Raw genomic sequence first — 461,373 nt, forward strand, 5'->3', positions numbered from 1 at the left:
GGTCGCGGGCACGCACTTCGATGCCGACACGGTCAAGGCCGCGCTGGCCACGTCGCTGGCGTCGTACATGGTTCCGCAGGTGTTCGTCGCACTCGACGCGTTCCCGCTCAATGCCTCGGGCAAGCTGGACCGGAAGGCGCTGCCGGAGCCGGAGTTCGAGACGAAGGCGTTCCGGGCCCCGACGACACCGACGCAGGAGATCGTGGCCGGCGTGTTCGCCGACGTCCTGGACCTGGACCGGGTGGGACTCGACGACGACTTCTTCGCCCTGGGCGGCAACTCGCTCGTCGCGACGCAGGTGGTGTCGCGCCTGGGTGCGGCTCTCGACACCCAGGTGCCGGTGCGGGCACTGTTCGAGGCGTCGACGGTGGAGTCCCTGGCGGCTCGCGTGCAGGTGCTCGCAGGTTCCGGTTCCCGGCCCGCGCTGACGAGTCGCGTGCGGCCGGAACGGATCCCGCTGTCGCTCGCTCAGCAGCGCATGTGGTTCCTCAGCCGGTTCGAGCCCGAGTCGGCCGTGAACAACATTCCGCTCGCGATCCGGTTGTCCGGTGGCCTGGACGTCGAGGCCCTGCGCCGCGCCGTGCGGGACGTGATCGCGCGCCACGAGTCGCTGCGGACCGTCTTCCCCGACGTCGACGGCGTCGGAACGCAGGCCGTCCTGCCGGTGGAGAGGGTCACGATCGAGCTCGAGCCCGAAGCCGTGCCCGACGGCGAGCTGATCGGGCGGATCGAGTCGCTGGCCACCGCCGGCTTCGACCTGGCTGCCGACGTCCCGGTGCGCGCCGCGCTGTTCCGTCTCGCCGACGACGAACATGTCCTCGCGATCGTGGTTCACCACATCGCGTCCGACGGCTTCTCGATGGCTCCGCTCGCCCGCGACGTGATGACCGCGTACGCCGCGCGCTCGGCGGGCGAGGCGCCGGCGTGGGCCCCGCTCGCGGTGCAGTACGCCGACTACACGCTGTGGCAGCGGGAAGTCCTCGGCAGCGAGGACGATTCCGAGTCCGTCATCTCGCGCCAGGTGAGTTACTGGACCGAGCAGCTCGCCGACCTTCCCGAGCAGTTGGATCTGCCCTCGGACCGGCCGCGGCCGGTGGTGGCGTCCAACCACGGTGCGTCGTACCGCTTCTCGATCGGTCGGGAGTTGCACGCCGCGATCGATGCGGTGGCACGAGCCCGCGGTGTCACGCCCTTCATGGTGGTGCACGGGGCGTTGGCGGTTCTCCTGGCCCGGTTGAGTGGCACCTCCGACATCGCGATCGGCACCCCGGTCGCCGGACGCGGTGAGGCCGCGCTCGACGACGTGATCGGCATGTTCGTCGGCACCCTGGTCCTGCGGACGGACGTGGACGGCGGACAACCGTTCGAGGAGTTGCTCGCACGGATCAGGTCGACCGATCTGGCCGCGTTCGAACACGCCGACCTCCCGTTCGAGCGCCTGGTCGAGATCCTCGATCCCGAGCGCTCGCAGGCCCGGCACCCGCTGTTCCAGGTGATGCTCGCGTTCCAGAACCTCGATCGTGCCTCGCTCGAGCTCGCCGGACTACGCGTGTCCACGGTGGACTTCGACGCGGCCGTCGCCAAGTTCGATCTCCAGGTCACCGTCGAGCCGGTCGAAGCCGGGTACACGGTCGACCTCACGTATGCCACCGATCTGTTCGACGAAGCGTCGATGCGGGTGTTCGCCGCCCGCTTCGTCCGGGTACTCGACGAGGTCGTCACGGACCCGGCCGTCGTGGTCGGCGACATCGATCTGCTCGACGACCGCGAGCGGTCCCTGGTTCTGGACGAGTGGAACGCGACCGATCACCCCGTCACGGCGTCCACGCTGGTGGACCTCTTCGACGCGCAGGTGGCGCGCACGCCCGATGCCACGGCACTCGTCTACGAGGGCGAGTCGCTCTCGTACGCGGAGTTCGCGGCGCGGGTGCGCCGTACCGCACGGCTGCTGATCGCGGAGGGTGTCGGCCCCGATTCGCTCGTCGGGCTCGGCGTGCGCCGTTCGCCGGACCTGCTGGTGGGGATGTACGCGGTGCTCGCCGCGGGCGGCGGATACGTTCCGATCGACCCGGACCAGCCCGCCGAACGCAATGCCTACATCCTGGAGACGGCGAATCCGGTTCTGCTGCTGAGCACCTCACGGGACGGCGCCGATCTTCCCGCCGCCCAGCGAGTCGTGGCTCTCGACGAGCTGGACGTCTCGCGGTTCTCGGACGCTCCGGTCACCGATGCGGAACGTCGTGCACCGCTGCGTCCGGGCAACACCGCGTACGTGATCTTCACGTCCGGCTCGACGGGCCGGCCGAAGGGCGTGGCCGTCGGTCACACCGCGATCGTCAACCAGATCGAGTGGCTGTGCGCCGAGTACGCGCTGTCGGCGGACGACGTCGTGCTGCAGAAGACGCCGTTCACGTTCGACGTGTCGCTGTGGGAGCTGTTCGGCACGTTGGCGGTCGGCGGTCGTCTGGTGATCGCGACCCCGGACGGGCATCGGGATCCGGCATACCTGAAGCGGGTGATCGAGGCCCAGGCGGTGACGGCGACGTCGTTCGTGCCGTCGATGCTGACGGCGTTCACCGCGGAGCTGGCCGCCGGTGACTGCGATTCGCTGCGGCTGGTGCAGGTGGCCGGTGAGGCGTTCCCGACGTCGGCCGCGGCCCGGTTCGCCGCGGTGAACGGTGCGGAACTGCACAACCTGTACGGACCCACGGAGTTCACGGTGCACGCGACGGCGCGCCCGGTGGCGGGGACCGTCGGCGCGAGCGTCCCGATGGGTTCGCCGGTGTGGAACAGCCGGGCGTACGTGCTCGACGGGCGCCTGCGTCCGGTCCCGGCGGGTGTTGCGGGCGAGCTGTATCTCGCGGGAGCCCAGCTGGCGCGGGGCTACTTCGGTCGGGCCGACCTGACGGCGGATCGCTTCGTGGCGAACCCCTTCGCCGCCGCCGGCGAGCGGATGTACCGCACCGGTGACCTGGTGAAGTGGACGGTCGGGGCGAGCGAAGCGACGGGGGATCTTCCTGCGGGCGAGCTGGAGTACCTGGGCCGCACCGACTTCCAGGTGAAGCTGCGCGGTCTGCGGATCGAACTCGGCGAGATCGAGACGGCTCTGCTGGCGCGGCCGGAGATCACGCAGTCGGTGGTGCTCGTCAAGTCCGATCAGCTGGTCGCCTACGTGGTCGCGACCGGCGGCCTCGACGTCGACGGGGTCAAGGCCGAACTGGCCGCCTCACTCGCGTCGTACATGGTGCCGCAGACGTTCGTCGTTCTCGATTCCTTCCCGCTGAACGCGTCGGGCAAGCTGGATCGGAAGGCACTGCCCGAGCCGGTCTTCGAGACGAGGGCGTTCCGGGCTCCGACGACGTCGACCCAGGAGATCGTGGCCGGTGTGTTCGCCGAGGTCCTGGGTGTCGACCGGGTGGGCCTCGACGACGACTTCTTCGCCCTGGGCGGCAACTCGCTGGTCGCGACCCAGGTGGTCTCCCGCCTGAGCCGGGCCCTGGACACCCGGGTGCCGGTGCGGGAGTTGTTCGAGGCGTCCACGGTCGAGGCGCTCGCGGCGCGGCTGACGCAGCAGGCCGGCGGTATGCGGAAGGCCCTCACTGCCCGCCCCCGTCCCGAGCGGATCCCGCTCTCGCTCGCGCAGCAGCGCATGTGGTTCCTCAACCGGTTCGACACCGAGTCGACCGCGTACAACATCCCACTGGCACTGCGGATGTCCGGGAATCTCGATGTGGCGGCCCTCGATCTGGCCCTCGCCGACGTGACGGAGCGGCACGAGTCGCTGCGCACGGTGTTCCCGGCGACCGACGACGGCCCCGCGCAGGTCATCCTTCCCGCGGCGGACGCGCGGACGCCGCTCCGGGTCGTCGATGTGGCTCCGGACGACCTACCCGGCCGGTTGCGTGCACTCGCCGAGACCCGGTTCGACGTGACCTCCGACGTCCCGATCCGGGTGGAGTTGTACCGCACGGGCGCAGACGACTTCGTCCTCGGCATGGTCGTCCACCACATCAGCGCGGACGGTGTGTCCCTCGCCCCGCTCACCCGTGACGTCATGACCGCGTACGCCGCACGTACTGCCGGGCACGCTCCCGGGTGGGCGCCCCTCGCGGTGCAGTACGCCGACTACGCGCTGTGGCAGCGGGAGATCCTCGGCGACGAGACCGATCCGGAGTCGCTCGCCGCTCAGCAGCTCGGGTACTGGAGCGAGACCCTCGCCGAACTGCCGGACCAGCTGAATCTGCCGACCGATCATCCGCGTCCCGCGGTGCAGTCGTTCCGCGGCGGACTCGTGGAGTTCGAGATCGACGCCCCGACCCACCGGGCGTTGCGTGATCTCGCCCGTGAGCAGAACGCGACGCTGTTCATGGCGGTGCATTCGGCGTTCGCGGTGCTGCTGTCGCGGCTGTCGGGCAGCGACGACATCGCGGTCGGCACCCCCATCGCGGGTCGCGGCGAGGCAGAACTCGACGCGCTGGTCGGCATGTTCGTCAACACCCTCGTGTTCCGCACCCGCGTGGACGGTGCGCGGTCGTTCGCCGACCTGGTGTCGGAGGTCCGCGACACGGACCTCGAGGCGTTCGCGCACGCGGACGTGCCGTTCGAACGGCTCGTCGAGCACCTCAACCCGACGCGGTCGACGGCGCGGCACCCGCTGTTCCAGGTGGGCTTCTCGTTCCAGAACCACGACACCGGCGCGCTCGAGTTGCCCGGCCTCACCGTCGAGGCGGCCGAGATCGAATCGGGTGTGGCGCAATTCGATCTGCACATGATCGTCGAGGACCACTACGACGACGGCGGCGACCCGACGGGCATGAAGGCGTCGATGACGTACGCCCTCGACCTGTTCGACGAGTCGACCGTCCGTTCGTTCGCCGAGCGCTTCGCGCGCCTGCTCGCCGCCGTCGTCGTCAAGCCGACGCTGCCCGTCGGCGACGTCGATCTGCTGGGACTCGAGGAACGCGCGCGGCTGCTGGTGGAACGCAACGACACCGCGACCGCGACCGAGCGGGCCACCCTGGTCGACCTGTTCGACGCTCAGGTGAAGGCCACCCCGGACGGGATCGCCCTCGTCAGCGGCGCCGAGCGGGTCACGTACGCGGAGTTCGACGCCCGGGTGAACCGTCTCGCACGGCGGTTGATCGCGGACGGTGTCGGACCGGAGTCACTCGTGGCCCTGTCGATTCGCCGTTCGGTCGATCTGCTGGTCGGCATGTACGCGGTCGCGAAGGCGGGCGGTGCCTACGTTCCGGTCGACCCGGACCAGCCCGCGGACCGGACCGGGTACATCCTGGACGCGGCCCGACCGGTCTGCGTGCTGACGACTTCGCGGGACGGCGCCGCCGTCGCGTCGTGGCCCGTGCTCGAGATCGACACCGTCGACCTCGACGCGTTCGCAGCCACCCCGGTCGTCGACGCCGATCGATTGCGCCCGCTCGATTCGCGGAACACCGCGTACGTGATCTTCACGTCGGGTTCGACGGGCCGACCCAAGGGTGTGGCGGTGCCGCACGGGGCGATCGTCAACCAGTTGCTCTGGATGCGTGACGAGTACGGGCTCGACGCGTCGGACGCCGCGCTGCTCAAGACGGCCGCGACATTCGACCTGTCGGTGTGGGAGTTCTGGTCGACGACCACGAGCGGCGGACGGCTCGTGATCGCGTCGCCGGACGGCCACCGCGATCCCGGCTACCTGCTCGGCGTCCTCCGCGACGAGGAGGTCACCACACTGCACGTGGTCCCGTCGATGCTGTCGATGCTCACCACGACCGCAGGGGGGACGCTCCCCCCGTCGCTGCGCCGCATCTTCGCGATCGGCGAGGCGCTGCCGGCCGCGACCGCGCAGGCGTTCCGGGCCGACAACACCGCCGTGCTGCACAACCTGTACGGACCCACCGAGGCCGCGGTGTCGGTGACCCACCACGAGGTGACCGACGCGGACACCGTCGTCGTGCCGATCGGTGTGCCCGAGTGGAACACCCGGGTGTACGTGCTGGACTCGCGGCTGAACCCGGTGCCTGCCGGGGTGACGGGCGAGCTGTACCTGGCGGGCACGCAGTTGGCCCGCGGGTACCACGGCAGAGCGGACCTCACGGCCGACCGTTTCGTGGCCGACCCGTGGGCCACCGGTGAGCGGATGTACCGCACCGGTGACGTGGTGCGCTGGAACGCCTCGGACGAACTCGAGTACGTCGAGCGGGCCGACTTCCAGGTCAAGGTCCGCGGCTTCCGCATCGAACTCGGCGAGATCGAGTCCGGGCTGCGCGAACTGTCCGGGATCCGCGAGGCCGCTGTCACGGCGCACACCGACGCTCACACCGGCACGCGACTGGTCGCATACCTGGTGGCGTACGCCGACATCGACACCGCGACGGTGAACGACGCTCTGGCGCGGACGCTTCCGTCGTACATGGTGCCGTCGGCGTACGTGGTGCTGGACGCGTTGCCGCTCAACGCGAACGGCAAGCTCGATCGAAAGGCTCTCCCGGAGCCGGTGTTCGAGGCCCGCGACTTCCGGGCCGCGACCACGCCGATCGAGGAAATCGTCGCCGGTGCCTTCGCCGACGTGCTCGGGATCGAACGGGTGGGTCTGGACGACGACTTCTTCGAACTCGGCGGCAACTCGCTGGTGGCCACCCAGTTGGTGGCCCGGCTCGGTGCGGCGCTCGACACGCAGGTGCCGGTGCGCGTGGTGTTCGAGGACTCGACCGTCGCGGGCGTCGCGGCCGCGGTCACGCCGCTCGTCGGCCAGGGCGGACGCCCAGCGCTCACCGCGCGGCCGCGCCCGCCGCACGTTCCGCTCTCGCTCGCGCAGCAGCGGATGTGGACCCTCAACCAGGTCGATACCGCCTCGGCGGCCTACAACATTCCGGTCGCCGTGCGCCTGTCCGGCGCGCTCGACGCCGGGGTCCTCGCGAGTGCCGTGGCAGACGTGATCGCGCGGCACGAGGTGCTGCACACGACGTACCCGGACACCGCCGACGGTCCGGCTCAGGTGCTGGTCCCGCTCGATCGGGCCGTGCCGCGGTTGCAGCCGATCGCGGTGTCCGAGGCGGACGTCACCGATCGGTTGATCGAGTTCCTGGGACGTGGATTCGACGTCACGGCCGAAGTGCCGGTCCGGGCCGCACTGTTCGCGGTGGGGCAGACCGAGCACGTGCTCGCCTTCGTCGCACACCACATCGCGGCCGACGGGTTCTCGATGGGCCCCCTGATCCGCGACGTCGTGCTCGCGTACGTCGCGCGGGTCGACGGCGGTGTGCCGCAGTGGGAGCCGTTGGGCGTGCAGTACGCCGACTACACGCTGTGGCAGCGCGAGGTTCTCGGCGACGAGTCGGATCCGGACTCGGCCGTGGCCCGGCAGATCGCCTACTGGGTGGACGAACTGAAGGGGGCGCCGGAACTTTCGGCGCTGCCGACCGACCGTCCGCGGCCGGCCCGTCCGTCGCTCGCGGGGGCCGCGGTTCCGTTCGCGGTCGACGCGGATCTCGCTGCGCGCGTCGAGAAGACGGCCCGCGAGCAGGGCGCGACGACGTTCATGGTCTTCCATGCGGCGCTCGCGATCCTGCTGTCGCGGCTCGGTGGGTCGAACGACATCACGATCGGCACCCCGGTCGCGGGCCGCGGTGACGCCGCCCTCGACGACCTGATCGGCATGTTCGTGGGCACGCTCGCGCTGCGCACCCGTGTCGAGCCGAGCGCGTCGTTCGCGGATCTGCTCGCGCACGCACGAACGCAGGATCTCGCGGCCTTCGCGAACGCCGACGTGCCGTTCGAGCAGGTGGTCGAGGCCGTGGGTGTCCGGCGCGCGAGTTCCCACTCGCCGCTGTTCCAGGTGATGCTCACGTTCCAGAACATGCAGACGGGCACGTTCGCCCTGCCCGGCCTGGAGGTGTCGGCGCTGGATCTCGGTGCCGACCAGTCGAAGTTCGACGTCCAGGTCACCGCGGTGGAACAGTTCGACCAGTCCGGTGCCCTCACCGGGATCGACGGATCGTTCACGTACGCCACCGAACTGTTCGATCGGGAGACCGTCGAGGTCTTCGCCGACCGGTTCGTGCGGATCCTCGATGTCGTCACCGAGAACCCGTCGGTGGTTCTGCGCGCCATCGACGTCACCACGGATGCCGAGCGGGCGGCACTGGAACCGAAGAAGCAGCTCACGGTCGACGACCTGCCCGAACTGGTCGCGGGTGCCGCGCAGATCGCGCCGGAGACGGTGGCCGTCGCGCACGACGGCACCGACGTCACGTTCGGGCAGTTGCACGCGAAACTGGAAGCGACCGTCGCCCTGATGGGCGCGGCGCTGAAGGGTGAGGCGCTGATGACCGTTGCGCTGACGGGGCTGCTGCCGGGCATCCTGCCGGCGCTGGGCCCGGACGGCTACCGGTCGGCGGTTGCCGAGATGATCGTCGCCGCATCGGCGATCATCGAGGGCGGACACGAGTGATCGCGCTCGGATGATGCGGGGGAGCCGATCCGTCGGCTCCCCCGCATCGAGCGATCGAAGTTTTCAGATGTCGGGAAGGATAAGTACATGGCGGCCCAGCAGCCCGGAGTCGACGCGTTGACGATCGAGGACCTGCCCAGGCTTCTCGCCGGTGTGGTCGAGGTCGATGCCGACCGGATCGCGTTGACCGTCGGCGACACCACCGTCACGTACGCCCGGCTGAAGCAGGAGATCGAGAACCTCGATGCCGCGATGGGCGGCGTGCTCGGCATCGATGCGCTCGTCCCGGTCGTGCTGTCGACCGTGGCGCCCGGGTTGCTCGAGGCCCCCGAGACCGGGGGACTGCCCGGGCTGCTGAACACACTGTTCGCGGACGCTGTAGAGGTGCTCGGCGACTCGGCGACCGCCGCGCCGGCCGGATCGGCCGTAACACTCGCATCGCTGTTCGACGAGCAGGTCGCCCGCACCCCCGACGCGGTCGCGCTCGAGTACGCCGGCGCCACCCTCACGTACGCGGACCTGGACGCGCGTGCCAATCGTCTCGCGCGCCACCTGATCTCACTCGGTGTGGGACCGGACAGCCTGGTGGGTCTGGGAATCCGGCGCTCGCTCGAGCTGCTCGTCGGCATGTACGCGATCGTCAAGGCGGGCGGCGCGTACGTGCCCCTCGACCCCGATCATCCCGCCGACCGCCTCGGCTACGTCCTCGACATCGCGCGTCCCGTCGTGATTCTCACGACCACTCGGGACGAGCTGACCCTGGACACCGACACCCCGATCGTCGCGGTCGACGCCCTGGATCTGGAGGCCCACTCGGACACGCCGGTCACCGATGCGGACCGGTCGGCGCCGCTGTCGGCGGAGAACCTCGCGTACGTCATCTTCACGTCCGGCTCCACCGGCCGGCCCAAGGGCGTCGCGGTGGGGCACGGGGCGATCGTGGCCAACCTGCGCTGGCGCCAGTACATGTACCCCATGACCGACGCCGACGTCGTGCTGCAGAAGACGCCGTTCACGTTCGATGTGTCGGTGTGGGAGTTCTTCTGGCCGTTGCAGGTCGGTGCACGACTGGTGGTCGCGGCGCCCGACGGGCACCGGGATCCGGCGTACCTCGCGCGGATCATGGCCGAGCGCGGCGTCACCGTCGCGCACTTCGTGCCCTCGATGTTGTCGGTGTTCGTGGCGTCGCTGGCGAGCGGAGCGGCGGGGGACCCGACACAGCCGAGCGCGGAGGACGTCGCGACGCTGCGGAACGTCTTCGCGTCGGGTGAGGCGCTGCCGCCGCAGACGGCGGCCCGTTTCCGGGATATCTCCGGCGCCGCGCTGCACAACCTGTACGGGCCCACCGAGGCCGCCGTCGACGTCACGTTCCACGAGGTCACCGCGGACGACGAGACGACGGTCCCGATCGGTGCGGCGGTCGCCGACACCGCCCTGTACGTCCTCGACGAGGGCCTGCGGCGGGTCCCGGCCGGCACCGAGGGTGAGCTGTACCTTGCGGGCGTGCAGTTGGCCCGCGGCTACCTGCAGCGTCCCGACCTCACCGCCGACCGATTCGTCGCCGACCCGTACGGCGCACCGGGCGCGCGCATGTACCGGACCGGTGACCTGGTCAAGCTGGGCCGCTCCGGTGAGCTGGAGTACATCGGCCGGACCGACTTCCAGGTGAAGCTGCGCGGTCTGCGTATCGAACTCGGCGAGATCGAGTCGGCGCTGCTGGACCACCCGGCAGTGTCGCAGTCCGTCGTCGTGGTGCACGCCGACGCCGACCTGGGCGACCACCTTGTGGCGTACGTCGTCACCGACGGCGGCGCCGACGTGGACCGGCACGAGTTGGCCGCCGCGGTGAGCGTCCGCCTACCCGAGTACATGGTGCCGTCGCTGTTCGTCGCGCTGGCCGAGTTCCCGCTGAACGCCAGCGGCAAACTGGACCGCAAGGCCCTTCCGGCCCCGGACTTCTCGTCGCTCGCGAGTGAGTACCGGGCACCGACCACCCCCACCGAGGAGACACTCGCCGCGACGTTCGCGGAGGTCCTCGGTGCCGAGCGCATCGGCGTCGACGACGACTACTTCGCGCTCGGTGGCAACTCGCTCAGCGCCACCCGCGTCGTCGCACGCATCAACGCCGACCTGGGCATCCGCATCGATGTGCGCGACTTCTTCGACGCCCCCACCGTCGCGCAGCTCGCGGCACTCGTCGACGCGGCCGTGGCCGCGGGCGGCGACACCCGGGCCCCGCTCGTGGCGCAGGAGCGCCCCGACACGCTCCCGCTGTCGATGGCACAGCAGCGGATGTGGTTCCTCAACCGCTTCGACACCGAATCCGCGGCGAACAACATCGTCGTCGCGATCCGGCTGACCGGCGCGCTGGACGTCGACGCTCTCCGCGAGGCCGTGTCCGACGTGATCGAGCGGCACGAGTCGCTGCGCACCGTGTTCCCCGAGATCGACGGCGCCGCGAGCCAGGTGATCCTGCCAGCAGACCGGGTGAAGGTGGATCTCGCCGCGGAACCGGTGCGCGAGTCCGACGTCGCCGACGCCGTCGCGCGGACGATCTCGCAGGGCTTCGACGTCACGGCGGCCGTCCCCCTCCGGATGCGGCTGCTCGCGGTGACGCCCACCGAGCACGTGCTGGTGGTGGTGGTGCACCACATCAGCGCCGACGGCTTCTCCATGAATCCGCTCACGCGCGACATCGTCACCGCGTACGCCGCGCGATCGGCCGGTGCGGCCCCGTCATGGGCGCCGCTCGCGGTGCAGTACGCCGACTACGCGCTGTGGCAGCGCGAGGTGCTCGGCAGCGAGGACGACCCGGAGTCGGTCATCGCCCAGCAGATGCAGTTCTGGCGGGGCGCCCTGGCCGATCTGCCCGACCGCCTGGATCTGCCCGCGGATCGCCCGCGTCCCGCCGTCGCCTCGAACAACGGTGCCTCGCATCGCTTCTCGATCGGTGCCGAGACGGCGGCGCGACTCGACGCGATCGCCCGCGACCACGGGGCGTCGACGTTCATGGTGGTGCACGCGGCCCTGTCGGTGCTGCTGGCGCGTCTGAGCGGCACGTCGGACATCGCGATCGGTACCCCCGTCGCGGGCCGCGGCGAGGCAGCGCTGGACGACCTGGTCGGTATGTTCGTCAACACCCTGGTGTTGCGGGCCGACGTCCGCGGCGACCGCCCCTTCACCGAACTACTCACCGGTGTGCGCGCCACCGATCTCGAGGCGTTCGGCCATGCGGACGTGCCGTTCGAGCGCCTGGTCGAGGCACTGAGCCCGGCCCGCTCGCAGTCCCGTCACCCCCTGTTCCAGGTCGCCCTGTCGTTCCAGAACATGGACCGCACCGACCTCGCGCTCGGTGATCTGACAGTGTCGGGAGTCGACTTCGACGCCGCTGTCGCGAAGTTCGATCTGGCCGTCACGGTCGCCGAGAGCGACTCCGCGACCGGCGCACTGGACGTGGACCTCACGTACGCGACCGACCTGTTCGACGCGTCGACGATGCGGGTGTTCGCCGACCGCTTCGTCCGCGTGCTCGAGGCCGTCGCCGCCGACGCGTCCGTCGTCGTCGGTGACATCGACGTCCTCGATGCGGCGGAGCGCTCCGCGCTCACCGCCGCGTCCGGCGACGCCGGCCCGGCCCCGATGCTGCTGCCGCAGATCCTGTCCGCTGCCGCGAGCGCGGATCCGGCGCGGGCCGCGCTCGTCTCGGGCGAGCGGACCGTCGCGTACCGGGACCTCGACGAGCAGTCGTCACGACTGGCGCGCGCACTGATCGCGCGCGGCGCCGGCCCGGAAACGGTGGTCGCGGTGGCGCTCACTCGCTCGATCGAGTCGGTCGTGGCCGTGTGGGCCGTCGCGAAGAGCGGCGCGGCCTTCGTGCCGGTGGACCCGCACTATCCGGCCGACCGCGTCGCGCACATGGTCACCGATTCCCGGGCGCTGCTCGGCATCACCCGCACCGAACACGAGGGCGCCCTGCCCGCCGCGGTGCCGTGGCTCGTGCTCGACGACCCCGCGACGGCGGACGAAGTGGCCGCGCAGCCGGATGCTCCGGTGAGCGACGCGGACCGCACCGCACCGCTGCGCGTCACCAACGCCGCGTACGTCATCTACACGTCCGGATCCACGGGTGTGCCGAAGGGCGTCGTGGTCACGCACACCGGCCTGGCCGCGTTCGCGGCCGAGCAGGTGGAGCGGTACGGCATCGATTCCGATTCGCGGACACTGCATTTCGCATCCCCGAGCTTCGATGCGTCGATCCTCGAACTGCTGATGGCCTTCGGTGCGGGCGCGACGATGGTGATCGCCCCGACGTCGATCTACGGCGGTCACGAGTTGGCCGACCTCCTGCGCACGCAGCACGTCACGCACGCGTTCGTCACGCCGGCCGCCCTGGCCTCGGTGGACCCGGCGGGCCTCGAGGCCCTGCGCACCGTGGTCGTCGGCGGCGAGGCCTGCTCGGCCGAACTCGTCGCACGATGGGCGCCGGGCCGCCGGATGTTCAACGCGTACGGTCCCACCGAGGCCACCGTCGCGTCCAACATCTCCGACGCCCTCGTCCCCGGCGAGCCCGTCACGATCGGTCGGGCCATCCGCGGCGCCGACGCGTACGTCCTCGACGGCCGCCTGCGGCCCGTCCCGGCCGGCGTCCCCGGAGAGTTGTACCTCGCCGGTGCCGGAGTCGCCCGCGGCTACCTCGGCCGTCCCGCGCTCTCGGCGGAACGGTTCGTGGCCAACCCGTTCGGCCTGCCCGGCTCGCGCCTGTACCGGACCGGTGACGTCGTGCGCACCACCGCGGACCGGGTGCTCGAGTACGTCGGCCGCGCCGACGACCAGGTGAAGCTGCGCGGCTTCCGCATCGAGCTCGGTGAGATCGAATCCGTTCTCGCCCGGCACGACACGGTGGCCCAGACCGCCGTCGTCGTGCTGCGTGACCAGCTCGTCGCGTACGTGGTCGCGGCCGCGGACCGGTCGATCGAGGTGGCCGAACTGAAGGAGTTCGCGGCCCGCTCCCTCACGGCGTACATGGTGCCGGCGGTGTTCGTGGTTCTCGACCGCCTGCCCCTGACCGGCAGCGGCAAGCTGGACCGCAAGGCACTGCCCGAACCCGAGTTCGAGGCGCGGGAATTCCGGGCCCCGAGCACTCCGGTCGAGGAAGTCGTCGCCGCGGTCTTCGCCGACGTCCTCGACGTCGACCGGGTGGGCCGCGACGACGACTTCTTCGAGCTCGGCGGCAACTCGCTGCTGGCGACACAGGTATGCGCCCGCCTCGGCGCGGCGCTCGACACCACGGTCCCGGTCCGCGTCCTGTTCGACGCCTCCACCGTCGAGGCCCTCGCTGCACGGGTGTCGGCGTCCACCGGTGCGCGGACGAAGGCCCTCGTGGCCGCGCCGCGCCCGGACCGGATCCCGCTGTCGCTCGCGCAGCAGCGGATGTGGTTCCTGAACCGGTTCGAACCGGAATCGGCGGTGAACAACATCCCGCTGGCGATCCGGCTGTCGGGTGACCTCGACGTCGAATCGCTCTCTGCCGCAATCGGTGACGTGCTGGAACGGCACGAATCGCTGCGCACCGTGTTCCCCGACGTCGACGGTGTCGGCTACCAGTCGATCCGCCCGGCCTCCGAGGTTGCGGGCACGGTCACCGCCGAGGCGGTCACGGAGGCCGACCTGCCGGCGCTCGTCGAGCGAATGGTGGTCGCCGGGTTCGACCTCACCACCGATATCCCGGTCCGGGTGGGTCTGTTCGCGGTCTCGCCCACCGAGCACGTGCTGGTGCTCGTCGTGCACCACATCGCTGCCGACGGATTCTCGATGGGTCCGCTGACGCGCGACGTGATGACCGCGTATGCCGCCCGCTCGGCGGGCACGCTGCCCGCGTGGGCGCCGCTCGCGGTGCAGTACGCCGACTACACGCTGTGGCAGCGCGAAGTCCTCGGCTCGGAGGACGATCCGGAATCGCCGATGTCGACGCAGGTCGCGTACTGGAAGCGGACCCTCGCGGGGCTGCCGGATCAGCTGGACCTGCCGACGGACCGGCCGCGGCCCGCCGTCGCCGGGTACCGCGGCGCCCGCCACACAGTCGAGGTTCCGGCGGACCTGCAGTCGGCGATCGCCGAGCTCGCCCGCACCCGCGGCGTCACGCCGTTCATGGTGATGCATGCCGCGTTGTCGGTGCTGCTGGCGCGGTTGAGTGGGACGTCGGACATCGCGATCGGCACGCCGGTCGCGGGTCGTGGTGAGGCTGCTCTCGACGATGTGATCGGCATGTTCGTCAACACTTTGGTGCTGCGGACCGAGGTCGACGCCGCCGGCTCGTTCGAGGACCTGCTGGCACGGACGCGGGAGACCGATCTGGCGGCGTTCGCGCATGCGGACGTGCCGTTCGAGCGGCTGGTGGAGATTCTGGACCCGGCGCGCTCGCAGGCGCGGCATCCGCTGTTCCAGGTGATGCTGACGTTCCAGAACCTCGGCCTCACCAGCTTCGAACTCGGTGGGCTCGCGGTCTCGGACGTCGAGTTCGATTCGACGACAGCGAAGTTCGATCTGCAGGTCACGGTCACGGAAGGCGCGCCCGACCGTGGGCTGACGATCGACCTGACGTATGCGACGGAACTGTTCGACGCCGACACGATTCGTATTCTCGGTGACCGCTGTCTTCGCGTGCTGTCGGTCGTGACCGCCACACCGTCGGCGGTCGTCGGCGACATCGACCTGCTGGACGAGGTCGAGCGGTCGTTGGTGGTGGGGGAGTGGAACGCGACGTCGCGGCCGGTGCCGGACGCAACGTTGGTGGATCTGTTCGAGGCGCAGGTGGCGCGGACGCCGGATGCGGTTGCGGTGGTGTTCGAGGGTGAGTCGCTGTCGTATGCGGAGTTCGCTTCGCGGGTGCGGCGTACTGCGCGGTTGCTGATTGCGGAGGGTGTGGGGCCGGACTCGTTGGTGGGTCTGGGGATGCGGCGGTCGGTGGATCTGCTGGTGGGCATGTATGCGGTGCTCGCGGCCGGTGGTGCGTATGTGCCGATCGACCCTGATCAGCCGGCCGAGCGCAACCGGTACATCCTCGCGACCGCGAATCCCGTTCTGCTGCTTACCACGTCGCGTGACGCGGGTGACGTGCCGGGCCTGCGTAGCGTGGAGATCGACACGGTCGACGTGTCGGACTTCGCCGACGGTCCGATCGCCGACGTCGAGCGGAATGCTTCGCTGCGGTCCGGCAACACTGCGTATGTGATTTTCACGTCGGGTTCGACGGGTCGGCCGAAGGGTGTGGCTGTCGGGCATGGGGCGATCGTGAATCGTCTGGTGTGGATGCAGGCCGAGTACGGGCTGACGGAGTCGGACGTTGTTCTGCAGAAGACGCCGTTCACGTTCGATGTGTCGGTGTGGGAGTTCTTCTGGCCGTTGCAGGTGGGTGCACGTCTGGTGGTTGCGTTGCCGGATGGGCATCGGGATCCGGCGTATTTGGTGCGGGTGATGGCCGAGCGTGGTGTGACGGTGGCGCATTTCGTGCCGTCGATGTTGTCGGTGTTCGTGGCGGAGCCGGCTGTGGCCCGGGTGGGTTCGTTGCGGTTGGTGTTCGCGTCGGGTGAGGCGTTGCCGGCGTCGACGGCGGCGCGGCTGCGTGATGTGGTGCCGGGTGCGGCGTTGCACAATCTGTATGGCCCGACCGAGGCTGCGGTGGATGTGACGTTCCACGAGGTGACTGCGGCTGATGTGGCGTCGGTGCCGATCGGTGCGCCGGTGTGGAACACGCAGCTGTTCGTGCTCGATGGGCGGTTGCGTCCGGTGCCGGTGGGTGTTCCGGGTGAGTTGTATCTGGCGGGTGTCCAGTTGGCGCGCGGGTATGTTTCGCGTGCGGATTTGACGGCGGATCGTTTCGTGGCGAATCCGTTCGGTGCGAATGGTTCTCGCATGTATCGCACGGGTGATCTGGTGCGGTGGTCTGCCGACGGCGAGTTGGAGTACATCGGTCGCACGGATTTCCAGGTGAAGTTGCGTGGTCTGCGGATCGAGTTGGGGGAGATCGAGACGGCGCTGCTGGCGGTGCCGGGGATCTCGCAGTCGGTGGTGCTGGTCAAGAATGATCAGCTGGTCGCGTATGTGGTGGCGGACCAGGATCTGGACACCACTGCGGTCAAGGCGCAGCTGGCGACGTCGCTGGCGTCGTACATGGTGCCGCAGATGTTCGTGGTGCTCGATGCGTTTCCGTTGAATGCGTCGGGCAAGTTGGATCGGAAGGCGTTGCCGGAGCCGGTGTTCGAGGCGACGGTGTTCCGGGCTCCGGCGACTGCGGCGGAGGAGGTTGTCGCGGGTGTGTTCGCGGACGTGCTCGGTGTGGATCGGGTGGGTCTGGACGACGATTTCTTCGCGCTCGGCGGTAACTCTCTGGTCGCGACTCAGGTCGCTGCGCGTCTCGGTGCGGCGCTCGATGCGCAGGTGCCGGTGCGGGTGTTGTTCGATGCGTCGACGGTGGAGGCCCTTGCCGCGCGGGTGCAGTCGCTTGCGGGTGCGGGTGCGCGTAAGGCGCTCGTCGCGGGTCCGCGGCCGGAGCGGGTGCCGTTGTCGTTGGCGCAGCAGCGCATGTGGTTCCTCAACCGCCTGGAACCGGAATCGACGAGTTACAACATTCCGCTCGCGATGCAGTTGACGGGGTCACTCGACGTCGATGCCCTGCACGCGGCCCTGCGGGACGTGCTGGCGCGCCACGAGTCGTTGCGCACCTTCTACCCGGAGGACGCGGACGGTCCGCACCAGGTGATCGTTCCTGCAGCAGACGTCGAGTTCGATCTCACACCCATTTCGGTGGACCCGGCCGACGTGTACGGCCGGGTGTCGGAACTCGTCGGCAAGGGCTTCGACGTGCGCAGCGCGGTGCCGTTACGGGCGGGCCTGTTCCGACTGGACGACACCACACACGTGTTCGCGTTCGTCGTGCACCACATCAGTGCCGACGGTGTCTCGATGGCGCCGATGGCCCGCGACCTCGTCACCGCGTACGCGGCTCGGACGCAGGGCGAGGCGCCGCAGTGGCAGCCGCTTCCGGTGCAGTACGCGGACTACGCGCTGTGGCAGCGTGAGGTGCTCGGGTCCGCCGACGAACCGGGAACCGTGGCTGCCGGGCAGCTCGCGCACTGGGTACGTGCCCTCGCCGGTGCGCCGGATCAGCTCGATCTGCCGACCGATCGCCCCCGCCCCGCGGTCGCGTCGATGCGCGGCGCCGAAACCGAGTTCACGCTCTCCGCAGAGCTCCACGCGGCCCTCGAATCACTGGCGCGGGCCGAGGGGGCCTCGCTGTTCATGGTTGCGCACAGCGCCCTGGCGGTCCTCCTGGCCAGGTTGAGCGGCACCTGGGACGTCACGGTCGGCACCCCCGTCGCGGGACGCGGCGAGGCCGCGCTCGACGACCTGGTCGGCATGTTCGTGAACACCCTCGCTCTGCGTACCGAACTGACGTCCTCGATGAGGTTCACCGAGGTGGTGGCTCGGGCCAAAGAGGCCGACCTGTCTGCCTTCGCGAACGCGGACCTGCCGTTCGAGCGGGTCGTCGAGGCCGTGTCGTCGGACCGCTCCTCGGCGCGGCATCCGGTGTTCCAGACGGTGCTCTCGTTCCAGAACCAGGAACAGGCCACCCTCGCGCTGCCCGGTCTCACCGTGAGCAGTGTCCCGGACGCCGACCGAGCCGCGAAGTTCGACCTGCAGTTCACGCTGATCCCGACCGACTCGGGCACCGTCGAGGCGATCCTCACCTACGCCACCGATCTGTTCGACGAGGCGACGGTGGTGACTCTGGGGGAGCGGTTCGTCCGAATCCTCGAGGCGGTCGCCGCCGACCCCCACGCGGTGGTCGGCGACATCGAGATCGTGACCGAGGCCGAGCGCGCGCTCCTCCCCGGCTTCGCGGACTCGGAGCCGGAGGAGGCCGACGCCTCGAACACGATCGTGCCCGCCACCAGCACCCTGCCTCAGGTGCTGTCGGCGGTCGTCGAGGCCGACCCCGAGGCCCCCGCGATCGCGGACGACGGCACCGAGATCACGTACGGCGAGTTGGACGAACGGTCGTCGCGCCTCGCCCGGGTCCTGATCGCGGAAGGAGTGGGGCCGGGCACTCGGGTCCCGGTCGCGCTGGCCCGTTCGGTCGATGCCGTGATCGCCGCGTGGGCGGTACTCAAGTCGGGGGCGGCGGTCACCCCGATCGACGCGAACGACGACGCCTGGGAATCGATCGACGCTGCGCTGCCGGCGAAGCTGGGCATCACGAACTCCCAGAACAGGGCGGCCGCGCACGACGGCGTCGAGTGGATCGTCGTGGACGACGTGGCCACGCGGGCGCGGATCGACGAGCAGTCCGGACGCCCCGTCTCGTACTCCGAGCGGACCCGCCTGCTCGACGCAGGTGATATCGCCTTCGCCGCGGTGGACGGGTCCTTCGTGCTCGATCACGGCCGAGCTGTGGCGTTGGCCGAGCGGGACCGCTCCGCGTACGGGATCACGTACGAATCGAGGACCGTCTGCCTGGAACCGGCGACCTCCGTCTGGGGCGTCATCGAGCTGGTGCTGGCCTCCACTGCGGGCGCGGTGACGGTGGTCACGGCGGTCTCGGACAGTAACGTCACCGACGTTCTGGCCGACGAATGGGTGACCCACGCCTTCCTCGCGAACGCCCGTGCAGAGGCACTCGACCTGGAAGAACTCGAGGATCTCGAGGTGCTGGTCCTCACCGACGGTGGACGCTCCGTCGGCGGCCCGGACGTCCGGCGGGTCGCTGCCGACGCGGACTCGTGGTCGGTGTGAGGCGATAATGATGGTTTGTCCTGGGCGATGTCGATGTGAGGAATGAGTCACGGTGATGCGTTGTGAGATGCCGACGAGCGATACCCGAGGTGTTCCGAACGCATGAGTGAGCTGGGTCGGGAGCGGGGAACTGACGGCAACGAGAACAAGAGGGCGCGGCGTCCGCGTCCGGCGCGCAGGGAACGACCTGCGCGCCGCCCTCGTTCCGGATCGCGGACGTTGCCGCAGCTGCTGGCGTCGGCGGTCGAACGCGACCCGTCGGCGACAGCCCTCGTCTACCAGGACCGCTCCCGCACCTACGCGGACCTCGACGCCTGGTCGTCTCGTCTCGCCCGGGTCCTCATCGAACGCGGCATCGGACCAGGAGACGCCGTTGCCGTCGCCGTACCGCGCTCGATCGAGTCGGTGTCGTCGGTGTGGGGCGTCGCGAAGTCGGGCGCAGCCTACGTGCCGATCGACCCGAACTATCCGGCCGACCGTGTCGCCCACATGGTGTCGGATTCCGGGGTCGTGCTCGGCCTGACCACCACAGAGGCTCGTGACTCTCTCCCCGATTCCGTCGAATGGCTGATCCTGGACGACGAGTTCGACCGTGTCCTGGCCGAGCACTCGTCGGAGCCGATCTCGTTCGCAGACCGGACCCGAACCCTGACCGATGCCGACGCGGCCTACGTGATCTACACCTCCGGTTCGACCGGGCGGCCGAAGGGGGTGGTCGTCACCCAGGCCGGTCTCGCGGATTTCTGCGCCGAGCAGGTGCAGCGGTACAACCTCACGCCGCAATCGCGCACCCTCCACTTCGCCTCGCCGAGCTTCGACGCCTCGGTCCTGGAACTGCTCCTCGCGGTCGGTTCCGGATCGACGATGGTCATCGCCCCGCCCACGGTCTACGGCGGCGAGGAACTGGCCGCACTCATTGCAGCGCAACGGGTCACGCACGGATTCGTCACGCCCGCAGCGCTGGCATCGGTGGACCCGACAGGCCTCGACACGTTCCTCGACGTCGTCGTCGGCGGCGAGGCGTGCCCGCCGGACCTGGTGTCGCGGTGGGCCGACCCGCGTCGTCGATTCTTCAACGGGTACGGCCCGACCGAGACGACGATCATGACGGCCATCTCCGATCCGCTGGTCCCCGGGCAACCGATCACGATCGGTGGGCCCACCCGAGGCATGTCGCTGGCGGTGCTCGACGACCGGCTGCGGCCCACCCCCGCCGGTGTCGCCGGCGAGCTGTACGTGTGGGGGCCCGGCGTCGCCCGCGGCTACCACGATCGACCGGCACTCACCGCCGAACGATTCGTCGCCTGCCCGTTCGGTGAGCCCGGCACTCGCATGTACCGGACCGGCGACGTGGTGCGGTGGAACGCCTCCCAGCAGATCGAATACGTCGGCCGATCCGACTTCCAGGTCAAGATCCGCGGATTCCGCATCGAACTGGGCGAGATCGAAGCGGTCCTCGCGGCGCACGAGGACGTGGACTTCGCGGCCGTCGTCGCGCACGAATCCGGTGCCGGTGGCAAGGTGCTCGTCGCGTACGTCCGCGCCGTCCCCGGGCGTACGCTCGAAACGTCCGCGCTCCCGGAGTTCGTCGGCCGATCGCTCCCTCGGCACATGGTGCCGACCACGGTGATGCTGCTCGACGAGATTCCGCTGACTCCGGTCGGCAAACTCGACCGCCAGGCGCTGCCCGCGCCGGTGTTCGAGGCGCGCGAGTTCCGCGCGCCGGTCGGCCGCGACGAGGAACTCGTCGCGACGGTGTTCGCCGACCTTCTCGGTGTCGATCAGGTGGGCCGCGACGACGACTTCTTCGAGCTCGGCGGCAATTCGCTGATCGCAACGCAGGTGGTCGCCCGCCTGTCGGCGGCGGGCCGGGCCCAGATTCCGGTGCGGGCGGTGTTCGAGGCCTCGACCGTCGAGGCGCTCGCCGCCCGGATCCGGGCAGACTCCGCAGGTCCTGTGCGCAAGGAACTCACGGCCGGGCCGCGCCCGGACCGGATCCCGCTGTCGCTCGCGCAGCAGCGGATGTGGTTCCTGAACCGGTTCGAGCCCGACTCGACGGTGAACAACATTCCGGTCGCGATCCGGTTGACCGGAGCTCTCGACGTACCGGCCCTGCGGGCGGCTGTGGCGGACGTGGTGGAACGCCACGAGTCGCTGCGCACCGTCTTCCCCGCCGTCGACGGTGTCGGGTACCAGGTGGTGCGGCCGGCCGCCGAGATCGGCGAGCTGCTGCCGGTGGACACCGTCGCTGCCGACGATCTTCTCGAGCGGGTCGCTGCGTTGACGGGGGCAGGTTTCGACCTCACCGCCGACATCCCGTTGCGGGCCGCGTTGTTCGCGGTGTCGCCCACCGAACACGCGCTCGTCTTCGTCGTGCACCACATCGCCGCCGACGGCTTCTCGATCGGCCCGTTGACCCGTGACGTCATGGCGGCGTACGCCGCTCGCTCCGCTGGAGTCGCCCCCGGTTGGGAACCACTCGCGGTGCAGTACCCGGACTACACGCTGTGGCAGCGGGAAGTGCTCGGTGCCGAGGACGATCCCACCTCGGTGCTGGCGCAGCAGATCTCGTTCTGGAAGCAGGCGCTCGCCGGGCTTCCCGACCAGTTGGATCTGCCGACCGACCGCCCGCGCCCCGCGGTCGCGACCAATCACGGTGCCACGCATCGGTTCGCACTCGACGCAGACCTGTCCCGAGCTGTCGACGAGTTCGCTCGCCAACACTCCGTCACGCCGTTCATGGTGGTGCATGCCGCGTTGTCGGTGCTGTTGGCGCGGTTGAGTGGGACGTCGGATATCGCGATCGGCACGCCGGTCGCGGGTCGTGGCGAGGCTGTTCTCGACGATGTGATCGGCATGTTCGTCAACACCCTGGTGCTGCGTGCGGACGTGCAACCGGGTGCGTCGTTCGAGGAGCTGCTCGGGCAGGTGCGGTCGTCGGATCTGGCCGCGTTCGGGCATGCGGACGTGCCGTTCGAGCGGCTGGTGGAGATTCTGGACCCGGCGCGCTCGCAGGCGCGGCATCCGCTGTTCCAGGTGATGCTCACGTTCCAGAACCTCGGGAATGCCGAGTTCACCCTCGGCGACCTCGCCGTTTCGGAGGTCGAGTTCGACTCCGCTGCAGCGAAGTTCGATCTGCAGGTGACGGTTCTCGAGTCCGGGGCCGAGTCCGGCTATGCCGTTGCACTCACCTACGCGACGGACCTGTTCGACGCGTCGACCATGCGCATCTTCGGCAACCGGTTCGCGCGAATCCTCCACTCGGTGGTCACTCGTCCGTCGGGGGTCGTCGGCGACATCGACCTGCTGGACGAGGTCGAGCGGTCGTTGGTGGTGGGGGAGTGGAACGCGACGTCGCGGGCGGTGCCGGACGCAACGTTGGTGGATCTGTTCGAGGCGCAGGTGGCGCGGACGCCGGATGCGGTTGCGGTGGTGTTCGAGGGTGAGGCGCTGTCGTATGCGGAGTTCGCGTCGCGGGTGCGGCGTACTGCGCGGTTGCTGATTGCGGAGGGTGTGGGGCCGGACTCGTTGGTGGGTCTGGGGATGCGGCGGTCGGTGGATCTGCTGGTGGGCATGTATGCGGTGCTCGCGGCCGGTGGGGCTTACGTTCCGGTGGATCCGGATCAGCCCGCGGAGCGCAACGGCTACATCCTGGACACGGCTGCGCCGGCGGTGGTGTTGTCGACGTCGCGAGACGGTTTCGAGGTTGCGGGGCAGAGGTCTGTCCCTGTTGTCCTTCTCGACGACGTGGATGTGTCCGGGTTCTCGTCTGCCCCGGTGTCGGATGCGGATCGCATTGGGCCGCTGCGTGGTTCGAACACTGCGTATGTGATTTTCACGTCGGGTTCGACGGGTCGGCCGAAGGGTGTGGCTGTCGGGCATGGGGCGATCGTGAATCGTCTGGTGTGGATGCAGGCGGAGTATGGGCTTGCTGCGGCGGATGTGGTGTTGCAGAAGACGCCGTTCACGTTCGATGTGTCGGTGTGGGAGTTCTTTTGGCCGTTGCAGGTGGGTGCGCGGTTGGTGGTTGCGTTGCCGGATGGGCATCGGGATCCGGCGTATTTGGTGCGGGTGATGGTCGAGTGTGGTGTGACGGTCGCGCATTTCGTGCCGTCGATGTTGTCGGTGTTCGTGGCGGAGCCGGCTGTGGGCCGGGTGGGTTCGTTGCGGTTGGTGTTCGCGTCGGGTGAGGCGTTGCCGGCGTCGACGGCGGCGCGGCTGCGGGATGTGGTGCCGGGTGCGGCGTTGCACAATTTGTATGGCCCGACGGAGGCTGCGGTGGATGTGACGTTCCACGAGGTGACTGCGGCTGATGTGGCGTCGGTGCCGATCGGTGGGCCGGTGTGGAACACGCAGTTGTTCGTGCTGGATGGGCGTTTGCGTCCGGTGCCGGTGGGTGTTCCGGGTGAGTTGTATCTGGCGGGTGTCCAGTTGGCGCGCGGGTATGTTTCGCGTGCGGATTTGACGGCGGATCGTTTCGTGGCGAACCCGTTCTCCGATAGCGGTGAGCGGATGTATCGCACGGGCGACCTGGTGACGTGGACCAGTTCGGGTGAGTTGGAGTACATCGGCCGCACGGACTTCCAGGTGAAGTTGCGTGGTCTGCGGATCGAGTTGGGGGAGATCGAGACGGCGCTGCTGGCGCAGGAGTCGATTGCGCAGTCGGTGGTGCTGGTGAGGAATGATCAGCTGGTTGCGTATGTGGTGCCGGTGTCCGGGGCCGCGGTCGACGAGCAGGCGGTCAAGGCTGTGCTGGCCGAGCGTCTGGCGTCGTACATGGTGCCGCAGATGTTCGTGGTGCTCGATGCGTTTCCGTTGAATGCGTCGGGCAAGTTGGATCGGAAGGCGTTGCCGGAGCCGGTGTTCGAGGCGACGGTGTTCCGGGCTCCGACGACTGCGGCGGAGGAGGTTGTCGCGGGTGTGTTCGCGGACGTGCTCGGTGTGGATCGGGTGGGTCTGGACGACGATTTCTTCGCGCTCGGCGGTAACTCTCTGGTCGCGACTCAGGTCGCCGCGCGTCTCGGTGCGGCGCTCGATGCGCAGGTGCCGGTGCGGGTGTTGTTCGATGCGTCGACGGTGCAGGCCCTTGCCGCGCGGGTGCAGTTGCTTGCGGGTGCGGGTGCGCGTAAGGCGCTCGTCGCGGGTCCGCGGCCGGAGCGGGTGCCGTTGTCGTTGGCGCAGCAGCGCATGTGGTTCCTCAACCGGCTCGATCCCGAGTCCGCGGTGAACAACATTCCGCTCGCTATCCGGCTGTCGGGCGATGTGGATACCGAGGCGCTGGCGCTGGCGGTGCGGGACGTCCTTGCCCGCCACGAGTCGCTGCGCACGGTGTTCCCCGACGTCGACGGAGTGGGAAGCCAGCAGATCCTGAGCCCTGACACCGTCGACTTCGATCTCGGGATCGAGCAGGCCGACGAGGGCACGTTGGTCGGCCGTATCGAGGAGTGGGCGCTCGAGGGATTCGACCTCACCGCCGAAATCCCGGTCCGTGCACGAGCTTTCGCGTTGTCCTCCCGCGAGTACGTACTCGTCCTGGTGCTGCACCACATCGCGGCCGACGGGGTCTCGATGGGCCCGCTCGCGCGCGACGTGATGACGGCCTACGCGGCCCGCAGTCGGGGAGAGGCCCCCGGTTGGGTGCCGCTCGACGTGCAGTACGCCGACTACGCGCTGTGGCAGCGTGAGGTCCTCGGCAGCGAGGACGACCCGGACTCGGTGATCGCGCGACAGGTCGCCTACTGGACGTCCGCGCTTGCCGGACTTCCCGACCAGCTCGACCTGCCGTCGGACCGTCCGCGTCCCGCCGTCGCATCCAACGGCGGTGCCACGCATACGTTCTCGATCGATGCCGATCTCCGGTCCCGGATCGAGGACGTCGCACAGGCCCACGCGGCGTCGCCGTTCATGGTGGTGCACGCGGCGCTGTCGGTGCTGCTCGCGCGGCTGAGCGGTACCCCGGACGTGGCGATCGGCACGCCGGTCGCCGGCCGCGGCGAGGCCGCGCTCGACGACCTGATCGGCATGTTCGTGAACACGCTGGTCCTGCGCACCGAGATCGACGGCGGGCAGTCCTTCGCCGATCTGCTCGCGCAGGTTCGGTCCACCGACCTGGCCGCTTTCGAGCACGCCGACCTCCCGTTCGAGCGGCTCGTCGAGATTCTCGATCCCGAACGCTCACAGGCCCGGCACCCGTTGTTCCAGGTGGCGCTCGCGTTCCAGAGCGGTGTGGCGGGACAGGCCCTGGAACTGCCCGGGGTCACCGCGTCGGGGGTCGACTTCGATATCGCGCTCGCCAAGTTCGATCTGCAGGTGACCGTCTCGGACGTCGTCGACGCCGATTCCGATCGCGCAGGACTGTCGATCGGAATGACCTACGCCACCGATCTGTTCGACGCACCGACCGTCGTCTCGATCGGCGAACGATTCGTGCGGCTGCTCGACTCGCTCGTCTCCGACGCCTCGGTCCCGGTGGGGGACGCGGCGCTGCTCTCGGATCGCGAACTCGCGGCCCTCACCACCGTCGCCGGACCGCCGGTGGCGCGACTTGAGACCCTCACCGAGATTCTCGGCCGCAACGTGGCCGCCGATCCCGACGCTCCCGCACTCGGCTGCGGCGACATCGCACTGACGTACCGGGACCTCGACGAGCGTTCGAGTGTCATCGCGCGTGAGCTGATCGGTCGGGGCATCGGACCGGAGAGCGTCGTCGCTCTGTCGTTCCCTCGCTCCTGGGAGATGGTGCTGTGCGTGTGGGCGGTCGCGAAGACGGGCGCCGCCTTCGTGCCGGTGGACCCGACGTATCCGGAGGACCGGATCGAACACATGGTGACGGACTCGGCTGCGGCATTGGGTATCGCCGTAGCCGACTCGATCACCGATCTGCCGGACGCGGTCTCGTGGTGGTCGCTCGACGACCTCGAACGGTCCGCCGTCGAGGCCGGGCATTCCGCGGCACCCGTCACCGACGGAGACCGGACCCGGCCCCTGCTGCTCGATCACGCCGCCTACGTGATCTACACGTCGGGATCGACGGGCAGGCCGAAGGGCGTCGTGGTGACGCACCGTGGTCTGTCGGGTCTGGTGGATCAGTCCGTCGAGCTGTACTCGGTGACCGCATCGGATCGTGTGCTGCACATCTGCTCGCCGAGTTTCGATCCGTCCGTGTTCGAGTGGGCCGTCGCTGCGGCGGCGGGTGCGGAGCTCGTCGTCGTTCCCCCGACGATCCTCGGCGGAGAGGAGCTGCATGCTCTGCTCGCCGAGCGCAAGGTGACCGTCGCGATCATCACGCCCGCCGTTCTCGGATCGATGAACCCCGAGGGCCTCGACGATCTGCGTCTGCTGTCCGTGGGTGGCGACGCGTCGACCACCGAACTCGTCGGGAACTGGGCGCCCGACCGGCAGTTCTTCAACGCGTACGGTCCCACCGAGACCACGATCATCTCGACGCGAGGAGAGTTGTTCGCAGGCAAGCCCGTCACGGTGGGCGGGCCCGTTCCCGGTGTGGGAGCCCTCGTCCTCGACACCCGGTTGCGTCCGGTGCCCCGTGGCGTCGCCGGTGAGCTGTACCTGTCGGGCGGCGCGCTGGCACGCGGCTACCACGGTCGCGCCGCGCTGACGGCGGACCGCTTCGTGGCCAACCCGTACGGCGCTGCGGGAGAACGGATGTACCGCACCGGTGACGTCGTCCGGTGGACTGCGTCGCCGAGTGGAGAAGCGGCGGGCGCCACCGACATGTCGATCGAGTACGTCGGCCGCTCGGACTTCCAGGTCAAGGTCCGGGGCTTCCGGATCGAACTGGGCGAGATCGACGCCGCATTGACGGACTGCCCCGGCGTCTCGTTCGCGACGACCGTGGGCCACCCCATGCCGTCCGGGCAGACCGCGCTGGTGTCGTACGTTCTCGCCGACGGGGTCGACGTCGACACGATGGCCGCTCATGTGGCGTCGTTGCTGCCGTCGTACATGGTGCCCGCGTCGATAATCGTCCTGGACGAGGTACCGCTCACCGCGGTCGGCAAGCTCGATCGCCAGGCCCTGCCGGCACCGAACTTCGAGGCACGCGACTTCCGGGCCCCGGCGTCCCCGACGGAGGAGCTCGTCGCGCGGGCGTTCGTGGACGTCCTGGGAGTCGACCGGGCAGGCCTCGACGACGACTTCTTCGATCTCGGCGGAAACTCGCTCGTCGCGACCAAGCTCGTGGCCCGGCTCGGGGCGGCCCTCGGCACCCGGGTCCCCGTCCGCGAGTTGTTCGATGCTTCCACCGTGGAAGCCCTTGCGGCACGCCTGGAATCGTTCACCGGAGCGGTCCGGCACGCACTCGTGGCGCGCACCCACGACGGCCGGATCCCACTGTCGCTCGCGCAGCAGCGCATGTGGTTCCTCAATCGCCTCGAGCCCGAGTCTGCGGTGAACAACATTCCGATCGCCGTCCGGCTCACCGGAGACCTCGACGTCGAGGCCCTTCGCCAGGCGGTCGTCGACGTCGTGTCGCGGCACGACGCGCTGCGCACCCGGTATCCCGAGCACGACGGCGTCGGGTACCAGTCGGTGCTCCCCGTCGAGGATGTGGTGGCCGACTGGGACTTCGGTCCGGAGAAGGTGGGCGCCGATTCGTTGGCAGAGCGGCTGAGCGCGATCGCGCTGACCGCGTTCGACGTGACGGCCGAAGTGCCGCTGCGGGTGCGTCTGTTGGAACTGTCGCCGTCGTCGTACGTGCTGGCGCTCGTGGTGCACCACATCTCCGCGGACGGCGTGTCGATGGGGCCACTGGTTCGAGACGTCATGACCGCGTACGTTGCGCGAGCGTCCGATGCCGCGCCCGGATGGGCTCCGCTGGACGTGCAGTACGCGGACTACGCCGTCTGGCAGCGCGAGACTCTCGGTTCCGAGGACGATCCGGATTCGGTGATCGCGAAGCAGATCGCCTTCTGGAAGGAGAGACTGGCCGGCATCCCGGATCAGCTCGATCTGCCCACGGATATGCCGCGGCCGGCCGTGCAGTCGTACACCGGCGCCACCGTCGGTGCCTCGGTCGACGCCGAAACACATCGCGGCCTGGTGGAATTGGGCCGCGAGCACGGTGCGAGCTCGTTCATGGTCATGCACGCGGCCTTGGCGGTGTTGCTGGCGCGGCTGTCGCGCAGCGGCGACATCGTGGTCGGCACCCCGGTGGCGGGCCGCGGTGAGTCCGCGCTCGACGACCTGATCGGCATGTTCGTCAACACCCTCGCCCTGAGGGTCGAGGTCGACCTCGCGGAGTCGTTCGGCGATCTGCTCGAACGCGTGCGCACAGCCGACCTCGACGCCTTCGCGAACGACGATGTTCCGTTCGAGCGTCTCGTCGAGGTCCTCAACCCGGTCCGCTCCCGGGCCCGGCACCCACTCTTCCAGGTGGGCTTCTCCTTCCAGAACATGAAGAACGAGGTCCTCGAACTTCCGGGACTCGCGGTCGCCCCGGTCGACGTCGACTTCGAACTCGCCAAGTTCGATCTGCACGCCACGATCGTCGACAACGTGGACGCGAACGGCGAACCGGCCGATTTCAGCGTCGACTTCACGTATGCGACGGACCTGTTCACCGAGGCGACGGCCCACCGGTTCGCGCAGATGTACGCCCGCATCCTGCGCGGTGTCGTCGCCGATGCGTCGGTCTCGGTCGGTGACCTCGAGATGATCGACGCCGACGAGCGCGACCAGGTACTCGACCGGTGGAATTCGACCCGGCATCCGGTCGCCGACGACCTCACACTGGTCGACCTGTTCGACGCCCAGGTCGCGGCCGCCCCCCACGCCCCGGCCGTCGTGGCCGAGGGGGAACGACTGTCCTACGCGGAGTTCGACGCGCGGGTCAACCGCTTGGCGCGTCGCCTGATCGGGATGGGCGTCGGACCGGAATCCCGTGTCGCGCTGGCAATGCGGCGCTCGGTCGACCTGATCGTCGGCATGTACGCCGTCGCCAAGGCCGGTGGCGCCTACGTGCCGATCGACCCGGACCATCCCGCGGACCGCACCGCCTACATCCTCGACACGGCGCAGCCGGTCTGCGTGCTGGCCACCTCCCGCGAGGATGTCGAGACGCCTGCACACCTGCCCGTGCTGCACGTCGACCTGATCGACGGCACGGAGCACGACGGCCGTCCGATCACCGATCGCGAACGCACGTCGCCGCTGCGACCTGCGAACACCGCCTACGTGATCTTCACGTCGGGTTCGACGGGTCGGCCCAAGGGCGTCGCCGTCAGCCACGCGGCGATCGTCAACCAATTGGAATGGAAGCGCGCCGAATACGGCCTGGACGCCTCGGATGCCGCGTTGCTCAAAACCGCGGCGACGTTCGACCTGTCGGTGTGGGAGTTCTGGTCGGCGCTGACGTCCGGTGGACGACTAGTCGTCGCCACCGCGGACGGCCACCGCGACCCCGGCTACCTCGATTCGTTGATGCGCCGCGAGAAGGTGACCACGCTGCACGCGGTGCCCTCGATGCTGCAGGCGCTGCTGGTCGAGTCCGGAGACCGGCTGCCCGAGTCGCTGCGCCGGGTCCTCGCGATCGGCGAGGTGCTGCCCGCCGACACCGCCGCCCGCTTCGTGGCGGCGGGCACCGCCGAGCTGTTCAACCTCTACGGGCCCACCGAGGCCGCGGTGTCGGTCACGGCGCAGCGCGTCGCGGACACCACCGGCTCCGCGGTACCGATCGGCGGCCCCGAATGGAACACGCGACTGCTCGTCCTCGACGACAGACTGCGGCCCGTCCCCGTCGGTGTGCCCGGTGAGCTGTACCTCGCCGGCGCCCAGTTGGCGCGCGGCTACTTCGGTCGCCCGGCGCTGACCGCCGACCGATTCGTCGCCGACCCCTACGGTCCGGCGGGGGAGCGGATGTACCGCACCGGTGACGTCGTCGCATGGCGCACCGACGGCACCCTCGACTATGTCGGTCGCGCCGACTTCCAGGTCAAGGTGCGCGGATTCCGCATCGAACTCGGCGAGATCGAGGCCGCGTTGCGGGCGCACCCCGACGTTGCCGAAGCGGCCGTCATCGTGCGTAACGACGGCCGATCCGGCGACCGGCTGGTGGCGTACATCGTGCCGGCGGGCACCGCGCCGATCGGCACCGCCGCACTTGCGGCCGACCTCGCGGCCGGCCTGCCGTCCTACATGGTGCCGTCGGTGTTCGTCGAACTCGAGGCCCTCCCGTTGAACGTGAACGGCAAGATCGACCGCAAGGCGCTGCCGGCCCCTGCGGTCGAGCCGCGGCAGTTCCGGGCTCCGGAGACGCCGGTCGAGAAGGCCGTGGCCCGCGCCTTCGCCGATGCCCTCGGGGTCGACGACGTCGGTCTGGACGACGAGTTCTTCGACCTCGGCGGCAACTCGCTCGTCGCGGTGACCGTCGTGGCCGCGCTGCGCGACGCTCTCGGCGTCCCGCTGCCGCTGCAGTGGATGTTCGTCGAGCCCACGGTCGAGAGCATCGCGGCGCGGATCGAATCCGGTGCACACGCCGACGCGGACCGCGGCGACGACGAGACCGCCGGCCTCGGTGTGGTGCTGCCGTTGCGGGCCTCGGGAACGTCGGAGCCACTGTTCTGCCTCCACCCGGTCACCGGCCTGTCGTGGAGCTTCGCCGGTCTGGCCGGGTACGTCGACGAGGACCGTCCGATCTACGGCATCCAGTCGCCCGCCCTGAGCGAGGACGTCGATTTTCCCGCCAGCATCGAGGAATGGGCGGCGCTGTACGTCGACCGGATCCGGCGGATCCAGCCGAGCGGCCCCTACCACCTCGTCGGCTGGTCCCTCGGCGGATCGATCGCCCACGCCATGGCGGTACAGCTACGGGACATGGGCGAGACGGTGCAGACCCTCGCCATGCTCGACAGCCATGTCGCCGATCCGGAGACGGGCGTCGCCGAGCACGAGGACCCCTCGCTGGCCGACCTACTCGGTGATTTCGCGGCCGAACTCGCCGGTGGCGACGTCGCGCTCCGACAGCTGGATCCCGAGCGCGTCGACACCATCCTGCGCAGACTGCCGGCGCCGTTCGACCGCATCACCGGCGCGGACTGGGAACGCATCGTCGAGAGCATCGCGCACTCGTTCGGTCTCCTCGACCGCTACCGTCCGGGTGACTTCGACGGAGATCTGCTGTATTTCAGCGCAGACATGGGAGAGGCCGACGGCGCAGCGGGCTGGCGCGATTCCGTCGGTGGATCGGTCGAAGTCGTACCGGTCGCGGCCGGACACCGGCAGCTGCTGTCACCGACCGCGCTCGAAGTGGTCGGACCGGCACTCGACCGGTACCTGCGTCGCTGAACGGACACCGGTGGCCGCTCCTTCCTCGGGAGGAGCGGCCACCGGTGTGTTCACGCCGTCGACGGCGGCCGGGGACCCGTCAGCAGGGGACCGCGCCGGGCAGGCTCGGGTCGAGCGCGCGCCTGACCAGGAAGATCGAACGCGGATCGTCGAGCAGTCCCACGTGCGAGACGTTCGCCGCCGGGCAACTGTCCTGGATCCACTCGTTGAGGACGGACGACCCGGGGCCCGGGACCAGGAACGACCCTTCGGGCGGCGTGACGACCGTGTCGCTTCGGGACGCGATGACCCGGTACTCGACACCCGGCACGGTTTCGTGGCCGGCGTTGAGGGCGGCGAGGAACTTCGATCCGATCATCTGCTGGTACGAGGCGAGCCCGAAACCCAGACCGGCGAGCCATTCGTTGGTCGGCTCGTCGGTGAGTCGAAGCGACGTGAAGGCGTCGACGAAGGTCTGCAGACCGCCGAACGTCGTTCCGTGCGTCGTGGGGCCGAGCATCACCAGCCTGCGGATCTTGTTGCGTGACGGATCGCTCGGATCCGCGCCGCCCTCGAACCGCAGGTACTGCCGCGTCATCGTCCCGCCCTGGGAATGGCCGACGACGTCCACCTGTGCGGCGCCGGTCCGGGCCCGCACCGCATCGACGAAGCCCGCCAGCTCACGGGCCGAGGCACGGATGTCACCGCGACCCCACGCGCCCGTCGCCAGGCCGTAGTCCAGGGCGAAGACGCAGTATCCCTCGCGTTGCAGTGCGGGGGACAGTGCGCCCCAGCTGCCCATGTCCATGCCGGTGCCGTGGACGAGGATCACCGGGCGTGGGTGCCTTGCGCCGGGGCGGCAGTTCCAGTCGTTGGCGCCGGGGGGAGGGGCGGACGTCAACGCCCCCGGCAGGTCGGCCCGGCCCGGTCCGGGATCTGCTGTCGCGGCGGGCGGTGGGAAACCGAGTGCGCCGAAGAGGACCACGGCCGCGGCGGCGAGGAATTTCGCTGCCGGGCGCCGCCGAAAAGCCATGCGGATGCTCCTGGAGAACAGAAAAAGGGGAGGGATGAAGCACAGCGGACGGAAACCCAACCCTCTGAACTCACTGAAACAAATATCAGACGAAGCGCACATTCGCCCTCCGGGGAGGGTGAACGTGAGATGTATTGCGGACGGCCCGTACCGAGCCGGAGGCGAACGCGCTCAGCCGGTTGCGGCCGCGCGCCGGTAGCCCTTGATCGCCGGATACACGAACACGGCCATCATGCCGAACGACCACGCCAGGGTCTGCAGCACGGGTTCGAGGATCGGACCACCCATCGCCAGCCCGCGCATCGCATCGATCGCGCACGACATCGGCTGCGCCGCCACCACCGGCTGCAACCAGGTCGGATACGCCATGACCGGCACGAAACCCGAGTTGAAGAACATCAACAGGGTGCAGCCGATCGACACGAGTTCGACCAGCGGCGCGTCGCCCGACACCGTGGCCAGCGCGGTCACCATCATCGCGAAGCCCATGCCGAAGATCACCGGCAGGATCACCAGGAACACACTCGGCAGGAATCCCTGCGTCAGCCGGAATCCGAGGAAGACACCCACCACGAGGATGACGATCGTGGTGATGGTCACGCGCACGGCTTCCGCCATCATGCGGCCCACCAGGCCGGCGGCCCGATGGATCGGCAGCGTCCAGAAGCGCGACAGCAGGCCGTTCTTGCGTTCGGCCCGCAATCCGACGGCGCTGACGATGGAACCGAACATGGCACCGATCAGGATGATCATCGGAACCTGACCGTAGACGGCGGGTTGTCCCGTCGCTGCCGTCACGGTGTTGCCGATGACGATCCGGAACATCACGAGAGTGAGGGCCGGATAGAGCAGCGCCTGGATCATCGTGGAAGGATCCCGCGACCAGCGCTTGAGGAGACGTCGGCACTGGACGGTGCTGTGCACCCACAACGCCTTGGGGGACGACTCCGGCCACGCCTCGGTGGGCGGCGGGAAATCGATGGAGGAAGCAGACGCCCGCGCCGCTCGGCTCGACGTCATCGTGCGTTCCGGGGATTCACTCATTTGCGCCTCATACTCGCCCACACGGCCAGTGGCGCGAAGACCACGACCAGACCCACACACCACGCGATGGCCGGAAAGAGCGACGACGCGGTGACCCCGCCCTCGGCCATGTCCCGCATCGCGAACGAGAACTGCGAGATCGGCTGGTTGCGCACGAACGGCCGGATCCATTCGGGGAACCCGGTCTCCGGGACGAAGCCGCACGACAGCATGCCGAGGATCAGCTGCGGCAGCGCGAGCGCCTGGGACGTCGCCTCGGGGGACTTCGCCAGGGTGCCGATCGCGTCCGCACCCAGCGACAGCGCCACACTGATGGACAGCGCCAACGCGCAGAACAGCGCTGCCTGCGCCGCGCCCGCGCTGAACCGGAAACCGATGGCGTAGCCGTACGCCAACGCCGCCACGAGGGTGATCACAGACCGGACGAGGGCGCGGGTCATGCGCGAGAGCAGTGGCACGGGTCCCGCGACGGGCATCGTCTTGAGTCTCGTCGTCAGGCCGAGCAGCGACTCCACCGAGGCGACCTGCGACGCTGAGATGGCCGTGAAGGCCATCGCCTGCAACACGATGATCGGCATGAGGAACTGCGCGTAGTCGACGCCCTGGAGCTTCATCACGAACCGCAGCGGCAGATAGAAGCCGACGGTGAAGATCAGCGGCGCGATCACCGCGACCGCGAGCTCGCCGGTCTTCACCATCGTCTTGAGGCTGCGGCCGGTGAGCGCGAGCCACTGCTGGAACCCGTTGGGGTCCGGACGCCGGTGCGAGCCGACGCGCTTGGCCGGAACCGCCACCGAAGCCCGCTCGGAGGCCGCGGAAACCGCCAGCCTCTTCGCCGCGCTGTTGGCCCCAGAGGTCATCGCTCGGCCCCCGGAGCGGAATGACCGGTCAGGGAGAGGAAGACGTCGTCGAGGGACGGCCGGCGCAGCGCGATGTCGGCGAGCTCGATGCCCGCCGCGTCCAGGCGGCGCAGCGCCTCGGACAGCGTGGCGGCGCCGTCGGGGGCCGGCACGGACACGCGATCGGCGCCTTCGGCGATCTCGGTGCGGATCTCGTGCGGAACCAGATTGCCGAGCGCGTGGATCGCCCACGGCAACTTCTGCGGATCCAGGGGGACGACCTCGCAGTAGCTGCCGCCCGTGCGCTCCTTGAGCTGATCGGCGGTGCCCTCCGCGATGACGGTGCCGCGGTCGATGACGATGATGTTGTCGCTGAGCAGGTCCGCCTCCTCCAGGTACTGCGTGGTCAGCAGCACCGTGATGCCCTGTTCCTTGAGGGTGTCGACGAGCGCCCACACACCCTGGCGGCTGCGCGGATCGAGTCCGGTCGTCGGCTCGTCCAGGAACACGACCTCCGGGCGCACGACAAGTCCGCACGCGATGTCGATGCGCCGGCGCATGCCGCCGGAATAGCCGCGGACCGGGCGCTTGCCCGTGTCGAGCAGATCGAACTCGGTGAGCAGATCCTGCGCCCGCTGCTTCGCGGAGGCGCGATCCAGGCCCATCAGACGCCCGAACAGTTCGATGTTCTCCCGGCCCGACAGCGTCTCGTCGAGCGCTGCGTACTGGCCCGTCATCATGATCGAACGGCGGACGTCGGCGGCGTGCGTGACGACGTCGTGTCCCGCGACCAGCGCACGGCCCCGGTCCGGTCGCAGCAGCGTCGACAGAACCTTCACGGTGGTCGTCTTGCCGGCGCCGTTGGGGCCGAGGATGCCCAGAACCGTCCCGCGCTTGGCTTCGAAGCTGACGCCCTGCAGAGCCTTCACCTCGCCGAAGGACTTGTGGACGTCGTCGACGAGCACGGCTGCGTCCTGGAATATTGGCATCGACACTCCGCTAGTTCACCTGGGTTGGATGGCTCTCCGCCATTCGGGGGCCAAGGGGCCGTCCTCCGTCGACGTGTATTCCCGCCGCTGCCGGGGAATGTTACCCGCGTGGCGGCCGCCACAAGCCGTCCACGGACCGGCGCACCGTTCGTCCGCCGCGTCCGAGTTCCCGGCCGGCGACCTGCCTGACCAGGCGATCAGTCCCAGATTCCGATCGTTTCCAGGTGTCGAACCAGACGCTTCGCGCCGTCGTCGAAATGGGCGCGGGTCTCGTCCGCGACGCCGGCGTGGTCCCGAGCGGCGAGGGCCGCGACGAGCCGCGCGTGGCTGGCCACGGCCTCGTCTCCCCACTCGCGATCGGCCGAATAGAAGTGGACCGGGGTGTAGCGGGTGGCGCCGAGCAGGAACCACGACAACTTCCGGGCCCCTGCCAAACGATTGATGATCCGGTGGAAGGCGAACTCGAGCTCCTCGATCCGGAGAGCGTCCCCGAGTTCGACGGCCTGCCGCAGCCGATCGTTGATCGCGGTCAGCTCGGCGAGCGCCTCGTCGTCGACGTGGTCGACGGCCCGTCCGGCCAACTCCTCGGCGATCCGGCCCTGCAGCCAGAAGACGTCGTTGACGTCGTCGCGGCTCAGCGGGGCGACGACGTAGCCGCGGTGGGGGACCAGCTCCACGAGTCCCTCGCCCCGCAAGGTCAGCAGAGCCTCGCGGACGGGGGTGACGCTCACGCCGAGTTCGGCCGCGGTCTCGTCGAGGCGGATGAACTCGCCCGGGCGCACGCCGCCCGACATGATCACGTTGCGCACGTGCACCGCGACGTCGTCGGACAACTGGGGACGGCGTCGGAGATTTCCCGTCGACCGGGCTACGGGCGGGGCCATGACTTCTCCTCGGCAGGACGCGTGCCCGCTTCGTCCGCGGGTCCCGGCCGGGGCCGGCAGGGGCCGCTGGTGTGATGCGTGCAACAAAATCGGATCGGATCAAATATATCGGGTCCGGGTTCGCTCGCCCTCACGGCGCAGCGCTCGGTCAGGCGGGCGTCACCCAGACGGTGATGTCGGCGTGCACGACCTCCGTGCCGGCGCGGTCGCGGATCGACACCGGGATGGTCAGTTCCGTTCCCTCGGTGACGGTGTCGAAGTCGGGGATCCGGTCGAGGGTCGCGGTCGCGCGCAGCCGGGACTGTGCCTTCGCGAGGTAGCGGACGTTCATCGCCTTGGGGATCCACCGATGACCGACCGGCACGGTCGCCTCCGCGAGCATCCCCATGGCCGCCTCGGCGAGATTGCAGGCCGCGATCGCGTGGAAGGTGCCGATGTGGTTGTGCACACCCCACCATTTCGGCGCGGTCACCTCGCAGTGTCCGGGCTCGAGCCGGTCGACGGTCGGAAGCACCGTCGCGAAGTACGGCACTCGCACGCACATGCCGAGGGAGAACAGCGCGCGCCCGAATCCGTTGGCGGGCAACTTCTGCCAGCTTCGGTACGTAGCGGTGGGGGTCGATGTCATGGCGGAGATCTTACTCACGAGTAAGATGGCTGGGTCGGATTCGCCCGCTGACCTCGGAAGTCCGAGCGACTGCGATTTGATCTCGAGGGTCGGCTACGGCATACTGATCGGGTTGCCTTGACTGGGACGCGCTCCGTTGCGACCCGAGTCGGGCTGGATGAAAGTCGAGTATCGGGACGAAGTGCCTGGTCACGACGATGCAAGACGGAAGCAGTACCCAAAGTTTGCGCCCCTCGCGGGTGCATCCGGTGCGGTTCTCGCGGCTCCTGGGAAGGGATTTCCGGGGCCGGGGAATGAGCGACAGGGCGACACGCCCGACCGCGTGGACCGGAGAACCATGACACATGAACAGCGGCAGCGGATCGAGTGATGTCTCGATCGCGAGTGTGTGTTGTTCGTGTCGTGTTTCAGCCGAGGGCTGTGCAGACGAGGTAGTCCCCGGCTCGTTCGGGTTCTACGAAACGCGGCAAGAAAAGGACACAAGCGTGGCGGGACAGAAGATCCGCATCAGGCTCAAGGCCTATGACCACGAGGCGATCGACGCGTCAGCGCGCAAGATCGTCGAGACGGTGACCCGTACCGGGGCACGCGTGGTCGGCCCGGTGCCGTTGCCTACCGAGAAGAACGTGTACTGCGTCATCCGCTCGCCGCACAAGTACAAGGACTCGCGCGAGCACTTCGAGATGCGTACTCACAAGCGGCTGATCGACATCCTCGACCCGACGCCGAAGACGGTCGACGCGCTCATGCGCATCGACCTTCCGGCCAGCGTCGACGTGAACATCCAGTGAGCTTGGGAAGACGCAGCGGAGATATCAAATGACTAATCAGATCAAGGGAATCCTGGGCACCAAGCTCGGCATGACCCAGGTCTTCGACGAGAACAACCGGGTCGTTCCGGTCACCGTCGTCAAGGCCGGGCCGAACGTCGTCACCCAGATCCGTACCGAAGAGCGTGACGGCTACAGCGCCGTGCAGCTGGCGTTCGGCGCCATCGACCCGCGCAAGGTGAACAAGCCCACCTCGGGCCAGTTCGCCAAGGCCGGCGTCACCCCGCGTCGCCACGTCGTCGAGCTCCGCGTCGCCGACACCTCGGAGTACGAGGTCGGCCAGGAGCTGACGGCCGAGGTGTTCGAGGACGGCGCATACGTCGACGTCACCGGCACCAGCAAGGGCAAGGGCTTCGCCGGCACCATGAAGCGTCACGGCTTCGCCGGCCAGGGCGCCTCGCACGGCGCACAGGCTGTCCACCGTCGCCCGGGTTCCATCGGTGGCTGTGCCACCCCCGGTCGCGTGTTCAAGGGCATGCGCATGTCGGGCCGTATGGGCTCCGACCGCATCACGACGCAGAACCTCTCGGTCCACAAGGTGGATGCCGAGAACGGTCTGCTGCTGATCAAGGGTGCGATCCCGGGCCGCAAGGGTGGCCTCGTGATCGTCAAGACCGCAGTGAAGGGTGGTGCTTCGGCATGACCGAGACCGCAACCAAGCTGACCCTCGACGTCAAGGCCGCCGGTGGCAAGACCAACGGCACCGTCGATCTCCCCTCCGAGATCTTCGACGCGACCGCGAACATCGCTCTGATGCACCAGGTCGTCGTCGCGCAGCTCGCTGCGGCACGTCAGGGCACGCACTCCACCAAGACCCGCGGCGAGGTCCGCGGTGGTGGCAAGAAGCCGTACCGCCAGAAGGGCACCGGCCGCGCACGTCAGGGCTCGACCCGTGCGCCGCAGTTCGCCGGCGGTGGCACCGTCCACGGCCCGCAGCCGCGCGACTACTCGCAGCGCACCCCCAAGAAGATGAAGGCTGCCGCTCTGCGTGGCGCCCTCTCCGACCGGGCCCGCAACGAGCGCATCCACGTCATCACCGAACTGGTCGCCGGGCAGGTCCCGTCCACCAAGACGGCGAAGTCGTTCCTGGGCGAGCTGTCCGACCGCAAGAAGTTCCTGCTGGTCGTCGGCCGCGAGGACATCGCCGCGTGGAAGAGCGTCCAGAACCTGGACGGCGTGCACCCCATCGCACCCGACCAGCTCAACACCTACGACGTGCTCAACAGCGATGACGTCGTGTTCAGCCTCGAGGCTCTGAACACCTTCATCGCGGGCCCGGCCAAGAACGAGGAGGAGAGCAAGTGACCACCATCGCCGACCCCCGCGACATCTTGCTGGCCCCGGTCATCTCCGAGAAGTCCTACGGACTGATCGAGGAAGGCACCTACACCTTCCTGGTGCACCCGGACTCGAACAAGACGCAGATCAAGATTGCCGTCGAGAAGGTCTTCGGCGTCACCGTGACCAGCGTCAACACCGCCAACCGTCAGGGCAAGCGCAAGCGGACCCGCTTCGGTTACGGCAAGCGCAAGGACACCAAGCGCGCGCTCGTGACCCTCTCGGCCGACAGCAAGCCCATCGAGATCTTCGGAGGCCCGGTCGCGTAAGCGTCTGGGACTTGACGAGATATAGAGGACGAGAAGACTCATGGCAATCCGTAAGTACAAGCCGACTACCCCGGGCCGCCGCGGCTCGAGCGTCTCGGACTTCGCCGAGATCACTCGGTCGACGCCCGAGAAGTCGCTCATTCGCCCGCTGCACGGTCGCGGTGGTCGTAACGCCCACGGTCGCATCACCACCCGTCACAAGGGTGGCGGTCACAAGCGCGCCTACCGGTTGATCGACTTCCGTCGCAACGACAAGGACGGCGTGCCGGCCAAGGTCGCTCACATCGAGTACGACCCCAACCGCACCGCTCGCATCGCGCTGCTGCACTACGCAGACGGCGAGAAGCGCTACATCATCGCCCCCAAGGGCCTGGTGCAGGGCGCTCCGATCGAGTCCGGCGCAGGCGCCGACATCAAGCCGGGCAACAACCTGCCGCTGCGCAACATCCCCACCGGTACCACGATCCACGCTGTGGAGCTGCGTCCGGGCGGCGGTGCCAAGATGGCCCGCTCCGCCGGCGCCAGCATCCAGCTGCTGGGCAAGGAAGGCACCTACGCCACGCTGCGTATGCCGTCCGGTGAGATCCGTCGCGTCGACGTGCGCTGCCGCGCCACCGTCGGCGAGGTCGGCAACGCCGAGCAGTCGAACATCAACTGGGGCAAGGCCGGCCGCATGCGCTGGAAGGGCGTCCGCCCGACCGTCCGTGGTGTCGTCATGAACCCGGTCGACCACCCGCACGGTGGTGGTGAGGGTAAGACCTCCGGTGGTCGCCACCCGGTCAGCCCCTGGGGCAAGCCCGAGGGCCGCACCCGCAAGAACAAGGCGAGCGACAAGCTCATCGTCCGTCGTCGCCGTACCGGCAAGAAGCGCTAGTCAAGGAGGGAGTGAAGGATGCCACGCAGCCTGAAGAAGGGCCCGTTCGTCGATGACCACCTCCTTGCGAAGGTGGACGTGCAGAACGAGAAGGGCACCAAGCAGGTCATCAAGACCTGGAGCCGTCGTTCCACGATCATTCCGGACTTCATCGGTCACACGTTTGCCGTCCACGACGGACGCAAGCACGTTCCGGTGTTCGTTTCGGATTCGATGGTTGGCCACAAGCTCGGAGAGTTTGCACCGACCAGGACGTTCAAGGGCCACATCAAGGACGACCGGAAGAGCAAGCGTCGATGAGTACTGAAACCCAGAACCCCACCGCGAAGGCGGTCGCGCGCCACGTGCGCGTGACCCCCATGAAGGCGCGCCGTGTCGTGGACATCGTCCGCGGCAAGTCGGTCGACGAGGCTCTCGCGATCCTCAAGTTCGCACCGCAGGCCGCGGCTGAGCCGGTCGCGAAGGTGATCGCCAGCGCCGCTGCCAACGCGCAGAACAACCTGAATCTGGATCCCGCCACCCTCGTCGTCTCGACGGCGTTCGTGGACGAGGGTGCAACCCTCAAGCGGTTCCAGCCGCGCGCCCAGGGCCGGGCCTTCCGGATCCGCAAGCGTTCGAGCCACATCACCGTCATTGTGGAAAGTGTGGCGAACCGGGGTGCCGCCTCGGGTCGTAACCGCCGGAAGGGAAGTGGTCAGTAGTGGGCCAGAAGATCAACCCGCACGGCTTCCGTCTCGGCATCACGACCGACTGGAAGTCGCGCTGGTACGCAGACAAGCAGTACGCGGAGTACGTCAAGGAAGACGTCGCGATCCGTAAGCTCCTCGCCACCGGCATGGAGCGCGCGGGCATCGCGAAGGTCGAGATCGAGCGCACCCGTGACCGTGTGCGTGTGGACATCCACACCGCGCGTCCGGGCATCGTCATCGGTCGCCGTGGCGCCGAGGCCGATCGCATCCGCGCCGAGCTCGAGAAGCTGACCGGCAAGCAGGTCCAGCTGAACATCCTCGAGGTCAAGAACGCCGAGGCCGAGGCTCAGCTCGTGGCACAGGGTGTCGCCGAGCAGCTCTCGAACCGTGTCGCGTTCCGTCGTGCGATGCGCAAGGCCATCCAGTCGGCCATGCGTCAGCCGAACGTCAAGGGCATCCGCGTGCAGTGCTCGGGCCGCCTCGGCGGCGCCGAGATGAGCCGCTCGGAGTTCTACCGTGAGGGTCGCGTTCCGCTGCACACGCTGCGTGCGGACATCGACTACGGCCTCTACGAGGCCAAGACCACCTTCGGTCGCATCGGCGTGAAGGTCTGGATCTACAAGGGCGACATCGTCGGTGGCAAGCGTGAGCTATCCGCCGCTGCCCCGGCCGAGCGCCCGCGTCGCGAGCGCCCGAGCCGTCCGCGTCGCTCCGGTGCCGCCGGCACCACGGCGACCAGCACCGAGGCCGGTCGCGCTGCGACCGCAACCGCCGATGCTCCCGCTTCTACCGAGCAGAAGGAGGGCTGACGCATGTTGATCCCGCGCCGGGTCAAGCACCGCAAGCAGCACCACCCGAGCCGTTCGGGTGCCGCCAAGGGCGGTACCCAGGTGGCCTTCGGTGAGTACGGCATCCAGGCTCTCGAGCCCGCCTACATCACCAACCGGCAGATCGAGTCCGCTCGTATCGCCATGACTCGCCACATCAAGCGTGGCGGCAAGATCTGGATCAACATCTTCCCGGATCGCCCGCTCACCAAGAAGCCTGCCGAGACCCGCATGGGTTCCGGTAAGGGTTCGCCGGAGTGGTGGGTCGCGAACATCAAGCCCGGACGGGTCATGTTCGAGATGAGCTACCCGAACGAGGAGATCGCCCGCGAGGCCCTGCGCCGCGCGATGCACAAGCTCCCGTGCAAGTGCCGGATCGTGACGAGGGAGGAGCAGTTCTGATGGCAACCACCAGCCCTGCTGCAGAGCTCCGCGAGCTGACCGACGAAGAACTGGTCACCAAGCTCCGCGAGGCGAAGGAAGAACTGTTCAACCTTCGCTTCCAGATGGCAACCGGCCAGCTGGACAACAACCGCCGGCTGCGCACGGTCCGTCACGAGATTGCGCGCATCTACACCGTCCTGCGTGAGCGCGAGCTCGGCCTGGCCGCTGGTCCGGACGCAGGTGACGCCGCATGAGCGAGGATAAGGCAGTGAGCACCAACAGCACCGAAGATCGCGGCAGCCGCAAGGTCCGCACCGGTTACGTGGTCTCCGACAAGATGGAGAAGACCATCGTGGTCGAGCTGGAGGACCGGGTGAAGCACCCGCTCTACGGCAAGATCATCCGTCGGACCACCAAGGTCAAGGCGCACGACGAGAACGGCACCGCCGGCATCGGCGATCGCGTGCAGCTGATGGAGACCCGTCCGTTGTCGGCCACCAAGCGCTGGCGTCTGGTCGAGGTCCTCGAGAAGGCCAAGTAAGAGCCGAAGAGTGTATCCAGTACGATGGTGGGGTTGCCCTGTGAAAGCAGTGGTGGCCCCACCATCGGCGGGTACGGACCGCGCGCGTCGGGTCGGAAATCTGCCGCGCACGACCCGGTGATTCGCGTGTGAACCACCAGGTCGAAACAAGCCAGGTCAAGGAGAAGTAAGTGATTCAGCAGGAGTCGCGACTGCGCGTCGCCGACAACACGGGTGCCAAGGAGATTCTCTGCATCCGCGTTCTCGGTGGCTCGTCTCGTCGCTACGCCGGGATCGGCGACATCATCGTCGCCACCGTCAAGGACGCAACCCCGGGTGGAAACGTGAAGAAGGGTGACGTCGTCAAGGCCGTCGTCGTCCGCACCGCCAAGGAGCGTCGTCGTCCGGACGGTTCCTACATCAAGTTCGACGAGAACGCTGCCGTCATCATCAAGGCGGACAACGATCCTCGCGGCACTCGCATCTTCGGCCCCGTCGGCCGTGAGCTGCGCGAGAAGAAGTTCATGAAGATCGTCTCGCTCGCCCCGGAGGTGCTGTGATGAAGGTGCACAAGGGTGACACCGTGCTGGTCATCGCCGGCAAGGACAAGGGCGCGAAGGGCAAGGTCATCCAGGCCTACCCCGCGACCAACAAGGTCCTCGTCGAGGGCGTCAACCGCATCAAGAAGCACACCGCGGTTTCTGCGAACGAGCGTGGCGCCTCCTCGGGCGGCATCGTGACGCAGGAAGCTCCGATCAACGTCTCGAACGTCATGGTCGTCGACTCGGACGGGAACCCGACTCGCGTCGGCTACCGCACCGACGAGGAGACCGGCAAGCGCGTTCGCATTTCCCGGAAGAACGGGAAGGACATCTGACATGACCTCCACCGAGAACAAGACCCAGCCGCGCCTGAAGGCCCGCTACCGTGCGGAGATCAAGGACGCGCTGAACGCTGAGTTCGATTACGCGAACGTCATGCAGATCCCCGGCCTGGTCAAGGTTGTCGTCAACATGGGTGTCGGCGACGCCGCCCGTGACGCCAAGCTGATCAACGGCGCGGTTGCCGACCTGACCCTGATCACCGGTCAGAAGCCGGAGATCCGGAAGGCCCGCAAGTCCATCGCGCAGTTCAAGCTGCGTGAGGGCATGCCGATCGGCGCGCGCGTGACGCTGCGCGGCGACCGCATGTGGGAGTTCCTGGACCGTCTCGTGTCCATCGCGCTGCCCCGTATCCGCGACTTCCGCGGCCTGTCGGGCAACCAGTTCGACGGCAACGGCAACTACACGTTCGGCCTCAACGAGCAGTCGATGTTCCACGAGATCGACGTGGACAAGATCGATCGTCCGCGCGGTATGGACATCACCGTCGTGACCACCGCCACCAACAACGAAGAAGGCCGTGCGCTGCTCAAGCACCTCGGCTTCCCGTTCAAGGAGAACTGAGCCCATGGCTAAGAAGGCACTGGTCAACAAGGCCAACAAGAAGCCGAAGTTCGCGGTGCGCGCGTACACCCGCTGCCAGAAGTGCGGACGTCCGCACTCCGTGTTCCGCAAGTTCGGCCTGTGCCGAATCTGCGTTCGCGAGATGGCGCACGCCGGCGAGCTGCCGGGCGTTCACAAGAGCTCCTGGTAAGCGAACCAACGAAGACTTCCGTCCCGCACCCGCGGGAACGGTGAAGTAAAGAACCACTTCGTTGTAGGCCCACGATCGGGCCGGGCCCGTTCCTCCGAGTGATCGGGGGAGCGGGCCCGGACTCCGGTGTTGCATGGGAACCCCAACGAGAAAGGTGCACAGGTCAACTCATGACCATGACTGATCCGATCGCAGACTTCTTGACGCGTCTGCGTAATGCCAACTCGGCGTACCACGACGAGGTGAAGCTGCCGCACTCGAAGATCAAGGCGAACATCGCCGAGATCCTCAAGCGCGAGGGCTACATCGCCGACTACCGCACCGAGGATGCCGAGGTCGGCAAGACGCTGATCGTCGACCTCAAGTACGGCCCGAGCCGCGAGCGCAGCCTCGCCGGCCTGCGCCGAGTCTCGAAGCCCGGTCTGCGCGTGTACGCGAAGTCCACCAACCTGCCCAAGGTCCTGGGCGGCCTCGGCGTGGCCATCATCTCCACGTCGTCCGGTCTGCTCACCGATCGTCAGGCGGCCAATCAGGGTGTGGGCGGGGAAGTCCTCGCCTACGTCTGGTAAGAGAGGCCACCACTATGTCGCGTATTGGAAAGATTCCGGTCGCCGTCCCCGCGGGCGTCGACGTGACCATCGACGGCCAGGACGTCGCGATCAAGGGACCCAAGGGTTCGCTGTCGCTGACCGTGTCCGAGCCGATCTCGGTCGCCAAGGGTGAGGACGGTGCCCTGCTGGTCACCCGTCCCGACGACGAGCGTCGCAGCCGTGCGCTGCACGGTCTGTCGCGCACCCTGGTGCAGAACATGATCACCGGTGTCACCGCTGGTTACACCACCAAGATGGAGATCCACGGTGTCGGTTACCGTGTGGCGCTGAAGGGTCAGGACCTCGAGTTCGCCCTCGGCTACAGCCACCCGGTCCCGATCGAGGCTCCGGAGGGCATCACCTTCGCTGTCGAGTCGCCGACCAAGTTCTCGATCTCCGGCATCGACAAGCAGAAGGTCGGCCAGATCGCGGCCAACATCCGCCGCCTGCGCAAGTCCGACCCGTACAAGGGCAAGGGCATCCGCTACGAGGGTGAGCAGGTCCGTCGCAAGGTCGGAAAGACGGGTAAGTGATATGAGCCAGACTGCAAATCAGAAAGCCAAGCGGATCCCGCTGGGCAAGGACGTGTCCACCACGCGTCGTCTGTCGAAGGCGCGTCGTCACTTCCGTCTCCGCAAGAAGGTCTCCGGCACCCCCGAGCGTCCCCGTCTCGTGGTGAATCGTTCGTCGCGGCACATCCACGTGCAGCTGGTGGACGACCTGGCCGGCAAGACCCTGGCCGCTGCGTCGACCATCGAGGCCGACGTGCGTGCGCTGGAGGGCGACAAGAAGGCTCGCGGTGCCAAGGTCGGTCAGCTGATCGCCGAGCGTGCCAAGGCTGCCGGCGTGGAGGCCGTGGTCTTCGACCGCGGTGGCCACACCTACAGCGGCCGCATCGCGGCCCTGGCGGACGCCGCACGCGAAGGCGGGTTGAAGTTCTGATGACCAACATTACTAACGGAAGGAATGCCTGATGCCGGGACGTCAAAGGCGTGACGGCGGAAGCGGACCCGCCGGACAGAATGGCCCGAACCAGGGCGACAACCGCGGTGGCCGTGATCGTCGGGACAACCGTCGTGACAACGCCGCCGAGAAGTCGAACCACATCGAGCGCGTCGTCTCCATCAACCGCGTCTCGAAGGTCGTCAAGGGTGGTCGTCGCTTCAGCTTCACCGCTCTCGTGATCGTCGGCGACGGCAACGGACTCGTCGGTGTCGGCTACGGCAAGGCCAAGGAAGTTCCCGCGGCCATCCAGAAGGGCGTCGAGGAAGCTCGCAAGAACTTCTTCCGCGTGCCGCTGATCGGTAGCACCATCACTCACCCCGTCCAGGGTGAGGCGGCTGCCGGCGTCGTCATGCTGCGTCCGGCCAGCCCCGGTACCGGTGTCATCGCCGGTGGCGCGGTGCGTGCCGTGCTGGAGTGCGCGGGTGTCTCCGACATCCTCGCCAAGTCGCTGGGTAGCGACAACGCCATCAATGTTGTGCACGCGACGGTTGCCGCCCTCAAGGGTCTGCAGCGTCCGGAAGAGGTTGCAGCCCGTCGTGGCCTGCCCCTCGAGGACGTTGCCCCTGCCGGCATGCTCCGCGCTCGTGCACAGGCTGGGAGCGTGAAGTAATGGCACAGCTCAAGGTCACCCAGGTCAAGAGCACCATCGGCACCAAGCAGAACCAGCGGGACAGCATGCGCACCCTCGGACTGAAGGGCATCCGTCAGTCCGTCGTCCGCGAGGACAACGCGCAGAACCGTGGTTTGATCAACGTGGTGCGCCACCTCGTCACGGTTGAGGAGGTCTAACCATGACCATCAAGTTGCACCACCTGCGTCCTGCTGCCGGAGCCAAGACCGACAAGACTCGCGTCGGTCGCGGTGAGGGCTCGAAGGGCAAGACCGCCGGTCGCGGTACCAAGGGCACCAAGGCTCGCAAGAACGTCTCGGCTGCCTTCGAGGGTGGACAGATGCCGCTTCACATGCGTCTGCCCAAGCTCAAGGGCTTCAAGAATGCGTTCCGCACCGAGTACCAGGTCGTCAACGTCGGCGACATCGCCCGTCTGTTCCCCGAGGGTGGACAGATCGGCGTTGCCGAGCTCGTCGCCGCGGGCGCGGTTCGCAAGAATCAGCTCGTGAAGGTGCTCGCCGAGGGCGAGATCGCGGTTGCCGTCCAGGTCACCGCGAACAAGTTCTCGGGCGCTGCCAAGGAGAAGATCGCCGCTGCCGGTGGTACCACCACCGAGCTGTGATCTCGCTCGTCTGATCGCAAGAATGGCCGCAACACCGTCCCTCGGGGTGGTGCTGCGGCCATTCTTCGTTCAGCGGCCTTCTCGGCGAGGCATACTGGTGGCCGGACAGCCCGGGACTGGGCTGTAATTTCATGTGTCACTGTTAGAGTTCTAGAGTTCTGCAATCCCACCGGACGGACCAATAGGTTCGCTTCCCTGTCAGTCGTGCGCCCAGGAGGATCTTTGCTTTCCGCCTTTGTCTCGGCCCTCAGGACGGTAGACCTGAGGCGGAAGATCCTCTTCACACTCGGTCTGGTCGCCCTGTATCGCCTCGGCGCGACGCTGCCGTCCCCGGGCGTCGACTACGGAAACGTCCGTGCCTGTATCGACCAAGTCTCCGGCGGTGAGTCGGCCGGCATCTACTCGCTGATCAACCTGTTCTCCGGCGGCGCGCTCCTGCAGCTGTCGGTGTTCGCGATCGGCATCATGCCGTACATCACGGCGAGCATCATCGTCCAGCTCCTCACTGTCGTCATCCCCAAGTTCGAGGAACTCCGCAAGGAGGGCCAGTCGGGCCAGGCGAAGATGACGCAGTACACGCGCTACCTCTCGATCGCGCTCGCGATCCTGCAGTCGACCGGCATCGTTGCGCTCGCTGCGCGCGGCCAGTTGCTGCAGGGCTGTAGCCAACCGATCATCGCGGACGAGAGCGTCTTCGGGTTGATCATCATCGTGTTGGTGATGACGGCCGGCGCTGCGCTCGTCATGTGGTTCGGTGAGCTCATCACCGAACGCGGTGTCGGCAACGGCATGTCGCTGCTGATCTTCGCCGGTATCGCCTCGCGCATCCCGTCCGAGGGCAAGGCCATCCTCGACAGCCGTGGCGGCCTCACCTTCGCACTCGTGTGTGTCGCGGCGCTGGCGATCATCGCGGGCGTCGTGTTCGTCGAGCAGGGTCAGCGCCGGATCCCGGTGCAGTACGCCAAGCGCATGGTCGGTCGCCGCATGTACGGCGGATCGTCCACGTACCTGCCGCTCAAGGTCAACCAGGCCGGCGTCATCCCGGTGATCTTCGCGTCGTCGCTGCTGTACCTGCCGAATCTCATCGCGCAGCTCACCGGCGCCAACACGAGCACTGATCCGAGCTGGTGGCAGCGGTTCATCAACGAGTACCTGGTGAACCCGGCCAACCCGGTCTACATCCTGATCTACTTCGGCATGATCGTCTTCTTCACCTACTTCTACGTCGCGATCACCTTCAATCCGGAGGAACGCGCGGACGAGATGAAGAAGTTCGGCGGCTTCATCCCGGGCATCCGTCCGGGTCGCCCGACCGCCGACTACTTGAACTACGTACTGAGCCGTATCACTCTGCCGGGTGCCATCTATCTCGGCACCATCGCGGTCCTGCCGAATCTGTTCCTCGACATTGGCAATTCGGGTGGTGTGCAGAACCTGCCGTTCGGTGGCACCGCGGTGCTGATTATGGTCAGTGTGGGCCTCGATACCGTGAAGCAGATCGAGAGCCAGCTCATGCAGCGAAACTATGAAGGGTTCCTCAAGTGAGACTTGTCCTCCTTGGTCCTCCCGGTGCCGGTAAGGGCACCCAGGCCGCGATTCTGTCCGAGAAGTTGGGTGTTCCGCACATCTCCACCGGAGATCTCTTCCGCGCGAACATCGGGCAGGAGACGCCGCTGGGGCTCGAGGCCAAGAAGTACCTCGATGCGGGCGATCTCGTCCCGAGCGAGATCACGAACAACATGGTGAAGGCACGCGTCGCCGAACCGGATGCCGCCAACGGCTTCCTGCTGGACGGTTTCCCGCGCACGGTCGATCAGGCGAAGGCGCTCGAGGGCATCCTCGAGGGGCTCGGCGCCAAGCTCGACGGTGTGCTGGCGTTCGACGTCGACGACGAGGTCGTCGTCGAACGGATGCTCGCCCGCGGTCGCGCCGACGACACCGAAGACGTGATCCGTAACCGCATGCGCGTCTACCGCGAGGAGACGGCACCGCTGCTCGATTACTACGCCGGCCAGATCGTCACCGTCGACGCCGTCGGCGCTGTCGAAGAGGTCAACGCCCGCGCCCTGGCCGCGCTGGGGAAGTAATGGCTTTCGGCCGCAAGCGCAAGGTTGTTCCGTTCCGCACGGCGGGTGAGCTCGACGCCATGGCGGCGGCGGGCGCGATCGTCGGCGCCGCCCTCGTGGCGGTGCGGGACGCGGCCAAGCCCGGTGTCAGCACCCTCGAGTTGGACCGGGTCGCGGAATCGGTGATCCGGGACGCCGGCGCTGTGCCGTCGTTCCTCGGTTACCACGGTTTCAGCGGCTCGATCTGCTCGTCGGTCAACGATCGCGTCGTGCACGGCATCCCGTCGGCGGACGACATCCTGGTCGAGGGTGACCTCGTGTCGATCGACTGCGGAGCGATCCTCGACGGTTGGCACGGCGACTCGGCATGGACGTTCGGTGTCGGCGAACTCAGTGAGGCGGATGCGCAGCTGAGTGAGGCGACGCGGCTGTCGATGGAGGCGGGGATCGCGGCGATGGTCGAGGGCAACCGTCTCACCGATGTCTCCCACGCCATCGAGCTCGGCACGCATGCCGCGGAGAAGCTGCACGGCAGGTCCTACGGGATCGTCGACGGCTACGGGGGGCACGCGATCGGCCGCGAGATGCACATGGATCCGTTCCTGCCGAACGAGGGAGCGCCCGGTAAGGGTCCGCACCTCGTCATCGGGTCGGTTCTCGCGATCGAGCCGATGCTCACGCTCGGCACGTACGAGACCGAGGTGCTCGGCGACGACTGGACCGTGGTGACCACGGACGGCAGCCGCGCCGCGCACTGGGAGCACACGGTCGCGGTGACCGAGGACGGTCCGCGGATCCTCACGCTTCGGCCCGGGGACAACTGAGCAGAGCTCACCCACAGAACACCGAGCAAGAGCACCGAGCGGGCAGCGAGCAGTCGCTGCCCGCTCGGCGTTTTCGTGTCCGGGTCATCCCTCCAACAGGACTGTCACCGGTCCGTCGTTGACGAGGCTCACCTGCATGTGTTCGCCGAACCGGCCGACCTCGACGGTGGCGCCGAGCTCGCGCAGTGCGTCGCCGAATGCGGCGACGAGTGGTTCGGCGACGGCGCGGGGCGCGGCCGCGGACCACGAGGGCCGCCGGCTCTTGCGGGTGTCTGCAAGGAGGGTGAACTGGCTGACCACGAGAATCGGCGCGTCGACGTCGGACGCGGACTTCTCGCCGTCGAGGATGCGCAGCCGCCACACCCGTCGGGCGAGGTTCGCGGCGGCGACAGGATCGTCGTCGTGGCCGACGCCGAGGAGGACGAGCAGACCCTGCCCGTCGTCGGCTGGTGAGATCCGGGCGACTTCGTCGCCGTCCACCGCGACGGCTGCCGACGTGACTCGCTGGACGAGGGCGCGCATGTGAGGGGGTCACTCCTTCGGGTCGAGGCCGAGGCGACTCGGGGTCGCATTTGGCCTGGTCGGCAAATGCCGGTAGGATGGAAAAACGGTGCGCCCTGCGTATCGGTTGTTTGCGTGTCCGACCTCGCGTCGGAGTGGCGTTCTCGGCCGGCAATTGGAGCCACCGCTGTAGCGGATACCGGTGACGGTAACCGATGCACCCATACGCCACTCAACGGATCGCGGAGGACATGGCTAAGAAGGACGGGGCCATCGAGGTCGAGGGACGAGTTGTCGAGCCGCTGCCCAATGCGATGTTCCGCATTGAGCTGGAGAACGGCCACAAGGTCCTCGCGCACATCAGCGGCAAGATGCGTCAGCACTACATTCGCATCCTTCCCGAGGACCGCGTGGTCGTGGAGCTTTCGCCCTACGACCTGTCGCGTGGACGCATCGTTTACCGCTACAAGTAAAAGCTTCCCCGGCCACACCCGGCCGGGGAGAACTATGTCTGCCCTCGGGTGGACAGACAACAGGAGATCAGACGCACGTGAAGGTTCAGCCTAGCGTCAAGAAGATCTGCGAGAAGTGCAAGGTGATCCGCCGCAACGGGCGCGTCATGGTGATCTGCGAGAACCTGCGTCACAAGCAGCGTCAGGGCTAGTCCCAGCAGCACAGCTTCTTCGAGATCTGCTTGGCAACAAGCAAAAGAAGACCTCTCAGCACCAACCGGTACCCGGGCTCAGCACGTTCACGGGCAGGTACCGGTCCACCCCCGGCACGGAGGCCGGGGCCCCACTGCGATCGGAACGCAGAGTCTTATGCGCAGGGGACGGACTGGGAGCAGACCTCCGCACACCGATAGGAATGCCACATGGCACGTCTCGCAGGTGTTGATCTTCCCCGCGAAAAGCGCATGGAGATCGCACTGACCTACATCTACGGCATCGGCCGTACCACCTCCAAGGAGATCCTGGCTGCCACGGGTGTCAACCCGGACCTGCGCAGCAAGGACCTCACGGACGAGGATCTCGCCAAGCTCCGCGAGTACATCGAGGAGTCGGTGAAGGTCGAGGGTGACCTGCGCCGCGAGGTGCAGGCGGACATCCGCCGCAAGATCGAGATCGGCTGCTACCAGGGCCTGCGCCACCGCCGTGGTCTGCCCGTGCGTGGACAGCGCACCAAGACCAACGCTCGCACCCGTAAGGGTCCGAAGCGCACCGTCGCAGGAAAGAAGAAGTAATGCCTCCCAAGTCACGTAGCACCGGTCCGAAGAAGACCCAGAAGGCGCGTCGCAGGGACAAGAAGAACGTCCCGCACGGTGCCGCTCACATCAAGAGCACCTTCAACAACACGATCGTGTCGATCACCGACCCGGCCGGCAACGTCATCTCCTGGGCGTCGTCGGGCCACGTGGGCTTCAAGGGCTCGCGCAAGTCGACGCCGTTCGCTGCTCAGCTCGCCGCCGAGAACGCTGCCCGCAAGGCGCAGGAGCACGGCGTCAAGAAGGTCGACGTCTTCGTGAAGGGCCCGGGCTCGGGCCGCGAGACCGCGATCCGCTCGCTGCAGGCTGCCGGCCTCGAGGTCGGCACCATCTCCGATGTCACCCCCCAGCCGCACAACGGCTGCCGTCCGCCCAAGCGGCGTCGGGTTTAAGTAGCGGGAAGGATAGGTAAAAGAACATGGCACGTTATACCGGACCCATCACCCGCAAGTCGCGTCGTCTGCGCGTCGACCTCGTCGGAGGCGACCAGGCATTCGAGCGGCGTCCTTACCCGCCGGGCCAGCACGGCCGCGCGCGCATCAAGGAGAGCGAGTACCTGCTCCAGCTGCAGGAGAAGCAGAAGGCACGCTTCACCTACGGCGTCATGGAGAAGCAGTTCCGCCGCTACTACCAGGAGGCGGTCAACCGCCCCGGCAAGACCGGTGAGAACCTGCTCCAGATCCTGGAGTCGCGTCTCGACAACGTCGTGTACCGCGCCGGCCTCGCCCGTACCCGCCGCCAGGCGCGTCAGCTGGTCACGCACGGTCACCTTCTCGTGAACAACAAGAAGGTCGACATCCCCAGCTACCGCGTCTCGCAGTACGACATCATCGATGTCCGCGAGAAGTCGCTGGCGACCCTGCCGTTCCAGGTTGCTCGTGAGACCCAGGGCGATCGCCCGATCCCGGGTTGGCTGCAGGTCGTCGGTGGACGCCTCCGCATCCTGGTGCACCAGCTCCCCGAGCGTGCGCAGATCGAGGTTCCGCTGCAGGAACAGCTGATCGTCGAGTACTACTCGAAGTAAGGCGTGTTACCCGGGAGCGGTCGGTAACGGCCGCTCCCGGGTCCCAAGCCTTTCCCATCGTGGGCGTCATATAGCGGACGCCCGTACAGGAGGAAATCCAATGCTCATTTCTCAGCGACCCACGCTGACCGAAGAGGTCATCGCTGAAAACCGCTCGAAGTTCGTCATCGAGCCCCTCGAGCCAGGCTTCGGGTACACCCTCGGCAATTCGCTGCGCCGCACCCTGCTGTCGTCGATTCCCGGCGCTGCTGTCACCAGCATCCGCATCGACGGCGTCCTGCACGAGTTCACCACCGTTCCCGGTGTGAAGGAGGATGTCACCGACATCATCCTGAACCTCAAGGGCCTGGTCGTGAGCTCCGAAGAGGACGAGCCGGTCACCATGTACGTCCGCAAGCAGGGCCCCGGGGTCGTGACTGCGGGTGACATCGTTCCGCCGGCGGGCGTCACGGTCAACAACCCGGATCTGCACATCGCCACCCTGAACGACAAGGGCAAGCTGGAGATCGAGCTCGTCGTCGAGCGCGGTCGCGGCTATGTCCCCGCCGTCCAGAACAAGGCGTCCGGCGCCGAGATCGGCCGTATCCCGGTCGACTCGATCTACTCGCCGGTGCTCAAGGTCACCTACAAGGTGGAGGCGACTCGCGTCGAGCAGCGCACCGACTTCGATCGGTTGATTCTCGACGTGGAGACCAAGAACTCCATCACCGCTCGGGACGCGCTCGCTTCGGCGGGCAAGACCCTGGTTGAGCTCTTCGGCCTGGCCCGTGAGCTGAACGTCGAAGCAGAAGGTATCGAGATCGGACCCTCGCCTGCCGAGGCCGATCACATCGCTTCCTTCGGACTCCCCATCGAGGATCTGGACCTGACGGTTCGTTCCTACAACTGCCTCAAGCGCGAGGGTGTTCACACCGTCGGCGAGTTGGTTGGTCGTACCGAGTCCGACCTGCTGGACATCCGCAATTTCGGACAGAAGTCCATCGACGAGGTGAAGGTCAAGCTGCATTCGCTCGGCCTCGCCCTCAAGGACAGCCCTGCATCCTTCGATCCCACCACCGTTGCCGGCTACGACGCCGCCACCGGGACGTGGAGTGACACGGATGCCGGTTCCTTCAGCGACGCTGACGGCACCGACCAGGACTACGCCGAGACCGAACAGCTGTAACCCGTATCACCCGGCACATGGGCAAATGTGCTGGGCGAGCCTCAGAGGAGCTCCAATGCCCAAGCCCAAGAAGGGTGCCCGCTTCGGCGGGTCGGCGTCGCACCAGAAGGCGATCTTCGCCAACCTGGCGACTGCTCTCTTCGAGCACGGCCGAATCACCACCACGGAGGCCAAGGCCAAGGCCCTGCGTCCGTACGCCGAGAAGCTCGTGACCAAGGCCAAGGGTGGAACCCTCGCCGACCGTCGCGAGGTTCTCAAGGTCATCCGCAACAAGGACGTCGTGCACGGCCTGTTCGCGGAGATCGGCCCGTTCTACGCCGACCGCGATGGTGGCTACACCCGCATCATCAAGACCGTCCCCCGCAAGGGTGACAACGCTCCGATGGCGATCATCGAGCTCGTCAAGGAGAAGACCGTCACCTCCGAGGCGGATCGCGCTCGCCGCGTTGCCGCTTCGCAGGCTGCCGAGGAGAACGTGGTGGAGGCCGTCGAGGCCGACGCCACCGAGGCCGAGGTCGAGAACGCCGACGCCGTGGTCGAGGGTGTCGAGAACGAGACCGCGACTGCAGCAGACGCCGACGAGGCCAAGAAGGACTAGTCCTCTTGGTTTCGGCACATGCTGAATCGAACGAACCCGCCGCTCCCTCCGGGGACGGCGGGTTCGTTCGATTGCGGCTCGACATCTCTTACGACGGCACGGACTTCTCGGGCTGGGCGCGTCAGCCCGGCCGCCGCACGGTGTGCGGCGAGATCGAGGAGAAGCTGAGTGCGATCGTCCGCACCCCGGTGCTGCTGACGGTGGCCGGACGCACCGACGCGGGTGTCCACGCGAGTGGTCAGGTGGCGCACGTCGACGTGCCGGCCGACATGATTCCCGAGGAGCCGTCGCGGCTCGTTCGCCGGCTGGCCCGGTTCCTGCCCAGAGACGTTCGGGTCAAAGCCGTTTCATTCGCCCCGGAGCATTTCGACGCACGGTTCTCGGCGATCCGGCGGCACTACGAGTACAGGTTGACCACGGCGCCGTACGGCGCCGAGCCGTTGCGCGCCCGGGACACCGTCGCGTGGCCCAAGGACGTCGACGTCGACGCGATGCGGGAGGCGTCGTCGCGGTTGCTGGGTCTGCACGATTTCGCGGCGTTCTGCAAGCGTCGCGAGGGTGCGACGACGGTTCGCGAACTGCAGCGCTTCGACTGGGAGCAGTCGGGTCACGAACTCACTGCCTTCGTGAGCGCGGACGCCTTCTGTTGGTCGATGGTGCGGAGTCTGGTCGGTGCCGCGCTCGCGGTCGGCGAGGGCCGCCGCACAGTCGAGTGGATGGCGGGGCTGCTCGCCGAGCGCGAGCGGGCGAGTGCCGTCGCGGTCGCTCCGGCACACGGGCTTTCGCTGATCCGCGTCGACTACCCGGCCGACGAGGACCTCGCCGCCCGCAACGAAGCCACCCGGGAGATGCGTACTGCGATCGATCCGGGCGGCTCCGGCTGTTGCGGCGACTGACGTCCGTCAGCCCGCGAGTTGGCGGGCGATGACGAGTCGCTGAATCTGATTGGTGCCCTCGAAGATCTGGGTGATCTTGGCTTCGCGCATGTACCTCTCGACGGGGAAGTCCTGCGTGTAGCCGTATCCGCCGAACACCTGGACAGCGTCCGTGGTGACCTTCATGGCTGCGTCCGTCGCGACAAGCTTCGCGACGGACGCGTTGCGGGAGTAGGGGAGTCCGGCGTCGCGCCGGCGGGCGGCATCGATGTACGTGGCGCGGGCCGAGTCGACCGCGGCGGCCATGTCGGCCAGGACGAAACCGAGCCCCTGATGGTCGATGATGCGCTTGCCGAATGCCTTGCGCTCCTTGGCGTATGCGACGGCATCGTCGAGCGCGCCCTGCGCCAGGCCGACGGCGACGGCGGCGATACCCAGACGCCCGGAATCGAGGGCGCTGAATGCGATGGGCAGGCCCTGCCCGGTCTTGCCGATGAGCCGCTCGGCCGGGACGAACGCGTCGTCGTAGTGCGCGGCCGTCGTCGGTACGGCGCGCAGTCCCATCTTTTCCTCGGGTTTGCCGAAGCCGAGTCCCTCGGTGTCCTTCGGGACCAGGAAGCACGAGATGCCGCGAGCCCCGTCGTCGCTGGTGCGGGCGAACAGGGTGTAGAAGTCGGCACGGCCACCGTTGGTGATCCACGCCTTGCTGCCGTTGATGCGGAAGCCGCCGTCCACCTCGGTGGCCCGGCACGAGAGCGCCGCGGCGTCGGAGCCGGCCTGCGGTTCGGACAGGCTGTAGGCGCCGATGGTCTCGCCGCCGAGCATGTCGGGCAGCCACTTCGACTTCTGCTCGTCGGTGCCGTGGGTCGCGAGCGCGAAGCACGACAGGCTGTGCACGCTGGTGGCGACGGCCACGGCGGCCCAGCGTGCCGCGATCTCCTCGAGAACCTGGAGGTAGACCTCGTAGGGCTGCGCGCCGCCGCCGAACTCCTCGGGGTAGGGGAGGCTCAGCAGTCCGGCACGCCCGAGTGCGGGGAAGACGCCGTCGGGGAACGTCTCGGTCTTCTCGTGCTCGTCCACGATCGGCGCCAGCACCTTGTCCGCGACGTCACGGGTGAGGTCGATCAGGTCGTGGGCTTCCTGGGTGGGCAGCAGGCGTTCGACGGGCACGGTGGTCTCCTCGCGGATTGACTCAGCTTCGAAAAGTAGTACTGAAAGCGATACTGCAGTACCGTCTGGCGTATGGCAACCCCGGTGAAGATGACGGCCAGACGCCTCGCGCTGTTCGACGCGCTGGTGGCCCTGATCCTCGACGAGGGGTTCGCGCATCTCACGCTCGACGACCTGGCGGCGCGGCTGCACTGCTCGAAGTCCACGCTGTACCGCCTTGCGGACAGCAAGGAACAGTTGGTCCGCGCTGCCACGGTCCATTTCTTTCGCGGAGCCACCGAACAGGTCGAGGCGAGCGTGGCCGGTGCGGTGGACGCCCGGGACCGCATCCGCAGGTACCTCGAAGCGGTGGGCGAGCAGCTACGTCCGGCGTCGCCGCGGTTCATGGAGGACCTCGCCGCCGATCCAGCAGTGCGTGAGGTGTACGAGCGCAACACGCGGTTCGCGGCCAGGCGCGTCCAGGAACTCATCACCGAGGGGGTTGCGGCGGGGGAGTTGCGGGACGCGCACGCCGCCTTCGTCGGGGACGTCGCCGCCGCCGCGATGGTGCGGATTCAGCAGCGCCAGGTGGCTGCCGCGACCGGTCTGGACGACGCCCAGGCGTACGAGGAATTGGCGATCCTGCTGACCTGTGGACTCTGATCGGGCGCTCTAGGATCGAACCCGGAAGGGAGCGATCCGATGGAATGGGAACATCCGCTACGACTCGAGGTGATCGTCGGTAGTGTCCGCGTCCAGCGGTTCGCCCCCGTCGTCGCCGACTGGTTCGTGGAGCGGGCCCGGGCTCGCGGGGAGTTCGACACGGCGGTGCTCGATCTCGCCGAAGCGTCGCTCCCACAGGATCTTTCGCGCACCCGCGAAGTCGACGACTTCACCGAGCGTATCGGGAACGCGGACGCGTTCGTCGTCGTGACGAGCGAGTACAACCACGGCTATTCGGCGGCGCTCAAGACCGCACTCGACACCGTCAAGTACGAGTGGCGCGCCAAGCCCATCGGTTTCGTCGCGTACGGAGGCATGTCGGGAGGGCTGCGGGCAGTGGAGCAACTGCGTCAGGTGGTGGCGGAACTGCACATGGTCTCGGTCCGCGAAGCCGTCAGTTTCCATCAGGCGCGCAAGCACTTCGACCCGGCGGACGGCGCTGCGAACGATGCCGCCGGGCGGATGCTCACACAGTTGGCGTGGTGGGGGGATGCGCTACGCACGCGGCGCGGGCACGTGCCCTATCCGGGCTGAGTCTCAGTGCGCGCCGACGAGCCGTGACGGGCGCGGACGTCCGAGGAAGGCGGTCTCGGACGAGATCGTCACGAGCGCCAGGTCGATGCTGCGGCCTCCCGTCGTGAGGATCACGCGGTCACCGGACGCGCCGGGTTGCAGTATCGATACGTCGACCGTTGGGGCCGTTGCCGACGCGGGCGCAGCGGTGGGCTGGACATGGACGGTCGTTACGCCCGGCCGGGCGGGCGGAGCCGGGGGGCCGTCGACGACGAGAGTGTCGAATCCGGTCTCGGCCCAGGCGGATCCGTGAGCGAGCCGAAGTCGTTTGGGCGCGCCGATCGCCTCTACCAGTGTCGTCCACGCATGAGGTCTGTCGGTGTGGACCAGTACCCGCGCACCGGTCCCCACGGCCCGGAACACCACCTGCTGCGCCAGGTACAGCTCGCCGTCGACCAGTACGTCGCGCACACCTGGACCGGACAGCCGGATGGCGACGGCGTGGCCCTGGGCGTCCGAACCGACGAGTTGCCCGCAACCGGCCACCGGCAGGTGCAGGCGGTCGAGGTGGGCCGGGTCGGTTGCGCGCAGGGGAGTGAGGTGGTCGAGATCCGGGGACGAGACCGGCAATTGCGCGACGAGAGCGTCGCGGTGCCGGCCCTGCATCGAGATCAGGCCCGGGTGCCGCAGACCTCGGGACGGCACCGCACGGGTGGTGGTCCGGAACGCGGCACCGACGAGTACCGAATCCTTGTCTGCGGCGGGACGCAGGCGCACCGTGACGGTCGTCCCGACGCCGGGGTGCGCCCACACCGCGGTGAGCAGTTCGCGGCTGAGATGCCGGGGATCGATCGCGTTGCCGGTGTTGCACAGGCCCTGGAGCGGGACATGGGACCACTGCTGGTCCATCGCGTCGGGGTGGACGCCGCGACAGATGAGCGCGGCCGCCGACTCCACGTCGGCCGCGGGCAGGATGCGCGAGGCGTAGCCGGCGTCGCCGAGCGCCCGGACGACGCGTCGTGCGGCGACGGCGACGGTGCGTGCGGCACCCTCCTCACCGCCGCCGCGGCGCGCGACCGATGCGCCGTCGGCGGCGGCGTCGAACCGGAGCGCCACCCACACGGTGCGGCGGGCGACGGCGGGAAGCGGCCCGACCAGGTTGTCGTACACCTCGGCGGCCGGAGTGCCGGTGACGGCGCGACTCCCGTGGGCCACGATGTCGATTCCGCCGAGCGTGACGTCGTGCTGATTCAGGCACGATGCCAGCGCCGCGACGGGGAGGTGGTCGGGAGAGTCGACGCGTTCACGCGTCACCCGGGTCCAATGACCTGACGGGGGAAGCAGTTCGACGACAGCGACGACCTGGCCGGCGATCCAGTGCAGGCCGACTGTCTCGCTCGCGGCGTGGAAGTCGGTGGTGCGTCCGATCGTCGGTCTGCGGGTGCCGATCAGGCCCAGCACAGTCCCGATCCACGCCACCGCGAACCGGCCACCGACGCGAGTGAACAGTGCGCCGCCGACCACGGCGGCTGCGACGACCGCGGCCCACAACGGAACCCCCGCGAGCAGCGCGAGCAGACACACGGCCGCGCCGACCGACTGCGCGACCACGACGGTCGTCATCAGTGCTGCGGCAGCCGTGTACGGACGGCGTCCGGCACGGAAATGGTCCACGGTTCCTCCCCGATACCTGAACCAGACGGAGCGATCGGTCGTCCGCCGAAGAGTGCTTTCGAGCGAACTGTACTGTGTGGACCCGAAGCGTGCGCCTCGTGGGGGAGGGAACATGGCTGCACAGCCGACTACTCGATGGCAGGTGAGCGGATACCGATTCCTGGTCCGCCGTATGGAGCATGCGCTCGTCCGCAAGGACGTACGCATGCTGTCCGATCCGATGCGGTCGCAGTCGCGCGCCCTGGGGGTGGGGATCGTCGTGGCGTGTCTGGTGCTGGCCGGATGCGCGGCCCTGGCACTGTTCCGCCCGCAGGACAAGATCGGCAACGCGACGATCGTCGTCGGAAAGGACTCGGGCGCAATGTTCGTCGCGGTGAACGATGCGCTCCATCCCGTGCTTAACCTGGCGTCCGCGCGGCTGATCGTCGGTGAGGCGGCGAAGCCGGTGACGGTGTCGGAGTCGGAGATCGAGTCCCGGCCGCGAGGCGCGTTGGTCGGCATCCCGGGCGCCCCGTCGGCGCTCCCCGCCGGTTCGCCGGACGGGCAGCCGTGGACGGTGTGCGACACGGTGACCGCCGACGGGACCGGCTCTGTCACAACCACGGTGGTCGTCGGTGAGCCGTCGTGGAGTGATCGGGTCGGACCGCTCGGATCCGATCGTGCGCTGCTCGTCTCGCACGGCGCCGACACCTACCTCGTGTACGACGGCCGTCGCGCACCGATCGACCTGCGGGACCGCGCAGTGACCCGCGCACTCGGACTCGAAAGCGCGCAGCCCCGCCCGATCGGTCGGGGACTGCTCAACGCGATTCCGGAGACGCTCCCGATCACGCCACCGCAGATCGAGTCCCGGGGATCTGCACCGAACTATCAGATCGCCGGGCGGACCGTCGGATCCGTCGTCAAACTGATGCGCGGCGACGACGTCCGCTACTACGTGGTTCTCCGGGACGGAGTGCAGGAGATCAGTGCCGCCACAGCACTTCTCATCCAGTTCGCCGATTCCCAGGGGCAGTCGGAAATGGCGACGATCAGCCCCGACGCGCTGGCCAGGGCTCCTTTGGCGGACGTGCTCGACGTGTCGACCTTCCCAGCTGTCCCGCCGCGGCTCGCGGACCCGGCTGCCGACCCGGTCGGCTGCCTGACCTGGACTCCGCAGGGCGCAGCCCAGGGCGACGACTCCGGCCGCGTCGAAGCGGCTCTCACGCTGGCGGCGGGACGCTCGCTGCCGCTCCCCGACGATGCCCGCACGGTCCGGTTGGCGCAGGCCGACGGGTCCGGCGATCACGCGGATTTCGCCTACCAGCGTCCGGGTGCCGGCGGGTTCGTGCAGACGACGGGCCTCGAGTCCGGCAGTGCGCGAAAGGGCGGACTGTTCTTCGTCGCCGACACGGGCGTCCGGTACGGGGTCGAGAACGCCGATGCAGCGAAGGCACTGGGGTTCGAGGTTCCAGGTGCTCCGGCGCCGTGGCGGATCGTCGAATTGCTCGCTCCCGGTCCCACTCTCGGCAAGTCCGCGGCGCTGGTCGCGCACGACGGCGTGTCGGCCGACACCGATCCGGCGCCGGTGGCTGCGGGCAACTAGTCGTGTCGTGACGCCCGACGGCGGAGCGGCAGCGACGCGAGCACGCAGAGGACGGCGAGTGTGACGATCCCACCGGTCGCGGCCAGCGCCACCGTGCGGGGTCGACTGTCGGGTGGCCGCGGCGGCTGCGGTGCCGGGAGCTGTGCAGACGCGAACGCCGGTTCCGTGGCGGCGTCGTCGGGCAGATCGGCCGTGACCGCGGCAACCGGGTCGACGACACCGCGTCCGACGAACGGATTCCAGCCCTCGGCCGGAGCGTGCGCGGTGGCCTCGATCCGGGCGATCACCTGCTGCGCGGTCAGTTGCGGATACCTGGCGCGCACGAGTGCCACCGTCGCGGACACGAGAGGCGCCGCGAAACTGGTTCCGACGAAGGGCATCTGCTGCCCTTGACTGTTGGACCAGCTGCGCGTCTCGCCGGCGCCGTCGGGTGAGAGCGAGACGATGCCGGTGCCGGGCGCCGCCACGTCCACCCACGGGCCACCGAGAGTGAATTCGGATGCCGCGCCGTCCGGGTCGACGGATCCGACCGTGAGTACGTAGTCGTCGTACCACGCTGGAGTCGCGATGGTGGCCACCGAATCCCACGGGTCCGCGCCGGGATCGAGTGGGTCGGCACCAGGATTCTGGGCCATGCAGCCGCCGGAGCGGAAGTTCCCCGCTGCCGCGACGACCACCGCATTCTTCACGGTGGCCGCGTAGTGCACCGCGGCGCCGAGCGACTGGTCCGCGATGCCGTCGGAGGCCGACCGGCACGCCACTTCGGAAATGTTGACGACCGTGGCGCCGTTGTCGACCGCCTGCCGAATCGCCATCGCCATGGTCTGGGTGTTGCCGTATCCGGATGTGTTCTGGACGTCGTTCGGATCGTCCCGTCGGCGGGTTTCCGAGAAGTTGGCGCTCGACTGGCGGATCGTCATGACCCGGGCGTCGGGGGCGCCGCCCGCGAACCCCGACGTCTGTGTGGGTGCGGCGGCGATGAGACCGGCCACGATGGTTCCATGTGCGTCACAGTCGCCGGTACCGTCGCCCGTCGACACGTAGTCGCCGCCCGGAATCAGGCCGGGTAGACGGGGATGCCGAGCCACGCCGGTGTCGATCACCGCCACGGTCTGACCTGCCCCGCGGGTGAGCGGCCACACCGTGTCGAAGCTCATCGTGCGCTGCGGCAGAGGAACATTCGGTTCGCCGGCCGACACCGTCGCCGCCGCGCACGCGTTGCGCTGCTCGGTGGGCGCGAGGGGAGCGGGGCGCGCAGCACCCGGAAGCCTGCCCGGGTCGATCGGCGACGGGACCACCGCGGACCCGACTCCGCCGAGAGACATCGTGGCGACGGCGAGGAGGGAGACGATCGTCGCCGAGCGCGCGGCGGAGCGCATCCGCATCACAGCCCGCGAACGGCGACGAAGAGTCCGGACACCCAGCACGCGAGCGGTACCACGGCGGAGATGGCCGCGTAGTCGACGATCTCGGCGGCGCGGCGCTGCACCGGAGAGAACGTCCGTTGCGGGACGACGACCCCGAGCACGAGAGCCGCGACGACCAGCAGTGCGGTCGTCGCGAACAGCGGGAGGGCCGCGCTCGGGACGACCACTGCCGTCGCGACCGCCAGCAGCATCAGCACCGCGCTGCCCCCGGAGATGAGAGGGACGGCTTGTTCGGCGGAACTGTAGGTCCGTCCTCGGAACATGAGTACTGTGGCCGCAGCAACAGCCAGAGACGTTCCGGGCCAGTATATTCCGTCGGACATGCTCGGAGCCGACGCCAGCAGGGCCCCGGTCACGGTCAGCAGAGTCCACCCCGCGACCAGGCCGGTGAGGTAGCGCCGGGCGTGCTCGGCGCGCCGCTCGACCGTCGCGAACGAGGGCAGGCTCCGGGCGTCGTCCGGGTCTTCCTCGGTGGGGTCCAGCGATGTGCCCGGTGCCGGCACCGGAGGCAGCGGCAGTTTCGCGAGCATCATCGCGATCCGCGGTGCGAAGACGAGTCCGAACAGGGCCCCGCCGACGAGCATCGCTCCGACCGACCGCGTCGACTGCTCGGTGAGGACAGCGACGAGCGCGGCGAGCGACCCGAGCAGGGAGACGGACGCGGCCGTCGTGAACACGGCGTGCCCGACACCTGCGGCACGCAGGGCCACCACCGCGCAGGCGCCGACCATGACGAGCCCGAGCAGCGTGTCCGGTGGCAGGTCGTCGCCGGGGACGAAGAGGGCGCCGGCCGCGAACGCGATCGGCAGCGCCGCCGCGCCGAGAGTGAGTGCCGCGCCCGCGTCGCCGTACACCCGGCCGGCCACCGCTCCGGCGACGAGGAACGCCACGACCATCGCGAATGCGGCAACGGCCCCGATCACCGACGCGGTGGCGCCCTCGGTGCGGAGCAGCACGAACGCCCCGGCCGTGGCGGCGGCGACGGCGATCGCGGAGCCCGTCAGGCGCGCGATCCGCGGTGTCCAGGGATGTGCGTGGCCGGTATCGGCGACTGCGACGTTGTACATGACGTCGTCGAACAGTGGCGGTGGCGGGCTGGCCTCCACCGAGTCGAAGACGAGGAGTTCGCCGTCGAGGACACCGTGTTCCTGGAGGGTCGAGGCCGGTGAGAGCGGCGGGCTGCCCACCCTGGAGAGCACCCATCGGGTCGGGTGGAGACGGTCGCCGGCGACGTCGAAGTCGTTGGCGGCACTGTGCTTCTCCACCAGGTCGGCGATCCCGGGTACCAGCAGCTCGACCGGCACCGAGTTGGGAAGCGCAAGGTCGATCTGGCTGTGCGGTGTGAGGATCGTCAGCCGGCACAGGTCGGCGGCGCCACGTGGTCGGGCGCCTGTCGTACCGCCGGTCGTCTGGTCGGCGCGCAGCACAGTCACGATCGTTCCCCCCGGAATCTGCGATTCGGATCCCCATCCGAACAGCTCTTTTCGCGAACACCCGCACTGTACCGGCTGCGCCGGACCGGCTCGACCACACCTCTGCGCCACCTGTCGGGGTCGTGCGGTAGTTTCCTGTTCGCGAGTCCGGAGCCCGTGGGGGGTTACCCGGTGCGATGGAAGCGTCGCGCCGGGCGGGGGATGCGCAGTCTTCTAGGGGTGGAAGCATGGGCACTGTACGTTTCGTGCGCAAGGCGCGTCGGGAGTCGCCGCGCGCACCGGGCGGCGAGGTGAGTCTGCAGACGCCTCCCGAGATCCCCCGGACCACCCCCGGCAACCTGATGACCAAGCTGCTTCCGCTGGTCATGGTCGCGGCGATGGTGGGAATGGTGGCCCTGATGTTCACGTCGGGGATGGCGGCGAGTCCGATGTCGCTGCTCTTCCCGGTGATGATGCTCGTGTCGACACTCGGCATGCTTGCCGGATCCGGACGGGGCGGGGGAGCGAAAGCCGGTGAGACCAACGAGGACCGCAAGGACTACCTGCGCTACCTCGACCAGTTGCGGCGCGACGCTCTCGACACGGGCAGACAACAGCGTGAGGCGCTCGAGTGGAGCCATCCCGATCCCGACATGCTCTGGACGCTGTCGGGCGCCTCGCGGATGTGGGAGCGGAGGATCGCCGACACGGACTTCTGCCACGTCCGGGTGGGCCGCGGCAGCCAGCGGCTTGCCACCCGTCTCATTCCGCCGGAGACGGGGCCGGTAGAGGATCTCGAACCCGTCTCGGCGGTCGCGCTCAGACGCTTCGTTCGGGCTCACTCGGTGGTCGCCGAGTTGCCTACCGCGGTGTCGCTGCGCGGATTCGCGGCGATCGGCATCGACGGGGACCGGGCGGCAGCGCGGGATCTCTCGCGCGCGATGCTGCTGCAGCTGTGCACGTTCCACGGTCCGGATCTGCTGCAGGTCGCCGTGGTGTGCGGACCCGACACCCGCAGCGAGTGGGACTGGGTGAAATGGCTTCCGCACGCGCAGCACTCCGACAGCGTCGACGGGCTCGGCCCGTCCCGCATGATCTACGGCTCCGTCCTGGAACTCGATGCCGCCCTGGGCGGGCAGCTGGCGATGCGCGGACGATTCTCCCGAACGGCGTCACCGGTGCAGGGAGTTCCGCAGGTCGTGGTCGTGGTCGACGGCGGCATCCTCGCGGGCGACATCGCGATGGTCACCGACGGTGGGCTCGACTCGGTGACCGTCCTCGACCTCAGCGGCTACTGCCCCCGACTGACGGCCACGCGTGGACTGCAGTTGGTCGTACAGGACGGTGCGCTCGGAGCCCGCAGCGCCGCGGGCGTGGAGACCTTCGCGGTCGCGGACGCACTCACCGCGCGTGAGGCTCTGTCCGCCGCGCGACGCCTCGCGCCCTATCGGCTCGCGGCGGTCGCCGTGGCCGACGGGAGCGGTGACGGCGACGGTCCGGTCGCGGCCGGATGGAGTCGACTCCTCGGACTCGGCGACGTGGATCGATTCGATCCTGCCCGGGCTTGGACACCCCGTCAGGGACGGGACCGGCTCCGAGTGCCGATCGGCGTCGGCGTGGACGGCAGCCCTGTCGAACTCGACCTCAAGGAAGCTGCCCAGAACGGAATGGGTCCGCACGGACTGTGTATCGGCGCAACGGGTTCGGGCAAATCCGAGTTCCTGCGCACACTCGTGCTGGGCCTCCTCGCGACCCATTCGCCGGAGGCGCTGAACCTGGTTCTGGTCGACTTCAAGGGCGGCGCCACCTTCCTGGGGCTGGACCAGGCCCCACACGTCGCCGCGGTCATCACGAATCTCTCCGAGGAGATCGCGATGGTCGACCGGATGCGGGATGCGCTCGCGGGCGAGATGAATCGCCGGCAGGAGCTGCTGCGGGCGGCGGGCAATTTCGCGAACGTCACCGATTACGAGAAGGCCCGCGCCGCGGGTGCCGACCTGGCGCCGCTGCCCGCCCTGTTCATCGTGGTCGACGAGTTCTCCGAGTTGTTGAGTCAGCAACCCGAGTTCGCCGACCTCTTCGTTGCGATCGGTCGACTCGGGCGATCTCTGCAGATGCATCTGCTGCTCGCGAGTCAGCGACTCGAGGAGGGCAAGCTTCGCGGCCTGGACAGCCACCTGTCCTATCGAATCGGACTGAAGACGTTCTCGGCCAACGAATCACGCACCGTCCTGGGTGTCCCGGACGCCTACCATCTGCCGGCGACGCCGGGCGCCGGCTACCTCAAGTGCGACTCCGCGGAGATCGTGCGGTTCCAGGCGTCGTACGTGTCCGGGCCGTACGAGCGGGAGCGGACGCTCGGCACAACAGGCACTGCGGCGCCGACCGAGGACCTCCGGCCCCGATTGTTCACCGCGGAACCTGTCGCGCTGCCTGCCTCCGACGCACCCGCCGTCCAGGCCATCCCGGACGCGCCGCCCGAGGCGGAATCCGACACGAGGTCGCTGCTCGAGGTGCTGGTCGACAGGATCCGGAACTGCGGTCCGGCCGCGCACGAGGTGTGGCTGCCGCCGCTCGACACTTCACCCACGCTCGACCGGTTGTTGCCGCACACCGAGTCCGGGCTTCCGGCTCCCGCCGCCGAGGCGCTGCGGGCGCCGATCGGCATCGTCGACCGTCCGTTCGATCAACGCCGCGACGTGCTGTTCGCCGATCTCGCCGGATCGACCGGCAATGTCGCGGTCGTCGGTGGACCGCAGTCGGGCAAGTCGACCATGCTGCGGACGCTGATCCTGTCGATGGCCGCGACGCATTCGCCGCGCGAGGTTCAGTTCTACTGCCTCGATTTCGGTGGTGGCACCCTCGCCGGGCTGTCCGGGCTGCCGCACGTCGGGTCCGTGGCGAACCGTCTCGACGTGGACCTCGTGCGGCGCACGGTCGCCGAGATCGCGACCGTGGTCCGCAGACGTGAACGCCGGTTCCGCGAACTGGGTATCGAGTCGATGGCGGAGTTCCGCCGTCGACGCAGGGACGGCAGTGACGGTCCGGACGGGCTCTCCCGGGATCCGTTCGGGGACGTCTTTCTGGTCGTGGACGGCTGGCCGAGTATCCGCCAGGACTTCGAGGCGCTCGAGGCGCAGATCGCCGCGCTCGCCGGGCAGGGGCTCTCGTTCGGAGTCCACGTCGTACTGGCGACGCCGCGGTGGGCCGACATCAGGCCGGCGCTCAAGGATCAGCTCGGCACGAGGATCGAACTGCGTCTGGGAGATCCGACGGACTCCGACATCGGGCGGGCGAAGGCGATGCTGGTTCCCGCGGGACGCCCGGGACGCGGCATGACGCGCGACGGGCTGCATCTGTTGGCGGCGCTACCGCGACTGGACGGTGTGGCCCGGAGCGAGGACCTCGGCGTGGGCGTTGCCGACGCGGTGGCGCGGATCGAGGCGCTGCATCCCGGTGAGTCGGCTCCGCCCGTCCGCATGCTGCCGGAACGGGTTCCGCGCACCGATCTGCTGTCGGCGTCGGCCGGGCGCTGGCCCGAGGAGGGGCCGTGCCTGTCCGTTCCGATCGGCATCGACGAGGCGGAACTCGCTCCCGTACGTCTCGACCTCTCCGAGCAACCACATTTCCTGGTGTTCGGCGACAGCTCGTGCGGCAAGACGACGTTGTTGCGCGGAATCTGCCTCGGACTGATGGAATCGAACACTCCGCAGCAGGCGAAGCTGATCATCGGCGACTATCGCCGAACGTTGCTCGGCGTCGTGGAAGGCGATCACCTCGCGGGATACGCGGCTTCCGCAACGACTTTCACCACGATGATGAACGACCTCGCCGGAATCCTCGCGAGCCGGATGCCGGGCCCGGACACCACGCAGCAACAGCTGCGTGAACGGTCGTGGTGGTCGGGTCCGGAGATCTACGTCGTGGTGGACGACTACGACCTCGTGGCTACGTCCAGCGGGAATCCGCTCACGCCGCTGATCGACTACCTCGCGCACGCCAAGGACCTCGGTTTGCACGTGATCATCTCGCGTCGATCCGGCGGTGCGTCCCGGGCACTGTACGAACCTGTCATCGCCCGGATCCGGGACCTGATTCCCGCCGGCATCGTCATGAGTGGGAACCGCGACGAAGGCAATCTCGTCGGCGCGGTTCGTCCGTCCGAGATGCCACCCGGTCGCGGCACCTTCGTGACCCGCCGCGGAACCTCGCTCGTCCAGGTCGCATGGTTGCCCCCGTTGTGACGTCACGGTCCGTCGTGGTCCACCTCGGCGTCGACACCGTGTGGGTCGGGACGGCCACCGGCGTCGACGCGTCTGCGGACGAGGAGTTGCGCGAGTGCGTGGATGCGATCGACGACGAGTTCGTCGACTCGGCACAACACGTTCGGCCGACCGTCGAGGCGCTCGCATCCGTGATCGCGCGGGCTGTCAGGAAGGTCTCGGAGCGAGACGGATTCGTCGACGTGATGACGATTCTCCATCCGTCGCACTGGGGACGGACCCGTCGTGGCGTGCTCGGCGCCGCTGCGCGACGATCCGCGAACGAGGTGGAGACCCTGCCGATCGCGCTCGCGGTTCCCGCGCCGACCAGTTCGGGGGCATGGATCGTCGTCGAGTGTGCCGAGACGACCACCACCGCCGTTGCCGTTCGCCCGGGCCCACGGGGCACGTCTGAGATCACGGCCTGCGCGTTCGCGCCGAGCACCGGAGTGCTCGATCTCGAACCCGGGGCCCATGCCAGTGCCAGTGCCAGTGCCAGTGCCGGTGCCAGTGCCAGCGTCGGTACCGACGCCGCTCCCGATACCGGAATCGAGGCCGGTTCGGCGTGGATCGCGGTGGTGAACGAACTGATCGACGAGGTGAGTGGGGACGAGGGTGTCGGGCCCGTGTGCGTCGTCGGCCCGTCCGCCGAGACGGTCGCCCGTCTGCTGTCGACCGACGCCGGCCGCGACGTGCGGGTGGTGCCGGAACCAGCGCTCGTCGCCTGCCGCACCGCGCCCTCCGAGTCGGGTGCAGGTTCGGGCTCTGGCTCAGATGCGTCCGAGCCGGCACGGCGATCGTGGGTCGATCAGGTGCCGCGTCCGGAGCCGGTGCGCCCGACCGGTAGGTCCGTCGTCATCGGGGCGTCACTCGCGGCGGTGGCACTGCTGCTCGCGGTGGGGTCGATGCTCGCCGTGCGGTACACACGCGGATCGGAGTCTCAACCCGCCGCCGCGCCTCCGCAGCGCGTCGAGATCGGCAGGGCGAGTACCGAACTGCCCGATTCGTGGCAGGTTCGGGGTGACCGATCCGGCCGGCTGGACCTGGTGCCGGACGACGGCCGCGACGGCCGGATCGTGGTGTTGCCCACCGAACTCGCCGTCGGCTCCGCCTGGGATTCGGTGGTGCGCGGGCTCGAACGCAAGATCGGCGAGCGTGGGGCCGCGGGACCGTTCTCCGATTTCGCCGCGGACGTCGAGTTCGGCGGGCGGCGGTCCGCCGCGTACGTCGAGGCACCCGCCGACGGATCGCGGGTGCGTTGGTACGTGCTGTTGGAAGACGACGTGCAGGTGAGCGTGGGTTGCCAGTACCGCGACGCCGGGTGGGAGGCGATCGCCGACGATTGCGAGCAGGCGGTTCGCGCCGTGACGGTCGCTTCCGCGCGGTGAATCCGTGTCCGGCGAAGGCGTTCGAAAAAGTCTCGGGACGAATGGAACCGAATTCACCTGTCGCTGCGTCGAACCATATGTAGGCGCGAACTGGTAGAGGCCGAGGCCGGCTGTGGTTGTTTCACGGGGGGCTGACCCGGGCCGGGGCGCGGAAACGCGAAAACGATTCCGAAGGAGTCAGAGTGAGCGATCAGATGAAGACCACAGTCTCGACCATGGAGGACACGTCGCGTCGCGTCGGCGACGTGCGCGAGGAGATCGCCGGGCTCCTCGGGAACCTCCGGTCGGAGGTGGACGGGATTCGCGGGGCATGGGAGGGGTCGGCAGCGATCGCGTTCCACAGCCTCATGGAGCGCTGGGACGGCAGCGCCAAGAAGCTCAACGATGCGCTCCAGGCGATCGGCGAGAACATCAAGTCCAACAGCGTCACGTTCGATACGACGCAGCAGGACCACACGGCGTCGCTCAACAACGTCGCCGGCAGCCTGAACATCTGATTTTCGATCCCCGGATCACAGTCACAGAGGAGCAGCAGCACATGATGCGTTATTCGTTCGGTCAGATCGAGGCGCTCCAGCTTCGAATCGACGCCCTCCAGAAGGAGATGAACGGGAAGCTGGGCGATCTCAAGAGTTCGATCGCCCCGATGGTCGCGGAGTGGGACGGCGCTGCGTCCGCCGCGTACCAGGAGCACCAGGCCAAGTGGGACGCGGCCGCCGACGAGCTCAACCAGATCCTCGACGCCGTGGGCCGTGTCGTCGGCCAGGGCAACGCGGACATGCAGCAGGTGAACACCGCCGCTGCCAACAGCTGGGCGTAGCCTCCGCACTACGCCTGAATCGTGTGCCCCGACGTAGGAGAGACGTCGGGGCACACGTGCGTACCCGGCATTTTCCGTCGAGAACCATTGCCGCCGTAGCCCAGTCGGCGGATACTGACGTGATCCGAATGCGGTGGCGCGTCGCGCCGGACCGGGAGGCGGATCATGACGGTAGGACGAGAGACCGAAGCCGGGCTGGTACCGGTGACCGAGGAGACACGCGCCGCGCTCGCCCGAGCCGACGCGCACAGCGCCCACAACTACAGCCCCCTACCGGTGGTGATCGAATCCGGTTCCGGCGCCTGGGTGCGGGGCATCGACGGTGTCGACTACCTCGACGTACTGGCGGGGTATTCGGCGTTGAACTTCGGGCACGCGCACCCCGCTCTCGTCGCGGTGGCCCGCGAGCAGCTCGGTCGCCTCACTCTCACCAGTCGCGCGTTCCAGCACGATCGGTTCGCCGACTTCTGCTCCGACGTCGCGCGGCTGTGCCGGAAGGACGCGGTGTTGCCCATGAACACCGGCGCGGAGGCCGTCGAGACGGCGCTCAAGCTCGCGCGTAAGTGGGGTTACGAAGTCAAGGGCGTCGAGCACGATCGTGCGGAGATCATCACGTTCCGCGGCAACTTCCACGGCCGCACCATCGGAATCGTCGGATTCTCGACCGATCCCGACGCACGCGACGGATTCGGCCCCTTTCCTGCGGGGTTCCCCTCGGTCGAGTACGGCAACAGCGTCGCGCTGGCGGACGCGATCACCGAGAACACCGTCGCGGTCCTCGTGGAGCCGATCCAGGGCGAGGCCGGAGTCCTGGTTCCACCCGACGGCTTCCTGGCCGCGGTCCGGAAGCTGTGCGACGAACACCGCCTGCTGATGATTGCCGACGAGATCCAGAGCGGTCTCGGGCGAACGGGGCTCACGTTCGCGTGCGATCACGAAGCGGTCGTGCCGGACGTCTACGTGCTCGGCAAGGCACTCGGTGGTGGGCTCGTGCCGGTGTCGGCGGTCGTCGCGAACCGGGACGTCATGGGGGTGATCCGTCCGGGTCAGCACGGCAGCACGTTCGGCGGCAACGCCCTCGCGTGCGCGGTCGGCAGCGCGGTGGTGCGACTGCTCGAGACGGGGGAGTACCAGCAGCGCAGCCGCGAGCTGGGGGAGTACCTGCACCGGTTGCTGTCGGCGTTGCCCGCGGACCGGGTGTCCGAGGTGCGAGGACGCGGACTGTGGGCGGGTGTGCAGTTGGCGCCCGGGCAGCCGTCCGCGCGAGTGATCTGCGAGCGTCTGCTGGCCCGGCGTGTGCTGGCGAAGGATGCGCACGAGGGAACGATTCGGATCGCGCCGCCCCTGGTCGTCTCTCGGGCCGACCTCACCTGGGCGGTGGACCGGCTGGCCGATGCGCTCGGCTGACGCGAGGGCTTTTTGACCCTGCCGGTCCCGAGCCGGTAGTCTTCTACGTCGGCGTGTCATCTCTCGCTGCGCATCCGTGTGCGGAGAGAAATGGTCCCCGGGTCTCAACTGGCCGCCGAGGACCACCCGTGCCTTTGCACGAGGCACGCCAGGCCAGCAGCAGAAACGAACAGACGAGGAAGTTCTGTGCCTACGTATTCCCCGAAGGCCGGAGACGTGACCCGTACCTGGCACGTCATCGACGCCACTGACGTGGTGCTCGGTCGCCTTGCCGTGCAGGCAGCCAACCTGCTCCGCGGCAAGCACAAGCCCACCTTTGCACCCCACGTTGACGGCGGCGACTTCGTCGTCATCATCAACGCCGACAAGGTTGCCATCAGCGGCAACAAGCGTACGGACAAGTTCCTGTACCACCACTCCGGACATCCGGGTGGCCTGAAGTCCCGTTCGGTCGGCGAGGTTCTCGAGAAGAACCCGGATCGCCTCGTGGAGAAGGCCGTCACCGGCATGCTCCCCAAGAACAAGCTGGGCCGCGCCATCGCGGGCAAGCTGAAGGTCTACGCAGGCCCGACTCATCCCCACGCCGCGCAGCAGCCGGTTCCGTTCGAGATCAAGCAGGTCGCCCAGTGAGCAACGAAGACTTCAACGAGGCCGTCGAGGTCGCGGCTGACGAGATCACCGAGTACACCTCGGAGTCCGAGGCCGCCGAGGTCTACGAGGCTGCTCCGCAGGCTCCGATCGTGATCGATCGCCCGGTCCAGACCGTCGGTCGTCGCAAGGAGGCGGTCGTCCGCGTCCGCCTGACCCCCGGCACCGGTGAGTTCAAGCTCAACGGCCGCACCCTCGAGGACTACTTCCCGAACAAGGTGCACCAGCAGCTGATCAAGGCTCCGCTGGTTCTGGTCGAGCGCGCCGAGTCGTTCGACATCACCGCACTGCTGACCGGTGGCGGCCCCTCGGGTCAGGCCGGCGCGCTGCGTCTCGCCATCTCCCGTGCCCTGATCGAGGTCACCGCCGAGGATCGCCCCGCGCTCAAGCGCGCCGGCTTCCTGACGCGTGACGCTCGCGCGGTCGAGCGCAAGAAGTACGGCCTGAAGAAGGCCCGCAAGGCATCTCAGTACTCCAAGCGCTGATGTGTCGCCGGAGCCGGCATTCGTGCCGGCTCCGGCACCTGTTCTTCCACGAGAGCAGGCGTTCGAAGAGCTCATTCGCTTCCGGACGCCTGCTTTCGTGTTTCACCTGAATGCTCGCCGGGATCTGGAGGGGTCGGAATCTATGGGTCGTATGTTCGGCACGGACGGTGTGCGGGGCTTGGCGAACGCCGAGTTGACCGCCGAGTTGGCGTTGAAGGTTGCCGCCGCAGCAGCGGAGGTTCTCGCGCCCCCCGGACCGGCGTCGGAGCGACCTGTCGCGGTCGTCGGCCGCGACCCGCGCGCCAGCGGTGAAATGCTCGAGGCCGCGGTCACCGCCGGACTCACCGCAGCCGGTGTCGACGTCGTGCTCGTCGGAATCCTCCCGACGCCGGCCGTTGCGTACCTGACCGGTGAATACGGCGCCGCGCTCGGGGTGATGATCTCGGCGTCGCACAACCCGATGCCCGACAACGGCATCAAGATCTTCGCTGCCGGCGGCCACAAACTCGACGACGAGATCGAGGACCGGATCGAGGCCGCGATCGCTGCCGGGCCCCGCCGTCGGCCCATCGGCGCCGGTATCGGCCGCGTCGACGTAGCGTTCGACGCCACCAGTCGGTACCTCGCCCATCTCGCCGATGCGCTCGACGTCCGCCTCGACGGACTGACCGTGGTCGTCGACTGCGCGCACGGCGCCGCATCGACGGTCGCCCCCGAGGCGTACCGCGCCGCCGGCGCGACGGTGATCGTGATCAACGGTGAACCCGACGGTGTGAACATCAACGACGGCTGTGGTTCGACCCACCTGGAGGGGCTGCAGCGGGCAGTCGTCGAACACGGTGCCGACCTCGGCCTGGCCCACGACGGCGATGCCGACCGCTGCCTGGCCGTCGACGCGTCGGGGGCCGTCGTCGACGGTGACGCGATCATGACCGTCTTGGCGATCGGCATGCACGAATCCGGTGAACTCGTGCGGAACACTCTCGTCGCCACCGTCATGAGCAACCTCGGTCTGCACATCGCGATGCGTGAGGCCGGAATCGAGTTGCGGACCACCGCGGTCGGCGATCGCTACGTGCTCGAGGAACTGCGCGCGGGGGGCTTCAGCCTCGGCGGCGAGCAGTCGGGGCACGTCGTGCTCCCGGGCCACGGAACCACGGGGGACGGCGTCCTGACCGGTCTGCGGTTGATGGGACGGATGGCGAGCACGGGTGAGCCCCTCGCAGCGCTCGCGGGGGCGATGACCTCGCTGCCTCAGGTTCTGATCAATGTCCGGGTCGCGGACAAGGCTGCCGTCGCCGCCGCCCCGCAGGTGCTGTCGGCGATCGAGACTGCCGAGACCGAACTCGGTGACACGGGCCGGGTGCTGTTGCGTCCGTCCGGCACCGAGCAGCTGGTGCGGGTCATGGTCGAGGCTGCGGATCTGGATGTGGCGCAGAGGATCGCGGAGACCCTCGCGGGGCACGTGGCGTCGGTCTGACGGAACCGTACGGCCACCTCCTGCGTCGAACTGGGCATAAGAGTCCAGATCGACAGCGCGGAAGGTGGAACCGATGGCAGACGTGGTCTCGATCGACGTCGCGAGGGTACGGGCAGCGGCTCGGTCGCTGCAGGCGAGTGCAGAGGGATCCAGCGGTCTCGTCTGGCAGGTCGGCCAGTGCCGGTTCGGCAACGGTTTGGGTGATCCGGGCAGGGAACGCGCGATCCGTGAGGGCTACCTGCGGCTTGCCCGGGCGATCGGCGCGTTCTCGACGGGCTCGTCGGCCCTTGCGCGAGGACTCGTCGAAACGGTCGACGCCTACGACGGCCGGGACACCGCGAACGCCGGCAACGTCGTGTCGCTCGGGGCGCTGTGATGGAAGCCCTGTCGAGGGCCGCCGCTGACGGGCTGCAGTTCTTCGCGACCTTCGTTCCCCGGGCAGCTTTCGTGGCCGAGCGGGCGGGCACAGGGGACACGTTCCCGGCCTACGACGAGATCGAGGCACGCTACTTCGAGCAGAACGACATCCGACTCGACGCCCTGGCCGCCGACATCGATGTCGTGACACGGGTGGCGGCAGACATCGACCAGCGGTGCGACGACCAGGAGCGGGTGCGTACCGCCGTCGCCGAGGCATGGCAGGGGCACACGTCCGATGCCGTCGACGCGCATTTCGCCGGACACCTCGAGCGGGCGGCCCGCCTGCAGCAGGACCTGGCCGACTTGAGATGTGCGCTGGCCGAGGCCGACCGTGTGCTGCGGGAAGCGGCTGCACGCAAGGCGGAGTGGGTCGCGAGTCTCGACCCGACTCGTGCCTGCGGCCGCACCGTCGCGGAGGTCGACCGAATCGTCGAGAACGCCGCGAGCTTCGGCACGGCGGCGGACGATGCCGCGAACTGGGCGGTGGAAGTGTTCCTCGCCCGGATCCGCGACACCACAGCGGAATTCGTCGACCTGTGCGATGCCACGGAATCCACGGTCGACGCGGTGTTCCGGAACCTCGACGCTGCATTCTGCGCTGTCGACGACAGCGCGTTCCGGGCGCCGGCGGGATTCGAAGAGATCTGTACCGGCATCGCGGCGCCTGCGCCACAGCCGTGCCCGCAGCCGTCGTCGACACCCACCACGACCCCGGCGTGCGCCACAGTCTCCGAGCCCTCTACGCCCTCCGCGCCCTCCGTGCCATCGCCCACCAGTAGTCTGGCCGGCCTGACGTGCGCCGGGACGGGAGTCGCCGCAGCCCAGACGGCCGGAACGGCGCCGACTGCACCTGCCGGCGTCCTGCCGTCGATGCCCACTCCCGGCGTCACGATCAGAGCGGCCGAGACGGGGGTATCGGTCGGAACGGGCGGCTCGCTCGCGATCGACGGCGCGGTCCGTGCTGCGGGTGCGATCGTCGGCGCGGTGGCCGAGATGGCACTCGGCATCGTGGGTGAGGTGGTGGTCGAGCTGTCGGAGTCGGTATGCGAGACCGGGAGTGTCCCGGAGCCGGGCCCGGAGCGACAGGACGGGTGCGGGTGCGATTGCGAGTGCAGTTGCGGCACCGGGACACCCGAACCCGAACCGCCTGCGCCTGCACCGGAACCAGGGCCGACGACCTCGGAACCAGCGTCGAAGAGTCCGGAGCCGGCACCGGAACCTCAGTGTCCCGAACCCACGGCTGCTGCTCCTGCCGAGACGGTCGCTGAGCCGGCACCGGAGCCGGAATGCGAACCCGAGCCGGAATGCGAACCCGAACCCGAGCCGCCCGCGCCGGCCGCCTACTGCGTACCGGGGCCGGAACAGTCGGGGCCCGAACCGTCGGCCCCCGAACAGGCGGCCCCGGAACAGGCGGCAGGGCAATCCGACTCCGGCGGGACCGTTCCTGGAGCGGGATCCAATCCGGTCCGCGGCAGCAGGACACCGGCATCCGCACCGGCGCCCGTCGTCGCTGGCGCCGTCGAACCGACTCTCGCCGAGGTGGGCCCACCGGCCCCCGAAGGCGATGATCAGGGAGTCGCGCTCGCCGAGGCCGGCGCGATGTGAGGCCGGGATCAGCCGCCGAGCAGTCGTCCGGCCTGGGTGCCCGCGCGGTGCGCGGCGAGCTCACGCGGATCGAGAGGGTGACCGTCGTGCTCGGCGTCCTCGCGGACGGCGGGATGCGTGCCGGGGAAGTGGGCGTCGGGGTCGGCGAACGCGGCGTACGCCTTGTCGCCGGTGAGCCGGTGCAGCAGGAAGCCGGTCAGCATGGCGCGCGTCACGCGCTGCGTCCGCCGCTCCGATCCGCCGACTCCGAGGAAACCGAGCAGGCGGCGCCCCTCGACGAGTCCGGAGTCGGATGCCTTGTCGACGACGCGCAGCAGCGTCGATCCTCGCCAGGCGTCGTCGAGAGCGAGGGCGTCGCTGTTCAGGGAGTCGACGTCCTTCGCGCCGGCGAGGATCAGTCCCGCGGCGGAGACCCGGCCCGCGGCGACCGCCGAGGACGGTGCCGTCGGCGAGGGGAACAGCGCGGCGACGGCCTTGATCGTCGTGTGCTGCGCCGCCGCGAGGACGGCGGCCCCGGCCCCCATGCCGTGCCCGGCGACGGCGAGGCGTTCCGGTTGCACGCTGATCCGGCCGGAGCCCAGCCGGACACCGGTGCAGATGTCGAGGGCTGTGACGAGATCGGCGGCGAGTCCGAGATGTGAGGGAACCGGCCCACGTTCGGTGCCCGGTGCGGCGACGACGATTCCCCACGACGCGAGGTGTTCGAAGGTGCCGGCGTAGTTGTCGGGACCCACCATCCAGTCGTGACCGAAGGCGACGGCGGGCAGGTTGAATCCCTCGGCGGGTGTGTAGACGACGCCGGGCTGTCCTGCGAGCGCGAGGTCGCCGCGCAGCACCTTGTGCGGGCCACGCTTGGACAGCTTGGATACCAGGGATTTAGGTGTCTGCGCCACGGGTGTGACGTTATCCGATCGCAGACCGAGTTCGCTCCACACGGTCGCCCAAGTACCCTGGTGAACCATGTGCGGAATCGTGGGGTACGTAGGCCACCGCCAGGCTCTGGATGTCGTGGAGAAGGCGTTGCAGCGGATGGAATACCGCGGCTACGACTCCGCCGGCGTCGCGATCCTGGACGGCAAGGGGGGCTTGGCGACCGAGCGCAAGGCAGGACGTCTCGACAATCTGAAGGCAGAGCTCGACGAGATCGGACGGGACTCGTTCGTCGGCACTACCGGCATGGGACATACGCGGTGGGCGACGCACGGCAAGCCCACCGACCGCAATGCGCATCCGCATCGGGATGCCAGCGGTCGGTTCGCCGTCGTGCACAACGGCATCATCGAGAACTTCGCTCCTTTGCGCGGTGAACTCGAGGCCGCGGGCGTCGATCTGCTCAGTGACACCGACTCCGAGGTTGCCGTCCATCTCGTCGCCAAGGCGTACGAGTCGGGGCCCACCGCGGGTGACTTCCTGCAGAGCGCGCTGGCGGTGCTGCGCCGGCTCGAGGGTGCGTTCACGCTGGTGTTCACGCACGCCGATCACCCCGACATGATCATTGCGGCGCGTCGGTCGACTCCGCTCGTCGTCGGTGTCGGCGACGGCGAGACCTTCGTCGGCTCCGACGTCGCGGCGTTCATCGAGCACACCCGGGACGCGGTCGAGCTCGGCCAGGACCAGGTGGTGGTGATCACCGCGGACGGCTACTCGATCAGCGACTTCGCGGGCAACGAGCAGCAGGGCCGTCCCTTCCGGATCGACTGGGACCTGCAGGCCGCCGAGAAGGGTGGCCACGACTACTTCATGCTCAAGGAGATCCAGGAGCAGCCGCAGGCCGTCGCCGACACCCTGCGTGGCCACTTCGTCGATCGCACGATCGTGCTCGACGAGCAGCGGCTGTCCGATCAGGAGCTGCGCGACGTCGACAAGGTGTTCGTCGTGGCGTGCGGCAGCGCGTACCACTCGGGTCTGCTCGCGAAGTACGCGATCGAACACTGGACGCGGCTTCCCGTCGAGGTCGAGCTCGCGAGCGAGTTCCGCTACCGCGACCCGGTGCTGGATCGCTCCACGCTCGTCGTCGCGATCTCGCAGTCGGGTGAGACGGCGGACACGCTCGAGGCGGTCAAGCACGCGAAGGACCAGAAGGCCCGGGTGCTGGCGGTCTGCAACACCAACGGTGCGCAGATTCCCCGTGAGGCCGACGCCGTCCTCTACACGCGGGCCGGTCCGGAGATCGCCGTGGCCTCCACCAAGGCCTTCCTCGCCCAGGTGACCGCGAACTACCTGGTGGGGCTGGCGTTGGCGCAGGCGCGCGGCACGAAGTACCCGGACGAGGTGGCCCGGGAGTACGCCGATCTCGCGGCGATGCCGGGCCTGGTGTCCCGTGTCCTCGAGACGGTCGAGCCGGTGCGTGCGCTGGCCCGGCAGTTCGCCGATTCGTCGGCGGTGCTGTTCCTGGGCCGCCACGTGGGCTACCCGGTGGCGCTCGAGGGTGCGCTCAAGCTCAAGGAGTTGGCGTACATGCACGCGGAGGGCTTCGCGGCCGGTGAGCTCAAGCACGGCCCGATCGCGTTGATCGAGGAGGGCCTGCCGGTCATCGTCGTGATGCCGTCGCCGAAGGGGCGTGCGGTGCTGCACTCGAAGCTGGTGTCGAACATCCAGGAGATCAAGGCGCGCGGCGCGACGACGATCGTCATCGCGGAGGAGGGCGACGAGGCTGTGCGGGCGCATGCCGACCATCTCATCGAGATCCCGGCGGCGCCGACGCTGCTGCAGCCGCTGCTGTCCACGATTCCGCTGCAGGTTTTCGCGGCGGAGGTCGCGGTCGCCCGCGGCCTGGATGTGGACAAGCCGCGCAACCTCGCGAAGTCCGTCACCGTCGAATAGTCCGACGCCTACTCGGTGTGGTCGTCAGACCACCACGACCACACCGAGCATGTCCGGGTGCAGAGAGCACGTGTAGTCGTACGTCCCCGGCTCGGTGAACGTGAACTGCCACGTGCCGGTCTTCAGCAGCGGGCTGCGCAGGACGGACTCGGCGCTTCCCAGTCCGACGACGTCGTGCGGGACGCCGCGGTCGTCGAACACCCAGGTCACGGTCTGGCCGGCCTGGATCGTGATCGACGCGGGCGAGTAGGTCATGTTCTTCACCTCGACGGTGAGTGCTTTGTCCGTGCCGCCCGGAAGGTCTACCGGAGCACCGCCTCCCGCGTCGGAGCTGCACCCGGAAAGGGTTGCAGCCAAAGCGATTCCGATGGCCATCGCGGTTGCCCGTGCTTTCATGCAATTCAGCGTAGTCTGACGGCGAGTGTGTCCTCCCACACCTGTACCGACCTCGAATCGCACGAGGAGTTGCCATGCCTGCCCGTGAATCCGCGCCGCTCGGCGCCCCTTGCTGGATCGACCTGCAGTCGTCCGACATCGACCGCGCCACCGCCTTCTACGACGCTCTCTTCGGATGGACCCACGAGGGGTCTTCCGAGGAGTACGGCGGCTACGTGATGTTCCTCGCCGGCGGGAAGCCGGTGGCCGGAGCGATGCCCGGGCAGGCCGGGAACCCGTACGTGGACGTGTGGACGACCTACCTGGCAACGGCCGATGCGGACGCGACCGCCGAGGCCGTTTCGAAGGCCGGTGGCCAGGTGATGATGGAGCCGATGACGGTTCCGCGGCAGGGGCGGATGGCGATGTTCCAGGACGCGTCGGGTGGCGTCGTGGGTGTGTGGCAGCCGGGCGAACACAAGGGTTTCGGGATGATCGGCGAGTCCAACACGCCCGCGTGGTTCGAGTTGGTCAGCAAGGACTACGACGCCGCGCTGCCCTTCTATCGGGACGTGTTCGGATGGGATCTGGCCACCCTGAGCGACAGCGACGAATTCCGCTACTCGACAGGCCGATTCGACGGTGAGGACCTGGCGGGGATCTTCGATGCGAGCAAGGCGCTGCCGCCCGAGGTGCCGTCGCACTGGCAGATGTTCGTGCAGGTCGACGACACCGATGCCGCGATCGCGCGGGTCGTCGACCTCGGCGGTGAGGTCCTCACCCAGCCGTGGGACACCGAGTACGGCCGGATGGCGCAGGTGGCCGATCCGAACGGTGCCCGGTTCATGATCTCCGGCCCGGTGGCGGCCTGACGGAGATGCGGAACTATTACACGGCGCAGCAGGTCAAGGCCGCGGAGGCGCCGCTGTTGGCGAGCCTGCCCGACGGCACGTTGATGGGCCGCGCAGCCCACGGGTTGGCGCGGGTGGCGGCGGGTGAGTTGCGGGCGCGGACCGGCGGCGTGGTGGGCCGCCGCGTCACGCTGCTCGTAGGCTCCGGCGACAACGGCGGCGACGCGCTGTGGGCGGGCGCGCTGTTGCGCCGGCGCGGCGTCGCGGTCACCGCGGTCCTGTTGAATCCGGACCGCGCGCACCCGGCGGGCCTGGCGGCGCTGCAGGCCGCGGGTGGGCGGGTCTCGCCCGACCCGGGCGATCCCGATCTGGTGCTCGACGGCATCGTCGGCATCTCCGGGACCGGACCGCTCCGTCCCGCCGCGGCCGCGATCGTCGCGCAGCTCGACGCCCCGATCGTGGCGGTCGACCTGCCGAGTGGCGTCGACCCGGACACCGGGGCGGTGGACGGCCCCGCGGTGACGGCGGCGGTCACCGTCGCGTTCGGGGCGCTCAAGCCCGTGCACGCGCTCGCCGCCGCGCGCTGTGGACGCGTCGAACTGGTGCCCATCGGCCTCACACTCCCCGAAGCAGACCTGCAGGCACTCGATCCGTGGGAGGTCGGCCGGTTGTGGCCGGTGCCGCATGCGGCGGACGACAAGTACACGCAGGGCGTCGTCGGGGTCGTCGCGGGGAGCCGGCGGTATCCGGGCGCGGCGGTGCTGTCGGCCGGCGCGGCGGTCACGGCGACGGCGGGAATGGTGCGCTACGCCGGCCGGGCGGCGGACGAGGTCGTCGGGCACTGGCCCGAGGTGGTGGCGGCGCCGTCACCGGCGGAGGCCGGGCGGGTGCAGGCGTGGGTGGTCGGCCCCGGGATCGGCACCGACGACGCCGCGTTCGAGGAGTTGCGGACCGTGCTCGACTCCGACGTTCCGGTGCTGATCGACGCCGACGGTCTGAATCTGCTCGCGAAGCACCCCGATCTCGTCCGGCACCGCGCCGCGCCGACCCTGTTGACTCCGCACGCCGGCGAATTCGAGCGGCTCACGAGCGTCGCACCGACACCCGACCGGGTCGCGGCGGCGCGTGCTCTGGCCGCGGAATGGGGCGTGACGGTCCTGCTCAAGGGGCGAGCAACGGTGATCGCGGAGCCGTCGGGCCGGGTGCTCGTCAACGACGCGGGCAGTTCGTGGGCCGCGACGGCGGGTTCGGGGGACGTCCTGTCCGGCATCGTCGGTGCGCTGCTGGCCACCGGACTCGAACCGTCCCTGGCCGCCGCCGCGGGTGCACGGGCGCATTCGCTCGCGGCCAATCTGGGAGCTCGGGAGGGATCCGACGAGACGGGGGACGCGGGGCTCGCGCCCATCTCGGCGTCGACGTTGCTCGCGCATCTGCGATCGGCGATCCGAATCCTGCGAGTGTTCCCGAGCTCACATGTGTCTCGATCGTGACTGGTCGGGTTCTACCCGTGCAGGAGTTTCCTCCTGACGAGTGGCAGGATCGAAGTTCGTGACCACTACCGCGCAGGAGCCCGACACCGCCCCGACCCAGACGAGCGCCCCCGTGGCGGCGAATACGCCTCCATCTGCGGCGGCGCCTCAGGCGGAAGCGGTGATCGACCTCGACGCGGTGGCCCACAACATCGGCATCCTGCGTGAGCACGCGGGCGGCGCCACGGTCATGGCGGTCGTCAAGGCCGACGCCTACAACCACGGTGCCGTACCGGTCGCGCGGGCTGCGTTGGCAGCCGGTGCCGGAGAACTCGGTGTCACGACGCTTGCCGAGGGACTCGAACTCAAGAACGCCGGCATCACCGCACCCGTGCTGTCGTGGCTGCACACCGCGGACTCGGACTTCGCCCCCGCGGTCGCTGCCGGGGTGGAACTGGGGCTGTCGTCGCCGCGGCACCTGGCTGCCGTCGCCGCGGCGGCCCGTCAGGTCGGCACCGCCGCGACCGTGACGGTCAAGGTCGACACCGGCCTCAACCGCAACGGTGTGTCCCGCGAGGAGTGGACCGACTTCCTGAAGGATCTCGCGCGCGTCGAGGCAGAGGGCGCCATCCGCTTCAAGGGCGTGTTCTCCCACCTCGCGCACGCGGACGAGCCGCACCACCCGGTCATCGACGACCAGCGCGAGCGTTTCACGAGTGCCCTCGAGGACGCCGAGCGCATCGGTCTGGTCCCTGAGGCGGCGCACCTGTCGAACTCGGCGGCCACCCTCACCCGTCCCGACCTGCGGTTCGACATGGTTCGGCCCGGAATCGCGATATACGGACTGTCCCCGGTTCCGGACCTGGGGACGTTCGGCCTGCGGCCGGTCATGACGTTCCGATCGAGGGTGGCACTGGTGAAGAAGGTGGCGGCAGGAGAGGGCGTCTCCTACGGGCACACGTGGGTGGCGCCGCACGACACGACGGTGGCGTTGCTTCCGGTCGGCTACGCGGACGGGATCCCGCGCGCGCTCGGCGGTCGTTTCGAGGTGTGGCTCGGCGACGATCGGCGTCCCGGAATCGGCCGGGTCTGCATGGACCAGGTGGTCGTCGACCTCGGACCGGACGGCGCGGGAGTCCGGGAGGGCGATACCGCGGTCTTCTTCGGCGACGGTGACGGTGACCGCGGCGTGCCCCACGCGCAGGACTGGGCGGACGCGCTCGACACCATCCACTACGAGGTGGTGACGTCGGTACGGGGCCGGACGATCCGGACCTATGTCGGAGGCCCGGGTGGCCGGTCATGAACATCCTGAACCGGCTCGGGCTGTTCGGTGGGGTGGCGGGCGTCGCGGCGATCGGGACGCTCGCGGGGCTCAACGCGGTGAAGGCGGCGACGACCCGCCGCGGCCCGGAGATCTACGCGTCCGAGGACTTCACGGTGTTCTCCCGTGACCGCAGTCGCGTCGTCACCACGGAGGACGACGTACCGCTCCTGGTCCGCGAGGTGGGGCCCGCCGACGCACCGCTCACGGTGATCTTCGTGCACGGGTACTGCCTGCGGATGGAGTCGTGGCATTTCCAGCGGACTCAGCTCGCGCACCGGTGGGGGGACTCGGCTCGGATGGTGTTCTACGACCAGCGGGGACACGGCGAATCCGGGACGCCGACCGTCGAGAGCTGCACCATCGCGCAGTTGGGCCGCGACCTGGCGGCCGTCGTCGAGGCGACGGCCCCGTCGGGCCCGGTCGTCCTGGTCGGTCATTCGATGGGCGGCATGACGATCCTGGCGATGGCCCGTCAGTTCCCGGAGCTGTTCGACGACAGGGTGATCGGTGTCGGACTGCTCGCCACCACGGCGGCCGGTCTGAACAAGTCGGGACTCGGCCGCAACCTGAACAACCCGGTGATCGACGCCTTCCGTCTCGCGGTGCGGACCGCGCCCGGCGTCGTGCAGCAGGCCCGCGGCGCGGCCCGCGCGATCATCTCGCCGATCCTGCGGGCGGCGTCGTACGGCACCGAGGTGAGCCCGCGGCTGGTCGAGTTCTCCGACGGCATGCTCAGTGACGTCTCGGTCGTGACGGTGGTCAACTTCCTCGAATCCCTCGAGTTGCACGACGAATCCGAGGCCCTGCCGGTGCTGGGCGACGTTCCGGCGCTGGTCCTGTGCGGCGACGCCGACATGATCATCCCGTTCTCCAGCTCGAAAGCGCTCGCCGCGGGATTGTCCCGCGCCGAGCTGGTGCGGGTGCGGGACGCGGGCCATCTCGTGGAGCTCGAGTTCCCGCAGGTAACCTCCGATGCGATCGATCGGCTGGTCCGGCGCGCCGTGTCGAGACGCGAGGATCGCGAGAATGCGGCGCTGGTGGGTGGACTGGAGCGAACAGATGTCGGCTGACACGCGAACCGGACGTGGCGAGGCGACCCTGCCGACGACCGCGGACACCGAGGCGCTCGGACGCGCGCTGGCGGCCGACCTGGGGGCGGGCGACCTGGTCGTGCTCGACGGTCCGCTCGGCGCCGGCAAGACCGCGTTGACCCGAGGCATCGCCGCCGGTCTCGGGGTCGAGGGACGCGTGACGTCCCCGACGTTCATCATCGCGCGAGAGCACCGGGCCGGCCCACGCCCGGACGGCGGCACCCCGGTCGCGCTGGTCCACGTCGACGCCTACCGGTTGAACGAGGCGGTGGCCTCCGATGCCGCCGTGGACATGCACGACCAGCTCGACGCGCTCGACCTCGACACCGATCTGGCGTCGGCCGTCGTCGTCGTCGAGTGGGGCGAGGGTGTGGTCGAGCATCTCGCCGATCGGCACCTGCGGGTGCGGCTGCGGCGGGAACCGGAGTCGGATGTCCGTACTGCCGTGTGGGAGTGGGTATCCGGTCCCGCCGTTCGCTGATCCGTCAGCGGCGCATCCCGTCGATACCGCGCACCTTGCGGTACGGATGCGCGTCGACCTCCGACAACATGTCGGCGATCAGCTTCTCGTAGGGCTTGTTGCGCCGGGCGGCGGCCATGAGCAGGCGAGTCGCGCGGGCGGCGCCGCCGAGGCTCATCGGGCGGCCGGCGACACCGAACATCGTGCGCGCCCACTCGGGCAGCAGCGCGATGATGCCGTCCTGGATCACCACCGACGACGCGACCTTGATCGGGTTGCCCTTCAGCGTCGGCTTGCGTAGCGCGACGGTGGCCTCGGCCGCCGGCAGCGTGACCGCCAGCCAGTCCACTTGACCGTGGATGTAGTCGTCGAGTTCGGCATGTGTCGAGGCCAGCGTGGACGGGTCGATGCCGACGAGTTCGGCCGCCTTGTGCTGCTCGACGACGAAGCGGTCGCGTTCGGCCGCCGTGAGGCTCGGCCCGTACATCTCGGAGCTTCGCAGGATGCCCCACACCAGCGTGTTGTGGGTCCACACGAGCCAGTCCGGCTCGTCGGCGACGAGGACCCGGCCGGTGCGCTCGTCGGTCCACTTGGCGTGACGGTGCATGCGCCGCACGGCCTCACCGGCGGCGAGAGCGTGCGCGGTGTCCCCGAAGACCGTGGTGTCGAGGTATTTGACGGTGCGCGCGGCGCGGCCGGCAGCGTCGCCGTAGTTGGCGGAGACCTTGCTGAACAGCGTCATCATGTCGGGGTTGAGGGTCTGCAACAGAATGCCGCAGACGGCGCCCAGGGAGGACGCCGGATCGGCGAACAAGCGCCAGGTGACGCTGTCCGGTCCGAAGAGCCCGTCGTCCTGACGGGCGGACGATGTCTGCTGTTCGAGATCTTCGACTGCCCCACTCATTTCGCCACCTTTCCTGGTCCCCCGGCTGCCCGGTGGGGCATTGGTCGAGATATTCCCGAAATATCACATTTGCACCAAGACGACGCGCCGGAACGGCGATCGAAAGTCCGCTGGTCGGCCGGCTCGGGGGAGCCCCGTGGAGTGCGAGTAGCCTGGTACATCGTGCTTGTGCTTGCCATCGACACCTCCACCCCTGCGGTCACTGCGGGAGTCGTGCGCTTCGACCCAGAGTCCGCCGACGCCCCGCGGTCGCTCGCGACGCGGGCCACTGTCGACGCCCGCGCACACGCGGAGGTCCTGACGCCGCAGATCCTCGAGTGCCTGGCCGAGTCGGGCTACGCCCCGGCCGATCTCGACGCCGTCGTCGTCGGCGTCGGTCCCGGGCCGTTCACCGGACTGCGGGTGGGGATGGCGACGGGTGCCGCGTTCGGCGACGCGCTCGGCATCCCGGTCCACGGCGTGTGCAGCCTCGACGCGATCGCCGCGGATGCCGCGGACGGCCGGGACCTGTTGGTGGTCACCGACGCCCGTCGGCGCGAGGTGTACTGGGCGCGATACTCGCAGGGGAAGCGCGTCGAGGGGCCCGAGGTGATCAAGCCGTCCGACCTGGACGGCGAGCCGTCGCAGGTGATCGCCGGGTCGGCCTCGCACGTGGATCTGTTCGATCTGCCGGTGCTGCCGGTGGAGACGCCGTCGCCCGCCGGGCTGGTCGCGGTCGCGGCGCAGGCACTGCGAGTCGGGGTGGAACCGGAGCCGCTGGTCCCGCTGTACCTGCGCCGACCGGACGCGGTGGAGTTGGCGGACCGGCGCAAATGAGTTTTCGTATCGTCCCGCTCGCCGACACCGACGCCGACCGGTGCGCGGAACTCGAGCAGGTGCTGTTCCCGGGCGACGACCCGTGGAGCGCGGACGCGTTCCGCTCGGAGCTCGCGGGCGGTCACAACCACTACTTCGCGGCGCGCGACAGCAGCGACGCTCTGATCGGTTACGCCGGGGTGTCGCTGCTCGGGACGAGCATCACACCGGAGGCCGAGGTGCACACCATCGGTGTCGATCCGACGGTGCAGCGCGGCGGGGTCGGCGGGGCGTTGCTCGGCGAGCTGCTGCGGGTGGCGGACAAGTGGGGCGGGCCGGTGTTCCTCGAGGTCCGCACCGACAACGAGCCGGCGATCGCGCTGTACCGGCGCGAGGGCTTCGAGATCGTCGGCACCAGGAAGCGGTACTACCAGCCGAGCGGCGCGGACGCATTCACGATGCGCCGCCCGGCACCGACCGACGCCGACGCCGCGCAGCGGCAGGGCAAGGAGTGACGGCCATGATCGTGATGGGGATCGAGAGTTCGTGCGACGAGACCGGTGTCGGCATCGTTCGGTGGAACTCCGACGGTAGCTGCGAACTCCTCGCCGACGAGGTGGCGTCGAGCGTCGACCAGCACGCCCGATACGGCGGTGTGGTGCCGGAGGTGGCGTCGCGCGCGCACCTCGAGGCGATGGTGCCGACCATGAAGCGCGCCCTCGCGGCCGCGGAAATCGACAAGCCCGACGCGATCTGCGTGACGATCGGCCCCGGGCTGGCCGGCGCGCTGCTGGTCGGGGTGGCCGCGGCCAAGGCGTACGCCGCGGCGTGGGGTGTGCCGTTCTACGCCATCAACCACCTCGGCGGTCACGTCGCGGTCGACACCATCGAGCACGGGCCGATGCCGCCGTGCGTGGCGCTCCTCGTCTCCGGTGGGCACACGCACCTGCTGCACGTGGAGGAGTTGGGGCGCAAGCCGATCGTGGAACTCGGCACGACCGTGGACGACGCGGCCGGTGAGGCGTTCGACAAGGTTGCGCGCCTCCTCGGTCTCGGCTTCCCGGGCGGCCCGGCGCTGGATCGTCTCGCGCAGCAGGGCGACCGGAACGCGATCGTGTTCCCGCGCGGCATGACCGGCTCCCGCGACGCGCGTCACGACTTCTCGTTCTCGGGCCTCAAGACCGCGGTTGCGCGGTTCGTCGAGGCGAAGCAACGTGCGGGCGAAGAGGTTCCGGTCGCGGATGTCGCGGCGGGCTTCCAGGAGTCGGTCGCCGACGTGCTGACGATGAAGGCCGTGCGCGCCGCGCAGGACGTCGGGGTCGACACCCTCGTTCTCGGCGGCGGTGCGACGGCGAACTCGCGGATCCGCGCGCTCGCCGAAGAGCGTTGCGCCGCAGCGGGTCTCACGCTGCGAGTGCCGCGTCCTCGGTTGTGCACCGACAACGGTGTGATGATCGCTGCGCTCGGTGCGCACCTCATTGCGGGCGGTGCACAGCCGTCGGCGCTCACCTCGGCGACGAATCCGGGACTTCCGGTGTCGGTGAGCCAGATTCGGGACTGACCTGGGGGACGGCCGCGATCGGTGCTTCCGGCGCCGGTGCCGCGGTCGACGGTGCAGCCGTCTCCTCGGACCCCGTCGTGGGAGCCGATTCCGGAGTCTGCTCGGGTGTCTCGGCCGGACCGGACGCCTCCGGCGGCTCGGACGGCGACGGGGTCTGCGTGCCCGGTGGCGCGATGCTGGGGATCTCCGGCAGCCACGTGGGTAGTTCAGGCCATTTCGGTGGGATCCACGGCAGATCGTCCGGATTCGTGGTCGTCGCCGGTGGCGGGGTGGTCGTCGTTGTCGTCGGCGGTGTTGTGGGTGCCGTCGTGGTGGGCTCGGGCGAGACGTCCGACGTCGTCGGCGGAGTCTCGTCGAACGTCGGGTAGCTGGTGCTCGGTTCCGGCGTGCTGTAGTCGTATGTCGGGACCGGCGGTTGCGGCACGGGAACGGACGTGGTCGTCGGGTAGGGATTCTTCGTCGGAAGCCACGTCTCCTCAGGAGGGGGAGGAGGCTCGTAGGGACCGGTGGTGGGGGTCTCGATCACCTGGCTGCCGGTAGGGGAGAAGTTCTCCTCGCTCTGCGGCACCATCTCCTTGACGCCGTAGCCGAGCATCAGGCCTCCCACCACGACGGCGGCCACGAGTGCACCGGAGACCCGTCCACCGGACCCGGTGACCAGGGGAAACTTCTGGCGTTCGGGGGACCCGGCGAGCAGCGCCGCGCCCTTCGCCGTGGCGGCCTCGGGTTCGGGGACGGCGATCGTCGCGGCGTCGAACGTGGATTCCAGCGCGGAGGCGATTCCCGGGATCCGCCCGCCGCCGCCGACCAGCACGAGTGCCTCGGGCCGCTGCAGGGCCTGGGCGAAGGCCTCGGCCACGAATTCGGCGGCGCGCGAACCTGCTTCGTCGGCCGTCTCGTGGGCGGCCGCGTCGGCGCTGACCGCCGCAGTGCGGTCGCGGAAGAACACGGTGCCGTCGGCCTGGTCGACGATGGTCACGGTGAGACCGGACGCACCGAGATCGACGAGGGCGATGATGCCGTACTGCGCGACGAGTCCGGTGCTGCGCAGGTAGGTGAGGGTGGCGGCGGTCTCGGGGACCAGCCGGATCGCCCGCTTCTGGGACTTCGCCGCGGAACGTACCGCGGCGGCCTGCGATTCGGTGCGGTAGGCGACGGCGATGGCGTCCGGCTCGATGCGGCGGTCGGGAACCTGCGTGGTCATCAGCCCGATTGCGGACAGTGCCAGATCGCCCGGATCGGTCTGTGTTCCGAGGTCGGCGGAGATCGTGCGGTATTCGACGTCCTGTACGCCGGTGTCGTCGGAGGAGACGAGTGCGCTGCACACCCCGGCTGCTCCGGTGGAGATGCCGAGTGAATTTCGCATTGTCCACCTCCTGCTTTCGGTGTTCGAGTTCGCTCGTGTCGGTTCGCCCGTGTTTCGGGCCGTCCCGGGCCGGAAACTGAGATAATTCGATGCCGGCCACGGGCGTCGTTATCCGAACGTTACCCAATGTCGGGTGGCGGCGCTCGGCGGGTGTGCGTCCGTGCAGGTCGGGTCGGACATTCGCGGTGGAACGGACGGCGATCGTTCCGTCGGCCCGTGCAACGAGTGACTTCGGAAGCGAGGATTCATGTCCGACGCGATCCACTTGGTGAGCCTCGATCGCCACGACCGCCGCCGGATGCTGAGAAGGGCGCTGTTGCGTTCGGCCGCCACCGTCGTGATTCTGCTGACCGCCTACTTCGCGTTGCCGATGGACCATGTCTCGGATGCGGGCGCGATCCTGGTACTCACGGGCGGGGCCTCGATGGTCGTCGCGTTGTGCGCCTGGCAGGTCCGGCAGATCATTCACTCGCCGACACCCGAGGTGCGCTCGGCGGAAGCGCTTGCAGTGACGTTGCCCGTCTATCTTCTCGGCTCGGCCACAGCGATCTTTCTGCTCTCACAGATGGATCCGGCGGCGTTCAACGAAACCCTGACGCGGATCGACGCGCTCTACTTCACGCTGACGGTGTTCGCGACGGTCGGGTTCGGCGACATCGCCGCGGTCACCCAGCCGGCGCGAGCCGTCGTGACGGTGATGATCGTCGGCAATCTGGTGATGCTCGCGGTGGGTGTGAAGCTACTGACCCAGGCCGTCAAATGGGGTCGGGCGCTTCAGGATACGCAGGAGGCCGGTGGGGGCGAGGTGCCCCCACCGGCCTCCGGTGACAATTCTTCCTAGCGCAGTGTGGCGAGGACGAGTTCCACGTTGTGGTCCGGCGAGCCGCCCAGTAGCTTCGCATCCGCGTGGATGTCGTTGAACGAGAATTCCCGATACATCGAGGCCAGGCCCGCGGGGGAGAAGTCGTCGTAATCGACCTGGTAGGGGCTGTCCGCCTCGATCAGCGTGGTGAGCAGCGACACGGTCCCGTCGTGGTTGTCGACGACCTCGATGATGCGTCCCTGCTGCGGGAAGTCGATGTGCGAGGCGGTGTTGATCTCCCAGAATCCCTGTTCGGGGGTCCGGCCCACCTGCGGGGTGATCCGGTTCTCGTGGGTGTGTCCGTTGACCCAAGCGAGGACGTTCGGGAAGCGGTGCAGCAGGTCCACCAGCTGTGCGCCCTTGATACGCGGCTCGAGGGGACGTTCGGGATCCGGCAGGGTGTTCGCCATCGTCGTGCTGGTGTGATGGCTGAACAGCACGAAGTAGGTGTCGGTGCGGCTCTGCGTGACGAGGGCACCGTTGGTGTCGTAGTACTTGCTGCTGCCGGCGAGCAGGGTCTGCTCGATCCACTTGAACTGTGCCTCGCCGAGCGAGCCGTCGACGAACCCGGCGCGGTTGGTCGAGTCCATACTGATGCCGATGACGCCCGGCGAGATCTCGAACGTGTAGTAGCCGATGCCCGTTTCGTCGGCGTCGGGCGCGAAGCCGTGACCGACCGGTCCGGGACCGGTGTTGGCGGGATCGAGGTGGGCGGCGATGAACTCGCGCGGCGTGAACGGCTGTCGGCGCGCGTCGGGTGTCACGGTGCGCGGCGGAGTGGTGATGGCGGAGAGCAGGTTCAGCAGCGCCGTCGGATCGGAGCTCAGCGCGCTCGAGATGCGGGCCGCCTGATCCGAGGAGTCGGGCACCTCGAATTTCTTGTTGCCCGTGTACATCTGCTCGAGGAATGGGATGCCGCTCGGGAGGGTGCCCTCGACGGAGTCGTCGTGGTTGCCGAACACGCAGTACCACTTGGTGTCCAGTCCGGGGCTGGTCACGGGCTGCAGCGCCGCGGACAGCAGCCCGGGGACCTCGGGGAAGCCCGTCTGCTTGTAGATGTCCTGGATCGAGGACTCGGGATTCCAGTACAGGTCGGCGCCCGAGTTCTGCACGCCCTCGTATCGGGTCGGATCACCCGTGTTGGGGGTGATGACGCCGCCGTTGAGGGCGGTGAGGAACCAGCCCAGTTCGACGAATTCCTTGTTGTCGGTGTTGTCGCCGGTGGTGACGACGGCGTCGAAGTCGCGCTGGGTGTGCGGTCCCTTGCGCAGGGAGTTGACGCGATCGATCAGCGAGATCAGACCCTGGGCGGTCATGGTCTCCTGCGGTCGGAACGCGGCGCCCTGGAACGGGTGGACGTACTCGAACCGCACGGGAGACTGGGCGTCGAGCACGTGGACGTCGGTGAGCTGGACGATCGAGGCCAGGTCGGAACGGCGGTCCTCACGTCCGGACCGGGCCTCCGCGAGATCGTTCCGGACGACCAGCGGCCAGCCCGGACCTGCGGTCAGCCGGCGATATCCGCTCGAACCCAGAGGGACCGCGACGGATTCGAGCGTGGTGCCCGCGATCGACGCCGGCAGCGGTGCGGCCGCACGGGCCTGCGCTGCGAGCGGATTCCACGATCGGTTGCCGACCAGCGGCAGTGCCGAGATCCCGAGTGCGCCGACACCGGCTGCTCCCAGGAAGGTGCGCCGATTCATTCCGTTCATCTGCTGTTCACCCACGCGCACACTGTAGGCGACGAATCGTTACCGAACGCCCGTTTGCCGCGGAATCGGCGGAGTGTCGGCTGTCAGGCGTTCTCGTCGCTCAGTGGACCGAACTGCGGCACCTGCGGCATCGTCGTCACGACGTGAACGGTGGCCTCGGCGGAGGACGCGGCCAGCACCCACGGGATGTCGCTCGGAAACTGCACGAAGTCGCCGGGGCCCAGGTCGGCCAGCTCGTTCGCGGGACCCACGCGCACCTTCCCGCTGATCACGTAGGCGTGGATGAGAGTTCCGGCGGAATCTGCGGTTCGGACGAGGTCGTCGGGGGCCGCGGTAGCCGACGCCCGCAGGCGCATGATGCTCGTGCGAACGTAACCGGAGCCGTAGATCTGGTCGAGGACCTTCGTCGTCCCCGCGTCGTTCTTGTCGTTCCAGACGCCCTCGCCTGCGCGGACCACGAACACCCGGGTGCCCCATTCGGTGACGAGGCGGCGCAGGGGAACGTCGAGCGCCGTGGCGATCGCGTCGATGGTCTCGACTGTGGGGTTGCCTACACCCTGCTCGATCTTCGAGAGCGTCTGCTTCGACAGATCGGCGCGCTTGGCGAGGTCGCCCATGCTCATCTGGCGCTCGTTGCGGAACCGCTGGACATTGCGTGCGATCAGTCCATTGCTGTCCACGGGCCTCCTCTCGGTCGAAGTGCTCGGCGCCGTCCGTGCTCTCGAATGAGCTCAATGCTCCAGACGATTAAAGCCGAGACGGTCGGGGTGTCACTTTTAGTATCACTATCGTCAATCTTGACATGCAAACGCCTGGTGGGCACACTCTGACGAGGCGCCTGGTCGCGCCGGAGATGTCCGATTCGCAGAGTGAAGTGGTGGGATCGATGGGCGTGCAGGAACTAACCGATCTGTCTCGTTCGGGTTCGGGTCGCGACGGCCGCGCCGCCGTCGACAAGGCGATGAGCCTGCTCACCAGTTTCGGTCAGGAGGCGTACACGGGCGTCGGCGTGAGTGAACTCGCGCGTCGCTCCGGGCTGAGCAAGTCGACGGCCTTCCGCATCCTCGGCATGCTGGAGCGCAATCACGCCGTCGAGCGGGTCGGCAGCGACTACCGGCTCGGTTCCGAACTGCACAACCTCGGCGGTCGCGTGTACGCCCCGCAGCACTCGACGGTCCGCGACGTCCTCACCCCGTTCCTCGCCGACCTGTACGAGGCCACCCGGCAGACCGTGCACCTCGCCGTCCTGCACGGGCCTGACGTCCTCTACATCAACAAGCTGTACGGCCACCGGACCGTCGCGTCGCCCTCCCGCGTCGGTGGCCGGGTTCCGGCCCACTGCACGGCGGTGGGCAAGGCACTGCTCGCGTATGCAGGCCAGGACTCCGAGGAGCTTCTCGGTTCGAACCTGGCCGCGCGGACCTCGAAGACCATCACCGATATCGGCCGTCTGCGGGTCGAGCTGTCGCAGATTCGTCGGACCGGCGTGGCCTTCGATCACGAGGAGAGTCGTGACGGACTCGTCTGTGTCGGTGGGGTCGTGACGGGAGCGGGATCGCGTCCGGTCGCGGCGTTCTCCGTGTCCGGTCAGGCTTCCCGCTACACCCCCGCGAGCGCGGAACCCGCGCTGCGGCGGGTCTGTATGGCGGCGTCGCGCGCACTGAGCGCCTCCCAGATCGCGCTCGCGTCGTAGCCCCCACTACAGCTCCCGGGAGCGAACCTCTCCCGGACTCTGATTCAGGCCGAAGGAGCCGTCTCATGCCAGTTGCGCTGGTTGCGCTGTCCCACTCCCCACTGATCGGGCTCAACGACCCTGCGCAGGAGGTGCTCGACGAGGTCGATCACGCCATCGCCGGCGCGCGGAAGTTCGTCCAGGAGTACGACCCCGAGCTCGTCGTGCTGTTCGCGCCCGACCACTACAACGGGTTCTTCTACGGCAAGATGCCGCCCTTCGCGATCGCGACGGGTGCGCTTGCGGTCGGAGACTTCGGATCCGCCGAGGGGGAGATCCTGGTCGACAACGAGGCGGCGAACACGATCGCCAAGGGCGTCCTCGAGCGTGACATCGACCTGACGATCTCGGCACGCATGGTCGTCGACCACGGCTTCGTGCAGCCGCTCGAGATGCTGTTCGGCGGCATCCAGTCGGTGCCCACCGTGCCGGTCTTCGTCAACGGCGTGGCCGCGCCGCTCGGCCCGGTGCGCCGGATCCGGCAGTTCGGCAAGGCGCTCGGCGAGGCGGCCGCGCGGCTCGACAAGAGGGTGCTGTTCCTGGCCTCCGGTGGCCTGTCGCACGATCCGCCGGTGCCGATCCTCGAAGGTGCACCGCCGCGTGTCGCCGAGGCGCTCATTCTCGGCAACCCGCCCACCCCGGAGCAGCGCGCCCGCGGCGAGCAGCGCGTCGTGCAGTCCGGCATCGATCTGGCTGCCGGTACGTCGACACGCAAGCCGCTCAACCCCGAGTGGGACAACGAGGTTCTCGACATCGTCGCGTCCGGCGACATCGAGCAGTTCGACGGCTGGACCAACGAGTTCTTCGAGGAGCAGGGCGGCGGCTCGTCGCACGAGGTCCGCACCTGGATCGCGGCCTACGCGGCGCTCGCGGCCTCGGGTTCGTACGAGCTGCAGTCGCGCTACTACCGCGCCATCCCCGAGTGGGTGGCCGGTTTCGCGGTGACCACTGCGAAGTAGTTTCTTCCACTTCGGCATCGGCCGGGCGTCTACGGAGGACGCCCGGCCCTTGTCGTATCCCTATCCGGGTGCTACCCATGAAGGACGCCTCGGGGGAGGAGACGGCATGGTGACGTCGGCGTACCGCGGGGGATCCGGTGAGCCGGTGCTGTTGCTGCACGGTTTCACGCTGTCGCACCATGTGTGGCATCGGGTGGCCGACGATCTTGCCTCCGACTACGACGTTCTCGCGCTCACGATGCCCGGGCACTGGGGCGGTCCGCGGCTGCGGTGGCGCGATCTGGGGATCACCGGCATCGCCGACGGCATCGAACGGCACCTCGACGAGATGGGCTGGGACACGTGCCATGTCGTCGGCAACTCGCTGGGCGGTCAGGTCGCGTTCGAGCTGGCTCGTCGAGGGCGTGCCCGCTCGGTCGCCGGGATCAACCCGGGCGGCGGGTGGAAGCGATTCTCCCGCATCGAGTTCCGCGTCGGCTTCGGCTTCGTGGCACAGTTCCCGCTCATGGCGCTCGCACGGGTGCTCGGTGACCGTGCCGCCGCGAGTGCGTTCTTCCAGCGACCCGTCATCGCGAACTGCAGCCACGACGTCAGCCGGGTAGATCCGGACGACGCCACGAATGTCATTCGGGCCGTGTCGCACTGCCCGGTGTACCTGCCGATCCTGCTCGCATTCCTGCGTGACGGACCAATTCGTGAACTCGATCGGATCGCCGTGCCCACGTCGCTGATCCCGGGAGAACACGACACCTTCCTGGCGCGGGACACCTGCATGCAGCGTTTCGTCGACGAACTGTCCGGCGAGGTCGAGGAGATCGTGCTGCCGGGTGTCGGGCACATCCCGATGCTCGAGGACCCGGATGTCGTGGCGGGAGCGGTGCGCGCGCATCTCGCGAGGGCCCTGGGGTGGGATGGTGCCGCCTGACGCCGCTATTCGGAGCCGTGTGAAGTCCAGGTGGGTTCGGATTCCGGTAGGGCGTTCGAGGCTAGAAGTGTGGGAGCACGACGAAGACGTCCCCTCCGACCGGGTGCAGGCGCGTCTGCCAGTCCGGACGATCGAGCAACAGGTCGAGGGTCGTGACTAGGGAGTCGGAACCGGTGATCTCGTCCCAGTCCGGTATGTGCAGCACGGCCACGTACGACCGCGTCGGGTGGTCGTCGGGCAGCCACGTGAACGAGACGGCGACCGCATGCCCGGCGACGCCGACCTCGACGTCGCGCATGCGGGTCCAGGGTTCTCGCCCGTACACCTCGTGTCCGCCGGGGGCCGGGGCGGACCATCCGATCGAATCATCCGGCTCCGGCGTCGGTGCGGGCGGCATGGAGGTGGCGTCCGACAGGTACTGACGCAGTGAGTCGGCGATCGCTCGTCGGCGGCGTGTCGACGGGTCCGGTTCGGAATCGGAAGTCATAGGGGCAGCCTCCCGGACGTTCGGAGGCAGTTCGGATGACACGCGCGGAGTTGTCGGTAGGTGTCCGTATGATCGAAACTATGTTCGAATTCGGGGGTGGGGTCGGAGCGGCGGCGGGCGACGTCGCGCTGGATGCGCTGCGGTTCGTCGAGTTGTCGGAGCTGGCCCGGATCGAGAACATGCACGCCGCCCGCAAGGTCCTGCTGGCGGGTGAGCTGACGTTGTCGGCACTCGAACGTGATGTTGCGTTGCGTGGCGGCGACATTCGCGATTGCGGCAACGAGGCGATCGCGGAGGTGTCGACCAGGCTGGGCTGCTCGCACACGATGGCCTCGCATTTCTGCGATCTCGGCGTCGATCTGCGACTTCGCCTCCCGCTCACGTGTGCCGCGTTCCTGGCCGGCGATCTCGACTACGCCCGAGCCTGGCGAATTCATCGTGAGACGGCGGGCCTCAGCCCCGAAACGCTGGCCCTTCTGGAGGGCGAGATCGTCCGATCGGCCCTGCGATTGGCGCCGGCCGCACTCGGACGCGAGATTCGGGAGCTGATTGTGCGCGTCAGCCCCGACGAGGCGGCATCGGATCGCGAGGTCGCCGAGGCGGAGTGCCGAGTCAGGGTCCGCCCGGTGGGACCGCTGTCGGAGTTCACCGCGATCCTGACAGCCGAGCAGGGGCAGGCCGCGTGGCAACTGGTGTGCGAGATGGCAGACACCGTGTGCAAGAAGGACCGCCGCGGTCGGCAGATCCTTCTCGTCGACGCCTTCGTGGCACTGCTGCACGGTGAATCCGCGCTGCCCTGCACGTGCGAGAAGTCCGACTGTCCCAAGGTGGCCGCGCCCTCGATGCCGTCGCGGCGGAAGCCGCTGGTGCAGATCACCGTCGATGTCGCCACACTGCTCGGGCTCACCGCGTCGCCCGCGTACCTCGATGGGCATGGTCCTATCGATCCCGAACTCGCGCGCACGCTCGCCGAGGACGCCACCTGGCGGGCGATGCTCACCGAGATGGTCGATCTGGCAACCGAACTCGGGCTCGTGGCCGACGGGATGGCGAGCGCCGACGCCGACGCTGGTGCTGCCGACGATCTCCGGCCCACCGGCCCGCCGACGGAACCGATGCAGCGGCGACGGGGCCTCCACGTGTTCCGGGCCCGGGGGACGCGGCATCGCGGCGGACGGGTTCCACACCGGGATGCGAATCGGTCGGGGGAGAGAGCGGGGCCTCCACCTCCAGGAACCGGGACCACCGTCTCCGGGATCGAGTCTGCGCTCGAGGCCGATCCGACGATGCGGCGTGGTCGCCATCCGGACGGCCATGGCGGGCTGAGCGAGCCACAGGCCGGAGCGCTCGTCTACCGCCCCGACGCCGCCACCACGGCGATGGTGCGCACGCGGGACAGTCGCTGCCGCTTTCCCGGCTGTTCGGTGCCGGCGGCACGCTGCCAACTCGATCACGTGGTGCCGTTCTCACACCGCAACCCGCGGGCAGGTGGATGGACGATCGTGTCGAACCTGCAGTGCCTGTGCCAGTTCCACCACAACCTGAAGACGATGGGGCGAGTCGACGCCTCGATGCTCGGTGCCGGTGTGGTGGTGTGGACGAGCCGCTACGGCACCACGACGGTGACGCTGCCCGGCGGAATGTTTGTCCAGGACAGTGCCTCCGCTCTGGTGCCGCGGCTACCGTGCAGGCGATCCCGCCACGACAGCCCGGCGACCTACTCCGACGGGGAGTCGCCGCCGTTCTGATCGCCGCTCAAGCGCAGCTCGGCGATCAGTCCGTAGTGGTCGGACCCGGCCACCTCGACGCGCTCGAGGGACGTGGCCTGCGCACCCTTGGTGAGGACGTGGTCGATTCCCACGATCGCGGGATAACGCTTGTCGGTGGGATACGTCGGCAGGATTCCCGCGCCCAGCTGGTCCGCGGCGTCGACGTAGCCGCCGTGGCGCAGGTCCCGGAACTTGCGGTGCGAGTAGGTGGCATTGAAGTCGCCGCTCACGATCACGTTGTCGTAAACGGCGGCCGCATCCATCGCATCCCGCAGGCGATCGAAGTCCTCGGTCCAATGTTCGGCCGGCGCGATGTAGGCGGGCACGGGATGCACGTCGAACAGCACCACCGGCTCGCCTAATCCGGCATCGACGTCGACCACGAGGTTCGTCAGGGCCATACCCTCCACCGTCCGACCGTTGGAAAGCGGAAGCCGGCTGTAGATGCCGCCGCCGTTCCCGCCGACGCGTGGTTCCAGAAATGTGTGTGGCAGAACATCTTCCAGACCGGAATCGCGCAGCGCCGCGACGGCCGGTTCGGTCAGCTCCTGCAGCGTGAGCACGTCGACACCCTGATCTCGCACCGCCTGCACGAGGGCAGTGGGATCCGCCGAGCCCACCATGATGTTCGACTGCATCACACGAATTGTCGGCCCGGTCGGCGCCCCGACGCTGCCCGACGCGCCGCCCACCCACAGCGGACCGAACGCCCACCCGCCCAGCGCGAGAACCAGCGCCGAGATGCCGAGCAGGATCCACTGCCGTGCAGCGGCGGTGACGATCGCCCCCACGATCGTCACCGCCAGCAGGAACGGCGCGAACGACGCCGTCACGATCACGACGTTGGTGGACGCGCCGGATCGGAAAGCGACCAGCGCGGCCAACCCGGAAACGACGCCGGCGACGCCTACCACCGCCGCCGCCCCGCGCAGTGCGATCGATCCCCTCATCGGATCCCCCTCCGTCGTCGATCGAGACGCCGCAGTTTATCCGTTTCGCCCGGACGCGCCCCGGCCCGGCAGCCGGGCGTGCGTGAATCGGACCAGCTCCATGGGCCGCAGTGCGTCCGTCCGATCCCAGAACCCCGGAGGGGTCGAGTCGGCCTCACCGATCGACTGGGCGGTGGACCATCCCGCCGCGTCCAGCCACACGTCGAGCTCGACGGCGGTGGGTGTGGAGCGCCACGGCTCGCCCTGCGCGCCGACCGCCGCCGCGACGGCCTCGGCGTAGTCGCTGCCCGCCTGATCGCGGTGCGCAGCGGGAACGATGTGGTCGAACACCAACTCGGATCCCGGCGCGAGGGCGCCGAGGGATGTGAAGGTCCTCCGGACGGCGTCGGCGTCGAGATACATCGACACCCCGAGCCACGACACGAACACGGGCTCGTCGACTCGCAGACCGGCGTGTGCGAGCACGGAAACCGGGTCGTCGACGGCGAGGTCGACCGCCACCGGCACGCCGAGGTCCGAGGTGCCTGCGCCGTCGAGGAGTGTCCCACGCCACGCGAGCACACCGGCCAGGTCGACGTGCCACACGGTGCACGACGGCGGCACACGCCACGCCGACGAGTCGAGACCCGCGCCCAGCACCACGTACTGCCGGATGCCGGACGCACGAAGCAACTGTTCGGCGTAAGCGCTGCGGGCGGCGGCCGACACCCGAGCGGCTGCCAGCACCGGTTCGGAGGGGTGGGCGAGATGGAAGTCGAGCGGGGACGGGCTGCCGGCGGCCTCGCAGAGCAGGCGCGCGGTGTCGTCGACGATCAGATGCGGGGGAGGGTCCACGACTGCGTGGGCGGCTCGGGCGGCAGCGGACATGAGGGCCGAAGGACTCGGCGTGACAGGTGTATTCACCTCAACCAAGTACCGGAACCGGAGGGCAATTGTCGGGAGGCGCGCCGCACGAAGGCTCGAAAACAGCTGAAGGGCGGCGGAATTCGGACGAATCCGGCCGCCCTTCGGGGCTGGCGTACTCAGAGGGGTAGGTCGTCGACGGCGGTCGGTGCGTCGGCAACCCAACCCGGTTCGAGGACCAGGAGGGACAGTTCGGTGATCTCACCGCGTTCTCCCGCTACGTCGACGTCGACGACGTAGCGGAATCCGGCGTCCTCGGCGAAGCCGATTGCGTCGAGGTCGCCGGCCGGTACCGGCAGCACGACGCGTCGACATGCGGGGTTCTCCCGCAGGATCTGTTCCCCGACGCCGCGGAGGGCGTCGGGGTCCCCGAGGCCGCGCAGATCGAGTTCGAGGTCGGCGATGCCGGCGGGGTACGCGTTCCCGAGGGGCCCGCGCACGGCGAACCGTGCGCGGACCTCGTGCGGCGTGCCGCCGTCGTCGACGGTGTACGTCAGCGGCCAACCCGGGATGCTCATCGGCCCAGCGAACCGTGTCCGTCGGCCGCCAGCTTGCGCAGCGACACCTTGTCGAGCTTTCCGGATCCGTTGCGCGGCAGCGAGTCCAGCACGAGGATCTCCTTCGGCAGCTTGTACCTGGCGAGGCGCTCGCTCGTGAAGTCGCGGATCTCCTCGAGCGTCGGGTCGGTGTCGGTGGACACCACGAGGACGGCGACGACGATCTCGCCCCACTTGGCGTCGGGGGCGCCCACGACCGCAGCATCCGTGACGCCGGGGTACTCGACGAGCACCCGCTCGACCTCGGCCGGGTACACGTTCTCGCCGCCCGTGATGATCATGTCCTTGATCCGGTCGACGATGTACAGGAAGCCGTCCTCGTCGAGACACCCCAGGTCGCCGGAGTGGAACCAGTTCTCGGCGTCGAACGCGGCGTCCGTGGCCTGCTGGTTGGCCCAGTAGCCCGGGGTCACGTTCGGTCCCCGAACGCAGATCTCGCCGGCCGCGTTGGGCTCGGTGAGCGTTGCGCCCGTGACCGGGTCGACGATCTTGATCTCGCAGAACGGCATCGGCAGACCGGCCGAGGACGCCCGCTCCAGGGTCCGCTCGGGTGGCAGCGACGTCGCGAACGGCGCGGTCTCGGTCAGCCCCCACGCCTGCTGCAGCGCGACACCGTGGTGGCCGTACTCCTTGACCAGGCTCGGTGGAACGGGCGCCCCCGCGACGATCGCCGACCGCAGCTGCGACAGGTCCGCGTCGGCGAACTGCGGCAGCTGGGCGACGGCGGAGAACATCGCGGGCACCGCGAAGATGGTGTTGACCTTGTACTCGACGAGGTCCGCGAGGGTCTGCGCCGGGTCGAAGCTGCGCCGCACCAGCGTCGCGCCACCGCGGGCGAGGCTGCGCAGCGTGAACGAGTTGAGGCAGCCGATGTGGAACAACGGCGCCACCGCGAGGTTGACGTCGCTGCGGCTGGTCTCGACAACCGAGTCCACGTTGAACGAGTTCCACCAGATGTTGCCGTGGGTGAGCATGACGCCCTTGGGGCGCCCGGTGGTGCCCGACGTGTACATGAGCGCCGCCAGGTCGTCCGCGTACCGGGGCAGCGGCGACAGGGCGATGTCCAGATCGGCGCCGCGCGCGAGGGCCACCGTCAGCCGCTCCCAGCGCTCGGCCGGCTCGTCCGTCAGCGGCACCGCGTCGTCGTTGTCGACCGCGATCAGGCGCGGCGGCAGGACCGCCGGGTCGATCTCGTCGACGACGGGCATGTGGCCGGGCTCGACGATCAGAACGCGCGGTCCGAAATCGCCCAGCTGGTAGGCGATCTCGGCTGCGGCCAGGCGGAAGTTGATCGGCACGAACACGCCGCCCACCCACGCCGAGGCGAGGTAGGTCACGAGGAACGTCGGACTGTTGAGCCCCAGGTAGGCCACCCGGTCGCCCTTGCGGATGCCGGACGCGTGGAGGGTCAGTGCCATCGCGTGCACGCGCGCCGTCAGTTCGCGGTAGTCGACCGTGTGGTTCTCGTAGATCAGTGCGGTGCGGTCACCGTGCAGTCGGCCCAGGTTCTGCAGCGCACGCGCGGGGCTGATGTCGACAGGATGCTTCTCGGTGCTCACAGATCGTCTCCGCCTGCCGCGGTGCGGAACCCACGGGCGGCGATGCCGCCGTCGACGGGAATGATCGCACCGGTGATGTTGGAGCTGTTGGCCGACGAGGCCAGCAGCACGTAGGGCGCCGTGAAATCGGCGGGATCGACGCTCGCGTCGTGCAGCGGCAGCAGCGGGTTGTCGCCCGTCGTGGCGCTGCGGGCGAACGACGCCTCGATGGAACGCTCGGCCATGCCCATCGACTCCGGGCCGCGCAGGTCGGTGCGCATGCCGCCGGCGGCGACGCCGTTGACCCGGACCTTGGGGGCCAGCTCGTACGCGAGTTCGAGCACCAGTCCGCGGCACGCATGCTTGCTCGCGGTGTACAGCGGACCGCCTCCGTTCGGATAGAAGGCCGAGTTCGACAACGTCATCACGACGCTGCCGCGGGTCTTGACCAGCTCCCGCCACGACGCCTCGACGGCCAGCAGGTAGCCCTTGACGTTGATGGCGAACAGTTCGTCGAACGCCGCCGACAACGATTCGCCGTCGAGCCGAGTGATCGAGCGCTGGTAGTCCCAGATACCCGCATTGGGCACCAGGGTGTCCAGTTTACCGAAGCGTGCGACGGCCTCCGAGACCGCGCGATGCTGGTCGGCGGTGGAGCGGACGTCGGCCTCCACCGTGTGGACGCGGTCGCCGCGATCACCGGCCGCCTCCACCAGTTCGCCGAGCTTGACGGGATCACGGTCCGCGACGACGACCGACGCGCCCTCGTCGAGGAACCGCTCGGCAACGGCCCGACCCAGACCGGAGCCACCACCGGTGATGAGGGCGACGTTGCCCTCGAGCCACCCGGTCACTGGTCCTCCAGGAAGTCCACCACGAGCCGCTCGAACTCCTTCTGTCGCTCGACCTGGACCCAGTGCCCGCACTTGCTGAAGGCGTGCAACTGCACGTTCGGAATCTGCTTGAGCATCAGCTGCGAACCCTCGAAAGTGATGGTCCGGTCCTCGGTGCCCCACAGCAGCAGCGTCGGCGCCTTGATCTCGTGGGCGTCGCGCCACAGCGGATCCATGCCGTGACGACGCGCGAACGCGGCGTTGTAGCGGTGGTAGAACTCGATGTGGCTCTCGTCCAGCGACGCCTCGTAGCGGGCCTCGATGTTGGCGTCGTCGAACTGCTTGGGGTCGGCGACCATGGTGCGGACGAAGTCCTTCATCTTCTTCACCGAGGGGCCGCCGCCGTTGTAGTAGCGGAACATCGCCTTCTGGCCCTCGGTGGGCGTCGGGCCGAACGGGAGCCAGCCGCCGCCCGGAGCCATGAGTACCAGCCGGGTGACGCGGTGCGGGATCGCCAGTGCCAGGGCGATCGCCGCGGCCCCACCGAGGCTGTTGCCCATCAGGTGGAACTCCTCGATCCCCATCGCGTCGAGCGTCTGGATCAGCGCGTCCACCGTGATCTGCGTGATGCTCCGCTCCTGGAGGTCTTCCTCCGTGGGGCGGTAGCTGCTACCGAAGCCCGGCTGGTCCGGCAGCACGACCTTGAAGTGCGGCGTCAGAGCCGGCAGGTTCTGGCTGTAGTTGGCGATCGCCGACGCGCCCGGCCCACCGCCGTGCAGCATCACCAGGACGGGGCCGGTGCCGGCCTCGCTCACCTTGATAGTGCCGAGCGAGGTCTCGACCTCGCGGGTGGTCACGGCCGTCTCTGCCGCTGCATTCGTTGTCACTGTGTCACGCGCTCCTTGTGTCTGGGGAGGATCGTCGCCTGGGTGTTCCGAGCAGGAATGAGGGGATCAGAAGAAGGTGCTGATGTTCTTGGCCAGCAACACGTTCTGGTCGAGAAGGATCGTGCGGCGGGCGACCACCAGATCGCCGCTGCCGGTCTCGCGGAGGATGTCCTCGCGACCGCCCGAGTAGATGTCGACCTCACGCTCGAGCCGGTTGCGGTAGACGATGAAGTTCGAGCGCGCGTACCACTGCCCGATCTCCTGTTCGTCCGTGTCCGCGTGGCGGACGACGACGTTGCTCACCAGATGGCGGGTGCGCGACGGCGGATCCTCGGCCCAGGCCATGCCGGAATCGAAGCGCCGGATGCGCCAGGCGAGGCTCGTGCGGGTCTCGTCGAAGAACGCAGCCTCCCCGCGGGCCGCGACCGCGAGAGACTGCTGACGGCGCAGGCGGTTGCTGCGGGTGGGTGCCCAGTAGTGCAGGTCCTCCGCGAGCAGGTCGAGCCAGTCGGTGAAACGGCCGTCGTCGATCAGTTCGGCTTCGTGGAAGTACAGCTGCTGCACACGGAAATGCGTGGCGGCGTCGGCGATCTGCCGTTGGGCGGGGACCGCCGCCGAGGTGGTGTCGGTTGCCATGGTCAAGTCATCCTTTGGCGAGCTTGCGCAGATTCACGGACGGATCGGCCAGAGCGGCCGGATCCACCGGAAGAGCGCGGTCGATGATGATGCGCGCGGCCCGCACTGCGGGACCGCCGTCGATGAACGCGGCTCCGACCAGGGTGTTGCCCCGGACTCGGAACACCATCTGCGGGCGGGTTGCGTCGTCGGGGTGCAGCCGGATCACGGTCTCGCCCTCGGCGGTCATCGATCCGACCCCCTGCACGTGGATCCCGTGCCGGTCGGACCAGAACCAGCCCGCGCACTCGGGGTCGGGTTCCTGCCCCAGGATGCGGGCGGCGACCGCGCGTCCGTTCAGTTGGGCTGCTTCCCAGTGCTCTTCGCGTCGGTGCAGGGTGCCGTCGCTGTCGCGTCGGCGCGCGACGTCACCGGCTGCGAACACCGCCGGGTGGCTCGTGCGGAAGTGCTCGTCCACGAGCACTCCGCCGTCCACCTCGAGTCCCGCGGCCTCCGCGAGTTCGGTCGACGGGATCGACCCGATGCCCACGAGTACCGCGTCGGCCGGCAGTTCCTCGCCGGTGGTGAGCACGACGGTCACGGTGTCGCCGGTCTGCCGGATCTCCGAGACGCCCGCGGTGTGCACCGCGATGCCGTGCTCGGCGTGCTGGTCGTGCAGGTAGCGCGCCAGTTCCGGGCCCACCGCGGGAACGATCGGCGGGTCGATCGGGTCGACCAGCGTCACCTGGGCCCCGAGCTGCAGTGCCGCCGAGGCGGTTTCGGCGCCGATCAGGCCGGCGCCGATCACGACGAGGCGTGCGCCCGGGACGAGCCGCGCCTTGAGCGCGCGGGCGTCGTCGATGGTGCGCAGCAGATGCACCTGCGGCAGGTCGCCGCCGGGTACCGGCAGCGGACGGGCACCGGCGCCCGTGGTCAGGATGGTCACGTCTGCGTCCAGGCGGGTGCCGTCGGCGAGTTCGACGACGCCCTCGTCCGGCTTCAGCGCCGTGACCGGTGACCCGGTGCGCAGCGTGATCCGCTGCACGGCATACCAATCCGGTTTGGCCAGCGCGAGGTCGGACTCGTCGGCGGTGCCGAACATGAACGCCTTGGACAGCGGCGGACGGTCGTACGGGGTGGGTCCGCCGTCGACCAGCGTGATCTCACCCTCGAAGCCGCGGGCACGGAGCTCGCCGGCGGCACTGACACCGGCGAGTCCGCCACCCACGACGACGATGCGCTCGGGAATGCTCATGGGATCGGTCACTCCGCAGCGGCCTGGCCGGGGTACAGCCAGATCTCGTCGCCCTCGACCTCGACCTTGTGGGCCGCGACGTCCTCGGTGGCGGGCATGGACAGCACGGACCCGGTGCGCAGGCAGAACTTGCCCGAGTGCAGCGGGCACTCGACCTGGCCGCCCTCGATCCAGCCGTCCGCGAGGGACGCCTCGCCGTGGCTGCAGCGATCGTTGAGTGCGAAGTACTCGCCCTCGTCGTGGAAGACGGCGATCGGCTCACCCGTTCCGGTCTGCTCGGCGTCGACGACCAGCGCCTCGCCGTCCTCGATGTCGCCGACCGCGCCGACCTTGATCTTGCTGATGGTCTCGCTCACTTCGCGCCCTTTTCGTGCCATGCCGGTGTGTTCATCAGTTCTGCCCAGCGTCGGTAGAAGCCACGTCCGGCAGCGTCGCTGTACAGCTCGCTCGTCTTACCGGGGTAGACGCCGTCCTCGCGCTCGGAGCCCAGGCCCATCTGGTAGTTCAGCGGCACACTGTTGGTCATGAAACCGCCTGCGATGGACTGGCACTCGCTCCAGTTCTCTCCGTCGTCCTGCTCGAAGATGCCGCTGGGACCGAAGGTGCGCAGGTTGTAGAGACGCTGCGCCTCACGCACGTCCTCGGGCATCGACTTGTCGACGATGGTCCACGCCCAGACCTCCATCTTGTCCGGACCCTTCGGGTGCCAGACGCGGATGCTGCCGTTGACGGGTAGGTACGAGAAGTTGGGGAAGACGGTGGCGTGACCGGTCGTCATCGGACCCTCGACGCGCTCGTCGCCCAGGCGCTCACGCAGCGCGTCGTAGTCGTAGTACTCGTGCACCGGCTGCGCGTCGAACCGGCTGCGCGGGTGCGTCGGGAAGCCGGCACCGTGCCCCAGTGGATCGCTGAACTGACGGCCCGGGGTGTTGACGATCTCCGACTTCGGTCCGCGGCCGGTGGGGGAGAGCACCATCAGCGCCGACGCGTGCGACATGTTGACGTGGTACCAGTCGGTGGCGAACTGCTCGGCCGCCAGTTTCCAGTTGCCGTCGAGCACCCACTTGTGGATCCCGCCGACGGCGACCGTGCCCTCCGGATCGCGATCGAGCATCGCGTCCATGTAGTAGGTCATGCCGCCGAGCGCTTCCTTCAGCGGCGGGGCCGCCGGGTTCCACGTCGCGAAGATCAGACCGTGATAGGTGTCGAGCTGGGCGACCTCGACCAGGCCCCAGTCCTTCTTGTCGAAGGACTCCGGGTAGCCGGCCTCGTTCGGGACGCTCACCAGCTTGCCGGCGGTGTCGAAGCTCCAGCCGTGGTAGGTGCACGTGAAGTTCTTGGTGGCGCCGAAGTCGGCGCGGCACACCCGGGCGCCGCGATGACGGCACGAGTTGAGGAATGCCCGGATCTTGCGGTCCTTGCCCATCGAGACGATGACGGGGTCCTCGCCCATGTAGGTGGTGAGGAACTCGCCGGGCTTGGAGATCTGCGACGTGTGGCCCAGGAACAGCCAGCTCGGGGCGAAGATGCGGCGCAGCTCCTGCTGGTAGATCGACTGGTCGGTGAAGACCGCGCGATCGACGAAGCCGTTGTCGGTGTCGACCATCGTCGACACGTCGACGAACTTGGTCAGGGCGGCCGGCCGCTGGATCGAGCCCGAGGTCGGGCTGCCTCCATCGGAGGTACACATGAGTCGTCTCCCTTGCACTTCGGCGATGCTGACGATGACGTGACGTCGACCGGCCGGATGCGAACCCGGCCGGGTATGACAACAGGAGACAGCCGCGACGGCTTTCGATGCCAGCGGTCGTGCCGAGGTGCGGAACGCGCGCTCGCGCGGGAGACGGGGCCCCGTCGAACATGGGTACCCGAACAGATGTTTCGCAGCGCCGCACCCGGTCGCTGTGTCCGACAGCACAGGAGATTCCATGCTCGCAGCCGTCGCCGTCGCCCAGAACGCGGACGACCCGCTGGGAGGACTCGAACTCCGCGAGGTCCCCGATCCGGTCGTCCCGGACGGCTGGGCCAAGGTCGCGGTGCGTTCGTCCGCCCTCAACATGCACGACGTGTGGACGCTTCGTGGCGTCGGGCATCCCGCCGACCGGATCCCGATGATCCTCGGCTGCGATGCGGCCGGCGTCGACGAGAACGGCAACGAGGTGATCGTCTACCCGGTGATCGCCGACGCTGACGGCGGCATGGGCGACGAGACGCTCGACCCGAACCGCGCCCTGCTGTCCGAGCAGCACGACGGCGCGTTCGCCGAGTACCTCGTGGTGCCCCGCCGCAACCTGATCCCCAAGCCGGACTGGTTGTCGTTCGACGAGGCCGCGTGCCTGCCCGTCGCCTGGACCACCGCGTACCGGATGCTGTTCACCCAGGCGCAGATCAAGGCCGGCGACCGCGTGCTGGTGCAGGGCGCCGGGGGTGGCGTCGCCACGGCCGCGATCAGCCTGGCCGCGGCTGCCGGTGCCAAGGTGTACGCCGCGAGCCGCAGTGCCGACAAGCGTGCCACCGCAATCGAACTGGGGGCACACGCTGCTGTCGAGGCCGGCGCCCGCCTGCCGGAGAAGGTCGACGTCGTCATCGAGACGGTCGGCGAGGCCACGTGGGCGCACTCGATGCGTTCGCTGCGACCGGGCGGCACGATCGTCATCGCGGGCGCGACGTCCGGCTCCAACCCGCCCGCCGACCTCACCCGGATCTTCTACCTGCAGCAGCGCATCCTCGGCTCGACCGGATGCACGCGCGCCGAACTGGTGTCGATGCTGCGGATGATGGAGGCCACCGGTCTGCGGCCGAAGATCGATCGCGTCATCCCGCTGCAGGACATCCACGCGGGCTTCCAGGCGATGATCGACGGTGACGTCAACGGCAAGGTCGTGGTGAAGGTTTCGTGAGCATCTGGTTCGGGGAGCCCAGCGTCGAGCTGGTCAACCGCAAGGGCGCCGACACCCTCAACCGGAATCTCGGCATCGAGCTGACCCGGTTCACCGACAATTCGCTCGAAGGCCGCATGCCGGTCGACGAACGGACCAAGCAGCCCGCCGGAGTCCTGCACGGCGGGGCGTCGGTCGCGTTCGCCGAGACCCTCGCGAGCTGGGCGTCGATCTTCGCGGTGGATCGCAGCAGGTTCCACTGCGTCGGCATGGAGATCAACGCCAACCACGTGCGTCCGGTGAGCTCGGGATGGGTCCACGGCGCAGCGACGCCGCTCGCGATCGGGCGCAAGACACACGTGTGGGAGATCAAGATCGTCAACGACGAGGGCAAGCTCGTGTGCGTCTCCCGCTGCACCATGGCGGTGCTCGACATGCCGTCGCAGTACTGACGGCAGCGGATTCGGGGTGTCGGCTCTCGGTTTGCCTTGAGTGCTGGCACTCGCATGTATAGAGTGCTAGTCGACACTGAGCGAGTCCCGGCACCCGCGACGACGGGGCACGTGAGGGGTCACGTGGTGACTGAACTGATCGTGGTCCGAGGAACAGCCTCGGGCCCAACGAACCCCTGAAAGTGGAGGGCTCATCGTGGCGAGCGTGAACATCAAGCCGCTCGAGGACAAGATCCTCGTCCAGGCCAACGAGGCCGAGACGACGACTGCCTCCGGCCTGGTCATCCCCGACACGGCGAAGGAGAAGCCCCAGGAGGGCACCGTCGTCGCCGTCGGCCCCGGCCGCTGGGACGAGGATGGCGAGAAGCGCATCCCCCTGGACGTCCAGGAGGGTGACACCGTCATCTACAGCAAGTACGGCGGAACCGAGATCAAGTACGCCGGCCAGGAGTACCTGATCCTGTCGGCTCGCGACGTTCTGGCTGTCGTCGCGAAGTAAGCCTCACGCCTCCCGCCCCGGAGTTCCTCATCGGACCCGGGGCGGAGTGCGTTTCCGGCGGTAACCCTGAAATCCGTTTCGGGACGAAACCCTGAATCTCAGGAGTAGCTGAATCAATGTCCAAGCAAATTGAGTTCAACGAGAAGGCCCGGCGCGCGCTCGAGCGCGGCGTCGACCAGCTCGCCGACGCCGTCAAGGTCACCATCGGCCCCCGCGGTCGGCACGTGGTGCTCGCCAAGGCATTCGGCGGCCCGACCGTCACCAACGACGGCGTGAGCATCGCGCGCGAGATCGAGCTCGAGGACCCGTTCGAAAACCTCGGTGCGCAGCTCGTCAAGAGTGTCGCCACCAAGACCAACGACGTCGCGGGCGACGGCACCACCACCGCCACCGTCCTGGCCCAGGCTCTGGTCAAGGCCGGTCTCAAGAACGTTGCGGCAGGCGCGAACCCGATCGCTCTCGGCGTCGGCATCTCCAAGGCCGCAGACGCGGTCTCGGAGGCTCTGCTCGCCGCCGCCACCCCGGTCGAGGGCAAGAACGCCATCGCGCAGGTCGCCACCGTCTCCTCGCGTGACGAGGAGATCGGCGAAATGGTCGGCGAGGCCATGACCCGCGTCGGCGTCGACGGCGTCGTCACCGTCGAGGAGTCCTCGACGCTGCACACCGAACTCGTCGTCACCGAGGGCGTCCAGTTCGACAAGGGCTTCCTGTCGCCGTACTTCATCACCGACATCGAGGCACAGCAGGCGGTCCTCGAGGATGCCCTGGTCCTTCTCTACCGAGAGAAGATCAGCTCCCTGCCCGAGTTCCTGCCGCTGCTCGAGAAGATCGCCGAGTCCGGCAAGCCGGTCCTGATCATCGCCGAGGACATCGAGGGCGAGTCGCTCTCCACCCTCGTCGTGAATTCGATCCGCAAGACCATCAAGGCCGTCGCTGTGAAGGCACCGTTCTTCGGTGACCGTCGCAAGGCGTTCCTCGAGGATCTCGCCGTCGTCACCGCCGGCACCGTGATCACCGCCGACATGGGCGTCACGCTCAAGGACGCCGGCCTGGACCTGCTGGGCAGCGCCCGTCGTGTCGTCGTCACCAAGGACGAGACCACGATCGTCGACGGCGCGGGCACCGAGGCCGACATCGAGACCCGCGTCGGACAGCTCAAGCGCGAGATCGAGAACACCGACTCCGACTGGGACCGTGAGAAGCTCGAGGAGCGTCTCGCGAAGCTCGCCGGTGGCGTCGCCGTCATCAAGGTCGGCGCGGCCACCGAGACCGACCTCAAGGAGCGCAAGTTCCGTGTCGAGGACGCGGTCAACGCGGCCAAGGCCGCGGTCGAGGAGGGCATCGTTCCCGGTGGCGGTTCCGCCATCGTGCAGGCCGGTCTGGCCCTCACCGACCTCGCCGCGTCGCTCTCCGGCGACGAGGCCACCGGTGTCGAGGTCGTGCGGACCGCGCTCGAGGCTCCGCTGTACTGGATCGCCACCAACGCCGGTCTCGACGGGGCAGTCGTGGTCAGCAAGGTCTCCGAGGCGCCCAAGGGCCACGGTTTCAACGCCGCGACCCTCACCTACGGCGACCTGCTCGCCGACGGTGTCGTGGACCCGGTCAAGGTGACCCGCTCCGCGGTCGTCAATGCCGCGTCGGTCGCTCGCATGGTGCTGACCACCGAGTCGGCCGTCGTCGAGAAGCCCACCGAGGAAGCAGCGGACCACGGCCACGGCCACGCCCACTGATCTGCTCGGCAAGCGCTGACGCGAAAGACCCCCGGACGAATCGTCCGGGGGTCTTCTGCTGTCGCGAGATGCGCCTCAGGTGAGCGGAATGGACGCGAACATCGTTCCTGTCGGGTACGAGGACCCGCCGGGGGGTTCCACCGTGAAACCGAGCTGCGTCGCGCCGTCGATACCCTCGAGCACCGCCGTGGTGGTGGGAGACACCTGGTCCGGCCCCATCGTGCCGGCGGGCACCGGTTCGTCCCCACGGACGAGCCACATCTGATAGACGGTGTCGGGCTTCGGCGGCGTGACACCGTTCATCACCAGCATCGCCGCGTTGGCTTCCTTCGAGTACATCGTGGTCGCCGTGCCGCCGCCGGGAATCTCCGCCGTCACCGAGTGCATGTCCGACGCCGCGAGGATCTGGGCGGTCACCGGCGTCGCGGGCGGTGTCTCGGTCAGTTGACGACCGATCACGACTCCGCCGACGAGCAGGACGACGGCCGCTGCCACGGACGCCATCGTGATCTGCCACCGGCGCTTGCTGTTTCGCCGCTTCGCGAGGTCGTCACCCGACACCTGACGCAGCAGGTCGCGGCGCAGTGCCGCGGGCGGGGTGACGGCGACGAGCGAACTTGCGGCCGCCATCGTCTCGCGAGCCAATCGCACGGCGGTGTCGAACTCCGCCCGGGTCGTCTCGTCGGCGTCGGCCAGGCGAGCGTCCAGCGCACGCAGGTCCTCGTCGTCGAGGGCGTGGAGGGCGTACAGGTGCGCCCACTCGATCAGATCGTCGTCCACGTCACATCACCCCCAGACATCCTCTGAGCCTTGCCAATCCATCTCTGATGCGGGTCTTCACCGTCGGTACGGCGACGCCCAGTTCGCTTGCCACTTCGCGGTAGGTCCGGCCGCCGTAGTAGGCGAGCGTCACCGACTGGCGTTGGATGTCGGTGAGGGTCTGCATACAGTCGACCACCGCCTGACGTTCGGCGCGGCGTGTGACCTCCTCCGTGACCTCGTCGAACTCGTCGGTCCGGTTGGCGGTCTCGTACACGATCTCGCGATCGGTGTGCGACTGTTCCGAGCGGACCCGGTCCACGGCCCGGCGATGCGCGAGCGTCATCAGCCACGACAGCGGCGACCCGCGCCCGGGGTCGAAGGTCGCCGCGGACTTCCAGACCTGCAGGTAGATCTCCTGTGTGGTCTCCTCGGAGAAGCCCGGATCACGGAGCACCCGCAGAACCAGTCCGTACACGCGCGGACCGGTGCGGTCGTAGAAGGACGCGAAGGCGGCCTCGTCGCCACTCGCGATCCGGGTCAGAAGGATTCGCAGTTCGTCGGACTCGGCACGGCGGACAGCTACGAGTTGCACATTGTCCGCGGGGCAGGAGTCGTCCCCGCCGGAGGATCCGGCCGAACTCACATTTGCTCGCTCGGGTGCATAGTGGACAACCGTAGCGTGCATCGGCCGGATCCTCTCGCAGGGTGGTGACCGTGGTGCGTTCTACCCCGGATCTACTGCGGCATCAGGACCGAATCGATCAGGTAGACGGTGGCATTCGAGGTCTGCACGCCACCGCACACCACGCCGGCCTCGTTCACCTTCAGATCGTCACCCGATCCGGTGACGGTGACGTCGCCGCCCTCGACGGTCGCGTGGGTGCCGTCGACATCGCTCGGCGCCAGCTGACCGGGCACCACGTGGTAGGTCAGGATCTTGGTGAGCAGGGCGTCGTCGGTCTCGAGCTGCTCGACCGTGGCGGGATCGAGCTTCGCGAACGCCGCATCGGTGGGCGCGAATACCGTGAACTGGCCGCCGTTGAGGGTGTCGACGAGGTTCACGTCCGGGTTGAGCTGGCCGGACACCGCGGCGGTCAGCGTCTTGAGCATCGGGTTGTTCGACGCGGCGACCGCCACCGGATCCTGCGCCATGCCCGCGACCGAGCCCGGGCCGTCCGGAACCGTGGCCGCGTACTCGGCGCAGCCCGGGCCCACCAGATCGGCGGCAGGGGCGGCGGTGCCCGACATCGCCGACGTCGTCGGGCTCTGCATCATCGTCGTGGTGCTGGTCGCCGTGGCCGAATCGCTGGAGTCGTCCGAGGAGCACGCGCTCGCGCCGAGCAATGCGATCGAAACGGTGGCGGCGACGGCGAGGGTGCGGGTCTTCGTGATCATGGGACTGCCTTCCTGACGGATGTTCCGTGCACTGTCGGTAAGTGCTTCGGAGCGGTGCGTCGGGCGGACGGGTCCGAGTTTTCGACTCCTGGGCGGCGGCGCACACGACGAAGCCCGGGACACCTGTGCGTGGTGGTGGTGTCCCGGGCTTCGGCGAGTGGTCAGGCGATGCGGCGCCGTGACTGTCGGGTCAGGGTTTCGCGCTCGGACTCCGACATTCCTCCCCAGATGCCGTACGGCTCACAGACGGTCAGCGCATGGTTCCGGCACTGCGCCAGCACCGGGCAACTCCGGCACATCTCCTTCGCGCGGCTCTCCCGCTGTGCTCGTGCACGTCCTCGTTCTCCGTCCGGATGAAAGAACACCGAGGACTCGACGCCACGACACAGCCCCCGCATCTGCCAATCCCAGATGTCGGCGTTGGGGCCGGGTAGGTGGTTCGGAACAGGCATCAGTACTCCTCTGTCAGCAGGCTCGCGGTGGTACTGCGAGCGGCCCGCCACCCCCCGGGTGGACGAGACCAATGAATCGGTCATGCCCCGCAACCGTAAAGGTGTATACGAAATCGCGTCAACACTTTCAGCTAGTGGCGATTTGCATATCTCCGACGCGGAGAATTAACGCCCTGGACATTTACATCCGAGGCGGGGTGTGATTGCGTGCCGGTAAGGGCCGTGAACACGTTCCTGCACGTGGTCGCGCGTGTCTGTTGAACGGTCGTCCTGAATGTTCTCGCTCTGTGGGTTACTCCCGAGTATTCTTCGAGCATTGCCGTTAACCGCACCGCCACACATTCTTCAAAATTGAAGGAGACCGTTGCTGTGGCGCGCCCATTGTCGACGCGGGATATAGTTTGACGGTCGTCCAGTTGGAGAATTGTCAACTATCCCGAATTCGCGCCGGTCGCCCGCGCCGCGGGGGAGCGGACGGGTGGTGCGATGATCACCCGATGCTGCTCGACGTCGCGTTCGGCTCCACCCCCGGCAGGAGCCCGTTGCCGGATCCCGCCGACTCCGCCGATCGGGCCGACCGCTGGTTGCGCGCTGTCGCGCTGGGCGGGCAGGGCCGATACGCGCAGGCCCGGGCGGCACTCGACGACCTCGAGCGCCGGCCGGGGCTCGACCCCGCGTTGGCCTCGCTGGCGTCGAGCACGCGCGCCTCGCTGCTGCGCCAGCTGGGTGGCCATGCGAAGGCGTCCGAGTACGACGGCGCGGCGCTCGCTCTGCTCGGAAGCAGCGGTCCGGACGACCGGCGCTGGCACGAGGCCCGCTGCGATGCGCTCACCGGACTCGCCGCGGACGCACTCGGATGCGGCCGGCTCGCGCTCGGCCGGCGATTGCTCGAGCGGTGTGCCGCGCACCTCGCGGGCGTCGGCGACGAGGACGCACTGTGGCGTCAGCACGTGCGCCTCGACTGGGTCACAGCCGAGATCGCCCTGGCATCCGGCGACTTCGCCACCGCCACGACCCGTACCGACAGTGCCGTCGCGCGATCGGCCGAACATCCGTCGGTACGCCACCGCGTCAAGTCGGCCCTGCTGTCGGCAGCCGCGGCGACGGGGCTTCCCACCCCGGACCGTGCGATCGAGACGGCCCGCGCGGTGCTCGCCGACAGCGGGACGCACGGGCTGCTACCACTGCGGTGGGCGGCGGCGATGCTGCTGGACGGAGTGAGTCCGGATCCGGCCGTGCGGACGGTGCGCGACGAGTGTGCCGCGGAGATCGCTCACCGGGGTGGGCGGTTCGCGAAATGAGCGTCGGATATTCGGACGATGCGATGGCGCGTCGGGCTCTGTAGTTAGAGTGACAGATGTTCCGCTGCGAGGTGGAAGCACACCCGGCTGGGGGGACGTGCCACTGTAACGCCAGGATCCGCTCTGACGATGTCAAACACGGGTGAGGAGTTGAACTCCGCAGTCGCCGCTGCCGCGCAAGGTGACCGGAACGCTCTGTCCCAGGTTCTCGCCAGTATCCGCCCTTTGGTCGTGCGGTATTGCAGGGCCCGGGTCGGTGCTGCCGAACGAGGCCAGCTGTCTGCGGACGACGTGGCGCAAGAGGTGTGCCTCGCGGTGATGACGGCGCTTCCCAGGTACCAGGACCAGGGTCGCCCGTTCATGGCTTTCGTGTACGGAATCGCCGCGCACAAGGTGGCGGATGCACACCGAAACGCGGCGCGTAACAAATCCGATCCTGTTGCTGAAGTACCAGATGTCGTATCCGCGGACGACAGCCCGGAGGAACGGGCTCTCAACTCGGAGACGAGCCGACAGGTGAACGCTCTGCTGCAGACGCTTCCCGAGAAGCATCGCGAGATCCTCGTCCTCCGGCTCGTCGTCGGGTTGTCGGCCGAGGAGACGGCGGCGGCAGTCGGTAGTACTGCCGGAGCTGTGCGCGTGGCTCAACACCGGGCCCTCGCGAAGTTGAAGAAGGAAGTGACGAAAGCAGGTGAGAGACATGGCTAGGGGCAACAGTGGCGAGCCGGGCGACCCCCACGCCGATCTCGCCGGAAACGGCATGCCGATCGATGTCGCCGCGGTCCGCCGTGACGACGCCCTGATCGACGCGATCTCCGCCGAAGGGCCCGTTGCGACGGACAGCCCGGAGGAGTACCAGGTCGCGGCTCTGCTCTCGAACTGGCGTGCCGAGATCCTCGCGCAGCCGATGCCGGCCGAACCGGACCTCGACGACATCGTCGCGCGGGTCCAGGCCGAACTCGGTGCCAGGGATGCTCTCGTCACCCGCACCCGATCGGGCCGCAGCCACCTGCGACTGCTTCGTCCGATCGCCGCGGCGGCCGCCGTCGTCGCGATTGCGATGGGCGGCATGACGATCTTCTCCTACAACGCCGAACCCGGCGATCCGCTGTGGGGCGTCAAGCAGGTCGTCTTCACCGAACGGGCCGCGTCCACCGTCGCGAAGATCGACACCACGTCCAGCCTCGAGGAAGCCGAGCGGCTCATCGCGTCCGGCGATGCCGCCGGGGCCAAGGCGAAGCTGGACTCCGCAGGTGCCCGCGCGAACGCGGTCAACGAGGCCGGAACGCGGGACGAACTGAACGTCTGGCGCGAGCGGTTGCTGACCGAGTTGCAGAGGGCCACCACGGCGCCTGCGCCGATAGTGCCGCCGGCGTCCGACCCCTCCACGTCCACCGCCGTCGACTCGTCGACGATCGACCCCGGTGCGGAACTGTCGCCGTCGAACCCGGGACTACCGGGCCTCCCTATCGACCCGCGTTCGCTCGGCATCCTGCCCGGCACGTCGACCGCGCCCTCGTCGTCGGCCGCGGCGTCCTCGACACCCACCACCAACCCCGCGACCCCGTCGTCGGGGACACCGACACCGACGACGACCACTACGGCACCGTCGTCGACGTCGACCACGAAGGCATCGAGCGGTTCCCTGGGCGGGCCGTCACCGGCCACCCCGTCTCCCTGACCGGGGGGCATACGGCAGCACGACTACGGCCCGGCGAGTTTCCTCGCCGGGCCGTAGTCGTCGTTCGTGGGGCCGGGGATCGGCCTCGGAGAATCGAGCCTCAGATATCGAAGCCGTCGCCGTGCAGTGCGTCGTTCATCGACGCGTCCGCGTAGCCGCGGCAGTAGTCCCACGTCACGTACGCGTCGGGGGACGGGTCGTAGGCCGGCTCGTGCGGGCGAACCGTGCCGTCCACGAGCAGCTGGAGGAGATTTGCGCGCAGCATGTCCCAGTCGTGGTAGTGGTCCTGCTGGCAATCGTCGCAGCACACCACGAGTCCGCGGATGCCGCGGTGGCTCAGGAGTGCTTCGTACACCGCGAGATCCGCGAGATCTTCCTCCACTGCGAGACGCTCGTGGGGATCGAGCGGCTGACCCGGCTCGATCGCGTCGAGCGCAGCGGACGGGTCGGCGGGGTCACCAGCGAAGGGGTCCGGGGGAAGGCCGGGAGGCAGTTGATCGCGCACAACACCACGGTACGCAGGTCAGCCCGGTCTGCGCTAGCTGATCACGCCCGGTGCGTCGCGGAGCGGCCGTGCGCCGCCCGGAGCGAGCCGATATCCGCGAGCCGATACCATGGACGTCGGGCGAAGGAATAGTTTCCGGCGTCCACACCTTCTTCCTTTACCGATCGACGCTTGATGGAGGGACCCGAGCCGCATGAGTAGTTCCGCAGGGCACGTGCACACCGGGGGAGACGACCCGAACAAGGTTGCGATGCTGGGTCTCACCTTCGACGACGTGCTGCTGCTGCCCGCGGCATCGGACGTCGTCCCGAACCAGGTCGACACCTCGACCCAGCTGACGCGCGAGATTCGGCTGGGCGTGCCGCTGGTGAGTTCCGCGATGGACACCGTCACCGAGGCCCGCATGGCGATCTCGATGGCGCGTGCCGGCGGCATGGGTGTGCTGCACCGCAACTCGTCCGTCGAAGCGCAGTCCGGATGGGTCGAGACCGTCAAGCGTTCCGAGGCCGGCATGGTCACCGATCCGGTCACCTGCAAGCCGACCGACACCATCGCCGACGTCGAGGCGATGTGCGCCCGCTTCCGCATCTCCGGTCTCCCGGTCGCCAACGATGCGGGCGAGCTCGTCGGCATCATCACCAACCGCGACATGCAGTTCGAGGTCGACCAGAACCGGCAGGTCGCCGAGGTGATGACCAAGGCTCCGCTGATCACCGCGCGCGAGGGTGTCACCGCCGAGGTCGCGCTCGGCCTGCTGCGCCGCCACAAGGTCGAGAAGCTGCCGATAGTCGACGGCCAGGGCAAGCTCACCGGCCTCATCACGGTCAAGGACTTCGTCAAGACCGAGCAGTACCCGAACGCCACCAAGGACCGCGACGGTCGCCTGCTGGTCGGCGCCGCGGTCGGTGTCGGCGACGACGCGTGGACCCGCGCGATGACGCTCACCGACGCCGGTGTCGACGTGCTCGTCGTCGACAGCGCGCACGGACACTCCCGCGGTGTGCTCGAGATGATCACCAAGCTCAAGGGCGAGATCGGTGACCGCGTCCAGCTCATCGGCGGCAACGTCGCCACCCGGGCAGGCGCCCTCGCGCTGGTCGAGGCCGGCGCGGACGCCGTCAAGGTCGGTGTCGGTCCCGGCTCGATCTGCACCACCCGTGTCGTCGCCGGTGTCGGCGCCCCCCAGATCACGGCGATCCTGGAAGCCACCGCGGCGTGCAAGGCGCTCGGTGTCCCGGTCATCGCGGACGGCGGCCTGCAGTTCTCCGGTGACGTCGCAAAGGCCCTCGCGGCCGGCGCGTCCACCGCCATGCTGGGCTCCCTGCTGGCCGGCACGGCCGAGTCCCCGGGCGAGCTGATCCTGGTCGGCGGCAAGCAGTTCAAGAGCTACCGCGGCATGGGGTCGCTCGGCGCGATGCAGAGCCGGGGCCAGGGCAAGTCCTACTCCAAGGACCGCTACTTCCAGGACGATGTCCTCGCCGAGGACAAGCTGGTCCCCGAGGGCATCGAAGGGCGCGTGCCGTTCCGCGGTCCGCTCGGCCAGGTCATCCACCAGCTCGTCGGTGGCCTCCGCGCGGCAATGGGGTACACCGGTTCCGCCTCGATCGAGCAGCTGCAGGAAGCGCAGTTCGTCCAGATCACCGCGGCCGGCCTCAAGGAGAGCCATCCGCACGACATCACCATGACGGTCGAAGCGCCCAACTACGCTGCCCGCTAAGCACACAACACAATCGAGAAAGGGGCGCGCGTGCGCGACCTCGTCGAAATCGGCATGGGCAGAACTGCCCGACGCACCTACGAGTTGGACGACATCAACATCGTTCCCTCTCGCCGGACCCGTTCCTCCAAGGAGGTGTCGACGGCCTGGCAGATCGATGCGTACCGCTTCGACATCCCGGTGCTGGCTCATCCGACCGACGCGCTGGTGTCGCCGTCGTTCGCGATCGAGCTCGGCAAGGCCGGTGGTCTCGGTGTCATCAACGGTGAGGGCCTGTGGGGTCGGCACGCCGACGTCGAGCAGAAGCTCGTCGAGCTGGCGGAGATGGCGGAGAAGGAAGTCGATCCGGACGCCGCGGTCGCACGCCTGCAGGAACTGCACGCCGCGCCGATCCAGCCCGGCCTGCTGGCCGCCGCCGTCGCGCAGGTGCGCGATGCGGGGATCACGACGGCCGTCCGGGTCAGCCCGCAGAACGCCCGCGCGCTCACCCCGGAGCTGATCAAGGCCGGAATCGACCTGCTGGTCATCCACGGCACGATCATCTCGGCCGAGCACGTCGCCCACGGGGACAGCGAGCCGCTGAACCTCAAGACGTTCATCTCCGAGCTCGACGTCCCGGTCATCGCCGGCGGCGTGAGCGATCACCGCACCGCGCTGCACCTCATGCGCACCGGTGCGGCCGGCGTCATCGTGGGCTACGGCTCCACCGAGGGCGCCACCACCACCCGTGAGGTGCTCGGCATCGGCGTGCCGATGGCGACGGCGATCGCCGACGCCGCGGCGGCGCGGCGCGACTACCTCGACGAGACCGGTGGCCGCTACGTACACGTCATCGCCGACGGCGACATCACCACCTCCGGTGACTTCGCGAAGGCCATCGCGTGCGGTGCCGACGCGGCCGTCATCGGTGCGCCCCTCGCGGTCGCGCAGGAGGCTCCCGGCGGCGGCTGGTTCTGGCCGTCCGCGGCGGCACACCCGTCGATGCCGCGCGGCTCGCTGCTGCCGGTGTCGTACGGCGAGCGTCCCGCACTCGACCAGGTGCTCAACGGACCGTCGGACGACCCGTACGGTTCGCTCAACTTCGTCGGCGGCCTGCGTCGGTCGATGGCGAAGTCGGGCTACTCCGACCTCAAGGAGTTCCAGAAGGTCGGCCTGAGCGTCCGCGCCTGATCCGTCTCTTCCACTGTGGCCGAATGTCACACCCGTTCAGTCGACTGAACCGGTGTGACATTCGGCCACAGTCGTTCGGGGGTATCGACCACCGTGTGTGGAACCTCTGGTTACAGTTAGGGCACCCTTGTGGCTCGGGTCACAGGAATGCGGTGCATACTGGCGAGTAGCAAACCCGGTTTTCTTCGGTGGAGGTGTGCAAATGGGCAAGCAGCGTGCAACCGACTACGACGTGCTCGTCGTCGGCTCCGGATTCGGTGGCAGCGTCACTGCGCTCCGGCTGGTCGAGAAGGGCTACAAGGTCGGGGTGCTCGAGGCAGGCCGTCGCTATGCGGACGCCGACTTCGCCAAGACCTCGTGGGATCTCAAGCGGTTCCTGTGGGCGCCGGCCCTCGGCTGCTACGGCATCCAGCGCGTCCACCTGCTGCGCGACGTGCTGATCCTCGCGGGCGCGGGCGTCGGCGGCGGGTCGCTCAACTACGCCAACACCCTCTACAAGCCGCCTGCGTCGTTCTTCCAGGATCCGCAGTGGCGCGACATCACCGACTGGGATTCCGAACTCACGCCGCACTACGAGCAGGCCCGCAAGATGCTCGGCGTCGTGCAGAACCCACACATGACGCCCGCCGACGAGGTCATCAAGTCGGTCGCCGAGGACATGGGCGTGGGCGACACGTTCATCCAGACGCCGGTCGGCGTGTTCTTCGGTGAGCCCGGCAAGACCGTGGAGGATCCGTACTTCGGCGGCGCCGGCCCCGCCCGCACCGGCTGCATCGAGTGCGGCGAGTGCATGACCGGCTGCCGGCACGGCGCCAAGAACACGCTGATCAAGAACTACCTCGGCCTCGCCGAGAAGGCCGGCGCGACGATCGTGCCGATGACCACTGTCGAGTCGCTGCACGAGGCGTCGGACGGTACGTGGGACGTCGTGACTCGGCGTACCGGCGCCAAGGTCCGCAAGAACCACAAGACCTACACCGCGAAGTACGTCGTCGTCGCGGCCGGGACGTGGGGCACCCAGCACCTGCTGCACAAGATGAAGGACACCGGCACGCTGCCCAAGCTGTCGGACCGGTTGGGCGAGCTCACCCGCACCAACTCGGAGTCGATCGTCGGAGCCGGGAAGTACAAGGTCGATCCCGCGATGGAGCTCACGAAGGGTGTCGCGATCACGTCGTCGTTCCATCCGACGTCCGACACCCATATCGAGCCCGTCCGCTACGGCAAGGGCTCCAACGCGATGGGGCTGCTGCAGACGCTCATGACCGACGGTGACGGACCCACGCCGCGGTGGGTGAAGCTGCTCGGCATCATCGCGAAGAACCCGGCGCAGATGTTGCGGATGCTGTCGGTGCGGAACTGGAGCGAGCGCACGATCATCGCGCTCGTCATGCAGAATCTCGACAACTCGATCACGACCTACACCAAGCGGGGTGTCCTCGGCCGCCGCAAGGTCACCAGCAGGCAGGGCCACGGTGAGCCCAACCCGACGTGGATCCCGGTCGGCAACGAGGCCACTCGGCGGATCGCCGACAAGATCGACGGCGTCGCCGGCGGCACGTGGGGCGAGGTGTTCAACATCCCGCTCACGGCGCACTTCCTCGGCGGGTGCACGATCGGCGCCGATGCCGACCACGGCGTCATCGACCCGTACCACCGCGTGTACGGATACCCGACGCTCAGTGTCGTCGACGGCGCCGCGGTCTCGGCCAACCTGGGCGTCAACCCGTCGCTGACCATCAGCGCGCAGGCCGAGCGGGCGGCATCGCTGTGGCCGAACAAGGGCGAGCAGGACAATCGACCCACACAGGGTGCTCCTTACCAGCGGATTCCCGCCGTCGCGCCGAACTCGCCGGTGGTCCCCGCCGGAGCCCCGGCCGCGCTGACCCTGCCGATCGTCGAGATCCGCGGAGGTCAGAAGGAGGAGAGCGAGGCGGGCAGCGGGGTCGCCTAGGCCGCGGAAGGCGTCGGAGCTGCGCCTATTAGACTGTGCAGGTGTCAGAAACCCAGCAGGACAGGCCGGTTCTCGTAGTCGACTTCGGAGCCCAGTACGCGCAGCTGATCGCGCGACGCGTACGTGAGGCGAAGGTGTATTCGGAAGTGGTGCCGCACACCACGACCGTCGAGGAGATCGCGGCCAAGAAGCCGCTCGCGGTCGTCCTGTCGGGTGGGCCCTCGAGCGTGTACGAGGAGGGTGCGCCGCAGCTCGACGCCGCCCTGTTCGACCTGGGTGTCCCGGTCTTCGGCATCTGCTACGGGTTCCAGGCCATGGCGAACGCCCTCGGCGGTACCGTCGCGCACACCGGCGGTCGGGAGTACGGCCGCACCGAGATGACCGTCTCGGGTGGCGTCCTGCACGACGGTCTGCCCGCGACTCAGCCGGTGTGGATGAGCCACGGTGACGGCGTCACGGCCGCGCCGGAGGGCTTCGAGGTCACCGCGTCCAGCGCCGGCGCGCCCGTCGCCGCGTTCGAGGATCGTGCCCGCAAGCTCGCCGGTGTCCAGTACCACCCCGAGGTCCTGCACTCGCCGCACGGCCAGCAGGTGCTCAGCCGCTTCCTGCACGAGATCGCCGAGATCCCGGGCGCGTGGACGGCCGCGAACATCGCCGACTCGCTCATCGAGCAGGTCCGTGAACAGGTCGGCGACGGCAAGGCCATCTGCGGCCTGTCCGGTGGCGTCGACTCCGCGGTCGCGGCCGCACTGGTGCAGCGCGCGATCGGCGACCGCCTCACGTGCGTGTTCGTCGACCACGGCCTGATGCGTGCCGGTGAGCGTCAGCAGGTCGAAAAGGACTTCGTCGCCGCGACCGGTGCCCGCCTGATCACGGTCGACGCATCCGAGACGTTCCTGCGCGAGCTGGCCGGCGTCTCCGATCCGGAGACCAAGCGCAAGATCATCGGCCGCGAGTTCATCCGCTCCTTCGAGGGCGCCGTGTCCGAGGTGCTCGGTGAGAGCGCCGCGCACGGCGAGACCGTCGACTTCCTCGTCCAGGGCACGCTGTACCCGGACGTCGTCGAGTCGGGCGGCGGCACCGGCACCGCGAACATCAAGAGCCACCACAACGTTGGCGGTCTGCCCGAGGACCTGCAGTTCAAGCTGGTCGAGCCGCTGCGTCTGCTGTTCAAGGACGAGGTGCGCGCCGTCGGCCGCGAGCTCGGTCTGCCGGAGGAGATCGTCGGACGCCAGCCGTTCCCCGGACCGGGCCTCGGCATCCGCATCATCGGCGAGGTCACGCAGGAGCGTCTCGACATCCTGCGCCACGCGGATTCGATCGCGCGTGAGGAGCTCACCGCCGCCGGCCTCGACGGTCAGATCTGGCAGTGCCCCGTCGTGCTGCTCGCGGACGTCCGCAGCGTCGGCGTCCAGGGTGACGGCCGCACGTACGGTCATCCGATCGTGCTGCGCCCCGTCTCCAGTGAGGACGCGATGACGGCGGACTGGACGCGTCTGCCGTACGAGGTGCTCGAGCGCATCTCCACCCGCATCACCAACGAGGTCGCGGACGTCAACCGCGTCGTGCTCGACGTGACCAGCAAGCCGCCGGGAACGATCGAGTGGGAGTGATTCCCACCTGACTGCACACGACAGCGCCCCGGCCACCACACAGGCCGGGGCGCTGTCGTTTCGTGCGGCTAGCGCCGCCGTCCGGGTGAGAACACCAGTACCGCGCCGATGACGACGGCCGCGACCACGAACAGCCAGCGGAACTCGACGTTCGCGAGCGGTTCGAGGGAGAACGGCCCGACCAGCGCCCACACGCTGACCAGGATCGCGGCGAGGCCGGCGAGGAACAGGCCGATCGAGGGGCGGCGGGACGGCTTCGGAGCGGTGTGCTCGTCGGTGTCGTCGGCGATGCCCGCGGTGGGGATGTCCGAGTTGTCAGCGAATTCAGCCACGGTAGACCCTCACTTCTCCGGCCTTGTTGTCGACCTTCAGGTTCAGAACCGGCCCGCCGACGCCGTCGGCGCCTCCGTCGACGGCGGCGTCTCCGATGCAGTCGGTCGAGCCGAGCACGACGGAGCAGTCGGTGCGAACGTCCATGTTCTGCGGCACGATCACGGTGTAGTTGCCCAGCTTGCCGTCGATGCGCACGTCCCGGCTCTCGGTGAGCGGTAGTTGACGCAGGTCGAGGGTGAAGTCGCCGGCCGTGCCCTCGTACACGGGCGCGAGTTCGGCCATCGACCGGGGCGTCCACGTGCGTTCCCCGACCCTCGACTCGTCCCAGTTCAGTGGTCCCACGATGGAGGCGAGGACCACGAACCCGGCGAGCGGGAAGCCGACGACGAGCAGACCGTAGCCGCGACGCAGGAACGCACCGAGCAGCAGCCCGACGCCGATCACCGCGAGGGAGATCGCGCCGATCCTGGCGGGGGACAACCATTCTGCACCGGTCACGGCCCACATCGCGGTGGCGGCGGCTGCGGCGAGGACCGCGAGGCCCAGGACGACCGAGGTGTAGCGGCTGCGTGGTTTGCTCGGAATCTCGGCCGGCGGTTCGGCCGTGCGGGCGGGTTCGGGGAGATCCCACGCGAACGGGGCGACGCCGAGCGGGTCCCACGCGGGTGGGGTCGGGGACGTCGTGCCCGCGTCGGTCCCGGCGTCGGTCGAGCTTCCGGCGGGAGCGGACTCGGGCTCGTAGTGGTCGGGCAGTCGCGTGTACGGGCTGTACGCGGGCGGCGGGTAGGCGTTCGCCTGCGCGGTCTGGAACGTCGTGACCGGGTAGCCGGGGGCGGCCTGCGCGACACTCGCGGGCAGCTCGGGTGGAACGGGCTGCCGTTGGTACAGCAGCCACAGACCGCCGAGCATGAGCGCGAAGCTGAGCACCACCGAACCGCCCATGCCGAACCCGATCGGCCCGATCGTGCTCAGGGCGATCGCGAGCGCGACGACCAGCACCACGGTCTTGGTGCCGGACTGCGAGCTGCGGCCCCGGCCGATCAGTGATTCCGCGGGGGAGACCTGATCGCCCGGCTTGCTCAGCAGCAGCCAGCTCGCGATGTAGAGGATGATGCCGGCGCCACCGAAGATCGTCGAGACGACGAACGCGACGCGCACCAGGACGGGGTCGACGCGGTAGCGCTGGCCGATGCCGGCTGCGACACCCGCGACGTGTCCCTGCTGCGGCAGCCGCAGTGGGCGGGTGCGCCAGAGGTCGTGAAGCTGGTCCGAGAAGCTCCCTGTGGTCATGCATTCATCGTTGCCGTCCGGCCGTGGTCCGCACCATCGGGAACTACCCTGATCTTTCCCCGACTCGCCGACCCGGACGTCGTCGATCTCAGGGTCGGGCCCTGATGTCGGGGCTCCGGGATCGTGCCAGGATCGACACTGTGCAACCCATGGTCGATCCGAACGAGGCGGCGAACTCCGCCGTTCCCGCCGTTCCCGCCGTGCCTGCGGTGCCTGCCCTCGACGAAGCGCTCTATCCGAAGCTCGAGCGTCGGGCGGGCGGACGCATCGTGGGTGGTGTGGCCGGCGGGATCGCCGATCACCTCGACGTCGACGTGTTCAAGGTGCGGGTGGCGTTCGCACTGCTGGCCTCCCTCGCGGGCGCGGGCATCATGGCGTACGGGTTGCTGTGGATCTTCACCCCGCAGGGCACGGACACCGAACGGCCGAATGCGTCGGAACGGCGTCGAGCGATCGGCCTGGCCGTCATCGGCCTCGCGTGCGCGGCGAGCCTGAGCTGGCTGGTCAGCGGTACCGCGGCGTCGGTCGTCACGCCGTTCATCGTCGTCGCGGTCGGTGCCGCGCTGGTGTGGCGCGAGTTCGACGTGGACGGGTCGCGGTCGGTCCTGGGACTGCCGCGGCGTCCGACGGTGCTCACCTGGGCCCGGATCCTCGGGGGAGTGACTCTGATCGTCACCGGTCTCGGTGTCGTCGTCCTCGCCCAGATCGATCTCGACGCGCTGCGTTCGTCGCTGCTGGCCGTCGTCGTGACGCTCGTCGGCGCGGGCCTGTTGACCGTGCCGCTGTGGCTGCGGCTGTGGCGGGCGCTCGGTGAGGAACGGGCCGCCCGCATCCGCAACGAGGAACGCGAGGAGATCGCGTCGCACCTGCACGATTCGGTCCTGCAGACGCTCGCACTCATCCAGAAGCAGGCCGATTCGCCGCAGGAGGTGACCCGTCTCGCTCGCGGTCAGGAACGGGAACTGCGCCGGTGGCTGTTCGGGGGCGGGGAAACGGCCCACACGAGCCTGTCGGAGGCGCTGCAGACCATCGCCGGTGAGGTCGAGGACCAGCACGGCGTCACGGTGCGGCCGGTCACGGTGGGCGACGTGGAACTCGCGGCCGAGGGCAGCGAGGGGTCCGGGCTGTCGCGGGAGTGTTTCACCGCGCTACTCGGCGCGACCCGCGAGTCGCTCGTCAACGCGGCCAAGCATTCCGGGGTGTCGAGCATCGACCTGTACGCCGAGGCCGAACGAGACCAGGTGAGCGTGTTCGTGCGCGACCGCGGCGTCGGCTTCGATCCGGACACCGTCCCCGAGGACCGGCAGGGTCTGGCGAAATCGATCCGGGCCCGGATCGAACGTCGCGGCGGTCGCGTGGAGGTCCGGTCCACGGTGGGCAAGGGCACCGAGGTGCGAATCCACATGCCGCGACCGGTGTCCGACGACGACGACGCGGAGGACGTCGTGAACGAGGTCGAACCGATGTCCTAGGGTGGGGCCGTGACTTTCACGGCCTCGCCACAGACCGGTCCCGACAAGTTCCGGGTGTTCCTCGTCGACGATCACGCAGTGTTCCGGGCGGGGGTGCGTGCCGAACTCGGACGTGAGGCGGACATGGATGTGGTGGGCGAGGCCGGTGGCGTCGCCGAGGCGATCGCCGGGATCAACGCGCTGCGTCCGCAGGTGGTCCTGCTCGACGTGCACATGCCCGACGGCGGCGGGGTCGCGGTGCTGAACGGGATCGACTCGGGTCCGGTGTGCCTGGCGCTCAGCGTGTCTGACGCCGCCGAGGACGTCATCGCGGTGATCCGGGCCGGCGCCCGCGGCTACGTCACGAAGACGATCTCGGGTGCGGAACTGGCCGACGGGGTGCGTCGCGTCGCCGGCGGTGACGCCGTGTTCAGCCCACGCCTGGCCGGGTTCGTGCTGGATTCGTTCACCGGACGGTCGAACGCGCCCGAGCCACCGCTGGATCCGGAACTGGATTCGCTCACCCCGCGAGAACTCGAGGTGCTGCGCCTGCTGGCCCGCGGCTACACGTACCGGGAGATCGCGGAGGAATTGGTGATCTCGGTGAAGACCGTCGAGACGCACGCGTCGAACGTGCTGCGGAAGACGCAGCAGTCCAACCGGAATGCGCTCACGCGCTGGGCGCACCGCCGACGCATCGACTGAGCGCCGGCCGCGTCAGGCCAGTAACGCGACGATCAGCACGATGACGAGTGCCAGCACGATGATGCCGACCATGACGGCCATCGCGAGCGGCGCAGCCGCGACCAGCCGGCCGCGTAGATCCGTGGGGGCCTGCGGTCCGGTCAGCCCGTCGGTGAGCTGACGCAGCCAGGCGCGTCCGGCCGGGCGGGGGACGGAACCCAGCGGTGTGTTCGACTGCACCGCAGGAAGATCCGTGGCGGTCGTGGGAGTCAACCGGCGTCGGGGAATCGCCGCCGGGGCCGAGCGGTACGCCCAGTTCGGGATGGCGCCGTCGGAGGTCTTCACGGGTTCGCCGATCAGGGCGCCGGTCCGGCCGACCGCGTCGGAACCGAGCGCCACGGCCGCGAGGGCGTCCCGCGCCTGCGCCATCGTGGGACGGCGGGCCGGGTCGGGTTCGAGCATGTGCAGGAGCGTGTCGGTGAGCGGGCCGCTGAGGCTCGGGCGATAGATCTCGGCCTTCGCCACCCGGTGCAACAGCGCGATCGGATCGGTGTCGAGACCGAACGGCGGTTGCCCCTCGACGACGGTGTACAGCGTGGCGCCGAGTGAGAAGACGTCGCTGGCCTCGGTGGGGTCGTCGCCGCGGGCCACCTCCGGGGCGAAGTACGCGGGCGTTCCGGTGATGACGCCGGCCTTGCTGCTCGGGGCGTCGCCCTTCGCGCGGGCGATACCGAAGTCGCTGATCTTCACGATGCCGAGTGCGTCGCCGCGGTCGGCGACGAGGATGTTGCCGGGCTTGATGTCGCGGTGCAGGATGCCGGCCGCGTGCGCGTCGGTGAGTGCCGCGGCGATCTGCGCGCCGATCTGCGCGACCTGGAGCGGCGGCAGGGTGTCGACGTAGCTCATGGCCTCGGCGAGGCTGCGCGAGGGCAGGTACTCCATGACGAGCCAGGGCTCGTCGGACTCGACCGCGACGTCGTACATGGCGATGGCGTGCTCGTGGGACAGTTGGGCGGCGTTGCGGCCCTCGCGCAGCGCGCGCTGCCGGACCTCGCGGGCCGCGGCGTCGTCCATTCCCGCGGTCGTGGTGACCTGTTTCACGGCCACCTCGCGGTCGAGCAGGGTGTCGTGAGCGAGCCACACCGCACCCATGCCGCCGCCGCCGAGCTTGGAACGCAGCCGGTACCTACCTGCCATCAGGTAGTCCGGTCCGACGACGGCCCGGCTTCGTCGGGGCTGTCCGGAGCGTTCCTGCTGAGTCACGTACCCGAGGTTAGTGGATACGCGGAGGTTCCCTTGACGTCCCGGCGCGGGGGCGCTTTACTGGTACCAGTTCGAAAGCATGTTCGAATCGAGAATTCGAGTGCTCGCGTCTTCCCCGCGTGGTGCCGAGAACCTGAAGAACCAGCGTTGTGTACCCGGGGAGCAGCCCATGACCGAACCCGCCCGACTGTCCGTATCGCCGGCCCGGCCCCGGATCGACGAGTCGGCCCCGTTGGCGGGGCTGACGCGGCAGCAACGCCTGGAGTACCTGCGCCGCCGGATGGCGGCGGTGCCGGCCCGCGGGGAAGCGGCGGACGGTCGTGAGGGCGCGGGCGGCGAACGGGTTCTCCCGGTTCCCGGGCCGCTGGCCGCGCTCCTGCCGCGAGGTGGTCTCACGCGCGGATCGGTGGTCGCTCTCTCCGGCGCGACCTCGCTGTTGCTGGGACTGCTGGCCTCGGTGACCTCGGACGGTGGGCATGCGGCGGTGATCGGCTTCCCGCGCCTGGGTCTGCTCGCGGCCGCCGAGATGGGTGCCGAGTTGCGCCGGTTGGCGTTCGTGCCGAACCCCGGTCCGGACCCGGTGGAGGTCGCGGCGGTGCTGCTCGACGGCATGGACCTGGTGGTGCTCGGGTTGGGTGGTGTCTCGGTGCCGCCGTCGCGGGCGCGGGCCGTGGTGGCCCGGGCGCGCAGCAAGCAGTCCACGTTGATCGTGACCGGCGGGGAGTGGGGTGGGGCCGAGGTCCGGTTGGAGGCGCGGGTGCGCGGGTACGACGGGGTCGGGTGCGGACCCGAGGCGGGGCGCGGCAGATTGCGTTCGGTCCGGTTGGCGGTGCGGGCCCAGGGTCGCTCGTTCCAATCGCGGACCGCGTGCCTCGACGTGCGGTCCACGCGGGGACGGGTCGAGTGGGTGCCGGAGGCGGTCGCTTTCGCGCCGGAGACGGTCGCTCGATGAGTGCGCGGGTACTCGCGGTGTGGTGTCCGGACTGGCCCGCCGTGGCCGCGGCGGCCGCAGCGGACCTCCCGGCCACCCGGCCGGTCGCGGTGTTCCTGGCCAACCGGGTGATCGCGTGCTCGGCGCAGGCCCGGGCGGAAGGGGTGCGACGCGGGCTCCGTCGTCGGGAAGCTCAGGCCAGGTGTCCGGAACTGCATGTGGCGCAGTCGGATCCGGAGCGTGACGCGCGGCTCTTCGAGTCCGTCGCAGCAGCTGTCGACGAGGCCGCGCCGGGGGTCGAGGTGCTGCGGCCCGGGCTGCTGGTGCTGGCGGCGCGCGGCGCTGTCCGGTACTTCGGATCCGAGGAGGCCGCCGCCGAGCGGATCGTGGACGCGGTCGCGGCGGCGGGCGCCGAATGTCAGATCGGGATCGCCGACGAGCTGTCCACCGCGGTGATCGCCGCACGCCGCGCTGCGCTGGTGCCGGCCGGGGGCGGCGCCCGATTCCTCGCTCCGTTGCCGATCGCGGAGATCGCAGCCGAACCCAGCCTCTCGGCGCCCGACCGCACCGACCTGGTCGATCTGTTGCGCCGGCTCGGGTTGCGCACCGTCGGGGCGTTCGCGGCGCTGTCCGCGGTGGATGTGGCGTCGCGGTTCGGGACCGACGCCGTCCGTGCGCACCGGGCCGCGCGCGGTGAGCCGGAGCGGCCGCCGTCGGCGCGGACGCTGCCCCCGGATCTCGAGGTGGAACAGCAGTGCGACCCGCCGATCGAGAGGGTCGACGCGGCGGCCTTCGCGGGGCGGGCGCTGGCGGAACGGTTGCACGCCAAACTCTCGGCCGCGTCGGTCGCGTGTACCCGGTTGCAGGTGTCGGCGAGCACCGGCAACGGCGAGCATCTGAGCCGGACGTGGCGCTGTGCCGAACCGTTGACTCCGGAGGGCACCGCGGACCGGGTGCGCTGGCAACTGGACGGCTGGCTCACCGGGCGCAGCGACTCGCGACCCACCGCCGGGATCACGGTGCTGAGCCTCGAGCCCGTCGAGGTGGTCGCGGCGGGTGCCCTGCAACTGGGGCTGTGGGGCGGGGTCGGTGAGGAGGACGAGCGGGCGCGGCGGGCGCTGGTCCGGGTACAGGGCCTGCTCGGTGGCGAGGCGGTTCAGGTGGGGGTGCTCAGTGGTGGAAGGGGGCCGATGGACCGAATTACATTGGTGCCGTTGGGGGATGAGCTGGTTGCCGAGACCGATCCGTCGGCGCCGTGGCCGGGCCGGATACCCGAGCCGGCGCCGTCGACGGTGCTGCCGAACGTCCCCGTGGTGTCGCTCGAGGACCGCTCGGGAGCTCCGGTGCACGTGACCGAGCGGGGCGAGTTGGGTGCGGCGCCCACACTGCTGCGCTGGGGGAGTCGGGACTGGGGTGTGCAGGGCTGGGCGGGGCCGTGGTCGGTCGACGAGCGATGGTGGGACGCGTCGGCGGCGCGGGCGGCGGCCCGGGTGCAGGTTCTGCTCGCCGATTCGCGGGCCTTGCTTCTGATCTACGAGAGAGGAAGGTGGGGGGTGGAAGGCATCTACGAGTAATGCTGTGCACAGTACCCGTAGGGGGTATAGGTTCTGTGAGTATGAACCCACACGGAGAAGAAGTTCACCAGGGTCACGCCGCACACGCCGGACATACCGATCACGCGGGCCACTCGGGTCACTCAGGTCACGCTGGGCACGGCGATCACGTCGCCCAGTTCCGCAGACTCTTCTGGATCATGCTGGTTCTCGCGATCCCGGTTGTCGGCGCCAACATGATGTTCGCCGACCTCGTCGGCTACACGTTGCCGGACAACCCGGCGGTGGAATGGATTTCGCCACTGCTCGGCACGGTCATGTTCGTGTGGGGCGGGCGACCCTTCCTCACCGGTGCGGTGAGCGAGATCCGGGCGCGTCAGCCCGGGATGATGCTGCTCATCGCACTCGCGATCACCGTCGCGTTCGTGTCGTCGTGGGGTTCGAGCCTGGGCCTGCTCGGGCACGACCTCGACTTCTGGTGGGAGCTCGCGCTCCTGATCGTGATCATGTTGCTCGGTCACTGGATCGAGATGCGTTCGCTCGGGCAGGCGTCGAGCGCGCTCGATTCCCTCGCCGCGCTGCTCCCGGACGAGGCCGAACGCATCGACGCCGACGGGACGGTCACCACCGTCTCGACTGCCGATCTGGTGACCGGTGACGTCGTCATGGTGCGTCCGGGCGGGCGCATCCCGGCCGACGGGCGGATCGTGGAGGGGGCCGGGGATCTCGACGAATCGATGATCACCGGAGAGTCGCGCACCGTACGCCGCGAACTCGGGGATCCCGTCGTGGCCGGTACCGTGTCGACCGATTCGGCACTGCGGGTCGAGATCACCGCGGTCGGCGAGGACACGGCGCTGGCCGGCATCCAGCGTCTGGTCGCGGAGGCACAGAACTCGTCGTCGCGGGCGCAGGTACTCGCCGATCGAGCCGCTGCGCTGCTGTTCTGGTTCGCGTTGGGTGCGGCGGTGATCACGCTGCTGGTGTGGTCCATCTTCGGCACGCCCGACGAGGCGATCACCCGCACCATCACGGTCCTCGTCATCGCGTGCCCGCACGCGTTGGGCCTGGCGATCCCGCTCGTGGTGTCGATTGCCACCGAACGGGCCGCCCGCGCCGGCGTGCTGATCACCGACCGGCGGGCGCTCGAGGCGATGCGCACCGTCGACACCGTCCTGTTCGACAAGACCGGCACCCTCACCAAGGGCGAGCCGGCACTCGTCGCCACCGGCGCGGTACCCGGTGTCGACGAGGACACCCTCGTCGCACTCGCCGCAGCTGTGGAACGTGACAGCGAGCACCCGCTGGGGCGGGCGATCGTCGCCGCGGCCGAGCACCGCGAATTGCGGATCCCGCAGGCCACCGCGTTCCAGGCCCGCAACGGGGTCGGCGTCACCGCAACCGTCGACGGCGCCGAGGTGAGCGTCGGCGGGCCCGGCATGCTCGACAGTCACGGGGCCTCGGCGCTTCCGGTGTCGGAGGAGTGGGCGGCGCAGGGCTCCACCGTCCTGCACGTACTTCGCGACGGCCGCGTCGTCGGCGCGCTGGGTCTGGCCGACGAGATCCGCCCGGAGTCCCGCGACGCGATCGAGGCGCTGCACGCCCGCGGCGTGCGCGTGGTGATGCTGACCGGCGACGCGTACGCCGTCGCCCGTGCGGTCGGCGACGACCTCGGCATCGACGACGTGATCGCCGGGGTGTTGCCGCAGGACAAGGGGGCGAAGGTCAAGGAACTGCAGGCCGCCGGACGCCGGGTCGCGATGGTCGGCGACGGCGTCAACGATGCACCCGCGCTCGCACAGGCCGACGTCGGCATCGCGATCGGCGCCGGCACCGACGTCGCGATCGCATCGGCGGGTGTGGTGCTGGTGAGCGACGATCCGCGTGCCGTGGTCTCGGTGATCGAGTTGTCGCACGCGACGTACCGGAAGATGGTGCAGAACCTGGCGTGGGCGGCTGGATACAACGTGATCTCGGTGCCCCTCGCGGCCGGTGTCCTCGCCCCGATCGGGTTCGTGCTGCCGATGGAGATCGGTGCGATCCTCATGTCGGCGTCGACGGTCGTGGTGGCGGCCAACGCCCAGTTGCTGCGCCGGTTGAACCTCACGCCGCAGCAGGCGACCCGGGCGGTTCCCGAACGAGAGCACGACTACGCTCGATGACCGTGCAGCTCACCGAGACGACGGTCACCCGCAGTGGTCACACGATTTCCTACCGTGACAGTGGCAGCACTTTCTCTGGGACGCATCAGGTTCCGGTGATCCTGGTGCACGGCATGGGCGGGGACAACCGCACATGGGACCGGTTCGCGCGGTCGATGACGGCGAGGGGGCGCCGGGTCCTCGCGGTGGACCTGCGCGGACACGGACGCAGTGCCCGGGCCGCGTCCTACCTGTTCGGTGAGTTCGGCGACGACATCCTGGGGCTGTGCGAGGACCTCGACTTCGACCGGGTCGATCTCGTGGGGCATTCGCTCGGTGGGCACGCGGTGTCGCTGGTCGCGCAGCAGCAACCCGAACTGGTGCGTCGTCTGGTCCTGGAGGAGGCGCCGCTGCCGCTGCGGCCGGGTGATCCTGTTCCGAACTTCGCCGGCAGGCTGCCGTCGCTCGTCGAGTTGTGGCACGCAACCACCAGCATGCTGCGCAGCCCGCGTGCGGTGTGGGCGTTCGACCGGTCGATGACGGCGTCGGCCCTCACACAGTTCCACGAGCCCAATCCGCTGTGGTGGCAACGCCTCACGGACATCGAGGCGCGGACCCTGATCCTGCGCGGCGGACCCACCGGCATGGTCGACCCGGTACTGCTCGACGCCGCGGTCTCCGCGATCCGGGACTGCGAGGTGGTCTCGTTCGCGTGTGGGCACAGTATCCATCGGGATCGGTTCCGCGACTTCGAGAACGCGGTGCTGCCCTTCCTGATGGCGCCCTGAACCTGATGCGGCCCTGAAACCCGGCCCCGCGTGGCAGTATGCGGGACATGGGTTTCCGGGATGGGATGCGTGGTGGAAACGGCAAACTGATTGCCTGGTCGGTCGCCTTCGTGGTGTCGCAGGCGAACATCGCGCGTCTGCTCGGCCCGGTCGGGCCGAAGCTGTTGAAGACGCAGACGGCTCGGTCGGCGCACGCGTACCGAACGGTCCTCGACGGGATGGACCCTGCGGAGACCGAGCGCTACCGCAGCCACTTCTATCCGGACTTCGTGCACCCGATCGTCTACGCGGCGGCGTTGCGAGCCGGGGCACGGCGCCTCGACGAACTGGCGCCCCTGTCGCCGACGGCCAGGCGGGTGCTTCTCGCCGCGCCCGTCGTCGCGGCCGCGGGCGACTACATCGAGAACGTCGCCGGGCTGTACCTGCTCGATCACCGGTACCGGATCACCGACCGCACCATCCGCGCCACGACCGCGGTGAGCACCACCAAGTGGGTGCTCGCGCTGGGGTCGCTGGCCTACCTGACCCGCGGCTTCGCCCGGGTGTGGCGCGGGCGCTGACATGGCGGACGACCTGCCTGTCGAGCAGTTCTCGGACCCGGATGCGTTTCGGGAGTGGTTGCGCGCCAACACGTCCACATCGACCGGAGTGTGGCTGAAGCTCGCGAAGAAGGGTTCGGAGCACACGACCGTCACCTACGCGGAGGCGGTGGAGGTGGCGCTGTGTTTCGGCTGGATCGACAGCCAGGCTCGTCGGCTCGACGACGACTTCCGCCTGCAACGGTTCACGCCCCGCCGCGCCCGCAGTCCGTGGTCGAAGCGCAACCGCGAGGCGGTGGAGGCGCTACTCGCGCGCGGGTTGATGGAGCCGTCCGGCCTCGCTGCAGTCGAGGCAGCCAAGTCCGACGGGCGGTGGGAGCGCGCCTACGACGGGCCCAAGGACGCCCAGGTGCCGCCCGACTTCGCCGCCGCGTTGGCCGCGAACCCGGCAGCGGAGGCGTTCTTCGCGACCCTCGACAGCCGCAACCGGTTCGCGGCGCTGTATCGCATCCAGGACGCCAAGCGTCCCGACACCCGGGCCCGGCGGATCGCCTCGTTCGTCGAGCAGTTCGCCGAGGGCCGGAAGTTCTACGGGTGAGGACGACCGGGCCTCGGTGCTCGAAGTGATCGATGCCGGTACACAATGACGAGGTGAGTGAATCGGTACCCCAGGCTGGCCCCTTCACGTGTTCGGTGTTGTCCGCGGACGAACCGCTGCCCGGCACCGCGGCGCAGGTCGCAGGGTGGGTGTGTGTGGAGTATCCGGGCGCGTGGGGGCGGGACGTACTGGACGGGACTGCCCTGGGCCCCGAGTTGGCGGCCGCCCTGACGGATCGGGCCGATGCGGCCGGCGTTCGAATCATGTTCATTCGGCGTCCGGGGCGCACAGAGGACCGCGGCACCCGGACGGTCCTGCTGGCGAACTCGCATCCCGACGACGCGTGGTGCGAGCGGCTCGAGATCGGAGCGGTCGCCGACCTCCTCGACATCGACCTGACACGGATCGCCGGCCCGGCGCCGGGGCTGGGGGAGCGCGTCGACGGTCCGATAGTGCTGGTGTGCGCACACGGCAAGCGCGACCAGTGCTGCGCGGTCCTGGGGCGTCCGGTCGCGGCGACGCTCGCAGCGGAGTTCTCCGGCGACGTGTGGGAGTGCTCGCACACCGGCGGCCACCGCTTCGCGCCGTCGATGATCCTGCTACCGAGCGGCCAAACGTACGGCCGGCTCACCCCCGCCGAGAGCGGTCTCGCGGTGTGGGCCGCGCGCAGCGACGAGGTCTACCTGCCCGGCCTGCGCGGCCGCAGCGTCTGGGGACAGCGCGGCCAGGTCGCGGAGGTGGCGGTCCGTCAGGGCGTGCCGGCCGGAATCGACGACCTGACGGTGGACGAGAGAGCGCATCATCCGGTGGTGAGCCACCGCGACGGGCGCCGCTGGCAGGTGACGGTCGAGCAGCGTGAACTGCCGGCCCGTCCGGCCAGCTGCGGCGCGGACGCCAAACCGGTCCGCCCGGTCGTCGCGGTCCACGTACGCGAACTCCCCGCCGAGGTTCCGGCGGGGAGTCCGATGTAGTTGTCCGTCAGCCCGATTCGGCGACGCGTGCCGCCGGACGGGCATGCGGCGACCCGATCGGCACCACCTTGCGTGGCGCGTGCGTGCGCTCCCGGATTCCGAAATTGTTGGAGAGAAATGATTCCGCGGAATCGTCGAGGATATTCATCCACTCGTCGTGCAACGGCGGGGCGACGGTTCCGGTCAGCGTCGACGTGTAGCTGCAGTTCCGGTAGCCCATGATGTCGTTCTTCTTGTCCTTCTTCCACTTCTTGAACAGCTCGCCCTGTTTTTCGACGTGGAATTCGGGGTAGTCGGTCCGGTCGACCAGATCGCGAATGTACGCCGCCTGGAAATCGATCTCTTCGACTGCGTTCTGCAGGTTTTCCTCGCGTTCGCGCCACGCGTCGATATCTCGCTCGCGGGCGTCGTGATCGGGCAATTCGATGCGATCGAGAATCACGTCGCGCACATACCAGGCCTGCGCGTCGAACATATTGAACGTGAAGTACTGGTCCTGCATGCCCAGGAAGAACAGGTGCGGATCAGCCTGCGAGACGACACCCTTGTAGATGCCGCGCGGGTACAGACGGTTGTTCGTCTTCAGAGTCAGCTCGTCGGGCAGGAACGGGAAGTGGTGCCGGTACCCGGTGCAGAGCACGATGGCGTCCACCTCACGGGTGCTGCCGTCCTGGAAGTGCACGGTGTTGCCGTCGATCGCGGTGAGCAGCGGCACCTCGGACAGACCCTCGGGCCAGTCGTGCCCCATCGGGCTCGTGCGGTAGCTGAAGGTGACCTCGGCGGCGCCGTACTTGAAGCACTGGGTGCCGATGTCCTCCGCGGAATAGCTGCTGCCGATCAGCAGGAGGCGCTTACCTGTGAATTCCCGTGCGTCACGGAAATCGTGCGCGTGCAGGACGCGTCCCGGGAAGTCCTCGATGCCGTCGAAATGGGGCACGTTCGGAGTGGAGAAATGTCCGGTTGCCACCACTACGTGATCGAACAGTTCGGTCTCGAGCACGTCCTTGCGGTGGTCGGCGACGGTCACCGCGAACCTGTCCGGGCCGTTCTCGGTCGGCACGCGTTCCACCCACCGGACGGCGGTGTCGAAGCGGATGTACTTGCGGACGTCGTCCTGATCCACCCGGCCCATGATGTAGTCGTGCAGCACCGCCCGCGGCGGATACGACGGAATGGGTCGGCCGAAATGTTCCTCGAAAGAATAGTCGGCGAACTCCAGGCACTCCTTCGGCCCGTTGGACCAGAGGAAGCGATACATGCTCCCGTGTACCGGTTCGCCGTGTTGGTCGAGACCCGTGCGCCACGTGTAGTTCCACATGCCGCCCAGATCGCTCTGCTTTTCGTAACAAACAATTTCGGGCATCGACCCAAGACCTGATTTACGTGCAGACTCGAATGCCCTCAACTGTGCGAGGCCACTCGGACCGGCTCCCAAAATCGCGATCCTTGGCGTCAAAGTTCTCTCCCTATTTTCGGTGATCCCTCCTATCTTGCTTAGCACAGCGAAAGACGGTTTGGCCAACTCGTGAATCGAAATTGTGTGCGATCGCGTCGGCGAAATTCACCCGTTCACCAGTGCAAACGCCTCACCAGTGCGCGCCCGGAATCAGCCGGGCGAGACGGCGCCCGAACCGCGCCGCCACGGCGGTCGGACCGGTCGGTCGAGGGGCGGGAGTGGACGAGTGAGGCTCGAGAGGCGCGGGGGTGCCGACCTCGGTGCCGGCCTCCCCGCGCGCCGCCGGCGAATCGGGGAATGCGTGATACATCTGCGACAGTGCGCGGTCCTTGAGGCGAGGCGCGAATATGCCGCCGAATTCGGCGAGAGTGCCGACGGGGACGTCGATGCGTTTGGGTTTCTCGATCAACGCGCGGACCACCATGGCGGCGGCCTTCTCCGGACTGGCGGCGGGCCCGGCGTTGTACTGACCGGTCGGCGCGATCATCGGGGTGCGCACCAGTGGCATGTGAATCGTGGTGAACGTGATGCCGTCCGATAACGTCTCGGCGGCGGCGACGTCCGCGAACGCGTCGAGCGCGGACTTGCTCGCGACGTACGCCGCGAATCGTGGTGTCCGGGCCTGGACGCCGGCGGTGCTGATGTCGACGATGTGACCGAAGCGGCGCTCACGCATGTGCGGCAGCAGCGCCAGCACCATGCGCACCGCGCCGAAGTAGTTGACCGCCATCGTGCGCTCGAAGTCGTGCAGTCGGTCGGTCGAGTGGTACAGGCCACGCCGGATGGAGCGGCCGGCGTTGTTGACGAGCATGTCGACGTGATCGTGTTCGGTCAGAATCGACTTCACCGTCCGCTCGACGGCCTCGCTGTCGGTGACGTCGCACTGGTAGGCGTACGCCGATCCGCCGGCCTCCCGGATCCCGGACACGACGGCGTCCAGTTCGTCGGCGCGGCGGGCCAGCAGCAACACGGTCGCGCCCTTGGCGGCGGTCGCGATCGCGGCGGCGCGTCCGATGCCGGAGGACGCCCCGGTGATGACGACGTTCCGGTTCACGAGGGGGCCGGCCGGGTCGTCACGCCGGGCACGGTCCGGGTCGAGATGCTCGCGCCAGTACGCCCACAGCGTCTCCGCGTACGACGGGAAGGGCGGCACCGCAATTCCGCTGTCGTGCAGGGCTTCTCGTGTTCTCTCCGTGGTGAACCGGGCCGGCAGGGTGAGGTGGTCGAGCATGACCGGCGGGACGCCCATGCGGCGCAGTGCGACGTCGCGGACCCCACGTACCTGCGCGGGCGGATCGAGCAACGGCCGGGCGAGAGCCCCGGGGAGATCGGCGACCGGGGTGGGCGCATGCGCGGCCTTCGCGAGTGCGGCATAGATCTGCCGAACCGGCTGGGCGTCCGGCGAGACGAGGTGGAACGTCCGGTGGTCGAGGCCCGGCCGCAGCATCAGCTCCACGATCGCGGCGGCGACGAAGTCCACCGGAACCACGTTGGTGTAGCCGAGTTTCGGGACGGCCACCGGCAGCGCGGACGGCAGCTTCGCGAGTGCGGCGAGCGCGGGGAAGAAGTAGTAGGGGCCGTCCACCTTGTCCATCTCGCCGGTGACCGAGCTCCCGACCACAGCTGCTGGACGATAGACCCGCCACGGAACGCCGGAGGTGCGCACCAGCCGCTCGGCCTCGAACTTGGTGCGGTGGTACGGCGTCGGGAAGTGCTGGCCGAGGTCGAAGTCGTCCTCGGTGAACCGGCCGCGGTGATCGCCGGCCACCGCGATGGACGAGACGTGGTGCAGCGTCGCACCGAGTCCCGAGGCGAGATCGATCACCGCCCGGGTGCCGTCGATGTTGGTCGACGCCTGCTCCTCGCCCGCGGCGAGGTCGTAGATCGCGCCGAGATGCAGCACGTGGTCGGCGGCCGGTGGCGGGGTCCGCAGCCCGAGCCCCGGCGCGGTGAGGTCGCCGACGAGTGCGTGGACCCGGGCGCGGTCGGGCCAGCGCTCGGCCGACCGCTCGAACTTCGACAGCGAACCGGGGCGGACGAGGACGTGCACCTGCGCCGACGGGTCCCGTTCGAGTAGCCGCTCGATCGTGTGCCTGCCGAGGAATCCCGTGCCGCCCGTGACGATGTACGTGGCCATACCCCGGAACTTACTCTGAAGTAAGGAGCGTCACCAGGGATACGCGAATCTCAGTGACCGAGTCCGACACGCGCGTGCACTCGCCGCATCCAGGCCGGGGCCCACCAGTTGGCCTCACCCATCAGCTTGACCAGCGACGGCACCAGCAGCATCCGCACGACCGTCGCGTCGATGATCAGCGCGAGAATCATGCCTACGCCGAGGAACCGCATGATCGACAGCCCCGACACCGTGAAGGCGCCGGTGACGACGATGAGCAGCATCGCCGCCGCGGTGACGACCCGGCCGGTGCGTTCGGTTCCGATCCGGACGGCCTCCTCGGTGGTGGCGCCGGCTGCCCGGGCCTCCACCATCCGCGACATCAGGAACACCTCGTAGTCGGTGGACAACCCGAACACCACCGCGAGGATGAGCACCACGAACGTGGCCTCGAGCGGGGCCGGAGTGACACCGAGGAGTTCGGCGCCGTGCCCCTCCTGGAACACCCACGTGAGGACGCCGAACGTCGCGGCGAGGCTCAGACCCGCCATCGCGACGGCCTTGACCGGTAGCACCACCGATCCGAACGCCAGGAACATCAGCACCAGCGTCGAGAGCACCATGATCGCGATCATCGCGGGCAAGAAGCGCACGATCGCGGCGTTGCCGTCGTCGACGGATGCCTGCCCGCCGCCGACGAGCAGTTCGGTGCCCGGTGGGGCCTCGATCGCCCGCAGGCCCTGCACGGCGTCGCCGGCCGCGCCGCCCTCGACACCCTCGGCGTAGAGGGCCTGGATCGCGGTCACGTCGTTCTTCGTCGCGAGCACGACGGCCTGCGAGATGCCGTCCACCTGCTTGGCCTCGGCGACGACCCTCGACAGATCACCCGGGGATGCGGGTGCCCCGCCGGGGCCGCGCAGGACCAGCGTCGCTCCTTCGCCGGTCGACGGGAACTCGGTCGCGAGGGTCTCGGTGGCGATGCGGGCCGGATCGTCGGCCGGCAGTGCGGTGTAGGTGATCTCGCCGAGTGTCGCCTTCGTCAGCGGCGCGGCGAGCACCAGCAGGCCCGCGGTGATGCCGACCGCGACGACCGCCGGTCGCCTCATCACCTTCGTGACGACACCGCCCCAGAAGCGCCGTGCGCGTTCCTCGCCGCGTTGCGCCGCACCCTTACGCCACGACAGTGCGTCGATGCGGTGTCCGAGGATCGCGAGCAGCGCGGGCAGGACGGTCAGCGACAGCACCGCCGCACCCGTCACGGCTGCGATCGCGCCGAAACCGAGCGAGCGGATCACCGCCTGCGGGAACACCAGCATGCCCGCGAACGCGCACACCAGCAGCAGACCCGAGAACATCACGGTGCGACCGGCCGTCAGCACGGTCCGGCGGGCCGCGTCGGCGGGCGCCGCTCCTGTCGCCAACTCCTCACGGAAGCGACTGACGATGAACAGGCCGTAGTCGATCGCCAGCCCCAGCCCGATGAGCGACGCGACGTTGAGCGCGAACGAACTGACCTCGGTCACTCCGGTGAGCAGGCGCAGGATACCCAGTGAACTGAGAACCGAGAGCAGTCCGACGAACACCGGGACGGCGGCCGCGGCCACCCCGCCGAACACGAACACCAACAGCACCAACGTGATGGGGATCGCGATGGCCTCGGCGCGGACCAGGTCGGCCTGCAACCGGTTGCTGAGCGAGACCCCGACGACGGCCCCGCCCGCGAATTCGGATTCCACCCCGTCGATCTCGAGCCTCGGCAGCAGGTCGCCGAAATTGGCGACGGTCACCTCCGCGTCGGGCGAGAGCACGATCGACGCGGCCACCTTCGTCCCGTCGTTCGAGAGCAGCAACTGTTTCGCCGGCGGGACAGCGGTCCAGTACGACGTCACCGACTGGGTCGGCACGTCGGCCGCGAACCGGTCGAGGGTCTCGGTGACGACCGGCTCCAGCTCGGCGAGGGTCTGCCCCGCAGGGACCGTGTAGATCGCGACGATGTCGGGATCCTGGCGGCCGAAGTTGTCGTCGACGATCTTCGACACCTGTGCCGATTCGCTTCCCGGATCGGTGTAGCCGCCCTGACTGAGTTTGGAGAACACGCCGGTGCCCCAGATTCCCGCCACCACGGCGGCGATCAGAACGACCGCCAGTACCCACCATTTGCGTGCAACGACGATCGAGGCCCAGCGTGTCATTCCCGCGACTCTAGCGACCGACCCGGCCCGTCATCTCTTTCCGTGGGCGCCACCCGTCGATCCCCGGCGTCGTCCACTGAGACCATCGTGGGCATGGATGACGTTCGAGTGTGCTTCGTCGGTGACTCCTTCGTTGCGGGAGTGGGAGATTCCGAGTTCCTCGGCTGGGCGGGTCGACTCGCGGCGGGGTCCCCGGCGACGGCGCTGACGGCCTACAACCTCGGGGTGCGACGGCAGACGTCGAGTGACGTCCGGGGCCGTTGGCGGGACGAGTGCGCGCAGCGCCTGCCTGCGGGTGTCGACCGGCGCGTGGTGTTCTCGTTCGGCGTCAACGACACGACCGTCGAGGGTGGCGCGCCGCGTGTCGACCCGCACGTGTCCGTGGAGAATCTCGCCGCGATGCTCGCGGAGTGTGCGGCGAGCGGATGGCGGGCGCTGGTCGTGGGACCGCCGCCGATCGACGACGCAGATCAGAATGCGCGCACGGCCGCGCTCGACCGGCGGTTCGCCGCGGTCTGCCGGTCTGCCGGTGTCGAGTACGTTCCGGTCCTCGACGCCCTCGTCGCCGACCCGGTCTGGATGCAGCAGGTGCGGGACGGGGACGGAGCCCACCCTGACAGCGGCGGATACCGGACGCTCGCGGCGCTGGTGCGCCCCGTGTGGGAGGAGTGGACGACCATGGTCCGATCCGAGGGCCGGTAACCTTCCGCGACGGGACTGCGCTACCTATGCTCCGGGTGTGCTGTCGACCTTCGATCCCCGGACCCCACGTGAGCGGGGCGCCGGATCCGTCACAGACTGGGACGAGATCAAGCAGTGGTCGGACGCGGTGTACATGCCGTACTCGGTGCGGCCGGTGGGGCGCGGACTAGTCCCCGCGTCCGACATGTTCTCGGTGAAGATCGCCGAGATGACGCTCACCCGGTTCAGCTACGGGATTCCGGTGGCGCTGAGCGAATTCGAGCCCGAGGCCGGCAACGTCCTGGTGCTCACCACCTTGAATGGGCGGACACGGCACGAAGTGACCACGAAGTCCAGCGTCGACCTGAGGTCCGGACAGACGTTCGTCGTCGACTGCAGTCGGGTCGACTACGGGTTTGCCGCCGACGCCGACCATCTTCAGCTCAACCTCACGATCCCGCACCGGTTGTTGGCCGATTTCGCGCTGCGGTGGTGGGGGCGGGCTCCCGACGACCGGCTGTGGCGGCACAAGTGCGTCGTCGGCGGCCCGGGTAGCCCATGGTTGGCGTTGTTGGACTACGCTTCGCGCACCCTGGCGACGGACCGGGATACGATCGCGCACAGTCGCATCGGAACGAATCTGCAGGAAATCATCGCGGCACAGGTGCTCGAGGAATGGGCGGCGAGTGCCGGTGTCGACCCGGCGCCGGCCCCGGCAGTGCCCGCGCCCGGCTACGTCAGGCGGGCGGTGCGCTACATCGAAGACAACGCTCGCGACCTTCCGACGGTGGCCGAGGTAGCCCAGGAGGTCGGTGTCAGCGTCCGGGCGCTGTCCGGCGGATTCCGCGAATACCTCGGGATCACCCCGCGGGACTGTCTGCGCGAGCACCGGCTGGAGGGAGTGCGGCGAGAGCTGTCCTCCCATGCGACGACGACGGTCGCCGCGGCCGCGGGTGCGTGGGGGTACGTCAACATGGGTGTCTTCGCCGCGGCTTACCGGCAACGGTTCGGTGAGAACCCGTCCGACACCCTGCGTCGCGGAAGGAAGTGACGCCGATCACGAATATCTGCCGGTTCGAGACGGTGATTGCCGATCGAGGACGCGGGCGCCGCGGAAATCCCCCTAGGTTGCTCTCCTGTACGAGGTCATTGACGGGAGATGAACTGTGGAACAACGTGATTCGAAGCTGAACTCCGTGCTCGACGGCGTGACGGGTGCCGGTGCCGGGCAGATACCCGGTGTGGTCGCGATGCTGACCGACCGGAACGGGACCGTGTACGAGGGTTCGGCCGGAGTTCGGTCGATACTCGACGCGCGGCCGATGACACCCGACACCGTGTTCGCCATGTTCTCGACGACGAAAGCGATCACCGGCACCGCCGTGCTGCAGTGCGTGGAGGAAGGGCTCCTCGATCTCGACGCTCCGGCGTCGAACTACCTGCCGGAGATCGGGAAACTCGAAGTGATCGACGGCTTCGATGCGCAGGGGGCGCCCGTGCTGCGGGCACCCCGACGCGCGATCACGACGCGCATGCTGCTGCTGCACACTGCCGGATTGGGTTACCCGTTCTTCGACGAGACGTACCACCGGTTGACGGTCGAGCACGGCTGGCCGAGCGTCATCACCGGCACCAAGGCCGCGCTGACGACGCCGCTGCTGTTCGATCCGGGTGAGCGCTGGCAGTACGGATCGAACATCGACTGGGCAGGGCTGGTCGTCGAGGCTGTGCGGGGCGAGCGACTGGGCGACGTGATGTCCGAGCGCATCTTCACCCCCTTGGGGATGTCGGACACGGCCTTCCGGCTCGACGAGGCGATGGAGCAGCGGCGGGCGACGATCCATCAGCGGCGGCGGGACGGGGTGCTCGAACCGCTCGACTTGGTGTTGCCGCAGGATCCCGAGGTGCACATGGGTGGTCACGGGCTGTACTCGACCGTCGGGGACTACACCAGGTTCCTCCGCATGTGGTTGAACGACGGTATGGGTGACCATGGCCGCGTCCTCGAGGCGGGGACAGTCGAGCGGGCTGTCCTGAGCGGGCTGGACGGGCAGCAGGTGACGATGCTGCCCGGCGTCGAACCGGAGCTGTCCAACGACGCCGAGTTCTTCCCCGGGCAGCGTAAATCGTGGGCGTACACGTTCATGGTCAACGACGAGCCGGCGCCGACCGGCCGGCCGGCGGGCTCGCTCGCCTGGGCTGGGCTCGCGAACCTCTATTACTGGATCGATCGGCAGAACGGCATCGCAGGTATGTGGGCCGCGCAGGTTCTGCCCTTCGCGGACCGCGCATCACTCGACGGCTACCTCGAGTTCGAAGCGGCTGCCTATCGCACGCTGGGGCCGTAGGGCCACCGTCCGGCAGGGGTACTCGCGTTGACCCTGCCGGGCACACGTGCCACACTCGAACATGAGTTCGAAAGATGCGTCTTCCCCTCCGCGTCTTCCTGTACGCGCAGGCGTGTGTCCTGCGGGAAGGTGACAGTTGGATGGGTTGGGGCCACGGTCCGCCGACGTGGGCGGAGATGGAACGGGTGCTGTCGGGGCGCCCGCGGCACGAGTCGCAGTTCCCGGGCGACGGCGGCGACAGCCCGGCGTGGTCCCGCAAGCGCGGCGCCTACCTGGCCGACGGTGCGGTTCGCCCGGTCGGTGCCACCGTTCCGTACGCCGAGCTGCACACCCACTCGGCCTTCAGCTTCCTCGACGGTGCCAGCCCGCCCGAGGAACTCGTCGAGGAAGCCGTGCGGCTCGGGCTGGACGCGATCGCGCTCACCGACCACGACGGCATGTACGGCGTGGTCCGGTTCGCCGAGGCCGCGAAGGAGCTGGGCATGCGGACGGTGTTCGGGGCCGAACTGTCCCTCGACGCCACCCCGCGCACCGGCACCCCCGACCCCGGCGGCACGCATCTTCTGGTGCTGGCTCGCGGGCAGGAAGGGTACCGGCGGCTGTCGCGGCAGATTGCGGCCGCGCACCTGGCCGGTGGGGAGAAGGGCAAGCCCCGCTACGACTACGACGCGCTCACGGAGGCGGCGGGCGGGCACTGGCAGATCCTCACCGGGTGCCGCAAGGGGCACGTGCGCAGTGCACTCGCCGCAGGCGGGCCCGACGCCGCCGAAGCTGCGCTGCGCGACCTCGTCGACCGGTTCGGGGCCGATCGGGTCACCGTCGAACTCACCCATCGCGGCCTGCCGGAGGACGACGAGATCAACGCGGCGCTCGCGGAAATCGCCACGCGACAACAGCTTCCCGTGATCGCGTCGACTGCGGCGCACTTCGCCGGTCCACCCCGACGACGGCTGGCGATGGCGATGGCCGCCGTGCGGGCCAGGCAGAGCCTGGACGAGGCGGCGGGCTGGCTCGCGCCCACCGGCGGTGCGCACCTGCGGTCCGGGGCCGAGATGGCGCGGCTGTTCGCGCAGTGCCCCGAGGCGGTGGCGGGCGCCGCCGCGCTGGGGCTCGAGTGCGCGTTCGATCTGCGGCTCATCGCGCCGAAACTCCCGCCGTTCGACGTCCCGGACGGGCACACGGAAGCGAGCTGGCTGCGCGAGCTGACCATGCAGGGGGCACGCCGGCGGTACGGGCCACCGTCGGCGAACCCGGCCGCATACGCGCAGATCGAACACGAACTCGACATCATCGAACGGCTGACCTTTCCCGGCTACTTCCTCGTGGTCCACGACATCGTCTCGTTCTGCAAGGACAACGACATCCTCTGTCAGGGAAGGGGTTCGGCCGCCAACTCGGCGGTCTGCTACGCGATCGGCATCACCAACGTCGACCCGGTGCGCAACAAGCTGTTGTTCGAACGGTTCCTCTCGCCCGAGCGGGACGGCCCGCCCGACATCGACGTCGACATCGAATCCGATCGCCGCGAGGAGGCCATCCAGCACGTCTACACCAAGTACGGCCGCGAGTACGCCGCGCAGGTCGCCAACGTCATCACCTACCGCGGCAAGTCGTCGGTGCGGGACATGGCCCGGGCGCTCGGCTTCTCGCAGGGCCAGCAGGACGCGTGGAGCAAGCAGGTCAGCCGGTGGACCGGCGTCGGCCAGGAGACCGACACCGACATCCCGCCGGCCGTGCTGGAGCTGGCCGCGCAGATCGAGGGCTTTCCCCGGCACCTCGGCATCCACTCCGGCGGCATGGTGATCTGCGACCGGCCCATCGCCGACGTGTGCCCGGTGGAATGGGCGCGCATGGAGAACCGCAGCGTTCTGCAGTGGGACAAGGACGACTGCGCCGCAGTGGGATTGGTGAAGTTCGACCTGCTCGGCCTCGGCATGCTCTCGGCGCTGCACTACATGATCGACCTGGTCGCCGAACACAAGGGGATCGAGGTGGACCTGGCGCAGCTCGACCTGTCCGAGCAGGCGGTCTACGAGATGCTGCAACGCGCCGACTCGGTGGGGGTGTTCCAGGTGGAGTCGCGAGCCCAGATGGCGACACTGCCGCGCCTGAAGCCTCGCAACTTCTACGACCTCGTCGTCGAGGTCGCGCTCATCCGGCCCGGGCCGATCCAGGGCGGTTCGGTGCATCCGTACATCCGGCGTCGCAACGGTCGCGAGCCCGTCGTCTACGACCATCCGTGTCTCGAGAAGGCGCTGGCGCGCACGTTGGGGGTGCCGCTGTTCCAGGAGCAGCTCATGCAGATGGCTGTCGACGCGGCCGGTTTCAGCGCCGCCGAAGCCGACCAGTTGCGGCGCGCGATGGGCTCCAAGCGGTCGCCCGAGAAGATGGAACGCCTGCGCGGACGGCTCTACGACGGCATGCGGGAGTTGCACGGCATCACCGGCGACGTCGCCGACCGGATCTACGAGAAGCTGCACGCGTTCGCGAACTTCGGCTTCCCCGAGAGTCATTCGCAGTCCTTCGCATCGCTCGTCTTCTACTCGTCGTGGTTCAAGCTGCACCACCCGGCGGCGTTCTGTGCGGGCCTGCTGCGTGCGCAGCCGATGGGCTTCTACTCGCCGCAATCCCTCGTCGCCGACGCCCGCCGGCACGGGGTGCGAGTGCACGGGGCCGACGTCAACGCGAGTCTCGCGCACGCCACTCTCGAAGCATGCGGCACCGAGGTGCGGCTGGGGTTGGGAGAGGTACGCGGCATCGGTGACGCGCTCGCCGAACGTATCGTCGCGGCCCGGGCGGAGGACGGGCCGTTCCGGTCGATCCTGGATCTGACCGGTCGGATCGACCTGACCACGGGGCAGGTCGAGTCCCTCGCGACGGCCGGAGCGTTGAGCTGCTTCGGGCTGTCCCGGCGCGAGGCGCTGTGGGCGGCCGGCGCCGCGGCGGGGGAGCGCCCGGACCGGTTGCCGGGGATGGGGGCGTCCACCCGTGCGCCGGCCCTGCCGGGTATGAGCGACCTCGAACTCGCCGCCGCCGACGTCTGGGCGACGGGCGTCTCACCCGACAGCTATCCGACGGAGTTCCTGCGCCCGCAACTCGACGCGCTGGGAGTGCTGCCGGCGTCGCGGCTGCTCGACGTCCCGGACGGGGACCGGGTGCTGGTCGGGGGAGCGGTGACCCACCGGCAACGGCCCGCCACCGCGGCCGGGGTGACCTTCGTCAACCTCGAGGACGAGACCGGAATGGTCAACGTCGTGTGTTCGGTTGGGCTGTGGGCGAGGTATCGCAAACTCGCCACCAGCGCCCCGGCGTTGCTGGTGCGGGGGAAGGTGCAGAACGCGGAGGGTGCGGTGACCGTGGTCGCGGACCATCTGCAGCTGATGGACCTGCGGATGGCGAGTAGGTCGCGGGACTTCCGCTGAGAGCAGCTTCACACCCTCTCGGATACCCCCTGGGGTATAGTCGGTCGCAACATCGAGGAGGTAGATCGTGAAGGTTGTCATCGTCGGAGGTGTCGCCGGCGGAATGTCCGCGGCCACCCGCATGCGTCGTCTGGACGAGTCGGCGGAGATCGTCGTCTTCGAGCGCGGCGCGCACGTGTCGTTCGCGAACTGCGGTCTGCCCTACTACGCCGGTGGCGTCATCGAGGACCGCGACGAACTGCTGTTGCAGACGCCCGAGAGTCTCGGAGCCCGTTTCCGCCTCGACGTCCGCGTCCGCAGTGAGGTCGCCGCGATCGATCCCGACGCCCGCACCGTCACCGTCCACGACCTCGCGTCGGGAGACACCTACGTCGAGAGCTACGACGAACTGGTGCTGAGCACCGGTGCGAGTCCCATCGTGCCGCCGCTGCCCGGCGTCGAACGCGCACTGATCCTGCGCGACGTCGAGGACGTCGACCGGCTGGTGGAACAGATCGAGTCGGCGCAGACGTCCGGGGCGCCCAGCGCCGTCATCGTCGGTGCCGGTTTCATCGGCGTCGAACTGGCCGAGAACCTGCGCCACCGCGATCTCGCGGTCACCGTCGTCGAACTCGCCGACCAGGTGCTGGCGCCGCTCGACCCCGAGATGGCGGCACCCGTCGCCGACCGGATGCGCGAGAACGGCGTGCGCCTCGAACTCGGCACCCAGCTGACCTCGATCGGGGCGACCACCGCCGAACTGGCGGACGGACGCACGCTCCCGGCGGACATCGTCGTCATGGCGATCGGTGTCCGGCCCGAGAACACGCTCGCGAAGATGGCGGGCGCGGAGCTGGCGGAGCGCGGCGGCGTGGTGGTCGACGACCGGATGCGCACCTCGGTCCCGCATATCTTCGCCGTCGGCGACGCCGTCGAGAAGCGTGACGCGGTGGGCGGCGGCGTCGCGATGATCCCGCTCGCCAACCCGGCGAACCGACAGGGTCGTCTCGTGGCCGACGTCATCGCCGGCCGTCCGGTGCGGGCCACGTCGTCGTCCGGTACCGCGGTCGTCGGAGTGTTCGGGCTGATCGTCGCCGCGACCGGCTGGAACGAGAAGCGGCTTCGCGCGGCGGGTCGTCCCTACCGGGCGATTCACACCCATCCGCAGTCGCACGCCGGGTACTACCCGGGTGCGCAGCAGATGGCGATCAAGCTGCTCGTCGACCCCGAGACGGACGCCATCCTCGGCGCCCAGGCCGTGGGCGGCGAGGGCGTGGACAAGCGCATCGACATCATCGCCACCGCGATGGCCGGTGGGCTGACCGCGTCGGACCTGGCCGACTTGGAACTGGCGTATGCGCCGCAGTTCGGTTCGGCCAAGGATCCGGTGAACATGCTCGGCTACATCGCCGACAACCTGCGCACCGACTCCACCCGCACGGTCCAGTGGCACGAACTCGATACGCTGGTCGCCGGTGGCGCGTCGCTCGTCGACGTCCGCACCGCCGACGAGTTCGCGGCCGGCGCCGTCCCGGGCGCCGTCAACGTCCCGCTCGACGAGCTCAGGGACCGGGTCGGCGAACTGCCGGCCGGCGACCTGATCGTGCACTGCCAGGTGGGCCAGCGCGGCCACACCGCGGTGCGCCTGCTCGCCGGGTTGGGCCGACCCGCGGCCAACCTCGACGGCGGCTACAAGACGTGGGACGCAGGGCAGCGCGCGAAGGCGCCGGCCGGCGTCTCGTGAACCCTGAACACTCGGAAGGAACCTTCTATGCGCGAGATCGACGTGAACGAACTCGAAGCGGTGCTGGCCACCGGCGCCCCGCTCGTCGACGTCCGTGAGGCGGACGAGTACGCCGAGGCGCGGGTGCCCGGCGCGGCCTCGATCCCGCTGAGCGAGTTCGTTGCGCGCGTCGACGAGGTTCCGGCCGACGGCACTGTCTACGTCATCTGCGCGGCCGGCGGCCGCAGCGCCCAGGCCGCGCAGTACCTCGAGGCCCGCGGTGTCGACGCCGTCAACGTCGTCGGCGGCACCATGGCGTGGCTGCAGTCCGGCCGCGCCGTCGAGTCCGGCAGCTAGCTCCACCCGAACCCGGTCGAAACCGAGTGGTTCTCGACCGGGTTCTCTTTAGCCCTCACATATACCCCCACCCGTATTTCCGTCCCTCGCGTTTCGCGCACTTATCGCGCGAATTCCACCCGTGAAAGCGCGATAAGTGCGCAAAACGCGGGACGGAACGAGACACCCACAACACCGAAAGGCATCTCCCATGACCACCACCGGACAGCGGCAGGACTCCCCGCCGCCATCCACCGAGTCCGTCGGCGGCCCACTCGCCCGGCTCGGTGCCGCGATGGCCGACAACTTCAAATGGGTGATCACCGCGTGGCTCGTGCTGGTCGTCGCCCTCGGCGCCGCGGCGCCCTCGGTGTTCAGCTCGCTGGCCGGTGCCGGCTGGCAGGCCAACGGCTCCGAGTCGGTGCAGGTGCGCGAGCTCGCACAGGAGCACTTCGGCGGCAACGCGTCGTCGGCGATCCAGGTCGTCGTCCACTCCGACGAGAAGCCGCTCGACGACCCCGCGGTGCAGCAGGTGCTCGGCGAGGCGACGTCGGTGCTGCAGGCCGACGCCCGCATCGGCGAGGTGATCCCGCCGCAGCCCGGCATGACGATCAGCCCCGACGGGCACACCGGCATCCTCGTCGCCGGCGCGAACGCGAACACCGACGACATGGTGCGCGCGGTCGACGACCTCGGCGGCGACCTGAAGGCGCTCTCGGGCGACGGCATCGACGTCTACCCGACCGGCGCGTCGGCACTGTGGAGCGACTTCAACAAGGCCAACCACGACGCCATGATCAAGGCCGAGATGATGTCGTGGCCGGTAACGCTCGGCATCATGGTCCTCGCGTTCGGCTCGCTCGTCGCCGCGGGTCTGCCGCTGCTGCTGACCCTCGCGGGTCTGGTCGCGTCCGCCGGCGGCCTGGTGCTGCTCAACGAGATCACTCCGATCTCCGTGTGGGCCATGAACTTCGCGATGATGTTCGCGCTCGCGCTCGGCATCGACTACGCGCTGTTCCTCGTCGTCCGCTTCCGGGACGCGTTGCGCAAGAACGCGAACGCGCGCCTGGCGGTCGCCGAGACGATGGACACCGCCGGCAAGGCCGTCCTGCTCTCGGGACTGACGGTGCTGGTGAGTCTGTCCGCCGTGCTGCTCGTCCCCGCGCCCGCGGTCCGGACGATGGCGGTCGGCATCATGCTCGCGGTCGTGTTCGTTCTCGCGGCGACGCTGACGCTGCTGCCCGCCGTGCTCGCGAAGCTGGGCCGCAAGGTCAACGCCGGCTCGCTGCCGTACGCCAAGAAGCAGCAGACCGAGACCGACGGCTCGCCGCTGTTCACCAAGTGGGGCAAGCTGCTCGACCGGCACCCGCTGCCGTTCGCGGTCGGTGCCGTCGCGATCCTGATCGGACTCGCGATCCCGGTGCTGGGCCTCAAGGTCGCGATGCCGTCCATCCAGGTGGTCCCCGAGGACGCCGCCGTGCGTCAGGGATACGAACTGGTGCAGGAGCAGATGGGTGTCGGCGCGCCGGGCGCGCTGCAGATCGTGGTCCCCGAGGCCGACGCGCCCGCTGCCGCCCAGGCCGCGGCAACCGTCGACGGTGTGGCCGCGGTGACGCCCGCGATGCCGGCGTCGGACGGGTCCGGTCTGGTGATGATGCAGGCGCTGCCGACGGTCGATCCGTCGGATCCCGCGCTCGGCGGAACGCTCGACACACTGCGTGGCGAACTGCCCGACAGCGCCCTGGTCGGCGGTGCGCCGGCGGAGAACCTGGACCTGCAGACGGCGTTGAACGATTACCTGCCGATCGTCATCGGCGTGATCCTGGTGCTGGGCTTCCTGCTGCTGCTGGTCGCCCTGCAGGCCCCGCTGGTCTCACTGATCGGCACGGTCGTGAGCCTGCTGTCGACAGCTGCGGCGTTCGGTGCATCGAAGCTGATCTTCCAGGACGGGCACCTGTCCGACCTGCTCGGCTTCACCCCGCAGGGCTTCCTCGACGGCTGGGGGCCGGTGTTCTTCTTCGCGATGATCTTCGCGATCGCGATGGACTACACGGTGTTCCTGCTGTCGACGGTCAAGGAGCAGTACGAGAAGACCGGTAGCGCGCGGGGTGCCCAGATCTCGGGCATGGCGCATTCCGGACGGGTCATCTTCGCGGCCGCGGCCGTCATGGTGGGCGTGTTCTTCAGCTTCGCGCTCGCCGAGCCGCTGCCGCCGAAGGAGATGGGCATCCTGCTGGGCATCGCCGTCCTGCTCGACGCCGTGCTGATCCGCCTGATCCTGCTGCCGGCGCTGCTGCGGCTGACCGGGAACGCGGCCTGGTGGTCGCCGAACTGGCTGCGCAAGGCGCTGCCGAACATCAAGTTCTCGCACGGGTGATCCCGACACCGGATCCGGCTGATGACAGTGGTCACAGCCGGATCCGGCGGGATACCCCTGTGGGTAATCTGGAAGGGAAACGAGGAGGTCTCATGACCGGAGACGAAGAGAGCATCGCCCAGGTGCTCAACCGCCTGCGCCGCGCGCAGGGACAGCTGGCCGGAGTCATTTCGATGATCGAGAACGGCCGCGAGTGCAAGGACGTCGTCACGCAGTTGGCGGCGGTGTCCCGCGCGCTCGACCGGGCCGGCTTCAAGATCGTCGCGACCGGGCTGCGCGAATGCCTGTCCGGTGACGGCAAGGCGTCCGAACCGCTCACCGAGGCCGAACTCGAGAAGCTGTTCCTGGCCCTGGCCTGACGACACCCCTCCTGAAATCGACCCCGAGGAGTCCGTGATGGAACTGGGAATCTCGACCCGACTGAACACCGAGTTCGACGACGCCATCGCCAGGACGCGGGCGGCGTTGCAGGAGCAGGGTTTCGGTGTGCTCACCGAGATCGACATGCAGGCGACGCTGAAGGCGAAGATCGGCGCCGAGATGGAGCGGTACGTCATTCTCGGCGCGTGCAATCCGCAGCTCGCCCACCGTGCGGTCGGGGTGGACCGGCAGATCGGTCTGCTGCTGCCGTGCAACGTCGTGGTCCGTTCCGACGGCGACGGCGTGATCGTCGAGGCGATGAACCCGGCGCTCATGGTCGCGGTGACCGAGGAGCCCGGGCTCGAGGAGGTTGCCGCCGAGGCGACGACCCGCCTGCAGGCCGCGATCGACGCGCTGACCTGACGGTCGATCCGGCTCAGGCCGGAGCCGGTAGCGCCCTGGTTCGAACCCGGTGTGCGGTGTGCACGGCCACCACACACCAGGCGAGGACCAGGGCGCACAGCAGTCCGGCCGACAGCAGTCGCGGGATCTCGAAGTCGCCCGCGACACCGAACGCTCCCATCCCCACGGCACACGCGCCGACCGGGAAGATGAAGCTCCACCAGCTCATGGTGAACGTGAGACCCGAACGGAAGGCGCGCGCCGTGAGGACGCCGACCGCGGCGAGGACGACGATCATGACCGTCCCCATCAGCAGGCCGTAACCCAGGCCGAACAGGTGCAGTGCATTCGCGGTGTCGTGTCCGACGGCGTGTGCGGCCGCGGTTCCCAGGTTGTTGGCGGCCGCGATCGACTGCCCGACGATGCCGAGCGGGATCCACATGGTCGGCAACGCCTGGAGCGGCGGCAGGCCGCCGTCGCGGAACTCGGCCGCGAGCAGCGCGACGATGAACAGCGCGAACACCAGCGCGAGCGTGAACAGCGCATAGCAGCCTGCCAGCATCGCGACCCGCGGCCCGCCCTCGGGCAGATGGGTCACCAGGGCGGCGCCGGTCGCGGCCGACACCATGGGCGGCACCACCGGCATCAGCCACGCAGGGACCGCGGTGCCGCGATCGGCGACGGCCCGCAACCGTCCCGCCATCACCGCGCTGGTCGCAAGGCCGCCGATGGTGCCGAGCGCCCACAGTGTCCCGGCTATACCGAACGCGAGCCCGGCCGGGATCACCGTCGAGCCGACTGCCGCGGTGCCGGCACCGACGGTGAGCACGGCCATCGGCAGCGCGCCGTAGAACGGGAACATCGTGGAGCTGCGTGCGTACTCGCGGGCATGCTCGGTGTGCCGGATCCAGTGCACCGCGAAAGCGGTCACGAGCACCGCGAGCAGGGTCACCGCGAGAAGCCAGAACGTCATGGCGATCCCGCGTCGGCCCGGCAGATTCACCGGGAGCGACGACGTGGCGACGGCGATGATGCCGGTGCCCATGACCACGGCGAACCAGTTGGGTGTCAGATGTGCCAGACGCGGAGCGGTAAGCATGAAACCAAGGTTGCCGTTCCGACGTTGTTGCCGGTAGAAGGCTTGGAGTGGAAGGGATACAAACTCCGTTTGTGGGTCTAGCCTTGGGGGTATGCCGCTTTCGAACCGTGTTCCCGAACTCGCCGCGCTGGACGTGCTGGTCGCGGTGGGCAGGCTCGGGAGCATGGGCGCGGCCGGACGCGAACACGGACTCAGCCAGCAGGCCGTCAGTGCGCGCGTGCGCTCCGCGGAGCGTCAGCTCGGGCTGCGGGTGTTCGATCGCGGCGCCGGCGGTGTCCAGCCCACCGCCGAGGGTGCGCTGATCCTCGAATGGGCGTCGGCGATCCTCGACTCCGCCGAGGAGATGGCGTCGGGCGTCGCCGCCCTGCGCGGCGAACGGGACGCGAACCTGACCGTCGCCGCCAGCATGACGATCGCCGAATACCTCGTTCCGGGCTGGACCGTCGCGATGCGGCGCAAGTACCCGAACGTCGTCACCTCGGTGCGCCTGCTCAACTCCACCGACGTGGCGGCCCAGGTGCGGGCGGGCGAGGCGGACCTCGGATTCGTCGAGGGCCCGACGGCCCCCGACGGTCTGCGCGCGGTCGAGGTGGCGCACGACGAACTGGTCGTGATCGTCCCGCCCGACCACAAGTGGATCGCGCGGGCCCCGATCGACCCCAGTGAGCTCGCGGCCACGCCGCTGATCCAGCGCGAGCCCGGCTCCGGCACCCGGACGACGCTCGAACACGCGGTCCCCGGCTGCGTCGACCCACTGCTCGAACTCACGTCGTGCACCGCCGTCAAGGCTGCGGTCGTCGCGGGCAACGCCCCGGCCGTCGTCTCGTCGCTCGCGGTCGAAGCCGACCTCCACGACGGACGGCTCGCGTCGGTTCCGGTGCAGGGCCTGCGCATGCCGCGACGGCTGCTCGCGGTGTGGGACGGATCTCGCGGGTTGCGCGGCGCGGCCCGCGATTTCCTCGACATCGCCTGCGGTCGCAGCTGAGCGTCGGTCGAGCGTTCGCCGTCAGATGCCCATCGCGCGGGCCATCAGCGGCCACGACTGGTGCAGGTCGTCCTGCCAGTACCCCCACGAATGGGTGCCGGTCGGATTGAAGTCGAACGTCGCCGGGATGTTCAGGGCGCGAAGGCGATCGGCGAGAGTGCGGGTGCAGGCGTTGGTCGCGGCCTCGATCGCACCGCCCACGACGACCTGACGGGCGAACAGGACCGGATCCCCGTCGACACCGGGTGCACCCAGATGGTCGTGCGGCCCCGGTAGACCCGAGCCGGACGAGACGAACAGTTCGGTCCCACGGAGCTTCTCCGCGTTGCGAACAGGGTCGTTGGCCAGCCGTGCCGGGCTCCCCGGCGGCCCCCACATGTTCACCGGATCGCCCCCGCCCGCCGACCGGACCACCAGGTCCACGAAGGCCGATCCCATCGGGGTGCTCGTCTCGGCGCACCCACTGTAGGACCCGACGGCCCTGTACAGGCCGGGCGCTGCGATCGCCAGGTTGAGGACGGACGTCGCCGTCATGGAGATGGCGGCGATCGAATTGGTGCCGTTCCCGCCGAACTCGGCGTCGATGATCGGCGGCAGTTCACGGGTCAGGAACGTCTGCCACTTGTTACGGCCGAGGACCGGATCGTCGCGTTCCCAGTCGGTGTAGTAGCTGGCGGTGCCGCCCATCGGGGTCACGACGTTGACGTGCTTGTCCGCGAAGAACTCCGTGACGTCCGTGTTGGCCTGCCAGGTCGCGCCGGTCTCACCGCCGCCCGCGCCGTTGAGCAGGTACAGCGTCGGGCGCGGTCGCGACGTGTCGGCCGGTAGCAGTACCCGGACGGGGACGACGCGGTCCATCGACTCCGAGTAGACGTGTGCGGTGCGCACGCGTGCGTCGGTGCTGTCGCCGTCGATTCCGGTGAGGTGGGACAGCGGTTGTGCTCCGGCGACGGCGGCATTGCTCAGGGTCGTGATCAGCAGCGCTGCGAGAGACAGCGCCGAGGCGGCGAACACGTTTCGCGCGCGGCGAAGTGCTCCGTTTCGCATGGGTGGTGGTCCTTCGATGGTTCCGAGGGGGTGGACCCGACATACCCGAAACGCTGCGTAACGTGCAATTCCCCTGATACATCCGGTTTTCGAGGGCACTGTATCGCGTCGCCCGGCCCGGATGGGGCAGATCGGATATTCGTGCCGCGGGCGATGTCCCTGTCCGTGCAGTCAGTTGACGATCAGCACGCCGACCAACGCGATCGCGGCCACCCATACCGTCGACATCGCGGCCAGCGCGAGGGGGCGCGGTCCCACCTTCCTGATGGTGGCGATGTGCACGCCGGTGCCGAGTGCGAACATCGCGGCGGTCAACAGGGCGGTCTGCACGACCTTGGCGACGGAGAGCACGCCGTCGGGAAGCACTCCGGTCGAGCGCAGCGCGGCGCACGCGAGGAACGCGACCACGAACAGCGGTACCAGCGGCGGCCGGGTCCCGGCCGTCGTGCCGTCGGACCGGCGGCGCTGCTGGAGACCGATCACGGCCATGACCGGAGCGAGCATCACCACCCGGGCGAGCTTCACGACGGCTGCGACGGCGAGGGCGCCGCCTCCGATGGCGCCGCCCGCCGCGATGACCTGTGCGACCTCGTGGATCGACCCGCCCGCCCACATGCCGGCCGTGGTCTCGTCCATGCCCAGCGCGCGGGAGAGCAGCGGAATCGTGGGGATCATCAGGGTGCCGAAGAGCACCACGAGCGCCACCGCGGTGAGGACTTCCTCCTCCTTGGCGTCGACGACCCCGTCGACCGCGGCGGTTGCGGCCGCACCGCAGATCGAGAACCCGCAGGCGATCAGGAGCCGCTGGGTCCAGGACAGTCCGAGCACGCTGCCCATCACCATCGTTCCGGTGATGCCGAGCGTGACGATCGCGACGACGACCGCGATCATGCCCCACCCGAGCCCGACGATGTCGCTGAGCATCAGCTGCAGACCGAGTAGCGCGATCCCCACCCGCAGGAGCTTCTTCGAGGAGAACGTGAGCCCGGGCCGGATCGTCGCCGGAAGCTGCACGGTGTTGGCGGCGACGGCGCCGAGCACGATCGCGATCAGCAGCGGGCTGACGGTCGGAAGCAGGCGCCCGACGCCCATCGCGACGGCCGTGGCCACGGCGGCGACCGCCACTCCCGGCATCAGCGAGGCCGCGGCGGCCCGGGCGCGGCCGGGTGCCTCGGGGGCGGTGGTCTGCTGCTCGACGCTACTGCTCATGGCTTCCAGATTCCGTCACTGAACGGTCGTTCGGTAGACGGCAAAACGGTATGGCGGCATATCGATCGGATATGTCAATAGTTCGGCGCATACAATCTGCGAATGCGTCGCCGCTGGCCCGACCTCGATGTCCTGGAACTGCTCGTGGGCGTCGACGACCACGGAAGTCTCAGCGCGGCAAGCAGAAACGCGGGAATGGCGCAGCCCAACGGGAGCCGCGCGATCAAACAGCTCGAGCGGCAACTCGGTATGCCGCTGCTGGATCGGCGCACCACCGGATCCACACTCACCCCGCAGGGCACCGTGGTCGTGCACTGGGCGCGCCGCCTGCTCGACGAGGCGCACCGACTTCTCGACGTCGCCGACGGGCTGAGAGCCGAACGTTCCGCGGAGCTGACGATCGGCGCCAGTATGACCGTCGCCGAACATCTGCTCCCCGGGTGGCTGGGTCGCTTCCGGGGGCTCGACGCCGACGTCACCATCCACCTCCAGGTGCTCAACTCCACCCAGGTGTTCGAGCGGCTCGAGTCGGGCGCCTGCGACGTCGGATTCGTGGAATCACCGACACTGCCGCGCAGCCTGCACAGTGTCACCGTCGCGCGGGACGAGCTGGTCGTCGTCGTGCATCCGGGGCACCCGTGGACGCGCCGGCGCAAGCCGATCACCGTCGCCGAGCTCGCGCAGACGCCGCTCGTGGTCCGCGAGCCCGGCTCCGGCACCCGCACCACCCTCGACGTCGCCCTGCAGGACCTGCCGCGCACGCCGCCGCTGCTCGAGCTCGGCAGCGCCGCGGCCATCCGCACCAGCATCATCGCGGGTGTCGGGCCGGCGGTGATGAGCACCCTCGCAGTGGCCGATCAGGTGGCCGCGGGGGAGTTGAAGGTGGTGGACGTCGACGGCCTGGTGCTCGAACGCAGCCTGCGTGCGGTGTGGCGCGGCCCCCGTCAGCTGTCCGGTCCCGCCGGTGACCTGGTGCGCATGGTGCGCCGCAGCGGCGCCCGCTAGACGCCCCCCGCGAAACCGTGCTGGCGCCAGGCCTCGTACGTGACGACCGCCGCCGCGTTCGACAGGTTCAGCGACCGTCGGCCCGGCACCATCGGGATCCGCACCTGCGCGGTGACGTGCGGGTCCTCGAGGACGTCCTGCGCCAGCCCGGTCGGCTCGGGGCCGAACAGCAGCACGTCCCCCGGCTGGTAGGCGAGGTCCGCGTACGACGTCGACGCGTGCGCGGTGAAGGCGAAGACCCGCTCGGGTCGGAGCGCGTCCCACGCCGCCTCGAGGTTCTCGTGCACCGTCACCGAGGCGAGGTCGTGGTAGTCGAGGCCTGCGCGCCGCAGCTTGGGCTCGGACAGGTCGAACCCGAGCGGGCCGACGAGGTGCAGTTCGCAGCCCGTCCCGGCGACCATGCGGATCGCGTTTCCCGTGTTGGGTGGGATACGGGGCTCGTGGAACATCACTCGGAACACGGCGTTCAGCTTGCCAGGTACGGGTCGCCGTCCGCCGAGCGGATCGCGCCGGTCGAAATTGTCGGTGGGCGGGGGCAGCATGGATTTCATGACCGGTGAAATCGTCGAGATCGTGGGGGAGGACTTCTCCGATGCCCGCGCGACCGGGGAGAAGTGGGTCCGGCAGCACTACACCGCGTGCTCGTTCCGCGACGCGGATCTCTCGGAACTCGACACCGAGTTCGTGGTCTTCACCGAGTGTGACTTCACCGGTGCCGACCTCACCGATTCGCACCACCACGGCAGCGCGTTCCGGTCGTGCATGTTTGCGCGGACCACCATGTGGCACAGCAGCTTCCGAAGTTGCAGCATGCTCGGTTCGGTCTTCGTCGAGTGTCAGATGCGGCCGCTGGTGGTCGAGGAGGTCGACTTCACGCTGGCGTCGATGGGCGGCGCGGACCTGCGGGGGCTGGACTTCACCGACTGTCGATTCCGCGAGGCCAACCTGGTGCAGGCAGATCTGCGCGGCGCCGTGCTGCGGTCGGTGAACCTGTCGGGCGCGCGGGTCGAGGCGATCCGGCTCGAGGGCGCCGACCTGCGCGGCGCTCACGTCGACCCCGGGCTGTGGACCGCCGCGAGCCTCGACAAGACCCGGGTCGAACTGACGCAGGCGGTCGCGTACGCGGTCGCGCACGGCCTGACCGTCGAACCGTGACGGCGCTGTCGGTCAGCGCACCAGTTCGCGTGCCAGCAGATCCATCAGGAGCCCGTCGCGCCACACCCCGTCTGCGCCCAGGCAGTACTCACGCATGATGCCGACCTCACGGAACCCCACCTTGCGGTAGCACGCGATCGCCGCCGCATTCGCGGACTCGGGGTCGATGACGATCCGGTGGAAGCCGAGATCGTCGACGAGGTGGCTGCACAGCCTCCGCACCACTTCGCTTCCCAGGCCCCGCCCGTGCACGGCGCCTTCGAGGAACAGATCCAGCCCGGCGTGCCGGAACTCCGGATCGGGCTCCTGGTACCACTGCGCGAATCCCACGACACGGTCGTCCACGACGACCGCGTATCCGACGGTGTCGGGGTCATCGGCCGGCCAGTCGTCGGCGGGTTCCTTCCACCATCGGCTCACCTCGGGAAGCCGATGGATCTCGCGCAGCCGTGCGTGGTGGGACGGCTGGACGGGGGTCAACAGGACACGTGGACCACGAAGATCCGGAGCCGGTGACATGCGGCGACCCTAGCCTGGAACAATGGTCGCCGTGACTGCAACGATCCTGGATGGCAAAGCAACCCGCGACGAGATTTTCGAGGACCTCGAGGCCAGGGTGGCAGCCCTGAAGGAGAAGGGCATCACGCCCGGACTGGGCACCATCCTCGTCGGCGACGACCCCGGTTCGGCCGCCTACGTGCGCGGCAAGCACAACGACTGCGCGAAGGTGGGCATCACCTCGATCCGTCGCGACCTGCCGGCCGACATCACGCAGGAAGAGCTCGAGGCCACGATCGACGAGCTCAACGCCAATCCCGAGTGCACCGGCTACATCGTGCAGCTCCCGCTACCGAAGCACCTCGACGAGAACGCCGCGCTCGAGCGCGTCGACCCCGACAAGGACGCCGACGGCCTGCACCCGGTGAACCTGGGGCGCCTGGTCCTGGGCAAGGAGGCGCCGCTGCCGTGCACCCCGCGCGGCATCGTGCACCTGCTGCGTCGCTACGAGGTTCCGATCGCCGGTGCCCACGTCGCCGTCGTCGGTCGTGGCGTCACCGTCGGTCGCCCGATCGGCCTGCTGCTCACCCGCCGCACCGAGAACGCGACGGTCACGCTGTGCCACACCGGAACCCGTGACCTGGCCGCGCAGGTGCGCCAGGCGGACATCGTGATCGCTGCCGCCGGCGTGCCCGGTCTGATCACCGCGGACATGGTCAAGCCGGGTGCCGCCGTGCTCGACGTGGGCGTCAGCCGCACCGCCGACGGACTGCGCGGTGACGTCGCCGACGACGTCCGCGAGGTCGCCGGCTTCGTGTCGCCGAACCCCGGTGGTGTCGGACCGCTCACGCGTGCCTTCCTGCTCACCAATGTCGTGGAGCGGGCCGAGCAGCTCGCCGGACAGTCCGACTAGGACCGGTCCGTGACGCAGTTCGCGCGCAGGAATTGGCCGTTGCTCGCCGTCGTCCTCGTGGTGGCGGCGGCCTTCGTGCTGGTCCTTGCCGACCGCTGGCGCCGGGGCGCCCTCGTTCTCGGGGGCGCCATGGTGCTCGCGGCTCTCCTGCGCGCGGCACTGTCGCCCGACCGGGTGGGGCTGCTCGCCGTGCGCGGCAAGGGATTCGATGTGGCGGCGATGGCGGTCGTCGGGGCCACGATCATCGCGCTGGCGGCGTCGATCGACCCCCTCGGGACCGACTGACGCGCCGCTCGGATCTGCGGGAGTTCGCGCTCAGCCCCGGCGGGCGGCGCGCGCCAGTTCCATCGTCTCCTTCAACAGTTCCGCTACGGCGTCCGCTTCGGTGAGGAAGCCGTCGTGGCCGTCCTTCGATTCCAGGACCCGCAGCCCGTCGCTGCCCGGCAGCCCGTCCGCGAGTTCCTGCTGCAGGCGTAGCGGATACAGCCGGTCGGAGTCGACGCCGCCGACGATCACGGGCACGTTCGTGGACGCGAGCGCCGCCGCGACACCGCCGCGTCCGCGGCCGATGTCGTGCCGGTTCATCGCTTCGGTCAGCAACACGTAGGTGGCGGGATCGAAGCGGGCAACCAGCTTGTCGGCCTGGTGGTCGAGATAGCTCTGGACCGCGTACCGGCCACCGTCCCAAGGATTCTCGTCGGCCTGGGCGTCGTTGGCGAAACGGGAGTCGAGTTCGGCCTCGGTGCGGTACGTCAGGTGCGCGATCCGGCGGGCGAGTCCCAGACCGGTGCGGGGAATCCGCCCGGTGCCGTGGTAGTCGCCGCCCTGCCAGTCGGGATCGCTCGTCACGGCGGCGATCTGGGTGGTCTGGGTGCCGATCTGGTCGGCGGTGGCGCGAGCACCGACCGCGAGGACCAGAGCCGAGTCGACCCGATCGGGATGCCCGACGATCCACTCGAGCGTCCGCATGCCGCCCATCGACCCGCCGATGACGGACGAGAAACGTTCGATGCCGAGCACGTCGGCGAGGGCGACCTCGGCAGCCACCTGATCGCGGATGGAGATCTCCGGGAAGCGCGACCCCCACACCGTGCCGTCCGCGGCAATCGAACCGGGTCCCGTCGTACCGCGGCAGCCGCCGAGCACGTTGGTGGCGATCACGCACCACTCGTTCGTGTCGATCGGGGCGCCCGGGCCGATCATGCCGTCCCACCAGCCGGGGGAGGGGTGCTCGTCGTCCGCGGGGCCCGTCACGTGCGAGTCGCCGGTCAGGGCATGCTCGACGAGGACCACATTGTCCCGGTCGGTCGCGAGCTCGCCCCACCGCTGGACGGCGAGCTCGACATCGGGAAGAACCACACCGCTCTCGAGTTCGATCGAGCCGACGTGGACAAAGCACAAGCGCCCGTCCGGCGGGGGGAACCCCGCCGGACGGGCGTTGCGAACGGAGCTGACGGTCAAGATGCCGCCGCCGCGAAACCGGCGTCGAGGTCGGCGAGGATGTCGTCGATGCCCTCGATGCCGACGGCGAGCCGGACCAGGCCGGGGGTGACACCCGACGCGAGCTGCTCCTCCGGGGTGAGCTGCGAGTGGGTGGTCGACGCCGGGTGGATCACCAGCGAGCGCACGTCACCGATGTTGGCGACGTGGCTGTGCAGGGTGAGCGCGTTGACGAACTTCTTGCCGGCCTCGACCCCACCGGCCAGCTCGAACGCGACGATCGCGCCGGTGCCGCGCGGGGCGATCGTCTTCGCCCGCTCGTGCCACGGCGACGACGGCAGCCCGGCGTACGAGACCGACGTGACCTCCGGTCGGGCTTCGAGGTACTCGGCGACGGCCTTGGCGTTGGCGACGTGGCGCTCCATCCGCAGGCTGAGCGTCTCGATGCCCTGCGAGATCAGGAACGCGTTGAAGGGCGAGACCGCGGAACCCAGGTCGCGCAGCAGCTGCACGCGGGCCTTGAGAGCGAACGCCGGCGCGCCGAGATCTGCGAAGACGACACCGTGGTAGCTCGGGTCGGCAGTCGTGAAGTTGGTGTGGCGGCCCTGTGTCCAGTCGAACTTTCCACCGTCGACGATCACACCGGCGACCGCGGTGCCGTGGCCGCCGAGGTACTTCGTGGCCGAGTGGACGACGATGTCGGCGCCGTGCTCGAGCGGACGGATCAGGTACGGGCTCGCGACGGTGTTGTCGACGATCAGCGGGATGCCGTTCTCGTGCGCCACCTTCGAGATCCCCGGGATGTCGAGGATGTCGTTGCGAGGGTTCGAGATCGACTCGCCGTAGAACGCCTTGGTGTTCGGGCGGATCGCGGCACGCCACTGCTCGATGTCGTCGGGATCCTCGACGAACGAGACCTCGATGCCCAGCTTGCGCAGCGAGTAGTGGAACAGGTTGTACGTGCCGCCGTACAGACGCGGGCTCGACACGATGTGGTCGCCGGCCTCGGCGAGGTTGAGGATCGCGAACGTCTCGGCGGCCTGCCCGGAGGCCAGCAGCAGAGCGGCGACGCCACCCTCGAGCGCGGCGATGCGCTGCTCGACGGCGTCCTGCGTCGGGTTCATGATGCGGGTGTAGATGTTGCCGGGCTCGGCCAGGCCGAACAGCGCTGCGGCATGGTCGGTGCTGTCGAACGTGTACGACGTGGTCTGGTAGATCGGCAACGCGCGGGCGTTGGTGGCGCCGTCGGGCGTCTGTCCCGCGTGGACCTGCTTGGTCTCGAAGCTCCAGTTCGCGGTCGGGTCGACAGCGGCGTCCGTGATTTCGGTCATGAGTCGTTCTACTCCAGGGTGTGAAGTCTGCAGATGGGGTTGGCGCAGCATCGACTGCGCGCCTGTGGACCGGCTACTCGTGACAACTACACATGAAGAACCTCCGGTGGGGCATGGCCCGGTCAGTGGGTCCGTCCCAGCGGACCCGCGCTTGTCTTCCGGCTCGAGTCGGAAGACCAGGTCATCACCCGGGGCACCCCACCGCGGTTGGAGGGTTGCCGGCCAGCGAGCCGGGGCTTGACGCTGACACTCATGACCTGGCCGTGATCTTAACGGCAGAAACGGGCACACGGGAAGGAGGGGGCTGATCTTTCGACCCCAGGTGTGGAGAACCGGCAAAGTTACCGGTAGGTAGGGGTAGTGAGCCAGGGGGCATGGTTGCGCTCGGAAGCAATAGCAGTACGCTCGTCATGTTTGGGTCGTCCCTGCCGAGGGAGATCCGAACCGTCTACGTTTGATAATTGAACCGTTGGCGGGCCCACTCACAAAGTGGCCCGTGCACCCCCAGTACCCAGGGAACGGAACCAGGGACACTTCCTAGGAGGACGCGAAGCCCCCATGTCCAAGATCAAGGTCGAAGGCAAGGTCGTCGAACTCGACGGCGACGAGATGACGCGCATCATCTGGCAGTTCATCAAAGACAAGCTGATCCATCCCTACCTGGATGTCGATCTCGAGTACTACGACCTGGGGATCGAGCATCGCGATGCCACCGACGACCAGGTCACCATCGACGCCGCCGAAGCGATCAAGAAGCACGGCGTCGGCGTCAAGTGCGCCACGATCACCCCGGACGAGGCGCGGGTCGAGGAATTCGGCCTGAAGAAGATGTGGCGTTCCCCGAACGGCACCATCCGTAACATCCTGGGCGGCACGATCTTCCGCGCCCCCATCCTGATCTCGAACGTCCCGCGTCTGGTCCCCGGTTGGACCAAGCCGGTGATCGTCGGCCGTCACGCCTTCGGTGACCAGTACCGCGCCACCGACTTCAAGGCACCCGGCGCCGGCACCGTCACCATCACCTACACCCCGGACGACGGCTCCGAGCCGATCCAGCACGAGGTGTGCCGCCTGCCCGAGGACGGCGGTGTGGTCATGGGTATGTACAACTACAAGAAGTCCATCCAGGACTTCGCGCGGGCCTCGCTGTCCTACGGCCTGCAGCAGAACTACCCGGTGTACCTCTCCACCAAGAACACGATCCTCAAGGCCTACGACGGCATGTTCAAGGACGAGTTCCAGCGGATCTACGAGGACGAGTTCAAGGCCGAGTTCGACGCCGCCGGCCTGCACTACGAGCACCGTCTCATCGACGACATGGTCGCCTCGTCCCTCAAGTGGGAGGGTGGCTACGTCTGGGCCTGCAAGAACTACGACGGTGACGTCCAGTCCGACACCGTTGCGCAGGGCTACGGCTCGCTGGGTCTGATGACCTCCGTGCTGATGACCCCGGACGGCCGTACCGTCGAGGCGGAGGCCGCACACGGCACCGTCACGCGCCACTACCGTCAGCACCAGCAGGGCAAGCCGACGTCGACCAACCCGATCGCGTCGATCTTCGCGTGGACCCGGGGCCTCGAGCACCGCGGCAAGCTGGACAACACCCCGGAGCTGATCGAGTTCGCACAGCAGCTCGAGGACGTCGTCATCAAGACCGTCGAGAACGGTCAGATGACCAAGGACCTCGCACTGCTGGTCGGCCCGGACCAGGCCTGGCAGACCACCGAGGAGTTCCTCGCGACCCTCGACGAGAACCTGCAGAAGGCGCGCGCGTAATCGCGTAACCCTCGCCGAAACGGGACGTTCCCCTCGTGGGAACGTCCCGTTTCCATTTCCTCACTACCGTCGGACGTCTTGTTCCACGTGCCCGGAAGGTATCTCTCTTGACCGTCTCGGCCACCGTTCCCGCGCCGTCAGGCAGCCCCGTCCCGGCTGCCCGACGCCGCCGCGCGATGTTCGCCCTCGCGATGGGCGGCTTCGGCATCGGCACCACCGAGTTCGCCGCGATGGGCCTGTTGCCGCAGATCGCCGGCGGCCTGAAAATCTCCGAGTCCACTGCCGGACACGTCATCACCGCGTACGCGCTCGGCGTCGTCGTGGGCGCGCCGGTCATCGCCGCCCTGACTGCGAGGGTTCCGCGCAAGACCCTGCTGATCGCGCTGATGGTCGCGTTCACCGTCGGCAACGCCGCCACGATCGTCGCGCCCAGCTACGGCGGACTGCTGGTGGCGCGCTTCGTCGCGGGACTCCCGCACGGCGCCTACTTCGGCGTCGCGTCGCTGGTCGCCGCGTACCTCGCCGGACCGGGGCACCGTGCGAAGGCTGTCGCGATGGTCATGAGCGGCCTCGCGGTTGCCAACGTCGCCGGGGTGCCGGCGGCCACCTGGATCGGGCAGGGGCTCGGCTGGCGCAGCGCGTTCGCCGTCGTCGCCCTGATCGGCGCGCTCACCGTCGCGGCGATCGCGCTCCGGGTACCACCCCTGCACGACGTGCGCACCACCGACCCGCGGACCGAACTGTCCGCCCTCCGGCGCGGACAGGTGTGGCTCACCCTCGTCGTCGCCACCGTGGGCTTCGGCGGCATGTTCGCGGTGTACACGTACGTCGGCTGGACCATGACCGACGTCGCCGGACTCCCGGTGACGCTGGTGCCCGTCGCGCTCATGGTCTACGGGCTCGGCATGGTGGCCGGCAACATCCTCGGCGGCCGCCTCGCCGACCGGGCGCTCACCCCCGGACTCTTCGCGATGCTCGCTGCCCTGGTGGGGCTCCTGGCGCTCTTCGCGGTCGCGGCGCACAATCCCTTCACCGCGATGCTCGTGCTGTTCCTCGTCGCCTCCGCCGGTTCGGCGCTCGTGCCCGGCCTGCAGACCCGGCTGATGGACGTGGCCGCCGATGCGCAGACCCTCGCGGCCGCCCTCAACCACTCCGCGCTCAACGTCGCGAACGCGTTCGGCGCATGGATTGGTGGGGTCGTCATCGCGGCGGGCCTCGGCTACACCGCTCCCGCTCTGGTCGGGTCGGCGCTCGCGCTCGCCGGTCTGGCAGTCCTGGCCGTCGCGGTGGTGACGGCGCGTCGGTGACGTCCGATACGGTTCTCCGCGTGCCGCACATCATCACCACCGTCAACGTCAACGGCGTCCGCGCCGCCGCCCGCAAGGGCCTGATCGACTGGCTCGCCGGATCCCAGGCCGACGTCGTCTGCATGCAGGAGACGCGCGCATCCGACAAGCAACTGCACGAGACGCTGGCGCCGGCCCTCGACCAGGGCTGGCACGTCGCGTCGGCGGAACCGTCGGCGAAGGGCCGCAACGGTGTGGCGGTGCTGTCGCGGCGTCCTGCCGACGCCGTCCGCATCGGTTTCGGGGACGACGAGTTCGCGGATGCCGGACGCTACATCGAAGCCGACTTCGACGCGCTCACCGTCGGCAGCCTGTACCTGCCGACCGGGGAGGCGGAGACGCCCAAGCAGGAGCAGAAGGAACGCTTCATGGCGTCGTTCGCGGCGCACCTGTCGGCGAGCGCCGAGGCGGCAGTGGCGGCCGGACGCGACGTCCTGGTGTGCGGCGACTGGAACATCGCCCACACCGAACGGGACATCAAGAACTGGAAGGGCAACGTCAAGAAGTCGGGCTTCCTGCCCGGTGAGCGCGACTGGGTGGGCGCCCTGCTCGCCGGCGGCGCGTGGGTGGACGTCGTGCGCGAACTGCACCCGGACGTCGACGGCCCGTACTCGTGGTGGTCGTACCGCGGCAAGGCGTTCGACACCGACGCCGGTTGGCGTATCGACTACCACCTGACCACCCCCGGCCTGGCCGCGCGGGCGAAGGAAGCGCGCGTCGAGCGGGCCGCGACCTACGCCGAGCGCTGGTCCGACCATGCGCCCGTCACCGTGCAGTTCCGCTGATGGCTCCGCAGCGCAGGAGTCCGATCGTCGCGCTGCTCGTCGCCCTCGTCGGACTCGCGGTCGCGGTGTTCGTCGGCACCCAGAACGGCGGCGACGACAAGTCTCCGGTCGCGTCGTCGGTGCCCGTGTCGGCCACGAGCACCGCCCCCGCGGCCCCGAAGGCGCCGGCCACGACGTCCAGCACGACCACCTCGACTGTCCGGGAGGCGAGCGGTGTGCCCCAGGCCGCGTGGGCCACGCTCGCGGCCGTCGACGCCGGACGCTGGCCACCGGACGATGCCCCGGGCACCCAGGGCGGCCGGACGTTCGGTAACCACGAGGGCCGGTTGCCCGCGACCGACGGGGGCGGGAAGATCCGCTACCAGGAGTGGGACGTCAACCGGAAGGTGGACGGCCGGGGCCGCGACGCCGAGCGCATCGTGACCGGCAGCGACGGGTCCGCGTGGTACACCGACGATCACTACGAGACCTTCGCAAGGATGCGGTGATGGCCCCCACTCCGACGTTTCCGCGCGGACTGTCGCTGCTCGTCGCCGATGCACGCCGCACCGCGGGCATCGAGGAGGACCTGCGCGCGCTCCGGCCGGTCCGGCACGTGCGGGGCAGGCGGATGCCGACGGTCGCGGCGCTGTTCGACGAGTTCGCCGCGGCCCTGCAGTTCCCGTACTACTTCGGCCGCAACAAGGACGCGTTCGACGAGTGTCTCGGCGAACTCGCCGACACCGTCGGCGCCGACGCGGTGGTGCTGGTGCTCGACGCCGACAGCTTGCTGAACGAACAACCGACCGAACTGCCGTGGTTCGCGCAGGCGGTCGGTGCAACCGACGCGTCGCTCGTGTTGCAGGTGCGGCCCGGAGGCGCCGACGCCGTCGTCGATCGGTTCGCCGCGGTCGGCGTGCACCTCCCTCGCATCGCCGATCCCGGCGCGTGAAAGTATCGGGGATTATGTCGAGCACCGCAGAGAATCCCACGACCGCACCGACCGCGAAGCCCCGCGTCCTGTCCGGTATCCAGCCCACCGCCGACTCGTTCCACCTCGGCAATTTCCTCGGTGCGCTGCAGCAGTGGGTGCCTCTGCAGGACGACTTCGACGCCTTCTACTTCATCCCCGACCTGCACGCGATCACCGTGCCGCAGGACCCGAAGGAACTGCGTCAGCGCACCCTTCGGGCCGTCGCGCAGCTGCTCGCGCTCGGCATCGATCCCGAGCGGTCGACGCTGTTCGTGCAGAGCCAGGTTCCCGAGCACGCCGAGCTGGCCTGGGTCCTCAACTGCATCACCGGTTTCGGCGAGGCCAGCCGCATGACGCAGTTCAAGGACAAGTCGGCCAGGCAGGGCAGCGATCATGCCAGCGTCGGGCTGTTCACCTACCCCGTGCTGATGGCCGCCGACATCCTGCTCTACCGCCCGCAGCGCGTGCCGGTGGGTGAGGACCAGCGCCAGCACCTCGAACTCGCGCGTGACCTCGCCGGCCGGTTCAACACCCGCTTCGGCAAGACGTTCGTGATCCCCGAGCCGCAGATCATCAAGGGCACCGCGAAGATCTACGACCTGCAGGACCCGACGTCGAAGATGAGCAAGTCCGGCCCCACTCCGGCCGGCCTCGTCAACCTGCTCGACGACCCCAAGGTCTCGGCCAAGAAGATCAAGTCCGCCGTCACCGACAACGAGCGCGAGATTCGGTTCGATCCGCAGAACAAGCCCGGCGTGAGCAACCTGCTCACCATCCAGTCGGCACTGTCCGGCAAGAGCATCGACGACCTCGTCGCCGGCTACGAGGGCAAGGGGTACGGCGACCTCAAGGCGGACACCGCCGAGGTGCTCGGCGAGTTCGTCACGCCGCTGCGCGCGAAGGTCGACGGCTACCTCTCCGACCGCGCCGAACTGGACCGCATCCTCGCCTCCGGGGCCGATCGGGCCCGCGAGGTCGCTGCCCGGACACTCGGCCAGGTCTATGAGAAGGTGGGATTCCTGACGACCAGGAGGTAATCCGTACATGGCCGATGCCGCGCCCAGCTTTCTCGACAGGCAGCGTGCGGCGCGGCCGTGGCTCGATCACCTGGTCCGAGCGGGCGGTCGCTACCAGCAGCAGAAGGGCGACTACTACGCCGCCGGGATCACGTACTTCACGATCCTCGCGATCGTTCCGATCCTCATGGTCGCGTTCGCTGTCGCCGGTTTCGCGCTCGCGGGTAACCCGGAGTGGGTCGACGAGATCCAGGACCAGGTCAGCAACAACATGCCTGGCGGTCTGGGCGAGACCGTCAACGGGCTGATCGATTCGGCGATCTCCGCGCGCACCAGCGTGGGGGTGTTCGGTCTCCTCGGCGCCGCGTACGCCGGCATCGGCTGGATCACCAACCTGCGGGACGCTCTGACGGCGATGTGGGAGCACACCCACGAGGCCGGCAACTTCGTGATCACGAAACTCAAGGACTTCGGGGCGCTCCTCGGCCTGGGTGGGGCGATGCTCGTGACGTTCGGACTGTCGGCGCTCAGTAACGGACCGGTCGCTCGTCAGGTGGTCGAGTGGCTCGGCGTGGAGCACGTGACCGGCGTGGGCGTCCTGCTCCGGATCACGTCGCTGGCGATCAGCGTGCTCGCCACCTGGGCGCTGCTGTCCTGGGTGATCGCGCGGATGCCGCGCGAAGCGGTGACCCTGCGCAGCGCCGGACGCGCTGCGTTCGCAGCGGCGATCGTCTTCGAGATCTTCCGTCAGGTCGGGGCCATCTATCTCGAGGCAGTGAGCCAGGGGCCCGCGGGTGCGGCCTTCGGGCCGATCATCGGTCTCCTCGTATTCGCGAACCTCAGCGCGCGCCTCATCCTGTTCGCCACCGCGTGGGCCGCCACCGCCCGGGAGAATCTCGCGAATGCGTACGTCCCGCCGCCCGACTCCGCCGTCATCCGGCCTCGCGTCGAGGTACGGGAAGGGGCGTCGGCGAAGGAAGCGCTCGCTCTCACCGGCGCCGGTGCACTCGCGGCGATCGGGTTGGCGGGCCTGTGGCGGCGACGGGGCGACTGAGCCTCGTCAGCGCCGGCGGCGGCGGGTGAGTGCCCGAGCCCAGCCCAGCAGACCCAGGACGATGCCCGACCCGACGATGCCGATCGCGACGCGTCCGGCGACCTCCTTGTTCGGCAGGTCCGAACCCGACGCCAGATCCATGCCCCCCGGACCGTGTGTTTCGGGCCCGGCGACCTGGACGGCCGGCTCGTCCGCGCCCTTCGGATCCACCAGGACGCCCACGGAGACGGCGGGGTCGAGCGCCCAGCCGTAGTCGAGCAGCCGACCGACCTGCTCCCACGGCCGGATCGGCAGCACGTCGGCGGCCATCAGTGTGACGGCGAGGCGGCGGCCGTCCCGCTCGGCGCCGCCGACGAACGTCTGCCTGGCGTCGTCGGTGTAGCCGGTCTTGCCGCCGAGGGCGCCCGGGTAGTTGGCGAGCAACTGGTTGTCGTTGAAGATCGGGTACGGATCGACCGGCTTGTCGTCGGGCTTGGTGGGGTCGGCGGGATGACCGGGGAACATCACGGTGTCCGTCGTGATCAGCCCGGCGAACGTCGGGTTCTGCATGGCCGCGCGGAAGAACAGCGCCAGGTCGTACGGCGACGTCGACATGCCCGGTCCGTCGAGACCGGAGACGGACGCCGTCCGGGTGTCCGACGCGCCCAGGGACGCCGCTTTGGCGTTCATCGTGGCGACGGTGGCCTGCTCGCCGCCGAGCTGCTGTGCGAGCGCCTGGGCGGCGTCGTTGCCCGACCGCATCACGAGCCCCTGCATCAGCTGCAGGTTGCTGTACGTGCCGCCGGCGCCCAGGCCGACCGAACTGCCCTCCATGGACGCGGCCTCGGGGCTCGCCACGATCGTGGTGTCGAGATCGAGTTCGTCGAGCGCCACCAGCGCTAGCAGCACCTTGATGGTGCTGGCGGGCCGGTAACGCCCGTGCGGGTCCTTCGCGGCGAGCACCTGACCGGTGTCGAGGTCGGACAGAACCCAGCCCGTCGCCGAGATCTCGGCGGGAAGTGGTGGGGTGCCGGGGGCGGTGACCACACCGCAGTTGCCGAGTGCCGCACCGCCGACCGGCTCGTCCGGCACCGGGACGGGGGCCGGTGCGGTCTCACCGGGGCGCGGTACCTCAGACAGGTCGATCGCGGGCGGCGGCGACAGGCGGTGCGGGCACGCATCGGTGTTCGGTGTGCTGAACGGGGGAGTGGTGGTGGGCGCGACGGCCTGATCCGCAGCCAGGGGCGACTGCCCGGCGAGTGGCACAGCCGCGGCGGGAGCGCCCCCGGCACCGAGGACGAGTGCGGAGGCAGTGGCGGTCAGGAGGATTCGCCGTCGCGCGGACTTCGGGTGAGCAGCCATAACGAAATTCCAGGGTAGGCCCTGAAACGCATTCTGCGCACTCGGCGCCGCCCCGACCAGGTCGGGAGCAGCGCCGAGTGCGCAAAACGGTGGTGCTGATTCCTACGAACGCGTCACTTGCGGGCGAACAGCAGCGCGCGCTTGACTTCCTGGATCGCCTTCGTCACCTGGATGCCACGGGGGCACGCGTCGGTGCAGTTGAAGGTCGTGCGGCAGCGCCACACGCCGTCCTTGTCGTTCAGGATGTCGAGACGTTCGGCGGCGCCCTCGTCACGGCTGTCGAAGATGAAGCGGTGTGCGTTCACGATCGCGGCCGGGCCGAAGTAGCTGCCGTCGCTCCAGTACACCGGGCACGACGTGGTGCAGCACGCGCACAGGATGCACTTGGTGGTGTCGTCGAACCGGGCGCGGTCCGCCTGCGACTGGATGCGCTCGCGGGTCGGCTCGTTGCCGGTCGTGATGAGGAACGGCTTCACGGCGCGGAACGCGTCGAAGAAGGGCTCCATGTCGACCAGCAGATCCTTCTCGACCGGCAGACCCTTGATGGGCTCGACGGTGATCGTGATCGGCTTGCCGTCCTTGGGCAGCATGTCGCGCATCAGGACCTTGCAGGCCAGACGGTTGACACCGTTGATGCGCATCGCGTCCGAACCGCAGACGCCGTGCGCGCAGGAGCGACGGAACGTCAGCGTGCCGTCCAGGTAGCCCTTCACGTACAGCAGCAGGTTCAGCAGACGGTCGGTCGGCAGGGTGGGGACCTGGAAGCTCTCCCAGCGCTGGCCCTCGCCGTCCTCCGGGTTGAACCGGGCGATCTTGAGGGTGACCATGACCGCGCCCTCGGGGACGGGCGGCAGCGCGGTTGCGTCCTTGTCCATGACAGGTGCGGACATCAGTACTTACGCTCCATCGGCTCGTAGCGGGTCTGGACAACCGGCTTGTAGTCCAGACGGATCGGGGAGATGAGCTCCGATCCTTCCTTGTACGCCATCGTGTGCTGCATGTACTCGGCATCGTTGCGATCCGGGTAGTCCTCGCGGGCGTGGCCGCCACGCGATTCCTTGCGGTTGAGGGCACCGACGACCGTCACCTCGGCCATCTCGAGCAGGAAGCCCAGCTCGACGGCCTCGAGCAGGTCGCTGTTGTAGCGCTTGCCCTTGTCCTGGACCGTGATGTGGTTGTAGCGCTCCTTGAGGGCGTGGATGTCCTTGAGCGCCTGCGTCAGGGTCTCCTCGGTACGGAACACCGACGCGTTGTTGTCCATCGACTGCTGCAGCTCGGTGCGGATGTCCGCGACGCGCTCGTGGCCGTGGTCGGACAGGATGACCTCGAGCCACTTCTCGACGTTCGCGGCCGGGTTCTCGGGCAGCTCGACGAAGTCGGACTTCTCGGCGTGCTCCGCGGCGGCGATGCCGGCGCGGCGACCGAAGACGTTGATGTCCAGCAGCGAGTTGGTGCCGAGACGGTTTGCACCGTGCACCGAGACACACGCGCACTCGCCGGCGGCGTACAGGCCGGGAACGTGGTCCTCGTTGTTGCGCAGCACCTCACCGTTGATCTTGGTGGGGATGCCGCCCATCACGTAGTGGCAGGTCGGGTAGACGGGCACGAGCTCGGTGACCGGGTCGACGCCGAGGTAGGTGCGCGCGAACTCGGTGATGTCGGGGAGCTTCTCCTCGAGCACGTCCTCGCCGAGGTGCGTGACGTCGATGTAGACGTAGTCCTTGTTCGGACCGGCACCGCGACCCTCGAGCACCTCGAGCACCATCGAGCGGGCGACGATGTCGCGCGGCGCGAGGTCCTTGATGGTGGGGGCGTAGCGCTCCATGAAGCGCTCGCCGTCGACGTTGCGGAGGATGCCGCCCTCGCCGCGGACGGCCTCGGAGATGAGGATGCCCAGGCCGGCCAGTCCCGTCGGATGGAACTGGTGGAACTCCATGTCCTCGAGCGGCAGGCCCTTGCGGAAGATGATGCCCATGCCGTCACCGGTGAGGGTGTGCGCGTTGGACGTCGTCTTGTACATGCGACCCGAGCCACCCGTGGCGAAGACGATCGACTTCGCATGGAAGACGTGGATCTCGCCGGTGGCGAGCTCGTAGGCGATGACGCCGGTGGCGACGGGACCCTCGGGGGTCTCGGTCAGCGCGATGTCGAGCGCGTAGAACTCGTTGAAGAACTCGACGTCGTGCTTGACGCAGTTCTGGTAGAGCGTCTGCAGGATCATGTGACCGGTGCGGTCGGCGGCGTAGCATGCGCGGCGAACCGGGGCCTTACCGTGATCGCGGGTGTGACCACCGAAACGACGCTGGTCGATCTTGCCCTCGGGCGTGCGGTTGAACGGGAGACCCATCTTCTCCAGGTCCAGCACCGCGTCGATGGCTTCCTTGGCCATGATCTCGACCGCGTCCTGGTCGGCGAGGTAGTCGCCACCCTTGACGGTGTCGAAGGTGTGCCACTCCCAGTTGTCTTCCTCGACGTTCGCCAGGGCGGCGCACATGCCACCCTGGGCGGCACCGGTGTGGCTGCGAGTGGGGTACAGCTTGGTCAGGACCGCGGTGCGAGCGCGGGGCCCGGCCTCGATGGCTGCGCGCATGCCAGCGCCACCGGCGCCGACGATGACGACGTCATAACGATGTTCCTGCATGAAGTCTCTGCTCCCCTAGCTCGCCGAGATGTTGGGGTCGAAGGTGAAGATGACGTAGGTGCCCAGGCCCATGATCAGGATCATCGACACGACCAGGATCGTGTTGAGCCAGAACCGGGTGGAGTCCTTGCGCGAGTAGTCCGCGATGACCGTGCGCAGGCCGTTACCGCCGTGCAGCTGGGCGAGCCAGAGCATGGTGAGGTCCCAGAACTGCCAGAACGGGCTGGACCAGCGACCCGCGACGAACGCGAAGTTGATGCGGTGCACGCCGTCGTCGAGCATCAGCATGATGAACAGGTGACCCAGGACCAGGATGATGAGCGCCAGGCCCGAGAAACGCATGAACAGCCACGCGTAGAGCTCGAAGTTGTTCTTCGCCGGCTTGCGCGGCGAGCGGGGGTTGTCCAGGCTGGCGGGGCGATCGTACGCCTTGCCGAGAGACTTGGCTTCTGTCGTCATGTCAGTGCCCCGCAAACATGTTGTAGAAGATGCGTCCGGCACCCGGGATCATGACCACGAACCAGATCGCGATGATCACCCAGAGCATGACGCGCTGGTACTGGGGTCCCTTCGACCAGAAGTCGACGAGCATCACGCGCAGGCCGTTGAGTGCGTGGTACAGCACCATGGCGACGAGCGCGAGCTCCATGAGGCCGACAAGGGGGTTCTTGTAGGTCTCGATGACTCGGTCGTAGGTGTCCGGGTTGACGCGCACGAGTGCGGTGTCCAGGACATGGACGAAAAGGAAGAAGAATGTCGCTACGCCAGTGATCCGGTGTAGAACCCAAGACCACATGCCGGGGTCTCCCCGGTAAAGCGACCGGGTGCGCTCCTTGGCCGGAGCGGCTTCAGTCGTGCTGCTCATCGAGTGCTGTGCCTCCAACGTCTTTGGTGGGCGCGTCGAGCCTGCACAGCTTTTCGGGTGTCCAGCAGCTCGGGCTCGACGAGAACCTAAACCGACTTCTGTGAACTCTAAACCCAACCGAATCCGGGAACTAATTCCCTCTGTGGTTCGTACGGCCACGAAATTGCTTGTTAGGTTTGCCTTCCCATAGCGGGGTCGATGCCGGGTGTCGATTGTCTGCATGCATTCAGTGGTCGGTACGAGGTGGGGACTTAGTGCCCTGTTTCGGCGGAAACTGTTGCGCGACAATAGTGGTCGGTGTTTCGCGGTCGATCGCGTGCGTGGTGGGTCCACGCGCTACCCGGGATCTGGCCCTGAATCGATGGGTCTGCGTCCTGCGGATGCAATGTGCAAAATGTCTCACACGGTCTGCGGTGCGCCTTCCTGAATCTACTCGCCGGTAACCTCATTCCTCGTGGTTACAGCCGTCGTCTCGTGTGACGGGAGTGGTCGGCACCAACTCGAAACACCGGCTGCCGGCCATCACGCGTTCCGACACTCGGCATTCCGATGCCACCCGATCGACAGGTCCCGCGGCTACCGTCTAGCCATGACAGCGCCGTTGGATCTGGACTACCTCCGCAGCGCGCCCAAGGTGCTGCTGCACGATCACCTCGACGGCGGCCTCCGGCCGGGCACCGTCGCGGAACTCGCCGACGAATGCGGCTACACGGGGCTACCCGCCGAGACGCCGGACGGACTCGCCGCGTGGTTCCGGAACGCCGCCGACAGCGGTTCGCTCGAGCTCTACCTCGAGACCTTCGCGCACACTGTCGCGGTGATGCAGACCCCGGTCGGTCTGCGCCGGGTCGCGCGCGAGTGCGCGGAGGACCTGGCCGACGACGGCGTGGTCTACGCGGAGGTGCGGTTCGCGCCCGAACAGCATCTCGAGGGCGGACTGAGCCTCGACGACGTCGTCGAGCACGTCCTCGAAGGGTTCCGGGAGGGCGAGGAGAACGCCCGGGCCGACGGGCGTGAGATCCGGGTCGGCTGCCTGCTCACTGCGATGCGGCATGCTGCGCGCTCGCGCGAGATCGCAGAACTCGCGGTCCGTTTCCGCGACCGCGGTGTGGTCGGCTTCGACATCGCCGGTGCCGAGGCCGGATACCCGCCGAGCCGGCATCTCGACGCCTTCGAGTACATGCGTGCGTCCAACGCGCATTTCACGATCCACGCCGGCGAGGCGTTCGGGCTGCCGTCGATCCACGAGGCGATCGCGTTCTGCGGAACCGATCGGTTGGGGCACGGGGTGCGCATCACCGACGACATCGTGGTCGGACCCGACGGCGAGATCACCCTGGGCCTGCTCGCGAACTACGTGCGCGACAAGCGGATCCCGCTCGAGCTGTGCCCGAGCTCGAACGTGCAGACCGGTGCGGTCGCCAACCTCGAGGAGCATCCGTTCGACCTGCTCGCGCGCCTGCGGTTCCGGGTCACCGTCAACACCGACAACCGGCTGATGAGCGACACCACGATGAGCCGCGAGATGCTGGCGCTGGTCGACACGTTCGGCTACGGCTGGAGCGATCTCGAACGGTTCACCATCAACGCGATGAAGTCGGCGTTCATCCCCTTCGACCAACGGCTGGCGCTGATCGACGGGGTGATCAAGCCGGGTTACGCGGTGCTGATCGGCTGACCTGCCCGCCCGGCCTATTCGGGGCGCAGACGCGTCTCGAACTCGTTCTCCAGGGCACGCCACGCCTCGGCCTCGGCCTGGAACGGCGGGCTCGGGGTCATGCGACCGGGATCGGGCTCGAGAATGTACGACACGTACCAGCCGAGCGGGGTCGACGCGGCGAGCGCGGCATCGGTGGCGTCGTCCTTCGCGAAGTCGGCGGCGTCGGTGAACAACTCGACGGCCAACTCCAACTGGTCGGCGTCGACGGCGTCCGGGCCCTCGGCCAAGTCGTCCGCCAGCCCGGGAAGGACGTAGACGTTCTGGTCGGTGACCTCGATGTCGAGGGAGCCGTCGACCGCGGCGGTCTGCACCTGCTCGTACGTGCTCACCTGGGCCAGCGCGTGGTCGTGGTTGTCGGCCAGGTAGCGGGCCAGCGCGCGCTCCGACCCGAACACCGAGATCTTTCCGCCGCGGCCCAGGAACACCGCGTGCTCGTCGAGGTAGCAGCGCAGTGAGTAGTAGGTGGTCTCGGACGTGATGATCTGGATCGGGTCGATACCGACCTCGGTCCAGAACGTCTCCTCCTCGTCCTGCTCCTCGTCCTCGGAATCGGCGTCGTACTCCTCCAGGTCCTCGTCGGCCTCGGCGTCGTCGTCGGCGTCGACCACGTTCTCCTCCGCCGCGAGGATCTCGGCCTCGGCGATCGCCAGGGCCTGCGCGTCGACCACCGGGGTCGAGACGATCGAGTCCACCGCATCGATCACCGCGTCCCAGCCCCGGGCGATCGCGGTGCCGATGCGGTCCCACAGCTCCTCGCCCTCGCGGCCGGCGAACACGTCCTGGCCGCCACGCAGGTAGTTCAGCTCGGAGTGGTTGGCGAAGAACTTCAGGACCGGCTCGAGCTCGCAGACCTCACCGAGGTTGCGCACCATGTCGAGGGTGCTGCGGAGTTCGGCGACGGTCAGCGGTTCGGGATCACCGGCCGCGAGTTCCGGGACCCCGACGAGGTCGTAGCCGTGGTCGTCGTCCGGCTCGAGTTCGGGAGCCGCGAGCCGCGAGACGGTCGCCCACGACGGGTGATCGACGAGATCGTTGTCGCCGTTCGTCCGGATGAACGCGGCGAGCTCCGCGACCGTGGGAAACCCGTACAGGTCTTCCTCGTGGCCGAGGAAGGCCTCCCACTCGTCGTCGCCCTCGCGCCAGCTCGGGGCCCACAGGGTGACGAGGTCGCCTCGGGTGAGACCGAGTTCGATCGGGACGATGTCTCCAGCCATGGCCGGAAGCCTAGCCAGCCGCGCGGCAAAGATATAGCTGGACGCCGTCAACGCGCGTCGAACGTGTCGAACAGTTCCGACGTGATGCGATTGCGCTCCTCGGTTGCAGCCGCGGCGGCGAGGTGCGCGGTGTGCGCAATGGTCCGCGCGAGGACCGCCGCGTCGAGGTTCTGCAGGGAATCGCTGAGCCACAACCCGGTCGGGCTGCCGTTGCCGTCGACCTCCACTCGCACGCGTCCGTCTTCGCTCGCGGCTTCCGCCCGAACGGCCTGGAGTGCGGACAACGCGCCGTCGAGAAGGTCCAGCTGCGCGCTCGCCCGTTCGACGACCGCATCCATCTCGCGCCCGCTCATGCCGGTCGCATCCAACTCGCCGGTGCGGCCTGGTTCTCGTCCTCGGCGCGCTGACTCGCCGCGACCTGGTCGCGGGTGGGCAGTCCGAGCCGATCGAGCACGTCGGCGGGCACGCCGTCGCGGGTCAATTGTTCGCGCCGCCGGGCCCCGGCCTCCCGGCCCGCCTCGCGGCACAGCCGCAGGATCTCGGCGGCCAGGCGTTCGCCGCCGTAGCGCAGTTCGCCCCTGTCGATGCGGATGTCGAGCGGAAGCCCCGTCTCGGTGGCCCGGACCGCAACGGTACGCGCGCGGTTGACAGCGGTCGCCGAGGACGCCGGCGACGCCGGTGGGGGCGGAAACGGTTCGGTCATGTCACTCCGATCGTGGGACGGGATGCTCATTCGGTGGGCCGGTAGAAGCCGTGAAAGCCCATGCCGCTGTTGCTGGTTCGGATCGCGCTGACCGACACCGGATCGCCGGCCTCGACCATCTGGCCGTTGCCGATCACCATCGCGACGTGGCCGTCCCACACCGCGAGGTCGCCGGGCATGACGTTCTCCTGGGTGACCGGAACGCCGACGCTCTGTTCCTGGGCCAGCCGCGGCAATTCCACTCCGGCTTCGCGGTAAGCCCATTGGGTGAGGCCGCTGCAGTCCAGACCCTGTCCGGGCGTCGTGCCGCCCCATTGGTACGGCACACCCTGCTGGGTGAGGGCATTGCGCACCGCGTCGGCGGCCTCCTCGTTGGGGGCCACGGCGGTGGTGCCGTCGGGGAGCACGATCTCGACACCGCTCCCGCCGAAGCGGGGATCGTACGAAGTCGAGCCGCCGGCACTGCCGCTCTCGGTGGATGCCACGGCCGAACCGGAACCGTACGAGCCGGAGCCGTAGGCGACGGGTGCCGCGTCGCCGGCCGACGAGCCGAAGGATCCGACGGGCCCCGAGGAGGGACCCGCGAACGCCGACAGCACCCGCCCGGCCACATCGGCCTGCGGTGCCACGGGTGCCGCGGGAAGGGGCGCGGACGCGGCGACCGTGCGGGCGTCGTCCGGCACCGGGTCCGGGGCGGTGAGGTCCACGATCTTCGCGGTGTGCGCGGCCAACTCTCCGCGCACTCGCTCGACGACGGTCAGCGCACGCCCGAGGTGTTCTGTCGCGGCACCGATCAACATCATCTGCCCGGCCGGTGTCGCCAGTGCGGGAAGCGCCGAGGACGCGAGTGAGAGGAAGGACTGCAGGATCGCCGCGAGCTCGGCGTTGCCTGCCCGGACGCTCTCGGACGCAGCCTCGACGACGGTCGCGATCTCCCGGCCGCGATCCGACAGCTGCACGGATGCGGACTGTGTGGCCTCCGCTTTCGTGACCGCCGCGTCGGCGGCGACACCGGTCCAGGTGCCGCCGAGTTCGCTGATCCCGGTCCGCCCCACCGCATGGGCGGCGTCGATCGCTTCCGAGGCCGCCCGCAGCGATGCGGCGGGGGAGCCGGCCGGAAGGGCACCGGAACCGAACGCGGCGAGAAGGTCGACGACAGGGCGCGCGAGGACGTCGATCATGACAGCCCGGCGTCCGTCGCGACGAGGGCGCCTGCGCCCGTGTCGATGAGGGCGGCTGCGCCCGCGGCATCGGTCGCGTCGTACGCCGCGGCGGTGTTCGCGGCCGCTGCACTCATGGCCGACCAGGCCGACGACAGTCGCCGCACCTGGGCAACGTGAGCATCCTGAGCGGCCGTGAACGCGGCCACGAAGTCGCCCCCGACGACTCCGAAGACCGGTCCGAGCAGTGCCGGACCCGCCGCGCCCGCGGCTGCGCCCGCGGCCTCGGTCTGTGCGGCCAGAGCAGCGGCCGTCGCGCCGAACGTCGCGATACCTGCCGTCCGTGCCGAGAACTCACCCATGCAGTCCCCCCGTCGAGAAGATGTCCGTCGAAGAGTTGGACGCGGTGAGGCGCGGTTCGGTTCCCATCGAATTCGGCGGCGGAGGTCCCCACTATCCTGTGAACTCATGGAAACGTGCGTGGTCGATCATCCGCTGGCAGCTGCTCTTCTGACGACGATGCGGGACGAGCGCAGCGACAGCCCCACGTTCCGGTCCGCATTGCGCGAACTGACCCAGATGTTGATCTACGAAGCCATCCGCGACGCCCCGGTCGAGAAGTTCGACGTCAAGACGCCGGTGGCGGTGACGACGGGTTACCGGCTGGCGGCGCCGCCCCTGCTGGTCCCGGTCCTGCGAGCGGGCCTGGGCATGGTCGACCAGGCCAGCCTGGCCATCCCGCAGTCGCGGGTCGGTTTCGTCGGGATGGCCCGGGACGAGGAGACGCACCAGCCGGTGCCGTACCTCGAGTCGCTGCCGGCCGACCTTTCCGGCATCCCGGTGTACGTGCTCGATCCGATGCTCGCGACCGGCGGTTCGATGGTGCACACGATCGATCTGCTCGTCGCGCGTGGCGCCACCGACGTCACCGCGGTGTGTGTGGTCGCCGCACCGGAGGGCGTCGACGCCCTCGCGAACTCCGGCCACCCGGTCCGCCTGGTCACGGCCACCGTCGACGAGGGCCTCGACGAGAACGCCTTCATCGTGCCGGGACTCGGCGATGCGGGCGACCGCCAGTTCGGCCCCCGCTAGCTAGCGCGGGGCGTTCTGCAGGACGCGTCCGCTCACCGCGTCGACGTCCACGGCGCGCCGCGCTCCGGACGCGTCGACGACGTCGGCCTCCCACACGTACGTGCCGCCCTTCTCCACCACGAGTTGCAGGTCGGTGATCCGGCCGCCCGGGACCTCGGTCAGCACGACGCCCGTGGCGGCCGTGTAGTCGAGCTTGGCTACGTCGGTGCCCGGGGTGGGTTCCCCGGTCACCGAGGGGCCGGCGATGACGCGGTCACCGTCGGGGGAGATGCCGACCTCGACCGCGACGCCGTCGGCGTTGATCAGGTCGACGACCCAGCTGCCGTCGCTGTTCTCCTCGATGGACACCAGCGAGCTGCCGGGAACTGCCGCGAGCGCGGTGCGGCCGGCATGTTCGAAGACCTTGGCGTTCCAGCCGGGCGCGAGCGACGGGGCGCCAGTCGCGGCCGATGCCGATGTGGGGGATGTCGCCGTGTTCCCGGAAGCCCCCGAAGCCTCGGACGCCCCGGAAGCCCCCGAAGCCGACGTCGTCGAGGCCTTCGCGGAGGTGCTCGTCGCGGCAGCGGCGCTCGTGGTGGTTGCCGCGCCGCCGTCGTCGTTGCCGCAACCGACCAAGGCGACGAGTGCTGCGCCGACGACGGCAGCCGTTCGGACCCGGCCTGCGGCAGCGCCCTGGAAAACTCTCATATCGGCCGAACCTCTCAAATTGCCAACCATCGGTACCGGAACGTTGTACCAGAGATTGATCTGCCCGAGCGGGAGGTTCGCCGAGTTCAGCGTCCGGTCGTGTTCGCCAGGACCGTGCCGGTCGCGGCGTCGACGGTGACCTCGTGCTTGGTGCCGGACTCGTCGATCACGTCGGCCTCCCACACCGTGGTGCCGTTGGCGGAGTCGAGGTCGAGTTCGGTGACCGCGCCGCCGGGTACTTCGGTGAGCAGGACGGCAGTGGCCGCGTTGTAGTCGAGAGTCGCTGCCTGCACGCGGTCGCGGTGTTTCGCGCGGTCGGCTTCGTCCTCTTCCTCGATCCGGGGCGTCCCGAGGACCGTCGCGCCGTCGGCGGACACATCGACGTGGTGTTCGATCCCGTCGGGAGTGACGACCTGCGCCTCCCACGTCCGGTCGTGCTCGGCTTCGATCGAGACGAGGACACCCTCGGGTACCGCCGCCACGGCGGTCGCTCCGGCCCGAGCGAGGGCTTGTGTGCCCGGGGCGGCGTCGGGCGTGCCGGTGCCCGCGCCGGTCGTCGTGCCGGTGGTCGTACCGGTGGTCGAGGTGGGATCCTGCCAGCCGTCGTCGTTCCCGCCGCAACCGGCGAGAGCGACGAGCGCGGCCCCCGTGATCGCGAGGGTCGCCGTGCGCGTCCTCGACGTGGAACCGTTCTGTCGGAGCATCGTGTTCTCCGTTCCGTTGTCACCTTCGGGTGGGAGGTACTCGCGCTTCAGGATGTGCCGGGTCGATCTCCCGCCGCAAGGTGCGCCCGCACCGCCTCGGCCCGCGCCTGTGCGGCGACCCGGGCGGCGGCGAGGTGCGTGGTGGACGTAACGGGTTCGACGACCTCGAAGTAGGCCTTGAGTTTCGGCTCGGTGCCCGACGGCCGGACCGTGACGTGGAGCCCCGGGCCGGTCAAGGTCACCGCGTCGGTGCGGAGCGGACCGCGCGCCGCGGCGAGGTCCCTTGCCGTGACGCCGATTCCGGCGAGCTCCGCCGGCGGGTACTCGCGCAGTCGGGCCATCGCCCGGCCGATCTCGTCGAGGTCGTCGAACCGGCGCGAGACCTGGCCGGTGACGTGGACGCCGAAGCGCGCGGCAAGGTCGTCGAGGGCACCGCCGAGAGTGCGCCCGTCCGCCGCGAGGTCGGCGGCCAGGTCCGCGATCAGCACGGCCGCGGAGATGCCGTCCTTGTCGCGCACGACCTGCGGGTCGACGCAGTGCCCGACGGCCTCCTCGTACGCGTAGACCAGGCCCTCGCCGGCGCGCACGAGCCACTTGAACCCGGTGAGGGTGTGGGCGGAACGAAATCCGCGGGCCTCGGCGATCCGGCCGAGCAGCGTCGACGAGACGATCGTCGTCGCGACCAGTGCGTCCCCGGAGGCGTGCGCAAGGATCCGATCGCCGAGCAGCGCGCCGGTCTCGTCACCGGTGAGCATCCGCCAGCCGTCCGGACCGGGCACACCGACCGCGCAGCGGTCGGCGTCGGGGTCGAGTGCGATCGCGACGTCGGCGTCGACGGACGCCGCGAGCGCGAGCAGTTCTTCCGTGGCGCCGCGTTCCTCGGGGTTCGGGAACGTGACGGTGGGAAAGTCTGGATCGGGTGCGAATTGCCCTGCCACGGTGTGGATGTCGGTGAACCCCGCCGCGTGCAGGGCGGCCACCGCGATCTCGCCGCCGACACCGTGCAGCGGTGTGAGTGCGATCCGGATGTCCCGCCTGTCGCCGAACGGCAGTGACGCGACTCGCTCGAGATAGGCGGTGACCAGCGCGTCGTCCACCGGCGTGACCGGGGCACGGCCGACCCGTTCGACGTTCGCGATCGCGTCCTCGATCTCGCGGTCGGCCGGGGCCGCGAGCGGTGCCCCGCCGTGGACGTACACCTTGTATCCGTTGTCGGCGGGCGGATTGTGCGATGCGGTGATCTGCACGCCGGCTGCCGCGCCGAGTCGGCGTACCGCGAACGCCACCAGGGGAGTGGGCAGTGGCCGCGGCAGCAGCACCACGTCGAAGTCCTCCGCCGCGAGCACTTCGGCCGCGGCCGCCGCGAACTCCTCCGACCCGTGCCGGGCGTCCCGGCCGACGACCACGATGCCGCCGCCGAGGCACTGGCCGCGTAGCCAGGCCGCGAGCCCCGCCGTGGTGCGCTCGACGACCCCGACGTTCATGCAGTCCGGTCCGTCGCCGACCGGTCCGCGTAGGCCGGCGGTCCCGAAGCGGAGCGTCACAGCCGCGCCAGCAGGTCGCGCAGCAGTCCGCCCATGCGCCCGGCGGACGCCTGCCCAGCGGCCAGGACCTCGGCGTGGTCGAGAGGTTCTCCGGTGATGCCGGCGGCGAGGTTGGTCACGAGGGAGATGCCGAGGACCTCCGCGCCGAGCGCGCGGGCCGCGATGGTCTCGTGCACGGTCGACATCCCCACCAGGTCGGCACCCAGGATGCGGAGCATGCGGATCTCCGCGGGCGTCTCGTAGTGCGGGCCGGGCAGTCCCGCGTACACGCCCTCGGCCAGGGTCGGGTCGATCTCGCGGGCGAGGGTCCGCAACCGGGGGCTGTAGGAGTCGACGAGGTTCACGAACTGGGCCCCGACGAGCGGTGACCTTGCGGTGAGGTTGAGGTGGTCGCTGATGAGGACGGGCTGCCCGACGCTCATCCCCTCGCGGATCCCGCCCGCGGCGTTGGTGAGCACGACGGTGTCGGCGCCGGCGGCGATCGCGGTGCGGACCGGATGCACGACGCGCGTGAGGTCGTGCCCTTCGTAGGCGTGCGCGCGACCGAGAAGTACGAGAACCGGCGTGTCACCGACACGGATCGAAAGCACCGTGCCGGCGTGTCCCGAGGCGGACGGTGTGGCGAAACCCGGAAGGTCCGCCATCGGGACCGTGGCGACCGGCTCGCCCAGCGAGTCGGCTGCGGCCCGCCATCCCGATCCGAGAACGACCGCGGCGCGGTGCTTCGCGATCCCGGTACGTTCGGCGAGAACGTCGGCGGCCTGCTGCTCGAGTGTGCCCATGAAGGGACACAGTAGTGGCGGCACGCGATGTTACTCGCGGGTAGTATCGCGCCCATGCCATACCTGAATCGTCAAGGCGACGTCTTCGTCCTGTACCTCGGCAACGAGGGTGAGACGGACAACGAGAATCGGTTCCACCCCGACTGGATCGACGCGACGCACGCGTTGCTGGACGAGGTCGAGGCGCACGAGGGGCCCGCCGCGCTGGTCACCACGGCGACCGGAAAGTTCTACACGAACGGCCTCGACACCGACTGGATCTTCGGCAACCTCGACAAGCTGCCCGGGTATCTCGATCGGGTGCACACGGTCTTCTCCCGGCTGCTGACCTTCCCGATGGCGACGATCGCGGCCGTGCAGGGTCACGCCTTCGGTGCCGGCGCGATGCTCGCGGTGTCGCAGGATTTCCGCGTCATGCGCAGCGACCGCGGCTACTACTGCCTGCCCGAGGTCAATCTGAACATGCCGTTCACGGTGGGGATGTCGTCGCTCCTCACGTCCCGGTTGACGCGGCAGACGGCCGTCGAGGCGATGACGACGGGACGCCGCTACGGCGGGGCCGACGCGCTGGCGGCGGGCATCGTCGACGACGCCGTCGAGGGCGATCTGGTGCTCGGTGCTGCCGTCGCGCGGGCGTCGGCACTCGTCTCCACGCGCGGGGCGAATCTCTCCGGGATCAAGCGCGGCATCCACCGCGAAACGCTCGAAGCCCTCGGCACCGCGACCGACGAGAGCAACTTCAAGTTCGGTTGACGAGGGCCCGGCCCGCAGGAGTGAGAGACTGGACGCTGTGAGGTCAGGATCCCCTGCAGTATCGGAGACGGTGTCGGCCGCGCGATCGGATCTGATCGCGCTGTCGCACTCCATCCACGACGAACCGGAATTGGCGTTCGAGGAGGTCCGCAGCGCCGCCAAGCTGGTCGACTTCCTGCGCGGTCACGACTTCGACGTGCGCACCGGAATCGCCGACCTGCCCACGGCGTTCGAGGCGACTGTCGGCAGCGGCGATCTGGTGATCGGGCTGCTCGCCGAGTACGACGCGCTCCCGGAGATCGGTCATGCGTGCGGGCACAACGTCATTGCGGCATCCGCGGTCGGCGCCGCCCTCGCGCTGGCGCCGGTCGCGGATGCGCTGGGAATCACCGTGCGGGTCATCGGGACACCGGCCGAGGAGACCGGCGGCGGCAAGGTGCTGATGCTCGAGCGCGGTGTCTTCGACGATGTCGCGGCGGCGTTGATGGTGCATCCCGGACCCTTCGACATCGTGGGTGCGACGTCGCTCGCGCTCGCCGACCTCGCGATCACGTTCGCGGGCAGGGAGGCGCACGCGTCGGCCGCACCGGAATTCGGCCGCAACGCAGCCGATGCCGTCACCGTCGCGCAGGTCGGTCTCGCGCTGCTCCGTCAGCACCTGTCGCCGGGGCAGCAACTGCACGGAATAGTCAGCGACGGCGGCGCGGCACCGAACATCGTGCCCGCCCACGCCGAGATGCTGTACTACCTGCGGGCGCGGACGGCGGACTCGCTCGAGGAGTTGACCGCCCGCGCCGAGGCGTGCTTCGCGGCCGGGGCGCTCGCGACGGGGTGCACACACGGGATCCGCACGGTCTCGCCGCCGTACAGCGAACTGCGGCCGGACCCGTGGCTGTCCGACGTGTACCGCGACGAGATCGTCGACCTCGGCCGGACTCCGCTGTCCGCCGAGTTGGAATCGTCTCGGCCGCTGGGCAGTACCGACATGGGCAACGTGACGCACGTGCTGCCCGGAATTCACCCGGTCGTGGGACTCGATTCCGGCGGCGCGGTGACGCATCAGCCGGCGTTCGCGGCGGCAGCGGTTAACGAGTCGGCCGACCAGGCCGTGGTCGACGGTGCGATCGCTCTGGCGCGCACGACGATTCGAGCCGCGCTCGACGAAGGTCAGCGAGCGCGCCTGCTGGAAGGAGTGGAACGTCGGTGAACGAGGACGTCGAGAAGTGGCTCGCCGAACACACGATGGACCTGTCGCGGTGGCGTCGGCACTTCCACGCCAATCCGGAACTGGCGCGGCACGAGTTCGCGACCACCGCGTTCGTTGCGAGCCAGTTGTCGTCGGCCGGGATGTCACCGCTGCTGCTGCCCGGAGGGACGGGCGTGATCTGCGACATCGGCCCCGGCGGAATGCGGATCGGGTTGCGCGGCGACATGGACGCGCTGCCGCTGCAGGAGGCGACGGGTGCGCCGTACTCGTCGACCGTGCCCGGCGTGGCGCACGCGTGCGGCCACGACGCCCACACCGCGATCCTGCTCGGGACAGCACTGGCATTGAACTCGTTGCCGCAGTTGCCGATCGGCGTGCGGTTCATCTTCCAGCCGGCCGAGGAGGTCATGCCGGGCGGTGCCATCGACGTCGTGGCCGCCGGCGGGATGCAGGGGGTCTCGCGGATTTTCGCACTGCACTGCGACCCGCGGCTCGAGGCGGGCAAGGTGGGCGTGCGGGTCGGTGCCATCACTTCCGCGGCGGACACCATCGAACTCGTCCTCGACTCGCCGGGCGGTCACACCTCCCGGCCGCACCTGACGACGGACCTGGTCTACGCGATCGGCACGGTCATCACCGGGCTGCCCGGGATGCTCAGCCGCCGCATCGATCCGCGTAGCGGCACGGTGATGGTGTGGGGCGCGGTCAGCGCCGGGCAGGCCCCCAACGCGATCCCCCGAAGTGGCATCCTCACCGGGACCGTCCGCACCGGAGACCACGACACGTGGGCGCTGCTCGAGCCGACGGTCAGGGAGATCGTCCACGGACTGCTCGCGCCGACCGGCGTGCGCTACGAGCTCAACTACCGGCGCGGGGTGCCGCCGGTGGTGAACGACGAGGTGTCGGCGCGGATGTTCGAGGACGCGGTGCGCGCGATCGGTCCCGACGCTCTCGCGGACACCCCGCAGTCGGGTGGCGGCGAGGACTTCTCCTGGTATCTGGAGGAGGCGCCGGGTGCGATGGCGCGGCTCGGCGTGTGGTCCGGGCACGGCCCTCAGTTGGACATCCACCAGCCCACGTTCGACCTCGACGAGCGGGCGTTGGTCACCGGGGTTCGGGTCCTGACGAACCTGGTGCTGCAGTCGTGACAGGCGGTCAGGGCGTGCCGGGGCCGACGTTACGGCTGTTGCGGGTGCGCAGGCTCCGGACGTACTCGGCCGGGGCGCCGGCGATCTCCGCGGCATCGGCCATCACGCCGAGATAGCGGGCCGAGGGCAGGCCGCCCTCGTAGGCGTCGAGCACGTACAGCCAGGCGAGAACGGGCCCGTCGGCGGTGTCGACGCGCAACCGGATCTTGCGATGGATGCCGAGTTCGGAACCCTCCCAGCGGTCCAGGCGCTCCTCGTCCTCGGTGGGGACGTCGTAGAGGACGACGAAGACCGCGGCATCCGGATCGTCCTGATCCTCGACGACCGTCGCGAGTGCGCCCTCCCAGCCGATGTCGCCGCCACTGAAGGTCAATCGCCAGCCTCGGAGCCACCCGGTGCCCGCCATCGGCGAATGCGGGCAGCGCTCGAGCATTTGTTCCGGGTGCATGTTGGACCCGTAGGCGGCATAGATCGGCACGGCGGCAAGCCTAATCCGTCGGCTCGGAACTCGGGAACCCGGAGAACCGTCCGGCGCACGATCCGATGTGCTCGGCGCTCGGGAGGGGCCCGTTGCCTGCGTGTTCCCGGTCACTGGAATAGCGTTGTACCCGGGCCAGGCTGGAGATCCCGGCCGTCGAGGCAAGCTTGGAGGACGAATGACCCGAATCGTGATCATCGGCGGCGGACCTGCCGGATACGAGGCGGCGCTGGTGGCAGCACAGCACGGCGCCGCGGTCTCCTTGATCGATTCGGACGGCATCGGTGGCGCGTGCGTCCTGTTCGACTGTGTTCCGTCGAAGACCTTCATCGCCTCGACCGGTATCCGCACCGACATGCGGCGGGCAACCGACCTGGGTATCTCCCTCGATCCCTCGAGCGCGACGATCTCGCTGCCCGAGATCAACTCCCGGGTCAAGAACCTCGCGCAGGTGCAGTCCTCCGACATTCGCGCGCGCCTGCAGAGCGTCGGCGTGCAGCTGCTCTCCGGTAAGGCCGAGCTGATCGACCGGCAGATCGGTATGGCGGCCCACCAGGTCCGCGCGACCCTCACCACCGGCGAGGAGAAGATCCTCGACGCGGACGTCGTGCTCATCGCGACCGGCGCGAGCCCCCGCGTGCTGCCCGGTGCCGTGCCGGACGGCGAGCGCATCCTCACGTGGCGTCACCTGTACGACCTCGAGGAGCTGCCGTCGCACCTGGTGGTCGTCGGTTCCGGTGTCACGGGCGCCGAGTTCGTGTCCGCGTACACCGAGATGGGGGTCAAGGTCACTCTCGTGTCGAGCCGTGACCGCGTCATGCCGCACGAGGACGCCGACGCCGCCCTGGTCCTCGAGGACGTGCTCGCCGAGCGCGGCGTGACCCTGGTCAAGCACGCCCGCGCCGACGCCGTCGAACGGACCGAGGACGGCGGGATCGTCGTCAAGCTGTCGGACGGTCGTACCGTGCACGGCAGTCACGCGCTGATGGCGGTGGGCTCGACGCCCAACACCGAGGGGCTGGGCCTCGAGAAGGTCGGCATAGAACTCGGCCAGGGTGGCTACCTGCGCGTCGACCGTGTCTCGCGGACCGCGGTCTCCGGCATCTACGCGGCCGGGGACTGCACGGGCCTGCTGCCGCTGGCCTCGGTGGCCGCGATGCAGGGTCGCATTGCGATGTACCACGCGCTGGGCGAGGGCGTGAGCCCGATCAAGCTCAAGACGGTGGCCTCCGCAGTCTTCACCCGTCCCGAGATCGCGAACGTCGGCGTCAGCCAGGCCGCGATCGACAACGGCGAAGTGCCCGCGCGCACCGTCATGCTGCCGCTCAACACGAATCCGCGGGCCAAGATGTCCGGTCTGCGCCGCGGTTTCGTGAAGATCTTCTGCCGCCCGGCCACCGGGGTGGTCATCGGCGGTGTCGTCGTCGCGGCCACCGCGTCGGAGCTGATCCTGCCGATCGCGATCGCGGTCCAGAACAACCTCACCGTCAACGACCTGGCGCAGACGTTCTCGGTGTACCCGTCGCTGTCCGGCTCGATCACCGAGGCGTCGCGGCAGCTGATGCGCCACGACGACTTGGACTGAGATGACGAGTCTCACGATTCGGGATTCAGTTTCCAAATAGTGGTTGCGCTGTGAAATGATGCGAGGGGCCGAGAACCATCGGCCCCTCGCATCGCTCTCCGCCCCGTGGATCCGGGACGACCTGGGTGTACCTGCCTTCGTCCTGCGCCGTCGCACGTACGACGGCGCGCCGTCCCACGCCACGGAGCCGCCTCCATGTCACTCGATCCGTCGTCTTTCGACTCGTCCCCACGTCTGTCCTCCCGGATGGCCGGTCTGCGCAGTTCCGCCATCCGGGATCTGCTGACCCTCACCGCGCGTCCGGAGGTGATCAGCCTGGCCGGCGGACTGCCCGCCACCGAACTCGTTCCGCGGGAGAGGATCGCCGAGGCCGCGCACCGCGCCCTCGCCGATCCGCGCTCGGTCCAGTACGGCGAGACGTCCGGCTGGGCGCCGCTGCGCGAGACCGTCGCGGCCCGGGAGGGCGTCAAGGTGGGGCGGTCGATCGACCCGGCCGAGGTCGTGGTCACGCACGGTTCGCAGCAGGCGCTCAGCCTGCTCGCGCAGGTGCTCCTCGATCCGGGTGACACCGTCGTCGTCGAAGAACCCGGCTACACCGGTGCGCTGCAGGTGTTCCGCACGGCACAGGCCGCCCTGGTGCCCGTCGCGCTCGACGCGGACGGCATGGATACCGCGGCACTCGAGCAGGCTCTGCGGGAGGGGTTGCGGCCCAAGCTCGTCCACACGGTGAGCAACTTCCACAACCCTCGCGGCGTCGTGCTGTCGGCGGAGCGGCGGGTCCACCTCGCGGCGCTCGCGGACGAGTACGGATTCTGGATCATCGAGGACGACCCGTACGGCGAACTGTGGTTCGATACGCCCGCGCCCGCCCCGGTCGCGGCGCACTCCGATCGGGTGATCCGGCTGTCGAGCGGATCGAAGACCCTCGCCCCGGCGCTGCGGATCGGCTGGCTGCACGGCGATCGCCGGGTGTGCGAGGCCGTCGAACTGCTCAAGCAGGGCGCGGACCTGTGCGGTTCGTCGCTCACACAGCAGATCGCGACGGAACTGCTCGGCGACGCCGCGTGGCTCGACGGGCATCTAGCCACCGTCCGTGCCGCGTACGCGGGGCGCGCGCACGCTCTCGTATCGTCCCTCGAAGCCGCTTTCGGGGAACGTATCTCGCACGCGGCGGTGCACGGGGGGATGTTCTGCTGGATCGAGTTCGCCGACGGCACGGACACCACGCGCCTGCTCGACACCGCCGTCGGGCACGATGTCGCGTTCGTGCCCGGCGGGGCGTTCGGCGTCGCGAGCGCCCACCCGCATGCGGCCCGGTTGTGTTTCGCGACCTACGACGGCGCGGTGCTGGCCGAGGGCGTCGACCGATTGCGGGCCGCCCACTCGGCGCATCGCTCGGGAACTGTGATCGGTGCCTGAAGAGTTTTGTACAAAACCTCGTGATCTGTACCAAATGGCTTTGTCGGTGATCGATCTTCTGCGCTCGAACCGCGGTGCTTCCGCCCGGCCGGACTGTCGGACCGCGCGCCTAGCATCCGTGCAATGACGACGTCGGAGGTTCCGTTCGGGGAAGCGCGGGCGCAGCTGCGGGAGCTGGTGTGCCGGGTGGGATACCGCGGCGAGCGGATCACGATCACCCGGCACGGTGCGCCGGCCGCGGCGCTCGTTTCGCTCGACGACCTGAGAAGTCTCGAGGCGTTCGCGCCCGTCGGGGGCGATCCGGTGGGGCCCGAACGCCAGACGGTGGACGAAACCGTCGCGGTCGGCGGTTCGCTTCGCGAGGTGTGGAATGCGATCGCGCGGTACCGCGAACGCGCCGGATGGTGGGTGGATCTTGTCGTCGATGCGGAAGTCGGTGGCGATGCCCTCATCTCCTGGGACGAGCGCAGAGGCAGGGTCGTGGACTGCGTCGACGGTGAGACCATCGCGATGAGGTGGGGATCCGAGGCCGCAACGGCTCAGTCACCGATCGAGGTGCGGATCGACTTCGTCGTGGACGACGCCGAGGTTCGGATTCGCGCAACTCAGGTAGGGCCCGGTCCGGGTGCGGATTACTGGCGCGAGCGACTCCAGGCGTGGAAGGCCTACGTGGAGGCGTTGTCCTCGTCGGTCCAGCCGTAGGTGCGCTCGACGGCCTTGTTCCAGCCGGCGTAGAGGCGCTCGCGCTCGGCGTCGCCCATCCGAGGTTCCCAGGTCTTGTCCGCCGCCCAGTTGGTGCGGATGTCGTCCTCGCTCTCCCAGAATCCGACGGCCAGGCCGGCCGCGTACGCCGCGCCGAGCGCGGTGGTCTCGTTCACGACCGGACGCGTGACCGGGACATCCAAGATGTCCGACTGGAATTGCATGAGTGTCTCGTTGACCACCATGCCGCCGTCGACCTTGAGCGTCGTGAGTTCGACCCCCGAGTCGGCGCGCATGGCCTCGATGACCTCGCGGGTCTGGTACGCGGTGGCCTCGAGAGCAGCGCGCGCCAGGTGACCCTTGTTGACGTATCGGGTGAGTCCGGCGATGACGCCGCGCGCATCGGGACGCCACCGCGGCGCGAACAGACCCGAGAAGGCGGGCACGAAGTACGCACCGCCGTTGTCCTCGACGGTCTGTGCCAGCGGTTCGATGTCCTTGGCAGACTGGATGATTCCGAGGTTGTCACGCAGCCACTGCACCAGCGAGCCGGTGACGGCCACCGACCCCTCCAGAGCGTAGACGGCGGGCTTGTCGCCGAGCTTGTAGCAGACCGTGGTGAGCAAACCGTGCTCGCTGTGGACCTTCTCGGTGCCGGTGTTGAGCAGAAGGAAGTTGCCGGTGCCGTAGGTGTTCTTGGCCTCGCCCTCCGACAAGCACGCCTGACCGAACGTCGCGGCCTGCTGGTCACCGAGGATCCCGGCGATCGGGATTCCCGCCGAGATGCCGGGCAGCGCCAGATCGCCGTACACCTCGGACGAACTGCGGATCTCGGGCAGCATCGACACCGGGATTCCCATCGCCGCACAGATGTCGTGGTCCCAGTCGAGGGTCTCGAGGTCCATCAGCAGAGTGCGCGAGGCGTTGGTCACGTCGGTGATGTGCAGACCGCCGGTGAGGTTCCAGATGATCCAGGAGTCGATCGTGCCGAAGGCGAGTTCGCCGGCCTCGGCCCGCTCGCGTGCGCCGTCAACGTTGTCGAGGATCCACCGCACCTTCGGCCCCGAGAAGTACGTGGACAGCGGCAGCCCGGTGGTCTCGCGGAAGCGTCCGCGACCCTCGTCACCGCCGAGCTCGTCGCACAGACTGTCGGTACGGGTGTCCTGCCACACGATCGCGTTGTAGACGGGCTTTCCGGTCTCGCGATCCCACACGACGGTGGTTTCGCGCTGATTGGTGATTCCCACCGCGGCGATGTCCTTGGCGGTCAGGTCGGTCTTGGCCAGGACCGACCCGACCATCTCGCGGGTGTTGGTCCAGATCTCCTCGGGATCGTGCTCCACCCAGCCCGGCTCCGGGAAGATCTGCTCGTGTTCCTTCTGTGCGACGCCGACGACGTCACCGTCGTGATCGAAGATCATGCACCGGCTCGAGGTCGTCCCCTGGTCGATCGCGGCGATGTACTTGGTCACGGTCATCCTCGTCTCTCGGGCAGTCTGGCCACGAAGCTACTAGCCTGAGACCAGATTCGCCGACAACCACGGGAGACCGAGTTGGACAAGCAGCCTGGTGTGCAGTTCCTCGGCCCGCAGCAGCGGGCGCAGGCGTGGGACCAGTTGGGAACCGAGCAGTTCGACGTGGTGGTGATCGGTGGCGGGGTGGTCGGTGTGGGCGCGGCCCTCGACGCCGCGACCCGCGGACTGAAGGTCGCGCTCGTCGAGGCGCGGGATTTCGCGTCGGGCACGTCGTCCCGTTCGTCGAAGATGTTCCACGGGGGTTTGCGCTACCTGGAACAGCTCGAGTTCGGGCTCGTCGCGGAGGCGTTGCACGAACGGGAGTTGTCGATGTCGACGCTCGCGCCGCATCTCGTCAAACCGCTCAAGTTCCTCTTCCCGCTGACCCATCGCGGGTGGGAGCGCCCGTACATGGCGGCCGGGTTCCTGCTGTACGACCGAATGGGCGGCGCGAAGTCCGTTCCGGCACAGAAGCATCTGACGCGCGCCGGCGCGCTGCGGATGGCGCCCGGACTCAAGCGTAATGCGCTGATCGGCGGTATCCGCTACTACGACACCGTCGTCGACGACGCCCGTCACACGATGACGGTCGCGCGTACCGCGGCGCACTACGGTGCGGTGGTGCGTACCTCCACGCAGGTCGTCGGTTTCCTGCGCGAGGCGGACCGAGTGTCCGGTGTGCGCGTGCGGGATTCGGAGACCGGCGCCACCACGGAAGTGAAGGGACACGTCGTCATCAACGCAACCGGCGTGTGGACGGACGAGATCCAGGCGCTCTCGCACCAGCGGGGCCGGTTCCGGGTGCGCGCATCGAAGGGCGTGCACATCGTGGTTCCGCGCGACCGGATCGTGAGCGACTCGGCGATCATCCTGCGTACCGAGAAGTCCGTGCTGTTCGTGATTCCGTGGGGCAACCACTGGATCATCGGCACCACCGACACCGACTGGAACCTCGACCTCGCGCACCCTGCCGCCACCGAGGCCGACATCGACTACATCCTCGGCCACGTCAACAAGGTGCTGGTCACCCCGCTCACCCACGAGGACATCGACGGCGTCTACGCGGGTTTGCGTCCACTGCTTGCGGGGGAGAGCGACGAGACGTCGAAGCTGTCCCGCGAGCACGCGGTGGCGCGCGTGGCGCCGGGCCTGGTCGCGATCGCCGGCGGGAAGTACACCACCTACCGGGTGATGGGCAAAGATGCCGTCGATCTGGCGGCCGAGGATCTTCCGGCGGCCGTCGCGTCGTCGATCACCGAGAAGGTTCCGCTGGTGGGCGCGGACGGCTACTTCGCGCTCGTGAACCAGGCGGTGCACCTCGGACAGCTCTACGGATTGCACCCCTATCGGATCAAGCACCTGCTAGGTCGCTACGGATCGCTGATCGACGAGGTTCTCGCCCCGGCCAAGCAGTCGCCGGAACTGTTGCAGCCGATCACCGATGCGCCCGACTACCTGCAGGCGGAGGCCGTGTACGCCGTCGCCGCGGAGGGTGCGCTGCACCTCGAGGACATCCTCGCCCGCCGTACGCGCATCTCGATCGAGTACACGCACCGCGGGGTGAACTGCGCCGAGCAGGTGGCCCGCCTGGTCGCGCCGATCCTCGGCTGGGACGACGCCACGATCGACCGCGAGGTCGAAACGTACCGCGCTCGCGTCGAGGCAGAGGTGCTCTCGCAGGCGCAGCCCGACGACCTTTCCGCCGACGCCCTGCGTGCCGCGGCGCCCGAGGCCCGCGCGGAAATTCTCGAACCGGTACCCGGCACCGCCCCTAGTGGGTCAGCACGACCTTGAGCACGACGATCGCGGTGGCGACGACGGCGAGCGCCGCCGCCGCGATCAGCGTGTAACCGGACGGCCGCTCGCCGCGCAGGCGCGTGATGACGAAGACCATGGACGCGATCCGGACGAGGATCGCGACCTCGGCGATCACCTGCGCGGTGAACGGTTCGAGCCAGCCGAAGTATGCGGTGCCCAGCACGACGATCGGCACGACCGCCGAGCTCAGTACCGGTACCGAGTCGCGAAGCTCCGCGAAGCGTTCGGCGGTGGTCAGCTGCCGGCCCGAACGCACCGACTTGCCCACCCCCTCGGCGAACGCGTGGGCGATGAACGTGGAGATCGCCGTGCCTGCGACCACGGCGATCGTGCGGGAATCGCTGCGCGAGATCGTTTCCGGGATCAACGCCGCGAGGATGAGGATGTTGCCGTACACGTAGGCACTGATCCGGCTGGCGGCGTTGTCCTTGTCGAGCGGCACGGACCGGCTCAGCAACGGCCGGTGCAGCAACGAGCGGAGATCCGATTCCATGCGACAGAGCGTCGCACAATCACCCCATGGGTGGCGCGTAGTGACTCGGATCGTTGCGGTGGACGAGCCCGTCATGCGAGCCGACTTCCCGAAAGAGTGACTACACCTGTTGTCAGATTAGGATCGGCGGAAGTCGGTCAAGGACTGGAGGGTTGTTGGACGCGCAACGGCGGACCTGGGCGGGCACCGGCCTCGAGGAACGCCGCGCCGCGCGCCGGGAGGCACTCCTGGCTGCCGGAATCGAACTGCTGGGCGCAGAGGGCGGCGCCGCCGTCAGCGTTCGAGCGGTCTGCCGATCCGCCGCGCTCACCGAGCGCTACTTCTACGAGAGCTTCGCCGACCGGGACGAATTCGTGCGGGCCGTGTACGAGGACGTGGGCAGGCAGGCGCGGGACGCGCTCGTCGCGGCCGTGGCGTCGTCGGGATCGCCGCAGGATCGGGCGGTCGCGGCGGTGTCGACGTTCGTCGAGTTGATGGTCGACGATCCGGCGCGCGGGCGGGTGCTGTTACTCGCACCACTGGCCGAACCGGCGCTGGGTGGACAGGGACTCGAACTCGCGCCGGCATTCGTCCTGCTGGTGCACCAGCAACTCTCGCCGCTGTCCGATCCGGACGAGCGTCAGATGACGGCGGTCGGTCTGGTCGGAGCTTTGACGAGCCTGTTCATCGGATACCTCGACGGCACGATCACCGCTCCGCGCGAGCAGTTCGTCGCGCACTGCGTCGCGCTGCTGCAGGCGGCGGGTCAGCCGCCGGGCGGGAGCAGGGGCTGACAGTTCGGACACCAGAAGATCGACCGCTCACGGCCGGGCTCCTCACCGAACTCGGCCGCGGCGATCGGAGTTCCGCAGCGCAGACACGGCTTGCCGCCGCGCCCGTACACCCAGTCCCGTCGTCCCGGTCGCCGGTCGCCGGTGGTGACACGGACGGGTCGGTCCCGGTTGGCGCGGAGCACCCGGTGCGCGAGGTCGACCACCTTCGGCAGGTCCGGCACCCGAGCGGTCGGGGTGCGCGGATCGACGCCGCGCAGGAAGCAGATCTCGTTGCGGTACACGTTGCCGATACCCGCCATGATGCGCTGGTCCAACAGTGCCTCGCCGATGGGACGTTCGCCCGCCGCAACGAGATTCGAGGTGGCCACCACGGCGTCCCAGTCCGCGCCGAGTAGATCGGGGCCGAGATGCCCCACCACACTCTCCTCGTCGCTGCGATCGACCACTTCGGTGATCCCGAGGGAGAAGCCCACGGCGACAGTGTCTTCGGTGCCCAGTACGATCCGTGCCTGGTGCGCGGGACGCCGCCATCGAGCGCCGCGTGGATACACCTGCCAGGAGCCCTCCATCTTCAGGTGCGTGTGGATCGTGTGCGCGCCGATACGGGTCAGCAGATGTTTGCCCCGGGCGACGACCGCGTCGACCGCCTCGCCGGACAGGTCCACGGTCGCGTAGCGCGGCACCCGGATGTCGCACTCGGTCAGGACGCGACCGGCGAGCGCGGTATCGAGGCGTCGCGCGGCCTGCCACACGGTGTCTCCCTCGGGCATCGCGTCACGCCCGCAATCGGAAGCCGCGCGGGGTGGCAGAGAAGCCCACCTCGGTGAGCAACGGCGCGAAGTCGTTGCCGTGGATGGTGGCGCCGTCGACCTTCTCGACGACGACCTTGTCGATGCCGCCGCGTTTCACGGTGGCGGCAAGCGATTCGGCGGCGGTGCGCAGGACGCCGATGTCGTCGGTGAAGGTGAGGACGGTCCGTCCGCCGCGCTCGACGAACAACACCAGTTCGCCGTCGACGAGCGACACCAGGCCCCCGGCCTTGCGGCCCGGGCGATGCTTTGGGGCATCGTCACCGGCCATCGACTGCGGCCACGGCAGTGCCGCGCCGTAGGGGTTCGCGGGGTCGGACGCGGCGAGTGTGACGGCAGGTGCCGTCGTGTGGCGGCCCTCGATCGAGTCGCTGTGGGTGCGTAGGCGATCGACCACATCGGGCGTGGAGAACTGCGCGCCCCCGAGGGTGTCGACGAAGTAGCCGCGCCGGCAGCGTCCGCCGTCCTCGAAGCCGGTGAGCACCTTGTACATCGACGCGAAGCCGCCGGGAACCTCCTCCGCGACCACCGAGCCGCGCGTGACGACGCCGTACCGCTCGAGCAGCAGATCGGCGGTGGCGTGGGCGCGGAGCGTGGGGTCGGGTTCCGGTTCGGGTAGTAGCGACCACCGTCCCCCCGCGGTGGGCGGGCCGCTGCGGGTGGGCATCGTGGGACGTCCGAGCCGGCGATACGCGTGAGCGCGGGGCGCACGCCGCGGCGTGCGGTGGCTGGGGGTGGCACGCGAGGTGTCCGACAGCAGCGCACGCAGCGGGGCCAACGTGTCGTTTCCGATGTACCCGGCCCACACCAGGTCCCAGAGCGCAGCGGCGAGTGCGGTGTCGTCGGTGGACTGCACGGTGTCGGACAGTCGCCGGAAGAAGTACGCGCCGCCGCCGGCCAGGGTGTCGAGGATGCTGCGATGCAGGTCGGTGAGATCGATCTCGGCGGGCGTCGCCAATGTCAGCGGAGACGAGTCGGCCAGGTGCAGGCTCACCCAGCCGTCCTTCCCGGAGATCTGCCCGGCACCGGACCACAGCACCTCGCCGGTGGCGGTGAGTTCGTCGAGCATCGCGGGGGAGTAGTCGCGCACCCGCGACGCCAGGATCAGAGACTCGAGGGCGGACGCGGGAACGGGAACGCCCGCAAGCTGTTCCACGACCGTCACCACGCCGTCGAGTCCGCGCAGCGAGCCACCGACATGCTGCCACCCGGGCAGGAATCGGCCCAGCGTCGCTGCGCTGACCGGCTCCACCTCCTCCCGCGCCGCCGCGAGCGAGCGGCGCCGCAGTCGGCGCAACACCTCGGCGTCGCACCATTCGCTGCCGGACGCGCCGGGCCGGAACTCGCCCTCGACGACACGTTTCTCGTTCGCCAGTCGCGCAAGGACGTCGCGAGCGACGGCGGAGCCGATTCCGAAGCGCTCCGCGGCCTCCGACACCGTGAACGGACCGTGCGTGCGCGCATAACGACCGAGCAGATCGCCGAGCGGATCGTCGACGGGCTCGATGAAGGCGGCCGGCGTACCGATGGGCAGCGGCACCCCCAGCCCGTCGCGCAGCCGGGCGGCGTCCTCGACGGCCGTCCACCACTGGCGTCCTGCGAACGAGACGCGCAGCGCGCGCCGGTGCGCGACGAGCTCGTCGAGCCACGGCACCGGATCGGCGGTGGAGCGCTCGGCGGCTTCCTCGGTGGTGACCGGGCCGAGCAGACGCAACAGATCGGCCATGCCCTCCACGTCGCGGGCATGGCGTTCGGGCGCCAGCCGCTGCAGTTCCCGCTCGGCTTTCGCGATGACGTCGGCGTCGAGCAGTTCGCGCAACTCCACCCGGCCGAGCAGTTCGGCGAGCAGTGTGGAATCGAGCGACAGTGCGGCTGCGCGACGCTCGGCGAGCGGGCTGTCGCCCTCGTACATGAACGCGCCCACGTAGTCGAAGAGCAGCGAACTCGCGAACGGTGACGGCGTTGCGGTCTCGACCTCGACCATCCGGATCTGCCGGCGGGCGATGCGGCCGAACAGATCCCGCAACGCGGGCAGGTCGTAGACGTCCTGCAGGCATTCGCGCACGGTCTCGAGCAGGATCGGGAAGGTCGGGAACTTGCGCGCGACGTCGAGCAACTGTGCCGACCGCTGCCGCTGCTGCCACAACGGGGCCCGCTTGCCGGGGGTGCGGCGGGGTAGCAGCAGTGCGCGTGCGGCACATTCACGGAACCGGGACGCGAACAGCGCCGAGCCGCCCACCTCGTCGGTGACGATGTCCTCGATCTCGTCGCGCTCGAACGCGAACAGTTCCGCGCCGGGCGGGGTGTCGTCGGTGTCGGGCAGACGCACGATGATGCCGTCGTCGGACGCGGTGGGGGCGGCGTCCACACCGAATCGTTCACGCAGGCGCGCACCGATCGCGAGCGCCCACGGTGCGTGCACCCGCAGCCCGTACGGCGAGTGCAGCACCAGTCGCCAGTCGCCGAGCTCGTCGCGGAAGCGCTCCACCACGAGGGTTCGGTCGGTGGGTACCCGCCCGGTGGCCTGTTGCTGGTCCTCGATCAGCGCGGCGAGGTTGGTGGTGGCGTTCGTGTCGAGCCCGGCGGCGACCAGACGCGCGGCCACCTCGTCCGGCGTGCTCGACGACAGCTCGCGCAGGAAGCCGCCGAGGGCCTCGCCGAGTTCGGCGGGACGGCCGAGACCGTCGCCGTGCCAGAACGGCAGCCGTCCGGGCAGCCCGTACGCGGGACTGACCAGCACCCGGTCGTAGGTGATCTCCTCGATCCGCCAACTGGTGGCGCCGAGCGCGAACACGTCGCCCACGCGGGACTCGTAGACCATCTCCTCGTCGAGTTCGCCGACCCGGGACTGTCGCTCGCCCACCATGTAGACGGCGAACAGGCCGCGGTCGGGGATCGCGCCGCCCGACGTGACGGCCAGACGCTGCGAACCGGGGCGTCCGGTGAGGGTGCCACCGTCGCGGTCCCACACCAGGCGGGGACGCAGTTCGGCGAACTCGTCCGACGGATAGCGACCCGCGAGCAGGTCGAGCGTCGACTCGTACGCCGAACGGGGCAGGGTCGCGAAGGAACCGCTGCGCCGGACGACGTCGTACCACTGTTCCACGTCGAGAGGTTCGAGGGCGGTGGCGGCGACGGTCTGCTGCGCGAGGATGTCGAGCGGATTCGCGGGAATCTCGAGTGCCTCGATCTTGCCGTTCGTCATACGTTCGACCGTGACGGCGCAGTGGATGAGGTCGGTGCGGTGCTTGGGGAAGAGCACACCACGGGAGATCTCGCCCACCTGGTGTCCGGCGCGGCCGACGCGCTGCAACCCGCTCGCGACCGACGGCGGCGCCTCCACCTGCACCACGAGATCGACTGCGCCCATGTCGATTCCGAGTTCCAGGCTGCTGGTGGCCACCACGCAGCGCAAACGCCCGGACTTGAGGTCGTCCTCGATGATCGCCCGCTGGTCCTTGCTGACCGAGCCGTGGTGGGCCCGCGCCAGCAGGGGATCGGCACCGTAGTTGACCTCGGTGGGCGCGCCGAGCTGCGCGGGCGGTCTGCCCTGCTTCTCGACGGCGCCGCCGAGCCGTTCGGCGTAGATCTCGTTGAGCCGGGCGGTGAGCTTCTCGGCGAGCCGGCGCGAGTTCGCGAACACGATCGACGAGCGGTGGTCGAGGATCAGATCGACGATCTGTTCCTCGACGTGCGGCCAGATCGACCCGGCCTGCGGAGTGGGCGACATCGACTCCGGATCGGGCTCGGCGATACCGAGTTCCGTCATGTCCTCGACCGGGACCCGCACCGTGAGATCGAACGTCTTCGCCGCGGGGGGAGCGACGATGCGGATCGGTGCCGAACCCGCGAGGAAGCGACCCACCTCCTCGTGCGGGCGCACCGTGGCCGACAGTCCGATCCGCTGGACCGGTTTGTCGCGCAGCATGTCGAGACGCTCGAGCGACAGCGCGAGGTGGGCGCCGCGCTTGGTGCCGGCGACCGCGTGGACTTCGTCGACGATCACCGTCTCCACGCCGGTGAGGGTCTCCCGCGCCGACGACGTGAGCATCAGGAACAGCGACTCGGGTGTGGTGATGAGGATGTCCGGCGGCGTCTTGATCATCTTGCGCCGTTCGCCGGTGGGGGTGTCCCCCGACCGCACACCGACGCGGATCTCGGGCGGTTCGAACCCCAGACGTTTCGCGGTCTGCGTGATGCCTACCAGCGGCGCCCGCAGGTTGCGTTCGACATCGACGCCGAGCGCCTTGAGCGGAGAGATGTAGAGCACCTTGGTGGTGCGCTGCTCCGTGGTGCGCCGCTCAGCGGCGCGCTTCTCGTCGGATGCGCCGGCCTCGACCGCCGTCGCCAACCGGTCCAGCGCCCACAGGAACGCCGACAGCGTCTTTCCCGACCCGGTAGGCGCGACGACGAGCGTGTGCGAACCACTCGCGATGGAGTCCCACGCACCCAACTGGGCGGCGGTGGGTGCGGGGAAGGCACCGTAGAACCACTCCCTGGTGGGCGCGGAGAAGCGATCGAGGACGGCGTCCATGCGGTCCATCTTGCCTGCAGGTACCGACACTTCGCCGATCAGCGATGCGGGCGCCCGTCGGTCGCGGAGGCGACATCGCGTCTCTACTCCACGCCGGTGTCCCACGCGGTGGTCGGCACGCTCGCGCCGGAGAGTCGGAATGCCGGGGCGAATGCGGTCGAATCGGACATCACCGGACGCTGCCGGACCGGCGACGGGGCCCGTCGTCGAAGTCGTCCGAGAATCGGTCAGGAATCCCGGTTAGGCCGTACAGACCGGCCTCCACTCATTAGTCTAATGGATGTTCCGGACGGTCTTTGACCAGGTCGGGGCCGTCTTCCCGCAAGGAGGGAGCTCCCCGTGAAACTCCACAGGACTGCGGCTGTGTCCGTGCTCGCCATCGCTGCACTCGGCGTGGCAACCGGTACCGCCTACGCCGAGCCCGGGCCGCCGCCGGCGCCGGGCGCAATCCACTACCAGACCCAGATCGGCGCGAACGGTACGTCGCTCGACACTGTCCTCGATGCGGGCACCTTCCGGGTGGCCGGCGACGTCGTCGACGTCGTCGATCCGGCGGGGACGACCGTCGGCACCGTCCCGCTCACCTACCGGGTGGCCGGGGTGGACGTTCCGCTGGTGCCGTCGGTCGACGGCGGCAAACTCACTCTCACGCCGGCGATCCCGGCACAGGGTGTGAGTGCGCTGAACAACGTGGACGCCCGCCAGGACGCCTACTCGAACATGATCAGCGAGATCGAGAAGGGCTGGGTGGGCGGCGGCCAGATGAATGCGCAGATCGGCGCCGGTGTGGGCGCGGTCGTCGGGTGTGTGCTGTTCCTGTTCGTCGGCTGTATCCCCGGTGCGGCGATCGGTGGCGTCATCGGCGCGGCCACCGGAATCAGCAACGCCAACCCTGCGGTTCAGCCCGCGATCTTCGATTTCATCGGCACCCTGTACTGACCGAGCCGGAGGGTCGTGAGCCGACGCTCGCCCCTGAGTCGGGGAGGGGCGAGCCTCGGTGCAGGAGGGCGCGCACATTGTCGGTGACGATCCGCGCCGAGATGGTGGGGTCGATGGCGCGCTGGATACCGAGGCCCACGCCGAGGCTGAGGATGCTGCGCGCCGCCTCCTCGGGCGGCAGCGGCAGCGCGGTACCGGTCGCGGCGGTCAGCGAATTCACCAGCGCGAGAACCATTCCGTGCGCCATCCCCAGGGCCGATGCCAGCGCGGCCTGCACGTCGGGGTCGTGCCGGCAGGCGGCGATGAACTCGAACTCGAGCATCGTCCAACCCACGTCGCCCAGGGTGCGCTCGGCCCACTCCTGGATACGTTCGAGAAGCTCGTCGAGTTCGCCGTCGGCGGCCACGAGCGCTGCCACCTCTTCGAACTTCGTCGTGTGGATCAGATCGAGAACCTCGAGGCACAGTTCCTTCTTGCCGCGGAAATTCGAGTACACCGCGCCCTTCGAGTAGCCCGCCGTCTCGGCGACCTTCTCGAGAGAAGTCAGCGCGTAGCCGTCGGTGAGGAACAAGTCGCGGGCGGTCGTGAGCAGCTCCGCGCGGGTGCGGGCCTGGCTTTCCGATCTGGTCAAACGTGCCATGCCGTCATTCTTCACGACATTTGGGCTACCGAGAGTATTTGAATGCTGCTAGTTTCTGGATATGACTTCGAGTGACACATATCTCGGTCGCGGGTTGGTCATCGGATGCGGGGGGACGCTGGGGGCGGCATGGACGGTCGCGGCGCTGATCGCGATCCGGGACGCCCTCGGGTGGGACCCACGCGACGCCGACGTTCTCGTCGGCACGTCCGCGGGTGCCGAACTCGTCACGATGCTCGGGAGCGGCATCGGTGTCGACGAGATCCTCGCGATGCAACTCGGGGAGTCGACGCATCCTGTGCTCGCCGGACACCTCGCCGGCGCGCCCGGCCGATTCCCTCCACTGCCGCGCCCACGCCCGGGTGCGCCCGGTCTGCTGCGGCGTGCGCTGCCCACCATGACCCGGTTGAGCGGACTGCTCCCGGAGGGGCGCGGAGACGCGGAATGGCTCGACCGCCTCGCCACCGGCGTCGCGGCATCCGGCGATTGGGTCGCGCATCCGCAGACGTGGCTGGTCGCGATGGACGCCGCGACCGGGGAGCGAGTGCCCTTCGGCGCGCAGGGGGCGCCGAAGGCGGCGCTATCCGAGGCGTTGCGGGCGTCGTGGGCGATCCCGGGCTGGATGCGGCCGGTCACCATCGGCGGCCGGCGGTACGTCGACGGCGGTGCGGCATCCACCGCGTCGGCCGACCTGCTGGCCGAACGCGGACTCGGCGAGGTGATCGTGCTGGCGCCCATGGCCTCCCGGGGTCGGGTGCCCGGCCGGGGATCGGCCGCTCTCGAGCGAGCGGTCCTGCGGAACTGGATGAGTGCCGGACTCGACGCCGAGTGCGCGGCGTTGGAGGCGTCCGGCACGCGGGTGATCCGGGTCGACGCGACGGCCGAGGATCTCACTGTGATGGGCCCCAACTTCATGGACGACAGGCGCCGACTCGCCACTCTGGAACACTCGCTGCGCAGCACCCGAACGTCGGTGCAGCGCGCCCTCGCGACGGGAGCGTCCGCATGACCGGCCACCACGAGGTGATCGTCGTCGGGGCAGGAATCTCGGGCATCGGTGCCGTGATCCGGTTGCAGCGCATGGGGATCGGCGACGTCGTGATCCTCGAGAAGGCCCACGCGCTCGGCGGAACGTGGCGCGACAACACATATCCCGGGTGCGCGTGCGATGTGCCGTCCGCGCTGTACTCGTATTCGTTCGCACCGAACCCGGGGTGGAGCCGACTGTTCGCGGGACAGCACGAGATCCGCGAATACATCGAGCGGACGGCCGCCGAGCACGGCGTGCACGAGCGAGTCGAGTTCGGCACCGAACTGCTGCGTGCCCGGTGGGACGAGACGACGCGGCGGTGGGTGCTGGAGACGTCGAACGGCACCTTCACCGCGAACGCGCTGATCGCCGCCGCGGGCCCGTGGAATCAGCCGCTCGTCCCCGACATTCCGGGGCTCGACGGGTTCGCCGGGGAGGTGTTCCACTCGTCGCGCTGGAACCACGACTACGACCTGTCCGGCAAGCGCGTCGCCGTCGTGGGGACGGGCGCGTCGGCGGTGCAGTTCGTCCCCGAGATCGCGCCGGTGGTGGGGGAACTGCACCTGTACCAGCGGACCGCCCAGTGGGTACTGCCCAAGCCCGACACCACGCTGCCCGGTCCGGTCCGGGCGGCGATCGGAGCGGTGCCCGGGGCGCTGAACGCGTTGCGGCGCATCCAGTACGGGATCATGGAGGCCCTCGGGGTCGGCTTCCGTAACCCGTGGATCCTGCGGGTGATCCAGCAGATCGGCCGCATGCAGTTGCGGGCGCAGATCCGGGATCCGGAACTGCGGCGGTCGCTCACCCCCGACTACACCCTCGGCTGCAAGCGGCTGCTGATGTCCAACAGCTACTACCCGGCGCTGAACCGTCCGAACGTGGAGGTGCACGCGAACGCGGTGCGGCAGGTGCGGGGCAACGTGGTGATCGGCGCGGACGGGCAGGAACGGGAGGTCGACGCCATCATCTTCGGCACCGGTTTCCACATCCTCGACATGCCCATCGCCGGACGGGTGTTCGACGGTCAGGGGCGCAGCCTCGGTGACCACTGGAAGGGCAGTCCGCAGGCGTACCTCGGCACCACCGTCGCGGGATTCCCCAACGCGTACGTGCTGCTGGGTCCGGCGCTGGGTACCGGCCATACGTCGGCGTTCATGATCCTCGAGGCGCAGCTCGACTACCTGACGGCGGCGATCGGAGCGGCGCGCGCAGCCGGCTGGACCCGGATGGAGACCCGCCCCGAGGTGCAGGCGGCGTTCAATGCGGAGGTGCAGCAGGCCCTCGCCACCACCGTCTACAACGCCGGTGGCTGCCAGAGCTACTTCCTGGACGTCAACGGCCGCAACAGCTTCAACTGGCCGTGGTCGACGGGTCGCATGCGAGAACGACTGCGCGACTTCGACGCATCGGCCTACCTGACGTCGACGGAGGTGTCGTCATGACCCGGTATCCCGACATCGCGCTCGAGGGTGCACGAGTGCTCGTGACCGGTGCCGGACGCGGCATCGGCCGCGCCACCGCGAAGGCCTTCGCCGCCCGTGGAGCGGACGTCGCCCTCGCCGACCTCGATCGGGGTGCGGTCGAGCACGCCGCAGCAGGCATCGGCACTGCCCACGTTCTCGACGTCCGGTCCCGGACGGCATGGGACGCGTGTGTGGCTGACGTCGGGGCGATCGACATCCTCGTCAACAACGCCGGTGTCATGCCGGTCGGCGGGTTCCTGGACGAGCCGGACGCGACCGGTGAGATGACGATCGACGTCAACGTGTGGGGCCCGATCCACGGGATGCGGGCCGTGGTGCCCGGCATGATCGGGCGCGGACGCGGGCACGTCGTGAACGTCGCGTCGCTCGCCGGGAAGATCGCGATCCCCGGGCTGGCGGTGTACAACGCCAGCAAATTTGCGGCCGTGGGACTCTCGGCGACAGCCCGGCTCGAGTTCGCCGACCACGGAGTGAGCGTCAGCACTGTCCTGCCGAGCGCCGTACGCACGACGCTCACGTCGGGCATACCGCTCGGCAAGGGACTGCCGACGGTCGATCCCGAGGACATCGCCGACGCGATCGTCCGTACCGTCCGCACCCGCCGCGCCGAGACACCCGTTCCGGGTTACCTCGCGGCACTCGACGTCGGGCTCGCCGTGGCACCGGAACGGTTGGTGCGGTGGATCCGCCGCGCCGTCGGCGGTGAGCGGGCACTGACCCGCGTCGACCCCACCGCACGGGCCGACTACGACGCGCGGCTGCGGCGCGACGAGAACCGCGGCGAGCAGACCGGCTAGCCGAACTCCACCCCTTGCGCGAGGGGGAGTTCGTCGGAGTAGTTGACGGTGTTGGTGGCGCGGCGCATGTACGACTTCCAGGCGTCCGAGCCGGACTCACGCCCGCCACCGGTGTCCTTCTCGCCGCCGAACGCGCCACCGATCTCGGCGCCGGACGTGCCGATGTTGACGTTCGCGATGCCGCAGTCGGAGCCGTCGGAGGCGAGGAATCGCTCGGCCTCGCGCTGGTCGGTGGTGAAGATCGACGACGAGAGCCCCTGCGGGACAGCGTTGTGCAGTTCGATGGCCTCGTCGAACGTGTCGTACGCGAGGACGTAGAGGATCGGCGCGAACGTCTCGGCCCGCACGATCGTGGTCTGTGACGGCATCCGGACGATTGCGGGCCTGACGTAGAACGAGCCGCCGCCACCGATGCGTTCGCCGCCGGTGACGACGACACCGCCGTCGGCGCGCGCGGTGTCGAGCGCGGAGTGCATCGCGTGCAGCGCTGCTCCGGAGATCAACGGGCCCACCAGGACGCCGTCGTCGAACGGGTTGCCCACCCGCAGTTGCCGGTACGCGTCGGCGATCCGGTTGGTCACCTCGTTGACGATCGACCGGTGCACGATGAGCCGGCGCAGCGTCGTGCAGCGCTGTCCTGCGGTCCCGGCGGCCGCGAAGACCACCGCGCGCACGGTCAGATCCAGATCGGCCGACGGCGTCACCACCGCGGCGTTGTTGCCGCCCAACTCCAGCAGACAGCGGCCGAAGCGGGCCGCTACCCGGGGCGCCACCGCGCGGCCCATCCGGACCGATCCGGTCGCGCTCACGAGCGCGATCCGCGGGTCGTCGACCAACTGCTCGCCCACCACCGCCGTCCCGAGCACCACGTGGTGCAGGCCGTCCGGGGCTCCGGTCTCGGCCGCCGCCCGGCGCAGCAGCGCGTCGCACGCGATCGCGGTGAGCGGGGTCGTCTCGGACGGCTTCCACACCACCGGGTCACCGCACACCAGCGCCAGCGCGGTGTTCCACGACCACACCGCGACCGGGAAGTTGAACGCCGAGATCACCGCCACCACGCCGAGCGGATGCCACGTCTCCGCCAGCCGATGCCCCGGCCGCTCCGAGGCGATGGTGCGCCCGTACAGCTGCCGGGACAGTCCGACCGCGAACTCGCAGATGTCGATCATCTCCTGGACCTCGCCGAGGGCCTCGGAACGGATCTTCCCCGCTTCGAGGGTCACCAGGTCCGCCAGGTCGGTCTTGTGCTGGACGAGCAGCTCACCCAACCGGCGGACCACCGCGGCCCGCCCCGGGGCAGGCATCGTCCGCCACGTCGGGAACACCTCCGCCGCGCCCCGCACCGCCGCGTCGACATCGGCGGACGTGCTGGGGTGCAGGAAGGCCAGCACGGAACCGTCGATGGGCGTCCGCGCTTCGATGGGGGCCGGTCCGGCGTCGCCGGCGATGTCGGGAAGTGTTGCCCCGCAACGACCGAGCGCCGCGATCGCCCGGTCCGCCAACAGTCCTGTGCCGGGAAGTGTCATCGCCGTTGTCCTCTCGACTGCTCCTGCTGACGTCGGTACAGCTCGTACGGATCGTGGATGTCCCGGCCGATCGCCGCCGCCAGCGAGGCGCGGGAGAAGTCGGTGCCGGACCCTGCGGCGGACGCGGCAGTGTCGGTGTCGGTGTCGGTGTCGAGATTCGATCGGAAGATGCCGGCCGCGGACTTCGGTAGGAAGTCCTCGTAGACGATCGGTTCGCGCACCCCGTCGTGGAACGTGAAATAGGCGGCCTCGTGTTTCTCGAGTTCGTCCTCCGACGCCGGGAAGCGCTTGTCCCACAGTCCGTTCGCGTTCGACGGATCCTCGTCCATCAGCTCGTCGTAGAGTGCCCGCCCACTCGGGGTGAGTGCGATCCCGCGTGCCTCGACCTCGCCGAACCGCACCCGCAGCGCGCCCTCGGTGACCGAGCCGTCGGGCAGCGCGAAGCGGCGCGGTTCGGCCAGCGCCCGGAACGACGTCTGCCGCAGCAGCACCGCCGGGCCGTCCCACCGCGGCGGCCCCTGTATCCGGTCGATCATCGCGATGCCGCGCGCCGACATCCGCGCGTACAGGTCGTCGACGTCGAGCACCCGCGGCGTCAGGTGATTGATGTGGGTGCTGGTGACGCCGCCGATGTCCGCGGCCACCGCGGAGACCTGCTCGAGTTCGCGATACCACCCCAGGTCCACCGGTTCGTGCGACAACTCGAACACCGACGTCGCGAGCGCCACGAAGCGCTGCGCCTGCGGCTCGTCGAGGCCCCCGTCGTCCGCGGCGCGGCGGGCCAACGACAACAGCACGTCCGGGAACAAGCGACGGCGTGCCAGGAAGCGGTCGAGTTGCCGCTGCAAATCGGCATCGAAGAAGCGCCGATCCGACGTCGTCAGCATCGACGTGAACACCCGGAACGGGTTGCGGGCCAGTTCGTCGGGATCGATCGGGCGGAAGGCGGTGGATACCACCGGCACCGGCGGCGTCGCCTCGCGCAGGTCGTAGAAGCCCACCGGGTACATGCCGAAACCGGCGAACAGCACCGCGACGTCGTGCATCTCCGCCGGCGTCCCGACCCGGATTGCGCCATGCCGTTCCGCGGTCACCCGTCCGATGCTGCCGAGGCGTTCCGCGGTGTCCGGGTGCGCGGCCAGATGGTCCGCATTGACCTGTTCGGTGACGTCCACGAGCGTCGTGTACTCCGGAACCTCGCGGCCGTACATGCGAGACAGCGCCGCAGCGAATCTCGACCGCAGTTCGTGGATTTCGGCCATCGCTCCTCGATCGTACGAGCCTCGATGCCCGGACGTGGGGCGGAACGCTGACGTAGCCTTTGAGCATGAGCACCGCGGTCCGCCCCGCGGCCGGTGACTCGGACCTGCCGGCCGGGCGAGTGCACGACGTCCTGCGAGCGCACATGCTCGCGGACGGGTTCGACCTGGTCCTCGATCTGGAGGCCTCACGCGGAGTGAGCGTGGTCGATCAACGGGACGGCACCGCGTATCTGGACATGTTCGGGTTCTTCGCGTCGTCCGCGCTCGGCATGAACCATCCGGCACTCGCCGACGACGGCGCGTTCCGTCACGAACTCGCTACCGCGGCGATCAACAAGCCCAGCAACTCCGACGTCTACACCGTCCCGATGGCGCGGTTCGTCGACACGTTCGCGCGGGTGCTCGGGGATCCGGCGCTGCCGCACCTGTTCTTCGTCGACGGCGGCACCCTCGCCGTGGAGAACGCGCTCAAGGTCGCGTTCGACTGGAAGAGCCGCCGCAACGAGGCGTCCGGACGCGATCCCGCGCGCGGCACCCGGGTGCTGCACCTGACCGAGGCGTTCCACGGGCGCAGCGGCTACACGCTCTCGCTCACCAACACCGACCCCACCAAGATCGCGCGGTTCCCCAAGTTCGACTGGCCACGGATCGACGCGCCGTACCTGACCGACGGACGGGACGTGGAGCAGGCCGAGGAGCGCGCGCTCGCGCAGGCCCGGCGGGCGTTCGCCGACCACCCGCACGACATCGCGTGCTTCGTCGCCGAACCGATCCAGGGCGAGGGCGGCGACCACCACTTCCGGCCCGAGTTCTTCGCCCGCATGCGGGAGTTGTGCCTCGAACACGACGCGCTGCTGATCTTCGACGAGGTCCAGACCGGCTGCGGGCTCACCGGAACCGCGTGGGCGTACCAGCAGCTGGGCGTCACCCCCGACGTCGTCGCGTTCGGCAAGAAGACGCAGGTGTGCGGGATCATGGCCGGCGGCCGCGTCGACGAGGTGCACGACAACGTCTTCGAGGTGAGCTCGCGGATCAACTCGACGTGGGGCGGCAACCTCACCGACATGGTCCGGGCCCGCCGGATCCTCGAAGTGATCGAGGAGGACCGTCTGATCGACCGCGCCCGGCTGTGCGGCACCCACCTGTTGCGCCGGCTCGACGACCTCGCGGCCGCCCACGACGCCGTCACCGAGCCACGGGGCCGCGGGCTGATGTGCGCGATCACGCTGCCGACGGCCGCGCACCGGGACCGAGTGGTGACGCGGCTGCGGGAGCGCGAACACGTCCTGTTCCTGGCGACGGGGGAGCGCGGCATCCGGTTCCGGCCGCCGCTCACCGTGACCATCGCCGAACTCGACGCCGCCGTCGGCGCGCTCGATCGGACCCTGGCCGCGGTGCATCCGTAGGGGCCGAAGTCCCGAATACCTGGTGTTTCGGCCCACATCGGTGGTGCGCCGGGCGGGACCGCGGCCTCGCCTCGTTACGATTGTCGAGGTCTATCGAGGAGGCAGACGAGTGCAGATCACCAGCGTCGGACACGCCGGATTCCACATCCAGACCGAAGCGGGGTCGATTCTCTGCGACCCGTGGGTGAATCCCGCGTACTTCGCGTCGTGGTTCCCGTTCCCGGACAACACCGGTCTCGACTGGGACGCCCTCGGGGACGTCGACTACCTGTACGTCTCGCACCTGCACAAGGACCACTTCGATCCGGAGACCCTGGCCGCGCACGTCAACAAGGACGCCACCGTCCTGCTCCCCGACTACCCGGTGCCGGACCTCGAGCGTGAACTCCGCAAGCTGGGCTTCACCAAGTTCTTCGAGACCGAGGACTCCGTCAAGCACACGGTGAGCGGTCCCAAGGGCGACCTGGACATCATGATCATCGCGCTGCGCGCGCCGGCCGACGGCCCGATCGGCGACTCCGGCCTCGTCGTCTCCGACGGCGAGACCGTGTGCTTCAACATGAACGACGCCCGGCCCGTCGACATGGACCCGATGCTCGAGGCGTTCGGCAAGATCGACATCCACCTGCTGCAGTACTCGGGCGCCATCTGGTACCCGATGGTCTACGACATCCCGGCCGGCACCAAGCGCAACTTCGGCAAGCAGAAGCGCCAGCGCGGCATGGACCGTTGCCGCAGCTACATCGAGCAGGTCGGCGCCACCTGGGTCGTGCCGTCCGCCGGTCCGCCCGTGTTCCTCGACGACGCGCTCCGTTCGCTCAACGACGATCACGGCGACGAGGGCAACATCTTCCCCGACCAGATCGTGTTCCTCGAGCAGATGAAGATCCACGGCAACGACGGCGGCCTGCTGATGATCCCCGGCTCGACCGTCGACATCCACGGCGAGAAGGCCACCCTGGCGCATCCCATCCCGGACGCCGACGTCGAGAAGATCTTCACCGAGAAGGCCGCCTACATCGAGGACATGGCGCAGCGCATGGCGCCCGTCATCGCCGCGGAGAAGGCCTCGTGGGCGTCCGCCGAGGGTGAGCCGCTGCTCGGACCGCTCAAGGCCAAGTTCGAGCCGATCATGGCGCAGTCCGACGTGATCTGCGACGGCATCGGCTACCCGGTGGGACTGGTGATGGGGGACGAGACCGTCGTCCTCGACTTCCCGAATCGCACGGTCCGCGAGCCGCAGGAGGGGGACGGCAAGTACCGCTACGGCTTCCGCATCGCGCCCGAACTGGTGCGCACCGTGCTGCGCGACGACGAGCCGGACTGGGTCAACACGATCTTCCTGTCCACCCGCTTCGAGGCGTGGCGCGTCGGCGGGTACAACGAGTTCCTCTACACGTTCTTCAAGTGCCTCACCGACGAGCGCATCGCGTACGCCGACGGCTGGTTCGCCGAGGCGCACGACGACACCGCCTCGATCGAGGTCGGCGGCTACGAGATCCAGCGTCGCTGCCCGCACCTCAAGGCGGACCTGAGCAAGTTCGGCGTCGTCGAGGGCTCCAACCTGACGTGCAACCTGCACGGCTGGCAGTGGGACCTCGAGACCGGCCGCTGCAAGACCTCGAAGGGCCACGAACTGCGCTCGAAGAAGCTGAGCTGACGGCCCACCCCACACGACACGAGCCCGGCGGCCGAGACTTTCACGAGCCTCGGCCGCCGGGTTCGTCTAGATTCGGGCGCATGACGTCAACCTCCGGGGAGAAGCCCGGTGCGAGCATCCCGATCGAGTCCGTCCCGAACCTGCGTGACGTCGGCGGCTACCGCACGCGGGACGGCGCGACCATCCGCTTCGGGCGCTACTACCGCTCGACAGACCTCAGCAAGATCACCGTCGACGACGCCCCACGTCTCGCGGAGCTCGGGCTGGTGACGGTGTTCGACCTGCGTACCCACTCCGAGCGCGAGGCCGCGCCGGACCGGGTGCCGCCGACCGCCCGCGAGGTCCCGCTCGACGTCCTCGCCGACAAGGCGCTGCGCTCGGTGCCCGCGCAGATGCAGGCCGTGATGTCGGATCCGTCGATCGCGGTGTCGATGCTCGGCGAGAACAAGGCACTGGACTACTTCCTCGGCAGCTACCGCGACTTCGTCACCCTCCCGAGCGCCATCGAGTCGTACCGCACCCTGTTCACGGATCTGGCGGCGCGCGACAACCTGCCCGCCCTCGTGCACTGCACCACCGGCAAGGACCGCACGGGCTGGGCGACGGCGTCGCTGCTGCTCCTGCTCGGCCTCGACGAGGACGACGTCTTCCACGAGTACCTGCTCACCAACGAGCAGCTGCTGCCGGCGTTCGCGTCGATCTTCGACAAGTTCACCGCCGCCGGCGGCGACCCGGAACTGCTGAAGCAGGTCCTCGGCGTGCGGCCCGAATACCTCCAGGCGGCGCTGGCGCAGATGCGCGAGAAGTTCGGTTCGATCGAGGGCTACTTCGCGGACGGACTCGGCATCGACGTCGCCGGACAGGACGCGATCCGCGCGCACCTGCTGGAGGGCTGAGAGCGGCTCAGACGGGGATGCGCAGCGGGCGTGCCAGCACCCGCGCGGCCACCAGACCGACCACGATGCCTACGGCGTCGGCCGCCGCGTCCCACACCGAGCAACTTCGCTGGATCGGCAGGGCGCCCTGCAGCACCTCGGACACCGCGGCGAACGTCAGCAGCCACGCCGCGGTCCACGCGACGCCGATCCGGGCATAGCGCGATGTCAGGGCCAGCGCCGCGAACATCAGCGCGTGGGTGATCTTGTCGCTGTTCTCCGGTCCGCTCGGGACCGTGGAGCCGGGAGAGAACAGCATCACCAGCACGACCACCGTGGCGATCGCGAGCGGAACACAGCGCCTGTCGAATCGGTCGAGCATCGGCCTCATCGTCCCGTGACGGCGAGTCCGAGCGCACCCTCGGCGAACCGGCGGACGGCCTCGGTCGCGGCCGCGAGCGCGTCGTCGTGGCCGGCGCGTGCCCACCCGCTCAGCGCGCCGTCGGCGCCGCCGGGGGTCAGCCCCACCTCGGCCAGCAGTTCACCCGTCGTGGGTTCGCACACGGCCCAGGAGAAGTGCTGCTCCGTCTCCCACTGCCGCGCACGATCTGCGACGTAGCCGGGATCGGTGACGCCGCCGTCACGCAGCGCGGGACGGTCGTCGACCCGCTCGTCGGCGCGGAGTGCGCGCAGATACCAGGAGCCGGCGTTGATCTCGATCGGTTCCATCAGCAGCTGCCGCGCCCTTTCCTGCCGTCCCTGCCGCCGAAGAGGATCGCCGCGGTCGCGGGGATCAGGAGGAAGAACAGCCAACTGTTGTCGATCGGCACCACGAAGAACAGTGCCAGTGCCACGAACGGGATCACCGCCATGACGGTGTTGCGCCACGTCTTCTCACCGTCGACGTCCGCCGGCTCCGGAGAGACCTTCGACGGCGCGGACGGCGTGAGCGACGGCAGATCCGAGAACACCTCGTCCAGCTGCCCGCGCGTGGTGGCCGCGGCGATCTGTCCGCTGCGCTCGTCGAACTCGACGACCGTGAGCCGGCCGTCGGAGAAGTGCTGCGACAGTGCCGCGAGCGCCTGCTCGCGTTCGGCGGTGCCGATACGGATCTCCGGGACGTCGGACATGTCGTGAAGCCTACTGCCCGAACAGCACTGTGCGCGCCCCGCGAATTCGCGAGGCGCGCACAGTGTGAAGCGGTGGGTTACCTACCGAGACATCACTTCAGCTCGGCGAGAACCGTGCCCTGCGTGATGGCGGCGCCGGCCTCGACCGCGAGACCGGTGACGACACCGGCCTTGTGCGCGGTGACCGGGTTCTCCATCTTCATGGCCTCGAGAACGACGATCAGATCGCCCTCGGCGACCTCCTGGCCCTCCTCGACGGCGACCTTGACGACGGTGCCCTGCATCGGAGCCGTCACGGCGTCACCCGAAGCGGCACCGCCACCGGCGCCACCACGCTTGCGCGCCTTCGGCTTCTTGCGGATCACGCCGGCCGGGGCGCCGCCCGTGCCGATCGAGAACGAACCGGGCAGCGAGACCTCGACGCGACGGCCACCGACCTCTACGACGACCGACTGACGGGGCAGGTTCTCCTCGTCGTCCGCGGCAGCACCCGAACCGGTGAACGGCTCGATCGGGTTGTCCCACTCGGTCTCGATCCACTTGGTGTAGACGTCGAACTTCTCGCCGTCGCCGATGAACGCGGGGTTCTCGACGATGTGGCGGTGGAACGGGATGACCGTGGCGAGGCCGTCGACCTCGAACTCGGCCAGAGCACGCGCGGCACGCTGCAGCGCCTGCTCGCGGTTCTCGCCGGTGACGATCAGCTTGGCGAGCATCGAGTCGAACTGGCCGCCGATGACGTCGCCCGCGACGACACCCGAGTCGACGCGGACGCCGGGGCCCGTGGGCTCCTTGTAGACGGTGATGGGGCCGGGGGCGGGCATGAAGCCGCGGCCGGCGTCCTCGCCGTTGATGCGGAACTCGAAGGAGTGGCCGCGCGGAGTCGGATCCTCCTTGATGCTCAGCTCCTCGCCGTTGGCGATGAGGAACTGCTGGCGGACCAGGTCGATGCCGGCGGTCTCCTCGGTGACCGGGTGCTCGACCTGCAGGCGGGTGTTGACCTCGAGGAACGAGACGGTGTCGCCCTGGACCAGGTACTCGACCGTGCCGGCGCCGTAGTAGCCGGCCTCCTTGCAGATGGCCTTCGCCGACGCGTGGATGCGCGCGCGCTGGTCGTCGGTCAGGAACGGCGCGGGGGCCTCCTCGACCAGCTTCTGGAAGCGGCGCTGCAGCGAGCAGTCGCGGGTGCCGGCGACGACGACGTTGCCGTGCTTGTCGGCGATGACCTGGGCCTCGACGTGGCGGGCCTTGTCCAGGTACTGCTCGACGAAGCACTCGCCGCGACCGAAGGCCGCGATGGCCTCACGGGTGGCCGACTCGAACAGCTCGGGGATCTCCTCGATGGTCTGCGCGACCTTCATGCCACGACCGCCGCCACCGAAGGCAGCCTTGATCGCGACCGGGACGCCGTACTGCTTGGCGAACTCGACGACCTCGTCGGCGTTCTTGACCGGGTCCTTGGTGCCGGCCGCCATCGGAGCGTTCGCGCGCTCGGCGATGTGGCGGGCGGTGACCTTGTCGCCCAGGTCGCGGATCGACTGCGGCGAGGGGCCGATCCAGATCAGGCCCGCGTCGATGACGGCCTGCGCGAAGTCGGCGTTCTCGGACAGGAAGCCGTAGCCGGGGTGGATCGCGTCGGCGCCGGACTTCTTCGCGGCGTCGAGGATCTTGTCGAACACCAGGTAGGACTCGGCCGACGTCTGACCGCCGAGGGCGAACGCCTCGTCAGCCAGCTTCACGAACTGTGCATCCGCATCGGGCTCGGCGTAGACAGCGACGCTGCCGTAGCCGGCATCCTTCGCGGCTCGGATGACCCGCACAGCGATCTCGCCGCGGTTGGCGACGAGCACCTTCGTGATCTGCGCGCTGGCTTGAGTGGGCACTGAGCCTCCTGTGTTTCGCATGGTCTGTCCCCGTGGATCACCTGTGGGGTCACCGGCGGGTATCTGTTGGCATCTCATCGGAGTGTATGCATCAATCCGATAGACGATGTAACCGGATAGCGCTTACACATTAAGGGCTCGGCGCGGCATCGCAACCCTACTGATCAGTAGTGGCACCTGTGCTCGCGACGGCGGTCGGCATGTTCGCCCGGACGGGCTCGGAGGCCGCGACGACGTCGAGCATGGCGCGACGCGCGCGGTGCAGGAACAACATCACGCTCTCGGTGGCGGTGTCGGTTCCCGGGAATCGCGCGGAGATGTTGAGGCCGTGCGGGGTTCGATTCACCCAGACGTAGACGTCGTGGGTGTAGTGACGGCTGCGCAGCGCCCGCGCGTGGATCTCCGGCCACTGCTGGGCCATCGGAACGAACCGGACGTCCATGAAGGAGACGACGAAACGCGGCCGGATGGGGGTCCCCAGGATCTCCTCGACCCGTGCGAACGGCACCTTCGCCGCCGGCTTGGTGAGGGAGATCGCAGCCGACGCCCGCGCGGCGGCCTCCGCGAAGTCCGCCGCCCCGGCGATGTCGAACTCGATGGGGGCGAGGCCGACGAACCAGCCCAGCGACGTGGCCCAGTGCGGATCGTTCCGCGTGTGCACGGGCGTGACGGTCCGGAACACCGTGTCGCCGCTCAGTTCGGCGGCCGACTGCGCCAGGCACGCCAGGACGCCCGCGAAGAAGTTCTGCCCGGCGCGGTGGCATGCCGTGTTGAAGGCGGCGGCCTGGCCGGCGTCGAACACCCACTCCGACACCGCCCGCTGCGCGATCCGTTCCGCCGGACGCGGCCCCAGATCGAGCGGGAAGTCCGACAGGCGCCCCTTGCTGCGCTCGAAAGCCGCCCGCCAGCACTCGACGGCCGGGTGGGTGCGATCGATCGTCGAGGCGGCCGCTCGTTCCTCGGTGCCGAAGTCGATGTAACTGCCGGCCGGGACCAGCAGCGACGGCCTCCCCGTCAGCGCCTCCGTGTAGAGACTGGTGATCTCGTGCGCCACCAATACCATCGAGAGCCCGTCGATGATCGAATGGTCGGCAGCGAAGAACACCGTGCATTCGGGTGCCGGATCGGAATGCTCGAGCGTGACGAACAGATACGCGGGCCAGCGGTGCGGCGAGGTCAGCTCGTCGAACAGGTCGTGGACCCGCTCGTACACGGTGTCCGCGTCGAACTCGAACTCGTGCCGGACCTCGTTGAGTTCGATGCCGGCGGGGTCGATGGTGCGGCGTGTGATGCGCCCGTCGTGGCCCAGCGCGGCATGCGTGCGCAGCGGCTCGTGGCGTTCGATCCACATCCCCACCGCCGTACGGAAGGCGTCGTGGTCCAACTCGCCCGGAATGCGGAACGCGGCCCCGAGCCAGGATTCCCGGCCGTCGTCGTGGGTGCCGTCGGCGGTGCGGCGCAGGTGTGCCTCGTGGATGTACGACGCCGGACGGCCGTCGTCCACCCACCCGGTGGTGGCTTCGGGTAACCACTCGGTGAGCATGCCCGGGGAGATCGCGTAGTCCGCGAGCTCGGTGAATTCCATCGTGGAGAATCCAGTCTCTTGTCCCGTCGCGGTGGCGGCGGTGAAGATCGTCACAGTGAAGTTGTCGGGAAGGGTCGCTCCCCGGTGGGTGGTGCAGCGGAAGGGTACCGCTCAGTTGCGCAGGTGGCGCTTGATGCGGGCGAGCATCGCGCTCATGCCCCGCAGCCGGAGGGGGCTGACCGCGTCGGCCAAACCGAGATCCGAGTAGAAGTCGTCCGGAACCGCGAGAATGGTTGCGGCGCTGTGCCCGTCGAGCCCCTGATGCAGGATCGACGCGAAGCCGCGGGTGGTCGGGGCCTCCGCCGGCGCGCTGAAGTGCAGACGCACCCTCTCCGGATCCGAACTGTCGACGAACAGGAACAGCGGCGACTGGCACTCGGGCACCGGCTCCATCGCGTCCTGCTCGAGCTCGGCCGGCAACGGCGCGAGCTCGCGGCTGAACTCGAGCAGCAACTGCAGCTTGTCCTGCCCGTCGACGGCGGCGAAGTCGTCGACGATCTCGGCCAGGGAGGCGGGCAGGCTCACGATGCGGCTTCCACTGCAGCGCCCGGCACGGTGCCCGGCTCGTCACCCCTGACGATCGGGACCCGCACGACGTTGCCCCACTCGGTCCACGAACCGTCGTAGTTCCGCACGTTCGGGTACCCGAGCAGGTGCGTCAGGACGAACCACGTGTGGCTCGAGCGCTCGCCGATGCGGCAGTACGCGACCACGTCGTCGTCGCGTGAGAAGTCGCCGTAGATCTCCTCGAGCTCCGGGCGGCTGCGGAAACGCCCGTCGGGCGCCGCGGCCCGAGCCCACGGGATCGACACCGCGGTCGGGATGTGGCCGCCCCGCAGCGCGCCCTCCTCGGGGTAGTCGGGCATGTGCGTGCGCTCGCCCGTGTACTCCTGCGGCGACCGGACGTCGACCAGCGGGCCGTGGCCCAGGTGTGCCAGGACGTCGTCCTTGAACGCCCGGATCGAACTGTCGTCGCGTTCGACGACCGGATACTCGGTGGGGGCGGGTGTCGGGACGTCGAACGTGGTGTCGCGATTCTCCGACATCCACGCGTCCCGTCCACCGTCGAGCAGACGCACGTCCTCGTGGCCGAACAGCGTGAACACCCACAGCGCGTACGCCGCCCACCAGTTGCTCTTGTCGCCGTAGATGACGACCGTGTCGTCCCGGGAGATGCCCTTACGGCTCATCAGGTCGGCGAACGCCGCGCCGTCGATGTAATCGCGTGTGACCGGATCGTTGAGGTCCAGGTGCCAGTCGATCTTCACCGCGCCGGGGATGTGGCCGATGTCGTAGAGCAGGACGTCCTCGTCGGACTCGACGACCTTCACGCCGGGAGCACCCAGATTGATCGACAGCCACTCGGTCGACACGAGTCGCTCCGGGTGGGCGTACGCAGCGAATGCGGGGTTGGGGTCTGGCGCGACGGGCACGGGTGGGCTCCTGAGGCATGCGTGGGTGGAGGGTTGTCCACCCACGAGTCTAAGTGGTCACCCGTTCGGCAGCGTGACCGATATCGCGTCGGCTACCGGCGGGTACTGTCGGCCACCGTGACGACCCCCGACGGCCACCGTGAGGAACTGGCCACCCGCGCCGACGTCGATCGTCTCCTGCGGACCTTCTACGAACGAGCCCTGGTCGACCCGCTGCTCGCCCCGGTCTTCGAGACCCTCGCCGTCGTGGGACTCGACGAGCACCTACCCGTCGTCGGTGACTTCTGGGAGCAGATCCTGTTCCGCACGGTCAGATATCAGGGGCATTTCGGGCCGGTGCACGAGGCGCTGCACCGACAGCACGATCTCACCGACGACCGGTTCGAGCGGTGGTTGGCGTTGTGGTGCGACACCGTGGATGCGTCGTTTGTCGGCGTCGACGCGGAACGAGCCAAGTCGAAGGCCCGCGCCATGGCGGCGGCGCTGCAGCGCGCCCGGAACTAGCGGAGCGGGTCAGCGCACCAGGGAGTTGGCGGCCCACAGTTCGGCGATCGAGACACCGACGTCCGAGAGCAGGCGCCGTACCAGCGGCAGGCCGATTCCGATCACGCTCGACGGATCGCCCTCCAGTCGCTCCACGAACCAGCCACCGAGGCTGTCGAGGGTGAACGCGCCGGCGACCTTCAACGGCTCACCGGACGCGAGGTAGGCCTCGAGATCCTCGGCGGACGGCGAGGCGAAGTGCACGACGGTGCCGCTGTGATCCGAGGCGTCGGCGACGACCACGCCGTCCGACAGGCGCAGGACGCTGTGCCCTGTCAGGAGTGTCGCGCTGCGGCCGGCCATCGAACGCCAGCGTTCCCGGGCGACGTCGACGGTGTGCGGTTTGCCCTGCAGTTCGCCGTCGATGAGCAGCATCGAATCGCAGCCGATGACGACGGCATCGGTGATGCCCTCGGCATTCAGGGCGGGAATCACGTCGCGGGCCTTGGCCTCGGCGAGCGTGGTGACGACGGCTTCCGGGGCGGCAGAAGGCCCCAGGCGGTCGATGATCGCATCCTCGTCCACGCCGGAGACGCGGACGGTGGGCTCGACCCCGGCGCCCCGCAGCACGGACAGCCGTGCCGGGGACGCCGAGGCGAGAACCAGGTGTGTCACTCGTGCGGACCGTTCGATCAGAACGGGCGCGCGGCGACCGGGGTGCCGAACGAGTACGGCGAGAACGGCGCGTGCCCGCGATGCATGCGGGTCGGTGCGCCCCAGGTCTCGGGCGGCAGGCCGTCGCCGGCCGGCTCTCCCGAGGCCGCCGCCGCCGCGGACAGCACCGCGACGAGCACAGCGACGTCCTCGTCGGTCGGGTTGCCCTTGACGATCTTGATCAGCGGGGACTGCGAATCGGCCGCGACATCGGGCTCGAGTCCTGCGACAGCTTCGGCCAACGCGGCTCCTTCGAGCGAGGACGCATCAAGCAGCTCGGCGTCGGTGAGCACTTCTTCCCGGGTGGTCGCTGTCATAGGGGGATGTTCCCATGCTTCTTGGGCGGAAGGGAAACCATCTTGCGCTCGAGCAGACGCAGCGCGGAGACGATCTGTCCGCGGGTGTGCGACGGCGGGATCACGGCGTCGATGTAGCCGCGCTCGGCCGCCACGTACGGGTTCACCAGGGTGTCCTCGTACTCCTGCTGCAGCTTCAGGCGCAGCGCGTCGACGTCCTCACCGTTCTTGGCGGCTTCGAGGAGCTGCTTGCGGTAGACGAAGCCGACGGCGCCGGACGCGCCCATGACCGCGATCTGCGCGGTCGGCCATGCCAGGTTGACGTCGGCGCCCATGTGCTTGGAGCCCATGACGTCGTACGCTCCGCCGTACGCCTTGCGGGTGATGACGGTGATCTTGCCGACCGTGGCCTCGCCGTACGCGTACAGCAGCTTCGCGCCGCGGCGGATGATGCCGTTGTACTCCTGCTCGGTGCCGGGGAGGAATCCCGGAACGTCGACCAGGGTGATGATCGGGACGTTGAACGCGTCGCAGGTGCGGACGAAGCGCGCCGCCTTCTCGGAAGCGTCGATGTCCAGGCAGCCCGCGAACTGGGTGGGCTGGTTCGCCACGATGCCGACGCTGCGGCCGTCGACGCGACCGAAGCCGACGATGACGTTCATCGCGCGGCCGGCCTGCACCTCGAGGAACTCGTCGTCGTCGAGGATGCGGCGGATGACCTCGTGCATGTCGTACGGCTGGTTCGCCGAGTCCGGGATGAGCGTGTCGAGTTCGCGGTCCTCGTCGGTGAGCGAGTCCTCGATCGCACCGACGATCGGATCGGACGGGGCCAGGCGCGGGGCCGCGGCCTGGTTGTTGCTCGGCAGGTAGGACAGCAGGTCCTTGACGTAGTCGAGCGCGTCCTGCTCGCCGGAGGCGACGTAGTGCGCGACACCGGACTTCGCCATGTGGGTCCGGGCGCCGCCCAGATCCTCCATGGTGACGTCCTCGCCCGTGACGGTCTTGATGACGTCGGGGCCGGTGACGAACATCTGGCTGGCCTCGTCGACCATCACCACGAAATCGGTCAGCGCGGGGGAGTACACGTGGCCGCCGGCGGCCGGGCCCATGATCAGGGAGATCTGCGGGATGACACCCGAGGCCTGGACGTTGCGGTGGAAGATCTCGCCGTACAGGCCGAGCGAGACGACGCCCTCCTGGATACGTGCGCCGGCACCCTCGTTGATGCCGATCAGCGGGCGACCGGTCTTGAGCGCCAGGTCCATGACCTTGACGATCTTCTCGCCGTAGATCTCGCCGAGCGAGCCACCGAAGACGGTGGCGTCCTGCGAGAAGACACAGACGTCGCGGCCGTCGATCGTGCCGTAGCCCGTGACGACGCCGTCGCCGACGGGACGGTTGTCGGCGAGGCCGAAGTTGGTGCTGCGGTGCCGGGCCAGGGCGTCGAGCTCGACGAACGAGCCCTCGTCGAGGAGCGCGTGGATGCGCTCGCGCGCAGTCAGCTTGCCCTTCGCGTGGACCTTCTCGATCGCGGCTTCGCCCATCGGCTGCATTGCCTGCGCCTGGCGGCTGCGCAGGTCAGCGAGCTTTCCCGCCGTCGTGTGGATATCCGGGGTGTTCGCCGCCTCCGCCGCGGCTGGCTCCTGCACACTGGTCATGGGAAGTGAGCTTAACCAGGTCTGTGGGGCCCGCGTCGAGCGAGGTCAGGTTGCGTTGAATTATTGAACCTAAGCTACTGGCGAGTCACATTCGAGCCGCATCCTAGGCTGGACGGATGTGGACCGATCTGAACCGCCCCCCGCTCGATGCCGGTGTGCTCCGGCGCGCCCTCGTCCGTGATGCGGGCGGCGACCCGGACGCATTCTGGTCGCGCGTCGACGTCGTGACCGAGACCGGTTCCACCAACGCCGATCTTCTTGCGGCACCCCGTGATGCCGACTATCCGCGCAGTGTTCTGATCGCCGAGCACCAGACGGGCGGACGCGGTCGGCACGCCCGCCCGTGGGTGAGCGCGCCGCGTGCCCTCGTCACGGTCTCGGCCGTTCTGGACATGCCCGGCATGGACCTGGCCGACATCGGGTGGCTGCCGCTGCTCGCGGGTGTCGCGGTGGTCGACGTCCTGCGCGGGACCGCGGGCGTGGACGCCGAACTCAAGTGGCCCAACGACGTGTTGATCGGCGGACGCAAGGTGGTCGGGATCCTCGCGGAGGTGGCTGCGACGGCGCCGGTCCCGACGGTCGTCGTGGGGATCGGCCTGAACGTGAGCCTGACGGAGGACGAACTGCCGGTACCGACCGCGACGTCGCTGCTCCTCGAGGACGCGGAGGTCACCGACCGCACGGTGTTGGTGCGGGCGATCCTGCGGGAACTGGCGCGGCGCCACCGGGAGTGGGAGGCCGCGGGATGGAAGGTCGACGCGCTGGCCGCCGCATACAAGGAGAGGTGCGGAACGCTCGGCCGCCGAGTGCGGGCCGAGCTTCCGGGGGATCGGGAACTGATCGGGACGGCGATCGACGTCGACGTCGAGGGCCGGATCGTGATCGAGGCGGACGGGAAGTCGCCGGTCGCTGTGTCGGCCGGCGACATCACCCATCTACGAGCCGTGTGAGGCTCAGACCCTGCTGGTGTCCCACGTGGAGACGGCCCAGATCACCACGACGCTGAGCGCGATGATGAGGATGGACCACAGGGGGTACCACGGAATCCACAGGAAGTTCGCGATGATGGCCAGCGCCGCTATGACGATCGCGCTCACCCGCGCCCATGTCGCGCCGGTCAGCAGGCCGATGCCGACGAGGACGACGACGATGCCGAGAACCAGGTGGATCCAGCCCCACGTCGTGAGGTCGAACTGGTAGACGTACTCGGGTCCGACGACGAAGAAGTTGTCGTCGGCGAGTGCCGAGATCGCCTGGAAGATCTCCAGGACCCCGACGGTCATCAGGACGATCGCGGCGGCGATCGACGTGCCCGCCGCGAACCCTTGCTTGGCTCCGCCGCCCGAACTGTGGGTCGTCGGTGTGCGATCGCTCATCGCAGTTCCCCTTTCGATCGATCGAGCAACTTCGCTGGAGAGTCCACTGCCCTCAGCAGGATTGTGTCGCCGATCGCTCGGGCGCTCCTCACCCCCGAAGGGTGAATCCGCGTCGGCTCCGCCGATCGCGTGCGCAGTACGGTCCGCCGCCGCAGGTATTGCTGCTACCTTGACGCTGATCCACGAATTCTCGTGAGGCGGAGGGGAACAGCCATGAGCGCACCGAACGACATCTGGGTGGCGGGCGATACCGGGCAATTGGAGACCGCGCGCCGATTCCTGACCGGGCTGACCGCGGTGTTCGGTCTGCTCACCCTCGGCCTCGGTATCGCAATCCTGGTGTGGCCGGACGCAACTCTGGTGGTGGTGGCCGTCCTGATCGCGATCCAGGTGTTCGCGTTCGGGATCATCCAGATCGTCCGCTCATTCGCGGAGGTCGACGCCCCCACCGCCGCGCGCACGCTCACCGGCCTGTCCGGAGCGCTCGCGGTCCTCCTGGGATTCCTCGTCCTGCGCAGCCCGCTGCAGACACTCGTCGTGATTGCGCTCGTCATCGGCGCGTGGTGGGTGTTCCGCGGGGTACTCGACATCGTCGCGGGTGCCTCCGAAGTGCCCGGGAACCGGGCCGTGGGCATCGTGCTCGGCCTCATCAGCGTCGTCGCCGGCGCGATCGTGCTGCTGCAGCCCGAACTGTCCCTCGGTGTCTTCGTGATCGTCGTCGGTGTGTGGATGATCCTGTACGGCGTCATCGTGCTGGCCGCCGCGTTCCTCGGCCGTCGCGTGCGCTGATCCCGCAGGCCCGGGCGGACCTGTACCTGTCAGACTCGTCGCATGGGATACCCGGAAGACGCACTGGCGGCGGACGAGGAGTTGGTGCTGCATCGGCACCCGCACTGGAAGATGCTCGTCGTCCCGGTCACGATCTTCGTGTTGTCCGCTGCGATCGGTGGCTACCTGCTGGGCCTCGCGCAACGCCGGCTGAGTGACGGGGCGAGCCTCGTCGCCTCCGCCGTGATCGTCGTCGCGTGGCTCGCACTGGTGGTGTGGAAGACCCTCGTCCCGGTATTGCGGTGGCGGTCCACGCATTTCATCGTCACCGACCGGCGGGTGATGATCCGGCACGGCATCATGACGCACACGGGAATCGACATTCCGATGAACCGGATCAGCAACGTCCAGTTCCGGCACGGACTCGTGGACCGGATGCTGCGGACCGGCACGTTGATGATCGTCGCATCGTCCGACGACCCACTGGAATTCGACGACATCCCCGAGGTGCAGAAGGTGCACTCGCTGCTCTACCGGCAGGTGTTCGACGCCACCAACGATCCGCACTCCGGCGGCTACCCGAACACCGGACACGACGGACGCGGCGCTGCTCCCGACGATCACCGCGATTTCCGGAATGGATGGTAATTGGGACCGCGCCGACGAAACCGACCGTAGGCTGTCGTCGTGACCGCCGTACTGCTTGCCGAAGATGACGAGGCCATCGCTGCGCCGCTCTCGCGTGCACTCGGCCGAGAGGGCTACACCGTCACGATCGAACAGACCGGGCCATCCGCGCTCGAGCGGGCGCTCACCGGCGAGTTCGAACTACTGATCCTCGATCTCGGCCTGCCCGGCATGGACGGACTCGAGGTCTGCCGGCAGCTCCGCGCGCACAGCCTCGACCTCGCCGTGCTGATGCTCACCGCACGCACCGACGAGGTGGACTTCGTCGTCGGCCTCGACGCGGGCGCCGACGACTACGTCGGCAAGCCGTTCCGGCTCGCGGAATTGATGGCCCGGGTGCGGGCACTGTTGCGGCGCAGCGGCGGCGGCGAGGACGTCGTCGTGGAGGTGGCCGGCATCCGTCTCGAGCCGGCCGCGCGCCGCGTACTCGTCAACGGCTCCGAGATCGCGTTGGCCAACAAGGAGTACGAGCTGCTGCGGGTGTTGCTCGAGCACGCCGGCCAGGTCGTCTCGCGCGACACGATTCTGCGCGAGGTGTGGGGCGACGTGGAACTACGCGGATCGAAGACACTCGACATGCACATGTCGTGGCTGCGCCGGAAGATCGGAGACGAGGGCGCGGGCGCCGACCGGAAGATCGCCACCGTCCGCGGCGTCGGCTTCCGGATCAACACCGACTAGGGTTCGCCCACCGTGCGTCGCCGAATACTGCAGTCGATCCTCGCCGTCGTCATCCTCACCGGTCTCCTGCTGGGTGTGCCGCTGATCTACACCGCCTGGCTGTGGGTGGAGGACTTCACGCGAAGCGACCTGCAGGCCCGGCTCGATCGGATGGCCGCCGAGATCATCGTCCAGGAGGGTGCCTCGGGTGTCGTCGAGGACGGACTCGACACGACGTCGCTGCGCCTGGTCGTTCCCGAGGGCGGCAAACTCGTCGTGGTGTATCCGACCCCGCAGGAGGGCGCTGCCCGGTTGGACCTCGGCGCCGAGAGGGTGCCGTCGCCTCTGGTCGAGTCGCTGTCGATGGGTACGTCGGGTTCGCTGCGGCTGGAGGTGCCGTCCGATCGCATGCGCACGCTGCAGAGGCAGGCCGTCGGCGCCGTGACACTGCTCGTGCTCGCCTCGATCGGTGCCGGTGCTGCAGTTGCCGTGGTCACCGCGAAACGGCTCGCGGACCCGCTCAAGGACGTGGCCGAGCGGGCCGCCCGCTTGGCCGAGGGGGACTTCCGTCCCGATTCGCGGCGTCACGGGATCCCCGAACTCGACCGTGTGTCCGACGTCCTCGACTCCGCGACGGTGGAGATCTCGCAGCGCCTGCAGCGCGAGCACGCACTGGTCGCCGACGTCTCGCACCAGCTGCGCAGCCGCCTCACCGCGGTACGACTGCGGCTCGACGAGTTGTCGGGGCATCCCGACCCCGACGTCGTGCACGAGGCCGAGGAGGCGATGGCGCAGGTGGACCGGCTGACGGTGGCGGTCGACGACCTGGTCCGGTCGTCGCGCAACAGCGGCTCGGCCGGACGCGAACCGGTGTCGGTGGTGGGGGAGCTGGCGACTGTCGTGGCGGACTGGCAGGGACCGTACAAGGAGGCCGGCCGGGTCCTCCGACTCCGGGGTGAGCCGAGGCTGACGTCGTCGTCGACGGGGTCCCGGCTGCGCGAGGCCGTGTCGGTGTTGATCGACAACTCGCTGCAGCACGGCGCGGGCACGTGCACGGTGTCGGTCCGGCTCGCGTCGGGGCCCGCCGGCCGTGGGTCGGAGAACGACGCGCGGGTCTGTGTGGAGGTGTCCGACGAGGGGGAGGGCGTGAGCGACGAACTGGCGCCGCACATCTTCGATCGGGGCTTCTCGGGCGCCGGCTCGACCGGTGTGGGGCTGGCGCTGGCCCGCGCCCTCGTCGAGGCGGACGGCGGCCGACTGGAACTGCAGCGGCGCCGGCCCGCACTGTTCGCGCTGTTCCTGGCGCGGGTCGAGGACGACGCCCCGACGCGGGTGGCCGGGATCCACGAACCGCGCTAGTTGCGGGTGGGGTCCTCGCCGGCCAGGGGGGCGATCTCGGGCTCCTCGATGCGCTCGTGCTCGCCGGTCTCCTCGGGGAACACCCACCGCCGGAACGACCAGAAGCGGAAGATCATCTGCAGCAGGTTGCCGATGATGTAGTTCAGGATGAAGTCGACGATCACGACCGTCGTGAAACTCGCCGACGCGCGGATATCGAAGACGTTGTTCGCGATCCACAGCGGCGCCGCCGCGATGATGACGCCGATCCCGCTGATCGTGAAGAAGAGCAGGGCCTCGTGGTGGCGTTCGCGCCCGCCGCGATGCTTGAACGACCACTCCCGGTTGAGGATATAACTCAGGATCGTGGCGACGACGCCGGAGAAGATCTTGGCGACCACGGGCTTCTGTTCGAGGATCGTCAGACTCAACGAGTAGAAGATCGCGAGGTCGACCACCATCGTGGTGCCGCCGACGATTGCGAACTTGATCAACTCGTGGTGGCGAAGAACGATGGCCCGGAAGGGCTGCGGTACTCGGCTCATCGCCGCGTCGACGAAAGACACAACGGAGTATTCTACGAAGCCGCGATCTCGACGGCGGCAGCGGACCGTTGTTTATCAGGTTCTTCACAGGTTGCGACGGGGGATGACCTCGGCAGAAGCGTTCGCGAGCGAACATGACACCATGGTGTGTCGTGACCGGCAAATCTGAATCCGCACCTCGCCCCACTCCTCCGCGTGACCTCCCCAGCGGGATGCCCGTCGTGACGATGATCGGCGGCGGTCAGCTCGCCCGCATGACGCATCAGGCCGCGATCGAGCTGGGCCAGACCCTGCGTGTCCTGGCGGGCAGCATCGACGAGCCCGCCGCGCAGGTCAGCCCCGACGTCGTGCTCGGCAGCCACGAGGACCTCGCTGCGCTGCGGAAGGCGGCCCTCGGATCCAACGCCCTGACGTTCGACCACGAGCATGTCCCCACCGAACATCTCGACGTGCTGGTGTCCGAGGGCGTCAACGTGCAGCCGCCGCCGCAGGCGCTCGTGTACGCGCAGGACAAGCTGGCGATGCGCCGCAAACTCGGTGAGATGGGCGCCCCGATCCCGGCGTTCGCCGAGGTCACGTGGGCCGAGGACGTCGTCCGTTTCGGCGCCGAGCACGGGTGGCCCGTGGTGATCAAGGCGGTTCGCGGCGGCTACGACGGGCGCGGCGTGTGGATCACCGACGACTCGGACGAGGCCGAGGCGATCGTCACCGAGCAGCTCGACAGGGGCGTCCAGTTGATGGTCGAACAGGCCGTCGACTTCACGCGGGAGCTGTCCGCGATGGTCGCGCGCTCGCCGTTCGGGCAGGGTGCGTCGTGGCCGGTCGTAGAGACCGTTCAGCGGAGCGGCCAGTGCGCGGTAGTGCTGGCACCGGCGCCGCAGCTGTCGAAGGAGCTGTCCGCCGAGGCCGAGCAGTTGGCGTTGCGCGTGGCGTCGGAGTTGGGTGTCGTCGGCTCGATGGCGGTCGAGCTGTTCGAGACGACCGACGGCACGTTGATCGTCAACGAGCTTGCGATGCGCCCGCACAACTCCGGTCACTGGACGCAGGACGGCGCTCGGACGTCGCAGTTCGAGCAGCACCTGCGCGCGGTCCTCGACTACCCGCTCGGCGATCCGTCGCCCATCGCGCCGGTCACGGTGATGGCGAACGTGCTGGGCGCGCCCGAGGCACCGGCCATGAGCATGGACGAGCGTCTGCATCACCTCTTCGCACGGATGCCCGACGCGAAGGTGCACCTGTACGGCAAGGGCGAGCGCAAGGACCGCAAGATCGGGCACGTGAACGTGCTCGGCGCGGCCTCCGGTTCGATCGACGACCCGGCGTACGTGGCCGCGGTGCGTGAGCGCGCGGAGCGGGCGGCGCACTGGCTGTCGCACGCCGAGTGGACCGACGGGTGGGACGAGCACGGTCGGTCCTGACCGGGCTCGACGGAAATTCGGAAACGATCACACAGGAACGGACGGCAAGTGACTGAATCGAACGGGCCCCTCGTCGGGCTGATCATGGGCAGCGACTCCGACTGGCCGACCATGGAGGCCGCCGCGGAGGCTCTCGCCGAGTTCGGTGTCCGGTTCGAGGTGGGTGTCGTGTCGGCCCACCGCACCCCGCAGCGCATGCTCGACTACGCGAATGACGCGGCCGGTCGCGGTATCAAGGTCATCATCGCCGGTGCCGGCGGCGCCGCGCACCTGCCGGGCATGGTGGCGTCGGCGACGCCGCTGCCGGTGATCGGCGTGCCGGTCCCGCTGAAGTACCTCGACGGCATGGACTCGCTGCTGTCGATCGTGCAGATGCCGGCCGGGGTGCCGGTCGCGACGGTGTCGATCGGGGGCGCGCGCAACGCGGGACTGCTGGCGGTCCGCATCCTCGGTGCGTCGGATCCGGCCCTGCAGCAGCGGATGGCGGACTACCAGGCAGGTCTCGAGCAGATGGTTCTGGAGAAGGACGCGGCGCTGCGCGCCGAGCTGCTCGGCTGAGCGCCTGCGAAACTGGGCTCTAGGCTGACGGCATGGCCCGGTTCCCCCTGAGTGAGCGCTGGTATCGCTGGAGCGCCGCCCACGCGGTCGGAATCGACCGTGTCGTGGCGGCGCTCCTGTCGTTCTTCTGCCTCTTGGCCGCCGCCTCCGACGGCGGCGACAAGGCGTTGGTCGTGTCGCTCGGTATGACGGTGCCGCTGGCGTGGCGACGCTCCCACACGATCGTCTCCGGGTTCACCATCGCGGGATTCGCGGTGGCGCACCTCGTGCTGATCCCGAACATGCTGCTGCCGAGCGTGATCGCGGTGCCGATCGCGCTGTACGCCTTCGCCGCGTACACCCCGCGGTGGAGCAGCTACACGGCGCTGCTGATCGCGATCGGGGGCGCGTCGATCGGCGGTCTCGAGTATTTCGCGTACGACGGACGCGGCTGGCAGGAGGCCGTGATCACGTCGACGTTCCTCGTCGTGTTCGTGCTGGCGGTGTGGGCGTTCGGTGATCTGCGGCGGGTCCGTCTCAAGGAGATCGAGGGCCTGACCGAACGAGCCCGGCTGCTCGAACTCGAACGCGCCCAGGAGGCCGAACTCGCAGCCCTCGGCGAGCGCACCCGCATCGCACGCGAGATGCACGACATCGTCGCGCACTCCCTCACGGTGGTGATCGCCCAGGCCGACGGCGGCCGGTACGGCGCGGCGCAGGATCCGCAGGCGGCGATCACCGCGCTCGAGACCATCGCCTCGACCGGGCGGCAGGCCCTGACCGACATGCGGGCGCTGTTGTCGGTGTTGCGCGAGGATCGGCCGCGCGAGTTTTCCGCGATGCCGGGAGTCGGTGACATCGACGGGCTCGTCGCCGAATTGCGGCGCGGCGGCCTGGACATTGCTCTGAGCGTTGCGGGCGAGCCGCGGGAGCTGTCCACCGGGGCCGGTCTCACCGCGTACCGGATCGTGCAGGAGTCGCTCACCAACGTGCTCAAGCATGCCGGGCCCGGTGCCCATGCGCGGGTGGACGTGTATTGGGGCGAGCGTGAACTCGAGCTCGTCGTCACCGACGACGGCCGGGGCGGGGCGGCCGCGTTGATCGAACCGTCGCCGGGCGGTCAGGGCGTGATCGGGATGACCGAACGCGCCAAACTCCACGGAGGGCGACTGACCGCCGGTCCGGCGTCCGGGGGCGGCTACCGGGTGCAGGGACTCCTCCCGTACGTCGCGCCCTAGGCTGGTCCGCATGATCCGTGTGGCGCTCGTCGACGACCAACAGCTCGTGCGGGCGGGTTTCCGCATGGTGATCGACTCGCAGCCCGATCTGACCGTGGTGCTCGAGGCATCCGACGGCGCGGCGGGTGTGGCCGAGTTGGAGCGCACAGCCGCCGACGTCGTGCTGATGGACGTGCAGATGCCGCACCTGGACGGCATCGAGGCCACCCGCCGGCTCACCGCGCGGGACGACTCCCCGAAGGTGGTGGTGCTCACCACGTTCGAGAACGACGAGTACGTGATGTCGGCGATCAGCGCGGGCGCCAGCGGTTTCCTGCTCAAGGACGTGCCCCCGGAGGAACTGCTGGCCGCGATCCGCACCGTCCACCGCGGCGACGCCGTGATCGAGGCCCGCTCCACCCGCAAGCTGCTGCAGCACGTGGGGCCGATGTTGAGCGACTCGGCGGCCCCGTCGCTGCCCGAGGACATGACCCCGCGCGAGATCGAGGTGCTCGAGGCGATGGCCCACGGGTTGTCGAACTCGGAGATCGCACAGAAGTTCGTGGTGTCCGAGGCGACCGTGAAAACCCATGTGGGGCGGGTGCTCTCGAAGACCGGTTCGCGCGACCGGGTCCAGGCCGTGGTCTACGCCTTCCAGGTCGGTCTCGTCCGTCCGCAGGATCTGCTCGGCTCCGACTGAGTCGACCTCTGCGCCCACTCCTGCGCCTCCCGGGCGGATTCCCGCGCAACTCGGAAGGAGTGGACACTCAGGCCGGTGCGCGACGCGAGCGCCGGCCATCCCTGCCGGACCAGCCAGTTCTGCCGCTTCCGGCCGCTGTGGAACACCTCCGGTCCGCTGTGGAATTCGCGTCCGTCGACTTCGACGACAACTCTGGAACGGGGCTCGGAACGGGTATGGATGCCGAAGTGGTTCACGAGGGGAGAGTCCGACCCGGGTATGACGCACCGCGGCGTGGCACCCAGGGAGGGGAAAAGTCTGTGGATGGGCCGGGGCCTGTGGAGAGCCGTAGCGTCCAGTCCTGAGTCGGGTGCGCGGATTTCCGCGCTCGAGGCCCGGAGTGGGCACCCCCAGGATGACCGCCGGTCCTACCCAGGGATGACGGCGGCCCGCCTGGAGATCGCCCCGCGCTCCGATGTGCCGGGCCCCTGACCAGCCATAACGTCGACTGCATGAGAATTGACGACCAGAAGGTGCGGGCTCGGGGCCTGACGAAGACGTACGGCAGCGGCGACACCGCGGTCCATGCACTGCGCGGGGTGGACGTCGACTTCGGGGCCGGGATGTTCACGGCGATCATGGGACCCTCGGGCTCGGGTAAGTCGACGCTGATGCACTGCCTCGCCGGCCTGGATACCGCGACAGCCGGAACCGTCGAGGTGGGCGGCACCGAGATCACGACCCTGGGCGACCGCGCGCTCACGGAACTGCGACGGGATCGGATCGGCTTCGTGTTCCAGGCGTTCAACCTGCTGCCGGTGCTGTCGGCGGAGGAGAACATGCTGCTGCCGATGCGGTTGGCGGGACGTCTGCCCGAGTCGGGATGGCGCGACGAGGTGGTGCGGCGACTGGGGTTGACCGACCGGCTCGGACACCGCCCACACGAGTTGTCGGGCGGGCAGCAGCAGCGGGTCGCGGTGGCGAGGGCTCTGCTACCGCAGCCCGACGTGATCTTCGCGGACGAGCCCACCGGCAATCTCGATTCCCGCACCGGCGCGGAGGTTCTGGACCTGTTGCGCTCGAGTGTGCGCGAGACGGGTCAGACCGTGGTGATGGTGACACACGATCCGGTCGCGGCGTCCTACGCGGATCGGGTGGTGCTGATCGCCGACGGCCGGATCGCCGGTGAGATCGACCGTCCCACCACCGATTCGGTGATCGAGACGATGCGCCTGCTCGGTGCCGACGACGTCAGCAGGACGCACTGATGCGCGGGCTGGCATGGGCGCAGATGCGGGCCCACGCGGGACGGTATGTCGCCTCGGCGCTCGCGGTCGTGATCTCGGTGGCCTTCATCGTCGCGACGCTCACCCTGAACTCGACGCTGAAGTCCGGCGTGACGGACTCGCTGGCCGGTCAGTACGCGTCGTCGGACGTCGTGGTGACCGGCAGCGCCGACGTGGCCGCGATCGCCGCGGTGCCGGGCGTGCGGGCGGTGAGCGAGGACGTCTCGGTCAGCGTCAAGGTGCGACGCGACGGCGAGTCCGCGGCGTGGGGGTCCGCGCAGTCCGTGGCGGACGACGCCTCGCTGCGCTGGCAGTCCCTCGCCGACGGGCGCTTCCCGGACGCGCCGGGTGAGGTTGCGGTGGAAAAGGACTCGGGTGTCCCACTCGGCGGCGACATCACCGTCACGACGCTCGGCGGCGACAGGCAGGTCACCGAGACCGCGAAGGTGGTCGGACATGTCGACCTGTCCGGCACGGCGCAGGGCATGGACGGCGCCACGGTGTTCGCGACGCCCGCGCAGTTGGACGCGTGGACTGCGGGTGGCGGTGCGCGGGAGATCCGTGTCGCCGGCGACGGCATCGTGACGCAGCAACAGTTGGCCGACCGGGTCCGCGCGGCGCTGCCGGCGGACACGACCGTGGAGACCGCGGCCCGGCAGACGGAACTCGCGTCGCAGCAGTACCTGGGCGACTCCGATCTGCTGGCGAGTGTCCTTCTCGCGTTCGGCGCCATCGCGGTCGTGGTGGCGGGGCTGGTCATCGCGAACACGTTCGCGGTGCTGCTCGCTGCCCGGACCCAGGAGCTGGCGCTGCTCCGCTGCGTCGGCGCGACGGCCGCGCAGGTGCGACGCAGCGTGCGGGCCGAGGCTGCCGGGGTGGGCGCGGTCGCGTCGGTGCTGGGTGTGGCGACCGGTGTCGCGACAGCCTGGGCGGTGGGCCGGATCGTGGCCGCCACCGACGCCCCGATTCCGTTGCGTGGCTTGACCGTCACCCCGGTCACGGTGATCGCGGGGCTGCTCGTCGGCATCGCCATGACGATGATCGCGGCATCGGCACCCGGCCGGGCGGCGACGCGGGTGTCGCCGCTGGCGGCGCTGCAGCCGCTCGAGTCGAAACCCGAACCACTGGTGGTCTCGCGGGCCCGCCGCTTGCTGGGCCTGCTCGGGCTGGTCGTCGGCGTCGGGATCCTGGCGGTCGGTGTGGCCACGGCTCAGGTGCTCATCGCCTGTGTCGGAGGACTGCTGACGTTCGTGGCGATCGTGCTGCTGAGCCAGCGAATCGTCCCGGCCGTGATCTCCCGCGTCGGTGCGGTGCTGGGCCGTTTCGGTGGCCCGGTCGGGATGCTCGCGGCGGGCAACGCCGGGCGCAACCCCCGGCGCACCGCGGCGACCGCGACGGCACTGCTGATCGGCGTGACGCTCACGAGCACACTCGTCGTCGGGATCGCGGTCACCAAGGCGAGTGCCCCCGGCGCGGTCGACGACCAGTTCCCGGTGGACGTCAGCGTCTCCACGCACCAGGACGGGGGACTGCCGATCGATCTCACCGACCGCGTGCGGGCGCTGGACGGGGTGGATGCGGTGGCACCGCTCTCGGTCGCGGACCTCACTCTCCCGGACGGCCGCGCCCTCACGGTGTACGGCACGGACGTGCCGGCGGTGCGCGCGACCCTGCGCACCGACATCGACCTGCCGGGCAACCGTCAACTGCTGCTGCCCGCCGACGACCGGACCGGGCTCGGCCTCGAATCCGGAGCCATGGTGATGCTCGCGGGCAACGCGGCGCGCGGCGAGTTCACCGTGGGCGACTCAGGTGAGCTGCCCGCGATGGTCGAGCAGCGGGCGTTGGGGACGCTGTCGTCGCAGGTGAGTACCGAGCAGTTGTGGATCCGGCTCGTCGACGGTCTCTCCGACGACGACCAGCGCGCGGTCCGGGACGAGATCGCGTCACTGGCGGAGCAATTGGCGCCGGGTAGCGACGTCGGTGGCTCCCTGTTGATGCGGGCGACCCTCGACACGGTCCTCGACACACTGTTGATGATCGTCGCGGGGCTGCTGTCGGTGGCCGTGGTGATCGCGCTGATCGGTGTCGGGAACACGATGGCGCTGTCGGTGCTCGAGCGCCGCCGCGAGTCCGGGCTGCTCCGGGCGGTGGGCCTGACCCGGGCGGGTCTGCGGTCGCTGCTGCTGTGGGAAGCCGTGCTGATCGCCGGTGTCGCGTCCGCACTCGGAGTCGTGCTGGGTCTGGCGTTCGGCATCACCGGATCCGCGTCGGTGTTCGGATTCGACGACCTCGAACTCGGGACCCTGCCGTGGCTGACGCTGCTGCTGATCGTGCTCGGCGGCGGGATCGCCGGCGTTGTCGCCGCGATCCTGCCGGCACGCCGGGCGGCGTGCACGGCGCCGGTGGCCGCACTGGCGTGAGCCGGTTACCCGCCGACTCGGGTGGTGATCTTCTCGGCGCCGACGCGACGTTCGACCGCGTCGGCGTCGGGATTGGCCACCTGTACCAGCGACGCGCCCACCGCGAGCACCGAGACCAGCCCGGCGATGAGCTCGTCGGGCGTCGACCAGGACCGGGTGGAGAGCACCCGGTCGCTTCCGGTGACACCGTCGGCGGCGGCCCCGGAGCGGGCGGCGGACAGGACGTCGTCGACGCCGCGGCCGTCGAGGGCCGCAGGGCCGGAACCGCCGGGCCGGAACTGGTCACCGTGCACCCGGACGGCCGTCGCGTAGTCGGTGACGCCGACAGGCAGGTCGGGAACGGGGCGCCCGAACGCGTCGAGCGAGAGAACCGCGATCTCGGGGACGTCGGCCACATCGTCCAGCCGGTCGACCGTCACGAGGGCGGCGTCCGCATCGGGATCCGCCTCGAGCGTGACCTCGAGGCCCGCCCACCAGGCACCGAGCAGCACGGCGGCGGTCTGCCAGTGCGCGGGCAGCAGCACCGACACCCGGGCGCCGGGCACGAGCGCGAACTCGTCCGACAGGAAGTTGGCGGTCTTCGCGGCCCAGTTGGCGAGCGTGACCGCCGACAGTTCGATGCGCTCGCCGGTGGCGTCGTCGTAGTAGGTGATCCGGGGGCCCGCCGGGTCGGCGGCGAGGATCGGATCGAGCAGTGCGGTGGTCAGGTCGGTCACGGCGCCCATTCTGTCAGTTCACGCGGCGGGGTCGGTTCCCCTGTCCGGTCAGTTCACGCAGTGCGGGCCCTTGTTGCCGGCGTCGATCGCGGGCCCGGGTTCGACGGGGGTGGGGGAGGTACCCGCGTCGACGACGCCGCCGGACCCGGTCGACGAACCCGCGGGGCTCTTGTAGTCGCCGGCGAGCACGACGCGAACCTCGCCGGACGCGAGCGACGAGTCCGCCTCGATCGGCAGTCCACCGAGCGTGACGGAAACCGCCTGGCCGGCTTGGCTGTCGGACTTGTTCGCGAACACCGTGCTGCGGCTCACGGACTTGCCGGTGTTGTTGCCGACGTCGCCCAGTCCGAACCCCTCGTCCTCGAGCGTCGCGGCGACGGTGGACGCGAGACCGCTGATGCTGCTGTCGTTCGCGACGTCGACCGTCACCGAGGACACGTCGATGTCCGGCATGGTCGTCGGCGTCGTGGAGGTGGTGGTGTCGTCCTCGGCGGGCTCCTCACCGGCGAGGGAGGCCACGTACTTGCGAACCGCCTTGGGGTCGACCTGCACGATCGACTCGCCGTAGTCGGTCATCCCGTTGATGTCGACCACCGGGATGGTCTCGAACCGCACCTTGCCGCCCGCCAGGTCCTGGAGTTGGGTGGCGAATTCGATGATGTCCCAGTCGGAGTCGAGTACCACCGAGCGCTTCACCGCCGCGCTCAACTGGTTGAGCTTGCCCGGGCTGGTGAGTGTCTTCGCGCTGAGTACCTCGCGCACCAGCGAGGCCATGAACACCTGCTGGCGGACGATGCGGTCGAGGTCGCCGCGGGGCAGGTTGTGGCGCTGACGGACGAAGCTCAACGCGTTCGGCCCCGACAGCGTCTGCTCGCCGGCGGGGAACTTCGCGCCCGAGAGGGGTTCGTCCACAGCCGCGTTGAGGCACACGTCGACACCGCCGACGGCATCGGTCAGCAGGACGAAGCCCAGCAGCCCGATCTCGGCGTAGTGGTCGACCGTCACCCCTGTGAGGTTCGCCACCGACTTGATGAGAGCCTCGCGGCCGGCCTGGCTCGATTCGTTCTCGGCGGTCTTCTCGGACTCGCCGTCCTCGATCAGCTTCTGGCGCTCGGCTTCCTTCGTGGCGCCGTAGGCGGCGTTGATCTTCGATTTTCCGAGGCCGGGCACGTCGACGTACGCATCGCGCGGAATCGAGATCGCGGTCGCGGAACTGCCGTCGTTGGGTACCCGGACGAGAATGATCGTGTCGGTGTTGGACGCGACCTCCTCGCCCGCACGCAGCGAGTCGAGTTCCGCCTGGCTCAACGGATTGCCGTGCGCGTCGGTGCGACTGTCGGTGCCCACCAGCAGGATGTCGACGGCGCCGTCCTTGGCGCCACCGAGGCCGAGGCCGCCGATCGTGGCGAGATTCGAGCGCAGCGAATCGACACTGCGCCAGGCGAATCCGGTTATGACGAGGACCAGCACCGCGACGACCGCGACTGCGATCTGAATGCGCGAGAGCGGGTTCTGCGCTCGCGGCACCCTCCGTGCGGTGGGCTCGTGTGGCACGCGTCGGCCTCCATGACGGTCGGTACTCATACTGGCGACAAGGCTACTGGTGATTCCGCTTCGACAGGGCATGGCGGCGCTCGGCGTGCCAGACTCGCTCCCTGTGCGAAGGATTCTGGTGACGGGTGCGCGGGGGCAACTCGGCGGCCGATTGGTGCAGTGCGCCGAGGCCGCGGGCCTGCCGGTGGAGGGTGTCGGTTCGGCTGAGCTGGACATCACCGACGCGGGTGCCGTCGACTCGTGGGTGGCGCCCGGCGCCGTCGTCGTGAACTGCGCGGCGTACACCGCCGTGGACGCCGCCGAGACGGACGAGGCGGCAGCGACCGCGGTCAACGAGACCGGCGCCCGGAATCTCGCGTCGGCCTGCTCGAAGGCGGGCGCCGACCTGATCCACGTCTCCACCGACTACGTGTTCTCCGGGGACCGCGCAGGCGCCGACGCCGCACCGTACGAGCCCGGGGATCCGACCGGCCCCCGGACCGCGTACGGGCGGACCAAGCTGGCCGGCGAACTGGCGATCCGTGCGGTGCTCCCCGACGCACACATCGTCCGGACGGCGTGGGTGTACACGGGAAGCGGTACCGACTTCGTCGCGACGATGCTGCGGCTCGAGAAGGAGAAGGACACGGTTTCCGTGGTCGACGACCAGGTGGGTTCGCCGACGTACGCGGTGGATCTGGCCGCGGGCCTGCTCGAACTGGCGCGTGTCGGTGGGCGGCCCGGGGCGACACTGCACGCCACCAACGCCGGTAGCGCCACGTGGTTCGACCTGGCGCGCGCGGTGTTCGCCGGGGTGGGCGCGGACCCCGAACGGGTCCGGCCGTGCGCCAGTGCCGAGTTCGTGCGTCCGGCACCGCGACCGGCCTACTCCGTGTTGTCTCCCCGCGCGTGGGAAGCGGCCGGTCTGACGCCGCTGCGCCCGTGGCGCGACGCCCTCGCCGACGCGCTGGCGCAGCGTCGATGAGGACGATACGGGCGCGCGGGCTAGGGTTGTCCGCGTGAGTTCGAAGCTGGCCGTGGTGACGGTGACCTACTCGCCGGGCGAGCACCTGGAACATTTTCTGAGCACGCTGGCCGACGCGACGGTCGAGAACCCGCAGGTCATCCTCGCCGACAACGGTTCGACGGACGGCGCCCCCGAGGCCGCCGCAGCAGCTCACGATCATGTCCGGCTGCTGCGTACCGGCGGCAATATCGGCTACGGCGGCGCGATCAACCGCGCCGTCGCCGAGATCGACCCCGACATCGAGTTCGTCGTGGTCGTCAACCCCGACGTGCGGTGGTCTCCCGGGTCGATCGACGAGTTGCTCGCGGCCGCCGACCGGTGGCCCCGCGCCGGCGCCCTGGGCCCGATGGTGCGCGAGCCCGACGGCAGCGTGTACCCGTCCGCCCGGCAGGTTCCGGACCTGATCTCCGGTGCCGGGCACGCGGTGCTCGGCACGGTGTGGCCGTCGAATCCGTGGACGCAGCGGTACCGGCAGGAAAACGAGACGATCACCGAGCGGCCCGCGGGCTGGTTGTCCGGCTCGTGCCTGCTGATGCGCCGGTCCGCGTTCGATTCGGTGAACGGATTCGACTCCCGCTACTTCATGTACATGGAGGACGTCGACCTCGGGGACCGGCTGGGACGGGCCGGCTGGCTCAACGTGTTCGTCCCGTCGGCCGAGGTCACCCACGCCAAGGGGCACGCGGCCGGCAAGCATCCCGAACTGATGCTGCCCGCACATCACGAGAGCGCCTACCGCTTCCAGGCGGACCGGCATCCGCTGTGGTGGCAGGCGCCGCTGCGGTGGGCCCTGCGCGGGGGATTGGCACTGCGTTCGAAGCTGGCGGTTGCGGCAGCCGTCCGCCAGCGCACGGGACGCGAGGACGAAGAGATCGAGACAGAGGGGAAAGCATGACACTCGCTGCGGAGACCGATGCCGTGATTCTGGTGGGAGGCCAGGGGACCAGGCTGCGTCCCCTGACGTTGTCGGCGCCCAAGCCGATGCTCCCCACGGCGGGAGTTCCGTTCCTGACGCACCTGTTGGCGCGGATCAAGCAGGCCGGGATCAAGCACGTCGTCCTGGGCACGTCGTTCAAGGCGAAGGTGTTCGAGGAGCACTTCGGTGACGGCAGCGACCTCGGGCTCGAGATCGAGTACGTGACCGAGGTGGAGCCGATGGGCACCGGCGGCGGCATCCGCAACGTGCTGCCGAGCCTGCGCGCCGACAACATCATGGTCTTCAACGGCGACGTCCTCGGCGGCACCGACCTGGCCGCGGTCCTCGACACGCACCACCGCACCAACGCCGACGTCACGCTGCACCTCGTGCGGGTCGGCGATCCGCGCGCGTTCGGTTGCGTCCCCACCGACGAGGAAGGCCGGGTCAAGGCGTTCCTCGAGAAGACGCAGGATCCGCCGACCGACCAGATCAACGCCGGTTGCTACGTCTTCCGCCGCGAGATCATCGAGAAGATTCCGTCGGATCGCCCGGTGTCCGTCGAGCGCGAGGTGTTCCCGGCCCTGCTGGCCGACGGTGCCCGCGTGTTCGGCCACGTCGACATGTCGTACTGGAGGGACATGGGTACCCCGGACGACTTCGTGCGCGGTTCGGCCGACCTGGTGCGCGGCATCGCGCCGTCGCCGGCCCTCGAGGGTCCGCGCGGCGAGTCGCTCGTGCATCCGGGCGCCGGGGTGGCGCCGGGTGCGCTGTTGATCGGCGGCACCGTCGTGGGCCGCGGTGCCGAGGTCGGCGCCGGAGCCCGACTGGACGGCGCGGTGTTGTTCGACGGCGCCCAGGTCGAGGCCGGTGCGGTGGTCGAGCGGTCGATCATCGGTTTCGGTGCCCGTATCGGTCCGCGCGCCCTGATCCGGGACGCGGTGATCGGCGACGGCGCCGACGTCGGTGCCCGCTGCGAGCTGATCGGCGGCGCCCGGGTGTGGCCCGGCGTGAAGTTGCCCGACGGCGGGGTGCGGTTCAGCACCGACGTGTGATTGCGCACGCCGCCAACTTCTTTAGCGCTGCTACTGAAATACTGGGGTCATGTTGTCGCAGGAACCGGTCTTCCACAGGTACGTCGCCCTCGGTGACTCGTTCACCGAGGGGGTGGGCGACCCCGACCCGACCCGGCCCAACGGGCTGCGGGGCTGGGCGGACCGGGTGGCCGAGGAACTTGCCACGCGCAGCGCCGACTTCGGATACGCGAATCTCGCGGTCCGGGGTCGGCTGCTCGGCCCCATCGTCGACGAACAGATCGACGCGGCCGTCGCGCTGGAGCCCGACCTCGTGACCATCTACGCCGGTGGCAACGACTTCATGCGGCCCAAGATCGACATCGACGCGCTCGTCGCCCGCTACGACGAGGCCATCGGCAAGCTCGCCGCGACCGGCGCCGAGGTGCTCGTGTGGACCGCCTACGACGCGGGCTGGGCGGCAGTGTTCGGCAAGCTGCGCGGCCGGTCCGCGATCTACAACGAACTGGTCCGGGAGGTGGCGGACCGGCACGGCGCCCGGATCGTCGACTTCTGGCGCTTCGACGAGTACCGCGACCTACGGATGTGGGACTGGGACCGCCTGCACATGTCCACCCCGGGACATCAGAACATGGCGATCCGGGTGCTCCAGACCCTCGGCGTCGAGCACCACATCGTGATGGACCCGCTCGGTCCGGAGCTGCCCACCGACAGGGCGTCCCAGCGCGAGGCCGACCGCCGGTGGAGGCGCGAGTTCCTCGTCCCGTGGGTCGGGCGCCGACTGCGCGGGACGTCGTCGGGCGACGGCATCACCGCCAAGCGGCCCACGCTCGCACCGATCCGGTAGGGGGCGTCGTCCGACGAGAAGGGCCGACCGGGAATCCCGGCCGGCCCCCTCTCGTGTGGGGTCCGTCAGTCGGTGCCGAGATTGCGGGTCGAGGCGATCGCCACGAGGCCGATCAGACCGACCAGGGCGAAGGCGTAGAAGCCCCACGGCACCGCGTATCCGGCGCCGAGCAGCGCGCCACCGAGGATCGGTCCGCAGATCGCGCCGACCCGGCCGACGCCCGCCGACCAGCCGAGGGCCGTCGCACGAACGTTCGCGGGATGGTTGGCGCTGGTGAACGCGTACACGAGCACCTGCGCGCTGAAGACGAAGCAGCCGGCCAGGAAGACCATGACGTAGATGCCGCCGCCGACGTCGATGCTGAGCAGCGCGAGGAAGACGGCTGCGCCGGTGAACCATGCGATTGCCGCGGTCCGCGGCCCCACCTTGTCGGCGACGCGGCCCGCGACCAGCAGGCCGACGACGGCGCCGGCGTTGAGGATCAGCAGGAAGGTCAGGGCCGCGCCGAGTTCGTAGCCGGCCTCGCGCATGATCGTCGGCAGCCAGGTGTTGAGGCCGTAGACCAGCAGCAGGCCCATGAACGACGTCACCCAGATGGCGATGCTGTTGCGCAGGAATTTTCGTGAGAAGAGCGTCTTGACGGGGTCGGTGGCCGTGGCCACGGGGGCGTCGGCGGCCGTGGCTGCCTCGAGCGTGAGTCCGTACTGTGCCGCGATGGTCTCGGCTTCCTCGCGGCGGCCCTTGGACAGCAGGTAGGACGGCGATTCCGGCAGGTACTTGATCATCAACGGGATCAGTACGACGGCCGGTGCGGCGCCGACGACGAACATCGAGTGCCAGCCGAACGGGTCGATGAGCACGAGTGCCAGGGCCGCCGTGGCGACGGCGCCGACGTGGTAGCCGGTCATCAGCATCGTCGATGCCGATCCGCCACCCTGCTTCTTGGAGAATTCGTTCACCAGGGCCAGCGCGGTGGGCAGGGCGCCGCCCAGTCCGACTCCCGCGAGGAAGCGGAGCAGTCCGAAGACGAACGGATTCGGCGCGACCGCGCACAGCAGCGTGAGAACCGAGAACGCCGCGACGGCGTAGATCAGTGCCCGCCGCCGTCCGATCACGTCGGTGAGGGTGCCGATGACGAGGGCGCCGATCGTCATACCGACGAGGCCGAACGTGGAGATCGTCGTGATCGCGCTGGTGCTCAGGTTCCAGTCGCCGTACTCGCGCAGTGAGGGGATCACCGCACCCAGGACCACGAGATCGAAGCCGTCGAGGAGGACGGCGATCCAACACAGTGGGGCGACCCACATCGCGGCGCGGCCGCGTGTCTCGAGTCGTTCGATGGTGCTCATTCGATCTCCAGAAGCCAAGGTGTTCGCAATACGAACCACCGTTCAATTTAAGAACTCGGTCATTGTTGGGTGGGTCACAGGAGAATGTCAAGCCGCATACCGAGGGGTTGGCGGTCTGCTGCGCGTGTGGTCCGGCCACACTGGGCTGGTGAGCGACGAAGGCGGAATCGACCGCAGCATGATCGGTCGGGCGTTCCGGGTGCTCAACTCGTTCTCCTCGGAGCGGCTGCGGATGACGCAGTCCGAACTTGCTCGGCGGACCGGGCTGCCGCTACCGACCGTCCATCGACTGTGCGCCCGACTGGTCGAGACGGGTGCGCTCGAACGTGACGGCGAGGGTCGCTACGAGATCGGCGTCCGGCTCTGGGAACTGGGAGCTCTCGCGCCCCGCGCACACGGTCTCAGGCAGGTGGCCATGCCCTACCTGGAAGACCTGTACGAGGCGACACGGGAGAACGTGCAGTTGATCGTCCGCGACGGACTCGAGGCGCTGTACGTGGAGCGGCTTTCGGCGCGCGGCGCGGTTGCGGTGGTGGGGCGGGCCGGAGGGCGATTGCCGCTGCACGCGTCGAGTGGGGGTCTCGTTCTCCTCGCGCACGGTGGCCCGAATCTGCTCGGCGCAGTGCTGGCCGGGGGACTCGAGCGGTTCACCCCCCACACGATCACGAGCGAGCACCGGCTGCGTCAGACGCTGGACGAGATCCGGCGGACCGGGTTCATCGTCTGCCGGGAGCATCTCAACATCGGCACGCTCGCGGTGGCTGCGCCCGTTCTACGTCCCGGGGGCGAGGTGATCGCGTCGGTCTCCGTGGTGGTTCGTGCGGACGAGGATCCGGCACCTCTGATTCCCGCCCTGCGGGCCGCTGCGCGGGGTATCTCCCGTGGCGTCGCGTGACACACGTCTCACCTGACAGGGACGAAATACTCTTTCACTCAGTGAAAGTGGGCCTGCCGCGCACGGGTCGTTCGCCGGGACAGTGTTGGCGATCACGATCTACCGAGGGAGTTACCCATGTCCATCTCGAGCACCCAGGTCGGCATCGTCGGCGCCGGCCCGGCCGGACTGATGCTGTCCCATCTCCTGCACCTGCGCGGCATCGAATCCGTCGTTCTCGAGGCTCGGACGCGGGAAGAGGTGGAGGGCACCATCCGCGCGGGCGTGCTCGAGCAGAACACCGTCGACCTGATGGTCGAGACCGGCCTCGGTGACCGGGTGAAGGCCGAGGGGCTCGAGCACCACGGCATCGAACTGCGCTTCGGCGGACGCGGACACCGCATCGCGTTCGACGAACTCACCGGCGGCCGCGCCGTCACGGTCTATCCGCAGCACGAGGTCCTCGTGGACCTCATCGCCAAGCGGCTCGCCGACGGCGGCGACATTCGTTTCGGCGTCTCCGACGTCGAGGTGCACGACCACACCTCCGACAAGCCCTACATCACGTACACCGACGCGGACGGGAGCGAGCAGACGCTCACCTGTGCGCTGGTCGTCGGCTGCGACGGCTCGCGCACCAAGACCCGCAAGTTGATCCCCGAGCCGTCGATTCGGCAGGACCACTTCCGCCAGTACCCGTTCGCGTGGTTCGGCATCCTCGCCGAGGCGCCGCCGTCCTCCGAGGAACTGATCTACGCGAACCATCCGCGGGGCTTCGCGCTCATCAGCACCCGCACCCCGCAGGTCCAGCGCCACTACCTCCAGGTCGATCCGGACGACTCGGTGGACAACTGGTCGGACGACCGCATCTGGTCGGAACTGCACGCACGCGTGGACGGTGAGGGCGCGGAGATCAAGGACGGCCGGATCTTCGAGAAGTCGATCCTGCAGTTCCGCAGCTTCGTGTGTGAGCCGATGCAGCACGGCAACCTGTTCCTCGCCGGCGACGCCGCTCATACGGTGCCGCCCACCGGAGCGAAGGGCCTCAATCTCGCCGTCGCCGACGTCTACGTCCTGTCCAAGGGCATGGCCGAGTTCTTCGAGACCGGCGACCGCGGCCGACTCGACTCCTACACCGAGACGGTGCTGCCGCGCATCTGGCGCACGCAGCACTTCTCGTGGTGGATGTCCTCGATGATGCACCGACTGCCGGACGCGTCCGGCTTCGACCACAAGCGTCAGGTCGCGGAGCTCGACATGGTCACCCGGTCGGTGGCCGGCCGCACGCTGCTCGCCGAGAACTACGTCGGCACCCCGCTGGGCTGACCGGCGAGGACGGGTCTCGGCCGGCCCCGCGTCGGGGTCGGGGCCGGCCGAACCCGGGCGGTTTCTCGCTCGGTGAGAATTCGCGATGCAGGCGATCGTGTCGTCCGTAGGTTCGTGAGGGTAGTACCGCTCCACCTACAGAAGAGGCATTCCATGAAGATCCTGATCGTCGGCGGCACCGGCATGATCGGCGCCCACACCGCGCTGCACCTGCGTGATCAGGGAAACGACGTCACCGTCGCCGCCCGCAATCCGCTGGCCGACGACTCCCCGGTGCGTGATTTCCCGGTGCTGCTCGGTGACTACACGGAGCAGACGTTCACGGTCGACGATCTGGCGCCGTTCGAGGCCGTCGTGTTCGCTGCGGGCCAGGACATCCGGCACATGGGCCGCGACGTGGACGAGGCCGAGTTCTGGGAGAAGACCCAGACCGGTGGCGTGCCGCGCTTCGCTGCGCTCGCGAAGGAGGCCGGGGTCTCGCGTTTCGTCCAGGTCGGCAGCTACTACCACCACCTGCGGCCGGAGTACGCGGAGACGATGCCGTACGTGGCCGCGCGCAAGGCGGCGGACGAGGGTGCGCGCGCCCTGGCCGACGAGAACTTCAACGTCTCGACGCTGAACCCGCCGTCGATCCTGGGCGCCATCAGCGGCGTGTCCGCCAAGCGCTATCGCAAGCTGTTCTCGTGGGCTGCGGGCAACGAGCCGCAGATCCCCGACTTCGCACCGGCCGGCGGCACGAACTACATGTCGGCGCAGTCGCTCGCCGAGGCGATCTGGGGTGCGCTGCAGAACGCCGAGTCCGGCCGGGCTTACCTGATCGGTGACCAGAACCTCACCTTCGCCGAGTACTTCCAGCTGCTGGTCGACGCCGCAGGAGGTGACCGTTCGATCGAAGAGCGCAACGAGGAGCATCCGTTGCTTCCCGACAGCTTCATCGTCCAGGGCCGGGGCAACGTCATTGCGTACGACACCGATCCGGCCGAGACCGCGCTGCTCGGGTACACGCAGGGTGACTGTGCCCGCGCGATCGCGGAGATGTACGAGATCGTCAAGGCCGCCACGGCGCGCTGATCGCTTCGGGGCGGCCGTGACCCCTCCGGCCGCCCCACCGGTCAGTAGCTCGCGCGGCCGCCGCTGGCGTCGTACACCGCGCCCGTCGAGAAGCTGACCGCATCCGAGCACAACCAGCCGACCAGTTCGGCAATCTCGTCCGGACGGCCCATCCGCCCCATCGGGGTCAGGCTCTGCGATCGTGCCAGGATCGCCGGATCCGTTCGGGCGTTCATCGGGCTCTCGACGGCCGCGGGTGCCACCACGTTCGCGAGTACTCCGGTGCGGGCGATCTCCTTCCCGAGCGACTTGGTCAGTGCGATCACCGCGGCTTTCGACGCCGAGTACGCGCTCTGTGTGGGGTTGCCGTCCTTGGCCGCGATGCTCGCGAGGTTCACCACCCGGCCCCATCGCGCATCGACCATGGCGGGCACGAACGCCCGGCACATGAGGAAGACCCCGTCGACGTTGATGCGGAACGTCCGGCGCCACGCGTCGAGGTCCAGGTCGACGAGTGGGGCCGAGGGGCCGACCACGCCGGCGCTGTTGACGAGGATGTCGACGCGTCCGAGTTCGCGGCGCAGCGAGTCGACCGCCGCTTCGTCGGTCACATCCAGGCGCACGTCCGCCCCGACCGCCACATCGGCCGTGACGACGCGAACACCGCTGTCCGACAGCAACTTCGCGCACGCCGCCCCTATACCGCTGGCGCCTCCGGTGACGAGGGCCGTCGCGCCGTCGGGATACGTTGCCGTCATTTCTGCTCCTGTCGTTGTTTGCGCACTCGTCATGGTTTAAGTTGCCAACGCACATAATCAAACATTTGAATATGTCGGTAGCTGAATATATGACGTGCGGCACAGGCGTCAAGTCGTGGAGGAGCGGGATGGAGATTCGATGGGTGCACGCGTTCGTCGCGGTCGCCGAGGAGTTGCACTTCGGGCGGGCCGCGGCGCGACTGCAGATGGCTCAGTCGCCGCTGAGTCAGACGATCCGGAAGCTGGAGAAGGATCTGGGCGTCACTCTCTTCGAACGGAGCACGCGCAGCGTGGCGCTGACCTCTGCCGGGCATGCGTTCATCCCGCACGCGTATCGACTGCTCGAGAATGTCGACACCGCTCGCCACGCGGCGCGATCCTCGTCGGGTGGGGTCTACGGAAGGATCAGGATCGGCTTCACCGGCGTGCTCAATCACAAGTCACTGCCGCCGCTCACCCGGGCGCTGCGGCAGCGTTATCCGAACGTGGAACTCTCTCTGGTCGGCCGGATCATGACCCGGGAGGCGGTCGTCCAACTCGAAAGCGGCGCGCTCGACCTGGCTTTCGTGGGGCTCCCGGTCGAGTCGACGTCGGTGGACACCCGGTTGATCCGCCGCGAGGCGTTCGGGGTCGTGTTGCCTGCCGACCATCGGTTCGCGGGTGCGGCCGAGATCGATCTCCGGGAACTGATCGAGGACGGCTTCGTCACCACCCCGTTGTCGGCGGGGTCGAGCCTGCAGGAGGTGGCGATGCGCGCCTGCCTCGACGCGGGGTTCCGGCCGCGGATCGTTCAGGAGATCACGGACCCGTACATGATCCTGATGTTGGTGGCCGCCGGGGTCGGGGTCGCGTTGATGCCCTCCGGCGTCGCCGAGATCCTCCCGCCGGGAACGGTTTTCGTTCACCTGTCGGGCGAGGAGAAGTACATGAACCATGCCATCGCGTGGTCGCCGCGCAACGCTTCGGAAGCGCTGCGGGTGGCGCTCGGGGTGTCGGAGGAGATTCTGCCGACGCCACGGATCGAGACCTGATCGGTCAGGGTCTCAGACGTATTCGGTGTTGGACGCCGCATAGTCGGGCGTGACAGGCTCGTGCCCTGCCGGTGGCTGTGACACCCGTCACGAGCATTCCGCTCTCGTGGCGCGACGTGGCATTTCCCAGCTTCGTCAGCCGTCGGCTTCCCTGCGCGAAAGGACCCCCATGGCACACACGTCTGCCCGCACCGTGGACGGACCACCGAACCGGAATGCCCGTCGGGCAGCTGTTTCGGGATTCCTCGGCAGCACGCTCGAGTACTACGACTTCTTCATCTACGGCTCCGCTGCGGCGCTCGTCTTCGGGAAGATCTTCTTTCCCGGCGACGGCGCCACGGCAACGCTGCTGTCGATCGGAACCTTGGGAGTCGCCTACGTCGCTCGTCCGCTCGGAGCGGTGCTGTGGGGGCATCTGGGCGACAAGTTCGGACGCAAGAACGCCCTCCTGGCCTGTCTGCTGATGATGGGTGTGTCGACGTTCGTCATCGGTTGCCTTCCGACCTACGAGACCATCGGCGTCGCGGCGCCGGTCATCCTGGTGCTCCTGCGTCTGCTGCAGGGGCTGTCGGCGGGCGGTGAGTCGCCCGGTTCGTCGTCGCTCACGCTCGAACATGCGCCGGGGGACCGGCGCTCGTTCTTCACCTCGTTCACGATGAGCGGCATCATGTTCGGCATCGTCGTCTCGAGTCTGGTGTTCATCCCGATCGCCTCCCTCCCCGACGACGCGCTGTACTCGTGGGGCTGGCGAATTCCGTTCTGGGCCAGCATCGTCGTCACGGTCGTCGCGTTGTGGCTGCGCCGCAGCCTCGACGAACCCGAGGTCTTCGAGGAGATGAAGGAGAGCGACGAGGTCGCCGCAGTCCCGGTCGTGGAGGTCTTCCGCTCGCACTGGCGGACGGTGCTGCGGGTCGCGTTGAGTTCCTCGTTCGCGATGATCAACACGATCGTCAACGTGTTCGCCCTGGCGTACGCGGTCAATGTCGCCGGGATCGAGCGTCAGTCGATGCTCTGGGCGATCGCCACGGCAAACTTCGTCGCGGTGCTCAGCCAGCCCCTCTTCGGAATGCTGGCCGATCGGTACGGCCGCAGGCCGCTGTTCGTCCTCGGCGCCGTCGGCGCGGGCGCGATGGTGTTCGCGTTCTTCCATGCGATAGGTACCGGAAGCGTCCCCATGGTGTTCGCCTCCGGAATCATCCTGATCGGTCTCTTCTACTCGATGCCCAACGGCATCTACCCGGCGTACTTCCCGGAGCAGTTCCCGGCGAAGGTGCGCTACACCGGCATGGCGGTCAGCCTCATGCTCGGCCTGCTGGTCGCCGGCTTCACTCCGGCGATCGCGCAGTTGCTCTCGTCTGGTGACGAGAGCAACTGGGTCCCGGTGGCGTGGATGTGCATGGGCTTCGCGGTCCTGTCGGCGGTCGCCGCGATGTTCGGTCCGGAGACTCACCGCACCCCGACCGAACTGCTCGGTGAACCGGCCGGCCGCGAGGCGCAGAAACGGGCCACCGCGCAGGCGCGCGAACTCGCCGGGAGCAACGCATGACCGCCGCTGACCGCACCCATCGGATCGGCCTGGTCGGCGCGGGTATCGCGACGTCGCTGTCGCCGCAACTCCACGAGCACGAGGCCGCCGCGCTCGGCCTGTCCCAGTACCGGTACGAGCTGATCGACCTCGCCGAGCGCGAGGTGACGGTCGGTGAGACCGGGGACCTCGTCCGGGAGTTCGCCGCGGCCGGCTGGACCGGGTTCAACGTCACCCATCCGTGCAAGCAGGCGGTGCTCGGCGGGCTCGACGAGCTGTCCGAGAACGCGCGCCTGCTCGGAGCCGTCAACACGGTGGTCGTCGATGGCGGCCGGTTGGTCGGACACAACACCGACCACAGCGGCTTCCTCACCGCACTGCAGCGAGGGCTGCCCGACGCGGACCTCGCCGCCGTTCTCCTGCTGGGCGCGGGCGGTGCGGGATCGGCGGTCGCGTACGCGCTGGCCGCGGCCGGGGTGCAGGATCTGCGGATCGCCGACGTCGACGCGGGTCGGGCCGCGGACGTGTGTGCGCGGGTGTCCGGTGCGTTCCCCGACACCGCCTGTGGGGCGGTCGATCTCGGCCACGTGGCCGACGTTCTTGCGTCCCGGACCGGCCTGGTGAACGCCACCCCGATCGGAATGGACGGACATTCCGGAACTCCGGTGGACCCTGCGGCACTGCACGCGGGTCTGTGGGTGGCGGACATCGTCTACCGCCCTCTGCGAACCCAACTTCTCGACGCGGCAGCCGCTCTCGGCTGTGCCACGCTCGACGGCGGCCAGATGCTCGTCGCCCAGGCGGCGGACACGTTCGAGCTGTTGACCGGTGCGGCGACCGACCGGTCCCGCATGCGCGCGCACCTCGGCGAGGTACTGGCGAGCGGGGCCGGCGCTCCCGGGCGCTGACGACGACGAACGCGTGCGCGGCCCATCCGCGCACGCGTTTTTCGCGCATTGACATTGACGGGAATCAGCACAATGAACCGTTGATTCTGTCGATAACGCGTGAAAAAGTGGTGGTCGCGGGCCGGGTGGCCCTGTGGACCCCCGCTCTCATTCTCATTGCATTACAGGAGTTTTCCCATGTCCCATTCGCTGTCCGACCACGCGACGGCGTCCCAGTCGTTCGCGCAGCCGCTCGATATCGGCGGGCTGCGTCTGCGCAACCGGTTCGTCTCCGCTCCGATGGAACGCAACTACTGCGACTTCGACGGCACGATGTCCGATCGGTACATCGCCTATCTCGAACGTCGGGCGGCCGGCGGCGCGGCCCTGGTGTTCACCGAGGCCGCGTACGTCCGCGCCGACGGCAAGGGCCGGATCCGGCAGATGGGCGTCGACGAGGACGAGCGCATCCCCGGCATCGCCCGGCTGGCCGAGGCGGTGCACGCGCACGGTGCGCTGCTCGGTGTCGAGCTCAATCACGGTGGTCGCACGGCGCAGGGCGCGGTGAGCGGGTTCGTTCCGGTCGCGCCCAGCCCGATCCCGTGCCACGTGGTCGGCGGGGAGATGCCCGAGCAGCTGGGGAGCGACGACATCGAGCACATCATCGAGTGCTACGGCGAGGCGGCGGCGCGCTGCCAGCAGGCCGGGGTGGACGTCATCTCGCTGCACGGTGGGCACGGCTACCTCATCCACCAGTTCCTGTCCCCGGCGTACAACAAGCGCGACGACGAGTGGGCGGATCCGACGCTCTTCGTCAACCGGGTGATCGCGTCGGTCCGCGAGCATGCCCCGGAGATCGTTTTCGGCCTGCGTTTCTCGGCGTTCGAGGGTGTCGAGGGTGGTCTGGATCCGGAGACGACCCGGGCTCGCATCGACGCGATCGACACCGACCGGCTCGACTTCCTCGACGTCTCGGCCGGCAACTACGAGGCCGGACAGTGGATCATCCAGCCGGGTGAGTGGGAGCGCGGCCTGCTCGCGCCGTACTCCGCGCAGTACACGCGGGACTTCGACATGCCGGTCGGGGTCGCCGGCCGCATCACCTCCCCGGACGTCGCGGCGCGGATCATCGAGTCCGGCCAGGCCGACTTCGTGAGCATGGCCCGGACGCTGCACGCCGATCCGGACTTCCCGAACCGGGCCCTCGACGGGGGCCGCTACCGCCCGTGCATCGCCTGCAACTACTGCATCGACAGCCTGGCGGCCGGCCCGATCCCGTGCACGGTCAACCCGTGGGTGGGGCGGGAGGCGGAGCAGCCGACCGAGCCGGCCCGGAACGCGGTGCGCGTGGCCGTCGTCGGCGCCGGTCCGTCGGGCATGGCGGCCGCGCGTGAGCTGGCGCTGGTCGGGCACGAGGTCCACCTCTTCGACGAGCGGAACTACCTCGGCGGCGATTTCGCGCTCGCCTCGGCCCTGCACGAGTACCCCGAGTACGGCCGGCTCGTCGACTGGTACCGCGACGAGATTGCCGAGTTGAAGGTCGCGTGCCACCTCGGGTCCCGGGTGGCCGCCGCCGATCTCGCCGATCGGGACTTCGACGCGATCGTGCTGGCTACCGGTGGCCGCGGTCCGGTCGTCGATCTCGACGGCGCCGAGACGCGCCGCATCCGCGACGTGCGGGAGTTCCTGCAGTCGGGTGATCCGGCGCCCGAGGCGATCACGTTCTTCGGGGCCGATCGCGAGGCCGCCGCGGTGGCCGACGATCTGCTGCAGCGCGGCACCACGGTGGTGATGGTCGGACCGCAGGAGACGATCGCCCACGACGTCGGACGGCGCGGCAAGATCGTGCTGCTGCCGCGGCTGGCGGCGAGCGAGAACCTGACCACCTACCTGTCGTCGATCGTCCGGCGGGTCACAGCGGACACCGCGGTGATTTCCACCGGGGGTGTCGAGCGTGAGGTCGCGGCGCCGGGCGAACTGCTGATCTCGATGGGCGTCGAGCCGCGCACCGAACTGCTGGCCGAGTTGCGGGCGCTGGCGCCGCGGCTGGGCGTCCACACCGTCGGCGACGCGAGCGGAGACGGCGGCTCGGTCAACGCCGCGGTCGTCACGGCCGCCGACGTCGCGTCGGCGATCACCGCTGCCGCGGCCGCCGCTCAGGAGGTGTCCGCATGATCCGCGACGATCTTCCCCCGATGGGGCTCGGGACCTGGCCGCTCGTCGGCGCCGAGGCCACCGAGGCGGTGCTTGCCGGGATCGACGCCGGCTACCGGCAGATCGACACGGCCTCGATCTACGGCAACGAGGACGCCGTCGGCGCCGCCCTGGCGCAGTCCGGAGTTCCGCGCGGCGACCTGTTCGTCACCACGAAACTCCGCGGCAACGACCAGGTCTCGGGTGACATTCGCGGCGCACTCGAAGCCAGCCTCGACCGGCTCGGACTGGAACGGCTGGACCTGTACCTGATCCACTGGCCGCTGCCCCGGATCGACCGCTACGTCGCGACGTTCGAGGCCATGCTGTCCTGCCGCGACGCAGGCCTGGTGCGGTACGTCGGAGTCTCCAACTTCCTCGGGCACCACTTGCGCCGCGTCGTCGCGGAGACGGGGGAGGTCCCGGCGGTGAACCAGATCCAGATGGACCCGTCGCTCACCCGGACACCAATGCGGGAGGTGAACGACGAACTGGGCGTGCTCACCCAGTCGTGGAGCCCGCTCGGACGCGGCGACGTGCTCGGCGACCCGGTCGTGCTCGAGATCGCGGGACGGATCGGATGCTCTGCGGCGCAGGTGATTCTGGCGTGGCACCGCGCCAAGGGCGTGGTGCCGGTGGTCCGGTCGGCCGACCCGGCGCGGCAGGCGGAGAACCTCGCGGCCCTGAGCGTGACGCTGACCGCACCGGACGTCGCGGCCCTCGACAGCCTCGATCGCGGTGAGGGTGCGGCCCGCGACGTCGAACGAGAGGAGCACTTCTGATGCCCACCACAACGTTGCGCGTCGGCATCGTCGGCTGCGGCAGGATCGCCGGCAACCACGCGCGTGCCCTGCAACAGGTTCCCGGTGTCGAGGTGGTCGGCTGCTCCGACCTCGACCTGGACCGGGCTCGGGGTTTCGCCGCGGAGTACGGGATCGCGAACGCCGTCCGCACCGTGGACGACCTCATCGCGCTCGGCCTCGACGCGTGCACCGTGTGCACCCCGCACCCCGTGCACGAGGAGGTGGTGCTCGCCGCCGCCGCGGCCGGGATCCACATGCTCTGCGAGAAGCCCATCGCCGTGGACGTCGCTGCCGCCGATCGCATGATCGAGGCCGCGGACCGGGCCGGCATCACGTTCGGTGTGCTGTTCCAGCGGCGCTTCTGGCCGGCGGCGCGCCGGATCAAGGCCGCGATCGAGGACGGCCGGCTCGGGGTCCCGACACTCGGCCAGGCGTCGGTGCTGCTGCACCGTCCGTCGAGCTACTACGCGCAGGACGCGTGGCGGGGCCGCTGGGACACCGACGGCGGCGGCGTGCTCATGACCCAGGCCGTCCACCAGATCGACATGCTGCAGTGGTTCATGGGGGCGGCGACGCAGGTGAGCGGCTTCATCCGGACCCACACGCACGGCGCGCACATCGAGACCGAGGACAGTGCCTCGGCGGTGGTGTCGTTCGCGTCCGGGGGCACGGCGACCATCACTGCGACGACCGGCGCCAACCACAATCTGGGCAACCGGGTGACGGTGATGGGTGCCACCGGTGCCCTCGCGAGCCTGATGGAGTTCCCCGAGGGCCGCGACGGCGTCAACGAGATCTGGACGGTGCCGGGCGAACTGGACTTGCGCCCGCCGTTCCACACCGCGGTCCACGCCAACATCGACGTCGGCGAGGTCAACGCCGGGCTGGTCGACTTCCACACCGAGCAGGTGCAGGACTTCGCGGACGCCCTGCTCACCGGGCGCGCACCTGCCGTCACCGGCCGCGATGCGCGGGCCTCGCTCGCGATCGTCGCCGCGATCTACGAATCCTCCCGCACCGGGACGGTCGTGAACCTTTCTCCAACCCCGCTCGCCGACAAGGATTCCCGATGACCGACATGAACGACGACACCACCTACGACGTCGTGGTGGTCGGATCCGGAGCCGGTGGTCTGTCGACTGCGGTCGCGGCCGCCGAGGGCGGGGCCTCGGTCCTGGTGGTGGAGAAATCCGACGTGTGCGGCGGCGCCACGGCGTGGTCGGGCGGCTGGATGTGGGCCCCGCGCAATATGTTCGCGCACGCGGACGGCATCCGCGAGGACCGATCGCTGCCGCGTACCTACCTGGAGAACCGGCTCGGTGAGAACTTCGACGGTGCCAAGGTGGACGCGCTGCTCGACGGGGCGCCGGAGATGGTGGAGTTCTTCGAGACCCGGACGGCACTGCAGTTCACGCCCGGCGCGAAGATCGCCGACATCCACGGCGACACCCCCGGCGCCGGCACCGGGCACCGCTCGGTGGGGCCGAAGCCGGTGAGCCTGCGCAAGCTGGGCCCGGACGTCGCCCGGCTGCTGCGCCGGCAGCTGTACGAGACGTCGTTCCTCGGCATGGGCATCATGGCCGGACCGGACCTGCAGGCGTTCCTGCACTCGACCCGCTCGTTCAAGGCGTTCGTGCACTGCGGTGTGCGGGTGACCAAACACCTGATCGACCTGGCGATCCACCAGCGCGGCCAGCAGTTGGTGAACGGCACGGCGCTGGTGGGCCGGCTGCTGCGCTCGGCGCTGGACCGGGGCGTGGAGATCCGGGTCTCGACGTCGGCGACAGCGCTCACCACCGACGATTCGGGCGCGGTAACCGGCGTTCGTCTCGCTGGCCCCGAGGGCGCGTACACCGTGACGGCCCGACGCGGCGTCGTGCTCGCCACCGGCGGCTTCGCCCACGACATCGACCGGCGCCGGGAACTGTTCCCGCGCACCCCGACCGGGCGCGAGCACTGGACGCTGACGCCGTCCACCACGACCGGTGACGGCATCACCCTCGGCGAGTCGGTCGGCGGCCGCCTCGACCGCAGCGTCGCGTCCCCCGTCGCGTACTGCCCCGTCTCGGTGGTGAAGTACCGCAACGGGAAGGAGGGCGTGTTCCCGCACATCCTCGATCGCGGCAAGCCCGGTGTGATCGGTGTGCTCTCCAACGGCAAGCGGTTCGTCAACGAGGGTCTCGGCTACCACGACTACACCCTCGCGATGGTGCAGCAGGTGCCCGAGGGCGAGGAGGTGTGCTCGTGGCTCATCGCCGACCAGGAGTACATCAAGTACCTGCCGCTGGGCTTCGCCAAGCCCCTGCCGATTCCGATCTGGCCGTACCTGCGCTCGGGCTACCTCACCCGCGGCGCGACGCTGCGCGAACTCGCCGAGAAGATCGGCGTGGATCCGGTCGGGCTCGAGCAGACCGTCGAGGCCTTCAACGTGGGTGCGCGCGCCGGTGTCGACGCCGAGTTCGGCCGGGGCACCACGCCGTTCACCATCGGCTCCGGTGACTACGCCAACCCGTGGCCGAACGCGGCGCTGGCCCCGCTGCAGAAGGGGCCGTTCTACGCCGTCAAGGTCCTGCCCGGCAGCTTCGGCACCTTCGCCGGACTCGTCACCGATGCCGAGTCGCGGGTCCTGAACTCCGCCGACGAGCCGGTGCCCGGACTGTTCGCGGTCGGGGTGGACCAGTCGAGCGTGATGGGCGGGCACTACCCGTCCGGCGGTATCAACCTGGGCCCGGCCATGACCTTCGGCGTCCTGACCGGACGCCGCCTCGCCTCGACGACGGGAGAGAACCGATGACCACCGCACCGCTCGGACTGGCGGCACTGACCGTGCTCGACACCGCGCCGCTCGACCACGTGGGGCTCGCCGAGCGCCACGGGTTCGACACGATCGGGCTGCGCCTCCTGCCGACCGCCCCCGGCACGACGGCCTACCCGCTGCACGAGGACGAGCACGCGCTCGTCGAACTCGAGCGTCGCCTCGCGGACTCGCCGGTCGAGGTGTTCGACCTCGAGATCATCCGGCTCGCTGCGGATTTCGACCCGTCTGCGTACGTGCCGCTGCTCGAGACGGGCGCCCGGCTCGGGGCCAAGGCCGTGCTCGTCGGCGGCGACGACACCGACCGCGCCCGGCTGACCGACTCGTACGCCCGGCTCGCCGAGCTGTGCGCGCGGTACGGCATCGTCGCGAGTCTCGAGTTCATGCCGTGGACGGCGGTCCCGGACGCGAAGGCCGCGGTGGAGATCGTCGCGCAGGCGGACGGCCCGGCCCGCAGCGTCCTGGTGGACGCCCTGCACGTCGCGCGGTCCTCGACGACGCTCGCGGACCTCGCGGCGATCCCGCGCGAATGGCTGCACTACGCCCAGATGTGTGACGGCTCCGTGCCCGCGCCGGCCGACGACGCGGAGCTGATCCGGCACGCCCGGGAGGAGCGGCTGGTGCCGGGGACCGGCGGGATCGACCTCCCCGGTATCTGGTCGACGCTTCCCGCCGGTTTGCCGGTGAGCATCGAACTGCCGAACGAGCCGCTGCGCCGCGCGGTCGGTACGGGTGCCTGGCTCGATCGACTCGTCGCCGCGACGCGCGAGGTCGTCTCGCCGGAGCCGGCGGCCTGACCGAGGCTCGCCTCCGCCGCTGCACCCTCGACGCGAACGAGCAGGGCCGGCCCCACGGGGCCGGCCCTGCTCGTCTTCCGGGGTCAGGCGATGCGCTCGAAGACCGCGGCCAGGCCCTGGCCGCCGCCGATGCACATGGTTTCGAGGCCGTATCGGGCCTCGCGACGGTCCATCTCGCGCAGCAGCGTCGCGAGAATGCGGGCCCCGGTGGCGCCGACGGGGTGACCCAGCGAGATGCCGGAGCCGTTGGGGTTGAGGCGCGCATCGTCGGGCTCGAGGCCCCAGGTGCGGATCACGGCGAGCGCCTGGGCCGCGAAGGCCTCGTTGAGCTCGATGACGCCCATGTCGGCGAGCGACAGGCCGAGCCGCGCGAGGGCCTTCTCGGTGGAGGGGACCGGCCCGATGCCCATCGTCCGGGGCGGGACACCGGCGACCGCCCAGCTCGCGAGGCGCGCGAGCGGACGAAGCCCGAGAGCTTCCGCCTTCTCCGGTGTCGTGACGATTGCGATTGCGGCACCGTCGTTCTGGCCGCTGGCGTTGCCGGCGGTGACGGTGGAGCCGGGGTCGACGTTGCCGCGGATCGGGCGCAGCTTCGCGAGGGACTCGACGCTCGTGTCGGCGCGGGGATGCTCGTCGGTGTCGACGATGAGGGCGTCGCCCCGGCGCTGCGGGACCGCCACGGGGACGATCTCCTGCGCGAAGATGCCGCTCTGCTGCGCCGCGACGGCACGTCGATGCGACTGCACCGCGAGCGCGTCCTGGTCCTCGCGGCTGATGTCGAACTCGGCACGCAGATTCTCGGCGGTCTCGATCATGCCGCCGGGGACGGGATAGTTGCGGCCTCCCGCGGTGACGCGGGCGCGCGCCAGACGGTCGTTGAGCGCCACGGACTCTCCGCGGACGCCGTACCGCATCCCGGTGGCGTAGAACTCGGCCTGACTCATCGACTCGACGCCGCCGGCGAGGACGAGGTCGCTGCCGCCGGACTGGACCTGCATCACGGCCTGGATGATCGCCTGCAACCCGGAACCGCAACGCCGGTCCACCTGCAGGCCGGGAACGTCCACTCCCAGATCGGCGTTCAGAGCCGCAACTCGTCCGATCGCGGGCGCCTCGCCGCCGGGGGACGCTTGGCCGAGGATGACGTCGTCGATGTCGCTACCGGAAATGCCGGTGCGGGTGACGATTTCGGTGATCACCGTGGCCGCGAGATCCTCGGGGGCGACGTCCCGGAAGACGCCACCGAAGCGGCCGACGGGGGTACGGAGGGGCTCGCAGATGACTGCGTCAGGCATATCTCGTTCCTTGGTGCGATGGCGATTGAGTCTGGGTACGGGCCAGGTCGGCCGAGATGGCGTCGGCTGTCGCGACGGCGGCCGGCACGAGCGTGTCGTACACCGCCTCCGTCGTGTAGCGCGCAGCCTGTGTCGAGATGTTGACGGCCGCGACGACAGTGCCGTCGCGGTCGCGGATGGGTGCGGCCAGCGAGCGCAGACCCTCCTCGAGTTCCTGGTCGACGACGCAGAAGCCGTCGACCCGGATCTTGTCGAGCTCGTCGCGCAGGGCGGCAGGTGTGGCGATGGTGCGGCCCGTGATGGGGGTCAGATCCACGCGGGCGAGGTAGGCGTCCAGCTCCGCGGGGCTCAAACCGGCCAACAGCACGCGTCCCATCGACGTCGCGAACGCGGGGAAGCGGGTGCCGATCGTGATGGACACGGTCATGATGCGCCGGACCGGCACGCGCGCCACGTACACGACGTCGCCGTCGTCGAGGATCGACACGGACGTCGATTCGTGGACCCGATCGGACAGCGCCTCGAGGTGTGGGCCGGCGATGTCGGGCAGCGACAGGCTGGACAGGTAGCTGTAGCCGAGTTCGAGTACCCGCGGGGTCAGCCAGAAGGCCGATCCGTCGGTGCGGACGTACCCGAGCTCGGCCAGGGTGAGCAGGAAGCGTCGAGCGGTCGCCCGGGTGAGATCGGTGGCACGGGCGACGTCGCTGAGCGTGCGACGCGGATTTTCGGCGTCGAAGGCCTTGATGACGGAAAGCCCGCGCGCGAGTGACTGCACGTAGTCGGTCGACGCCCCGGCCGCTTCGGTCCCGCTCGAATTCGTCACTGTCAGGTACTCCCCTCGGTGGCGCCCGCCAGGTCGGCGAGAGCCTGCTTGCCGAGCGCGAAGGCCCGGTTGCTGTTCGGCACACCCGCGTACACCGCGGTATGGAGGAATACTTCCACGAGCAACTCCGGGGCCGTGCCCGCGCGCAGTGCGGCCCGGATGTGCATGTCCAGTTCGTGCTCGTTACCGACGGCCGTGAGGATCGCGAGCGTCAGCAGACGCCGGGTGGGGTGGTCGAGGCCCTCGCGTGCCCAGATGTCGCCCCACGCCGTGCGGGTGATGAAGTCCTGGAACGGTTCCGTGAACGCGGTGCTGTTCGCGATCGCGCGGTCCACATGCGCGTCGCCGAGAACCGAACGGCGTACCGACATTCCGGCGTCGTGAACCGCTCGTCGGGCGACCCCGACCGGAGTGGCGGCCGCGATGTGGCGGGCGATCAACCGCGTCACGGTGCCGGCCTGCTCGACGTTCGCGAGGTGTGCACCGGGCGACACGACGTGGAACTCGGCGCCCGCGATACCGTCCGCGATCTCCTGCAGCGCTGCAGGGGGAGTGGGGCCGTCCTGTTCCGCAGCGATCACCAGTGTGGGTGCGACGATGCGCGCCAGGTCGGGCCGGCCGTCCCAGTGCGCGAGCGCCTCGCAGCAGGCCGCGTAGCCCTCGTCGGTGGTGCCGCGCACCATCGCGACGTGGCGGGCCACCAGTTCCGGATCCCGCTGCGCCAGTTCGGGAGTGAACCAGCGTCCGACCACGGCGTCCGCGATGGAGGCGACGCCGTCGGCGCGGACGGCCGCCGCCCGGTCCAGCCACGGCTGCGCGGGCGCGAACTGCGCTGCCGTGCACAGCACGGTCAGCGTGCGCAGGTGCTGCGGGCGGTGTGCTGCCAGCCACTGTCCGACCGCGCCGCCGAGGGACAGGCCCACGAAGTGCACGGCGTCGATCCCGAGTGTGTCGAGGAGCGCGACGACGTCGCCGCCGAGGTCCGCGATCGTGTACGGCCCGGTCGGGGCCGGGGATCCGCCGTGGCCGCGATGGTCGACGGCGATCACACGATGGTGCGCCGAGAGTGCGTGGATCTGGGGGTCCCACATGTGCAGGTCCGAGCCCAGCGAGCCGAGCAGGAGAACCGGCGGGGAGTCGGGGTCGCCGTGCAGTTCGTAGTGCAGGGCAGTGCGCCCGTCCTCGGTCATGGGTGTCCTCCGGTGGTTCGAGAAGCGAGCACACGGTCGACGAGATCGATCGCGTGGCCCAGATAGTTCGCGGGGTCGAGCAGATCGCGCAGCTCGCCGGCCGTCAGGTGCGCGGTGATCTCCGGCGCCTGATCGAGCGGTATTCCCGAAGACGCGGCGGCGGTCACGATCTCGCGGGCCGAGTCCGTGTGGGCCGCGAGCGCCCCGGTCACCCGTTCGGCGAGGATCAGGCCCCCGGTGATGTCGAGATTGCGGGACATGGCATCGGCATGGACGTGCAGACCGGTGAGGCTCGACGCGAGGCGCTGCGCGGCGCCGCCGGTGAGCCGCAGCAGGTCGCCGACCGTCTCCCACTCCGCATGCCACGCGCCCGCGGCGCGCGCGAACTCGTGGTCCATCGATGCCAGGATCGTCGATACCAGGCCCGGCACCCGCCGAGCCGCGGCTCGCGCGGCGATCGCGGACACCGGATTCTGTTTGTGCGGCATGGCCGACGACCCACCGGGTGCGTCCTCGGCCACCTCCCCGAACTCGGTGGAGGCCATCGCGATGACGTCGGTGGCGGGTTTCGACACTGCTCCGGCGGCGATCCCCAGGCCGGACGCGAGTGCGGCAACGGGCGTGCGGGTGGTGTGCCACGGCGCCACCTGCCGGGCCAGGCCCAGCTCGGCCGCGAGGGCGTCGGCCATCGCGAGGCCGTGCGGGTGGACGGCGGCGAGGGTGCCGGCGGCACCACCGAACTGGACGGGCAGCGCGGACAGTGCCCGGTCGATCCGGGTCACCGCGTCGTCGAGACCGGTGAACCAGGACACCGCCAGTGCGCCGAACGTCGTCGGTAGTGCCTGTTGTCCCAGGGTGCGCGCGACCATCGGGGTGGCACGGTGCCGCCGGGCCAGTTCGGACGCGGCGTTCGCCGCGACCCGCAGATCGGCGAGCACATGCCGACCCGCCCTGCGCGACAACAGCATCAGCGCCGAGTCCATCACGTCCTGGCTGGTGGCACCCACGTGCACGGCGGACCTCGGCACCCCCTCGGCGGCGCAGGCCGATCGGAGGATCTGCACGAGCGGGATCACCGGGTTGCCGCCCGCGGCGGATCGGCGGCCGAGGTCGGCGATGTCGAGCGCGCCGGGCGCGGCGAGCCTGGTCGCGACGCCGGTGACGATCGACGCGTGTTCGACCGTCACCAGGCCCACCGTTGCGGCCGCCCGGGACAGCGCGGCCTCGACTTCGAGCAGCGCGACCACCCACGCGTGATCCGAGACCTCCGCGGCGACGGCGGAGCCGCCGAAGACGGGGTCGAACAGTTCACCGCGGGTGTGTGTCACGCCAGGCTCCTGATCACAGCTCGAAGAACGGCGTCTCGACACCGTCGGGGTCGCTGTCCTGAACATAGACCGTGAGGCTGTAACCGTCGTCGGTCCTGCTCGCGATCAGCTTGGGTCGCTGCGACTCGGGCAGTGCCAGCAGCACCGGATCGCCGGTATGAGCCTGCGTGTCCTCCGGGAAGTACAGCCGCGTGTAGAGGCGCTCGAGCATGCCCCGCGCGAAGATGCCGAGGTTGACGTGCGGCGCCTCGACGGTGTCGTTCTCCGCGGGGAGGGCGCCCGGCTTGACGGTGTGGATCACCGCGGTGCCCGTCTCGTCGGCGCCGGCCCGGCCGAAGCCGCGGAATCCCGCCGGAGTCGGTGCGGCTGCGCCGCGCGGATCGTCCGGATGGGCGAAGCGGCCGACCGCGTCCGCCTGCCAGGTCTCGACCATCGCATCCGCCACGGGGACGCGGTCGCCGTCGATGACGGTGATGCGCAGCGTGATCCGTTCGGGGGTCCCCGGCGCCACGACGTCGGGGCCGTCGGCCCAGGGCAGGCCGATGTGCCAGTACGGGCCCACGGTCTGCGACGGGGTGACACCGAATGGGGCGGTGGTGAAGTCGCCCGGCGTGACGGAGTAGAGCGGGGCGGTGTGCTGCGGGGCGGTGTCAGTCATCGTGATCCTCGTCGTCCTCGAACGGAGTGGCGTCGCGTCCGCGGAGGACGATGTCGAAGCGGAACCCCAGTGCCCAGTCGGCCACGGTCGCGTCGTAGTCGAAGACGCTGACCATCCGGTGCCGCGCCTCGGCGGGCACAGCGTTGTAGATGGGGTCCTGGAAGAACAGGGGATCGTCCGGGAAGTACATCTGCGTGACCAGGCGCTGGGTGAACGCGGTGCCGAACAGTGAGAAGTGGATGTGCGACGGGCGCCACGCGTTGTCGTGGTTGCGCCACGGGTACGCACCGGGCTTGATCGTCGTGAACGTGTAGTGGCCGTCGGCGTCGGTGACGCAGCGACCCACTCCGTCGAAGTGCGGGTCGAGCGGTGCGGGCCAGTTGTCGCCCGTATGGCGGTAGCGGCCGCCGGCGTTGGCCTGCCACACCTCGAGCAGGGTGTTCGGGACGGGTTTGCCGTTCGAGTCCAGCACGCGGCCGTGCACGACGATCCGCTGGCCCTGGGCTTCGCCGCCGTTCGCGATGGTCAGATCGGCGTCGCCGGCCTGGATGCGGTCCTCGCCGAACACCGGTCCGGTCAGTTCACCGAGGCGCTGCGGCAGCAACTTCAGGGGCTGCCGGGGACTGCGCAGACCGGTCGTCTTGTAGTCGGCGAAGTCGGGCGGGGCGTTCACGCCGGCGCCGAGCGGCCGGTACTGCGGGGGCAGATGGAGCATGAGAGACCTCTTCGGGGAACAGGGTGAGGGGGAACCGAATGCTGTTCGCAATGTGGACGATGTGACGCTATACGAACACGGTAGTGCGTCGGGTCGCTGCGATCAATGCCGAGCGGTGGCGTGTTCATGATGCGGACGGTGGTTCACATTACGTACGAAGCGTCGTATGCTGGCCGCCATGATGGACAAAGTCATTGCCACAGCGGCCGAGGCCGTCGCAGACGTGCCGGACGGCGCGACGATCGCCGTCGGCGGGTTCGGCCTGGTCGGAGTGCCGGAGATCCTCATCGGCGCGCTTCTCGACCAGGGCGCCACCGACCTCGAGACGGTGAGCAACAACTGTGGGACCGACGGCTTCGGTCTGGGTGTGCTGCTCGAGAAGGGCCGCATCCGACGAACCATCAGTTCGTACGTGGGCGACAACAAGGAGTTCGCGCGCCAGTACCTGTCCGGTGAGCTCGAGGTGGAGCTGACGCCGCAGGGCACGCTCGCCGAGCGGTTGCGTGCCGGCGGCGCGGGCATCCCCGCGTTCTTCACTCCGGCCGGCGTCGGAACGCAGGTGGCCGAGGGCGGGCTGCCGCGCCGCTACGACGGCAACGGCGGTGTCGCGGTCGCGAGCCCAGTCAAGGAGACCCGCGAGTTCGACGGCACGACCTACGTCATGGAGCGCGGCATCGCCGCCGACTACGCGCTCGTCCACGCGTGGAAGGGCGACCGCCACGGCAACCTCGTGTACCGCCGCAGCGCGCGCAACTTCAACCCGCCCGCCGCGGCGTCGGGCCGGATCACCATCGCGCAGGTCGAGCACCTCGTCGAACCCGGCGAGCTGGACCCGGACCAGATTCACACCCCGGGCATCCACGTGCAGCGGGTGGTGCACGTGGGCAAGGTCAATGTCGGAATCGAGAAGCGAACGGTACGAGCATGACTCAGGCAATTGCGCAGAAGCTGACCCGCGAGCAGATGGCCGCCCGGGTCGCCCGGGAACTCGCCGACGGTCAGTACGTCAACCTCGGCATCGGCATGCCGACTCTGGTGCCGAACTACATTCCCGAGGACATCACCGTCGTGCTGCACTCCGAGAACGGAGTGCTCGGCGTGGGCCCGTACCCCACCGAGGACGAACTCGACCCCGAACTGATCAACGCGGGCAAGGAGACCATCACGGTCCTGCCGGGCGCGTCGTACTTCGACTCGTCGCAGTCGTTCGGGATGATCCGCGGCGGTCAGGTGGACGTCGCCGTCCTCGGCGCGATGCAGGTCAGCGCCCGCGGTGATCTCGCCAACTGGATGATCCCCGGCCACATGGTCAAGGGCATGGGCGGTGCGATGGACCTCGTCCACGGCGCCAAGCGGGTGATCGTGATGATGGAACACGTCTCCAAGAAGGGCGAATCCAAGATCCTCGACGAGTGCACCCTGCCGCTCACCGGCAAGGGTTGCGTCCAGCGGATCATCACCGACATGGCCGTCCTCGACGTCACCGACGAGGGCTTGCGGCTGGTCGAGACGGCCCCCGGCATCGGCGTCGACGATGTGGTCGCGGCCACCGCGGCGAAGCTGCTGGTGTAGGCGGCTTCGCCGCCCGTGCGCCTTTTCGGTAGTTGCAGCTACCGAAAAGGCGCACGGGCGCGGAGCGCCAGATGATCGATCGTCTCCTTCTCGGCACCCTCCGGCAGGTCGTCGAGCGGGAACCAGCGCAGATCCTGCGACTCGTCGCTGATGGTGATCGGTACCTCCGACGCCGGCCCGGGCGCGGTGACGAGGAAACGCAGATCGAGGTGGCGGGTGGGCACGCCCAGCGAGCACGTGATCGGGTGCGTGTGCGCGGACAGCATTCGCGGCTCGATACGCAGCCCCTCGATGCCGGACTCCTCGCGCGCCTCGCGCAGGGCCGCGTCGACGACGGTCTCGTCGCCGGGCTCGCAGTGCCCGCCGAGCTGGATCCACCGGCCCACCCGCGGGTGGAGTGTCAACAGAACGTGCCGTCCGTCCTCGTCCAGGACGAGCGACGACGCGGTGATGTGCCCGGGTGCGTGCGAGCGCAGGCAGCCGTCGGGAGCGGAGTCGAGAAACGCGAGCATCGTGTGCCGCAACGACTCCGCGTCGTCGGAGTCCGTGTCCCAGTTCTGCAGCGCCTCGCGCGCGGACGCGTGCAGTGACCGCGCCGACATCTACAGCTCCACGAGGGCGTCGCCCGGCGCGACCGGCTTGCGGGGCGTCAGCGGCTGCACCGGATGTCCCACCGCGATCGCGCCCAGGGGCTGCCAGTCGTCGGGAAGGTCGAGCTCGCCCCGGACGGTGTCGGCCGCGAAGATCGTCGAACCGATCCAGCAGCTGCCGAGGCCACGGGTCGCGAGCGAGACCAGCAGACCCTGCACCGCCGCGCCGACCGCGACGGTGAACATCGTCGACTCGGCACGGGTGCGGCGCTCGTCGGGGTAGTCGTGTGCGCCGTCGGGCACGCAGAACGGGATCACGACCTCGGGTGCGCGGAAGAGGATGTCGCCGCGGCGAACTCGACGTTCGATCCGCTCGGCGCTCAACCCGTCGGCGGCGAGGTCGTTGCGCCAGCGCTGCTGCAGCGCGTCGAGCAGGCGGCCGCGGACGTCACGGCTGCGCAGCCACACGAACCGCACCGGCCGGGTGTGATGCGGTGCGGGTGCGGTGAGCGCTTCCGCGATCGAGTCCCGCAGTGCGTCGGGGTCGACGACGTCGTGGGAGAACTCACGCACCGACCGGCGCAGCAGCAGCGCCTCGCGGCGACCCATCTCCACCGACTCCGCGGTGCCGAGCCAGAACAGGTCCTCGGGTCCGCGGCGGATCAGCTTCTCGGCGGCCGACCCGTCGTCTTCGAGACCCAGCCCCCGGACGACCGCGACGGGCACTCCACCGAGCTTGCCCTTCACGAGATCGCCTGCCGCCGCGATCTCGTCGGCGACCGCGACCTCCGTCACGAACAGTTCGTTGCCCTGGCCGTCGACCGCACCGGCGTACGCGTGCAGGACCGGCACACCCGAGGCCCCGATCGCGGCGTCGATCTGGCCGATGCGCCACGCCCGTCCCATCGTGTCCGTGACGACGACGGCGACGTCGACGCCCAGACGGGACTCGATGTCGGACCGCAACTTTCGGGCACTGCCGTCCGGATCCTCGGGCAGCAGCGCCAATTCGGCGCCGTCCACGTTCGAGCCGTCGATGCCCGACGCCGCCTGCACGATGCCCAGTCGGTTCTCGGTGATGAGAGTGCGCCCCTTGCGGGCCACCACCCGGACTGCCTCCTGGTCGACGAGGCGCCGCCTGGCAGCGTCCCGCTCGTCGGGGTCGGTGGGGGAGGCCACGATCCGGCCCTCGACCTTCGAGAACACCTTGCTGGTCACGACGAGAACGTCGCCGTCGGCGAGCCACGGTGCCGCCTCCGCGATCGCGCCGGCCAGGTCGTCGCCGGGCCGGAACTCGGGAAGCCCGGTGACGGGCACGATCTCGATCGCCCGACCGGCGCCGTGATCGCGCACGCTCGCAGGCTCACTCCGGTCGTTCACAGGCTCACTCCGGCCACGTCGAAGGCGGCGCGGACCATCTCGGCCGTGGCCTCGGGGTCGGTCATCAGCAGGGGGACGCTGCGGACCTCGACGCCGGGGATGTCGGCCCGGTCGGTGGAGTGCACGAGCCAGCCGTCGAGGATTCCGGTACCCGAACGCGCACCGTAGTGGCGGCCGATCGCTTCGGCGGAGGTCTCCACGCCGATCACCTCGAGACACTCGTCCGCCATGCCGCGCAACGGCTTTCCGTCGATGACGGGCGACAGTCCCACGATCTTCGCCTTGGTGGTGCGCAGTGCGCCGCGGATCCCGGGGACGGCGAGAACGGCGCCGATGCTCACGACCGGATTCGACGGCGCGAGTAGCACGACGTCCGCGGACTCGATCGCCTCGAGGACTCCGGGGGCCGGCTTCGCCTGCTCCGCACCGATGTACGCGAAGCTGTGCGTGGGAACCTGGGCGCGGTACCGGACCCACCATTCCTGGAAGTGGATCGCCTTCTGCTGCTCGCCGGTGGGATCCTCGGGGTCGGTGATGACGACGTGGGTCTCGCTGCGGTCGTCGCTGACCGGCAACAGCGAGACACCGGGCTGCCAACGCTTGCAAAGGGCTTCGGTGACGGCCGAGAGCGGGTAGCCGACCCGCAGCATCTGGCTGCGGATGAGGTGCGTGGCGATGTCGCGATCGCCGAGTCCGAACCAGTCGGGCTGGGCGCCGTACGCCGCGAGTTCCTCTTTGGCATTCCAGGTTTCGCCGACGTGACCCCAGCCACGTTCCGGGTCGATACCCCCGCCGAGGGTGTACATGCACGTGTCGAGATCGGGGCAGATACGCAGCCCGTGCATCCAGACGTCGTCACCCACGTTGACGATCGCCGTGATCTCGTGATCGGACGACGCGTCCGGCGCCGCCGAGTCGTCGCCGAGCAGATTTCGAACACCTTGGAGGAAACGGGCCCCTCCGACGCCGCCAACCAATACAGTCACCTTCACAACCCGAAGCCTATGCGTTGTCGCTCAGTGCTGATCGAGGCTGTCTCATCGAACCGGGTTCTACCACGCTGTGCGATGGGGCGCGGATAGTAAACGACTTTTCCCGTTCAGCTTGACCCGACACGCCAGGGCATGTCTAATCACATGTATGTCATTCCAGGTTCGAGGGGCGAGTTCATCTGGAGCGGCTGTCGGTTCGAACCATCGTTCGGGCCGTTGCACGGGTAGCCCTCGAGGCGAGAACGGCGTGATTTCCATCGAGATCGATCGACTAATTCTGCGCTAGAACACAGGTGGGGAGGCGGAGCGATGCAGTACCAGCAGTACGAGTACCGGCAGTATGAGTTCGACACTCCTCTGAGCGTTGTCGACGACGAGCCGCAGGCCGATTCGGACGCACATGTGTCGCTCGGCGACGCCGTCGACTTCGAACTCGGCGTGACCGTCCCGCAGCTCAGTCTGATCCCGGGACTCGACGCGATGGTCGACCCGGCCGAGGAACAGTGGCAGGACCGGGCGCTGTGCGCGCAGACCGACCCCGAGGCGTTCTTCCCCGAGAAGGGCGGATCGACGCGTGAGGCCAAGCGCATCTGCCTCGGGTGCGAGGTGCGGGGCGAATGCCTCGAGTACGCACTCGCCAACGATGAGCGCTTCGGTATCTGGGGCGGACTGTCGGAACGCGAGCGCCGGCGCCTCAAGCGCGGCATCATCTGACGATTCGTTACTCGTCGGCTCCCGGTAGATCGGGGTCGATCACTTCGGGGTCCACGCCGAGATAGGTGGACACCTGCTCCACCAGGACGTCGTGCACCAAGTCTTCGAGGTCCTGAGGATCCTTGGCGCGCAATTCGATCGGGCGCCGGAACAGGACGATGCGTGCGCGCGTCGCCGTCCCGCGCCGATCGATGCCCGCGGGGATGAGACGCGACAGCGGCACCGGTCCGTCTGCGACGACTTCCGGTGGCCAGTTCACCGAATCCGGGTCGATGGCGCGAATACGCGGCACTTCGTCGACCGCGATGTCCAGCTTGGTGAGGCGGTCGTGCCATCGTGCATCGATCGGCTCGAAAGCTCCCAGCACCAACTGATCGAACTTCTCCGCGCGGGTGCGCGCTGCCGGCAGATCCGGCGGGAACAGCGGTCCCCGGATGCCGCGGCCCCGGCGCGCGACCGAGCGCGACGTCAGTGGGCGAGGGCGACGAGATCTGGCCATGCCGTGGAGATTACCGCGACCGCCGAACCGCACCCCTGGACGCCGCCGGTGACCTGTGGCACGGACGCGTGCGAGCAGTCCCGGAATCGTTTCCTCGGTGTGTCCGAGTATGCCAACCGGACGCATGGGGTTAGTCTCCTTGCTTGTGAGATCACTGCGTCGATGCTGCCGGCCTGGGTGCAAGAACCCTGCTGTCGCCACCTTGACGTACGTGTACTCGGATTCCACCGCCGTCGTGGGTCCGCTGGCCACGGTGGCAGAGCCGCACTCGTGGGACCTGTGCGAGACCCACGCGTCGCGCATCACCGCCCCCAAGGGCTGGGAACTCGTGCGCTACGAGGGCGGTTTCTCGTCCAGCACACCCGACGAGGACGATCTCACCGCGCTGGCCGAAGCGGTCCGCGAGGCCGGCCTGGGGGAGCGCCCCCGCACCGACGACGGCTCGCCGGAGTCCCGTTCCGGTGCTTCGGTGCCGTCGGCGCCGCCCACGGTGCGGACCGGTCGGCGCGGTCATCTGCGCGTCTTACCCGACCCCGCCAACTGATCCGTCCCGGCGCGCGACAGCGCCCTCGGCGACCGCCGTTCTCCGCTCGGAGGCCTACCACGCGCCCGGCGCTGCCGCTCGGGAGGCGAACCCGGCACGGTCCCCACTAGGCTCGGTGATCGACCCGGTGGACGAATCGGCCCGAAAAGCCCCGTCTGTCGCATCTACGAACAGCAGGAGTAACCAGCAGTGGCTCGATCCGTCGAATCCGTGAATGCCGTGATCAAGGCCTACGACGTGCGTGGTGTCGTCGGCGAGCAGATCGATGTCGAGTTCGTCCGCGACGTCGGTGCCTCGTTCGCTCGACTGGTCCGCGACGAGGCGACCGGCATCGCGCCGGTGACCCGCGTCGCGATCGGACACGACATGCGCGCATCGTCACCCGAACTGTCCCGGGCGTTCGCGGAAGGCGTCGTCGGGCAGGGCCTCGACGTCGTGCACATCGGGCTCGCGTCGACCGACCAGCTGTACTTCGCCTCCGGCATCCTCGACTGCCCCGGCGCGATGTTCACCGCCAGCCACAATCCGGCGAAGTACAACGGCATCAAGCTGTGCCGCGCGGGCGCCAAGCCGGTGGGGCAGGACACCGGTCTCGCCGTCATCGCCCGTGAGGTCGCGGAGGGTGTGCCCGCGTACGACGGAGACGCGGGCACGGTGTCCGAGCAGGACGTGCTCGCCGAGTACGCGAGCTTTGTCCGCGGCCTGGTGGAACTGGCCGACCTTCGGCCGCTGAAGATCGCCGTCGACGCCGGCAACGGCATGGGCGGCCATACGGTCCCGGCGGTGTTCGATCCCATGCCCGTCACGGTGCTGCCGCTGTACTTCGAGCTCGACGGCACCTTCCCCAACCACGAGGCGAACCCCCTGGATCCGGCAAACCTGGTCGACCTGCAGAAGTTCGTGCGCGAGACGGGCGCCGACATCGGGCTGGCGTTCGACGGCGACGCCGACCGGTGCTTCGTGGTCGACGAGAAGGGCGACCCGGTCTCGCCGTCGGCGGTGACGGCGCTGGTCGCCGATCGCGAGCTGGCGAAGGAGCCCGGCGCCACGATCATCCACAACCTCATCACGTCGCGTTTCGTGCCGGAACTCGTCGAGAAGCTCGGCGGCACGGCCGTCCGCACCCGTGTCGGCCACTCCTTCATCAAGCAGCAGATGGCCGAGACCGGCGCGGTGTTCGGTGGCGAGCACTCGGCGCACTACTACTTCCGTGAGTTCTGGGGCGCCGACTCCGGCATGCTCGCGGCACTGCACGTCCTCGCCGCCCTCGGTGAGCAGGATCGGCCGCTGTCGGAGCTGATGGCGTCGTACGAGGGATACGCCGCGTCCGGCGAGATCAACTCGACCGTCGCGGACGCGTCCGAGCGCACCGAGGCCGTCATAGCGCAGTTCGCGGACCGCACGGTCTCCGTGGATCGTCTCGACGGCGTCACCGTCGACCTGGGCGACGGTGCCTGGTTCAACCTGCGCGCCTCCAACACCGAGCCGCTGCTGCGATTGAACGTGGAGGCCCGCACGTCCGCCGACGTGGACGCGCTCGTCACCGAGATCCTCGGAACGGTCCGCGCCTAGAACGTCGATTGCTGGGATACTCGATTCACCTGGACTCGTCGGGGGGACAGGGTTGAGTGGGAGTGAAAGGGAGGTGTGTTCGCCATGACAGCTCCGTCGTCTCTGCTCGATCTCGACGATGTCGACGCCCTGCTCGCTGCCGATGTCGACGGCACACTCAGATTCGCGGCGCTCGGCGGTGCCCAGATCCGTGCGACCGCGGCCGCGGTGCACGAGAACGCACTGGCCCGGCTGCACGGCATGCAGCCGCGCAGCGTCGTCCTGGTCAGTGGCGAGGGCAGCGCGTCCCGGGCCGCGGAACTGACCCAGGCTGCGGTCGGTAGCCGCATCGGGGTCCCGGTACTCGGAGCAGTCGGGACACCGCCCTGGGTGGGTCCGCTCGACGTGGTGGTCGTCGCCGGTGACGATGCGGGTGACCCGCGCCTCGTCGAGTCCGTCGACGGCGCGCTGCGGCGCGGCGCCGAGGTCGTCGTGGTCGCCCCGGACGAAGGCCCGATGCGGGCTGCGGGTGCCGGGCGGGCCCTGCTCCTGCCGCCCCGCGTCGCCGTCCCGGGTCAGCACGGACTGCTCCGGTACCTCGCAGCGTTCCTGGCGGTCCTCGTCGCCGTCGACGCGGAGCGGACGGCGAAGATCGTCCCGGATCTCGACCGTCTCGCCGACGTGGTCGACGCGGAGGCGGTGCGCGATCACCCGTCGAACGAGGTCTTCCACAATCCGGCGAAGTCGCTGGCCGCGCGGTTGCAGGGCCGACGTGTCGTGCTCACCGGGGATTCCCGGACGACCGCGCTCGTGGCGCGGCACGGCAGCGAGGCGCTGCTGCGCGTCGGAGCGGACGTGGCCGCCGCGACGGACCTGCCCGATGCGGTGAGCGGCGTGCGCCGGTTCCCGTCCGGCACCGCGGCCGGCTACGACCCGTTCTTCCACGACGAGGAACTCGACGGTCCGGCCCCCGCTGCGGCCGTGCGTGTCGTGGTGCTGGCGCTCGAAGAGAATCGGGCACTGGTCGAACGTCGCGTCGCGGCTCTTCCCGACGCCGACGTCGTCGTCGCCGACGGCAGCGAGAGCGCGCCGGACCTCGCCGGGTCGGCATCGCGGTCGCCGGGGCCCGGGGGTACGCGAACCGACGTCGAGCAACTCGCAATTCTCGTCGGCCGACTCGAGATGAGCGCGGCCTATCTACGTCTGATCGGTGGTAACTAGTGCGCCAACTCGAAGGGGCGCTCCGGTCGTACGCATGGGGGTCGCGGACCGCGCTCGCAGAACTGTGCGGTCGTCCGAGCCCCAGTGCACACCCGGAGGCGGAACTGTGGTTGGGAGCGCATCCCGGCGATCCCGCACACGTGATCGAGGACGGCGGCACCCGTTCGCTGCGGGACGTCATCGACGCCGCGCCGTTGTCCGAACTCGGGGAGCGGAGCGTCGCGCAGTTCGGTGAACGGCTGCCCTTCCTGCTGAAGGTGCTGGCCGCCGAGGAACCGTTGTCGCTGCAGGCGCATCCCAGTGCGGAACAGGCCCGTGAGGGGTTCGCGCGCGAGGACGCGGTGGGTATCCCCGTGGATTCGGCGGAACGCAACTACCGCGACGCGAGCCACAAGCCGGAACTGGTCGTCGCGCTCACCAGGTTCGAGGCGCTGGCCGGGTTCCGGGATCCGCACCGCACCGTGCGGTTCCTGCAGGCGCTCGAGGTCGAACAACTTGCGCCCTACGTCGGTCTGCTGGCCGGTCAGCCGGACCCGGACGGTCTGCGCGCACTGTTCACGACGTGGATCACGCTGCCGTCGCCGGCACTGTCGGCGCTGTTGCCTCCCGTGCTCGACGGCTGTGTCCGGTACCTGTCGCGGCCCGACGCGGCCGAGGCCGAGTTCGTCCCCGAGGCGCGAACCGCGCTCGAACTGAGCGAGGGCTACCCGGGTGATGCCGGGGTGCTCGCGGCGCTGCTGCTCAACCGCATCACGCTCGAGCCCGGGCAGGGCTTGTTCCTGGCCGCCGGCAACCTCCATGCCTACCTGCACGGCACGGCAGTCGAGATCATGGCGAACTCCGACAACGTGCTGCGGGGCGGGCTCACCCCCAAGCACGTGGATGTGCCGGAACTGCTGCGGGTGCTCGACTTCGACTCCGTCGACGTGCCGTTGCTGGCGCCGGCTCCGACCGGCCGGCCCGGCGAGGTGGCCTACGCGACGCCCGCGGCGGAGTTCGTGCTGACCCGCATCGACCTGGACGCGTCGGACGCCGGTTCCGAGGTCTCCGTGACGATCGAGCCGGACGGCCCGCAGATCCTGCTGTGCACGTCGGGTGCGGCCAAGCTCGGGTGCGGCCCGCACTCGCTCGTTCTCGAGCGGGGCGGTGCGGCCTGGATCTCGGCGTCGGACAACCAGGTTCACATCCAGGCCTGCGCCGACGACACCCAGATCTTCCGGGCCGGGGTGGGGGGCTGACGCCCCGTTCCGCGGCCCCGCCCGAGATCGGGCCGCGCGTATACCGCGCGAGTGCCGTTTGGGTGTTTCGTCCCAGGTCAGGCGGCGTGTCGCGAAACCGTGCTGGCGGCGTCCCACCGGCATAGGCTTTCTCCATCCCCACCTCCGAGGAGGCAGCGATGGCGACGTCCGACCCGAATGTCGGTAGTACCCGCGCACGATCACGATCAGGTCTGTTCCGCACCAAGTCGGTCGAGCAGTCGATTCTGGAAACCGACGAGCCGGAGACCAAACTCCGCAAGGACCTCACCTCGTGGGACCTGACGGTCTTCGGCGTCGCGGTCGTGATCGGCGCCGGCATCTTCACCCTCACCGCGCGGACGGCCGGCAACATTGCGGGGCCGTCGGTATCGCTGGCGTTCGTGTTCGCGGCCGTCGCGTGTGCGTTGGCGGCCCTGTGTTACGCGGAATTCGCGTCGACAGTCCCCGTCGCGGGCAGCGCGTACACCTTCTCGTACGCGACTTTCGGTGAGTTCGTCGCCTGGATCATCGGCTGGGATCTGATCCTGGAGTTCGCACTCGCGGCGTCGGTGGTGGCGAAGGGCTGGTCGCTGTACCTCGGTGAGGTGCTGGGCAGCTCGAGCCCCGTGCTGCACATCGGTTCTCGTGAAATCGACTGGGGCGCGGTCCTCATCATCGCGATCATCACCGTCCTCCTGGCGACCGGCACGAAACTGTCGTCGCGGGTCTCCGCGGTGATCACCGCGATCAAGGTTGCGGTCGTGCTGTTCGTCGTCGTGGTCGGCGCCTTCTACATCAAGGGCGAGAACTACTCCCCGTACATTCCGCCGTCCGAGGCCGGATCGACCGGTGAGGGCATCCACCAGTCGCTGTTCTCGTTCGTCACCGGCGCCGGCGGCAGCACATTCGGCTGGTACGGCCTCCTCGCGGCTGCCAGCCTCGTGTTCTTCGCGTTCATCGGCTTCGACGTCGTGGCGACGACCGCGGAAGAGACCAAGAATCCGCAGAAGGCGTTGCCGCGCGGCATTCTCGGATCGCTCGCGATCGTGACGGTGCTCTACGTGGCGGTCTCCCTCGTGCTCACCGGAATGGTGAAGTACACAGACCTCGCCGGCGACGACTCCACGCTCGCGACGGCGTTCGCGATCAACGGCATGGACTGGGCGAAGAACCTCATCTCGTTCGGCGCCCTCGCCGGCCTCACCACCGTCGTCATGGTCCTCATGCTCGGCCAGACCCGCGTGCTGTTCGCGATGTCGCGGGACGGCCTGATGCCGAGGAGCCTCGCGCCTACCGGTAAGCACGGCACCCCCGTGCGGATCACGGTGCTGGTCGGTGTCGTCGTCGCCGTTCTCGCCGCGTTCTTCCCGATCGGCACGCTCGAGGAAATGGTGAACATCGGAACGCTGTTCGCGTTCGTGCTGGTGTCGATCGGCGTCGTGGTGTTGCGTCGCACGCGTCCGGACCTGCCGCGCGGCTTCCGGGTGCCGTTGGTACCGCTCGTCCCGATCCTGGCGGTGCTCTCCTGCCTGTGGCTGATGTTCAACCTCTCCGTCGAGACCTGGCTGCGTTTCATCGTCTGGATGGCGATCGGTGTGGTGGTCTACTTCGCCTACAGTCGCCGGCACTCCATGATCGGGGTTCGCGAGCGCGCGGCGGCGGCGGAGGCGAAGGAGAAGTCCTGACCGGTTTACAAATCTTTGCGATTGTCTAGACCCCGTACACGAGGACGCGTATCGTCAATTCCAGGGTGATGCTGCTCACGTTGGAGTGGCCTCGTGGAAGGGGACGATCATGGCGGCGGACGGAGCTGTCGAAACGGAAGTGCCGGTCTGGCGCGACAAGAAGCGTTATCTGTGGCTGCTGGGCCTGATTCCGCCCACCGCGATCTTCCTGGCGCTCGCGCTGGTCTGGGCGTTCAATCGGGTCGGGCTCGGGGCGGTGGCGCCGGTGTGGTGGTGGATCGGTCCGCTGCTCGTCTACGTGCTGCTGCCGATCCTCGACCTCGCCTTCGGGGCGGACGGGCAGAACCCGCCCGACGAGGTTATGGAACAGCTCGAGAACGATCGGTACTACCGCTGGTGCACCTACGCGTACATCCCGCTGCAGATCGTCACGGTGGTGGTCGCGTGCTACCTGTGGTCGGCGGACGACCTGAGCTGGCTCGGGATCGACGGGGGCCTGGGCCTGGTCTCGAAGATCGGTCTCGCGATCAGTGTCGGGTGCGTGGCCGGGATCGGCATCAACACCGCGCACGAACTCGGCCACAAGAAGGACGACCTGGAACGATGGCTGTCGAAGATCACGCTCGCGCAGTCGTTCTACGGCCACTTCTATATCGAGCACAACCGCGGCCACCACGTGCGGGTCGCGACCCCCGAGGACCCCGCGAGTTCACGCTTCGGGGAGAGCTTCTGGGCATTCCTCCCGCGCAGCGTGTGGGGCAGTCTGCGGTCGTCCTGGCGCCTGGAGAAGGCGCGCCTGGAGCGGCTCGGGAAGGGGCCGTGGACAATTCGGAACGACGTGCTGAACGCGTGGCTGATGTCGGTGGTGTTGTTCGGCGCGATGATCGCGATCTTCGGCTGGGAAGTGGCGCCGTTCCTGTTGCTGCAGGCCGTGTTCGGGTTCTCCCTGCTGGAGACCGTCAACTATCTCGAGCACTACGGGTTGCTGCGGCAGCGCACCGAGAGTGGGCGTTACGAACGGTGCACGCCCGCTCACAGCTGGAACAGCGATCACATCTGCACCAACATCTTCCTGTACCACCTGCAGCGGCACAGCGACCACCACGCCAACCCGACGCGGCGCTACCAGACGCTGCGGAGCATGGACATCGCGCCGAACCTGCCGAGCGGGTACGCCAGCATGATCATGCTCGCGTACGTGCCGCCCCTGTGGCGGGCGGTGATGGATCGAAAGGTCCTCGCCCACTACGACGGTGACATCACGAAGGTCAACCTGCAGCCGAGTAGGCGGGAGAAGCTGCTCGCGGCCCACGGGGGAGCGGCATGAGCGCGTATCGCTGCCCGGTGTGCGAGTTCGTGTTCGACGAGGCCGTCGGAGCTCCCCGTGAGGGGTTCCCGGCGGGGACGTCGTGGGCGACGGTGCCCGACGACTGGTGCTGCCCCGACTGCGGTGTCCGGGAGAAGATCGATTTCGAACCCGTCTGACGGGAAAGAGGACAGGGATCATGAAGGACTACAAGCTCTATCAGTGCGCGCAGTGCGGATTCGAGTACGACGAGGAACTCGGCTGGCCCGACGAGGGCATCGCCCCTGGGACGCGATGGGAGGACATTCCCGACGACTGGCGCTGTCCCGACTGCGGCGCCGCGAAGGAGGACTTCTTCATGGTCGAGGTCGAGCGCAGCTGAGGCCGGGGGCGTGCCGCCACTAGGCTCGACGTCATGACCGAGCCCCAGCCACGTGTGCCCTACCAGGAGGCGTCGCGACTGCTGCTGCGCGAGTCGATCCTCGACGCGGTCCACGACTTCCTGCTCGAACGGGACTGGTCGGGGGTCACGATGACCGACGTCGCGGCGGCTGTCGGCGTGAGCCGGCAGACGCTGTACAACGAGTTCGGGTCGCGGCAGGGTCTCGCGAACGGCTACGCGCTGCGATTGGTGGACCGCTTCGTCGACGCCGTCACCGACGCCGTCTACCGACACGAGGGCGACGCGCGTGCGGCGCTGGTGGACGGCTTCACCGGCTTCTTCCAGGCCAGTGGCGCGGACCCGTTGGTTCGGTCGTTGCGGACGGGCGCGGCGAAACCGGACCTTCTGCGCATCGTCACCACCGACAGCGCGCCGCTCATCGAGCGGGCCACGGGGCGGCTGGCAGAGACCTTCCGGCTGAGCTGGATTCAGGCGTCGGAGGGCGATTCGACGGTGCTGGGACACGGCATCGTGCGTATCGCACTGAGCTACGTGTCGATGCCGCCGACGTCCGATCGGGACGACGCTCAGGAGTTGGCGGCCCTGCTCGCCCCCTTCGTCGACGTCGTGACCCGGGCGTAGGCACGTCCCGTCCCCCGGGGCGGATCGGCACCCGATAGCCTGGGAGTCAACCCAGACAGCCAACAGGAGAGGCACATGACGACCTCAGTTTCATCGGAGCCGGTGGTAGAGCACCGCGGCGGCATCGACTTCAAGGTGGCGGATCTGTCGCTCGCCGAGTTCGGCCGCAAGGAGATCCGTCTCGCCGAGCACGAGATGCCCGGTCTCATGGCGCTCCGCCGTGAGTACGCAGACGTCTTGCCGCTCAAGGGCGCTCGCATCTCCGGCTCGCTGCACATGACGATCCAGACCGCGGTCCTGATCGAGACCTTGACGGCCCTCGGTGCTGAGGTTCGGTGGGCGTCGTGCAACATCTTCTCGACGCAGGATCACGCGGCCGCGGCCGTCGTCGTCGGCCCGCACGGCACCGTCGACGAGCCCAAGGGTGTCCCGGTCTTCGCATGGAAGGGCGAGACCCTCGAGGAGTACTGGTGGGCAGCCGAGCAGATGCTCACGTGGCCCGGTACCACCGCGAACATGATCCTCGACGACGGCGGCGACGCCACGATGCTGGTGCTGCGCGGCGCGCAGTACGAGAAGGCCGGCGTGGTCCCGCCCACCGACGACGAGCACGACTCGGACGAGTACAAGGTGTTCCTGGCGCTGCTGCGCAAGTCGCTCGAGGCCGACGGTGGCAAGTGGACCGCGATCGCCGAGTCGGTCAAGGGCGTCACCGAGGAGACCACCACGGGCGTGCTGCGCCTGTACCAGTTCGCCGCTGCAGGCGAGCTGGCCTTCCCGGCGATCAACGTCAACGACTCGGTCACCAAGAGCAAGTTCGACAACAAGTACGGCACCCGCCATTCGCTGCTCGACGGCATCAACCGCGGCACCGATGTGCTGATCGGCGGCAAGGCGGCGCTGGTGTGCGGCTACGGCGACGTCGGCAAGGGTTGCGCCGAGGCGCTGCGCGGCCAGGGCGCGCGCGTCACGGTCACCGAGATCGACCCGATCAACGCGCTGCAGGCGATGATGGACGGCTACGACGTCAAGACCGTCGAGGAGTTCATCGGTGAGGCCGACATCGTCATCACCGCGACCGGCAACAAGGACATCATCTCCTTCGAGCACATGAAGCAGATGAAGCACCAGGCGATCCTGGGCAACATCGGCCACTTCGACAACGAGATCGACATGGCGGGCCTCGAGCGGGCCGGCGACGTCACGCGGATCAACATCAAGCCGCAGGTCGACGAGTTCACGTTCGCCGACGGCCACTCGATCATCGTGCTGTCGGAGGGACGCCTGCTCAACCTGGGCAACGCCACCGGTCACCCGTCGTTCGTGATGTCGAACTCGTTCGCGAACCAGACGATCGCGCAGATCGAGCTGTGGACCAAGCCGGAGGAGTACGACAACGAGGTGTACCGCCTGCCCAAGCACCTCGACGAGAAGGTCGCGAAGATCCACGTCGAAGCGCTCGGTGGCTCCATCACCAAGCTGACGAAGGATCAGGCCGAGTACATCGGCGTCGACGTCGAGGGTCCGTACAAGCCGGAGCACTACCGCTACTGAGGTACCCGCGACATTCGTCGTAATCAGTCACGGCATCGGCCGGGGATCGTGGTCACGATCCCCGGCCGATGCCGTTATCCGGCCGCCCCGGGCGCGCCCGCTCGCTAGGGTCCGAGGGTATGGCGGCAACGGGGAGTGGCGAGCGGCTGTTGTTTCGCGACGTGCGGGTGTTCGACGGTGAGTCCGCGGACCTCGTGCACGGCGACGTGCTGATCGACGGCGACCGGATCGAGGCGGTGTCGGGATCGCCCATCGGGGAGGCACCGGGCCGGCGGACCGTCGTCGTCGACGGCGGGGGCCGGGTGCTGATGCCGGGGATGAGCGACGCGCACGTGCACCTGGTGGGCAACGCGAACTCGTATCTTGATCTGCTCACGGGGACGCAGGCGCACATCGCGCTCAACGGGACCGCGGAGGCCCGGAACATGCTGCTGCGCGGCTTCACCGCCGTGCGGGACATGGCCGGCGACACCGCGAGCATCAAGACCGCGATAGACCGGGGCCAGTTCCCGGGGCCGCGAATCTATCCGTGCCAGGCGGCGATCTCCCAGACCAGCGGACACGGCGACTTCGGGTTCGTCTACGACACGCCCACCGAGCTGGGGGGTGTCGAGAACCGCTCCGAGGCAATCGGATTCATGCGCATCGCGAACGGTGAATCGCAGGTACTCGCGGCGGTGCGGGAACAACTCAAGCGCGGGGCCTCGCAGATCAAGCTGATGGTCGGCGGTGGCGCGGCGTCGATGTACGACCCGCTGTACACGGTGCAGTTCACCGCCCGTGAGCTTCGGGCGGCGGTCGACGCGGCCACCGACTACGGGACCTACGTCGCCACCCACGTCTACAACGTCACCGGCATCAGGCGGGCCATCGAGGCCGGCGTGAAGTCGATCGAGCACGGACATCTCGCGGACGAGGACACCGTCGCCCTCATGGCCGAGCGTGACGTGTGGCTGTCGATGCAGCCGTTCGCCGAGGACGACCACCACTACCCGGATCCGGATCGCGCCGAGAAGAACCGGGAGATCTGCGGCGGGGTCGAACAGGTCTACGGCTGGGCGCGCAAACACGGGGTGCGGGTCGCCTTCGGTACCGATCTGCTCCTCGAACCCGAGTCCGCCGCGCGGCAGAGCGCGATGGCGGCACGCCTGGCCGACTACTTCGGCAACCTGGAGGCGCTGAGGATGCTGACGTCGGGCAATGCCCGACTGTTCCGTCTGGCGGGGGAGCGGGACCCGTACCGGGACGCCCCGTTCGGCGTGATCGCCCCCGGCGCGTGGGCCGACGTGCTGTTGGTGGACGGGAATCCGCTCGAGGACCTGTCGCTGCTCGCCGACCCGGACAAGCACCTCGACGTCATCGTCAAGGGCGGCGTCGTTCACAAGAACACGTTGTGACCGCCGTCCCGTCCCCAGGTCCGGGCGTCCGGCGGTGACCACCGATAGGCTCGACCGTCGTGGGAATGCTGATCGCCCTGGAGGGGCTCGACGGTGCCGGTAAGCGCACGCTGGTGGGCAAGGTCGTCGCGCGACTCGAAGCGGACGGCCTGGACGTCGCGACTCTCGACTTTCCGCGGTACGGGACGTCGATCCACGCCGACCTCGCGTCCGAAGCCCTCAAAGGCGCGCACGGCGACCTGAGTGCCTCGGTGCACGCGATGGCGGTGATGTTCGCCCTCGACCGGGCGGGCGCTGCCGACCGGTTGCGCGACCTCGTCGCCGCGCACGACGTCGTGATCCTCGACCGGTACGTCGCCTCCAACGCGGCGTACGGCGCCGCCCGGATGCACGAGGGCGGCGACGGCGAATTCGTCGGCTGGATCGAGAACCTCGAGTTCGACCGCCTCGGGTTGCCGCGCCCGGACCTCCAGCTGTACCTCGACGTGCCCGTCGCGCTGGCCGAGCAGCGTGCCCGGGCCCGCGAGGCGGAGGACGTTTCCCGCACGCTGGACGCGTACGAGAAGGACAGTGGCCTGCAGGCGAGGACCGGTGAGGTGTACCGCGAGCTGGCGGCCGCGGACTGGAATTCCCCGTGGTGGACGCTCACACCGGACACCGATCCGGGCATTCTGGCCGATAAACTGGCAGTCTTGCATCAGCGGAGAGGCCTGCCGTCGCAACATTGAGCGGCACGCCGGGGCGTGTACGCGCCTTTCCACATCAAGCAGCCTCGAAGATGTAACGATAGGGATATGAAGCCAAGGATTCTGGTTGTCGACGATGACACGGCGCTCGCCGAGATGCTCACCATCGTGCTTCGTGGGGAGGGGTTCGAACCCTACGTGGTGGGCGACGGCAGCCAGGCACTGACGGCCGTCCGTGAGACGCGTCCGGACCTGGTGCTGCTCGACCTCATGCTTCCCGGCATGAACGGCATCGACGTCTGCCGTGTCCTGCGGGCCGAGTCCGGCGTGCCGATCGTGATGCTCACCGCCAAGACGGACACCGTCGACGTGGTACTCGGGCTCGAGTCCGGGGCGGACGACTACATCATGAAGCCGTTCAAGCCCAAGGAACTGGTCGCCCGAGTCCGCGCCCGGCTGCGTCGCACCGAGGAGGAGCCGGCAGAGGTGCTCAGCATCGGCGACATCATGATCGATGTCCCGGCGCACAAGGTCACCCGCGACAACGCGCTGATCTCGCTGACGCCCCTCGAGTTCGATCTCCTGGTGGCGCTGGCCCGCAAGCCGCGTCAGGTCTTCACCCGCGAGGTGCTGCTCGAGCAGGTGTGGGGTTACCGCCACGCCGCCGACACCCGACTGGTGAACGTGCACGTGCAGCGGCTGCGCGCCAAGGTCGAGAAGGATCCTGAGAACCCGGAGGTGGTGCTCACAGTCAGGGGGGTCGGCTACAAGGCCGGACCGCCGTGATCGGTGCCGGACGGAACCGGCGGCGAGTCAACAGGGCGTTCTCTCCGCTGATCCGCTGGTGTCGGGCTTCCGGCAACTGGCTCGCTCACTCGTGGCGTAGGTCGCTGCAGCTGCGCGTCGTGGTCTCGGCGCTGTCGCTGTCGTTGATCGTCATCACGATTCTCGGTGTGGTGCTCACCAGTCAGCTCACCGATCGCCTCCTCGACGCCAAGATCACGGCGGCGAGCGAGGAACTCGACCGCGCGCGGGGGACCGTGGAGGCGCAGCTGTCGGGCGCCGACGACAGCGGATCGCTGCAGGTCCGGTTGGACGCGGCCCGGTTGGCGCTGACCAACCGGGAGTCCGACGCCGGCCAGACGTCCGGTTCGGCGGGCACCTTCGACCCGGTGCTCATCGTGCCGGGGGACGGTCCACGCGAGCCGACGTCGAGTGGCCCGGCCGAGCAGATCCCGGAGAGCCTGCGGGAATTCGTGCGCGCGAACCAGATCAGCTACCAGTTCGCGACCGTCGACGACCCCGACGGCTACTCCGGTCCCGCGCTCATCATCGGCAGCCCGACCGCGTCGGACATCGCCACACTCGAGCTGTACCTGGTGTTCCCCCTCGCAAGCGAGGACAGCAGTCTGTCGCTGATGCGCGGCACGCTGCTGATCGGCGGCGCCGTGCTGGCGGTGCTGCTCGCGGCCATCTCGATGCTCGTGGCGCGTCAGGTCGTGTTGCCGATCCGCTCTGCGTCGCGCATCGCGGTGCGCTTCGCGGACGGTCGACTCAAGGAGCGCATGCCGGTGCGCGGCGAGGACGACATGGCGCGCCTGGCGATGTCGTTCAACGAGATGGCGGAGAGCCTGTCGAAGCAGATCACGCAGCTCGAGGAGTTCGGCAACCTGCAGAAGCGGTTCACCTCCGACGTGAGCCACGAGCTGCGGACCCCGCTGACCACGGTGCGAATGGCGGCCGACCTCATCCACGACAGCAGTGACGAGCTCGATCCCGTGCTCAAGCGTTCGTCCGAACTGCTCGTCGCCGAGCTCGACCGCTTCGAGAGCCTGCTCGGCGACCTGCTCGAGATCTCGCGCCACGACGCCGGCGTCGCCGAACTGGCGTCCGAGCAACTGGACCTGCGCATGTGTGCGCGCGCCGCGGTCTCGACGGTGCGTCATCTCGCGAAGGAGACGTCGACGGAACTGATCGTCGACCTGCCGGAGGAGCCGGTGGTCGCGGAAGTCGATCCGCGCCGCGTCGAGCGGATCCTACGCAACCTGCTCGCCAACGCGATCGACCACGGTGAGGGCAAGCCCGTGCTGCTGCGGTTGCGGGCGGACGACGACGCCGCGGCGTTCATCGTGCGCGACCAGGGTGTCGGTCTGCGGCCGGGGGAGGAGAAGCTGGTGTTCAACCGATTCTGGCGCTCGGACCCGTCGCGTGTCCGCCGGTCCGGCGGCACCGGCCTGGGGCTGGCGATCAGCGTCGAGGACGCGAACCTGCACAACGGCATGCTCGAGGCCTGGGGCGAGCCCGGCGAGGGTGCGTGCTTCCGGTTGACGCTGCCGCGGGTGCGGGGGCGCAAGGTGTCGCGGAGTCCGTTGCCGCTCAAGCCCGGCGTCGCCAAGTACATCCAGGGTCGGCCGCTGCCGGGCGCGCCCGCCGCGACCGGGGCCGACGAGGCGTCGGCGGAGGGCTCTGCGGAAACCGCGGCCCCGGCGGTGTCGGAGCCCACGCCCCCGATCGTCTCGACGCCCACGGCTCCCGTCGTCTCGGAGCCCACGACGGCTACCACCGGGGCGGGTGAGGACCTGCCGACGACGGCTCCGCAGCCCGATCCGGACGAGAGTCCGACCGTGCCGAGGGTGCGGGAGAGGGAATCGTGAGCCGGGCGCGGGCGGTGCTGTGCGCGGTGCTCGGTGCCGTGATCGTCGGCGCGACGGGTTGCGCCAACCTGCCGGATTCGTCCGCCCCGCAGGCGATCGGGACGATCCAACGCTCGATGCCGACCACGAGTGTCGAGGCGCCCGCGCCCGGACGCGAGCCGGACCTGTTGCTTCGCGATTTCGTCAAGGCGAGCACCGATCCTGCCAACCGGCACCTCGCCGCTCGGCAGTTCCTCACCAAGGAGACCTCGGCGCGGTGGGACGACGCCGCGAGCGCGACCATCGTCGACAAGATCGACCTCATCCTCGAATCGCGAACCGCGGACCGCGCCGTGTACACGATCCGGGCCAACCGGGTGGGGCAGCTCGAACCGGGTGGCCTCTACCAGGCCCAGGAGGGCACCTTCGAGGCCAAGTTCAGCTGGGTCAAGGTCGACGGCGAGTGGCGCATCGACGACCTGCCGTCGGGCGTCATCATGGATCGCCCGCAGTTCCTGAATTCGTACCAACGCAAGTCGCTGTACTTCCTGGATCCGAGTGCCACCACCGTGGTGCCGGATCCACGGTGGGTCGCGGCCAGCCAGGACCAGATGGCGACGCAGTTGATCGGGCTGCTCATCGACGGTCCCAAGCCTTCGCTCGCCGGCGCGGTGCGCAACGAGCTGGGCTCGGGAGTGTCGGTGCTCGGCACCATCACCAAGGCGGACGGACGTTCGTCCCAGGTCGGGGTGGGACTCGGCGGCATCCGAGTGGACTTCCAGGGGCTCAGCAAGATGAACGCGCAGTCGCGCGAACTACTTGCGGCGCAGGTGGTCTGGACGTTGGCCAACGCTGACATCTCGGGACCCTACGTGCTCCTGGCCGACGGCCAACCGCTCGATTCGCGGTATGCCGACGGCTGGACCACCGCGGACGTCGCCTCGTTGAATCCGCTTGCGACGTCGAGCGCCTCCGTCGGGTTGCACGCGCTGCGCGGCGGCGGGCTGGTCGCCGTCGACGACGGCGCCGTGACGCAGGTTCCCGGGTATTTCGGGGCGTCGGACAACCTCCGTTCCGTCGCGATCTCGCGTGACGGCGCCCTCGTCGCGGCTGTGGCGGAGACCCGGCGGCCGGCACCCGAGCCACAGACGGCCCTGGTGGTGGGGACGTACGACGGCAACGTGGCGACCGCGCTCGAGGCGCAGTCCGTGACGCGACCGTCGTGGGGCGTCGACGGCGCCAGCGTCTGGGCGGTCGTGAACGGTTCGACCGTGGTGCGGGTGGTCCGGGAGACCGGCACCGGCAAGTTGACCACGATGAACGTGGAGAGCGGCGCGCTCGGCGCGATCGGTGGCCCGATCACGGAGTTGCGGCTCTCCCGCGACGGCGTCCGCGCCGCGATGATCATCGACGGGAAGGTGTACGTCGCCACGGTCGTCCAGATGCCGGACGGCGCGTACTCGCTCACCAGCCCGCGGGCGATCGCGCACGGCCTCGGCGGGCCGGCGATCTCGCTCGACTGGAGTACCGGGGACACGGTGGTCGTCGCGCGCGGCGGATCCGACGTCCCGGTGGTCCAGCTGGCGGTCGACGGGTCGCGGATGGATTCGTTGCCGAGCCGGAACCTGACGGCGCCGGTGACGGCCGTCGACGCGACGTCCACCACCGAGTACGTGGCGGATGCGCGTGCGGTGTTCCAGCTCAACAACAACGATCCGGCCGGTGACCGGTACTGGCGGGAGGTGCCCGGCCTGGCCGGGACCAAGGCGGTTCCGGTCCTGCCGGGCTGACCCGGCTTCGAGCGGCGCGGGTTGTCGGTGGCGGGCGGCACACTGCCGGCTGTGCGCACACTCCTCGACCTGGTCCTGCCCGCCGAGTGCGGGGGTTGCGGTGTCGCCGGCACCCAGTGGTGCGGGCGGTGCCGTCGGGCGCTGGCGGATGTCCCGATCGCCGTCACACCGCGCGTGGACCCGGGGGTGCCGGTGTGGGCGCTGGGGCCGTACTCGGGTCCCCGGCGGCGCGCGGTGATCGCCGCGAAGGAGCGCGGGCGCCGCGATCTCGCAGGGCCGCTCGGTGCCGCGCTGGCGGGCGCGATCGACGTTCTGCGACGGTGGGGTGAACTGCGGCCTGCGGCGTCGTCAGGGCTCTGCCTGGTGCCCGCGCCGACGCGCACCCGTGCCGCGCGACTGCGCGGAGGTGACCCGGTACTGCGGGCCGTGGAGTCCGCAGCGACCTGTCTGGACGCGCGGTGCCGGGTGTGGCCCGTCCTGTCGATGCGCCGAGGCGTGCGCGATTCGGTCGGCCTCTCGGCGGGCCAGCGGCAGGACAACATCGGCGGACGGATCGTGGTCGATCGGTCGCCGTGGGGCGTGTGCGCCCCCGGGAGGAGGCAGGTGGTTCTGATCGACGACGTCGTGACGACCGGCGCGACGTGTGCGGAATCGGTGCGTGCGCTGGATGCCGCGGGGGTGCCGGTCGCGGCGGTGATCGTCGTGGCCGCCGCCTGACCCGGCAAACGCGGCGAACTGCGGAAACGGTCGATCCGGGCGAATGTCGTTCACGACACACCGGTGAAATCGCGCTGAACAGTGGCACACGGAGCAGTTACGTACTAGCGTCGCCATCACACCCGAAGTCACAGGTGGGAGGTGATATTTCACGTTCTGATACCGGGTGGTCCCCCGCCCGGTCGAGATCGAACTCGCCGGTCTCACCTCAGTGAACCGGCCGTAAATCGGGAGGTACGAGTGACGACCCCTATGCAAGCCTCGGTTTTCGTTGACGAAGACGCCGCCACGACGGAGGCTCCGAGTACCACGGGCGCGAACAACGCCGAAATCGTCGTCAAAGGACGCAACGTAGAAGTGCCGGAACACTTCCGGGTCTACGTTTCCGAGAAGCTCGCACGACTCGAGCGCTTCGATCCCACCATCTTCCACTTCGATGTGGAACTCCAACACGAACGCAACCGCCGACAGGCCAAGAGTTGCCAGCGAGTCGAGATCACGGCCCGCGGCAAGGGGCCGGTCGCCCGCGCCGAAGCGAGCGCGGACAGTTTCTACGCGGCATTCGAATCCGTGACTGCCAAGCTGGAAAGTCGGTTGCGCCGCACCAAGGACCGCCGAAAGGTCCACTACGGGGAGAAGACGCCGGTATCGGTCGCGCAAGCCACCGCAGCACTCGCGCAAGATGATTCGCTCGCGATCGACCGTGATCTCTCCCTCGACGGCGAGGCGCCGCCCGGTCCGGGGCAGATCGTGCGCACCAAGGTCCACTCCGCCTCGCCGATGACGGTCGACGACGCGCTGTACGAGATGGAGCTGGTCGGCCACGACTTCTACCTGTTCCACGACAAGGAGACCGACCGGCCTTCCGTCGTGTACCGCCGCCACGCGTTCGACTACGGATTGATTCGCCTGGCCTGACGTTGCGGCCGGTCGGTCTACTCGTCCGACCGTGAATACGCATAACATGGGATCCGGCTGGGGTAACCCGACCTCGGCCGGATCCCGTTTGTCATGTATCTGCCACCGATACCGACACCTGGAACCCGACACCTGGATTGAGGACGAAGAAGACCGTGCCGTCACTGTCGCTATCGAAGCTGCTCCGTGTAGGTGAGGGTCGCATGGTCAAGCGGCTCAAGCAGATCGCCGACCATGTCTCCTCCCTCTCTCCCGAGGTCGAGGCGCTCTCCGACGAGCAGCTGCGGGCCAAGACCGATGAGTTCAGGAAGCGTTACGCGGACGGCGAGACGCTCGACGACATGCTGCCGGAGGCGTTCGCCGTCGCCCGCGAGGCCGCGAGCCGCGTGCTCAGCCAGCGTCACTTCGATGTCCAGGTCATGGGCGGTGCAGCCCTGCACTTCGGCAACGTCGCCGAGATGAAGACCGGTGAGGGCAAGACCCTGACCTGTGTTCTCCCGGCGTACCTCAATGCGATCTCCGGCGACGGCGTGCACGTCGTCACGGTCAACGACTACCTCGCCAAGCGTGACTCGGAGTGGATGGGCCGCGTCCACCGCTTCCTCGGGCTCGAGGTCGACGTGATCCTGTCCGGCATGACGCCCGCACAGCGCCGCAAGGCGTACGCGGCCGACATCACGTACGGCACCAACAACGAGTTCGGGTTCGACTACCTGCGCGACAACATGACGCACACGCTCGACGACCTGGTCCAGCGCGGGCACAACTTCGCGGTCGTCGACGAGGTCGACTCGATCCTCATCGACGAGGCCCGTACGCCGCTGATCATCTCGGGTCCGGCCGACGCGTCCAGCAAGTGGTACGGCGAGTTCGCCCGCATCGCGCCGCTGCTCAAGCGTGACGTCCACTACGAGGTCGACATCAAGAAGCGCACGATCGGCGTGCACGAGGCCGGCGTCGAGTTCGTCGAGGATCAGCTCGGTATAGACAACCTGTACGAGGCGGCGAACTCGCCGCTGGTGAGCTACCTGAACAACGCGATCAAGGCCAAGGAACTCTACCAGCGCGACAAGGACTACATCGTTCGCGACGGCGAGGTCATCATCGTCGACGAGTTCACCGGCCGCATCCTCGTCGGGCGCCGCTACAACGAGGGCATGCACCAGGCGATCGAGGCCAAGGAGAAGGTCGAGATCAAGGCGGAGAACCAGACGCTCGCCACGATCACGCTGCAGAACTACTTCCGCCTCTACGACAAGCTCTCGGGCATGACCGGTACGGCCGAGACGGAGGCTGCCGAGCTCCACCAGACCTACGGCCTCGGCGTCATCCCGATCCCGACCAACCGGCCGCTGATCCGCGTCGACAACGGCGACCTGATCTACAAGACCGAAGAGGCCAAGTTCGACGCGGTCGTCGACGACGTCGTCGAGCGGCACCAGAAGGGTCAGCCGGTCCTCATCGGTACCACCAGCGTCGAGCGTTCCGAGTACCTGTCGAAGCAGTTCACCAAGCGCGGCGTGGCGCACAGCGTGCTCAACGCGAAGTTCCACGAGCAGGAAGCCACCATCGTCGCCGAGGCCGGCCGTTCCGGCGCCGTGACGGTCGCGACCAACATGGCCGGCCGAGGCACCGACGTCGTGCTCGGTGGCAACCCCGACATCATCGCCGACCTGGTGCTCCGCAAGCAGGGGCTCGATCCCGTGCACAATCCGGAGGAGTACGAGGCGGCGTGGGACGGCGTCCTCGAGAAGGTCAAGGACGAGGTCAAGGCGGACGCGGAGAAGGTTCGTGCCGCGGGCGGCCTGTACGTGCTGGGCACCGAACGTCACGAGTCCCGCCGCATCGACAACCAGCTGCGTGGTCGTTCGGGACGTCAGGGCGATCCCGGCGAGTCCCGCTTCTACCTGTCGCTCGGTGACGAGTTGATGCGCCGGTTCAACGGTGCGGCGCTCGAGTCGATCATGACCCGGCTCAACCTGCCCGACGACGTCCCGATCGAGGCCAAGATGGTCTCGAAGGCCATCAAGAGCGCGCAGACGCAGGTCGAGCAGCAGAACTTCGAGATCCGCAAGAACGTCCTCAAGTACGACGAGGTGATGAACCAGCAGCGCACCGTCATCTACGACGAGCGCCGCCGCATCCTCGAGGGCGAGAACCTCGAGGGCCAGGTCGAGTCGATGATCACGGACGTGATCACCGCGTACGTCAACGGTGCCGCGTCCGAGGGCTACGTCGAGGACTGGGATCTCGAGCAGCTGTGGTCGGCGCTGAAGACGCTGTACCCGGTGGGCATCGACTACAAGGAACTGGTCGGCGCCGCGGAGGCGGGCGATTCCGACCTCGACCGGGAGGGTCTGCTCGACGCCCTGTTGAAGGACGCGCACGACGCGTACGCCAAGCGGGAGCAGCAGATCAACGAGATCGCCGGTGAGGGCGGCATGCGCGAGCTCGAGCGTCGCGTCATGCTGTCGGTCCTGGACCGCAAGTGGCGTGAGCACCTCTACGAGATGGACTACCTCAAGGAGGGCATCGGCCTGCGCGCGATGGCGCAGCGCGACCCGCTGGTCGAGTACCAGCGCGAGGGCTTCGACATGTTCACCGGCATGCTCGAGGGGCTCAAGGAGGAGTCGGTCGGGTTCCTGTTCAACCTGCAGGTCGAGGCCGGTACGCCGCAGGGCGGCGGAGCTCCGGTGAGCGTCACCGCGGCCTCGGCTGCCGCCGCTGCCGCTGGCGGGCCGGCCTTGGGGCAGCAGTCCGCTCCGGCGTCGGAGTCGGCGCCTGCCGCACCGGTCGCGTTGCGGGCGAAGGGCCTCGACGACGAGCAGCCCCGGGGGCTGACGCTGTCGGGCCCCGCGGAGGACGGTAGCGCTCAGGTGAGCCGCGCGGCGGGTGACGTCGACGGTGAGCCCGGCACCCGCCGCGAGCGTCGTGAGGCGGCCCGTGCCGACGCGAAGTCGAAGCGGGCCCCCAAGTCCAAGCGCAAGCGCTAGACCGTGCTCGTCAGGCGATCTGCAGAGATGTGATCGCCCATCCGGCCGGGTGTGCGCCCTTTCCGCGTTCGATACGCGCGGCGAGGGCGAACACCCGGCCGCCGCGGTTGTAGGTGCCGAACACCTCGGCGGCGTCGACGTGCACGACGCGGATGTGGATGCGCGTGAGGATGGCGCCCCCGAGGCGGCGGCCGGCCGGCGCGGAGCGGACGAGCGCCGGCACGAGATCGTGCACGGACTTGGTCAGCAGGGGGCGCAGGTGGGCCGGCGGACGGCGTCCGTCGAGCACTTCCAAGGTGAGCCGGAGCGAGTGTTCGGTGAACCGGCGCAGTTCCGGGGGCGCGGCGTTCTCCACATTCGGCCGCGGCAGGGTTCGGCGCGGTGAGCGGCCGTCGTGCGGTGACCTACGAGTGGTGCCGACCCGCGGTTCGGCCACCGGTCGTCGGCCGAGCGGGTGGACCCCGTTCCGGGCAGGCGGTTCGAAATGCGGTGCGGGGGAGATGAATCGGTGTGGGACCTGCATGATCGTCCTCTCCGGTGCGCTCGGGGCGGCACGCTCGTCGACTGCGCCCGCCGGATTCGGATCCGGACGGACGCGGGTGGTCGACTCCGTGGAGAGGCGGAATCTGCGCGACAGCATGACATGTCCGGCCGCAGAAAGCGAGAGGCGGGGGCGCCGTCGGGGTCGGCTGGTGTCGCGGAGACGTCCGGGCCGTCCTAGGGTGGGGGAGTGCAAGGGCTGGTGCTGGACTTCGGTGGCGTGCTCGCGGGACCGGGCGCCGACGGCCGCCTGATGGCGGGCGTCGTGGCTGCGGCCCGGCGCGACGGTGTGCGCACCGCAATCCTCAGCAACGACCCCGGCGGGCCGCGCGCGCAGCCCTTGCGGGATCTCGAGGGTGCGTTCGTCGATGTCGTGGTGATCTCCGGGGACGTCGGGACGGCCAAACCGGATCGCCGGATCTACGAGTTGACGGCCGATCGGCTGGGGTTGGCGCCGAGTGCGTGCATCTTCGTCGACGACCTGATCGGCAACGTACGCGGTGCGGTCGCCGCGGGCATGGTGGGTGTGCATCACGCCGATCCGGAGTCGGCCGCGGAAGAGATTGCGATTCTTCTCGATTCGGACCGTCGGGAGTCGGGGGCGAAGGTGGCGCGGAACAGGGGGCATTGATGGCGAAAGCGACGAGGCTCACGACGCAGGACGCGTCGTTCTACTTCCTCGACGGGGGTACCGCTCCCATGCACATGGGCTCCGTTGCGGTGCTGGAAGTTCCGTCGGGAGGATTCGACTTCGAGGCGGTGCTACGGCTCGTCGACGCCCGTCTCCATCTGGTTCCGCGGTATCGCCGCAAGGTTCGGGAAGTGGCGTTCGGGCTCGCGCGACCGGTGTGGGTCGACGACCAGGACTTCGACATCACCTACCACGTGCGGCGTTCGGCGCTGCCGTCCCCGGGCACCGACGAGCAGCTCCACGACCTGGTGGCCAGGCTGTTGTCGCGACCGTTGGACACCACCCGCCCGCTCTGGGAGATGTACGTGGTCGAGGGGCTGACCGACAACCGGTGCGCGGTGTTCGTGAAGTCGCATTCGGCCCTCGTGGACGGCGAGAAGGCGCTCGACATCGGGCAGGTGCTGCTGGACGACACCGCGATACCGGAGGAGACGTCGGTGGACCTCTGGATGCCGGAGTCGGCGCCGAGCGAAGCCGCGCTGGTGGCCGGTGCCCTCGCGCAACTGGTCTCGCAACCGCGCGAGGGCCTGCAGACGCTGCGCATGACGCTCGGCGACGTGTCGAGCGTGGTCGACGAGACGGTGGGCGCCCTCGGCAAACTCGCCGCGCTCGCCCGCACCGCCGCGCAGCCGGCACCGTCGAGTCCGCTCAACGCGCCGATCTCGCGGAACCGTCGGTTCGCGACCGCCACCACCGACCTGGAGCGCTATCGGAAGATCCGGGCCCGCTACGGGTGTTCGATCAACGACGTCGTGCTGACGGTGGTCGCGGGGGCGTTGCGGAACTGGCTGCTGTCGCGCGGGATGCCGGTGTCGGAGGGGACGACGTTGCGCGCGCTGGCACCGATGTCGATCTGCGAGGCGCATCCGGGAACGAACGGTGCGAGTGTCGTCGACGTGGGTGGGGGCGACGGGCAACCGCACGGGCGGACTTCGTCGTTCCTGGTGGATCTGCCGGTGGGGGAGCCGAATCCGGTGATGCGCCTGTCCCACGTGGCGCACGCGACCGAGGCTTTCGGGCGGCAGAGCCGGCAGGTGACCGCCCGGACGATGATCCGGTTGTCGGGGTTCGCGCCGGCCTCGCTCCACGCCCGCGGGGCCCGGGCGGCGAGCAGCCTGTCCCAACGGATGTTCAACGTCATGGTCACGAATGCGCCCGGCCCGCAGATTCCGCTGTACCTGGCGGGGATGCGGATGGTGGAGATGTATCCGGTGTCCCCGTTGCTGGAGAATCAGGCCCTCAGCATTGCGTTGACGTCCTATGACGGGAACGTCCACTACGGTTTGAATGCGGATCGCGACGCGATGGCCGATGTGGACGTCGTGGCCGCGTCGCTGCACGAGTCTCTCGAGGAGTTGTTGGATGCCAGTGGCTGAGTCCGTGACCGGAGGTCGAGCGTGAGGGTCTACGTTCCCGCGACGATCGCGATGTTGGAGCAGTTGGTGGCCGAGCGCGAGCTGGCGCCGGTGAGCCGGACCGCTTTCGCGGTCACCCCCGCGCTGCGCGAGGCGTACCACTCCGGTGACGAGGACGAGCTGTCCGAAGTCGCGATGGCGGAGGCGGCACGCGCGTCGCTGCGACTGATCGCCGCCGCCGTTCCGGAACCCGGCAGCGACGCCCCGGCGCCCCGGTACCGCCGTGCGGTGATCGCGGCGGACGTCGAGGACGCGACGCACCGTCCCGACCTCGACGACGCCGTGGTGCGGCTCGGTCAGGTGCTCACGCTGAAGCAGGTGGCGTCGGTGCACGTCGACCTGGCGGAGGCGGAGCCGGACATCGAGAAGGCCGTCGCGATCGTCGACGACGCGGATCTCGGTGACGCGGACGCCGAGTTCGTGCTCGGCGACGCCGAGGACCACGAGCTGGCGTGGTACGCGACGCAGGAGCTGCCGTTCCTGCTCGAACTGCTCTGATCGGGGTCGTACGTCCCACCCGGATCGTTACCTCTGCTCATTACTCGGGCGTAAGTTACGCCACCGTAGGGACATGCCCTACTCTGGCCGTACGCCCGAAGTGCGAGATGGAGGTCGGATGGGACTGAAGAGCTGGATCGAGGGGCCTGCAGCGGGAGTTGCCGGGTCGAACCGGTCCGTGGCGAGCCTGGTGCGCGGTGCCGTGACCAGGTTGACGACGCCGCTTCTCCCCGACGACTACCTACACCTGGTGAACCCGCTGTGGTCGGCGCGCGAGCTGCGCGGCCGCATCGTCGAGGTCCGGCCGGAGACCGCCGACTCGGCGACGCTCGTGATCAAGCCGGGGTGGGGCTTCGACTTCGACTACCAGCCGGGCCAGTACGTCGGCATCGGCATCCACGTCGACGGACGTTGGCACTGGCGGTCGTACTCGCTCACGTCGGCGCCCAACGTCGACCACAAGCTGATCTCCATCACCGTCAAGGCGATGCCCGAGGGGTTCCTGTCGAGCCATCTCGTGACCGGCGTGCCGTCGGGCACGATCGTGCGCCTGGCCGCGCCCACCGGTAACTTCGCGCTGCCGGAACCGCCGCCGGAGAAGATCCTGTTCCTCACCGCGGGCAGCGGCATCACCCCCATCATGTCGATGCTGCGGACGATGGACCGCCGCGACGACCTGCCCGACGTCGTGCACGTGCACTCGGCCCCCACCGAGGAGGCGGTGATGTTCGGTGACGAGCTCACGGCGCTGGAGAAGTCGCACCCGTCCTTCCGCTGCCATGTCCGGCACACCCGGGCGCAGGGCAAGTTCGAGTTGTCGTCGCTGGACGAGGTATGCCCCGACTGGCGCGAGCGTCAGGTGTGGGCGTGCGGTCCGCAGGGCATGCTCGACGAGATCGAGAAGACGTGGGAGCGCGAGGGCGTCGGTCCGAACCTGCACCTCGAGCGTTTCGCGGTGTCCCGCGCGGACCTGTCCGGCGACGGTGGCACCGTGACGTTCTCCCGGTCCGGCAAGCAGGTCCGGGTGGACGGCGCAACCACGCTCCTCGAGGCCGGCGAGAAGGCCGGCGTGCTGATGCCGTTCGGTTGCCGCATGGGCATCTGCCAGACGTGCGTGCTGCCGCTGGAGTCCGGTCACGCGGTCGATCTGCGCAACGGCAAGGAGCACGCCGAGGGCGAGCGCATCCAGACGTGCATCTCGGCCGCCGCCGGCGACTGCACTCTCGACGCCTGAACGCGCCTGTGATCTCGGTATCTGCGAGATCGGCAGGTGTCCGATTTCCCGTATCGTTGAGTGCTGTGCCTCGCGTCGAATGTCGACGCCGGTGAACTGATCTATCCAACGGAGGACCTCGGTGGCCATTACGGACATCAAAGAGTTCGCCCACCTCACCGACGCCGATATCGACGCCCTCGGGCGCGAGTTGGACGCGATCCGTCGCGATGTCGAGGAGTCTCGGGGCCTACGCGATGCCCGCTACATCCGGCGCACGATCAAACTGCAGCGCTCGCTGGAACTCGGTGCGCGGGTGGTGCTCCTCGCCAGTCGACGCAAGCCGGCCTGGGTCGCGGGCACCGCGATGCTGTCGCTCGCCAAGATCATCGAGAACATGGAGCTCGGGCACAACGTCACCCACGGCCAGTGGGACTGGATGAACGATCCGGAGATCCACTCCACGACGTGGGAGTGGGACATGACGGGTCCGTCCGACCACTGGAAGCGTGCGCACAACTACTCGCATCACACCTACACGAACATCGTCGGCATGGACGACGACGTGGGATTCGGCATCCTGCGGATGACCCGCGACGAGAAGTGGCGGCCGATCAATCTGTTCCAGCCGATCGCGAACGTGATTCTCGCGGCCGGTTTCGAGTGGGGGATTGCGCTGCACGACCTCTCGGCACAGAAGGACCTCGAGGGCGTCGACCACAAGAAACTGAACACCGCGCCCAATCGGCAGTTCGCGGTGAAGATCGTCCGGCAGGTCGGCAAGGACTTCGTGCTGTTCCCGGCTCTGTCGGGCCGGGCGTGGAAGCACACGCTCACTGCGAATGCGACGGCGAACCTGGTCCGCAATCTGTGGGCCTACGCGGTGATCTTCTGCGGTCACTTCCCGGACGGGGCGGAGAAGTTCACGGTCGAGCAGTTCGAGAACGAGACTCGGGCGCAGTGGTACCTGCGTCAGATGCTCGGCAGCGCCAACATCGACGCGGGTCCGGTGATGGCGTTCCTGACGGGCAACCTCAGCTACCAGATCGAGCATCACCTGTTCCCGGATCTGCCGTCGAACCGGTACGCCGAGATCGGCGTCCGGGTGCAGGCGCTGTGCGCCAAGTACGACCTGCCGTACACCTCCGGGCCGCTGAGTAGGCAGTACCTGCTGGCGTTGCGGACGATCCACAAGCTCGCGCTGCCCGACCGGTTCCTCAAGCGCACCTCCGACGACGCGCCCGAGACGTCGTCGGAGCGCAAGTTCGCCTCGACGGGGTCCCGGATCGCCGAGGCGCTGCGGGTCGACGCGCGCACCGGGCGGCGCCGCGGACTGTTGTCGGCGCTGCGCGCGCACGCCGAGGCGCAGGTGGGTCGGCGGGGGCGTCCCCGCCGGGTGTAGCCGACTGTGACGTGTCACACAGTGATCTGTTGTTAACCTACGGTGCCGTAACTTACGGTACGGTAGGGCCGTGGCGATTACCGACATCAAGGAGTACGCGCATCTGACGGATGCCGACGTCGAGGCGCTCGGCCGCGAACTCGACGCCATCCGTCGTGATGTCGAGGACTCCCGTGGCGAGCGCGATGCGCGCTACATCCGCAACACGATCCGACTGCAGCGGTCCCTCGAGATCGGTGGACGTGCGGTGCTGTTCGGCAGCCGGAAGCGGCCCCTGTGGCTGCTCGGCACCGGCATGCTCGGCGTCGCGAAGATCATCGAGAACATGGAGCTCGGGCACAACGTGATGCACGGGCAGTGGGACTGGATGAACGATCCGGAGGTCCACTCCGCGAACTGGGAGTGGGACAACGTCGACCCGTCGGCGCACTGGAAGCAGACCCACAACCACCTGCACCACAAGTACACGAACATCCTGGGCATGGACGACGACGTGGGCTACGGGCTCCTCCGCGTCACCCGTGACCAGAAGTGGCGGCCGTTCAACTACGGCAACCTCGCGTACAACGCGATCCTGGCGCTGCTGTTCGAGTACGGCATCGCGATCCAGCTCCTCGAGTTGGGCCGGGTCGCGGCCGGCCGCGACGACCGCGAGTACACGAAGAAGAACGCCAAGGAGGTCGGCCGCAAGATCGCGAAGCAGACCCTCAAGGACTACGTCGTGTACCCGGCCCTGACCGGCAAGGCGTGGAAGAGCACGCTCACCGCGAACCTCACCGCGGGCGTCATCCGAAACCTGTGGACCAATGCGGTCATCTTCTGCGGTCACTTCCCGGACGGTGCCGAGAAGTTCACGAAGGCGGACGTCGACAACGAGACCCACGCCGAGTGGTACCTGCGGCAGATGCTCGGTAGTGCCAACATCTCCGGAGGGCGGGTCATGGACTTCATGACCGGCAACCTGAGTTACCAGATCGAACACCACATCTACCCGGATCTGCCGTCCAATCGGTACGCCGAGATCGCGGTCAAGGTGCGGGCGCTGTGCGAGAAGTACGACCTGCCGTACACCACCGGTCCGCTGCCGGTGCAGTACGCCAAGTCGTGGCGCACCATCGCCAAGCTGTCGCTGCCGAACAAGTTCCTCAAGGACACGCCGGACGATGCGCCCGAGACGGCGTCGGAGCGCAAGTTCGGCGGCAACACCACCGCGACGATCGATCCGGTGACGGGTAGGCGCAAGGGTCTGCTGTCGGCGATCAAGGCGTCGAAGAAGCGCCGCGGCCTGCGCGCGCTGGTGTCGCGCTAGAGGGTTCGTCCGAGTCCCGGTGGGATCCGCACCTTTCTCGGTGTGGACCCGCCGGGATTCGTGCTTTCCGTGAATCGTCGTGTCCCGCGGGCGGACCGGTAGCAGAATGGACTGCGCAGTTCACTCGCCGTCGTCTCGTGAACGGAGCAAGCGATGGACTCGTTCTGGGAGTATTTCTGGCTGGTCTTCGCGTGCTTCGCCTTCGCGGCGTACGTGGTGATCCTGTTCTCGATCCTCACCGATCTCTTCCGCGACCACCGGACGTCCGGATGGGCGAAGGCCGTGTGGGTCTTCTTCCTGTTCGTCCTGCCGATCATCGGGGAGATGGTCTACCTGATCGTCCGCGGCCGCGGCATGGTCGAGCGGTCCGCCCGCGCCGACCGTCGGTACCGAGCAGCCGAGGACGCCTACATCCGGGGGGTCGCGGGGACGCCGTCGCCGGACGACCTCGTGACGGCGAAATCACTGCTCGACTCGGGGACGATCACCGACGAGGAGTACCGCGTCCTCGCGGCGCGTGCGCGCGGGGTCGACTGACCCGGGCTCTCGATCCAGGCGGGTTGCCCGGTGGGAGGGACGCGGTATTGACGCCGCGACAGCCTCCACGAATCGTGGTGCCCGTCACAATTGGATCGAGAGAAGGGCGACTCATGACCATCGCAGGCCTACCCACCGAGACGGTGACCCCGGATCCCTTCGCCCCCGCCACTCTGGGGCCCGTTCGGCTGCGCAACCGCATCATCAAGGCCGCCACCTCGGAGGGGCGGTCGCCGGAAGGCCTCGTCACCGACGACCTCATCGACTTCCACCTCGGTTTCGTCCGGGGCGGGGTGGGGATGACGACGGTGGCCTACTGCTGTGTGGCCCCCGAAGGTGCCAGTGCGCCCGGCCAGATCCTGATGAGCAACAAGGCACTTCCGGGCCTGCAGAGGTTGACGGACGCGGTCCACGCCGCGGGCGGAGCCATCGCCGCGCAGCTCGGCCACGCCGGCGTCGTCGCGTCGAAGAAGATCACCGGAGTGACGGCCATGTCGCCGAGCCGGGTGATCAACCCGTCGTCGCTCGAGTACTGCCGCGAGATCACCGCGTCGGAGATCCGCCGCGTGATCGACCAGTTCGGGGACGCGGCTGCGATCGCCGTGGAGGCGGGCTTCGACGCCGTCGAGCTGCACTTCGGGCACCTGTATCTGCCGAGCTCGTTCCTGAGCCCGCTGCTCAACCGCCGCAAGGACGAGTACGGCGGAACCATCGACAACCGCTCGCGGCTCGTGCGGGAGATCGCGCAGCGGGTACGTGAGGTCGTGGGAGATCGGATCGCGGTGACCGCGAAGATCAGCATGGACGACGGCATCCGGGGCAGCATCTGGCTGTCCGAGTCGCTGCGCACCGTGCAGCTGCTCGACCGGGACCGCAACCTCGACGCGATCGAGCTGACCCAGGGTTCGTCGTTCTTCAAGCAGATGTACCTGTTCCGCGGTGACGTCCCCGTGGACGAGTTCGCGGCGGTGATGAAGGAGCCGTTCAAGACCGGGGTCCGGCTCTTCGGGAAGCGCGCACTCGGCACCTACCCCTACGAGGACCTGTACATGCTCGAATCCGCTCGACAGTTCGTCCCGGTGGTGTCGGAGACCCAGCTGATCCTGTTGGGTGGCATCAACAATTACGACCATATCGCCACCGGCATGCGCGAGGGCTTCGGGTTCGTCGCGATGGGTCGGGCGCTGTTGCGCGAGCCGGACCTCGTGACCCGGATCCAGGCCGACCACACCGTCTCCGGGCGCTGTAACCACAACAACAAGTGCATGTACACCGTCTACGGACGCACCCATTGCGTCCTCGACCCCGACAGCACCCACGGCGCCGCGGGTCCCGCCACGGCCACCTCGTTCACCGCCGACCGCTCGCGGGAACTGCCGATCACTCCCGCCTGACGCGGCGCTCCGCACCCGATGGTCGCCCGCCCCGGATCGGGGCGGGCGCCGTCCGGTCGCGGGGTGGCACAGCGGGGGTCGGGCTACCGCCCCCTACGTCCAGGACTCGTTGGATATGAGGGCGACGAGCAGTCGCCGCACCGCCTCGACGCGGTCCGCCGACTTCCCCTCGAGTTTGTCCAGCGCACACTCCGGGTCCGCAGGTGGGCCCAGGTGCGTGCATCCGCGGGGACAGTCCTCGGCGGCCGCGGCCAGGTCCGTGAACGCCTCGACGACGTTCTCGGAAGAGATGTGCGCGAGCCCGAACGAACGGATACCGGGGGTGTCGATCACCCAGCCTCCGCCGGGCAGTGGCAACGCCACCGACTGCGTCGACGTGTGCCGGCCCTTGCCGACGCCGGAGACCACGCCCGTGGCCCGGTCGGCGTCCGGTACCAGCCGGTTGACCATCGTCGACTTGCCGACACCGGAGTGTCCGATCAGTGCGGTCAGGCGGCCCTCGAGGATCTCGGTCACCGGTTCGATCGGATCGTCGCGGCCGGCAACCACCACGGGAACGTCGAGGCCGGCGAACGTGGCGGCGAACTCGTCGGGCGTCGCGAGATCGCTCTTCGTCAGGCACAGAACGGGTTCCAGGCCACCGACGTATGCGGCGACGAGGGCGCGTTCGACGAAGCCGGTGCGCGGAGGCGGGTCGGCCAGCGCGACGACGATCAGCAGTTGCTCGGCGTTGGCGACGACGATCCGCTCGAACGGGTCGGTGTCGTCGGCGGTGCGGCGCAGCACGGTCGACCGGTCGGCGACGCGGACGATGCGGGCCAGGGTGTCGGGCTTGCCGGACAGGTCGCCGACCACACTCACCTGGTCGCCCACCACGATCGGTGTCCGGCCGAGTTCGCGGGCCCGCATGGTGACGACGAGCCGGTCCGGGTCGCCGCCCAGTACGACGCCCCAGCGGCCCCGGTCCTTGGAGACGACCATTCCCTCCGCGGCGTCGGCGTGTTCGGGTCGGTTCTTGGTCCGTGGACGCGACCCCTTGCCCGGACGGATCCGGACGTCGGACTCGTCGTACACCCGGCGGCTCAGGACAGCGCCTCCTGCTCGGCGGGTCCCGACGCGGACCGTGTCTCGTCGAGCATGGCCGTCCACAAGTTCTCGAACCCGGGCAGCGTCTTCGCCGTGGTGCCGACGTCCTCGATGTCGACGCCGTCGACCACGAGTCCGAGGATTGCGCCGGCGGTGGCCATCCGGTGATCGGCGTACGAGTGCCACTGGGCCCCGTGCAGCGGTCGGGGCTCGATGCGCAGGCCGTCGGCGGTCTCGGTGACCGCGCCGCCCAGTTTGCCGATCTCGGTGGCGAGCGCCGCCAGCCGATCGGTCTCGTGGCCGCGCAGGTGCGCGATGCCGCGCAGCACCGACGGGCCGTCCGCGAGGGCCGCCAGCGCCGCGACGGTGGGAGTGAGTTCGCCGATGTCGTGCAGGTCGATGTCGATGCCGCGCAACGTCTTCGGCCCGGTTACGGAGAGCACGCCCTCCTCCAGTCGGACGTCGGCGCCCATCTCCGCGAGGATTCCGCGGATCGCATCTCCCGGCTGCGTGGTGCGCGACGGCCACAGCGGCACCCGCACGGTGCCACCGGTGACGGCGGCCGCGGCCAGGAACGGCGTCGCGTTCGAAAGGTCGGGCTCGACGACCCAGTCCACCGGATCGATCTTGCCCGGCAACACTTTCCAGGTGTCGGCGTCGCCGCTCTCGCCCGGCGTGTGGACGGTGACGCCTGCCTCGCGCAGCATCTCGACGGTCATGTCGATGTGCGGCATCGACGGCAGCGAGCCGCCCTGGTGCCGGACGGTCACACCCTCGTCGAATCGGGCTGCCGAGAGCAGCAGCCCGGACACGAACTGCGACGAGCCGGAGGCGTCGATCGTCACCGTCCCGCCGCGCAGGCCACCGTGACCGTGCACGGTGAACGGCAGCGCGTCACCGTCGATGTCGGCGCCGAGCCCGCGCAGCGCGTCGAGAATCGTGCCCAGCGGCCGGGTGCGGGCCTGCTCGTCGCCGTCGACGGCGACGGTGCCCTCGGCCAGGGCGGCGGCGGGCGGCAGGAACCGCATCACGGTGCCGGCGAGCCCGCAGTCCACCGCGGCGCCGGTCATCGGGCCGGGCACGACATGCAGCGTGGTGCCGGTCGCGGCGTCGGGGGTGGCGGTGATGGCGACGCCCAGCGCGCGCAGGCCCTGGATCATCAGATCGGTGTCGCGGCTGCGCAGAGCGCCGGTGATGGTGGACGGTCCCGACGCGAGCGCCGCGAGGATCAGCGCCCGGTTGGTGATCGACTTCGATCCGGGCAGCGTCACGGACGCATCCACGGGGGCTTCGGCTCGGGGCGCTCTCCACAGGCTCTCACGACTCACCGGTCCATCTTCTCTCATGACGGAACGTGTCGGTGATCCGTGCCAGCATGGAGGCATGTGCGGCAGGTATGCGACGACGGCCGACCCCGCGACGCTCGCGGTGGAACTCGACGCCGTGAACGAGACGGGGGAGACCGATTCCGGGACCGCGGACTACAACGTCGCACCCACGACCCAGGTGCTGACGGTCGTCGCGCGGCACGACCGGGGCGACGACGACAGCCCGGTGCGCCGCCGGATCCGGCGGATGCGCTGGGGACTGGTGCCGTCGTACGCGACCGAGCCGGGCAAGGGTGCGCCGTTGTTCAACGCCCGGTCCGAGACCGTCGCCACCAAAGCGGCGTTCAAGACGTCGCTGCGGTTCAAGCGGTGCCTCGTGCCGATGGACGGCTGGTACGAGTGGCAGACCGAGCCGACCGCGGACGGCAAGGCCGTGAAGGTGCCGTACTACATGTCCCGGGGCGACGGTGAGCCGCTCTTCATGGCGGGGCTGTGGTCGGTGTGGCACGACCCGAAGGCTCCGCGGGAGGCGCCGCTGCTGTCGACCACGATCCTCACCACGGAGTCGGTGGACCAGCTCGCGAACGTGCACGACCGGATGCCGCTGATCCTGCCGCGGGACCGCTGGGACGCCTGGCTGGATCCGGACAGCCTCGGTCATCCCGACCTGATCCGGCCGAGCCTCGAGGAGGCCGCGGCCGTCGAGATCCGGCGCGTGTCACCGAAGGTGAACAGCGTCCGCAACAACGGCCCCGACCTCCTGGCGCCCGATGTGGGCGACCGGGCAGGGGAGCAGATCAGCCTGCTGTGAGCGGCTGCCGTGCCGTGAGGCCGGCGACGTCGGCAACCAGTTCCAGCGAACGCATCCACGCGGAGCGCTCGGTGGCCGACGACACCACCATCAGCTCGTCGGCGCCCGTCTGCGCGGCGAACCGGTCGAGGTAGTCGCCCACCACGGTCGGCGTGCCGACGGCGGTGTACCGGACCATCGCCAGCACCTGCCGGCCCGCGGGCGACTCGAGGATCATGTCCGCTTCCTCCGGCGTGAAGGTGCGCCCGCGTCCGACGAACAGCCCGACCCGCTTGCGCTTGGTCTCGAGGAACTGCCGCTGCGCCTCCTCGTCGGTGTCGGCGGCGATCACGTTGACGGCGGCGATCACGTACGGCTCGGCAAGCTGTGCGGACGGGCGGAACTCGCGGCGGTAGATCGCGATCGCGTCGTCCAACGCGGCCGGGGCGAAGTGCGACGCGAACGCGTACGGCAGACCCAGTGCGGCCGCGAGCTGGGCACCGAACAGCGACGAACCCAGGATGTACAGCGGCACGTTCGTGCCCTTGCCCGGGGTCGCCTCGATGCCGGGCACCCGGGACGGCCCGGTCAGGTAGCCCTGCAGCTCGAGCACGTCCTGCGGAAACGACTCCGCCGAGCTCGGGTCGCGGCGCAGCGCCCGCATCGTCTGCTGGTCGCTGCCGGGGGCGCGGCCCAGACCCAGGTCGATGCGGCCGGGATGCAGCTCGGCGAGGGTGCCGAACTGCTCGGCGATCGTCAGCGGAGCATGGTTGGGCAGCATGATGCCGCCCGAACCGAGCCGGATCCGCTCGGTGTGCGCGGCGACGTGAGCGATCAGCACGCTCGTCGCCGACGACGCGATCGCCGGCATGTTGTGGTGCTCGGCGTACCAGATCCGCTCGTAGCCCCACCGCTCCGCGTTGCGGGCCATCTCCACACTCGCCCGGAAGCTGTCGGCGGCGCTCTCGTCGGTACCGATGTGGGCAAGGTCGAGGATCGAGATGGGCAGGGAGAGACCAGACACGCCGGGCACCGTCTTTCGTTCGTCGAAGTTTCTTCCCACAGGGCAACAGCGGGAGCCGCCCACAGATTCCTCGGCGGGAGCGTCAGCCGGTGGTGATCTCCGCGACCACCGCGCCCGCCAGCCGCACCAGGTCCTGCGGAGCCACCTCGATCTCGAGCCCCCGGCGGCCCGCGCTGCACAGCACGCGATCCCACGTGAGCGCGGACGCGTCGACCACCGTGGGGAGGCGCTTGCGCTGGCCGAGCGGCGAGATTCCGCCCAGCACGTACCCCGTGGACCTCTCCGCGTCGGACTGCTCGGCCATGACGGCCTTGCCCGCGCCCAACGCCGCGGCGGCCGCCTTGAGGGACAGCTTCGACGGCACCGGCAACACTGCGACCGCCAGCTTGCCGGTGTCGGTCTTGACGACGAGCGTCTTGAAGATCTGTCCCGGTTCGACCCCGAGCTGTCCGGCCAGCGACTCGACCGCCTCGTCGCCGTACGACGCCGCGCGGGCGTCGTGGTCGTACGAGTGGATCCGGTGCGCAACCTTCTCCTTGTCGAGCAGCTTCGTTGCGGGAGTCGATGTTCCGGCCATGAGCACTGACTCTAGAGCGGTCCGGGAACAGACTCTCGCCCCGTGCTGTTGATACCTCGCGAGACGCTGCATCAGCGAAGGGAGTGGTACGTGCCGGTGTTGTGTGCAGAACGGGTTCGTCCGGAGACCGTGACCGGATCGACGACGGCCGGTTTCGTGACCGAGACGCATCCCTCGACGGCCCCGGGGTTGGCGGTAGCCTTGACCCCTACGGCTAGCGAAGGGATCAGTGTGCTGGACGATCACGAACCCGCGAACGAATCTGCGGGTGATGGGCCGGAGTCCCAGGACCAGTTGATCGAGCGGTTCGAGCGTGACGCGCTTCCGCTCCTCGATCAGCTGTACGGTGCCGCGCTGCGCATGACGCGCAATCCCGCGGACGCCGAGGACCTGGTGCAGGAGACGTACGTCAAGGCGTACTCGGCGTTCCGCTCGTTCAAGGAGGGGACCAACCTCAAGGCCTGGCTGTACCGGATCCTCACCAACACCTACATCAACTCCTACCGTAAGAAGCAGCGTCAGCCTGCGCAGTACCCGACGGACGAGATCACCGACTGGCAGTTGGCCGCGACGGCCGAGCACAGTTCCACCGGTCTGCGGTCCGCGGAGGTCGAGGCGCTCGACGCCCTCCCGGACGACGACATCAAGGCAGCCCTGCAGGAACTGCCGGAGGAGTTCCGGATGGCGGTGTACTACGCCGACGTCGAGGGATTTCCCTACAAGGAGATCGCGGAGATCATGGGCACGCCGATCGGCACCGTGATGTCCCGACTGCACCGCGGGCGCAAGCAGTTGCGGGGTCTGCTCGCGGATGTCGCGCGGGAACGTGGATTCAACCGCGGGGGCGCCGTCGACGCCGCCGGGCGCAGCACTGAGGTCGAGGCGGAGCAGGAGGTTACTCGGTGACCGGGGAGAACGAGTTCGAGCAGTTGGACTGCTCGGCGGTGATCGCGGACGTGTGGTTGCTGCTCGACAGCGAGTGCGACGAGCATTCCCGAGCGCGAATCGAGCACCACCTCGAGACCTGCGGTGCATGCTTCGCGGCGTACGGCATCGAGGAGAAGGTCAAGAGACTGATCGGGCGCAAGTGTGGCGGGGATCATGCACCCGCCGGGCTCCGGGAACGCCTGTCGATCGAGATCCGCCGCACGGTGGTCGTCAGCGACGCCGGACCGGTGGTGGATCGCGAGACCGACCGCTGACCTGGTCCGATACGACGATCGGGGGCCGGCAAGCTGTGGCTTGCCGGCCCCCGATTCTCGTCTACAGCCTTACTCAGGCGTTGGGACGCTTGCCGTGGTTGGCGGCGTTGCCCTTGCGGCTGCGCTTCTTACGACCACGCTTACCCATGAGTAGCTCCTTCTCTGTTCGAACTCGGGTTCGTCCTAGTGTTTCACGTGTGGTTGGCTGTGGTTCCATTGGCTGGTCCGCGACCGTCCACGAACAGTGAGGTGCCAGGTGGCAGAAGATGTGCGCGCCGAGATGGTTTCGACCGTTTACCAGGTCGTTGTCAGTGCAGGCGAAGAGGTCGACGAGGGCGACACCCTGGTGATCCTCGAGTCCATGAAGATGGAGATCCCCGTTCTGGCCGAGGTAGCCGGCAAGGTGACGTCCGTCGACGTGAAGGTAGGCGACGTCATCCAGCAGGGCGATCTGATCGCCACCATCAGCTGAACCAGAGAAGCGATTCGGAGCCTGGCACATGTCGACCCTGAGCGACCTGCTCGCCGAGCACACCGACCTTCCCGGTAACGCGGTAGACCACCTGCAGCAGGTGGTCGGCGAATGGCAGTTGCTCGCGGACCTGTCCTTCGCCGATGTCCTGCTGTGGGTGGCCACCGAACGACCGGAGGGCACCGACGGCGCAATGCCGGGGACCGTCGTGTGCGTCGCGCAGTGCCGGCCGACGACCGCCTCCACGGCGTTTCCCGACGATGCCGTCGGGTCCGTGGTCTCGGAGTCCGAGCACCCGCAGGTACTGCGGGCACTCGTCGAGGGCGAGATCGTCAGCGAGGTCGACCGCACGTGGCGCGGGGGAACCCCGCTCCGTCGTGAGGCGGTCCCGGTGCGCTGCGACGGCGAGGTGATCGCCGTCCTCAGCCGGGACACCAATCTGGCGCAGCAGCGTGCCCAGAGCCCACTCGAGATCGCGTATCTCGATTGCGCGGCGGACCTGTGCCAGATGATCAGCGAGGGGACGTTCCCCAATCCCGAGACGCGCTCGGACACCAATTCGAGCCCCCGCGCGGGCGACGGTTTCATCCGTCTCGACCCCGCGGGCCGCGTCGTCTACTCGAGCCCCAACGCGCTGTCGGCGTATCACCGCATGGGGCTGAACACCGATCTGGTGGGCAAGGACCTGGCGTCCACGACGCGCTCGCTCATCAACGACCCGTTCGAGTCGCAGGAAGTGGCCGACTACATCAGCGGCACGCTCGGCGGTCGGCTCGGCCACCGGATGGAGATCGAGGCCCGCGGAGCCACCGTCCTGCTCCGGGCGCTCGTGCTCAAACCGCGCGGTCAGGTGGTCGGCGCTGCCGTGGTCATCCGCGACGTCACCGAGGTCAAGCGGCGAGACCGCGCGTTGCTGAGCAAGGACGCGACGATCCGCGAGATCCACCACCGGGTCAAGAACAATCTCCAGACGGTCGCCGCGCTGTTGCGACTGCAGGCCCGCCGGACCGAGAACGAGGAGGCGCGGCAGGCGCTCAGCGAGTCGGTCCGCCGCGTGACTTCCATTGCGCTGGTTCATGATGCGTTGTCGATGTCGGTGGACGAGGAGGTCGACCTCGACGAGGTCGTGGACAGCCTCGTGCCGATCCTCGCCGACGTCGCGTCGGTGAACATGCCGATCAAGATCGAGCGGGAGGGCAGTCTGGGGGTGTTCTCGGCCGAGCGGGCGACGCCTCTGGTGATGGTGCTGACGGAACTCGTGCAGAACGCGATCGAGCACGCCTTCGAGCCGGGGGAGTCGGGAACGGTGTATCTGCGGGCGGACCGTTCCGCGCGCTGGCTCGACGTCGTCATCCACGACGACGGCCGTGGACTGCCGCCGGGATTCAGTCTCGAGAAGTCGGACCGTCTGGGGCTCCAGATCGTGCGGACCCTGGTGGGCGCCGAACTGGGTGGCTCCCTCGGGCTGCACCCGTCGCCGGACGGCGGAACCGACGCCGTGCTGCGGGTGCCGTTGGGCCGCCGCTCACCGCGCGGCTGACCGACCTTTCTTACGTTCGCGTCACGAAACGCGTGGAAAGCAGGAGGGCCCGGCACCGATAGGTGCCGGGCCCTCCTGCGAAAGCCGTATCAGACCGCGGTGCGTGCGCGCGTGCGGGCGTTGCGGCGCTTGAGGGCGCGACGCTCGTCTTCGCTCATGCCGCCCCAGACGCCGGCGTCCTGGCCGGACTCGAGGGCCCAGGACAGGCACTCGGCGGTGACGGGGCAACGGTTGCAGACAACCTTGGCATCAGCGATCTGCGCAAGGGCCGGACCGCTGTTTCCCACCGGGAAGAACAGTTCGGGATCCTCGTCGCGACAGATTGCAGTGTGACGCCAGTCCATCCTTCTACTCCTTAACTGGGTGCAATGTGCACCGTTATGTATTCACAAGTTCATGGGCGCTTACTTGGAAGTTTCAGCGCTGTTACTTGTGAATGCTTTCACGAACCCAGGGGAAGTCAATAGAAATCGGTTGCACCGTGGGCAAGCTCACTCGGTTAGGCTCCCCTATGTGGGCCCTCGTCCTTTCTACACCCACCTGCGGGTTTGCGCACCCCATCTGGACATTTGGGTCCAGCGCGGTGGCCGATCGGACGGCTGAGGGGTCCCGATCGGTCGTTCGATTCAGTGGAACGGGGCCGCGGCGGTGCCTCTGCGGGGGGATCCTGGGCGCCGCGCGGATCAGCGCGGCGCGGGGGCCACGACCTCGAGTGCGTCGGGCACGGCGACGAATGTCACATCGGTTCGCAGGCCGATATAGTCGCCGTCCATTTGCAACCCGATGGGGGAACTCGAACGGATACGGATTTGCGGAACGTCGTCGAATCGAATCAATGAATGTGATTTAGGCGATAATCCGGCCGAAAGTAGTTGACGAACTACGCGAAGGCTGGCAAAGACGCGCATCGTGCGCATCGCGAACAGGCCGAGGCCGGTGTCGAAGCCGGTTCCCGGGTTGGTGTGCACCTCACGCCTGTTCAGGTACGTCCACGGTGTCGAGTTCGAGACGAACGCATAGTGGACGCCGTCGATGGGGTCGCGATCCGGGACCTCCACAGTCAAAGTCGGCTCCTCGCGCTTCGCTCGGAAGAAGGCGCGGACGGCGTGACGCACGTAGCGCCCCGGCGTCACCGCCTGCCCGTTGTTGCGGCCCTTGTCGACGGCTTCGCAGACCTGCGCGTCGAGGCCCATCCCCGCATTGAAGGTGAACCAGCGGTTGTCGCAGTGACCGAGGCCGATCGTCCGGCGCCGGCGCGCGGCCAGGAGGTCGATCAGCTGATTCGTGGCGTCGACCGGGTCGGGCTCGATGCCCAGCGAGCGGGCGAAGACGTTCGCCGATCCACCCGGGACCACCGCGACCAGCGGTATCGGCCCGATCGGAACGGACCGCATGGATCTGGGGTGCGGCTCGCCGAGCAGACCGTTGACCACCTCGTTCACCGTGCCGTCGCCGCCGTGGACGATGATCAACGCGACCCCGTCGGTGCGGGCCTGCGCCGCCAGTTCGCCGGCATGTCCGCGGTGGGTGGTGTGCGCGACGTCGAGGCGGACCCGACTCGACAGCGCGTGTGCGAGGAGGTCTCGTCCCGCGGGAGTGGTCGAGGTGGCGTTGGGGTTGACGATCAGCAGCGCGCGCACGGGGCATCAGCCTAGCCGGGTCCGGTCGATGTATAGGCTGGCTGCGTGTCGAATCAGCCTGCACCCACCCCGACTCCCAGCACGGTCCGGCGGGCCGGCGTGCTCGTCGCCCTCGAAGGCGCGGTTGCCGTCGGTTTCGCGATCTTCCTGGTGGTGCGGGGTCTGCTCGGTGCCGACCAGAGCGTCACGAGCGGCTACGGCACCGCCGCCTGGTTCCTGATTCTCGGTGGCGCCGTACTGGCGGCCGGCGTCGCGCTGCTGCGTGGTCAGCGTTGGGGCCGAACGATCGCCCTCATGGCGCAGCTGCTGCTGTTGCCCGTCACGTGGTACGTGCTCACCTCGCACCGCTGGTTCTGGGGCGTCCTGCTCGGCGCGGTGGTGCTGGCGGCGCTGGCGATGCTGTTCGCCGGCAGCACCTCCCGCTGGATGGCCGAGGCCTACGGGGCTCCGGACGCAGACGAGGAATGAGCGCGGCGGCCGGTCACGACACCCGGGCGGCGAGAGCCGCCAGCGGGTCGCCGGTGAGCCGGTAGGTCGTCCACTCGTCCTGGGCGACCGCGTCGAGTGACTCGTAGAAGCCGATCGAGGGCGTGTTCCAGTTCAGCACCGACCACGACAGCCGCGTGTATCCCTTCGTCACGCACTCCTCGGCGAGCGTCGCCAGCAGCGCCGTGCCGTAGCCGGCACCCCGGTGCTCGGGCGTGACGTACAGATCCTCCAGGTAGATCCCGTGCACGCCGTCCCACGTCGAGAAGTTTCGGAACCAGATCGCCGTCCCCACGACCGTCGGCCCCTCCGGCGTCGGCACCTCGACGACATGGGCGAACACCGCGGGCTCGGGGCCGAAGAGAGCGGTGGCGAGCTGGTCGGGAACCACGGTGCACTCGCGCCGGGCCTTCTCGTACTCGGCGAGTTCGTAGATCAAGCCGGTGACGGCGTCGACGTCGGCGGGCGTCGCACGACGGATCACCGCGGTCGGGCTCGTCGATTCACTCACTGGAGGCCTTCTCTCGGGGTCACGTTGTGGGCTCGGATGGTGCGGAACCCGTGCTCGTAGGACAGGACCGTGTGCGCGGCGGGATCGAGTAGGAAACGTCGCCCCTCGGTCACGGGCAACTCCACCCAGCGCGCGATCACAGCCCGCATGAAATGGCCGTGTCCCACCAGCACGACGTCGCGGTCCGCGAGAGCCGCCTCGGCGGTGTGCACCACCATGTCGGCTCGGGAGCCGACCATCTCGTGGGTCTCGCCGCCCGGGCAGGGGTGGGTCCACACCGTCCAATGGGGGACCTGCTCGCGGATCTCGGGGGTGGTCAGACCCTCGAATTCGCCGTAGTCCCACTCGGTCAACGCGTCCCAATGACGGTCGTGGGTCAGCCCGGCGAGCGTTGCGGTGACGTGCGCCCGGCGTCTGGGGCTGGTGACGACGAGCGGATCGTCCAGCGCGAGTTCGGTCAACTGCGCGCCGACCGCCCGGGCCTGGGCCGCGCCGCGCTCGGTGAGAGGGACCTCGGTGGTGCTCGTGTGCCGGCCGAGGCGCGCCCACTCGGTCTCCCCGTGTCGCAGCAGAACCAGTCGGCGCTCGCGTGGGGTCATGGGATCAATCATGCCGGGTGCGCTCGAACCCTCGCCTTCGGGCCTCGAGTACGCAAGGATCTAGGCCGTGACGACGGTACTGGCTGTAGCGAATCAAAAGGGTGGGGTAGCCAAGACCACGACGGTCGCGTCTCTGGGGGCGGCGCTCGTGGATCTCGACCGGCGGGTGCTGGTGGTGGACCTGGACCCGCAGGGATGTCTGACATTCTCGTTGGGGCACAACCCCGATCGGCTCGCGGCGTCGGTGCACGACGTCCTCACGGGCGACGTCCCGGTCGCGGACGTGCTGCTCGACACCGACGACGGCGTGAAGCTGCTCCCCGCAACCATCGACCTCGCGGGCGCGGAGGCGCTGCTGCTGATGCGCCCGGGCCGTGAGTTCGCGCTCAAGCGTGCCCTCGCGCCGGTGCTCGACGACTTCGACGTGATCATCGTCGACTGCCCGCCGTCGCTGGGGGTGCTCACCCTCAACGGATTGACCGCGGCGCAACAGGTTCTGGTGCCGTTGCAGTGCGAGACGCTCGCGCACCGTGGCGTGGGGCAGTTGTTGCGGACCGTGTCCGAGGTCCAACAGATCACCAATCCCGACCTGGTTCTGCTCGGTGCGCTGCCCACCCTCTACGACGCGCGCACCACGCACAGCCGCGACGTCCTGTCCGACGTCTCGGATCGCTACGACCTTCCGGTGCTGGCCCCGCCGATTCCTCGGACGGTGCGGTTCGCGGAGGCGTCGGCGTCCGGCGCGACGGTCCTGGCGGGACGCAAGAACAAGGGTGGCGAGGCGTATCGTCAACTGGCGCATCATCTTTCGGCGCACTGGACCGGTGACGCCGAGCTCGTCACCTTCTCGCCGTACGAGGGAACTGCCTGACCGTGCCCGCGTGACTCAGCGCAGCGCGACGACCTCGTCGCCGCGTTGCTCGAGGACGATGTCGCCCAGGACCGATGTCGCGATCGGGCCGGCGTCACTGTCTCGGGTTACGGGAATCCGCGCCCGTTCGGTGCCCGTGGCGGGATCGAGGACGGCGATCGCGCCGGGTACCGGAACCAGCAGTGAACCGGCCATGATCGCGCCGGGGCCCAGAGCGCCGGTCATCGTCCACTTCGGCGCCAGTTCGCTGGTGGAGAGCGCGATGAGCTCGGTACCGGTCCACCACGTGAAGACGGAACCGTTGCGGGCGGCGGTCGCGCCGTCGGCGACCGGGGTGGTGGCGGGGTGGGACGCGATCTCGGTGCCCTCGCCGTCGACCACGGCGATGCGGGCCTCGGAAATCGGTCCGGCCGGCAGGTACACCGCGGTGCGGTCGCCGGATGCCGCGATGAGCCGGGCCCCGGACGTGTCGGCGCCCGGCCCGGTCAGCAGCGTCGAGCCGGCCTCCTGCGGTTCCTGATTGTCCTTCGGGGCGGCGTCGAGGACGCTGATCCGGTCGCCGGCCTCGCCGGGGCAGTTCATCAGCACGGTCACTCGGGTGCCGCCGGCTGCCGCCGACTTCAGGGAGCAGTCGGGGCGCGGCTGCTTGCCGGGGTTGATCGGCGCGTCGACCCGTCCGAACTCGAGCGTGCGGACCAGGTCGGACCGCCACAGTTCCATCCGCTCCGAGCCGCGGGACACCACGTACGTGCCGTCGTAGGAGAGGGTGACCGTGTCGTCGGCGTCGCTGGAACGCTGCGCCTCACGTTGTCCGGTCGCTCCGTCGAGTTGGGTGACCTGGCTGCAGCCCCGCTGATCGCGATAGACCGCGACCACCGTGTTCCAGGCTCCGATCGCGCCGCACAGCGGCATGTCCCGCTGGTACCGCCACCGCTCGGTGCCGGTGACGGGGTCCCGCCCGAGAACCGTTCCGCCGTCGGCCGTCGCAACCGTGCCGTCGGCGACGATGGGGGCGGCCGATTCCGGGCTCGCGGCACGCCAGATCTCGGTCAGCGACGCGGGCGGGGACAGGGGAGTGTCGACCGTGGACGCGGGAGCATCCGCGGTCACCGAGGTGGTACCCCGAGCGTCGCTCCGAATCCAGATCACCGCCGCGGCGACCGCGACGACGATCGCGATGGTCGCGGCGACGGCGACGTCCAGACGGGTACGACGCTCGGGTGCCAGCACAGGTGGCAGGTTACCCCGAACTACTCGGCGGCTGCCGTGACGCTCACGGGCTGGGAGTCGGTCTGCGCCGGTGCGCCCTCGGCGGATGCGGGACGACGGCGGCGACGACGGCGGCGCGGCGCGGAGCCGGCCTCGTCGGTCGTCGACGAGGCGACCTCGGGGGTCTTCTCGCCGGACGTCGCGGTCGCGGCGGCCGACGCCGAACCGTCGGTGGCCTTACCGCCACGGGTGCGGCGGCGCGAACGCTTGGGAGCGTCCGACTTCTCCGACTTCTCGGCGGCCGGGGCGTTCTTGTGCTCCTTGGCCGGACGCTCGGCGCGCGGCTTGCGGATCGAACCCTTTGCGTCCGTGGGGATACCGAGGTCCTCGTACAGATGCGGCGAGCTCGAGTAGGTCTCGACCGGGTCGGGCACACCGAGAGCCAGAGCCTTGTCGATCAGCTGCCAGCGGGGGACGTCGTCCCAGTCCACGAGCGTGATCGCGATACCGGTGCGACCGGCGCGACCCGTGCGGCCGATGCGGTGCACGTAGGTCTTCTCGTCTTCCGGGCACTGGTAGTTGATGACGTGCGTGACGTCGTCGATGTCGATGCCGCGGGCCGCGACGTCGGTGGCCACCAGGACGTCGACCTTGCCGCTGCGGAAGCCGGCGAGCGCCTTCTCGCGGGCGATCTGGCCGAGGTCGCCGTGCACGGCACCGACGTTGAACCCGCGCTCGTTCAGGTCGTCGGCGACCTTCTGCGCGGTGCGCTTGGTGCGGGTGAAGATCATCGTCGCGCCGCGGCCGTCGGCCTGCAGGACGCGGGCCACCATCTCGGCCTTGTCGAGTGCGTGGGCGCGGTAGATGTGCTGCGTGGTCCGCTCGTGGACGGCGGACGAGTCCGCCTCCTCGGCGCGGATGTGCGTCGGCTGCGTCAGGAACGTGCGCGCCAGCGTGATGATCGGGCCCGGCATCGTGGCCGAGAACAGCATCGTCTGCCGCTTGTCGGGCACCATGCCGAGGATGCGCTCGATGTCGGGAAGGAACCCGAGGTCGAGCATCTCGTCGGCCTCGTCGAGGACCAGGACGCCGACCTTGCCGAGGATCAGGTGACCCTGGTTGGCGAGGTCGAGCAGGCGGCCCGGGGTACCGACGACGACGTCGACGCCCTTGCGGAGCGCGTCGATCTGCTGCTCGTACGGGCGGCCGCCGTAGATCGACAGGACCTCGAGCTTCTTCTCGCCGGACTTCAGGTACTTCGATGCGTTCTCGAGGTCCTGCGTGACCTGGACGCACAGCTCGCGCGTCGGCACGATCACGAGGGCGCGGGGTGTGCCGTCGAGCGGGGTGGTGCCGGAATCGGCGGTGGACACCCGGTGCAGGAGCGGAATACCGAAGCCGAACGTCTTGCCCATGCCGGTGCGGGCCTGACCGATGAGGTCGTCGCCGGCGAGGGCGAGGGGGAGCGTCAACTCCTGGATGGCGAACGTGCGCTCGATGCCGATCTCGGCGAGCGCCTTGACGATCTCGTCGCGGACGCCCAGCTCGCCGAAGGTCGGCGGGGTGTGCGTCTCGTCCAGCTGCGCGGACAGCGTGGTCTCGGTTGCTGCGTGGTTACTGTCTTCGTGGTCGATCGTGATCTTGCTCAGGGAACTGGCCTTCCTCGTATCGGCACGCACGCACGAGGTAAGGGGCCAGGCCGTAAGTCGGCCGATGTCGGTGCCCTCTTGTGCGGTGGCCCAGCCTCCGTCTCAGCGCGGAGATCGCGTGGATCTCGGCGAGACGCGGCGAGCGCCGTCGATCAGGTGCGCGCACATTATCTTCGGGAGTCCGTATCCGTTTCGCGCCCGAATCGTTCGAATCCAAACTCGAATTCGGCACTCCGGATGTCGTGCTCCGGTACCGGGACCAGCGCGGAAATATCGGTCTCCCGACACAATTGTAGCGGCCCACCCCGTCACGCCCGACACCTGATGGCGCAGATCACGTATCCGGGCGAGTCCTGTCGCTCCCGGGGGTACGTCACAGGACGGATTAGGCTGTGGCGTCATGGGAGCCGATTCACCGACGTCGTCCGTGCCCGCCATCGCTGCCGACCACCCGGGTGTGGCCGAGTTGTTCGCAGTTCTCGCGTACGGCGAGATCTCCGCGTTCTATCGCCTGGCGGAGGACGCCCGGATGGCTCCCACGCTGCAGGGACGGGTCGCGCTCGCGAGCATGGCCGCCGCCGAGATGGGTCACTTCGAGACGCTGCACAGGGCGCTCACGGACCGGGGCATCGAGGTGTACGCGGCTATGGACCCGTTCGTTCGTGCCCTGGACGCCTACCACGCGTCGACGGACCCCTCGACGTGGCTCGAGTCGCTCGTGAAGGCGTACGTGGGTGACGGCATCGCGGCCGACTTCTACCTCGAGATCGCGCACTCGCTCGATCCCACGGTGGGCGGGATCGTCCGCGAGGTGCTGGCCGAAGTGGGCCACTCGGAGTTCGTCGTGCAGGAGGTTCGTGCCGCGGTCGCCGCGAGCAAGAGCGAGAAGGACCGGCTGATGCTGTGGGGTCGCCGGCTGCTCGGGGAGGCGATCACGCAGGCCCAGTTCGTCCTCGCCCGCCGCGAGGACCTCACCGACCTCGTGATGACGGCGACCGGCAGCCTCAACGGCGTCGCCGCTCTGTTCGACAACATGCAGGCGAAGCACGCCGAGCGGATGGCGGTGCTGGGCCTGGTCTGAGCGCGCTGTTCGCTCTCAGCACAGCGTCGCGGCAGGCCCGGGCGGGCAGCGCTGCATTAACCTGGCCGGGACAGCTTCAAGCGCTCGGAGAGTTCGGAGGTTGACCGTGGAGGTCAAGATCGGTGTAACTGACAGCCCGCGTGAGCTCGTCGTCAACAGCGTCCTCACGCCCGACGAGGTGGAGGCGCACGTGACGAAGGCGCTCGGAGACGCGGGCGGTGTGCTCTCGCTCGTCGACGAGAAGGGACGCAAGTTCCTCGTCCAGGCAGCGCGGATCACCTACGTGGAGATCGGTCCGTCCGACAGCCGCAAGGTCGGGTTCGCGCCGACCAGCTAGATCCGGATGTACGCGAAGGGCGCGGAGTCTTCGAAGACTCCGCGCCCTTCGCTCGTCGGCGGACCGACTACTTGGTCTCCGCGTGCAGCGGCACGTGGGAGAGGCCACCCCAGGCCAGAGCGACGGTGGTGTCGACCGCCTCCTCCTTGGGGATCGGCCGCGCAGCCTCGAGCCAGTACCGTGCGGTGAACTGGCTCGCGCCGACCAGGCCGACGGCGAGGATTCGAGCGCGGTACGGATCGAGTCCCGAGTCGTGCGCGACGAGGTCGAACACGGCATCGACGCAGGCCTCGGTGGCCTGCTCGACGCGACGTGCCACCTGGGGCTCGCCCATCAGGTCGGACTCGAACACCAGACGGAAGCCCTGGGTGTCGGTGTCGACGAAGTCGAAGAATGCCTGCACGGCCGCCCGGACGCGCTGCCGGTTGTCGGTGGTCGACCGCAGTGCCTGCCGCACTCCCGAGATCAGGGTGTCGACGTAGCTCTGCAGCACCGCGACGTACAACTCCAGCTTGCCCGGGAAATGTTGGTACAGGACGGGCTTGCTCACGCCGGCGCACTCGGCGATCTCGTCCATGCCGGCGGCGTGGTAGCCGCGGCTGACGAAGACCTCGCTGGCGGCCGCGAGCAACTGAAGACGCCGCGCGTCCCGGGGTAGCCGGGTGTTGCGGCGGGTGCCCTGACCGTTTGCGGTCGTGGCGGCGCGATCGGAGTGTGTCCGATCCGCGAGTTCAGTCATGTCGCTCCCAATCTGCACAAAGAGCCCCGCTTCGTTCGGTGTCCGACCTCTCACGAACGCCTCGGGGCAAGATAAATCATTTGCACGATACCCGGACGCTTCTCGGCCTATTTCGCTGTACTGAACTTGTCGTCGACGCGCCGTGTGCCGGGCACCGTCACGCCCCCTGTCTGCGAGTATTCCAGGATTCCCCACGCGGGACACGGCGGCGCGGTGAGCGGTCGCCCGCCGGCGGTGACGGTGCGGGGTGGCGCGGGAGCTGTGCAGCGGCCGGTGGGGCACCTCACACACGGGGGTCGTGCCCTCCGGATTTCCGGCGCGCCGGGTGAACCGTCGGGCGGTCTGTGAGATTCTGGCGGGGTGACTGACCGAGGAGGACCGCGCCTGGGGGGCACAGTTCCCGAGGCGTCCGACGACCCGAGATCCGGTGACTACCGGGCCTCCGGCATCGACCCCGGCCGGGTACCCGATCCGCACGAGCCGCTGCGCGCGCTGTGGGATCCGACCCGCCGGAACATCGGTCGTCCCCGGGCTCCACGACCCGAGCGGGACGTCCGCAAGCAGAGCAAACTCGGCAGGTTCGTCTCGATGTACGGGTGGCGCGCCTACGCGATCCCGGTCCTCCTGATCGTCACGGTGCTGGTGCTCGTCGACGCTGTCCGCGGGATCGGTGATTCCGACTCCGCGGCCTCCGACGACCCCGGATTCGGTGTGCTCAGCCACGAGGACGGCACCGACATCGTCGGCGTCCCGCCCCTCGCGGACGGCAATTTCGCCGACACCGTGCCCGCCGGTGCGCTGCCCGACGGCGGGCCGTTCACCGCCACGGGAGCAGGCACCTGGCACGTGGTGCCCGGCACGACCGGCCAGGTCGGGCAGGGCACCGAGCGCGTGTTCACGTACAGCGTCGAGGTCGAGGACGGAATCGACACGGCGGGTCTGGGCGGCGACGAGGCGTTCGGCCGGATGGTGGACCAGACGCTCGGCAACCCCAAGAGCTGGACACGGGATCCGCGATTCGCGTTCCGGCGCGTCGACGCGACCGATCCGCTACTGAAGAACGGGAACGGGCCGGACTTCCGGATCTCGCTGACCTCGCAGATGACGATCCGCGAGGCCTGTGGCTACGACATCCAGCTCGAGGTGTCCTGCTTCAACCCGGGTATCGACCGGGTGGTGCTCAACGAGCCCCGCTGGGTGCGCGGCGCCACCGCCTTCCAGGGCGACATCGGTTCGTACCGGCAGTACCAGATCAACCACGAGGTGGGGCACGCCATCGGGTACCAGGCGCATCAGCCGTGCGAGACCGACGGCGGGCTCGCGCCGGTGATGATGCAGCAGTCGTTCGGCACCGCCAACAACGACATCGCCAAGCTCGACCCGGAGGGCGTCGTCCCGATGGACGGCAAGGTGTGCCGTTTCAATCCCTGGCCGTACCCCCGAGGCTGAGGACCGACCGTGACCGCCGCCGGAGCCGCCCGCATCGGGGACGCCGTGTGCGCGGGATTCCTGTTCGACATGGACGGCGTGGTCACCGACACCGCACGCGTGCACGAACGGGCATGGAAGCGACTGTTCGACGGATTCCTGGCCGAACGGGGCCGCGGCGAACCACCCTTCACGTCCGACGACTACCTGCAGTTCGTGGACGGCCGGCCACGCGTCGACGGCGTCGCGTCGTTCCTGGCCTCCCGCTCGATCGACATCCCGCACGGCCGGCCGTCGGATCCCCCGACCGAGCACACGGTGTGCGGACTGGCGGCCCGCAAGGATGCGATGTTCGGTCACGAACTCGAGGAGCACGGGGTCGAGGCGTTCCCCGGCACCGTCGCACTCGTCCGGAGACTGCGAGCGGCGCGCGTGCCGGTCGCGTTGGTGACCGCCAGCCGCAACGCGGTCCGCGTGCTCGACGCGGCCGGCCTGACCGACCTGTTCGACGCCCGGGTCGACGGCGTGGACGTCGACCGCTTGGCGCTCGCCGGTAAGCCGGAGCCCGACACGTACCTGGAGGGCGCTCGGCGACTGGGGTTGTCCGCGTCGGAGTGCGTGGTGCTCGAGGATGCGCTGGCCGGCGTCGAGGCGGGCCGGCGTGGGGGCTTCGGGGTGGTCGTGGGCGTCGACCGTGCTCATCATGCGGACGCGCTCCGGGAGGCCGGTGCGGACGTCGTGGTGTCCGACCTGAGCGACCTCGAGGTGAGATTGCCGACCGCCTAGGCTGGACGACGAGCGTTGACCGGTCGAGTTCAGGAGCGTGTGGTGTCCGCGAAGAGTCCGCTTCCCCCTCTGGTGGAGCCTGCGGCGGAGTTGAGCCGCGACGAGGTGGCCCGCTACAGCCGGCACCTGATCATCCCGAACGTGGGTACGACGGGACAGAAGCGGTTGAAGAACGCCCGCGTGCTGGTCATCGGAGCGGGCGGGCTGGGCTCGCCGACGCTGATGTACCTCGCGGCGGCGGGTGTCGGCACGATCGGCATCGTCGACTTCGACGTCGTCGACGAGTCGAATCTGCAGCGTCAGGTCATCCACGGCACCGCCGACGTCGGACGGCCCAAGGCGAAGAGTGCGCGGGAGAAGATCGTGGAGATCAACCCGCACGTCGACGTCCGCCTGCACGAGTTCCGGCTCGACGCGTCCAACGCCGTCGAACTCTTCGGCGAGTACGACCTGATCCTCGACGGCGCCGACAACTTCGCGACGCGCTACCTCGTCAACGACGCCGCCGTGCTGGCCGGGCGCCCGTACGTGTGGGGGTCGATCTACCGGTTCGAGGGGCAGGTGTCGCTGTTCTGGGACGCCGCCCCCGACGGGCGCGGCATCACGCTGCGCGACCTGTACCCGGAAGCGCCCCCGCCGGGTACCGTGCCGTCGTGCGCGGAGGGGGGTGTGCTCGGCGTCCTGTGCGCGTCGATCGGGTCGATCATGGCGACCGAGGCGATCAAGCTGATCACCGGCATCGGGGAGTCGCTGCTGGGCCGGCTGATGATCTACGACGCTCTCGCGATGAACTACCGGACCGTGCGGCTCAGCCGCGACCCCGACCGGGTGGCCGTCACCGAACTCGTCGACTACGACGCGTTCTGCGGGGTGACGTCGGTTCCCGAGGCCGAGCGCGACGCCACGATCACCCCGCGTGAACTGCGCGCGCTGCTCGACGCGGGTGCCGACATCGCGATCGTCGACGTGCGGGAGCCGGTGGAATGGGACATCGTGCACCTGCCCGGCGCGACCCTGATCCCCAAGGACCGGATCCTGTCGGGGGAGGCCCTTTCCGAACTACCGCAGGACAAGCGGATCGTGCTGCACTGCAAGACCGGCATCCGCTCGGCGGAGGCGCTGGCCGCGGTCCGCAAGGCCGGGTTCGCCGACGCGGTGCATCTGCAGGGCGGGGTCGTCGCATGGGCGAACCAGGTCGACCCGTCCCTCCCGGTCTACTGAACGTCCCCACGGATCCAATCAGCGCGGCCTTCGGAGAGCCTCACCGAAACGGACGGTCTGCGGCGGTAGCCTGACGGCCGTGAGCTCTACGCAACCGCCCCAGCACGTCTGTTCCACGTTCGGTCTCCGTGAGGTCGAGCCGGTCGCGTTGGGTGCCGACTGGGACGGCGGCTGGCGCTGCGGTGACGTCGTGCTGTCGGCGGTAGCCGATCATGCACGCGCGGCGTGGTCCGCGAAGGTACGCGAGACGCTCGCGGTCGACGCGGTGCGCCTCGCCCGCCCGGTGCGGGCCACCGACGGCCGCTACGTCGTCTCCGGTTGGCGCGCCGACACCTTCCTGACGGGCTCGTCCGAGCCTCGGCACGACGAGGTGGTGTCGTTGTCGCTGCGCCTGCACGCCGCGACCGCGCAGCTCGAGCGACCTCGATTCCTCGCCCAGCCGCCGGTGGCGCCGTGGGCGGACGTCGACGTCTTCGTCGCCGCGGATCGGGCCGCGTGGGAAACGGTCCCGCTGCGGACGGCCCGTGCGGCGGGGGCGCTCGAGGACCTCACTCCCGATGCCAAGCGCAGCGTCGACGTGATCGGTCAGCTCGCGACCCTGCGCAAGCCCGTGCGGTCCCCGGACCAGCTCGTGCACGGAGACCTGTTCGGCACCGTGCTGTTCGACGGCAGCGCCGCGCCCGGCGTCACCGACATCACCCCGTACTGGCGTCCCGCCGCGTGGGCGGCCGGTGTGGTCGTCGTCGACGCACTGTCGTGGGGCGGCGCCGACGAGGGGTTGATCGGGCGCTGGGAAGATCTACCCGAGTGGCCGCAGATGCTGTTGCGGGCGTTGCTCTTCCGGCTCTCCGTCCATGCGTTGCATCCGCGCTCGACGCCCGACGCGCTGCCTGGTCTGCTGCGGACCGCGGATCTGGTGCGGCTGATCCTCTAGCCACACCGACCCCAGCTGCCGCCGGGTCTAGGCGTAGCCCGCGAGCAGTTCGTCGAAGAAGCAGCGGGCCGCCGCGACGGCGCGCACGCTGTCGCCGTCGATGACCGCCTCTACCAGTTCGCTGTGCTCGTCGTGGAATGCGGCGCCCGTCGCGGAGGCGTGCTTGGTGACCGTCTCCTCGATCGCGGGGAGCAGCGAGTCGTAGAACTCGAGGTACACGCGGTTGTGGCTGGCGGCGACGATGCCGCGGTGCAATGCGATGTCGGCCGTGATCGCCGTGCGTAGATCGCTGCCGTGCCAGGCCTCGCTGCGGGCGGCGAGCAGGGCGCGCAGGTTCCGGATGTCCTGGTCGTCGCGCCGACGCGCGGCGAGTCCCGCGGCCGTCACGTCGAGCGACTGGCGCAGTTCCAGGACGTCGCGTTCGTGCGCGCCGGCGAAGTACTTGCCCAGCGTGCCGCTCACTTCGGAGGCCGCGAGCACGTACGTGCCCGACCCTTGTCGTCGTTCGAGCAGTCCGGTGTGGACGAGGGCCTGGACGGCCTCGCGCACCGTGTTGCGACCGGTCCCGGTGAGTTCGGAGAGCTCCGGCTCGGTGGGGATGCGTGAGCCGACCGGCCACTTGCCGGAGCGGATCTCGTCCCGGAGCTGGTCGGTCACCTGCGTGATCAGGGTGCTGCGGCGAACGGGTTGCAACGGAGCTCCTGCGGGTAGACGGGCGTCACACGAATTATGCTTTGCCCTCTTTCATCCGGTCATCCTATGATTTATCCGGTCGAGTGCCAAAGCCACGGCGAGAGCGCTCCCGAATTTTCTCCGATCGATCACGGAACGAGGCAGTACATGACCGCGCCTGCAGGCAGTTCCCGCTCCGCGGGATCCATCGCCACGGCCCCGCGCGGGCCACAACCGCTCCTGGCAGGCCGGGTACTCGTCTTCGCCGCGATCGCCATGTCGGCGCTGGTGCTGCGAACGGCGGTCACCTCCTTCACGCCGCTGGCCGACCAGATCAGCTCGGAACTGGGCTTCTCGTCCACCGTGGTCGGCGTCTTCGGCATGGTCCCGACGGCGATGTTCGCGGTCTTCGGCCTGCTCACTCCGGCCATCGCGCGTCGGCTGGGGCTCGAATGGACCGCGTTGCTGGGCATGATGATGGCCGGCGTCGGGATGCTCACCCGCGCGATGGTGTCGGACACGTGGTCGCTGCTGGCGTTGTCGGCACTCGCCCTCGGCGGCATGGGTATCGGCAACGTCGTGATCCCGCCGCTGGTCAAGCGGTACTTCGGCGACCGGCTGGCGCTCATGAGTTCGGTCTACATCACCGGTGTGCAGATCGGCACGATCCTGCCCGCCACGGTCGCGGTGCCGCTCGCGGACGCGTTCGACTGGCGGATCTCGATCGGCGTCTGGTCGCTGCTGGGCTTCGCGGCTGCCGCGCCGTGGTTGATGATCCTCGCCCGTGGGCGCAAGCAGGTCGGCGGCGCCGCCGCCGCGGCGGCGCTGCCCGCCGAGTCGCACGCGCCGGGACGCCCGTGGCGTTCGCCCGTCGGCTGGGGCATGGCCGGCATGTTCGGGATGACATCCCTGATCACGTACTCGATGTTCACGTGGATCCCGAAGATCCTCACCGAGGCGGGGGCGAGCGAATCGTTCGGCGGCAGCATGGTTGCGGTGTTCTCGTTCATGGGGCTGATCGCGGCGTTCGCGGCGCCGAGCGTGTGCGCCCGGATGCGCAACCCGTTCCCGATCGTCGTGGGCTGCGCGCTCGCCTACGCGATCGGATTCACAGGCCTGTTCCTCGCGCCGATGGCGGCGCCCATCCTGTGGGTGGTCGTGATCGGCCTCGGCCCCAGCACGTTCCCGATGTCGCTGACGCTGATCAACCTGCGCACCCGGACGCACGCCGGGTCCGCCGCGCTGTCCGGATTCACCCAGGGCATCGGTTACACCGTCGCGTGCGTCGGGCCCCTGCTGTTCGGCGTACTGCACGAGTCGACCGGCGGTTGGGGCGCGCCGTTCGCGCTGCTCGGTGTCGCCGTCGTCGTGGTCCTGATCTCGGCGTGGGCGGCGTGCAAGCCCCGCATGCTCGAAGACAGCTGGGGCGCGAAAGCCGCCTGACCTGGACGTTCGTGGACCTCACCGCCCGGCCGGGCGATCGTGAGCGAGAGTTGACGGACGGGTCACCGGGCGCAGCACCGACGCAACACCGGCCTCCTACCTTGGGGTTTCCCACACAGGTAGGAGGCCCAGGTGACCACTCTCTCCGATCGGCCCACAGAAACGTCCGGCGCCGCGCCCACGGTGCGCGGCCACCGTATCGAGCGTTGGGACGCCGAGGACGTCGACGCCTGGGAAGCCGGCGGCAAGGCCATCGCCCGACGCAATCTCGTGTGGTCGGTGGTCGCCGAGCACGTCGGCTTCTCGGTCTGGTCGATCTGGTCGGTGATGGTGCTGTTCATGCCGACCGATGTCTTCGGCATCGACGCGGCCGGCAAGTTCTTCCTCGTAGCCGTGCCAACCCTGGTCGGATCGATCCTGCGCATCCCGTACACGGTGGCGACGGCGCGGTTCGGCGGACGTAACTGGACGATCTTCAGCGCGCTGGTACTGCTGGTCCCGACACTGCTGACGCTGTGGTTCGTGATGCACCCCGGCACGTCGTACACGACGTTCCTGCTGGTGGCGGCCACCGCGGGTGTCGGCGGCGGCAACTTCGCGTCGTCGATGGCCAACATCAACGCGTTCTACCCGCAGCGTCTCAAGGGGTGGGCACTCGGGCTCAACGCGGGCGGCGGCAACATCGGCGTGCCGGTGATCCAGTTGGTGGGTCTGCTCGTCATCGCGACGGTCGGCAACACCGCGCCGTACCTGGTGTGCGCGGTCTACCTCGTGCTCATCGCGGTGGCGGCGGTCGGTGCGGCGCTGTTCATGGACAACCTCACGGGGCAGAAGGCCGACCTGCACTCGATGCTCGAAGCGCTGCGGGTTCGGGAGTCGTGGATCGTCAGCTTCCTCTACATCGGTACGTTCGGATCGTTCATCGGGTTCAGTTTCGCGTTCGGTCAGGTGCTGCAGATCAACTTCCTCGCCGGTGGCGACACCCCGGCGCAGGCCGCACTGCACGCCGCGCAGATCGCGTTCCTGGGGCCGCTGCTCGGCTCGATCGCCCGTCCGCTCGGTGGCCGGCTCGCGGACCGCATCGGCGGTGGCCGGATCACGCTGTGGACGTTCGCCGCGATGGTGCTGGCGGCGGCAGTGCTGGTCGCGGCCGGCACCGCGGACGACGCCACCCCCGGCGCCGCGACCGGGACCGCCATGACCGCGTTGGTGATCGGCTTCGTGGCGCTGTTCGTGCTCTCCGGCATCGGCAACGGGTCGGTGTACAAGCTGATCCCGTCGATCTTCGAGGGCCGATCCCGGACGCTGGACGGACTGGACGCCGACGCGCGGGCCGCGTGGTCGCGCAACATGACCGGGGCACTGATCGGGTTCGCCGGTGCGATCGGCGGGCTCGGGGGAGTCGGGATCAACCTGGTGCTGCGGGCGTCGTACAGCAGCCCCGCCAAGTCGGCGACGATGGCGTTCTGGGTGTTCCTCGGCTTCTACGTCGTGTGCGCCGTGGTCACCTGGATCGTGTTCGTGCGGCGCACGTCCGCAGCGAACGACGTTGCCGGACAGTCGATCGCGGTGGCGTCGTGATCGCGCCCGTCGTCGGCCGACGGATCGACACCCACTGTCCCTACTGCGGCCTGCAGTGCGCGATGGCGCTCACCGCCGACGGCGCATCCGGGCCGACCGTCTCGGCCCGTCAGTTCTCGACCAACCGCGGCGGCCTGTGCCAGAAGGGGTGGACGAGCGCCGAACTGCTGCGCCACCCCGACCGGCTCACCACGCCCCTGGTCCGGGTCGCCGGGCGGCTGCAGCCGACCTCGTGGGACGACGCCCTCGACCGGGTCGCCGACGGCTTCCGCGCCGCGCAGGAGGTCGGGGGTCGGGACGCGGTGGGGATCTTCGGCGGCGGCGGGCTCACCAACGAGAAGGCGTACATGCTCGGCAAGTTCGCGCGCGTCGCGCTCGGCACGTCGAACATCGACTACAACGGGCGGTTCTGCATGTCGTCCGCCGCCGCGGCGGGGATCCGCGCGTTCGGTCTCGATCGCGGACTGCCGTTCCCGGTCACCGATCTGACGTCGGCGAAGGCGATCCTGCTGATCGGGGGCAACGTCGCCGAGACGATGCCGCCGCTCGTCGGGCACCTGACGGCGGCGGCGGAGGCCGGCGGGCTGATCGTCGTCGACCCGCGGCGCACCGCCACGGCGGACCGGGCGTTGGCCGGCGGCGGATTGCACCTGCAACTCGCGCCCGGCACGGATCTGCCCCTGGCGCTGGGGATGTTGCACCTCGCCGTCACCGAGGGGCACCTCGACAGGGAGTTCGTCGAGACCCGCACGACCGGATTCGACGACGCGTGGCTCGCAGCGGCACAGTGGTGGCCCGAGCGCACCGAACGGGTGACCGGGGTCCCGGTCGCGGCGCTGCGGCGCGCAGTGGAGGTCCTGGCGCGGTCCCGACGGGCGGACACGGGCGCGTACGTGCTCACCGCGCGCGGGACAGAGCAGCACGCGAGCGGCACCGACACCGTCTCGGCGTGGATCGGGCTGGCGCTCGCGCTGGGCCTGCCCGGCCGGCGGGGCAGCGGTTACGGCCCGGTCACCGGTCAGGGCAACGGCCAGGGTGGCCGCGAACACGGGCAGAAGGCGGACCAGTTGCCCGGCTACCGCAAGATCAGCGATCCCGTTGCACGCGAGCACGTCGCACGCGTGTGGGGCGTCGATCCGGCGGACCTGCCCGGGCCGGGCCGCAGCGCGTACGAACTGCTCGACGTGCTCGGCCGCCCCGGCGGACCCCGCGCGTTGATGGTGCACGGCGCCAACCTCGCGGTGTCGGCGCCCCGGGCCGGGCACGTCGTCGACCGGTTGCGCTCCCTCGATCTGCTGGTGGTGTGCGACTTCCTGCTGTCGGAGACCGCCGCCATGGCCGACGTGGTGCTGCCGGTCCTGCAGTGGGCCGAGGAGGAGGGCACGATGACGAGCCTCGAGGGGCGCGTGCTGCGGCGGCGTCGGGGTGTGGAACCACCGGACGGAGCTCGCGGCGAGCTCGAAGTGCTGCGTGGGTTGGCCGTTCGGCTCGGGCAGCCTGCGCACCGGTTCCCGGTCGAGCCGCGCGAGGTGTTCGACGAGCTGAGGGCCGCATCCGCCGGTGGCGGCGCGGACTATGCGGGCGTCACCTACGACCGTCTCGATGCGGGGGAGGTGCTGCACTGGCCGTGTCCCGACGTCGGGCATCCCGGGACGCCCCGGCTGTTCCTCGACCGCTTCGGCACCGACGACGGGAGGGCTCGGTTCACCGCCGTCGAGCATCGGGGTCCGGCAGAAGCGCCGGACGAGGAGTTCCCACTGGTCGCGACCACGGGACGTGTTCTCGCGCACTATCAATCGGGCGCGCAGACCCGCCGGGTCGCGGAGCTGGCGTCCGCGGCCGGGTCGATGTTCGTCCAGGTGCACCCGGACACCGCGGCACAGGCGGGAGTGCGCGACGCGGACGACGCGCTCGTCGTCGGGCGCCGCGGCCGAGTGTCCGTCACGGTGCGGTGCGACGACTCGATGCGCCTGGACACGGTGTTCCTGCCGTTCCACTACGCCGGCGACGCCCGCGCCAACCTGCTCACCAACCCGGCACTCGATCCGACGAGCCGGATGCCGGAGTTCAAGGTGTGCGCGGTGCGGCTGGAGCCGGCCCGGGCGGTGGCCCCGTGAGCCGGGTGGTGATCGTGGGCAACGGCATGGCCGGGGCGCGGCTGGCGGAGGAGTTGCGGCGGCGCGAACGTGACCCGGCCCGGCTCGGGATCGTGGTGTTCGGTGCGGAGCCGCGGGCCGCGTACAACCGTATCCTGCTCTCGAACGTGTTGGCGGGCAGCATCACCGCGCGCGACACCCGGCTGCGGCCCGACGACTGGTGGGTCCGCAACCACGTCGACGTCCGCACCGGGGTGCGGGTGACCGGGATCGACACCGCGACCCGAACCGTGTGCGGCGACGACGGCACGACGCTCGGCTACGACGAGCTGGTGTTCGCGACGGGCAGCGTTCCGTTCGTGCCGCGCATCGAGGGGATGTCGGCCGACGATTCGGACGTCGTCGCATTCCGGACGGTGGAGGACTGCGCGCGCATCGCCCAGGCCGCGGGCCCGGGCTGCCGGGCGGTGGTACTCGGGGGCGGGCTGCTCGGGCTCGAGGCCGCCCGCGGGCTGCTGCTGCGCGGCGCCGACGTCACCGTCGTGCATCCCAGGGCGGTGCCGATGGAGCGGCAGCTGGACGAGGGCGGCGGCCGGGTACTCACCCGCGTCCTGACGAGCCTGGGCATGAGGGTGGTACTCGAGCGCCGCGCGGTCGCCCTGCGTCGCAACGCCTCCGGGAGAGCGCTCGTGCTCGACGACGGCACCGAACTTCTCGCGGACCTCGTGGTGCTCACGGCCGGAATCCGGCCGGCGACCGAGCTGGCGTCGGCCGTCCGCGCCACGGTGGAGCACGGGATCGTCGTCGACGACGCGCTGCGCACCGACGTCCCGCACGTGTGGGCGATCGGCGAGTGCGCGCAGCACCGCGGCGAGGTGTACGGGCTGGTGCAGCCGGGCTGGGAGCAGGCGGAGGTGGTCGCCGACCGGATCACCGGCGCCGACGCCACCGCCGAGTACCACGGCACCCCGCCGGTGACGCGGCTCAAGGCCCACGACATCGATCTCGCGTCGATGGGTGACGTGAGTGCGGACCTGCACGACGGTGAGCTCGAGGTTCTCACCGTCGCCGACCCGGCCCGCGGGCGCTACGCCAAGTTGGTCGTGGCCGACGGGCGGATCGCCGGAGCGGTCCTGCTCGGCTGCCCCGACACCGTCGGGACGGTCACCCAGCTGTTCGACGCGAAACTGCCGGTGCCGCAGGACCGGATGTCGCTGCTGACCGGGCGCACCGGCGCGGCGTCGGAGACCGCGAGCCCCGCCGGCATGCCGGGCGGCGCGGTGATCTGCCGCTGCAACTCGGTGACCAAGGCGCATCTCACGGGCGCGTGGCGGGCCGGTGCGCGGTCGGTCGGGGCGCTCGCGACGGCGACCCGTGCGACGACGGGGTGCGGAGGTTGCAGTTCCGCGGTGGAGGGGATCTGCGACTGGCTGCGGACCACCGATCCCCGGAACGAACACGACGAAGACACGACACAACGGGCCCGGAAGGAAGGTGCGGCATGAGCGTACGGACCGCGATCGTCATCGGACACGGCATGGTGGGACACCGATTCGTCGAGGCGCTGCGGGCGCGCGACGACGCCGACACCTGGACGGTGATCGTCTTGGGCGAGGAGGACGTGCCGGCGTACGACCGGGTGGCGCTGTCGTCGTACGTCGGCTCCTGGGATGTGCGCGAACTCGCGCTGTCGGGCAACGACTTCGACGGGGACGGCGCCGTCGATCTGCGGGTGGGGGTGCGCGCGGAGTCGATCGACCCGGATGCTCGCATCGTCACGACGTCGACGGGGGAGGTACTGCACTACGACGCACTCGTCCTCGCCACCGGCTCGTATCCGTTCGTGCCGCCGGTGCCCGGCCACGACCACGATCTGTGCTTCGTCTACCGCACTCCCACCGATCTGGACGGGATCCGCGCGCGGGCCGAGGCGGCCGGACCGAGTGCGGTCGGTGTCGTGGTCGGCGGCGGGCTACTGGGGCTCGAGGCCGCGAACGCGTTGCGGCAGCTGGGTATGACGCCGCACGTCGTCGAGCACAACGCACGCCTCATGCCACTGCAGGTCGACGAGGGCGGCGGCGCCGTGCTGGCCCGGCTGGTGACCGACCTCGGGCTCGCGCTGCACACCGGCACCGGCATCGCGTCGATCACCGACGGCCCGGCCGGGGTGCGCGTGGAACTGTCCGACGGGACGGTGATCGACGCGACGCTGCTGGTGTTCTCGGCGGGCATCCGGCCCCGCGACCAGCTGGCCCGCGACGCCGGGCTCGCCGTCGCCGAGCGGGGCGGCATCCTCACCGACAGCGGTTGCGTCACCTCCGATCCCGCGGTGTTCGCGGTCGGTGAGTGCGCGGCCGTCGAGGGCCGCTGCTACGGGCTGGTCGCGCCCGGATACACCACCGCCGAGGTGGTCGCGGACCGGCTGCTCGGAGGCGACGCGGTGTTCCCGGGCGCCGACCTGTCGACCAAGCTCAAGCTGCTGGGCGTGGACGTCGCGAGCTTCGGCGACGTGCACGCCGCCACCCCGGGCGCCCTGGAGGTGGTGCTCAGCGACGCCGCGAAGGGCACCTACGCCAAGCTCGTGGTCTCCGACGACGCGCGGACTCTGCTCGGCGGCATCCTCGTCGGCGACGCGAGCGCGTACGGATCGCTGCGTCCGCTCGTCGGACGGGAGCTGCCCGGCGACCCCGCGGCACTGATCTCCCCGGCCGGCGAGAAGCCCGGCGCCGGAGCACTTCCCGACGACGCGCAGGTGTGCTCGTGCAATGCCGTCACCAAGGGCGAGATCTGCGCGGCGATCTCCGACGGTGCGTGCGATCTCGCCTCGGTGAAGAACTGCACCGGCGCGGGCACGACGTGCGGTGGGTGCCTGCCGACCGTGAAGGCACTGCTCGCGGCGTCGGGTGTGGAGCTGTCGAAGGCGCTGTGCGAGCACTTCACGCAGTCCCGCGCCGAACTGTTCGAGATCGTCCGCGCCACCGACACCCGAACGTTCTCGGGGCTGATCGCGCAGTACGGCACCGGAACCGGCTGCGACATCTGCAAGCCCGTCGTCGCGTCGATCCTCGCGTCCACGTCGTCGGACCACGTGTTGGACGGCGAGCAGGCCGCACTGCAGGACACCAACGATCACTTCCTCGCCAACATCCAGCGGGGTGGCACCTACTCCGTGGTGCCGCGGATGCCCGGCGGCGAGTGCACGCCCGAACAGCTCATCACGATCGGCGAGATCGCCCGCGACTACGGTCTCTACCTCAAGGTGACCGGTGGTCAGCGGATCGACCTGTTCGGCGCCCGCGTGGAGCAGCTACCGGAGATCTGGCGGCGTCTGATCGAAGTCGGCATGGAATCCGGTCAGGCGTACGGGAAGTCGCTGCGCACCGTGAAGAGTTGTGTCGGGTCCACGTGGTGCCGGTACGGCGTGCAGGACTCGGTGGGGATGGCGGTGCGACTCGAGAACCGGTACCGCGGCCTGCGCGCGCCGCACAAGATCAAGTTCGGGGTGTCGGGGTGCGCGCGCGAGTGCGCCGAGGCCCGCGGCAAGGATGTCGGCGTCATCGCCACCGAGAGCGGCTGGAACCTGTATGTCGGCGGTAACGGCGGCCAGTCGCCCAGGCACGCGCAGTTGCTCGCGGGCGGTCTCGACGACGGGACCCTGATCCGGTACATCGACCGCTACCTCATGTTCTACGTCCGCACTGCGGACCGGTTGCAGCGCACCGCGCCGTGGGTGGAATCGCTCGACGGCGGACTCGATCACCTGAAGGCCGTGGTGTGCGACGACAGCCTCGGGATCGCCGACGACCTCGAGGCGGCGATGGCCCGGCATGTCGCCGGCTACCGCGACGAGTGGGCCGGGGTACTCGAGGATCCGGAGAAGCTGTCGCGGTTCGTGTCGTTCGTCAACGCCCCCGACGTGCCCGACCCGACCGTGGTGTTCGACGACTCCGGACCCCGCAAGGTGCCCGTCCTGATGGGCATACCGGACGTACCGGAACGCCGTTCGGAACTCTCCTCGAGTCGGTAATCGAGGAGTAACGCCGCGGAAACAACCCGACTTTTGAATGAGCACAGGACAGGGAGGTCTGCGATGACGGTGATGGAGAGCTGGGTGTCCGGCGAGGTCGGCACCAGTGAGACGCCCTTCGAGGCGGAGGCACGGCATTGGACGTCCGCGTGTACGCGGAGCCATCTGATCCCGGGGCGCGGCGTGGCCGTGCTCCTGCGCGGCGGCGCCCAGGCCGCACTGTTCCGGCTCGCCGACGGCAGCCTGCGAGCGGTGGGCAACATCGACCCCGTCGCCCGGGCCGCGGTGATGTCCCGGGGATTGGTCGGCGACCGGCACGGTGAACCCACCGTTGCGTCGCCACTGCTCAAGCAGGTGTTCTCGCTCGTGGACGGGAGGTGTCTCGACGACGCGTCGGTGCGGCTGCCGGTGTACCCGGTCCGTGTCGTCGAGGGGCGTGGCGGCGACGTCGTCCAGGTGTGCGTGACCCCGGTCGGGTCCACGTGACGGCTGGGGGGCCGCCGCGTGGCGACGAGCTGCGCGGCTTCACGGTGGGGATCACGGCGTCGCGTCGGGCGGACGAGCTCGCGACGCTGCTCGTCCGGCGGGGTGCGGACGTCGTGCACGCGCCGGCGATCCGGATCATCCCGCTCGCCGACGACACCGAACTGGCCCGTGTGACCGAGACGATCGTCGCGGACCCGCCGGACGTGATCGTCGCGACCACCGGCATCGGTTTCCGGGGCTGGATGGGTGCGGCCGAGGGCTGGGGAACGGGCGAGGAACTGCTCACCGCGCTGGGGTCCACGAGGATCCTGGCTCGTGGTCCCAAGGCGACCGGAGCGGTGCGCGCCGCCGGCCTGCGCGAGGAGTGGTCGCCGGAATCCGAGTCGTCGGCGGAGGTGCTCGAACATCTGTTGGGCGAGGGCATCGCGGGCCGACGAATCGCTGTGCAACTGCACGGTGCAACCACCGAATGGGAACCCGCACCGGACTTCTGCGCGGCGCTGCGGGCCGCCGGGGCCCACGTGATCGCGGTGCCCGTGTACCGATGGACGCCGCCGGACGACTGCAGCGCGATGGACCGGCTGATCGAGTCCGTCGGGTGCGGTGGGCTGGACGCGGTGAGCTTCACGAGTGCGCCCGCGGTCGCCTCGATCCTGGGCCGCGCCAAGCAGACCGGTGCGCTCGAACCGCTGCTCCGGGCGTTCGACGGGCGGGTGCTCGCGGCGTGTGTCGGACCCGTCACCGCCGCGCCGTTGACCGCACTCGGGGCACCTACGACGATGCCGGCACGCTCACGTCTGGGGTCGCTGGCCCGGCACATCGCGGACGAGTTGCCGCGGCGGGACGCGCAGGTGCGGGCGGGCGGCCACGAACTGAGCGTGCGCGGCTCGTGCGTCGTCGTCGACGGCGAGGTCAAGGTGCTCTCACCCGCCGGAATGGCACTCGTACGACGCCTGGCGGAGCGGCCCGGCATGGTGGTCTCCCGTGCGGACCTGCTGGCGTCGCTCCCCGGCGGCAGCGGTGATCCGCACGCCGTCGAGACCGCGATCGCGCGGCTGCGCAGCCACCTGGGGGCACCCAAGGCGGTGCAGACCGTCGTCAAGCGTGGCTACCGGTTGGCGCTGGACCCGGCGGAGTACGACCGGCTGCTCGAGGCAAGCCGGTGAGCGCCGCGGAGTTGGTGCTCGTCGCGCACGGCACCCGCAGCCGCGCCGGCGTCGAAACCGTTGCGGCGCTGGCCGAAGCGGCGGCCGAGCGGGTCGGGGCGGTGCGCACCGCGTTCGTCGACGTGCTGGGGCCGTCGCCCACCGAGGTGCTGTGCGACGTCCGCGGACCGGCGGTGCTCGTGCCCGCGTTCCTGGCGTCCGGGTACCACGTGCACACCGACGTGCCCCGTGCGGTCGCGGACAGCGGACACCCGCGGGTCGTCGTGACCCGCGCCCTCGGCCCGCACCCCGCCCTGGCACGGGTGCTCGAACAGCGACTGCGCGAATCCGGTTGGCGGCCCGGCGATGCCGTGGTGCTTGCCGCGGCGGGGTCGTCGGATCCGCGGGGCCGGCACGACGTACGCCGCGCCGCGGCGATGCTGTCGGCGCGGGTGCGCCGTGACGTCCCGGTCGGCTACATCGCCTCCGGCACGCCGACGGTGGCCGAGGCCGTCGCCCGACTTCGGGCGGAGGGGAGACAGCGAGTGTTCGTCGCGTCGTACCTGCTGGCGCCCGGCCTGTTCCACACGCGGCTGGGTCAGGCCGGGGCGGACGGGGTCGCGGACCCGCTCGGCGCGCACGACGCGATCGCCGACCTGGTCGCCGAGCGCTTCTTCCTGGCGAGTCCGCGAGCGGCGCGGGTCAGCGGCGGAACCCCAGCTGCCGCTCGGCGTTCGACAGTGCGCTGACGATGCACGTGCCGATCGGTCCGCGCCGGTCGAACATCGTCGTGCTACCGACGGAGATGCCGTCGACGCTGAGGTGATTGTCTGCCTCGATGCCGATCTCCGGTCCCTCCGGCAGCCGGGACAGCGCGAGGGTCAGGTCTGCGTTGATGAACCCGATGCCGGCGGTGCCCCAGTTGGTCATGAGGCTGGTGGTCTCGCCGACCATCGCGGCGCGGGCGAACGGTGACGGTTCCTCCCCGGCGACCACCGGGATCTGGTACTGCCACATGCGCTTGCGGCTCGAACCCTCGTGATCGCGCAGTGACGGTGACCAGCCGGCGGGATGGCCGTCGCTGCCGATCCACGGATGTGACGGTGCCTGCAACGGTTCGAGGAGGCTCAGCGGCGGCGGTTGCGGTGTGTCGGGGCGAGTCCAGAGCTCGCCCGGCGGCTGCTCCGAGCGGCGCAGGAACACCACCGAGGCGCGGGCGACGGCCTCGCCCTGCTGGATCACCTCGGCGTCGGCGACGCGGATACGGTTGCCGTCGCGGACGCTGCGGGCGACGACGTGGAGTTGCTCGGCCCGGGCCGGGCGGAACAGGTCGACGGTCAGGCGCGCCGGCACGAATCCCTCTGCGCCGTGCTCGTTCTCGATGGCCCGCGCGAGGATGCCGGTGATCGCCGGCCCGTTGATCATGTCGGGTGACCACTTGCTGATACCCATGTCGAGCGGGAAGAACCCGTCGCCGTCGCGGCGCAGGAATCCGATCTCGGTCGTGTCCACAACTGCTCCTTCGTCGACTGCTTCCCGGAACATACGACATCGGCGGTGACCGGAGACACAGGCATTGCCGTCGCGCGCCCGACTTCTTTGCGCATCGGTGTGCAGGAAACACTCCCGACGGGGGTCGAACCGGACTACCGTGAGAAGCGACCGGGCACGCTCGGCCCAATCGATACGTCCAGGTCCGGGACTGGGAGCGTGCGAGGCGGACGTCGGCGCAGGAGGTTCTTCGGATGACCGCGACATCGGTGGACAGAGAGGGCTTCAGTTCGCTCCGCAAGGGCGGACTCAACTGGGACGCATTCCCGCTCAGACTGTTCGTGAAGGGCAATGCCAAGTTCTGGAATCCGGCGGACATCGACTTCACGCAGGATGCCGAGGACTGGGCCTCACTCACCAGTGAGGAGAAGCGCAGTTCCACGTACCTGTGCACCCAGTTCATCGCCGGCGAGGAGGCGGTCACCGAGGACATCCAGCCGTTCATGAAGGCGATGGCCGCCGAGGGGCGGTTCAACGACGAGATGTACCTGACGCAGTTCTGCTTCGAGGAAGCCAAGCACGTCCAGGTGTTCCGGCGGTGGATGGACGCCGTCGGCCTCGACGGCGATCTCCACCCGTTCGTTGCCGAGAACCCGCACTATCGCACGCTGTTCTACGAGGAGCTGCCGCGATCCCTGCGGATCCTCGAGACCGATCCCAGTCCGGCCAACCAGATCCGCGCGAGCGTCACCTACAACCACGTCATCGAGGGCAGCCTCGCGCTCACCGGTTACTACGCGTGGCAGCGTGTGTGCACCGAGCGCGGGATCTTCCCGGGCATGCAGGAACTCGTCCGTCGCATCGGTGACGACGAGCGTCGGCACATGGCGTGGGGCACCTTCACGTGCCGCCGGCACGTCGCCGCCGACGACAGCAACTGGGACCTCGTCCAGCAGCGGATGGGGGAGCTTCTCCCGCACGCGCTCGACATGATCCAGTGGGTCAACGACCAGTTCGAGGAACCGCCGTTCGGCATCGACCCCGCGGTGTATCTCGAGTACGCCGCGGACCGGGCGCAACGTCGCCTCGGTGCGATCGAGTCGGCCCGGGGCCGGCCGGTCGAGGAGATCGACCTCGACTACTCACCCGAGGCGCTCGAGGAGACGTTCGGTGAGGAGGACGCTGCGGTCATCGCCGAGGTCGCGGCGGAGGCGACATCGATGTGAGAGGTGTCTCCATCTCAGAGATCGCTTAATTGCCGCGGCTACCGTTCGCGGACCTATGAGCGAACACGACAAACCCCGCCGCCGCAGACTCTCCACCCGACAGGTCGTCGCGCTCCTCGGCCTGCTCGTCGTCGCCGTCGTCGGTGCGGTGTCGTACTTCACCGTGTTCGCCGACGAACCCGTGGGCAGGGCCGACCCCGACACGTCTCTCGAGGCGGGTCCGCCCGCCGACTCGGATGCCGACGCTCTCGCGCAGGCCCGCCGGAGCCTGCAGCAGACCAGCCTGCCGCTGTCGCTGTTGAACGGTGGGATGAACCAGCTGGTGGACGGGGGCCGGCAGCTCGACGACGGCGCCAACCAGCTCTCGGTGGGACTCGGGCAGGCTCGGGACGGGGCGGGGCAGCTGTCTGCCGGGCTCGACCAGTTGAGCGGAGGCGTCGGACAACTCGGTGACGGCGCGCAACAGATCAGCGGCGGCGTCGACGAGGTCGTGGACCGGCTCTCCGGGCTGGGGGAGCTGCAGGGGCAGGTCACCGGTTCGCTGCGGCAGGTGGCGGCAGCGCTGTCGGCATCCACCGATCCGGTGTCGCAGGCCGCGTCGGGGCGGGTGAACGACCTCGTCGCGCAGCTCGACGCCGAGGGGCTCGGACCGGACACCCTCGCGCAGCTCGCCATGCTGAAGGACGGCGCTCGGCAACTGTCGTACGAGCTGAGTGATCCGTCCGCCCAGTTCGTCAGCGGTGTGGGACAGGTTGCGGACGGCGCCCGGCAGCTGAGCGACGGCCTCGCGCTCCTCGACGACGGTGGCAAGGCCCTCGCCCACGGAACCGGGCAGCTCGTCGACGGCACCGGGCCGATCACCGGTGTGGTGCAGGGGCTTTCGACGAACGTGTCCGACGCATCGAAAGCGCTGCCGTCGGCGCAGACGAAGGCGTCCGAGGCGGACACTGCCGTGCAGGCCGCCCCGGACGCCGACCGAACCCCGGCGTGGATCTACGTCGCCGGTGCGCTGACGCTGCTACTCGTCGTGGCAGCGGTCGCGCGGGGGTCGTTCGTGCTGGGTCGCCGTCAGATGTCGCCGAACGCGGCGGCGTAGGTGATCGTCCCGCCCGGGATCGGGCGCCCGTCCAACGCGAGCACCATGAGGGCGTCCTCGGGGACGTCGACGTTCATCCGCACGTCGTGCGCGGACGCGCGGGTGAACCCGAACCTCGGGTAGTACTCCGGGTGCCCGAGGACGGTCACGAAGTGCTCGCCGCGCTGCTTCGCAGCACCGAGCACCGCACGGATCGCGGCGGAGCCGGCACCGGTCCGCTGATACTGCGGCAGCACCGCGCACGGCGCCAGACACAGTGCGGGGGTGTCGCCGATGTGGCAGCGCGTGAGCAGCGCGAACCCGACGGGCTCGCCGTCGGCGTCGACGGTGAGCATCGACAAGCCGTCGACCCACGCCGGATAGCGGCGCAGCGCGTCGACGAGATCGGCCTCCTCGGCGGTGTCGAACGCAGCCAGCAGGATCCGGCGGACGGCGTCGCTGTCGGTGTCGCTCTCGGGCCGGGTGGTCCAGTGAATGGTCATGTAATCCTTCCGTTTCAAGTGGATTCGGGTTTCAGTCTCGGCGCCCGCGGAGGCGATACAGGGCTTTGATGTCGCGCGTGATGGCCTTGTCCGCGGCGGTGCGCTTGCCGGCCTGCCGGGCGTCGCCGCGAGACGCCGCCCATTCGCTCTCGCGCAGCATTCGGCGGTAGCGGTCGAGCCGCTCGAGGTCGAGTCGACCGTCGGTCACCGCGTCCTGGACCGCGCATCGCGGTTCGCTGCGGTGCCGGCAATCCCGGAATCCGCAGCCCTGCGCCATCTCTTCGATGTCACCGAAGACGTGCTCGATGCCGTCGCCGACGTCGTGCACGCCGATGCCTCGCAGTCCGGGGGTGTCGATCAGTACACCGCCTCCCGGGACGGGGAACAGTTCCCGGTGCACCGTGGTGTGCCGTCCCTTGCCGTCGGTGGCGCGGACCTCGTTCGTATCCATCCGGTCTTCGCCGAGCAGGGCGTTGGTCAGCGAGGACTTGCCGGCACCGGACGGGCCGAGCAACACAGTGGTTCCGGGTAGGCGCCGCGCGAGTTCGTCGATCCCCTCTCCGGTGCGGGCGCTGACGGTGACGACGTCGACACCGATCGCCAGTGCGGAGACCTCGGCCGCTGCGGTCCCCGGATCGCACTCGGCGGCATCGGCTTTCGTCAGAACGATCAACGGTGTGGTGCCGGCGTCCCAGGCCAGCGCCAGCAGCCGCTCGATTCGGCCCGGCTTGATCGGTGCGGCGAGTGACACCACGACGCAGGCGGTGTCGACGTTGGCCGCCAGAACTTGGCGATGCGACGTCCGACCCACCGATGCTCGTGCGATCACGCCGCGTCGCGGCAGTACTGCCACGACTCGAGGTTGCGGGCCGAGTTCGAGTGCAGCCCAGTCTCCGGTGCACACCGTGTGCTCGGGATCGGACGTCGTGAGGGCCGTGCTGTCGGCACGTACCGAACCGCTCGCGGTCAGTACGTGGCAGCGACCACGGTCGACCCTGGCGACGCGGGCAGCGACGAGCCCTCGGGATTCGTACTCGGTGAACTGTTCGGCGAGCGTGTCGTCCCAGCCGAGTGCGGCGAGGCCGTGTGCGGGGGAGTTGGGGGATGGTGATGAAGACGATGGTGATGAAGACGATGGTGAAGAAGACATGGTGAGACCCTTCGGGATCGGGCCCCGTCCGAGGACGCGCTTCACCCTCGGCGCGCTGTTGCGCACCGTCCGGTCAGGAAGAGGGGATTCGACTCAGATCGAGGCCCGGGATGTGAGGATGGTCCGGGCAGTGCCCACGGCAGTGGCTGTCACCGCAATCATCGACTCACCTCCTGGTCGCTCTCGAACGTCTGCGGACGACCCTAGCGACCGGTGCCGTTGCTCCGCAACGTGATTTTCGCGGGCGGTCCGCGCAGGCGGGTGAGGCGGCGGGTGAACTTCGAGCGAAAACTCCGATCGGGACACTCGGGGCGATTCGCTCGGTATGGTCCGGCGTGGTTCTGCGGTCCGGTGAGGTCCGGCGCGTTCGTGTTCCGGGGGAGAGGGTTTCACATGAGGCATCCGAGATTTTCGGCGACGCGTCTGTTCGTGGCCGCAGCCGCCGCGGCGGTGGTCCCGCTGGTCGCCGTTCCGGCAACGGCGTCCGCGGGCGGCGACACCGCGGGCGGCGACACCGCGGGCGGTGCGGTGACGACAGTGTCGAAAGCCTCCGGCGCGTATCTGGTGAAATCGACCGCGGTATCCGATCGCAGGGTGAACATCTCGGTGTACTCGCCCTCGATGGACCGCAACATTCCGCTCGAGGTCATTCGTCCCGCGGACGGCAGCGCGCCGCGCCCAACGTTGTACCTCCTCAACGGCGCGGGCGGTGGCGAGGACCGGGCCACGTGGCAGCGGAACACGGACATCAACCAGTTCTTCCAGGACAAGAACGTCAATGTCGTCACCCCCCTTCAGGGCGCCTTCAGCTACTACACCGACTGGCAGAAGGACGACGAGAAGCTGGGCCGCCAGAAGTGGCAGACCTTCATGCTCGAGGAACTGCCTCCCGTCATCGACGCCGAGTTCGGTACGAACAAGGTGCAGTCGATCGCCGCGATCTCGATGACCGGCACGTCGGTTCTCAACTACGCGATCGCCAAGCCCGGCTTCTACCGGAGTGTCGGCTCGTTCAGCGGCTGCGCCGAGACGGCGACGCCGGCCGGCCAGAGTTTCATCCAGACCGTGGTCGGTCTCCGCGGCGGGGTGGACGTCACCAACATGTGGGGGCCGCTCGACGGGCCCGGCTGGGGGCAGAACGATCCGGTGGCCAACGCCGAACGCCTGCGGGGCACGGAACTGTACATCACCACCGGGTCGGGACTGCCCGGTCCGCACGAGACACTGGACGGTCTCGGGATCGACGGTCGCCCGGCCGCGCTGGCCAACCAGGTGATCGTGGGCGGCATCATCGAAGCGGCAACGAACTACTGCACCCACAATCTCGCGAATCGTCTGGCCCAGTTGCAGATTCCGGCGACGTTCGACTTCAAGCCGGGTGGCACGCACTCGTGGGGCTACTGGCAGGACGACCTGCACAACTCCTGGCCGATGATCGCGCGGTCGTTGGGGATCTGATCACGCGTCCCGCACGCCCCGGCTCCTCGGGCGAGACTCGATAGTTGCGCTACGTACCTCTGGGTTGGTTTCATCGACGGTGCACGTGTGGTCGGGGAGTCATCGTGGTCGGGGCGGAAGTGGGGAGGGTCGGCGTCCATGCCGTATCTGGGTTTGATCGTGATGGTCCTGTGGGTGTTCTGTCTGGTCGACGTGATCGTCGCCGACGAGCACGCCGTACGGAACATCCCGAAGGTCGGTTGGGCCGTCGTCGTCGTGCTGGTGCCGCTGCTGGGCTCGGTGCTGTGGCTGGTCGCGGGCCGTCCGGAAGGCGGATACAGCGCATCGCGTCGTTCCGGACCGCCGTCGGCGTTCCCCGAGTACGACCGGCCGGGACGACACATCGCGCAGGACTCGGAGACCGACGAGGAGTTCCTGCGGCGTTGCCGGGAGCGCGCCGAGGAGCAGCGCCGGATCGGTCGGGAGCAGCGGCGGGCTCAGCCCGACTGACCCGCCGTCACGTCGGGAGGGGCAGCAGCTCCACACTCTGACCGTCGACCGGGGCGGGCGGGACGAGCGCGAGCGCCTCCCTCCCGATCAGCCCCGCCAGGTGTGCGGTGCGCACGATCGTGTCGGCCCGCCAGGTCCCGTCCACCTGCCGCGTGACGGGCACGATCCGGGCGACCGAGGCACCGACCTGCGACGCGTTCGACACCGCGCCGGTCATCGGTACGACGGGCGTGCGCACGGTCAGCGCGTCGACGATCGCCGGCATCACCATCAGCAAGGTCGCCACCGCCGCGACGGGATTGCCGGGCAGTCCCAGGACCACCCGGCCGTCGGGCAACATGGCGGTCACCTGCGAACCTCCGGGCCGACAGCGCACCCGTCCGACGACGATCCGGGCGCCGGCACGCAGAAGTGCGCTGCGGAGTTGATCGGCGGCGCCGCCACCCGTCGCGCCGACGACCACGATCACATCGGCGTCCCGGGCGCCGTCGAGGAGGGTGTCGAAGCCGTCGGCGGTGTCCCGAAGATGCGTGTCGGCGACGGTTCGGACCCCGCAGTGCCGCAGCAGGTCCGGCAGCACAGGTCCCAGCGAGTCGCGCGTCTGACCGGCGCGCAGGGGGCCGCTGCGTCGAATCTCGTCGCCCGTCACCACGACGTGTGCGCACACCGGTCCGCGCACCTCGGCCGTCGTCGCCTCCGCGCTCGCGGCGGCCGAGACGAGCATCGGAGTCACCGCGGTCCCTGCCTCGGCGAGGTGATGGCCGGGCTGCCAGTCCTCGCCGCGGCGACGGGTGTCGTCGCGCTCCGGGGTCTCGGGGCGCCGCACCACGAGCCTGCCGACCGAATCCGGTGCCACGTCCACGAATTCGTCCCGGATCACCGACGTCGCACCGCGCGGGACCTGGGCGCCGGTCGCGATCCGCACCGCGTCCCCGGGGGTGAGCACGAGATCGGAGGCCGCCCCGGCGTATCGGATCTCGGTGTGCAGTCGCCACGGTCCCCGTCCCGAGACGGCATAGCCGTCCATCGCGGAGACGTCGAAACGGGGCAGCGCCTCCGCCGCGACGAGCGGGGCAGCGAGTGTGGCCCCCAGCGCGTCGCCGAGAGCGGACGCACGGATCGGCAAGGGCGCGAGCGTGTTCCGGATCGTCGTACGCGCCGTAGTGATGTCCATCGGCCCCGGCACGTGGGCGACGCGGGCCCGCTCGACGTCGGCCGGAGTGTCGCAGTCGGCGACGCCCGCGCACACCAGCGTGACGTGACGGTCCGGCACGAGCGCCTTCATCGGCAGGTTCGTGCGGTCGGGCAGCGCGTCGAGACGCGCGGCGAGCGCGGTCCGGCGCCACGCCGACAGCAGGAATTGCAGTCGGCCGTCGTCGTCCTCCGCGAACGCGGCCTCCGCGCCGGGGTCGGCGCGCAGGCGCGCGACGAGAGCCGCGACGACCGTCGCGTCGAGGCTCGGCAGGTCGGCGGCGAGAAGCACGACGATGTCGCCGGGTGCTCGATCGAGCGCGGCCAGGCCCGCGGCCAGCGCGGCGACCGGGCCGGCGCCGGCGGGTGACTCCTGCGTCTGCACGATCGCGGCCGGCAGGTCGTCGCGGTGCGGACCCACGACGACCACCCGATCACAGTCGGCGACGGCGTCCAGTGCGGTGTCGAGCATCCGACGGCCCGCCACGACGAGGCCGGGTTTGTCGATCCCGCCCATCCGGGTCGCACGTCCACCGGCGAGCACGATCGCGGCGGGGTGCCCGCCGGGAGGGCCGAAGGTCTGCATGGCCCAATGCTGCCCCATCGGGTGTACGCGTGCGCCGCCGGTCAGAACCGATGGCGTGCCACCGCGAGATCCACCCGACCGTCCCGGATCGGCACACCTTCGAGCTCGAGCTTCGCCAACTGGCGACGGGCGAGATGGGCCGCCGGCCGGCCCGACGCTCCCAGGACTCGGTGCCACGGCAGGTCGGCGGAGTCGGTACGCATGATCCAGCCGACGGTGCGGGCGCTGGAAAGTCCTGCGGCCGAGGCGATGTCTCCGTACGTGGCGACGCGACCGAGTGGAATCGAGGCGACCAGGTCGCGGACGCGCTCGAGCTGTTCCTCGGTGGTGGCGGCCACGTGCGGTCCTACAGCAGCTTGCGGACGAGGGAAGCGACTTCGTCGGGCTTCGCGTGGGCGACCATGTGGTCGCAGTCGAGGTCGGCAATGGTCAGGTCGTCCCCGAGATGCTCGGCGAGCGCGGCGCGGAACTCGGGCGTGACGTACGGCGGCTGCACGCGCAGTGCCTGCACCAGAACCGTCGGGATGCCCTTGGGCGGGAGGACGAACGGGCGTGCCATCTCGCCCCACGACGCGACGACGGCCGGAACCGACATGCGCCAGCCGACGCGTCCGTTGTCGAGTTCGACCAGGTGCTCGGCGAGGTCGGCGTCGAGGGCCTCGGTGGGCACGTCGGCCCACGCGCCGTGCAGTTTCTCGGAACGGGCCTCCGCTGCGTCGGTGTAGTCGGGGTAGGCGGCGACGAGTCCGGCGATCCGGCTCATGTTCTCCGGGTCGAGCCCGAGGGCGGGATCGAGCAGGACGATCCCGCGGATCCGATCCGGTACCGCCTGCGCGAGATGCAGCGCGATCGCGCCACCGTACGAGTGGGCCACCACGACGACGGGGCCGGTCGCGTGCTCGTCGAGCACTCCGACCAGATCGCCGACGTGTGTGTCCAGACCCCACGGCGGCGTCCACGGGGAGCGGCCGTGGCCGCGCAGATCTGGTGCGATGATCCGGGTGTCACCGAGCTGGCCGGTGCCGAGCGCCTCCCACCGGCGTCCGTGCCCGGTGAGTCCGTGCAGGGCGAGCACTTCGGGTGCTCCGGGCGTGCCGAACAGGTACGTGTGGAGACCGCGCATGTCGTCCACTATGCCGGATGCGACGTCTGTCGGACCCGTCTGGTGAGATTCCCTGTATGAGCGAAACGGGCGCACGCACGAGGCAGACGGCGCCCACCGCACGGCTCGTCGGGCGACGCGGATCGACGCCGTCGCTGCGCACCTGGCCGGCGGACCCCGCACGGGTCCTGACCGGTGCACCGCCCGGCCGCGGCTGGCACCCCTGGCAGATCCTCGGGGGCCCGGGGACCGGGAAGACGACGCTGCTGGTCGATACCGCGGTGGCCCGGATCGTTGCCGGCGAAGATCCCGAGTCGGTGCTCGTGCTCACCCAGTCGCGCCGAGCGGCCACCGCGATCCGGGAGCAGATCACCGAGCGACTGCTCGCGGCCGAGCACGACCCGGAGAGCCCCGGGGTCCAGCCCCGGGCCACCCGGGAGCCCCTCGTCCGGACGGTGCACTCGTACGCCTTCGCGGTACTGCGGCTGCAGGCCGCCGCGCACGGTAATCCGCCGCCGCGGCTGATCACCGGTGCGGAGCAGGACGCGGTACTGCGCGAGTTGCTGCGTGGCGACATCGCGGACGGCGGGGGAATGTGGCCGGAGCGGTTGCGTCCCGCTCTGGGAATGACCGGTTTCGCCGTCGAACTGCGCAACCTCATGCTGCGCGCCAACGAGCGCGGCCTGGGCCCGGAGGATCTGATCGATCTCGGATATGCCCACGACAAGGCCGAATGGGTCGCGGCGGGGCGGTTCGCCGCCCACTACGAGCAGGGCATGCTGCTGCGTGGCGCGGTGGGAATGGAGGCGCCGGAGGCCACCGCGCCGGCGCTCGACGCCGCCGAGTTGATCAGCGCGGCTCTCACCGCGTTCGCGACCGACCGGGACCTGCTGCGCCGCGAACGCGCCAGGGTGCGGCACCTGCTCGTCGACGATGCCCAGCACCTCGATCCGCAGGCCGCGCAGTTGGTACGCCTGATCGGAACCGGGACCGCGAGCACCGCGATCGCCGGCGACCCGGACCAGGCGATCTTCGCGTTCCGTGGCGCGGACCCACGGTTCCTCACGGGTCTCGCCGATCGCGGGGACCCCGCGCAGGTGATCCTCGACACCAACTTCCGGGCGGCGCCGGCCGTCGCACGGGTGGCGGGGCGGATCGCGGGCCTGCTCCCCGGCAACCCGCCGCACCGCGGCGCGGCGGTGCCCGTCACCGAGGACGACACCGACGGGCGTGCAGTGGTCCGGGTGCTGTCGACTCCGGCCAAGGAGGCGGCGCTCGTCGCGGACACCCTGCGGCGCGCGCACCTGATCGACGGCGTGCCGTGGTCGGAGATGGCGATCGTTGCGCGGTCGGTGCCGCGGGTGCTGCCGCCACTGCGGCGCGCGCTGCTCTCGGCGGGAGTGCCGGTGACCACCGCCGCGAGCGAACTGCCGCTCGCGAAGCAGCACGGGGTGGCCGGATTGCTGTCCGTCATGCGCGCCCTCGTCGGCGGCGAGTTCACCGGCGAGGACGCGATCGCGCTGCTGTCGGGTCCCATCGGTGGGGCCGAGCCGGTGAGCCTGCGGCGGCTGCGTCGCGGCCTGCGACGGGTCGAGTTGGCGTCGGGTGGCGACCGCGACTCGGCCGAGCTGTTGCGGGCGCTCATCGTGGACGGGCCGGACGCCGACGGGGTGGCACACCTGCTTCCCGGACTGACGGATGTCGAATCGCTCTCGCTGCGCAGGGTGCTGAAGGTGCTGCGGCGCGCCCGGGTACCGCTGCAGCGCGGCCGGGGCATCGAAGAGGTGCTGTGGGCGGCGTGGCAGGCGACCGGGCTCGAGCGTCGCTGGGCGGCGGCCTCCGCGTTCGGCGGGCCGATCGGCGCCCAGGCCGACCGCGATCTCGATGCGGTGGTGGCTCTCTTCGATGCTGCCGCGAACTACGTCGACCGACTGCCGCGGGCTCAGTTGTCCGGGTTCGTCGACTACCTCGTCGAGCAGGCGATTCCGGGGCCTGCCCCGATGCGCGCCGTGGCGTCGCAGGAGACCGTGACGGTGCTCAGCGCGCACTCGGCGGCGGGACGGCAGTGGCGGGTGGTCGTCGTGCTCGGCGTCCAGGAGGGGCTGTGGCCCAGCCTCGGGGCGCGCGGAACGCTGCTCGGCACCGAGGAACTCATCGAGATCACCAGCGGGCTCGGCGAGGTCGACAAGACGCTGTCGCGGACCGCGCCGCTGCTCGCAGAGGAACGGCGCCTGTTCCTGGTGGCGTGCAGCCGGGCTCGCGATTCGCTGCTCGTGACAGCGGTCGACTCGTCGAGCGGCGACACCGAACTGGTGCGCTCGCGGTTCGTGGACGACTTGTTGCGCGGCGCCGACGACCTCGACGTCGACGAGGTCGCGCCGGTCACCGACGACACCCCCCGCGTCCTCGCCTTGCCGGCCCTGGTCGCCGAGTTGCGCAGTGTGGTGTGCGATCCCGACGTCGCGGTCGCCGACCCGGAGCGGCAGCAACGGGCGGCGCACCAGTTGGCGCGGCTCGCCGAGGCCGGCGTCCGCGGCGCGCACCCCGATCAGTGGTACGGAACGTCGGCGCCCAGTTCCGATGTGGGGCTGTGGGATCCGGAGGACGGACCGGTTCCGCTGTCGCCGTCGACGATCGAACTGATCGCCAACTGTCCCCTGCGGTGGATGCTCGAGCGGCACGGGGGCAGCGACGGCGACAACACCCACGCCATCGCGGGCACGCTCGTGCACACCCTCGTGCAGGCGCTGGCCGGCCACATCCCGCCGGATCAGGTGGACCACGCCCTGGAAACGGCATGGGACTCGGTGGATCTCGGCTCGGAGTGGTTCTCGCGCCGCGAACTCGAGCGCACGCGGGGCATGCTCGACAACTTCGCGGACTGGCTGCGGGGCACTCGATCCGAACTCACCGAGATCGGCGTCGAGGTGGCCGTGGACGGCGTGCTCGAACCCCGCACAGAGGGCGAGGCGACCGTGCGGATCCGCGGCCGGATCGACCGGCTCGAGCGCGACTCGGACGGGCGGCCCGTCGTCATCGACGTCAAGACCGCGAAGGCCGCGGTCACCAAGGAACAGGCCGAGCAGCACGCACAGCTGGCGGCCTACCAGGTGGCCGCCGCCCGCGGTCTGATCGACGGGGTGCCGGCGTCGCAGCCCGGTGGCGCCCGTCTGGTGTTCGTGGCCAAGCCACACAAGAAGGAAGGCTCGACGCAGCGCATACAGTCCGCGCTCGACGACGACGGAGTCGCGCTGTGGGAGAACGTGATCCACGACGCCGCCGCGGCCACCCGCGGACCGACGTTCCTCGCCAGGATCAACGACGGCTGCAGGCATTGTCCGGTGCTCTCGAGCTGCCCGGCACACGACGAAGGACGGCAGGTGACGTCGGAGTGAGCACCGTGCAGAGCGGGCGCCGGGTGAGCCCGGCCGAACTCGCGGAGGCGCTGGGGCAGTTCCCGCCGACGCCCGAGCAGGCCGCGGTCATCGAGGCTCCGCTCGGCCCCACCCTCGTCGTGGCCGGCGCCGGGGCGGGCAAGACCGAGACGATGGCGGCGCGCGTCGTGTGGCTGGTCGCGAACGGGCTGGTCGATCCCGAACAGGTCCTCGGCCTGACGTTCACCCGCAAGGCGGCGCAGCAGCTCACCGCCCGCATCCGTAAGCGACTCGCGAAGCTGGCCGGCTCGGCGCTCGTCCGCGATCTCGACCCCAGCGGGTCGCTGCGGTCCCGGATCCTTGCGAGTGAACCCGAAGTGAGCACGTATCACGCGTACGCCGGACGGCTGCTCTCCGAACACGGACTGCTGCTGCCGATCGAGCCGTCCGCGACGCTGCTGTCCGAGACAGAGCTGTGGCAGCTCGCGTACCGGGTGGTCAGCGCCTGGGACGACGATCTCGACACCGACCGCAACCCCGCCTCGATCACCGAGTCGGTGCTCGCGCTGTCCGGTCAGCTCGCCGAGCACCTCGTCGAACCGGCCGACCTGCGGGAGGCGCATACCGAACTGGACAAGCTGATCCACACGCTCCCGGCCGGGCCGAAACAGCGTGGCGGCCCGTCGAAGACGCTGCTGGACCTGCTCGAGGTGCAGCATCAGCGGCTCGATCTGCTGCCGCTCGTGCAGCGTCTGGCCGACACCCTGCGTCGTGAGGGCGCGCTGGACTTCGGCAGTCAGATGTCGCTCGCGGCACGCGTCGCGTCCGAGCATCCGGAGGTGGGGCGCAGCGAGCGCGCCCGGTTCCGGGTAGTGCTGCTCGACGAGTACCAGGACACCGGGCACGCGCAGCGAGTGCTGCTGTCGTCGCTGTTCGGTGGCGGTGAGGACGCGGGTCTGGCACTGACGGCGGTCGGCGACCCGATGCAGTCGATCTACGGCTGGCGTGGGGCATCCGCGGCCAACCTGCCGCGTTTCGCCACCGATTTCCCGCTCGCCGACGGCACCCCGGCGCCCAAGCTGGAATTGCTCACGAGCTGGCGGAACCCGCCGGAGGCCCTCGAGCTCGCCAACATGATCTCGGAGCCGTTGCGCGACAGGGGAGTCGAGGTCAGCAAGCTGCGGGCGCGGCCCGCGGCCGTCCCCGGCGACGTGCGGCTCGCCCTTCTCGACACCGTGGAGACCGAGCGCGCCTGGGTGGCCGACCGGATCGCCGAGCAGTACGAGGCGGCCCGCGTCGACGGCGCGAAGCCGCCCACCGCGGCCGTGCTGGTGCGACGCAACGCCGACGCCGCCCCGATCGCGGAGGAACTGCGGGCACGGGGCCTCGCCGTGGAGGTGGTGGGCCTCGGTGGTCTGCTGCACACGCCCGAGGTGGCCGACGTCGTCGCGATGCTGCGCCTGGTCGCCGACCCGATGGCGGGCAGCGCCGCCGTACGCGTCCTCACCGGCGCCCGCTGGCAGATCGGTGCCGCCGACATCCGTGCCCTGTGGAAGCGTGCAGGCGAACTCGGGATCCGCTCCGACCACGGCGCCACCGGTGCGGTCACCGACGCGGCCGCCCTCGACGACGCGCTCGGCAGCGCCCTGCCCGGAGAGCAGTCGGAGCAGGCCGGCCTGGCCGACGCGCTCGCCGATCCCGGCCCGGCGCACCGGTATTCCGAGGCCGGGTACGTGCGGATCTGTGCGGTCGCCGCCGAGCTGGCGTCGCTACGGGAACGGCTGGGCCAGCCCCTCACCGAACTCGTCGCCGAGGTGGAACGCGTGATCGGCATCGGGATCGAGGCGCAGGCTCGGACACGGCAGTCCGAGGTGGGTGGCGCCGGACGCGAGCACCTGGACGCCTTCGCGGATGTCGTGTCCGGCTACGCGAACCGCACGTCGGCGACGCTGACGGGACTCCTGTCGTTCCTCGCCGCCGCCGAACATGTCGAGAACGGTCTCGCCCCCGGCGAGGTGGAGGTGGCGCCCGACCGTGTGCAGGTGCTCACGGTGCACTCGGCGAAGGGGCTCGAGTGGGAGGTCGTGGCGGTGCCGCACCTGACCGCCGGTGTCTTCCCTTCCAACCAGGCGTCGGCGACGTGGCTGGGATCGGTGGCCGAACTGCCGCCCACGCTGCGCGGTGATCGTGCCTACCCGGGTGAATCCGCCGACGGCGTCCCGGTTCTCGACCTCGAGAATCTGTACCACCGCAAGGACCTCGAGGACGCGATCAAGTCCCACAAGGATGCGCTCTCGACGCGCCGTCTCGACGAGGACCGGCGCCTGTTCTACGTGGCGCTCACCCGCACCGAGCGGGCGCTGTTCGTGTCCGGCCATCACTGGGCCGAATCCGGTGCGGACCCCAAGGGCCCGTCGCCGTTCCTGCTCGAACTCGAGGAACTCGTGTCGACGTGGGAGGGTGAGCGACTCGGCGCGATCGACGTCTGGGCACCCGCGCCGGACGACGGCGCCGAGAACCCGCTCACGGCGACGCCGCGGTCGGCGCTGTGGCCGCGGGATCCGCTGGGGCGCCGGCGAGCCGACGTCGAACGCGGTGCCGAACTGGTGCGCGAAGCGCTCGCGGGGTTGGGGAAGGCCGCGCCGGAGCCCGAGGCGGCGGACGGCGACCCGGACAACTGGGCTGCCGATGTGGACGCGCTCCTCGCCGAGCGGAGGGAACGCGGACACGGCGGCACCGACGTGGAGATGCCGGCGCAACTGTCGGTCAGCCAGCTCGTCGACCTGGCCGCCGATCCCGACGCACTCGCGGCCCGGCTGCGTCGACCGTTGCCGTTCCCGCCGAACCCCTTGGCGCGCAGGGGGACCGCGTTCCACGCGTGGGTGGAACAGCGGTTCGGTGCCACTCGTCTGCTGGACTTCGACGAGCTTCCCGGCGCCGCCGACACCGGGGTGGGCACCGAGACCGAGCTGGCTCTGCTGCAGGACGCGTTCCTGCGCTCGGCGTGGGCCGACCGCAGCCCCGTCGAGGTGGAGGTGCCGTTCGAGACGTCCGTCGCCGGGACCGTGCTACGCGGCCGGATCGACGCCGTCTTCGCCGACGCCGACGGCGGCTGGACGGTGATCGACTGGAAGACCGGCGCCGAGCCGTCCGCCGCGAACGAACGCGCCGTCGTGATGCAGTTGGCCGCCTACCGGATCGCGTGGGCCGAGCTGATGGCGGCGCGTCAGTCCCGGCTCACCGGACGGCCGGTGGAGCCGCCGCTCGACAAGGTGCGCGCCGCGTTCCACTACGTGCGTACCGGACGCACCATCGCGCCCGAGGATCTGCCCGACGCCGACCGTCTGGCACGTCTCATCACGACTGCCGGTGCCGAGGAGACGCCGGCCGACTGAGGTGTCCGGTCAGGCCGCGTTGCGCCGGGCCCTCAATGCGTCGGCGACCAGGGGGATCTGCAGCGGCAGACGGGCCGCGGCGAGGACCTTCGCGGGCGTCGACGTGCGGTTCGACCGGAACCAGTCGATCGTCATCTGGACGTTGGCGGGAAACACGGCGACGAACAGTGCGGTCGCGAGCGTGCCGCCGAGCCGGCGCGTCCGGGGCACCGCGAGCGCCGCGGCCGTCGCGAGCTCGGCGACACCCGACGCGTACGTGTACGTGCGCGCGCTTCCGGGGAGCGCGCGCGGCACGATCGCGTCGAACGGCCGCGGCCGGACGAAGTGCAGTGTTCCGGCGCCGAAGAGCAGAGCGGCGAGGCGGAGAGCAGGAGCCTGACTGGATCGGTTCGGACGCTGTGACATGCGGCCACCCTGCCCCACGCGCCGTCGTTCCGCCACCGTCACCCCGATTTTCCTGTGCCGTTCCGCTATTCCGGGATCCGCGGTTAGGCTGCGAGCCGACTGTGTGAACTGCCAGTCGGAGCAGAGGAGATGGGGACCAGTGGATGCCCGGTAGGTTGAGAGCGCGGTTCGGGAACGCGGACGCGCTGACGGATCGGCCGGACTTCGCGCTAGTCGGCGTGCTCAAGGTCCCGGAGATGCAGACCAGTCCGTCCCGCGCCATCGCGCGGCGAGTCTCGTACGCGCTCGGCGCACTGGCGTTGGCCGTGCTCGTCGTCTACATCGACCGGGACGGCTACAAGGATGCGCAGGACAACCAGCTGTCGCTGCTGGACTGCATCTACTACGCGACGGTCTCGCTGTCGACCACCGGTTACGGCGACATCACCCCGATCACCCCGGAAGCGCGACTGATCAACGTTCTGGTCATCACGCCGCTCCGCATCTTCTTCCTCATCGTCCTGGTCGGTACGACCCTCTCGGCGCTCACCGAGAGCTCGCGCCAGGCGTTCAAGATCCAGCGTTGGAGGCATCGCGTGCGCAACCACACCGTCGTCGTCGGATTCGGCACGAAGGGACGTACCGCCATCGACGCCATGCTCGGGGACGGCATCGTTCCCTCCGACATCGTGGTGGTCGACACCGATCAGGTGGTGCTCGACACCGCGGCGAGCATGGGCCTGGTGACCGTCCACGGCTCGGCAACCAAGTCCGACGTGCTGCGGCTCGCCGGTGTGCAGAACGCAGCGTCGATCATCGTCGCCGCGAACCGCGACGACACCGCGGTCCTCGTCACGCTCACCGCGCGCGAACTCGCACCCAAGGCGAAGATCGTCGCCGCGATCCGTGAGACCGACAACGCGCACCTGCTCCGGCAGTCGGGGGCCGACTCGGTGGTCGTCTCCTCGGAGACCGCGGGACGCCTGCTCGGTATCGCCCGCACCACGCCGAGCGTGGTGGAGATGGTCGAGGACCTGCTCACCCCGGAGGCCGGTTTCGCGATCGCCGAGCGTGAAGTCGAACCCGAGGAGGTCGGCGGGTCGCCGCGGCACCTGTCCGACATCGTGCTGGGCGTGGTGCGCGACGGCCGTCTGTTGCGGGTGGGGTCGCCCGAGGTCGACGCCGTGGAGGCCGACGACCTCCTGCTGTACATCCGGCGCGTCAGCAGCTGAGCGAAGTCGGGCGGACCGGTCCCTCGCAGTAGGGTCGTTCCCGTGCCGCACTTCGAACTGACCGAGACTCCACTGCTGTCGCGAGCCGCCCTCGACCGGGCGGAGGAACTGCGCGCGGACACCGACGCGCTGCGTGCCGGATGGGCGAACGCTTTTCTGCTGCGGGTCAATCCGCGGGGTCAGGTTCGGGTAGCCGACGGCGAACTGGTTCTCGAGCCGGCATCGACGCTGGGCGACGAACCGGCGAACGACGCGGTATTCCTGGGGCTTCACGGCACGCGCCACGTGTGGGCGGTACGGGTTCCGGCGATGACCGGCGAACTCGGTGATCTGCGAATGCTCGGCCACCGGCTCGACGAGTCGAGTGCGGGACTGCTGACAACCGCTGTGGCGCTGTTGAACTGGCACGACCACGCGGGCTACAGCGCGATCGACGGGGCCGCGACGGAACCGACGATGTCCGGGTGGTCCCGGATCAGCTCGAGCACCGGGCACGAGGAGTTTCCGCGCACCGACCCGGCGGTGATCTGCCTGGTGCACGACGGCGCCGACCGGGTGCTGCTCGCACGTCAGCCGGTGTGGCCGCCGCGGATGTTCTCGGTCCTCGCCGGATTCGTCGAGGCCGGGGAGTCGCTCGAGACGTGCGTGGTGCGGGAGATCCGCGAGGAGGTCGGGTTGGACGTGCACGACGTCCGGTATCTCGGCAGCCAACCGTGGCCGTTCCCGCGTTCGGTCATGATCGGGTTCTCGGCCGTGGGCGATCCCGCCGCTCCGCTCGAATTCGCGGACGGCGAGATCGCCGAGGCCCACTGGTTCACGCGCGAACAGATCCGGTCCGCGCTCGACGCCGGCGACTGGACGTCGCGCTCGGACGCCGAGCTGCTGCTGCCCGGATCGATCTCGATCGCGCGAGTGATGATCGAGTCCTGGGCCGCAACCGACTGACGGGCCGACCGACGAGCCGAACGAGGGGCTAGAGGCCCAGGGCCTGCTTGACCTGCGCCAGGCTCGGATTGGTGGCGGTGCTGCCGTCCGCGTACTTCACGGTGGGGACGACGTGGTTGCCGCCGTTGACGCTGCCCACGAACTCGGCCGACGCGGGATCGAGCTCGATGTCGATCTCGACGTACGAGATGCCGTTCTCGTCGAGCTGCTTCTTCAGGCGACGGCAGTAACCGCACCACGTGGTCGAGTACATGGTCAGGGCGGGAGCTTCGGTAGTCACGGCGCATATAACACCACGATCGGTCCGTACTGTTCCCGCACGGGCGTACGTCACAGCGCAGCGGGTGCGGGCAGCCGGTGTCGGTGCGCCCTGAGAGGATGGACGGCATGTCAGCGGATGTCACCCCGGAGCGCACCGGAACCAGGCCCGACGAGGGCCTGGACCCGCAGCAGTCTGCCGCCGTGCTGGCACCGCGCGGCCCCGTGTGCGTACTGGCGGGCGCCGGCACCGGCAAGACCCGCACCATCACCCGCCGCATCGCACACCTCGTCGCGGGTGGGCACGTCTCGGCCGGTCAGGTCCTCGCGGTGACCTTCACGGCCCGCGCGGCCGGAGAGATGCGCGGGAGGCTCCGCGGGCTCGGCATCGGCGGGGGTGGGCCGCAGGTGCAGGCCCGAACGTTCCACGCCGCGGCGCTGCGTCAGTTGCGCTACTTCTGGCCGCAGGTGATCGGCGACACCGAGTGGCAGCTGCTGGACCGCAAGTTCGCGCTCGTCGGGCAGGCGGCGAGCCGGGTGGGGTTGTCCACCAGCACCGAGAGCATCCGCGACCTTGCGAGCGAGATCGAGTGGGCCAAGGGATCGCTCGTCGCCCCGGAGGACTACCCGGCTGTCGCGGCGCGGGCCCGGCGGGACATCCCGGCCGACGCCGCCAAGGTCGCGGCCGTGTACTCGGGCTACGAGGAACTCAAGGCCCGCAACTACGACGGCATGCTGCTCGACTTCGACGACCTGTTGCTGCACACGGCGGCCGCTCTCGAGGAGCACTCGGCGGTCGCCGAGGAGTTCCGTGACCGGTACCGGTGCTTCGTCGTCGACGAGTACCAGGACGTGACGCCGTTGCAGCAGCGGGTGCTGGACGCGTGGCTGGGGGATCGTGACGACCTCACCGTCGTCGGCGATGCCAACCAGACGATCTACTCGTTCACCGGTGCCACCCCGAAGTACCTGCTGGACTTCTCGCGCAGATTCCCCGACGCGACCGTCGTGCGGCTCGAGCGCGACTACCGGTCCACCCCGGAGGTCGTCTCGCTCGCCAACCGGGTGATCGGGGAGGCCCGCGGCCGGATCGCCGGCACGCGCCTGCAGCTCATCGGGCAGCGGCCGTCCGGCCCCGAACCGACGTTCGCCGAGTACGACGACGAACCGGCCGAAGCCGCGGCGGTGGCGCGGCAGATCAAGAAGCTCATCGAGCAGGGTGTCGAACCGGCCGAGATCGCGGTGCTGTACCGCATCAACGCACAGTCGGAGGTGCACGAGCAGGCGCTCACCGAGGCCGGGATCCCGTACCAGGTGCGGGGCGGCGAAGGCTTCTTCACTCGGCAGGAGGTGCGGCAGGCGATCAACGCGCTGCGGCAGGTGGCAGGTCGCGACGACCTGCCCGAGGGCGCCGACACCGGCCAGGCGCTGGTGACCTTGGTGCGGGCGGTGCTGGTCCCGTTGGGGCTCACCGACGTCGAACCGACCGGCGCCCAGGCGCGCGAGCGGTGGGGTTCGCTCACTGCGCTGGTGTCGCTCACCGAGGAGTTGCTCGCGCACGACCCGCACCTCACGCTCGGTGGGCTGCTCGCAGAGTTGGCCGCCCGTTCGGAGGCGCGGCATCCTCCGGTCGTGCAGGGAGTCACGCTGGCGTCGCTCCACGCCGCCAAGGGACTCGAATGGGATGCGGTGTTCCTGGTCGGGCTCACCGAGGGGACGCTGCCGATCGCGCACGTGCTCGGCGACTCCAATTCGCCCGGCGACCAGGACGGCATCGAGGAGGAACGTCGGCTGCTCTACGTCGGCGTGACACGTCCCCGCGAACACCTGGCGCTGTCGTGGGCACTCGCGCGCAACGAAGGGGGACGCAAGTCCCGGCGCCGGTCCCGCTTCCTCACCAACGTGATCCCGGACGATTCGCCGGCGTCGCGGATCGCCAAGCCCGCTCGTTCCACGAAACAGCGGCCGCGGTGCCGCGTGTGCGGTAAGCCGTTGCTGGACGCGACCGCGCACACGCTCGGCCGGTGCGAGGGTTGCCCGTCGAACCTCGACATGGAGCTTTTCGAGGCGCTCAAGGACTGGCGCCGGGAGACGTCCCGTGAGATGAAGGTGCCCGCCTACGTGGTGTTCACCGACAACACGCTGCAGGCGATCGCCGAGCAGCAGCCGCAGGACGAACGTGCGCTCACCGCGATTTCGGGGATCGGTGCGAAAAAGCTGGAACAGTTCGGCGCCGATGTTCTCGCGGTGGTGCGCGGCGAGTGGTCGTCGGCGACACTGGATCCGACGTGACCCACGATCCGCGGTAAAACCGCAGGTCAAAAATAACTTGTGCGGTCTGTTCGGGTTGCATACCCTGGACTGCACGCCACGGGGTAAAACTTGTGTGCGGTAACTGTCGGACCGATACGAAAGGGAGGTGGCAAAAAGATGAACGACTGGAATGCAACTGCATTTGCAGCAGCAGCGCGTGCATCTGTGCCCGCAATCGCTGGCGCGTACCTCCCTGCGGCCGCCCCGGTCGCTGCGAGGAACGCAGCCGCCGCACCGCACGCAATCCGTCTGCGCGCAGCAGCAGCAGCAGCAGCAGCCCCCGCATCCGTGGCCCGGAGTAGACACCGACAATTCGTTCGGTAGGCACTCCCGCCATTCCTCTCGAGGCCACGGATCGCAACTGCGAACCGTGGCCTTCGTGTTTCGAGCCCTCGAGCTCCAGGCCTTCGACTTCGGTTCGTGTGACCACCGAAAGCCGGCGCCAGCCGCGAAACATCAGCAGAGGAGAACGACGTGTCTACCGCGACATGCCGAGGACAGAACGAGACCAGCACCGTGTCCGGCGGATTGGCAGTAGTCGACTCGGCACGCCCGGAGCTGCCCTGTCGAGTGGAAAACCCCGACCTGTGGTTCGCCGAGACACCTGCCGACCTCGAGCGGGCCAAGGCGCTGTGCGGACAGTGCCCCGTCCGCAACCGGTGCCTGCGCGCCGCACTCGACCGCGCAGAGCCGTGGGGAGTCTGGGGCGGTGAGATCTTCGATCAGGGGGTCGTGATCGCCCGTAAGAGGCCGCGAGGTCGGCCCCGGAAGAACCCGGACCAACGCAAGGCGCTCGTCTGCGCCTGACCTGACAACGGCCGAATGTCACACGCGTTCAGTTGGGCTGAACGCGTGTGACATTCGGCCATCTGTCGGGGTCCGGAAAGCCGGGAACCCTACGCGCCGTCGAGGCTCTCGAGACCGTCGGCGTCGTCCGAGAAGCCGGGCAGCCACTTGGTGAGGATCGCCATGTACGGGGCGCACGCGTCGAGTTGGGCACAGATGCCGACCGAACCCAGCAGCACCCGGAAGATCATCAGGTACTCGGCCGGGAGATTGAGGGCACGCGCGGTTCGGAAGTGGGTGCCCGACAGATCGGTCGCCGTCCCGGCCGCCTTCTGTAGCCACGCACGTGTGAAGTGGAACGACTCGGTGCGGATCGGATCGGTGAACGGGCGAAGGTAGTCGGCGATCTCCTGATCGGTGACAGTGCGACCGGGGAGCACGAAACCATTGGCGCGCAACAGTTCCGTCAGCTCGTCGAAGCGCTCCTCGAGGTTGAGGCGGACCATGCGGCCCAACACCGGGGGCAACCCGTTCGGCATCGGGGCGGTCGCGCCGAAGTCGATGATCCCGAGGCGGCCGTCGTCGTGCAGCATGAAGTTGCCCGGGTGCGGATCGCAGTGCAGCAGCCCCACCTGCGCCGGCGAGACGAAGTGGAACTCCGCGAGCAGCGCGCCCGCGGTGTTGCGTTGTTCGGTCGTGCCGTCGGTGATGATCGCCGACAGGGGGGTGGCCGTCATCCACTCCGTGACGACGACCTTGGGGGCGCTCGCGACGACCCGCGGCACGACGAAGCGGGGGTCGCCGTGGAACGCCTTCGCGAACGCGCGCTGATTGTCGGCCTCGATGCGGTAGTCGAGCTCTTCCTCGGTGCGTGCACTCAGCTCGTCGAGGATCGGTTTGATGTCCGTTCCCGGCATCACCGACGTGAACAGCCCGGCGAACCGGGTGAGCGTCTTCAGGTCGGCTCGCAGGGCCTCGTCGGCGCCCGGGTACTGGACCTTGACGGCCACCTCCCGTCCGTCGGCCCATACCGCGCGGTGCACCTGACCGATGCTCGCCGAAGCGGTCGGAGTGTCGTCGAACTCGGCGAAGCGATCGCGCCACTTGGTGCCGAGCTGCTGGTCGAGGACTCGGTGCACCTGCTTCGCGGGCAGCGGCGGTGCCTCGGCCTGCAGCTTGGTGAGCGCCTCGCGGTAGGGCTCGGCGAACTCCTCCGGGATCGCCGCCTCCATCACGCTGAGCGCCTGCCCGAGCTTCATCGCACCGCCCTTGAGCTCACCCAGCACGGTGAACAACTGCTCGGCGGCCTTCGCGGTCAGCTGGGCGTCGATCTCGTCCCGGTCCCCACCGGCCAGCTTGCGCCCGAAACCCATCGCCGCGCGACCGGCGATGCCCAGCGGAATGCTCGCGAGCTTGGCGGTGCGGGCGGTGCTTCTGCGTGGGATGTCGGACACCAGACCATCATGGCGGAAGATTCGCGGGTTCGTCCAAGAAGATTGCGGAACGTGAGCATCCACACCGCGGATCGCGGGGCCACGGCCGGACCGCGAACCGGTGCGAATCGAGGTCGATCTCGAGCGTCGCGTCCAGGCTCGCGGGCGCGGGGCGGGCCGCCCGCGAGAGCACCATTTCCAGCTGTCCCAACGCGACGGCCGTGGTGGCGAGCACGGTCGCCGGGGCGGCGTGACCGACCCGGCCGAGCAGCTGCGCGGCCACGTGCGGCCATTCCTCGTCGGCGTCGGATCGCGTGAGGTCGGCACACCGCAGGCAGCTCGTGCTGCCCGGCAGGACCAGCGGCCCCACCACCCCGCGCCCGTCCCGCAGGCGGACGGGCAGGTGGGGAATACCCGCGACCAACAGCGCGTCCACCAGCCGAGGATCGACGACGAGCTCGTCGGTGAGGACGACACACAGACAGTTCCACGTCGTGACGTCGGTGTCCGCGGTGAAATGGGTGGACCGGGTGACCCGGGCCGGGCCGGTGATGAGTGCGCTGGAGATGGCGTCGGCCAACGGTCCGCGGCCGTGCACGCGGATCGTCGGGACGTCGTCCGGGGGCGTCGGGGCGGGCCGCAGCGCCCCGGCCTCTTCGAGCTCGCTCAGGATCGTCGACATGTCGGCGGGTGCGATGCCGTGTTCCACCGCACGCCACACCACGCCCGGCCGGGACGTGCGGCCGTCGAGAAGCCCCAGCACCGAGACGAGGGCCTGCGGATCGACCGACGGGGGCGGCGTCAGGATGATCGACGTCTCCGGGTCCCACCCGATCTGTAGGCGACCGCTCGGCCGCACCAGCACGGGCAGTCGGGGATCGAGGACGAGACGTCGCAGGTGTGTGGCGGCTACCGAGGTCATGGACGGACGATCTCATTCCGGACACCGACCGCCCGTCGGAATTCCGGGGTTATCCACAGGGAAAAATGCGCCGTGAGCTCGGTATTTCGCACAGGCAGCCGATCGGTCCGAGATCTGTGTGGAGCGGTGTCGGACCGGACGGCTAGCGTGGTGGTCCGTGACTGGCTCGGAGACGTCGAACAGCGGTGCAGGGCCCGAGGTGGAGATCCGGCGCAGCGCCCGCCGACGGCGGACGGTGAGCGCGCGCCGCGAGGGCGACAAGGTCGTCGTGCTGATGCCGACCGGTCTGTCGAAGAAGGCAGAGGCCGAACTGGTCGCCGAGATGATCGAGAAGCTCGAGCGCGCGGATCTACGCGCGGCGGACCGGGCCCGACGCAGCGACGTGGAACTGGCCGAGCGCGCCGCGCGACTGTCGGCGCGATGGCTCGGCGGCGCGGCCACCCCGGTCTCGGTGCGGTGGGTGCCGTCGATGAAGACGCGCTGGGCGTCGTGCACGCCGGTGGACGGCACCATCCGGGTCAGCGAACTGCTGCAGACGGTGCCGGCCTACGTGCTCGATTACGTGTTGGTCCACGAACTGGTGCACCTGTATGTCTCGGGCGGCCACAACCAACGGTTCTGGCGTGAGGTCCGGCAGTATCCGCGCACCGAGCGGGCCATGGGCTACTTGGAGGCGTACTCAGTGGTGACCCGGCAACCGGGCCTGCAGGGCGGCGACGCGGACGACTGCGCCGCCGCCGACGACAGCGTTCCGGACTAGGCCTCGGACTCGCCGGCGTCGCCCTGATCGCGGTTCTTCTCCTCCCGCTCGCGTGCCTCGGTCTGCTCGAGCTGCGCGATCGGGTCGTGGAAGGTGCTCGCCTCGCCGCCGCCGAGAACGCGGTCGACGAATGCGGCCGGATTGTCCAGGTCCGACGAGTCGGGCAGCAGGTCCGGGTGAGCCCACACGCCGTCGCGCGCTTCCATGCCGGTGTCGGTGGTGAGCCGGCGCCACAGCTGCGCGGCTTCACGGACTTTGCGGGGGCGCAGTTCCAGGCCGACGAGCGTCGCGAAGGTCTGCTCGGCGGGTCCACCGGTCGCGCGGCGGCGGCGCAGCGTCTCGGTGAGCGCGGCGACACCGGGCAGGCGTTCGCCGAGCGCCTCGGCGACGACGACCTCCACCCAGCCCTCGACGAGCGCCAGCATGGTTTCGAGGCGTTCGAGGGCCTGCTTCTGCTCCGGCGTGGTCTGCGGCTCGAAAGCGCCCTGCTGCAGGATCTTCTCGAGCTGCGACGGATCGGTGAGCGCCGACGGGTCGAGTCCCTGCGCGGCCTCCTCGATCGCGGAGAAGTCCATCTTGATCCCGCGTGCGTAGTCCTCGACGGTCGCGAGCAGTCGCTGCCGCAGCCACGGCACGTGGTTGTAGAGCCGCTGGTAGGCGGCCTCGCGGGCGGCGATGAACACGAGCACCTCGCGATGCGGCTGCTCGAGCCCCTCGCTGAAGGCCTCGATCGCGGCGGGGAGCAGAGCTGCGGTACCGGCAGGCCCGAGCGGCAGGCCGATGTCGGTGGAGGTGAGGACCTCCTTCGACAGCTGGCCGAGTGCCTGGCCGAGCTGGGATCCGAACGTGAGACCACCCATCTGGGTGAACATCCCGGCCATCGGGCCGATCATGTTGCGGGCCTCTTCGGGAAGGCCCTGCACCCACATGCCGGAAACCTGTTCGGCGACCGGGTCGCACAGCCGCTTCCACGTGTCGAGGGTGCCGTCGAGCCAATCGTTGGGAGTCCACGCCAGGGTGCGGGTGGCGCCGGCGGGAAGTGTGGTGGCGCCGTCGAGCCACAGTTCGGCGAGACGCGCGGCGTCGGAGACGGCGGACGCGGTGCCCTCGCCGATCGGCGTCACCGAGCCGATCTGCTGGCGCGCGAGATTCTTCGCGATCTCGTAGTTGACGGGGCCGGACTGGTCGCCCTTACCCATCGCACTGCCCATGCCACTGAGCATCTGCCCGAACTGGGAGAGCATCTGACCGAGCGCGGCCGGATCGAACCCGGCGCCCCCGGCACCGCCCGCGCCGCCCAGTCCGAATGCACTCGGATCGAAGCCGAACGGCTGACCGGCCGAACCTCCCTGACCCCCGCTTTGCTCGCGGCCCGCCGAATCCTTGTTGCGGTCCGGGTCGTCGTCGGAGTTGGAGAAGCCAAAGGGCAGATCGCTCATAGTTCAACGGTACAAGGCGCGGCCCCGCATGGCCCGTGCGGAGATCACGCTCACGGCGAACACCACCCGGGGTCCGGCGATGCAACTCGCGGCGGCCTCTATCCTGGCCAGGTGAACCGACGGATGGTGACCCTACTGGCGACGTTGGCCCCGGTCCTGGCACTGGGCGTCCTCGGAACGACGGTGAAGGTCCCGTTCGTCGCGCTCGGCCCCGGCCCGACCTTCAACACGCTCGGCGAGACCGACGTCGAAGAGAACGGCGAGATCGTGCGCAAGCCCGTCGTCGAGATCGACGGCACCGCGGTCGACGCCACGAGTGGCAACCTCAACATGACGACCGTCGCGGTGCGCAACAACCTGACGCTGTTCGACGCGCTCGGTCTGTGGGTGAGCGGACGGCAGGGGCTGGTGCCCCGCGAGGACGTCTACCCGCCGCAGAAGTCGCAGGAAGAGGTCAAGGAAGAGAATTCGGCTCAGTTCGCCAAGTCGGAGAACAGTGCCGAGCTCGCGGCCCTCCGGTATCTGAACCTTCCGGTCGCCGTCGAGATCCGCACCGTCGCGGAGGGCGGCCCGGCCGCCGGGGTCCTGCGCGAGGGCGACCGTGTGCTGCGGGTGGGCTCCACTCCGGTCGACAGCGCCGACGAACTGCAGGACGCGGTCGGTGCGGCCGGTGCCGGATCCACCGTCGACATCACGTTCGTGCGGGACGGTGTGGAAACCACTGCGCCGGTGACCCTCGGCTCCCGCCCGCACAGCGACGGCGACGATTCGAACCCGGGCTACCTCGGTGTCGGCGCCGGGACGGTGCCGGAGGTGCCGTTCACGATCGACTTCAACCTCGCCGACATCGGCGGGCCGTCGGCCGGCCTCATGTTCAGCCTGGCCGTGGTCGACAAGCTCAGCCCGGGTGAACTCAACGGCGGTGACTTCGTCGCCGGCACCGGCACGATCGACCCCGCCGGTGACGTGGGGCCGATCGGCGGCATTCCCTACAAGATGATCGCGGCCAAGGAAGCCGGCGCCACGACCTTCCTGGTTCCGGCCAAGAATTGCGACGAGGCGGTGGCGAACCGGCCCGACGGCCTGGACCTGGTGAAGGTCGAGACGCTCGGCGGCGCAATCGACGCCCTCGCCGACATCAACGAGGGCCGTCCGGCGCCGAGTTGCTAGAGCTCGTCCGCGTCGAGCGTCGCGTAGAGAGCGGAGACGACGCCGGGAGCGAGATTGTCGTACGTGCGCAGTTCGACCCCGGCGAACGGATCGTCGTCGTCGGTCGGTCGCAGTTGCAGAAGGGCCAGTGACGGGCCGTCCCGCAGCACCGCCGCGATCAGCCGGGCCTCACGCCGGTCGGGATGCGACTCGGCGGCGGTCCGGGCGGCCTCGTTCGCGGCGTGCCGATCGGTGAGCGTCGGGGCGACCGCGTCGTCCAGGTCGGACTCCGCCTCGGGCGGCAGCACCACGATCTCCTGCACCAGAGCGCAGCCGACCACCTCGGACGGCCACGTGGTCGTGGCCAGGAACTCGTCGAGCGCGGGGGAGCCGCCCTCGACGTCGTCGGGCAGCGACTCCTGCTCGATGGGCGTGAGCTCGGCCCCGTCGTCCAGCTGGTCGAGAAGCGACGGCTCGGCCGCCGCGACGAGCGCCGTCGGGACGATGGCGAACACCGTGGGCGGCTGACCCCACCCGCCGGCGTCGACGAAGTCGATCACCTCGTGCACGCATCGGCTCAAGGATTCGCTGGACAGGCTCACATTTCCGCGGTTTCCCGGGGACCCGTCGCCGTGGAAAACACCATCGCTATCGATCACATCCTTATCCTTGCACCATGGCCCGACGGCGCGCGGCTCGGTCACGGGGCGCGACGTCGACGGGTAGTTACGTAGAGTGGGACGAAACGGTCACTCTCAGGTGACGCTGGACGGTGCATTGGCTGCGGCGCGAAGGCGTCGCCGGATTGTTGGGAGAGTGGCACGTGGGCATGAGGCCCCCCGCCGGTTTACCTTCGTTGTCGAAACGCACACGGGTGCTGCTGATCCTGGCGTTGATCGCCGCAGCACTGTTGCTGGTCGGCCCGCGATTCATCGACGTCTACACGGACTGGTTGTGGTTCGGTGAGGTCGACTTCCGGAGCGTGTTCAGCAGGGTGCTGCTGACCCGGATCGCGTTGTTCTTCGTGGTCGGCCTCGTGGTGGGCGCCATCGTGTGGCTCGCGCTGCTGCTGGCGTATCGATCGCGTCCGATGTTCCTGCCCTCGCCGGGCTCGAACGACCCGGTCGCGCGCTACCGCACCGCGGTGATGACCCGTCAGAAGCTGTTCGGCATCGGCATCCCGGTCGTGATCGGCCTGTTCGCCGGTCTCGCGGGACAGGCCAGCTGGGCGACGGTGCAGTTGTTCCTCAACGGCCAGAACTTCGGGATCACGGACCCGCAGTTCGGCAAGGACATCGGGTTCTACTCGTTCGATCTGCCGTTCTACCAGTTCGTCCTGAACTGGCTGTTCGTCGCCGTGGTCATCGCGTTCTTCGCCAGCCTGATCACGCACTACATCTTCGGCGGGCTGCGGCTCAGCGGTCGTCAGGGCGCGCTGACGAAGTCGGCGCGCGTGCAGCTGGCGGTGCTCGCCGGCACGTTCGTGCTCCTCAAGGCGGTCTCGTACTGGTTCGACCGGTACGCGCTGCTGTCGAGTTCACGCAAGGAGCCCACGTTCACCGGCGCCGGCTACACCGACATCAACGCGGTGCTGCCCGCCAAGCTGATCATGCTGGCGATCGCCGTCATCTGCGCGATCGCCTTCTTCGCGGCGATCTTCCTGCGCGATCTGCGGATCCCGGCGATGGCCGTCGCGCTGCTGGTGCTGTCGTCGGTGCTCGTCGGTGCCGTGTACCCGCTCGTCGTCGAGCAGTTCTCGGTGAAGCCGAACGCGGCCGACAAGGAACGCACCTACATCGAACGGAACATCACCGCGACCAGACAGGCGTACGGGATCACGGACCAGACAGTCGAATACGTCGACTACTCGGGAACGTCGACCAAGCAACCCAAGGATGTTCCGGCGGACGTCACGACCATCGCGAACACCCGCCTGCTCGATCCGAACGTGCTCTCGCCGACGTTCACCGCGCAGAAGCAGCTCAAGAACTTTTACGCGTTCCCGAAGTCGCTGAACATCGATCGGTACGAGATGGACGGCACGCTCCGCGACTTCGTCGTCGCGGCCCGCGAGCTGTCGCCGTCGAGTCTGCAGGGCAACCAGACGGACTGGATCAACAAGCACACCGTGTACACGCACGGCAACGGTTTCGTCGCTGCGTACGCGAACCAGGTGACGGCGGTCAGCGGCGACACCCAGAACAACACCGGCGGCTACCCGATCTACAGCGTCAGCGACCTGGAGACGAAGCCCGCGGACCCCGCCCTCGAGGTCGAGAATCCGCGCACCTACTACGGTCCGGTGATCGCGTCCTCGGATGCCGACTACGCGATCGTGGGCGGCGAGCCGGGCAGTGCTCCTCGCGAGTACGACACCGACTCGCGGAAGTACACCTATACCGGTGCGGGCGGTGTCGGCATCGGGAACTGGTTCAACCGCCTGGCGTTCGCAGCCAAGTACACCGAGCGCAACATCCTGTTCTCCGGAGCCATCGGTTCGGATTCGAAGATCATCTACAACCGTGATCCCGCCGACCGCGTGAACAAGGTGGCGCCGTGGCTCACCACGGACGGCACCGTGTACCCGGCCGTCGTGAACGGGCGCATGCAGTGGATCGTCGACGCGTACACCACGCTCGACAACTACCCGTACGCGCAGCGGTCCTCGCTCGACGGTCTGGTGCAGGACAGCACGAACCAGGCCAACGGCCGCATGCTGCCGAAGAAGGAAGTCTCGTACATCCGCAACTCGGTGAAGGCGACCGTCGACGCGTACGACGGAACGGTGACCCTGTACCAGGTGGACGACAAGGATCCGGTGCTCTCGGCCTGGATGGGCGTCTTCCCCGACACCGTCAAGCCCAAGTCCGAGGTGAGCCCGGATCTGCAGGCGCACTTCCGGTACCCGGAGGATCTGTTCAAGGTGCAGCGCGAGATGCTCGCGAAGTACCACGTGGACGATCCGGGCGAGTTCTTCAGCAACAACGCGTTCTGGTCGGTGCCCAGTGACCCGACGGTCGAGACCGACAAGAACCAGCCGCCGTACTACGTGCTGGCCGGCAACCCGGAGACGGCGAAGCCGCAGTTCGTTCTGACCAGCCCGATGGTCGGTTACCAGCGCGAGCTGCTGTCGGCGTACATCTCGGTGCAGTCGGACCCCGAGAACTACGGCAAGTTCCGGGTGTTGCAGTTGCCGACCAACACCCAGACGCAGGGTCCGCAGCAGGCGCAGTCCGCGATGACGTCGGATCCGCGCGTCGCCAGCGAGCTGGCGTTGCTGCGGCAGTCGAACAAGGTGATCTTCGGAAACCTGTTGACGCTGCCGATCGCGGACGGCGGCATCCTGTACGTCGAACCGCTGTACACGCAGCGCAACTCGGCCAACGCGTTCCCGCAGCTCGCCAGGGTGATGGTCAGCTTCACCGACACCACCGGCATCCGGGTCGGCTACGCGCCGACGCTCGCGGAGGCGCTGGACCAGGTGTTCGGGTCGGGCACGGGCAGCTCGGCCACCAGGCCGAGTGGTGAGCCCGCCGCCCAGCCGGAGACCGGCGGTCAGACGACGCCGGCACCCACTCCGGCTCCGTCGGCACCGGGTCAGACGCCGGACAAGGCTGCTGCGGTCGCGGAACTCGATGCGGCACTGGCCAACCTGCAGTCGGCGCAGGCCGGCGGCGACTTCAAGGCCTACGGTGAGGCGCTCGATCGCCTGCAGCGGGCCGTCAACGCCTACCAGTCGGCCGGTGGCTGATCGGTAGGTTCCGAGTCCGGTAAACAGCTGAAGGGACCCTTCGTACGCTCCGAGCGTACGAAGGGTCCCTTCAGCTGTGTGGGCTCAGCGGGTGAGCGCGGCCTTCACGTCGGTGACGGCGCCACCGTGGGTGTCGAGCAGCTGCTGGAACTGGTCGCCGTAGCCGTGCTGGGAGGCCGCGTCGCCGGCAAGCCGGACGGCCTGGTCGACGAGGTCGGCAGCGGACGGGGCCTGCATCGGCGCCGGTGCGGGGGCCTCGGCAGGGGCAGGCGCGGGTTCGGCGATCGGGGCCGGCTCGGCCGTGGTCAGGTACTGGCCGCACGTGGGCCAGGCGCCCGGACCCTGCGAGGCGAGGGTGTTCTCGGCGACGCGGATCTGCTCCTCCTTGGACGCGGTGTGCGGGGAGCCGGTGCCCCCGTTGGCGGTCCAGGTGCTCTGCGAGAACTGCAGGCCACCGTAGTAGCCGTTGCCGGTGTTGATGCCCCAGTTGCCGCCGCTCTCGCACTGCGCGACGCCGTCCCAGTTGTGGGTGGCGGCGCTTGCGGTGGCGGTGCCTGCGGCGAACGGGACTGCGACGAGGGCGCCGGTGACGGCGGCCCAGCCGAGGGCGCGCTTGGTGAAGCTGGTGTTGGTCATGCGGGTAGTTCCTCTCCTGCGCCGACGCGACTGGGCCGGCGGGAGACGGGTTCGTCCTCCCGGGCACACCGTTCGTGGTGTCGCGTCCCTGCCCCTCGAAGGGTTTGTGTTCGTCCGAATCCCGCGGGGGCAGAGCTGGCAGCGGCGGGTCGGTCCTGCACTCGAACATCACGAGCTGGTAACGAACGTACGACGACGCCCGCCGGAAAGTCATGTCGACGAAACAGTCCGGTCGACCCGTTCGGAAGTGCTACCCGGCCGCATTCATGCAGGTCCGAGCGGCGCGTTGCCTTTTCGAGCCCTGGCCGTTACATGCGTGTTATGTGAGATGGATTACCGATTTTTCGTGATCCGAGTCACCCTGCAACGAGCTTCGGTGGCGGCTTCGGCGGACGCGACCGGCTCGCTGCAGGCGATTTGCCTTCCGTTCCGCCGCTCGTGTAACTTCGTTCATGCATCGCGGGGTGGAGCAGCTCGGTAGCTCGCTGGGCTCATAACCCAGAGGTCGCAGGTTCAAATCCTGTCCCCGCTACCAATGAAGAACCCCCGTCCTGGATCAGGGCGGGGGTTCTTCCTTTTGTGCTCGTGCAGGCAGCGTCCTCGCACGGGAACTTGCCGTGGGTGGTCGATCGTGCTGTCTGTGCCGATTCCGATCGGGTTCAGTGCGCCGGGGCGATGTGTGTGCGCCGGGGCCGCTCAGGACGACTCGACGTCCATTTCCGAGAGCACCCGACGCAGCAACTTGCCGGTGGCGTTGCGGGGCAGTTCCTCGATGAAGACGACGTCGCGCGGCACCTTGTATCGGGCGAGATTCGACTTCACGTGGGCACGGATCTCGTCGGGATCGCGCGTGGACGTGGACGCCGCGACGACGAAGGCGCGCAGGCGGTGGCCGAACTCGTCGTCCTGCACGCCGATCACTGCGACCTCCAGGACGTCCGGCCGCTCGGCGATGAGGTTCTCGACCTCGAGTGGGTAGACGTTCTCCCCACCCGAGACGATCATGTCGTCGTCGCGTCCGTCGACGAACAGCAGTCCGTCGTGATCGAAGTGGCCGACGTCGCCGGTCGAGAGCATGCCGTCGATGCGTTCCTTGTCGCGTCCGTCGGTGTAACCCTCGAAGCTCAGTCCGGACTTGGCGAAGATGCGCCCGACGACGTCGGGTTCGGTGATCCGCTTGCCGGCGTCGTCGAACAGGGCGATGTGGCACGTGGCAGGCGGTCGTCCCGCGGTGCCGGGTGCGCGTTCGAGGTCGTCCGGGGTGGCAACGGTGACCGCGGCGACCTCGGTGGAGCCGTAGAAGTTGTGCAGCACCTTGCCGAATGCCTCCTGGGTGCGGATGCACAGGTCCGGGGGTATGGCCGATCCGGCCGCGAAGATGACCTTCAGTGACGACGTGTCGTACTTGCCGAGCACGTCGGGGCCGAGATCGATGATTCTCTGCAGCATCGTCGGCACCAGCACGAGGGTGTCGGCGCGGTGCTCGGCGATCAGGCGCACCGTGGTCTCCGGGTCGAACCGACGCTGCATCACGACGGTGTTCTCGAGCGCCATGCCCAGGCCGAGTTGGGAGATGCCGGTGCCGTGGAACGCGGGAGCGGCCATCAGCATGGTCTGCTTGGGACGCAAGGGAATCCGGTCGAGGAACTGTGCGGTGACGAACGGGGAGGTGTGCCCCCGGGGCGCGCCTTTGGGGGTGCCGGTGGTGCCGCTCGTGAGCAGGATGAAGACGCCGGGCTGTTCGGGGGCGGGCACGGTGTCGGTGGACTGTCCGGCGATGAGGTCGTCGAGGGTGCGCGGCGGTGTCTCGGCCGGGGGAGTGCGCACCGGCTCGTCGACCCACGACAGGTACGTGGCGACGTCGGACGGGAGGGCATCGGCGATGTCGGCGAACTCGCTGTCGAAAACGAAGAACTCCACCTTCTCCCGCACCGCGACGTCGACCAGTTGCGGCCGCGCGAATCCGGTGTTCATCAGCACCAGGCGAACTCCGCTCTTGGCTGCGGCGAGCATCGTGAGGATCAGGCCGCGGTGGTTGCGGCACATCGCGCCGACGCAGGTGCCGACACCGATGCCCTCGGTCTTCCAGGCGCGTGCCAGCGCGTTGGACTGTGCCTCGAGCTCGCGGTAGGTGAGTGCGCCGCGCTCGTCGATCAGTGCGATCCGTCCGTGTCCGGCCGCGGCATGGGCGTGCACCGAACCCGCGAACGGGCCGTACTTGTCGACGGCGAGCAGCACGCGAACCCCCTCGTCCACACGGGGGAAGGGGATGAGCCCGGAACGCTGCATCACGCGCACCGCGCTGAGTGTGTCGGTGATCTTCGTCAGAACGTCCTGCATGGTTGCTCCCATCGGTGACGTCGGCAGCCCCAGACTAGCGGTGATGTGCGTCACAGTGGGGCAATTCGTCCTGGTCCGACAGTCGGCGGCCGCGGGCGAGTCGGACGCCGGCAGTTAGTCTCGCGGAGTGGAATCCGGACCCGACGCCGCCGCGCAACTGCGCGGCACGGTCGTCGGCGCGCTGTCCGGGGCGCTCAGTATCGCGGCACACGGACTGGGCGGAGGCTCCGCGTTCCCCGGAGACGAGGCGATCGTGCTGCTGGTCGCGGCGAGTGCCGTCGTCGGCGCCGCGGTCGCGTCGCTGCGCTCCCGGCGTGGCCCGCTGGTACTTCTCGCGCTGATGCTGGCAGCGGGGCAGGGAATCGGCCACTTCACCCTCACATTGGCGTCCGAGCACGCACACGGACTGCAGCTCACCCCGCAGATGCTGGGTGCGCACGCCGCGGCGACCATCGTCGGCGCCGTCTTGATCCGGGCGGCCGAGCGGTCGCTGCTGAGCCTCCTCGGATCGGTGCTCCGGGTCGTCGTCGCGGTGCTGTCCGCGCCCCCCGTCCCCCACATTCGCCGGTGGACACCCACGGTCGTCCGTCGCCTCGACCCGACCGGCGCTCGCGTCGCCCTCGTCGCGGGCGGAACCCGCGGCCCGCCCGCTCTTTCCCGGTAGCCGACCGGTCACGCGCTCGCGTGCCCGGCATCTGCCGTCGTCTTCACCGCCGATGTCCCCACACGACCCGTGTTCCGGGGCCCGTCGGCGGATTCCTTGCGGCGCGCGTTCGTTTCGCGCGCCGATCCGAGACTTCAGGAAAGAGCCTGTGTCATGCATGCTTCCGAAGGCGTGGGGACCACCCCTGCGCACGTTCCGAACGATCCGAAATCCCGCCCGGAGTCAAATGATTCGTCTCCGCCCGGCGCACTCCGCAAACTGGTGCTGCGGTTGCACTTCTACGCCGGCATCTTCGTCGCGCCGTTCCTTGTCATCGCGGCGATCAGCGGTGGTCTGTACGCGATAGCACCCACCCTCGAGCAGTTCGTCTACCGCGACTACCTGCACGTCGAGTCGACCGGGCCCGCCGCACCGGTGAGCGAGCAGGTCGCGGCCGCGCAGGCCGAGCGCCCCGACCTGACCGTGTCGGCGGTACGGCCGTCGTCGGGGGAGGGGCAGACCACGCGGGTGCTGTTCACCGACCCGACACTCGGTGAATCCGAGCGGCTGTCGGTGTTCGTCGACCCTGTGACAGCGCGGCCGGTCGGCGAACTCGTCGTCTACGGAAGCAGCAGCGCGCTGCCGCTGCGGACGTGGATCTCCCAGCTGCACCGGCATCTTCACCTCGGTGAACCCGGCCGGCTCTACAGCGAACTCGCGGCGTCGTGGCTGTGGGTGATCGCGCTCGGTGGCGTCTACCTGTGGGTGCGTCGTTACCGAACGGCCCGAGTCCGCAGCGCGGCCGCCGCACCCCGGTTGTGGACCGTCAAGCGGGGTGCACGCGGGCGCAACCGGGCGCTCGGATGGCACGGCGCCGTCGGGCTGTGGATCGCAATCGGTCTCGTGTTCCTGTCCGCGACGGGCCTGACCTGGTCGAAGTACGCGGGCGAGAACGTCACCGACCTGCGGACGTCGCTGGGCTGGACGACGCCGTCGGTGGCGAAGACGCTGTCCGGCACCGACGCCGCTCCGTCCGGTGGGCACGAGGGCCACGGCGGGCATGCTTCTGCTCCGGCCGGCACAGATGTGCTGGACGGCAACGTCGGACGCATCGACGACGTCCTCGCGGTCGCCGCGAACGCCGGCGTGACCGGTGAGGTGGAGGCGTCGATCCCGGCGACGCCCGAGACTGCCTTCGTGGTGACCCAGACCCGTCAGCCGTGGCAGTTCTCGACGGATGCGGTTGCGGTGGACGGCGCGACCGGGCAGATCACCGACGAATCGCGGTTCGCCGACTGGCCGCTCGCGGCGAAGCTCACCACGTGGGGCATCGCGCTGCACATGGGCATCCTGTTCGGGTTGTCGAACCAGATCGTTCTGCTGGCGTTGGCGATCGCACTGGTCGCGGTGATCGTCCTCGGCTACCGGATGTGGTGGCTGCGACGTCCCACGCGCGGCACGCAGCGCTGGGGTCGGCCGCCGGCCCGCGGCGCACTGCGGGGCCTGCATCCCGCCGTGATCGGCGCGATTGTGATCGGTTCCGTACTGGTCGGATGGTTCGTGCCGCTGCTGGGGCTGACGCTGCTCGGGTTCGTTGCCGTCGATATGGTCGTCGGTGTGTTTCAGCGCAGACGAGCATCGAGCGGCACGAACGAATGAGTGACGACCTGTCGCTGCTGCGACGCGAACTCGCGTCGATCGAGGCCAAGGTGGCGCGTGAAGTCGACCCGCGCGGGCGGGGCCCGTTCATCGCGGCGACCGTGCTGATCCTGCTGATCGCGCTCGCGGCTCCGCAGGTCGACGGGCTGCGCGCGTGGCAGGTCCTGGCCGGCGGGCACGACGAGGTCGCTGCCCTGGCCCGGCTGTTCACGTGGTTCGTGGTGGTGTTCGGGATCGGGGTGTCAGCGCTCGCGGCGTGGACGCGGCGCTGGGTGTTCGCGTGGGTCGCGATGGCCGGGGTCACCGTCGGCACCGCGCTCGGACTGCTGACGTACTGGTCGCAGCACAGCGTCCGCAGCGCCGAGACGGGCAGCCTCGGCTACGGCCTGCTCGTCGAGTGGGCGGCGATGGCCTTCTTAGCGGCGCTGTGGATCCCGGTGGTAGCCGGGCGGTCGAACCTCATGCAGCGCTGAGTCGCCGAACACTCGAGAGGGCGCCCGTCGCATCTGCGGCGGGCGCTCTTCTTCGCGTCTGTAGACGCAGGGCAAATGTACTGCAGTGCAGATTGATTGGTTTGGGCTCTTTTCCCCGAAAGGGTGGCCGGTCGGTTTGGTCGGGTGTACCGTCGCATGCAGTTCGATCAGTGCCACATTGTCGGCGTACTCGGGTGTTCTGCTCGGTGAGCACGCGTCGACCCACGGACCCGAGGGCAGAGACACCTCCTCAGCTCTCGATGCGAAGCGCCTCCCGCGACCCATGCGCGGGAGGCGCTTCGGCGTCTCAAGCTCTGCCACGTCGACGGCGTTTCTGGACTTCGTGACTCGATTTCGCTCGATGGCGCGGCAGGGCTGGGAGACTGCCTCCGGCGTCGTCTGAAGGAGTGATCGGTGATGGAGATCGGTCGGATGGTGTGGCCATCGGCGCGGCTGGGCGAGGTGGTCGCGCGGGTATCGCAGGTCGAGGCCGACGGATTTGCCGCCGCGTGGGTGCCGCAGATCTTCGGTTGGGATGCGTTGACGGTGCTCGCACTGGCGGGGGAGCGGACGTCATCGATCCGTCTGGGCACTGCGGTGCTGCCGACTCACCCGACACACCCACTGTTGCTGGCCGCATCCGCGCTCACCACGCAGGCGGCCGTCGGTGGACGCCTGCAGCTCGGCATCGGGGTCTCGCACCGGTTCATCGTCGAGGACGTCTGGGGGCTGAGCTTCGAGCGTCCGGTGCAGTGGGCTCGCGACTATCTCGCGGCACTCGTGCCGACCCTGAACGGCGGGGAGACGCACGTGGACGGCGTACGACTACGGGCCGAATTGCCGCGACCCCTGGACACATTCGGCACCCCGTCGCCGCCGGTGTTGCTGGCTGCACTGGGCCCCGCGATGCTGCGCCTGGCCGGTGAACACGCCGACGGCACCGTGACCCTCATGACCGGTGTGCGGACCGTGGCCGAGCACGTCGTTCCGACGATCAGGGTCGCGGCCGCGGCGGCCGGGCGGCCCGCGCCGCGAATCGTGGTCGGATTGCCGACTTGTGTGACGCCCGACGTCGATGCGGCGCGCCGGCGGTGCCGCGAGGAGTTCGCGGCGTACAGCAACACCCCTTCGTACCGCGCGATGCTCGATCGGGAGGGCGCCGCCGATCCTGCCGACGTCGCGCTGATCGGTTCGCGCAGTGACGTTCTCGATCGGCTCGACGGCCTGCGCGAGGCCGGGGCCACCGAGTACCTCGCGTGGATCTTCGGGAGTGAAGGGGAATAGGTCGAGACGGTGTCGTGCCTACAGGACTATGCCCGGCGCTGAGTGTGTCTCGGCGCCGGCTGAGCGGAAATGGCCGGCGGGGTTCGGGACCTTGTGACTCAGCTTGCGGCCTCGTATCGGGAGGGGAACCAGCCGCAATCTGCGGTGGGGTTCGTGCGCGGCGTCACTCAAAGCGGCCTACGCGACACCCGCGCCGGCGGCGGTCGGCGGGTAAGCACCCCGGAATACCGACCGGTTGTCTACTATGCGAAGTTCGTTTGCCAACAGACCTCCCGTCGGGCATCGGGGTGGGGATCTTTCAGGAGTGTTCAATGATTACCCGTTCGCGTCGCGTCAAAGTTCCGGTGGCAGCCGCGCTATCTGCGGCCGCGCTGGCGCTTACAGCGTGTTCAAGCCCGGCGGGCGACACCGAAACCCTGCAGACGGCCTCCAGTTCAACGTCGACAGCGCCGACGACAGCGGCGCCCCCCGTCCTGAAGAAGGGCATCGGCGAGGCGGCTTGGTGGGGGTGCGACTCAAGTGGCGAGACTAAGGGCTGCGACATCCAGTTTCGCGTCAACGCGATCACTAGGGGTGAGCAGTGTCCGCGGAATGCGGGCCAATACGGCGTTCAGGACAATGAGGAGGTCGTGCGTGTCGACCTCGAGGTCGACACGGCAGACGCCTTCAAAAGGCCAGAGATCTCTCCGTTCCTTCTGTTTCCAGACAACTGGAGCATCACCGGGTCGGACGGCTTCCGGGTCTCTGGCCCGGATGTGGCTATCGAGTGTGATGTCGACGCCAACCTCCTCTACCGGGAGCTTGAGCCGGGAGTGAAGCAGCGCGCAAGCGTTCCGTTCGTCGCGCCAAAGGGGTCGACCACAGTCACGCTGACCAAGCAGGGGTATGGATTCGAGTGGGAGATTCCGGAAACCACATCAACAGCCGACGCAGTGCCGACTCCAGTGCCGTTAACCTCCGCAGGTGCGCCGTCATCCGCATCGCAAGTCGTCGAGACGGCCTTGCCGGCACCGTCTCCTGACCCGGTCGGGTTCACTGGCGCTCCTAACGGAAGCCCGGCCCCGTTGATTGGCAAGACCATCGACTACTGCATGACCGATCCGTCGTACCAAACTGGCACAACAATGTTCACCGACGGAACCACAGGATGGACGCAGCATTGCGCCAATGGACGCTAGTCGCCCTGGGGAAAGCTAGGTGACCGAAGAATAGCCAGAGAGACTCCGTCGAACTCGAACTCGGTGCTGCCGCGATTTCTCGGCGAGGGCATCCGTTCGCCGGCCCGAAGCCCTGTCGCCGCGCCGGCGATGATCATGAGAGTAAGCGTGAGCACCTCGCGGCCATGAAGTACCGTTCGCCGAATGCCGACGCGTCACCGAAACTGTCCAGGAGCGACTCGACCACGAATCGGCGGAAGCCACTTCGGAGGTGTACACGCACCTGCGGCCGGGCGAGTGAAAGTGGACCCCTCGGCGGTCGACGCGGCGCTGCTGCGGGACGGGTTCGCAATCGGACGCCGCCGTGCCCGCCGAGTTCGACTCGACGGGCACGGGTGGCCGGAAAGTGTTCCCGGACCTACTACTTCAGCTCGGCCGAGCTCTTGCCCAGCAGGCGCCGGGCGATGATGAGCTGCTGGATCTGCTGGGTGCCCTCGAAGATGTCGAGAATCTTGCTGTCCCGGGCCCACTTCTCCAGCAGCGGACGCTGCGAGTAGCCGTAGGTGCCGGCGAGCTCGACGGCCTTGAGCGACACCGCGGTTCCGGTGCGTCCGGCCTTGGCCTTCGACATCGACGCCTCGAGCGAATTCGGCTTCTTGTTGTCGGCCATCCATGCCGCGCGCAGCGCCAGCAGGTACGACGCCTCCCAGTCCGCCTCGAGCGCGAGGAACTCGGCGGCCGCGGCGTGCTGGTTGTAGGCCGGGGTGTCGTACGAGATCTCGACGCCGGCCTCCTCCAGGATGCCGCGCAGCTCCTCGAGCGCGGCCCGGCCCAGGCCGATGGCCATGCCCGCGACGATGGGACGGGTGTTGTCGAACGTCTGCATGACGCCCGCGAAACCCTTCTCGACGTTCACTTCCGGATCGCCCAGGAGGTTGTCCTTGGGGATGCGGCAGTCCTGGAGCAGCAGTACGGCGGTATCCGACGCTTTGATGCCGAGCTTGTGCTCGAGGCGGGCCACGCTCAGGCCCGGCGCCTCCCGCGGGACGACGAACGACTTGATCGCGGCGCGGCCCTTCGTCTTGTCGACCGTGGCCCACACCACGACGTGCGTCGAGCGCTCACCGGCGGTGACGAAGATCTTCTCGCCGTTGAGGACCCACTCGTCGCCGTCGAGCACGGCGGTGGTGGTGACGGCCGCCGAGTCGGAGCCGAAGCTGGGCTCGGTGATGGCCATCGACGCCCACACCTTGCCGAAGCGCTCGAGCTGCTCGTCGGTGGCGACCGCGGCGATCGCCGAGTTGCCGAGGCCCTGGTAGGGGATCGACAGGGTCAGGCCCACGTCGCCCCAACAGGTTTCGATCACGTTCATCAGCGACGCCATGTTGCCGCCGTTGGTGTTGCCCACGGCCTTGGGCTGCTCGTCGCCGCGGCCGAGCGCGGCGCCGGACGCGCCCTGACCGGAGTCGTTGAGGCCCTCGACCATGGCCGCCATGGTGTCGAGTTCCTTGGGGTACTCGTGCTCGGCGAGGTCGTACTTGCGGGACACGGGACGGAGGATCTGCGCCGCGACCTGATGTGCCTGGTTCGCCGAGGCCCTCAGCTTCTTGGGAAGTTCGAGATTGATCATCGAAAGGTCTCCTGTAAACGAGTCGGGTCGGCGTCAGATGAGGACGATGCCCTCGGCCACGCCGATGGCTCGCAGGTCGCGGTACCAGCGCTCCACCGGGTGCTCCTTGGTGAAGCCGTGGCCGCCGAGCAGTTGGACGCCGTCCAGACCGATCTGCATGCCCTTGTCCGAGGCGAGCTTTCGGGCCAGCGCGGCCTCACGCGCGAACGACAGGCCCTGCTCCGCGCGAGATGCGCCCCGCAGCGTCACCAGACGCATGCTGTCGAGTTCGATCGCGATGTTCGCGATCATGAACGCCACCGCCTGACGGTGGCTGATCGGCTCGCCGAACGCCTCCCGCTCGTTGGCGTAGGGGATCACGTAGTCGAGCACGGCCTGGCTGGTGCCGACCGCGAGCGACGCCCAACCCAGGCGGGCGAGACGGACCGCGTCGGCGTACTCGCGGGCACGCTGGTCGGCGTCGCCGTCGCCGAGGATTGCGGACTCGGGCACCGCGACGTCGGTGAGGACCAGACGGCCGAGGCCGGCGGCGCGCAGACCCATGCTCGGATCCGCCTCGACGACAAGCCCTTTGGTGTCGGACTCGACGATGAAGAACGCCGGACGGCCGTCGAGTTCGGCGGCGACGACGAACAGTTCGGCCGAGCCCGCGGCGGGGACGAGGCTCTTGACGCCGTTGAGCTTGTAACCGCTGGGGGAGCGAACGGCCTTGGTCTGCAGCGCGAACGGGTCGAACAGCGCGCGGGGCTCGCTCACCACGACCGCCGCGGCGGGGACGTTCTCGCCGGCGAACGCGGGCAGGTACGTCTTCTGCTGCGAGTCGGTGCCCCACTGGGTGAGGGCGACGGCCACGCCGCTGGGCGCGAGGATCGGCAGCGCCAGACCCATGTCGCCGTGCGCGAGGGCCTCGGCGACCAGCGAGTTCGTGACCGCGCCGCGCTCGGACGCGACACCCTCGAATTCCTCGGGGATGTTGATGAGTGTGATGCCGAGCTCGGCGGAACGCTTCAGCAGGTCGGCGGGTGCGGCGGCGGCCTCGTCGGCGTCGTACGCGGCCGGACGGAGGATCTCGGCCGAGAACTCGCGGACCGTCTCGACGATCATCTTCTGCTCGTCGTCCGGCGTGAGGTCGAAGTAGCCGGCGTTCTTGGGGGCGCCGTCGGGCAGGCGCTTGGGGGCGCCGTTTCCGGAGACCCGGTTGAACGTGCGGGTCGCGGCACCGAGGGTCTTGAAGCCGGTCTTGGTGCCCTCGTAGGTGACGCGGTCGATGACCTGGCGCAGGTTGTACTTCTCGGCCAGGTCGGACCCGGTGATCCGGGTCAGCACGCGCATGGCGGCGCCCATCGCGTCCCGCTTGACCGGGTTCAGGCCGACCGCCGAGGTGTCGCGGGGCTCACGCTTGGCGCCGTTCGTCTTCACAACGTCTTGCTTGCTCATGATGACCATTTCTCGGGGGTGCGGTCTCGGACGCCCTTACCTTACTCCGGAGTAAGAAACGAAGTCGAGTCAATCGGCAAAGTGACGAGCATCACGATGTGGACATCCCCCTCCCGCGTTTCACGCACTTGTCGCGCGATTCGGGGGGCCTTGGGTCGCGACAAGTGCGCAAAACGAGGTCGGAGAAATCTGCACACAACCTTCACAACTCCTCCCGGGCATCCCCACAACCGCGAAATACAGTCGAACCCGTGACCAATCGCGAACCGGGTAGCCAGCGCCGAGTGCTCGTCGTCGACGACGAACACACGATCTCCGAATCGATCGCCGCCCGGTTGCGTGCGGAGGGCTACGCCGTGCGGACCGCGTTCGACGGCCCGAGCGCGGTGACCGAGTGCGAGACGTTCGGCCCCGACCTCGTCGTGCTCGACGTCATGCTGCCGGGCTTCGACGGGCTCGAGGTGTGCCGGCGCATCCAGGCGTCCCGCGCGGTGCCGGTGCTGATGCTGACCGCCCGCGCCGACGAGACGGACCTGGTGATCGGGCTCGGGGTGGGCGCCGACGACTACCTGGGCAAGCCGTTCAGCATGCGGGTGCTGGTCGCGCGGATCTCGGCGCTGCTGCGCCGCGCCGACCGAACGACCGATTCCGACGTGCTGGTGCTCGGCGACGTGTCGATCGATCTCAGCGCCCGGCTGGTCCGCTCCGCGGGCATCGAGGTGCACCTGACGCGGACCGAGTTCGATCTGCTCGCTCACCTGGCGTCGCGTCCCCGCGCCGCCATCGCCCGGGAGATCCTGCTCGAGCAGGTGTGGGGGTGGGGCGACGGGGCGAGCAGTCGTACCGTCGACAGCCATGTGAAGGCGTTGCGCCGCAAGCTCGGTGGCGACGTGATCCGGACCGTCCACGGCGTCGGGTACGCGTTGGAGGTGCCGCGATGAACTGGCCCCGCCCGCTCGACCCGCTGCGTTCGTTCAAGGCGAAGACCGGACTGCTGGTCGGCGCGTCGCTGCTGCTCGCGTCGCTGACGTTCTGGATCACCACGCAGTGGCAGTTCCGGTACGCGCTGCTGGCCGCGCTGATCGCGGCACTCGTGGTGACGCAGATCCTCGCGCACGGGATGACCTCCCCGCTGCGCGAGATGACCGCCGCCGCGAAAGCCATGGCCACCGGTGACTATTCGCGCCGGGTGCGGTCGACGTCGCGCGACGAGATCGGCCAGCTCGCGACCGCGTTCAACCAGATGGCCGAGGACCTCGAGGCCCACGACCGGTACCGCCGAGAACTGATCGGCAACGTCTCGCACGAGTTGCGCACCCCGATCGCGGCGCTGCAGGCGGTGCTCGAGAACGTGGTCGACGGCGTCGAGGAGCCCGACCCGGTGACCATGCGGTCGGCGCTGGCGCAGACCGAACGTCTCGGCGGCCTGGTCGCGGACCTGCTGGACCTCTCCAGGCTCGAGGGCGGCGCGGTTCCGCTGCGCCGTGAGACGTTCGAGATCGCACCGTTCCTCGACGACGTGGTGCGGCAGGCGTCGAGCCCCGCCCGGCCTCTGCGGGTCGACGTCGACGTGGCGCCCGCGGGCCTGCGGGCGGTGGCCGACAGCGCCCGCCTGCACCAGGTGATCACCAACCTGGTCGACAACGCGGCGCGTCACGGGGCGCCGGACTCACCCGTGCGGATTCGGGTGCGCACCGATCCTCATGCGGGCGAACTACTCCTGGACATCCACGACGACGGGCCGGGCATCGCCGTCGCCGACCGCTCCCGGGTCTTCGAACGCTTTGCCCGCGGCGGCGCCCAGGACGGCGGCACCGGGCTGGGCCTGGCGATCGCGCGCTGGGCGGTGGAGTTGCACGACGGGCGCATCGAGGTGGTCGACACGACGTCCGGCTGCTGCATCCGGGTTGCATTGCCCCAGGCATAAGAGAACCGATTCCCTTCGGGACGAGCATCTTCCGCTCGTCCCGCGATGACGCCTGCCCTGGCGGGGCCGGCGTGGACGAGGAGGACACTATGAGCGCACCGACCCTGACCCCGCCGCACCCGGTCCCCGACGGCGACCTGTGGCACTGGCACCGCGACGTCTGGCGGCGTGACCGGACATCGGTGGCGCCCCGGGCGACGATGGCCGCCGCGCTCGGGGCCGGGGCAGTCGCGACCCTGACCGTGCAGACGCCGGCCGCGAGCGTTGCCTATGTGCTCACCGGCGCTGCGGTGGCGGCCACGGCGTTCGGGACGGTCCGTCCGCGCCCCACCCCGGCCCAACTGGTCGCGGTGGCGGGCGCGTTGGCGCTGCTGGCGGTGGCCGCGATCCGCGGTGCCGACTGGCTCGTCGCGCTGTGCGTGGTGGCGAGCTGGGTGGTCGGATCGTTGGCTCTGGTGGGTGGCTGGACGTGGACCGGCATGATGTTGGGTGCTCTCGGGCTCTGGTTCACCCCGGTGCGGCTGGTCGGCTGGGTGCAGCGCGGTCGGTCTCGGCGGGGGACCGAAAGCCGCGTCAAGCCCGGGAGGATCGCCGCGGTGACCGCGCTCAGCGCGGCATTGGTGGCGCTGTTCGGAGCGCTGTTCGTCAGCGCGGATCCGGAGTTCGGTCGATTGTTCGACGACCTCCTGCCCGACGTGCGCGTGACGAACCCTGGCGGACGCGTACTGCTCGGACTACTCGTCGCGGGCGTGGCACTGGCGGCGACGTACCTGCGCAGGCGCACACCGCGATTCGACGCCCTCGCCCCGGCGCCCGGCAGGTCGATCGCCGCGTGGGAGTGGGCGGCGCCGCTCGTGCTGCTCGATCTGCTGTTCGCCGGCTTCGTCGCGGTGCAGGTGCCGGTGCTGTTCGGCGGCGACGACCACGTCCAGGGCACCGCCGGTCTCACGTACTCCCACTACGCGCGGCAGGGATTCTGGCAACTGGCCGCGGTCACCGTGCTCACGCTGCTCGTGATCGCCGTCGTCGTGCGGAAGATCGATCGGACCGCGCGCCGCGATCGCGCACTCGGCCGCGTCCTACTGGGTGCGCTGTGCGCGTTGAGCCTCGTGGTCGTCGCCTCAGCAGTGCATCGGATGGCGTTGTACGAGAACGAGTTCGGATTCACCCGCCTGCGCCTCGGCGTCATGGCGGCCGAGCTGTGGCTGGGCGCGGTGTTCGTGCTGCTTCTCGTCGCGGGGATCCGGATGTCGGGTCGGTGGCTGCCCCGGGCGGTGCTGGCGTCGGCCGCGGTCGGTCTGCTCGGGTTCGCGGTGCTCAACCCGGACGGCTACATCGCCGAGCGGAACGTCCACCGCTACACCGAGACCGGGAGAATCGACCTCGCCTACCTGCAGGGGCTGTCCGTCGACGCCGTTCCCGCGCTGGACCGACTGCCCGAACCGGCCCGCTCGTGCGCCCTCGGCGGCATCGGTGTCGGCGGCGCAACCGGGTTCGACTACAACGCCGCCCGGGCGCGGGCGCACGAGATTCTCGAGGCTCGCCCGCTCGGGCCGTGCGCGGTCAATTCCACGGAACGATCGGCGGCTTGACCCACATGATCTTCTCGTCGGCGTGGTCGCGGGCCGCCCGTGGGTCGTCGGGGTGCTGGCCGGCCCAGTGATCCTTCTCGTCGATCAACTGGGCGGCCACCGTCCAGGTCTCGCGGGTGCTGGGCGGGTTGGCCCCGGCGGCCCGGGCGAGCTTGCGGAGACGGTCGTCGGGCATGTCGAGCAGTTCGGTGCCGGTGATGCCGCGTTCCCAAGCGAATCGCGCGAGGCCGAGTGCCTTGTCCCGACGCTTGCGGCTCGCCTGATCGGTGTGTGCGAAGTCGACCTCGTCGGCGTCCATTCCAGTCACTCCCATCCCTCTCGAGCTCGCGTTTCGCGCACTAATCGCGGTTTCGGACCCCGAATTCGAGCGACAAGTGCGCAAAACGCGGGGTGGTGATTCTGCGAATCAGCGCAGGCGGGCGAGGACCTCGTCGTGCAGCAGACCGTTGGTGGCGACCGCACTTCCGCCGTGCGGGCCGTCGGAGCCCTCGAGGCTCGTGAAGCGGCCACCGGCCTCGCGGACCAGCAGGTCCAGCGGCGCCAGGTCCCACAGCGACACCTCGGGTTCGGCGGCGATCTCGAGCGTGCCCTCCGCGAGCAGACAGTAGGAGAAGAAGTCGCCGTAGCCGCGGATTCGCCACACGTCGTCGGTGAGATCGACGAACTGGTCGCGAATGCCGCGGTCCTTCCACCCGGACAGCGAGGAGAACGCCAGGCTCGACGACCCGAGGTCGCCGACCTCGGACACGGACAGGCGGCGCGGATCGCCGCCGTCGAACGACGCCCACGCGCCCTCGCCGGCCGACGCCCACCAGCGGCGGCGGAGCGCGGGGGCGCTGACGACACCGACGACGGGGACGCCGTCCTCGAGCAGCGCGATGAGGCTCGCCCACACCGGGACGCCGCGGACGAAGTTCTTGGTGCCGTCGATCGGGTCGATGACCCACTGCCGACCCGCGAACTTCGCATCGCCGCCGAACTCCTCGCCGAGCACGTCGTCGCCGGGACGCTCGAGGGCAAGCACGGCTCGCAGCGCGCGCTCGACCGCGAGGTCGGCGTCGGACACCGGCGTGAGGTCGGGCTTGGAGTCGACTCGCAGATCCAGCGCGCCGAAGCGGGCGCGGGTGATGGTGTCGGCTTCGTCGGCGAGGCGCAGGGCGAGTTCGAGGTCGGTCACCCGTCCGACGCTACTGCACGGGGGAGAGGCCCTCGGTCGACGACGATCGCGAGGCGCCGACCGGTGTGTGGCCGGTGCAACGTCGGACCCGGCGATTCACCCGGTAGCCTGGATAACTGTGCATCCTGACGTTTCCGCTGACCTCAACGAGCTCGACACCACTCTGACCACGGTCGAGAAGGTTCTCGATGTCGAGGAGCTGCGCCGCCGCATCGACGAACTCGAACACCAGGCGTCCGATCCGGAGCTGTGGAACGACCAGGAGCACGCGCAGCAGGTCACCAGCCAGCTTTCGCACGCGCAGTCCGAACTACGTCGCGTGGAGGAACTGCGCTCGCGCCTCGACGACATGGCGGTGCTCTACGAGCTCGCCGAGGAGGAGGGGCCCGAAGCGGTCGCCGACGCCCACGCCGAGCGCGCGCAGCTGCGCACGGACATCGAGGCGATGGAAGTCAAGACGATGCTGTCGGGCGAGTACGACCAGCGTGACGCGCTCGTCAACATCCGCGCCGGCGCCGGTGGCGTCGATGCCGCGGACTGGGCCGAGATGCTCATGCGCATGTACATCCGCTGGGCCGAGAAGCGCGGCTACGGCGTCGAGGTCTACGACACGTCCTACGCGGAAGAGGCCGGCATCAAGAGCGCCACCTTCGCGGTCAAGGCGCCCTACAGCTACGGCACCCTGTCGATCGAGATGGGCACCCACCGTCTCGTGCGGATCAGCCCGTTCGACAACCAGGGCCGCCGCCAGACCTCGTTCGCCGAGGTCGAGGTGCTGCCCGTGGTGGAGACCACCGACCACATCGACATCGACGAGAACGACGTCCGCGTCGACGTCTACCGCTCCTCCGGTCCGGGTGGCCAGTCGGTCAACACCACCGACTCGGCGGTCCGACTGACGCACGTGCCCACCGGCATCGTCGTCACCTGTCAGAACGAGAAGTCGCAGCTGCAGAACAAGGTGTCCGCGATGCGGGTTCTGCAGGCCAAGCTGCTCGAGCGCAAGCGTCAGGAGGAGCGCGCCGAGATGGACGCCCTCAAGGGCGACGGCGGCAGCTCGTGGGGCAACCAGATGCGTTCGTACGTCCTGCACCCGTACCAGATGGTCAAGGACCTGCGGACCGAGTACGAAGTCAACAACCCGTCCGCCGTCCTCGACGGTGAGATCGACGGATTCATCGAGGCCGGCATCCGCTGGCGGATGAGCGAAAACCAAGCCTAGGACGAATGCAGACCACACACCTCGCCCTGACGTTCACCCCGTACGACCGTCTCCTCGATTGGCTGAAAGTCACCGGACTGCCCATTGCGCTGACGGTCCTCGGTGCCGTGATCCTCGCTCGCTTCGTGAACTGGGCGGGCGGTCGGATCACGCAGCGCATCGACGACAACTACCAGCAGGGCGATGCGCTGGTGCGGTCCGAGGCGACCAAGCACCGGCACTCCGTGGCACAGGTCATCACCTGGGTGGTCATCACGATCATCTACGTGATCACCGCCATGAAGGTGCTCAATCTGCTGGGGCTGCCAATCGGCAGCCTCGTCGCACCCGCCACCGTGCTGGGCGCCGCGCTCGGCTTCGGCGCGCAGCGTGTGGTGCAGGACATCCTCGCCGGGTTCTTCATCATCACCGAGAGGCAGTACGGCTTCGGTGACACCGTCCAGATCGCGATCACCGGTTCGGGCACCGACGCCGAAGGTGTGATCGAGGACGTGACACTGCGGGTGACCCGCATGCGGAACGCGGACGGCGAGGTCATCACGGTTCCGAACGGACAGATCGTCAAGGCCGTGAACCTGTCGAAGGACTGGGCACGGGCGGTCGTGGACGTCCCCATCCCGGCCAGCGCCGACATCAACAGGGTCAACGACATCCTGCACCGCGTCGGTGTGGACGCGTACGAGGACAAGAGTCTGCGGCCGCTGCTGCTCGACACACCGTCCGTGATGGGTGTAGAGAGCCTCGCGGTCGACCAGGTCAGTGTCCGGATGGTGGCCCGCACCCTGCCGGGCAAGCAGTTCCAGGTGGGTCGGGCGCTGCGCGTTCGGGTCGTCACGGCCCTGCGCCGGGCGGGAATCACCGTCGCGGCGGAACTCGAAGCCGATCCCGTGGGCGGAGGTGACGACGAATGAGCCCCCAGGAGAAGATGTCGCTGCTGTGGAAGCGGATCCCGCGTCGCGTGTTCGGCGGCCGGATGCGCACCACCACTGTCGTGCTGTGTCTGTTGTGGCTGGGTCTGGCGATGCTCAACGCCGATCTCAACCCCCCGGCCGACACCGCGACGTCCAACCCGGCGCCCGCCGTGAGCGACGGGGCTCCGGCCGCGCCGGCTCCCCAGCGGGAGACCGAACGGGCATCGACCTCACCCGAGACGTCCACCCGAACCTCGGAGACGGAGGACCCGGCGACGTCGTCGTCCACCTCGTCGGAGACGAGTCGGAGTGGGCAACAGTCCGGCACCCCGACCACGACACCGAACCAGGGCCGCAACACGCCCTCGTCGGAGTCGGCGACGAAGTCGACCACCACGCAGCCCCAGGTCCCGCAGCAGTCGCAGGAACCGGAGTCGGGAACATCCGACGAGGTGACGACCACCGCCCCGACACCGCAGGGCTGAGCGCGGTCGTCGATCGCCGCGCGTCGCTACCCAAGGTCACCGTTCGATAACGGCTAGACTGGCTTCCCGTGATCAGCGTCAAGGATGTCTCCAAGTTCTACAAGGCCTCCACCAGGCCCGCCCTGGACAAGGTGAACGTCGAGATCGACAAGGGCGAGTTCGTGTTCCTGATCGGGCCGTCGGGATCCGGCAAGAGCACGTTCATGCAGCTGTTGCTCAAGGAGGAGACGCCCACCTCCGGCGACATCTACGTCGCGGACTTCCACGTCAACAAGCTGTCGGGCCGCAAGGTGCCGAAGCTGCGGCAGAGCGTCGGGTACGTGTTCCAGGACTTCCGCCTGCTGCCGAGCAAGACGGTGTCGCAGAACGTCGCGTTCGCGCTCGAGGTGATCGGCAAGTCGCGTTCGACCATCGAGCGGACGGTCCCCGAGGTGCTCGACCTGGTGGGGCTCTCCGGCAAGTCCGACCGCCTACCCAACGAGCTGTCCGGAGGTGAGCAGCAGCGCGTCGCGATCGCGCGGGCGTTCGTGAACCGTCCGCTGGTGCTGCTCGCCGACGAGCCCACCGGCAACCTGGACCCGGACACCAGCGCCGACATCATGCTGCTGCTCGAGCGGATCAACCGCACCGGCACGACGGTGCTGATGGCCACGCACGACCACCACATCGTGGACTCCATGCGCCGACGCGTCGTCGAGCTCGACCTGGGCCGCGTGGTCCGAGACGAAGCGCGGGGCGTGTACGCAGTCGGCCGCTAGGGCCAGACGGCACACCCCAGCCGAACCGTTCGACCAGACGACGTAAGGACTCCCTCCCCGATGCGTGCCAGCTTCATCTTCAGCGAGGTCTTCACCGGCCTGCGCCGCAACATCTCGATGACCGTCGCGATGATTCTCACGACCGCGATCTCGTTGGGCCTGTTCGGCGGCGGCCTGCTCGTCGTGCAGATGGCCGACAAGACGCAGCAGATCTTCCTCGACCGAGTCGAGGTGCAGCTGTTCCTCACCGAGGACATCTCGGCGTCGGACCCGGATTGCGCGCAGGACCTGTGTCGCGGGATCCGCAACGACCTCGAGAACACCGACGGTGTGGTCGCCGTGCAGTACCTCAACCAGGACGACGCCGTCGCCGACGCCACCGACCGCGTGTTCAAGGACAACCCGGAACTGGCGTCGCTGGTCAGCGCCGAGAGCTTCCCGGCCTCGTTCAAGGTCAAGATGAGCGATCCGGACCAGTTCGCGTCGATCAACGCCGAGTTCGCGGTGCGGCCCGGCATCGACAGCATCCTCAACCAACGCGAACTCGTCGACCGGCTGTTCAGCGTCCTCGGGGGCATCCGCAACGCGGCGTTCGCGATCGCCATCGTCCAGGCGATCGCCGCGATCTTCCTGATCGCCAACATGGTTCAGGTGGCCGCGCTCACCCGCCGCACCGAGGTCGGCATCATGCGCCTGGTCGGCGCCACCCGCTGGTACACCCAGTTGCCGTTCCTGCTCGAGGCTGTCGTCGCCTCGCTCATCGGTGCGGGGCTGGCGATCGTGGGCCTGTTCACCGCCAAGAATCTGTTCATCGACGACGTCCTCGGCGAGATCTACGACGCGAACATCGTGGCGCGGATCTCCAACAGCGACGTGCTGCTGGTCTCGCCGTTCATCGTGATCGTCGGCGCCGGCATGGCGGCGATCACCGCATACATCGCGCTCCGCCTGTACGTCCGGGACTGACGCGATAGGTAATCGGCTTGCCGGGCCTCCTATGCTGGAGTCGTACCCATGACAGGTCAGAGCACAACTGACAGCGGATCGACGACAGTGAGGGCCCGCACGTGAAAGAGAAGGGCCGCAAGGTCATCGCGACCAACCGCAAGGCGCGACACAACTACACCATCATCGACACCTACGAGGCCGGTGTGGCGCTCGTCGGAACCGAGGTCAAGAGCCTGCGGGAGGGCAAGGCGTCCCTCGTGGACGCGTTCGCGACCGTCGACGACGGCGAGGTGTGGCTGCGGGGACTGCACATCCCCGAGTACGCGCGGGGCACCTGGACCAACCACGCGCCGCGCCGTACCCGCAAGCTGTTGCTGCACAAGCGCGAGATCGAGCACCTCGTCGGCAAGACCCGTGAGGGCAACCAGACGCTGGTGCCGCTGTCGATGTACTTCTCGGACGGCAAGGTCAAGGTCGAGCTCGCCCTCGCGAAGGGCAAGCAGGACTACGACAAGCGTCAGGATCTGGCCCGACGCACCGCCGAGCGCGAGGTCACGCGAGAGCTCGGGCGCCGCGTCAAGGGCATGCGCTGACGGTCTGTCCGGTCGAACGTTCGAGGTGGTAGCGGTGGCCGCCGCGTGAGGGGTGAACGCGGCGGCCACCGCAGCTTCTAGCGGGCGACACGCTCCCACATCTGCAGGTACGCCTCGGCGCCGCGGGACATGTCGTCGATGAACTGGGCGCCGTCCTGACCGGCGAACACACGCATGTCCTCGATCCAGTCGGGAATCATCCCGTACTGCGCCAGCCCGTCGGTGTTGAAGTCGAACGTGCGGGTCCCCGCGCGCTGCTGCTCCATGACCGTGCCGCCGTCGAACGTCGTGAACGGGTACTCGACGAACCGCGCACCGTCCTCGTGCGGCGCCGGCTGCGCGCCGAATCCGTTGGTGTCCGCGCCGAATCCGTAGCCGAAGTAGTACCGCTCGTCGCGGTCCTGTCGGGCCGAGCGCCACTCCTCGACGAAGTTCTCCGACGGTCCCGCGTACGACGCCACGAATCCGCCGAGCTCGTAGATGCGCGGGTAGTTCGACGGGTCGGTCCAACCATGGCTCGACACGACCCCCGAGTACTGCGCCTCCTCGAGAATCCTCAGGGCGGCGTCGGCGGTCTTGACGCCCATGTGGTCGATGTCGACGATCATTCCGCGCTGCATCATCGCGCGGATCGCGTACTCACCCAGCGGGGTCAGGCCACGCGCATTGCACGCGTCTCCCTCGGGGTAGAGGGGCAGGGTCACGCCCGGCGGCAGTGACTTCGTCAGCTCCGCGGTGTCCTGGTCGACATTGCCGATCGGGTTGTCCTTCGCGACCCCGGTGCACGGCTCGGTCTTCCAGAATTCGCCGGTGCCGAGGAAGTTGCCGGCGTTGACCGCGAGGCCGGTCACGCCCTGATCGAATCGGACGCCACCGAAGGCGTTGTCGAACTTGTGCGTCAGGATCACCTGCCGCACGCCCATCGCGTACAGCTCGTCGAGCCCGGCGTCGATGTCCTGTTCGGTGCACAGCGGGACACCGTTTCGCAGGCCGCAGCCGAACGGCTCCGAGATCTCCATACCCAGCGTGACGGCGAGCTTGCCCGACCCCGCGACCGCACGGGCATCGGCGGGGGAGCTGACGATGCGGAACCAGCCGCGACCGGGGCCCCCGTACTGCGCATCCACGTAGTCCTGGATCTCGTGGGCCTGCCGGGCTTCGATCCGGACCGTCTCCATCTCGTCGCACGGATTGCTGCGCAGTGGATACAGCTCGCACAGCACACGATTCGACACCAGCAGATTCGTCATGATCCGCTGCCCGCCACGCCACGCGCGCTCGACCCAGCGGTAGTACATCTGTTCGTGCGTCATCGAGTCGTGCGACGGGACGTCCGCGAAGCTCGGCCACATCGTGGTGTCGTGCGATTCGAACGGGCTACCGTGCGAGAGGACGTTCTCGAGCAACGCGGGCAGGCCGTCGGGCTTGTGGTCCTCGCAGTCCTGCAGCGCGACGGTGACGCCGAGCGGCGAGTAGGGCTCGCCGCAGCGGATCTCGCCGCCGATGAACTCGTTGGCGTTCATGTGCACGTGCGCGTCGATGAACCCGCGCACCTCACCTGCAGACGTGGTGAGGGGCACTCCGCGGGCGCCGATCTCCACCTCCGCGAAGTCTGCGCAGCCGTCCGCAGGTTCGAGCCGGAAGCGTCCCGCCTCGGGATCCTCGCCGGGTGCGGTGACCGTGAGCCGGCCGTCGGCTCGGTCGACGCCCAACTGCTGCCCGTTCGTGGTCGATGTCGCGGTGTAGGCGCCGTCGGTGAACGTCAGTGTCCAGTCGGTGGCGGGGGTGGCCTGCGGTGAGGCGAACGCCCGACCCGACTCGCCCGCGATCAGGGCGGTGTCGTCACCGAAGAACAGGAATCGGCCCAGTTGCGCGGCCTGCATTCGGAACTTGGCGGCGCCGGCGGCGTCGGCGAGGCGGTATCCGTCGCCGTCGCGGGCGACGAACCCCGGATTCGTCTCCGACGCGAGGGTGTAGCAGTTGCCGGCGAGTCCGTAGACGGGGTCGGTGGGCGGCCCTGGATCGGTGGGATCGGGCGACAGCGGAACCGACACGGCGATCGCCGCCCCGGCGAGCGCCAGCGCCAGCGAGGCGCCGAGCGCAGGGAGCAGTCGGCGGCGAACGAAAGTGGAGCGGACGGACATTCGGTGGTCCCCTAACAAGCGCACTCGTCTTCAGACGGGGAGGTTAGGTGAAGCTGAACGGCCGTCCAGGAGGATTCGCGGACAAATCCCGAGGAATGGACATATACGATTTGTTTGCCGACGTAAACGCTGTTCAGCAGTCCGTGGGTGCGGGCACTCCTGCGAACCGATCCTTGAGATACAGGAACGCTTCGGGCAGTCCCACAATCGCATTGGTCATGTGTTCGGCGATGGGGTAGCCACGGAACACGAGCGTCGCCCCGGCCTTGCAGTAGCGGTCGGCGGTTGCTGCCACCGAGCCGAACGGCGTCAGGCCGTCCGTCGAGCCCTGCCACATGAACACAGGCGCAGTCGGGATACCGGGGTAGTCGACGAGGCTGTTCTCGCGCATCACGGCCCGGGTCCGCTCGTCCTGCAGCAGGCTCGTGGACTTCGCGACCTCGCTCACGCTGTGCAGGAGCCCCTTCGCGATGATGATCGTGCGGCACTCGTCCTTGAGCTCCTCGCGCAACCCCAGTCCCGCCGGTGTCAGCTGGTCGCCGATCGGCAGGCGGTCCGGATACTCCCGTTCGAGGCCCACGGCGGCGGCGAAGCCGAGTCCGAACCCGGGGTGCCGGTCCGCGAGGCCGAGCCCGACGGCCATCTCCTCGATGTTCGCGGGTACGCCGCCCTGGGCGACGCCCGCGAGCTTCACGTCCGGGGCGTACGTCGGGTTGAGCGCCGCCGCCCATGCGGTGGCCATACCGCCGCCCGAGTACCCGGCCAGCGCGACAGGACTGTTCGACAGTCGCAGCTCCGGCAGGCGCTTGAGCGCGCGGACGCCGTCCAGCGTGATCATGCCGCCGAGCTTGGCGGCCCCGTAGGCGCTGTCGGGACCGAGGTGGTCGGGGATCGCGACCGCCCACCCCTGCGCGAGGGCGAGCGGCAACCCGAAGACGTCCTTGATCTCGCCGGTGAACAGCGCGGCCGACGGCGCGCACTTCAGGCCGAGCGAGTTGACGATCGCCTGGTACGACAGCACGGGCATGTCCGTGGGCGAATTGATCGGCTTGATCACCGTGGTGACGGCGGGGATGGGATCGCCCGACGAGTTGGTGGAGCGGTACTTGATCTGCCACACCTCGTTGCCCGGGACGAGCCACGTGTCGGCGCGACGTACCTCGAGAACGTCGCCGGGTGCCTTGGTCGCGATGTCGGCCGGCGCCGCGTAGAACGGGTCGGTGTACGGCGTCGGATAGGCCGGGGCGGCCCCGGCCGCGGGTGCCGTGAGTGTGCCCGCGGTCACGGCGGCGAGAGCGAGTGCGGCAGCGCCCACGAGTCGGCGCGCGAACGACGTCATCCCAGTTTCCCCCAGAGAGTGTCGAGTGACGAATGTCACCGAAAGTCCGTCCCGGGGCCAGACACTAACGGAATGAAGTGGTGCCGAAGGGCGAAACGCATGGATGTGACGCGAGAGCGGCGACGGTCCCGGAAGCCTCGGCGGAATATCGGGATGATTCCCGACCGTCCGCGGGTTAGAGTAAGTAGCCCCATGAAAGACGTGGGGACGTACGGGGCTGAACGGTTTCGACTGCGTACGTTGAGTTAGGGGAAGCGTGTCGGTGCAGGCAAGAGACCACCGTAAGCGTCGCTGCAAACCAATAAGCGCCGATTCCAATCAGCGCGACTACGCCCTCGCTGCCTAAGTAGCGACTGCGTGTCTGTCAGTCCGGGTTCGCCCTCGGCCCGGGTACTGGCATCAGCTAGAGGGCTTTACCGTTCCACTCGGTCGCGGAGTGGCACGGGACATCCAACAGCGACTGGGATCGTCATCTCGGCTTGTTCGCGGGACCGGGAGATCCAAGTAGAGGCATAGCGAACTGCACACGGAGAAGCCCTGGCAAAGCGGCGGAGGACCCGGGTTCGATTCCCGGCAGCTCCACTGAGAAGGGGCCCGATCGGAAGATCTTTCCGATCGGGCCCCTTTTTCTTGCCCGAAGTCCTTCTGCCCGGAGCCGCTCGCCCCACTGGCACACTCGTCCCATGGTTGTCCGCTATCCACCGACCGAGCCCTACGAGACCGGTCTGCTGCACGTGAGCGACGGGAATTGTCTGTACTGGGAGACGGTCGGCGAGCCGGACGGGCTCCCGGTGGTCTATCTGCACGGCGGCCCGGGCGCCGGGGCCGGGCCCGGCAGGCGGCGGCTCTTCGATCCGGACAAGTTCCGGGCCGTGCTGTTCGACCAGCGCGGTTGCGGCCGCAGTACGCCCCGCGCGGACGATCCCGGGGCCGACTTGTCGACCAACACCACCGCTCACCTCGTGGCGGACATCGAGCGGCTACGGGAGCATCTCGGCATCGAACAGTGGCTCGTCGTGGGGGTGTCGTGGGGTGTGACGCTCGCACTCGCCTACGCGCAGGCGCATCCGGACCGCGTGACGGGGATGGCGCTCGGGGCGATCACGTCGGATCCTCGTCGCGACGTCCGGTGGATCACCCGGGACATGCGGCGGATCTTTCCGCGTGAATGGGAGAGCTTCGTCGAGCCGATCCCGACGGAGGAGCGGGACGGCAACCTTGCCGCCGCGTACGCGCGCCTGCTCGCCCACCGCGATCCGTCGGTGCGCGAGCACGCGGCCGTCCGGTGGTGCGAATGGGAGGACACACATGTCTCTCTCACTCCCGGATGGACGCCGGACGCACGATATCGGGATCCGAGGTTCCGGATGGTGTTCGCGCGCCTCGTCACGCACTACTGGGGCAACGACTGCTTCCTCCGCCCGAGCGAGCTGCACGACAACATGCACCGGCTCGCCGGCATCCCGGCTGTTCTGGTGCACGGCCGGTACGACGTGTCCGGTCCTCTCGACATCGCGTGGGAACTGTCTCGGCGGTGGCCGGGCAGCCATCTCGTCGTCGTCGACGACGCCGGGCACGGCGGCGGCAGCTTCACCGAGCATCTCGTTGCCGCTGTCGACTCGTTCGCGCAGCAGGGGACCGGGCCTGCTACGGGCGCGCGATCAGGGTCGACGGGCGGCTGACGCGGATCACCCATCCGCACGCCCACCGGTTCCGAATACCGGGCATGTCGGTACGGAGACGAACGCAGAACGGTGAGGGCGGGACCCCGGCTCTGATCGTGTTGGTGCTGCCGGGTGGCAAGGCGAGCGATCGTCGCCGCTCGAAGCCCTGGCAGGCCGCCGATCTGCGCATGTCGTCGTTCACCCGGACACTCCGGCGATCCTGCCCGGAGGTCGAGGTCCGGCAGGTCCGCTACCTGCTCCGGGGTTGGAACGGAGCCGACCGCAGCCCCGTCCACGACGTCCGCAGGATCCTCGACGACCTGCGACCGGCGCAGACACCGGTGGTTCTGGTGGGCCACTCGATGGGCGCGCGAGTGGCGGCAGTGGTCGCCGACGACCCTCTGGTGTGCGGGGTCCTCGCTCTGGCCCCGTGGTGGCCTGAGGGGGAGGGCGGGTGCGTGCCGACCGGCCGGCGGATGGTCGTCGTGCACGGCACCGCGGACACCTGGACCGACCAGGCGGCGTCGCGGCGACAGACCACGTTGGCTCAGGCGCGGGGCCTGGACGCCCGATGGATCGGTATGGCGGGCACGGGCCACACCATGCTGCGCCACCCGGGCCGCTGGCATCGGATCGCCGTCGATTTCGTCCGTGACCAGACGCGCCGCTGTACGCCTTCGAACGTCTCGTGAGCATCGGGTACGAGCAGAGCCACGGAGGAGGCTGTGGGCATGACGACCGCACCACCACCACCGCTGCCGTCGACACCGGCGATCTATCGCACGACGATCAGCCACGTGCGAACCGCACCGCTGCACAACGCCTTCCGCTACCGCAGCTACAGCTGGCTCGTGGACGTCGACAACCTGCCGAGGTTGCCGCGCGTGCTCGCACGCTTGGCCGGCTTCGCGTCCGCAGACGAACTCGGGAACCTGTCGTGGACCCTGCGTCGAACCGTCGATGCCTTCCTGGCGGCGCACGCGATCGACCTCGACGGTGGGAAGGTGCTGATGCTCACCGATGCCCGGGTGTTCGGGTACGTGTTCGATCCGCTCACCGTGTTCTGGTGCCACGACGTCGAGGGACGCCCGGCTTGTGTGATCGCGGAGGTGCGCACCACCCACGGCGACAGGCAGTGCTATCTGCTGCGGCCCGCCGCGCACGGGGGTACGCGCGCGGCGCAGGACTTCTACGTCTCGCCGTCCGGCGACGAATGCCGAATGCGGGTGCCCTCGCCGGACGCGTCGCTCCGGCTCGGGATCTGCCTCGAGCGTCCGGGAGAACGGCCGCTCGTCGCGACAGTCGTGGGCGACCGGCGCGACGTGACCGCGCGTGAAGTGCTGACCGCCGCACTCACCATCCCGATCGCGCCGTTGCGCGTGGCCGCGCACACCCGGTGGCGGGGGATCCGGCTGCGGGCCCGAGGATTGTCGCCGCGGCCGCGGCCGCGGCCCCGCGTCGCTGATGCGGCGGTCCGTCCGCGTCTGCCACAGTAGGTACCGGCCGGCAGACAGGAGGAGCGATGGCGCAGGCGCGGGCCCTGACGGTGGTCGCCGCGGGCGGGGCCGTCGGCGCGAGCATCCGCTACGCGCTCGCACTGCAGTTCCCCGGTATCTGGACCATCCTCGTGATCAACGTCCTGGGGTCGTTGCTGCTGGGCATCCTCGCCGCCCTGCTCGGACCCGACCGGTTGTGGCGTCTGTTCCTCGGTGTCGGTGTACTCGGCGGATTCACCACGTTCTCGACGTTCGCCGTCGACGTCGTGCAGCATCCCGGCTCGGCGGTCGTGTACATCCTCGCGACCCTCCTGCCGGCACTGGCCGCGGCACGCATCGGGATGGCGCTCGGCGACGAATGGCACTCCCAGCGGCGGGCGCAAGCGTGACGGTGCTGTGGGTCGCGCTCGGTGGTGGCGTGGGCGCGGGGGTTCGCTACCTCACCGGCCGCCACCTCACGTCGTACGGGAGCTTCCCGGTGCCCACGTTCGTCGTCAACGTCGTCGGCTGTTTCGTCCTCGGCCTCCTCTCGGGCGCCACGTTGCCGCCCGCGGTGTTCGCGTTGCTGGGCACCGGCTTCTGCGGTGGCCTGACCACCTACTCGACGTTCGCCACCGAAACTGTGGGTCTCGCACGTGTGCGGCGAACCGGCACCTCCGTCGTGTATGTCGCGTCCAGCATCGCGATCGGTATCGGATTCGCCTGGTTGGGGTTTCGAATCACCGCTTGAACGCGCCGGGAACCCCCGGCCCTGGCACGATGGGAACCGAGTTTCCAGTTCGAGGTTTCGGAGGGGTCGATGGTGCACGAACGAGCGGGTCAGGTGGCGTTGCCGGAGGATCTGGAGGATCTGGCGCACCTGGTGTCCGCGTACTACACGCGCACCCCCGACCCGGCTGATCCGTTGCAGCAGGTGATGTTCGGCACGTCCGGCCACCGCGGCTCGAGCCTCGACTCCGCGTTCAACGAGGCGCACATCCTCGCGACGACGCAGGCGATCGTGGAGTACCGCAGCGGCCAGGGCATCACCGGCCCACTGTTCCTCGGCCGCGACACGCACGCGCTCTCGGAGCCGGCGTGGGCGACCGCCCTCGAGGTGCTGGTCGCGGGCGGCGTTGCGGTGGTGATCGATTCGCGCGACGGTTACACCCCGACGCCGGCGGTGAGCCATGCCGTTCTGCGGCACAACGCCTCCGGCCCGGCGGCGCGCGCCGACGGTATCGTCGTCACCCCTTCGCACAATCCGCCGCGCGACGGCGGCTTCAAGTACAACCCGCCGCACGGCGGCCCGGCCGACAGCGACGCCACGACGGCGATCGCGGACCGCGCCAACGAACTGCTCCGCGCGGGCATGTCGGGGATCGCCCGGGTGCCGCTGGCGCGGGCCCTCGCGGAGGCCGGGCGGTACGACTACCTCTCCGAGTACGTCGACGACCTGCCGGGCGTCCTCGACCTCGACGCGATCCGGGCGTCCGGTCTGCGAATCGGGGCCGACCCGCTGGGTGGTGCCTCCGTCGACTACTGGGGGGCCATCGCCGAGCGGCACCGCCTCGACCTCACCGTCGTCAACCCGCTCGTCGACGCCACATGGCGGTTCATGACACTCGACGGTGACGGCAAGATCCGGATGGACTGCTCGTCGCCGCACGCGATGGCCTCGCTCATCGCGGCCCGCGACCGATTCGACCTCGCGACAGGGAACGATGCCGACGCCGACCGGCACGGCATCGTCACTCCCGACGGCGGCCTCATGAATCCCAACCACTACCTCGCGGTCGCGATCGACTACCTCTACACCTACCGTGCCGGGTGGTCGCCGACGACGAAGGTCGGCAAGACGCTCGTCAGTTCGTCGATGATCGACCGCGTCGCCGGCGGACTGGGACGCCCGGTCGTGGAGGTGCCGGTCGGTTTCAAGTGGTTCGTGCCGGGACTGCTCGACGGCTCACTCGGCTTCGGCGGTGAGGAGAGCGCCGGCGCATCTTTCCTGCGCCACGACGGCACCGTGTGGACCACCGACAAGGACGGGATCCTGCTGGCGCTGTTGGCCGCCGAGATCACTGCCGTCACCGGGCAGAGCCCGTCGGCCCGGTACCGCGAACTCACCCGGCAGCACGGCGATCCCGCGTACGCCCGCATCGATGCGCCGGCGACCCGCGAACAGAAGGCGGTGCTGGCGAGGCTGTCGCCGGAACAGGTCACCGCGACCGAACTGGCCGGCGAACCGGTGACCGCGACGCTCACCGCCGCGCCCGGCAACGGTGCGGCCATCGGCGGCCTCAAGGTCACCACGGAGAACGCGTGGTTCGCCGCCCGCCCGTCCGGGACCGAGGACGTGTACAAGATCTACGCCGAATCCTTCCGTGGCCCCGAACATCTCGCGCAGGTACAGGCCGCCGCTCAAGACGTCGTTTCCCGCGCACTGGGACTGGGCTGAACGGCCGTTCACCCACGCCGATAGATTCATCGGCAATGAGTAACACTGACGCGGCGGCGGGCGCCGACACGAAACTGCCCAAGGAGATCTGGGTCCTCGTCGTGTCGGCGTTCATCGTCGCTCTCGGCTACGGGATCGTGGCGCCGGCGCTGCCGCAGTTCGCGAGCAGCTTCGGGGTGGGCCTCACCGCGGCCAGCGCGGTCATCAGCGTGTTCGCGTTGATGCGTCTGCTGTTCGCACCGATGAGCGGGCGGCTCGTCCAGAAACTCGGTGAGCGCCCCACCTACATGTCCGGGCTGCTCATCACGGCGGCGTCGATGGGCGCCTGCACGGTCGCGTCCGAGTACTGGCAGTTGCTCGTCTTCCGGGCCCTCGGCGGCATCGGATCGACGATGTTCACGGTGTCCGCGCTCGGCCTGCTGATCCGGATGTCGCCGCCGCAGGGCCGCGGCCGGGTGTCCGGGATCTACACCGCGTCGTTCCTGATCGGCACCATCACCGGCCCGCTGTTCGGCGGCGTGTTCGCCCGCTTCGGTCTGCGGGTGCCGTTCGCGATCTACACGGTCGCGCTGGTGGTCGCGGCCGCGGTCGTGTTCGTCGCACTCCGCAACTCGCGCCTCGCCGCACCCGAGACGGACAGCGGTCTGCAGACCATGACCCTGCGGGAGGGTTTGCGCGCACCGATGTTCCGGGCGGCACTCGCGTCGAATCTCGCCACCGGCTGGGTCATCTTCGGTGTGAGGATCGCGCTCGTCCCGTTGTTCGTCGTGACCGCTCTGGAGGGGGACACCGCGGCCACCGCCGTCGCGCTCACGGTGTTCGCGGTCGGCAACGCCTTGGTCCTGTTGCGCTCGGGACGGTTGTCGGACCGCATGGGGCGGAAGCCGTTCGTGATCGCCGGACTGCTGATCTGTGGATTGTCGACGATGACGATGGGTCTGACCGACGACCTCGTGATCTTCTACGTCGCGACCGCGATCTCCGGCATCGGCTCGGGCATCATGGGCCCGGCGCAGCAGGCCGCGGTGGCCGACGTCGTCGGCTCCGGTCGGCGCGGGGGGCCGCTGCTGGCTGCGTTCCAGATGACCAGCGACATCGGCGGCTTCGCCGGGCCCCTCGTGGCGGGAAGCCTCGCGGAGAAGCTCTCCTTCGAGGCGGCATGGGCGGTGACGGGCGCGATCATGCTCCTGCCGATCCTGCTGTGGGTGGTGGTGCCCAAGGGGATCCGTCCGGGATCAGCCGGCCCCGAGCCCGACGAGCGCACCGAACATCAGTTGCCGCAGGGTCCCACGGAGCTCGGCGGTGAAAGACGCGGCGAGCCCGCCCGCGAGCAGTAGGCCCGCGCCGCCGCCCGCGAGCCGGCGAACAGCGACTCGAAGCTTCTCGGGACGGGGCACGCAGTCGTCCCTACGACCGAATCCAGCTGCGGAAACGGGCGATGATCCAGAAAGCGCGGGCATGCCTGTTCGGTAGCGTGTGAGACGTGTGGATACGCATTGTGAGCCTCCTCGCGCGCCTCGGTCTGGCCGCGGTGTGGCTGATCTCCGGGTGGATCAAGTTCATCGACCCGACGCAGACGGTCGTGGCGGTCCGGGCCTACCAGCTTCTGCCGGAGGACCTGGTGCGCCCGGTGGCGTACACGATGCCGATGCTCGAGATCGCGCTCGGCCTGTTCCTGGTGATCGGACTCGGTGTGCGGCTCACGGCGATCGTGTCCGCCGCGGCCCTGCTGGTGCTCATCGGCGTCATCATCTCGGTGTGGGCGCGCGGGCTGTCGATCGACTGCGGCTGCTTCGGTGGCGGTGGGGCCGCGGACGTGGACGGCTGGGACTACGCCCGGGAGATCGCCCGGGACGTCGGGTTCCTGGCGCTGGCGGTGTGGCTCGTCGTCTTCCCGCGTAGTCCGTTCGCTCTCGGGCCGCGCTCGCGCGGGTCGTTCTCAGTGCCCGCTCAGGCAGCGGTGGCAGAGTAGGTCCCGAGTAGTGCCTGCACGCGGCCCCGCGGCAGGCACTCCGGTCAAGTTCCGCACGGATCTCACAACCATGACGAAGGACGCGAAGTGAGTTCGAAGAAACCGAAGTCGGCGAAGTACAACCCGCAACCGACCTCCAGCAAGGCCACGTACATCGTCGGCGGCATCGCGGTCGTCGTGATCGCTGCGCTGGTGATCGGCGGCATTCTCCTCACGCGCGACAGCAACAAGCCGCGCAACGAGGGATACGGAGCGGTGCAGAACTCCGCCGTCCAGGTGACGATGGGGGAGGCGGGCGTCGTCCGTCTGGGCCTGCCGGATGTCACGAACACCATCGACGTGTTCGAGGACCCCATGTGCCCGTACTGCGCGCAGCTCGAGGAGAAGCACGGCCAGGAAGTGGCGCAGGCCATCGACGAGGGCAAGGTCGCGGTCAACTACCACATCCTCAACTTCCTCAACCGGCTCTCGGCCAGCGGGGACTACTCGACGCGCGCCGTGGCCGCGTCGCAGTGCGTCGCGCAGACCGGTGACGCCATCGCGTACTCGAAGTTCCACGCCGAGCTGTTCTCGCCGACGAACCAGCCCGCCGAGAACGGCAAGTCCGATCTGTCCAACGAACAGCTCGCGACCCTCGCCAAGGACGCCGGCGCCGACGAGGCGGCCGTCAACTGCATCACGAGCGGTGAGCGCATGCAGCAGGCCGCCGCGGACGCCGAGACGGGCCGTCAGGCCCTCGCCGCGTCCGGTGCCACCGGCACCCCGGCCGTCGTCCACAACGGCCAGGTGATCGACGCCCTGAGCGATCCGGACTGGGTCTCGCAGGTTTCGCAGTAGAAGCTGCCCGGTGGCCGGTCCGCAGCGGACCGGCCACCGACCGGCTTATCGCCTCTGACCAGCCGATTTGTTGTCCGAGTCGGCGGTGGTGTAACTTTCTTTCAGCACGAGGGAGTCACTCCCGAAGCGCAGAGAACAACTCGATACGGGGCTATGGCGCAGCTGGTAGCGCACCACACTGGCAGTGTGGGGGTCAGGGGTTCGAGTCCCCTTAGCTCCACTCCGAAGACCGGGCCAAGATCATTGCGATCGTGGCCCGGTCTTCTTCGTGTTCGAGCTCCCGCCGCGAGGTTCCCCCCGAACGAGGAAACCCCCGATCCGTCCGGGGACGGGTCGGGGGTTTCGAGCCTGTGGCTGACGAATCAGCTGAAAGCAGCCACCGCGCCGATGAGGCTCAGGATGGCGCCGAGGCCACCGATGACGGTGCCGATGCCGCTCACGACCGGCTGAATCTGCTTGATCAGCGCGAGATCTGCGTCAGACGAACCCATTTTTACTCCTCTGGTGTGTACGCCGGCACGGTGTCCGGTTGTCGATAGCCGCAACCAAACAACCTTTCGGTTGACTGGGAGGCGGATCGACCGTAAACCAGATTGTGGCGGCTGTCTCGTCGAACGGTCCACTGTGCGGAACGTCCGTGGTAACGCGTCCGGTGGGGCTCGGGCGTTCAGGCGCGGTCCACGGGCTCGTAGTGCTCGACGGTGGGGAACGGGTCGTAGAAGTGGTGTAGCAGGTGCCGCCACTGCTGGTACTCGTCGGAGCCACGAAATCCCTCGGTGTGGTGCTCGAGAGTGTCCCACTCGACGAGCAGGAGGTACGCGTCCGGGCGTTCGACACAGCGGGACAACGAGAGCCGGCGGAACCCCGGCATTGCGGAGACGATCGTTCGCGCCTGTGCGAACGCCGCTTCGAACTCGTCGGCGTGGCCCGGTTTCACCTGTAAGGGAGCGTGTTCGAGGATCATCCGCGCATCCTGTCAGCTGCGCGGAGACGGTGCCAGGTGGTGGCGCGGAGTACTCTCACGCGCCACCACCCGACGGCTCGTCCGGACAGGGGGGGAAAGCCGGACGAGCCCCGTTGCTGCCCAGGGGGGAGGGGCAACATTTTTGTACTCTAGTGCAATTTGTGGTGCGGGGCACGCCGCCTCGGTCTAATGACCTATTTTCGCTGGGTCGGACCCCTCCCCGGGCTCGGGTGCGTGCGGAGGGATGAGCGCGCAGTCCCCGCAGTAGCCGGAGACCGGCGTGCGATAGAAGAGACAGCAGCTACGACGTCGATAACCGTCGCCCTGCCGGTCGACGGTATCGATCAGTCGAGAGTCCCGCAGCATCGTCTCGGCGACGCGCATTGCCGCCGTGTCGCTCGCACCGTCGAGCATGCGGGCGGCCCCGATCAGTGCCGACGCGGCGTTGCCCCACAGCAGGCGGTCCGACATCGGCTCGACGGTGCGGATCGCGGCGACGAGCGGCGCCAGGTGGCGGTCGAGGACCATCTCCCGCGCGACGTCGACGAGGCCGGTGCCTCCCCAGCCGACCGGCTCGGCCAGATGCAGGTCGATGCGGCCGTCCGTGTCGCGCCACAGCAGGCGGTCGGCGTCGGGCAGGATGCCGGCGCGGACGATGCCGCCGAGCGTGAGCGACCACAGTCGGGCCGCGTACCCGAGGAACAACGTCGACGCCGCCACCCGGTACTCGGTGCTGCCGATCCGCGCGCCCACGTGCCCCGCGACGCCGGCGAGCGCGTGGGCGTCGTCGTACAGGTCGCGCACCGGACGCCAGTCGCCCGGCCCGGGATCACCCGTCGTGGCGGTGAAGTACGGGCCGAGGCCCGCGAGGGTCGCCAGGGTCGCTGTGACGGCGCAGCGGGACGCGGCGGTCACCTCGGCTCGCACCCGCGTCTCCTGTCGTCCTCGTCTGACCGGGGCATTGTCGCACGCGATCGGTGTCCGCCGAAAACGGTGGGGGACGGATCAGGCTGCCGGAGGAAGCAATTCGCGCCCGTCGGCCATCCAAGCCATCATGCCGCCGTCGAGTTCGACCACGTCGGTGTAGCCGAGGTCGGCGAGATCCTGCACAGCGGTGGCGCTCATGTTGCCCGACATGCAGTACACCGCGATCGTGGTGCCGTGATCCGACGGCAGTGCCGCCGCCTCGGCGGCCAGGGCGTCGAACGGGATCGCACCGTCCGTTCCGGCGATCGTGCCCTCGTCGGGGACGTGCACGTTGAGGACGAATGTGTCGTCGGAAGCCGCGATGTCGGCGAACTCCCGGACGTCGACGAGTCGAGGAGAGGTAGCGGGCGCGTCGCCACCGTCGGTGCCGCACCCGGCGAGGAGCGTCGCACCTATACCTGCGCACGCCGCTGCTGCGGCCAGGCGGCCGGGAAACAGGCGTCCGGGGAACCGATTGCCGGGCAGAGTGCGGCGCATGTCCATAGCCTCCATCGCTCGAGTGCCGGGGCCGGCACTTTGGGGAAGAATACCCCGGGGGGTGTGTGGAGCCGTGGTCGGTTCACGCCCGCGTCTGCCCGGCCGGCGCACTAGTACGATGACCGGTTGGTGTCGTCGGTAACTGGGAGGGTCGGGGTGGCGAAGAAGCGGGCTCCACGGTCGATCCCTGTCGTGATCGTCGCCGGGTTCCTCGGATCGGGGAAGACGACCCTGCTCAACCATCTCCTGCACAACAACGGCGGCACCCGGATCGGCGTCATCGTCAACGACTTCGGCTCGGTCAACGTCGACGCGATGATGGTTGCCGGACAGGTCGATTCGATGATGGCGCTGAGCAACGGCTGCCTGTGCTGCGCGGTGGACGTCAGCGACATGGACGAGATGCTGAACAGGCTCGCGCATCGCCGGTCGGAGATCGACGTCATCGTCGTCGAGGCGAGCGGGCTCGCGGAACCCCGCAACATGATTCGGCTCGTGCTCGGCAGTGAGAACCCGTACATCGCGTACGGGGGCCTGGTGATGCTGGTGGACGGCGCCGAGTACCAGAGCAGCCGGCAGCGTCATCCGGAACTGGATCAGCACGTCGCGATCGCGGACCTGGTGGTCCTCAACAAGACCGACCGCATCGACGCCGACGCGCACGACGCGCTGCTCGCGGACGTATGCCGGATCAACCCCCGCGCCGCGGTGCTGTCCACCGTGCAGGGCAGAGTCGACCCGGGTCTGCTGTTCGATCGGACACCGCGCCCGACCGCCCGCCCCGGTCAGCAGTTGTCGTTCGACGACCTGCTCCTCGGTCTCGACGAGCCGTCGGAGCAGTGCGGTGAGTGCGGCGGGGATCACGATCCGCACATCCACGCGATGTACGACAGCGTCACGTTCACGTCCGATCTGCCGATGCACCCGCGTCGGTTGATCCGATTCCTCGAGAAGCAACCCGCCGGCGTCTACCGGATCAAGGGCTTCGTCTACTTCGGTGTGCCCGGATACCAGCAGAAATACCTGTTGCAGGTGGTGGGCGACCACATCCGGTTCACCCCGCAGCGCTGGGTGGCGGGGGAGGGCCGGCGCACCGAACTCGTCGTGATCGGGATGGACCTCGATCCGGACGCGGTGGATGCACTGCTCGACGCGTGCGTCGAACCCGAGGCCGACTACCTCGAGAGCGACACCATGATGGGCGTGCACCGGTACACCGTCGAAGTCTGACCCGACCGCGGGAGAGGCCGGTGGTGCGGCGGCTACCGTGGAGGCGTGACCGAATCTCTCGTTTCCGTGTACGAAGCCATCCGCCGACGCCGTGACGTCCGCGCCGAGTTCAGTGGCGAGCTGATCCCCGACGAGACGTTGCAGCGGGTGCTCGGTGCGGCGCACGCGGCCCCGAGCGTCGGCAACACCCAGCCGTGGGACTTCATCGTGGTCCGCAACCAGGACACGCTCGACACCTTCGCCGAGCACGTTGCCGGACGTCGCCGGGCGTTCGCCGACTCGCTACCGGAGGACCGGCGAAAGACGTTCGACCCCATCAAGATCGAGGGGATCCGGGAGAGCGGAACCGGCATCGTGGTCACGTACGACCCGTCCCGTGGCGGACAGAACATTCTGGGCCGACACACGATCGACGACACCGGCCTGTTCTCGGCGGTGCTCGCCATCCAGAACCTGTGGTTGGCGGCGGCCGCCGAGAACATCGGTGTCGGCTGGGTGTCGTTCTACGACGAGGAGTACCTCACGGACCTGCTGGGCATTCCCGCACCGGTCCGCCCCATCGCGTGGCTGTGCGTCGGCAAGGTGGACCAGTTCCAGGAGGTTCCGGATCTGGAACGCTTCGGCTGGCGGACGCGTCGGGACCTGTCCGACGCGATCCACTGGGAACGTTTCTGAGCGGGTAGCCGCGGTTTCAGCCGCGCCGGCGGCGCGAGCCGCCGCCCGCCGCCTGTCCGCCCCCGCCCGAACCCGAGGCGGAACCGCCGGTAGCGCCCGAGCGTCCACCAGAGCGTCGGCGTCCGCCGCCGCCCTGGCCGCCGGCGCCACCGGCACCCTCGGTGCGGGGACCGCGGCTGCGCCCACCCTGGCCGTTCTGGGCACCGCCGCCCCGTCGGCCGGAACGCTGACCCTGTCCCTGACGACGACCGTCGCCCGCGGGCTTGTCCGTCTTGGGCGCGGGCGCCACGTGCGGTGCCGGTTCGCCGACCAGCGTGACCACGTGCTCGGAGTCGGCCGTGACCTGCACCGGCGTCACCTTGATCGATGCCTTGCGCATCAGGGCCGAGAGGTCTTTGCGCTGTTCCGGCAGAACGATGGTCACGACGTCACCGGCACTTCCGGCACGCGCGGTGCGGCCCGAACGGTGCAGGTACGCCTTGTGTTCGGCCGGCGGATCGACGTGCACAACGAGCTCCACCTCGTCGACGTGCACACCGCGGGCTGCGACGTCCGTGGCGACCAGCACGCGGGCGGTGCCTTCCGAGAATGCGGCCAGATTCCGGTCGCGAGCGTTCTGCGACAGGTTGCCGTGCAGGTCCACCGACGGGATGCCCGACTCGGTCAGCTGGCGGGCGAGCTTGCGCGCCTGGTGCTTGGTGCGCATGAACAGGATGCGTCGGCCCTGCCCCGACGCCAGCTTGTGCACGAGCGCCTTCTTCGCCTCCACGCCGGCAACGTCGTACACGTGGTGGGTCATGGCGGCAACGGGCGAGTTCGCCTCGTCGACCGAGTGCAGCACCTCGTTCTGCAGGAAGCGCTTGACCAGCTTGTCGACACCGTTGTCGAGCGTCGCCGAGAACAGCAGGCGCTGCCCGCCGGAGGGCGTCGCGGTGAGGATGCGCGTGACGCCGGGCAGGAAGCCGAGGTCGGCCATGTGATCGGCCTCGTCGAGGATCGTCATCTCGACGGCGTCGAGTGTGACGAACCGCTGCTTCATCAGGTCTTCGAGGCGGCCCGGGCAGGCGACGACGATGTCGACGCCCGACTCGAGAGCCTTGACCTGACGGTGCTGCGAGACGCCGCCGAAGATCGTGGTGACGCGCAATCCCAGCGCGCCGGCGAGCGGCTCGAGCGTCGCGGTGATCTGCGTCGCGAGTTCGCGGGTGGGGGCCAGGACGAGACCGCGCGGCTTGCCGGGACGGCGCTTGCCGCCTGCGAGGCGTGCCGCGAGCGGGATCGAGAACGCGAGGGTCTTGCCGCTGCCCGTCTTGCCGCGGCCGAGAACGTCACGCCCGGCGAGCGTGTCGGGGAGAGTGTCGACCTGGATGGGGAACGGCGCGGTGATGCCGCCGTCCGCGAGGGCCGAGACGATCGGAGCGGGGACGCCGAGCGATTCGAAGGAGGCCGTGGCGGATTCGTCGGACGGGGTGGTGACGCTGGTGGACAAGTTCGTCGGTGCCTTTCGGGCATTCGTCATGCACGCCTACGGCCGGGGGATCCCGGTGCACGGCCTGCACAAGGTGGCGACATTGCCGGGAGGCAAGATCGATCGCCGCAAGAAATGCTTGTGCTGGTGCACGCGAGCAAATGCGCGGATCCGGCGCGAAGGAAGCGTTCTACGACGCTGGACGCCCGGCAAGCGGACGTCCAGTACCCGCAACCATACCGGGTTGCGGCGATCGAGGGGGTGTCGGGGCGATCACCCGGCGGGCTACAGGCCCACCCACTCGGACGTTCCGGTCGCGAACGTCTGACGCTTCCAGATCGGCACCTCCGCCTTGATCCGCTCCACCAGTTCGGCGCAAGCCGCGAATGCCTCGGCGCGGTGGGGCGCGGCCACCGCGGCGACCAGCGCCAGATCACCGATCACCAGCGATCCCACGCGGTGCGCGGCCGCGACCGGCAGACCTGTGCGTTCGGCGACCTCCTCGCAGCATCGGCGCAGGAAGCGTTCGGCGTCGGGGTGCGCCTGGTACTCGAGGGCGGACACCGAGCGCCCGCCGTCGTGGTCCCGGACGACGCCGGTGAATACCACGACCGCGCCGTGCTCCGGTCCGGCGACGGCCGCGTCCACGACGGCAGGGTCGAGGGGCTGCTCGGAGATGCGGGCGAACACGTCACTCATCGTGTGCACCTCCGCCCGCGATCTGGGCCAGCAGGTGTTCGAGGATCGGATCCAGCACCTCGAGGCCGTCCTTCACGCCGCCGGGCGAGCCCGGCAGGTTCACGATCAAGGTCCGGCCCGCGAGTCCGACGAGGCCGCGGCTGAGCGACGCGTGCGGTGTCACCTGCGTGCCGACCCGGCGCATCTCCTCGGCGACGCCCGGCAACTCCCGGTCGAGCACCGCACGGGTGGCTTCGGGGGTCGCGTCGGTGGGGGAGGCGCCGGTCCCGCCGGTGGTGAGGACGAGGGCCGGGGCGTCGGCGAGGGCGTCCGCGAGGCCGGCCGCGATGTCGGCGTCGGCGTACACGAGGGGACCGCGCACCGTGTACCCGCGGTCGGTGAGCCATTCGGCGATCGCCGGGCCCGTCGTATCGGGCCGGGTGCCGCGCGCACCGCCGGTGGAGGCCACCAGCACCGTCGCCGAATCGGGGCGCACCTCGGGCCGTCCCGGCGCCGGTGCGGCGGTGTCGCCGCCGCGCTCGTCGCGTCGCCAGCTCCCGCGCTTGCCGCCCTCCTTCGTCAGGAGCCGGACACCGTCGAGTCTCGCGGCCGGGTCCACTGCCTTGACCATGTCGTGCAGGGTGAGACCGGCAACCGCGACCGCGGTCAACGCTTCCATCTCGACCCCGGTGGGGCCCTTGGTCTTCGCGGTCGCCTCGATGGTGATGGACGAGTCGGTGAACCCGAACTCGACCTTCACCGACGACAGCGCCAGCTGGTGGCACAGCGGGATCAGCTCCGACGTCTTCTTCGCGCCCGAGATGCCGGCGATGCGTGCCGTCGACAGGACGTCGGCCTTCGGCATGTCGTCGGCGCGCACCAACGCGACCACCTCGGGTGTCGTCACGAGTTCGCCGGCGGCGACCGCGATCCGGGTCGTGTCCGCCTTCGCGCTCACATCCACCATCCGGGCACGGCCCTCGCCGTCGAGATGGCTCAGCTCGGTCATGTTCTGCTCGCTCACTACAGGGGCCACACCTTCACTCGGTCGCCCGCGGCGAGGGACACCGCGTCGGCTGGAACATCGATCAACACGTCGGCCCACGCGAGTGCCGCCACGAGATGGGACCCGGGACCGGACACCACCTCCACACCCGAGCCGGTGCGACGGCCGCGCAGGAACTGGCGTTTCCCGGCGACCGAGGTCACGGCGTGCGCGAGGGGCGCGTCCTCCCGCGGCACCTCGGGCAGCCCGGCGGCCCGGCGCAGCAGCGGGCGCACGAACACCTCGAAAGAAACCATCGTGCTCACCGGGTTACCCGGGAACGTCAGCACCGGAACCTCGTCGACCAGGGCCAGACCCTGCGGCCCGCCGGGTTGCATCGCCACCGGCCCGAAGCGGGCGCCCAGTTCGGCAAGTACGTCCTTGACGACCTCGTAGTCGCCCATCGAGACGCCGCCCGACGTGATCACGAGTTCGGCGCGGGCGATCGCGCGGCGCAGGCAGGTCCGGAAGACGTCCGGGTCGTCGCTGCTGCGGTCCGTCACCGACACCTCGGCGCCGTTCGCGCGCAGGCTCGCCGACAGTGCCGCGCCGTTGGAGTCGAAGATCTGCCCCGGCTCCGGGGCGGCACCCGCGTCCACCAATTCCGCCCCCGTCGTGATCACCGCGACGCGCGGCCGGGTGCGCACGGCCACCGCCGCCAGGCCCACCGCGGCCAGCACGCCGAGATGACGGGGTTCGAGCAGGGTTCCGGCGGAGAGCAGCAGCATGCCGGTGCGGACGTCGCTTCCGCGTTCGCGCACGAAATCGCCGACGGCGCGCGAACGGTGAACCGTGACCTTGCCGTCGGACACCTCGGTGTCCTCCACGGGGACAACGGCTTCCGTGCCCTCCGGGAGTACCGCCCCCGTCATGATCCGCACCGCGGTGCCCGGCACGTGCCGGGCCGGCTCGGCCGGGCCGGCCGGCACCGTCGCCACGATCGGCAGCGTCGCCGGGACGGTGGCGATCGACGCGGCGTCCACCGCGAAGCCGTCCATCTGGGAATTGCGGAACAGCGGCAGATCGACAGGGGAGCAGACGTCGTGGGACAGCACCCGACCGAGGGCGTCCGCCAGCCGGACGGTCTCGGTGGGCCGCGTGAGCATCGGCGCGAGGAGTTCGGCCACGTCGGCGGCATGGTCTTCGACGGATCGCGCACCCGGACGTTGTGCCATGAGAGCCAATCCTAGGCATCCGTCGTCGCGCCCGCGGGCGGTGACGGCGGCATACTGGGGGACATGGTGACAGCGGCGCGGACGGCGACAGCGGTGAACGTGGGAATCCCCACCGTGCGGTCGGCGGCGCCGTCGACGGACGGGCGACCTGACGTGCCCGAGCTGCTGGACGGTTTCGGGCGGGTCGCGCGGGACCTGCGGGTGTCGATCACCGAGAAGTGCTCGCTGCGGTGTACGTACTGCATGCCCGCAGAGGGGCTGCCCGCGATCCCGGCCCGAGACCTGCTCACCGCCGACGAGATCATCCGGCTTGTCGGAGTGGCGGTGCACCGCCTCGGGATCCGCGAGGTGCGGTTCACCGGTGGCGAACCGCTGATGCGCCGTGACCTCGAGGTGATCGTCGCCGGGTGCAGCGAGCTGGTACCCGGGATTCCGCTGTCGATGACGACCAATGCGGTCGGTCTCGAGCACCGCGCTGTCGGCCTCGCCCGCGCCGGACTCTCGCGCGTCAACGTCTCGCTGGACACGATCGACCGCCGGCACTTCGCTGAACTGACCCGACGCGACCGCCTCGAGTCGGTGCTGACGGGAATCCGCGCAGCACAGGATGCCGGACTCGCACCGCTCAAGATCAATGCGGTGCTGATGGCCGAAACGCTGGACGGTGCAGCCGATCTACTGCAGTGGTGCCTCGACGCGGGGTGTGCGCTACGTTTCATCGAGGAGATGCCGCTCGACGCGGACCACGAGTGGGCACGGGGGAACATGGTGGACGCGCAGACCCTGCTCGGGGTTCTCGGCGAGCGCTTCGACCTACAGGAGGTGGGGCGCGAGGATCCGTCCGCGCCCGCCGAGGAATGGCTCGTGAACGGGGGCCCGGCGACGGTCGGAATCATCGCGTCGGTCACCCGATCGTTCTGCGAGGAGTGCGACCGCACCAGGCTCACCGCGGAGGGGACCGTGCGTTCGTGCTTGTTCAGCGACCGCGAGGTGGACCTGCGGGACGCCCTGCGCTCCGGCGCCGACGACGAGACCCTGGCCGAGATGTGGCGGGCCGCGATGTGGGACAAGTGGGCCGGACACGGCATCAACGCGGCGGGTTTCGTCCCGCCGAGGCGGAGCATGGGAGCGATCGGTGGCTGAGACGGACTTCGGGACCCTCGAGACGGTGCGCACGGTGCAGGTGCGGTACTTCGCGGCGGCGGCGGAGGCCGCGGGCCGAACCGAGGAGACGCTGACGGTGCCCGTCGGCGCGGATCTGGCGCACCTGCGGGTGGTACTCGCCGAACGCTACGGCGAACAGATGGCGAAGGTCCTCGGGGTCGCCGCGTATCTCGTCGACTCCGAGCTCACGCGCGACCCGAGCAGCGGGGTGGGCGCGCAGGTGGACGTGCTCCCGCCGTTCGCGGGCGGCTGACCACCCGCTACTGCGCCGCCAACCACTGATCGAAGGTCACCGTCCCGAAGTGGTTGTCGGGCACCAGGTTCGAGCCGTTTCGCCAGAACGAGCCCATCGCGCCCGGCATCGGCAGGTCCGTCACCCGTCCGCGGGCACCCGTGGCCGCCTTCCACGCCTGCGCCATCTCGCGCATCGTGAGGATCTGCGGTCCCGCGACGACCACCGGATCGGCCGTCACCGACGGCGTCTGCGCGGCGTCGACGAGGGCGCGTGCGACGTCCGCGGTGTCGATCGACTGGAAGCGGGCACCGGTGAACGCCGGGATCAGGCCCAGCTTCGATGTGGGGGCGCACAGCATCGGCACGAACTCGTGGAACTGTGTCGCCCGCACCACCTGCGTCGGCAGCGGCGACGCCGCGTACCGCTGTTCCTGCTCGGTCTTGGCGCGGTAGTACCCGAACGTGCTGCGGTCGACGTTCACGATCGACAGCAGCACGGCGCGCGAGACCCCCGCCTCGCGTGCCGCCGACAGCAGATTCCCCGCCCCGGTCGTCAGGACCGGTCGAGTGCGGCGGGTCTTGCCGTCGGTCGTGTCGATGACGATGTCGACACCGTCGAGAGCCTGCGCGAGTCCGGCGCCCGTGAGCAGATCGCCCGCGGCCTGTTCGACGCCGGCTCCCAGTGCCCCGCCGCGGCGGCTCAGCACCCGAACCGTCTCCCCGCGCCGCACCAGTTCGGCCACCACCGACCGGCCCGCCACCCCGGTGCCGCCCGCCACCAGATACGTCGTCACCACCGCCCCCTGTCGTCCGCTCTCGGGCTCGGCCCTCCGTCAGTCCTCGCGCCACCACGTGTCGAGAGGCGTCACCGGCACCGTTCGCTTGTGGCGGGTGTTCAGATACATGCGTTCGAGCTCGAGGGCCACGTCGTCGGCGACGTCCCGGCCCTCGAGGAAGTCGTCGATCTGCTGGTAGGTGACGCCGAGCGCCACCTCGTCCGGCAGCGACGGCCGGTCGTCCTCCAGGTCGGCGGTGGGCACCTTCCGCCACGTCGAGTCCGGCGCGCCCATCTCCTGCAGGAGCGCGGCGCCTTGACGCTTGGTGAGTCCGGTGAGCGGGGTGAGGTCCGCGCCTCCGTCGCCGAACTTGGTGAAGAATCCGGTCAGCGCCTCCGCGGCATGGTCGGTGCCCACCACGAGGTAGCCGAGCTCACCCGCGATCGCGTACTGGATCATCATCCGCTCACGGGCTTTGATGTTGCCGCGCACGAAGTCCCGCAGCTGCCCACCGTCGCCGAGGATCTCGCGCAGCGCGCCCGACGCCTCGCCCGCTGTCGCGTCGGTACCGGGCTTGACGTTCACCGCGAGGGACCGGTCCGGCGCGATGAACTTCAACGCGACCTGGGCGTCCTCCTCGTCGACCTGCGCGCCGTACGGCAACCGGACGGCGACGAATTCGGCGGTGTGCCCCTCCGCACGCAGTTCCTCCGCCGCCAGTTGTGCCAGCCGGCCGGCGAGGGTGCTGTCCTGCCCGCCGCTGATACCGAGTACGAAACCCTTCGCCGGAGTGGAGAGCAGGTACTCCTTCATGAACTGCACCCGACTGCGGATCTGGGCCTCCGGATCGATCGTCGGCTCCACACCGAGTTCCGCGATGATCCGTGCACGCGAGATAGCCATGGCAGAACTGTAGCGAGCACGGGTCGGGTGTGCAGCCCTGCGAACCGGCACGGCAGGATGTGGCCCGACGTCACCGGCGGCGTCACGGAACTCGGGAGAGCCTGATGAGTAGCACCGGCATCCTCGTGGTGAGCGCCACGCGGGAGGAAGCGGCCCACGTGCCCGACGGCATCGACGTCGTCGTCACGGGGATCGGCAAGGTCGCGGCCGCCGTCGCCGTGACGCAGGCTCTCGCCGGCTATGCCCCGGACCGCCTGCCCCTGGTGGTCAACATCGGTACTGCCGGTGCGCTGCACGGCCATCACGCGGGGCTGTACGTGCCGTCGGCGGTGCTGAACCACGACATCAGCGCCGAGGTACTGCGCTCGTTGGGCCACCCGGTGCGCGACGCGATCGACCTCGCCGACGGAGATGGGACGGTCCTCGCGACGGGCGACACCTTCGTCTCCGACGCCGCGGTCCGCGACGCTCTCGCCGCGCGCGCCGACCTGGTCGACATGGAGGGGTTCGCGGTCGCGTTCGCGTGCGATCGGCTGGGCGCCCGCTGCCGGCTGGTCAAGCACGTGAGCGATCACGCGGACGACTCCGCGATGGACTGGCCCGCGCAGGTGGACGCCAGCGCACGCGTGCTCGCGGACTGGCTGACCCGGACGTTCGGACCGCGCTAACCGGGCTCGTCGGGACGGTCCCGGTCCCGGCCGGTGGACAGGTCGCCGCACGGGACGGCGGCCACCGCGGCGCGGTGCGTCCGCAGATACTCCCGCGCGCCCGCGTCGCCGGCGGCGCGGGCCGCGATCGGCCCCCAGTGTCGCCGCCCGAGGACGACGGGGTGCCCGGGCGTGACACCGAAGTACGCGCGGGCCATCCCGCTCGGTGTGCTCGTGGCGGCGTCGATGGTGCGGGCGACGACGTCGGGCCCGACGTCCGGCAGGTCGACGAGATGGACGGCGACGTAGTCCGCGTCCGAGTCCTCGGCGACCGCATCGAGTCCGGCGCGCAGCGACTCTCCCATGCCCTCGGCCCAGCGCGGTGCGTACACCGCCTCGGCCCCGGACGGAAGCGCGGCGCGTGCGGCCCCCAGCACGACGAGAACGCGCCCGCACCCGCCGGACCGCAGGGCGTGGACCGCCGCGCGGAGCCATTGGCCCTCGTGGGCAAGCACTTTCGGGTACCCGTAGCGACGCCCGGCTCCCGCGGCCAGCAGCAGTCCGACGACGTGGTCCGTCCGGGCTCCGGGGAGGGCGCCCTCGCCGGTCCCCGGCACCGCGGTGCCACCGCCGTCGCTCATCGGCCGACCGGCGAGACGTCGTCGCGGCGTGCGGGACGGGCGCGGGGAGCGGGTGCGGTCCTCGCGACCAGGACCGACGCGATCATCAGGACGGCGATCGCAGCGAAGCACGTCCCGTACCCGATCCGCGGCGCCAGGACGGAGACGAGGAACGGCAGCGCGAATCCCAGGTAGATCAGGCAGTAGTAGACCGCGACCGACTGTGCGAGTTCGTCTTCCGGCGCGAGTCGTTCGACCGCGACCAGGCCGGAGATCAGGAGCACTCCGTAGCACGAACCGAGCAGAAGCGCCGCCCCGAAGACCGCGACGACCGCGACGGCGCCGTCGGTGTGGACGACGACGCCGGCTGCACCGAGTCCCAGCACACCGAGTACCGCTCCCGCCGGTGCCCCCCACTCCTCACGGTGCTCCAGAAACCGCCGGGCCCACGGCTGGATCACCGCTCCGGTGATCATGGTGAGCGCCGCGATCGTTCCGGTGAACGCGATCGATACCGCACCCAGTGACTGCTCGACGCGTGGCGGGAGCGTCGCGAAGGCGATGGTCGCGGTGCCGAACACCCACGGTGTCCAGGGAACCACGCCCCGTAGGAAGGGCGCCTTCGACAGCGCCGTCACCCGGGTGGCCGCCGGAGCCGTTCGGACGGTACGTGTCTCGGGCACCGGCCACACCAGCGCCAGGGCAGCGATCATCAGCGCGATGTGGACAACGTACGGCGACACCTGAGGTGCGGGCAGCCACTGCGCCACCACGCCGGCGAACAACGCGCCGCATCCGAAGCCCGCCGACAGGGACACCGCGGCCCGGCGCGCGCCGGCGCCGACGGGCGCCCGGGCACTGAGTTCCTTCATCCATGCGGTGCCCGCACCGAACGCCATGCCGGACGCGACTCCGGCGAGCACCCGCCCGACGTAGAGCAGTTCGGGACTGAGTGGACCGAGCAGAAGGACGAGGGAGGAGACCACCGAGACGGGGATCATCGAGCGGATGACCACCCGGCGTCCCGCACGATCGGCGACGCGACCGAAGTACAGCAGCGCGGGAACGAGGCCGAGCACGTAGGCGCCGAGCATCGCGGTGAACGATCCGCTCGTGAGCCCCAGGTGCCGGCTGTAGACGAGCTGCATCGGTGCGAACTGGTTGGCTCCCCAGCTCACCGCGAACAGGGCGACGGCGAGACGCAACCACGGGGCAGGCATGGTCCGATCCTCGCAGAGGCGGGGAGGGGGTGGAGTATCAACTGTTCACAGCTCGGGTGTCGACTTGCTGTGGATCCTGGCCGTTTCGCACCGGTTTTCGGCAGCCCTACCGTGTGCTGCACGACGATGCCGGAGGAGGCGCCGTGGCAGGATTCGGAGGCGGTCGGATCGGATCGACCGCGCGTGACATCGCTCGCGCAGTAACCGGACGCGAGGTATCGGCGCGGGCCGTGATCGAGGAGCATCTGGACCACATCGGGAACTGCAACGCCCGGTGGAACGCGGTGGTCACGGTGCCGGCGGAGCAGGCGTTGGCGGCGGCGGACCGCCTCGATCGCCGGCTGGCCCACGGTGACCCGGTCGGCCCGCTCGCCGGGGTGCCGTTCACCGTCAAGGATCTGATCGCCACCGCCGGCGTCCGCACGACGGCGGGGTCGCGGGCGCTCGCGGGGAACGTGCCCGCGGTCGATGCCCCGGCGGTGGCGGCGATGAAGCGCGCCGGCGCAATCCTGGTGGGCAAGACCAACACCCCGGAGTTCGGGGCGAGCGGTCTGACGCACAACGACCTGTTCGGCTACACCCGCAACCCGCTGGGCACCGAAGCGGACCCGCGCTCTCCGGGCGGGTCGAGCGGCGGGGAGGCGGCGGCTCTCGCGGCGGGGATGAGCGCGGTGGGCCTCGGGACCGACTTCGGCGGCTCCGTCCGCTGGCCCGCACACTGCACCGGCCTCAGTTCCATTCGCCCGACGTCGGGCCGGGTGAGCGCGGACGGCCAGTACCCGGGAGTGGCCGCCGGCGACCGGGTGCTGGCCAACCCCGCGACCGTGCACGGCGTCGTGCAGACGATCGGCCCGCTGGCACGGACCCTCGACGACGCCGCGCTGGTCCTGCGGGTCGTGTCGTCTCGCCGGTTCCGGTGGGCCGATCCGGCGGACGTGGAGGTGGACGGGCTCGACATCACCTGGGCGGGTGGGGAGGGCACCGTTCCCGTCGAAGCGGGAATCGTTGCCGCGGTTGCGGAGACGGCCGGCGGACTCGGGGCCCGACGGTACGCCGGTTCGGCCCTCGAACGGGCGAACGACCTGTTCGGACGACTGCGCGCCACCGAGACCGCGGCGGACATCGAGGCGTACGGCGCACCGTCCGACTTCGGGGCGAACATCCGGGCTGTGCTGGCGGCGGCCTCGGAACGACGAAGCCACCGCGACGTCGAGGAGTTGTGGGCGCAGCGAGCGCGCCTCACCGCCGGGCTGCTCGACGAGATGGGAGACGTCCTCGTGCTCCCGGTCGCCTCGATCACCGCGCCACCGCTCGGGCTCGACACGTTCACGGTCGACGGCCACTCGCTGACCTGGCAGGATGCGCTCGCGTGCTGTCGGGCGATCAGCGTCACCGGACTTCCGTCCGTCGTCGTCCCGGTCGCGACGGCGGCCGACGGGTTGCCGATCGGCGTCCAGGTGATCGCGCGGCCGTGGCAGGAGCACGTCGCACTCGCTGTGGCGCACCGTGTCCGCCGGACCAGTTCCTACCGATCACCACACGAGGAGGCTTCGCGATGCGCGACATCCTGACGGAACTCACGGCGTGGTTCGACCGGGGCGAAGCGTTCGCGCTCGCGACGGTCGTGCGCACGTGGAAGTCGTCACCACGCACGCCCGGCGCGGCGATGGCGGTGTCCGCGGCCGGTGAGGTCCTCGGCAGCGTGTCCGGGGGATGCGTCGAGAGCGCCGTGTACGAGTCGGCACTCGAGGTCCTCGCCGACGGATGCAGCCGGACGGAGGTGTTCTGCGTGGCCGACGACGATGCCATCGGGGTGGGGCTGACGTGCGGCGGGACGATCGAGGTGTTCGTCCAACGGGTCGACCGTGCCGCGTACCCGCAGTTCGCCGAGGTGGCACGCCTCGTCCGCGAGGGTGAGCCCGTCGCGGTGGTGACCGCCACGGATTCGGGGCGGCCGGCTCGCCACACCGTGGTCACCGCGGCCTCCTCGCGGGGGGCGGTGGAGGTGGCCGAGTCGGAAGTCGCCGACATCCGCTCGCGCTCCGCGGCAGGCACGTCGACGGTCTACGCGTTCGAACCGGCGACAGGGTCGTGCGCGTCGGCCATGGTCGAGGTGTTCGCGCCGCGGCCGCGGATGTACGTGTTCGGCGCGGTCGACTTCGCGGCGGCGATGTGCACGCTCGGCTCCTTCGCGGGCTACCACGTGACCGTCGTGGACGCCCGCCCGGTGTTCGCCACCCGGGCCCGGTTGCCCGGCGCGGACGAGGTGGTCGTGATGTGGCCGCACCGATTCCTCGAGACCGCGCCCGTCGACGCACACACGGTGATGGCCGTTCTCACGCACGACGAGAAGTTCGACATTCCACTGCTCGAACGCGCGCTCCGCTCGGACGCCTCGTACGTGGGGGCAATGGGCAGTCGGGCCACCCACGAGCGCCGCGTCGCCCTGCTGCGGGAGAGGGGCCTGACCGACGACGAACTGGGCCGACTGCACTCGCCGATCGGCCTCGACCTCGGCGCGCGAACTCCCGAGGAGACCGCGGTGTCGATCCTCGCGGAGATGATGAAGGTGGCACGCTCGGCAACGGCACTCGAACTGCGTGATCTCGACGGCCCGATCCACCGGGACCGGCGGAGCGATGTCCGCCCCGCGGACTGCCCGGCTTGAGCGCTGGACTTCACCGCCCTCGGGAGAGATGATCTCGAAGTCCGTTTGGCGCGCTGCCGAGTTTCGGGGGCGCGCAGATCAGAGGAGCAGGGTGGTGCGGTGACGGCGTCGAACACGTTCGCACCGGTTTCGCTCGACACCCTGCTGGCATCCGGACTCCTACCCGGAGCGGCGCTGGTCACCGAAGGTCCTGCCCCCGCGGGGGCGATCACGAACGTCGCCGTGATGGCCGTACCGGACGTCGGGCCGTGGCTTCGCCGCGACCAGCTGCTCGTCACGTCCGGCAGCGTCCTGGCGCGGCTGGCGTCGGCGTCCGACTTCGTCGCCCGGCTCGACCGACGCGGTGTCGCCGCTCTCGCGGTGCGGCTCGACACCGGCCCCGAGCTTCCGCGCGAGCTGACGGACGCCGCCACCGAAGCCGGAATGCCCGTCGTGACGTTCACGGCAGCCTGCTGTTCCGGGCACGAGATCTCCCGGTCGCTCGACCGCATGGCCGCCCGCCAGATCGACGCGGTACTGGCCGCCGACCACGTGCGGCACGATCTGCTGTCCGTGGTGATGGCGGGCGGTGGTCACCGAGAGCTTGCCGCGGCGCTCGCGCGGGCGCTCGGTGGCGCGGTGCTCGTCACGACCCCGGACGGCCGGCAGATCAGCCGGGCCGGGGAGGACGCCGATCTGTGCCGGCTGGCGACCAGTAGTGCGCTCGACGCGACGGGCCGGCTGCGAACGGACTCCGTGGAGGGCGGGCTGGGGCGGCGTGAGCTCGGCAACGGGTTCATCGCCGTCTCCGCGGTCTCCGCGAACGGCATCGATCACGGACGGCTCGCGTTCTTCACGGCGTCCCGCCCACTGGCCGACGAGGAGTTGTACCTCGTCGAGCGGGCCGCGGAGGTGTGCGCGCTGGTGGTCACCCGCGAACTCGCGGTCGCGGCCGTCGAGGAGAAGCATCGGGCGAACTTCGTCCGCGACCTGCTGCGTGGGCGTGGCGGCGACCCCGACCGAGTGGTGGCGCACGCCAGGACGTTCGGGTGGGATCTGTCGCGCCCGATCGTCGTCCTCGCGATCGAACCGGACCCCGTCGACACGGACGCCGCCGCGGCCCCGAACCGGATGCCGGTCGTCGAGAGGCAGGCGCGAGCGTTCTCCGGCGCCGTCGCGGCGCGTGATCCCGGGGCGGTGGTGACCGCGCTCTCGACGGAAACCGTGGTCCTGATGGGGGAGGGCGCCGACACGATGACCCTCGTCCACGAACTCGTCGCCCACGTGCGCGGCGCCGGCGGCGGGGGCCGTCGGCCGTTCGGTGTGGGCGTGTCGCGTGTCTCGGCCTCCGTGGACGACCTTCCCGCGCTCTACAGCCAGGCGCGGACCGCGCTCGAAGTGGGTCGGCGCATCTCCGGGGAGTGGGCCGTGACGCACTTCGACGAGCTGGGGGTGTACCGATTGCTCAGCCTCGTCGACGAACCCGAGGAGCTCGAGTCCTTCGCGCGGGAGACGTTGCGGGAACTCACCGAGGACACCGCCGAGGCGCAGGACATGCGCCGCACCCTCGAGGTCCTTCTGGCGACGAACATCAACATCGCGGAAACCGCGCGGCAGTTGCACTTTCACTACAACACCCTGCGCTATCGGGTCGTGAAGCTGGAGAAGATGCTCGGGCCCTTCACCGCGCACCCCGCCCTGCGCCTCGATCTCTCACTCGCGCTGAAGATCATCGCCATGCGTGGCATCAATTCCTAACATTGCCAATATCTTCCGTTCCGCACTGGCACATTGCTCTCACGCCGCCGCGATAGCGCTGTACTAGCGTTTCCCTCCTATCGAGGTGCAACTGTGAGCTGCAGCACACCGTGGACGGGTGTGTCGGCCCCGGCCCGTGGTCGCAGCAGGCACCGCCCTTCGTTCGAAAGGCCCGAGTATGCCCATATGGACGTTGCACGGAGACGGTAAGACCATCGAACCGGGACAAGTGGTCGCGCCCGACGAACGATTGACCTGGGGCCGCACGATCGGGCTCGGCGGACAGCACGTCGTCTCCATGTTCGGAGCCACGTTCGTGTTCCCGATCATCATGGGACTCAATCCGCAACTCGCAGTGATGTTGTCGGGATTCTGCACGCTGTTCTTCCTGCTGGTGGTGAAGGGGCGGATCCCGAGTTACCTCGGCACGTCGGCTGCGTTCGTCGGCGGTATCGCAGCCATCCGCGCGCAGGGCGGTACCTCGGCCCAGGTGACCGGTGCGATCATGGTGTCCGGCCTGGTGCTCGCCGCGATCGGTGTGATCGTCCACTTCCTCGGCGGCGGTGTCGTGTTCAAGATCCTTCCCCCCGTCGTGACCGGTGCGGTGGTCATGCTGATCGGCTTCAACCTGGCGCCGGTCGTCGCCGGCACCTACTGGCCGCAGGACCAGTGGGTGGCGCTGATCGTGATGGTCGTGCTGGTGGTGTCGAGCGTGGTGCTCCGAGGATTCCTGGGCCGGGTCGCGATCTTCCTGTCACTGCTGTTCGGGTACGGACTGTCCTGGGTGCTGGACCGATTCGGGCCGGTCACGTCCTACGATCCGACGGCCGGCGAGGTCACCGAACACTTCCGCGTCAACTGGGACGGTGTCGCCTCCGCACCCTGGTTCGGATTGCCGCCCTTCTCGGACGAGGCCAACGGCGTCGTGGGCATCCATGCCCCGTCGTTCAGCCTCACGTTCATCGTCCTGGTCCTGCCCGGAGTCATCGCCCTGATCGCCGAGAACGCCGGCCACGTGAAGGCCGTCGCCGAGATCACCGGGACGAATCTCGATCCGATGATGGGACGCGCGCTGGCCGCAGACGGTTTCGCGACCGCCATCGCCACCGGCGTCGGCGGCTCGCCCACCACCACGTACGCGGAGAACATCGGCGTCATGGCGGCCACCAAGGTGTACTCCACCGCGGCGTACGCCGCGGCCGGGGTGATCGCGATGCTGCTGGGGTTCTCGCCGAAGTTCGGAGCCGTCATCTCCGCGACCCCGGGAGGTGTCCTCGGCGGCATCACCGTCGTCCTGTACGGCATCATCGGCCTGCTCGGCGCCAAGATCTGGAAGGAGAACGGTGTCGACTTCGGAAACCCCCTCAACCTGATGCCGGTCGCCGCCGGTCTCATCATCGCGATCGGGGACACCACGCTGCGGTTCACCGACACCTTCTCGCTCAGCGGCATCGCCCTCGGCACGATCGTCGTCATCGTGATGTACCACCTGTGCCGCGTGATCGCGCCCAAGGACACCGATACCGAGCCGGCTCGGCCGGCGGTCGTGCCGCCCCAACCGGATACCGAACCCGACGACGGCGCGCGTGTCCCGGCCCCCTCGGTGTGACCTGGAATACATCTGCCATCGTCGAACTGTCAGGCTTGTCACATTTTCACGAAACGTCGCGCTCTGGATGCAGGCAGGATTTGAGAGATGAAACCGTCGCCACTGACTTACCACCGGCCCGGGTCGATCGACGAGGCGTGCACGGTATTGGCGCAGGTAGCGCACGAGGGCAAGGTACTCGCGGGCGGGCAGTCGCTGATTCCGCTGTTGTCGATGCGGCTCGCGGCGCCTGCGCACCTCGTGGACATCGGTGCCCTCCCCGATCTGGACGCCGTCACCGCCTCCGAGCAGTCGGGTGTCAGATTCGGGGCGCTCACCCGCCACTCGGCCCTCGAGGCCGATCCGGCCGCGGCCCGCGTGCAACCGTTGCTCGGCCGCGCACTCCGGCTCGTCGCGCACCCGACGATTCGCAACCGCGGCACGACCGTCGGTTCCATCGTGCACGCCGACCCGTCGGCGGAGATGCCGGCGGTGGTGGCGTTGCTCGGCGGGACGGTGACGGCGCGGTCCGTCCGGGGCACCCGCGAGATCCCCGCGGCGGAACTGTTCGTCGGACCGCTCGAATCGGCGCTCGAGCCGGACGAGATCGCCACGAGTGTGACGGTGCCGGCCGTGCGCCCCGGCGTCGGTACCGCGATCGACGAGATCGCCCGCAGGCACGGTGACTACGCCCTCGTCGGGGTGGCCGCGCAGGTCCGCGTCGAGGGCGGTGTCGTCACGTCGGCCCGCATGACGTACGTGTCCGCGGGCGAACTCGGCGACGTCGTCGACTACACCGACGTTCTCGGCGGCGCGTCCGCGAGCGACGCCCGGGATCCGCTGTGGCAGGCGCTGTCCGAGAAGGCGCGCGAGAAGATCGAGACCGAGGCCGACATCCACGCCACGGCGGGGTACCGCTCGCAGCTGGTTGCCGCCCTGACCGCACGGGTCGGGTTTGCCGCGGCGCAGGACGCGACGAGTGTCCGCGTGAACGAACTGGCTTCGGTGGGAGGAGTGTGAGGATGACGAAGACGACACGGGGCATCGACGAGCAGCTCGCCGACCTGCAGGAGGAGACCGGCGAACAGCACGTGGCGGTGACCTTCACCCTGAACTCGGTGACCCAGACGGTGATCCTGCCGTCGAGGACGCTCGCGTCGGACGCGATCCGGCATCACCTCCGCCGGACCGGAACCCACGTGGGATGCGAGCACGGCGTGTGCGGCGCGTGCACGGTGCTGCTCGACGGCAAGCCGGTGCGATCGTGCCTGGTGCTCGCAGCGAGTCTGGAGGGCAGGTCCGTCACGACGGTGGAGGGCCTCGTCGAGCCCGACGGGACGCTGCATCCTGTCCAGCAGGCATTCGTCGACTGTCACGGTCTCCAGTGCGGTTTCTGCACACCGGGATTCGTGACGACCATCGCGGCCTTCCTCGAGGAGAATCCGTCCCCCACCCGGGAGGAGGCGACCGAGGCGATTGCCGGGAACCTGTGCCGGTGCACCGGGTACCAGAACATTCGGGCGGCGGTCCTGCGAGCGGCGGAGATCACGCGCGAGCGTGCAGGTGGCTCGCCCCTGGGGCCCGACGACGCGGCCGCCCGGGCCTCCCTCGAGGGCAAGGTCCGCGGCACCACCGCGCCGGTGGGCGGAAAGGCGGGACGGGCATGAGCGTCACCAAACCCCAGCCCGCCGAGCGCCCCGCCACGGACGCGGCGTCCGAGGTGGCGTCCGGGCCGGACCGGTACTTCGGCAAGCCGATTCCTCGGGGCGAGGACGCGCGCCTGCTCAGCGGCAACGGGCGGTATCTCGACGACCTCGGCCACAATGCGCTGATCGCGGCCTTCGTACGCTCACCGCACGCACACGCGCGGATCACCGGGATCGACACCGATGCCGCCTCGGAGCTGGCCGGCGTGCACGCGATCTACACCTACGAGGACCTCGAGGCGGACTCGGCCGGCATGGCGGAGAACCTGCCGCTCCTGATCCCGCACCCCGCGATCACGGCACCCCGCAACGGGTATCCGCTGGCCAAGGACGAGGTCAACCACGTCGGCGAGGCCATCGCGATGGTCGTCGCGGACAACCGGTACATCGCCGAGGACGCCTGCGCGCTGATTGAGGTGGGCTACGAGATGCTGCCGCCCGTCGTCGGCATCGACGTGGCGCGCCGCGCCGAGAATGCCGTCCACGCCGATGTCCCCGACAACGTCGCCGCGCACCTGCAGCACGGCTTCGGTGACGTCGACGCCGAGTTGGCCTCGGCCCCACACCGGCTGACGTTGGACCTCGAGATCGAGCGGTCCGCCTCGATGCCGATGGAAGGCAAGGGCGTCTACGCGCGGTGGGACGACGACGAGCAGACCCTCACCTTCTGGACCTCCACACAGACGTCGACCTCGGCGCGCGCCGCCATCGCGGCGCGACTGAACATGGCGCACAACAAGGTGCACTGCATCGCGCCCGACGTCGGTGGCGGTTTCGGCGTGAAGATCGTGCACCCCTGGCCGGAGGAGGTGATGGTCACGTGGGCCGCACGCCAACTCGGCCGCGCGGGAATCTCCAGTGAGGTCAAGTGGGTGGAGGACCGCCGCGAGCATTTCGTATCGAGCGCTCACGAGCGCGGCCAGCTCCAGCAGGTCACGGTCGGATTCGACGACGAGGGCAGGCTGCTGGCCTTCGACTTCACGTTCTGGCACGACAACGGCGCGTACCTGCCCTACGGCATCATCGTCATGCTGAACACCTCCACGCAGGTGCTCGGGCCGTACAAGCCGAGATCCTTCCGGGTGGACGCGTACTCGCTGTACACCAACACCGTGCTGGTGACGCCCTACCGGGGTGCGGGGCGCCCCCAGGCCGTGTTCGCGATGGAACGCTCGATGGATGCCATCGCCCAGTACCTCGGCAAGGACGTCCTCGCGGTCCGGGAGGCCAATCTCATTCGGCCGGAGGAGATGCCGTACGACTTCGGTCTGATGTTCCAGGACGGGCGGCCGCTCATCTACGACACCGGGGACTACCAGGCCGGGATCGACAAGCTGAAGGAGCTGATCGACTGGGACGGCTTCCCCGAGTACAAGCGGCGAGCCGAGGCGCAGGGTCGCACCGTCGGAATCGGGGTCGGCGCGTACGTCGAGGGCACCGGGCCGGGACCGTACGAGGGCGCCCACGTCCTCGTCGAGACCTCCGGGAAGGTCAAGGCCGCAACGGGTCTGACCACGCAGGGCCAGGGACACCAGACGTCCTTCGCGCAGATCGTCGCCGACGATCTGGGGGTGCCCGTCTCCGACGTCGAGATCGTCACGGGCGACACCCGACGGTTCGGGTACGCCGTCGGCACGTTCGCGTCACGCGGTGCGGTCATGTCGGGTTCCGCCTTCCACGTCGCGGCGCAGATGGTCGCGGAGAAGGCACGGAAGATCGCCGGTGAGCACCTGCACCTGGATCCGGACGATCTGGAACTGCGCGGCGGGCACGTCTGCCGGAAGGGCACGGAACCCGGTGCCGCCGGCACGTCGATTCCGCTCGGTGTGGTCGCGGTGCTGTCGAATCCGCTGCGGTACGCGTTCGACGAGTCGTCGCGGCTGGCGACGGGGTTCGCGTCCACCGAGACGGACATGACCGTGCCCCCGGTCCGAGAAGGCGAGCAGCCGGGCCTGGAGGCCACCGGTTACTACTCGCCGCCGACGTCGACCTTCGCGTCCGGTGTGCACGCCGCGATCGTCGAGACCGACCCGGTCACCGCCGAGATCCACGTGCGGAAGTACGCGGTGGTGCACGACTGCGGCAACGTCATCAATCCCCGCATCGTCGAAGGGCAGGTCCAGGGCGCCGTCGCGCAGGGGATCGGCGGCGCGTTGTACGAGAGGATCGTCTACGACGAGCACGGGCAGATGCTCAACGCGTCGTACATGGATTTCCTGATGCCCTTCGTCACCGAGATGCCCGACTCCCTCGACATGGACCACACCGTCACCCCGTCCGGTCTCAACCCGCTCGGCATGAAGGGCGCCGGCGAGGCGGGCGTGATCCCGACGTCGGCGGTCATCGCCGCCGCGATCGAGGATGCCGAGGGCATCCCGATCCGGTCCATGCCGATATCACCTTCCGAGTTGTTCGAGCTGCGTCTGGCGCACGCAGCGTCCCAGAGCGAGGAGAACGAATGAGAATCGCCGGCACCGCGCAGCTGTTGGCTCCGCCCGAGGTCGTGTACGACAACCTGCAGGACGGGCGTGTGCTTGCCGCCACGATCCCGGGCGTGCAGTCGCTCGAACAGCTCGCCGACAATCACTACAAGTTGTCGATCACGGCGGGCGTCGCCTCCATCAAGGGCACCTACGACGGAGAAGTGATTCTGTCGCAACAGAATCGGCCGGAGTCCTTCGTGCTCACCGCATCCGGCTCGGGCGCCCCGGGCACGGTGAAGGCCGACGTCACGGTGCGGCTCGAAGAGTGCGAGGGCGGCGGCACTCTGCTGAGCTACGACGCCGATGCCGTGGTCGGCGGCATGGTCGGTGGCGTCGGCCAGCGCATGATCACCGGTGTGGCCAAGAAGATGGCGGGCGTCTTCTTCAAGGGCATCGACGGTGTGATCGTCGACGGCATCCCGGTGGCCGACGCCCCGGCGGACGTCGTCGACGAGATCGTCGCGGGTGCCTCGCCGGCCGCGCCCGCGGCGTCCGCGGCGCGCGCGGTCGGAGCGTCGGCCGTCCCCGCTCGGAGCGGCGAGTCCGTCTCCGTCCCAGCACTGTTCGCTTCGGCGGCGGTGGGGGCCGCGTTGGCCCTCACCGGCGTCGTGGTCGGCGGGATCCTCGCGCGCGGCGGCGCACGAAGGTAGCCGTTCGAGCGAACGGCGGGAGCAGGCGCCCCGGGCTACGGCCCGGGGCGCCGTCGTCTGTGCAGCAGTGTCGTCAACCCCCAACGGGCACCGTCGGGTTCGGCGAAATGTGACAAAGAATCCGCGCGATCGAGCGGGTGGAATGGGAGCACGCAGGTAGGAACGGGCGAGACCAGCCAGGAGGCAGCGTGGAATCCAGGAAGATCCGGGTCGGCATCGACACCGGCGGCACATTCACCGACGTCGTGGCAGTGGACGAGGAGTCCGGGGCCGTCGTCACGACGAAGACCCCGTCCACGCCCGCGGATCCGGCGCTCGGGTTCCTCGCGGGGATCGAGAAGGTGCTCGCGCAACTGGGGGAGACCGGTGATGCGATCGGCGCCGTCAGCCACGGCACCACGGTCGCGACGAACAAGCTGCTCGAAGGGAAGGTGGGGCACCTCGGTTTCATCACCACCGAGGGCTACGAGCACGTGCTCGAGATCGCCCGCCAGTCCGTCCCGGACGGTTACGGCAACTCGTACTTCTGGGTCAAGCCCGATCGCATCGTCCCGGCCGACCGCGTACGCACCGTCCGCGGCAGGCTTGCGTTCGACGGCAACGAGATCCGCCCGCTGAACGAGGACGACGTGCGTTCGGCGGCCCGTTTCTTCGCGGACCGTGACATTCGGACGATCGGCGTGTGCCTGATGCACTCCTACGCCGACCCCAGCCACGAGCGGCGTGTCCGGGACATCCTGCTCGAGGAATTCCCCGACGCGACCGTGAGCATCTCGAGCGAGGTGCTGCGCGAGTATCGCGAGTACGAGCGGTCGATCACCACTCTCGTCGATGCCGCGGTGAAGCCGAACATCCGGAACTACGTCAACAACATCGCGACACGCCTGCGGGAGTTCTCGTCCGTCGAGGGGGAGCGGCGCGACATTCCGTTCTACGTGATGAAGTCGAACGGAGGCGTGCTGTCCGCCAAGGAGGTTGTCCACCAGCCGATCACGACGGTCCTGTCCGGGCCGGCGGCGGGCGCCCTCGGCGCGGCACTCATCGCCAGTGTGGCCGGCGTGGATCAGGTGCTCACCTGCGACGGTGGCGGCACCTCCACGGACGTGACCGTCGTCGTCCGTGGTGAGCCCGCACTCACCACCGAGGGGCGGGTGGGCGTGTACCCGTCGAAGATCCCGATGATCGACGTGGTCACGGTCGGCGCCGGCGGCGGCTCGATCGCGTGGATGACGCCCGAGGGGACGCTGCGCGTCGGTCCGCAGTCGGCGGGCGCCGACCCGGGCCCCCTGTGCTACGGCAAGGGCGGCAGCGAGCCGACGATCACGGACGCGCACGTGCTGCTCGGCCGTATCCCTCCGCACCTGCTCGGCGGCGAGATCCCGCTCGACACCGAACTCGCCCGCAAGGGCGTCGAGGAACTGGCCCGCACGTTGGGCCTCGACTTCGAAGCGTGCGCGACGGGCATCCTCGAGGTCTCGGCCTGGAACCAGGCCAACGCGCTGCGCCAGATCACCGTCAAGCGCGGGCTCGACGTGCGCGACTTCACGCTGGTGACCTTCGGTGGATCCGGCTCGCTGCTCGCGTGCCGGCTCGTCGACATCCTCGGACTCCGCGATGTCCTGATCCCGCCGAATCCGGGCAATGTCTCCGCGTTCGGTCTGCTCACGGTCGACGTGCGCAACGACTACGTACAGACCCACGTCTCCAGGCACGACCGGTTGAAGGCCGACGCGCTGCAATCCGAGTTCGACGCTCTCGCCGCGGAAGCGGAGCGCGCGCTCGCCGACGAGGGATTCGCGTCGGATCAGCGCCGCTATGCGCGCTCGGCCGACCTTCGCTACCTCGGCCAGGCGTTCGAGGTGCGCGTCCCCATCGGCGACGGTCCCGTCACCCGGACCCTCATGGACGAGGCGGCCGAGCGATTCCATCAGGCCCACCGCGAGCTGTACGGCTACGACTTCCGGGGAGACCCTCACCAGCACGTGGAGTGGGTGAATCTCCGCGTGAGCGGTATCGGACCGATCAAACGCCCCGAGCTCACCGAGATCCCCGCCGGGCAGGGAGCGGAGAGCGCCGTCACCGGCACGCGCCCGGCCTACTTCGACGAGTGGGTCACCACCGCGGTCTACGACCGCACGAAGCTCGGGGCAGGTGACGAACTCGACGGTCCGGCGGTGATCGAGGAGTTCAGCTCCACCATTCCCGTCCATCCCGGATTCCGGGCACGCATCGACGCGTTCGGGAACATCCGCATCGCCAAGACGTCCGACTCGAACGGAGTGAACCGATGACTGCCATCACCGAGCCCGCTGCCGTGCAGGCGAGCAAGCCGTACCGGTTGAGCCCCCTGGACGGGGCAGCGCCCGATCCGGTCCTCGTGGAGATCGTCGCCGGCTACCTCGCCAGCGTGGAGATGGAGGTCGAGACGTCGATCTCGAGGACCTCCCGGTCGCCGATGATCCGCGACGCACACGACTTCCGCGCCGGAATCCACGACCGGAACCTGCGCAAGCTCACGGGCCGCTCGTACTCGGCGCTCGTCCACCCGGTCGCACGGGACTTCCCGCTGGAGACGATGAACCCCGGAGACGTGTACTTCCACAACGACGTCTACCTCTCCGAGGGTGGCATCGGTCACCTCCCTGATCTCTGCGTGACGGTGCCCGTCTTCGCCACCCGGCCCGGCGACACCGAGCCGTCCGTCGTCGCCTTCGTCCAGGCCTTCGGTCACCACGACGACATCGGTGGCTGCTGCCCGGGGTCGATGCCGTCCGGCGCGACCACGGTGTACGAGGAGGGGCTCATGGTGCCGCCGATCAAGCTGTGGGACCGCGGTGTGCCCAACGAGGCGGCGTTGCGCATCATGACCCGCAACTCGCGGATGCCCGACGCGCTCGCGGCGGACCTCGACGCGGAGTGCTCCGCCTGCCTGATGGGGGCTCGGCGCCTGACCGAACTGTTCGAGCGCTACGGCGTCGAGACGGTCGAGGCGTGCTTCGACGCGATGATGGATGCCACCACGGAGACCTACCGGCGGGAGATCCTCAGCAAGATCCCGGTGGGCGAGTACACGTGGGAGGACTACGCCGAACACGACGGCGTCGACGAACCGAAGTTGCACACGCAGCGCATCACCCTGACCAAGACCGGCCCGGAGGACGCGGGCGGCGAGCGGCTCATCCTCGACTTCACCGGCACCGGTCCGCAGGCGAAGGGGCCGATCAACCACTGCGGCGACTACGCGGACGGAAACTTCCTCGTCAAGTGGCTGGCGCCGATTCTGCGCAATCTCGCGGACACCCCCGAGCGCATGGCGGAACTGGACGTCAACGAGGGCGTGGTGCCGCTGATCGAGATGAAGTTCCCCGAGAAGGGCACCCTGATCACTCCGATCTTCCCGGCCCCCACGAACGCGCGCACCTTCGTGATCCTGCGTCTGCTCGGCGTTCTGGCAGGTGTGGTCGCCAAGGCCGTCGACGGGAACATGCCGGCCGACCAGGAGACGATCCGCTACACCGGCGTCTACGGCGAGGACTTCGAGGGGCACTCCTACCTCATGCGTGAGGTCCTCGGTGGCGGCTCCGGCGGCCGGCACTACGCCGACGGCGAGGACACGATCCACGTGGTCCCCGATTCCCGGAACCTGCCGACCGAGTTCACCGAGAGCCGCTTCCCCTTCGTCGTCGAGAAGCTGGGCCTGGCCATCGATTCCGGAGGCGCCGGCCGCTACCGCGGCGGACTCGGGTACGAAAAGCACATCCGCATGCTCAAGGACGCGCACTTCATGTCGATCGCCGACCGCTCGATCCTGTCCTGCTGGGGAGTCAAGGGCGGCAAGGCCGGACGGCCCTTCTCGGTGGTCCTCGATCCCGGCGGGCCGAACGAGCGCGAGTTCGACGCCCTCACCGACGCGGAACCGATCAAGGCCGGGGAAGTGGTCCGGATCCGGACCACCGGCGGTGGCGGCTGGGGCGATCCGTTGGACCGGCCCGTCGAGGAGGTCGTCCGGGACGTGTTGTGGCGCAAGGTGTCTCCGGACGGCGCCCGCAACGATTACGGCGTGGTGCTGGCGCCGGAATCGACGACCGACGAGCCGGTCGTGGATATCGCCGCGACGACGCACCTGCGGGAACGGATGCGGACCGAGCGCAGTGACGGCGAACCGTTCTTCGACCGCGGCCCCGGCTACGAACGACTCTCCGGCGGGGCGAAGTTCGCCGAGTACGACTTCGTCGGGAGCTGACCTGATGGATCGCTTCCAGCCCCGCGGCGGCGAACTCGCCGTCATCGGCGCCGCCGGCAAGACCGGAGCGGCAGTCGTTCGCGCACTCGCGGGGCGGCCGGTGCGCCGGGTGGTCCATACCGCCCGGCGCGCCGGTGATCGCCGCGTCGACCTCGAGACGGGGGAGGGGCTCGAGGCCGCCCTGACAGGCTGCCGGGGGGTGTACTTCATCGCACCCAACGTGCATCCCGACGAGCCGGGGCTGCTGCGCCGCACGCTCGACGCGGCAGCCCGGGCCGGTGTGCACCACGTCGTCTACCACTCGGTGGCGTGGCCGTACACCCCCGCGATGCCGCACCATCTCGACAAGGCGGTGTGTGAGGACATGCTGCGCACCCACGGGGGCGTGCAGTGGACGATCCTGCAGCCGTGTGCGTACGCCGAGAACTTCCCGACGCTGCTCGACGGCACCGCCACGGCGCTCGAGGTGCCGTACAACCCCGACGCGCCCTTCACGTTCGTGCGCCTCCCGGACGTCGCCGCGGCGGCCGCCCGGGTGCTCGACGAGGGCGCCGACGTCCATCACGGCGTCACCTACGAACTCGGGGCCGCCGAGGTGACGAGCATCGGGCAGTGGGCTCGAGCCCTCCCGCACGAGGTCACGGTGCGCCGCATCCGCGTCGACGAGTGGGTCGACAGGTACGGCGGAGATCTGCCGCGCGACGCGCGCGATCGCCTGATCGCGATGTTCGACTTCTACGATCGGCACGGGTTCGTGGCCCACAGCACCGGGTGGGAGGCGTTGCTCGACCGGCCGCCCGGCCGTCCCGCTCCCGGTCGCGCGCCGGCGGGCCGCTGATCGAGCGGGCTTACGCGCCGCGCAGGCCCAGGCCCGTGCCGTCGTCCTTCGTCAGTCGCATCGTGGGCCCGTCCACCTCGTAGGTGACCGGGCCGTCCAGCACGTGCAGAACCGAACGCTCGACGTCGGCGACGTCGGCGGGGCACGCCATCCTCGTCGTCGCCAACGGTCCGAACGTGATGGTGTCGCCCGCGATGGTCGCCGGGCCGTTGAAGCGGTTGCATCCGGTCGAGCCGGTGACCTGGCCGGCGTCGTCGATCGTCAGCGTGGGGGCCGACGCCTCGAGCGCGGCCGACGTGCTGACAGCCTGCGGAGTGACGAGCGTGTCGACCACCCACGTGGTGCCGACGACCGGGCGATCCGGGTTCGCGGTCTTCTTGTCGGTGAGCGTGACGGCGGCGCCGGGGGCCGTCAGCGTGAGGATCGCGCCGTCCAGCTCCCAGGTCGGCCGCGCCTGGAACAGGTCGGTCATCCACTTGTCGGCACCCGCGAGTTCTCCCGGGCACGCCATCATGGTGGTCGCGATCGCGCCCGTCCGCACGATGCCGTCGGCGAGATCGACGCTGCTCACGCCCCGGTTGCAGCCCGCGCTCATCGCGATCGAGTTCCGCTCAGGGAAGGCCACCTCGAGCGGGCCGCCGCCGGGGATCGCCGGGCCCGTCACGGAGGTCGACACGAACGTCCTGCCCCACAGGGCGTCGCCCGGGGACGCAGCCGATGCGGACGTGGTGGTGGATGCGCCGCTGTCGCCGTCGGCGCTGCCACACCCGCCGGAGGTCGCGACGGCGAGAAGTGCGAGGAGGACGATCGGCGTGCGCATGGGCACACCCTAGGCGAGATCGGGTCCGATTCGAGTTATTCGGCGGGCCAGGTCTTCCCAGTTGTTCGCGATGCGTGCGGGCGATATTCCGAGCACCCGGATCTGGTGCAGCACGAGGCCGGCTTCGAGCGTGGCGAGGAGAGCGACGGCGAGCAGTTCCACGTCACCGTCGACGCCCGCGTCTGCGAGCAGCGTGACGACGTGGCGCAGGCTCACCGCACGGGCCGGACCGCCGAAGCGCACGTCGGGTGACCCCTCGGCGGCGCGCAGCACGTCGCCCTGCACGGTCACCATGTCGAGGCGGGCGCGGCCGAAGGCGATGAGACGGTCCAGTGGGGGAGCGTCGGGCCCGAGCGGCGCGGGACCGAACATGAACGCGTGCTGCAGTTCGCGCTCGGTGTGGTCGAGCAGTGCGTTCATCAGTCCGGAGCGGCTGCCGAACCGTCGGAAGACGGTGCCCTTGCCGACCCCGGCCTTGGCGGCGACGGCCTCCATCGTCACGGCGTCGACGCCGCGCTCCGCGACGAGGTCCGCCGCCGCATCGAGGAGCAGTTTCCGATTGCGGGCAGCGTCACATCTCTCGGGGATCTCGGCATCCACCAGCGGAAGGAGTGGGCTGTTCACGTGAGGCATCGTAGCCCAGCGGGAACAGAAGTGGACCGCGGTCCGTTTATGCTGCTATACCTGTTGCAGCGTCAACCATCGCACCATCGAAGGAAGCACCAGTCATGTCTGAGACCCGCGTTCTCTCCCTCGTCGGCAGCCTCCGCGCCGGCTCCGTCAACCGTCAGGTCGCCGAGACCGCCGCGGCCGTCGCCCCCGAGGGCGTCGAGGTCACGATCTTCGAGGGCCTCGGAGACCTGCCCTTCTACAACGAGGACATCGACGTCCCGGGCGCCTCGATCGCCGGTGTCGACGAGCTCCGCGCCGCCGCCGCCCAGGCCGACGCCCTGCTCCTGGTCACCCCCGAGTACAACGGCACCGTTCCCGCCGTTCTCAAGAACGCCATCGACTGGCTCTCGCGCCCCTACGGTGCCGGTGCCGTCAAGGACAAGCCGGTCGCCGTCATCAGCGCCTCCCCGAGCCCCAACGCTGCCAAGTGGGCCCACGACGACGCCCGCAAGGCGCTCGGCATCGCCGGCGGCAACGTCCTCGCCGCCGAACTGTCCATCGGTGGCACCATCCAGAAGTTCGGCGAGCTGCACCCGCGTGAGAACGCCGAGGTCGCCCAGCAGGTCGGTGGCGTCGTCGCCGCCCTGGTCGAGGCTTCCAAGGATCTCGTCAGCGCCTGACGCCGATCTGTCCCACAGCTGAAGGGTTCCTTCGTGCGCTCCGAGCGTACGAAGGAACCCTTCAGCCGTTTCGGGAGCCTAGAGTCCGGCGTCGTCCATTGCCGCGTCGACGGCGTCGCGGACCGAGTCGAAGTCGCCACCCGATTCCAGGGCGGCGATCTGGGCGGACTCGATCTGTTCGCGCACCTGCTCGTAGCGCGCCGTCCACGCCTCCTTGTCGGCGCGCCAGTAGCCGAGGACGTGGTAGCGCTCGGTGGGCCGACCGAGATCGTGGCGCAGCCACCGGCGTATCTCGCGTGAGAGTCCGGCCTCACCCGCGAACCACACGTAGCCCGGACCGTCCGGAAGGTCGTGCCGGCGGGCGGCCGTCGCGAGCGCGCTGGGGCCCACGCCGTTTCCGGTGCCGTGCAGCCACGTGTAGGTCACGTCGCCGGCGGTGTCGAATCGCTGCTCGTCGGCGGGAGTCGTGACCTCGGCGACGACGTGCACCCGGGCGCCGCGGGGCAACCCCTCGACGATGCGGCCCACCGCGGGTAGCGCCGTCATGTCGGCGAGCAGCAGCTGCCATGCGGTGTCGGGCGGTGGGCGGTACCAACCGGATGCGGTGGTGACACCCAGCGTCTGCCCCGGGCGGGCCTGCAGCGCCCACCGCACGGCGGCGCCGCCCTCGTGGACGGCGAAGTCGAGGTCCATCTCGAAGGCCGACGCATCCCACCGCCGCACCGTGTAACTCCGCATTTCCGGACGGGCGCCGTCGGCCGGGTAGTCGACGGCGGTTCCGATCCGCTGCGGGCGCGGGGGTGCGTCGTCTCCCGGGTTCGGGAACACCACCAGCAGGCGTTCGTCGGGGTCGCCGCTCGAAGCGAAGTGCCGCAGGTCGCCGCCCCGCAGGGTGATGCGTTGCATGTTGGGGGTGACGCGGACGACGTCCGAGACGGGTGCGAAGAGGTACGGGCTCGGGTTGTCGGGCACGCTTCCCACCCTGGCACAGGGTGCCCGACCATGGGGCACCGCGTGACGGTTGGTTATCTTCCAGTTAACGGCACTGGCGGGGCCTCGGGTGATACCGATCGCGATGTATGGAGAGGATCTCGGCGTGTCGCGCTCGGCGTGTCGGAAGCGGGCTCCCGCAGGGGTTCGGGGGCGCGGCGTCGAGGTGGTGAACGGCGGCGCGCGGGCGGTGTGGTCGGCCCTGTCCGGCCGGTTCTGTGGCGCGGGTTACGCGCCCGTGCAGGCCGGCGGCGGCGGCGTGATCGAACTCACCTCCGCACGGCCCCGGAAATGTGACCCGCGACACGCCGAAAGGCGGTTTCGCGGGGTGCTCCGGAAGCTGCCGACCTGCGAATATCAACCGTGTCACTCGCAAGATATCGGGTTGTGGGTTTCTGTCGGCCACAAGGTGTAGTGTCTACACAGCCGAGAGGGCACAACGGGAACGAATCAGATCCCGGGTACGAAAGTAGGCCTCATCCTCGGCAACAGAGTGCACATCCAGAGCTCGCCAGGCCGTGGAAAGAGGGACCCGTCATGAGCATCACCGTCTACACCAAGCCCGCCTGCGTTCAGTGCAATGCCACCTACCGTGCCCTCGACAAGGCCGGTCTCGAATACGACATCGTCGACATCTCCGAGAACCCCGAGGCTCGCGACTACGTGATGGCCCTCGGGTACCTCCAGGCCCCCGTCGTCGTGGCCGGCGAGGAGCACTGGTCGGGCTTCCGCCCGGACCGCATCAAGGACCTCACCGCAAACGCTGCCTGAGCCGCCGCGCCGCAGCCCTGCGGGGACGATCCACCTCGAGTGAAATGGTGAACGCCGATGGCTTCGCTGGTGTACTTCTCCAGCGCGTCGGAGAACACACACCGATTCGTCGAACGACTCGGTGTCCCCGCTACGCGCATTCCACTACGTGACCGCGAAGGCGCGTTCGAGGTCGACGAACCGTACGTCCTGATCCTCCCCACTTACGGGGGCGGCACGACGTCGACGGGACGCGACACGAGCTACGTGCCCAAGCAGGTCATCCGATTCCTCAACAACGAGCACAATCGCGACCTCATCCGAGGGGTGATTGCTGCCGGCAACACGAACTTCGGCGAGTCCTACTGCTACGCCGGGAACGTGATTTCACAGAAGTGTCGGGTCCCGTACCTGTACCGCTTCGAACTAATGGGAACAGCCGAGGACGTCGTCGCCGTGCGCGAGGGCCTCGCACAATTCATGGAGAGTGAACAGTGGCACCGACCATCACAGATTCAGCCCCGGCTGGGAGTGTAGAGCGCGCTGCGGCACAACCCGACGCGTCGGCGGGCGAGTTGGACTACCACGCGCTCAACGCGATGCTGAACCTGTACGGTCCGAGCGGCGAGATCCAGTTCGACAAGGATCGTGAGGCCGCCAAGCAGTACTTCCTGCAGCACGTCAACCAGAACACGGTCTTCTTCCACAACCTGGACGAGAAGCTCGACTACCTGGTCAGGGAGAACTACTACGAGCGTGAGGTCCTCGACCAGTACTCGCGCAACTTCGTGAAGTGGCTGATCGACCGGGCCTACGCGAAGAAGTTCCGTTTCCCCACGTTCCTCGGTGCCTTCAAGTACTACACGTCGTACACCCTCAAGACGTTCGACGGTAAGCGCTACCTCGAGCGCTTCGAGGACCGTGTGTGCATGGTGGCGCTCACCCTCGCGGCGGGCGACGAGACGCTCGCGACCGAACTGGTCGACGAGATCATCGCCGGACGCTTCCAGCCGGCGACGCCGACGTTCCTCAACTCCGGCAAGAAGCAGCGCGGCGAGCCCGTGTCGTGCTTCCTGCTGCGCATCGAGGACAACATGGAGTCGATCGGCCGTTCGATCAACTCGGCCCTGCAGCTCTCCAAGCGCGGTGGCGGAGTCGCCCTGCTGCTCACCAACGTTCGTGAGCACGGCGCGCCGATCAAGAAGATCGAGAACCAGAGCTCGGGCGTCATCCCGATCATGAAGCTGCTCGAGGACTCGTTCTCCTACGCGAACCAGCTCGGTGCCCGGCAGGGTGCCGGCGCGGTGTACCTGCACGCGCACCACCCGGACATCTACCGCTTCCTCGACACCAAGCGTGAGAACGCGGACGAGAAGATCCGCATCAAGACGCTGTCGCTGGGCGTCGTGATCCCCGACATCACGTTCGAGCTCGCGAAGAAGAACGAGGACATGTACCTGTTCTCGCCGTACGACGTCGAGCGCATCTACGGCGTGCCGTTCGCGGACATCAACGTCACCGAGAAGTACCACGAGATGGTCGACGACAAGCGGATCCGCAAGTCGAAGATCAAGGCGCGCGAGTTCTTCCAGACCCTCGCCGAGCTGCAGTTCGAGTCGGGCTACCCGTACATCATGTTCGAGGACACGGTGAACCGGGCGAACCCGATCGCCGGCAAGATCACGCACTCGAACCTGTGCTCGGAGATCCTGCAGGTCTCGACCCCGTCGACGTTCAACGACGATCTGTCCTACAGCCATGTCGGCAAGGACATCTCGTGCAACCTCGGCTCGCTGAACATCGCGCTGACGATGGACTCGCCGGACTTCGCGAAGACCATCGAGACCTCGATCCGCGCGCTCACCGCCGTCTCGGATCAGACGCACATCTACTCGGTGCCGTCGATCGAGCAGGGCAACAACGACTCTCATGCGATCGGCCTGGGGCAGATGAACCTGCACGGCTACCTCGCGCGCGAGCGGATCTTCTACGGCTCCGAAGAAGGCATCGACTTCACGAACATCTACTTCTACTCGGTCGTGTACCACGCGATCCGCGCGTCGAACCTGATCGCGAAGGAGCGGGGTACCCACTTCAAGGGCTTCCCGGAGTCCGACTACGCGTCGGGCAAGTACTTCGACAAGTACACCGACCAGGTGTGGGAGCCCAAGACAGAGAAGGTGCGGCAGCTGTTCGCCGACGCCGGTATCCACATCCCGACGCAGGACGACTGGCGCGAGCTGAAGGCGTCGGTGCAGCAGTACGGCATCTACAACCAGAACCTGCAGGCCGTCCCGCCGACGGGTTCGATCTCGTACATCAACAACTCCACGAGCTCGATCCACCCGGTGGCCGCGAAGATCGAGATCCGCAAGGAAGGCAAGATCGGTCGCGTCTACTACCCGGCGCCCTACCTGACGAACGACAACCTGGAGTACTACCAGGACGCGTACGAGATCGGGTACGAGAAGATCATCGACACCTACGCGGCCGCCACGCAGCACGTGGACCAGGGCCTGTCACTGACGCTGTTCTTCAAGGACACCGCCACCACGCGTGACGTCAACCGCGCCCAGATCTACGCGTGGCGCAAGGGAATCAAGACGCTGTACTACATCCGCCTGCGCCAGATGGCCCTCGAGGGGACCGAGGTGGAGGGTTGCGTCTCGTGCATGTTGTGATCGCCAATTCTGAGACCCCGCAACGAAACTCGAAGAGGGAAGAACGATGACCTCCGCCCCTAACGTGCACTCTCCGGCCGACGGCACGCGCATCAAGCTGGTCGACCGCGTCTCGGCGATCAACTGGAACCGCGTCCCCGACGAGAAGGACTCGGAGGTGTGGGACCGTCTCACCGGCAACTTCTGGCTGCCGGAGAAGGTGCCGGTGTCCAACGACATCCAGTCCTGGGCCACCCTCACACCGAACGAGCAGCAGCTCACGATGCGCGTGTTCACCGGTCTGACGCTGCTGGACACCATCCAGGGCACCGTCGGCGCCGTCAGCCTCATCCCGGATGCGGTCACGCCGCACGAGGAGGCCGTGCTCACGAACATCGCGTTCATGGAGTCGGTGCACGCGAAGAGCTACTCGCAGATCTTCTCGACGCTGTGCACGACGCGGGAGATCGACGACGCGTTCCGCTGGTCGGAGGAGAACCCGAACCTGCAGCGCAAGGCGCAGATCGTCCTCGACTACTACAAGGGCGACGACCCGCTCAAGCGCAAGGTCGCCTCGACGCTGCTCGAGTCGTTCCTGTTCTACTCGGGCTTCTACCTGCCGATGTACTGGGCGTCGCGGGCCAAGCTGACCAACACGGCCGACGTGATCCGCCTCATCATCCGTGACGAGGCCGTGCACGGGTACTACATCGGCTACAAGTACCAGCGCGGACTCGAGCGGGTCACCGAGGCCGAGCGTGAGGAGCTCAAGAACTACACGTTCGAGCTGCTGTTCGAGCTGTACGACAACGAGGTCGAGTACACGCAGGACCTGTACGACGAGGTCGGTCTCACCGAGGACGTCAAGAAGTTCCTCCGCTACAACGCCAACAAGGCGCTGATGAACCTCGGCTACGAGGGTCTGTTCCCGAAGGACGAGACGGACGTCAACCCGGCGATCCTCTCGGCCCTGTCGCCGAACGCGGACGAGAACCACGACTTCTTCTCGGGCTCGGGTTCGAGCTACGTGATCGGCAAGGCCGTCAACACCGAGGACGACGACTGGGACTTCTAGTGCCACCGCACTCTCCGCGGCCGGATGTCACACGCGTTCAGTTGGACTGGACCGGTGTGACATTCGGCCGTCGGCGTTCACGGGGCGGTCCGGAGCGCCGTGACGTCCCGGCGTCGGACCACGGTGGGGGAGTTGTCGTAGTTGCCGAGCCACGGGCTGTCCGAGAAGGTGGCGACCGCGTCGAGGGCGCCGAGCAGCCACCACTTCAGCAGGTAGCCGAGGGTGGGCCAGGAGCCGTCGGACGGACGGATGACGCAGACGCCGAGCAGGAGTTTGCCGACGGTCGCGTGGACGATCCGCTGCAACACCACGCGATCGATGAGCGACGCGGCGATCCATCCGATCGGCAGTGCGAGCGCGGCCCAGTCCGCGACCGCCGGTATGTCCATCGCAACGGTCATCGCAGCCAGCCCGGCAGCGACGTGCAGGATCCAGTCGACGACGAACGCGATCGCCTGCCGCGCCTGCCGCGGCGACGGATAGCGCGGATCGTCCGACTCGCCGTGCTTGTCGGGGAGTGGCGGCGGAACCGCACCAGGGGGAGTGGTCGCGTCGAACTCTGATGTCGTCACCGGGAAAGGGGGCCGGACGCCACCGCGAAAGGCAATGGTGTGGGCGGGGTTTCGGCGGGCCGTTGAGTCCGGCGGCGCACCCGGCCTACCTTGGAGTGAGGTGACCCCAGTCGACGACGATCGAGGAGACGGCGATGACCGGTCGAGTAGTGCACTTCGAGGTCCCGTTCGACGACGGAGACCGAGCCCGCAACTTCTATCGGCAGGCGTTCGGGTGGAACGTCACCGAGATGCCGGAACTCGAGTACACGGGCGTGTCCACGGGTCCGGTGGCCGAGTCCGGGATGCCGGCCGAGCCCGGATACATCGGCGGCGGCATGTTCCAGCGGTCCGACCAGGCACCCAGGGGTCCGGTGATCACCGTCGACGTCGCCGACATCGATGCCGCGTTGGCGAAGATCGAGGCGCTCGGCGGCGCCACCGTCGCCGCGAAACAGCCCGTCGGCACAATGGGTTTCGCCGCCTACTTCCGTGATCCGGAAGGCAACGTCATGGGTCTGTGGGAGACCGCGCAGGGCTGAGTCGGGGACGGGTCAGTCCCTCGCGAACCAGGTGCGCTCGTCGTCGCGGAGGGCGGCCGCGATCCGCCGCCGCGACGAATCGGTGAGATTCGCGGGCAGGGCGTCGGGGGAGAACCAGCGCACGTCGAGGTTCTCGTCGTCGGCCACGCGAGCCTCACCCGTCACCGCGCGCGCAACGAAGCACACGTCCAGGTAGCTGGCGACGTCGCCGTTCGGGTAGGTGATCGGCCCCGCGGTGTCGACGCTGCTCACCCGGACCAGTTCGGCGTCGATGCCCGTCTCCTCGCGAACTTCGCGCAGCGCCGCCGGACCCGGTTCCTCACCGGGCTCGAGGATGCCCGAGACCACGGCCCACTTGCCGTTGTCGGCCCGCTTGGTCAACAGCAGCCGTCCGGTGTCGTCGACCACGACGGCGCTCACACCGGGCAGCCACAGCGGGGCGTGCCCCACGTGGTCGCGGAGCGCCGCGACGAATTCCGGTACCGGCACGGTGAACTCCTAGGCGTAGCCGTTGAGGCTCGGCTGCAGATCGGCGAGGACGGCCCGCGCGGCGACGATGCCGTTCCCGCCGTTCCAGATCTCGTCGTCGACCGCGAAGACGCGCTTGTCGGGGACGGCGCCGAGGGCGTACCACTCGTCGGAATCCATCACGGACTTGCCGTGCTCGAGCCCGTCCGGGCCGTCGAAGCTGACGTAGATCACGTCGCCCTCCGCGGTACCGAGATCGTCGATCTCTTCGGCCGCGACCTCGAGGCGCTGGTAGGCCGGTCGCTGGACGCCCGCGTCGGCGAGGACCTGGCCCGAGAAGCTGCCCGGCCCCGTGATCGCGAGCGAATCGGCGCCGAACCGTACTACCGACGCCTGCGTCTGCTGGGCAGCGAGATCGTTCCCGATCCGTGCCGCGTCGGCGGTGTAGGCGTCGAGGGCCTGCCGGGCCGCGCCGGAGCGTCCCAGCGCCTCACCGGTCGCGAGGAAGCGGTTCTTCCAGAAGACGGCGTCGGCGCCGACGAACGCAGTCGGCGCGAGTGCGCGAAGTCGATCGGCCAGCACCGGATCCGCGGGCGCGGCTCCGACGATCAGGTCGGGGGCGGACTTCGCGACGAGATCGACGTCGGGGGCGCCGGCCGGTCCGATGCCGGGCAGCGCCGCGACGCCAGGACCCAGGTACGACGGCTGCCGGTCGGCGCCGTCCGGGGTTACGGTGCCCACGACCCGGCCCTGCAGGCCGAGCGCGCACACCGCGTCCAGTGCGGCGGTGTCGAGGACGACGATCCGCTGCGGGTCGGCTGCGCCCGGGTCGGCGGGCGAGGGCTCCGCGCACGCGTTGCCGGTGTCGCGTTCGACGTTCACGACACCGGCACCGGCGATCTTGGTCGTCGTCCGCACGATGGTGCTCGCGTCGTCGGCGGTGCCGCTACCGCAGCCGGCGAGTCCCACGAGCGCCACGGTCGCGAGCGCGACGGCGGCGATACGGCGAGATCTGACGGGCTGGGCACTGGACAATGCGACGACTTCCTCTTCGGCGAGCGCGGCGTGTGGCCGCCTCAGGTTAGCCGTTGTGCGGGTCGACGCCGAAGGCCTCGGCGAGGTCGTCGAGGATCTTGTGCGCGCCCTGGATGCTGACCGGCGTCATCCACATCGCGTCGTCGACCTCGACGATGCGCCCCTTCAGCGTTCCCCACAGCGGGTTCTGGCGGAACGCCTCGGCGGCCTTGATCGACTTGCCTTCGGGATCCTCGTACGTCGCGACGAAGATGACGTCGGCCTCGGCGTCGGCCAGGCGCTCAGGGCTGATCGAGTTCATGATGCTGCCGGCGTCGGCGGGGTCGGCCTGCTGGCTGGCCGGGCGGGCGAGTCCGGCGTCGGCGAGAACGATGCCGCTGAACGACGTCGTCCGGTAGAGGCGAGCGGTCGGCTCGCCGGCGAATCGCACGACGGACACCGTGGGGTTGTTCGCCTTGGCGTTGATCTCGTCGCCGATGGCCTTGGCGCGGGCCTCGTAGTCGCCGATCTTCTGCTCGGCCAGATCCTCCTTGCCGAGTGCCTTCGCGACGAGGCGGATGTTGTCCTTCCACGTGGGGCCGGTCGACTGGGAGAAGACCGTCGGTGCCAGTGCCGACAGTGCCTCGTAGTTCTTGCCGTCGCGCACCTCGGCCGAGAGGACGAGGTCCGGTTCGAGCTGGGCCACCTTCTCGAGACTCACGTTCTGCACCTTGCCGACCGACACCGCGTCGGCCGCGAACCGGTCACGGGCGTCGCCGAGGTAGTCGGGCAGGCCCTGCTCGCGGTAGTCGACGAAGCCGACGAGCGGCGACTCGAGCAGTAGCACGGCATCGGCGTAGCTGTTGTCGAGCGTGACGATGCGCTGCGGCTCGGCGTCGATGTTCGCCACGCCCCGGAAATGTTCGACGGTCCGCGGGAACCCGGTCGACTCGGTGGCCGTTGTATCGGCTGTGCTCTCGGTGGAGGAGCAGCCGGTGAGGGCGATGCTCACGGCAGCTCCCACGGCGGCGAGGGAAGTGAGGGTGCGGCGTCGGGCGAGTGTGTACACGAGATGGAACTCCAAGCGAGTGGAACGGACGAGCCGAGGGGATTAGGTAAGGAAAACCTTAATAGCATGGATGTGTCGTTGCTCTCGACTGCCGGGTACGACTCGGCGGTGAGGCCCGCGCCGCGCCGACACGCCGCGGGCCGGTGGTCGAGAGGTCCGATGGGGGACTAAAGCCCTGTTCGCGGCCTCGAGGCCCGAAGGTCGAAGGGCCCGAGTACGACAGGGAGTAGGACCCGGTCCGCGGTGCCCGAAAGCACCGTCTACGATTCGATGAGCGCAAGCCAGCGATCGCCTCTTCCGCCAGTCCGGGGTAGGCGCTCAGAGCGCGGCCTGCGGAGCGACCAAGGGCACATTCAGGAGGATCAGTGACTGCCGTAGCGCCCCAGCCAGTCCCGGAGATAGCAGCGAGGCCTTACCCGCCGCGGCAGGGACCCAAGGGCTCGTTCATCTACAAGATGGTGACGACCACCGATCCCAAGGTGCTCGGGATCATGTACCTGGTCACCTCTTTCGCGTTCTTCCTCATCGGTGGCCTGATGGCGCTGCTGATGCGTACCGAGCTCGCGGTGCCGGGCCTGCAGTTCCTCTCGAACGAGCAGTTCAACCAGCTGTTCACGATGCACGGCACGATCATGCTGCTGCTGTACGCGACCCCGGTCGTGTTCGGCTTCGCCAACTACATCGTCCCGCTGCAGATCGGTGCCCCCGACGTGGCGTTCCCGCGTCTGAACGCGTTCAGCTACTGGCTGTACCTGTTCGGCGCCCTCATCACGACGGCCGGCTTCATCACCCCCGGTGGTGCTGCCGACTTCGGCTGGACCGCTTACACCCCGCTGACGAGCGCTCTGCACTCGCCGGGCGTCGGCGCGGACCTCTGGGTCCTCGGCCTCGCCGTCGCGGGTCTCGGCACCATCCTCGGTGGCGTCAACTTCATCACCACCATCGTGTGCCTGCGCGCACCGGGCATGACGATGTTCCGGATGCCGATCTTCACCTGGAACATCCTGATCACCAGCATCCTCGTCCTGCTGGCGTTCCCGCTGCTCACCGCTGCCTTCATGGGCCTGTTCGTCGACCGTCACCTCGGTGGCCACATCTTCGACCCGGCAACGGGTGGCGTCCTGCTGTGGCAGCACCTGTTCTGGTTCTTCGGTCACCCCGAGGTCTACATCATCGCGCTGCCGTTCTTCGGCATCGTCTCGGAGATCTTCCCGGTCTTCTCGCGTAAGCCGATCTTCGGCTACAGCGGCCTCGTGTACGCCACCATGGCCATCGCTGCCCTGTCGATCGCCGTGTGGGCGCACCACATGTACGCCACCGGCGCCGTGCTGCTGCCGTTCTTCTCCTTCATGACGTTCCTCATCGCGGTCCCGACCGGTGTGAAGTTCTTCAACTGGATCGGCACGATGTGGAAGGGCCAATTGACGTTCGAGTCGCCGATGCTCTTCTCGGTCGGCTTCCTCGTGACCTTCCTCTTCGGTGGTCTGTCGGGCGTCCTGCTCGCGAGCCCGCCGATCGACTTCCACGTCACGGACTCGTACTTCGTCATCGCGCACTTCCACTACGTGCTCTTCGGCACCATCGTGTTCGCCACCTACGCGGGTATCTACTTCTGGTTCCCGAAGATGACCGGCCGCATGATGGACGAGCGTCTCGCGAAGTGGCACTTCTGGACCACGTTCATCGGTTTCCACGCCACCTTCCTGGTCCAGCACTGGCTCGGTGCCGAGGGCATGCCGCGTCGCTACGCCGACTACCTGCCCACCGACGGCTTCACCACGCTGAACACGATCTCCACGATCGGCTCGTTCATCCTCGGTGCGTCGACGCTGCCGTTCCTGTGGAACGTCTTCAAGAGCTACCGCTACGGCGAGGTCGTCAAGGTCGACGACCCGTGGGGCTACGGCAACTCGCTCGAGTGGGCCACCACCTGCCCGCCGCCGCGGCACAACTTCACCGAGCTGCCCCGGATCCGTTCGGAGCGTCCGGCGTTCGAGCTGCACTACCCGCACATGGTCGAGCGCATGCGCGACGAGGCCCATGTCGGTATCGGACACGGTGGCGGAAAGCACTCCACCGCGGTCCTGGAGGACACCAAGTCCTAGCGGACCCGAGGGTCCCTGCACTACCGGAAGGCCCCGCCCGTACTACGGGCGGGGCCTTTCCGCTGCTCTCACGCCGACTTGGCAGAATGGGGAGCGGTATTTCATTGTCGAGTTGTTCGAGTTCGAACGGACGGAGTTCTCTCGGTGGGTGCGTCAGACGCCACGGTTCTGGTGACGGTTACTGGTCCGGACAGGCCCGGCGTGACGTCGGTGCTCTTCGCGGCGCTGTCGCGTCACGACGTGAGCCTGCTCGACGTCGAGCAGGTCGTGATCCGGGGGCGCCTGACCCTCGGCGTGCTGGTCGCGTGTCCCACCGACCCGGAGGCGCTCCAGGAGGAGCTCGAAGAGGCGATGGACACCGTCGGCATGAACGTCGACGTCGAGATCGGTGCCGACCCGGCGGGTCGGCAGCAAGTGTCCACGCACGCCGTCGTCGTGCTGGGCAGCCCGGTCAGTGCGCGGGCGTTCCGCTCGCTGTCGCGTGAGCTGGCCCGGCAGGGCGCGAACATCGACTCGATCCGGGGGGTCGCCGACTACCCGGTGACCGGCCTCGAGCTGATGGTCACCGCGTCGAGCACCGGCGCCGAGGCGGACAAGCAGTTGCGTACCGGGCTCGCGGAGGTCGCGGTCGGCGAGAACGTCGACGTCGCCGTCGAGCACGCCGGACTCGCCCGCCGTGCCAAGCGCCTCATCGTGTTCGACGTCGACTCCACCCTCGTCCAGGGCGAGGTCATCGAGATGCTCGCGGCGCGCGCCGGCGTGGAGGACGAGGTCCGTGCCGTCACCGAAGCGGCGATGCGCGGCGAGATCGACTTCACCGAGTCGCTGCACCAGCGGGTCGCGACGCTCGCGGGCCTCGACGCCTCGGTCATCGACGACGTCGCCGCCGACTTGCAGCTCACCCCCGGCGCGCGCACCACGATCCGGACGCTGCGTCGTCTCGGGTACCACTGCGGCGTCGTGTCGGGCGGGTTCCGTCAGGTGATCGAGGGGCTCGCACACGAACTCGAACTCGACTTCGTCCAGGCCAACACCCTCGAGATCGTCGACGGCAAGCTCACCGGACGCGTCGTGGGCGACATCGTCGACCGCGCTGCCAAGGCCGTCGCGCTGCGCAAGTTCGCGGCGGACGTGGGCGTTCCCATGGAGCAGACGGTCGCCGTCGGCGACGGCGCCAACGACATCGACATGCTCAACGCCGCCGGGCTCGGCGTGGCGTTCAACGCCAAGCCGGCGCTGCGCGAGGTCGCCGACACCGCGCTTTCGCACCCGTTCCTGGATGCCGTGCTCTTCGTGCTCGGTGTCACCCGGAACGAGGTCGAGGCGGCGGACGCGGTCGACGGCGTCGTGCGGCGCGTACCGATCGCATGACCCTCACCGGGGACGGGTTCGCGGCTCGGCACGGCGTACTCGCCGCCGGGTACGGCAGCCGTCCCGACCCGGAGGATCCCGCGCAGGTCCTCGCGATGCCGATGGTCCTGCACCTCCCCAAGGTCGATCCGCCCGCGCGCAGCGACCTGCTGGCCGCGGCGGCGTCCGCGACGGTCGCCCTGTGCCTCGACGAACGGGTCGGCCCCGACGACGACGGCGAGCCGGGCCCGTGGCAGGACGCGTTCCGGGAGTGGGCCGACGCGCGCATCCGCAAGGTGGCGCGTCGGGCGCGTGGCGCGCAGTGGCTGGCGGCGCAGGACCTCGACGGCGTCACCGTCGACGTCGCCGGCGCGCAGGCCCGAGCGCTGGTGCCGGGACCGGTCGGCGCGCTCGACCCGCGGATCCGCAAGCTGCAGATCGGCGGCACCGACCTCGAGCACGACGAGCCCGGGCCGGTGCCGGGCGGCGTCCCGACGCTGTGGGTGAACGCCTCGCTCGGCATGAGCGTCGGCAAGGCCGCCGCGCAGGTAGGGCACGCGTCGATGATCCTGGCCGGCGCGATGCCGGTGGAACGGGTGCGCCGCTGGGCCGCGGACGGCTATCGCTGCGCGGTGCGCGACGCTGACCCCGGGCAGTGGGCCCAATTGTGTGACGAAGTCGCTCGCGGCGCGGCCGTGGCGGTGCGTGACGCCGGGTTCACCGAGGTTGCGCCCGGTTCCATGACGGTGATCGCCCCGATCCCCTGATCGGCCCGCCGACACGCAGGTCCGGTCCGATCGGACCCTCCGGCGGGCGGTACGCGAAGATGGTCGCTGTGTCGGAACCAGATCCTGATCTCCTCATCGATTTCGAAGACGTCCTGATTCGCCGTGGCGGAGCGACCCTCGTCGGCCCGGTCTCCTGGAAAGTGGAGTTGGACGAGAAGTGGGTCGTGCTCGGCCCCAACGGCGCGGGCAAGACCTCGCTGCTGCGCATGGCGGCCGCCGAGATCCACCCGACGTCCGGTGTGGCGCGCCTGTTCGGCGAGACGTTCGGCCGCGTCGACATCACCGAACTGCGACCCCGGATCGGGTTGTCGTCGTCGGCGCTGGCCCATCGCGTCCCGGCGGACGAGATCGTGAGCGACCTGGTGGTGTCGGCGGGCTATTCGGTGCTCGGTCGCTGGCGGGAACGCTACGAGGACATGGACACCGAGCGCGCCGTCGAGATGCTCGAGAGCCTGGGTGCCGAGCATCTGTCGAACCGCGTGTACGGGACCCTCTCGGAGGGCGAGCGCAAGCGCGTGCTGATCGCCCGGGCACTGATGACCGATCCGGAACTGCTGCTGCTCGACGAGCCCGCGGCGGGCTTGGACCTGGGAGGCCGTGAGGAACTCGTCGCACGCCTCGGTGACCTCGCGGCCGATCCCGATTCGCCGGCGACGGTGCTCATCACGCACCACGTCGAGGAGATCCCGCCGGGCTTCACCCACGCGATGTTGCTGTCCGAGGGGCGGGTGGTCTCGCAGGGTCTGCTCGACGACGTCATCACGGCCGAGAACCTCAGCGAGGCGTTCAGCCAGTCGATCACGCTCGATCGCGTCGACGGCCGTTACTTCGCCCGTCGGACACGGCATCCCGGACGGCACCGGGCCTGACCCGGCCGGCCCGTTCGCGACACGCGCGCTGGGCGCGCCCGCTGGGACTGGTGGTGAGGCGTCCGTCACTCGGGGCGTAAGTTCCCGGTATGGGAACTTCTCGAGAGTCGGGCGCACCCACCGCCGGTGCCCCGCAGCAGGCCGGAATGTTCGACGAGTCGCAGACCGTGTCCACGGCTCCGGCGCCGAAGGACGCGTCCACCGTGATGCTCGTGCGCGACGGTGACGACGGTGTCGAGGTGTTCCTGCTGCGGCGGGTCGCCGGTATGGCGTTCGCCGGTGGCATGACGGTGTTTCCGGGCGGCGGCGTCGATCCGTCCGACGGCACCGCCGACGTCCGCTGGTCCGGCCCGTCGCCCGCGTGGTGGGCGGAGCGGTTCGGCGTCGACGAGGCCCGCGCGAAAGCGCTCGTGTGCGCGGCGGTGCGGGAGACGTTCGAGGAGTGCGGCGTCCTGCTCGCCGGCCCGACGGAGGACACCGTCGTCGCGGACACGGCCGGGTACGCCGAGGCCCGTCGCCAGCTCGAGTCGCGGGAGTTGTCGTTCGCGGACTTCCTGACGCGCGAGAACCTCGTCCTGCGTGCGGATCTGCTTCGCCCGTGGGCGAACTGGATCACCCCGGTCCAGGAGGGGCGTCGCTACGACACCCGCTTCTTCGTCGCAGTGCTGCCCGAGGGTCAGAACGCCGACGGGGAGACGTCCGAGGCCGCCGAGGTGGCGTGGCGCACCCCGACCGCGGCCGTCGACGACTGGCGTCAGCGTCGCAGCGTCCTGCTGCCGCCGACGTGGCGTCAGCTCGCGACGTTGGGTGAGTTCGACGGCGTCGACGCGATTCTCGCTGCCGAGCCGGAGATTTCGCCGATCCTGCCGGAGTTGAGTTTCGTCGACGGCAAGCCGCGGGTGTCGTTCCCGGGTGACGAGGGCTACTACGACACCGGGGCGCTGCCCTGGGGGTGACGCCCAGTAGCCTGAGCCGCATGGCTGAGTTTGTGACTCTCGAGGTTTCCGAAGGTATCGGCACGATCCGTCTGGCGCGTCCTCCGATGAATGCCCTCAACCGTCAGGTGCAGGAGGAGATTCGGGCGGCTGCGCGTCAGGCGACGGTCGATCCGGAGGTGAAGGCCGTCATCGTGTACGGCGGTGAGAAGGTGTTCGCCGCGGGCGCCGACATCAAGGAGATGGCGGAGCTCGATTTCGTGCAGATGAGCGAGATCATCGCCGACCTGCAGTCGGCGCTCGGCGCGATCGCCGACATCCCGAAGCCGACGGTCGCCGCAATCACCGGCTACGCGCTCGGCGGCGGCCTCGAGGTGGCCCTCGGCGCGGATCGCCGGATCGCGGGCGACAACGTCAAGCTCGGAGTGCCGGAGATCCTGCTCGGCATCATCCCCGGTGGCGGTGGCACGCAGCGTCTGGCCCGCCTGGTGGGCCCCGCCAAGGCCAAGGACATGGTCTTCACGGGTCGCTTCGTCGGCGCCGAGGAGGCCCTTGCGATCGGTCTCATCGACGAGATGGTCGCACCGGACGAGGTCTACAACGCCGCGCGTACGTGGGCGTCGCAGTTCACCGGTGCCGCGAGCCGGGCGATCGCCGCCGCGAAGGCCGCGATCGACCAGGGCCTGGACACCGACCTCGCAACGGGCTTGAAGATCGAGCAGCACCTGTTCGCGTCGCTGTTCGCGACCGCCGACCGCACCATCGGCATGGAGTCGTTCGTCGAGAACGGCCCCGGCAAGGCGAAGTTCACCGGCAAGTAGCCGCGCCCCTTCTCGCGTTTCGCGCACTTGTCGTCGTTCTCCGGGCCCCGAGGCGACGACAAGTGCGCGAAACGCGGGGGGAAGAACCGCAAAACTAGAACTTGTTCATTCCTTACCATTCGGTAGGATTCCCGGCATGACTGCAAGCCCGACAGATCCCGCGCCCAACCCGCACGCCACGGCCGAAGAGGTCGAGGCTGCGCTGCAGGACACCAAGCTCGCCCAGGTCCTGTACCACGACTGGGAAGCGGAGACCTACGACGACAAGTGGTCTATCTCGTACGACGAGCGCTGCATCGACTACGCACGCGGGCGTTTCGACGCCGTCGCCGGCGACCAGCCGCTGCCGTACGAGCGGGCACTCGAACTGGGCTGCGGCACCGGCTTCTTCCTCCTCAACCTCATGCAGGGCGGCGTCGCGAAGACCGGTTCGGTCACCGACCTGTCCCCGGGCATGGTGAAGGTCGCGCTGCGCAATGCCGAGCACCTCGGACTGCCGGTCGACGGCCGCGTCGCCGACGCCGAGACCATCCCGTACGAGGACGACACATTCGACCTCGTCGTCGGGCATGCCGTGCTGCACCACATCCCGGACGTCGAGCAGTCGCTGCGCGAGGTGCTGCGCGTGCTCAAGCCGGGTGGCCGTTTCGTCTTCGCCGGTGAACCCAGCACGATCGGCAACTTCTACGCCCGCTGGCTCGGTCGCGCGACGTGGGCCGCGACCACCAACGTCACCAAACTGCCGTTCCTGTCCGACTGGCGTCGCCCGCAGGCCGAGCTCGACGAGTCGTCGCGTGCCGCCGCTCTCGAGGCCGTCGTCGACCTGCACACCTTCGACCCCACCGACCTCGAGAACATCGCGAAGTCGGCCGGTGCGGTCGAGGTCAAGGCCAAGACGGAGGAGTTCGCCGCGGCGCTCCTCGGTTGGCCGGTCCGCACCTTCGAGGCCGCCGTGCCGCCGGAGAAGCTGGGCTGGGGCTGGGCCAAGTTCGCGTTCGGCGGCTTCAAGACGCTGAGCTGGGTGGACGACAAGGTGCTCCAGCACGTCGTCCCGCGCAATTTCTTCTACAACGTGATGATCACCGGCGTGAAGCCGGGCACCACCGACTGAACCGAGTCGAACGAGCTTTGGGATACGACTTCACGATCGACGACGTCGACTATCTGCGCAGCGCCGAGGGCATCGCGGCGCTGACCCGGACGGCGGAGTCGGAGCTGTCCACGCGGACGCGCCTGGCCGACATCGGCCGGGCGCGTGCGCGTTTCGGCGACCGCGCCGGACTGCTGATCGAGACCGTCCTGCTGCGGCGCAAGGCCGAGACCAAGCTGTCGGGCGCCGACTCGTGGCTGTTCACCGACGACGCACTGCAACAGGCAACCCCGCTCGCGGTGGCCCGCCATCGCGGCGAGCGGCTTGCCGGGCGCCGCGTCCACGACGTCACGTGCTCGATCGGCGCCGAATTGTCGGCGCTCGTTCCGGTGGCGGACACGGTGGTCGGCAGCGACCTCGACCCGGTACGGCTCGCGATGGCCGCGCACAACGTTCCGGGCGCGACGCTGGTCCGGGCGGACGCGTTGCGGCCGTGCACGCGCGACACCGTCGTCATCGCCGATCCGGCGCGCCGTTCCGGTGGCAGACGCACACACGATCCGGCGGCGCTCATGCCGCCGCTGCCCGACCTGCTCGACGTCTACGCCGGCCGGGACCTCGCGGTGAAATGTGCGCCCGGTCTGGACTTCGACCGGCTCGAATGGGACGGCGAGGTGGAGGTCGTCTCGCTCGACGGCGGCGTGCGGGAGGCGTGCCTGTGGTCGCCGGGACTGGCCGGCGCGGGGGTGCGGCGGCGGGCCACCGTCCTGCGGTCGGACGGCTCGTCGTGGGAGGTCACCGATGCCGAATCCGACGACATCCCCGAGCGTGAGCCGGGGGAGTGGATCGTCGACCCGGACGGCGCCGTGGTGCGGGCGGGCCTGGTGCGCCATTACGCGGCGCGGCACGGGCTGTGGCAGCTGGATCCGCGGATCGCCTACCTCACGGGCGACAGCGTGCCGGACGGGGTGCGCGGGTTCCGGGTGCTGGCGCGGCTGAAGTACACCGAGAAGGCGTTGCGTCAGGAGCTGGCGGCGCGGGACTGCGGTTCGGCCGAGATCCTCGTCCGCGGACTCGACATCGATCCCGCCGTGCTGCGGCCGCGGTTGAAGTTGCGGGGCACCACGCCACTGTCGGTGGTGCTCACCCGGATCGGCCGCACGCCCGTCGCCTTCGTGTGCGCTGCCCGGCTCTGACCCTTACTTCAGGACGAACAGTTCGCCGATCAGCGTCGGGGTGAGTACCTCGCCGCCGGGTCCGACGGACGTCCCCGCGGTCGATCCGGACGCCCCGGGCAGCGCGTCCTGGTCGAGTGTCTCCCCGGACGCGGTGTCGAAGGTGAGGAGGGCCAGGCCGTTGTCGCCGTCCCGGACGACGGTGTATGCGGTGGAGCCGGACGTCTGGGCGGGCGCACCGCGCTGCACGACGTCGGCGCGTTCCCACAGCACCTCGGCGCGGTCGCCGCGGTCGCGCAGGGCCAGGAGACGGCCGTTCTCCGCGCCCGCTGGGATGATCGCCCCACTGCCGGAGACGGACGGGCCGCCGCGTACCGCATAGCCGAGGTCGTACTGCCACCTGACGGAGCCGGACTCGGCGTCGAGCGCCCACAGGTGTCCGGCGTTGTCGTTGGCGTACACGGTCTTTCCGTCCCTCGACAGCACCGGCGCAGATGCGCTGCCGGCGGCGAGGGTGCTCGTGGACCATTCCTCGGTGATTCGGGGTCGCTCGCCGTCGCCGTATCGAAGAGCCACCAGGTCGGCCTGTGGAGCGCCGGGGCGCCAGAACGTGACGACGATGCGTCCGTTGTCGAGGTCGATCGCGGGGGACGTCGCCACCGGGCACAGCGGCCCGCCCGCGAAGCAGTCCTGGACGCCCAGATCGTTCGGCAGGGGATCGATGTTCGCGCCCTGCGGGTACGACGCCGGGGGGATGAGGTCGTACGGCGCCGCCACCGTGCGGCCGGTCTGCGGATCGACGACGTTCACCTGCCCGAGTTGCGTCACGAACAGCAGGTTCCCGTCACCGGTGAACTGTGCGGACAGTGGTGTGCCGGTGACCGGTGTGCGCCAGCGCAATTGGCCGCGCTCGTCGAACGAGAGCATTGCGCCGTCCTCGCCGACATACATGTTGGTGGCACGGTCCACCACGGGAGTCGACAGCGCGGCTCCGGGTCCGACCCGGGCACACCAGCGCTTGCGTCCGGTGTCGACCTGGAACGAGAAGACGTTGCAGCCCGCGTCGGTGGCTGCGGTCAGGAACACCTGGCCGTTGGCGGCGACGGAGGCGTTCGTCGTCGTCGGGCCGCCGAGCGGCCGTGACCACTGGAAATCGAGGGACCGGGATCCTGTCACGGCGGCGGTGTCGCTGTTGCGGGCGTCGGAATGCATGCCCGGCCAGCCGCCCGCGCCGAAGACGTTCTCGGCGCCGGAATCGCCGGCGCACCCTGCGAGCAGGAGGGCCGAGATCGTCGTCAGCGCCGCCGCCGACGACCTGAGGGCACGCCGCATCACTTCTCCTCGAATCGGAATCCGTCCGGAGCGAGACTATCCCGGCCCGGATTCTCCGTCGGCCAACCGCCCCACCCGCAATCGTGGGACCCTCGAAGGACGGATCCGTTCCGGCGGAGGAGACATCATGCGAATTGGTGTGCCCAGGGAGATCAAGAGCGGTGAACTGCGGGTGGCGCTGACCCCGCTGGCCGTCAACGAATTACGTGCGCGCGGCCACGACGTCCTGGTCGAGCGCGGCGCCGGGATCGGATCGGCGATGCCCGACGGCGAATTCGTCATGGCGGGCGCACGAATCCTCGATCGGGCGGAGGACGTGTGGGCCGAGGCCGACATGGTCGTGAAGGTGAAGGAGCCGTTGGCTCCCGAGTTCGGGCTGATGCGACGCGGTCAGGTGCTGTTCACCTATCTCCATCTCGCCGCCTCACTGGAATGCACCGAGGCGCTGCTGTCGAGCGGGGTGACCGCGATCGCGTACGAAACGGTGGAGCGGCCCGACGGCTCGCTTCCCCTGCTCGCGCCGATGAGCGAGGTGGCGGGCAGGCTCGCCACCCAGGTCGGCGCACATGCGTTGCAGGCCACAGCCGGTGGTGTCGGGCGGGGCATTCTGCTCGGTGGGGTGCCCGGGGTGCCGCCGGGGCGCGTGGTGGTGATCGGTGCGGGCAGCGCCGGCACGCACGCGACGGCCGTCGCGGTGGGGATGGGGGCGAGGGTCACCGTGCTCGACAGGGACGTCGAGCGGCTGCGGGCGCTGCACGACCGGTTCGGATCCCGCATCTCGACGGCCGTCTCCACCCGTACCGAGCTCGAACAGACGCTGACGGATGCGGACCTGGTGATCGGTGCTGTGCTGCTGCACGGTGCGCGGGCGCCGCGCCTCGTCACCTCCGAGCAGGTCGCCCGGATGCTCCCGGGGAGCGTGCTGGTCGACATCGCGATCGATCAGGGCGGCTGTTTCGAAGATTCCCGCCCGACTACTCACGACCACCCGACTTTCGTGGTTCACAATTCAATTTTCTATGCGGTTCCCAATATGCCGAGTGTTGTTCCCCATACGTCCACCCGGGCTTTGGTAAACGTCACCCTTCCGTTTGTCGGCGCCGTCGCGGAAAAGGGTTGGCGGGCGGCCATGCGCGCGGACAGTGCCCTGGCCGCAGGTTTGAACACCTGGTCGGGGCAGGTGACGCATGCGCCGGTCGCCGAGGCCCATGCGCTCCCGTGCGTCAGCGTGGAAAGTGCCCTGAACGGTTGAAATGCCCGATAGTGGAAAACGCCACGCATGCAATTCGCGCGGGTGACGATCGTTGCAGATCGTTTATCGAATTCGGTCGCGACACGCGCTGCGGAATTGTGTCTAATGGATTCATGCAGCCGGGAGTGCGGACAGAATCCGAAGTCGACGTGCGGCAATCAGTCACGATCGAGGCAGACGCCCCGACATCGGATCCCCGGGAGGGTACGAGTCCGCCGCCCGAATCCGTTGTCGCCGAGAGCCGTTCCGAGGTGGACCCGGACGCATCCGCTGACAGCCTCGCCGGCTCCGGGCCCGACGACTTCCTCCTCGGTACCCCCGCCGCGGGACGGGCAGTCACCGGTGGCCTGGTGGTGGGGGTCGCCGCGGCGGTGGGACTGGTCATGGTCTCGGTCGTCGCGATGGTGATCACCGCGGCGGTCGGGGCGCTCATCGCGTACGTCGTCGCGCACGACGACGAGTGGCTGCGGTCGATGCGCCGGCGCCGTGCCCGCCGACACCAGGTTCTCGTGGCACCGCGGTGGACCCGTCACTCGTGGGACGCCCGCCACGGTGTGGGGCGCCGCGCCGCGACCTGACGACCACGGGACGGGCGACCCACGGGGCACGTGACCGGGCGCACAGTCGCGGTCCGTAGGCTTACGTGTCATGACGAGCATGTGGGGCGCACCGTTGCGCTCGAGGTGGCGCGGATCGCGACGTCGGGACAGTGAACAGGCCCGTTTCCTGACGGTGGCCTCGCTGAAGTGGGTGATCGCGAACAAGGCGTACACCCCGTGGTACCTGGTCCGCTACTACCGCTTGGCGAAGTTCAAACTCGCCAACCCGCACATCATCACCCGCGGCATGGTCTTCCTCGGCAAGAACGTCGAGATCCACTCCACGCCGGGCCTGTCCCGCATGGAGATCGGCAAGTGGGTGCACATCGGCGACGGCAACGCGCTGCGTTGCCACGAGGGTTCGCTGCGGATCGGGGACAAGGTCGTCTTCGGCAAGGACAACGTCGTCAACACCTACATCGACATCGAGATCGGCGCGTCCACCCTCGTCGCCGACTGGTGCTACATCTGCGACTTCGACCACCGCATGGACGACGTCGACGTGCCGATCAAGGACCAGGGCATCGTCAAGGGACCGGTGCGGATCGGACCCGACACCTGGATCGCCGCCAAGGTGACGGTGCTGCGCAACACCCGGGTCGGTCGTGGCTGCGTGCTCGGCGCCCACGCCGTGGTCAAGGGGGACATCCCGGACTTCAGCATCGCCGTGGGCTCGCCCGCGAAGGCGGTGAAGAACCGTAGGGCCGACTGGGAGGCCGGCGCGGCGGACCGCGCGAAGTACATCGCGGCGCTGGAGGACATCGCGCGCAAGAAGCTCGCCTCGAACGGGGCCGACGCCGCCCCCGCGGTGAACGGGACCGGCGCCGGCAGTCAGGCCTGATCGCTCGGTGAACGGGGCGTCCGCTACCGACCGGGCAGCGGACGCTCCGGAATCTGCGGGCGCGCCAGCGGATGCCGCACCCGTCGCTTCGCGGCGGCGTACACCTGCACGGTCTCCTCGGCCACCTTGTGCCAGTCGAAGTCTGCGGTGAGACGCTCTCGTGCGGCCACCGCACGCCGCTGCGCGGCGGCCGGATCGTCGAGCACCTCCCGCGCCGCCGAGGTGAGTCCGTCGACGTCGCCCGGCTCGAACGACAGGCCCGTGACCCCGTCCACCACGGCCTCGCCGAGCCCGCCCGCGGTGGAGGCGATCAGCGGGGTGCCCGCGGCGGCCGCCTCGAGCGCGATGATGCCGAACGGCTCGTATCGACTGGGCAGGACGATCGCGTCGGCTCCGTGCAGCCAGCCGAGCAGCTCCTCGTGGTCGAGGTTGCCCAGGAACGTCACCGAACGCGCGACCCGATGCGTGCGGGCCTGCTGCTGCAGCCACTCGAACTGCGTGCCTTCACCGGCGACGGCGAGCGTCGTGCCGGGGTGGCTGCGCCGAATCCGCGGCAGCGCGGCGATCGCGTCCTGTACGCCCTTCTCGTACTCGAGTCGTCCCACGTACAGCAGGGTCGCCGGCCCGGACCGCGGCGCGCGGGGCCGGAAGCTCCAGGTGGTGACGTCGATCCCGTTGCGGATCACGGTGATCGGCGGCAGCTCCGGGCCGTAGAGCTCGGTGACCTCGTCGTGCATCGACGCCGAGCACGTGATGATCGAGTCGGACTCGTTGGCCAGCCACCACTCCACCGAGTGCACCTGGCGGTTGATCCGGCCCGAGATCCAGCCGCTGTGCCGACCGGCTTCCGAGGCGTGCAGCGTCGAGACCAGCGGGACGTCGTAGAACTCGGCCAGTGCGATGGCGGGGTGCGCCACCAGCCAGTCGTGGGCGTGCACGACGTCGGGCTGCCAGCCCGCGCCGATGCCCTCCTTCGCCAGTGCGACGCCGGCGCGGACCATCGCGTGACCCATGGCGAGCGTCCACGCCAGCATGTCCTCGCCGAAGATGAAGTGCGGCGGATCCTCGGCGACCGCGACCACGAGCACTCCGTCGGCGATCTCGGTGAACGTCGGATGCGTCGACGCGTCGGTACCCGACGGCCGGCGCGACAGCACGACCACCTCGTGGCCGGCCGCGGCGAGTTCCGTCGCCAGATGGTGGACGTGCCGCCCCAGCCCGCCGACGACGACCGGCGGGTACTCCCACGACACGATGAGGATCTTCATCACACGCTCCCAGCGAATGCGGCTGTTTCGGTCCGGCGACCGGGCAGGCGCCGCGCGTCGAGTGCGGGGAAGAGGCCGTCGGCGGCGTTCCACCCGTCCGCTAGACGTCGTGCGAGATCGTCGCGGCCGGACGCGACGGCGTCGGCGATCTCCCGCAGCGCGTGGGCGTGCTTGTGGGCCCGGTCGCGGGCGTATCCCGCCGCCGAATCCTTACTGACCATGAAGGCCCAGTCGCTGGAGACCGTCATCAGCGTCTCACGCAACATCTGGTCGTGGACCCGATTGCGAAGTTCCGGTCTGCCCGGATTCGCGTCGCGGGACTTGTCGATCGTGTCCAGCGCGGTCTGCACGACCTCCGCGTTGAGCTGGACCAGGTCCTGCACCTGGTCTCCGGCCCACACCCGCCAGTCCTTGCCCGACCCCCACGACGAGTCCTGCAACTCCACCGGTTCGCCCACGTAACCGGCGGCGCGGGCGTCGGCGAGGGTGCCGACACGGATGCCGGCCTCGGGAAGGGCGCGCAACACCTTCTCGAGCCACTGCGGGCCCTCGTACCACCAGTGCCCGAACAGTTCGGTGTCGAACGCGGCGACGACGAGGGCGCCCTTGCCGATGCGATCGGACTCGCTGCGCAGTCGTCGGCGCACGGTCTCGACGAAGTCGTCGACGTGCTTGTCGAGGGCGGCCGCCGCCGACTCGGGGTCGTACGGCGCCTTCTTCTCCGACGGCACCGAGCGCCCGGTGACCCGGGCGGGCTTGAGCCCGGTGTCGTGGTCGTAGGTGTGGAAGTCCCGGTAGGCCGGGTGACCGGGGTACCCGGTCTTCGGCGACCACACGCGGTAGCTCACCTCGAGATCGCGACCGAACGCGACGACGTCGGAGCCCCAGACCGGCCGACCGGCGGACGTGTCGCCGCGCAGCGCGGGTCCGTCGACCATGAAGTGCGACACGCCCGCGGAGGCGTACCCGCGTTCCATGCCGGGCGTGTAGCCGCACTCGGGTGCCCAGATCCCGGCCGGGTTGTGGCCCCAGCGGGCGTGCGCGTCGGCGAGGCCCTCGGTGAGGGAGAACGCCCGCAACCGCTCGTCGAGCAGCGGCTGGAACGGGTGCGCGAGCGGACCGCCGAGCAGTTCGATCGCCTCGGCGTCGATCAGTTCCCGCAGGACGGCGGAACCGCCGTGGCGCCAACGGGTTTCGAAGTCCGCCAGGGCTGCCGCGGACGCGCGGTGCTCGCGCGCGCCGAGCTCCTTGTGCGAGGCCGACGGCATCCCCGCGGCCTCGTGGGCGCGGATCTGCCAGTTGCCGAGCCAGTGGTGCATCCCGTCGAGGCAGTGCGGGTCGTCGAGCTGAGCCGCGAGGACCGGGGTGACGCCGAGCGTCAGCATCCGCGAGTGCCCCTCGGCGGCGAGGCGGCGGAGCACAGCGGTGACGGGCAGGTAGGTAGCTGCCCACGACTGGTACAGCCACTCCTCGCCGACCGGCCAGCGGCCGTGGTTGGCGAGCCACGGCAGGTGCGAGTGCAGGACCAGGCAGAACATGCCCGGCTCGCGCGACGTCACGGTTTCCCCCTGAGCCGCGGTCACGCCACGGGATCCTTGATCGCGATCGCCACGAGGTCGAGACTCGCGTCGATGTCGGCCTCACGCAGCTCGAAGTCGTCGACACCGATGTCCGCGACGTCGCGCGTGAGGTCCTCGGGCCACGGCTCCCCTGCGAGAGCGCGCTCGATCTGGGCGTCGATGAACGAGCCGCCGTGCTTGGCGTCGAGGGCGCGCAGGCGCTCGCCGTGGTGCACTCCGGTCATGACCTCGACCCGGAAGCCCGCGTCGACGAGAAGTTCGGTGAGCTCCGCGGCATTCAACTCACGCGTGTGGAACGGGTTGAGGGGAGTGTCGCGCCCGGGCGAGAACGTAATTCGGTTCGGGGTGCTCACGAGCAGTTCGCCACCGGGCGCCAGCACGCGGTGGCACTCGCGCAGGAACTGTGCCTGATCCCACAGGTGCTCGATCACCTGGAAATTGACGACCGTGTCGACGGAGCCGTCCGGGAGCGGCAGTTCCGCGAGATTGCCGTGCAGCATCTCCACTCGGGGGTACCGGGAACGGACGTGCTCGACCGCGGAGATGTCGTAGTCGAGTCCCGTGACCTTCGTCGCCACATCGGCAATCATGTTGGCGCCGTAGCCTTCTCCGGAACCCGCCTCGAGCACGTGGCGACCGGTGCAACGGGGGAGCAGGTCGCGGTAGACCACCTCGTGCCGCCGGAACCAGTAGTTCTCCTCGGGGATTCCGGGCACCGTTCGCTCGCCCGTCAACGGCAGTGTCGAGGCATCGTCGGGCGATGTCGCCCCGGCGTCGAGGGGGCTGGCTGTGGAACCGACTGTGGATTCGCTCACCCCAGCGAGGTTAGTGGCACCGCGAGGGACAGTTGTCGGGGTGGTCCACATCACAGCCGCGACAGGCCGCTCCGGCGGTTATGGTGAGACCGGATTTCGCCTAAGTTACCGGCTGGTAACTTAGTGTGAGGTAATCTGTCGCACAGCCAACGTGCGACGAAATTACTTACGAGAGCTCGGCATGTCGCGGAGTTTCTCGCGACTATCAGCCGGCTACACACAGGAGGTCGACGAAGACCCATGACGAACATCGTCGTTTTGATCAAGCAGGTCCCCGATACGTGGTCCGAGCGCAAGCTGTCCGACGGCGACTTCACGCTCGACCGTGAGGCCGCCGACGCAGTGCTCGACGAGATCAACGAGCGCGCCGTCGAGGAAGCCCTCCTCATCAAGGAGCGCGACGGCGGCGAGGTCATCGTCCTGTGCGCCGGTCCCGACCGCGCCACCGATGCCATCCGCAAGGCGCTGTCCATGGGCGCCGACAAGGCCGTTCACGTGAACGACCCGGCGCTGCACGGCTCCGACGCCATCCAGACCGGCTGGACTCTCGCCGCGGCGCTCGGACAGATCGGCTTCGAGAACGGCGAGGCCGCCGACCTCGTCATCGCCGGCAACGAGGCCACCGACGGCCGCATCGGCGCCGTCCCGGCCATCATCGCCGAGTACCTCGGCCTGCCGCAGCTCACCCAGCTGCGCAAGCTGACGGTCGAGGGCGGCAAGGTCACCGGCGAGCGCGAGACCGACGAGGGCGTATTCGGCCTCGAGGCCGGCCTCCCGGCCATCGTCTCGGTCACCGAGAAGATCAACGAGCCGCGCTTCCCGTCCTTCAAGGGCATCATGGCCGCGAAGAAGAAGGAAGTTCAGGTCCTCACCCTGGCCGACCTGGGTGTCGATCCCGAGACCGTGGGTGTCGCGAACGCCGGCACCACTGTCACCGGCTCCACCCCCAAGCCCCCGCGTACCGCTGGCGAGCGCGTTTCCGACGAGGGCGACGGCGGCACCAAGATCGCCGCGTACCTCGTGGGCCAGAAGATCATCTGATCCGGCCCCCTCGAGACCAGCAGACAAGACAGGGAGAAGTAAGCAATGGCAGAAGTACTCGTGCTCGTCGAGCACGCCGAGGGTGCACTCAAGAAGGTCAGCCTCGAGCTCATCACCGCCGCCCGTGCTCTCGGTGAGCCGGCCGCCGTCGTCGCCGGTCCCGCCGGCACCGCCGCGAAGCTGGCCGAGGCCCTGGCCGCTGCCGGTGCCGCCAAGATCTACGTCGCCGAGTCCGACGACATCGAGGGTTACCTGGTGACCCCGAAGGTCGACGTCCTCGCCGGCCTGGTCGAGACCGCCGGCCCGGCCGCCGTGATCCTCGCGGCCAGCACCGAGGGCAAGGAAGTTGCCGGTCGCCTGGCGGCCCGCATCGGCTCCGGCCTGCTGTCCGACGTCGTCGAGGTCAAGTCCGACGGCAGCGCCGTCCACTCGATCTTCGGTGGCGCCTACACCGTCGACGCCAAGGCCAACGGCGAGGTCCCGGTCATCTCGGTCCGCCCGGGTGCCGTCGAGGCCCAGCCGCAGGCCGCTGCCGGCGAGCAGGTCGTCGTCGAGGTTCCGGGCCAGGAAGAGGGCGCCGTCAAGGTGGTCTCCCGTGAGCCCATCGTCGGTGGCGATCGTCCGGAGCTCACCGAGGCGTCGGTCGTCGTCTCCGGTGGCCGTGGCGTCGGCTCGGCGGACAAGTTCTCGGTCGTCGAGGAGCTCGCCGACTCGCTGGGTGCCGCCGTCGGTGCCTCGCGTGCCGCAGTCGACTCGGGCTACTACCCGGGTCAGTTCCAGGTCGGTCAGACCGGTAAGACGGTCTCGCCGCAGCTGTACATCGCGCTCGGCATCTCCGGCGCCATCCAGCACCGCGCCGGCATGCAGACCTCGAAGACCATCGTCGCGGTCAACAAGGACGAAGAGGCCCCGATCTTCGAGATCGCGGACTTCGGCGTCGTGGGCGACCTGTTCAACGTCGCTCCGCAGCTCACCGAGGCCGTCAAGGCTCACAAGGGCTGACACCCGGCCGCGCGCTCGCAGAGCCCCCGTCACCGCATTCGGTGGCGGGGGCTCTCGCGTCGTGTCGGTCGCTCTCGCGTGCGCATCCGTCTCCCGCGCGCGATCGTGCGCGCGGGGCGTCACTTCGCGCGCGGCACGTTCACCGAAGCTGCATCGACGCGACACGTCCGCGACGCTTGGTCGCCGTACCCACTCGATAGACCTCTGGCATGACAACTTCGTCGACTGTCGAGACCGTCTGTTCCCCGCGAGAGACCTCGCGCTACTCCCTCCTGGTGTCCTCCGATCGTGAGCACCGCCTGGCCGCTCAGGCCCTGCGCTACCGCGTGTTCGCCGCCGAACCCGGCTTCGTGATCCCCGCGTCCGACGACCGTCTGGACGCCGACCGTTTCGACGACTTCTGCGACCACCTGCTGGTCCGCGACAACGCGACCGACGAGTTCGTCGGCTGCTACCGGATGCTTCCGCCCGACGCCGCGATCGCGGCCGGCGGCTACTACACCGCCACCGAGTTCCACCTGGAAGCGCTCGATCCCACTGGGCGTCGCGTGGTCGAGATGGGGCGCGCGTGCGTCGACGCCGAGCACCGCTCCGGCTCGGTGCTCGCACTCATGTGGGCGGGCATCCTGCACTACCTGCAGCTCACCGGCCACGACACGGTCATGGGCTGCGTGTCGGTGCCGATGCAGGACCGGCCCGACGCCGTTGCCGGCGCGAACGTGCGCGGCGTCCGCGACTTCCTGCTGGGCCGCCACGCCGCGGAGCCGTCGTCGTGGGTGCGACCGCTGCGACCGGTGCGGGTGGACGGTCGACCGCTCGACGACATCGCCGCACCCCTGCGGCCGGCGGTTCCGCCACTACTGCGCGGCTACCTGCGGCTGGGGGCGAAGATCTGCGGGGAGCCGGCACACGACCCGGACTTCGGTGTCGCGGACTTCGTCGCGCTGCAGACCTTGCACGACGCCGACACCCGCTACCTGGAACGGCTCCAGCGCGCCGCCGCGACCCTCGAGGCCGCGGCGTGAGCCACCCCTGGACGCCGACGAGTCCGTGCGGTGAGCGCTGCGTGAGCGGGGTCGGCCGCGTCTCGGTGCCGACGGCCTGCGCGCGATGGGTGGCGCTGGCGGCGGCCGCGTCGAGCATGCTGCTGTTCCCGCTCCTGCGCGCGCTCCCACAGCCCACGCGAGCGCGATGTCACCGGCGTCTGGCCCGGGCTGCGTTGCGGGGCATCGGGATCCGAGTCGAGGGTGGGGCCGGGCTACGGGTCCCGGACGGCACGTTGGTCGTGGCGGGCCACGTGTCGTGGCTGGACGTGCTGGTGCTCGCCGCCGTGGTGCCCGGCCGGTTCGTGGCCCGGGCGGACCTGGTGACGTGGCCGCTGCTCGGCGCGGTCGCGAGGCGAGCACGGGTCATCACTATCGACCGCGACCGGCTGCGCGGCCTGCCCGCGACGGTCGCCACCGTCCGCGACCGGTTGTCCGCGGGGGAGACGGTGATCGCGTTCCCGGAGGGGACCACGTGGTGCGGTCGGGCGTTCGGGCGCTTCCGGCCCGCGCTGTTCCAGTCGGCGATCGACGCGCAGCGACCGGTGCTGCCGCTGTCGGTGGACTACCTCGACGCCGCGGGCGACGGCACCACGGTGCCGGCCTTCGTCGGCGCCGACACGATCGGCGCGTCGATGCGCCGCGTCCTCCGGGCCCGGGGCCTGCGCGTCCGGGTGACCGCGGGGGAGATGCAGCACCCCGGCAGCGATCGGCGCGAGCTCGCGGACCGCTGCTCGCGACAGGTGCGGGACGGCTCCCGGCCGACGATCGACCGGCTCCTGGCGCGGCTCGACCAGCCGGACCACGCGCAAGCTGCGTGACTGCGGTCTCCGGCCAAACGGTGACTGCGGGCGACGGGCTATCCTTGTCGGGTCATGATCTCGCCTGCCACCAGCTCAGCGGTCTACCTCGACCACGCCGCGACCACACCCATGTATCCGGCCACGATCGAGGCGATGACCGAGGTCTTCGCCACGGTGGGTAACGCCTCGTCGTTACACGGATCGGGTCGGTCGGCGCGACGCCGTATCGAAGAGGCCCGCGAGTCGATTGCGGCGTGCCTGGGCGCCCGGCCGTCCGAGGTGATCTTCACCTCCGGCGGCACCGAGAGCGACAACCTGGCCGTCAAGGGCATCTACTGGGCGCGGCGCGGCGCCGACCCCCGGCGCACCCGGATCCTGGCGAGCGCGGTCGAGCACCACGCCGTGCTCGACGCCGTCGAGTGGCTCGCCGCACACGAGGGCGCCCGGGTGACGTGGCTGCCCGTCGACGCCGACGGTGCCGTCGACCCCGACGCCGTGCGGGCCGAATTGGCACTGCACGCCGAGGAGACCGCGCTCGTCACCGTCATGTGGGCCAACAACGAGGTCGGTACTGTCAACCCGATCGCGGAGATCGCCGCGATCGCCTCCGAGTACGGCGTCCCCATCCACTCCGATGCAGTGCAGGCCGCAGCGCACCTGCCGATCGACTTCGCGACGAGTGGGCTGTCGGCGCTCAGCATCGCCGGCCACAAGCTGGGCGGCCCCCAGGGTGTCGGTGCACTCCTGCTCGGCCGGCAGGTGCCGTGCGTGCCGCTGTCGCACGGCGGCGGCCACGAGCGTGACCTGCGTTCGGGCACGCAGGATACGGCGTCGATCGTCGGCCTCGCATCGGCTCTGCAGATCACGACGACGGAGATGGCGTCGCGCAGCGCCGAGCTGATCACGTTGCGGGACAGTCTGATCGAGGGTGTGCGCGCCTTCGTGCCCGACGCGATCCTCAACGGCGCCGCCGGGCCGGCGCGGCTCCCGGGTAACGCGCACTTCACTTTCCCCGGCTGCGAAGGGGATTCGCTGCTGATGCTCCTCGACGTCGCGGGTGTCGAGTGCTCCACCGGGTCGGCCTGCACGGCCGGGGTCGCGAGCG

General features: G+C 69.2%; 422 protein-coding genes, 2 tRNA genes, 1 other RNA gene and 1 riboswitch (2 of these 426 running past the window's edge). Of the genes, 274 read left to right on the forward strand and 151 right to left on the reverse strand.

The window, feature by feature from the left end:
* The 3 genes from PSS76_RS06595 to PSS76_RS06605 form a co-directional block, all read left to right on the forward strand.
* On the forward strand, window positions 1-8,449 hold the 3' portion of the coding sequence (locus PSS76_RS06595) for a non-ribosomal peptide synthase/polyketide synthase (RefSeq protein ID WP_443147370.1). 12,308 nt of this gene lie to the left of the window's left edge; only the last 8,449 of its 20,757 coding nucleotides appear in the window; its start codon lies beyond the left edge, outside the window; it ends in the stop codon at window positions 8,447-8,449.
* An 87-nt stretch (window positions 8,450-8,536) separates the two neighbouring features.
* Window positions 8,537-19,240, forward strand: coding sequence for a non-ribosomal peptide synthetase (locus PSS76_RS06600; RefSeq protein WP_337456064.1), 10,704 nt, complete (start codon window positions 8,537-8,539; stop codon window positions 19,238-19,240).
* Between the two features lie 102 nt (window positions 19,241-19,342).
* Window positions 19,343-31,540 (forward strand): non-ribosomal peptide synthetase, encoded by a 12,198-nt coding sequence (locus PSS76_RS06605; RefSeq protein WP_337456065.1) that lies wholly within the window; start codon window positions 19,343-19,345, stop codon window positions 31,538-31,540.
* Window positions 31,541-31,619: 79 nt separating this feature from the next.
* Here PSS76_RS06605 and PSS76_RS06610 read toward each other — a convergent pair whose 3' ends face one another.
* The 6 genes from PSS76_RS06610 to PSS76_RS06635 form a co-directional block, all read right to left on the reverse strand.
* Window positions 31,620-32,552: an esterase/lipase family protein gene (locus PSS76_RS06610; protein ID WP_013416893.1), complete on the reverse strand. Its 933-nt coding sequence runs from the start codon at window positions 32,550-32,552 to the stop codon at window positions 31,620-31,622.
* A gap of 171 nt (window positions 32,553-32,723) precedes the next feature.
* A complete protein-coding gene (locus PSS76_RS06615; RefSeq protein WP_005518353.1) occupies window positions 32,724-33,596 on the reverse strand; it encodes an ABC transporter permease in 873 nt (290 codons plus the stop codon).
* Complete coding sequence (locus PSS76_RS06620; protein ID WP_064076661.1) at window positions 33,593-34,456, reverse strand: ABC transporter permease; 864 nt, start codon at window positions 34,454-34,456, stop codon at window positions 33,593-33,595. The genes PSS76_RS06615 and PSS76_RS06620 overlap by 4 nt, the downstream gene beginning before the upstream one ends.
* On the reverse strand, window positions 34,453-35,424 hold the full coding sequence (locus PSS76_RS06625) for a daunorubicin resistance protein DrrA family ABC transporter ATP-binding protein (RefSeq protein ID WP_005518359.1): 972 nt from the start codon (window positions 35,422-35,424) through the stop codon (window positions 34,453-34,455). The genes PSS76_RS06620 and PSS76_RS06625 overlap by 4 nt, the downstream gene beginning before the upstream one ends.
* Before the next feature lie 197 nt (window positions 35,425-35,621).
* Window positions 35,622-36,308, reverse strand: coding sequence for a GntR family transcriptional regulator (locus PSS76_RS06630; protein ID WP_084843782.1), 687 nt, complete (start codon window positions 36,306-36,308; stop codon window positions 35,622-35,624).
* 148 nt (window positions 36,309-36,456) lie between these two features.
* Complete coding sequence (locus tag PSS76_RS06635; RefSeq protein WP_013416892.1) at window positions 36,457-36,936, reverse strand: hotdog fold domain-containing protein; 480 nt, start codon at window positions 36,934-36,936, stop codon at window positions 36,457-36,459.
* 485 nt (window positions 36,937-37,421) lie between these two features.
* Here PSS76_RS06635 and rpsJ point away from each other — a divergent pair, with 485 nt between their 5' ends.
* From rpsJ to map, 24 genes are all read left to right on the forward strand, one after another.
* Window positions 37,422-37,727 (forward strand): 30S ribosomal protein S10, encoded by a 306-nt coding sequence (rpsJ, locus tag PSS76_RS06640; RefSeq protein ID WP_003938093.1) that lies wholly within the window; start codon window positions 37,422-37,424, stop codon window positions 37,725-37,727.
* A gap of 28 nt (window positions 37,728-37,755) precedes the next feature.
* Window positions 37,756-38,409: a 50S ribosomal protein L3 gene (gene rplC / locus PSS76_RS06645; protein WP_005518362.1), complete on the forward strand. Its 654-nt coding sequence runs from the start codon at window positions 37,756-37,758 to the stop codon at window positions 38,407-38,409.
* On the forward strand, window positions 38,406-39,071 hold the full coding sequence (rplD, locus tag PSS76_RS06650; protein ID WP_005518365.1) for a 50S ribosomal protein L4: 666 nt from the start codon (window positions 38,406-38,408) through the stop codon (window positions 39,069-39,071). The genes rplC and rplD overlap by 4 nt, the downstream gene beginning before the upstream one ends.
* Window positions 39,068-39,373, forward strand: coding sequence for a 50S ribosomal protein L23 (gene rplW / locus PSS76_RS06655; protein ID WP_005518367.1), 306 nt, complete (start codon window positions 39,068-39,070; stop codon window positions 39,371-39,373). The genes rplD and rplW overlap by 4 nt, the downstream gene beginning before the upstream one ends.
* Window positions 39,374-39,413: 40 nt before the next feature.
* The gene (gene rplB, locus PSS76_RS06660; RefSeq protein WP_005518369.1) at window positions 39,414-40,247 is read left to right on the forward strand and encodes a 50S ribosomal protein L2; all 834 of its coding nucleotides are present in this window, start codon (window positions 39,414-39,416) and stop codon (window positions 40,245-40,247) included.
* An 18-nt stretch (window positions 40,248-40,265) separates the two neighbouring features.
* A complete protein-coding gene (gene rpsS / locus PSS76_RS06665; RefSeq protein WP_005518370.1) occupies window positions 40,266-40,547 on the forward strand; it encodes a 30S ribosomal protein S19 in 282 nt (93 codons plus the stop codon).
* Window positions 40,544-40,948: a 50S ribosomal protein L22 gene (rplV, locus tag PSS76_RS06670; RefSeq protein ID WP_005518372.1), complete on the forward strand. Its 405-nt coding sequence runs from the start codon at window positions 40,544-40,546 to the stop codon at window positions 40,946-40,948. Before rpsS ends, rplV begins: the two co-directional genes overlap by 4 nt.
* Window positions 40,948-41,745, forward strand: a complete 798-nt coding sequence (gene rpsC / locus PSS76_RS06675) for a 30S ribosomal protein S3 (RefSeq protein ID WP_005518374.1) — start codon at window positions 40,948-40,950, stop codon at window positions 41,743-41,745. Before rplV ends, rpsC begins: the two co-directional genes overlap by 1 nt.
* Before the next feature lie 3 nt (window positions 41,746-41,748).
* Window positions 41,749-42,165 carry a 50S ribosomal protein L16 gene (gene rplP / locus PSS76_RS06680; protein ID WP_005518375.1) on the forward strand — a complete coding sequence of 139 codons (417 nt, stop codon included), beginning with the start codon at window positions 41,749-41,751 and terminating at the stop codon, window positions 42,163-42,165.
* Window positions 42,165-42,401 carry a 50S ribosomal protein L29 gene (rpmC, locus tag PSS76_RS06685; RefSeq protein WP_005518377.1) on the forward strand — a complete coding sequence of 79 codons (237 nt, stop codon included), beginning with the start codon at window positions 42,165-42,167 and terminating at the stop codon, window positions 42,399-42,401. The genes rplP and rpmC overlap by 1 nt, the downstream gene beginning before the upstream one ends.
* Window positions 42,398-42,688 carry a 30S ribosomal protein S17 gene (rpsQ, locus tag PSS76_RS06690; RefSeq protein ID WP_005518378.1) on the forward strand — a complete coding sequence of 97 codons (291 nt, stop codon included), beginning with the start codon at window positions 42,398-42,400 and terminating at the stop codon, window positions 42,686-42,688. Before rpmC ends, rpsQ begins: the two co-directional genes overlap by 4 nt.
* Before the next feature lie 170 nt (window positions 42,689-42,858).
* Entirely contained in the window at window positions 42,859-43,227 is a 369-nt protein-coding gene (gene rplN / locus PSS76_RS06695; RefSeq protein ID WP_005518379.1) for a 50S ribosomal protein L14, read from the forward strand.
* Window positions 43,227-43,544: a 50S ribosomal protein L24 gene (gene rplX, locus PSS76_RS06700; RefSeq protein WP_005518380.1), complete on the forward strand. Its 318-nt coding sequence runs from the start codon at window positions 43,227-43,229 to the stop codon at window positions 43,542-43,544. Before rplN ends, rplX begins: the two co-directional genes overlap by 1 nt.
* 1 nt (window position 43,545) lies before the next feature.
* Entirely contained in the window at window positions 43,546-44,112 is a 567-nt protein-coding gene (gene rplE / locus PSS76_RS06705) for a 50S ribosomal protein L5 (RefSeq protein WP_005518382.1), read from the forward strand.
* 4 nt (window positions 44,113-44,116) lie between these two features.
* The gene (locus tag PSS76_RS06710; RefSeq protein ID WP_005518383.1) at window positions 44,117-44,302 is read left to right on the forward strand and encodes a type Z 30S ribosomal protein S14; all 186 of its coding nucleotides are present in this window, start codon (window positions 44,117-44,119) and stop codon (window positions 44,300-44,302) included.
* A gap of 170 nt (window positions 44,303-44,472) precedes the next feature.
* Window positions 44,473-44,871 (forward strand): 30S ribosomal protein S8, encoded by a 399-nt coding sequence (gene rpsH, locus PSS76_RS06715; RefSeq protein ID WP_005518386.1) that lies wholly within the window; start codon window positions 44,473-44,475, stop codon window positions 44,869-44,871.
* Window positions 44,872-44,885: 14 nt separating this feature from the next.
* The gene (gene rplF, locus PSS76_RS06720; protein WP_005518391.1) at window positions 44,886-45,425 is read left to right on the forward strand and encodes a 50S ribosomal protein L6; all 540 of its coding nucleotides are present in this window, start codon (window positions 44,886-44,888) and stop codon (window positions 45,423-45,425) included.
* A gap of 1 nt (window position 45,426) precedes the next feature.
* Entirely contained in the window at window positions 45,427-45,834 is a 408-nt protein-coding gene (rplR, locus tag PSS76_RS06725) for a 50S ribosomal protein L18 (protein WP_005518392.1), read from the forward strand.
* A 31-nt stretch (window positions 45,835-45,865) separates the two neighbouring features.
* Window positions 45,866-46,507: a 30S ribosomal protein S5 gene (gene rpsE, locus PSS76_RS06730; protein WP_005518393.1), complete on the forward strand. Its 642-nt coding sequence runs from the start codon at window positions 45,866-45,868 to the stop codon at window positions 46,505-46,507.
* On the forward strand, window positions 46,507-46,686 hold the full coding sequence (gene rpmD, locus PSS76_RS06735) for a 50S ribosomal protein L30 (RefSeq protein ID WP_005518394.1): 180 nt from the start codon (window positions 46,507-46,509) through the stop codon (window positions 46,684-46,686). Before rpsE ends, rpmD begins: the two co-directional genes overlap by 1 nt.
* 2 nt (window positions 46,687-46,688) lie before the next feature.
* Window positions 46,689-47,129 (forward strand): 50S ribosomal protein L15, encoded by a 441-nt coding sequence (gene rplO / locus PSS76_RS06740; protein WP_005518395.1) that lies wholly within the window; start codon window positions 46,689-46,691, stop codon window positions 47,127-47,129.
* Window positions 47,130-47,351: 222 nt separating this feature from the next.
* A complete protein-coding gene (gene secY, locus PSS76_RS06745; protein WP_005518396.1) occupies window positions 47,352-48,674 on the forward strand; it encodes a preprotein translocase subunit SecY in 1,323 nt (440 codons plus the stop codon).
* Window positions 48,671-49,216 (forward strand): adenylate kinase, encoded by a 546-nt coding sequence (locus PSS76_RS06750; protein WP_005518397.1) that lies wholly within the window; start codon window positions 48,671-48,673, stop codon window positions 49,214-49,216. The genes secY and PSS76_RS06750 overlap by 4 nt, the downstream gene beginning before the upstream one ends.
* Window positions 49,216-50,019: a type I methionyl aminopeptidase gene (map, locus tag PSS76_RS06755; RefSeq protein ID WP_005518398.1), complete on the forward strand. Its 804-nt coding sequence runs from the start codon at window positions 49,216-49,218 to the stop codon at window positions 50,017-50,019. The genes PSS76_RS06750 and map overlap by 1 nt, the downstream gene beginning before the upstream one ends.
* Before the next feature lie 84 nt (window positions 50,020-50,103).
* Here the strand turns inward: map and dtd are convergent, their stop codons facing one another.
* Window positions 50,104-50,541, reverse strand: coding sequence for a D-aminoacyl-tRNA deacylase (gene dtd / locus PSS76_RS06760; protein WP_005518401.1), 438 nt, complete (start codon window positions 50,539-50,541; stop codon window positions 50,104-50,106).
* A gap of 230 nt (window positions 50,542-50,771) precedes the next feature.
* Between dtd and infA the strand changes: the two genes are divergently transcribed.
* The 8 genes from infA (at window position 50,772) to truA (ending at window position 55,467) form a co-directional block, all read left to right on the forward strand.
* Complete coding sequence (gene infA / locus PSS76_RS06765; protein ID WP_003418601.1) at window positions 50,772-50,993, forward strand: translation initiation factor IF-1; 222 nt, start codon at window positions 50,772-50,774, stop codon at window positions 50,991-50,993.
* Window positions 50,994-51,070: 77 nt separating this feature from the next.
* Window positions 51,071-51,184, forward strand: coding sequence for a 50S ribosomal protein L36 (rpmJ, locus tag PSS76_RS06770; protein WP_003938068.1), 114 nt, complete (start codon window positions 51,071-51,073; stop codon window positions 51,182-51,184).
* 210 nt (window positions 51,185-51,394) lie between these two features.
* The gene (rpsM, locus tag PSS76_RS06775) at window positions 51,395-51,763 is read left to right on the forward strand and encodes a 30S ribosomal protein S13 (RefSeq protein ID WP_005518403.1); all 369 of its coding nucleotides are present in this window, start codon (window positions 51,395-51,397) and stop codon (window positions 51,761-51,763) included.
* Complete coding sequence (gene rpsK / locus PSS76_RS06780) at window positions 51,763-52,176, forward strand: 30S ribosomal protein S11 (protein ID WP_005239680.1); 414 nt, start codon at window positions 51,763-51,765, stop codon at window positions 52,174-52,176. Before rpsM ends, rpsK begins: the two co-directional genes overlap by 1 nt.
* Before the next feature lie 26 nt (window positions 52,177-52,202).
* Window positions 52,203-52,808: a 30S ribosomal protein S4 gene (gene rpsD, locus PSS76_RS06785; RefSeq protein ID WP_005518404.1), complete on the forward strand. Its 606-nt coding sequence runs from the start codon at window positions 52,203-52,205 to the stop codon at window positions 52,806-52,808.
* Window positions 52,809-52,908: 100 nt separating this feature from the next.
* A complete protein-coding gene (locus PSS76_RS06790) occupies window positions 52,909-53,973 on the forward strand; it encodes a DNA-directed RNA polymerase subunit alpha (RefSeq protein WP_005518405.1) in 1,065 nt (354 codons plus the stop codon).
* Window positions 53,974-54,028: 55 nt separating this feature from the next.
* Window positions 54,029-54,571: a 50S ribosomal protein L17 gene (rplQ, locus tag PSS76_RS06795; RefSeq protein WP_005518406.1), complete on the forward strand. Its 543-nt coding sequence runs from the start codon at window positions 54,029-54,031 to the stop codon at window positions 54,569-54,571.
* A 5-nt stretch (window positions 54,572-54,576) separates the two neighbouring features.
* On the forward strand, window positions 54,577-55,467 hold the full coding sequence (gene truA, locus PSS76_RS06800) for a tRNA pseudouridine(38-40) synthase TruA (RefSeq protein WP_081120717.1): 891 nt from the start codon (window positions 54,577-54,579) through the stop codon (window positions 55,465-55,467).
* A 6-nt stretch (window positions 55,468-55,473) separates the two neighbouring features.
* Here truA and PSS76_RS06805 read toward each other — a convergent pair whose 3' ends face one another.
* Entirely contained in the window at window positions 55,474-56,616 is a 1,143-nt protein-coding gene (locus PSS76_RS06805; RefSeq protein ID WP_064057815.1) for an acyl-CoA dehydrogenase family protein, read from the reverse strand.
* Window positions 56,617-56,688: 72 nt separating this feature from the next.
* On the opposite strand from PSS76_RS06805, the gene PSS76_RS06810 reads away from it, so the two are divergent.
* Together PSS76_RS06810 and PSS76_RS06815 are read left to right on the forward strand one after the other, a co-directional pair.
* Window positions 56,689-57,258 carry a TetR/AcrR family transcriptional regulator gene (locus PSS76_RS06810; RefSeq protein WP_013416887.1) on the forward strand — a complete coding sequence of 190 codons (570 nt, stop codon included), beginning with the start codon at window positions 56,689-56,691 and terminating at the stop codon, window positions 57,256-57,258.
* 39 nt (window positions 57,259-57,297) lie between these two features.
* Window positions 57,298-57,852 (forward strand): NADPH-dependent FMN reductase, encoded by a 555-nt coding sequence (locus PSS76_RS06815; RefSeq protein ID WP_064057814.1) that lies wholly within the window; start codon window positions 57,298-57,300, stop codon window positions 57,850-57,852.
* 3 nt (window positions 57,853-57,855) lie between these two features.
* On the opposite strand, the gene eccE is transcribed toward PSS76_RS06815, so the two are convergent.
* On the reverse strand, window positions 57,856-59,505 hold the full coding sequence (gene eccE / locus PSS76_RS06820) for a type VII secretion protein EccE (protein WP_064076658.1): 1,650 nt from the start codon (window positions 59,503-59,505) through the stop codon (window positions 57,856-57,858).
* Window positions 59,506-59,617: 112 nt separating this feature from the next.
* Here eccE and eccB point away from each other — a divergent pair, with 112 nt between their 5' ends.
* Complete coding sequence (eccB, locus tag PSS76_RS06825) at window positions 59,618-61,090, forward strand: type VII secretion protein EccB (protein WP_064057812.1); 1,473 nt, start codon at window positions 59,618-59,620, stop codon at window positions 61,088-61,090.
* Here eccB and mycP read toward each other — a convergent pair.
* Entirely contained in the window at window positions 61,087-62,475 is a 1,389-nt protein-coding gene (gene mycP / locus PSS76_RS06830) for a type VII secretion-associated serine protease mycosin (RefSeq protein WP_081263994.1), read from the reverse strand. The genes eccB and mycP overlap by 4 nt on opposite strands.
* Entirely contained in the window at window positions 62,475-63,950 is a 1,476-nt protein-coding gene (eccD, locus tag PSS76_RS06835) for a type VII secretion integral membrane protein EccD (protein WP_337456066.1), read from the reverse strand. Before eccD ends, mycP begins: the two co-directional genes overlap by 1 nt.
* Before the next feature lie 227 nt (window positions 63,951-64,177).
* Here eccD and eccCa point away from each other — a divergent pair, with 227 nt between their 5' ends.
* The 10 genes from eccCa to PSS76_RS06885 all read left to right on the forward strand — a co-directional run bounded on the left by eccCa (window position 64,178) and on the right by PSS76_RS06885 (window position 76,444).
* Window positions 64,178-68,173 (forward strand): type VII secretion protein EccCa, encoded by a 3,996-nt coding sequence (gene eccCa, locus PSS76_RS06840; RefSeq protein ID WP_337456067.1) that lies wholly within the window; start codon window positions 64,178-64,180, stop codon window positions 68,171-68,173.
* Window positions 68,170-69,579: a type VII secretion-associated protein gene (locus PSS76_RS06845; RefSeq protein ID WP_237172393.1), complete on the forward strand. Its 1,410-nt coding sequence runs from the start codon at window positions 68,170-68,172 to the stop codon at window positions 69,577-69,579. Before eccCa ends, PSS76_RS06845 begins: the two co-directional genes overlap by 4 nt.
* A gap of 182 nt (window positions 69,580-69,761) precedes the next feature.
* The gene (locus PSS76_RS06850) at window positions 69,762-70,076 is read left to right on the forward strand and encodes a WXG100 family type VII secretion target (RefSeq protein ID WP_005518419.1); all 315 of its coding nucleotides are present in this window, start codon (window positions 69,762-69,764) and stop codon (window positions 70,074-70,076) included.
* A 41-nt stretch (window positions 70,077-70,117) separates the two neighbouring features.
* Window positions 70,118-70,399: a WXG100 family type VII secretion target gene (locus PSS76_RS06855; protein ID WP_005518421.1), complete on the forward strand. Its 282-nt coding sequence runs from the start codon at window positions 70,118-70,120 to the stop codon at window positions 70,397-70,399.
* A 165-nt stretch (window positions 70,400-70,564) separates the two neighbouring features.
* Window positions 70,565-71,806 (forward strand): ornithine--oxo-acid transaminase, encoded by a 1,242-nt coding sequence (gene rocD, locus PSS76_RS06860; RefSeq protein WP_337456068.1) that lies wholly within the window; start codon window positions 70,565-70,567, stop codon window positions 71,804-71,806.
* A gap of 186 nt (window positions 71,807-71,992) precedes the next feature.
* Window positions 71,993-72,436, forward strand: a complete 444-nt coding sequence (gene rplM / locus PSS76_RS06865) for a 50S ribosomal protein L13 (protein WP_022597326.1) — start codon at window positions 71,993-71,995, stop codon at window positions 72,434-72,436.
* Complete coding sequence (gene rpsI / locus PSS76_RS06870) at window positions 72,433-72,939, forward strand: 30S ribosomal protein S9 (RefSeq protein WP_005518424.1); 507 nt, start codon at window positions 72,433-72,435, stop codon at window positions 72,937-72,939. Before rplM ends, rpsI begins: the two co-directional genes overlap by 4 nt.
* Window positions 72,940-73,081: 142 nt before the next feature.
* The gene (glmM, locus tag PSS76_RS06875) at window positions 73,082-74,419 is read left to right on the forward strand and encodes a phosphoglucosamine mutase (protein ID WP_013416878.1); all 1,338 of its coding nucleotides are present in this window, start codon (window positions 73,082-73,084) and stop codon (window positions 74,417-74,419) included.
* A 73-nt stretch (window positions 74,420-74,492) separates the two neighbouring features.
* A complete protein-coding gene (locus PSS76_RS06880) occupies window positions 74,493-74,795 on the forward strand; it encodes a hypothetical protein (protein ID WP_005518427.1) in 303 nt (100 codons plus the stop codon).
* A complete protein-coding gene (locus PSS76_RS06885; RefSeq protein ID WP_081182767.1) occupies window positions 74,795-76,444 on the forward strand; it encodes a hypothetical protein in 1,650 nt (549 codons plus the stop codon). The genes PSS76_RS06880 and PSS76_RS06885 overlap by 1 nt, the downstream gene beginning before the upstream one ends.
* An 8-nt stretch (window positions 76,445-76,452) precedes the next feature.
* On the opposite strand, the gene PSS76_RS06890 is transcribed toward PSS76_RS06885, so the two are convergent.
* The gene (locus tag PSS76_RS06890; protein WP_041674399.1) at window positions 76,453-77,337 is read right to left on the reverse strand and encodes a dienelactone hydrolase family protein; all 885 of its coding nucleotides are present in this window, start codon (window positions 77,335-77,337) and stop codon (window positions 76,453-76,455) included.
* 67 nt (window positions 77,338-77,404) lie between these two features.
* Here PSS76_RS06890 and glmS point away from each other — a divergent pair, with 67 nt between their 5' ends.
* Window positions 77,405-79,267 (forward strand): glutamine--fructose-6-phosphate transaminase (isomerizing), encoded by a 1,863-nt coding sequence (gene glmS / locus PSS76_RS06895; RefSeq protein ID WP_005518432.1) that lies wholly within the window; start codon window positions 77,405-77,407, stop codon window positions 79,265-79,267.
* 24 nt (window positions 79,268-79,291) lie between these two features.
* On the opposite strand, the gene PSS76_RS06900 is transcribed toward glmS, so the two are convergent.
* Window positions 79,292-79,663, reverse strand: a complete 372-nt coding sequence (locus tag PSS76_RS06900) for a cupredoxin domain-containing protein (RefSeq protein WP_064079385.1) — start codon at window positions 79,661-79,663, stop codon at window positions 79,292-79,294.
* A 74-nt stretch (window positions 79,664-79,737) separates the two neighbouring features.
* On the opposite strand from PSS76_RS06900, the gene PSS76_RS06905 reads away from it, so the two are divergent.
* The 5 genes from PSS76_RS06905 (at window position 79,738) to tsaE (ending at window position 84,861) form a co-directional block, all read left to right on the forward strand.
* Window positions 79,738-80,514: a VOC family protein gene (locus PSS76_RS06905; RefSeq protein ID WP_013416873.1), complete on the forward strand. Its 777-nt coding sequence runs from the start codon at window positions 79,738-79,740 to the stop codon at window positions 80,512-80,514.
* Between the two features lie 5 nt (window positions 80,515-80,519).
* On the forward strand, window positions 80,520-81,983 hold the full coding sequence (locus tag PSS76_RS06910; protein ID WP_064057804.1) for an NAD(P)H-hydrate dehydratase: 1,464 nt from the start codon (window positions 80,520-80,522) through the stop codon (window positions 81,981-81,983).
* A gap of 112 nt (window positions 81,984-82,095) precedes the next feature.
* On the forward strand, window positions 82,096-83,268 hold the full coding sequence (gene alr / locus PSS76_RS06915) for an alanine racemase (RefSeq protein WP_064079387.1): 1,173 nt from the start codon (window positions 82,096-82,098) through the stop codon (window positions 83,266-83,268).
* A complete protein-coding gene (locus PSS76_RS06920) occupies window positions 83,265-84,359 on the forward strand; it encodes an alpha/beta fold hydrolase (RefSeq protein ID WP_216316358.1) in 1,095 nt (364 codons plus the stop codon). The genes alr and PSS76_RS06920 overlap by 4 nt, the downstream gene beginning before the upstream one ends.
* Window positions 84,349-84,861, forward strand: a complete 513-nt coding sequence (tsaE, locus tag PSS76_RS06925; protein WP_064079388.1) for a tRNA (adenosine(37)-N6)-threonylcarbamoyltransferase complex ATPase subunit type 1 TsaE — start codon at window positions 84,349-84,351, stop codon at window positions 84,859-84,861. The genes PSS76_RS06920 and tsaE overlap by 11 nt, the downstream gene beginning before the upstream one ends.
* Before the next feature lie 4 nt (window positions 84,862-84,865).
* Here tsaE and PSS76_RS06930 read toward each other — a convergent pair whose 3' ends face one another.
* Entirely contained in the window at window positions 84,866-85,744 is an 879-nt protein-coding gene (locus PSS76_RS06930) for an oxygenase MpaB family protein (protein ID WP_064079382.1), read from the reverse strand.
* Between the two features lie 162 nt (window positions 85,745-85,906).
* Here PSS76_RS06930 and tsaB point away from each other — a divergent pair, with 162 nt between their 5' ends.
* The 3 genes from tsaB to tsaD are packed head-to-tail and all read left to right on the forward strand — an operon-like array spanning window position 85,907 to window position 88,100.
* Window positions 85,907-86,560, forward strand: a complete 654-nt coding sequence (gene tsaB / locus PSS76_RS06935) for a tRNA (adenosine(37)-N6)-threonylcarbamoyltransferase complex dimerization subunit type 1 TsaB (protein WP_022597309.1) — start codon at window positions 85,907-85,909, stop codon at window positions 86,558-86,560.
* Entirely contained in the window at window positions 86,557-87,054 is a 498-nt protein-coding gene (rimI, locus tag PSS76_RS06940; protein ID WP_005518443.1) for a ribosomal protein S18-alanine N-acetyltransferase, read from the forward strand. The genes tsaB and rimI overlap by 4 nt, the downstream gene beginning before the upstream one ends.
* Before the next feature lie 5 nt (window positions 87,055-87,059).
* Window positions 87,060-88,100: a tRNA (adenosine(37)-N6)-threonylcarbamoyltransferase complex transferase subunit TsaD gene (tsaD, locus tag PSS76_RS06945; protein ID WP_005518444.1), complete on the forward strand. Its 1,041-nt coding sequence runs from the start codon at window positions 87,060-87,062 to the stop codon at window positions 88,098-88,100.
* Here the strand turns inward: tsaD and PSS76_RS06950 are convergent.
* Complete coding sequence (locus tag PSS76_RS06950; RefSeq protein WP_064076648.1) at window positions 88,045-89,466, reverse strand: DUF7159 family protein; 1,422 nt, start codon at window positions 89,464-89,466, stop codon at window positions 88,045-88,047. The genes tsaD and PSS76_RS06950 overlap by 56 nt on opposite strands.
* A 247-nt stretch (window positions 89,467-89,713) precedes the next feature.
* Here PSS76_RS06950 and PSS76_RS06955 point away from each other — a divergent pair, with 247 nt between their 5' ends.
* Window positions 89,714-90,307: a potassium channel family protein gene (locus PSS76_RS06955; protein ID WP_022597305.1), complete on the forward strand. Its 594-nt coding sequence runs from the start codon at window positions 89,714-89,716 to the stop codon at window positions 90,305-90,307.
* Here PSS76_RS06955 and PSS76_RS06960 read toward each other — a convergent pair.
* Both PSS76_RS06960 and PSS76_RS06965 read right to left on the reverse strand, forming a co-directional pair.
* Window positions 90,304-92,040, reverse strand: a complete 1,737-nt coding sequence (locus PSS76_RS06960) for a TIGR03767 family metallophosphoesterase (RefSeq protein ID WP_013416865.1) — start codon at window positions 92,038-92,040, stop codon at window positions 90,304-90,306. The two genes, PSS76_RS06955 and PSS76_RS06960, sit on opposite strands and share 4 nt — an antisense overlap.
* An 83-nt stretch (window positions 92,041-92,123) precedes the next feature.
* Window positions 92,124-92,720, reverse strand: a complete 597-nt coding sequence (locus PSS76_RS06965) for a helix-turn-helix domain-containing protein (RefSeq protein WP_337456069.1) — start codon at window positions 92,718-92,720, stop codon at window positions 92,124-92,126.
* Window positions 92,721-92,926: 206 nt separating this feature from the next.
* Here PSS76_RS06965 and PSS76_RS06970 point away from each other — a divergent pair, with 206 nt between their 5' ends.
* The 3 genes from PSS76_RS06970 (at window position 92,927) to ephH (ending at window position 95,656) form a co-directional block, all read left to right on the forward strand.
* The gene (locus PSS76_RS06970; protein ID WP_064079052.1) at window positions 92,927-93,733 is read left to right on the forward strand and encodes an IclR family transcriptional regulator; all 807 of its coding nucleotides are present in this window, start codon (window positions 92,927-92,929) and stop codon (window positions 93,731-93,733) included.
* A 65-nt stretch (window positions 93,734-93,798) separates the two neighbouring features.
* A complete protein-coding gene (locus tag PSS76_RS06975; RefSeq protein ID WP_005518450.1) occupies window positions 93,799-94,731 on the forward strand; it encodes a 3-carboxyethylcatechol 2,3-dioxygenase in 933 nt (310 codons plus the stop codon).
* Window positions 94,732-94,837: 106 nt separating this feature from the next.
* On the forward strand, window positions 94,838-95,656 hold the full coding sequence (gene ephH, locus PSS76_RS06980; protein WP_337456070.1) for an epoxide hydrolase EphH: 819 nt from the start codon (window positions 94,838-94,840) through the stop codon (window positions 95,654-95,656).
* Window positions 95,657-95,717: 61 nt separating this feature from the next.
* Here the strand turns inward: ephH and PSS76_RS06985 are convergent, their stop codons facing one another.
* Window positions 95,718-96,143, reverse strand: coding sequence for a hypothetical protein (locus PSS76_RS06985; RefSeq protein ID WP_337456071.1), 426 nt, complete (start codon window positions 96,141-96,143; stop codon window positions 95,718-95,720).
* A gap of 80 nt (window positions 96,144-96,223) precedes the next feature.
* Between PSS76_RS06985 and PSS76_RS06990 the strand changes: the two genes are divergently transcribed.
* Window positions 96,224-97,891, forward strand: coding sequence for an HNH endonuclease signature motif containing protein (locus PSS76_RS06990; RefSeq protein ID WP_064076645.1), 1,668 nt, complete (start codon window positions 96,224-96,226; stop codon window positions 97,889-97,891).
* Here PSS76_RS06990 and PSS76_RS06995 read toward each other — a convergent pair.
* The 10 genes from PSS76_RS06995 to PSS76_RS07040 form a co-directional block, all read right to left on the reverse strand.
* On the reverse strand, window positions 97,861-98,862 hold the full coding sequence (locus PSS76_RS06995) for an endonuclease/exonuclease/phosphatase family protein (RefSeq protein ID WP_064057800.1): 1,002 nt from the start codon (window positions 98,860-98,862) through the stop codon (window positions 97,861-97,863). The two genes, PSS76_RS06990 and PSS76_RS06995, sit on opposite strands and share 31 nt — an antisense overlap.
* 36 nt (window positions 98,863-98,898) lie before the next feature.
* The gene (locus tag PSS76_RS07000) at window positions 98,899-99,729 is read right to left on the reverse strand and encodes a class I SAM-dependent methyltransferase (protein ID WP_216316362.1); all 831 of its coding nucleotides are present in this window, start codon (window positions 99,727-99,729) and stop codon (window positions 98,899-98,901) included.
* Window positions 99,730-99,884: 155 nt separating this feature from the next.
* Entirely contained in the window at window positions 99,885-100,283 is a 399-nt protein-coding gene (locus tag PSS76_RS07005) for a hypothetical protein (protein ID WP_081120678.1), read from the reverse strand.
* Window positions 100,280-101,881: an acyl-CoA synthetase gene (locus PSS76_RS07010; protein WP_337456072.1), complete on the reverse strand. Its 1,602-nt coding sequence runs from the start codon at window positions 101,879-101,881 to the stop codon at window positions 100,280-100,282. Before PSS76_RS07010 ends, PSS76_RS07005 begins: the two co-directional genes overlap by 4 nt.
* Complete coding sequence (hcaB, locus tag PSS76_RS07015) at window positions 101,878-102,714, reverse strand: 3-(cis-5,6-dihydroxycyclohexa-1,3-dien-1-yl)propanoate dehydrogenase (RefSeq protein ID WP_022597290.1); 837 nt, start codon at window positions 102,712-102,714, stop codon at window positions 101,878-101,880. The genes PSS76_RS07010 and hcaB overlap by 4 nt, the downstream gene beginning before the upstream one ends.
* On the reverse strand, window positions 102,711-103,580 hold the full coding sequence (locus PSS76_RS07020; protein WP_064057796.1) for an alpha/beta fold hydrolase: 870 nt from the start codon (window positions 103,578-103,580) through the stop codon (window positions 102,711-102,713). The genes hcaB and PSS76_RS07020 overlap by 4 nt, the downstream gene beginning before the upstream one ends.
* Window positions 103,581-103,646: 66 nt before the next feature.
* Entirely contained in the window at window positions 103,647-104,216 is a 570-nt protein-coding gene (locus tag PSS76_RS07025) for an aromatic-ring-hydroxylating dioxygenase subunit beta (RefSeq protein ID WP_084869727.1), read from the reverse strand.
* Window positions 104,217-104,223: 7 nt separating this feature from the next.
* Window positions 104,224-105,450, reverse strand: a complete 1,227-nt coding sequence (locus PSS76_RS07030) for an NAD(P)/FAD-dependent oxidoreductase (protein ID WP_084869148.1) — start codon at window positions 105,448-105,450, stop codon at window positions 104,224-104,226.
* An 8-nt stretch (window positions 105,451-105,458) separates the two neighbouring features.
* Window positions 105,459-105,806 carry a bifunctional 3-phenylpropionate/cinnamic acid dioxygenase ferredoxin subunit gene (locus PSS76_RS07035; protein WP_005518472.1) on the reverse strand — a complete coding sequence of 116 codons (348 nt, stop codon included), beginning with the start codon at window positions 105,804-105,806 and terminating at the stop codon, window positions 105,459-105,461.
* Window positions 105,803-107,140, reverse strand: coding sequence for an aromatic ring-hydroxylating dioxygenase subunit alpha (locus PSS76_RS07040; RefSeq protein WP_022597287.1), 1,338 nt, complete (start codon window positions 107,138-107,140; stop codon window positions 105,803-105,805). Before PSS76_RS07040 ends, PSS76_RS07035 begins: the two co-directional genes overlap by 4 nt.
* A gap of 238 nt (window positions 107,141-107,378) precedes the next feature.
* On the opposite strand from PSS76_RS07040, the gene PSS76_RS07045 reads away from it, so the two are divergent.
* The 4 genes from PSS76_RS07045 to groL all read left to right on the forward strand — a co-directional run bounded on the left by PSS76_RS07045 (window position 107,379) and on the right by groL (window position 111,010).
* Window positions 107,379-108,350 (forward strand): zinc-binding dehydrogenase, encoded by a 972-nt coding sequence (locus tag PSS76_RS07045; RefSeq protein ID WP_084847484.1) that lies wholly within the window; start codon window positions 107,379-107,381, stop codon window positions 108,348-108,350.
* Window positions 108,347-108,781, forward strand: a complete 435-nt coding sequence (locus PSS76_RS07050) for a hotdog fold thioesterase (RefSeq protein WP_005518477.1) — start codon at window positions 108,347-108,349, stop codon at window positions 108,779-108,781. Before PSS76_RS07045 ends, PSS76_RS07050 begins: the two co-directional genes overlap by 4 nt.
* Window positions 108,782-108,977: 196 nt before the next feature.
* Complete coding sequence (gene groES / locus PSS76_RS07055) at window positions 108,978-109,280, forward strand: co-chaperone GroES (RefSeq protein WP_005518479.1); 303 nt, start codon at window positions 108,978-108,980, stop codon at window positions 109,278-109,280.
* Between the two features lie 116 nt (window positions 109,281-109,396).
* Window positions 109,397-111,010, forward strand: a complete 1,614-nt coding sequence (groL, locus tag PSS76_RS07060; protein ID WP_005518482.1) for a chaperonin GroEL — start codon at window positions 109,397-109,399, stop codon at window positions 111,008-111,010.
* A 75-nt stretch (window positions 111,011-111,085) separates the two neighbouring features.
* Here the strand turns inward: groL and PSS76_RS07065 are convergent, their stop codons facing one another.
* The 4 genes from PSS76_RS07065 to PSS76_RS07080 all read right to left on the reverse strand — a co-directional run bounded on the left by PSS76_RS07065 (window position 111,086) and on the right by PSS76_RS07080 (window position 113,619).
* Window positions 111,086-111,790: an anti-sigma factor gene (locus tag PSS76_RS07065; RefSeq protein ID WP_013416852.1), complete on the reverse strand. Its 705-nt coding sequence runs from the start codon at window positions 111,788-111,790 to the stop codon at window positions 111,086-111,088.
* A 1-nt stretch (window position 111,791) separates the two neighbouring features.
* Window positions 111,792-112,457, reverse strand: coding sequence for a sigma-70 family RNA polymerase sigma factor (locus PSS76_RS07070; protein WP_013416851.1), 666 nt, complete (start codon window positions 112,455-112,457; stop codon window positions 111,792-111,794).
* A 50-nt stretch (window positions 112,458-112,507) separates the two neighbouring features.
* Window positions 112,508-113,167 carry a fasciclin domain-containing protein gene (locus PSS76_RS07075; protein WP_064076638.1) on the reverse strand — a complete coding sequence of 220 codons (660 nt, stop codon included), beginning with the start codon at window positions 113,165-113,167 and terminating at the stop codon, window positions 112,508-112,510.
* Window positions 113,168-113,328: 161 nt separating this feature from the next.
* Entirely contained in the window at window positions 113,329-113,619 is a 291-nt protein-coding gene (locus PSS76_RS07080) for a WhiB family transcriptional regulator (protein ID WP_005518489.1), read from the reverse strand.
* A gap of 497 nt (window positions 113,620-114,116) precedes the next feature.
* On the opposite strand from PSS76_RS07080, the gene PSS76_RS07085 reads away from it, so the two are divergent.
* The 3 genes from PSS76_RS07085 to PSS76_RS07095 all read left to right on the forward strand — a co-directional run bounded on the left by PSS76_RS07085 (window position 114,117) and on the right by PSS76_RS07095 (window position 116,601).
* Window positions 114,117-114,920: a hypothetical protein gene (locus PSS76_RS07085; RefSeq protein ID WP_022597284.1), complete on the forward strand. Its 804-nt coding sequence runs from the start codon at window positions 114,117-114,119 to the stop codon at window positions 114,918-114,920.
* A 129-nt stretch (window positions 114,921-115,049) separates the two neighbouring features.
* Complete coding sequence (locus tag PSS76_RS07090) at window positions 115,050-115,628, forward strand: sigma-70 family RNA polymerase sigma factor (protein ID WP_005518491.1); 579 nt, start codon at window positions 115,050-115,052, stop codon at window positions 115,626-115,628.
* Window positions 115,621-116,601 (forward strand): anti-sigma-D factor RsdA, encoded by a 981-nt coding sequence (locus tag PSS76_RS07095; protein WP_069856666.1) that lies wholly within the window; start codon window positions 115,621-115,623, stop codon window positions 116,599-116,601. The genes PSS76_RS07090 and PSS76_RS07095 overlap by 8 nt, the downstream gene beginning before the upstream one ends.
* Window positions 116,602-116,701: 100 nt before the next feature.
* Here PSS76_RS07095 and PSS76_RS07100 read toward each other — a convergent pair whose 3' ends face one another.
* A complete protein-coding gene (locus PSS76_RS07100) occupies window positions 116,702-117,106 on the reverse strand; it encodes a DUF5319 domain-containing protein (RefSeq protein ID WP_005518494.1) in 405 nt (134 codons plus the stop codon).
* A gap of 193 nt (window positions 117,107-117,299) precedes the next feature.
* Here PSS76_RS07100 and guaB point away from each other — a divergent pair, with 193 nt between their 5' ends.
* The 4 genes from guaB (at window position 117,300) to guaA (ending at window position 123,560) form a co-directional block, all read left to right on the forward strand.
* Window positions 117,300-118,823: an IMP dehydrogenase gene (guaB, locus tag PSS76_RS07105; RefSeq protein ID WP_037084990.1), complete on the forward strand. Its 1,524-nt coding sequence runs from the start codon at window positions 117,300-117,302 to the stop codon at window positions 118,821-118,823.
* A gap of 30 nt (window positions 118,824-118,853) precedes the next feature.
* Window positions 118,854-119,993 (forward strand): GuaB3 family IMP dehydrogenase-related protein, encoded by a 1,140-nt coding sequence (locus tag PSS76_RS07110; protein ID WP_005518496.1) that lies wholly within the window; start codon window positions 118,854-118,856, stop codon window positions 119,991-119,993.
* A gap of 202 nt (window positions 119,994-120,195) precedes the next feature.
* A complete protein-coding gene (locus tag PSS76_RS07115; RefSeq protein WP_337456073.1) occupies window positions 120,196-121,947 on the forward strand; it encodes a GMC family oxidoreductase N-terminal domain-containing protein in 1,752 nt (583 codons plus the stop codon).
* 41 nt (window positions 121,948-121,988) lie between these two features.
* Window positions 121,989-123,560, forward strand: a complete 1,572-nt coding sequence (gene guaA / locus PSS76_RS07120; RefSeq protein WP_022597282.1) for a glutamine-hydrolyzing GMP synthase — start codon at window positions 121,989-121,991, stop codon at window positions 123,558-123,560.
* Between the two features lie 68 nt (window positions 123,561-123,628).
* Here the strand turns inward: guaA and PSS76_RS07125 are convergent, their stop codons facing one another.
* Together PSS76_RS07125 and PSS76_RS07130 are read right to left on the reverse strand one after the other, a co-directional pair.
* Window positions 123,629-123,850 (reverse strand): hypothetical protein, encoded by a 222-nt coding sequence (locus PSS76_RS07125; RefSeq protein WP_049799630.1) that lies wholly within the window; start codon window positions 123,848-123,850, stop codon window positions 123,629-123,631.
* 34 nt (window positions 123,851-123,884) lie between these two features.
* The gene (locus tag PSS76_RS07130) at window positions 123,885-125,183 is read right to left on the reverse strand and encodes a PspC domain-containing protein (protein ID WP_064076635.1); all 1,299 of its coding nucleotides are present in this window, start codon (window positions 125,181-125,183) and stop codon (window positions 123,885-123,887) included.
* 149 nt (window positions 125,184-125,332) lie between these two features.
* Between PSS76_RS07130 and PSS76_RS07135 the strand changes: the two genes are divergently transcribed.
* Entirely contained in the window at window positions 125,333-126,655 is a 1,323-nt protein-coding gene (locus PSS76_RS07135) for an ATP-binding protein (protein WP_081265004.1), read from the forward strand.
* Window positions 126,656-126,664: 9 nt separating this feature from the next.
* Window positions 126,665-127,339 (forward strand): response regulator, encoded by a 675-nt coding sequence (locus PSS76_RS07140; RefSeq protein WP_064076634.1) that lies wholly within the window; start codon window positions 126,665-126,667, stop codon window positions 127,337-127,339.
* 12 nt (window positions 127,340-127,351) lie between these two features.
* Here the strand turns inward: PSS76_RS07140 and PSS76_RS07145 are convergent, their stop codons facing one another.
* Entirely contained in the window at window positions 127,352-128,581 is a 1,230-nt protein-coding gene (locus PSS76_RS07145; protein WP_005518506.1) for a serine/threonine-protein kinase, read from the reverse strand.
* A gap of 169 nt (window positions 128,582-128,750) precedes the next feature.
* On the opposite strand from PSS76_RS07145, the gene imuA' reads away from it, so the two are divergent.
* From imuA' to PSS76_RS07180, 7 genes are read left to right on the forward strand one after another with little or no spacing between them, the layout of a single operon-like run.
* Window positions 128,751-129,533, forward strand: coding sequence for a DnaE2-dependent mutagenesis accessory factor ImuA' (imuA', locus tag PSS76_RS07150; protein ID WP_226347369.1), 783 nt, complete (start codon window positions 128,751-128,753; stop codon window positions 129,531-129,533).
* On the forward strand, window positions 129,530-131,086 hold the full coding sequence (locus PSS76_RS07155) for a DNA polymerase Y family protein (protein ID WP_084846993.1): 1,557 nt from the start codon (window positions 129,530-129,532) through the stop codon (window positions 131,084-131,086). The genes imuA' and PSS76_RS07155 overlap by 4 nt, the downstream gene beginning before the upstream one ends.
* A gap of 41 nt (window positions 131,087-131,127) precedes the next feature.
* Window positions 131,128-133,227 (forward strand): heavy metal translocating P-type ATPase, encoded by a 2,100-nt coding sequence (locus PSS76_RS07160; RefSeq protein ID WP_084846991.1) that lies wholly within the window; start codon window positions 131,128-131,130, stop codon window positions 133,225-133,227.
* The gene (locus PSS76_RS07165; RefSeq protein ID WP_069856663.1) at window positions 133,224-133,994 is read left to right on the forward strand and encodes an alpha/beta fold hydrolase; all 771 of its coding nucleotides are present in this window, start codon (window positions 133,224-133,226) and stop codon (window positions 133,992-133,994) included. The genes PSS76_RS07160 and PSS76_RS07165 overlap by 4 nt, the downstream gene beginning before the upstream one ends.
* 38 nt (window positions 133,995-134,032) lie before the next feature.
* Window positions 134,033-134,554, forward strand: a complete 522-nt coding sequence (locus tag PSS76_RS07170) for a hypothetical protein (protein ID WP_081182685.1) — start codon at window positions 134,033-134,035, stop codon at window positions 134,552-134,554.
* Between the two features lies 1 nt (window position 134,555).
* The gene (locus PSS76_RS07175; RefSeq protein ID WP_013416835.1) at window positions 134,556-135,131 is read left to right on the forward strand and encodes a YdeI/OmpD-associated family protein; all 576 of its coding nucleotides are present in this window, start codon (window positions 134,556-134,558) and stop codon (window positions 135,129-135,131) included.
* A gap of 32 nt (window positions 135,132-135,163) precedes the next feature.
* A complete protein-coding gene (locus tag PSS76_RS07180) occupies window positions 135,164-136,102 on the forward strand; it encodes a ferredoxin family protein (RefSeq protein WP_064057788.1) in 939 nt (312 codons plus the stop codon).
* A gap of 7 nt (window positions 136,103-136,109) precedes the next feature.
* Here PSS76_RS07180 and PSS76_RS07185 read toward each other — a convergent pair whose 3' ends face one another.
* The 3 genes from PSS76_RS07185 to PSS76_RS07195 all read right to left on the reverse strand — a co-directional run bounded on the left by PSS76_RS07185 (window position 136,110) and on the right by PSS76_RS07195 (window position 141,866).
* Window positions 136,110-137,558: a trimethylamine monooxygenase gene (locus tag PSS76_RS07185; protein WP_013416833.1), complete on the reverse strand. Its 1,449-nt coding sequence runs from the start codon at window positions 137,556-137,558 to the stop codon at window positions 136,110-136,112.
* 130 nt (window positions 137,559-137,688) lie between these two features.
* Entirely contained in the window at window positions 137,689-139,695 is a 2,007-nt protein-coding gene (locus PSS76_RS07190) for an SDR family oxidoreductase (RefSeq protein ID WP_145273031.1), read from the reverse strand.
* Window positions 139,696-139,745: 50 nt separating this feature from the next.
* Window positions 139,746-141,866 (reverse strand): MMPL family transporter, encoded by a 2,121-nt coding sequence (locus PSS76_RS07195; RefSeq protein ID WP_069856660.1) that lies wholly within the window; start codon window positions 141,864-141,866, stop codon window positions 139,746-139,748.
* Window positions 141,867-141,959: 93 nt separating this feature from the next.
* Here PSS76_RS07195 and PSS76_RS07200 point away from each other — a divergent pair, with 93 nt between their 5' ends.
* From PSS76_RS07200 to PSS76_RS07240, 9 genes are all read left to right on the forward strand, one after another.
* Window positions 141,960-142,568: a DUF459 domain-containing protein gene (locus PSS76_RS07200; protein ID WP_064076629.1), complete on the forward strand. Its 609-nt coding sequence runs from the start codon at window positions 141,960-141,962 to the stop codon at window positions 142,566-142,568.
* 37 nt (window positions 142,569-142,605) lie between these two features.
* On the forward strand, window positions 142,606-143,598 hold the full coding sequence (locus tag PSS76_RS07205) for an AraC family transcriptional regulator (RefSeq protein WP_081120665.1): 993 nt from the start codon (window positions 142,606-142,608) through the stop codon (window positions 143,596-143,598).
* Window positions 143,599-143,713: 115 nt separating this feature from the next.
* Complete coding sequence (acmB, locus tag PSS76_RS07210; protein WP_084869156.1) at window positions 143,714-144,895, forward strand: methyl acetate hydrolase AcmB; 1,182 nt, start codon at window positions 143,714-143,716, stop codon at window positions 144,893-144,895.
* A gap of 140 nt (window positions 144,896-145,035) precedes the next feature.
* Window positions 145,036-148,317: an error-prone DNA polymerase gene (locus tag PSS76_RS07215; protein WP_013416827.1), complete on the forward strand. Its 3,282-nt coding sequence runs from the start codon at window positions 145,036-145,038 to the stop codon at window positions 148,315-148,317.
* A 64-nt stretch (window positions 148,318-148,381) separates the two neighbouring features.
* The gene (locus PSS76_RS07220) at window positions 148,382-150,040 is read left to right on the forward strand and encodes an FAD-dependent oxidoreductase (protein ID WP_337456144.1); all 1,659 of its coding nucleotides are present in this window, start codon (window positions 148,382-148,384) and stop codon (window positions 150,038-150,040) included.
* Between the two features lie 27 nt (window positions 150,041-150,067).
* Complete coding sequence (locus PSS76_RS07225) at window positions 150,068-150,376, forward strand: rhodanese-like domain-containing protein (RefSeq protein ID WP_005518531.1); 309 nt, start codon at window positions 150,068-150,070, stop codon at window positions 150,374-150,376.
* Window positions 150,377-150,566: 190 nt separating this feature from the next.
* Window positions 150,567-152,732: an MMPL family transporter gene (locus PSS76_RS07230; RefSeq protein WP_005518534.1), complete on the forward strand. Its 2,166-nt coding sequence runs from the start codon at window positions 150,567-150,569 to the stop codon at window positions 152,730-152,732.
* 92 nt (window positions 152,733-152,824) lie between these two features.
* Entirely contained in the window at window positions 152,825-153,091 is a 267-nt protein-coding gene (locus PSS76_RS07235) for a metal-sensitive transcriptional regulator (protein WP_005518536.1), read from the forward strand.
* Window positions 153,092-153,128: 37 nt separating this feature from the next.
* Window positions 153,129-153,515 carry a DUF302 domain-containing protein gene (locus tag PSS76_RS07240; protein ID WP_041674389.1) on the forward strand — a complete coding sequence of 129 codons (387 nt, stop codon included), beginning with the start codon at window positions 153,129-153,131 and terminating at the stop codon, window positions 153,513-153,515.
* 13 nt (window positions 153,516-153,528) lie between these two features.
* Here the strand turns inward: PSS76_RS07240 and PSS76_RS07245 are convergent, their stop codons facing one another.
* On the reverse strand, window positions 153,529-154,593 hold the full coding sequence (locus PSS76_RS07245; RefSeq protein ID WP_337456074.1) for a TDT family transporter: 1,065 nt from the start codon (window positions 154,591-154,593) through the stop codon (window positions 153,529-153,531).
* Between the two features lie 91 nt (window positions 154,594-154,684).
* Here PSS76_RS07245 and PSS76_RS07250 point away from each other — a divergent pair, with 91 nt between their 5' ends.
* Window positions 154,685-155,578, forward strand: a complete 894-nt coding sequence (locus PSS76_RS07250; protein WP_005518540.1) for a LysR family transcriptional regulator — start codon at window positions 154,685-154,687, stop codon at window positions 155,576-155,578.
* A 21-nt stretch (window positions 155,579-155,599) separates the two neighbouring features.
* Here the strand turns inward: PSS76_RS07250 and PSS76_RS07255 are convergent, their stop codons facing one another.
* Both PSS76_RS07255 and PSS76_RS07260 read right to left on the reverse strand, forming a co-directional pair.
* Window positions 155,600-156,625, reverse strand: a complete 1,026-nt coding sequence (locus tag PSS76_RS07255; protein WP_084846247.1) for an alpha/beta hydrolase — start codon at window positions 156,623-156,625, stop codon at window positions 155,600-155,602.
* A 171-nt stretch (window positions 156,626-156,796) separates the two neighbouring features.
* Window positions 156,797-157,834: a YeiH family protein gene (locus PSS76_RS07260; RefSeq protein ID WP_064057779.1), complete on the reverse strand. Its 1,038-nt coding sequence runs from the start codon at window positions 157,832-157,834 to the stop codon at window positions 156,797-156,799.
* Window positions 157,835-157,936: 102 nt separating this feature from the next.
* Here PSS76_RS07260 and PSS76_RS07265 point away from each other — a divergent pair, with 102 nt between their 5' ends.
* Entirely contained in the window at window positions 157,937-158,839 is a 903-nt protein-coding gene (locus PSS76_RS07265) for a LysR family transcriptional regulator (protein ID WP_337456075.1), read from the forward strand.
* Here PSS76_RS07265 and PSS76_RS07270 read toward each other — a convergent pair.
* Window positions 158,836-159,300 (reverse strand): tRNA (cytidine(34)-2'-O)-methyltransferase, encoded by a 465-nt coding sequence (locus PSS76_RS07270; protein ID WP_022597236.1) that lies wholly within the window; start codon window positions 159,298-159,300, stop codon window positions 158,836-158,838. The two genes, PSS76_RS07265 and PSS76_RS07270, sit on opposite strands and share 4 nt — an antisense overlap.
* A gap of 79 nt (window positions 159,301-159,379) precedes the next feature.
* On the opposite strand from PSS76_RS07270, the gene PSS76_RS07275 reads away from it, so the two are divergent.
* On the forward strand, window positions 159,380-159,994 hold the full coding sequence (locus PSS76_RS07275) for a pentapeptide repeat-containing protein (RefSeq protein ID WP_337456076.1): 615 nt from the start codon (window positions 159,380-159,382) through the stop codon (window positions 159,992-159,994).
* 12 nt (window positions 159,995-160,006) lie between these two features.
* Here the strand turns inward: PSS76_RS07275 and PSS76_RS07280 are convergent, their stop codons facing one another.
* Window positions 160,007-160,513: a GNAT family N-acetyltransferase gene (locus PSS76_RS07280; RefSeq protein ID WP_337456077.1), complete on the reverse strand. Its 507-nt coding sequence runs from the start codon at window positions 160,511-160,513 to the stop codon at window positions 160,007-160,009.
* A 31-nt stretch (window positions 160,514-160,544) separates the two neighbouring features.
* Between PSS76_RS07280 and PSS76_RS07285 the strand changes: the two genes are divergently transcribed.
* Window positions 160,545-161,405, forward strand: coding sequence for a bifunctional methylenetetrahydrofolate dehydrogenase/methenyltetrahydrofolate cyclohydrolase (locus PSS76_RS07285; protein ID WP_022597230.1), 861 nt, complete (start codon window positions 160,545-160,547; stop codon window positions 161,403-161,405).
* A gap of 9 nt (window positions 161,406-161,414) precedes the next feature.
* Window positions 161,415-161,690, forward strand: a complete 276-nt coding sequence (locus tag PSS76_RS07290; RefSeq protein ID WP_005518549.1) for a DUF3017 domain-containing protein — start codon at window positions 161,415-161,417, stop codon at window positions 161,688-161,690.
* 30 nt (window positions 161,691-161,720) lie between these two features.
* Here the strand turns inward: PSS76_RS07290 and metX are convergent, their stop codons facing one another.
* The gene (gene metX, locus PSS76_RS07295; RefSeq protein ID WP_041674382.1) at window positions 161,721-162,866 is read right to left on the reverse strand and encodes a homoserine O-acetyltransferase MetX; all 1,146 of its coding nucleotides are present in this window, start codon (window positions 162,864-162,866) and stop codon (window positions 161,721-161,723) included.
* Window positions 162,863-164,176 (reverse strand): bifunctional o-acetylhomoserine/o-acetylserine sulfhydrylase, encoded by a 1,314-nt coding sequence (locus PSS76_RS07300; protein ID WP_005518552.1) that lies wholly within the window; start codon window positions 164,174-164,176, stop codon window positions 162,863-162,865. The genes metX and PSS76_RS07300 overlap by 4 nt, the downstream gene beginning before the upstream one ends.
* Before the next feature lie 142 nt (window positions 164,177-164,318).
* Window positions 164,319-164,434, reverse strand: a riboswitch (SAM riboswitch).
* Window positions 164,435-164,734: 300 nt separating this feature from the next.
* On the opposite strand from PSS76_RS07300, the gene PSS76_RS07305 reads away from it, so the two are divergent.
* The 7 genes from PSS76_RS07305 (at window position 164,735) to yhjD (ending at window position 171,105) form a co-directional block, all read left to right on the forward strand.
* Window positions 164,735-165,952: an NADP-dependent isocitrate dehydrogenase gene (locus tag PSS76_RS07305; protein WP_005518554.1), complete on the forward strand. Its 1,218-nt coding sequence runs from the start codon at window positions 164,735-164,737 to the stop codon at window positions 165,950-165,952.
* Between the two features lie 107 nt (window positions 165,953-166,059).
* Window positions 166,060-167,259, forward strand: a complete 1,200-nt coding sequence (locus PSS76_RS07310; protein ID WP_069856652.1) for an MFS transporter — start codon at window positions 166,060-166,062, stop codon at window positions 167,257-167,259.
* 20 nt (window positions 167,260-167,279) lie between these two features.
* On the forward strand, window positions 167,280-168,083 hold the full coding sequence (locus PSS76_RS07315; protein ID WP_175271423.1) for an exodeoxyribonuclease III: 804 nt from the start codon (window positions 167,280-167,282) through the stop codon (window positions 168,081-168,083).
* Complete coding sequence (locus tag PSS76_RS07320) at window positions 168,083-168,571, forward strand: guanyl-specific ribonuclease (protein ID WP_005518558.1); 489 nt, start codon at window positions 168,083-168,085, stop codon at window positions 168,569-168,571. The genes PSS76_RS07315 and PSS76_RS07320 overlap by 1 nt, the downstream gene beginning before the upstream one ends.
* Window positions 168,571-169,014, forward strand: coding sequence for a barstar family protein (locus tag PSS76_RS07325; protein ID WP_064057774.1), 444 nt, complete (start codon window positions 168,571-168,573; stop codon window positions 169,012-169,014). The genes PSS76_RS07320 and PSS76_RS07325 overlap by 1 nt, the downstream gene beginning before the upstream one ends.
* A gap of 14 nt (window positions 169,015-169,028) precedes the next feature.
* Entirely contained in the window at window positions 169,029-170,072 is a 1,044-nt protein-coding gene (gene trpS / locus PSS76_RS07330; protein ID WP_005518560.1) for a tryptophan--tRNA ligase, read from the forward strand.
* A gap of 7 nt (window positions 170,073-170,079) precedes the next feature.
* A complete protein-coding gene (gene yhjD, locus PSS76_RS07335; protein WP_013416808.1) occupies window positions 170,080-171,105 on the forward strand; it encodes an inner membrane protein YhjD in 1,026 nt (341 codons plus the stop codon).
* A gap of 6 nt (window positions 171,106-171,111) precedes the next feature.
* Here the strand turns inward: yhjD and PSS76_RS07340 are convergent, their stop codons facing one another.
* The 5 genes from PSS76_RS07340 to sdhC form a co-directional block, all read right to left on the reverse strand.
* Window positions 171,112-172,446, reverse strand: a complete 1,335-nt coding sequence (locus PSS76_RS07340) for a D-alanyl-D-alanine carboxypeptidase family protein (RefSeq protein WP_337456078.1) — start codon at window positions 172,444-172,446, stop codon at window positions 171,112-171,114.
* Between the two features lie 113 nt (window positions 172,447-172,559).
* On the reverse strand, window positions 172,560-173,336 hold the full coding sequence (locus PSS76_RS07345; protein WP_005518563.1) for a succinate dehydrogenase iron-sulfur subunit: 777 nt from the start codon (window positions 173,334-173,336) through the stop codon (window positions 172,560-172,562).
* Window positions 173,336-175,087: a succinate dehydrogenase flavoprotein subunit gene (gene sdhA, locus PSS76_RS07350; protein WP_005518565.1), complete on the reverse strand. Its 1,752-nt coding sequence runs from the start codon at window positions 175,085-175,087 to the stop codon at window positions 173,336-173,338. Before sdhA ends, PSS76_RS07345 begins: the two co-directional genes overlap by 1 nt.
* Before the next feature lie 15 nt (window positions 175,088-175,102).
* Complete coding sequence (locus tag PSS76_RS07355; protein WP_005518567.1) at window positions 175,103-175,546, reverse strand: succinate dehydrogenase hydrophobic membrane anchor subunit; 444 nt, start codon at window positions 175,544-175,546, stop codon at window positions 175,103-175,105.
* Between the two features lies 1 nt (window position 175,547).
* A complete protein-coding gene (gene sdhC, locus PSS76_RS07360; RefSeq protein WP_005518569.1) occupies window positions 175,548-175,952 on the reverse strand; it encodes a succinate dehydrogenase, cytochrome b556 subunit in 405 nt (134 codons plus the stop codon).
* A 589-nt stretch (window positions 175,953-176,541) separates the two neighbouring features.
* On the opposite strand from sdhC, the gene PSS76_RS07365 reads away from it, so the two are divergent.
* Window positions 176,542-177,630: an adenosine deaminase gene (locus PSS76_RS07365; protein WP_013416805.1), complete on the forward strand. Its 1,089-nt coding sequence runs from the start codon at window positions 176,542-176,544 to the stop codon at window positions 177,628-177,630.
* A gap of 14 nt (window positions 177,631-177,644) precedes the next feature.
* Here PSS76_RS07365 and PSS76_RS07370 read toward each other — a convergent pair whose 3' ends face one another.
* From PSS76_RS07370 to PSS76_RS07390, 5 genes are read right to left on the reverse strand one after another with little or no spacing between them, the layout of a single operon-like run.
* Entirely contained in the window at window positions 177,645-178,886 is a 1,242-nt protein-coding gene (locus tag PSS76_RS07370; protein WP_084846254.1) for a SatS C-terminal domain-containing protein, read from the reverse strand.
* 47 nt (window positions 178,887-178,933) lie between these two features.
* Window positions 178,934-179,239 carry a YbaB/EbfC family nucleoid-associated protein gene (locus tag PSS76_RS07375; protein WP_205316258.1) on the reverse strand — a complete coding sequence of 102 codons (306 nt, stop codon included), beginning with the start codon at window positions 179,237-179,239 and terminating at the stop codon, window positions 178,934-178,936.
* Entirely contained in the window at window positions 179,236-179,589 is a 354-nt protein-coding gene (locus tag PSS76_RS07380; protein ID WP_013416803.1) for a hypothetical protein, read from the reverse strand. Before PSS76_RS07380 ends, PSS76_RS07375 begins: the two co-directional genes overlap by 4 nt.
* Window positions 179,590-179,615: 26 nt before the next feature.
* Window positions 179,616-180,770, reverse strand: a complete 1,155-nt coding sequence (locus PSS76_RS07385; RefSeq protein WP_337456079.1) for a bifunctional WXG100 family type VII secretion target/C40 family peptidase — start codon at window positions 180,768-180,770, stop codon at window positions 179,616-179,618.
* On the reverse strand, window positions 180,767-181,111 hold the full coding sequence (locus PSS76_RS07390) for a type VII secretion target (protein WP_064057773.1): 345 nt from the start codon (window positions 181,109-181,111) through the stop codon (window positions 180,767-180,769). The genes PSS76_RS07385 and PSS76_RS07390 overlap by 4 nt, the downstream gene beginning before the upstream one ends.
* A 106-nt stretch (window positions 181,112-181,217) precedes the next feature.
* Here PSS76_RS07390 and upp point away from each other — a divergent pair, with 106 nt between their 5' ends.
* The gene (gene upp / locus PSS76_RS07395) at window positions 181,218-181,841 is read left to right on the forward strand and encodes a uracil phosphoribosyltransferase (protein WP_013416800.1); all 624 of its coding nucleotides are present in this window, start codon (window positions 181,218-181,220) and stop codon (window positions 181,839-181,841) included.
* On the opposite strand, the gene PSS76_RS07400 is transcribed toward upp, so the two are convergent.
* The 4 genes from PSS76_RS07400 to PSS76_RS07415 form a co-directional block, all read right to left on the reverse strand.
* Entirely contained in the window at window positions 181,842-182,528 is a 687-nt protein-coding gene (locus PSS76_RS07400; protein ID WP_286461590.1) for a PepSY domain-containing protein, read from the reverse strand.
* 86 nt (window positions 182,529-182,614) lie between these two features.
* Entirely contained in the window at window positions 182,615-183,232 is a 618-nt protein-coding gene (locus PSS76_RS07405) for a PepSY domain-containing protein (RefSeq protein ID WP_013416798.1), read from the reverse strand.
* Between the two features lie 47 nt (window positions 183,233-183,279).
* Window positions 183,280-184,776 (reverse strand): phospho-sugar mutase, encoded by a 1,497-nt coding sequence (locus PSS76_RS07410; protein WP_013416797.1) that lies wholly within the window; start codon window positions 184,774-184,776, stop codon window positions 183,280-183,282.
* Complete coding sequence (locus PSS76_RS07415) at window positions 184,773-185,558, reverse strand: purine-nucleoside phosphorylase (protein WP_022597207.1); 786 nt, start codon at window positions 185,556-185,558, stop codon at window positions 184,773-184,775. Before PSS76_RS07415 ends, PSS76_RS07410 begins: the two co-directional genes overlap by 4 nt.
* 54 nt (window positions 185,559-185,612) lie before the next feature.
* Here PSS76_RS07415 and PSS76_RS07420 point away from each other — a divergent pair, with 54 nt between their 5' ends.
* The 3 genes from PSS76_RS07420 to PSS76_RS07430 all read left to right on the forward strand — a co-directional run bounded on the left by PSS76_RS07420 (window position 185,613) and on the right by PSS76_RS07430 (window position 188,666).
* The gene (locus tag PSS76_RS07420) at window positions 185,613-186,311 is read left to right on the forward strand and encodes an enoyl-CoA hydratase/isomerase family protein (RefSeq protein WP_022597206.1); all 699 of its coding nucleotides are present in this window, start codon (window positions 185,613-185,615) and stop codon (window positions 186,309-186,311) included.
* Between the two features lie 70 nt (window positions 186,312-186,381).
* Window positions 186,382-187,518: a M20 family metallopeptidase gene (locus PSS76_RS07425; RefSeq protein WP_005518592.1), complete on the forward strand. Its 1,137-nt coding sequence runs from the start codon at window positions 186,382-186,384 to the stop codon at window positions 187,516-187,518.
* Window positions 187,515-188,666 carry a M20 family metallopeptidase gene (locus tag PSS76_RS07430; RefSeq protein ID WP_005518594.1) on the forward strand — a complete coding sequence of 384 codons (1,152 nt, stop codon included), beginning with the start codon at window positions 187,515-187,517 and terminating at the stop codon, window positions 188,664-188,666. Before PSS76_RS07425 ends, PSS76_RS07430 begins: the two co-directional genes overlap by 4 nt.
* 7 nt (window positions 188,667-188,673) lie before the next feature.
* Here PSS76_RS07430 and PSS76_RS07435 read toward each other — a convergent pair whose 3' ends face one another.
* Window positions 188,674-189,144, reverse strand: a complete 471-nt coding sequence (locus tag PSS76_RS07435) for a gamma-glutamylcyclotransferase family protein (RefSeq protein WP_005518595.1) — start codon at window positions 189,142-189,144, stop codon at window positions 188,674-188,676.
* Between the two features lie 178 nt (window positions 189,145-189,322).
* Between PSS76_RS07435 and PSS76_RS07440 the strand changes: the two genes are divergently transcribed.
* From PSS76_RS07440 to PSS76_RS07450, 3 genes are all read left to right on the forward strand, one after another.
* Window positions 189,323-190,729, forward strand: coding sequence for an NAD(P)H-quinone dehydrogenase (locus tag PSS76_RS07440; RefSeq protein WP_005518596.1), 1,407 nt, complete (start codon window positions 189,323-189,325; stop codon window positions 190,727-190,729).
* A gap of 195 nt (window positions 190,730-190,924) precedes the next feature.
* Complete coding sequence (locus PSS76_RS07445; RefSeq protein ID WP_337456080.1) at window positions 190,925-192,148, forward strand: aminotransferase-like domain-containing protein; 1,224 nt, start codon at window positions 190,925-190,927, stop codon at window positions 192,146-192,148.
* 123 nt (window positions 192,149-192,271) lie between these two features.
* Window positions 192,272-192,850, forward strand: a complete 579-nt coding sequence (locus tag PSS76_RS07450) for a type II toxin-antitoxin system prevent-host-death family antitoxin (RefSeq protein WP_084922966.1) — start codon at window positions 192,272-192,274, stop codon at window positions 192,848-192,850.
* Here PSS76_RS07450 and glpK read toward each other — a convergent pair.
* On the reverse strand, window positions 192,814-194,328 hold the full coding sequence (gene glpK, locus PSS76_RS07455) for a glycerol kinase GlpK (RefSeq protein WP_044991324.1): 1,515 nt from the start codon (window positions 194,326-194,328) through the stop codon (window positions 192,814-192,816). The two genes, PSS76_RS07450 and glpK, sit on opposite strands and share 37 nt — an antisense overlap.
* Window positions 194,329-194,403: 75 nt before the next feature.
* Here glpK and PSS76_RS07460 point away from each other — a divergent pair, with 75 nt between their 5' ends.
* Window positions 194,404-196,158, forward strand: a complete 1,755-nt coding sequence (locus PSS76_RS07460; protein ID WP_005518605.1) for a glycerol-3-phosphate dehydrogenase/oxidase — start codon at window positions 194,404-194,406, stop codon at window positions 196,156-196,158.
* On the opposite strand, the gene PSS76_RS07465 is transcribed toward PSS76_RS07460, so the two are convergent.
* Complete coding sequence (locus PSS76_RS07465) at window positions 196,136-196,675, reverse strand: hypothetical protein (RefSeq protein WP_005518606.1); 540 nt, start codon at window positions 196,673-196,675, stop codon at window positions 196,136-196,138. The two genes, PSS76_RS07460 and PSS76_RS07465, sit on opposite strands and share 23 nt — an antisense overlap.
* A 155-nt stretch (window positions 196,676-196,830) precedes the next feature.
* Here PSS76_RS07465 and PSS76_RS07470 point away from each other — a divergent pair, with 155 nt between their 5' ends.
* Complete coding sequence (locus tag PSS76_RS07470) at window positions 196,831-197,448, forward strand: TetR/AcrR family transcriptional regulator (protein WP_337456145.1); 618 nt, start codon at window positions 196,831-196,833, stop codon at window positions 197,446-197,448.
* On the opposite strand, the gene PSS76_RS07475 is transcribed toward PSS76_RS07470, so the two are convergent.
* A complete protein-coding gene (locus tag PSS76_RS07475) occupies window positions 197,421-198,218 on the reverse strand; it encodes a DNA-formamidopyrimidine glycosylase family protein (protein ID WP_084869177.1) in 798 nt (265 codons plus the stop codon). The genes PSS76_RS07470 and PSS76_RS07475 overlap by 28 nt on opposite strands.
* 4 nt (window positions 198,219-198,222) lie before the next feature.
* Window positions 198,223-202,791 (reverse strand): ATP-dependent helicase, encoded by a 4,569-nt coding sequence (locus PSS76_RS07480; RefSeq protein ID WP_337456146.1) that lies wholly within the window; start codon window positions 202,789-202,791, stop codon window positions 198,223-198,225.
* Between the two features lie 339 nt (window positions 202,792-203,130).
* Here PSS76_RS07480 and PSS76_RS07485 point away from each other — a divergent pair, with 339 nt between their 5' ends.
* Window positions 203,131-203,730 carry a DUF8020 domain-containing protein gene (locus tag PSS76_RS07485; RefSeq protein WP_226347365.1) on the forward strand — a complete coding sequence of 200 codons (600 nt, stop codon included), beginning with the start codon at window positions 203,131-203,133 and terminating at the stop codon, window positions 203,728-203,730.
* Here PSS76_RS07485 and PSS76_RS07490 read toward each other — a convergent pair.
* Complete coding sequence (locus PSS76_RS07490) at window positions 203,711-204,370, reverse strand: TetR/AcrR family transcriptional regulator (RefSeq protein WP_064076667.1); 660 nt, start codon at window positions 204,368-204,370, stop codon at window positions 203,711-203,713. The two genes, PSS76_RS07485 and PSS76_RS07490, sit on opposite strands and share 20 nt — an antisense overlap.
* A gap of 61 nt (window positions 204,371-204,431) precedes the next feature.
* Here PSS76_RS07490 and PSS76_RS07495 point away from each other — a divergent pair, with 61 nt between their 5' ends.
* The 3 genes from PSS76_RS07495 to PSS76_RS07505 are packed head-to-tail and all read left to right on the forward strand — an operon-like array spanning window position 204,432 to window position 207,681.
* On the forward strand, window positions 204,432-205,379 hold the full coding sequence (locus PSS76_RS07495; RefSeq protein ID WP_013416786.1) for a patatin-like phospholipase family protein: 948 nt from the start codon (window positions 204,432-204,434) through the stop codon (window positions 205,377-205,379).
* The gene (locus PSS76_RS07500; RefSeq protein WP_337456081.1) at window positions 205,376-206,842 is read left to right on the forward strand and encodes a flavin-containing monooxygenase; all 1,467 of its coding nucleotides are present in this window, start codon (window positions 205,376-205,378) and stop codon (window positions 206,840-206,842) included. Before PSS76_RS07495 ends, PSS76_RS07500 begins: the two co-directional genes overlap by 4 nt.
* The gene (locus PSS76_RS07505; RefSeq protein ID WP_084847469.1) at window positions 206,839-207,681 is read left to right on the forward strand and encodes an SDR family oxidoreductase; all 843 of its coding nucleotides are present in this window, start codon (window positions 206,839-206,841) and stop codon (window positions 207,679-207,681) included. The genes PSS76_RS07500 and PSS76_RS07505 overlap by 4 nt, the downstream gene beginning before the upstream one ends.
* Here the strand turns inward: PSS76_RS07505 and amaB are convergent.
* Both amaB and hglS read right to left on the reverse strand, forming a co-directional pair.
* Window positions 207,678-209,207 (reverse strand): L-piperidine-6-carboxylate dehydrogenase, encoded by a 1,530-nt coding sequence (amaB, locus tag PSS76_RS07510; RefSeq protein WP_084968590.1) that lies wholly within the window; start codon window positions 209,205-209,207, stop codon window positions 207,678-207,680. The two genes, PSS76_RS07505 and amaB, sit on opposite strands and share 4 nt — an antisense overlap.
* Complete coding sequence (gene hglS / locus PSS76_RS07515) at window positions 209,204-210,469, reverse strand: 2-oxoadipate dioxygenase/decarboxylase (RefSeq protein ID WP_337456082.1); 1,266 nt, start codon at window positions 210,467-210,469, stop codon at window positions 209,204-209,206. The genes amaB and hglS overlap by 4 nt, the downstream gene beginning before the upstream one ends.
* 65 nt (window positions 210,470-210,534) lie before the next feature.
* Between hglS and lat the strand changes: the two genes are divergently transcribed.
* The 3 genes from lat to PSS76_RS07530 all read left to right on the forward strand — a co-directional run bounded on the left by lat (window position 210,535) and on the right by PSS76_RS07530 (window position 214,431).
* Window positions 210,535-211,875 carry an L-lysine 6-transaminase gene (gene lat, locus PSS76_RS07520; RefSeq protein WP_337456083.1) on the forward strand — a complete coding sequence of 447 codons (1,341 nt, stop codon included), beginning with the start codon at window positions 210,535-210,537 and terminating at the stop codon, window positions 211,873-211,875.
* 109 nt (window positions 211,876-211,984) lie between these two features.
* Entirely contained in the window at window positions 211,985-213,535 is a 1,551-nt protein-coding gene (locus PSS76_RS07525; protein ID WP_337456084.1) for a Rieske 2Fe-2S domain-containing protein, read from the forward strand.
* 80 nt (window positions 213,536-213,615) lie between these two features.
* Complete coding sequence (locus PSS76_RS07530) at window positions 213,616-214,431, forward strand: tyrosine-protein phosphatase (RefSeq protein WP_084869185.1); 816 nt, start codon at window positions 213,616-213,618, stop codon at window positions 214,429-214,431.
* A gap of 7 nt (window positions 214,432-214,438) precedes the next feature.
* Here the strand turns inward: PSS76_RS07530 and PSS76_RS07535 are convergent, their stop codons facing one another.
* The 7 genes from PSS76_RS07535 to PSS76_RS07565 all read right to left on the reverse strand — a co-directional run bounded on the left by PSS76_RS07535 (window position 214,439) and on the right by PSS76_RS07565 (window position 220,441).
* A complete protein-coding gene (locus PSS76_RS07535; protein WP_337456085.1) occupies window positions 214,439-214,792 on the reverse strand; it encodes a VanZ family protein in 354 nt (117 codons plus the stop codon).
* Between the two features lie 5 nt (window positions 214,793-214,797).
* Window positions 214,798-215,139 (reverse strand): hypothetical protein, encoded by a 342-nt coding sequence (locus PSS76_RS07540; RefSeq protein ID WP_337456086.1) that lies wholly within the window; start codon window positions 215,137-215,139, stop codon window positions 214,798-214,800.
* Complete coding sequence (locus PSS76_RS07545; RefSeq protein WP_005518633.1) at window positions 215,139-215,540, reverse strand: DUF1707 SHOCT-like domain-containing protein; 402 nt, start codon at window positions 215,538-215,540, stop codon at window positions 215,139-215,141. The genes PSS76_RS07540 and PSS76_RS07545 overlap by 1 nt, the downstream gene beginning before the upstream one ends.
* A gap of 92 nt (window positions 215,541-215,632) precedes the next feature.
* Window positions 215,633-217,423: an acetyl/propionyl/methylcrotonyl-CoA carboxylase subunit alpha gene (locus PSS76_RS07550; RefSeq protein ID WP_005518635.1), complete on the reverse strand. Its 1,791-nt coding sequence runs from the start codon at window positions 217,421-217,423 to the stop codon at window positions 215,633-215,635.
* Between the two features lie 157 nt (window positions 217,424-217,580).
* Window positions 217,581-219,008 (reverse strand): condensation domain-containing protein, encoded by a 1,428-nt coding sequence (locus PSS76_RS07555; protein ID WP_064076665.1) that lies wholly within the window; start codon window positions 219,006-219,008, stop codon window positions 217,581-217,583.
* 111 nt (window positions 219,009-219,119) lie between these two features.
* Window positions 219,120-219,536, reverse strand: a complete 417-nt coding sequence (locus PSS76_RS07560; RefSeq protein ID WP_175271425.1) for a SufE family protein — start codon at window positions 219,534-219,536, stop codon at window positions 219,120-219,122.
* Window positions 219,530-220,441, reverse strand: coding sequence for a sulfurtransferase (locus PSS76_RS07565; RefSeq protein ID WP_005518639.1), 912 nt, complete (start codon window positions 220,439-220,441; stop codon window positions 219,530-219,532). The genes PSS76_RS07560 and PSS76_RS07565 overlap by 7 nt, the downstream gene beginning before the upstream one ends.
* A 117-nt stretch (window positions 220,442-220,558) precedes the next feature.
* On the opposite strand from PSS76_RS07565, the gene PSS76_RS07570 reads away from it, so the two are divergent.
* Window positions 220,559-220,945 (forward strand): group III truncated hemoglobin, encoded by a 387-nt coding sequence (locus PSS76_RS07570; RefSeq protein WP_337456087.1) that lies wholly within the window; start codon window positions 220,559-220,561, stop codon window positions 220,943-220,945.
* 9 nt (window positions 220,946-220,954) lie between these two features.
* Here PSS76_RS07570 and PSS76_RS07575 read toward each other — a convergent pair whose 3' ends face one another.
* Genes PSS76_RS07575 through PSS76_RS07585 form a run of 3 tightly spaced genes read right to left on the reverse strand, consistent with a single transcriptional unit; the run spans window position 220,955 to window position 223,592 of the window.
* Window positions 220,955-221,599, reverse strand: coding sequence for a Maf family protein (locus PSS76_RS07575; protein ID WP_064076611.1), 645 nt, complete (start codon window positions 221,597-221,599; stop codon window positions 220,955-220,957).
* A 17-nt stretch (window positions 221,600-221,616) separates the two neighbouring features.
* Window positions 221,617-221,955, reverse strand: coding sequence for an acyl-CoA carboxylase subunit epsilon (locus tag PSS76_RS07580; RefSeq protein ID WP_005518644.1), 339 nt, complete (start codon window positions 221,953-221,955; stop codon window positions 221,617-221,619).
* A complete protein-coding gene (locus PSS76_RS07585) occupies window positions 221,952-223,592 on the reverse strand; it encodes an acyl-CoA carboxylase subunit beta (protein ID WP_005518645.1) in 1,641 nt (546 codons plus the stop codon). The genes PSS76_RS07580 and PSS76_RS07585 overlap by 4 nt, the downstream gene beginning before the upstream one ends.
* Window positions 223,593-223,708: 116 nt before the next feature.
* On the opposite strand from PSS76_RS07585, the gene PSS76_RS07590 reads away from it, so the two are divergent.
* Window positions 223,709-224,542 (forward strand): biotin--[acetyl-CoA-carboxylase] ligase, encoded by an 834-nt coding sequence (locus PSS76_RS07590; protein ID WP_022597186.1) that lies wholly within the window; start codon window positions 223,709-223,711, stop codon window positions 224,540-224,542.
* A gap of 3 nt (window positions 224,543-224,545) precedes the next feature.
* Here PSS76_RS07590 and PSS76_RS07595 read toward each other — a convergent pair whose 3' ends face one another.
* Window positions 224,546-224,968: a DUF7144 family membrane protein gene (locus tag PSS76_RS07595; protein WP_005518648.1), complete on the reverse strand. Its 423-nt coding sequence runs from the start codon at window positions 224,966-224,968 to the stop codon at window positions 224,546-224,548.
* A 213-nt stretch (window positions 224,969-225,181) separates the two neighbouring features.
* Here PSS76_RS07595 and PSS76_RS07600 point away from each other — a divergent pair, with 213 nt between their 5' ends.
* Genes PSS76_RS07600 through PSS76_RS07615 form a run of 4 tightly spaced genes read left to right on the forward strand, consistent with a single transcriptional unit; the run spans window position 225,182 to window position 228,442 of the window.
* A complete protein-coding gene (locus PSS76_RS07600) occupies window positions 225,182-225,757 on the forward strand; it encodes an HdeD family acid-resistance protein (RefSeq protein ID WP_005518649.1) in 576 nt (191 codons plus the stop codon).
* A gap of 42 nt (window positions 225,758-225,799) precedes the next feature.
* The gene (locus PSS76_RS07605; RefSeq protein WP_005518650.1) at window positions 225,800-226,384 is read left to right on the forward strand and encodes a PH domain-containing protein; all 585 of its coding nucleotides are present in this window, start codon (window positions 225,800-225,802) and stop codon (window positions 226,382-226,384) included.
* Window positions 226,385-226,423: 39 nt separating this feature from the next.
* Entirely contained in the window at window positions 226,424-227,104 is a 681-nt protein-coding gene (locus PSS76_RS07610) for a response regulator transcription factor (protein WP_005518651.1), read from the forward strand.
* Window positions 227,105-227,116: 12 nt separating this feature from the next.
* Complete coding sequence (locus PSS76_RS07615; protein ID WP_005518652.1) at window positions 227,117-228,442, forward strand: sensor histidine kinase; 1,326 nt, start codon at window positions 227,117-227,119, stop codon at window positions 228,440-228,442.
* Here the strand turns inward: PSS76_RS07615 and PSS76_RS07620 are convergent.
* Complete coding sequence (locus PSS76_RS07620) at window positions 228,439-228,987, reverse strand: GtrA family protein (protein WP_005518653.1); 549 nt, start codon at window positions 228,985-228,987, stop codon at window positions 228,439-228,441. The two genes, PSS76_RS07615 and PSS76_RS07620, sit on opposite strands and share 4 nt — an antisense overlap.
* 113 nt (window positions 228,988-229,100) lie before the next feature.
* Between PSS76_RS07620 and PSS76_RS07625 the strand changes: the two genes are divergently transcribed.
* From PSS76_RS07625 to PSS76_RS07650, 6 genes are all read left to right on the forward strand, one after another.
* Window positions 229,101-230,384, forward strand: coding sequence for a 5-(carboxyamino)imidazole ribonucleotide synthase (locus tag PSS76_RS07625; RefSeq protein WP_087576507.1), 1,284 nt, complete (start codon window positions 229,101-229,103; stop codon window positions 230,382-230,384).
* An 84-nt stretch (window positions 230,385-230,468) separates the two neighbouring features.
* Entirely contained in the window at window positions 230,469-230,942 is a 474-nt protein-coding gene (gene purE / locus PSS76_RS07630; protein WP_044991321.1) for a 5-(carboxyamino)imidazole ribonucleotide mutase, read from the forward strand.
* Between the two features lie 32 nt (window positions 230,943-230,974).
* On the forward strand, window positions 230,975-232,159 hold the full coding sequence (locus PSS76_RS07635; RefSeq protein ID WP_022597183.1) for a sensor histidine kinase: 1,185 nt from the start codon (window positions 230,975-230,977) through the stop codon (window positions 232,157-232,159).
* A gap of 10 nt (window positions 232,160-232,169) precedes the next feature.
* A complete protein-coding gene (locus PSS76_RS07640; protein ID WP_013416766.1) occupies window positions 232,170-232,838 on the forward strand; it encodes a response regulator in 669 nt (222 codons plus the stop codon).
* 491 nt (window positions 232,839-233,329) lie between these two features.
* On the forward strand, window positions 233,330-234,085 hold the full coding sequence (locus PSS76_RS07645) for an ABC transporter ATP-binding protein (RefSeq protein ID WP_081206216.1): 756 nt from the start codon (window positions 233,330-233,332) through the stop codon (window positions 234,083-234,085).
* The gene (locus tag PSS76_RS07650; RefSeq protein WP_337456088.1) at window positions 234,085-236,526 is read left to right on the forward strand and encodes an ABC transporter permease; all 2,442 of its coding nucleotides are present in this window, start codon (window positions 234,085-234,087) and stop codon (window positions 236,524-236,526) included. Before PSS76_RS07645 ends, PSS76_RS07650 begins: the two co-directional genes overlap by 1 nt.
* A 5-nt stretch (window positions 236,527-236,531) precedes the next feature.
* On the opposite strand, the gene PSS76_RS07655 is transcribed toward PSS76_RS07650, so the two are convergent.
* The gene (locus PSS76_RS07655; protein ID WP_041674375.1) at window positions 236,532-237,251 is read right to left on the reverse strand and encodes a TIGR03089 family protein; all 720 of its coding nucleotides are present in this window, start codon (window positions 237,249-237,251) and stop codon (window positions 236,532-236,534) included.
* Between the two features lie 39 nt (window positions 237,252-237,290).
* A complete protein-coding gene (locus PSS76_RS07660; protein ID WP_372489600.1) occupies window positions 237,291-238,826 on the reverse strand; it encodes an LCP family protein in 1,536 nt (511 codons plus the stop codon).
* A gap of 40 nt (window positions 238,827-238,866) precedes the next feature.
* Here PSS76_RS07660 and rfbD point away from each other — a divergent pair, with 40 nt between their 5' ends.
* The 4 genes from rfbD to PSS76_RS07680 are packed head-to-tail and all read left to right on the forward strand — an operon-like array spanning window position 238,867 to window position 242,599.
* Complete coding sequence (gene rfbD / locus PSS76_RS07665) at window positions 238,867-239,760, forward strand: dTDP-4-dehydrorhamnose reductase (RefSeq protein ID WP_084846269.1); 894 nt, start codon at window positions 238,867-238,869, stop codon at window positions 239,758-239,760.
* 34 nt (window positions 239,761-239,794) lie between these two features.
* Window positions 239,795-240,697 carry a glycosyltransferase family 2 protein gene (locus PSS76_RS07670; protein WP_013416761.1) on the forward strand — a complete coding sequence of 301 codons (903 nt, stop codon included), beginning with the start codon at window positions 239,795-239,797 and terminating at the stop codon, window positions 240,695-240,697.
* Complete coding sequence (locus tag PSS76_RS07675; RefSeq protein ID WP_005518668.1) at window positions 240,694-241,773, forward strand: mannose-1-phosphate guanylyltransferase ManB; 1,080 nt, start codon at window positions 240,694-240,696, stop codon at window positions 241,771-241,773. Before PSS76_RS07670 ends, PSS76_RS07675 begins: the two co-directional genes overlap by 4 nt.
* Before the next feature lie 49 nt (window positions 241,774-241,822).
* On the forward strand, window positions 241,823-242,599 hold the full coding sequence (locus PSS76_RS07680; protein ID WP_005518669.1) for an SGNH/GDSL hydrolase family protein: 777 nt from the start codon (window positions 241,823-241,825) through the stop codon (window positions 242,597-242,599).
* Window positions 242,600-242,664: 65 nt separating this feature from the next.
* Here PSS76_RS07680 and PSS76_RS07685 read toward each other — a convergent pair whose 3' ends face one another.
* Window positions 242,665-243,948, reverse strand: coding sequence for an MFS transporter (locus PSS76_RS07685; RefSeq protein ID WP_084846270.1), 1,284 nt, complete (start codon window positions 243,946-243,948; stop codon window positions 242,665-242,667).
* A 178-nt stretch (window positions 243,949-244,126) separates the two neighbouring features.
* Here PSS76_RS07685 and PSS76_RS07690 point away from each other — a divergent pair, with 178 nt between their 5' ends.
* From PSS76_RS07690 to PSS76_RS07700, 3 genes are all read left to right on the forward strand, one after another.
* The gene (locus PSS76_RS07690) at window positions 244,127-244,843 is read left to right on the forward strand and encodes an IclR family transcriptional regulator (protein ID WP_013416758.1); all 717 of its coding nucleotides are present in this window, start codon (window positions 244,127-244,129) and stop codon (window positions 244,841-244,843) included.
* A 117-nt stretch (window positions 244,844-244,960) separates the two neighbouring features.
* On the forward strand, window positions 244,961-246,148 hold the full coding sequence (locus tag PSS76_RS07695) for a 4-hydroxybenzoate 3-monooxygenase (RefSeq protein ID WP_221278101.1): 1,188 nt from the start codon (window positions 244,961-244,963) through the stop codon (window positions 246,146-246,148).
* Window positions 246,149-246,301: 153 nt separating this feature from the next.
* Window positions 246,302-247,219, forward strand: coding sequence for an NAD-dependent epimerase/dehydratase family protein (locus tag PSS76_RS07700; protein ID WP_013416756.1), 918 nt, complete (start codon window positions 246,302-246,304; stop codon window positions 247,217-247,219).
* Window positions 247,220-247,260: 41 nt separating this feature from the next.
* Here the strand turns inward: PSS76_RS07700 and PSS76_RS07705 are convergent, their stop codons facing one another.
* Entirely contained in the window at window positions 247,261-247,956 is a 696-nt protein-coding gene (locus tag PSS76_RS07705; protein WP_064057753.1) for an SDR family NAD(P)-dependent oxidoreductase, read from the reverse strand.
* 128 nt (window positions 247,957-248,084) lie between these two features.
* Here PSS76_RS07705 and PSS76_RS07710 point away from each other — a divergent pair, with 128 nt between their 5' ends.
* From PSS76_RS07710 to PSS76_RS07745, 8 genes are all read left to right on the forward strand, one after another.
* Complete coding sequence (locus tag PSS76_RS07710) at window positions 248,085-248,987, forward strand: LysR family transcriptional regulator (protein WP_064057752.1); 903 nt, start codon at window positions 248,085-248,087, stop codon at window positions 248,985-248,987.
* 169 nt (window positions 248,988-249,156) lie between these two features.
* Window positions 249,157-250,533 carry an MFS transporter gene (locus PSS76_RS07715; protein ID WP_081182570.1) on the forward strand — a complete coding sequence of 459 codons (1,377 nt, stop codon included), beginning with the start codon at window positions 249,157-249,159 and terminating at the stop codon, window positions 250,531-250,533.
* A complete protein-coding gene (locus tag PSS76_RS07720) occupies window positions 250,530-251,420 on the forward strand; it encodes a shikimate dehydrogenase (protein ID WP_022597168.1) in 891 nt (296 codons plus the stop codon). Before PSS76_RS07715 ends, PSS76_RS07720 begins: the two co-directional genes overlap by 4 nt.
* Window positions 251,421-251,597: 177 nt before the next feature.
* Entirely contained in the window at window positions 251,598-253,574 is a 1,977-nt protein-coding gene (locus PSS76_RS07725; protein ID WP_337456089.1) for an oxidoreductase, read from the forward strand.
* Window positions 253,571-254,374 carry an aldo/keto reductase gene (locus PSS76_RS07730; protein ID WP_337456090.1) on the forward strand — a complete coding sequence of 268 codons (804 nt, stop codon included), beginning with the start codon at window positions 253,571-253,573 and terminating at the stop codon, window positions 254,372-254,374. Before PSS76_RS07725 ends, PSS76_RS07730 begins: the two co-directional genes overlap by 4 nt.
* Window positions 254,374-255,468, forward strand: a complete 1,095-nt coding sequence (locus tag PSS76_RS07735; protein WP_337456091.1) for a Gfo/Idh/MocA family protein — start codon at window positions 254,374-254,376, stop codon at window positions 255,466-255,468. Before PSS76_RS07730 ends, PSS76_RS07735 begins: the two co-directional genes overlap by 1 nt.
* 5 nt (window positions 255,469-255,473) lie before the next feature.
* A complete protein-coding gene (locus PSS76_RS07740) occupies window positions 255,474-257,189 on the forward strand; it encodes an FAD-dependent oxidoreductase (RefSeq protein ID WP_337456147.1) in 1,716 nt (571 codons plus the stop codon).
* Window positions 257,186-258,007: a sugar phosphate isomerase/epimerase family protein gene (locus PSS76_RS07745; RefSeq protein ID WP_337456092.1), complete on the forward strand. Its 822-nt coding sequence runs from the start codon at window positions 257,186-257,188 to the stop codon at window positions 258,005-258,007. Before PSS76_RS07740 ends, PSS76_RS07745 begins: the two co-directional genes overlap by 4 nt.
* Before the next feature lie 83 nt (window positions 258,008-258,090).
* Here PSS76_RS07745 and PSS76_RS07750 read toward each other — a convergent pair whose 3' ends face one another.
* The 6 genes from PSS76_RS07750 to pcaH are packed head-to-tail and all read right to left on the reverse strand — an operon-like array spanning window position 258,091 to window position 264,016.
* A complete protein-coding gene (locus PSS76_RS07750) occupies window positions 258,091-259,302 on the reverse strand; it encodes an acetyl-CoA C-acetyltransferase (protein ID WP_337456093.1) in 1,212 nt (403 codons plus the stop codon).
* Window positions 259,295-260,125 carry an IclR family transcriptional regulator gene (locus PSS76_RS07755; protein WP_005518689.1) on the reverse strand — a complete coding sequence of 277 codons (831 nt, stop codon included), beginning with the start codon at window positions 260,123-260,125 and terminating at the stop codon, window positions 259,295-259,297. Before PSS76_RS07755 ends, PSS76_RS07750 begins: the two co-directional genes overlap by 8 nt.
* A 2-nt stretch (window positions 260,126-260,127) precedes the next feature.
* The gene (gene pcaDC / locus PSS76_RS07760; RefSeq protein WP_337456094.1) at window positions 260,128-261,315 is read right to left on the reverse strand and encodes a bifunctional 3-oxoadipate enol-lactonase/4-carboxymuconolactone decarboxylase PcaDC; all 1,188 of its coding nucleotides are present in this window, start codon (window positions 261,313-261,315) and stop codon (window positions 260,128-260,130) included.
* Entirely contained in the window at window positions 261,312-262,643 is a 1,332-nt protein-coding gene (locus PSS76_RS07765; RefSeq protein WP_337456095.1) for a lyase family protein, read from the reverse strand. The genes pcaDC and PSS76_RS07765 overlap by 4 nt, the downstream gene beginning before the upstream one ends.
* Window positions 262,644-262,656: 13 nt before the next feature.
* A complete protein-coding gene (gene pcaG, locus PSS76_RS07770; RefSeq protein ID WP_084954959.1) occupies window positions 262,657-263,301 on the reverse strand; it encodes a protocatechuate 3,4-dioxygenase subunit alpha in 645 nt (214 codons plus the stop codon).
* Entirely contained in the window at window positions 263,294-264,016 is a 723-nt protein-coding gene (pcaH, locus tag PSS76_RS07775; protein ID WP_005518695.1) for a protocatechuate 3,4-dioxygenase subunit beta, read from the reverse strand. The genes pcaG and pcaH overlap by 8 nt, the downstream gene beginning before the upstream one ends.
* Before the next feature lie 181 nt (window positions 264,017-264,197).
* Here pcaH and PSS76_RS07780 point away from each other — a divergent pair, with 181 nt between their 5' ends.
* Both PSS76_RS07780 and PSS76_RS07785 read left to right on the forward strand, forming a co-directional pair.
* Window positions 264,198-264,944, forward strand: a complete 747-nt coding sequence (locus PSS76_RS07780) for a CoA transferase subunit A (protein WP_022597151.1) — start codon at window positions 264,198-264,200, stop codon at window positions 264,942-264,944.
* Window positions 264,941-265,588: a CoA transferase subunit B gene (locus PSS76_RS07785; RefSeq protein ID WP_005518700.1), complete on the forward strand. Its 648-nt coding sequence runs from the start codon at window positions 264,941-264,943 to the stop codon at window positions 265,586-265,588. Before PSS76_RS07780 ends, PSS76_RS07785 begins: the two co-directional genes overlap by 4 nt.
* A 38-nt stretch (window positions 265,589-265,626) precedes the next feature.
* On the opposite strand, the gene PSS76_RS07790 is transcribed toward PSS76_RS07785, so the two are convergent.
* The 3 genes from PSS76_RS07790 to cofD are packed head-to-tail and all read right to left on the reverse strand — an operon-like array spanning window position 265,627 to window position 268,550.
* Window positions 265,627-266,190: an NUDIX hydrolase gene (locus PSS76_RS07790; RefSeq protein WP_081182521.1), complete on the reverse strand. Its 564-nt coding sequence runs from the start codon at window positions 266,188-266,190 to the stop codon at window positions 265,627-265,629.
* Window positions 266,191-267,558, reverse strand: a complete 1,368-nt coding sequence (locus PSS76_RS07795) for a coenzyme F420-0:L-glutamate ligase (RefSeq protein ID WP_337456096.1) — start codon at window positions 267,556-267,558, stop codon at window positions 266,191-266,193.
* Window positions 267,555-268,550, reverse strand: coding sequence for a 2-phospho-L-lactate transferase (cofD, locus tag PSS76_RS07800; protein ID WP_013416748.1), 996 nt, complete (start codon window positions 268,548-268,550; stop codon window positions 267,555-267,557). Before cofD ends, PSS76_RS07795 begins: the two co-directional genes overlap by 4 nt.
* 480 nt (window positions 268,551-269,030) lie before the next feature.
* On the opposite strand from cofD, the gene PSS76_RS07805 reads away from it, so the two are divergent.
* On the forward strand, window positions 269,031-269,264 hold the full coding sequence (locus PSS76_RS07805) for a WhiB family transcriptional regulator (RefSeq protein ID WP_172504596.1): 234 nt from the start codon (window positions 269,031-269,033) through the stop codon (window positions 269,262-269,264).
* A 7-nt stretch (window positions 269,265-269,271) separates the two neighbouring features.
* Here the strand turns inward: PSS76_RS07805 and PSS76_RS07810 are convergent, their stop codons facing one another.
* Complete coding sequence (locus tag PSS76_RS07810) at window positions 269,272-269,763, reverse strand: metallopeptidase family protein (RefSeq protein WP_037085013.1); 492 nt, start codon at window positions 269,761-269,763, stop codon at window positions 269,272-269,274.
* 145 nt (window positions 269,764-269,908) lie between these two features.
* On the opposite strand from PSS76_RS07810, the gene PSS76_RS07815 reads away from it, so the two are divergent.
* From PSS76_RS07815 to secA, 18 genes are all read left to right on the forward strand, one after another.
* On the forward strand, window positions 269,909-270,307 hold the full coding sequence (locus tag PSS76_RS07815; protein WP_013416746.1) for a DUF3499 domain-containing protein: 399 nt from the start codon (window positions 269,909-269,911) through the stop codon (window positions 270,305-270,307).
* Window positions 270,308-270,496: 189 nt separating this feature from the next.
* The gene (locus PSS76_RS07820; RefSeq protein ID WP_081120623.1) at window positions 270,497-271,879 is read left to right on the forward strand and encodes a phosphomannomutase/phosphoglucomutase; all 1,383 of its coding nucleotides are present in this window, start codon (window positions 270,497-270,499) and stop codon (window positions 271,877-271,879) included.
* 84 nt (window positions 271,880-271,963) lie between these two features.
* The gene (locus tag PSS76_RS07825) at window positions 271,964-273,079 is read left to right on the forward strand and encodes a tobH protein (RefSeq protein WP_337456097.1); all 1,116 of its coding nucleotides are present in this window, start codon (window positions 271,964-271,966) and stop codon (window positions 273,077-273,079) included.
* On the forward strand, window positions 273,079-274,317 hold the full coding sequence (manA, locus tag PSS76_RS07830; protein WP_337456098.1) for a mannose-6-phosphate isomerase, class I: 1,239 nt from the start codon (window positions 273,079-273,081) through the stop codon (window positions 274,315-274,317). The genes PSS76_RS07825 and manA overlap by 1 nt, the downstream gene beginning before the upstream one ends.
* A 158-nt stretch (window positions 274,318-274,475) precedes the next feature.
* Window positions 274,476-276,002 (forward strand): amino acid permease, encoded by a 1,527-nt coding sequence (locus tag PSS76_RS07835; protein ID WP_022597137.1) that lies wholly within the window; start codon window positions 274,476-274,478, stop codon window positions 276,000-276,002.
* Between the two features lie 109 nt (window positions 276,003-276,111).
* Entirely contained in the window at window positions 276,112-277,329 is a 1,218-nt protein-coding gene (locus PSS76_RS07840; protein ID WP_022597136.1) for an alkane 1-monooxygenase, read from the forward strand.
* Window positions 277,326-277,487, forward strand: coding sequence for a rubredoxin (locus PSS76_RS07845; protein ID WP_005518718.1), 162 nt, complete (start codon window positions 277,326-277,328; stop codon window positions 277,485-277,487). The genes PSS76_RS07840 and PSS76_RS07845 overlap by 4 nt, the downstream gene beginning before the upstream one ends.
* 20 nt (window positions 277,488-277,507) lie before the next feature.
* On the forward strand, window positions 277,508-277,690 hold the full coding sequence (locus tag PSS76_RS07850; protein ID WP_005518720.1) for a rubredoxin: 183 nt from the start codon (window positions 277,508-277,510) through the stop codon (window positions 277,688-277,690).
* A 33-nt stretch (window positions 277,691-277,723) separates the two neighbouring features.
* Window positions 277,724-278,332, forward strand: coding sequence for a TetR/AcrR family transcriptional regulator (locus tag PSS76_RS07855; RefSeq protein ID WP_005518722.1), 609 nt, complete (start codon window positions 277,724-277,726; stop codon window positions 278,330-278,332).
* A 75-nt stretch (window positions 278,333-278,407) separates the two neighbouring features.
* Complete coding sequence (gene ahcY / locus PSS76_RS07860) at window positions 278,408-279,886, forward strand: adenosylhomocysteinase (RefSeq protein ID WP_005518723.1); 1,479 nt, start codon at window positions 278,408-278,410, stop codon at window positions 279,884-279,886.
* Window positions 279,887-280,005: 119 nt separating this feature from the next.
* Window positions 280,006-281,283, forward strand: a complete 1,278-nt coding sequence (locus tag PSS76_RS07865) for a metal-dependent hydrolase family protein (RefSeq protein WP_041674365.1) — start codon at window positions 280,006-280,008, stop codon at window positions 281,281-281,283.
* A 59-nt stretch (window positions 281,284-281,342) separates the two neighbouring features.
* Window positions 281,343-282,011 carry a dTMP kinase gene (locus tag PSS76_RS07870; protein ID WP_005518728.1) on the forward strand — a complete coding sequence of 223 codons (669 nt, stop codon included), beginning with the start codon at window positions 281,343-281,345 and terminating at the stop codon, window positions 282,009-282,011.
* 66 nt (window positions 282,012-282,077) lie between these two features.
* The gene (gene mtrA / locus PSS76_RS07875; RefSeq protein WP_005518730.1) at window positions 282,078-282,755 is read left to right on the forward strand and encodes an MtrAB system response regulator MtrA; all 678 of its coding nucleotides are present in this window, start codon (window positions 282,078-282,080) and stop codon (window positions 282,753-282,755) included.
* Window positions 282,752-284,623, forward strand: coding sequence for an MtrAB system histidine kinase MtrB (gene mtrB / locus PSS76_RS07880; RefSeq protein ID WP_337456099.1), 1,872 nt, complete (start codon window positions 282,752-282,754; stop codon window positions 284,621-284,623). Before mtrA ends, mtrB begins: the two co-directional genes overlap by 4 nt.
* Window positions 284,620-286,392, forward strand: a complete 1,773-nt coding sequence (gene lpqB, locus PSS76_RS07885; protein ID WP_022597128.1) for an MtrAB system accessory lipoprotein LpqB — start codon at window positions 284,620-284,622, stop codon at window positions 286,390-286,392. Before mtrB ends, lpqB begins: the two co-directional genes overlap by 4 nt.
* A gap of 51 nt (window positions 286,393-286,443) precedes the next feature.
* A complete protein-coding gene (locus tag PSS76_RS07890; RefSeq protein WP_013416735.1) occupies window positions 286,444-287,109 on the forward strand; it encodes a ComF family protein in 666 nt (221 codons plus the stop codon).
* Between the two features lie 240 nt (window positions 287,110-287,349).
* On the forward strand, window positions 287,350-288,027 hold the full coding sequence (gene hpf / locus PSS76_RS07895; RefSeq protein ID WP_041674361.1) for a ribosome hibernation-promoting factor, HPF/YfiA family: 678 nt from the start codon (window positions 287,350-287,352) through the stop codon (window positions 288,025-288,027).
* 155 nt (window positions 288,028-288,182) lie between these two features.
* Complete coding sequence (gene secA / locus PSS76_RS07900) at window positions 288,183-291,020, forward strand: preprotein translocase subunit SecA (RefSeq protein WP_037086126.1); 2,838 nt, start codon at window positions 288,183-288,185, stop codon at window positions 291,018-291,020.
* A gap of 10 nt (window positions 291,021-291,030) precedes the next feature.
* Here the strand turns inward: secA and PSS76_RS07905 are convergent, their stop codons facing one another.
* A complete protein-coding gene (locus PSS76_RS07905; protein WP_233283996.1) occupies window positions 291,031-291,660 on the reverse strand; it encodes an Rv3235 family protein in 630 nt (209 codons plus the stop codon).
* A gap of 90 nt (window positions 291,661-291,750) precedes the next feature.
* On the opposite strand from PSS76_RS07905, the gene PSS76_RS07910 reads away from it, so the two are divergent.
* The 8 genes from PSS76_RS07910 (at window position 291,751) to PSS76_RS07945 (ending at window position 300,019) form a co-directional block, all read left to right on the forward strand.
* The gene (locus tag PSS76_RS07910; protein WP_041674359.1) at window positions 291,751-292,191 is read left to right on the forward strand and encodes an HAD-IA family hydrolase; all 441 of its coding nucleotides are present in this window, start codon (window positions 291,751-291,753) and stop codon (window positions 292,189-292,191) included.
* Window positions 292,191-293,627: a WS/DGAT/MGAT family O-acyltransferase gene (locus tag PSS76_RS07915; protein WP_005518738.1), complete on the forward strand. Its 1,437-nt coding sequence runs from the start codon at window positions 292,191-292,193 to the stop codon at window positions 293,625-293,627. Before PSS76_RS07910 ends, PSS76_RS07915 begins: the two co-directional genes overlap by 1 nt.
* A gap of 21 nt (window positions 293,628-293,648) precedes the next feature.
* A complete protein-coding gene (locus PSS76_RS07920; protein ID WP_005518740.1) occupies window positions 293,649-294,164 on the forward strand; it encodes a DUF6912 family protein in 516 nt (171 codons plus the stop codon).
* Between the two features lie 118 nt (window positions 294,165-294,282).
* Window positions 294,283-295,398, forward strand: a complete 1,116-nt coding sequence (locus PSS76_RS07925) for a ferredoxin reductase (protein WP_064059298.1) — start codon at window positions 294,283-294,285, stop codon at window positions 295,396-295,398.
* Window positions 295,399-295,519: 121 nt separating this feature from the next.
* Window positions 295,520-296,779, forward strand: a complete 1,260-nt coding sequence (locus PSS76_RS07930; protein WP_005518743.1) for a fatty acid desaturase family protein — start codon at window positions 295,520-295,522, stop codon at window positions 296,777-296,779.
* Window positions 296,780-296,849: 70 nt separating this feature from the next.
* A complete protein-coding gene (locus tag PSS76_RS07935) occupies window positions 296,850-298,088 on the forward strand; it encodes a fatty acid desaturase family protein (protein ID WP_005518745.1) in 1,239 nt (412 codons plus the stop codon).
* A gap of 153 nt (window positions 298,089-298,241) precedes the next feature.
* Window positions 298,242-298,625 (forward strand): PLDc N-terminal domain-containing protein, encoded by a 384-nt coding sequence (locus PSS76_RS07940; protein ID WP_013416730.1) that lies wholly within the window; start codon window positions 298,242-298,244, stop codon window positions 298,623-298,625.
* A gap of 113 nt (window positions 298,626-298,738) precedes the next feature.
* A complete protein-coding gene (locus PSS76_RS07945) occupies window positions 298,739-300,019 on the forward strand; it encodes an NADH:flavin oxidoreductase (protein WP_337456100.1) in 1,281 nt (426 codons plus the stop codon).
* A gap of 93 nt (window positions 300,020-300,112) precedes the next feature.
* Here PSS76_RS07945 and rsgA (PSS76_RS07950) read toward each other — a convergent pair whose 3' ends face one another.
* Both rsgA (PSS76_RS07950) and aroA read right to left on the reverse strand, forming a co-directional pair.
* Window positions 300,113-301,093 (reverse strand): ribosome small subunit-dependent GTPase A, encoded by a 981-nt coding sequence (gene rsgA / locus PSS76_RS07950; RefSeq protein ID WP_106851639.1) that lies wholly within the window; start codon window positions 301,091-301,093, stop codon window positions 300,113-300,115.
* A gap of 8 nt (window positions 301,094-301,101) precedes the next feature.
* On the reverse strand, window positions 301,102-302,451 hold the full coding sequence (gene aroA / locus PSS76_RS07955; protein ID WP_069856627.1) for a 3-phosphoshikimate 1-carboxyvinyltransferase: 1,350 nt from the start codon (window positions 302,449-302,451) through the stop codon (window positions 301,102-301,104).
* Window positions 302,452-302,488: 37 nt separating this feature from the next.
* Between aroA and PSS76_RS07960 the strand changes: the two genes are divergently transcribed.
* Window positions 302,489-303,244 carry an SOS response-associated peptidase gene (locus PSS76_RS07960; protein ID WP_081120806.1) on the forward strand — a complete coding sequence of 252 codons (756 nt, stop codon included), beginning with the start codon at window positions 302,489-302,491 and terminating at the stop codon, window positions 303,242-303,244.
* On the opposite strand, the gene PSS76_RS07965 is transcribed toward PSS76_RS07960, so the two are convergent.
* Both PSS76_RS07965 and ybaK read right to left on the reverse strand, forming a co-directional pair.
* On the reverse strand, window positions 303,231-304,256 hold the full coding sequence (locus tag PSS76_RS07965) for an LLM class flavin-dependent oxidoreductase (RefSeq protein ID WP_005518754.1): 1,026 nt from the start codon (window positions 304,254-304,256) through the stop codon (window positions 303,231-303,233). The genes PSS76_RS07960 and PSS76_RS07965 overlap by 14 nt on opposite strands.
* A 73-nt stretch (window positions 304,257-304,329) precedes the next feature.
* Window positions 304,330-304,824: a Cys-tRNA(Pro) deacylase gene (gene ybaK / locus PSS76_RS07970; RefSeq protein ID WP_013416724.1), complete on the reverse strand. Its 495-nt coding sequence runs from the start codon at window positions 304,822-304,824 to the stop codon at window positions 304,330-304,332.
* A 234-nt stretch (window positions 304,825-305,058) separates the two neighbouring features.
* Here ybaK and PSS76_RS07975 point away from each other — a divergent pair, with 234 nt between their 5' ends.
* Both PSS76_RS07975 and rsrA read left to right on the forward strand, forming a co-directional pair.
* Window positions 305,059-305,730 (forward strand): sigma-70 family RNA polymerase sigma factor, encoded by a 672-nt coding sequence (locus PSS76_RS07975; RefSeq protein ID WP_175271684.1) that lies wholly within the window; start codon window positions 305,059-305,061, stop codon window positions 305,728-305,730.
* On the forward strand, window positions 305,727-306,026 hold the full coding sequence (gene rsrA / locus PSS76_RS07980) for a mycothiol system anti-sigma-R factor (RefSeq protein WP_005518761.1): 300 nt from the start codon (window positions 305,727-305,729) through the stop codon (window positions 306,024-306,026). The genes PSS76_RS07975 and rsrA overlap by 4 nt, the downstream gene beginning before the upstream one ends.
* A 73-nt stretch (window positions 306,027-306,099) precedes the next feature.
* On the opposite strand, the gene PSS76_RS23910 is transcribed toward rsrA, so the two are convergent.
* On the reverse strand, window positions 306,100-306,174 hold the full coding sequence (locus tag PSS76_RS23910; protein WP_022597109.1) for a 50S ribosomal protein bL37: 75 nt from the start codon (window positions 306,172-306,174) through the stop codon (window positions 306,100-306,102).
* Between the two features lie 72 nt (window positions 306,175-306,246).
* Here PSS76_RS23910 and PSS76_RS07985 point away from each other — a divergent pair, with 72 nt between their 5' ends.
* Together PSS76_RS07985 and PSS76_RS07990 are read left to right on the forward strand one after the other, a co-directional pair.
* Entirely contained in the window at window positions 306,247-306,498 is a 252-nt protein-coding gene (locus PSS76_RS07985; protein WP_115155946.1) for a biotin/lipoyl-binding carrier protein, read from the forward strand.
* 28 nt (window positions 306,499-306,526) lie between these two features.
* Window positions 306,527-308,038: a sensor histidine kinase gene (locus PSS76_RS07990; protein WP_005518765.1), complete on the forward strand. Its 1,512-nt coding sequence runs from the start codon at window positions 306,527-306,529 to the stop codon at window positions 308,036-308,038.
* 89 nt (window positions 308,039-308,127) lie between these two features.
* Here PSS76_RS07990 and PSS76_RS07995 read toward each other — a convergent pair whose 3' ends face one another.
* On the reverse strand, window positions 308,128-308,382 hold the full coding sequence (locus PSS76_RS07995; protein ID WP_005518766.1) for a WhiB family transcriptional regulator: 255 nt from the start codon (window positions 308,380-308,382) through the stop codon (window positions 308,128-308,130).
* A gap of 339 nt (window positions 308,383-308,721) precedes the next feature.
* On the reverse strand, window positions 308,722-309,678 hold the full coding sequence (locus tag PSS76_RS08000; RefSeq protein WP_069856624.1) for a diacylglycerol/lipid kinase family protein: 957 nt from the start codon (window positions 309,676-309,678) through the stop codon (window positions 308,722-308,724).
* A gap of 45 nt (window positions 309,679-309,723) precedes the next feature.
* Here PSS76_RS08000 and PSS76_RS08005 point away from each other — a divergent pair, with 45 nt between their 5' ends.
* Complete coding sequence (locus tag PSS76_RS08005; RefSeq protein WP_005518768.1) at window positions 309,724-310,146, forward strand: hypothetical protein; 423 nt, start codon at window positions 309,724-309,726, stop codon at window positions 310,144-310,146.
* Between the two features lie 13 nt (window positions 310,147-310,159).
* Here the strand turns inward: PSS76_RS08005 and PSS76_RS08010 are convergent, their stop codons facing one another.
* Entirely contained in the window at window positions 310,160-310,648 is a 489-nt protein-coding gene (locus PSS76_RS08010) for a GNAT family N-acetyltransferase (protein WP_337456148.1), read from the reverse strand.
* A gap of 23 nt (window positions 310,649-310,671) precedes the next feature.
* Window positions 310,672-311,286: an acid phosphatase gene (locus PSS76_RS08015; RefSeq protein ID WP_005518770.1), complete on the reverse strand. Its 615-nt coding sequence runs from the start codon at window positions 311,284-311,286 to the stop codon at window positions 310,672-310,674.
* Window positions 311,287-311,341: 55 nt separating this feature from the next.
* Here PSS76_RS08015 and PSS76_RS08020 point away from each other — a divergent pair, with 55 nt between their 5' ends.
* Window positions 311,342-312,145: a ParA family protein gene (locus PSS76_RS08020; protein WP_084922886.1), complete on the forward strand. Its 804-nt coding sequence runs from the start codon at window positions 311,342-311,344 to the stop codon at window positions 312,143-312,145.
* Between the two features lie 15 nt (window positions 312,146-312,160).
* Here the strand turns inward: PSS76_RS08020 and PSS76_RS08025 are convergent, their stop codons facing one another.
* Window positions 312,161-313,375: an Rv3212 family protein gene (locus PSS76_RS08025; RefSeq protein WP_081182475.1), complete on the reverse strand. Its 1,215-nt coding sequence runs from the start codon at window positions 313,373-313,375 to the stop codon at window positions 312,161-312,163.
* Window positions 313,376-313,395: 20 nt separating this feature from the next.
* Window positions 313,396-315,033, reverse strand: a complete 1,638-nt coding sequence (locus PSS76_RS08030; RefSeq protein WP_238780781.1) for a DEAD/DEAH box helicase — start codon at window positions 315,031-315,033, stop codon at window positions 313,396-313,398.
* Window positions 315,034-315,403: 370 nt separating this feature from the next.
* On the opposite strand from PSS76_RS08030, the gene PSS76_RS08035 reads away from it, so the two are divergent.
* Both PSS76_RS08035 and PSS76_RS08040 read left to right on the forward strand, forming a co-directional pair.
* Window positions 315,404-316,084, forward strand: coding sequence for a ferritin-like fold-containing protein (locus tag PSS76_RS08035; protein WP_005518776.1), 681 nt, complete (start codon window positions 315,404-315,406; stop codon window positions 316,082-316,084).
* A 106-nt stretch (window positions 316,085-316,190) separates the two neighbouring features.
* Complete coding sequence (locus PSS76_RS08040) at window positions 316,191-316,421, forward strand: DUF3107 domain-containing protein (protein WP_022597096.1); 231 nt, start codon at window positions 316,191-316,193, stop codon at window positions 316,419-316,421.
* Window positions 316,422-316,488: 67 nt separating this feature from the next.
* On the opposite strand, the gene fasR is transcribed toward PSS76_RS08040, so the two are convergent.
* Complete coding sequence (fasR, locus tag PSS76_RS08045) at window positions 316,489-317,160, reverse strand: HTH-type transcriptional activator FasR (RefSeq protein WP_013416717.1); 672 nt, start codon at window positions 317,158-317,160, stop codon at window positions 316,489-316,491.
* Window positions 317,161-317,520: 360 nt separating this feature from the next.
* Here fasR and PSS76_RS08050 point away from each other — a divergent pair, with 360 nt between their 5' ends.
* From PSS76_RS08050 to PSS76_RS08065, 4 genes are all read left to right on the forward strand, one after another.
* Window positions 317,521-318,609, forward strand: a complete 1,089-nt coding sequence (locus PSS76_RS08050) for a DUF3152 domain-containing protein (protein ID WP_013416716.1) — start codon at window positions 317,521-317,523, stop codon at window positions 318,607-318,609.
* Between the two features lie 9 nt (window positions 318,610-318,618).
* Complete coding sequence (locus tag PSS76_RS08055) at window positions 318,619-319,374, forward strand: beta-phosphoglucomutase family hydrolase (RefSeq protein WP_013416715.1); 756 nt, start codon at window positions 318,619-318,621, stop codon at window positions 319,372-319,374.
* Between the two features lie 42 nt (window positions 319,375-319,416).
* Window positions 319,417-320,595 carry an adenylyltransferase/sulfurtransferase MoeZ gene (gene moeZ, locus PSS76_RS08060; RefSeq protein ID WP_337456101.1) on the forward strand — a complete coding sequence of 393 codons (1,179 nt, stop codon included), beginning with the start codon at window positions 319,417-319,419 and terminating at the stop codon, window positions 320,593-320,595.
* Between the two features lie 79 nt (window positions 320,596-320,674).
* Window positions 320,675-321,529: a TIGR02569 family protein gene (locus PSS76_RS08065; protein ID WP_005518784.1), complete on the forward strand. Its 855-nt coding sequence runs from the start codon at window positions 320,675-320,677 to the stop codon at window positions 321,527-321,529.
* Window positions 321,530-321,556: 27 nt separating this feature from the next.
* On the opposite strand, the gene PSS76_RS08070 is transcribed toward PSS76_RS08065, so the two are convergent.
* Window positions 321,557-322,222 (reverse strand): FadR/GntR family transcriptional regulator, encoded by a 666-nt coding sequence (locus tag PSS76_RS08070; RefSeq protein WP_013416713.1) that lies wholly within the window; start codon window positions 322,220-322,222, stop codon window positions 321,557-321,559.
* A 255-nt stretch (window positions 322,223-322,477) separates the two neighbouring features.
* Here PSS76_RS08070 and PSS76_RS08075 point away from each other — a divergent pair, with 255 nt between their 5' ends.
* From PSS76_RS08075 to PSS76_RS08110, 8 genes are all read left to right on the forward strand, one after another.
* Window positions 322,478-323,644 carry an MFS transporter gene (locus PSS76_RS08075; RefSeq protein ID WP_044991362.1) on the forward strand — a complete coding sequence of 389 codons (1,167 nt, stop codon included), beginning with the start codon at window positions 322,478-322,480 and terminating at the stop codon, window positions 323,642-323,644.
* 183 nt (window positions 323,645-323,827) lie between these two features.
* A complete protein-coding gene (locus PSS76_RS08080) occupies window positions 323,828-325,225 on the forward strand; it encodes an MFS transporter (RefSeq protein WP_221278789.1) in 1,398 nt (465 codons plus the stop codon).
* Window positions 325,222-327,342, forward strand: a complete 2,121-nt coding sequence (locus PSS76_RS08085) for a molybdopterin oxidoreductase family protein (RefSeq protein WP_221278094.1) — start codon at window positions 325,222-325,224, stop codon at window positions 327,340-327,342. The genes PSS76_RS08080 and PSS76_RS08085 overlap by 4 nt, the downstream gene beginning before the upstream one ends.
* Complete coding sequence (locus PSS76_RS08090) at window positions 327,339-328,826, forward strand: FAD-dependent oxidoreductase (protein WP_084955079.1); 1,488 nt, start codon at window positions 327,339-327,341, stop codon at window positions 328,824-328,826. Before PSS76_RS08085 ends, PSS76_RS08090 begins: the two co-directional genes overlap by 4 nt.
* Window positions 328,823-331,348 carry a nitrite reductase large subunit NirB gene (gene nirB, locus PSS76_RS08095; protein ID WP_221278093.1) on the forward strand — a complete coding sequence of 842 codons (2,526 nt, stop codon included), beginning with the start codon at window positions 328,823-328,825 and terminating at the stop codon, window positions 331,346-331,348. Before PSS76_RS08090 ends, nirB begins: the two co-directional genes overlap by 4 nt.
* A 63-nt stretch (window positions 331,349-331,411) precedes the next feature.
* Entirely contained in the window at window positions 331,412-331,834 is a 423-nt protein-coding gene (gene nirD / locus PSS76_RS08100; protein WP_005518795.1) for a nitrite reductase small subunit NirD, read from the forward strand.
* Window positions 331,831-333,000: a uroporphyrinogen-III synthase gene (locus PSS76_RS08105; protein WP_005518796.1), complete on the forward strand. Its 1,170-nt coding sequence runs from the start codon at window positions 331,831-331,833 to the stop codon at window positions 332,998-333,000. The genes nirD and PSS76_RS08105 overlap by 4 nt, the downstream gene beginning before the upstream one ends.
* On the forward strand, window positions 332,997-333,728 hold the full coding sequence (locus tag PSS76_RS08110) for a sirohydrochlorin chelatase (protein ID WP_013416707.1): 732 nt from the start codon (window positions 332,997-332,999) through the stop codon (window positions 333,726-333,728). The genes PSS76_RS08105 and PSS76_RS08110 overlap by 4 nt, the downstream gene beginning before the upstream one ends.
* Here PSS76_RS08110 and PSS76_RS08115 read toward each other — a convergent pair.
* A complete protein-coding gene (locus PSS76_RS08115) occupies window positions 333,682-334,524 on the reverse strand; it encodes an acyl-CoA thioesterase domain-containing protein (RefSeq protein WP_041674349.1) in 843 nt (280 codons plus the stop codon). The genes PSS76_RS08110 and PSS76_RS08115 overlap by 47 nt on opposite strands.
* A 200-nt stretch (window positions 334,525-334,724) precedes the next feature.
* On the opposite strand from PSS76_RS08115, the gene PSS76_RS08120 reads away from it, so the two are divergent.
* Window positions 334,725-335,696, forward strand: a complete 972-nt coding sequence (locus PSS76_RS08120; RefSeq protein WP_005518799.1) for a R2-like ligand-binding oxidase — start codon at window positions 334,725-334,727, stop codon at window positions 335,694-335,696.
* A 55-nt stretch (window positions 335,697-335,751) separates the two neighbouring features.
* The gene (locus PSS76_RS08125; RefSeq protein WP_013416705.1) at window positions 335,752-336,792 is read left to right on the forward strand and encodes a methyl-accepting chemotaxis protein; all 1,041 of its coding nucleotides are present in this window, start codon (window positions 335,752-335,754) and stop codon (window positions 336,790-336,792) included.
* On the opposite strand, the gene PSS76_RS08130 is transcribed toward PSS76_RS08125, so the two are convergent.
* Both PSS76_RS08130 and rsgA (PSS76_RS08135) read right to left on the reverse strand, forming a co-directional pair.
* On the reverse strand, window positions 336,765-337,274 hold the full coding sequence (locus PSS76_RS08130; RefSeq protein WP_064059290.1) for a GNAT family N-acetyltransferase: 510 nt from the start codon (window positions 337,272-337,274) through the stop codon (window positions 336,765-336,767). The two genes, PSS76_RS08125 and PSS76_RS08130, sit on opposite strands and share 28 nt — an antisense overlap.
* Window positions 337,275-337,305: 31 nt before the next feature.
* Window positions 337,306-338,424 (reverse strand): ribosome small subunit-dependent GTPase A, encoded by a 1,119-nt coding sequence (gene rsgA / locus PSS76_RS08135; protein WP_233285060.1) that lies wholly within the window; start codon window positions 338,422-338,424, stop codon window positions 337,306-337,308.
* A 393-nt stretch (window positions 338,425-338,817) separates the two neighbouring features.
* On the opposite strand from rsgA (PSS76_RS08135), the gene PSS76_RS08140 reads away from it, so the two are divergent.
* On the forward strand, window positions 338,818-339,882 hold the full coding sequence (locus PSS76_RS08140; protein ID WP_221278090.1) for an alpha/beta hydrolase: 1,065 nt from the start codon (window positions 338,818-338,820) through the stop codon (window positions 339,880-339,882).
* A gap of 138 nt (window positions 339,883-340,020) precedes the next feature.
* A complete protein-coding gene (locus tag PSS76_RS08145) occupies window positions 340,021-340,371 on the forward strand; it encodes a PLDc N-terminal domain-containing protein (RefSeq protein ID WP_005518808.1) in 351 nt (116 codons plus the stop codon).
* Window positions 340,372-340,378: 7 nt separating this feature from the next.
* Here the strand turns inward: PSS76_RS08145 and PSS76_RS08150 are convergent, their stop codons facing one another.
* From PSS76_RS08150 to PSS76_RS08160, 3 genes are read right to left on the reverse strand one after another with little or no spacing between them, the layout of a single operon-like run.
* Entirely contained in the window at window positions 340,379-342,148 is a 1,770-nt protein-coding gene (locus PSS76_RS08150) for an NTP transferase domain-containing protein (protein ID WP_064059288.1), read from the reverse strand.
* 41 nt (window positions 342,149-342,189) lie between these two features.
* Window positions 342,190-342,486 carry an MGMT family protein gene (locus tag PSS76_RS08155; protein WP_064077632.1) on the reverse strand — a complete coding sequence of 99 codons (297 nt, stop codon included), beginning with the start codon at window positions 342,484-342,486 and terminating at the stop codon, window positions 342,190-342,192.
* Window positions 342,487-342,494: 8 nt separating this feature from the next.
* Entirely contained in the window at window positions 342,495-343,271 is a 777-nt protein-coding gene (locus PSS76_RS08160) for an alpha/beta fold hydrolase (protein ID WP_037086143.1), read from the reverse strand.
* Between the two features lie 56 nt (window positions 343,272-343,327).
* Here PSS76_RS08160 and PSS76_RS08165 point away from each other — a divergent pair, with 56 nt between their 5' ends.
* Window positions 343,328-346,645, forward strand: coding sequence for an ATP-dependent helicase (locus PSS76_RS08165; protein ID WP_084979724.1), 3,318 nt, complete (start codon window positions 343,328-343,330; stop codon window positions 346,643-346,645).
* On the forward strand, window positions 346,642-350,019 hold the full coding sequence (locus tag PSS76_RS08170) for an ATP-dependent helicase (protein ID WP_337456102.1): 3,378 nt from the start codon (window positions 346,642-346,644) through the stop codon (window positions 350,017-350,019). Before PSS76_RS08165 ends, PSS76_RS08170 begins: the two co-directional genes overlap by 4 nt.
* Before the next feature lie 9 nt (window positions 350,020-350,028).
* On the opposite strand, the gene PSS76_RS08175 is transcribed toward PSS76_RS08170, so the two are convergent.
* The gene (locus tag PSS76_RS08175) at window positions 350,029-350,424 is read right to left on the reverse strand and encodes a DoxX family protein (RefSeq protein ID WP_013416699.1); all 396 of its coding nucleotides are present in this window, start codon (window positions 350,422-350,424) and stop codon (window positions 350,029-350,031) included.
* Between the two features lie 143 nt (window positions 350,425-350,567).
* Here PSS76_RS08175 and PSS76_RS08180 point away from each other — a divergent pair, with 143 nt between their 5' ends.
* Window positions 350,568-351,635, forward strand: a complete 1,068-nt coding sequence (locus PSS76_RS08180; protein ID WP_005518820.1) for a potassium channel family protein — start codon at window positions 350,568-350,570, stop codon at window positions 351,633-351,635.
* 42 nt (window positions 351,636-351,677) lie between these two features.
* Window positions 351,678-352,580 carry an NAD(+) diphosphatase gene (gene nudC, locus PSS76_RS08185; RefSeq protein WP_013416698.1) on the forward strand — a complete coding sequence of 301 codons (903 nt, stop codon included), beginning with the start codon at window positions 351,678-351,680 and terminating at the stop codon, window positions 352,578-352,580.
* A gap of 28 nt (window positions 352,581-352,608) precedes the next feature.
* On the opposite strand, the gene PSS76_RS08190 is transcribed toward nudC, so the two are convergent.
* Window positions 352,609-352,833 carry a mycoredoxin gene (locus PSS76_RS08190; protein ID WP_022597066.1) on the reverse strand — a complete coding sequence of 75 codons (225 nt, stop codon included), beginning with the start codon at window positions 352,831-352,833 and terminating at the stop codon, window positions 352,609-352,611.
* A gap of 125 nt (window positions 352,834-352,958) precedes the next feature.
* Here PSS76_RS08190 and PSS76_RS08195 point away from each other — a divergent pair, with 125 nt between their 5' ends.
* Together PSS76_RS08195 and PSS76_RS08200 are read left to right on the forward strand one after the other, a co-directional pair.
* The gene (locus PSS76_RS08195; RefSeq protein WP_005518823.1) at window positions 352,959-355,130 is read left to right on the forward strand and encodes an ATP-dependent DNA helicase UvrD2; all 2,172 of its coding nucleotides are present in this window, start codon (window positions 352,959-352,961) and stop codon (window positions 355,128-355,130) included.
* A 537-nt stretch (window positions 355,131-355,667) separates the two neighbouring features.
* The gene (locus tag PSS76_RS08200; protein ID WP_013416696.1) at window positions 355,668-355,958 is read left to right on the forward strand and encodes a WhiB family transcriptional regulator; all 291 of its coding nucleotides are present in this window, start codon (window positions 355,668-355,670) and stop codon (window positions 355,956-355,958) included.
* Window positions 355,959-356,047: 89 nt separating this feature from the next.
* On the opposite strand, the gene PSS76_RS08205 is transcribed toward PSS76_RS08200, so the two are convergent.
* Together PSS76_RS08205 and PSS76_RS08210 are read right to left on the reverse strand one after the other, a co-directional pair.
* The gene (locus PSS76_RS08205; RefSeq protein ID WP_081120600.1) at window positions 356,048-357,391 is read right to left on the reverse strand and encodes an ABC1 kinase family protein; all 1,344 of its coding nucleotides are present in this window, start codon (window positions 357,389-357,391) and stop codon (window positions 356,048-356,050) included.
* 7 nt (window positions 357,392-357,398) lie between these two features.
* Window positions 357,399-358,292, reverse strand: coding sequence for a TOMM precursor leader peptide-binding protein (locus tag PSS76_RS08210; RefSeq protein WP_013416695.1), 894 nt, complete (start codon window positions 358,290-358,292; stop codon window positions 357,399-357,401).
* A gap of 157 nt (window positions 358,293-358,449) precedes the next feature.
* Between PSS76_RS08210 and PSS76_RS08215 the strand changes: the two genes are divergently transcribed.
* Window positions 358,450-359,052, forward strand: a complete 603-nt coding sequence (locus PSS76_RS08215; RefSeq protein ID WP_233281787.1) for a M48 metallopeptidase family protein — start codon at window positions 358,450-358,452, stop codon at window positions 359,050-359,052.
* Here PSS76_RS08215 and PSS76_RS08220 read toward each other — a convergent pair.
* Window positions 359,049-360,491, reverse strand: coding sequence for a zinc-dependent metalloprotease (locus tag PSS76_RS08220; protein ID WP_022597060.1), 1,443 nt, complete (start codon window positions 360,489-360,491; stop codon window positions 359,049-359,051). The two genes, PSS76_RS08215 and PSS76_RS08220, sit on opposite strands and share 4 nt — an antisense overlap.
* A 111-nt stretch (window positions 360,492-360,602) precedes the next feature.
* On the opposite strand from PSS76_RS08220, the gene PSS76_RS08225 reads away from it, so the two are divergent.
* A complete protein-coding gene (locus PSS76_RS08225; protein ID WP_201790487.1) occupies window positions 360,603-361,661 on the forward strand; it encodes a YlbL family protein in 1,059 nt (352 codons plus the stop codon).
* Here PSS76_RS08225 and PSS76_RS08230 read toward each other — a convergent pair.
* Window positions 361,658-362,242, reverse strand: coding sequence for a PPA1309 family protein (locus PSS76_RS08230; protein WP_041674339.1), 585 nt, complete (start codon window positions 362,240-362,242; stop codon window positions 361,658-361,660). The genes PSS76_RS08225 and PSS76_RS08230 overlap by 4 nt on opposite strands.
* 227 nt (window positions 362,243-362,469) lie before the next feature.
* Here PSS76_RS08230 and PSS76_RS08235 point away from each other — a divergent pair, with 227 nt between their 5' ends.
* Window positions 362,470-365,391: a UPF0182 family protein gene (locus PSS76_RS08235; protein ID WP_233281926.1), complete on the forward strand. Its 2,922-nt coding sequence runs from the start codon at window positions 362,470-362,472 to the stop codon at window positions 365,389-365,391.
* Between the two features lie 84 nt (window positions 365,392-365,475).
* Here PSS76_RS08235 and PSS76_RS08240 read toward each other — a convergent pair whose 3' ends face one another.
* Entirely contained in the window at window positions 365,476-366,027 is a 552-nt protein-coding gene (locus PSS76_RS08240) for a transglycosylase family protein (RefSeq protein ID WP_022597055.1), read from the reverse strand.
* A 458-nt stretch (window positions 366,028-366,485) separates the two neighbouring features.
* Here PSS76_RS08240 and PSS76_RS08245 point away from each other — a divergent pair.
* Window positions 366,486-366,562, forward strand: a tRNA-Met gene (locus tag PSS76_RS08245).
* A 161-nt stretch (window positions 366,563-366,723) separates the two neighbouring features.
* Here PSS76_RS08245 and PSS76_RS08250 read toward each other — a convergent pair.
* Complete coding sequence (locus tag PSS76_RS08250) at window positions 366,724-368,367, reverse strand: acyl-CoA synthetase (RefSeq protein ID WP_081120597.1); 1,644 nt, start codon at window positions 368,365-368,367, stop codon at window positions 366,724-366,726.
* A gap of 127 nt (window positions 368,368-368,494) precedes the next feature.
* Between PSS76_RS08250 and PSS76_RS08255 the strand changes: the two genes are divergently transcribed.
* The 5 genes from PSS76_RS08255 to PSS76_RS08275 all read left to right on the forward strand — a co-directional run bounded on the left by PSS76_RS08255 (window position 368,495) and on the right by PSS76_RS08275 (window position 373,604).
* A complete protein-coding gene (locus tag PSS76_RS08255; protein WP_013416688.1) occupies window positions 368,495-369,031 on the forward strand; it encodes a hypothetical protein in 537 nt (178 codons plus the stop codon).
* 153 nt (window positions 369,032-369,184) lie between these two features.
* Window positions 369,185-370,669, forward strand: coding sequence for a PepSY-associated TM helix domain-containing protein (locus PSS76_RS08260; RefSeq protein WP_022597053.1), 1,485 nt, complete (start codon window positions 369,185-369,187; stop codon window positions 370,667-370,669).
* The gene (locus PSS76_RS08265; protein WP_005518848.1) at window positions 370,666-371,142 is read left to right on the forward strand and encodes an Rv2732c family membrane protein; all 477 of its coding nucleotides are present in this window, start codon (window positions 370,666-370,668) and stop codon (window positions 371,140-371,142) included. The genes PSS76_RS08260 and PSS76_RS08265 overlap by 4 nt, the downstream gene beginning before the upstream one ends.
* Before the next feature lie 417 nt (window positions 371,143-371,559).
* Window positions 371,560-372,426 (forward strand): TIGR03564 family F420-dependent LLM class oxidoreductase, encoded by an 867-nt coding sequence (locus tag PSS76_RS08270; protein ID WP_337456149.1) that lies wholly within the window; start codon window positions 371,560-371,562, stop codon window positions 372,424-372,426.
* 311 nt (window positions 372,427-372,737) lie between these two features.
* Window positions 372,738-373,604 carry a hypothetical protein gene (locus tag PSS76_RS08275; protein ID WP_175271496.1) on the forward strand — a complete coding sequence of 289 codons (867 nt, stop codon included), beginning with the start codon at window positions 372,738-372,740 and terminating at the stop codon, window positions 373,602-373,604.
* A 400-nt stretch (window positions 373,605-374,004) separates the two neighbouring features.
* Here PSS76_RS08275 and PSS76_RS08280 read toward each other — a convergent pair whose 3' ends face one another.
* The gene (locus PSS76_RS08280) at window positions 374,005-375,213 is read right to left on the reverse strand and encodes an acyl-CoA dehydrogenase family protein (RefSeq protein ID WP_005518855.1); all 1,209 of its coding nucleotides are present in this window, start codon (window positions 375,211-375,213) and stop codon (window positions 374,005-374,007) included.
* Between the two features lie 33 nt (window positions 375,214-375,246).
* A complete protein-coding gene (locus tag PSS76_RS08285) occupies window positions 375,247-376,659 on the reverse strand; it encodes an acyl-CoA dehydrogenase family protein (protein WP_005518857.1) in 1,413 nt (470 codons plus the stop codon).
* 275 nt (window positions 376,660-376,934) lie between these two features.
* On the opposite strand from PSS76_RS08285, the gene PSS76_RS08290 reads away from it, so the two are divergent.
* From PSS76_RS08290 to PSS76_RS08300, 3 genes are all read left to right on the forward strand, one after another.
* Window positions 376,935-377,591, forward strand: coding sequence for a response regulator (locus PSS76_RS08290; RefSeq protein WP_013416685.1), 657 nt, complete (start codon window positions 376,935-376,937; stop codon window positions 377,589-377,591).
* The gene (locus PSS76_RS08295; RefSeq protein ID WP_013416684.1) at window positions 377,588-378,577 is read left to right on the forward strand and encodes a HAMP domain-containing sensor histidine kinase; all 990 of its coding nucleotides are present in this window, start codon (window positions 377,588-377,590) and stop codon (window positions 378,575-378,577) included. Before PSS76_RS08290 ends, PSS76_RS08295 begins: the two co-directional genes overlap by 4 nt.
* Window positions 378,578-378,666: 89 nt before the next feature.
* The gene (locus PSS76_RS08300; protein ID WP_064059312.1) at window positions 378,667-380,169 is read left to right on the forward strand and encodes a DUF4153 domain-containing protein; all 1,503 of its coding nucleotides are present in this window, start codon (window positions 378,667-378,669) and stop codon (window positions 380,167-380,169) included.
* Here the strand turns inward: PSS76_RS08300 and PSS76_RS08305 are convergent.
* Both PSS76_RS08305 and hisN read right to left on the reverse strand, forming a co-directional pair.
* The gene (locus PSS76_RS08305) at window positions 380,141-380,467 is read right to left on the reverse strand and encodes a hypothetical protein (RefSeq protein ID WP_005518864.1); all 327 of its coding nucleotides are present in this window, start codon (window positions 380,465-380,467) and stop codon (window positions 380,141-380,143) included. The two genes, PSS76_RS08300 and PSS76_RS08305, sit on opposite strands and share 29 nt — an antisense overlap.
* A 108-nt stretch (window positions 380,468-380,575) precedes the next feature.
* Entirely contained in the window at window positions 380,576-381,346 is a 771-nt protein-coding gene (hisN, locus tag PSS76_RS08310; protein ID WP_013416682.1) for a histidinol-phosphatase, read from the reverse strand.
* A 118-nt stretch (window positions 381,347-381,464) separates the two neighbouring features.
* Here hisN and prfB point away from each other — a divergent pair, with 118 nt between their 5' ends.
* From prfB to smpB, 6 genes are all read left to right on the forward strand, one after another.
* Window positions 381,465-382,568 (forward strand): peptide chain release factor 2, encoded by a 1,104-nt coding sequence (gene prfB / locus PSS76_RS08315; protein WP_005518866.1) that lies wholly within the window; start codon window positions 381,465-381,467, stop codon window positions 382,566-382,568.
* Window positions 382,569-382,573: 5 nt separating this feature from the next.
* Complete coding sequence (locus tag PSS76_RS08320; RefSeq protein WP_005518867.1) at window positions 382,574-383,479, forward strand: mechanosensitive ion channel family protein; 906 nt, start codon at window positions 382,574-382,576, stop codon at window positions 383,477-383,479.
* Window positions 383,476-383,964 carry an Rv3103c transmembrane domain-containing protein gene (locus PSS76_RS08325; RefSeq protein ID WP_013416681.1) on the forward strand — a complete coding sequence of 163 codons (489 nt, stop codon included), beginning with the start codon at window positions 383,476-383,478 and terminating at the stop codon, window positions 383,962-383,964. Before PSS76_RS08320 ends, PSS76_RS08325 begins: the two co-directional genes overlap by 4 nt.
* 68 nt (window positions 383,965-384,032) lie before the next feature.
* Window positions 384,033-384,722, forward strand: coding sequence for a cell division ATP-binding protein FtsE (gene ftsE / locus PSS76_RS08330; RefSeq protein WP_337110125.1), 690 nt, complete (start codon window positions 384,033-384,035; stop codon window positions 384,720-384,722).
* A 60-nt stretch (window positions 384,723-384,782) separates the two neighbouring features.
* Window positions 384,783-385,688 (forward strand): permease-like cell division protein FtsX, encoded by a 906-nt coding sequence (gene ftsX / locus PSS76_RS08335; protein ID WP_013416680.1) that lies wholly within the window; start codon window positions 384,783-384,785, stop codon window positions 385,686-385,688.
* Between the two features lie 101 nt (window positions 385,689-385,789).
* Window positions 385,790-386,263 (forward strand): SsrA-binding protein SmpB, encoded by a 474-nt coding sequence (gene smpB, locus PSS76_RS08340; protein ID WP_005518873.1) that lies wholly within the window; start codon window positions 385,790-385,792, stop codon window positions 386,261-386,263.
* 77 nt (window positions 386,264-386,340) lie between these two features.
* On the opposite strand, the gene PSS76_RS08345 is transcribed toward smpB, so the two are convergent.
* Together PSS76_RS08345 and PSS76_RS08350 are read right to left on the reverse strand one after the other, a co-directional pair.
* A complete protein-coding gene (locus PSS76_RS08345; protein WP_064077622.1) occupies window positions 386,341-388,407 on the reverse strand; it encodes an amidohydrolase family protein in 2,067 nt (688 codons plus the stop codon).
* Between the two features lie 133 nt (window positions 388,408-388,540).
* Complete coding sequence (locus tag PSS76_RS08350; RefSeq protein WP_013416678.1) at window positions 388,541-389,746, reverse strand: lipase family protein; 1,206 nt, start codon at window positions 389,744-389,746, stop codon at window positions 388,541-388,543.
* A 213-nt stretch (window positions 389,747-389,959) separates the two neighbouring features.
* Here PSS76_RS08350 and ssrA point away from each other — a divergent pair.
* From ssrA to PSS76_RS08405, 11 genes are all read left to right on the forward strand, one after another.
* Window positions 389,960-390,331: a transfer-messenger RNA gene (ssrA, locus tag PSS76_RS08355) on the forward strand.
* Between the two features lie 98 nt (window positions 390,332-390,429).
* Window positions 390,430-391,428: a prolyl aminopeptidase gene (gene pip, locus PSS76_RS08360; protein ID WP_337456103.1), complete on the forward strand. Its 999-nt coding sequence runs from the start codon at window positions 390,430-390,432 to the stop codon at window positions 391,426-391,428.
* Between the two features lie 44 nt (window positions 391,429-391,472).
* Window positions 391,473-392,102: an alpha/beta hydrolase gene (locus tag PSS76_RS08365; RefSeq protein ID WP_005518880.1), complete on the forward strand. Its 630-nt coding sequence runs from the start codon at window positions 391,473-391,475 to the stop codon at window positions 392,100-392,102.
* A 33-nt stretch (window positions 392,103-392,135) separates the two neighbouring features.
* Complete coding sequence (locus tag PSS76_RS08370; RefSeq protein ID WP_084846292.1) at window positions 392,136-392,906, forward strand: DUF1365 domain-containing protein; 771 nt, start codon at window positions 392,136-392,138, stop codon at window positions 392,904-392,906.
* A 26-nt stretch (window positions 392,907-392,932) separates the two neighbouring features.
* A complete protein-coding gene (locus PSS76_RS08375; RefSeq protein ID WP_013416675.1) occupies window positions 392,933-393,295 on the forward strand; it encodes a fluoride efflux transporter FluC in 363 nt (120 codons plus the stop codon).
* Window positions 393,265-393,636 carry a fluoride efflux transporter CrcB gene (crcB, locus tag PSS76_RS08380; protein WP_022597019.1) on the forward strand — a complete coding sequence of 124 codons (372 nt, stop codon included), beginning with the start codon at window positions 393,265-393,267 and terminating at the stop codon, window positions 393,634-393,636. Before PSS76_RS08375 ends, crcB begins: the two co-directional genes overlap by 31 nt.
* A gap of 69 nt (window positions 393,637-393,705) precedes the next feature.
* A complete protein-coding gene (gene pgm, locus PSS76_RS08385) occupies window positions 393,706-395,343 on the forward strand; it encodes a phosphoglucomutase (alpha-D-glucose-1,6-bisphosphate-dependent) (protein WP_013416673.1) in 1,638 nt (545 codons plus the stop codon).
* A gap of 35 nt (window positions 395,344-395,378) precedes the next feature.
* Complete coding sequence (locus PSS76_RS08390) at window positions 395,379-396,680, forward strand: MFS transporter (protein ID WP_337456104.1); 1,302 nt, start codon at window positions 395,379-395,381, stop codon at window positions 396,678-396,680.
* A 146-nt stretch (window positions 396,681-396,826) separates the two neighbouring features.
* The gene (locus PSS76_RS08395; RefSeq protein ID WP_005518888.1) at window positions 396,827-397,315 is read left to right on the forward strand and encodes a MauE/DoxX family redox-associated membrane protein; all 489 of its coding nucleotides are present in this window, start codon (window positions 396,827-396,829) and stop codon (window positions 397,313-397,315) included.
* A gap of 87 nt (window positions 397,316-397,402) precedes the next feature.
* Entirely contained in the window at window positions 397,403-398,152 is a 750-nt protein-coding gene (locus PSS76_RS08400) for a DsbA family protein (RefSeq protein WP_005518889.1), read from the forward strand.
* Window positions 398,153-398,299: 147 nt separating this feature from the next.
* A tRNA-Ala gene (locus tag PSS76_RS08405) sits at window positions 398,300-398,372 on the forward strand.
* 142 nt (window positions 398,373-398,514) lie between these two features.
* Here PSS76_RS08405 and PSS76_RS08410 read toward each other — a convergent pair.
* From PSS76_RS08410 to PSS76_RS08425, 4 genes are all read right to left on the reverse strand, one after another.
* Complete coding sequence (locus tag PSS76_RS08410) at window positions 398,515-398,643, reverse strand: hypothetical protein (RefSeq protein WP_005518890.1); 129 nt, start codon at window positions 398,641-398,643, stop codon at window positions 398,515-398,517.
* Between the two features lie 176 nt (window positions 398,644-398,819).
* Window positions 398,820-399,116 (reverse strand): antibiotic biosynthesis monooxygenase family protein, encoded by a 297-nt coding sequence (locus PSS76_RS08415; protein WP_022597016.1) that lies wholly within the window; start codon window positions 399,114-399,116, stop codon window positions 398,820-398,822.
* Window positions 399,117-399,302: 186 nt separating this feature from the next.
* Window positions 399,303-400,043 carry a (2Fe-2S)-binding protein gene (locus tag PSS76_RS08420; RefSeq protein ID WP_221282497.1) on the reverse strand — a complete coding sequence of 247 codons (741 nt, stop codon included), beginning with the start codon at window positions 400,041-400,043 and terminating at the stop codon, window positions 399,303-399,305.
* 78 nt (window positions 400,044-400,121) lie between these two features.
* Window positions 400,122-400,580: a rhodanese-like domain-containing protein gene (locus tag PSS76_RS08425; protein ID WP_013416668.1), complete on the reverse strand. Its 459-nt coding sequence runs from the start codon at window positions 400,578-400,580 to the stop codon at window positions 400,122-400,124.
* A gap of 156 nt (window positions 400,581-400,736) precedes the next feature.
* On the opposite strand from PSS76_RS08425, the gene PSS76_RS08430 reads away from it, so the two are divergent.
* The gene (locus tag PSS76_RS08430; RefSeq protein ID WP_337456105.1) at window positions 400,737-401,810 is read left to right on the forward strand and encodes a CobW family GTP-binding protein; all 1,074 of its coding nucleotides are present in this window, start codon (window positions 400,737-400,739) and stop codon (window positions 401,808-401,810) included.
* A 45-nt stretch (window positions 401,811-401,855) separates the two neighbouring features.
* On the forward strand, window positions 401,856-402,485 hold the full coding sequence (bluB, locus tag PSS76_RS08435; RefSeq protein WP_005518899.1) for a 5,6-dimethylbenzimidazole synthase: 630 nt from the start codon (window positions 401,856-401,858) through the stop codon (window positions 402,483-402,485).
* A gap of 16 nt (window positions 402,486-402,501) precedes the next feature.
* Here the strand turns inward: bluB and PSS76_RS08440 are convergent, their stop codons facing one another.
* The 4 genes from PSS76_RS08440 to PSS76_RS08455 form a co-directional block, all read right to left on the reverse strand.
* On the reverse strand, window positions 402,502-404,004 hold the full coding sequence (locus PSS76_RS08440; protein WP_005518900.1) for a DEAD/DEAH box helicase: 1,503 nt from the start codon (window positions 404,002-404,004) through the stop codon (window positions 402,502-402,504).
* Between the two features lie 234 nt (window positions 404,005-404,238).
* Window positions 404,239-404,652, reverse strand: a complete 414-nt coding sequence (locus PSS76_RS08445; protein ID WP_084968577.1) for a molybdenum cofactor biosynthesis protein MoaE — start codon at window positions 404,650-404,652, stop codon at window positions 404,239-404,241.
* Window positions 404,645-405,640 (reverse strand): bifunctional molybdenum cofactor biosynthesis protein MoaC/MoaB, encoded by a 996-nt coding sequence (gene moaCB / locus PSS76_RS08450; protein WP_205316324.1) that lies wholly within the window; start codon window positions 405,638-405,640, stop codon window positions 404,645-404,647. The genes PSS76_RS08445 and moaCB overlap by 8 nt, the downstream gene beginning before the upstream one ends.
* 14 nt (window positions 405,641-405,654) lie before the next feature.
* Window positions 405,655-406,851, reverse strand: a complete 1,197-nt coding sequence (locus PSS76_RS08455) for a molybdopterin molybdotransferase MoeA (protein ID WP_205316297.1) — start codon at window positions 406,849-406,851, stop codon at window positions 405,655-405,657.
* 63 nt (window positions 406,852-406,914) lie between these two features.
* Between PSS76_RS08455 and moaA the strand changes: the two genes are divergently transcribed.
* A complete protein-coding gene (moaA, locus tag PSS76_RS08460) occupies window positions 406,915-407,994 on the forward strand; it encodes a GTP 3',8-cyclase MoaA (RefSeq protein ID WP_013416663.1) in 1,080 nt (359 codons plus the stop codon).
* On the forward strand, window positions 407,987-408,268 hold the full coding sequence (locus tag PSS76_RS08465) for a MoaD/ThiS family protein (RefSeq protein ID WP_022597005.1): 282 nt from the start codon (window positions 407,987-407,989) through the stop codon (window positions 408,266-408,268). The genes moaA and PSS76_RS08465 overlap by 8 nt, the downstream gene beginning before the upstream one ends.
* Before the next feature lie 7 nt (window positions 408,269-408,275).
* On the opposite strand, the gene PSS76_RS08470 is transcribed toward PSS76_RS08465, so the two are convergent.
* Window positions 408,276-409,043: an SDR family oxidoreductase gene (locus PSS76_RS08470; RefSeq protein ID WP_037086167.1), complete on the reverse strand. Its 768-nt coding sequence runs from the start codon at window positions 409,041-409,043 to the stop codon at window positions 408,276-408,278.
* Window positions 409,044-409,082: 39 nt separating this feature from the next.
* Window positions 409,083-409,928, reverse strand: coding sequence for an NAD(+) synthase (nadE, locus tag PSS76_RS08475; RefSeq protein WP_005518910.1), 846 nt, complete (start codon window positions 409,926-409,928; stop codon window positions 409,083-409,085).
* A 104-nt stretch (window positions 409,929-410,032) separates the two neighbouring features.
* Here nadE and PSS76_RS08480 point away from each other — a divergent pair, with 104 nt between their 5' ends.
* Entirely contained in the window at window positions 410,033-410,596 is a 564-nt protein-coding gene (locus tag PSS76_RS08480) for a nucleosidase (RefSeq protein WP_022597003.1), read from the forward strand.
* Here the strand turns inward: PSS76_RS08480 and PSS76_RS08485 are convergent.
* Window positions 410,593-411,216, reverse strand: a complete 624-nt coding sequence (locus tag PSS76_RS08485) for a nucleotidyltransferase family protein (protein ID WP_337456106.1) — start codon at window positions 411,214-411,216, stop codon at window positions 410,593-410,595. The two genes, PSS76_RS08480 and PSS76_RS08485, sit on opposite strands and share 4 nt — an antisense overlap.
* Window positions 411,213-412,415 carry an MFS transporter gene (locus tag PSS76_RS08490; protein ID WP_013416658.1) on the reverse strand — a complete coding sequence of 401 codons (1,203 nt, stop codon included), beginning with the start codon at window positions 412,413-412,415 and terminating at the stop codon, window positions 411,213-411,215. Before PSS76_RS08490 ends, PSS76_RS08485 begins: the two co-directional genes overlap by 4 nt.
* Window positions 412,416-412,558: 143 nt before the next feature.
* Between PSS76_RS08490 and PSS76_RS08495 the strand changes: the two genes are divergently transcribed.
* The 11 genes from PSS76_RS08495 to PSS76_RS08545 all read left to right on the forward strand — a co-directional run bounded on the left by PSS76_RS08495 (window position 412,559) and on the right by PSS76_RS08545 (window position 428,328).
* Entirely contained in the window at window positions 412,559-413,986 is a 1,428-nt protein-coding gene (locus tag PSS76_RS08495; RefSeq protein ID WP_084865388.1) for an amidase, read from the forward strand.
* Entirely contained in the window at window positions 413,971-415,083 is a 1,113-nt protein-coding gene (locus PSS76_RS08500) for an XdhC family protein (protein ID WP_337456107.1), read from the forward strand. Before PSS76_RS08495 ends, PSS76_RS08500 begins: the two co-directional genes overlap by 16 nt.
* 99 nt (window positions 415,084-415,182) lie before the next feature.
* Window positions 415,183-416,820, forward strand: a complete 1,638-nt coding sequence (locus tag PSS76_RS08505; RefSeq protein ID WP_064078948.1) for a helix-turn-helix domain-containing protein — start codon at window positions 415,183-415,185, stop codon at window positions 416,818-416,820.
* 178 nt (window positions 416,821-416,998) lie between these two features.
* Window positions 416,999-418,429 carry a uracil-xanthine permease family protein gene (locus PSS76_RS08510; protein WP_064078947.1) on the forward strand — a complete coding sequence of 477 codons (1,431 nt, stop codon included), beginning with the start codon at window positions 416,999-417,001 and terminating at the stop codon, window positions 418,427-418,429.
* A gap of 87 nt (window positions 418,430-418,516) precedes the next feature.
* A complete protein-coding gene (locus tag PSS76_RS08515) occupies window positions 418,517-419,428 on the forward strand; it encodes an FAD binding domain-containing protein (RefSeq protein WP_022596989.1) in 912 nt (303 codons plus the stop codon).
* 2 nt (window positions 419,429-419,430) lie between these two features.
* Window positions 419,431-420,075, forward strand: coding sequence for a (2Fe-2S)-binding protein (locus tag PSS76_RS08520; protein WP_005518924.1), 645 nt, complete (start codon window positions 419,431-419,433; stop codon window positions 420,073-420,075).
* On the forward strand, window positions 420,072-422,576 hold the full coding sequence (cutA, locus tag PSS76_RS08525; RefSeq protein ID WP_337456108.1) for an aerobic carbon-monoxide dehydrogenase large subunit: 2,505 nt from the start codon (window positions 420,072-420,074) through the stop codon (window positions 422,574-422,576). Before PSS76_RS08520 ends, cutA begins: the two co-directional genes overlap by 4 nt.
* Complete coding sequence (locus PSS76_RS08530; protein WP_242420604.1) at window positions 422,573-423,247, forward strand: SRPBCC family protein; 675 nt, start codon at window positions 422,573-422,575, stop codon at window positions 423,245-423,247. The genes cutA and PSS76_RS08530 overlap by 4 nt, the downstream gene beginning before the upstream one ends.
* Window positions 423,248-423,435: 188 nt before the next feature.
* Window positions 423,436-425,538 carry a hydantoinase/oxoprolinase family protein gene (locus tag PSS76_RS08535; RefSeq protein ID WP_064059220.1) on the forward strand — a complete coding sequence of 701 codons (2,103 nt, stop codon included), beginning with the start codon at window positions 423,436-423,438 and terminating at the stop codon, window positions 425,536-425,538.
* Window positions 425,535-427,490: a hydantoinase B/oxoprolinase family protein gene (locus tag PSS76_RS08540; RefSeq protein ID WP_081120569.1), complete on the forward strand. Its 1,956-nt coding sequence runs from the start codon at window positions 425,535-425,537 to the stop codon at window positions 427,488-427,490. The genes PSS76_RS08535 and PSS76_RS08540 overlap by 4 nt, the downstream gene beginning before the upstream one ends.
* Window positions 427,491-427,494: 4 nt before the next feature.
* Entirely contained in the window at window positions 427,495-428,328 is an 834-nt protein-coding gene (locus PSS76_RS08545) for an NmrA family NAD(P)-binding protein (RefSeq protein ID WP_242420603.1), read from the forward strand.
* 10 nt (window positions 428,329-428,338) lie between these two features.
* On the opposite strand, the gene PSS76_RS08550 is transcribed toward PSS76_RS08545, so the two are convergent.
* Both PSS76_RS08550 and PSS76_RS08555 read right to left on the reverse strand, forming a co-directional pair.
* Complete coding sequence (locus PSS76_RS08550; protein ID WP_216317459.1) at window positions 428,339-429,148, reverse strand: META domain-containing protein; 810 nt, start codon at window positions 429,146-429,148, stop codon at window positions 428,339-428,341.
* 9 nt (window positions 429,149-429,157) lie between these two features.
* The gene (locus PSS76_RS08555) at window positions 429,158-429,781 is read right to left on the reverse strand and encodes a TetR/AcrR family transcriptional regulator (protein WP_005518942.1); all 624 of its coding nucleotides are present in this window, start codon (window positions 429,779-429,781) and stop codon (window positions 429,158-429,160) included.
* 95 nt (window positions 429,782-429,876) lie between these two features.
* Here PSS76_RS08555 and PSS76_RS08560 point away from each other — a divergent pair, with 95 nt between their 5' ends.
* Complete coding sequence (locus PSS76_RS08560) at window positions 429,877-430,440, forward strand: NADPH-dependent FMN reductase (protein ID WP_005518943.1); 564 nt, start codon at window positions 429,877-429,879, stop codon at window positions 430,438-430,440.
* A gap of 78 nt (window positions 430,441-430,518) precedes the next feature.
* Here PSS76_RS08560 and PSS76_RS08565 read toward each other — a convergent pair whose 3' ends face one another.
* Window positions 430,519-431,412 (reverse strand): siderophore-interacting protein, encoded by an 894-nt coding sequence (locus tag PSS76_RS08565; protein WP_064059304.1) that lies wholly within the window; start codon window positions 431,410-431,412, stop codon window positions 430,519-430,521.
* 555 nt (window positions 431,413-431,967) lie between these two features.
* Here PSS76_RS08565 and nrdH point away from each other — a divergent pair.
* From nrdH to nrdF, 4 genes are read left to right on the forward strand one after another with little or no spacing between them, the layout of a single operon-like run.
* A complete protein-coding gene (gene nrdH / locus PSS76_RS08570; RefSeq protein WP_005518946.1) occupies window positions 431,968-432,201 on the forward strand; it encodes a glutaredoxin-like protein NrdH in 234 nt (77 codons plus the stop codon).
* A gap of 57 nt (window positions 432,202-432,258) precedes the next feature.
* Window positions 432,259-432,717, forward strand: a complete 459-nt coding sequence (nrdI, locus tag PSS76_RS08575) for a class Ib ribonucleoside-diphosphate reductase assembly flavoprotein NrdI (RefSeq protein WP_022596977.1) — start codon at window positions 432,259-432,261, stop codon at window positions 432,715-432,717.
* Window positions 432,675-434,861, forward strand: a complete 2,187-nt coding sequence (gene nrdE, locus PSS76_RS08580) for a class 1b ribonucleoside-diphosphate reductase subunit alpha (protein WP_005518948.1) — start codon at window positions 432,675-432,677, stop codon at window positions 434,859-434,861. Before nrdI ends, nrdE begins: the two co-directional genes overlap by 43 nt.
* A gap of 46 nt (window positions 434,862-434,907) precedes the next feature.
* Complete coding sequence (gene nrdF, locus PSS76_RS08585) at window positions 434,908-435,915, forward strand: class 1b ribonucleoside-diphosphate reductase subunit beta (RefSeq protein ID WP_005518949.1); 1,008 nt, start codon at window positions 434,908-434,910, stop codon at window positions 435,913-435,915.
* Between the two features lie 77 nt (window positions 435,916-435,992).
* Here the strand turns inward: nrdF and PSS76_RS08590 are convergent, their stop codons facing one another.
* A complete protein-coding gene (locus PSS76_RS08590) occupies window positions 435,993-436,487 on the reverse strand; it encodes an RDD family protein (RefSeq protein WP_013416644.1) in 495 nt (164 codons plus the stop codon).
* Between the two features lie 134 nt (window positions 436,488-436,621).
* Between PSS76_RS08590 and PSS76_RS08595 the strand changes: the two genes are divergently transcribed.
* Window positions 436,622-437,008 carry a VOC family protein gene (locus tag PSS76_RS08595; protein ID WP_013416643.1) on the forward strand — a complete coding sequence of 129 codons (387 nt, stop codon included), beginning with the start codon at window positions 436,622-436,624 and terminating at the stop codon, window positions 437,006-437,008.
* 12 nt (window positions 437,009-437,020) lie between these two features.
* Here the strand turns inward: PSS76_RS08595 and PSS76_RS08600 are convergent, their stop codons facing one another.
* Genes PSS76_RS08600 through PSS76_RS08610 form a run of 3 tightly spaced genes read right to left on the reverse strand, consistent with a single transcriptional unit; the run spans window position 437,021 to window position 439,559 of the window.
* On the reverse strand, window positions 437,021-437,497 hold the full coding sequence (locus tag PSS76_RS08600) for an NUDIX hydrolase (RefSeq protein ID WP_337456109.1): 477 nt from the start codon (window positions 437,495-437,497) through the stop codon (window positions 437,021-437,023).
* A 9-nt stretch (window positions 437,498-437,506) separates the two neighbouring features.
* A complete protein-coding gene (locus PSS76_RS08605; RefSeq protein ID WP_084869305.1) occupies window positions 437,507-438,511 on the reverse strand; it encodes an ABC transporter substrate-binding protein in 1,005 nt (334 codons plus the stop codon).
* 46 nt (window positions 438,512-438,557) lie between these two features.
* Window positions 438,558-439,559 carry an ABC transporter substrate-binding protein gene (locus PSS76_RS08610; RefSeq protein WP_037086169.1) on the reverse strand — a complete coding sequence of 334 codons (1,002 nt, stop codon included), beginning with the start codon at window positions 439,557-439,559 and terminating at the stop codon, window positions 438,558-438,560.
* A 365-nt stretch (window positions 439,560-439,924) separates the two neighbouring features.
* On the opposite strand from PSS76_RS08610, the gene ctaD reads away from it, so the two are divergent.
* The 8 genes from ctaD to PSS76_RS08650 all read left to right on the forward strand — a co-directional run bounded on the left by ctaD (window position 439,925) and on the right by PSS76_RS08650 (window position 448,713).
* Window positions 439,925-441,664: an aa3-type cytochrome oxidase subunit I gene (gene ctaD / locus PSS76_RS08615; RefSeq protein ID WP_013416639.1), complete on the forward strand. Its 1,740-nt coding sequence runs from the start codon at window positions 439,925-439,927 to the stop codon at window positions 441,662-441,664.
* Window positions 441,665-441,808: 144 nt separating this feature from the next.
* On the forward strand, window positions 441,809-443,035 hold the full coding sequence (gene serB / locus PSS76_RS08620) for a phosphoserine phosphatase SerB (RefSeq protein ID WP_044991308.1): 1,227 nt from the start codon (window positions 441,809-441,811) through the stop codon (window positions 443,033-443,035).
* A complete protein-coding gene (locus tag PSS76_RS08625; protein WP_064079462.1) occupies window positions 443,032-443,781 on the forward strand; it encodes an aminoacyl-tRNA hydrolase in 750 nt (249 codons plus the stop codon). The genes serB and PSS76_RS08625 overlap by 4 nt, the downstream gene beginning before the upstream one ends.
* Before the next feature lie 59 nt (window positions 443,782-443,840).
* Window positions 443,841-444,671, forward strand: a complete 831-nt coding sequence (locus tag PSS76_RS08630) for an ABC transporter ATP-binding protein (RefSeq protein WP_005518959.1) — start codon at window positions 443,841-443,843, stop codon at window positions 444,669-444,671.
* A 146-nt stretch (window positions 444,672-444,817) separates the two neighbouring features.
* The gene (locus PSS76_RS08635) at window positions 444,818-445,627 is read left to right on the forward strand and encodes an NUDIX hydrolase (RefSeq protein WP_022596971.1); all 810 of its coding nucleotides are present in this window, start codon (window positions 444,818-444,820) and stop codon (window positions 445,625-445,627) included.
* Window positions 445,628-445,647: 20 nt separating this feature from the next.
* Window positions 445,648-446,427: an enoyl-CoA hydratase/isomerase family protein gene (locus PSS76_RS08640; protein ID WP_005518961.1), complete on the forward strand. Its 780-nt coding sequence runs from the start codon at window positions 445,648-445,650 to the stop codon at window positions 446,425-446,427.
* A 136-nt stretch (window positions 446,428-446,563) separates the two neighbouring features.
* Entirely contained in the window at window positions 446,564-447,538 is a 975-nt protein-coding gene (locus PSS76_RS08645; protein ID WP_005518962.1) for a class I SAM-dependent methyltransferase, read from the forward strand.
* 17 nt (window positions 447,539-447,555) lie between these two features.
* Window positions 447,556-448,713 carry a THUMP-like domain-containing protein gene (locus tag PSS76_RS08650; protein ID WP_022596969.1) on the forward strand — a complete coding sequence of 386 codons (1,158 nt, stop codon included), beginning with the start codon at window positions 447,556-447,558 and terminating at the stop codon, window positions 448,711-448,713.
* Window positions 448,714-448,716: 3 nt separating this feature from the next.
* On the opposite strand, the gene PSS76_RS08655 is transcribed toward PSS76_RS08650, so the two are convergent.
* Entirely contained in the window at window positions 448,717-450,024 is a 1,308-nt protein-coding gene (locus PSS76_RS08655; RefSeq protein WP_064059213.1) for an outer membrane protein assembly factor BamB family protein, read from the reverse strand.
* A gap of 127 nt (window positions 450,025-450,151) precedes the next feature.
* On the opposite strand from PSS76_RS08655, the gene ald reads away from it, so the two are divergent.
* From ald to PSS76_RS08670, 3 genes are all read left to right on the forward strand, one after another.
* On the forward strand, window positions 450,152-451,276 hold the full coding sequence (ald, locus tag PSS76_RS08660) for an alanine dehydrogenase (protein ID WP_013416633.1): 1,125 nt from the start codon (window positions 450,152-450,154) through the stop codon (window positions 451,274-451,276).
* 149 nt (window positions 451,277-451,425) lie between these two features.
* Entirely contained in the window at window positions 451,426-451,854 is a 429-nt protein-coding gene (locus PSS76_RS08665; protein WP_115155952.1) for a hypothetical protein, read from the forward strand.
* A gap of 70 nt (window positions 451,855-451,924) precedes the next feature.
* Window positions 451,925-452,716: an acyltransferase gene (locus tag PSS76_RS08670; protein WP_064078264.1), complete on the forward strand. Its 792-nt coding sequence runs from the start codon at window positions 451,925-451,927 to the stop codon at window positions 452,714-452,716.
* Between the two features lie 23 nt (window positions 452,717-452,739).
* On the opposite strand, the gene PSS76_RS08675 is transcribed toward PSS76_RS08670, so the two are convergent.
* The 3 genes from PSS76_RS08675 to PSS76_RS08685 are packed head-to-tail and all read right to left on the reverse strand — an operon-like array spanning window position 452,740 to window position 456,379.
* Window positions 452,740-453,984: a glycosyltransferase family 4 protein gene (locus tag PSS76_RS08675; RefSeq protein WP_337456110.1), complete on the reverse strand. Its 1,245-nt coding sequence runs from the start codon at window positions 453,982-453,984 to the stop codon at window positions 452,740-452,742.
* Complete coding sequence (locus PSS76_RS08680) at window positions 453,984-455,522, reverse strand: 1,4-alpha-glucan branching protein domain-containing protein (protein ID WP_337456150.1); 1,539 nt, start codon at window positions 455,520-455,522, stop codon at window positions 453,984-453,986. The genes PSS76_RS08675 and PSS76_RS08680 overlap by 1 nt, the downstream gene beginning before the upstream one ends.
* 41 nt (window positions 455,523-455,563) lie before the next feature.
* Window positions 455,564-456,379: a class I SAM-dependent methyltransferase gene (locus PSS76_RS08685; RefSeq protein WP_005518973.1), complete on the reverse strand. Its 816-nt coding sequence runs from the start codon at window positions 456,377-456,379 to the stop codon at window positions 455,564-455,566.
* A 240-nt stretch (window positions 456,380-456,619) separates the two neighbouring features.
* Between PSS76_RS08685 and PSS76_RS08690 the strand changes: the two genes are divergently transcribed.
* From PSS76_RS08690 to PSS76_RS08710, 5 genes are all read left to right on the forward strand, one after another.
* Window positions 456,620-457,420: an electron transfer flavoprotein subunit beta/FixA family protein gene (locus PSS76_RS08690; RefSeq protein WP_013416629.1), complete on the forward strand. Its 801-nt coding sequence runs from the start codon at window positions 456,620-456,622 to the stop codon at window positions 457,418-457,420.
* A gap of 45 nt (window positions 457,421-457,465) precedes the next feature.
* On the forward strand, window positions 457,466-458,422 hold the full coding sequence (locus tag PSS76_RS08695) for an electron transfer flavoprotein subunit alpha/FixB family protein (protein WP_005518976.1): 957 nt from the start codon (window positions 457,466-457,468) through the stop codon (window positions 458,420-458,422).
* Between the two features lie 209 nt (window positions 458,423-458,631).
* Window positions 458,632-459,447 (forward strand): GNAT family N-acetyltransferase, encoded by an 816-nt coding sequence (locus PSS76_RS08700; RefSeq protein ID WP_337456111.1) that lies wholly within the window; start codon window positions 458,632-458,634, stop codon window positions 459,445-459,447.
* 41 nt (window positions 459,448-459,488) lie between these two features.
* Complete coding sequence (locus tag PSS76_RS08705) at window positions 459,489-460,286, forward strand: lysophospholipid acyltransferase family protein (protein ID WP_180998906.1); 798 nt, start codon at window positions 459,489-459,491, stop codon at window positions 460,284-460,286.
* A gap of 54 nt (window positions 460,287-460,340) precedes the next feature.
* Window positions 460,341-461,373, forward strand: partial view of a cysteine desulfurase family protein gene (locus tag PSS76_RS08710; protein ID WP_337456112.1) — the 5' portion only. The gene runs 185 nt beyond the window's last position; 1,033 of the gene's 1,218 nt are visible here — the first part of the coding sequence; the start codon lies at window positions 460,341-460,343; its stop codon lies beyond the right edge, outside the window.

It is taken from the genome of Prescottella sp. D32, from assembly GCF_037287305.1.
Classification (GTDB): Bacteria; Actinomycetota; Actinomycetes; order Mycobacteriales; family Mycobacteriaceae; genus Prescottella; species Prescottella equi.

Bases quoted from the DNA above. Each gene is read 5' to 3' on its own strand.
- PSS76_RS06600 (WP_337456064.1), top strand. From the start codon at position 8,537: ATGGCGGCCCAGCAGCCCGGAGTCGACGCGTTGACGATCGAGGACCTG.
- PSS76_RS06605 (WP_337456065.1), top strand. From the start codon at position 19,343: ATGAGTGAGCTGGGTCGGGAGCGGGGAACTGACGGCAACGAGAACAAG.
- PSS76_RS06610 (WP_013416893.1), bottom strand. From the start codon at position 32,552: ATGGCTTTTCGGCGGCGCCCGGCAGCGAAATTCCTCGCCGCCGCGGCC.
- PSS76_RS06615 (WP_005518353.1), bottom strand. From the start codon at position 33,596: ATGAGTGAATCCCCGGAACGCACGATGACGTCGAGCCGAGCGGCGCGG.
- PSS76_RS06620 (WP_064076661.1), bottom strand. From the start codon at position 34,456: ATGACCTCTGGGGCCAACAGCGCGGCGAAGAGGCTGGCGGTTTCCGCG.
- PSS76_RS06625 (WP_005518359.1), bottom strand. From the start codon at position 35,424: ATGCCAATATTCCAGGACGCAGCCGTGCTCGTCGACGACGTCCACAAG.
- PSS76_RS06630 (WP_084843782.1), bottom strand. From the start codon at position 36,308: ATGGCCCCGCCCGTAGCCCGGTCGACGGGAAATCTCCGACGCCGTCCC.
- PSS76_RS06635 (WP_013416892.1), bottom strand. From the start codon at position 36,936: ATGACATCGACCCCCACCGCTACGTACCGAAGCTGGCAGAAGTTGCCC.
- rplC (WP_005518362.1), top strand. From the start codon at position 37,756: ATGACTAATCAGATCAAGGGAATCCTGGGCACCAAGCTCGGCATGACC.
- rplD (WP_005518365.1), top strand. From the start codon at position 38,406: ATGACCGAGACCGCAACCAAGCTGACCCTCGACGTCAAGGCCGCCGGT.
- rplB (WP_005518369.1), top strand. From the start codon at position 39,414: ATGGCAATCCGTAAGTACAAGCCGACTACCCCGGGCCGCCGCGGCTCG.
- rpsS (WP_005518370.1), top strand. From the start codon at position 40,266: ATGCCACGCAGCCTGAAGAAGGGCCCGTTCGTCGATGACCACCTCCTT.
- rplV (WP_005518372.1), top strand. From the start codon at position 40,544: ATGAGTACTGAAACCCAGAACCCCACCGCGAAGGCGGTCGCGCGCCAC.
- rplP (WP_005518375.1), top strand. From the start codon at position 41,749: ATGTTGATCCCGCGCCGGGTCAAGCACCGCAAGCAGCACCACCCGAGC.
- rpmC (WP_005518377.1), top strand. From the start codon at position 42,165: ATGGCAACCACCAGCCCTGCTGCAGAGCTCCGCGAGCTGACCGACGAA.
- rpsQ (WP_005518378.1), top strand. From the start codon at position 42,398: ATGAGCGAGGATAAGGCAGTGAGCACCAACAGCACCGAAGATCGCGGC.
- rplX (WP_005518380.1), top strand. From the start codon at position 43,227: ATGAAGGTGCACAAGGGTGACACCGTGCTGGTCATCGCCGGCAAGGAC.
- rplE (WP_005518382.1), top strand. From the start codon at position 43,546: ATGACCTCCACCGAGAACAAGACCCAGCCGCGCCTGAAGGCCCGCTAC.
- PSS76_RS06710 (WP_005518383.1), top strand. From the start codon at position 44,117: ATGGCTAAGAAGGCACTGGTCAACAAGGCCAACAAGAAGCCGAAGTTC.
- rpsH (WP_005518386.1), top strand. From the start codon at position 44,473: ATGACCATGACTGATCCGATCGCAGACTTCTTGACGCGTCTGCGTAAT.
- rplF (WP_005518391.1), top strand. From the start codon at position 44,886: ATGTCGCGTATTGGAAAGATTCCGGTCGCCGTCCCCGCGGGCGTCGAC.
- rplR (WP_005518392.1), top strand. From the start codon at position 45,427: ATGAGCCAGACTGCAAATCAGAAAGCCAAGCGGATCCCGCTGGGCAAG.
- rpsE (WP_005518393.1), top strand. From the start codon at position 45,866: ATGCCGGGACGTCAAAGGCGTGACGGCGGAAGCGGACCCGCCGGACAG.
- rpmD (WP_005518394.1), top strand. From the start codon at position 46,507: ATGGCACAGCTCAAGGTCACCCAGGTCAAGAGCACCATCGGCACCAAG.
- rplO (WP_005518395.1), top strand. From the start codon at position 46,689: ATGACCATCAAGTTGCACCACCTGCGTCCTGCTGCCGGAGCCAAGACC.
- map (WP_005518398.1), top strand. From the start codon at position 49,216: ATGGCTTTCGGCCGCAAGCGCAAGGTTGTTCCGTTCCGCACGGCGGGT.
- dtd (WP_005518401.1), bottom strand. From the start codon at position 50,541: ATGCGCGCCCTCGTCCAGCGAGTCACGTCGGCAGCCGTCGCGGTGGAC.
- infA (WP_003418601.1), top strand. From the start codon at position 50,772: ATGGCTAAGAAGGACGGGGCCATCGAGGTCGAGGGACGAGTTGTCGAG.
- rpsM (WP_005518403.1), top strand. From the start codon at position 51,395: ATGGCACGTCTCGCAGGTGTTGATCTTCCCCGCGAAAAGCGCATGGAG.
- rpsK (WP_005239680.1), top strand. From the start codon at position 51,763: ATGCCTCCCAAGTCACGTAGCACCGGTCCGAAGAAGACCCAGAAGGCG.
- rpsD (WP_005518404.1), top strand. From the start codon at position 52,203: ATGGCACGTTATACCGGACCCATCACCCGCAAGTCGCGTCGTCTGCGC.
- PSS76_RS06790 (WP_005518405.1), top strand. From the start codon at position 52,909: ATGCTCATTTCTCAGCGACCCACGCTGACCGAAGAGGTCATCGCTGAA.
- rplQ (WP_005518406.1), top strand. From the start codon at position 54,029: ATGCCCAAGCCCAAGAAGGGTGCCCGCTTCGGCGGGTCGGCGTCGCAC.
- PSS76_RS06810 (WP_013416887.1), top strand. From the start codon at position 56,689: ATGGCAACCCCGGTGAAGATGACGGCCAGACGCCTCGCGCTGTTCGAC.
- PSS76_RS06815 (WP_064057814.1), top strand. From the start codon at position 57,298: ATGGAATGGGAACATCCGCTACGACTCGAGGTGATCGTCGGTAGTGTC.
- eccB (WP_064057812.1), top strand. From the start codon at position 59,618: ATGGCTGCACAGCCGACTACTCGATGGCAGGTGAGCGGATACCGATTC.
- mycP (WP_081263994.1), bottom strand. From the start codon at position 62,475: ATGCGGATGCGCTCCGCCGCGCGCTCGGCGACGATCGTCTCCCTCCTC.
- eccCa (WP_337456067.1), top strand. From the start codon at position 64,178: ATGGGCACTGTACGTTTCGTGCGCAAGGCGCGTCGGGAGTCGCCGCGC.
- PSS76_RS06855 (WP_005518421.1), top strand. From the start codon at position 70,118: ATGATGCGTTATTCGTTCGGTCAGATCGAGGCGCTCCAGCTTCGAATC.
- rocD (WP_337456068.1), top strand. From the start codon at position 70,565: ATGACGGTAGGACGAGAGACCGAAGCCGGGCTGGTACCGGTGACCGAG.
- glmM (WP_013416878.1), top strand. From the start codon at position 73,082: ATGGGTCGTATGTTCGGCACGGACGGTGTGCGGGGCTTGGCGAACGCC.
- PSS76_RS06880 (WP_005518427.1), top strand. From the start codon at position 74,493: ATGGCAGACGTGGTCTCGATCGACGTCGCGAGGGTACGGGCAGCGGCT.
- PSS76_RS06885 (WP_081182767.1), top strand. From the start codon at position 74,795: ATGGAAGCCCTGTCGAGGGCCGCCGCTGACGGGCTGCAGTTCTTCGCG.
- glmS (WP_005518432.1), top strand. From the start codon at position 77,405: ATGTGCGGAATCGTGGGGTACGTAGGCCACCGCCAGGCTCTGGATGTC.
- PSS76_RS06900 (WP_064079385.1), bottom strand. From the start codon at position 79,663: ATGAAAGCACGGGCAACCGCGATGGCCATCGGAATCGCTTTGGCTGCA.
- PSS76_RS06905 (WP_013416873.1), top strand. From the start codon at position 79,738: ATGCCTGCCCGTGAATCCGCGCCGCTCGGCGCCCCTTGCTGGATCGAC.
- PSS76_RS06910 (WP_064057804.1), top strand. From the start codon at position 80,520: ATGCGGAACTATTACACGGCGCAGCAGGTCAAGGCCGCGGAGGCGCCG.
- PSS76_RS06920 (WP_216316358.1), top strand. From the start codon at position 83,265: ATGAACATCCTGAACCGGCTCGGGCTGTTCGGTGGGGTGGCGGGCGTC.
- tsaE (WP_064079388.1), top strand. From the start codon at position 84,349: ATGTCGGCTGACACGCGAACCGGACGTGGCGAGGCGACCCTGCCGACG.
- PSS76_RS06930 (WP_064079382.1), bottom strand. From the start codon at position 85,744: ATGAGTGGGGCAGTCGAAGATCTCGAACAGCAGACATCGTCCGCCCGT.
- rimI (WP_005518443.1), top strand. From the start codon at position 86,557: ATGAGTTTTCGTATCGTCCCGCTCGCCGACACCGACGCCGACCGGTGC.
- tsaD (WP_005518444.1), top strand. From the start codon at position 87,060: ATGATCGTGATGGGGATCGAGAGTTCGTGCGACGAGACCGGTGTCGGC.
- PSS76_RS06950 (WP_064076648.1), bottom strand. From the start codon at position 89,466: ATGCGAAATTCACTCGGCATCTCCACCGGAGCAGCCGGGGTGTGCAGC.
- PSS76_RS06955 (WP_022597305.1), top strand. From the start codon at position 89,714: ATGTCCGACGCGATCCACTTGGTGAGCCTCGATCGCCACGACCGCCGC.
- PSS76_RS06960 (WP_013416865.1), bottom strand. From the start codon at position 92,040: ATGAACGGAATGAATCGGCGCACCTTCCTGGGAGCAGCCGGTGTCGGC.
- PSS76_RS06970 (WP_064079052.1), top strand. From the start codon at position 92,927: ATGGGCGTGCAGGAACTAACCGATCTGTCTCGTTCGGGTTCGGGTCGC.
- PSS76_RS06975 (WP_005518450.1), top strand. From the start codon at position 93,799: ATGCCAGTTGCGCTGGTTGCGCTGTCCCACTCCCCACTGATCGGGCTC.
- ephH (WP_337456070.1), top strand. From the start codon at position 94,838: ATGGTGACGTCGGCGTACCGCGGGGGATCCGGTGAGCCGGTGCTGTTG.
- PSS76_RS06985 (WP_337456071.1), bottom strand. From the start codon at position 96,143: ATGACTTCCGATTCCGAACCGGACCCGTCGACACGCCGCCGACGAGCG.
- PSS76_RS06990 (WP_064076645.1), top strand. From the start codon at position 96,224: ATGTTCGAATTCGGGGGTGGGGTCGGAGCGGCGGCGGGCGACGTCGCG.
- PSS76_RS06995 (WP_064057800.1), bottom strand. From the start codon at position 98,862: ATGAGGGGATCGATCGCACTGCGCGGGGCGGCGGCGGTGGTAGGCGTC.
- PSS76_RS07000 (WP_216316362.1), bottom strand. From the start codon at position 99,729: ATGTCCGCTGCCGCCCGAGCCGCCCACGCAGTCGTGGACCCTCCCCCG.
- PSS76_RS07005 (WP_081120678.1), bottom strand. From the start codon at position 100,283: ATGAGCATCCCGGGTTGGCCGCTGACGTACACCGTCGACGACGGCGGC.
- PSS76_RS07025 (WP_084869727.1), bottom strand. From the start codon at position 104,216: ATGGCAACCGACACCACCTCGGCGGCGGTCCCCGCCCAACGGCAGATC.
- PSS76_RS07030 (WP_084869148.1), bottom strand. From the start codon at position 105,450: ATGAGCATTCCCGAGCGCATCGTCGTCGTGGGTGGCGGACTCGCCGGT.
- PSS76_RS07040 (WP_022597287.1), bottom strand. From the start codon at position 107,140: ATGTGTACCTCCGATGGAGGCAGCCCGACCTCGGGCTCGATCCAGCGG.
- PSS76_RS07045 (WP_084847484.1), top strand. From the start codon at position 107,379: ATGCTCGCAGCCGTCGCCGTCGCCCAGAACGCGGACGACCCGCTGGGA.
- groL (WP_005518482.1), top strand. From the start codon at position 109,397: ATGTCCAAGCAAATTGAGTTCAACGAGAAGGCCCGGCGCGCGCTCGAG.
- PSS76_RS07070 (WP_013416851.1), bottom strand. From the start codon at position 112,457: ATGCACGCTACGGTTGTCCACTATGCACCCGAGCGAGCAAATGTGAGT.
- PSS76_RS07075 (WP_064076638.1), bottom strand. From the start codon at position 113,167: ATGATCACGAAGACCCGCACCCTCGCCGTCGCCGCCACCGTTTCGATC.
- PSS76_RS07080 (WP_005518489.1), bottom strand. From the start codon at position 113,619: ATGCCTGTTCCGAACCACCTACCCGGCCCCAACGCCGACATCTGGGAT.
- PSS76_RS07085 (WP_022597284.1), top strand. From the start codon at position 114,117: ATGCTGCTCGACGTCGCGTTCGGCTCCACCCCCGGCAGGAGCCCGTTG.
- PSS76_RS07090 (WP_005518491.1), top strand. From the start codon at position 115,050: ATGTCAAACACGGGTGAGGAGTTGAACTCCGCAGTCGCCGCTGCCGCG.
- PSS76_RS07095 (WP_069856666.1), top strand. From the start codon at position 115,621: ATGGCTAGGGGCAACAGTGGCGAGCCGGGCGACCCCCACGCCGATCTC.
- guaB (WP_037084990.1), top strand. From the start codon at position 117,300: ATGAGTAGTTCCGCAGGGCACGTGCACACCGGGGGAGACGACCCGAAC.
- PSS76_RS07115 (WP_337456073.1), top strand. From the start codon at position 120,196: ATGGGCAAGCAGCGTGCAACCGACTACGACGTGCTCGTCGTCGGCTCC.
- PSS76_RS07130 (WP_064076635.1), bottom strand. From the start codon at position 125,183: ATGACCACAGGGAGCTTCTCGGACCAGCTTCACGACCTCTGGCGCACC.
- PSS76_RS07135 (WP_081265004.1), top strand. From the start codon at position 125,333: ATGGTCGATCCGAACGAGGCGGCGAACTCCGCCGTTCCCGCCGTTCCC.
- imuA' (WP_226347369.1), top strand. From the start codon at position 128,751: ATGACCGAACCCGCCCGACTGTCCGTATCGCCGGCCCGGCCCCGGATC.
- PSS76_RS07155 (WP_084846993.1), top strand. From the start codon at position 129,530: ATGAGTGCGCGGGTACTCGCGGTGTGGTGTCCGGACTGGCCCGCCGTG.
- PSS76_RS07160 (WP_084846991.1), top strand. From the start codon at position 131,128: ATGAACCCACACGGAGAAGAAGTTCACCAGGGTCACGCCGCACACGCC.
- PSS76_RS07165 (WP_069856663.1), top strand. From the start codon at position 133,224: ATGACCGTGCAGCTCACCGAGACGACGGTCACCCGCAGTGGTCACACG.
- PSS76_RS07170 (WP_081182685.1), top strand. From the start codon at position 134,033: ATGCGGGACATGGGTTTCCGGGATGGGATGCGTGGTGGAAACGGCAAA.
- PSS76_RS07175 (WP_013416835.1), top strand. From the start codon at position 134,556: ATGGCGGACGACCTGCCTGTCGAGCAGTTCTCGGACCCGGATGCGTTT.
- PSS76_RS07180 (WP_064057788.1), top strand. From the start codon at position 135,164: ATGCCGGTACACAATGACGAGGTGAGTGAATCGGTACCCCAGGCTGGC.
- PSS76_RS07190 (WP_145273031.1), bottom strand. From the start codon at position 139,695: ATGGCCACGTACATCGTCACGGGCGGCACGGGATTCCTCGGCAGGCAC.
- PSS76_RS07195 (WP_069856660.1), bottom strand. From the start codon at position 141,866: ATGACACGCTGGGCCTCGATCGTCGTTGCACGCAAATGGTGGGTACTG.
- PSS76_RS07200 (WP_064076629.1), top strand. From the start codon at position 141,960: ATGGATGACGTTCGAGTGTGCTTCGTCGGTGACTCCTTCGTTGCGGGA.
- PSS76_RS07215 (WP_013416827.1), top strand. From the start codon at position 145,036: ATGGGTTGGGGCCACGGTCCGCCGACGTGGGCGGAGATGGAACGGGTG.
- PSS76_RS07225 (WP_005518531.1), top strand. From the start codon at position 150,068: ATGCGCGAGATCGACGTGAACGAACTCGAAGCGGTGCTGGCCACCGGC.
- PSS76_RS07230 (WP_005518534.1), top strand. From the start codon at position 150,567: ATGACCACCACCGGACAGCGGCAGGACTCCCCGCCGCCATCCACCGAG.
- PSS76_RS07235 (WP_005518536.1), top strand. From the start codon at position 152,825: ATGACCGGAGACGAAGAGAGCATCGCCCAGGTGCTCAACCGCCTGCGC.
- PSS76_RS07240 (WP_041674389.1), top strand. From the start codon at position 153,129: ATGGAACTGGGAATCTCGACCCGACTGAACACCGAGTTCGACGACGCC.
- PSS76_RS07245 (WP_337456074.1), bottom strand. From the start codon at position 154,593: ATGCTTACCGCTCCGCGTCTGGCACATCTGACACCCAACTGGTTCGCC.
- PSS76_RS07250 (WP_005518540.1), top strand. From the start codon at position 154,685: ATGCCGCTTTCGAACCGTGTTCCCGAACTCGCCGCGCTGGACGTGCTG.
- PSS76_RS07255 (WP_084846247.1), bottom strand. From the start codon at position 156,625: ATGCGAAACGGAGCACTTCGCCGCGCGCGAAACGTGTTCGCCGCCTCG.
- PSS76_RS07260 (WP_064057779.1), bottom strand. From the start codon at position 157,834: ATGAGCAGTAGCGTCGAGCAGCAGACCACCGCCCCCGAGGCACCCGGC.
- PSS76_RS07265 (WP_337456075.1), top strand. From the start codon at position 157,937: ATGCGTCGCCGCTGGCCCGACCTCGATGTCCTGGAACTGCTCGTGGGC.
- PSS76_RS07275 (WP_337456076.1), top strand. From the start codon at position 159,380: ATGGATTTCATGACCGGTGAAATCGTCGAGATCGTGGGGGAGGACTTC.
- PSS76_RS07280 (WP_337456077.1), bottom strand. From the start codon at position 160,513: ATGTCACCGGCTCCGGATCTTCGTGGTCCACGTGTCCTGTTGACCCCC.
- PSS76_RS07300 (WP_005518552.1), bottom strand. From the start codon at position 164,176: ATGACCGAAATCACGGACGCCGCTGTCGACCCGACCGCGAACTGGAGC.
- PSS76_RS07305 (WP_005518554.1), top strand. From the start codon at position 164,735: ATGTCCAAGATCAAGGTCGAAGGCAAGGTCGTCGAACTCGACGGCGAC.
- PSS76_RS07320 (WP_005518558.1), top strand. From the start codon at position 168,083: ATGGCTCCGCAGCGCAGGAGTCCGATCGTCGCGCTGCTCGTCGCCCTC.
- PSS76_RS07325 (WP_064057774.1), top strand. From the start codon at position 168,571: ATGGCCCCCACTCCGACGTTTCCGCGCGGACTGTCGCTGCTCGTCGCC.
- trpS (WP_005518560.1), top strand. From the start codon at position 169,029: ATGTCGAGCACCGCAGAGAATCCCACGACCGCACCGACCGCGAAGCCC.
- yhjD (WP_013416808.1), top strand. From the start codon at position 170,080: ATGGCCGATGCCGCGCCCAGCTTTCTCGACAGGCAGCGTGCGGCGCGG.
- PSS76_RS07340 (WP_337456078.1), bottom strand. From the start codon at position 172,446: ATGGCTGCTCACCCGAAGTCCGCGCGACGGCGAATCCTCCTGACCGCC.
- PSS76_RS07345 (WP_005518563.1), bottom strand. From the start codon at position 173,336: ATGTCCGCACCTGTCATGGACAAGGACGCAACCGCGCTGCCGCCCGTC.
- sdhA (WP_005518565.1), bottom strand. From the start codon at position 175,087: ATGCAGGAACATCGTTATGACGTCGTCATCGTCGGCGCCGGTGGCGCT.
- PSS76_RS07355 (WP_005518567.1), bottom strand. From the start codon at position 175,546: ATGACGACAGAAGCCAAGTCTCTCGGCAAGGCGTACGATCGCCCCGCC.
- sdhC (WP_005518569.1), bottom strand. From the start codon at position 175,952: ATGAGCAGCACGACTGAAGCCGCTCCGGCCAAGGAGCGCACCCGGTCG.
- PSS76_RS07365 (WP_013416805.1), top strand. From the start codon at position 176,542: ATGACAGCGCCGTTGGATCTGGACTACCTCCGCAGCGCGCCCAAGGTG.
- PSS76_RS07370 (WP_084846254.1), bottom strand. From the start codon at position 178,886: ATGGCTGGAGACATCGTCCCGATCGAACTCGGTCTCACCCGAGGCGAC.
- PSS76_RS07375 (WP_205316258.1), bottom strand. From the start codon at position 179,239: ATGAGCGGGCGCGAGATGGATGCGGTCGTCGAACGGGCGAGCGCGCAG.
- PSS76_RS07380 (WP_013416803.1), bottom strand. From the start codon at position 179,589: ATGACCGAACCGTTTCCGCCCCCACCGGCGTCGCCGGCGTCCTCGGCG.
- PSS76_RS07385 (WP_337456079.1), bottom strand. From the start codon at position 180,770: ATGATCGACGTCCTCGCGCGCCCTGTCGTCGACCTTCTCGCCGCGTTC.
- PSS76_RS07390 (WP_064057773.1), bottom strand. From the start codon at position 181,111: ATGGGTGAGTTCTCGGCACGGACGGCAGGTATCGCGACGTTCGGCGCG.
- upp (WP_013416800.1), top strand. From the start codon at position 181,218: ATGGAAACGTGCGTGGTCGATCATCCGCTGGCAGCTGCTCTTCTGACG.
- PSS76_RS07400 (WP_286461590.1), bottom strand. From the start codon at position 182,528: ATGAGAGTTTTCCAGGGCGCTGCCGCAGGCCGGGTCCGAACGGCTGCC.
- PSS76_RS07405 (WP_013416798.1), bottom strand. From the start codon at position 183,232: ATGCTCCGACAGAACGGTTCCACGTCGAGGACGCGCACGGCGACCCTC.
- PSS76_RS07415 (WP_022597207.1), bottom strand. From the start codon at position 185,558: ATGGGCACACTCGAGCAGCAGGCCGCCGACGTTCTCGCCGAACGTACC.
- PSS76_RS07420 (WP_022597206.1), top strand. From the start codon at position 185,613: ATGCCATACCTGAATCGTCAAGGCGACGTCTTCGTCCTGTACCTCGGC.
- PSS76_RS07440 (WP_005518596.1), top strand. From the start codon at position 189,323: ATGACCCGAATCGTGATCATCGGCGGCGGACCTGCCGGATACGAGGCG.
- PSS76_RS07445 (WP_337456080.1), top strand. From the start codon at position 190,925: ATGTCACTCGATCCGTCGTCTTTCGACTCGTCCCCACGTCTGTCCTCC.
- PSS76_RS07450 (WP_084922966.1), top strand. From the start codon at position 192,272: ATGACGACGTCGGAGGTTCCGTTCGGGGAAGCGCGGGCGCAGCTGCGG.
- glpK (WP_044991324.1), bottom strand. From the start codon at position 194,328: ATGACCGTGACCAAGTACATCGCCGCGATCGACCAGGGGACGACCTCG.
- PSS76_RS07465 (WP_005518606.1), bottom strand. From the start codon at position 196,675: ATGGAATCGGATCTCCGCTCGTTGCTGCACCGGCCGTTGCTGAGCCGG.
- PSS76_RS07475 (WP_084869177.1), bottom strand. From the start codon at position 198,218: ATGCCCGAGGGAGACACCGTGTGGCAGGCCGCGCGACGCCTCGATACC.
- PSS76_RS07480 (WP_337456146.1), bottom strand. From the start codon at position 202,791: ATGGACGCCGTCCTCGATCGCTTCTCCGCGCCCACCAGGGAGTGGTTC.
- PSS76_RS07490 (WP_064076667.1), bottom strand. From the start codon at position 204,370: ATGGCACGTTTGACCAGATCGGAAAGCCAGGCCCGCACCCGCGCGGAG.
- PSS76_RS07495 (WP_013416786.1), top strand. From the start codon at position 204,432: ATGACTTCGAGTGACACATATCTCGGTCGCGGGTTGGTCATCGGATGC.
- PSS76_RS07500 (WP_337456081.1), top strand. From the start codon at position 205,376: ATGACCGGCCACCACGAGGTGATCGTCGTCGGGGCAGGAATCTCGGGC.
- PSS76_RS07505 (WP_084847469.1), top strand. From the start codon at position 206,839: ATGACCCGGTATCCCGACATCGCGCTCGAGGGTGCACGAGTGCTCGTG.
- amaB (WP_084968590.1), bottom strand. From the start codon at position 209,207: ATGACACTTCCCGGCACAGGACTGTTGGCGGACCGGGCGATCGCGGCG.
- hglS (WP_337456082.1), bottom strand. From the start codon at position 210,469: ATGGCCGAAATCCACGAACTGCGGTCGAGATTCGCTGCGGCGCTGTCT.
- lat (WP_337456083.1), top strand. From the start codon at position 210,535: ATGAGCACCGCGGTCCGCCCCGCGGCCGGTGACTCGGACCTGCCGGCC.
- PSS76_RS07530 (WP_084869185.1), top strand. From the start codon at position 213,616: ATGACGTCAACCTCCGGGGAGAAGCCCGGTGCGAGCATCCCGATCGAG.
- PSS76_RS07535 (WP_337456085.1), bottom strand. From the start codon at position 214,792: ATGCTCGACCGATTCGACAGGCGCTGTGTTCCGCTCGCGATCGCCACG.
- PSS76_RS07540 (WP_337456086.1), bottom strand. From the start codon at position 215,139: ATGGAACCGATCGAGATCAACGCCGGCTCCTGGTATCTGCGCGCACTC.
- PSS76_RS07545 (WP_005518633.1), bottom strand. From the start codon at position 215,540: ATGTCCGACGTCCCGGAGATCCGTATCGGCACCGCCGAACGCGAGCAG.
- PSS76_RS07555 (WP_064076665.1), bottom strand. From the start codon at position 219,008: ATGGAATTCACCGAGCTCGCGGACTACGCGATCTCCCCGGGCATGCTC.
- PSS76_RS07580 (WP_005518644.1), bottom strand. From the start codon at position 221,955: ATGACAGCGACCACCCGGGAAGAAGTGCTCACCGACGCCGAGCTGCTT.
- PSS76_RS07585 (WP_005518645.1), bottom strand. From the start codon at position 223,592: ATGACCAGTGTGCAGGAGCCAGCCGCGGCGGAGGCGGCGAACACCCCG.
- PSS76_RS07590 (WP_022597186.1), top strand. From the start codon at position 223,709: ATGTGGACCGATCTGAACCGCCCCCCGCTCGATGCCGGTGTGCTCCGG.
- PSS76_RS07595 (WP_005518648.1), bottom strand. From the start codon at position 224,968: ATGAGCGATCGCACACCGACGACCCACAGTTCGGGCGGCGGAGCCAAG.
- PSS76_RS07600 (WP_005518649.1), top strand. From the start codon at position 225,182: ATGAGCGCACCGAACGACATCTGGGTGGCGGGCGATACCGGGCAATTG.
- PSS76_RS07605 (WP_005518650.1), top strand. From the start codon at position 225,800: ATGGGATACCCGGAAGACGCACTGGCGGCGGACGAGGAGTTGGTGCTG.
- PSS76_RS07625 (WP_087576507.1), top strand. From the start codon at position 229,101: ATGACACCATGGTGTGTCGTGACCGGCAAATCTGAATCCGCACCTCGC.
- purE (WP_044991321.1), top strand. From the start codon at position 230,469: ATGGGCAGCGACTCCGACTGGCCGACCATGGAGGCCGCCGCGGAGGCT.
- PSS76_RS07635 (WP_022597183.1), top strand. From the start codon at position 230,975: ATGGCCCGGTTCCCCCTGAGTGAGCGCTGGTATCGCTGGAGCGCCGCC.
- PSS76_RS07640 (WP_013416766.1), top strand. From the start codon at position 232,170: ATGATCCGTGTGGCGCTCGTCGACGACCAACAGCTCGTGCGGGCGGGT.
- PSS76_RS07645 (WP_081206216.1), top strand. From the start codon at position 233,330: ATGAGAATTGACGACCAGAAGGTGCGGGCTCGGGGCCTGACGAAGACG.
- PSS76_RS07650 (WP_337456088.1), top strand. From the start codon at position 234,085: ATGCGCGGGCTGGCATGGGCGCAGATGCGGGCCCACGCGGGACGGTAT.
- PSS76_RS07655 (WP_041674375.1), bottom strand. From the start codon at position 237,251: ATGGGCGCCGTGACCGACCTGACCACCGCACTGCTCGATCCGATCCTC.
- PSS76_RS07660 (WP_372489600.1), bottom strand. From the start codon at position 238,826: ATGAGTACCGACCGTCATGGAGGCCGACGCGTGCCACACGAGCCCACC.
- rfbD (WP_084846269.1), top strand. From the start codon at position 238,867: ATGGCGGCGCTCGGCGTGCCAGACTCGCTCCCTGTGCGAAGGATTCTG.
- PSS76_RS07675 (WP_005518668.1), top strand. From the start codon at position 240,694: ATGACACTCGCTGCGGAGACCGATGCCGTGATTCTGGTGGGAGGCCAG.
- PSS76_RS07680 (WP_005518669.1), top strand. From the start codon at position 241,823: ATGTTGTCGCAGGAACCGGTCTTCCACAGGTACGTCGCCCTCGGTGAC.
- PSS76_RS07685 (WP_084846270.1), bottom strand. From the start codon at position 243,948: ATGAGCACCATCGAACGACTCGAGACACGCGGCCGCGCCGCGATGTGG.
- PSS76_RS07690 (WP_013416758.1), top strand. From the start codon at position 244,127: ATGATCGGTCGGGCGTTCCGGGTGCTCAACTCGTTCTCCTCGGAGCGG.
- PSS76_RS07695 (WP_221278101.1), top strand. From the start codon at position 244,961: ATGTCCATCTCGAGCACCCAGGTCGGCATCGTCGGCGCCGGCCCGGCC.
- PSS76_RS07700 (WP_013416756.1), top strand. From the start codon at position 246,302: ATGAAGATCCTGATCGTCGGCGGCACCGGCATGATCGGCGCCCACACC.
- PSS76_RS07705 (WP_064057753.1), bottom strand. From the start codon at position 247,956: ATGACGGCAACGTATCCCGACGGCGCGACGGCCCTCGTCACCGGAGGC.
- PSS76_RS07710 (WP_064057752.1), top strand. From the start codon at position 248,085: ATGGAGATTCGATGGGTGCACGCGTTCGTCGCGGTCGCCGAGGAGTTG.
- PSS76_RS07715 (WP_081182570.1), top strand. From the start codon at position 249,157: ATGGCACACACGTCTGCCCGCACCGTGGACGGACCACCGAACCGGAAT.
- PSS76_RS07720 (WP_022597168.1), top strand. From the start codon at position 250,530: ATGACCGCCGCTGACCGCACCCATCGGATCGGCCTGGTCGGCGCGGGT.
- PSS76_RS07725 (WP_337456089.1), top strand. From the start codon at position 251,598: ATGTCCCATTCGCTGTCCGACCACGCGACGGCGTCCCAGTCGTTCGCG.
- PSS76_RS07730 (WP_337456090.1), top strand. From the start codon at position 253,571: ATGATCCGCGACGATCTTCCCCCGATGGGGCTCGGGACCTGGCCGCTC.
- PSS76_RS07735 (WP_337456091.1), top strand. From the start codon at position 254,374: ATGCCCACCACAACGTTGCGCGTCGGCATCGTCGGCTGCGGCAGGATC.
- PSS76_RS07740 (WP_337456147.1), top strand. From the start codon at position 255,474: ATGAACGACGACACCACCTACGACGTCGTGGTGGTCGGATCCGGAGCC.
- PSS76_RS07745 (WP_337456092.1), top strand. From the start codon at position 257,186: ATGACCACCGCACCGCTCGGACTGGCGGCACTGACCGTGCTCGACACC.
- PSS76_RS07750 (WP_337456093.1), bottom strand. From the start codon at position 259,302: ATGCCTGACGCAGTCATCTGCGAGCCCCTCCGTACCCCCGTCGGCCGC.
- pcaDC (WP_337456094.1), bottom strand. From the start codon at position 261,315: ATGACCGAGGACGGGCGCACTGCCCTGCACTACGAACTGCACGGCGAC.
- pcaG (WP_084954959.1), bottom strand. From the start codon at position 263,301: ATGACTGACACCGCCCCGCAGCACACCGCCCCGCTCTACTCCGTCACG.
- pcaH (WP_005518695.1), bottom strand. From the start codon at position 264,016: ATGCTCCATCTGCCCCCGCAGTACCGGCCGCTCGGCGCCGGCGTGAAC.
- PSS76_RS07780 (WP_022597151.1), top strand. From the start codon at position 264,198: ATGGACAAAGTCATTGCCACAGCGGCCGAGGCCGTCGCAGACGTGCCG.
- PSS76_RS07785 (WP_005518700.1), top strand. From the start codon at position 264,941: ATGACTCAGGCAATTGCGCAGAAGCTGACCCGCGAGCAGATGGCCGCC.
- PSS76_RS07790 (WP_081182521.1), bottom strand. From the start codon at position 266,190: ATGTCGGCGCGGTCACTGCACGCGTCCGCGCGCGAGGCGCTGCAGAAC.
- PSS76_RS07805 (WP_172504596.1), top strand. From the start codon at position 269,031: ATGGTCGACCCGGCCGAGGAACAGTGGCAGGACCGGGCGCTGTGCGCG.
- PSS76_RS07810 (WP_037085013.1), bottom strand. From the start codon at position 269,763: ATGGCCAGATCTCGTCGCCCTCGCCCACTGACGTCGCGCTCGGTCGCG.
- PSS76_RS07825 (WP_337456097.1), top strand. From the start codon at position 271,964: ATGACAGCTCCGTCGTCTCTGCTCGATCTCGACGATGTCGACGCCCTG.
- PSS76_RS07835 (WP_022597137.1), top strand. From the start codon at position 274,476: ATGGCGACGTCCGACCCGAATGTCGGTAGTACCCGCGCACGATCACGA.
- PSS76_RS07840 (WP_022597136.1), top strand. From the start codon at position 276,112: ATGGCGGCGGACGGAGCTGTCGAAACGGAAGTGCCGGTCTGGCGCGAC.
- PSS76_RS07845 (WP_005518718.1), top strand. From the start codon at position 277,326: ATGAGCGCGTATCGCTGCCCGGTGTGCGAGTTCGTGTTCGACGAGGCC.
- PSS76_RS07850 (WP_005518720.1), top strand. From the start codon at position 277,508: ATGAAGGACTACAAGCTCTATCAGTGCGCGCAGTGCGGATTCGAGTAC.
- PSS76_RS07855 (WP_005518722.1), top strand. From the start codon at position 277,724: ATGACCGAGCCCCAGCCACGTGTGCCCTACCAGGAGGCGTCGCGACTG.
- ahcY (WP_005518723.1), top strand. From the start codon at position 278,408: ATGACGACCTCAGTTTCATCGGAGCCGGTGGTAGAGCACCGCGGCGGC.
- PSS76_RS07865 (WP_041674365.1), top strand. From the start codon at position 280,006: ATGGCGGCAACGGGGAGTGGCGAGCGGCTGTTGTTTCGCGACGTGCGG.
- mtrA (WP_005518730.1), top strand. From the start codon at position 282,078: ATGAAGCCAAGGATTCTGGTTGTCGACGATGACACGGCGCTCGCCGAG.
- PSS76_RS07905 (WP_233283996.1), bottom strand. From the start codon at position 291,660: ATGCTGTCGCGCAGATTCCGCCTCTCCACGGAGTCGACCACCCGCGTC.
- PSS76_RS07915 (WP_005518738.1), top strand. From the start codon at position 292,191: ATGGCGAAAGCGACGAGGCTCACGACGCAGGACGCGTCGTTCTACTTC.
- PSS76_RS07925 (WP_064059298.1), top strand. From the start codon at position 294,283: ATGGGACTGAAGAGCTGGATCGAGGGGCCTGCAGCGGGAGTTGCCGGG.
- PSS76_RS07940 (WP_013416730.1), top strand. From the start codon at position 298,242: ATGGACTCGTTCTGGGAGTATTTCTGGCTGGTCTTCGCGTGCTTCGCC.
- PSS76_RS07945 (WP_337456100.1), top strand. From the start codon at position 298,739: ATGACCATCGCAGGCCTACCCACCGAGACGGTGACCCCGGATCCCTTC.
- aroA (WP_069856627.1), bottom strand. From the start codon at position 302,451: ATGAGAGAAGATGGACCGGTGAGTCGTGAGAGCCTGTGGAGAGCGCCC.
- PSS76_RS07960 (WP_081120806.1), top strand. From the start codon at position 302,489: ATGTGCGGCAGGTATGCGACGACGGCCGACCCCGCGACGCTCGCGGTG.
- ybaK (WP_013416724.1), bottom strand. From the start codon at position 304,824: ATGGCCGGAACATCGACTCCCGCAACGAAGCTGCTCGACAAGGAGAAG.
- PSS76_RS07990 (WP_005518765.1), top strand. From the start codon at position 306,527: ATGTCGACCCTGAGCGACCTGCTCGCCGAGCACACCGACCTTCCCGGT.
- PSS76_RS07995 (WP_005518766.1), bottom strand. From the start codon at position 308,382: ATGGACTGGCGTCACACTGCAATCTGTCGCGACGAGGATCCCGAACTG.
- PSS76_RS08015 (WP_005518770.1), bottom strand. From the start codon at position 311,286: ATGATTGATCCCATGACCCCACGCGAGCGCCGACTGGTTCTGCTGCGA.
- PSS76_RS08035 (WP_005518776.1), top strand. From the start codon at position 315,404: ATGGGAGCCGATTCACCGACGTCGTCCGTGCCCGCCATCGCTGCCGAC.
- fasR (WP_013416717.1), bottom strand. From the start codon at position 317,160: ATGACTGAACTCGCGGATCGGACACACTCCGATCGCGCCGCCACGACC.
- PSS76_RS08075 (WP_044991362.1), top strand. From the start codon at position 322,478: ATGTCGGCGCTGGTGCTGCGAACGGCGGTCACCTCCTTCACGCCGCTG.
- nirB (WP_221278093.1), top strand. From the start codon at position 328,823: ATGAGCGTACGGACCGCGATCGTCATCGGACACGGCATGGTGGGACAC.
- nirD (WP_005518795.1), top strand. From the start codon at position 331,412: ATGACGGTGATGGAGAGCTGGGTGTCCGGCGAGGTCGGCACCAGTGAG.
- PSS76_RS08115 (WP_041674349.1), bottom strand. From the start codon at position 334,524: ATGTTCCGGGAAGCAGTCGACGAAGGAGCAGTTGTGGACACGACCGAG.
- PSS76_RS08120 (WP_005518799.1), top strand. From the start codon at position 334,725: ATGACCGCGACATCGGTGGACAGAGAGGGCTTCAGTTCGCTCCGCAAG.
- PSS76_RS08125 (WP_013416705.1), top strand. From the start codon at position 335,752: ATGAGCGAACACGACAAACCCCGCCGCCGCAGACTCTCCACCCGACAG.
- PSS76_RS08130 (WP_064059290.1), bottom strand. From the start codon at position 337,274: ATGACCATTCACTGGACCACCCGGCCCGAGAGCGACACCGACAGCGAC.
- rsgA (WP_233285060.1), bottom strand. From the start codon at position 338,424: ATGTCTTCTTCACCATCGTCTTCATCACCATCGTCTTCATCACCATCC.
- PSS76_RS08140 (WP_221278090.1), top strand. From the start codon at position 338,818: ATGAGGCATCCGAGATTTTCGGCGACGCGTCTGTTCGTGGCCGCAGCC.
- PSS76_RS08145 (WP_005518808.1), top strand. From the start codon at position 340,021: ATGCCGTATCTGGGTTTGATCGTGATGGTCCTGTGGGTGTTCTGTCTG.
- PSS76_RS08150 (WP_064059288.1), bottom strand. From the start codon at position 342,148: ATGCAGACCTTCGGCCCTCCCGGCGGGCACCCCGCCGCGATCGTGCTC.
- PSS76_RS08160 (WP_037086143.1), bottom strand. From the start codon at position 343,271: ATGCGCGGTCTCCACACGTACCTGTTCGGCACGCCCGGAGCACCCGAA.
- PSS76_RS08165 (WP_084979724.1), top strand. From the start codon at position 343,328: ATGAGCGAAACGGGCGCACGCACGAGGCAGACGGCGCCCACCGCACGG.
- PSS76_RS08175 (WP_013416699.1), bottom strand. From the start codon at position 350,424: ATGTCACAGCGTCCGAACCGATCCAGTCAGGCTCCTGCTCTCCGCCTC.
- PSS76_RS08180 (WP_005518820.1), top strand. From the start codon at position 350,568: ATGCCCGGTAGGTTGAGAGCGCGGTTCGGGAACGCGGACGCGCTGACG.
- PSS76_RS08190 (WP_022597066.1), bottom strand. From the start codon at position 352,833: ATGTACTCGACCACGTGGTGCGGTTACTGCCGTCGCCTGAAGAAGCAG.
- PSS76_RS08195 (WP_005518823.1), top strand. From the start codon at position 352,959: ATGGACGGCATGTCAGCGGATGTCACCCCGGAGCGCACCGGAACCAGG.
- PSS76_RS08210 (WP_013416695.1), bottom strand. From the start codon at position 358,292: ATGACCTCGGTAGCCGCCACACACCTGCGACGTCTCGTCCTCGATCCC.
- PSS76_RS08220 (WP_022597060.1), bottom strand. From the start codon at position 360,491: ATGAGCGATCTGCCCTTTGGCTTCTCCAACTCCGACGACGACCCGGAC.
- PSS76_RS08235 (WP_233281926.1), top strand. From the start codon at position 362,470: ATGAGGCCCCCCGCCGGTTTACCTTCGTTGTCGAAACGCACACGGGTG.
- PSS76_RS08240 (WP_022597055.1), bottom strand. From the start codon at position 366,027: ATGACCAACACCAGCTTCACCAAGCGCGCCCTCGGCTGGGCCGCCGTC.
- PSS76_RS08250 (WP_081120597.1), bottom strand. From the start codon at position 368,367: ATGCAGGACGTTCTGACGAAGATCACCGACACACTCAGCGCGGTGCGC.
- PSS76_RS08260 (WP_022597053.1), top strand. From the start codon at position 369,185: ATGCATGCTTCCGAAGGCGTGGGGACCACCCCTGCGCACGTTCCGAAC.
- PSS76_RS08265 (WP_005518848.1), top strand. From the start codon at position 370,666: ATGAGTGACGACCTGTCGCTGCTGCGACGCGAACTCGCGTCGATCGAG.
- PSS76_RS08270 (WP_337456149.1), top strand. From the start codon at position 371,560: ATGGAGATCGGTCGGATGGTGTGGCCATCGGCGCGGCTGGGCGAGGTG.
- PSS76_RS08275 (WP_175271496.1), top strand. From the start codon at position 372,738: ATGATTACCCGTTCGCGTCGCGTCAAAGTTCCGGTGGCAGCCGCGCTA.
- PSS76_RS08280 (WP_005518855.1), bottom strand. From the start codon at position 375,213: ATGATCAATCTCGAACTTCCCAAGAAGCTGAGGGCCTCGGCGAACCAG.
- PSS76_RS08285 (WP_005518857.1), bottom strand. From the start codon at position 376,659: ATGGTCATCATGAGCAAGCAAGACGTTGTGAAGACGAACGGCGCCAAG.
- PSS76_RS08295 (WP_013416684.1), top strand. From the start codon at position 377,588: ATGAACTGGCCCCGCCCGCTCGACCCGCTGCGTTCGTTCAAGGCGAAG.
- PSS76_RS08300 (WP_064059312.1), top strand. From the start codon at position 378,667: ATGAGCGCACCGACCCTGACCCCGCCGCACCCGGTCCCCGACGGCGAC.
- PSS76_RS08305 (WP_005518864.1), bottom strand. From the start codon at position 380,467: ATGGACGCCGACGAGGTCGACTTCGCACACACCGATCAGGCGAGCCGC.
- PSS76_RS08320 (WP_005518867.1), top strand. From the start codon at position 382,574: ATGCAGACCACACACCTCGCCCTGACGTTCACCCCGTACGACCGTCTC.
- PSS76_RS08325 (WP_013416681.1), top strand. From the start codon at position 383,476: ATGAGCCCCCAGGAGAAGATGTCGCTGCTGTGGAAGCGGATCCCGCGT.
- ftsX (WP_013416680.1), top strand. From the start codon at position 384,783: ATGCGTGCCAGCTTCATCTTCAGCGAGGTCTTCACCGGCCTGCGCCGC.
- PSS76_RS08345 (WP_064077622.1), bottom strand. From the start codon at position 388,407: ATGTCCGTCCGCTCCACTTTCGTTCGCCGCCGACTGCTCCCTGCGCTC.
- PSS76_RS08350 (WP_013416678.1), bottom strand. From the start codon at position 389,746: ATGACGTCGTTCGCGCGCCGACTCGTGGGCGCTGCCGCACTCGCTCTC.
- pip (WP_337456103.1), top strand. From the start codon at position 390,430: ATGGTTGTCCGCTATCCACCGACCGAGCCCTACGAGACCGGTCTGCTG.
- PSS76_RS08365 (WP_005518880.1), top strand. From the start codon at position 391,473: ATGTCGGTACGGAGACGAACGCAGAACGGTGAGGGCGGGACCCCGGCT.
- PSS76_RS08375 (WP_013416675.1), top strand. From the start codon at position 392,933: ATGGCGCAGGCGCGGGCCCTGACGGTGGTCGCCGCGGGCGGGGCCGTC.
- crcB (WP_022597019.1), top strand. From the start codon at position 393,265: ATGGCACTCCCAGCGGCGGGCGCAAGCGTGACGGTGCTGTGGGTCGCG.
- pgm (WP_013416673.1), top strand. From the start codon at position 393,706: ATGGTGCACGAACGAGCGGGTCAGGTGGCGTTGCCGGAGGATCTGGAG.
- PSS76_RS08390 (WP_337456104.1), top strand. From the start codon at position 395,379: ATGAGTAACACTGACGCGGCGGCGGGCGCCGACACGAAACTGCCCAAG.
- PSS76_RS08410 (WP_005518890.1), bottom strand. From the start codon at position 398,643: ATGGGTTCGTCTGACGCAGATCTCGCGCTGATCAAGCAGATTCAGCCG.
- PSS76_RS08415 (WP_022597016.1), bottom strand. From the start codon at position 399,116: ATGATCCTCGAACACGCTCCCTTACAGGTGAAACCGGGCCACGCCGAC.
- PSS76_RS08425 (WP_013416668.1), bottom strand. From the start codon at position 400,580: ATGCGCCGCACTCTGCCCGGCAATCGGTTCCCCGGACGCCTGTTTCCC.
- PSS76_RS08440 (WP_005518900.1), bottom strand. From the start codon at position 404,004: ATGACGAATGCCCGAAAGGCACCGACGAACTTGTCCACCAGCGTCACC.
- PSS76_RS08445 (WP_084968577.1), bottom strand. From the start codon at position 404,652: ATGAGTGACGTGTTCGCCCGCATCTCCGAGCAGCCCCTCGACCCTGCC.
- moaCB (WP_205316324.1), bottom strand. From the start codon at position 405,640: ATGACCGAGCTGAGCCATCTCGACGGCGAGGGCCGTGCCCGGATGGTG.
- PSS76_RS08455 (WP_205316297.1), bottom strand. From the start codon at position 406,851: ATGGCACAACGTCCGGGTGCGCGATCCGTCGAAGACCATGCCGCCGAC.
- moaA (WP_013416663.1), top strand. From the start codon at position 406,915: ATGGTGACAGCGGCGCGGACGGCGACAGCGGTGAACGTGGGAATCCCC.
- nadE (WP_005518910.1), bottom strand. From the start codon at position 409,928: ATGGCTATCTCGCGTGCACGGATCATCGCGGAACTCGGTGTGGAGCCG.
- PSS76_RS08480 (WP_022597003.1), top strand. From the start codon at position 410,033: ATGAGTAGCACCGGCATCCTCGTGGTGAGCGCCACGCGGGAGGAAGCG.
- PSS76_RS08485 (WP_337456106.1), bottom strand. From the start codon at position 411,216: ATGAGCGACGGCGGTGGCACCGCGGTGCCGGGGACCGGCGAGGGCGCC.
- PSS76_RS08490 (WP_013416658.1), bottom strand. From the start codon at position 412,415: ATGCCTGCCCCGTGGTTGCGTCTCGCCGTCGCCCTGTTCGCGGTGAGC.
- PSS76_RS08500 (WP_337456107.1), top strand. From the start codon at position 413,971: ATGCGCGACATCCTGACGGAACTCACGGCGTGGTTCGACCGGGGCGAA.
- PSS76_RS08510 (WP_064078947.1), top strand. From the start codon at position 416,999: ATGCCCATATGGACGTTGCACGGAGACGGTAAGACCATCGAACCGGGA.
- PSS76_RS08515 (WP_022596989.1), top strand. From the start codon at position 418,517: ATGAAACCGTCGCCACTGACTTACCACCGGCCCGGGTCGATCGACGAG.
- PSS76_RS08520 (WP_005518924.1), top strand. From the start codon at position 419,431: ATGACGAAGACGACACGGGGCATCGACGAGCAGCTCGCCGACCTGCAG.
- cutA (WP_337456108.1), top strand. From the start codon at position 420,072: ATGAGCGTCACCAAACCCCAGCCCGCCGAGCGCCCCGCCACGGACGCG.
- PSS76_RS08530 (WP_242420604.1), top strand. From the start codon at position 422,573: ATGAGAATCGCCGGCACCGCGCAGCTGTTGGCTCCGCCCGAGGTCGTG.
- PSS76_RS08540 (WP_081120569.1), top strand. From the start codon at position 425,535: ATGACTGCCATCACCGAGCCCGCTGCCGTGCAGGCGAGCAAGCCGTAC.
- PSS76_RS08545 (WP_242420603.1), top strand. From the start codon at position 427,495: ATGGATCGCTTCCAGCCCCGCGGCGGCGAACTCGCCGTCATCGGCGCC.
- PSS76_RS08550 (WP_216317459.1), bottom strand. From the start codon at position 429,148: ATGCGCACGCCGATCGTCCTCCTCGCACTTCTCGCCGTCGCGACCTCC.
- PSS76_RS08555 (WP_005518942.1), bottom strand. From the start codon at position 429,781: ATGCCTCACGTGAACAGCCCACTCCTTCCGCTGGTGGATGCCGAGATC.
- PSS76_RS08560 (WP_005518943.1), top strand. From the start codon at position 429,877: ATGTCTGAGACCCGCGTTCTCTCCCTCGTCGGCAGCCTCCGCGCCGGC.
- nrdH (WP_005518946.1), top strand. From the start codon at position 431,968: ATGAGCATCACCGTCTACACCAAGCCCGCCTGCGTTCAGTGCAATGCC.
- nrdI (WP_022596977.1), top strand. From the start codon at position 432,259: ATGGCTTCGCTGGTGTACTTCTCCAGCGCGTCGGAGAACACACACCGA.
- nrdF (WP_005518949.1), top strand. From the start codon at position 434,908: ATGACCTCCGCCCCTAACGTGCACTCTCCGGCCGACGGCACGCGCATC.
- PSS76_RS08595 (WP_013416643.1), top strand. From the start codon at position 436,622: ATGACCGGTCGAGTAGTGCACTTCGAGGTCCCGTTCGACGACGGAGAC.
- PSS76_RS08625 (WP_064079462.1), top strand. From the start codon at position 443,032: ATGACCCTCACCGGGGACGGGTTCGCGGCTCGGCACGGCGTACTCGCC.
- PSS76_RS08630 (WP_005518959.1), top strand. From the start codon at position 443,841: ATGGTCGCTGTGTCGGAACCAGATCCTGATCTCCTCATCGATTTCGAA.
- PSS76_RS08635 (WP_022596971.1), top strand. From the start codon at position 444,818: ATGTTCGACGAGTCGCAGACCGTGTCCACGGCTCCGGCGCCGAAGGAC.
- PSS76_RS08640 (WP_005518961.1), top strand. From the start codon at position 445,648: ATGGCTGAGTTTGTGACTCTCGAGGTTTCCGAAGGTATCGGCACGATC.
- PSS76_RS08645 (WP_005518962.1), top strand. From the start codon at position 446,564: ATGACTGCAAGCCCGACAGATCCCGCGCCCAACCCGCACGCCACGGCC.
- PSS76_RS08655 (WP_064059213.1), bottom strand. From the start codon at position 450,024: ATGCGGCGTGCCCTCAGGTCGTCGGCGGCGGCGCTGACGACGATCTCG.
- ald (WP_013416633.1), top strand. From the start codon at position 450,152: ATGCGAATTGGTGTGCCCAGGGAGATCAAGAGCGGTGAACTGCGGGTG.
- PSS76_RS08670 (WP_064078264.1), top strand. From the start codon at position 451,925: ATGACGAGCATGTGGGGCGCACCGTTGCGCTCGAGGTGGCGCGGATCG.
- PSS76_RS08675 (WP_337456110.1), bottom strand. From the start codon at position 453,984: ATGAAGATCCTCATCGTGTCGTGGGAGTACCCGCCGGTCGTCGTCGGC.
- PSS76_RS08680 (WP_337456150.1), bottom strand. From the start codon at position 455,522: ATGTTCTGCCTGGTCCTGCACTCGCACCTGCCGTGGCTCGCCAACCAC.
- PSS76_RS08690 (WP_013416629.1), top strand. From the start codon at position 456,620: ATGACGAACATCGTCGTTTTGATCAAGCAGGTCCCCGATACGTGGTCC.
- PSS76_RS08695 (WP_005518976.1), top strand. From the start codon at position 457,466: ATGGCAGAAGTACTCGTGCTCGTCGAGCACGCCGAGGGTGCACTCAAG.
- PSS76_RS08700 (WP_337456111.1), top strand. From the start codon at position 458,632: ATGACAACTTCGTCGACTGTCGAGACCGTCTGTTCCCCGCGAGAGACC.